General features: G+C 47.1%; 492 protein-coding genes, 1 other RNA gene, 1 pseudogene, 2 riboswitches and 2 other annotated features (2 of these 498 only partly in view). Of the genes and pseudogenes, 142 read left to right on the top strand and 352 right to left on the bottom strand.

Annotated elements, in window-relative coordinates:
• From ACZGCQ_RS04250 to ACZGCQ_RS04195, 12 genes and pseudogenes are all read left to right on the top strand, one after another.
• Positions 1 to 263, top strand: partial view of a GNAT family N-acetyltransferase gene (locus ACZGCQ_RS04250; protein WP_481265559.1) — the 3' portion only. Its footprint begins 274 nt before the window's first position; only the last 263 of its 537 coding nucleotides appear in the window; the start codon falls outside the window, past its left edge; it ends in the stop codon at positions 261 to 263.
• A 195-nt stretch (positions 264 to 458) separates the two neighbouring features.
• On the top strand, positions 459 to 4,163 hold the full coding sequence (locus ACZGCQ_RS04245) for an ABC transporter permease (RefSeq protein WP_481265558.1): 3,705 nt from the start codon (positions 459 to 461) through the stop codon (positions 4,161 to 4,163).
• 19 nt (positions 4,164 to 4,182) lie between these two features.
• Positions 4,183 to 7,956, top strand: a complete 3,774-nt coding sequence (locus tag ACZGCQ_RS04240) for an ABC transporter permease (protein ID WP_481265557.1) — start codon at positions 4,183 to 4,185, stop codon at positions 7,954 to 7,956.
• A gap of 141 nt (positions 7,957 to 8,097) precedes the next feature.
• Positions 8,098 to 9,012, top strand: a complete 915-nt coding sequence (locus ACZGCQ_RS04235) for a DMT family transporter (protein WP_481265556.1) — start codon at positions 8,098 to 8,100, stop codon at positions 9,010 to 9,012.
• Between the two features lie 236 nt (positions 9,013 to 9,248).
• The gene (locus ACZGCQ_RS04230; RefSeq protein WP_481265555.1) at positions 9,249 to 9,674 is read left to right on the top strand and encodes a hypothetical protein; all 426 of its coding nucleotides are present in this window, start codon (positions 9,249 to 9,251) and stop codon (positions 9,672 to 9,674) included.
• 33 nt (positions 9,675 to 9,707) lie between these two features.
• Positions 9,708 to 9,989, top strand: a complete 282-nt coding sequence (locus tag ACZGCQ_RS04225; RefSeq protein WP_481265554.1) for a hypothetical protein — start codon at positions 9,708 to 9,710, stop codon at positions 9,987 to 9,989.
• Between the two features lie 18 nt (positions 9,990 to 10,007).
• Positions 10,008 to 10,346 (top strand): hypothetical protein, encoded by a 339-nt coding sequence (locus ACZGCQ_RS04220; RefSeq protein ID WP_481265553.1) that lies wholly within the window; start codon positions 10,008 to 10,010, stop codon positions 10,344 to 10,346.
• A 37-nt stretch (positions 10,347 to 10,383) separates the two neighbouring features.
• Positions 10,384 to 11,559 carry a hypothetical protein gene (locus ACZGCQ_RS04215; RefSeq protein ID WP_481265552.1) on the top strand — a complete coding sequence of 392 codons (1,176 nt, stop codon included), beginning with the start codon at positions 10,384 to 10,386 and terminating at the stop codon, positions 11,557 to 11,559.
• A gap of 350 nt (positions 11,560 to 11,909) precedes the next feature.
• Positions 11,910 to 14,054, top strand: coding sequence for a putative bifunctional diguanylate cyclase/phosphodiesterase (locus ACZGCQ_RS04210; RefSeq protein WP_481265551.1), 2,145 nt, complete (start codon positions 11,910 to 11,912; stop codon positions 14,052 to 14,054).
• Positions 14,055 to 14,264: 210 nt separating this feature from the next.
• Positions 14,265 to 16,151, top strand: coding sequence for a DUF4084 domain-containing protein (locus ACZGCQ_RS04205; RefSeq protein ID WP_481265550.1), 1,887 nt, complete (start codon positions 14,265 to 14,267; stop codon positions 16,149 to 16,151).
• A gap of 154 nt (positions 16,152 to 16,305) precedes the next feature.
• Positions 16,306 to 16,592: pseudogene (locus ACZGCQ_RS04200) on the top strand (hypothetical protein).
• 291 nt (positions 16,593 to 16,883) lie between these two features.
• Positions 16,884 to 17,111 (top strand): hypothetical protein, encoded by a 228-nt coding sequence (locus tag ACZGCQ_RS04195; RefSeq protein ID WP_481265549.1) that lies wholly within the window; start codon positions 16,884 to 16,886, stop codon positions 17,109 to 17,111.
• Between the two features lie 99 nt (positions 17,112 to 17,210).
• Here the strand turns inward: ACZGCQ_RS04195 and ACZGCQ_RS04190 are convergent, their stop codons facing one another.
• Positions 17,211 to 17,927 (bottom strand): GntR family transcriptional regulator, encoded by a 717-nt coding sequence (locus ACZGCQ_RS04190; RefSeq protein ID WP_058703449.1) that lies wholly within the window; start codon positions 17,925 to 17,927, stop codon positions 17,211 to 17,213.
• A 173-nt stretch (positions 17,928 to 18,100) separates the two neighbouring features.
• On the opposite strand from ACZGCQ_RS04190, the gene ACZGCQ_RS04185 reads away from it, so the two are divergent.
• Genes ACZGCQ_RS04185 through chbG form a run of 5 tightly spaced genes read left to right on the top strand, consistent with a single transcriptional unit; the run spans position 18,101 to position 22,052 of the window.
• Positions 18,101 to 19,423 (top strand): 6-phospho-beta-glucosidase, encoded by a 1,323-nt coding sequence (locus ACZGCQ_RS04185; RefSeq protein ID WP_481265548.1) that lies wholly within the window; start codon positions 18,101 to 18,103, stop codon positions 19,421 to 19,423.
• Positions 19,420 to 20,739, top strand: a complete 1,320-nt coding sequence (gene celB, locus ACZGCQ_RS04180) for a PTS cellobiose transporter subunit IIC (protein WP_481265547.1) — start codon at positions 19,420 to 19,422, stop codon at positions 20,737 to 20,739. The genes ACZGCQ_RS04185 and celB overlap by 4 nt, the downstream gene beginning before the upstream one ends.
• Complete coding sequence (locus ACZGCQ_RS04175; protein WP_481265546.1) at positions 20,736 to 21,068, top strand: PTS lactose/cellobiose transporter subunit IIA; 333 nt, start codon at positions 20,736 to 20,738, stop codon at positions 21,066 to 21,068. Before celB ends, ACZGCQ_RS04175 begins: the two co-directional genes overlap by 4 nt.
• A complete protein-coding gene (locus ACZGCQ_RS04170) occupies positions 21,065 to 21,367 on the top strand; it encodes a PTS sugar transporter subunit IIB (RefSeq protein WP_047390543.1) in 303 nt (100 codons plus the stop codon). Before ACZGCQ_RS04175 ends, ACZGCQ_RS04170 begins: the two co-directional genes overlap by 4 nt.
• Complete coding sequence (gene chbG, locus ACZGCQ_RS04165) at positions 21,360 to 22,052, top strand: chitin disaccharide deacetylase (RefSeq protein WP_481265545.1); 693 nt, start codon at positions 21,360 to 21,362, stop codon at positions 22,050 to 22,052. The genes ACZGCQ_RS04170 and chbG overlap by 8 nt, the downstream gene beginning before the upstream one ends.
• A 146-nt stretch (positions 22,053 to 22,198) precedes the next feature.
• Here the strand turns inward: chbG and ACZGCQ_RS04160 are convergent, their stop codons facing one another.
• Positions 22,199 to 23,074, bottom strand: coding sequence for a MerR family transcriptional regulator (locus ACZGCQ_RS04160; protein WP_481265544.1), 876 nt, complete (start codon positions 23,072 to 23,074; stop codon positions 22,199 to 22,201).
• A 109-nt stretch (positions 23,075 to 23,183) separates the two neighbouring features.
• Here ACZGCQ_RS04160 and ACZGCQ_RS04155 point away from each other — a divergent pair, with 109 nt between their 5' ends.
• Entirely contained in the window at positions 23,184 to 24,242 is a 1,059-nt protein-coding gene (locus ACZGCQ_RS04155) for a serine hydrolase domain-containing protein (RefSeq protein ID WP_481265543.1), read from the top strand.
• Positions 24,243 to 24,654: 412 nt separating this feature from the next.
• The gene (locus tag ACZGCQ_RS04150) at positions 24,655 to 24,957 is read left to right on the top strand and encodes a hypothetical protein (protein ID WP_481265542.1); all 303 of its coding nucleotides are present in this window, start codon (positions 24,655 to 24,657) and stop codon (positions 24,955 to 24,957) included.
• 94 nt (positions 24,958 to 25,051) lie between these two features.
• Here ACZGCQ_RS04150 and ACZGCQ_RS04145 read toward each other — a convergent pair whose 3' ends face one another.
• From ACZGCQ_RS04145 to ACZGCQ_RS04135, 3 genes are all read right to left on the bottom strand, one after another.
• Positions 25,052 to 25,312 carry a hypothetical protein gene (locus ACZGCQ_RS04145; protein WP_481265541.1) on the bottom strand — a complete coding sequence of 87 codons (261 nt, stop codon included), beginning with the start codon at positions 25,310 to 25,312 and terminating at the stop codon, positions 25,052 to 25,054.
• A 26-nt stretch (positions 25,313 to 25,338) separates the two neighbouring features.
• Positions 25,339 to 26,091, bottom strand: coding sequence for a collagenase (locus tag ACZGCQ_RS04140; protein WP_251137834.1), 753 nt, complete (start codon positions 26,089 to 26,091; stop codon positions 25,339 to 25,341).
• A gap of 92 nt (positions 26,092 to 26,183) precedes the next feature.
• Positions 26,184 to 27,101, bottom strand: coding sequence for an NAD(P)-dependent alcohol dehydrogenase (locus tag ACZGCQ_RS04135; RefSeq protein WP_481265540.1), 918 nt, complete (start codon positions 27,099 to 27,101; stop codon positions 26,184 to 26,186).
• 188 nt (positions 27,102 to 27,289) lie between these two features.
• Here ACZGCQ_RS04135 and ACZGCQ_RS04130 point away from each other — a divergent pair, with 188 nt between their 5' ends.
• The 4 genes from ACZGCQ_RS04130 (at position 27,290) to ACZGCQ_RS04115 (ending at position 28,935) form a co-directional block, all read left to right on the top strand.
• Positions 27,290 to 27,589 (top strand): hypothetical protein, encoded by a 300-nt coding sequence (locus ACZGCQ_RS04130; protein ID WP_481265539.1) that lies wholly within the window; start codon positions 27,290 to 27,292, stop codon positions 27,587 to 27,589.
• Between the two features lie 15 nt (positions 27,590 to 27,604).
• Positions 27,605 to 27,805, top strand: coding sequence for a hypothetical protein (locus ACZGCQ_RS04125; protein ID WP_481265538.1), 201 nt, complete (start codon positions 27,605 to 27,607; stop codon positions 27,803 to 27,805).
• 28 nt (positions 27,806 to 27,833) lie between these two features.
• Positions 27,834 to 28,523: a hypothetical protein gene (locus ACZGCQ_RS04120; RefSeq protein WP_481265537.1), complete on the top strand. Its 690-nt coding sequence runs from the start codon at positions 27,834 to 27,836 to the stop codon at positions 28,521 to 28,523.
• Between the two features lie 109 nt (positions 28,524 to 28,632).
• Positions 28,633 to 28,935, top strand: coding sequence for a hypothetical protein (locus ACZGCQ_RS04115; protein WP_481265536.1), 303 nt, complete (start codon positions 28,633 to 28,635; stop codon positions 28,933 to 28,935).
• A gap of 58 nt (positions 28,936 to 28,993) precedes the next feature.
• Here ACZGCQ_RS04115 and ACZGCQ_RS04110 read toward each other — a convergent pair whose 3' ends face one another.
• Both ACZGCQ_RS04110 and ACZGCQ_RS04105 read right to left on the bottom strand, forming a co-directional pair.
• Positions 28,994 to 29,611 carry a hypothetical protein gene (locus ACZGCQ_RS04110; RefSeq protein ID WP_481265535.1) on the bottom strand — a complete coding sequence of 206 codons (618 nt, stop codon included), beginning with the start codon at positions 29,609 to 29,611 and terminating at the stop codon, positions 28,994 to 28,996.
• Positions 29,612 to 29,677: 66 nt separating this feature from the next.
• Positions 29,678 to 30,007 carry a winged helix-turn-helix transcriptional regulator gene (locus tag ACZGCQ_RS04105; RefSeq protein WP_023468096.1) on the bottom strand — a complete coding sequence of 110 codons (330 nt, stop codon included), beginning with the start codon at positions 30,005 to 30,007 and terminating at the stop codon, positions 29,678 to 29,680.
• Between the two features lie 311 nt (positions 30,008 to 30,318).
• Here ACZGCQ_RS04105 and ACZGCQ_RS04100 point away from each other — a divergent pair, with 311 nt between their 5' ends.
• The 3 genes from ACZGCQ_RS04100 to ACZGCQ_RS04090 all read left to right on the top strand — a co-directional run bounded on the left by ACZGCQ_RS04100 (position 30,319) and on the right by ACZGCQ_RS04090 (position 33,617).
• Positions 30,319 to 31,521 (top strand): MFS transporter, encoded by a 1,203-nt coding sequence (locus ACZGCQ_RS04100; RefSeq protein WP_481265534.1) that lies wholly within the window; start codon positions 30,319 to 30,321, stop codon positions 31,519 to 31,521.
• An 11-nt stretch (positions 31,522 to 31,532) separates the two neighbouring features.
• Entirely contained in the window at positions 31,533 to 32,483 is a 951-nt protein-coding gene (locus ACZGCQ_RS04095; protein ID WP_481265533.1) for a TIGR03571 family LLM class oxidoreductase, read from the top strand.
• Between the two features lie 228 nt (positions 32,484 to 32,711).
• A complete protein-coding gene (locus tag ACZGCQ_RS04090; RefSeq protein WP_053453169.1) occupies positions 32,712 to 33,617 on the top strand; it encodes a TerC family protein in 906 nt (301 codons plus the stop codon).
• Between the two features lie 50 nt (positions 33,618 to 33,667).
• Here the strand turns inward: ACZGCQ_RS04090 and ACZGCQ_RS04085 are convergent, their stop codons facing one another.
• From ACZGCQ_RS04085 to ACZGCQ_RS04050, 8 genes are all read right to left on the bottom strand, one after another.
• Positions 33,668 to 34,306, bottom strand: a complete 639-nt coding sequence (locus ACZGCQ_RS04085) for an ATP-binding cassette domain-containing protein (protein ID WP_481265532.1) — start codon at positions 34,304 to 34,306, stop codon at positions 33,668 to 33,670.
• 12 nt (positions 34,307 to 34,318) lie between these two features.
• Positions 34,319 to 35,800 carry a hypothetical protein gene (locus ACZGCQ_RS04080; RefSeq protein ID WP_481265531.1) on the bottom strand — a complete coding sequence of 494 codons (1,482 nt, stop codon included), beginning with the start codon at positions 35,798 to 35,800 and terminating at the stop codon, positions 34,319 to 34,321.
• Positions 35,797 to 36,582 carry an ABC transporter permease gene (locus ACZGCQ_RS04075; RefSeq protein ID WP_481265530.1) on the bottom strand — a complete coding sequence of 262 codons (786 nt, stop codon included), beginning with the start codon at positions 36,580 to 36,582 and terminating at the stop codon, positions 35,797 to 35,799. Before ACZGCQ_RS04075 ends, ACZGCQ_RS04080 begins: the two co-directional genes overlap by 4 nt.
• Positions 36,583 to 36,592: 10 nt before the next feature.
• Positions 36,593 to 37,315 carry a hypothetical protein gene (locus ACZGCQ_RS04070; RefSeq protein WP_481265529.1) on the bottom strand — a complete coding sequence of 241 codons (723 nt, stop codon included), beginning with the start codon at positions 37,313 to 37,315 and terminating at the stop codon, positions 36,593 to 36,595.
• Positions 37,302 to 37,649, bottom strand: coding sequence for a PadR family transcriptional regulator (locus ACZGCQ_RS04065; protein ID WP_481265528.1), 348 nt, complete (start codon positions 37,647 to 37,649; stop codon positions 37,302 to 37,304). The genes ACZGCQ_RS04070 and ACZGCQ_RS04065 overlap by 14 nt, the downstream gene beginning before the upstream one ends.
• Before the next feature lie 143 nt (positions 37,650 to 37,792).
• Entirely contained in the window at positions 37,793 to 38,272 is a 480-nt protein-coding gene (locus ACZGCQ_RS04060; protein ID WP_481265527.1) for a DUF4825 domain-containing protein, read from the bottom strand.
• Positions 38,273 to 38,362: 90 nt separating this feature from the next.
• The gene (locus ACZGCQ_RS04055; protein WP_481265526.1) at positions 38,363 to 39,184 is read right to left on the bottom strand and encodes an MBL fold metallo-hydrolase; all 822 of its coding nucleotides are present in this window, start codon (positions 39,182 to 39,184) and stop codon (positions 38,363 to 38,365) included.
• Between the two features lie 50 nt (positions 39,185 to 39,234).
• Positions 39,235 to 39,335, bottom strand: a riboswitch (guanidine-I (ykkC/yxkD leader).
• Positions 39,336 to 39,397: 62 nt separating this feature from the next.
• Positions 39,398 to 39,625: a hypothetical protein gene (locus ACZGCQ_RS04050; RefSeq protein WP_481265525.1), complete on the bottom strand. Its 228-nt coding sequence runs from the start codon at positions 39,623 to 39,625 to the stop codon at positions 39,398 to 39,400.
• 141 nt (positions 39,626 to 39,766) lie between these two features.
• Here ACZGCQ_RS04050 and ACZGCQ_RS04045 point away from each other — a divergent pair, with 141 nt between their 5' ends.
• Complete coding sequence (locus tag ACZGCQ_RS04045; RefSeq protein ID WP_481265524.1) at positions 39,767 to 41,401, top strand: M3 family metallopeptidase; 1,635 nt, start codon at positions 39,767 to 39,769, stop codon at positions 41,399 to 41,401.
• Between the two features lie 260 nt (positions 41,402 to 41,661).
• On the opposite strand, the gene ACZGCQ_RS04040 is transcribed toward ACZGCQ_RS04045, so the two are convergent.
• Positions 41,662 to 42,936 carry a neutral/alkaline non-lysosomal ceramidase N-terminal domain-containing protein gene (locus ACZGCQ_RS04040; protein ID WP_481265523.1) on the bottom strand — a complete coding sequence of 425 codons (1,275 nt, stop codon included), beginning with the start codon at positions 42,934 to 42,936 and terminating at the stop codon, positions 41,662 to 41,664.
• Positions 42,937 to 43,018: 82 nt separating this feature from the next.
• Here ACZGCQ_RS04040 and ACZGCQ_RS04035 point away from each other — a divergent pair, with 82 nt between their 5' ends.
• Positions 43,019 to 43,264, top strand: a complete 246-nt coding sequence (locus ACZGCQ_RS04035; protein WP_481266366.1) for a hypothetical protein — start codon at positions 43,019 to 43,021, stop codon at positions 43,262 to 43,264.
• Positions 43,265 to 43,267: 3 nt separating this feature from the next.
• Here the strand turns inward: ACZGCQ_RS04035 and ACZGCQ_RS04030 are convergent, their stop codons facing one another.
• Entirely contained in the window at positions 43,268 to 43,816 is a 549-nt protein-coding gene (locus ACZGCQ_RS04030; protein WP_481265522.1) for a hypothetical protein, read from the bottom strand.
• Between the two features lie 81 nt (positions 43,817 to 43,897).
• Positions 43,898 to 44,722, bottom strand: a complete 825-nt coding sequence (locus ACZGCQ_RS04025) for a hypothetical protein (RefSeq protein ID WP_481265521.1) — start codon at positions 44,720 to 44,722, stop codon at positions 43,898 to 43,900.
• A 206-nt stretch (positions 44,723 to 44,928) separates the two neighbouring features.
• Here ACZGCQ_RS04025 and ACZGCQ_RS04020 point away from each other — a divergent pair, with 206 nt between their 5' ends.
• The 4 genes from ACZGCQ_RS04020 (at position 44,929) to ACZGCQ_RS04005 (ending at position 46,791) form a co-directional block, all read left to right on the top strand.
• Positions 44,929 to 45,240, top strand: coding sequence for a DUF2834 domain-containing protein (locus tag ACZGCQ_RS04020; protein ID WP_481265520.1), 312 nt, complete (start codon positions 44,929 to 44,931; stop codon positions 45,238 to 45,240).
• Positions 45,241 to 45,369: 129 nt separating this feature from the next.
• Positions 45,370 to 46,146, top strand: a complete 777-nt coding sequence (locus ACZGCQ_RS04015) for a phosphatidylserine decarboxylase (protein ID WP_481265519.1) — start codon at positions 45,370 to 45,372, stop codon at positions 46,144 to 46,146.
• 90 nt (positions 46,147 to 46,236) lie between these two features.
• Positions 46,237 to 46,377, top strand: a complete 141-nt coding sequence (locus ACZGCQ_RS04010; RefSeq protein ID WP_481265518.1) for a hypothetical protein — start codon at positions 46,237 to 46,239, stop codon at positions 46,375 to 46,377.
• A gap of 27 nt (positions 46,378 to 46,404) precedes the next feature.
• The gene (locus tag ACZGCQ_RS04005) at positions 46,405 to 46,791 is read left to right on the top strand and encodes a hypothetical protein (RefSeq protein WP_481265517.1); all 387 of its coding nucleotides are present in this window, start codon (positions 46,405 to 46,407) and stop codon (positions 46,789 to 46,791) included.
• Positions 46,792 to 46,864: 73 nt separating this feature from the next.
• Here ACZGCQ_RS04005 and sstT read toward each other — a convergent pair whose 3' ends face one another.
• From sstT to ACZGCQ_RS03935, 14 genes are all read right to left on the bottom strand, one after another.
• Positions 46,865 to 48,136 (bottom strand): serine/threonine transporter SstT, encoded by a 1,272-nt coding sequence (gene sstT, locus ACZGCQ_RS04000; RefSeq protein ID WP_481265516.1) that lies wholly within the window; start codon positions 48,134 to 48,136, stop codon positions 46,865 to 46,867.
• Between the two features lie 301 nt (positions 48,137 to 48,437).
• Positions 48,438 to 49,679, bottom strand: a complete 1,242-nt coding sequence (locus ACZGCQ_RS03995) for an MFS transporter (RefSeq protein WP_481265515.1) — start codon at positions 49,677 to 49,679, stop codon at positions 48,438 to 48,440.
• Between the two features lie 309 nt (positions 49,680 to 49,988).
• Positions 49,989 to 50,297 carry a hypothetical protein gene (locus tag ACZGCQ_RS03990; protein WP_481265514.1) on the bottom strand — a complete coding sequence of 103 codons (309 nt, stop codon included), beginning with the start codon at positions 50,295 to 50,297 and terminating at the stop codon, positions 49,989 to 49,991.
• Between the two features lie 146 nt (positions 50,298 to 50,443).
• Positions 50,444 to 51,271, bottom strand: a complete 828-nt coding sequence (locus tag ACZGCQ_RS03985; protein ID WP_215084343.1) for a carbohydrate ABC transporter permease — start codon at positions 51,269 to 51,271, stop codon at positions 50,444 to 50,446.
• Between the two features lie 10 nt (positions 51,272 to 51,281).
• Positions 51,282 to 52,154: a carbohydrate ABC transporter permease gene (locus tag ACZGCQ_RS03980; RefSeq protein WP_481265513.1), complete on the bottom strand. Its 873-nt coding sequence runs from the start codon at positions 52,152 to 52,154 to the stop codon at positions 51,282 to 51,284.
• 19 nt (positions 52,155 to 52,173) lie between these two features.
• Positions 52,174 to 53,409 carry an extracellular solute-binding protein gene (locus ACZGCQ_RS03975; protein WP_481265512.1) on the bottom strand — a complete coding sequence of 412 codons (1,236 nt, stop codon included), beginning with the start codon at positions 53,407 to 53,409 and terminating at the stop codon, positions 52,174 to 52,176.
• A 4-nt stretch (positions 53,410 to 53,413) separates the two neighbouring features.
• A complete protein-coding gene (locus ACZGCQ_RS03970) occupies positions 53,414 to 55,627 on the bottom strand; it encodes an alpha-galactosidase (protein WP_481266365.1) in 2,214 nt (737 codons plus the stop codon).
• A gap of 115 nt (positions 55,628 to 55,742) precedes the next feature.
• Positions 55,743 to 56,762 carry a LacI family DNA-binding transcriptional regulator gene (locus tag ACZGCQ_RS03965; RefSeq protein ID WP_481265511.1) on the bottom strand — a complete coding sequence of 340 codons (1,020 nt, stop codon included), beginning with the start codon at positions 56,760 to 56,762 and terminating at the stop codon, positions 55,743 to 55,745.
• A 137-nt stretch (positions 56,763 to 56,899) separates the two neighbouring features.
• Positions 56,900 to 57,586: a hypothetical protein gene (locus ACZGCQ_RS03960; RefSeq protein WP_481265510.1), complete on the bottom strand. Its 687-nt coding sequence runs from the start codon at positions 57,584 to 57,586 to the stop codon at positions 56,900 to 56,902.
• Between the two features lie 179 nt (positions 57,587 to 57,765).
• On the bottom strand, positions 57,766 to 58,842 hold the full coding sequence (locus ACZGCQ_RS03955; RefSeq protein ID WP_214745538.1) for an RNA-guided endonuclease InsQ/TnpB family protein: 1,077 nt from the start codon (positions 58,840 to 58,842) through the stop codon (positions 57,766 to 57,768).
• Between the two features lie 121 nt (positions 58,843 to 58,963).
• A complete protein-coding gene (locus tag ACZGCQ_RS03950; RefSeq protein ID WP_481265509.1) occupies positions 58,964 to 59,467 on the bottom strand; it encodes a hypothetical protein in 504 nt (167 codons plus the stop codon).
• Positions 59,467 to 59,592, bottom strand: coding sequence for a hypothetical protein (locus ACZGCQ_RS03945; RefSeq protein ID WP_481265508.1), 126 nt, complete (start codon positions 59,590 to 59,592; stop codon positions 59,467 to 59,469). The genes ACZGCQ_RS03950 and ACZGCQ_RS03945 overlap by 1 nt, the downstream gene beginning before the upstream one ends.
• A 43-nt stretch (positions 59,593 to 59,635) precedes the next feature.
• Positions 59,636 to 59,893, bottom strand: a complete 258-nt coding sequence (locus tag ACZGCQ_RS03940; protein WP_481265507.1) for a hypothetical protein — start codon at positions 59,891 to 59,893, stop codon at positions 59,636 to 59,638.
• Positions 59,894 to 60,171: 278 nt separating this feature from the next.
• Entirely contained in the window at positions 60,172 to 60,420 is a 249-nt protein-coding gene (locus ACZGCQ_RS03935) for a hypothetical protein (RefSeq protein WP_481265506.1), read from the bottom strand.
• A gap of 160 nt (positions 60,421 to 60,580) precedes the next feature.
• On the opposite strand from ACZGCQ_RS03935, the gene ACZGCQ_RS03930 reads away from it, so the two are divergent.
• The 3 genes from ACZGCQ_RS03930 to ACZGCQ_RS03920 all read left to right on the top strand — a co-directional run bounded on the left by ACZGCQ_RS03930 (position 60,581) and on the right by ACZGCQ_RS03920 (position 62,733).
• Positions 60,581 to 61,132 (top strand): hypothetical protein, encoded by a 552-nt coding sequence (locus ACZGCQ_RS03930; protein WP_481265505.1) that lies wholly within the window; start codon positions 60,581 to 60,583, stop codon positions 61,130 to 61,132.
• 214 nt (positions 61,133 to 61,346) lie between these two features.
• Entirely contained in the window at positions 61,347 to 61,676 is a 330-nt protein-coding gene (locus ACZGCQ_RS03925) for a winged helix-turn-helix transcriptional regulator (protein WP_058705278.1), read from the top strand.
• A 217-nt stretch (positions 61,677 to 61,893) separates the two neighbouring features.
• Positions 61,894 to 62,733: an aldo/keto reductase gene (locus ACZGCQ_RS03920; RefSeq protein ID WP_481265504.1), complete on the top strand. Its 840-nt coding sequence runs from the start codon at positions 61,894 to 61,896 to the stop codon at positions 62,731 to 62,733.
• A 156-nt stretch (positions 62,734 to 62,889) separates the two neighbouring features.
• Here ACZGCQ_RS03920 and ACZGCQ_RS03915 read toward each other — a convergent pair whose 3' ends face one another.
• The 5 genes from ACZGCQ_RS03915 to ACZGCQ_RS03895 form a co-directional block, all read right to left on the bottom strand.
• Positions 62,890 to 63,573 (bottom strand): hypothetical protein, encoded by a 684-nt coding sequence (locus ACZGCQ_RS03915; protein WP_481265503.1) that lies wholly within the window; start codon positions 63,571 to 63,573, stop codon positions 62,890 to 62,892.
• A 105-nt stretch (positions 63,574 to 63,678) separates the two neighbouring features.
• Positions 63,679 to 63,984 (bottom strand): hypothetical protein, encoded by a 306-nt coding sequence (locus ACZGCQ_RS03910; protein ID WP_481265502.1) that lies wholly within the window; start codon positions 63,982 to 63,984, stop codon positions 63,679 to 63,681.
• A 91-nt stretch (positions 63,985 to 64,075) separates the two neighbouring features.
• Positions 64,076 to 64,645 carry a suppressor of fused domain protein gene (locus ACZGCQ_RS03905; protein ID WP_481265501.1) on the bottom strand — a complete coding sequence of 190 codons (570 nt, stop codon included), beginning with the start codon at positions 64,643 to 64,645 and terminating at the stop codon, positions 64,076 to 64,078.
• 67 nt (positions 64,646 to 64,712) lie between these two features.
• Positions 64,713 to 65,402, bottom strand: a complete 690-nt coding sequence (locus tag ACZGCQ_RS03900; RefSeq protein WP_481265500.1) for a hypothetical protein — start codon at positions 65,400 to 65,402, stop codon at positions 64,713 to 64,715.
• A 63-nt stretch (positions 65,403 to 65,465) separates the two neighbouring features.
• Complete coding sequence (locus tag ACZGCQ_RS03895; RefSeq protein ID WP_481265499.1) at positions 65,466 to 66,173, bottom strand: hypothetical protein; 708 nt, start codon at positions 66,171 to 66,173, stop codon at positions 65,466 to 65,468.
• Positions 66,174 to 66,260: 87 nt separating this feature from the next.
• Here ACZGCQ_RS03895 and ACZGCQ_RS03890 point away from each other — a divergent pair, with 87 nt between their 5' ends.
• The gene (locus ACZGCQ_RS03890) at positions 66,261 to 66,683 is read left to right on the top strand and encodes a hypothetical protein (RefSeq protein ID WP_481265498.1); all 423 of its coding nucleotides are present in this window, start codon (positions 66,261 to 66,263) and stop codon (positions 66,681 to 66,683) included.
• Positions 66,684 to 66,773: 90 nt separating this feature from the next.
• On the opposite strand, the gene ACZGCQ_RS03885 is transcribed toward ACZGCQ_RS03890, so the two are convergent.
• The 5 genes from ACZGCQ_RS03885 to ACZGCQ_RS03865 are packed head-to-tail and all read right to left on the bottom strand — an operon-like array spanning position 66,774 to position 69,563.
• On the bottom strand, positions 66,774 to 67,154 hold the full coding sequence (locus ACZGCQ_RS03885; protein WP_481265497.1) for a DUF5412 family protein: 381 nt from the start codon (positions 67,152 to 67,154) through the stop codon (positions 66,774 to 66,776).
• Between the two features lie 44 nt (positions 67,155 to 67,198).
• Positions 67,199 to 67,594, bottom strand: coding sequence for a hypothetical protein (locus ACZGCQ_RS03880; RefSeq protein WP_481265496.1), 396 nt, complete (start codon positions 67,592 to 67,594; stop codon positions 67,199 to 67,201).
• Between the two features lie 32 nt (positions 67,595 to 67,626).
• Positions 67,627 to 68,244 (bottom strand): hypothetical protein, encoded by a 618-nt coding sequence (locus tag ACZGCQ_RS03875; protein WP_481265495.1) that lies wholly within the window; start codon positions 68,242 to 68,244, stop codon positions 67,627 to 67,629.
• 57 nt (positions 68,245 to 68,301) lie between these two features.
• Positions 68,302 to 68,916, bottom strand: coding sequence for a hypothetical protein (locus ACZGCQ_RS03870; RefSeq protein ID WP_481265494.1), 615 nt, complete (start codon positions 68,914 to 68,916; stop codon positions 68,302 to 68,304).
• A gap of 29 nt (positions 68,917 to 68,945) precedes the next feature.
• Entirely contained in the window at positions 68,946 to 69,563 is a 618-nt protein-coding gene (locus ACZGCQ_RS03865; protein ID WP_481265493.1) for a hypothetical protein, read from the bottom strand.
• Between the two features lie 134 nt (positions 69,564 to 69,697).
• Here ACZGCQ_RS03865 and ACZGCQ_RS03860 point away from each other — a divergent pair, with 134 nt between their 5' ends.
• Positions 69,698 to 70,201 (top strand): DUF2199 domain-containing protein, encoded by a 504-nt coding sequence (locus ACZGCQ_RS03860; protein WP_481265492.1) that lies wholly within the window; start codon positions 69,698 to 69,700, stop codon positions 70,199 to 70,201.
• Between the two features lie 37 nt (positions 70,202 to 70,238).
• On the opposite strand, the gene ACZGCQ_RS03855 is transcribed toward ACZGCQ_RS03860, so the two are convergent.
• The 14 genes from ACZGCQ_RS03855 to ACZGCQ_RS03790 all read right to left on the bottom strand — a co-directional run bounded on the left by ACZGCQ_RS03855 (position 70,239) and on the right by ACZGCQ_RS03790 (position 78,951).
• Positions 70,239 to 70,673 carry a hypothetical protein gene (locus tag ACZGCQ_RS03855; RefSeq protein ID WP_481265491.1) on the bottom strand — a complete coding sequence of 145 codons (435 nt, stop codon included), beginning with the start codon at positions 70,671 to 70,673 and terminating at the stop codon, positions 70,239 to 70,241.
• Between the two features lie 33 nt (positions 70,674 to 70,706).
• Positions 70,707 to 71,471: a hypothetical protein gene (locus ACZGCQ_RS03850; RefSeq protein WP_481265490.1), complete on the bottom strand. Its 765-nt coding sequence runs from the start codon at positions 71,469 to 71,471 to the stop codon at positions 70,707 to 70,709.
• A gap of 5 nt (positions 71,472 to 71,476) precedes the next feature.
• Positions 71,477 to 72,481, bottom strand: a complete 1,005-nt coding sequence (locus ACZGCQ_RS03845; RefSeq protein WP_481265489.1) for a DUF2716 domain-containing protein — start codon at positions 72,479 to 72,481, stop codon at positions 71,477 to 71,479.
• Positions 72,482 to 72,502: 21 nt separating this feature from the next.
• Positions 72,503 to 72,889 carry a hypothetical protein gene (locus ACZGCQ_RS03840; protein WP_481265488.1) on the bottom strand — a complete coding sequence of 129 codons (387 nt, stop codon included), beginning with the start codon at positions 72,887 to 72,889 and terminating at the stop codon, positions 72,503 to 72,505.
• Between the two features lie 88 nt (positions 72,890 to 72,977).
• Positions 72,978 to 73,460, bottom strand: coding sequence for a DUF2691 family protein (locus ACZGCQ_RS03835; RefSeq protein ID WP_481265487.1), 483 nt, complete (start codon positions 73,458 to 73,460; stop codon positions 72,978 to 72,980).
• Positions 73,461 to 73,482: 22 nt separating this feature from the next.
• Positions 73,483 to 73,932 carry a hypothetical protein gene (locus ACZGCQ_RS03830; protein ID WP_481265486.1) on the bottom strand — a complete coding sequence of 150 codons (450 nt, stop codon included), beginning with the start codon at positions 73,930 to 73,932 and terminating at the stop codon, positions 73,483 to 73,485.
• 92 nt (positions 73,933 to 74,024) lie between these two features.
• On the bottom strand, positions 74,025 to 74,504 hold the full coding sequence (locus ACZGCQ_RS03825) for a hypothetical protein (RefSeq protein WP_481265485.1): 480 nt from the start codon (positions 74,502 to 74,504) through the stop codon (positions 74,025 to 74,027).
• Between the two features lie 10 nt (positions 74,505 to 74,514).
• Entirely contained in the window at positions 74,515 to 75,687 is a 1,173-nt protein-coding gene (locus tag ACZGCQ_RS03820; protein ID WP_481265484.1) for a hypothetical protein, read from the bottom strand.
• A gap of 72 nt (positions 75,688 to 75,759) precedes the next feature.
• A complete protein-coding gene (locus tag ACZGCQ_RS03815) occupies positions 75,760 to 75,915 on the bottom strand; it encodes a hypothetical protein (RefSeq protein ID WP_481265483.1) in 156 nt (51 codons plus the stop codon).
• 27 nt (positions 75,916 to 75,942) lie between these two features.
• Entirely contained in the window at positions 75,943 to 76,425 is a 483-nt protein-coding gene (locus ACZGCQ_RS03810) for a hypothetical protein (protein WP_481265482.1), read from the bottom strand.
• 22 nt (positions 76,426 to 76,447) lie between these two features.
• A complete protein-coding gene (locus tag ACZGCQ_RS03805) occupies positions 76,448 to 77,026 on the bottom strand; it encodes a hypothetical protein (protein ID WP_481265481.1) in 579 nt (192 codons plus the stop codon).
• 46 nt (positions 77,027 to 77,072) lie between these two features.
• Positions 77,073 to 77,657 (bottom strand): hypothetical protein, encoded by a 585-nt coding sequence (locus ACZGCQ_RS03800; RefSeq protein WP_481265480.1) that lies wholly within the window; start codon positions 77,655 to 77,657, stop codon positions 77,073 to 77,075.
• 1 nt (position 77,658) lies between these two features.
• The gene (locus ACZGCQ_RS03795) at positions 77,659 to 78,381 is read right to left on the bottom strand and encodes a DUF2750 domain-containing protein (RefSeq protein ID WP_481265479.1); all 723 of its coding nucleotides are present in this window, start codon (positions 78,379 to 78,381) and stop codon (positions 77,659 to 77,661) included.
• Between the two features lie 30 nt (positions 78,382 to 78,411).
• Positions 78,412 to 78,951 carry a hypothetical protein gene (locus tag ACZGCQ_RS03790; RefSeq protein ID WP_481265478.1) on the bottom strand — a complete coding sequence of 180 codons (540 nt, stop codon included), beginning with the start codon at positions 78,949 to 78,951 and terminating at the stop codon, positions 78,412 to 78,414.
• A 304-nt stretch (positions 78,952 to 79,255) separates the two neighbouring features.
• Between ACZGCQ_RS03790 and ACZGCQ_RS03785 the strand changes: the two genes are divergently transcribed.
• From ACZGCQ_RS03785 to ACZGCQ_RS03765, 5 genes are all read left to right on the top strand, one after another.
• Complete coding sequence (locus ACZGCQ_RS03785) at positions 79,256 to 79,495, top strand: hypothetical protein (RefSeq protein ID WP_481265477.1); 240 nt, start codon at positions 79,256 to 79,258, stop codon at positions 79,493 to 79,495.
• A gap of 114 nt (positions 79,496 to 79,609) precedes the next feature.
• Positions 79,610 to 79,996: a hypothetical protein gene (locus ACZGCQ_RS03780; protein ID WP_481265476.1), complete on the top strand. Its 387-nt coding sequence runs from the start codon at positions 79,610 to 79,612 to the stop codon at positions 79,994 to 79,996.
• A gap of 166 nt (positions 79,997 to 80,162) precedes the next feature.
• The gene (locus tag ACZGCQ_RS03775; RefSeq protein WP_481265475.1) at positions 80,163 to 82,055 is read left to right on the top strand and encodes a DUF5776 domain-containing protein; all 1,893 of its coding nucleotides are present in this window, start codon (positions 80,163 to 80,165) and stop codon (positions 82,053 to 82,055) included.
• A 145-nt stretch (positions 82,056 to 82,200) separates the two neighbouring features.
• On the top strand, positions 82,201 to 83,772 hold the full coding sequence (locus ACZGCQ_RS03770) for a glycosyltransferase (RefSeq protein ID WP_481265474.1): 1,572 nt from the start codon (positions 82,201 to 82,203) through the stop codon (positions 83,770 to 83,772).
• 163 nt (positions 83,773 to 83,935) lie between these two features.
• Complete coding sequence (locus ACZGCQ_RS03765; RefSeq protein WP_481265473.1) at positions 83,936 to 87,457, top strand: CDP-glycerol glycerophosphotransferase family protein; 3,522 nt, start codon at positions 83,936 to 83,938, stop codon at positions 87,455 to 87,457.
• 243 nt (positions 87,458 to 87,700) lie between these two features.
• Here the strand turns inward: ACZGCQ_RS03765 and ACZGCQ_RS03760 are convergent, their stop codons facing one another.
• Together ACZGCQ_RS03760 and ACZGCQ_RS03755 are read right to left on the bottom strand one after the other, a co-directional pair.
• Positions 87,701 to 88,720, bottom strand: a complete 1,020-nt coding sequence (locus ACZGCQ_RS03760; RefSeq protein ID WP_481265472.1) for an SMI1/KNR4 family protein — start codon at positions 88,718 to 88,720, stop codon at positions 87,701 to 87,703.
• A gap of 37 nt (positions 88,721 to 88,757) precedes the next feature.
• Positions 88,758 to 90,800 (bottom strand): acyltransferase family protein, encoded by a 2,043-nt coding sequence (locus ACZGCQ_RS03755; RefSeq protein ID WP_481265471.1) that lies wholly within the window; start codon positions 90,798 to 90,800, stop codon positions 88,758 to 88,760.
• A 308-nt stretch (positions 90,801 to 91,108) separates the two neighbouring features.
• On the opposite strand from ACZGCQ_RS03755, the gene ACZGCQ_RS03750 reads away from it, so the two are divergent.
• Together ACZGCQ_RS03750 and ACZGCQ_RS03745 are read left to right on the top strand one after the other, a co-directional pair.
• Complete coding sequence (locus tag ACZGCQ_RS03750; RefSeq protein WP_047395765.1) at positions 91,109 to 91,390, top strand: hypothetical protein; 282 nt, start codon at positions 91,109 to 91,111, stop codon at positions 91,388 to 91,390.
• A 144-nt stretch (positions 91,391 to 91,534) separates the two neighbouring features.
• Complete coding sequence (locus tag ACZGCQ_RS03745) at positions 91,535 to 91,756, top strand: hypothetical protein (protein WP_047395768.1); 222 nt, start codon at positions 91,535 to 91,537, stop codon at positions 91,754 to 91,756.
• Between the two features lie 45 nt (positions 91,757 to 91,801).
• On the opposite strand, the gene ACZGCQ_RS03740 is transcribed toward ACZGCQ_RS03745, so the two are convergent.
• Positions 91,802 to 92,473 carry a 5'-methylthioadenosine/S-adenosylhomocysteine nucleosidase family protein gene (locus ACZGCQ_RS03740; protein WP_481265470.1) on the bottom strand — a complete coding sequence of 224 codons (672 nt, stop codon included), beginning with the start codon at positions 92,471 to 92,473 and terminating at the stop codon, positions 91,802 to 91,804.
• 176 nt (positions 92,474 to 92,649) lie between these two features.
• On the opposite strand from ACZGCQ_RS03740, the gene ACZGCQ_RS03735 reads away from it, so the two are divergent.
• Positions 92,650 to 93,633 (top strand): beta-ketoacyl-ACP synthase 3, encoded by a 984-nt coding sequence (locus tag ACZGCQ_RS03735; protein ID WP_481265469.1) that lies wholly within the window; start codon positions 92,650 to 92,652, stop codon positions 93,631 to 93,633.
• Positions 93,634 to 93,680: 47 nt separating this feature from the next.
• On the opposite strand, the gene ACZGCQ_RS03730 is transcribed toward ACZGCQ_RS03735, so the two are convergent.
• Together ACZGCQ_RS03730 and ACZGCQ_RS03725 are read right to left on the bottom strand one after the other, a co-directional pair.
• The gene (locus ACZGCQ_RS03730; protein ID WP_481265468.1) at positions 93,681 to 94,214 is read right to left on the bottom strand and encodes an N-acetyltransferase family protein; all 534 of its coding nucleotides are present in this window, start codon (positions 94,212 to 94,214) and stop codon (positions 93,681 to 93,683) included.
• A 45-nt stretch (positions 94,215 to 94,259) separates the two neighbouring features.
• On the bottom strand, positions 94,260 to 95,057 hold the full coding sequence (locus tag ACZGCQ_RS03725; protein ID WP_047395790.1) for an ankyrin repeat domain-containing protein: 798 nt from the start codon (positions 95,055 to 95,057) through the stop codon (positions 94,260 to 94,262).
• A 338-nt stretch (positions 95,058 to 95,395) separates the two neighbouring features.
• On the opposite strand from ACZGCQ_RS03725, the gene ACZGCQ_RS03720 reads away from it, so the two are divergent.
• On the top strand, positions 95,396 to 96,439 hold the full coding sequence (locus ACZGCQ_RS03720; RefSeq protein ID WP_481265467.1) for a Fic family protein: 1,044 nt from the start codon (positions 95,396 to 95,398) through the stop codon (positions 96,437 to 96,439).
• Positions 96,440 to 97,135: 696 nt separating this feature from the next.
• Here ACZGCQ_RS03720 and ACZGCQ_RS03715 read toward each other — a convergent pair.
• From ACZGCQ_RS03715 to ACZGCQ_RS03705, 3 genes are all read right to left on the bottom strand, one after another.
• Positions 97,136 to 97,411: a hypothetical protein gene (locus ACZGCQ_RS03715; protein WP_481265466.1), complete on the bottom strand. Its 276-nt coding sequence runs from the start codon at positions 97,409 to 97,411 to the stop codon at positions 97,136 to 97,138.
• Positions 97,412 to 97,504: 93 nt separating this feature from the next.
• Positions 97,505 to 98,371, bottom strand: a complete 867-nt coding sequence (gene galU / locus ACZGCQ_RS03710) for a UTP--glucose-1-phosphate uridylyltransferase GalU (protein WP_481265465.1) — start codon at positions 98,369 to 98,371, stop codon at positions 97,505 to 97,507.
• A gap of 34 nt (positions 98,372 to 98,405) precedes the next feature.
• Complete coding sequence (locus ACZGCQ_RS03705; protein WP_481265464.1) at positions 98,406 to 99,902, bottom strand: glycosyltransferase; 1,497 nt, start codon at positions 99,900 to 99,902, stop codon at positions 98,406 to 98,408.
• Between the two features lie 380 nt (positions 99,903 to 100,282).
• Here ACZGCQ_RS03705 and ACZGCQ_RS03700 point away from each other — a divergent pair, with 380 nt between their 5' ends.
• Positions 100,283 to 102,226 (top strand): CDP-glycerol glycerophosphotransferase family protein, encoded by a 1,944-nt coding sequence (locus tag ACZGCQ_RS03700; RefSeq protein WP_481265463.1) that lies wholly within the window; start codon positions 100,283 to 100,285, stop codon positions 102,224 to 102,226.
• A gap of 45 nt (positions 102,227 to 102,271) precedes the next feature.
• On the opposite strand, the gene ACZGCQ_RS03695 is transcribed toward ACZGCQ_RS03700, so the two are convergent.
• Entirely contained in the window at positions 102,272 to 102,904 is a 633-nt protein-coding gene (locus ACZGCQ_RS03695; protein ID WP_481265462.1) for a hypothetical protein, read from the bottom strand.
• A 43-nt stretch (positions 102,905 to 102,947) separates the two neighbouring features.
• The gene (locus ACZGCQ_RS03690; RefSeq protein WP_481265461.1) at positions 102,948 to 103,832 is read right to left on the bottom strand and encodes a LysR family transcriptional regulator; all 885 of its coding nucleotides are present in this window, start codon (positions 103,830 to 103,832) and stop codon (positions 102,948 to 102,950) included.
• Between the two features lie 172 nt (positions 103,833 to 104,004).
• On the opposite strand from ACZGCQ_RS03690, the gene ACZGCQ_RS03685 reads away from it, so the two are divergent.
• Positions 104,005 to 105,186, top strand: a complete 1,182-nt coding sequence (locus ACZGCQ_RS03685) for an MFS transporter (protein ID WP_481265460.1) — start codon at positions 104,005 to 104,007, stop codon at positions 105,184 to 105,186.
• Between the two features lie 17 nt (positions 105,187 to 105,203).
• On the opposite strand, the gene ACZGCQ_RS03680 is transcribed toward ACZGCQ_RS03685, so the two are convergent.
• The 7 genes from ACZGCQ_RS03680 to ACZGCQ_RS03650 form a co-directional block, all read right to left on the bottom strand.
• Positions 105,204 to 105,554: an aminoglycoside phosphotransferase family protein gene (locus ACZGCQ_RS03680; protein WP_481265459.1), complete on the bottom strand. Its 351-nt coding sequence runs from the start codon at positions 105,552 to 105,554 to the stop codon at positions 105,204 to 105,206.
• Between the two features lie 3 nt (positions 105,555 to 105,557).
• The gene (locus ACZGCQ_RS03675) at positions 105,558 to 105,977 is read right to left on the bottom strand and encodes a hypothetical protein (protein ID WP_481265458.1); all 420 of its coding nucleotides are present in this window, start codon (positions 105,975 to 105,977) and stop codon (positions 105,558 to 105,560) included.
• Between the two features lie 19 nt (positions 105,978 to 105,996).
• The gene (locus tag ACZGCQ_RS03670) at positions 105,997 to 106,962 is read right to left on the bottom strand and encodes a LacI family DNA-binding transcriptional regulator (protein WP_481265457.1); all 966 of its coding nucleotides are present in this window, start codon (positions 106,960 to 106,962) and stop codon (positions 105,997 to 105,999) included.
• A complete protein-coding gene (locus ACZGCQ_RS03665; protein WP_481265456.1) occupies positions 106,937 to 107,785 on the bottom strand; it encodes a Cof-type HAD-IIB family hydrolase in 849 nt (282 codons plus the stop codon). Before ACZGCQ_RS03665 ends, ACZGCQ_RS03670 begins: the two co-directional genes overlap by 26 nt.
• A gap of 111 nt (positions 107,786 to 107,896) precedes the next feature.
• On the bottom strand, positions 107,897 to 108,370 hold the full coding sequence (locus ACZGCQ_RS03660; protein ID WP_481265455.1) for an NUDIX hydrolase: 474 nt from the start codon (positions 108,368 to 108,370) through the stop codon (positions 107,897 to 107,899).
• Between the two features lie 20 nt (positions 108,371 to 108,390).
• Positions 108,391 to 108,801, bottom strand: coding sequence for a hypothetical protein (locus ACZGCQ_RS03655; RefSeq protein ID WP_481265454.1), 411 nt, complete (start codon positions 108,799 to 108,801; stop codon positions 108,391 to 108,393).
• Positions 108,802 to 108,831: 30 nt separating this feature from the next.
• Positions 108,832 to 109,518 (bottom strand): VOC family protein, encoded by a 687-nt coding sequence (locus ACZGCQ_RS03650; protein WP_481265453.1) that lies wholly within the window; start codon positions 109,516 to 109,518, stop codon positions 108,832 to 108,834.
• A 132-nt stretch (positions 109,519 to 109,650) separates the two neighbouring features.
• Between ACZGCQ_RS03650 and ACZGCQ_RS03645 the strand changes: the two genes are divergently transcribed.
• Entirely contained in the window at positions 109,651 to 110,307 is a 657-nt protein-coding gene (locus ACZGCQ_RS03645) for a carbon-nitrogen hydrolase family protein (RefSeq protein WP_481265452.1), read from the top strand.
• A 58-nt stretch (positions 110,308 to 110,365) separates the two neighbouring features.
• A complete protein-coding gene (locus tag ACZGCQ_RS03640; RefSeq protein WP_481265451.1) occupies positions 110,366 to 110,617 on the top strand; it encodes a hypothetical protein in 252 nt (83 codons plus the stop codon).
• Here the strand turns inward: ACZGCQ_RS03640 and ACZGCQ_RS03635 are convergent.
• The 3 genes from ACZGCQ_RS03635 to ileS are packed head-to-tail and all read right to left on the bottom strand — an operon-like array spanning position 110,596 to position 114,668.
• Positions 110,596 to 111,072, bottom strand: a complete 477-nt coding sequence (locus tag ACZGCQ_RS03635; protein WP_481265450.1) for a GNAT family N-acetyltransferase — start codon at positions 111,070 to 111,072, stop codon at positions 110,596 to 110,598. The genes ACZGCQ_RS03640 and ACZGCQ_RS03635 overlap by 22 nt on opposite strands.
• A 16-nt stretch (positions 111,073 to 111,088) precedes the next feature.
• Positions 111,089 to 111,574 carry an SMI1/KNR4 family protein gene (locus tag ACZGCQ_RS03630; protein WP_481265449.1) on the bottom strand — a complete coding sequence of 162 codons (486 nt, stop codon included), beginning with the start codon at positions 111,572 to 111,574 and terminating at the stop codon, positions 111,089 to 111,091.
• Between the two features lie 10 nt (positions 111,575 to 111,584).
• Positions 111,585 to 114,668 carry an isoleucine--tRNA ligase gene (gene ileS, locus ACZGCQ_RS03625; protein ID WP_481265448.1) on the bottom strand — a complete coding sequence of 1,028 codons (3,084 nt, stop codon included), beginning with the start codon at positions 114,666 to 114,668 and terminating at the stop codon, positions 111,585 to 111,587.
• 56 nt (positions 114,669 to 114,724) lie between these two features.
• Positions 114,725 to 114,970, bottom strand: a binding site (T-box leader).
• An 84-nt stretch (positions 114,971 to 115,054) separates the two neighbouring features.
• Here ileS and ACZGCQ_RS03620 point away from each other — a divergent pair.
• A complete protein-coding gene (locus tag ACZGCQ_RS03620; protein WP_481265447.1) occupies positions 115,055 to 115,603 on the top strand; it encodes a GNAT family N-acetyltransferase in 549 nt (182 codons plus the stop codon).
• Between the two features lie 4 nt (positions 115,604 to 115,607).
• On the opposite strand, the gene ACZGCQ_RS03615 is transcribed toward ACZGCQ_RS03620, so the two are convergent.
• From ACZGCQ_RS03615 to ACZGCQ_RS03600, 4 genes are all read right to left on the bottom strand, one after another.
• Positions 115,608 to 116,138, bottom strand: a complete 531-nt coding sequence (locus ACZGCQ_RS03615; RefSeq protein WP_481265446.1) for a hypothetical protein — start codon at positions 116,136 to 116,138, stop codon at positions 115,608 to 115,610.
• 6 nt (positions 116,139 to 116,144) lie between these two features.
• Positions 116,145 to 116,528 (bottom strand): hypothetical protein, encoded by a 384-nt coding sequence (locus ACZGCQ_RS03610; protein WP_481265445.1) that lies wholly within the window; start codon positions 116,526 to 116,528, stop codon positions 116,145 to 116,147.
• Positions 116,521 to 116,730 carry a helix-turn-helix transcriptional regulator gene (locus ACZGCQ_RS03605; RefSeq protein ID WP_058705222.1) on the bottom strand — a complete coding sequence of 70 codons (210 nt, stop codon included), beginning with the start codon at positions 116,728 to 116,730 and terminating at the stop codon, positions 116,521 to 116,523. Before ACZGCQ_RS03605 ends, ACZGCQ_RS03610 begins: the two co-directional genes overlap by 8 nt.
• Positions 116,731 to 116,867: 137 nt before the next feature.
• Positions 116,868 to 117,092 carry a DUF2188 domain-containing protein gene (locus ACZGCQ_RS03600; RefSeq protein ID WP_029341445.1) on the bottom strand — a complete coding sequence of 75 codons (225 nt, stop codon included), beginning with the start codon at positions 117,090 to 117,092 and terminating at the stop codon, positions 116,868 to 116,870.
• Between the two features lie 146 nt (positions 117,093 to 117,238).
• Here ACZGCQ_RS03600 and ACZGCQ_RS03595 point away from each other — a divergent pair, with 146 nt between their 5' ends.
• From ACZGCQ_RS03595 to solA, 3 genes are all read left to right on the top strand, one after another.
• Complete coding sequence (locus tag ACZGCQ_RS03595) at positions 117,239 to 117,709, top strand: DUF2975 domain-containing protein (protein WP_350468915.1); 471 nt, start codon at positions 117,239 to 117,241, stop codon at positions 117,707 to 117,709.
• Positions 117,710 to 118,241: 532 nt separating this feature from the next.
• Positions 118,242 to 119,939, top strand: a complete 1,698-nt coding sequence (locus tag ACZGCQ_RS03590; protein WP_481265444.1) for a methyl-accepting chemotaxis protein — start codon at positions 118,242 to 118,244, stop codon at positions 119,937 to 119,939.
• 70 nt (positions 119,940 to 120,009) lie between these two features.
• The gene (solA, locus tag ACZGCQ_RS03585) at positions 120,010 to 121,143 is read left to right on the top strand and encodes an N-methyl-L-tryptophan oxidase (RefSeq protein ID WP_481265443.1); all 1,134 of its coding nucleotides are present in this window, start codon (positions 120,010 to 120,012) and stop codon (positions 121,141 to 121,143) included.
• Positions 121,144 to 121,210: 67 nt separating this feature from the next.
• Here solA and ACZGCQ_RS03580 read toward each other — a convergent pair whose 3' ends face one another.
• Positions 121,211 to 121,480: a hypothetical protein gene (locus ACZGCQ_RS03580; RefSeq protein WP_214729737.1), complete on the bottom strand. Its 270-nt coding sequence runs from the start codon at positions 121,478 to 121,480 to the stop codon at positions 121,211 to 121,213.
• Between the two features lie 148 nt (positions 121,481 to 121,628).
• Between ACZGCQ_RS03580 and ACZGCQ_RS03575 the strand changes: the two genes are divergently transcribed.
• Both ACZGCQ_RS03575 and ACZGCQ_RS03570 read left to right on the top strand, forming a co-directional pair.
• Positions 121,629 to 122,147: a transcriptional regulator gene (locus ACZGCQ_RS03575; RefSeq protein ID WP_481265442.1), complete on the top strand. Its 519-nt coding sequence runs from the start codon at positions 121,629 to 121,631 to the stop codon at positions 122,145 to 122,147.
• Between the two features lie 76 nt (positions 122,148 to 122,223).
• On the top strand, positions 122,224 to 123,315 hold the full coding sequence (locus tag ACZGCQ_RS03570; RefSeq protein WP_481265441.1) for a hypothetical protein: 1,092 nt from the start codon (positions 122,224 to 122,226) through the stop codon (positions 123,313 to 123,315).
• Between the two features lie 177 nt (positions 123,316 to 123,492).
• Here the strand turns inward: ACZGCQ_RS03570 and ACZGCQ_RS03565 are convergent, their stop codons facing one another.
• The gene (locus tag ACZGCQ_RS03565) at positions 123,493 to 123,843 is read right to left on the bottom strand and encodes a cupin (protein WP_481265440.1); all 351 of its coding nucleotides are present in this window, start codon (positions 123,841 to 123,843) and stop codon (positions 123,493 to 123,495) included.
• A 196-nt stretch (positions 123,844 to 124,039) separates the two neighbouring features.
• On the opposite strand from ACZGCQ_RS03565, the gene ACZGCQ_RS03560 reads away from it, so the two are divergent.
• Genes ACZGCQ_RS03560 through ACZGCQ_RS03550 form a run of 3 tightly spaced genes read left to right on the top strand, consistent with a single transcriptional unit; the run spans position 124,040 to position 125,915 of the window.
• On the top strand, positions 124,040 to 124,267 hold the full coding sequence (locus tag ACZGCQ_RS03560; RefSeq protein WP_481265439.1) for a PLDc N-terminal domain-containing protein: 228 nt from the start codon (positions 124,040 to 124,042) through the stop codon (positions 124,265 to 124,267).
• Positions 124,264 to 125,148, top strand: a complete 885-nt coding sequence (locus ACZGCQ_RS03555) for an ABC transporter ATP-binding protein (protein WP_481265438.1) — start codon at positions 124,264 to 124,266, stop codon at positions 125,146 to 125,148. Before ACZGCQ_RS03560 ends, ACZGCQ_RS03555 begins: the two co-directional genes overlap by 4 nt.
• On the top strand, positions 125,145 to 125,915 hold the full coding sequence (locus tag ACZGCQ_RS03550; protein ID WP_481265437.1) for an ABC transporter permease: 771 nt from the start codon (positions 125,145 to 125,147) through the stop codon (positions 125,913 to 125,915). The genes ACZGCQ_RS03555 and ACZGCQ_RS03550 overlap by 4 nt, the downstream gene beginning before the upstream one ends.
• A 47-nt stretch (positions 125,916 to 125,962) precedes the next feature.
• Here the strand turns inward: ACZGCQ_RS03550 and ACZGCQ_RS03545 are convergent, their stop codons facing one another.
• Genes ACZGCQ_RS03545 through nikA form a run of 5 tightly spaced genes read right to left on the bottom strand, consistent with a single transcriptional unit; the run spans position 125,963 to position 130,966 of the window.
• A complete protein-coding gene (locus ACZGCQ_RS03545; RefSeq protein WP_481265436.1) occupies positions 125,963 to 126,760 on the bottom strand; it encodes an ATP-binding cassette domain-containing protein in 798 nt (265 codons plus the stop codon).
• The gene (locus ACZGCQ_RS03540) at positions 126,757 to 127,563 is read right to left on the bottom strand and encodes an ABC transporter ATP-binding protein (RefSeq protein ID WP_481265435.1); all 807 of its coding nucleotides are present in this window, start codon (positions 127,561 to 127,563) and stop codon (positions 126,757 to 126,759) included. The genes ACZGCQ_RS03545 and ACZGCQ_RS03540 overlap by 4 nt, the downstream gene beginning before the upstream one ends.
• Entirely contained in the window at positions 127,560 to 128,405 is an 846-nt protein-coding gene (gene nikC / locus ACZGCQ_RS03535) for a nickel ABC transporter permease subunit NikC (RefSeq protein ID WP_481265434.1), read from the bottom strand. Before nikC ends, ACZGCQ_RS03540 begins: the two co-directional genes overlap by 4 nt.
• Positions 128,402 to 129,343, bottom strand: coding sequence for a nickel ABC transporter permease (gene nikB, locus ACZGCQ_RS03530; RefSeq protein ID WP_481265433.1), 942 nt, complete (start codon positions 129,341 to 129,343; stop codon positions 128,402 to 128,404). The genes nikC and nikB overlap by 4 nt, the downstream gene beginning before the upstream one ends.
• Before the next feature lie 12 nt (positions 129,344 to 129,355).
• Entirely contained in the window at positions 129,356 to 130,966 is a 1,611-nt protein-coding gene (nikA, locus tag ACZGCQ_RS03525) for a nickel ABC transporter substrate-binding protein (RefSeq protein WP_481265432.1), read from the bottom strand.
• A 255-nt stretch (positions 130,967 to 131,221) separates the two neighbouring features.
• On the opposite strand from nikA, the gene ACZGCQ_RS03520 reads away from it, so the two are divergent.
• Complete coding sequence (locus ACZGCQ_RS03520; protein WP_481265431.1) at positions 131,222 to 131,779, top strand: hypothetical protein; 558 nt, start codon at positions 131,222 to 131,224, stop codon at positions 131,777 to 131,779.
• A gap of 54 nt (positions 131,780 to 131,833) precedes the next feature.
• On the opposite strand, the gene ACZGCQ_RS03515 is transcribed toward ACZGCQ_RS03520, so the two are convergent.
• Complete coding sequence (locus ACZGCQ_RS03515; protein ID WP_481265430.1) at positions 131,834 to 132,790, bottom strand: GAF domain-containing protein; 957 nt, start codon at positions 132,788 to 132,790, stop codon at positions 131,834 to 131,836.
• A 387-nt stretch (positions 132,791 to 133,177) separates the two neighbouring features.
• Here ACZGCQ_RS03515 and ACZGCQ_RS03510 point away from each other — a divergent pair, with 387 nt between their 5' ends.
• The 6 genes from ACZGCQ_RS03510 to ACZGCQ_RS03485 all read left to right on the top strand — a co-directional run bounded on the left by ACZGCQ_RS03510 (position 133,178) and on the right by ACZGCQ_RS03485 (position 138,624).
• Positions 133,178 to 134,170, top strand: a complete 993-nt coding sequence (locus tag ACZGCQ_RS03510) for a siderophore ABC transporter substrate-binding protein (RefSeq protein WP_481265429.1) — start codon at positions 133,178 to 133,180, stop codon at positions 134,168 to 134,170.
• Between the two features lie 20 nt (positions 134,171 to 134,190).
• Positions 134,191 to 135,186 carry an ABC transporter permease gene (locus tag ACZGCQ_RS03505; RefSeq protein ID WP_481265428.1) on the top strand — a complete coding sequence of 332 codons (996 nt, stop codon included), beginning with the start codon at positions 134,191 to 134,193 and terminating at the stop codon, positions 135,184 to 135,186.
• Complete coding sequence (locus ACZGCQ_RS03500) at positions 135,183 to 136,247, top strand: iron chelate uptake ABC transporter family permease subunit (RefSeq protein WP_481265427.1); 1,065 nt, start codon at positions 135,183 to 135,185, stop codon at positions 136,245 to 136,247. Before ACZGCQ_RS03505 ends, ACZGCQ_RS03500 begins: the two co-directional genes overlap by 4 nt.
• Positions 136,244 to 136,996 (top strand): iron ABC transporter ATP-binding protein, encoded by a 753-nt coding sequence (locus tag ACZGCQ_RS03495; RefSeq protein WP_481265426.1) that lies wholly within the window; start codon positions 136,244 to 136,246, stop codon positions 136,994 to 136,996. Before ACZGCQ_RS03500 ends, ACZGCQ_RS03495 begins: the two co-directional genes overlap by 4 nt.
• A 28-nt stretch (positions 136,997 to 137,024) precedes the next feature.
• Positions 137,025 to 137,720, top strand: a complete 696-nt coding sequence (locus ACZGCQ_RS03490) for a dihydropteridine reductase (protein WP_481265425.1) — start codon at positions 137,025 to 137,027, stop codon at positions 137,718 to 137,720.
• A 124-nt stretch (positions 137,721 to 137,844) separates the two neighbouring features.
• Positions 137,845 to 138,624, top strand: coding sequence for an HAD-IIB family hydrolase (locus tag ACZGCQ_RS03485; RefSeq protein ID WP_481265424.1), 780 nt, complete (start codon positions 137,845 to 137,847; stop codon positions 138,622 to 138,624).
• Positions 138,625 to 138,677: 53 nt separating this feature from the next.
• On the opposite strand, the gene ACZGCQ_RS03480 is transcribed toward ACZGCQ_RS03485, so the two are convergent.
• On the bottom strand, positions 138,678 to 138,944 hold the full coding sequence (locus ACZGCQ_RS03480; protein WP_406748032.1) for a hypothetical protein: 267 nt from the start codon (positions 138,942 to 138,944) through the stop codon (positions 138,678 to 138,680).
• A gap of 164 nt (positions 138,945 to 139,108) precedes the next feature.
• Between ACZGCQ_RS03480 and ACZGCQ_RS03475 the strand changes: the two genes are divergently transcribed.
• From ACZGCQ_RS03475 to ACZGCQ_RS03465, 3 genes are all read left to right on the top strand, one after another.
• Positions 139,109 to 140,215 carry a citrate/2-methylcitrate synthase gene (locus tag ACZGCQ_RS03475; RefSeq protein WP_481265423.1) on the top strand — a complete coding sequence of 369 codons (1,107 nt, stop codon included), beginning with the start codon at positions 139,109 to 139,111 and terminating at the stop codon, positions 140,213 to 140,215.
• Positions 140,216 to 140,240: 25 nt separating this feature from the next.
• Positions 140,241 to 141,185 (top strand): helix-turn-helix transcriptional regulator, encoded by a 945-nt coding sequence (locus tag ACZGCQ_RS03470; RefSeq protein ID WP_481265422.1) that lies wholly within the window; start codon positions 140,241 to 140,243, stop codon positions 141,183 to 141,185.
• A 75-nt stretch (positions 141,186 to 141,260) separates the two neighbouring features.
• Positions 141,261 to 141,899, top strand: a complete 639-nt coding sequence (locus ACZGCQ_RS03465) for a type 1 glutamine amidotransferase family protein (RefSeq protein ID WP_411211688.1) — start codon at positions 141,261 to 141,263, stop codon at positions 141,897 to 141,899.
• 59 nt (positions 141,900 to 141,958) lie between these two features.
• Here the strand turns inward: ACZGCQ_RS03465 and ACZGCQ_RS03460 are convergent, their stop codons facing one another.
• From ACZGCQ_RS03460 to ACZGCQ_RS03430, 7 genes are all read right to left on the bottom strand, one after another.
• Positions 141,959 to 142,516, bottom strand: a complete 558-nt coding sequence (locus ACZGCQ_RS03460) for a DUF1349 domain-containing protein (RefSeq protein WP_411211689.1) — start codon at positions 142,514 to 142,516, stop codon at positions 141,959 to 141,961.
• A gap of 101 nt (positions 142,517 to 142,617) precedes the next feature.
• Complete coding sequence (locus ACZGCQ_RS03455) at positions 142,618 to 143,145, bottom strand: general stress protein (protein WP_481265421.1); 528 nt, start codon at positions 143,143 to 143,145, stop codon at positions 142,618 to 142,620.
• The gene (locus ACZGCQ_RS03450) at positions 143,142 to 144,188 is read right to left on the bottom strand and encodes a DUF871 domain-containing protein (RefSeq protein ID WP_481265420.1); all 1,047 of its coding nucleotides are present in this window, start codon (positions 144,186 to 144,188) and stop codon (positions 143,142 to 143,144) included. Before ACZGCQ_RS03450 ends, ACZGCQ_RS03455 begins: the two co-directional genes overlap by 4 nt.
• 82 nt (positions 144,189 to 144,270) lie before the next feature.
• Entirely contained in the window at positions 144,271 to 145,644 is a 1,374-nt protein-coding gene (locus ACZGCQ_RS03445) for a PTS transporter subunit EIIC (protein ID WP_481265419.1), read from the bottom strand.
• A gap of 12 nt (positions 145,645 to 145,656) precedes the next feature.
• The gene (murQ, locus tag ACZGCQ_RS03440) at positions 145,657 to 146,541 is read right to left on the bottom strand and encodes an N-acetylmuramic acid 6-phosphate etherase (RefSeq protein ID WP_481265418.1); all 885 of its coding nucleotides are present in this window, start codon (positions 146,539 to 146,541) and stop codon (positions 145,657 to 145,659) included.
• Between the two features lie 449 nt (positions 146,542 to 146,990).
• Complete coding sequence (locus tag ACZGCQ_RS03435) at positions 146,991 to 147,371, bottom strand: BsuPI-related putative proteinase inhibitor (RefSeq protein ID WP_481265417.1); 381 nt, start codon at positions 147,369 to 147,371, stop codon at positions 146,991 to 146,993.
• Between the two features lie 84 nt (positions 147,372 to 147,455).
• Positions 147,456 to 148,409 (bottom strand): SMI1/KNR4 family protein, encoded by a 954-nt coding sequence (locus tag ACZGCQ_RS03430; RefSeq protein WP_481265416.1) that lies wholly within the window; start codon positions 148,407 to 148,409, stop codon positions 147,456 to 147,458.
• A 156-nt stretch (positions 148,410 to 148,565) separates the two neighbouring features.
• Here ACZGCQ_RS03430 and ACZGCQ_RS03425 point away from each other — a divergent pair, with 156 nt between their 5' ends.
• On the top strand, positions 148,566 to 149,477 hold the full coding sequence (locus ACZGCQ_RS03425) for an EamA family transporter (RefSeq protein ID WP_481265415.1): 912 nt from the start codon (positions 148,566 to 148,568) through the stop codon (positions 149,475 to 149,477).
• 3 nt (positions 149,478 to 149,480) lie between these two features.
• On the top strand, positions 149,481 to 149,942 hold the full coding sequence (locus ACZGCQ_RS03420) for a hypothetical protein (protein ID WP_481265414.1): 462 nt from the start codon (positions 149,481 to 149,483) through the stop codon (positions 149,940 to 149,942).
• A gap of 83 nt (positions 149,943 to 150,025) precedes the next feature.
• On the opposite strand, the gene ACZGCQ_RS03415 is transcribed toward ACZGCQ_RS03420, so the two are convergent.
• From ACZGCQ_RS03415 to ACZGCQ_RS03385, 7 genes are all read right to left on the bottom strand, one after another.
• Positions 150,026 to 150,517, bottom strand: a complete 492-nt coding sequence (locus ACZGCQ_RS03415) for a GNAT family N-acetyltransferase (protein WP_481265413.1) — start codon at positions 150,515 to 150,517, stop codon at positions 150,026 to 150,028.
• Positions 150,518 to 150,606: 89 nt separating this feature from the next.
• Positions 150,607 to 151,083: a glutathione peroxidase gene (locus tag ACZGCQ_RS03410; RefSeq protein ID WP_481265412.1), complete on the bottom strand. Its 477-nt coding sequence runs from the start codon at positions 151,081 to 151,083 to the stop codon at positions 150,607 to 150,609.
• Between the two features lie 73 nt (positions 151,084 to 151,156).
• Entirely contained in the window at positions 151,157 to 151,375 is a 219-nt protein-coding gene (locus ACZGCQ_RS03405; RefSeq protein ID WP_481265411.1) for a hypothetical protein, read from the bottom strand.
• Between the two features lie 74 nt (positions 151,376 to 151,449).
• The gene (locus ACZGCQ_RS03400) at positions 151,450 to 151,674 is read right to left on the bottom strand and encodes a hypothetical protein (RefSeq protein ID WP_481265410.1); all 225 of its coding nucleotides are present in this window, start codon (positions 151,672 to 151,674) and stop codon (positions 151,450 to 151,452) included.
• A 19-nt stretch (positions 151,675 to 151,693) separates the two neighbouring features.
• A complete protein-coding gene (locus ACZGCQ_RS03395) occupies positions 151,694 to 152,194 on the bottom strand; it encodes a GNAT family N-acetyltransferase (RefSeq protein WP_481266364.1) in 501 nt (166 codons plus the stop codon).
• Positions 152,195 to 152,219: 25 nt separating this feature from the next.
• Positions 152,220 to 152,510 (bottom strand): hypothetical protein, encoded by a 291-nt coding sequence (locus tag ACZGCQ_RS03390; RefSeq protein ID WP_481265409.1) that lies wholly within the window; start codon positions 152,508 to 152,510, stop codon positions 152,220 to 152,222.
• A 46-nt stretch (positions 152,511 to 152,556) separates the two neighbouring features.
• On the bottom strand, positions 152,557 to 153,885 hold the full coding sequence (locus tag ACZGCQ_RS03385; RefSeq protein ID WP_481265408.1) for a M20/M25/M40 family metallo-hydrolase: 1,329 nt from the start codon (positions 153,883 to 153,885) through the stop codon (positions 152,557 to 152,559).
• Positions 153,886 to 154,002: 117 nt separating this feature from the next.
• Here ACZGCQ_RS03385 and ACZGCQ_RS03380 point away from each other — a divergent pair, with 117 nt between their 5' ends.
• Both ACZGCQ_RS03380 and ACZGCQ_RS03375 read left to right on the top strand, forming a co-directional pair.
• Positions 154,003 to 154,914 (top strand): tetratricopeptide repeat protein, encoded by a 912-nt coding sequence (locus tag ACZGCQ_RS03380; protein WP_481265407.1) that lies wholly within the window; start codon positions 154,003 to 154,005, stop codon positions 154,912 to 154,914.
• Positions 154,915 to 154,999: 85 nt separating this feature from the next.
• Positions 155,000 to 155,188 (top strand): hypothetical protein, encoded by a 189-nt coding sequence (locus ACZGCQ_RS03375; protein WP_029341400.1) that lies wholly within the window; start codon positions 155,000 to 155,002, stop codon positions 155,186 to 155,188.
• Positions 155,189 to 155,245: 57 nt separating this feature from the next.
• Here the strand turns inward: ACZGCQ_RS03375 and ACZGCQ_RS03370 are convergent, their stop codons facing one another.
• Entirely contained in the window at positions 155,246 to 156,094 is an 849-nt protein-coding gene (locus ACZGCQ_RS03370) for an SMI1/KNR4 family protein (protein WP_481265406.1), read from the bottom strand.
• Positions 156,095 to 156,252: 158 nt separating this feature from the next.
• Here ACZGCQ_RS03370 and ACZGCQ_RS03365 point away from each other — a divergent pair, with 158 nt between their 5' ends.
• From ACZGCQ_RS03365 to ACZGCQ_RS03355, 3 genes are all read left to right on the top strand, one after another.
• Complete coding sequence (locus ACZGCQ_RS03365; protein WP_481265405.1) at positions 156,253 to 158,763, top strand: tetratricopeptide repeat protein; 2,511 nt, start codon at positions 156,253 to 156,255, stop codon at positions 158,761 to 158,763.
• A 394-nt stretch (positions 158,764 to 159,157) separates the two neighbouring features.
• A complete protein-coding gene (locus tag ACZGCQ_RS03360) occupies positions 159,158 to 159,358 on the top strand; it encodes a hypothetical protein (RefSeq protein ID WP_481265404.1) in 201 nt (66 codons plus the stop codon).
• 198 nt (positions 159,359 to 159,556) lie between these two features.
• Positions 159,557 to 160,384, top strand: a complete 828-nt coding sequence (locus ACZGCQ_RS03355) for a hypothetical protein (protein ID WP_481265403.1) — start codon at positions 159,557 to 159,559, stop codon at positions 160,382 to 160,384.
• Positions 160,385 to 160,421: 37 nt separating this feature from the next.
• Here ACZGCQ_RS03355 and ACZGCQ_RS03350 read toward each other — a convergent pair whose 3' ends face one another.
• From ACZGCQ_RS03350 to ACZGCQ_RS03090, 53 genes are all read right to left on the bottom strand, one after another.
• Positions 160,422 to 161,120 carry a M15 family metallopeptidase gene (locus ACZGCQ_RS03350; protein WP_481265402.1) on the bottom strand — a complete coding sequence of 233 codons (699 nt, stop codon included), beginning with the start codon at positions 161,118 to 161,120 and terminating at the stop codon, positions 160,422 to 160,424.
• The gene (locus tag ACZGCQ_RS03345) at positions 161,120 to 161,650 is read right to left on the bottom strand and encodes a phage holin family protein (protein ID WP_481265401.1); all 531 of its coding nucleotides are present in this window, start codon (positions 161,648 to 161,650) and stop codon (positions 161,120 to 161,122) included. Before ACZGCQ_RS03345 ends, ACZGCQ_RS03350 begins: the two co-directional genes overlap by 1 nt.
• A gap of 79 nt (positions 161,651 to 161,729) precedes the next feature.
• Positions 161,730 to 162,785 carry an SUMF1/EgtB/PvdO family nonheme iron enzyme gene (locus ACZGCQ_RS03340; protein WP_481265400.1) on the bottom strand — a complete coding sequence of 352 codons (1,056 nt, stop codon included), beginning with the start codon at positions 162,783 to 162,785 and terminating at the stop codon, positions 161,730 to 161,732.
• The gene (locus ACZGCQ_RS03335; RefSeq protein ID WP_481265399.1) at positions 162,785 to 163,168 is read right to left on the bottom strand and encodes an AAA family ATPase; all 384 of its coding nucleotides are present in this window, start codon (positions 163,166 to 163,168) and stop codon (positions 162,785 to 162,787) included. Before ACZGCQ_RS03335 ends, ACZGCQ_RS03340 begins: the two co-directional genes overlap by 1 nt.
• A 19-nt stretch (positions 163,169 to 163,187) precedes the next feature.
• A complete protein-coding gene (locus ACZGCQ_RS03330; protein ID WP_481265398.1) occupies positions 163,188 to 163,688 on the bottom strand; it encodes a signal transduction protein in 501 nt (166 codons plus the stop codon).
• A gap of 3 nt (positions 163,689 to 163,691) precedes the next feature.
• Complete coding sequence (locus ACZGCQ_RS03325) at positions 163,692 to 163,994, bottom strand: hemolysin (protein ID WP_481265397.1); 303 nt, start codon at positions 163,992 to 163,994, stop codon at positions 163,692 to 163,694.
• On the bottom strand, positions 163,991 to 164,974 hold the full coding sequence (locus ACZGCQ_RS03320) for a phage tail protein I (RefSeq protein ID WP_481265396.1): 984 nt from the start codon (positions 164,972 to 164,974) through the stop codon (positions 163,991 to 163,993). The genes ACZGCQ_RS03325 and ACZGCQ_RS03320 overlap by 4 nt, the downstream gene beginning before the upstream one ends.
• Positions 164,967 to 166,079 carry a baseplate assembly protein gene (locus ACZGCQ_RS03315; protein WP_481265395.1) on the bottom strand — a complete coding sequence of 371 codons (1,113 nt, stop codon included), beginning with the start codon at positions 166,077 to 166,079 and terminating at the stop codon, positions 164,967 to 164,969. The genes ACZGCQ_RS03320 and ACZGCQ_RS03315 overlap by 8 nt, the downstream gene beginning before the upstream one ends.
• Positions 166,063 to 166,386, bottom strand: coding sequence for a hypothetical protein (locus ACZGCQ_RS03310; protein WP_481265394.1), 324 nt, complete (start codon positions 166,384 to 166,386; stop codon positions 166,063 to 166,065). Before ACZGCQ_RS03310 ends, ACZGCQ_RS03315 begins: the two co-directional genes overlap by 17 nt.
• Positions 166,387 to 166,403: 17 nt before the next feature.
• On the bottom strand, positions 166,404 to 167,066 hold the full coding sequence (locus ACZGCQ_RS03305; RefSeq protein WP_481265393.1) for a phage tail protein: 663 nt from the start codon (positions 167,064 to 167,066) through the stop codon (positions 166,404 to 166,406).
• A 19-nt stretch (positions 167,067 to 167,085) separates the two neighbouring features.
• Positions 167,086 to 167,490: a phage baseplate assembly protein V gene (locus ACZGCQ_RS03300; RefSeq protein WP_481265392.1), complete on the bottom strand. Its 405-nt coding sequence runs from the start codon at positions 167,488 to 167,490 to the stop codon at positions 167,086 to 167,088.
• Positions 167,490 to 168,512 (bottom strand): phage late control D family protein, encoded by a 1,023-nt coding sequence (locus ACZGCQ_RS03295; RefSeq protein WP_481265391.1) that lies wholly within the window; start codon positions 168,510 to 168,512, stop codon positions 167,490 to 167,492. Before ACZGCQ_RS03295 ends, ACZGCQ_RS03300 begins: the two co-directional genes overlap by 1 nt.
• Entirely contained in the window at positions 168,509 to 168,766 is a 258-nt protein-coding gene (locus tag ACZGCQ_RS03290) for a tail protein X (RefSeq protein ID WP_214855715.1), read from the bottom strand. Before ACZGCQ_RS03290 ends, ACZGCQ_RS03295 begins: the two co-directional genes overlap by 4 nt.
• Before the next feature lie 12 nt (positions 168,767 to 168,778).
• Positions 168,779 to 173,086 (bottom strand): transglycosylase SLT domain-containing protein, encoded by a 4,308-nt coding sequence (locus ACZGCQ_RS03285; protein ID WP_481265390.1) that lies wholly within the window; start codon positions 173,084 to 173,086, stop codon positions 168,779 to 168,781.
• A gap of 171 nt (positions 173,087 to 173,257) precedes the next feature.
• The gene (locus ACZGCQ_RS03280) at positions 173,258 to 173,602 is read right to left on the bottom strand and encodes a hypothetical protein (RefSeq protein ID WP_481265389.1); all 345 of its coding nucleotides are present in this window, start codon (positions 173,600 to 173,602) and stop codon (positions 173,258 to 173,260) included.
• A gap of 31 nt (positions 173,603 to 173,633) precedes the next feature.
• Positions 173,634 to 174,152, bottom strand: a complete 519-nt coding sequence (locus tag ACZGCQ_RS03275; RefSeq protein ID WP_214855709.1) for a phage major tail tube protein — start codon at positions 174,150 to 174,152, stop codon at positions 173,634 to 173,636.
• Positions 174,152 to 175,603 (bottom strand): phage tail sheath family protein, encoded by a 1,452-nt coding sequence (locus tag ACZGCQ_RS03270; protein ID WP_481265388.1) that lies wholly within the window; start codon positions 175,601 to 175,603, stop codon positions 174,152 to 174,154. Before ACZGCQ_RS03270 ends, ACZGCQ_RS03275 begins: the two co-directional genes overlap by 1 nt.
• Positions 175,603 to 175,917, bottom strand: a complete 315-nt coding sequence (locus tag ACZGCQ_RS03265) for a hypothetical protein (protein WP_481265387.1) — start codon at positions 175,915 to 175,917, stop codon at positions 175,603 to 175,605. Before ACZGCQ_RS03265 ends, ACZGCQ_RS03270 begins: the two co-directional genes overlap by 1 nt.
• The gene (locus ACZGCQ_RS03260) at positions 175,914 to 176,396 is read right to left on the bottom strand and encodes a hypothetical protein (protein ID WP_481265386.1); all 483 of its coding nucleotides are present in this window, start codon (positions 176,394 to 176,396) and stop codon (positions 175,914 to 175,916) included. The genes ACZGCQ_RS03265 and ACZGCQ_RS03260 overlap by 4 nt, the downstream gene beginning before the upstream one ends.
• Complete coding sequence (locus ACZGCQ_RS03255; RefSeq protein WP_214855700.1) at positions 176,393 to 176,959, bottom strand: phage tail protein; 567 nt, start codon at positions 176,957 to 176,959, stop codon at positions 176,393 to 176,395. The genes ACZGCQ_RS03260 and ACZGCQ_RS03255 overlap by 4 nt, the downstream gene beginning before the upstream one ends.
• Entirely contained in the window at positions 176,956 to 177,276 is a 321-nt protein-coding gene (locus tag ACZGCQ_RS03250; protein WP_336798573.1) for a hypothetical protein, read from the bottom strand. Before ACZGCQ_RS03250 ends, ACZGCQ_RS03255 begins: the two co-directional genes overlap by 4 nt.
• 9 nt (positions 177,277 to 177,285) lie before the next feature.
• On the bottom strand, positions 177,286 to 177,660 hold the full coding sequence (locus tag ACZGCQ_RS03245; RefSeq protein ID WP_214855693.1) for a hypothetical protein: 375 nt from the start codon (positions 177,658 to 177,660) through the stop codon (positions 177,286 to 177,288).
• A 2-nt stretch (positions 177,661 to 177,662) separates the two neighbouring features.
• Positions 177,663 to 178,697 carry a major capsid protein gene (locus ACZGCQ_RS03240; RefSeq protein WP_214855691.1) on the bottom strand — a complete coding sequence of 345 codons (1,035 nt, stop codon included), beginning with the start codon at positions 178,695 to 178,697 and terminating at the stop codon, positions 177,663 to 177,665.
• A 15-nt stretch (positions 178,698 to 178,712) separates the two neighbouring features.
• Positions 178,713 to 179,087 (bottom strand): head decoration protein, encoded by a 375-nt coding sequence (locus tag ACZGCQ_RS03235; RefSeq protein ID WP_481265385.1) that lies wholly within the window; start codon positions 179,085 to 179,087, stop codon positions 178,713 to 178,715.
• Positions 179,084 to 180,154: a head maturation protease, ClpP-related gene (locus tag ACZGCQ_RS03230; RefSeq protein ID WP_481265384.1), complete on the bottom strand. Its 1,071-nt coding sequence runs from the start codon at positions 180,152 to 180,154 to the stop codon at positions 179,084 to 179,086. Before ACZGCQ_RS03230 ends, ACZGCQ_RS03235 begins: the two co-directional genes overlap by 4 nt.
• Positions 180,144 to 181,721: a phage portal protein gene (locus ACZGCQ_RS03225; RefSeq protein WP_481265383.1), complete on the bottom strand. Its 1,578-nt coding sequence runs from the start codon at positions 181,719 to 181,721 to the stop codon at positions 180,144 to 180,146. The genes ACZGCQ_RS03230 and ACZGCQ_RS03225 overlap by 11 nt, the downstream gene beginning before the upstream one ends.
• A gap of 16 nt (positions 181,722 to 181,737) precedes the next feature.
• Positions 181,738 to 181,953, bottom strand: coding sequence for a DUF6148 family protein (locus ACZGCQ_RS03220; protein WP_336798567.1), 216 nt, complete (start codon positions 181,951 to 181,953; stop codon positions 181,738 to 181,740).
• Between the two features lie 13 nt (positions 181,954 to 181,966).
• Positions 181,967 to 183,790: a phage terminase large subunit family protein gene (locus ACZGCQ_RS03215; protein ID WP_481265382.1), complete on the bottom strand. Its 1,824-nt coding sequence runs from the start codon at positions 183,788 to 183,790 to the stop codon at positions 181,967 to 181,969.
• Positions 183,735 to 184,331, bottom strand: a complete 597-nt coding sequence (locus ACZGCQ_RS03210; RefSeq protein WP_481265381.1) for a hypothetical protein — start codon at positions 184,329 to 184,331, stop codon at positions 183,735 to 183,737. The genes ACZGCQ_RS03215 and ACZGCQ_RS03210 overlap by 56 nt, the downstream gene beginning before the upstream one ends.
• Positions 184,332 to 184,731: 400 nt before the next feature.
• Positions 184,732 to 185,025: a hypothetical protein gene (locus ACZGCQ_RS03205; RefSeq protein WP_481265380.1), complete on the bottom strand. Its 294-nt coding sequence runs from the start codon at positions 185,023 to 185,025 to the stop codon at positions 184,732 to 184,734.
• A 437-nt stretch (positions 185,026 to 185,462) separates the two neighbouring features.
• Positions 185,463 to 185,909 carry a hypothetical protein gene (locus ACZGCQ_RS03200; RefSeq protein WP_481265379.1) on the bottom strand — a complete coding sequence of 149 codons (447 nt, stop codon included), beginning with the start codon at positions 185,907 to 185,909 and terminating at the stop codon, positions 185,463 to 185,465.
• Positions 185,910 to 185,942: 33 nt separating this feature from the next.
• Positions 185,943 to 186,860, bottom strand: coding sequence for a DUF4747 family protein (locus tag ACZGCQ_RS03195; protein WP_481265378.1), 918 nt, complete (start codon positions 186,858 to 186,860; stop codon positions 185,943 to 185,945).
• Between the two features lie 221 nt (positions 186,861 to 187,081).
• On the bottom strand, positions 187,082 to 187,540 hold the full coding sequence (locus ACZGCQ_RS03190) for a hypothetical protein (RefSeq protein ID WP_481265377.1): 459 nt from the start codon (positions 187,538 to 187,540) through the stop codon (positions 187,082 to 187,084).
• Positions 187,541 to 187,709: 169 nt separating this feature from the next.
• Entirely contained in the window at positions 187,710 to 188,066 is a 357-nt protein-coding gene (locus ACZGCQ_RS03185; protein WP_481265376.1) for a hypothetical protein, read from the bottom strand.
• Positions 188,067 to 188,139: 73 nt separating this feature from the next.
• Positions 188,140 to 188,706, bottom strand: coding sequence for a 3'-5' exonuclease (locus ACZGCQ_RS03180; RefSeq protein ID WP_481265375.1), 567 nt, complete (start codon positions 188,704 to 188,706; stop codon positions 188,140 to 188,142).
• Positions 188,707 to 189,159: 453 nt separating this feature from the next.
• Positions 189,160 to 189,660: a dUTP diphosphatase gene (locus tag ACZGCQ_RS03175; protein ID WP_481265374.1), complete on the bottom strand. Its 501-nt coding sequence runs from the start codon at positions 189,658 to 189,660 to the stop codon at positions 189,160 to 189,162.
• The gene (locus tag ACZGCQ_RS03170; RefSeq protein ID WP_481265373.1) at positions 189,657 to 190,103 is read right to left on the bottom strand and encodes a hypothetical protein; all 447 of its coding nucleotides are present in this window, start codon (positions 190,101 to 190,103) and stop codon (positions 189,657 to 189,659) included. The genes ACZGCQ_RS03175 and ACZGCQ_RS03170 overlap by 4 nt, the downstream gene beginning before the upstream one ends.
• Positions 190,081 to 190,416, bottom strand: coding sequence for a hypothetical protein (locus ACZGCQ_RS03165; protein WP_481265372.1), 336 nt, complete (start codon positions 190,414 to 190,416; stop codon positions 190,081 to 190,083). Before ACZGCQ_RS03165 ends, ACZGCQ_RS03170 begins: the two co-directional genes overlap by 23 nt.
• 77 nt (positions 190,417 to 190,493) lie before the next feature.
• A complete protein-coding gene (locus tag ACZGCQ_RS03160) occupies positions 190,494 to 191,207 on the bottom strand; it encodes a hypothetical protein (RefSeq protein ID WP_481265371.1) in 714 nt (237 codons plus the stop codon).
• 78 nt (positions 191,208 to 191,285) lie between these two features.
• Entirely contained in the window at positions 191,286 to 191,735 is a 450-nt protein-coding gene (locus tag ACZGCQ_RS03155; protein WP_481265370.1) for a replication terminator protein, read from the bottom strand.
• 15 nt (positions 191,736 to 191,750) lie between these two features.
• Positions 191,751 to 192,062: a phage antirepressor KilAC domain-containing protein gene (locus ACZGCQ_RS03150; RefSeq protein ID WP_481265369.1), complete on the bottom strand. Its 312-nt coding sequence runs from the start codon at positions 192,060 to 192,062 to the stop codon at positions 191,751 to 191,753.
• Positions 192,063 to 192,108: 46 nt separating this feature from the next.
• Positions 192,109 to 192,345, bottom strand: a complete 237-nt coding sequence (locus ACZGCQ_RS03145; protein ID WP_214855652.1) for a hypothetical protein — start codon at positions 192,343 to 192,345, stop codon at positions 192,109 to 192,111.
• On the bottom strand, positions 192,342 to 192,650 hold the full coding sequence (locus ACZGCQ_RS03140; protein ID WP_481265368.1) for a hypothetical protein: 309 nt from the start codon (positions 192,648 to 192,650) through the stop codon (positions 192,342 to 192,344). The genes ACZGCQ_RS03145 and ACZGCQ_RS03140 overlap by 4 nt, the downstream gene beginning before the upstream one ends.
• A gap of 62 nt (positions 192,651 to 192,712) precedes the next feature.
• Complete coding sequence (locus tag ACZGCQ_RS03135; RefSeq protein WP_481265367.1) at positions 192,713 to 193,276, bottom strand: Holliday junction resolvase RecU; 564 nt, start codon at positions 193,274 to 193,276, stop codon at positions 192,713 to 192,715.
• Positions 193,277 to 193,377: 101 nt separating this feature from the next.
• Positions 193,378 to 193,830 carry a hypothetical protein gene (locus ACZGCQ_RS03130; RefSeq protein WP_214855640.1) on the bottom strand — a complete coding sequence of 151 codons (453 nt, stop codon included), beginning with the start codon at positions 193,828 to 193,830 and terminating at the stop codon, positions 193,378 to 193,380.
• A gap of 38 nt (positions 193,831 to 193,868) precedes the next feature.
• Complete coding sequence (locus ACZGCQ_RS03125) at positions 193,869 to 194,207, bottom strand: hypothetical protein (protein WP_481265366.1); 339 nt, start codon at positions 194,205 to 194,207, stop codon at positions 193,869 to 193,871.
• Between the two features lie 55 nt (positions 194,208 to 194,262).
• The gene (locus tag ACZGCQ_RS03120) at positions 194,263 to 195,234 is read right to left on the bottom strand and encodes a DnaD domain protein (RefSeq protein WP_481265365.1); all 972 of its coding nucleotides are present in this window, start codon (positions 195,232 to 195,234) and stop codon (positions 194,263 to 194,265) included.
• Between the two features lie 25 nt (positions 195,235 to 195,259).
• Complete coding sequence (locus ACZGCQ_RS03115; RefSeq protein ID WP_336798550.1) at positions 195,260 to 195,580, bottom strand: hypothetical protein; 321 nt, start codon at positions 195,578 to 195,580, stop codon at positions 195,260 to 195,262.
• A 55-nt stretch (positions 195,581 to 195,635) separates the two neighbouring features.
• Positions 195,636 to 195,785 carry a hypothetical protein gene (locus ACZGCQ_RS03110; protein ID WP_336798549.1) on the bottom strand — a complete coding sequence of 50 codons (150 nt, stop codon included), beginning with the start codon at positions 195,783 to 195,785 and terminating at the stop codon, positions 195,636 to 195,638.
• A 102-nt stretch (positions 195,786 to 195,887) separates the two neighbouring features.
• Positions 195,888 to 196,184 carry a hypothetical protein gene (locus ACZGCQ_RS03105; protein ID WP_336798548.1) on the bottom strand — a complete coding sequence of 99 codons (297 nt, stop codon included), beginning with the start codon at positions 196,182 to 196,184 and terminating at the stop codon, positions 195,888 to 195,890.
• A 25-nt stretch (positions 196,185 to 196,209) separates the two neighbouring features.
• Positions 196,210 to 196,482 carry a hypothetical protein gene (locus ACZGCQ_RS03100; RefSeq protein WP_336798547.1) on the bottom strand — a complete coding sequence of 91 codons (273 nt, stop codon included), beginning with the start codon at positions 196,480 to 196,482 and terminating at the stop codon, positions 196,210 to 196,212.
• Positions 196,483 to 196,495: 13 nt separating this feature from the next.
• Complete coding sequence (locus tag ACZGCQ_RS03095; protein WP_481265364.1) at positions 196,496 to 197,173, bottom strand: BRO family protein; 678 nt, start codon at positions 197,171 to 197,173, stop codon at positions 196,496 to 196,498.
• Positions 197,174 to 197,303: 130 nt separating this feature from the next.
• Positions 197,304 to 197,510 (bottom strand): helix-turn-helix transcriptional regulator, encoded by a 207-nt coding sequence (locus tag ACZGCQ_RS03090; RefSeq protein WP_481265363.1) that lies wholly within the window; start codon positions 197,508 to 197,510, stop codon positions 197,304 to 197,306.
• A 183-nt stretch (positions 197,511 to 197,693) separates the two neighbouring features.
• On the opposite strand from ACZGCQ_RS03090, the gene ACZGCQ_RS03085 reads away from it, so the two are divergent.
• The gene (locus tag ACZGCQ_RS03085) at positions 197,694 to 198,104 is read left to right on the top strand and encodes a helix-turn-helix domain-containing protein (RefSeq protein ID WP_481265362.1); all 411 of its coding nucleotides are present in this window, start codon (positions 197,694 to 197,696) and stop codon (positions 198,102 to 198,104) included.
• Positions 198,105 to 198,118: 14 nt separating this feature from the next.
• Here the strand turns inward: ACZGCQ_RS03085 and ACZGCQ_RS03080 are convergent, their stop codons facing one another.
• Positions 198,119 to 198,292 (bottom strand): hypothetical protein, encoded by a 174-nt coding sequence (locus tag ACZGCQ_RS03080; protein ID WP_481265361.1) that lies wholly within the window; start codon positions 198,290 to 198,292, stop codon positions 198,119 to 198,121.
• 385 nt (positions 198,293 to 198,677) lie between these two features.
• Positions 198,678 to 198,875: a hypothetical protein gene (locus ACZGCQ_RS03075; RefSeq protein WP_481265360.1), complete on the bottom strand. Its 198-nt coding sequence runs from the start codon at positions 198,873 to 198,875 to the stop codon at positions 198,678 to 198,680.
• 36 nt (positions 198,876 to 198,911) lie between these two features.
• Between ACZGCQ_RS03075 and ACZGCQ_RS03070 the strand changes: the two genes are divergently transcribed.
• The 3 genes from ACZGCQ_RS03070 (at position 198,912) to ACZGCQ_RS03060 (ending at position 201,242) form a co-directional block, all read left to right on the top strand.
• Positions 198,912 to 199,841, top strand: a complete 930-nt coding sequence (locus ACZGCQ_RS03070) for a hypothetical protein (protein WP_481265359.1) — start codon at positions 198,912 to 198,914, stop codon at positions 199,839 to 199,841.
• A gap of 209 nt (positions 199,842 to 200,050) precedes the next feature.
• The gene (locus tag ACZGCQ_RS03065; protein WP_481265358.1) at positions 200,051 to 200,569 is read left to right on the top strand and encodes a hypothetical protein; all 519 of its coding nucleotides are present in this window, start codon (positions 200,051 to 200,053) and stop codon (positions 200,567 to 200,569) included.
• Positions 200,562 to 201,242, top strand: coding sequence for a hypothetical protein (locus ACZGCQ_RS03060; RefSeq protein ID WP_481265357.1), 681 nt, complete (start codon positions 200,562 to 200,564; stop codon positions 201,240 to 201,242). The genes ACZGCQ_RS03065 and ACZGCQ_RS03060 overlap by 8 nt, the downstream gene beginning before the upstream one ends.
• A gap of 45 nt (positions 201,243 to 201,287) precedes the next feature.
• Here ACZGCQ_RS03060 and ACZGCQ_RS03055 read toward each other — a convergent pair whose 3' ends face one another.
• Together ACZGCQ_RS03055 and ACZGCQ_RS03050 are read right to left on the bottom strand one after the other, a co-directional pair.
• The gene (locus ACZGCQ_RS03055; RefSeq protein WP_481265356.1) at positions 201,288 to 201,503 is read right to left on the bottom strand and encodes a hypothetical protein; all 216 of its coding nucleotides are present in this window, start codon (positions 201,501 to 201,503) and stop codon (positions 201,288 to 201,290) included.
• Between the two features lie 9 nt (positions 201,504 to 201,512).
• A complete protein-coding gene (locus ACZGCQ_RS03050; protein ID WP_481265355.1) occupies positions 201,513 to 201,731 on the bottom strand; it encodes a helix-turn-helix domain-containing protein in 219 nt (72 codons plus the stop codon).
• A 256-nt stretch (positions 201,732 to 201,987) separates the two neighbouring features.
• On the opposite strand from ACZGCQ_RS03050, the gene ACZGCQ_RS03045 reads away from it, so the two are divergent.
• The gene (locus ACZGCQ_RS03045; protein WP_481265354.1) at positions 201,988 to 203,136 is read left to right on the top strand and encodes a tyrosine-type recombinase/integrase; all 1,149 of its coding nucleotides are present in this window, start codon (positions 201,988 to 201,990) and stop codon (positions 203,134 to 203,136) included.
• A 71-nt stretch (positions 203,137 to 203,207) separates the two neighbouring features.
• On the opposite strand, the gene ACZGCQ_RS03040 is transcribed toward ACZGCQ_RS03045, so the two are convergent.
• Both ACZGCQ_RS03040 and rnpB read right to left on the bottom strand, forming a co-directional pair.
• Positions 203,208 to 204,353, bottom strand: a complete 1,146-nt coding sequence (locus tag ACZGCQ_RS03040; RefSeq protein WP_214855602.1) for a THUMP domain-containing class I SAM-dependent RNA methyltransferase — start codon at positions 204,351 to 204,353, stop codon at positions 203,208 to 203,210.
• A gap of 111 nt (positions 204,354 to 204,464) precedes the next feature.
• Positions 204,465 to 204,838: RNase P RNA component class B (gene rnpB, locus ACZGCQ_RS03035), an RNA gene on the bottom strand.
• A 134-nt stretch (positions 204,839 to 204,972) separates the two neighbouring features.
• Here rnpB and ACZGCQ_RS03030 point away from each other — a divergent pair.
• The gene (locus ACZGCQ_RS03030; protein WP_041255063.1) at positions 204,973 to 205,416 is read left to right on the top strand and encodes a hypothetical protein; all 444 of its coding nucleotides are present in this window, start codon (positions 204,973 to 204,975) and stop codon (positions 205,414 to 205,416) included.
• A gap of 47 nt (positions 205,417 to 205,463) precedes the next feature.
• Here ACZGCQ_RS03030 and ACZGCQ_RS03025 read toward each other — a convergent pair whose 3' ends face one another.
• The 4 genes from ACZGCQ_RS03025 to ACZGCQ_RS03010 form a co-directional block, all read right to left on the bottom strand.
• Positions 205,464 to 206,807, bottom strand: a complete 1,344-nt coding sequence (locus ACZGCQ_RS03025; protein WP_481265353.1) for a S8 family peptidase — start codon at positions 206,805 to 206,807, stop codon at positions 205,464 to 205,466.
• A gap of 49 nt (positions 206,808 to 206,856) precedes the next feature.
• Positions 206,857 to 207,270: a hypothetical protein gene (locus ACZGCQ_RS03020; protein WP_023467922.1), complete on the bottom strand. Its 414-nt coding sequence runs from the start codon at positions 207,268 to 207,270 to the stop codon at positions 206,857 to 206,859.
• A 59-nt stretch (positions 207,271 to 207,329) separates the two neighbouring features.
• Positions 207,330 to 208,022, bottom strand: coding sequence for a hypothetical protein (locus ACZGCQ_RS03015; RefSeq protein WP_029341394.1), 693 nt, complete (start codon positions 208,020 to 208,022; stop codon positions 207,330 to 207,332).
• Positions 208,023 to 208,091: 69 nt separating this feature from the next.
• Positions 208,092 to 209,087, bottom strand: a complete 996-nt coding sequence (locus tag ACZGCQ_RS03010; protein WP_481265352.1) for a potassium channel family protein — start codon at positions 209,085 to 209,087, stop codon at positions 208,092 to 208,094.
• A 68-nt stretch (positions 209,088 to 209,155) separates the two neighbouring features.
• Here ACZGCQ_RS03010 and ACZGCQ_RS03005 point away from each other — a divergent pair, with 68 nt between their 5' ends.
• The 3 genes from ACZGCQ_RS03005 to ACZGCQ_RS02995 all read left to right on the top strand — a co-directional run bounded on the left by ACZGCQ_RS03005 (position 209,156) and on the right by ACZGCQ_RS02995 (position 210,609).
• Positions 209,156 to 209,383, top strand: a complete 228-nt coding sequence (locus tag ACZGCQ_RS03005) for a DUF1659 domain-containing protein (protein WP_023467919.1) — start codon at positions 209,156 to 209,158, stop codon at positions 209,381 to 209,383.
• 36 nt (positions 209,384 to 209,419) lie between these two features.
• Positions 209,420 to 209,626: a DUF2922 family protein gene (locus ACZGCQ_RS03000; protein ID WP_029341392.1), complete on the top strand. Its 207-nt coding sequence runs from the start codon at positions 209,420 to 209,422 to the stop codon at positions 209,624 to 209,626.
• 89 nt (positions 209,627 to 209,715) lie between these two features.
• Positions 209,716 to 210,609 (top strand): hypothetical protein, encoded by an 894-nt coding sequence (locus ACZGCQ_RS02995; protein WP_023467917.1) that lies wholly within the window; start codon positions 209,716 to 209,718, stop codon positions 210,607 to 210,609.
• A 90-nt stretch (positions 210,610 to 210,699) separates the two neighbouring features.
• On the opposite strand, the gene ACZGCQ_RS02990 is transcribed toward ACZGCQ_RS02995, so the two are convergent.
• The 8 genes from ACZGCQ_RS02990 to ACZGCQ_RS02955 form a co-directional block, all read right to left on the bottom strand.
• Positions 210,700 to 211,797 carry an ABC transporter permease subunit gene (locus ACZGCQ_RS02990; RefSeq protein ID WP_481265351.1) on the bottom strand — a complete coding sequence of 366 codons (1,098 nt, stop codon included), beginning with the start codon at positions 211,795 to 211,797 and terminating at the stop codon, positions 210,700 to 210,702.
• On the bottom strand, positions 211,794 to 212,837 hold the full coding sequence (locus ACZGCQ_RS02985; RefSeq protein WP_481265350.1) for a hypothetical protein: 1,044 nt from the start codon (positions 212,835 to 212,837) through the stop codon (positions 211,794 to 211,796). The genes ACZGCQ_RS02990 and ACZGCQ_RS02985 overlap by 4 nt, the downstream gene beginning before the upstream one ends.
• Positions 212,838 to 212,842: 5 nt before the next feature.
• Entirely contained in the window at positions 212,843 to 213,724 is an 882-nt protein-coding gene (locus ACZGCQ_RS02980; protein ID WP_481265349.1) for an ATP-binding cassette domain-containing protein, read from the bottom strand.
• 54 nt (positions 213,725 to 213,778) lie between these two features.
• Positions 213,779 to 214,849, bottom strand: a complete 1,071-nt coding sequence (locus tag ACZGCQ_RS02975; RefSeq protein WP_481265348.1) for a hypothetical protein — start codon at positions 214,847 to 214,849, stop codon at positions 213,779 to 213,781.
• A 12-nt stretch (positions 214,850 to 214,861) separates the two neighbouring features.
• Entirely contained in the window at positions 214,862 to 215,680 is an 819-nt protein-coding gene (locus ACZGCQ_RS02970) for a hypothetical protein (RefSeq protein ID WP_481265347.1), read from the bottom strand.
• A complete protein-coding gene (locus ACZGCQ_RS02965) occupies positions 215,677 to 216,357 on the bottom strand; it encodes an ABC transporter ATP-binding protein (protein ID WP_481265346.1) in 681 nt (226 codons plus the stop codon). Before ACZGCQ_RS02965 ends, ACZGCQ_RS02970 begins: the two co-directional genes overlap by 4 nt.
• A 352-nt stretch (positions 216,358 to 216,709) precedes the next feature.
• Positions 216,710 to 217,144, bottom strand: coding sequence for a hypothetical protein (locus ACZGCQ_RS02960; protein ID WP_231681706.1), 435 nt, complete (start codon positions 217,142 to 217,144; stop codon positions 216,710 to 216,712).
• A 135-nt stretch (positions 217,145 to 217,279) separates the two neighbouring features.
• On the bottom strand, positions 217,280 to 217,954 hold the full coding sequence (locus ACZGCQ_RS02955) for a CPBP family intramembrane glutamic endopeptidase (RefSeq protein WP_481265345.1): 675 nt from the start codon (positions 217,952 to 217,954) through the stop codon (positions 217,280 to 217,282).
• A 107-nt stretch (positions 217,955 to 218,061) separates the two neighbouring features.
• Between ACZGCQ_RS02955 and ACZGCQ_RS02950 the strand changes: the two genes are divergently transcribed.
• The 3 genes from ACZGCQ_RS02950 (at position 218,062) to ACZGCQ_RS02940 (ending at position 220,251) form a co-directional block, all read left to right on the top strand.
• On the top strand, positions 218,062 to 218,745 hold the full coding sequence (locus ACZGCQ_RS02950; protein ID WP_481265344.1) for a lytic transglycosylase domain-containing protein: 684 nt from the start codon (positions 218,062 to 218,064) through the stop codon (positions 218,743 to 218,745).
• Between the two features lie 15 nt (positions 218,746 to 218,760).
• Positions 218,761 to 219,342, top strand: coding sequence for a DUF1643 domain-containing protein (locus ACZGCQ_RS02945; RefSeq protein ID WP_481265343.1), 582 nt, complete (start codon positions 218,761 to 218,763; stop codon positions 219,340 to 219,342).
• 105 nt (positions 219,343 to 219,447) lie between these two features.
• Positions 219,448 to 220,251, top strand: coding sequence for an SMI1/KNR4 family protein (locus tag ACZGCQ_RS02940; protein ID WP_481265342.1), 804 nt, complete (start codon positions 219,448 to 219,450; stop codon positions 220,249 to 220,251).
• 75 nt (positions 220,252 to 220,326) lie between these two features.
• Here the strand turns inward: ACZGCQ_RS02940 and ACZGCQ_RS02935 are convergent, their stop codons facing one another.
• The 8 genes from ACZGCQ_RS02935 to ACZGCQ_RS02900 all read right to left on the bottom strand — a co-directional run bounded on the left by ACZGCQ_RS02935 (position 220,327) and on the right by ACZGCQ_RS02900 (position 229,664).
• The gene (locus ACZGCQ_RS02935) at positions 220,327 to 222,702 is read right to left on the bottom strand and encodes a glycoside hydrolase family 31 protein (RefSeq protein ID WP_481265341.1); all 2,376 of its coding nucleotides are present in this window, start codon (positions 222,700 to 222,702) and stop codon (positions 220,327 to 220,329) included.
• 152 nt (positions 222,703 to 222,854) lie between these two features.
• Positions 222,855 to 224,378 (bottom strand): cardiolipin synthase, encoded by a 1,524-nt coding sequence (locus ACZGCQ_RS02930; protein ID WP_481265340.1) that lies wholly within the window; start codon positions 224,376 to 224,378, stop codon positions 222,855 to 222,857.
• A 111-nt stretch (positions 224,379 to 224,489) separates the two neighbouring features.
• Positions 224,490 to 225,611, bottom strand: a complete 1,122-nt coding sequence (locus ACZGCQ_RS02925) for a GTP-binding protein (RefSeq protein ID WP_481266363.1) — start codon at positions 225,609 to 225,611, stop codon at positions 224,490 to 224,492.
• 319 nt (positions 225,612 to 225,930) lie between these two features.
• Positions 225,931 to 226,815 carry an alpha/beta fold hydrolase gene (locus ACZGCQ_RS02920; protein ID WP_481265339.1) on the bottom strand — a complete coding sequence of 295 codons (885 nt, stop codon included), beginning with the start codon at positions 226,813 to 226,815 and terminating at the stop codon, positions 225,931 to 225,933.
• Between the two features lie 19 nt (positions 226,816 to 226,834).
• Positions 226,835 to 227,281 (bottom strand): DinB family protein, encoded by a 447-nt coding sequence (locus tag ACZGCQ_RS02915; RefSeq protein WP_481265338.1) that lies wholly within the window; start codon positions 227,279 to 227,281, stop codon positions 226,835 to 226,837.
• Positions 227,274 to 227,792: a GrpB family protein gene (locus ACZGCQ_RS02910; RefSeq protein ID WP_481265337.1), complete on the bottom strand. Its 519-nt coding sequence runs from the start codon at positions 227,790 to 227,792 to the stop codon at positions 227,274 to 227,276. Before ACZGCQ_RS02910 ends, ACZGCQ_RS02915 begins: the two co-directional genes overlap by 8 nt.
• Positions 227,793 to 227,893: 101 nt before the next feature.
• Positions 227,894 to 228,631, bottom strand: a complete 738-nt coding sequence (locus ACZGCQ_RS02905) for an acetoacetate decarboxylase (RefSeq protein WP_481265336.1) — start codon at positions 228,629 to 228,631, stop codon at positions 227,894 to 227,896.
• Positions 228,632 to 228,644: 13 nt separating this feature from the next.
• Positions 228,645 to 229,664 (bottom strand): ketopantoate reductase family protein, encoded by a 1,020-nt coding sequence (locus ACZGCQ_RS02900; RefSeq protein ID WP_481265335.1) that lies wholly within the window; start codon positions 229,662 to 229,664, stop codon positions 228,645 to 228,647.
• A gap of 101 nt (positions 229,665 to 229,765) precedes the next feature.
• On the opposite strand from ACZGCQ_RS02900, the gene ACZGCQ_RS02895 reads away from it, so the two are divergent.
• Positions 229,766 to 230,647 carry a LysR family transcriptional regulator gene (locus tag ACZGCQ_RS02895; RefSeq protein ID WP_481265334.1) on the top strand — a complete coding sequence of 294 codons (882 nt, stop codon included), beginning with the start codon at positions 229,766 to 229,768 and terminating at the stop codon, positions 230,645 to 230,647.
• Positions 230,648 to 230,685: 38 nt separating this feature from the next.
• On the opposite strand, the gene ACZGCQ_RS02890 is transcribed toward ACZGCQ_RS02895, so the two are convergent.
• From ACZGCQ_RS02890 to adhE, 4 genes are all read right to left on the bottom strand, one after another.
• Positions 230,686 to 233,400 (bottom strand): bifunctional 2',3'-cyclic-nucleotide 2'-phosphodiesterase/3'-nucleotidase, encoded by a 2,715-nt coding sequence (locus ACZGCQ_RS02890; RefSeq protein WP_481265333.1) that lies wholly within the window; start codon positions 233,398 to 233,400, stop codon positions 230,686 to 230,688.
• Positions 233,401 to 233,859: 459 nt separating this feature from the next.
• The gene (locus tag ACZGCQ_RS02885) at positions 233,860 to 235,260 is read right to left on the bottom strand and encodes a hypothetical protein (protein WP_481265332.1); all 1,401 of its coding nucleotides are present in this window, start codon (positions 235,258 to 235,260) and stop codon (positions 233,860 to 233,862) included.
• Between the two features lie 187 nt (positions 235,261 to 235,447).
• A complete protein-coding gene (locus ACZGCQ_RS02880) occupies positions 235,448 to 235,696 on the bottom strand; it encodes a hypothetical protein (protein WP_481265331.1) in 249 nt (82 codons plus the stop codon).
• 179 nt (positions 235,697 to 235,875) lie between these two features.
• Entirely contained in the window at positions 235,876 to 238,470 is a 2,595-nt protein-coding gene (gene adhE, locus ACZGCQ_RS02875) for a bifunctional acetaldehyde-CoA/alcohol dehydrogenase (protein ID WP_481265330.1), read from the bottom strand.
• Positions 238,471 to 238,806: 336 nt separating this feature from the next.
• On the opposite strand from adhE, the gene ACZGCQ_RS02870 reads away from it, so the two are divergent.
• The 8 genes from ACZGCQ_RS02870 (at position 238,807) to ACZGCQ_RS02835 (ending at position 245,785) form a co-directional block, all read left to right on the top strand.
• Positions 238,807 to 239,358 (top strand): beta-class carbonic anhydrase, encoded by a 552-nt coding sequence (locus ACZGCQ_RS02870; protein ID WP_035397969.1) that lies wholly within the window; start codon positions 238,807 to 238,809, stop codon positions 239,356 to 239,358.
• Positions 239,359 to 239,673: 315 nt separating this feature from the next.
• The gene (locus ACZGCQ_RS02865) at positions 239,674 to 240,993 is read left to right on the top strand and encodes a Na+/H+ antiporter family protein (protein WP_481266362.1); all 1,320 of its coding nucleotides are present in this window, start codon (positions 239,674 to 239,676) and stop codon (positions 240,991 to 240,993) included.
• A 123-nt stretch (positions 240,994 to 241,116) separates the two neighbouring features.
• Positions 241,117 to 241,710, top strand: coding sequence for an undecaprenyl phosphate transporter UptA (gene uptA, locus ACZGCQ_RS02860; protein WP_023467894.1), 594 nt, complete (start codon positions 241,117 to 241,119; stop codon positions 241,708 to 241,710).
• A 58-nt stretch (positions 241,711 to 241,768) separates the two neighbouring features.
• Positions 241,769 to 242,653: a hypothetical protein gene (locus ACZGCQ_RS02855; protein WP_481265329.1), complete on the top strand. Its 885-nt coding sequence runs from the start codon at positions 241,769 to 241,771 to the stop codon at positions 242,651 to 242,653.
• Between the two features lie 163 nt (positions 242,654 to 242,816).
• Positions 242,817 to 244,187 carry an amino acid permease gene (locus tag ACZGCQ_RS02850; RefSeq protein ID WP_481265328.1) on the top strand — a complete coding sequence of 457 codons (1,371 nt, stop codon included), beginning with the start codon at positions 242,817 to 242,819 and terminating at the stop codon, positions 244,185 to 244,187.
• A gap of 332 nt (positions 244,188 to 244,519) precedes the next feature.
• On the top strand, positions 244,520 to 245,062 hold the full coding sequence (gene amaP, locus ACZGCQ_RS02845; protein WP_035397973.1) for an alkaline shock response membrane anchor protein AmaP: 543 nt from the start codon (positions 244,520 to 244,522) through the stop codon (positions 245,060 to 245,062).
• 20 nt (positions 245,063 to 245,082) lie between these two features.
• Entirely contained in the window at positions 245,083 to 245,289 is a 207-nt protein-coding gene (locus ACZGCQ_RS02840; RefSeq protein WP_481265327.1) for a DUF2273 domain-containing protein, read from the top strand.
• 58 nt (positions 245,290 to 245,347) lie between these two features.
• Complete coding sequence (locus ACZGCQ_RS02835) at positions 245,348 to 245,785, top strand: Asp23/Gls24 family envelope stress response protein (RefSeq protein ID WP_050677037.1); 438 nt, start codon at positions 245,348 to 245,350, stop codon at positions 245,783 to 245,785.
• A 55-nt stretch (positions 245,786 to 245,840) separates the two neighbouring features.
• On the opposite strand, the gene ACZGCQ_RS02830 is transcribed toward ACZGCQ_RS02835, so the two are convergent.
• From ACZGCQ_RS02830 to ACZGCQ_RS02775, 12 genes are all read right to left on the bottom strand, one after another.
• Positions 245,841 to 246,608: an ABC transporter permease gene (locus ACZGCQ_RS02830; RefSeq protein WP_481265326.1), complete on the bottom strand. Its 768-nt coding sequence runs from the start codon at positions 246,606 to 246,608 to the stop codon at positions 245,841 to 245,843.
• Between the two features lies 1 nt (position 246,609).
• Positions 246,610 to 247,560, bottom strand: coding sequence for an ATP-binding cassette domain-containing protein (locus tag ACZGCQ_RS02825; protein ID WP_481265325.1), 951 nt, complete (start codon positions 247,558 to 247,560; stop codon positions 246,610 to 246,612).
• Between the two features lie 148 nt (positions 247,561 to 247,708).
• Positions 247,709 to 248,602, bottom strand: coding sequence for a carbohydrate ABC transporter permease (locus tag ACZGCQ_RS02820; protein WP_481265324.1), 894 nt, complete (start codon positions 248,600 to 248,602; stop codon positions 247,709 to 247,711).
• Positions 248,603 to 248,620: 18 nt separating this feature from the next.
• Entirely contained in the window at positions 248,621 to 249,508 is an 888-nt protein-coding gene (locus tag ACZGCQ_RS02815; RefSeq protein WP_481265323.1) for a carbohydrate ABC transporter permease, read from the bottom strand.
• A gap of 34 nt (positions 249,509 to 249,542) precedes the next feature.
• Complete coding sequence (locus tag ACZGCQ_RS02810) at positions 249,543 to 250,775, bottom strand: sugar ABC transporter substrate-binding protein (protein ID WP_481265322.1); 1,233 nt, start codon at positions 250,773 to 250,775, stop codon at positions 249,543 to 249,545.
• 149 nt (positions 250,776 to 250,924) lie between these two features.
• Positions 250,925 to 251,890, bottom strand: coding sequence for a LacI family DNA-binding transcriptional regulator (locus ACZGCQ_RS02805; protein ID WP_481265321.1), 966 nt, complete (start codon positions 251,888 to 251,890; stop codon positions 250,925 to 250,927).
• Between the two features lie 18 nt (positions 251,891 to 251,908).
• Positions 251,909 to 253,435, bottom strand: coding sequence for a glycoside hydrolase family 13 protein (locus ACZGCQ_RS02800; RefSeq protein ID WP_481265320.1), 1,527 nt, complete (start codon positions 253,433 to 253,435; stop codon positions 251,909 to 251,911).
• A gap of 66 nt (positions 253,436 to 253,501) precedes the next feature.
• Complete coding sequence (locus ACZGCQ_RS02795; protein ID WP_481265319.1) at positions 253,502 to 256,708, bottom strand: GH36-type glycosyl hydrolase domain-containing protein; 3,207 nt, start codon at positions 256,706 to 256,708, stop codon at positions 253,502 to 253,504.
• Entirely contained in the window at positions 256,668 to 258,872 is a 2,205-nt protein-coding gene (locus ACZGCQ_RS02790; protein ID WP_481265318.1) for a glycoside hydrolase family 3 N-terminal domain-containing protein, read from the bottom strand. The genes ACZGCQ_RS02795 and ACZGCQ_RS02790 overlap by 41 nt, the downstream gene beginning before the upstream one ends.
• A 168-nt stretch (positions 258,873 to 259,040) precedes the next feature.
• Positions 259,041 to 259,319 (bottom strand): hypothetical protein, encoded by a 279-nt coding sequence (locus ACZGCQ_RS02785; protein WP_481265317.1) that lies wholly within the window; start codon positions 259,317 to 259,319, stop codon positions 259,041 to 259,043.
• A gap of 102 nt (positions 259,320 to 259,421) precedes the next feature.
• Positions 259,422 to 260,219: a transporter substrate-binding domain-containing protein gene (locus ACZGCQ_RS02780; RefSeq protein ID WP_481265316.1), complete on the bottom strand. Its 798-nt coding sequence runs from the start codon at positions 260,217 to 260,219 to the stop codon at positions 259,422 to 259,424.
• Entirely contained in the window at positions 260,212 to 261,042 is an 831-nt protein-coding gene (locus tag ACZGCQ_RS02775) for a transporter substrate-binding domain-containing protein (protein WP_481265315.1), read from the bottom strand. Before ACZGCQ_RS02775 ends, ACZGCQ_RS02780 begins: the two co-directional genes overlap by 8 nt.
• Positions 261,043 to 261,306: 264 nt before the next feature.
• On the opposite strand from ACZGCQ_RS02775, the gene ACZGCQ_RS02770 reads away from it, so the two are divergent.
• Positions 261,307 to 261,945 (top strand): SDR family oxidoreductase, encoded by a 639-nt coding sequence (locus tag ACZGCQ_RS02770; RefSeq protein WP_481265314.1) that lies wholly within the window; start codon positions 261,307 to 261,309, stop codon positions 261,943 to 261,945.
• Between the two features lie 53 nt (positions 261,946 to 261,998).
• Here ACZGCQ_RS02770 and ACZGCQ_RS02765 read toward each other — a convergent pair whose 3' ends face one another.
• The 10 genes from ACZGCQ_RS02765 to ACZGCQ_RS02720 all read right to left on the bottom strand — a co-directional run bounded on the left by ACZGCQ_RS02765 (position 261,999) and on the right by ACZGCQ_RS02720 (position 270,978).
• Entirely contained in the window at positions 261,999 to 262,433 is a 435-nt protein-coding gene (locus tag ACZGCQ_RS02765) for a hypothetical protein (RefSeq protein WP_481265313.1), read from the bottom strand.
• 202 nt (positions 262,434 to 262,635) lie between these two features.
• Positions 262,636 to 263,769 carry a hypothetical protein gene (locus ACZGCQ_RS02760; protein WP_481265312.1) on the bottom strand — a complete coding sequence of 378 codons (1,134 nt, stop codon included), beginning with the start codon at positions 263,767 to 263,769 and terminating at the stop codon, positions 262,636 to 262,638.
• Between the two features lie 284 nt (positions 263,770 to 264,053).
• Entirely contained in the window at positions 264,054 to 264,611 is a 558-nt protein-coding gene (locus ACZGCQ_RS02755) for a DUF2812 domain-containing protein (RefSeq protein WP_305120365.1), read from the bottom strand.
• Positions 264,571 to 264,903, bottom strand: coding sequence for a PadR family transcriptional regulator (locus tag ACZGCQ_RS02750; protein WP_481265311.1), 333 nt, complete (start codon positions 264,901 to 264,903; stop codon positions 264,571 to 264,573). Before ACZGCQ_RS02750 ends, ACZGCQ_RS02755 begins: the two co-directional genes overlap by 41 nt.
• A gap of 135 nt (positions 264,904 to 265,038) precedes the next feature.
• On the bottom strand, positions 265,039 to 266,697 hold the full coding sequence (locus tag ACZGCQ_RS02745) for an FAD-dependent oxidoreductase (RefSeq protein WP_481265310.1): 1,659 nt from the start codon (positions 266,695 to 266,697) through the stop codon (positions 265,039 to 265,041).
• Positions 266,698 to 266,717: 20 nt separating this feature from the next.
• Positions 266,718 to 268,022, bottom strand: coding sequence for an arsenic transporter (locus ACZGCQ_RS02740; RefSeq protein ID WP_481265309.1), 1,305 nt, complete (start codon positions 268,020 to 268,022; stop codon positions 266,718 to 266,720).
• Between the two features lie 128 nt (positions 268,023 to 268,150).
• Complete coding sequence (locus ACZGCQ_RS02735) at positions 268,151 to 268,465, bottom strand: ArsR/SmtB family transcription factor (RefSeq protein WP_481265308.1); 315 nt, start codon at positions 268,463 to 268,465, stop codon at positions 268,151 to 268,153.
• A gap of 200 nt (positions 268,466 to 268,665) precedes the next feature.
• Positions 268,666 to 269,676 (bottom strand): ABC-2 transporter permease, encoded by a 1,011-nt coding sequence (locus tag ACZGCQ_RS02730; RefSeq protein ID WP_481265307.1) that lies wholly within the window; start codon positions 269,674 to 269,676, stop codon positions 268,666 to 268,668.
• A gap of 69 nt (positions 269,677 to 269,745) precedes the next feature.
• Positions 269,746 to 270,168 (bottom strand): MarR family winged helix-turn-helix transcriptional regulator, encoded by a 423-nt coding sequence (locus tag ACZGCQ_RS02725; protein WP_481265306.1) that lies wholly within the window; start codon positions 270,166 to 270,168, stop codon positions 269,746 to 269,748.
• A 75-nt stretch (positions 270,169 to 270,243) separates the two neighbouring features.
• Complete coding sequence (locus tag ACZGCQ_RS02720; protein WP_481265305.1) at positions 270,244 to 270,978, bottom strand: nuclease-related domain-containing protein; 735 nt, start codon at positions 270,976 to 270,978, stop codon at positions 270,244 to 270,246.
• A gap of 130 nt (positions 270,979 to 271,108) precedes the next feature.
• On the opposite strand from ACZGCQ_RS02720, the gene ACZGCQ_RS02715 reads away from it, so the two are divergent.
• Complete coding sequence (locus tag ACZGCQ_RS02715; RefSeq protein WP_029341343.1) at positions 271,109 to 271,414, top strand: hypothetical protein; 306 nt, start codon at positions 271,109 to 271,111, stop codon at positions 271,412 to 271,414.
• A 52-nt stretch (positions 271,415 to 271,466) separates the two neighbouring features.
• Here ACZGCQ_RS02715 and ACZGCQ_RS02710 read toward each other — a convergent pair whose 3' ends face one another.
• The 13 genes from ACZGCQ_RS02710 to ACZGCQ_RS02650 all read right to left on the bottom strand — a co-directional run bounded on the left by ACZGCQ_RS02710 (position 271,467) and on the right by ACZGCQ_RS02650 (position 283,822).
• On the bottom strand, positions 271,467 to 272,006 hold the full coding sequence (locus tag ACZGCQ_RS02710) for a class I SAM-dependent methyltransferase (RefSeq protein ID WP_481265304.1): 540 nt from the start codon (positions 272,004 to 272,006) through the stop codon (positions 271,467 to 271,469).
• A 105-nt stretch (positions 272,007 to 272,111) separates the two neighbouring features.
• Complete coding sequence (locus ACZGCQ_RS02705) at positions 272,112 to 272,849, bottom strand: Bax inhibitor-1/YccA family protein (RefSeq protein WP_481265303.1); 738 nt, start codon at positions 272,847 to 272,849, stop codon at positions 272,112 to 272,114.
• Between the two features lie 57 nt (positions 272,850 to 272,906).
• Positions 272,907 to 273,698, bottom strand: coding sequence for an AAC(3) family N-acetyltransferase (locus tag ACZGCQ_RS02700; RefSeq protein WP_481265302.1), 792 nt, complete (start codon positions 273,696 to 273,698; stop codon positions 272,907 to 272,909).
• A gap of 13 nt (positions 273,699 to 273,711) precedes the next feature.
• The gene (locus ACZGCQ_RS02695; RefSeq protein ID WP_481265301.1) at positions 273,712 to 276,717 is read right to left on the bottom strand and encodes an AAA family ATPase; all 3,006 of its coding nucleotides are present in this window, start codon (positions 276,715 to 276,717) and stop codon (positions 273,712 to 273,714) included.
• Positions 276,699 to 277,820: an exonuclease SbcCD subunit D gene (locus ACZGCQ_RS02690; protein ID WP_481265300.1), complete on the bottom strand. Its 1,122-nt coding sequence runs from the start codon at positions 277,818 to 277,820 to the stop codon at positions 276,699 to 276,701. The genes ACZGCQ_RS02695 and ACZGCQ_RS02690 overlap by 19 nt, the downstream gene beginning before the upstream one ends.
• 136 nt (positions 277,821 to 277,956) lie before the next feature.
• A complete protein-coding gene (locus tag ACZGCQ_RS02685) occupies positions 277,957 to 278,313 on the bottom strand; it encodes a hypothetical protein (protein WP_481265299.1) in 357 nt (118 codons plus the stop codon).
• Between the two features lie 122 nt (positions 278,314 to 278,435).
• Positions 278,436 to 279,443, bottom strand: coding sequence for a ThiF family adenylyltransferase (locus ACZGCQ_RS02680; RefSeq protein ID WP_481265298.1), 1,008 nt, complete (start codon positions 279,441 to 279,443; stop codon positions 278,436 to 278,438).
• Positions 279,440 to 280,204, bottom strand: a complete 765-nt coding sequence (locus ACZGCQ_RS02675) for a thiazole synthase (protein WP_481265297.1) — start codon at positions 280,202 to 280,204, stop codon at positions 279,440 to 279,442. Before ACZGCQ_RS02675 ends, ACZGCQ_RS02680 begins: the two co-directional genes overlap by 4 nt.
• A 2-nt stretch (positions 280,205 to 280,206) precedes the next feature.
• Positions 280,207 to 280,407: a sulfur carrier protein ThiS gene (gene thiS, locus ACZGCQ_RS02670; protein WP_481265296.1), complete on the bottom strand. Its 201-nt coding sequence runs from the start codon at positions 280,405 to 280,407 to the stop codon at positions 280,207 to 280,209.
• Positions 280,404 to 281,348: an FAD-dependent oxidoreductase gene (locus tag ACZGCQ_RS02665; protein WP_481265295.1), complete on the bottom strand. Its 945-nt coding sequence runs from the start codon at positions 281,346 to 281,348 to the stop codon at positions 280,404 to 280,406. The genes thiS and ACZGCQ_RS02665 overlap by 4 nt, the downstream gene beginning before the upstream one ends.
• Positions 281,345 to 281,938 carry a thiamine phosphate synthase gene (locus ACZGCQ_RS02660; protein ID WP_481265294.1) on the bottom strand — a complete coding sequence of 198 codons (594 nt, stop codon included), beginning with the start codon at positions 281,936 to 281,938 and terminating at the stop codon, positions 281,345 to 281,347. The genes ACZGCQ_RS02665 and ACZGCQ_RS02660 overlap by 4 nt, the downstream gene beginning before the upstream one ends.
• A gap of 82 nt (positions 281,939 to 282,020) precedes the next feature.
• A riboswitch (TPP riboswitch) is annotated at positions 282,021 to 282,123 on the bottom strand.
• A 56-nt stretch (positions 282,124 to 282,179) separates the two neighbouring features.
• Positions 282,180 to 283,400, bottom strand: coding sequence for a beta-N-acetylhexosaminidase (gene nagZ, locus ACZGCQ_RS02655; protein ID WP_481265293.1), 1,221 nt, complete (start codon positions 283,398 to 283,400; stop codon positions 282,180 to 282,182).
• The gene (locus tag ACZGCQ_RS02650; RefSeq protein WP_023467853.1) at positions 283,397 to 283,822 is read right to left on the bottom strand and encodes an OsmC family protein; all 426 of its coding nucleotides are present in this window, start codon (positions 283,820 to 283,822) and stop codon (positions 283,397 to 283,399) included. Before ACZGCQ_RS02650 ends, nagZ begins: the two co-directional genes overlap by 4 nt.
• Before the next feature lie 190 nt (positions 283,823 to 284,012).
• Between ACZGCQ_RS02650 and ACZGCQ_RS02645 the strand changes: the two genes are divergently transcribed.
• Both ACZGCQ_RS02645 and ACZGCQ_RS02640 read left to right on the top strand, forming a co-directional pair.
• Entirely contained in the window at positions 284,013 to 285,197 is a 1,185-nt protein-coding gene (locus ACZGCQ_RS02645; RefSeq protein WP_481265292.1) for an MFS transporter, read from the top strand.
• A 127-nt stretch (positions 285,198 to 285,324) separates the two neighbouring features.
• Positions 285,325 to 285,813 carry a DoxX family membrane protein gene (locus ACZGCQ_RS02640; RefSeq protein ID WP_323679156.1) on the top strand — a complete coding sequence of 163 codons (489 nt, stop codon included), beginning with the start codon at positions 285,325 to 285,327 and terminating at the stop codon, positions 285,811 to 285,813.
• Positions 285,814 to 285,841: 28 nt separating this feature from the next.
• Here ACZGCQ_RS02640 and ACZGCQ_RS02635 read toward each other — a convergent pair whose 3' ends face one another.
• The 8 genes from ACZGCQ_RS02635 to ACZGCQ_RS02600 form a co-directional block, all read right to left on the bottom strand.
• On the bottom strand, positions 285,842 to 286,135 hold the full coding sequence (locus ACZGCQ_RS02635; protein ID WP_481265291.1) for a hypothetical protein: 294 nt from the start codon (positions 286,133 to 286,135) through the stop codon (positions 285,842 to 285,844).
• Positions 286,136 to 286,217: 82 nt separating this feature from the next.
• Positions 286,218 to 287,285: a hypothetical protein gene (locus ACZGCQ_RS02630; protein WP_481265290.1), complete on the bottom strand. Its 1,068-nt coding sequence runs from the start codon at positions 287,283 to 287,285 to the stop codon at positions 286,218 to 286,220.
• A gap of 10 nt (positions 287,286 to 287,295) precedes the next feature.
• Positions 287,296 to 288,054 (bottom strand): hypothetical protein, encoded by a 759-nt coding sequence (locus ACZGCQ_RS02625; protein ID WP_481265289.1) that lies wholly within the window; start codon positions 288,052 to 288,054, stop codon positions 287,296 to 287,298.
• A gap of 53 nt (positions 288,055 to 288,107) precedes the next feature.
• Entirely contained in the window at positions 288,108 to 288,785 is a 678-nt protein-coding gene (locus ACZGCQ_RS02620) for an ATP-binding cassette domain-containing protein (RefSeq protein WP_481265288.1), read from the bottom strand.
• A complete protein-coding gene (locus ACZGCQ_RS02615; RefSeq protein ID WP_023467846.1) occupies positions 288,778 to 289,158 on the bottom strand; it encodes a GntR family transcriptional regulator in 381 nt (126 codons plus the stop codon). Before ACZGCQ_RS02615 ends, ACZGCQ_RS02620 begins: the two co-directional genes overlap by 8 nt.
• A 152-nt stretch (positions 289,159 to 289,310) precedes the next feature.
• Complete coding sequence (locus ACZGCQ_RS02610) at positions 289,311 to 289,499, bottom strand: hypothetical protein (RefSeq protein WP_481265287.1); 189 nt, start codon at positions 289,497 to 289,499, stop codon at positions 289,311 to 289,313.
• A gap of 13 nt (positions 289,500 to 289,512) precedes the next feature.
• Complete coding sequence (locus ACZGCQ_RS02605; protein ID WP_481265286.1) at positions 289,513 to 290,388, bottom strand: SDR family oxidoreductase; 876 nt, start codon at positions 290,386 to 290,388, stop codon at positions 289,513 to 289,515.
• 88 nt (positions 290,389 to 290,476) lie between these two features.
• Entirely contained in the window at positions 290,477 to 290,938 is a 462-nt protein-coding gene (locus ACZGCQ_RS02600; RefSeq protein WP_481265285.1) for an NUDIX hydrolase, read from the bottom strand.
• Between the two features lie 326 nt (positions 290,939 to 291,264).
• On the opposite strand from ACZGCQ_RS02600, the gene ACZGCQ_RS02595 reads away from it, so the two are divergent.
• Positions 291,265 to 292,002 carry a peptidoglycan DD-metalloendopeptidase family protein gene (locus ACZGCQ_RS02595; RefSeq protein ID WP_481265284.1) on the top strand — a complete coding sequence of 246 codons (738 nt, stop codon included), beginning with the start codon at positions 291,265 to 291,267 and terminating at the stop codon, positions 292,000 to 292,002.
• Positions 292,003 to 292,260: 258 nt separating this feature from the next.
• A complete protein-coding gene (locus ACZGCQ_RS02590) occupies positions 292,261 to 293,199 on the top strand; it encodes a peptidoglycan DD-metalloendopeptidase family protein (RefSeq protein WP_481265283.1) in 939 nt (312 codons plus the stop codon).
• A 61-nt stretch (positions 293,200 to 293,260) separates the two neighbouring features.
• Here the strand turns inward: ACZGCQ_RS02590 and ACZGCQ_RS02585 are convergent, their stop codons facing one another.
• The 10 genes from ACZGCQ_RS02585 to brnQ form a co-directional block, all read right to left on the bottom strand.
• A complete protein-coding gene (locus ACZGCQ_RS02585; protein WP_481265282.1) occupies positions 293,261 to 294,412 on the bottom strand; it encodes an FAD/NAD(P)-binding protein in 1,152 nt (383 codons plus the stop codon).
• Between the two features lie 147 nt (positions 294,413 to 294,559).
• Positions 294,560 to 295,672, bottom strand: a complete 1,113-nt coding sequence (locus tag ACZGCQ_RS02580; RefSeq protein ID WP_481265281.1) for a glycerol dehydrogenase — start codon at positions 295,670 to 295,672, stop codon at positions 294,560 to 294,562.
• Positions 295,673 to 295,766: 94 nt separating this feature from the next.
• Entirely contained in the window at positions 295,767 to 296,594 is an 828-nt protein-coding gene (locus ACZGCQ_RS02575; RefSeq protein WP_481265280.1) for a sugar phosphate isomerase/epimerase family protein, read from the bottom strand.
• Entirely contained in the window at positions 296,542 to 297,540 is a 999-nt protein-coding gene (locus ACZGCQ_RS02570; RefSeq protein ID WP_481265279.1) for a DUF6005 family protein, read from the bottom strand. Before ACZGCQ_RS02570 ends, ACZGCQ_RS02575 begins: the two co-directional genes overlap by 53 nt.
• Positions 297,533 to 297,784 carry a phosphopantetheine-binding protein gene (locus tag ACZGCQ_RS02565; protein WP_481265278.1) on the bottom strand — a complete coding sequence of 84 codons (252 nt, stop codon included), beginning with the start codon at positions 297,782 to 297,784 and terminating at the stop codon, positions 297,533 to 297,535. The genes ACZGCQ_RS02570 and ACZGCQ_RS02565 overlap by 8 nt, the downstream gene beginning before the upstream one ends.
• The gene (locus ACZGCQ_RS02560) at positions 297,772 to 298,968 is read right to left on the bottom strand and encodes an AMP-binding protein (RefSeq protein ID WP_481265277.1); all 1,197 of its coding nucleotides are present in this window, start codon (positions 298,966 to 298,968) and stop codon (positions 297,772 to 297,774) included. The genes ACZGCQ_RS02565 and ACZGCQ_RS02560 overlap by 13 nt, the downstream gene beginning before the upstream one ends.
• Positions 298,955 to 300,580, bottom strand: coding sequence for an IucA/IucC family protein (locus ACZGCQ_RS02555; RefSeq protein WP_481265276.1), 1,626 nt, complete (start codon positions 300,578 to 300,580; stop codon positions 298,955 to 298,957). The genes ACZGCQ_RS02560 and ACZGCQ_RS02555 overlap by 14 nt, the downstream gene beginning before the upstream one ends.
• Positions 300,537 to 302,231: an IucA/IucC family protein gene (locus ACZGCQ_RS02550; protein ID WP_481265275.1), complete on the bottom strand. Its 1,695-nt coding sequence runs from the start codon at positions 302,229 to 302,231 to the stop codon at positions 300,537 to 300,539. The genes ACZGCQ_RS02555 and ACZGCQ_RS02550 overlap by 44 nt, the downstream gene beginning before the upstream one ends.
• A gap of 327 nt (positions 302,232 to 302,558) precedes the next feature.
• A complete protein-coding gene (locus ACZGCQ_RS02545; protein WP_481265274.1) occupies positions 302,559 to 304,037 on the bottom strand; it encodes an AraC family transcriptional regulator in 1,479 nt (492 codons plus the stop codon).
• Positions 304,038 to 304,247: 210 nt separating this feature from the next.
• A complete protein-coding gene (gene brnQ / locus ACZGCQ_RS02540; RefSeq protein WP_481265273.1) occupies positions 304,248 to 305,588 on the bottom strand; it encodes a branched-chain amino acid transport system II carrier protein in 1,341 nt (446 codons plus the stop codon).
• A gap of 280 nt (positions 305,589 to 305,868) precedes the next feature.
• Here brnQ and ACZGCQ_RS02535 point away from each other — a divergent pair, with 280 nt between their 5' ends.
• On the top strand, positions 305,869 to 306,351 hold the full coding sequence (locus ACZGCQ_RS02535; protein ID WP_481265272.1) for a DUF2268 domain-containing putative Zn-dependent protease: 483 nt from the start codon (positions 305,869 to 305,871) through the stop codon (positions 306,349 to 306,351).
• Positions 306,352 to 306,363: 12 nt separating this feature from the next.
• Positions 306,364 to 306,801 (top strand): DUF2268 domain-containing putative Zn-dependent protease, encoded by a 438-nt coding sequence (locus tag ACZGCQ_RS02530; protein ID WP_481265271.1) that lies wholly within the window; start codon positions 306,364 to 306,366, stop codon positions 306,799 to 306,801.
• A 58-nt stretch (positions 306,802 to 306,859) separates the two neighbouring features.
• Here the strand turns inward: ACZGCQ_RS02530 and ACZGCQ_RS02525 are convergent, their stop codons facing one another.
• From ACZGCQ_RS02525 to ACZGCQ_RS02505, 5 genes are read right to left on the bottom strand one after another with little or no spacing between them, the layout of a single operon-like run.
• Positions 306,860 to 308,050: an acetyl-CoA C-acetyltransferase gene (locus ACZGCQ_RS02525; protein WP_481265270.1), complete on the bottom strand. Its 1,191-nt coding sequence runs from the start codon at positions 308,048 to 308,050 to the stop codon at positions 306,860 to 306,862.
• A 13-nt stretch (positions 308,051 to 308,063) separates the two neighbouring features.
• Positions 308,064 to 308,840, bottom strand: coding sequence for a 3-hydroxybutyrate dehydrogenase (locus tag ACZGCQ_RS02520; RefSeq protein ID WP_481265269.1), 777 nt, complete (start codon positions 308,838 to 308,840; stop codon positions 308,064 to 308,066).
• Positions 308,841 to 308,845: 5 nt separating this feature from the next.
• Complete coding sequence (locus tag ACZGCQ_RS02515) at positions 308,846 to 309,508, bottom strand: 3-oxoacid CoA-transferase subunit B (protein WP_064300169.1); 663 nt, start codon at positions 309,506 to 309,508, stop codon at positions 308,846 to 308,848.
• A gap of 13 nt (positions 309,509 to 309,521) precedes the next feature.
• Entirely contained in the window at positions 309,522 to 310,223 is a 702-nt protein-coding gene (locus ACZGCQ_RS02510) for a CoA transferase subunit A (protein ID WP_035398060.1), read from the bottom strand.
• A 25-nt stretch (positions 310,224 to 310,248) separates the two neighbouring features.
• Entirely contained in the window at positions 310,249 to 311,688 is a 1,440-nt protein-coding gene (locus ACZGCQ_RS02505) for a GntP family permease (RefSeq protein ID WP_035398062.1), read from the bottom strand.
• A gap of 240 nt (positions 311,689 to 311,928) precedes the next feature.
• Between ACZGCQ_RS02505 and ACZGCQ_RS02500 the strand changes: the two genes are divergently transcribed.
• From ACZGCQ_RS02500 to ACZGCQ_RS02490, 3 genes are read left to right on the top strand one after another with little or no spacing between them, the layout of a single operon-like run.
• Positions 311,929 to 313,044, top strand: a complete 1,116-nt coding sequence (locus tag ACZGCQ_RS02500; RefSeq protein ID WP_481265268.1) for a GGDEF domain-containing protein — start codon at positions 311,929 to 311,931, stop codon at positions 313,042 to 313,044.
• 55 nt (positions 313,045 to 313,099) lie between these two features.
• On the top strand, positions 313,100 to 313,267 hold the full coding sequence (locus tag ACZGCQ_RS02495) for a hypothetical protein (RefSeq protein ID WP_023467823.1): 168 nt from the start codon (positions 313,100 to 313,102) through the stop codon (positions 313,265 to 313,267).
• A 13-nt stretch (positions 313,268 to 313,280) separates the two neighbouring features.
• Positions 313,281 to 313,685, top strand: coding sequence for a DUF350 domain-containing protein (locus ACZGCQ_RS02490; protein ID WP_023467822.1), 405 nt, complete (start codon positions 313,281 to 313,283; stop codon positions 313,683 to 313,685).
• Positions 313,686 to 313,775: 90 nt separating this feature from the next.
• Here ACZGCQ_RS02490 and ACZGCQ_RS02485 read toward each other — a convergent pair whose 3' ends face one another.
• The 5 genes from ACZGCQ_RS02485 to trhA all read right to left on the bottom strand — a co-directional run bounded on the left by ACZGCQ_RS02485 (position 313,776) and on the right by trhA (position 318,195).
• Positions 313,776 to 314,522, bottom strand: coding sequence for a hypothetical protein (locus tag ACZGCQ_RS02485; RefSeq protein WP_481265267.1), 747 nt, complete (start codon positions 314,520 to 314,522; stop codon positions 313,776 to 313,778).
• 160 nt (positions 314,523 to 314,682) lie between these two features.
• The gene (locus tag ACZGCQ_RS02480; RefSeq protein WP_290714896.1) at positions 314,683 to 314,943 is read right to left on the bottom strand and encodes a hypothetical protein; all 261 of its coding nucleotides are present in this window, start codon (positions 314,941 to 314,943) and stop codon (positions 314,683 to 314,685) included.
• Positions 314,944 to 314,963: 20 nt separating this feature from the next.
• Positions 314,964 to 315,662 carry a ribose-5-phosphate isomerase RpiA gene (gene rpiA, locus ACZGCQ_RS02475; protein WP_481265266.1) on the bottom strand — a complete coding sequence of 233 codons (699 nt, stop codon included), beginning with the start codon at positions 315,660 to 315,662 and terminating at the stop codon, positions 314,964 to 314,966.
• Between the two features lie 42 nt (positions 315,663 to 315,704).
• Positions 315,705 to 317,429 carry a M3 family oligoendopeptidase gene (locus ACZGCQ_RS02470; protein WP_481265265.1) on the bottom strand — a complete coding sequence of 575 codons (1,725 nt, stop codon included), beginning with the start codon at positions 317,427 to 317,429 and terminating at the stop codon, positions 315,705 to 315,707.
• Positions 317,430 to 317,547: 118 nt separating this feature from the next.
• Positions 317,548 to 318,195: a PAQR family membrane homeostasis protein TrhA gene (gene trhA, locus ACZGCQ_RS02465; protein ID WP_481265264.1), complete on the bottom strand. Its 648-nt coding sequence runs from the start codon at positions 318,193 to 318,195 to the stop codon at positions 317,548 to 317,550.
• Between the two features lie 112 nt (positions 318,196 to 318,307).
• Between trhA and ACZGCQ_RS02460 the strand changes: the two genes are divergently transcribed.
• The gene (locus tag ACZGCQ_RS02460) at positions 318,308 to 318,823 is read left to right on the top strand and encodes a DUF1836 domain-containing protein (protein WP_214729548.1); all 516 of its coding nucleotides are present in this window, start codon (positions 318,308 to 318,310) and stop codon (positions 318,821 to 318,823) included.
• A gap of 54 nt (positions 318,824 to 318,877) precedes the next feature.
• On the top strand, positions 318,878 to 319,843 hold the full coding sequence (locus tag ACZGCQ_RS02455) for a DUF4003 family protein (RefSeq protein WP_481265263.1): 966 nt from the start codon (positions 318,878 to 318,880) through the stop codon (positions 319,841 to 319,843).
• 77 nt (positions 319,844 to 319,920) lie between these two features.
• Here ACZGCQ_RS02455 and ACZGCQ_RS02450 read toward each other — a convergent pair whose 3' ends face one another.
• The 4 genes from ACZGCQ_RS02450 to ACZGCQ_RS02435 form a co-directional block, all read right to left on the bottom strand.
• Positions 319,921 to 320,184, bottom strand: a complete 264-nt coding sequence (locus ACZGCQ_RS02450) for a hypothetical protein (protein ID WP_481265262.1) — start codon at positions 320,182 to 320,184, stop codon at positions 319,921 to 319,923.
• Positions 320,185 to 320,245: 61 nt separating this feature from the next.
• Entirely contained in the window at positions 320,246 to 322,003 is a 1,758-nt protein-coding gene (locus ACZGCQ_RS02445; protein ID WP_481265261.1) for an EAL domain-containing protein, read from the bottom strand.
• A gap of 32 nt (positions 322,004 to 322,035) precedes the next feature.
• Positions 322,036 to 323,670, bottom strand: a complete 1,635-nt coding sequence (locus tag ACZGCQ_RS02440) for an ATP-binding protein (RefSeq protein ID WP_481265260.1) — start codon at positions 323,668 to 323,670, stop codon at positions 322,036 to 322,038.
• A gap of 83 nt (positions 323,671 to 323,753) precedes the next feature.
• Positions 323,754 to 324,185: a YaiI/YqxD family protein gene (locus tag ACZGCQ_RS02435; RefSeq protein WP_058265220.1), complete on the bottom strand. Its 432-nt coding sequence runs from the start codon at positions 324,183 to 324,185 to the stop codon at positions 323,754 to 323,756.
• Between the two features lie 124 nt (positions 324,186 to 324,309).
• Between ACZGCQ_RS02435 and ACZGCQ_RS02430 the strand changes: the two genes are divergently transcribed.
• Together ACZGCQ_RS02430 and ACZGCQ_RS02425 are read left to right on the top strand one after the other, a co-directional pair.
• Entirely contained in the window at positions 324,310 to 326,055 is a 1,746-nt protein-coding gene (locus tag ACZGCQ_RS02430) for an ABC transporter ATP-binding protein (protein WP_481265259.1), read from the top strand.
• A complete protein-coding gene (locus ACZGCQ_RS02425; RefSeq protein ID WP_481265258.1) occupies positions 326,052 to 326,933 on the top strand; it encodes an NAD(P)-dependent oxidoreductase in 882 nt (293 codons plus the stop codon). The genes ACZGCQ_RS02430 and ACZGCQ_RS02425 overlap by 4 nt, the downstream gene beginning before the upstream one ends.
• Positions 326,934 to 326,984: 51 nt before the next feature.
• Here the strand turns inward: ACZGCQ_RS02425 and ACZGCQ_RS02420 are convergent, their stop codons facing one another.
• The 10 genes from ACZGCQ_RS02420 to acnA all read right to left on the bottom strand — a co-directional run bounded on the left by ACZGCQ_RS02420 (position 326,985) and on the right by acnA (position 338,283).
• Positions 326,985 to 327,620, bottom strand: coding sequence for a DUF975 family protein (locus ACZGCQ_RS02420; RefSeq protein WP_050678317.1), 636 nt, complete (start codon positions 327,618 to 327,620; stop codon positions 326,985 to 326,987).
• A 186-nt stretch (positions 327,621 to 327,806) separates the two neighbouring features.
• Positions 327,807 to 328,469 carry a copper homeostasis protein CutC gene (locus ACZGCQ_RS02415; RefSeq protein WP_481265257.1) on the bottom strand — a complete coding sequence of 221 codons (663 nt, stop codon included), beginning with the start codon at positions 328,467 to 328,469 and terminating at the stop codon, positions 327,807 to 327,809.
• Positions 328,470 to 328,494: 25 nt separating this feature from the next.
• Positions 328,495 to 329,259 carry a DeoR/GlpR family DNA-binding transcription regulator gene (locus ACZGCQ_RS02410; RefSeq protein ID WP_481265256.1) on the bottom strand — a complete coding sequence of 255 codons (765 nt, stop codon included), beginning with the start codon at positions 329,257 to 329,259 and terminating at the stop codon, positions 328,495 to 328,497.
• A 191-nt stretch (positions 329,260 to 329,450) separates the two neighbouring features.
• Positions 329,451 to 330,065, bottom strand: coding sequence for a glycerol-3-phosphate 1-O-acyltransferase PlsY (gene plsY / locus ACZGCQ_RS02405; protein WP_481265255.1), 615 nt, complete (start codon positions 330,063 to 330,065; stop codon positions 329,451 to 329,453).
• A gap of 17 nt (positions 330,066 to 330,082) precedes the next feature.
• The gene (locus ACZGCQ_RS02400) at positions 330,083 to 331,129 is read right to left on the bottom strand and encodes a M15 family metallopeptidase (RefSeq protein ID WP_481265254.1); all 1,047 of its coding nucleotides are present in this window, start codon (positions 331,127 to 331,129) and stop codon (positions 330,083 to 330,085) included.
• Between the two features lie 237 nt (positions 331,130 to 331,366).
• A complete protein-coding gene (locus ACZGCQ_RS02395; RefSeq protein WP_023467801.1) occupies positions 331,367 to 331,804 on the bottom strand; it encodes an acyl-CoA thioesterase in 438 nt (145 codons plus the stop codon).
• 12 nt (positions 331,805 to 331,816) lie between these two features.
• Positions 331,817 to 334,060 carry an AAA family ATPase gene (locus ACZGCQ_RS02390; protein WP_023467800.1) on the bottom strand — a complete coding sequence of 748 codons (2,244 nt, stop codon included), beginning with the start codon at positions 334,058 to 334,060 and terminating at the stop codon, positions 331,817 to 331,819.
• A gap of 76 nt (positions 334,061 to 334,136) precedes the next feature.
• Positions 334,137 to 334,844: a hypothetical protein gene (locus tag ACZGCQ_RS02385; protein ID WP_029341277.1), complete on the bottom strand. Its 708-nt coding sequence runs from the start codon at positions 334,842 to 334,844 to the stop codon at positions 334,137 to 334,139.
• Between the two features lie 190 nt (positions 334,845 to 335,034).
• The gene (locus ACZGCQ_RS02380; RefSeq protein WP_058705233.1) at positions 335,035 to 335,499 is read right to left on the bottom strand and encodes a DUF3939 domain-containing protein; all 465 of its coding nucleotides are present in this window, start codon (positions 335,497 to 335,499) and stop codon (positions 335,035 to 335,037) included.
• Positions 335,500 to 335,556: 57 nt separating this feature from the next.
• Positions 335,557 to 338,283 carry an aconitate hydratase AcnA gene (gene acnA / locus ACZGCQ_RS02375; protein WP_023467797.1) on the bottom strand — a complete coding sequence of 909 codons (2,727 nt, stop codon included), beginning with the start codon at positions 338,281 to 338,283 and terminating at the stop codon, positions 335,557 to 335,559.
• 257 nt (positions 338,284 to 338,540) lie between these two features.
• Here acnA and ACZGCQ_RS02370 point away from each other — a divergent pair, with 257 nt between their 5' ends.
• Complete coding sequence (locus ACZGCQ_RS02370; protein ID WP_481265253.1) at positions 338,541 to 339,035, top strand: hypothetical protein; 495 nt, start codon at positions 338,541 to 338,543, stop codon at positions 339,033 to 339,035.
• Between the two features lie 33 nt (positions 339,036 to 339,068).
• Here the strand turns inward: ACZGCQ_RS02370 and ACZGCQ_RS02365 are convergent, their stop codons facing one another.
• The 3 genes from ACZGCQ_RS02365 to ACZGCQ_RS02355 are packed head-to-tail and all read right to left on the bottom strand — an operon-like array spanning position 339,069 to position 341,730.
• Positions 339,069 to 339,650: a hypothetical protein gene (locus ACZGCQ_RS02365; RefSeq protein WP_481265252.1), complete on the bottom strand. Its 582-nt coding sequence runs from the start codon at positions 339,648 to 339,650 to the stop codon at positions 339,069 to 339,071.
• A 33-nt stretch (positions 339,651 to 339,683) separates the two neighbouring features.
• The gene (locus ACZGCQ_RS02360; RefSeq protein ID WP_481265251.1) at positions 339,684 to 340,868 is read right to left on the bottom strand and encodes an RtcB family protein; all 1,185 of its coding nucleotides are present in this window, start codon (positions 340,866 to 340,868) and stop codon (positions 339,684 to 339,686) included.
• Between the two features lie 40 nt (positions 340,869 to 340,908).
• The gene (locus ACZGCQ_RS02355) at positions 340,909 to 341,730 is read right to left on the bottom strand and encodes a LysR family transcriptional regulator (RefSeq protein WP_481265250.1); all 822 of its coding nucleotides are present in this window, start codon (positions 341,728 to 341,730) and stop codon (positions 340,909 to 340,911) included.
• A gap of 107 nt (positions 341,731 to 341,837) precedes the next feature.
• Here ACZGCQ_RS02355 and ACZGCQ_RS02350 point away from each other — a divergent pair, with 107 nt between their 5' ends.
• On the top strand, positions 341,838 to 343,076 hold the full coding sequence (locus ACZGCQ_RS02350) for a purine/pyrimidine permease (RefSeq protein WP_481265249.1): 1,239 nt from the start codon (positions 341,838 to 341,840) through the stop codon (positions 343,074 to 343,076).
• 160 nt (positions 343,077 to 343,236) lie between these two features.
• On the opposite strand, the gene ACZGCQ_RS02345 is transcribed toward ACZGCQ_RS02350, so the two are convergent.
• The 3 genes from ACZGCQ_RS02345 to ACZGCQ_RS02335 all read right to left on the bottom strand — a co-directional run bounded on the left by ACZGCQ_RS02345 (position 343,237) and on the right by ACZGCQ_RS02335 (position 346,629).
• Complete coding sequence (locus ACZGCQ_RS02345; RefSeq protein ID WP_481265248.1) at positions 343,237 to 344,325, bottom strand: MBL fold metallo-hydrolase; 1,089 nt, start codon at positions 344,323 to 344,325, stop codon at positions 343,237 to 343,239.
• Between the two features lie 122 nt (positions 344,326 to 344,447).
• Positions 344,448 to 344,921, bottom strand: a complete 474-nt coding sequence (locus tag ACZGCQ_RS02340) for a YflT domain-containing protein (RefSeq protein ID WP_481265247.1) — start codon at positions 344,919 to 344,921, stop codon at positions 344,448 to 344,450.
• Positions 344,922 to 345,048: 127 nt separating this feature from the next.
• Positions 345,049 to 346,629, bottom strand: a complete 1,581-nt coding sequence (locus tag ACZGCQ_RS02335) for a peptide chain release factor 3 (protein WP_029341267.1) — start codon at positions 346,627 to 346,629, stop codon at positions 345,049 to 345,051.
• Positions 346,630 to 347,031: 402 nt separating this feature from the next.
• Between ACZGCQ_RS02335 and ACZGCQ_RS02330 the strand changes: the two genes are divergently transcribed.
• On the top strand, positions 347,032 to 348,276 hold the full coding sequence (locus ACZGCQ_RS02330; protein WP_481265246.1) for an MDR family MFS transporter: 1,245 nt from the start codon (positions 347,032 to 347,034) through the stop codon (positions 348,274 to 348,276).
• Between the two features lie 68 nt (positions 348,277 to 348,344).
• Here ACZGCQ_RS02330 and ACZGCQ_RS02325 read toward each other — a convergent pair whose 3' ends face one another.
• On the bottom strand, positions 348,345 to 349,142 hold the full coding sequence (locus ACZGCQ_RS02325; RefSeq protein WP_481265245.1) for a hypothetical protein: 798 nt from the start codon (positions 349,140 to 349,142) through the stop codon (positions 348,345 to 348,347).
• Between the two features lie 140 nt (positions 349,143 to 349,282).
• Here ACZGCQ_RS02325 and ACZGCQ_RS02320 point away from each other — a divergent pair, with 140 nt between their 5' ends.
• From ACZGCQ_RS02320 to ACZGCQ_RS02310, 3 genes are all read left to right on the top strand, one after another.
• Positions 349,283 to 349,723: an RrF2 family transcriptional regulator gene (locus tag ACZGCQ_RS02320; RefSeq protein WP_029341264.1), complete on the top strand. Its 441-nt coding sequence runs from the start codon at positions 349,283 to 349,285 to the stop codon at positions 349,721 to 349,723.
• Positions 349,724 to 349,815: 92 nt separating this feature from the next.
• On the top strand, positions 349,816 to 350,829 hold the full coding sequence (locus tag ACZGCQ_RS02315) for a hypothetical protein (protein ID WP_481265244.1): 1,014 nt from the start codon (positions 349,816 to 349,818) through the stop codon (positions 350,827 to 350,829).
• 26 nt (positions 350,830 to 350,855) lie between these two features.
• Positions 350,856 to 352,160, top strand: a complete 1,305-nt coding sequence (locus ACZGCQ_RS02310; RefSeq protein ID WP_481265243.1) for an LD-carboxypeptidase — start codon at positions 350,856 to 350,858, stop codon at positions 352,158 to 352,160.
• 43 nt (positions 352,161 to 352,203) lie between these two features.
• On the opposite strand, the gene ACZGCQ_RS02305 is transcribed toward ACZGCQ_RS02310, so the two are convergent.
• Complete coding sequence (locus tag ACZGCQ_RS02305; protein WP_023467783.1) at positions 352,204 to 352,527, bottom strand: hypothetical protein; 324 nt, start codon at positions 352,525 to 352,527, stop codon at positions 352,204 to 352,206.
• Between the two features lie 91 nt (positions 352,528 to 352,618).
• Here ACZGCQ_RS02305 and ACZGCQ_RS02300 point away from each other — a divergent pair, with 91 nt between their 5' ends.
• On the top strand, positions 352,619 to 353,044 hold the full coding sequence (locus ACZGCQ_RS02300) for a DUF2621 family protein (RefSeq protein WP_029341260.1): 426 nt from the start codon (positions 352,619 to 352,621) through the stop codon (positions 353,042 to 353,044).
• Positions 353,045 to 353,086: 42 nt separating this feature from the next.
• Here ACZGCQ_RS02300 and ACZGCQ_RS02295 read toward each other — a convergent pair whose 3' ends face one another.
• Together ACZGCQ_RS02295 and ACZGCQ_RS02290 are read right to left on the bottom strand one after the other, a co-directional pair.
• On the bottom strand, positions 353,087 to 353,566 hold the full coding sequence (locus tag ACZGCQ_RS02295; protein WP_029341259.1) for a CcdC family protein: 480 nt from the start codon (positions 353,564 to 353,566) through the stop codon (positions 353,087 to 353,089).
• Positions 353,567 to 353,582: 16 nt separating this feature from the next.
• Positions 353,583 to 354,281: a cytochrome c biogenesis CcdA family protein gene (locus ACZGCQ_RS02290; protein ID WP_481265242.1), complete on the bottom strand. Its 699-nt coding sequence runs from the start codon at positions 354,279 to 354,281 to the stop codon at positions 353,583 to 353,585.
• A gap of 221 nt (positions 354,282 to 354,502) precedes the next feature.
• Here ACZGCQ_RS02290 and ACZGCQ_RS02285 point away from each other — a divergent pair, with 221 nt between their 5' ends.
• From ACZGCQ_RS02285 to ACZGCQ_RS02275, 3 genes are all read left to right on the top strand, one after another.
• Positions 354,503 to 354,697, top strand: a complete 195-nt coding sequence (locus ACZGCQ_RS02285; RefSeq protein ID WP_023467779.1) for an aspartyl-phosphate phosphatase Spo0E family protein — start codon at positions 354,503 to 354,505, stop codon at positions 354,695 to 354,697.
• 173 nt (positions 354,698 to 354,870) lie between these two features.
• Positions 354,871 to 355,167 (top strand): hypothetical protein, encoded by a 297-nt coding sequence (locus ACZGCQ_RS02280; RefSeq protein ID WP_214804486.1) that lies wholly within the window; start codon positions 354,871 to 354,873, stop codon positions 355,165 to 355,167.
• Between the two features lie 304 nt (positions 355,168 to 355,471).
• Complete coding sequence (locus ACZGCQ_RS02275; RefSeq protein WP_481265241.1) at positions 355,472 to 356,368, top strand: SH3 domain-containing protein; 897 nt, start codon at positions 355,472 to 355,474, stop codon at positions 356,366 to 356,368.
• A 58-nt stretch (positions 356,369 to 356,426) separates the two neighbouring features.
• Here the strand turns inward: ACZGCQ_RS02275 and ACZGCQ_RS02270 are convergent, their stop codons facing one another.
• From ACZGCQ_RS02270 to yneA, 7 genes are all read right to left on the bottom strand, one after another.
• The gene (locus ACZGCQ_RS02270; protein WP_058705250.1) at positions 356,427 to 358,190 is read right to left on the bottom strand and encodes an ABC transporter ATP-binding protein; all 1,764 of its coding nucleotides are present in this window, start codon (positions 358,188 to 358,190) and stop codon (positions 356,427 to 356,429) included.
• Positions 358,187 to 359,938, bottom strand: a complete 1,752-nt coding sequence (locus ACZGCQ_RS02265; RefSeq protein ID WP_214857194.1) for an ABC transporter transmembrane domain-containing protein — start codon at positions 359,936 to 359,938, stop codon at positions 358,187 to 358,189. The genes ACZGCQ_RS02270 and ACZGCQ_RS02265 overlap by 4 nt, the downstream gene beginning before the upstream one ends.
• 120 nt (positions 359,939 to 360,058) lie before the next feature.
• A complete protein-coding gene (locus ACZGCQ_RS02260; protein ID WP_012370001.1) occupies positions 360,059 to 360,289 on the bottom strand; it encodes a YneF family protein in 231 nt (76 codons plus the stop codon).
• A 124-nt stretch (positions 360,290 to 360,413) separates the two neighbouring features.
• A complete protein-coding gene (gene tkt / locus ACZGCQ_RS02255) occupies positions 360,414 to 362,384 on the bottom strand; it encodes a transketolase (RefSeq protein ID WP_241492332.1) in 1,971 nt (656 codons plus the stop codon).
• A gap of 297 nt (positions 362,385 to 362,681) precedes the next feature.
• Positions 362,682 to 362,918, bottom strand: coding sequence for a DUF896 domain-containing protein (locus tag ACZGCQ_RS02250; protein WP_023467773.1), 237 nt, complete (start codon positions 362,916 to 362,918; stop codon positions 362,682 to 362,684).
• Between the two features lie 113 nt (positions 362,919 to 363,031).
• On the bottom strand, positions 363,032 to 363,685 hold the full coding sequence (locus tag ACZGCQ_RS02245) for a YneB family resolvase-like protein (protein WP_214728010.1): 654 nt from the start codon (positions 363,683 to 363,685) through the stop codon (positions 363,032 to 363,034).
• Between the two features lie 45 nt (positions 363,686 to 363,730).
• Positions 363,731 to 364,018 carry a cell division suppressor protein YneA gene (gene yneA, locus ACZGCQ_RS02240; RefSeq protein WP_023467771.1) on the bottom strand — a complete coding sequence of 96 codons (288 nt, stop codon included), beginning with the start codon at positions 364,016 to 364,018 and terminating at the stop codon, positions 363,731 to 363,733.
• 211 nt (positions 364,019 to 364,229) lie between these two features.
• Here yneA and lexA point away from each other — a divergent pair, with 211 nt between their 5' ends.
• From lexA to glpK, 4 genes are all read left to right on the top strand, one after another.
• Complete coding sequence (lexA, locus tag ACZGCQ_RS02235; protein WP_023467770.1) at positions 364,230 to 364,844, top strand: transcriptional repressor LexA; 615 nt, start codon at positions 364,230 to 364,232, stop codon at positions 364,842 to 364,844.
• Positions 364,845 to 364,875: 31 nt separating this feature from the next.
• Positions 364,876 to 365,346: a metal-binding protein gene (locus ACZGCQ_RS02230; protein ID WP_047391185.1), complete on the top strand. Its 471-nt coding sequence runs from the start codon at positions 364,876 to 364,878 to the stop codon at positions 365,344 to 365,346.
• Between the two features lie 186 nt (positions 365,347 to 365,532).
• Entirely contained in the window at positions 365,533 to 366,234 is a 702-nt protein-coding gene (locus ACZGCQ_RS02225; RefSeq protein WP_481265240.1) for an MIP/aquaporin family protein, read from the top strand.
• 43 nt (positions 366,235 to 366,277) lie between these two features.
• Positions 366,278 to 367,780 (top strand): glycerol kinase GlpK, encoded by a 1,503-nt coding sequence (gene glpK / locus ACZGCQ_RS02220; protein ID WP_481265239.1) that lies wholly within the window; start codon positions 366,278 to 366,280, stop codon positions 367,778 to 367,780.
• Between the two features lie 194 nt (positions 367,781 to 367,974).
• Here the strand turns inward: glpK and ACZGCQ_RS02215 are convergent, their stop codons facing one another.
• The 4 genes from ACZGCQ_RS02215 to dhaK all read right to left on the bottom strand — a co-directional run bounded on the left by ACZGCQ_RS02215 (position 367,975) and on the right by dhaK (position 370,528).
• Positions 367,975 to 368,439: a GNAT family N-acetyltransferase gene (locus tag ACZGCQ_RS02215; protein WP_481265238.1), complete on the bottom strand. Its 465-nt coding sequence runs from the start codon at positions 368,437 to 368,439 to the stop codon at positions 367,975 to 367,977.
• Between the two features lie 132 nt (positions 368,440 to 368,571).
• Positions 368,572 to 368,940: a dihydroxyacetone kinase phosphoryl donor subunit DhaM gene (dhaM, locus tag ACZGCQ_RS02210; protein WP_029341248.1), complete on the bottom strand. Its 369-nt coding sequence runs from the start codon at positions 368,938 to 368,940 to the stop codon at positions 368,572 to 368,574.
• Positions 368,933 to 369,535: a dihydroxyacetone kinase subunit DhaL gene (dhaL, locus tag ACZGCQ_RS02205; RefSeq protein ID WP_029341247.1), complete on the bottom strand. Its 603-nt coding sequence runs from the start codon at positions 369,533 to 369,535 to the stop codon at positions 368,933 to 368,935. Before dhaL ends, dhaM begins: the two co-directional genes overlap by 8 nt.
• Before the next feature lie 24 nt (positions 369,536 to 369,559).
• Positions 369,560 to 370,528 (bottom strand): dihydroxyacetone kinase subunit DhaK, encoded by a 969-nt coding sequence (dhaK, locus tag ACZGCQ_RS02200; RefSeq protein WP_406748184.1) that lies wholly within the window; start codon positions 370,526 to 370,528, stop codon positions 369,560 to 369,562.
• Between the two features lie 154 nt (positions 370,529 to 370,682).
• On the opposite strand from dhaK, the gene ACZGCQ_RS02195 reads away from it, so the two are divergent.
• Together ACZGCQ_RS02195 and ACZGCQ_RS02190 are read left to right on the top strand one after the other, a co-directional pair.
• Entirely contained in the window at positions 370,683 to 371,384 is a 702-nt protein-coding gene (locus ACZGCQ_RS02195; RefSeq protein ID WP_481265237.1) for an AzlC family ABC transporter permease, read from the top strand.
• Positions 371,363 to 371,689, top strand: coding sequence for an AzlD domain-containing protein (locus ACZGCQ_RS02190; protein ID WP_481265236.1), 327 nt, complete (start codon positions 371,363 to 371,365; stop codon positions 371,687 to 371,689). Before ACZGCQ_RS02195 ends, ACZGCQ_RS02190 begins: the two co-directional genes overlap by 22 nt.
• Positions 371,690 to 372,003: 314 nt before the next feature.
• Here the strand turns inward: ACZGCQ_RS02190 and ACZGCQ_RS02185 are convergent, their stop codons facing one another.
• From ACZGCQ_RS02185 to hflX, 6 genes are all read right to left on the bottom strand, one after another.
• Positions 372,004 to 372,279 (bottom strand): GNAT family N-acetyltransferase, encoded by a 276-nt coding sequence (locus tag ACZGCQ_RS02185; RefSeq protein WP_481265235.1) that lies wholly within the window; start codon positions 372,277 to 372,279, stop codon positions 372,004 to 372,006.
• Positions 372,254 to 372,490: a (4Fe-4S)-binding protein gene (locus ACZGCQ_RS02180; protein WP_481265234.1), complete on the bottom strand. Its 237-nt coding sequence runs from the start codon at positions 372,488 to 372,490 to the stop codon at positions 372,254 to 372,256. Before ACZGCQ_RS02180 ends, ACZGCQ_RS02185 begins: the two co-directional genes overlap by 26 nt.
• Positions 372,491 to 372,606: 116 nt before the next feature.
• Positions 372,607 to 373,953 carry a type I glutamate--ammonia ligase gene (glnA, locus tag ACZGCQ_RS02175; protein ID WP_023467759.1) on the bottom strand — a complete coding sequence of 449 codons (1,347 nt, stop codon included), beginning with the start codon at positions 373,951 to 373,953 and terminating at the stop codon, positions 372,607 to 372,609.
• 45 nt (positions 373,954 to 373,998) lie between these two features.
• Positions 373,999 to 374,397 (bottom strand): MerR family transcriptional regulator, encoded by a 399-nt coding sequence (locus ACZGCQ_RS02170; protein ID WP_023467758.1) that lies wholly within the window; start codon positions 374,395 to 374,397, stop codon positions 373,999 to 374,001.
• A gap of 140 nt (positions 374,398 to 374,537) precedes the next feature.
• Positions 374,538 to 375,815: a methionine gamma-lyase family protein gene (locus ACZGCQ_RS02165; protein ID WP_481265233.1), complete on the bottom strand. Its 1,278-nt coding sequence runs from the start codon at positions 375,813 to 375,815 to the stop codon at positions 374,538 to 374,540.
• Between the two features lie 2 nt (positions 375,816 to 375,817).
• The gene (hflX, locus tag ACZGCQ_RS02160; protein ID WP_034785946.1) at positions 375,818 to 377,059 is read right to left on the bottom strand and encodes a GTPase HflX; all 1,242 of its coding nucleotides are present in this window, start codon (positions 377,057 to 377,059) and stop codon (positions 375,818 to 375,820) included.
• A 139-nt stretch (positions 377,060 to 377,198) separates the two neighbouring features.
• Between hflX and ACZGCQ_RS02155 the strand changes: the two genes are divergently transcribed.
• Both ACZGCQ_RS02155 and ACZGCQ_RS02150 read left to right on the top strand, forming a co-directional pair.
• Positions 377,199 to 378,170 (top strand): tyrosine-type recombinase/integrase, encoded by a 972-nt coding sequence (locus ACZGCQ_RS02155; RefSeq protein WP_481265232.1) that lies wholly within the window; start codon positions 377,199 to 377,201, stop codon positions 378,168 to 378,170.
• Positions 378,171 to 378,199: 29 nt separating this feature from the next.
• Positions 378,200 to 378,604: a DUF2283 domain-containing protein gene (locus ACZGCQ_RS02150; protein ID WP_481265231.1), complete on the top strand. Its 405-nt coding sequence runs from the start codon at positions 378,200 to 378,202 to the stop codon at positions 378,602 to 378,604.
• 42 nt (positions 378,605 to 378,646) lie between these two features.
• Here the strand turns inward: ACZGCQ_RS02150 and hfq are convergent, their stop codons facing one another.
• Both hfq and miaA read right to left on the bottom strand, forming a co-directional pair.
• On the bottom strand, positions 378,647 to 378,895 hold the full coding sequence (gene hfq / locus ACZGCQ_RS02145; protein WP_023467753.1) for an RNA chaperone Hfq: 249 nt from the start codon (positions 378,893 to 378,895) through the stop codon (positions 378,647 to 378,649).
• 48 nt (positions 378,896 to 378,943) lie between these two features.
• Positions 378,944 to 379,870: a tRNA (adenosine(37)-N6)-dimethylallyltransferase MiaA gene (gene miaA / locus ACZGCQ_RS02140; RefSeq protein ID WP_481265230.1), complete on the bottom strand. Its 927-nt coding sequence runs from the start codon at positions 379,868 to 379,870 to the stop codon at positions 378,944 to 378,946.
• 506 nt (positions 379,871 to 380,376) lie between these two features.
• On the opposite strand from miaA, the gene ACZGCQ_RS02135 reads away from it, so the two are divergent.
• Positions 380,377 to 380,898, top strand: a complete 522-nt coding sequence (locus ACZGCQ_RS02135) for a P-loop NTPase family protein (protein ID WP_481265229.1) — start codon at positions 380,377 to 380,379, stop codon at positions 380,896 to 380,898.
• A gap of 188 nt (positions 380,899 to 381,086) precedes the next feature.
• Here ACZGCQ_RS02135 and ACZGCQ_RS02130 read toward each other — a convergent pair whose 3' ends face one another.
• The 3 genes from ACZGCQ_RS02130 to ACZGCQ_RS02120 all read right to left on the bottom strand — a co-directional run bounded on the left by ACZGCQ_RS02130 (position 381,087) and on the right by ACZGCQ_RS02120 (position 384,057).
• Positions 381,087 to 381,782, bottom strand: coding sequence for a MerR family transcriptional regulator (locus ACZGCQ_RS02130; protein WP_481265228.1), 696 nt, complete (start codon positions 381,780 to 381,782; stop codon positions 381,087 to 381,089).
• Positions 381,783 to 382,145: 363 nt separating this feature from the next.
• On the bottom strand, positions 382,146 to 383,144 hold the full coding sequence (locus ACZGCQ_RS02125) for an ABC transporter permease (RefSeq protein ID WP_481265227.1): 999 nt from the start codon (positions 383,142 to 383,144) through the stop codon (positions 382,146 to 382,148).
• On the bottom strand, positions 383,137 to 384,057 hold the full coding sequence (locus ACZGCQ_RS02120) for an ABC transporter ATP-binding protein (protein WP_481265226.1): 921 nt from the start codon (positions 384,055 to 384,057) through the stop codon (positions 383,137 to 383,139). Before ACZGCQ_RS02120 ends, ACZGCQ_RS02125 begins: the two co-directional genes overlap by 8 nt.
• 126 nt (positions 384,058 to 384,183) lie before the next feature.
• On the opposite strand from ACZGCQ_RS02120, the gene ACZGCQ_RS02115 reads away from it, so the two are divergent.
• Complete coding sequence (locus ACZGCQ_RS02115) at positions 384,184 to 384,948, top strand: SGNH/GDSL hydrolase family protein (protein WP_481265225.1); 765 nt, start codon at positions 384,184 to 384,186, stop codon at positions 384,946 to 384,948.
• Between the two features lie 37 nt (positions 384,949 to 384,985).
• Here the strand turns inward: ACZGCQ_RS02115 and ACZGCQ_RS02110 are convergent, their stop codons facing one another.
• A complete protein-coding gene (locus ACZGCQ_RS02110) occupies positions 384,986 to 385,336 on the bottom strand; it encodes a DoxX family protein (protein ID WP_481265224.1) in 351 nt (116 codons plus the stop codon).
• A 211-nt stretch (positions 385,337 to 385,547) separates the two neighbouring features.
• Between ACZGCQ_RS02110 and ACZGCQ_RS02105 the strand changes: the two genes are divergently transcribed.
• Both ACZGCQ_RS02105 and ACZGCQ_RS02100 read left to right on the top strand, forming a co-directional pair.
• Positions 385,548 to 386,678, top strand: coding sequence for a S1C family serine protease (locus ACZGCQ_RS02105; protein ID WP_481265223.1), 1,131 nt, complete (start codon positions 385,548 to 385,550; stop codon positions 386,676 to 386,678).
• A 77-nt stretch (positions 386,679 to 386,755) separates the two neighbouring features.
• A complete protein-coding gene (locus ACZGCQ_RS02100) occupies positions 386,756 to 388,003 on the top strand; it encodes a lysine N(6)-hydroxylase/L-ornithine N(5)-oxygenase family protein (protein WP_481265222.1) in 1,248 nt (415 codons plus the stop codon).
• 57 nt (positions 388,004 to 388,060) lie between these two features.
• Here the strand turns inward: ACZGCQ_RS02100 and ACZGCQ_RS02095 are convergent, their stop codons facing one another.
• Positions 388,061 to 388,921: a DUF4003 family protein gene (locus ACZGCQ_RS02095; RefSeq protein ID WP_481265221.1), complete on the bottom strand. Its 861-nt coding sequence runs from the start codon at positions 388,919 to 388,921 to the stop codon at positions 388,061 to 388,063.
• A 112-nt stretch (positions 388,922 to 389,033) separates the two neighbouring features.
• Positions 389,034 to 390,746 (bottom strand): ABC transporter ATP-binding protein, encoded by a 1,713-nt coding sequence (locus ACZGCQ_RS02090; RefSeq protein ID WP_481265220.1) that lies wholly within the window; start codon positions 390,744 to 390,746, stop codon positions 389,034 to 389,036.
• Positions 390,747 to 390,939: 193 nt separating this feature from the next.
• Between ACZGCQ_RS02090 and ACZGCQ_RS02085 the strand changes: the two genes are divergently transcribed.
• Both ACZGCQ_RS02085 and ACZGCQ_RS02080 read left to right on the top strand, forming a co-directional pair.
• Positions 390,940 to 392,373: a C40 family peptidase gene (locus ACZGCQ_RS02085; protein ID WP_481265219.1), complete on the top strand. Its 1,434-nt coding sequence runs from the start codon at positions 390,940 to 390,942 to the stop codon at positions 392,371 to 392,373.
• Between the two features lie 88 nt (positions 392,374 to 392,461).
• Positions 392,462 to 392,641 (top strand): hypothetical protein, encoded by a 180-nt coding sequence (locus ACZGCQ_RS02080; RefSeq protein WP_214769206.1) that lies wholly within the window; start codon positions 392,462 to 392,464, stop codon positions 392,639 to 392,641.
• Between the two features lie 29 nt (positions 392,642 to 392,670).
• Here the strand turns inward: ACZGCQ_RS02080 and ACZGCQ_RS02075 are convergent, their stop codons facing one another.
• A complete protein-coding gene (locus ACZGCQ_RS02075; protein ID WP_481265218.1) occupies positions 392,671 to 393,861 on the bottom strand; it encodes a helix-turn-helix domain-containing protein in 1,191 nt (396 codons plus the stop codon).
• A 120-nt stretch (positions 393,862 to 393,981) separates the two neighbouring features.
• Between ACZGCQ_RS02075 and ACZGCQ_RS02070 the strand changes: the two genes are divergently transcribed.
• Positions 393,982 to 395,250: an MFS transporter gene (locus ACZGCQ_RS02070; protein ID WP_481265217.1), complete on the top strand. Its 1,269-nt coding sequence runs from the start codon at positions 393,982 to 393,984 to the stop codon at positions 395,248 to 395,250.
• A gap of 19 nt (positions 395,251 to 395,269) precedes the next feature.
• Here ACZGCQ_RS02070 and ACZGCQ_RS02065 read toward each other — a convergent pair whose 3' ends face one another.
• On the bottom strand, positions 395,270 to 396,280 hold the full coding sequence (locus ACZGCQ_RS02065) for an LLM class flavin-dependent oxidoreductase (protein WP_023467737.1): 1,011 nt from the start codon (positions 396,278 to 396,280) through the stop codon (positions 395,270 to 395,272).
• A gap of 163 nt (positions 396,281 to 396,443) precedes the next feature.
• Here ACZGCQ_RS02065 and ACZGCQ_RS02060 point away from each other — a divergent pair, with 163 nt between their 5' ends.
• The 3 genes from ACZGCQ_RS02060 (at position 396,444) to ACZGCQ_RS02050 (ending at position 398,312) form a co-directional block, all read left to right on the top strand.
• Positions 396,444 to 396,929: a pyridoxamine 5'-phosphate oxidase family protein gene (locus ACZGCQ_RS02060; protein WP_023467736.1), complete on the top strand. Its 486-nt coding sequence runs from the start codon at positions 396,444 to 396,446 to the stop codon at positions 396,927 to 396,929.
• A gap of 121 nt (positions 396,930 to 397,050) precedes the next feature.
• Positions 397,051 to 398,019, top strand: a complete 969-nt coding sequence (locus ACZGCQ_RS02055) for a cation diffusion facilitator family transporter (protein WP_214727976.1) — start codon at positions 397,051 to 397,053, stop codon at positions 398,017 to 398,019.
• Positions 398,016 to 398,312 (top strand): MGMT family protein, encoded by a 297-nt coding sequence (locus ACZGCQ_RS02050; protein ID WP_023467734.1) that lies wholly within the window; start codon positions 398,016 to 398,018, stop codon positions 398,310 to 398,312. The genes ACZGCQ_RS02055 and ACZGCQ_RS02050 overlap by 4 nt, the downstream gene beginning before the upstream one ends.
• A 64-nt stretch (positions 398,313 to 398,376) precedes the next feature.
• Here ACZGCQ_RS02050 and ACZGCQ_RS02045 read toward each other — a convergent pair whose 3' ends face one another.
• The 9 genes from ACZGCQ_RS02045 to ACZGCQ_RS02005 all read right to left on the bottom strand — a co-directional run bounded on the left by ACZGCQ_RS02045 (position 398,377) and on the right by ACZGCQ_RS02005 (position 409,471).
• Complete coding sequence (locus ACZGCQ_RS02045; RefSeq protein ID WP_064300216.1) at positions 398,377 to 398,898, bottom strand: pyrophosphohydrolase domain-containing protein; 522 nt, start codon at positions 398,896 to 398,898, stop codon at positions 398,377 to 398,379.
• Positions 398,899 to 398,959: 61 nt separating this feature from the next.
• Positions 398,960 to 400,609 carry an aromatic amino acid hydroxylase gene (locus ACZGCQ_RS02040; RefSeq protein ID WP_481265216.1) on the bottom strand — a complete coding sequence of 550 codons (1,650 nt, stop codon included), beginning with the start codon at positions 400,607 to 400,609 and terminating at the stop codon, positions 398,960 to 398,962.
• A 60-nt stretch (positions 400,610 to 400,669) separates the two neighbouring features.
• Positions 400,670 to 400,874, bottom strand: a binding site (T-box leader).
• Between the two features lie 70 nt (positions 400,875 to 400,944).
• On the bottom strand, positions 400,945 to 402,090 hold the full coding sequence (locus ACZGCQ_RS02035) for an FUSC family protein (protein WP_053452932.1): 1,146 nt from the start codon (positions 402,088 to 402,090) through the stop codon (positions 400,945 to 400,947).
• Between the two features lie 105 nt (positions 402,091 to 402,195).
• Positions 402,196 to 404,130 carry a PTS fructose transporter subunit IIABC gene (locus ACZGCQ_RS02030; protein WP_481265215.1) on the bottom strand — a complete coding sequence of 645 codons (1,935 nt, stop codon included), beginning with the start codon at positions 404,128 to 404,130 and terminating at the stop codon, positions 402,196 to 402,198.
• A 17-nt stretch (positions 404,131 to 404,147) separates the two neighbouring features.
• Complete coding sequence (pfkB, locus tag ACZGCQ_RS02025; protein WP_481265214.1) at positions 404,148 to 405,068, bottom strand: 1-phosphofructokinase; 921 nt, start codon at positions 405,066 to 405,068, stop codon at positions 404,148 to 404,150.
• A complete protein-coding gene (locus ACZGCQ_RS02020) occupies positions 405,065 to 405,811 on the bottom strand; it encodes a DeoR/GlpR family DNA-binding transcription regulator (protein ID WP_023467728.1) in 747 nt (248 codons plus the stop codon). The genes pfkB and ACZGCQ_RS02020 overlap by 4 nt, the downstream gene beginning before the upstream one ends.
• A 286-nt stretch (positions 405,812 to 406,097) precedes the next feature.
• Positions 406,098 to 406,922: a fumarylacetoacetate hydrolase family protein gene (locus ACZGCQ_RS02015; RefSeq protein ID WP_481265213.1), complete on the bottom strand. Its 825-nt coding sequence runs from the start codon at positions 406,920 to 406,922 to the stop codon at positions 406,098 to 406,100.
• A 125-nt stretch (positions 406,923 to 407,047) separates the two neighbouring features.
• Complete coding sequence (locus ACZGCQ_RS02010) at positions 407,048 to 408,490, bottom strand: SulP family inorganic anion transporter (RefSeq protein ID WP_481265212.1); 1,443 nt, start codon at positions 408,488 to 408,490, stop codon at positions 407,048 to 407,050.
• Between the two features lie 72 nt (positions 408,491 to 408,562).
• Entirely contained in the window at positions 408,563 to 409,471 is a 909-nt protein-coding gene (locus ACZGCQ_RS02005; RefSeq protein WP_286950502.1) for a TetR/AcrR family transcriptional regulator, read from the bottom strand.
• A gap of 169 nt (positions 409,472 to 409,640) precedes the next feature.
• On the opposite strand from ACZGCQ_RS02005, the gene ACZGCQ_RS02000 reads away from it, so the two are divergent.
• On the top strand, positions 409,641 to 411,113 hold the full coding sequence (locus ACZGCQ_RS02000) for a DHA2 family efflux MFS transporter permease subunit (protein ID WP_023467723.1): 1,473 nt from the start codon (positions 409,641 to 409,643) through the stop codon (positions 411,111 to 411,113).
• A 20-nt stretch (positions 411,114 to 411,133) separates the two neighbouring features.
• Here the strand turns inward: ACZGCQ_RS02000 and ACZGCQ_RS01995 are convergent, their stop codons facing one another.
• The 38 genes from ACZGCQ_RS01995 to ACZGCQ_RS01810 all read right to left on the bottom strand — a co-directional run bounded on the left by ACZGCQ_RS01995 (position 411,134) and on the right by ACZGCQ_RS01810 (position 453,630).
• A complete protein-coding gene (locus ACZGCQ_RS01995) occupies positions 411,134 to 411,622 on the bottom strand; it encodes a 4Fe-4S single cluster domain-containing protein (RefSeq protein ID WP_481265211.1) in 489 nt (162 codons plus the stop codon).
• Positions 411,594 to 413,423 carry an anaerobic ribonucleoside triphosphate reductase gene (locus ACZGCQ_RS01990; protein WP_481265210.1) on the bottom strand — a complete coding sequence of 610 codons (1,830 nt, stop codon included), beginning with the start codon at positions 413,421 to 413,423 and terminating at the stop codon, positions 411,594 to 411,596. Before ACZGCQ_RS01990 ends, ACZGCQ_RS01995 begins: the two co-directional genes overlap by 29 nt.
• Before the next feature lie 241 nt (positions 413,424 to 413,664).
• The gene (locus tag ACZGCQ_RS01985; RefSeq protein WP_481265209.1) at positions 413,665 to 415,704 is read right to left on the bottom strand and encodes an ATP-binding protein; all 2,040 of its coding nucleotides are present in this window, start codon (positions 415,702 to 415,704) and stop codon (positions 413,665 to 413,667) included.
• 101 nt (positions 415,705 to 415,805) lie between these two features.
• Complete coding sequence (locus tag ACZGCQ_RS01980; protein WP_412767678.1) at positions 415,806 to 416,345, bottom strand: AAA family ATPase; 540 nt, start codon at positions 416,343 to 416,345, stop codon at positions 415,806 to 415,808.
• An 86-nt stretch (positions 416,346 to 416,431) separates the two neighbouring features.
• Positions 416,432 to 417,115 carry an LrgB family protein gene (locus ACZGCQ_RS01975; protein ID WP_029341209.1) on the bottom strand — a complete coding sequence of 228 codons (684 nt, stop codon included), beginning with the start codon at positions 417,113 to 417,115 and terminating at the stop codon, positions 416,432 to 416,434.
• Positions 417,108 to 417,497, bottom strand: a complete 390-nt coding sequence (locus ACZGCQ_RS01970) for a CidA/LrgA family protein (protein ID WP_051656227.1) — start codon at positions 417,495 to 417,497, stop codon at positions 417,108 to 417,110. The genes ACZGCQ_RS01975 and ACZGCQ_RS01970 overlap by 8 nt, the downstream gene beginning before the upstream one ends.
• A 419-nt stretch (positions 417,498 to 417,916) precedes the next feature.
• Positions 417,917 to 419,749 (bottom strand): DNA mismatch repair endonuclease MutL, encoded by a 1,833-nt coding sequence (mutL, locus tag ACZGCQ_RS01965; protein ID WP_481265208.1) that lies wholly within the window; start codon positions 419,747 to 419,749, stop codon positions 417,917 to 417,919.
• 10 nt (positions 419,750 to 419,759) lie between these two features.
• Entirely contained in the window at positions 419,760 to 422,291 is a 2,532-nt protein-coding gene (gene mutS / locus ACZGCQ_RS01960; RefSeq protein ID WP_481265207.1) for a DNA mismatch repair protein MutS, read from the bottom strand.
• A gap of 62 nt (positions 422,292 to 422,353) precedes the next feature.
• Complete coding sequence (locus tag ACZGCQ_RS01955; protein ID WP_023467714.1) at positions 422,354 to 422,791, bottom strand: YlbF/YmcA family competence regulator; 438 nt, start codon at positions 422,789 to 422,791, stop codon at positions 422,354 to 422,356.
• Between the two features lie 111 nt (positions 422,792 to 422,902).
• Positions 422,903 to 423,730 carry a DNA-3-methyladenine glycosylase family protein gene (locus ACZGCQ_RS01950; protein WP_481265206.1) on the bottom strand — a complete coding sequence of 276 codons (828 nt, stop codon included), beginning with the start codon at positions 423,728 to 423,730 and terminating at the stop codon, positions 422,903 to 422,905.
• A complete protein-coding gene (locus tag ACZGCQ_RS01945; protein WP_481265205.1) occupies positions 423,727 to 424,995 on the bottom strand; it encodes a DUF445 domain-containing protein in 1,269 nt (422 codons plus the stop codon). Before ACZGCQ_RS01945 ends, ACZGCQ_RS01950 begins: the two co-directional genes overlap by 4 nt.
• A gap of 105 nt (positions 424,996 to 425,100) precedes the next feature.
• Positions 425,101 to 425,388 (bottom strand): hypothetical protein, encoded by a 288-nt coding sequence (locus tag ACZGCQ_RS01940; RefSeq protein WP_481265204.1) that lies wholly within the window; start codon positions 425,386 to 425,388, stop codon positions 425,101 to 425,103.
• A 124-nt stretch (positions 425,389 to 425,512) separates the two neighbouring features.
• Positions 425,513 to 426,967 carry a phytoene desaturase family protein gene (locus ACZGCQ_RS01935; RefSeq protein ID WP_481265203.1) on the bottom strand — a complete coding sequence of 485 codons (1,455 nt, stop codon included), beginning with the start codon at positions 426,965 to 426,967 and terminating at the stop codon, positions 425,513 to 425,515.
• Complete coding sequence (locus tag ACZGCQ_RS01930; protein ID WP_481266361.1) at positions 426,964 to 428,580, bottom strand: alpha/beta hydrolase; 1,617 nt, start codon at positions 428,578 to 428,580, stop codon at positions 426,964 to 426,966. Before ACZGCQ_RS01930 ends, ACZGCQ_RS01935 begins: the two co-directional genes overlap by 4 nt.
• 146 nt (positions 428,581 to 428,726) lie before the next feature.
• On the bottom strand, positions 428,727 to 429,902 hold the full coding sequence (locus ACZGCQ_RS01925) for a glycine C-acetyltransferase (RefSeq protein WP_481265202.1): 1,176 nt from the start codon (positions 429,900 to 429,902) through the stop codon (positions 428,727 to 428,729).
• Entirely contained in the window at positions 429,902 to 430,990 is a 1,089-nt protein-coding gene (tdh, locus tag ACZGCQ_RS01920) for an L-threonine 3-dehydrogenase (protein WP_023467708.1), read from the bottom strand. The genes ACZGCQ_RS01925 and tdh overlap by 1 nt, the downstream gene beginning before the upstream one ends.
• Positions 430,991 to 431,089: 99 nt before the next feature.
• Entirely contained in the window at positions 431,090 to 431,956 is an 867-nt protein-coding gene (locus ACZGCQ_RS01915; RefSeq protein WP_481265201.1) for a 2-oxoacid:ferredoxin oxidoreductase subunit beta, read from the bottom strand.
• On the bottom strand, positions 431,943 to 433,691 hold the full coding sequence (locus tag ACZGCQ_RS01910) for a 2-oxoacid:acceptor oxidoreductase subunit alpha (RefSeq protein WP_214727933.1): 1,749 nt from the start codon (positions 433,689 to 433,691) through the stop codon (positions 431,943 to 431,945). The genes ACZGCQ_RS01915 and ACZGCQ_RS01910 overlap by 14 nt, the downstream gene beginning before the upstream one ends.
• Before the next feature lie 189 nt (positions 433,692 to 433,880).
• A complete protein-coding gene (locus tag ACZGCQ_RS01905; protein ID WP_023467705.1) occupies positions 433,881 to 434,141 on the bottom strand; it encodes a stage V sporulation protein S in 261 nt (86 codons plus the stop codon).
• Positions 434,142 to 434,170: 29 nt separating this feature from the next.
• Positions 434,171 to 434,965 carry a TIGR00282 family metallophosphoesterase gene (locus ACZGCQ_RS01900; protein ID WP_023467704.1) on the bottom strand — a complete coding sequence of 265 codons (795 nt, stop codon included), beginning with the start codon at positions 434,963 to 434,965 and terminating at the stop codon, positions 434,171 to 434,173.
• Positions 434,966 to 435,014: 49 nt separating this feature from the next.
• Entirely contained in the window at positions 435,015 to 436,577 is a 1,563-nt protein-coding gene (rny, locus tag ACZGCQ_RS01895; protein WP_023467703.1) for a ribonuclease Y, read from the bottom strand.
• Positions 436,578 to 436,770: 193 nt separating this feature from the next.
• The gene (recA, locus tag ACZGCQ_RS01890; protein WP_023467702.1) at positions 436,771 to 437,814 is read right to left on the bottom strand and encodes a recombinase RecA; all 1,044 of its coding nucleotides are present in this window, start codon (positions 437,812 to 437,814) and stop codon (positions 436,771 to 436,773) included.
• A 111-nt stretch (positions 437,815 to 437,925) separates the two neighbouring features.
• Positions 437,926 to 439,158: a competence/damage-inducible protein A gene (locus ACZGCQ_RS01885; RefSeq protein ID WP_481265200.1), complete on the bottom strand. Its 1,233-nt coding sequence runs from the start codon at positions 439,156 to 439,158 to the stop codon at positions 437,926 to 437,928.
• Between the two features lie 71 nt (positions 439,159 to 439,229).
• Positions 439,230 to 439,808, bottom strand: a complete 579-nt coding sequence (gene pgsA, locus ACZGCQ_RS01880; protein ID WP_029341196.1) for a CDP-diacylglycerol--glycerol-3-phosphate 3-phosphatidyltransferase — start codon at positions 439,806 to 439,808, stop codon at positions 439,230 to 439,232.
• Positions 439,809 to 439,871: 63 nt separating this feature from the next.
• The gene (locus ACZGCQ_RS01875) at positions 439,872 to 440,789 is read right to left on the bottom strand and encodes a helix-turn-helix domain-containing protein (RefSeq protein ID WP_481265199.1); all 918 of its coding nucleotides are present in this window, start codon (positions 440,787 to 440,789) and stop codon (positions 439,872 to 439,874) included.
• 9 nt (positions 440,790 to 440,798) lie between these two features.
• Entirely contained in the window at positions 440,799 to 441,581 is a 783-nt protein-coding gene (locus tag ACZGCQ_RS01870) for a DUF3388 domain-containing protein (protein WP_023467698.1), read from the bottom strand.
• A gap of 94 nt (positions 441,582 to 441,675) precedes the next feature.
• A complete protein-coding gene (gene ymfI, locus ACZGCQ_RS01865) occupies positions 441,676 to 442,380 on the bottom strand; it encodes an elongation factor P 5-aminopentanone reductase (protein ID WP_029341194.1) in 705 nt (234 codons plus the stop codon).
• Positions 442,380 to 443,651 (bottom strand): EF-P 5-aminopentanol modification-associated protein YfmH, encoded by a 1,272-nt coding sequence (yfmH, locus tag ACZGCQ_RS01860; RefSeq protein WP_481265198.1) that lies wholly within the window; start codon positions 443,649 to 443,651, stop codon positions 442,380 to 442,382. The genes ymfI and yfmH overlap by 1 nt, the downstream gene beginning before the upstream one ends.
• The gene (gene yfmF, locus ACZGCQ_RS01855) at positions 443,648 to 444,901 is read right to left on the bottom strand and encodes an EF-P 5-aminopentanol modification-associated protein YfmF (protein WP_029341192.1); all 1,254 of its coding nucleotides are present in this window, start codon (positions 444,899 to 444,901) and stop codon (positions 443,648 to 443,650) included. The genes yfmH and yfmF overlap by 4 nt, the downstream gene beginning before the upstream one ends.
• A complete protein-coding gene (locus tag ACZGCQ_RS01850) occupies positions 444,898 to 445,449 on the bottom strand; it encodes a cob(I)yrinic acid a,c-diamide adenosyltransferase (RefSeq protein ID WP_029341191.1) in 552 nt (183 codons plus the stop codon). The genes yfmF and ACZGCQ_RS01850 overlap by 4 nt, the downstream gene beginning before the upstream one ends.
• A gap of 33 nt (positions 445,450 to 445,482) precedes the next feature.
• Positions 445,483 to 447,210 (bottom strand): ATP-binding protein, encoded by a 1,728-nt coding sequence (locus tag ACZGCQ_RS01845; RefSeq protein ID WP_214808202.1) that lies wholly within the window; start codon positions 447,208 to 447,210, stop codon positions 445,483 to 445,485.
• A gap of 2 nt (positions 447,211 to 447,212) precedes the next feature.
• The gene (locus tag ACZGCQ_RS01840; protein ID WP_023467692.1) at positions 447,213 to 447,929 is read right to left on the bottom strand and encodes a response regulator transcription factor; all 717 of its coding nucleotides are present in this window, start codon (positions 447,927 to 447,929) and stop codon (positions 447,213 to 447,215) included.
• Positions 447,930 to 448,101: 172 nt separating this feature from the next.
• A complete protein-coding gene (ccsB, locus tag ACZGCQ_RS01835; protein WP_029341189.1) occupies positions 448,102 to 449,268 on the bottom strand; it encodes a c-type cytochrome biogenesis protein CcsB in 1,167 nt (388 codons plus the stop codon).
• Positions 449,265 to 450,812 (bottom strand): cytochrome c biogenesis protein ResB, encoded by a 1,548-nt coding sequence (gene resB / locus ACZGCQ_RS01830; RefSeq protein ID WP_481265197.1) that lies wholly within the window; start codon positions 450,810 to 450,812, stop codon positions 449,265 to 449,267. Before resB ends, ccsB begins: the two co-directional genes overlap by 4 nt.
• Positions 450,813 to 450,834: 22 nt before the next feature.
• Positions 450,835 to 451,425 carry a thiol-disulfide oxidoreductase ResA gene (gene resA, locus ACZGCQ_RS01825; protein ID WP_023467689.1) on the bottom strand — a complete coding sequence of 197 codons (591 nt, stop codon included), beginning with the start codon at positions 451,423 to 451,425 and terminating at the stop codon, positions 450,835 to 450,837.
• Between the two features lie 126 nt (positions 451,426 to 451,551).
• Entirely contained in the window at positions 451,552 to 452,313 is a 762-nt protein-coding gene (locus ACZGCQ_RS01820) for a pseudouridine synthase (protein ID WP_023467688.1), read from the bottom strand.
• Positions 452,313 to 452,885 carry an SMC-Scp complex subunit ScpB gene (scpB, locus tag ACZGCQ_RS01815; protein WP_023467687.1) on the bottom strand — a complete coding sequence of 191 codons (573 nt, stop codon included), beginning with the start codon at positions 452,883 to 452,885 and terminating at the stop codon, positions 452,313 to 452,315. The genes ACZGCQ_RS01820 and scpB overlap by 1 nt, the downstream gene beginning before the upstream one ends.
• Positions 452,875 to 453,630 (bottom strand): segregation/condensation protein A, encoded by a 756-nt coding sequence (locus tag ACZGCQ_RS01810; protein ID WP_023467686.1) that lies wholly within the window; start codon positions 453,628 to 453,630, stop codon positions 452,875 to 452,877. Before ACZGCQ_RS01810 ends, scpB begins: the two co-directional genes overlap by 11 nt.
• Positions 453,631 to 453,722: 92 nt before the next feature.
• On the opposite strand from ACZGCQ_RS01810, the gene ACZGCQ_RS01805 reads away from it, so the two are divergent.
• Positions 453,723 to 454,187 (top strand): DUF309 domain-containing protein, encoded by a 465-nt coding sequence (locus ACZGCQ_RS01805; protein WP_029341187.1) that lies wholly within the window; start codon positions 453,723 to 453,725, stop codon positions 454,185 to 454,187.
• A 17-nt stretch (positions 454,188 to 454,204) separates the two neighbouring features.
• Here ACZGCQ_RS01805 and ACZGCQ_RS01800 read toward each other — a convergent pair whose 3' ends face one another.
• From ACZGCQ_RS01800 to ACZGCQ_RS01785, 4 genes are all read right to left on the bottom strand, one after another.
• The gene (locus ACZGCQ_RS01800) at positions 454,205 to 454,552 is read right to left on the bottom strand and encodes a GNAT family N-acetyltransferase (protein ID WP_029341186.1); all 348 of its coding nucleotides are present in this window, start codon (positions 454,550 to 454,552) and stop codon (positions 454,205 to 454,207) included.
• A 152-nt stretch (positions 454,553 to 454,704) separates the two neighbouring features.
• The gene (locus tag ACZGCQ_RS01795) at positions 454,705 to 455,232 is read right to left on the bottom strand and encodes a type 1 glutamine amidotransferase domain-containing protein (protein WP_029341185.1); all 528 of its coding nucleotides are present in this window, start codon (positions 455,230 to 455,232) and stop codon (positions 454,705 to 454,707) included.
• A 97-nt stretch (positions 455,233 to 455,329) separates the two neighbouring features.
• The gene (locus ACZGCQ_RS01790) at positions 455,330 to 455,767 is read right to left on the bottom strand and encodes a peptidylprolyl isomerase (RefSeq protein ID WP_023467682.1); all 438 of its coding nucleotides are present in this window, start codon (positions 455,765 to 455,767) and stop codon (positions 455,330 to 455,332) included.
• A 103-nt stretch (positions 455,768 to 455,870) separates the two neighbouring features.
• On the bottom strand, positions 455,871 to 456,030 hold the final stretch of the coding sequence (locus ACZGCQ_RS01785; protein WP_481265196.1) for a S66 family peptidase. 845 nt of this gene lie beyond the right edge of the window; the window shows 160 of its 1,005 coding nt (coding positions 846-1,005); its start codon lies beyond the right edge, outside the window; its stop codon occupies positions 455,871 to 455,873.

The following is a 456,030-nucleotide window of genomic DNA, read 5'->3' as shown; positions in this document are numbered from 1 at the left end:
TGCGCGCCCTCCCCTGGACAGGTCAAGGATACGGGTCAGAAGCGATCGAGTGTATCATTCGCTTTTGTTTCGAGGAACTTCGACTACATCAACTCGAACTTGAAGTGTTTTCGCATAATGAACAAGCCATCGCTACGTATAAGAAAGTCGGCTTTCGCATCGTAGAAACGATTACTGATGCTGTATCCTATGAAGGGCGTTCGTTCGACGAAATCATCATGCAGAAATACAATCCATTCCTTGCTTTAAAGAATCAATCCTAATGTAGCACCTCCTTCGTGAGGTGCTTTTTCTAATCTATTAAAAACTAACAAACCTAATTAACAGATTTTTTAGTCAATTCACTATTATTTGTATATAATGGAAAAATAAAAAGAAATATATGGATATGTATATAAGTGATAAGGAGGTAACATTGCGCGATTTACCTTAAATTAAACGAAAGCGAGGGATAGTACATGCTGAGATTCATCTGGAATTCCTGGTGGCGCAACAAGGAGCGGTTCATCCTGCTCCTCGTCGGCGTCCTGATCGTCAGTACAGGACTGAGTTACTTGATCGGTACGACACAAGCTAATAACGGAACGGTCGTCGATGAACTGCAAAAACGCTGGGGCTCATCGTACGATATCGTCGTCAGGCCGGAAGGCAGCCGGAGCGTCACGGAAGACTTGAACCTGCTCGAACCGAACTATATGAGTGGACTCGACGGCGGGATCACCCGCAAGCAATACGAGACGATCAAGCAGATTGCCGACGTCGAAGTCGCAGCACCAATTGCGATGATTGGTTATACATCGACATCGAGTAGCGTCGGTACCCATACGATTCAAGAAGAAGGGATTTACCGCTTGAAAATCAAGGATTCTCAAAATACGGGACTCCAAAACGAATCTTATACTATGACAACGTTTCTTGCTGCTGGCTGGGAACCAATGGGTGATGCAACGCGCACAGGCGTCTCCCCTTTAAAACTTGGTGAACAACCCCTCTATGACTACGGCTCAGAAGTCATGATTGCCGGAATCGATCCTACTGCTGAAGACCAGCTCGTCGGTTTGAAAAAAGCAACCACTACCGGAACATATAGCCGTTTCTTCAGCGAAACGGATCTTCCCGCTTCGTACGGTGATCAAGCGACGCAGATTCCGATTCTATTGAACTCTCGCGAATACGTCGATGCGATGCGCACCTATACATATGAAAAGGTAGAGCTTCCGTTCACTGCAACAGGCGTTGCAGACATGGTCCAAAAGATTGAACAAAAAGGTGGGAAAACATACCTGAGTAAACTACCAGTAGAAGAGCCTACCTCCTATTCGATCACGACTCAAGACGTCCAAAAAAAGCTGGTGGACGGTATCCTTAAAAACACCTTATCAACAGGCGATGCGAACAATAGTGATTCACTGTCTTCCATTACTTTGAAACCTTCACCGGTTGAATACAAAACGATTAAAAGTCCGTACGGTTCCCGTTGGCCCTTTACCTACCAAGTTCAACCAAAAGAGGTTGCCAAGGAATCCTTACTCTTCAAGCGAAGCATGTATCGCGAAGCACGTGAATTCGAAGGTGGCTTTAAAGGCTGGAAACAAGTCCATCTCAACTATATCGGTGTCTTTAACCCACGTAAGCTCGATGTTTCAAAGGATCCCTTGACTGAGCTTCCGATGGAGACCTACTTCCCGGCAAAAGCGCAATGGGTCATGGATCAAAACGATCGTCCGGTCAATCCAGTCCGTGACGTCAAACCCGCCAACGACTCCTATGACTTCCTGACGAAACCACCATCGATGCTGACGACACTCGATGCTGCCTTTAAGTTGCGTGGCGATAAAGCGATTTCCGCGATTCGCGTCAATGTCAAAGGGGTCGAGACGATGAACGCAACAAGTGAGAAAAAATTACAAGCTGTCGCACAGGAAATCGAGGATAAGACGGGTCTGATCACGGACGTCACACTCGGTTCTTCCCCTCAACTCGCCTTGACGTATTTACCCGGTCTAAAAGGAGAATCGGCACTCGGTTGGGTCCAGCAACCGTGGATCAAACTCGGGTCGTCGATCGCAATTTTCCAAGAGGCGAAAGTCGGAATGAGTGGCATCATCGCGAGCGTCATCGCTGTCGCGCTCGTCTACGTCTTCAGTTCGAACATCATCTTGCTCTATGCTCGAAAAAAAGAATTCGCGATTTTACTCTCGCTCGGATGGCGTTCACGGCAGCTATCGAGACTCCTCTTCCTAGAAGCGACACTTCTTGGAACGCTGGTCGCACTCATCGCCTGGGCGATTCTCGGATCATTTTGGATAACAGCGGATCATCCGATTGCCCTCGGACGCATCATCTTGATCGGATTGTCCGGACTTTTGATCTACTGGGGCGGTACGATTGTTCCGACGTTACTCATCAGACGCATTCAACCATTTGAAAGCATGCGCTCTGGCGAAGTTTCAAAAGGACGTCGTTTCGTCCGAGCACAAAGTGTTCTTGGAATGAGCATCAACCAACTCGCGACTTACTGGCAACGCACGCTTCTGTCTATCATCGCAATTGCCTTACCGACGAGCTTGTTCATCTTCTTCTTGTTCATCACGTTCCGACTGAAAGGCGTCTTATATGCAACCTGGCTCGGTGAATACGTCGCGCTTGAAGTCGGTACGATGCATTATGTCGCAATGGGCGTCGCCTTACTCATCGCCATCCTGACGACGACCGAGATCATGTGGCAAAACGTCAACGAACGAAAGAATCAACTCGCTGTCCTGAAGGCAACCGGTTGGCGCAACGGTCAAATCCGACTTCTCGTCTTAAGCGAGGGAGTGATGACTGGACTCTTCGCTGGAATCGTCGGTCTACTTGTCGCCTTAGGAATGATTGGCTTCGTCTATAATCAGTTCCCATCCAGTGAACTCGGTTTCTTAAGTCTCATGCTCCTGATTCCGGTAACGACTGGTGTGTTTGGTGCCTTGCTTCCTGCACAGCGTGCTGTGCGCATCACGCCGAACGCAGCCATCGGTGGCGTAAACGATAATCAACAATTGACCGAACGTCGCTTCAAATGGGCACTCGGTAGCATCGCTGCTACGCTCGTCATCGGAACGACGAGTTTATTCCTCCTCGCTGCACCTGAAACGAGAACGGCTCAAAAAGAAATAACGACACCAAAAGTACAAACGACTGGACAAAAATTAAAAAATCTCACTCAAGATCCTGACGATAAGAAACATACTGCTGAAGACAACACAGCACTGGAGCAATTGATGAACACAGGCGTTATCCAGACGTACCCGGGTGATCCTTCGGCGAAGAATTATGACTTCTCTGTTAAAAAGCTCGTTTCAACACCAAAAGAGTTAAAGCTCAAGGAGAAGTCAGGATATCGTTTCGTGACGATTCCAGTTTTCCTTCATAACCGGGATGAATTAGCTGCAGATTCGTTTTCGTCGTATCGACCACAAACCTTCTCGTTGATTGCTCTTGACGGAAAAGAGTTCACTCCCGTCGATTATGTCAATCACGATAAAACGGCTTGGATAAATGCATTCAAATACATCAATTCGAAAAAATCATGGGTCGATCTTGTTTACCAAGTACCGGTTGACCAAAAGGTGTTCGTCTTGCTTGCAAAAGATGAGGCCGTCGAAAAAACGACGACCGTCAAGATCACGCTCGACGATATCAAAAAAGCGAATACGTCAGCTACTACTCCTTCAACAGAGGAAACGGAAAAATTAAAAACATTGATGAGGCGTGGTGTCACGCAAACAACTCCCGGGAATCCGAAACATCAATCTGACAGTTTTCATGTCGAGGCGTTGATTGACACACCAAAAGAACTGAATCTAAAGCAACGTGCCGGCTACCGATTCTTAACGATTCCCGTCGTCATGCAAGATACGGGGGATGATATGGGAGGATTCAGTACTTATCGTCCCAGTCGGTATGCCTTGACAGACTTGCAAGGAACCGATTATGAACCGGTCGATTATGTGAATCGCAATGAGAAAGCCTGGAAAAACGGGTTTCAATATTTCGCACCTTACAAGTCACGAGTGGAGTTGGTTTATCAAGTACCAATCGATCAGAAACGATTCGTTCTGTTCGCTTCTGATCCAGCTTTTCCAAAACCAACGACCGTTAAAATCGATCTGACGAAACAATAATTTAATCACTAGGAGGAACTTGACATGGATCGTCCAATCATTGAAAGGAATCGAGGTTTTATCGATGCTTAAATTCATCTGGAATTCCTGGTGGCGCAACAAGGAGCGGTTCATCCTGCTCCTCGTCGGCGTCCTGATCGTCAGTACCGGACTGAGTTACTTGATCGGCACGACACAAGCCAACAACGGAACGGTTGTTGATGAACTGCAAAAACGCTGGGGCTCATCGTACGATATCGTCGTTCGTCCGGAAGGCAGCCGGAGCGTGACAGAAGACTTGAACCTGCTCGAGCCGAACTACATGAGCGGGCTCGACGGCGGGATCACCCGCAAACAATACGAGACGATCAAGCAGATTACTGACGTCGAAGTCGCAGCACCAATCGCGATGATTGGGAACTACAACACGAACGCTGAAACGGATACCTACAATTTCAAAGAACCAGGCATTTACAAAATTTCGTTTACGGATATGCAAGATACTGGGCTAAAAAAAGAAACAGATTCTTATTCGTTCTTTGCCGGAGCCGGTTGGTCCCCTCCTGAGAGTGACGGATTGAATCGAGATATTTCACCGCAAGAATTAGGCGAGTTTCCCATCTACGGTTACGGAAGTGCAGTGATGCTTGCCGGGATTGATCCGGAAGCAGAAGCACAACTCGTTGGACTCGATCAGGCAACCAAAAAGGCTACGCATAGTCGTTATTTCACGAAGGACGATGTCGTGAACGATTATGGCGACGGTGTTTGGGACATCCCATTGATCATGAACAGTCAGGAGTACGTCAATGCTTCGCGGACCTATCGCTACGAGAAAGTCGATATCCCGCTCGTCAAAGATTCAATGGTTGAAACGGTGCGTAGTATCATGAAAAAAGGTGGCGAATCCTATCTCAAGACGCTTCCTGTTAAAGATACGAAGGAATACTATATTTCGACAGAGCAAGCATCAAAGCAACTTATTAAGAACATTCTCGAAGATAAGGTTCCGGAAAAAGCAAGTGGTAGCTTTGACTGGATGTTTTTAAAGCCATCGTCTGTCGAGTATCAAACAATTGCTAGTCCTTTTGCTAAACGTTGGCCGTTCACCTATCAAGTAACACCTCAAGAGGTCGATAAGGACGTCCTCATTTCGAAACGATCGATGTATCGAAAAGCACGTGTCTTCGGTGATAACACGGGTAACCTTGATAAAGTACCGAAAATGCATTTGAACTACATTGGTGTCTTTGATCCGAAGAAATTGAATATCTCGAAGGATCCATTGACGGAACTGCCGATGGAGACCTATTTCCCGGCGAAAGCCCAATGGGTCATGGACAAGAATGAAAAACCGGTCAATCCAGTCCGGGAAGTCAAACCGACGAACGATCCGTATGACTTCTTGACGAAACCACCATCGATGCTGACGACGCTTGACGCCGCCTTTAAGTTACGTGGTGATAAAGCCATCTCCGCCATTCGTGTCAACGTCAAAGGTGTCGAGACGATGAACGCGACGAGTGAGAAAAAGTTGAAAGCTGTTGCTCAAGAGATCGAGGACAAGACCGGTCTGATCACCGACGTCACGCTTGGCTCCTCGCCACAGCTCGCGCTGACATACCTCCCTGGATTAAAAGGTGAATCGGCACTCGGTTGGATCCAGCAACCGTGGATCAAACTCGGTTCATCGATGGCCATCTTCCAAGAAGCGAAAGTCGGAATGAGCGGAATCATCGCCAGCGTCATCGCTGTTGCTCTCGTGTATGTCTTTAGTTCAAACATCATCTTACTCTATGCCCGCAAGAAGGAATTCGCGATCTTACTGTCGCTCGGTTGGCGTCCACGTCAGCTCTCGAAGCTTCTGTTCCTAGAAGCAACGTTACTCGGCACACTCGTCGCCTTGATTTCTTGGACGATCCTCGGTTCGTTCTGGCTGACGACGGATCATCCGATTGCCTTATCACGGATCATCTTGATTGGACTTGCTGGTCTATTGATTTACTGGGGCGGTACGCTCGTCCCGATGACGCTCATCCGCCGGATTCAACCATTCGAAAGTATGCGTTCTGGTGAAGTTTCAAAAGGTCGTCGCTTCGTCCGGGCACAAAGTATCCTTGGGATGAGCATCAACCAACTTGCAACGTATTGGCAACGGACGATCCTCTCGACAATCGCGATCGCCTTGCCGACGAGCCTGTTCATTTTCTTCCTGTTCATCACCTTCCGACTAAAAGGTGTCTTGTATGCGACATGGCTCGGCGAATACGTTGCACTCGAAGTCGGCACGATGCATTATGTTGCGATGGGTGTCGCTTTACTTATCGCAATCCTGACGACGACGGAGATCATGTGGCAAAACGTCAACGAACGAAAGAGTCAGCTTGCCGTCTTGAAGGCAACTGGTTGGCGGAACGGTCAAATCCGGACGCTCGTCTTAAGTGAAGGATTGATGACGGGACTGTTCGCTGGAATCATCGGCTTACTGATCGCTCTTGCGATGATCGGCTTCGTCTATAACCAGTTCCCAACAGGTGAGCTCGGTTTCTTGAGTGTCATGTTGTTGATTCCTGCCATCACGGGAGTTCTCGGTGCCCTCTTACCCGCTCAACGCGCCGTCAGCATTACACCAAATGCTGCGATCGGAAGTGTCGCAACGAATACGAAAGCGACGGAACGACGTTTCCGACTCGCCTTATCCGCAGTTGGTGGTGCCCTTGTCGTTGGTGTCGCTTCCCTTTTCTTCTTTGCTACGACAGAAGAAGGACCTGCGTCCACGAAACCGGTACAAACAGCTGCACCAACGGTCAAGACGACAGGAACGAAATTGGCAGATGTAAAAGACAAGAAAAAGAAAGCGTCCTCTACGAAAAAAGTCAATTCGAGCAAGCTCGATCAACTAATGGAACGTGGAGTCGTTCAAACCTATCCGGGAGATCCTAAAACAAAAAGCAATATTTTCCGCGTTGATAAACTTCTCCTATCACCTCCAAAGGAGTTGAAATTACCAACTCTTGATGATGAACAATATGTTACCGTTCCCGTCATCCTTGAGAACTACAAGGATAAAGACGCAGATGGCGGATATGGTATTTATAAGCCAAATCTATTCACGTTAGAGGATACAAGCGGTAATGTATACGAAGCTGTCGATTATGAGAACCGGAACCCAGACGCTTGGAAGGACGGCTATCGCTATTTCCCACCTTTCGTTTCTCGCGTCGATCTTGTGTTCCGTGTTCCAAGTGATAAAAATACGTATGTTCTTCTCGCGACAAGCGAAGCCATTGCGAAGCCGACGACCGTCAAAATCGAAGTCGATGCTGTAGATGTTACATCAACCACCGTGAAGACCGGACAAAAGAAACAGTCAAAGAAAGCGAATACAGACGCCATCGAAGAACTGATGAATAAAGGTGGTCTTCAGACTTATGCTGGTGATAAAAATTTAATGAAAGAACGTGGGTTCATGGTCAGTTCGGCGAAACGTGTTCCACTTAAGAATCTTCCGAAAGATAAACAAGCCGTATCTGTCAGACTTGAGATGCAGGTAAAGGGTGAAGATTCAGCTGACTCTTATATCGACTACAAACCCTCTTCTTTCCCATTGATTGATCGTCACAAGAAAAGCTACACGCCTGAAGAAACGATCAATCTGAACAAAAAAGCCTATTCAGAAAGCTTAGGTTATTACGCTCCGTTACACTCAAAAATCGACGTCATCTATGTCGTACCGAAAACTGAAAATACCTTCGTCATGAACGTAAAAACAGGATTCACTGGTTTTCTCTACACCGTTAAAATCAAATTATGATTACTACTTAATCACTGGCTGTCATATGACGGTCAGTGATTTTTCTATTTATACCGAAATTAATTTCTTAACGTTCTACTTTTGGTAAGATGAAATACAGGAAAAGATTTGGAAATGAAAATACGTAAACGAGGATTAACCATGACATATTTCATGTATCTATTTTGTTTGATCGTCTGGGGACTGAATTTCATTGCTGTCAAAATCCAAGGAACACCTGTCGCCTTGGAAGTATCCCTGACCTATCGATTAGCGATGACCGCTGTTCTTTTCATTCTATTCGCGCTATTCGTTAAACGAACGAACAAACCTACCGCGTCGGACATGCCTTTCATCGTCGTATTCGGTGTCTGTAACTTCGCTCTGAGTTACTTATGTCTCTATTACGCGACGATGTTAAGCTCTGCCGCCATCGTGACATTGATTTTCTCACTCAAGGTCATTCTGACACCGATCGCTCTGCGCCTGTTTTTAAAAGAGACCCTCCATGCGCGCGTTTGGATTGGCGGATGTTTTGGTATCATCGGCGTCGGTGTCCTGATCGTTCCGAGTCTAAGCAGCATTCATGGACTGACCGATTTAAAAGGTGTCTTGATTGCCTTGGTCGGCACGCTATTGACGTCAGTAGGTGACGCCAGTTCAGCGCGAAACGCCAAGCAACGAATCAACCCGGTTCATGCCAACGCGATCGGATTCACTGTCGCGAGTCTACTGATGGGAGCCATCGTCTGGTTCCAAGGAACACCACTTACGCTCCCGACAACCGTCACGTATCTTTCTGCCTTACTCTATTTAACCGTGATCGCATCATTTCTTGCATGGCTGTTTTATTTGAAACTCGTCGAACTAGTTGGTGGTGCGAAGAGCGGCTATATGGTCGCGCTCTTCCCCGTCATCGGCGGAATCGCATCCGTCATGATCGGCGAATCCACACCCTCTCTGTATTTACTCTTCGGCTGTTTATCGAGTTGTCTTGGAGCAGCTATTGCTTTAGGAATCGGTGTATCGCGCCAACGAAGAAACGCCATACCGGATACGGCGGACAAGATTGGTTAAATCAAATCAGTTTGTATAGTCGACCATCAAAAGGACAGAGGTTCAGCGAATTCGCTCATGAACCACTGTCCTTCTTTTAATTTAAAGAATGAGTCAATAATATCAGACTATCCCGAAACTCCATCCACCAGGAGAAGGGATTCAATTGTTTCTTGTGGAAAAATATGCTAGATACAACCGACTGATCCACTCTACGATACTGATTCTAAGGAGGTGCTCCTATTCTGAAATACATCTTGATTAGTTGTTTAATCGCTATGATTGCTTTTTTCATCTATTTTGAACCGTTTCGAATTGAACCCTATGATCCAAACGTCGAAGTAAACGGTAAAGCGATTCCAACTGTCCAAGGTTCTTATTGCTGGTCCAGTTTGTTCAGTGCTCAATGTGCGGACATGATCTATGTGGATACTTTACACATGACTGAAAAAAGTAAACCCGTCATCGTCTCACCCTCTGACAAAATTCATCTCTCGTTTGATCGTAAACCCGATTCGCTCGAAGTCTTACGTTGGGATTCGAGAACGAAAAGTGAACAGGTTTCATTAAAAAACGACATTCTTATCGCACCTTCTTCTCAAGGTATGTATACCTATGAGGTCGTTGCCGGATGGAACGAACATGGTGACGGTCTATCCGCCTTTTTAATTCAAGTCCGATAAAACCAACCTCACTCAAACAGGAGATGAATAATAATGCGTAAAGGTTTTCGACTCTGGCTACCCTTGCTCTCACTTGTTGTCTGTCTGTTCAATGCCTTCGGCTACGATGACAAAAATATCTTGTTGTTTCTGACGAGCCCTGTTTTCTGGCTTCTTGAATCACGATCCTTTCTTGGAACATGGCTAGATTCCTTCCATGTCCCGCTTTTTCTGATCTACATCCTGACCTTGATCAGTTGGTTTTTGATCGGCTTATTGATTGATGCCATTCTTTCTGTTTTGTTTAGAAGATCGTCTAGACGCATCCATGATTAACTGAGGAGGAGAATACATATGGGACCAACCAATGACATGTGGGTGTGGGTATTATTCTACGCATTCTTTTTCATCACGCTTATCAGTGCAATCTTCGTCGCGTTCAAGCATCCGGCCTTGAGAAAAGCATCGATTCGAGCGGTGGTAGCGTTGCTTTTCCTGTATGCACTATTCATTTGGAACTCTTTGTACCGTCTTGACATTACAGAGTTCAGACATTTTTACGAAGGATTGACGACACTGCGACCGTGGGCATGGATGTGTATCTTCTTATTCGCCTACACATTAAAGTGGTGGTATCTCGTCTTTCTTCATACTCGTCGTCCGAGTCCCTCTTCACATGAGGTACAGCACTGACTTACGTTTCCGAAAACCTTTAAAGGAGCTATCCAATATGAAATTACAACGCTTCGCATCCGTTTTTTGTCTTTCGACCATCGTTTGGACGACAGCGGGTTGTACCATGATGGAAGAACAAGCAACACCGCGTATAGCACAAAAAAATGTCGCGTCACCTGAACAAGTGAATACTTCCTTGAAGAAAGCAACAAACGACTCCAAGAACCAACAAGCAATCGAATTAGAAAAGCAAACGGAGCGCGTCACGTTAGGTCAAACGAAAACGTACGACCTTTCTTCATTACTGAGCAAAAACCGTGCCTCGATTGATCCGCAATATTTCTATCAAAATCAGATCTTCTACTTTGACCTACAAGAAAACAAGAGTGTCATCTATACATACGATACGAAACGACAGCACAACAAAATCGTCCATGCGACGAAGCATGCAATCCCGATGATGACGGGTACAGGTACGTTTTTACTATGGGTCGAAACAGAACAGCCGATAAAATCCGGAGTGAAATGGTCGATTCGTCAACTAAACATTACGACGAATCAGGTGAAAACGCTTGATACTGGAGAAAGTCGCTTTGATACATCTCCTCCGAGAATCGATGTCACGTCAACTCGTGCGTCCTGGATCACGCAAGAAGCAACTGCACAAAAAACGGTCTCTACATTAAAGTCGTATTCGTTAAAAACCGGAAAGATCACACCACTTCAGTCCTTCATCTTAAAAACAGGAAAGGTACGAGACGGTCTATTCACATACGAGCACCGCGATAGCGATGACGGCGTAACCTTATTCACGTCTCACTTTAACAACGGAAAGAACGTCCGTGTGCTTGAGACGCTGGATGGTGCCTACAAAAAAGAGATTTCCGGATTAATTGATTTCAGTCGCAGCGGTACCTATCTCGCTCTTGGAACAGAAGGTGACGCCATATTCCACCCCATCGGATTAGACGAAAAGACGCTGAACTATTCTTCTTCAAGTGCCCAGACGACGATCGACGGCATTCAGTTCCTCTCAAATACACAAGTCATCTTCCGCGAAGGCATCCATCAGTTGATGTATGCGGACTTAAAAGCGAAGACGGTCACTCCTTTGACGGACTTCGAAGAGCTGGTATCCCTTCCTCTATATCATGACGGTGTACTAGCGTATAGCATCACGAATGGAACGAAAACGACGTATCATGTTTTACACTTGAAAGCTTCAAATTAAAAGGACATGACGATAAAAAGCTTTTAGGTCATTTACACCACGATACTTTACGAACTAAAAATAAGCTTAGATCTACTCAATTGAGAGATCTAGGCTTATTTTAGTTCGATGACGTAATAGTAGCGATTTTTTTAAATCCAAATGACATTAGAACATTACGTTAAATATAAATCCAATATATCCGATACTTATTTGAAAGCTATTTAAATATAAGGGAGGCTAAATCTTTGCGTACAACTATAAGTTATCCCTTCCTTCTGTCCATCGGAATTGGTTTATTGTTTTGGTATGGGAACCATTTTTTCGAAGGATCTGAATGGATGCGATTGGTTCTATTAAACACGGTCCAGTTGTTTGTCGGTATTTTAAGTACGAGTTGGATCATAAAAAGTTATCTCAAGAATGAATCCGCTAGACGTTTTTGGATGTTTTTAGGTCTTGGAACAAGTTTTTCTGCCCTTGGCACACTTGTTTGGATCATCTTACTTGTTACGAATCATGTCATAAATACACCGGACTTATCATCTTTAACTTGGGTCTGCTCTTACTTTTTTTACTTTGCTGCCCTGTTAAATCAACTTATGAATCAAACGAGAAAATTTTCAAACTCGGCATTCTTCTTTAATACAATGATTTATATGATAGCCGCGACTTCAATTAGTTATCATTACCTGCTTTATCCGCTTTATCAGATTAATCAGCAGTCTTTGTGGTACATCGCCCACACGTTTCTTTTCCAAATTGCCGATTTAGGAATTCTTTTTTTTATCATCACGCTTTATTATTTAATTCTATTCAACAAACGAAATGCATATTTGACTTATCTCATCATCGGTTTATTTTTACAAGTCATCGGAGATATCACTTTTGCACAATTTACAATTAAGAATAGCTATATATCAGGTGGCAGTGTCGATTTGATTTGGACTATCGCATTACTATTTATCGGTTACACCGCTCGATATCATGAAAAAGAGCCTAGACAAGGAAATATGATTGATCCATTTGCTCTTAATGTCTCAACTAAAAAAGAATTTATCTTTCCTTATTCGAGCATCTTGATCCTCTCCATCCTAATGATGCAAAGTTATGCCTGGAATTTAAATGCCTTAAGTACAGGATGGATCATGATTTTTTTTCTTATCATCATTAGACAAGCTTTTACTGTCATGAAAAATAGTGAATTATTAGCTGAATTAAACCAAATCGCATATATCGATCCATTAACGAGCTTAGGTAATCGTGCATCATTTTTACAAGACACCAAAAATAGCCTCAAAGATGAACACGCACCGCTTGCCTTCATATTGCTTCAAGTAGAACGAGTGCGGATGTACACAGATATTTTCGGGCATCATGTTGGAGAACAGATCATGAAAGAAGTATCTTTCCGCTTAAAACATGTACTGAAAGAGAATTTTAAAATGTATCGGTACAGTGAAGATGAGTTTATGATTGTGCTTCTGAAAACAGAGAGATCTAATATCACTGTTGTGAATGAAAAGATACTTATTCATCTTGCAGCTCCTATCCGTTTGAAGGAGCTAGAATTGAATATTGTAGCGCATGGTGGTGTCAGTGTATTTCCTGACCAAAGTTTGACGATCGAAGAAATACAGGCTCATACAGCTGAAGCTCTTTATCAAGCTAAACAGAATGGAAATTATGCATTTGTTTCCTATGGAACTGAACTTCAATCCAACTTAGTACGAAAGCTTGAAATTGAATCTTATTTACGAAATGCGATACGTGAGCATCAATTGAGCGTCTACTATCAACCTAAAGTCAATCTTCGTTCTGGGAGAATCGTTGGTATGGAAGCATTGCTCCGTTGGCATCATCCAAAGTTAGGGTGGATTTCACCAGCTGAGTTCATCCCAATCGCTGAAGAAGCAGGTCTGATCAATGAAATCGGAGAGTGGGTCCTATTCACTGCGACTTACCAAAGTAAACAACTTCAGCTTTTAGGATTCGAACCCTTACTTCTATCGGTCAACGTTTCTGTTCTTCAATTTCAGAGTCCAAACTTCTGCCGGCGTGTCATCGAGATTCTCGAGGAGACATCTCTTGACTCGCAGTGGCTCGAACTTGAGATTACAGAGAGCATTGTTCAAAACATCAAAGAGAGCGTTTCGATTTTGCAATGTTTGAAGACCTCGCAGATTAAAACATCCATCGATGACTTTGGAACAGGGTATTCGTCCTTGAGTGTACTCGAGCAACTTCCGATTGATACATTGAAAATCGATAAGTCATTTATCGTTCGCCTGCTTTCTAATCAAAAATCGCCTATGGTCAAGACGATCATCGAGCTCGGCTTGAATCTTAATTTAACCGTCGTAGCGGAAGGAATCGAAACGATTGAACAAAAAGAGGTTCTTACTTCTTACGGATGTACGATCGGTCAAGGTTACTTATTCTCTCGTCCAATCGATTTTGACGCATTTGTTACATTGCTTCAAACACAAGATGTTTTGAAGACCACATCTCTCTAAAAATTTTAAAGTGCATGCCGTAGATGACGTTTGATCATTTATGTCATGCACTTTATGATGGCGACTTATTTTTCTATCTTGATCTTAAGGAATAATTTTAAGATGCTCTGCTGATAAACCAGTATAGACCTGTTTTATAAACAAATTCTTTTCAAAAAATAAGCTCATTGTATACTAAGTGAATATGATAAGAAGGAGTATAAGAATAGCATGTTTAAACAACCTAAAAGCTTTATCCTCATCATTCTACTTTATGCTTTAGGCTATTATGGATGGATTGTCACTTTTTCTGATTCTCAATTTCTTGAAGCACTAGGGGGAAATATTTTTTCAATTGCAGGATTGTTGATCGCCCTTCTCTACTTGAGGATTGCTATCAAATGGGCTGATTCAAATGATCGTAAGTTCTGGTTACTTATCACTTTCGGCACCTTTTGTTATTTAATCGCCGAATTGATTTGGTTTTTCACAGAAAATATTTTTCACAAAAACGTGGCGTTTCCAGGATGGCCAGACGTGTTTTACATTCTACAAGTTATCTTCCTGCTTTACGCTCTGATTTACAAAATTTTGAAGGATGCAGCTATACAGCAACGCATTTCATTTTTATTCGATGTCATGATTATTTTAGTCGTTGCGAGTACCTTCTCTTGGCACTTTTTAATCGAGCCTATTTTGGATACGAGTGGGGCAACCATGAATGCTCTCATTGTCTCCCTAATCTACCCTTTAGGAGACTTGGGCATGTTAGTCGCCGCTTCCTTTTTATTCTTTAACCTTACGAGTAAGGATAAAAGTTTATCTATGTATCTCATTATCGCAGCCGTCACGATACAAGCAATCGCTGACTCTGTTTACTTGTATTTGATTGCTCAAGACACATACATCTCAGGTAGTTTAATTGATCCTCTGTTCATCATAGCAATGATCGTTTTAGCTTTTGCAGGTCTTCAACATCAGCCAAATACTATATGTACAACGTCAACAACTCATCCTGAAAAGTTAAATATTTTTCAAATGCTCACGCCTTATGGAGGAGTCTTGATTCTGTTCGTCTTCATGGGTTTTCATTCGCGTAGTTTCGATATCGTGACAGTTGGTTCAGGACTCTCCATTTTACTCGTCATCACTCGGCAAGTCTTAATCATTGTCGAGAATCATAAGTTAGTCCGGCGCTACTACGATCAAGCACAAACGCTTGAATTAAGTGAAGAACGGTATAAATCCTTGTTCGAATATCATCCAGATCCAGTGTACTCAACTGACCTTAAAGGTCAATTTGATAGTGCGAATACTGCCTGTAGCGATCTTCTCGGCGTCTCTAAGACCGACTTGATGGGTCAAAATAGCCTTCGCTATGTCAAAGATACACATCGGATGACGGTCGCAGAAGAACTAAAGGAAGTATTTAAAGGTATGCCCCGAAGTTATGAGACCGTTATTGAAAATGCATTCGGTTCCAGTATGTATATGAACATCACCAATGTTCCAATCATCGTCCAAAACGAAATTGTTGGAATCTTCGGTATCGGTAAGGATGTGACTGAAATAAAGCGAAATGAACAACGTATTCAATACCTTGCCTATCATGATGCGTTGACAGGATTATTCAATCGCCTTGCGTTCGAAGAACGCCTGTTAAAGCTCATTAAAAGTGATTCTTTTCATCCTCCATCAAATGTGTCTTTATTTTTCATGGATTTAAATCAATTCAAAGCAGTCAACGATACTCTTGGACACGATGTCGGTGACCAATTATTGAAAGCGGTCGCTAGAAGACTACAATCATTCGATGCGGATTTTGACATGATGGCACGGCAAGGCGGTGATGAATTTACATTACTTTTAAAGAATGTTAAATCATACGAACAACTTCATCGTATTGCAAATCAGTTGTTGAGCACGTTACAAGCACCTTATGAGATTGCCAATCATATGATTTCTTGTCCGCCAAGCATCGGTATCTCCTGCTATCCGACGGATGCCTCGAGTATGCTCGAGATGCTACAGCACGCGGATCTCGCCATGTATCGCGCAAAAGACATTCCCTCAGGAAGCTACGTTCTTTATAATGAACTTCAACATATGCCGAGTTAAAAAAACTTATTTGTCTTGGGTATTGACTCTTTACAATATGAAACCAGCACCTGATTATTTATCAGATGCTGGTTTTTATTAAATGATAGTACGTTTAAAGGAAATAAAAATAGTGGTTCGCTAATTAATCTTAAAATGTAAGGAGTATACAGTTATGAATGTAGATATTCATCAATTGTCCATCCATGAGACTCCTCCGATGGAGCTCTTGCTAGCGGCGGACCCGTCTCTGAAGTTAGTCGAAAACTATGTAAAAAGAGGTCATTGTTTCGTTGCTGAAAACAATGAACAATGGATCGGCGTGTATGTACTTCTCCCGACAAGACCGCAAACAATCGAATCGGAATCGACATGAACTTTTTCTTGAGACACTATTAAGAGGAAATCATCGAAAATGGAATCCGGTGTACCGATATGATTCGATTATCCCAAGATATATGAGAATATCAGCATCCTTTTTATGAAAAGCGTGGTACTATCTCTGACAATGCAACTTGAACGATGATGGACAACACATTCATAAGTCATTGCCGTTAAATAAGATTGCAAAAAATGGATCTACACCACATAATATGAACATACGTTCTTATTACAAGGAGGTCCACCATGCAGCACCTTCAAAAAGAAATGACTCATCCTGCACCGTTACACACCATGAACCGGCCGATTTGCCTTTCCATCGATTCATCCATTCATCTTTACCATGATGCTTCTGTTCCTATGACTTACAAAATGGAAGTCATATTATTCATCGCTTTACGGGAGAGATTATCCTTAAAACTGCTTCCTCCCCATCACTCCGGTGGCATTACAGAACTTGTCTACATAGAAGAAGTCGACTTCGAGAGTCGACAGTTGACGCTCTTTCATATGAACGATTCGTCATTGTCCTATCATCGCTACGTCGAAAACGATTATTTACTCTCCCAACAGCCTCAACTATTACTTAGCATGATGTAAGTTGAAACAAAATGATGACGTCAAAAGAGGTTGAATCCATTCCGATGTCTGAATGGATTCAACCTCTTTTCGCGCTTCTCAACAACAGCGCTATTCCATTTAACGATACGAACGTTCAATCACGAAGTTTGTCTTATCGCCGCGGAAGTAGGATCGTGAATACTCGATGATTCGACCTTCCTGATCCTCCGTTACTGTTTCGATGTAGAAACATGGCGCATTGACTGGACATTTCAGATGACTACTGATCGCTTCATCCGCTAGGACGATTTCGAGTGACTCTGTCGTTTTCGCTACCTGAATGTCGAAAACTTTTGCTAATGTATCGAACAACGAATGCTCCGCTTGTTCCTTCGTAATCCCTGGAGCAATCGACCAGGGGATGAATGAGATTTCATATTGTGTCGGTTCACCATCTGCATGACGAATCCGTTCAATCTTCTGAATGGGCGCTTGCTCTTCTACAGGAAAGACTTCCGTTAAGACGTCGGTCGCAGAGACGACGGATAATTGAATCAAAGACACCTCGCCCCGCTTACCTTGCACTGCTAACTGAGCGGCGTAATTGTTCGGTGTATGCGACAATGTCTGCCGCACTTTTTTACCGGCGACGAACGTCCCACGTCCTTGCTGTCGAATCAGATACCCTTCAAGCGTCAACTGGTTCAACGCACCTCGAACGGTCGTCCGACTGACATCGAACTCTTCACAAAGTACATACTCCGTCGGGAACTTCTTCCCTTCTTCGTAATAGCCTCTCTTGATTCGCGACAGTAACTCTTCCTTGATTGCCGTCTGTAACGTCGATTGCGACATACCCCCACCTCTTCCTCTAATCCTTTGTGCCTTTATTGTGATACAGACATCATACAAATGCAAATACAAATCATAATTTGTTTTATTTGTATTTTTATATTGCTCTAAGTTGTATTATTTGTTACATTTGTTACAACAAAAAGAAATCGCTTTCATGAGGAGGAATTCACAACATGCCACTCAAGGTCGTCATCATCGGTGGAGGCTCCAGCTATACACCGGAAATCATCGAAGGCTTCATCTTGCGTCACCATTCCTTTCCGGTCGACGAGGTCGTGCTTGTCGATATCGAAGACGGAAAAGAAAAGCTCGAAACCGTTGGCAAACTCGCACAACGGATGATTGACAAGTCTAACGTGAAGATCGCACTTCGTTGGACACTCGATCGAAGAGAAGCGCTCCGTGGAGCCGACTTCGTTTCGACGCAAATTCGGGTCGGTGGTCTTGCGGCCCGTGCGCTTGATGAGCGCATCCCACTGAAGCACGGCTTCATCGGTCAAGAGACGAATGGCGCTGGCGGTATGTTCAAGGCGTTTCGGACGATTCCCGTCTTACTTGAGCTCGCTGACGAGATGGCGGAACTCTGTCCCGACGCCTGGTTAATTAATTTCACCAATCCTGCAGGGATCGTGACCGAGGCACTTCTAAAACATTCCAAGCATCAGAAGGTGATTGGTGTCTGTAACATCCCGTTCAACATGCGGAACTCCGTCGCTGAAATCCTACATGCCCCCGTCGAGCACGTCTCGATCGAATTTATCGGGTTGAATCACTTCATCTTTGGTCGACAAGTCACGGTGAATGGTGTCGACCGCACAGAAGACGTTCTTTCCGCATTGAGTCAAGGGAACGACTACTCACCAGCGAATATCGTCGGACTTGGTTGGTCCGAGTCGTTTCTGAATTCGATCAAGATGTTGCCGAACCCGTACCATCAATATTATTTCCAAACGCGTGACGTGCTCGCAAAAGATCGACAAGCTTACGAAGAGAACGGGACACGCGCTGAAGTCGTTCAAGAAGTCGAACGCCGACTATTTGAGCAGTACCGAGACGTGTCACTCGACGTGAAACCGAAAGAGCTCGAACAACGCGGTGGAGCCTATTATTCGGATGCAGCGTGTAACTTAATGGACTCGCTCTATAACGACCGTGGTGATATCCAAACCGTCAATACGCTGAATCAAGGAACGATCTGTGACTTACCGGAAGATGCGGTCATCGAGGTCAACGCCGTCATCACAAAAGCTGGGCCACGTCCGCTATCAATCGGTAGCTTACCACTCTCCGTCCGTGGACTGATCACGAACTTAAAGACATTCGAGCAACTGACGATTCAAGCCGCCATTTCCGGGAAGTACGAGGATGCTTACCTCGCTGCCCTGATGAACCCATTGATCCAAGACGAAAAACGGATCGACGCTTTACTTGAAGAGCTGTTTCGCGCGCATCACCCGTACTTACCCCAATTCCAGCTTAAGGAGGTTCTCTCATGAACAAGTTCATTGAAATTGCCGGACGGATCGGTTCCCAGCGCCATCTTGTCGCCATCCGTGACGGCTTTGTCTCTGTCATGCCGCTCATCATCGTCGGTTCACTCGCGATTCTAATCAATAACTTTCCTGCCATCCAGCTCGGTAGCTGGTCGCTCGATTTCGTCGGCTCGATGAACAATGCTTTTGGTGAAGGCAGTTGGCAACGGCTTGGCGGCAACATTTGGAATGCCTCCTTCGCGATTCTCGGTTTATTGGTCGCTTTCTCGATTGCCTATAACTTGGCACGGTCCTACGATATCGATGGTCTCGCCGCTGGTATCCTGTCAATTGCGTCTTACGTCATGCTTGTTCCAGTCACGAAAGACTGGGGACTTAGCTTCGCTTGGCTCGGTGCCCAAGGGTTATTCGTTGCCATCATTGTCTCGCTCCTCGTGACGGAAGCATTCCGCCTTCTCATCCATACGAAGCTGACGATCCGGATGCCGGAGGGTGTGCCCGGTGGTGTCACCCGATCGTTCCAAGCCTTGATTCCTTCGATGATCATCTTGACGGTCGTTGCTGCGATCCAGTTGTTCATCCAAGTGAAACTCGAGCTCAGCATCTTTGAGGTCATCTTCAAGGCAATCCAGCAACCGCTTCAAGGCTTCGGTGATTCGCTTGCCGCTGGTCTGATCATCGCCCTATTGAACCATGTCCTATGGTTTTTTGGATTACACGGCACGAACATCATCGGGTCGGTCATCGAGCCGATCTACCTGCCGCTGATTGAACAAAACTTAGCTGCATTTCAAGCTGGTGCCTCCGCCTATGACGTCCCGTACACGGTAACGAAACCGTTCCTCGATGCGTTCGTCTTCATGGGTGGCTCTGGTACGACGTTGTCACTACTACTTGCGATCTTCATCGTCGTCCGTAAACAACGCAATCATCCCTATCATCAAGTCGCTAAGCTATCTGCTCCAGCCGGGCTGTTCAACATCAACGAACCGGTCATCTTCGGCATGCCGATCGTGCTCAACCCGGTCATGTTGATTCCATTCATTCTCGCACCGGTCGTCTTGACGGTCGTCTCATATGTTGCATTATCAACCGGAATGGTTCCAAAGACGGTCGCTATCGTACCATGGACGACACCACCAATCATCAGCGGGTACCTTGTCACCGGTGGTAGCATCCGCGGTGTCCTACTTCAGGTGTTCAACTTGACGCTCGCGACACTCATTTACATCCCGTTCGTCGTAGCAGGAGCACGCGCCATGACTGCCGAAATCAATCGAAATAAAGTCAGCATCCACGAAGGAGAGAAAATTAGTTGAAAACAGAATCAATCCAACAATTATCGTTCATGATCATCTTACATGCCGGAAATGCACGATCAAGTGCGTTTGAGGCGATCGCCGCTGCCAAACGCAGCGACGCTGCGCTCGTAAAAGAAAAGCTGGAAGAAGCTGAAACCTCGTTTCTTGAAGCACATAAACTCCAAACGGAACTCTTACAAGAAGAAGCACGAGGAACCAGCAACGAGATGAGCGTCCTACTCGTCCACGCTCAAGATCATCTGATGACGGCGATGACGGTCAAGGAACTGGTGACCGAGATGATCGACATGATCACTAAAATCAATCGACTGGAGGAAGCGAAATGAATATCTTACTCGTCTGCTCAGCAGGCATGTCCACTTCAATCTTAGTAGAAAAAATGCGGACGGAAGCCGTAGCACGAGGGCTTGACGCAACGATCGAAGCAGTACCCGAATCGCGACTAAAGGAACATACGACGATGGACGTCATCTTGATCGGTCCGCAAGTCCGCTACCTCGAGAATAAAATCCGTACAGCAGTTAACGTGCCGGTTGCTGTGATTGACAACATGGCATACGGGTTGATGAAGGGCGATCAAGTGCTTGATCAAGCACTCTCGCTGACTGGCACGGCACATGCCTAAGACGCGTGTAATCGTCAATGCTGATGATTTCGGTTTGACGACGGGTATTAACCAAGGCATCATCGAGAGTCATCTTTACGGTCCCGTCAATTCGACGACGCTGATGATGAACGGACATGCGGTCGAAGAAGCTGTTCGACTTTCTCAGCAACACCCGGACCTGCATGTCGGCGTACATCTCGTGCTCTCTTGGGGAAAACCGCTCGCTTCGACAAGTCAGTCGTTAACAAAGGAGGACGGGACGTTTCGTTTCACGAGTCGCTTTTTGAAGGAAGAGCCACCGGATCCTGAAGACGTCTACCTGGAATGGAAAGCCCAGATTGAAGCTTTTCTTGCTACCGGGCTGTCGTTACACCACTTAGACAGTCACCATCATATCCACGGCTGGTCCGCGATCGACTCTGTCATCGTCGAACTCGCTAATGAATATCAAACGACGTTCCGTGCTGCGGGGAACAAGAAGCACCGGGATCTCTGGCTGACGAATCGCTTCGATGAGCGGTTTTATGGAGAGGGCGTTTCGTTTGCGACACTTGATTCAATCACACCCGGTTCATCCGTTGAGGTCATGGTGCACCCTGCCAACATGGATGCGTTACTTCCAAGCGTCACGTCTTATGTGAATCAGCGACTCGTCGAGAAAGATCTTTTAACGAGATATACTCCACCGGATTGGTGGACATGAAAATAACATCCCTACTGCCTTGACAAACCAAGGAGTAGGGATGTTGTCATTTTCTTTATGAAACGTTGCGATAAGAAATTGCGATTTATTTTAGAATTAATTTTACAAATATATAATTTAACTACATGATGAACGCTGCTTACACACTACGCATTATTTGGTGTAATACGAAATTGAGTTTCAGAAAGTATATCTTCCGAATAATCAATCGCAGTTAACTGAGTGAGGTCTGTTAAGACGATGTCAATTAATGGTCCTTCGACTTTATAGTTATTTTCTTGAAGCCATTCTTGTAGAAATGAATATAATTTACGAAATCGTTCCTTCCCCGCCATACCTCTACTCACAATACAAGCATAACTACCACTAGGCAAAGTCGCATTCTGAAACGGGGATGTCATGGAAGGAAGAAGCACGCCTACCTCTAAATCGATTTCTGGAAGATGTCTTTCGAAGTGAGAAAATTCTTCATTTAGTTGGATATGATGATGCTGTAACAAGAGCGATGTAACGGGTACATCCTCAAACGAATTTTCTTTGAGTAACTGTAGAAACGCGTCTTGATAGATATCAATTCCCCCTCTGTCGAAAATCTTTCGCTTCGATAGAATAGGTCGTTCATCAAAATGTTTCACTACTATTTCCCAACTATCCTTTTTCGTGATTGTTGATGAAATTAATTCCTTTTCTATAGATTCGATTCGGCGATGCACTTCCTTCTCAGTCTGAAGAAGTGCCAACCGCTTTAACTTAATTTCTTGTTTCTTCTTATCTAACAATCCAAGTTGAAGATTCACATCTCTTTCGTTTAAAAAAAGTTGAACTTCTTCAAGAGAAAAATTCATTCTGCGCAGATGCTGGACGATTTTCATATGTGTGATGTCGTGTTGTGTGTAATATCGATACTTACTATGTGGATCGATTTGACGCGAACGGATCAGACCAATCTGATCATAATAACGTAGTGTCGATGCAGGTATCCCACTTTGTTTTGCAGCCTCTCCAATTTTAAATAAACTCAAGTTATCTCTCCTTTTAAACTATATTTTATAGAAAGCTTGACCTTAAAGTTACTTGAAGGTTGATAATCAATCAGTGTCATCACAACATTGATTGAAGGAGAACTGAACTATGAAGTCAAGAAGGAAACGTACTCTTTTATTTTTATCTCTAATAGTAATTGGGAGTCTTTTCGTCTATCTTACCCGCCCTTTCGTACAAAACGAAACAGATAATGAAAATATTTTACTTCAAAGTAAAGCAGATACTGAACAGTTGAAGATAAGTCTTCAACAGCAGATGAAACGCAATAAGTCGGACGCATTATATGCAATTCAGGATACCCAACAAGTGGCATCCATCGGCTCTTCGAACGAATTGTATAATGTTGCTTCTATTCGTAAAAGCATCATCAGTGCACTATTTGGGATTGCAGAGGAAAAAAGGTTAGTAGACTTGGATATGACATTGGGACAACTCTCTGTCGATGATTCCAAGCAACCCTTAACGAAACAAGAGAAATCCGCAACAATTCGGGACTTATTACAAGCACGATCAGGTATCTACTTAAACGCATTGGGTGAATCACAACGAATGAAAGATTTACGTCCAAAACGTGAAAGTCATACTCCAGGAAGTTTTTATTACTATAACAATTGGGATTTTAACATGTTGGGGCTTATTCTTGAGAAAGAGACGAAAATGAAAATCGGAGATGCTTTTGAACAATGGATCGCCAAGCCTGTTGGCATGAAAACATTCAGCCCTTCTCATGTCACTTATGAAAAGAATGAAGAAACATCCATTCCGATGTATCGATTTTATATGTCTGCCGAAAACCTTGCCCGATTTGGTGCGCTTTATGCCCAAGATGGTAAGTGGAAAGGACGATCCGTTATTCCAATCAAGTGGGTTGAGGAGAGTACAATGGCTTACTCTAAGATTTCGGACGTCGATCGTTTTTCAGGATATGGATATCTTTGGTGGTTAGAATCAAATGCTAAACATCCTCTGTTATGGGGAGTGGGATCAGGCGGACAGTTTTTAATCGTTGATCGGAAGAATAATTTATCTATCGCTTTATTGAATGACACTGGAACTTCGCCATTATCAACTCTCACTTATCGTTGGTTCGGACAGGAATCGACATATGCTGAGGCAAGGGCGATTCATCGACTATTAATAAAGTAGAATGTAGGAAATATGAAAAATCCCTGCTCTCTTGACAAAACGAGGAGTGGGGATGTTGTCATCTATTCCTAAAATTTTATGATGAAAATCCACGGTTTTAATTGGAATTAATTTTACAGATACATTACTTAATGTCATAATAATGGTAACCCTTTCATAAGGAGGAGATACTTTTGAAAAAACAGCTTGCTTTTGCCGGTTCTTTTGCGCTCTCAGCTATCACGATCATCATCATTCTTAAATTAGTTGGAGTCGATATCTAAAGCAATCACTCAAATGATGTAGATTTTCAAATTAATGATTCAATCGCTGTTATGATGCATCGTCCTCCGATCATCTGTAACAGCTTTTCTAGGTTTAATGCTATGGAACGATCGGAAGTGATGAATTGAAAAAAATCGGAATCAACGTTTTGGTTGTCTTTCTCCTACTAGGTGGACTGCTGTTTTACTTAGACGTCCGATACGATGAACGATTCGAGCAGCACGTCAGCACTAAGGTTGAGACTTATGTCGAGAAAAAATATGGTCCAGCTCATGTCGTCTCACTCCACTCTGCTTATGACGACAAACACCGCGATAAAGAGAAACGCTATCAAATTGCCGTGAAAGTACAGGGGCAAGGACTTCAAAAAGAGGAATATTTCTTGTATCGTCTTCAAGATGATCACGTCGTCGAGATGGGCACGACGACCAGTTTGCCAAAGCGAGACTAAATCACGTGATGCTTTCTAATTTCACACTACATATTAGCAAAGGTCAGAAGATTCTTTTTTACTCGGAATCAACTGACCTTTTCGTTTAACCTTTTTAAGGCTCAGAAATACCGTAAGCCAGTAACAGTAAATATGACATCATGCAGAACGTAATGAGATGGACACCGACGAATCCCCACTTGAGTATTCGGTGCTTCGTTTTGTACCCTGTGTATACGCCGACTAACGGAATGATAAACAGAAGTAAGATATAGACAGTACCAAACCCTTTCAGACTGACTCCGCTCTTCATCACGAAAAAGAAGAAACAAAAGCAGATGAATGCAGATAACGAAAGAATACTGTAACGATTCATAAGCCCTCCTCCACTACAAACACAGCTTAGCGTCTTACCGTCTGAAGATTGAAGTATTCCGATAGCGGCACGATCCGCCCCTGTTCATGCCAGTTCCGATATGCTTCGAAAACACGTAAGACGTCCCCGTCATACCGCTCTTCGATGAGATGGTGGATTGCGAGAAAGCTTCGCCAATAATCAAACATGATACTCGACAGACTACCAGCATAGGAGGCACTCCCAAATTGATCAATCGAGCGCGCTCCATACTCCTCCTGAAAGAGCTCGACCAGCTCTGTCTCGATTGTTGTAATTCGCTTGAATGCTTCGTCCGACAACAAATTCTTTCGGGGCAGGTACTCACACATTCCCTCTTCGAACCAGATCCCGTCTGCTCTCTCATCGTCGAATTCATCAACGAACAAATCTAAGTGATGCGTCAGTTCATGACCAGCAATCGTCAAGACGTGATCTTCCGCGAGCGTTTCGTAGAATGCTCGAATATGCGGTACGTCCTTCCCGTCGAGTTGGGATAAAAATAACGTTCGCCACTCTGTAACATCTGGTGATATGTAGATCAAGTCCTTATTCGTAAATGCTGGAATCGGAATGTCCGAGAACACGGTCGTCGCGAGTTCCGCTGACGTCCAAACGATTCCTTTCGGCACGTCGATCAGTTGATACGTCTCTTGTAAGATCATTTGATACTCGTCTAACCGTGCTTGAAAGCGATGCGTGACCGCTTCGTATTTGTCATAGTCCGTTTTTGTCTCAAACGCATGAATCTGTTTCATCATCGCTATATCCCCCATCCTTAAAAAAGCCTATTTCATTTTAACATATATTGGATAAACATAAAAAAACCACCTGACCCAGGTGGTTCGATGAATCATTCGTTTGCTATTAACACGACGACGTTACCGAATTTTTGCCCGGTATCGACATAACGATGCGCTTCGACGATCTCATCAAGGGAATAGATATGGTCGATGACGGCTTTAAATCGTCCCGCTTCAAACAATTCATTCAAATAGTGTAGATCCTCTTTCCGTTCTTTCGCCACACCTTGTCCCGCGACAGATGCAAAGGCACCGTTTTGTTTGACGTGTCGTTTCGCTTGCGTCTTATTGATCTTTCCGGATGCATCGAAGACGGCATCGTACTTCAGCAACAATCCATCGTAACCGTCCTTTGTATAATCGATGACGTGATCGGCACCGAGCGCTTTGACCCGCTCCGTGTTTCGTCCACTACAGACAGCCGTCACCTGCAGCCCTTTTGCTTTGGCGATCTGAACGGCAGCCGTCCCGACAGCGCCAGACGCACCGTAAATCAAGATTGTCTTCATCTGATCGATTTGGAGTTTCCGGAAGAAATGAAGCGACGTCGTACCACCGAACGGGAGACAGACCGCTTCCGTGTACGATGCGTGCTGCGGCATTTTTGCAATGCAACGTTTCTCAGACACGCACGCATATTCGGCGTATCCACCGAAGCCAAATCCCGTCAAGGCATGGACACGGTCTCCGACTTGAAACTGCTTGACGTCCTGACCGACTTCGACGACTTCACCGGCAAGAACGACGCCAAGGATCGGTTGTCGCGGTCGCTTAAAGCCGACAGCTAGAAGCATTGGAAGTTTCCCTAACAGCGGAACATCGAGCGAACGCATGCGACGATCTCCGGAATGGACAGCAGATGCATGTACTTTAATCAGTAGATCGTTTGATTTTGGAACCGGGCGTGGTACCTCTGTGATGTGCAAGACGTCCGGGGATCCGTAGCGGGTACAGATGGCTGCCTTCATCGTAATGCCTCCTCATATCGAGATGATAGTATTCCCTTAATCATACGCTGATTTCGATCTGAATTCCTGTTATTTTGGAGTAAGAAAGTTTTTTAAATTCGCATCAATCAGTATCACAACTGGTAAAATTTATATAATAATACGATTTCATCTAACCCTATTAACTGACGAAAGCAGGTGCCTGGTTCATGCCGACACGTCGTTGGCTTTTCGCTTTTATTTTATTCCTTAGTATGCCGCTTGGTGCCTGTACACACGAGAACGATGCACGAATCGTCGAGAAAATTACAGGGGATACGTTATTTGTTGCTCCGAGTGAACAACATCCGGACGAGCAGTATGCATTAACAGAAATTCGCGTCACAACGGACACGATCGTCTATGGCAAAACGGATAACACGGCTGCCATTCAGACGGGTGATACGATTCAAGTGACGTTTGCAAAGGACTCGATTGTCGCGACCGAGATCCGTCGAACGAAAAACTAAGAAAGAGGGTTATCCATGATAGTCCAAGTACTTCGCTATCTACGCAATATTTTCATGATTACCACTGCGATTTTTGGTTCATCCTATTTTTTTCAAAAGAATATCGGTAATGATCTCATTGGTTTCCTGTTCATCGGAATCATAGGTGCGATTGGGTTTTTCATTACCCTCGGACTTCTCTTGTATCTTAAACGAAAAGAATCGCACGGTTTTTAATACGTTTGTCAAAGGAGACACGTTTATAATGGGACATACAAAAAAATCACACCTCATTCAGTTGAAAGTACTCTTCGCGCTTCTGATCACGCTTTCGATGATGGGTGCTATTTTCGCACCTCATTCTGTCGATGCAGCGACTAAGGAGTATACATCGTACAAAAAACTAAAACTCGGCATGACCGCGACAGACGTCGCAAAGTCGCTCTACGGAAAATCATATAAGAAATACATAAAGAAAGAACATGGTGTCACGACACTCAATCAAAAGGTAGTATTGAATGAGATCAAAGACGACTATGCTTTATATGCTTTCTCATTTTATCCATACGATGAAAAAAATGATCATTGGTCTTTACAGCGCATGCACCTGATCTTCAAAACGAAACAAAAAGGTCACACGTTATATCTTGTGCAAAAGGAATACACCCCTAAAACGCCTTCGAAAAAACGACTCTTGCCAGGAAAGAAATTTAAACCAGGCATGACGATAGCTGAATTCGATCATATTCTTTCGGGCAAGGGGCTAGGTGTCATGACGGCTCACCGTACAGAAGATTACTCTAAGATCGGAAAAGCCTATAATGACAGTACAGTCGAATATCCAGAAAAACAGACATCACTCTTTTACTCGTATCGGAATCCTACGGGTGATGATTGGATGATCGTTGAATTTAAATATGATTTCAATCAAAAGAGATACATCGCTCAAAAATAACGAGTATTCATCTTCGGATGAATACTTTTTTACTTTTAATTGAAATTGATTGAATCTTTTTACATAAATATTCGTAAAAATCTGTATATACGAAAGGAGCTCGACACACATGTTTGATTTGTTATTGGCCGTTGGTGTTTGTCTCGTTGGCTATTGGTTCTACTATGTCTTCTTACTCGGATTCAAAAAAGGAAACATCGTCATGACGTTTAATGAGCGGTTCATCCATCATGAAGACCATATTCAAGCTGTTAAGCGAAGATTAAAGGATGACGGTCGACACTTCGATTATCTTGGAGATCGCAAATTCATCGTCGATGGAAAACCGTATCTGTTCATGGAACGGACGGTTCCAGGGGACTTTGGTCCCTTGCAGCAGACGATTCTAAAAGGTCAACGCAAAGCGTTCTAACCAAAGCACCGCTCCTTCTGTCGACGACAGAGGGAGCGGTGCTCGTTTCATTCAAATATTATTCAGGTGTATGTGCATACAATTCATCCATGACGCGTCGAATCGCGGGCAACGAATGCTCTAAATCAATCCAGGTTTTAAAATAATACTCGAAAAAGACACCTTGGTTCCGCATCCGTTCTAATGTATTAATCGGATCTCCTTCGGTGACCCAATCTAGGTTCTCAAAATTTGTATAACTATCCGTACACGATACGTCCTCCTCGTGAATGCCTGACTCTAAATAACCATTCGAACAGGTCTCATTTTGTACATCGATTTGTCGATAAAAATCACGAAGTCCTTCCTTTGGACGATTGATATGGTAGGACTCACCCGATTGATAACTCTCCTGGTAATACCATTCCCACAAGATGACCCATTTCCAAACCAACCCATCGATTAGATAATGACCGATTGCCCGGTCCATCCGGCAAAAGTTAAACCGAAACGTCCGTTCACCAAAGTTCGTCTTCAAATCAAGGACAACTTTGATGTCGCTGGTTTCCGGTGGATGACCGAAAAATAAGATGCCATGCTCGAATCCTTGTGCAAACTCATCGATTGACTGGCGTCTACCTGCTTTATCCTCAAAATTAACGGTAATCGAATCAAATTGAACGATTGGTTGCTTCATCTTTTTCTCCCCCTGCATATGATGTACTCAAAAAAGTGAGCCTCAGACGAGACTCACTTTTATTCGTCATGACGAGACGACTTCTCCACCCGTCAAATCGATATGTCCTTCTCCCCATGCACACATCGCGTCAAGAATCGGCTTCAGCGACCAGCCGTACTCGGATAACGAATAGACGACTTTCGGTGGGACTTGTTCAAAGACCGTCCGGATGATGACGCCATCTTCTTCTAACTCCCGCAATTGTTGCGTCAGCATTTTTTGCGTGATCGTCGGCATCAGCTTGCGAAGCTCACTTGTCCGACGCTCGCCTTTAATCAAATGACACATGATGACGACCTTCCACTTACCACCGATAACTTCGAGTGTCGCTTCAACTGGGATATTGTATGGCATGTTCGTTCCATCCTTTCGTGATTCCGTTGAGAGCATAGGCACTTTTTAGTGCCTACCGTACTTGAAAGTGCGTACTTCCCAAGCGGATTGGCTGGCTTTATGATAGCAATTGTTAACGGAAAGTACAACCTCCTTTTAGACCTTGCATCTCAAAGGAGGAGTAGGGTACTTTTAAGTGCCTATCGCACTTTAAAGTACGTACTTCCCGAAAGGAAGCACCCCCGTTATGCTGGGGTCATGTCAATCGGATCACGTTCGGTCGGGCCCACCGGACACGATCCCTACTGAAATCATTTTTAGGAGGAATCCCCATGAATCAATTAAATCAACAGGTCCAGGAGGAACAGGTCCCAAGAAACGGCGGACTTGCCCTACTTGCCTTAGCAATCAGCGCCTTTGGGATCGGTACGACGGAATTCGTTCCCGTCGGACTGCTCGCAGCGATCGCTGGTGACTTAAATATCGGCATCACACTCGCTGGTCTCATCATCTCTGGTTACGCGATCGGTGTCGCCGTCGGTGCTCCGATCTTGACGGCACTGACGAACCGGATGAATCGAAAAATATTACTGATGGCATTGATGGTCGTCTTCATCGTTGGTAACCTCGTCTCAGCGATTTCACCGACATTCGAATTGTTGATCGTCGCCCGTTTCATCACAGCTTTCTCGCACGGTGTTTTCTTCTCAATCGGTGCGACGATTGCCGTCCAGCTCGTACCGGAGCATAAAAAAGCGAGTGCCATCGCCTTAATGTTCACAGGTCTGACGGTCGCAACAGTCACAGGTGTGCCACTCGGGACATTCATCGGTCAATCATTCGGTTGGCGCGCGACGTTCTTCGCAGTTGCTGCACTCGGTATTATTGCGATCATCGCAAGCTTCTTCTTGATTCCAAAAGACTTGAAACAATCACCACCTGCTAAGTTCTCCGACATGTTCAAACTGTTGACGAACGGACGCTTGATGCTCGGCTTCTTAATCACTGCCCTCGGTTACGGTGGAACGTTCGTCGCCTTTACGTATTTAACACCGATCATGCAGGACGTCACGAAAATCAGTCCAAGCTTAATCAGTATCATTCTGCTCGTTTACGGAATCGCGGTTGCAATCGGGAACACGGTCGGCGGAAAACTTGCGAACGGTAATCCGATTAAAGCGTTGTTCTATATGTTCATTCTCCATGCCATCGTCATGATCGCTCTCTCGTTCATGATTCCGTTCAAGGTCGCTGGTATCATCGGCATCATCTTGATGGGACTTCTTGCCTTCATGAACGTGCCTGGACTCCAGCTCTATATCGTCCAGTTGGCTGAAAAATATGTCCCAGCAGCAGTCGATGTTGCATCTGCCTTGAATATCGCAGCCTTCAACATCGGCATCGCACTCGGAGCAACGATTGGTGGTCTCGTCACCGATACGATCGGTCTTGTCCACACGCCATGGGTCGGCGGGATCATGGTTATCCTTGCCGTCATCTTGACTGGTGTCTCACGTCGTCTCGAACATCAATAAGGAGGACTACTATGTTGAACGATCATACAAGTTATCAGCGGATGTACCGCGAGGGCGAGCTCACGCTCGGTCTCCACGTCCCGCTCGAAAATTTCAAGATGCGAACGCCGACGCTCGCCAATCAAGTCGAGCTCGCACAAAAAGCAGAGGATTATGGCTTTACGACGCTCTGGTTACGTGACGTCCTATTGAAGGATCCTTACTTCCTTGATCCTGCTGTCGGACAGATTTATGACATGCTGATATACGGGACACATCTCCTTAGCCAGACGAAACAGATTGCTCTCGGAACGTCAGCACTCGTCTTGCCGCTCCGTCATCCGTTACGCTCTGCGAAGGAAGTCGCGACGATTGATGCGTTGTTCCCGGAACGTTTGATTCTCGGTGTCTCGTCCGGTGACCGGCAAGCCGACTTCCATGGACTTGGTGTCGATCATCCAAGTCGTGGTGCTCAGTTCAAGGAAGCACTGCAAGTGATGGAACAAGCCTTATACGAAGACTATCCGCAAATCGATTCGACGTATGGGGAAGTCCGTGGCGCGACACTCGTGCCACGACCAAAGAAAAAAATCCCGACGATGATCACGGGTTTCGCACAGCAGGATATGGACTGGCTCGCAAAAAACGGCGACGGCTGGATGTATTATCCGCAAGGACCGTTCGAACAAGCACGTGCCATCGAACAATGGCGTGCAGCGAGTCAAGCAGCCGGTGATACAACGTTTCGTCCGTTTTCGATGCCGATGCATCTTGACCTGTCCGCGGATCCGAATGAAGAAGCGACACCGATTCGACTCGGTTTTCGGATCGGGCGCAATCGACTGATCGAGTTGCTGGAATTGTACCGCGAGCTTGGCGTCAATCATTTATTCTTCGCCCTATTCGACGGTGAGCGATCAGCAGAAGACGTCATCGATGAACTCGGAACGTACGTCGTACCGCATTTCCCTCCCTTATCATGATGCCTTAAAAATCACTTTATAATTAAAAGTCACATGCATGAAACCCAGTCCCTTCTCGGAACTGGGTTTCATGTCGTTTCGTTGCACATCACTTCGAATACATTCGTCCACTTTCGGGGATTGTTTTTTAACCAATTGCACATTCCGAACATTTATTACTTTACTTTTAAGTTCTCATGACCTTATAATAAATTCAAGATAACAATTACCTTAAAGGAGGAAGCGCTGTTGACACTACTCATTGCTTTTCTAGCCATCGTTTTCATCATGCTCGCCCTTGACCTTGGAGTCTTCCATCGTAAGGCACATGAAGTTTCGCTTCGGGAGGCCTGGACGTGGACGTTCGTCTGGATCGCGATTGCCGTCGCTTTCGGAGGCTGGCTCTACTTCGACCAAGGTAGCGCCGCTGCTGTCGAATATACGAGCGTTTATTTCATCGAGAAGGCTCTCGCGATCGATAACGTTTTCGTCTTCTCACTTGTCTTCGCGTACTTCGCGATTCCATTGAAGTACCAGCACAAAGTCTTATTCTGGGGTATTCTTGGTGCAATCTTCTTCCGCGTCATCTTTATCGTCGCTGGTGTTTCGTTGCTTGAGAACTTCGCTTGGGTCTACTACATCTTCGGAGCGTTCCTCGTCTACACTGGTTGGATGATGTATAAGAACATCGGTCAAGAGACGTCGCTCGAAGAGAACAAAACGATTCGTTGGTTAGAGAAACGTTTACCGATCACGCAAGACATCTCGTCTGGTAAGTTCGCAAAACGAATTGATGGGAAACTGTTCTTCACGCCGCTCTTGATTGCTCTACTCTTCATTGAAGTATCGGATATCGTCTTCGCCGTCGACTCCGTCGCAGCAAGCTTCGCGTACTCGCGTGATCCGTTCATCATCTTCTATGCGAACATCATGGCGATCCTTGGACTCCGTAGTCTCTACTTCGTCCTCGCGAACTTGATCGATCGTTTCTATTACTTGAAACACGGTCTCAGCTTCATGCTCGTCTTCATCGGAGCGAAGATGATTCTCGGTGATGTCTACAAAATGCCAATCTGGATGTCGCTCGGTACGATCGTCCTCGTCATCTTGATCAGCGTCTTCTACAGCTTCTACAAAACGAAGCCAGGAAAATAATCAATCGTACAGCAACAGGGAGTGGATCGTTGATCCACTCCCTGTTTGTGTTAACTAACCAATTCGAGCCGCCCCTGATTGATGCGGTAGACGGAGTCGCACAGTGCGTCGATGTCCTGTTGATTGTGACTCGTCAAGATGATCGTCTTGCCGTCTTTTTTGAACGACAATAAGAGCTCCCGCAGACGCAAGACACTATCGTGATCGAGTGCATTGAATGCCTCATCCAAAATCAAGATATCCTGCTGTTCCATGATCGCTTGCGCAATCGCGAGCTTTTGTTTCATTCCGAGCGAATACTGTTTGACCTTTTGACGATTGCCGGGCTGTAAGCCGACGGTCCGCATCGCTTGTTCGATGTCAGCATCTGTGATCACTTTTCGGATCGCTGCGAGTTGCTTTAAGTTCTCAAATCCTGATTTATGGGCGATATAACCTGGTCGATCGATGATGACGCCGACGTTTTCCGGAAAGCGTCGTGCCGGACCAAGCTGTTCATTCCGGACGGTGATCGTTCCCGCGTCTGGATGGATGAAACCGCAAATCATCTTGAATAAGACTGATTTTCCTGAACCGTTCGGTCCCGTGATGCCAACGATGTCTCCTTTTTGAATCGTCAAATCGACGTCTTCGAATAGCGGATTGCCTTGATACCCCTTCGTGACCTGCTCGAGCTTAATCATTTCCATGATACGTCCTCCTTATATCCGAATGCTTTTTTGAAACAGAACATATAACCAGACAAGTGAAAGCCCAACATAGATCAACAAAACGATCAAGAGATGTGTCAGACTAAACGACTGCAACTGGGCGAATCCATTCAATCCGGACGGAAAGATGCCATACTGATTGAAGTTCGGTAGTAAGAAAACCGGTAAGACGCCGAACAAACCGAGCGTCGCGTATCCGTCTGGAAATTGCCACAGTAAGATGAAGCTCAAGAGTGAATAGAGCATCAGTTGGAGCATCGAGATACCGATCAGTTGCAGCAGCAAGTGCATCGGTGAAATTGATAAAAGACTAGTCGAAAGCGACAGCGATACGCCTTGTAATATTCCGATCCCTATCGTTCCGATGATCAGAAACGTCAGCGTCAGTAGATAAAAGCGTCCTTCCTTAGCGAAGACATGGAGCGCCCATTTCTCGAGTCGTTGGTAACGCATCCACGTGTATGGTCCGATTGCCGTCATTTGATCCTGCAGACGCAATTGACTTAAGTAAGCGAGTCCGAAGAAAAGGATCAGATGCGACGCGAGTTGGAGAAACGAACTGTCCTCCGCGCTGACACCGTAAAATACGACGACGAACAAATCACCGATCGTTTGCAGATCCGCCGACGCTCGGCTGCTACTCAGTAAAATGTACAGACTCGCAAGCATCGCATAGACGAGATACGGTAAGAACTCCTTTCGCGAAGTCAATAGTTGACGGAGCGATTGCATCCATTGTGCCAGTAGATAGATCAGCGCGATCACAAGACTGAGGATAACGAGTGCCATCCAGGGTTGCATCCTGAAGGATATAGACCCGACAGAGAAATACGTGGCGGGTGACAAGAACTTCCCGATTCCAAACGATGATTTAAAACTGAAGATACACCAAATCACTACCCCTGCCGCCTGTAGCAACAAGCCATTACGCTTTTCGTGCAACAGAAACATAAGACACATCAATCCATGTAGGACAATGCTCGTAAGCAACCACAGAATCGGTTGTAATAAAATCACTGACAGGGGTGAATGGAAAGTCGCAATGAGATAATGACTGATGTTACCACTCGTTGCAAGTTGACTATATGGACTCCACTGCAACGTAAACGGTTGATCAACGGCACTAAGAAGACTCAGCAACAAGACGAATCCGAACAGTGTCAGGACAGCGCGTACATACCGTTTTGTCGAGTAGTACACCCAGTTCCGAAATGAGCCAACCCGAATCAAAATCGTCGGATCATACTGCTGTTCAATCGTTCGAAACGAGAGGAATAGCAGTAACGGCATCAGGAAAAAGAGGATTAGGTACATATCATTTTGAATCGCAAATGTGATGTCCCACGCGTTGACGTCTTTGCCGAATTCTTGTGCCTCGGACAGAACTTCTTGTCGTCTATACCATGCGACGTAGCTGATCACGAGGATGAATAGACTGTTCAGTACAATCGAAATGTTTCGTGTCCTATTCATGATTGGAAGATCCACTCCGGTTTCGGTCGAATCATCGTCAGATAGAGCGTGATGTTAACGACGATCAAAATAGCAAACGGCACGAACACCGTCCAAAGCGGTTGTTCCGTGATATTAAACGGAAAGACCGTACTGATGGGCGAGAACTGTGGTGCTTGCATGATACCCGCGACAAAATTAAAGATATGATAAGCGACGAACGGTAACGAAATTGCGAGATAGACTTGTTCGAGCGCCAAAATCAACAGATAAGCAAGCGTCGCGTACGCTGCTCCGTTGAGTCCGATCCAAGCACCATAGAGAACGGAATAGAGTAACGGATGAATGTCCGCCAAGAACGAAAATGTATTTGAGGTCTCATACGTCTTTTCGCTGAGCGACCAATAGTCAACGAGACCGATGATTGGTTCGACATAATGAATGAGGACGAACGTCACGATCGTCATAAAAAAGAACACGAGTCCTGTCAGCAGCGCATTGACGAAACCGACCGCAAGCAGATAATCCTTTAGACTCGCACGTGTTCGGACATATGTCAGATAGTTATCCTTGTATTCAGCGATGAAGATTGGTAAGAAAATCAAGATCGCTAGTACCGGAAACAGCATTGGGATCGTTCCTGATAGCGTCTCCTCGAATACTTCGATCGGTAAGAAGAATTGATAGCCTTCATAAATGAAACTGAATTGAAGCGCCGGTAACCCGAGAATGATCAGAAGATATAACGCGCATCGTTTCACCGTGAATGCTTGCGACCAAATGAGATTGATTTGCTGCAACATATAACTCCTCCTATTTTCGTAATGCCCAAAACCAATAACCCAGTACATTAAAGAATACGACTGAGACGATACTTAATAGATGCAATCGTCCTGCATGATGGAGCTTGATGATGCTCCAAATAACGGATGTCACGAGATAGATCGTCATGCCGATCAACATGAGCACGGCACCAAATTTCGTGACGTCAAAGCTTTCTGTCGTCGTCAGGTGCTGTTCGTCAATCAGATACATGCCGTGTGAAGTGAACAACTCCGGTAACCAAATCCCTTTATGAATGGTGAAGTCTCGCGAGGATACAGCGTCTTGTCCGGAAATCGATACAAGCAATAGATGATCTTCTAGAAGACGTTCATACGCTTCGATCGAGCGTTCATTGCCATAAAAGGCATCCGCATAGGCGAGCGACTGATGCTGGCTCAACATCATCGTGCCGATAAAGAACACTATCGTTGCAGCGGCGATGCTGATTCCGATGCGGAGCAACCACGAAGCGAACGTCCGCTCTTTTCGATAGACCCACGTCAAGAGCTGATCGACATGTTCCTTACTACCGTAGCGATACATTGAAAGCTTCGTCGCTTCTTCTTCCGAATAACCTTGAATCATCAAGTCTCGCACCGATTGTTCAAGATGGCTTCGCGTCTCTTCCATGACGTCGATGATTTCCGGATCCGTCACATCCGCACCTTGATACAAGTCACGGACGAAATGATCGAGTTTATTCAAGCGCACCGTCTCCCTCTTCAAGAAACTTCGGGAGTAGTTGCTTCAGAAAACGCCATTCAAGTCGTTTTTTCGCAAGAAGGATTTTTCCTTCAATCGTCAGCGTATAATATTTACGTCGTCCGCCGCCCGCTGCTTCGTCACTCCAATAGGATGTGACGAAGCCTTTTTTCTCGAGTCGTTTGAGTGACAAATAGAGTGTCGCCTCTTTCAGTTCGAACTGCTCGTCTGACGTTTGCCGGATCGTCTTCGCGATTTCATATCCGTATCGGTCTTGTTCGTTCAGCAACGACAAGATGATCGTGTCGACGTGCCCCTTTAATAATTCTTTATCGATTTCCATCTCGTACAACCCCTTCCTTATTCTGGATGTGTCAGTTCCTTAACGATAAACTGAATTACTCTGTAATGCAAAGTACTTTTTACAACTTATGGGAATGAATCAACAAAAAAGCACACTCCTTTTTAAGAGCGTGCTCGGTCGGTTCAGTTCAATAAGTCGTTTACTTTCTTCGAATCTTCGATAAAAGGCTTGGTGAACGCCTTCAGTGCTTTCTCATTATCGTACGTCGTAAAGTCTTTTCCATACCAATCGCGCAGCTGTTGTTTCGTAAAGTGATACGAAGCATCCTCTATCGTCATGTTGACGCGGTCGACATTCGGAATCAATGTGAACAGTGCTGTTGCATTGTAGATTGCCGTACGATTGCTTTTTTGTTCGACCTGTCCTTCTTCATATCCAGCATAACGTAACGTCAGTTGATACGGCTTATCCTTCGTCGACAGTTCCATTTTCTTCAACTGATCGCCATGAGGTAGCTGTTGGACGATATCTCGTACGTTACTGTTATCTCCTAGGTATGTACCTTGTTGTTCAAATAAATCGGTTTGTGTTGCCGCTATTCCGCAACCTCCGAGTATCAACATGCCGCTCGCTAGAGCAATGGCGCCGATTCTTTTTCTCATCATACCTTCTCCTTTTAGTAGACCGATTATACCTAATAAACGTAATCATTTTTAAAAAGTTTCACATTTCAATGGAAATTCCCCCCTATCTTACAGGAATGCTAGTTCCTTCTTAATGATTGCGATATTTTCTTGATGACATTCTCTTGTAAAGGATGACGGATAGTCCATTTCTTGTCCGATTTTCTCCATCATCAAGGCATCGTCCATCCGTACGGCTTCGATTAATCGCGTTAGATAAGCGCGCCCTTGCTGTGTCCGTTCTCTCATATCGTTCGGATTAGTCGTCCAGGCACCATGCCCGGGAATCAATAAAGTGATGCCATGACGATCAACGATTTCCTCTGCTTGGTCCAGTGTCTTCAGATACGCTTTGGCACTATCAAATAAATAGGGTAGTTCAAAATCCGATAGATAATCACCTGTAATCCAAACACCTGCTGGTTCAATGACAGTAAAGAGCCCATCTTGTGTATGGCCGGGTGCCAAGTAGAACGTCAATGTCGTCTCTCCGATCATCAACTGTTGACCATTCCTTGAAATGACATGATCAATCGTCGGAAACGTGATCGGATACGAGCGATCGATATAATATTCGCGATCGAAGTCAGCAATCAACCCTAACTTATAGTCTTTTTTCGGATGATGCTGCATCTTTTCACTTCCAATGACCTGAGCATCCGGAAAAGCACCGTAGCCGATGATGTGATCAAAGTCGCCGTGCGTGAATAAAAGATACAGCGGTCGTTCTCGGCGGATTCGCTCGACATGGCTGCGAATCTCCTCGACCTCTTGCGGCAACCATGTCGGATCGACAAGCAGAATGAATTGTTCCCCCTCGTAGATCGTGCTCGTCGTTTTCCAAAGTGCGCTCTGGTAAATGGTTACTGCTCCTTGTTCATAAACTTTCATGTTTTATTCCTCCTCTTCATAAGAAAAAGCCCGAGGGACGTCGTGACGACATCTCCCAGGCTTTTCTCCTTCCGTGTATATGATTCGAAAATCATACGTTTTCTCTCGGACCAGTCCAGCTGATAGCTACGGAACCCTAGAAAACCAATTGATATGTAGTTGAACTAAGTATACGAACGAATAACGCCATGTGACAAGGTAAAGATGATGGCATCATGTGTATGTTCGCTTGATTAAAAAGGTTCGGATAAAGAGACTAATCGTGATTGAGATCGTACTTTTCAAGAAGAAGTCCTCTGTTAAGGCTTCCACGACCGTCACATGAATGATCTGCAATACTGTTGCTTCAGGTACCCAATCAATAACGCGTCCGATTCCTAACAGCGAGGGTACACTCAACAGGAGATACACCGTCACGATTGTTCCGATCAGTTTCTTCATTCGCCTCCACCTCACTCATCACTGGTTATTCATGCTTTGTAGGATTCGTTTTCATACTTTTCAGCACTAGGTTATACTACCATTATAAGGAAAAAACCTGATTTGAATACGTCATTTTGTTTAGAAAGGAATGCATTGCACATGTCACTTCCCCTCACTTGGGATTTAACGCCTGTCACCCCTTCAGATGGATTTAACGATGAGTTCGAACAGATGGACGAAATGCTGTATCGACTTGATACATTTGAATTTCATCAATATCCGCTTCTTCGCTGTTCGTTAGTAGGAGATGGACTCGCTCTCTGCTCTGAACTCGATTCGTACATCACATGTGTCGATTCTCCTTCGGTAGAATGGCCGTTACAGAAACTTCATGTCTATAAAAAACGTTTTATGAAAGCTAAAGATGCGTTTCACCGCTACTTACACGAAGCTTCCATCGATGTCTTCGACAAGATCCTACTTGATGTGACGAATGCTTCCCTAAGCGAACTGCTTCAATTTTGGCGGAACACACCAATGCTTGAAGTTGTCGCAGATCTTTTACCATTACGACAACGATACGCAGCTGCAACACAACGATTAAAAGTACATATTGAAGAACGCGAGGAACCACTGTCGCTATCAGAGGCGATTCAATTGAGAAGTCATGCTGATCCAGCGGTTCGTCGAGCTGGATTTGAAGGATTGGAGGAAGCATGTCGACTTCAGCAAGTCGAATTCGAAGAAATCTATCGTGACATCGCTTCGATTCGACTTCAACAGCTCGCACCGACGCCGGAGGGATTGTTGCATGTCGCAGCGACAGCGAATCACTTACAGGTCGAGGATCTACACGAGATGTGGGCGACTGTCCGACAAGAACGTCACTCACTTCACTCTGCCATGCAACAGCTGACGCAAGCGACATCATGGAACAGTTATGATGTGTGGCATCAAAAGAGTTCGGAACGGTTTTCATGGGAAGTCGCCCGTCGCCTCATCATCGATAGTTTTGCTTCTTCGAGTATCGAGATGGCTTCGTTCGCGACATCGTGCTTCGAGAAACAATGGATACAAGTCATTCCAGATCAAGAGCATGGTGTTTCCTTTTGCGCTTCGTTTCCAACTTCCAAAGCATCTCGCATCTTGATCGCCTATGACGAGAGTCTCGTTTCGTTACTTGCGCTCGCCCATGAACTAGGACACGCCTATCACAATCACGTGTTGCACGGTGCTCCATCCCTCTTGCGTAGTTATCCGATGTCAATCGCTGAGACAGCATCGACGTTCGCCGAGATACTTGTCCTTGATCATCTCGATCAGATTGGGGACGCTGCTTTGCAAGAAGATGTTCGGAACCAACGGATTCGCCGCAGCATGATGAACGTTTTGATTCTTGATGTCCGTTATTTATTTGAGCAGCAGCTATATGAGGCGCACCAAAAACAACAGGACATCGATTTCTCTCTTTTGATGGTGAATACCTATGATGAAGTATTCGATGGACTCCAGCTGCACCATCCTCGTAGCGCCTGGATATGGACTCCGCATTATTACGTGACCGATTTACCATTCTATAATTTTCCGTATACGTTCGGATATCTCCTCGCCCTTGGCATCCAGTCGATCGATTCCAAGTCAGTGACGGAATCGGTATTACCTGCGATATTACGCGACGGAGGCACCTTGATGATGGAGCGATTGGTGCGTCGTCATCTCGACTGTTCGTTAACGGAACTCTATCAGCATGCACTTCAAACGGTTCGGTCAGAGTTCCATCTAAATCGCTCATAGGTCTTTCGAACATACCCATTTTTTAGAAAAATCTGCAAAACCGTTATTGTAAAGCGTTTTTTCCATAAATGGTATGTTACCCTAATATCATTCGACTCGCTCGAAAATAATGTTATACCTATTCACGGAGGTCTCCGATGCTACAAATGTCTAACTTACTCATTCTGCTCTTTTTATTCATCTTCCTAACATGCGGATTTGTTTTCGCTTTATTCTGGATCATCAAAAAAATCAAGTCGTAATCATAAGAACCCGGCCTCTCAGACGAGAGAAGCCGGGTTGTTGTTTATTTCATAGAGTTGACGGATGTGACTCACGATGTCGTTCGCTGTTTCCGGTACAGGCGGCATCCAAAGACCCGTCACTGGACCGTAGACGACGGGATTGATTGCCACTTCGTACCCACCATACGGATGTTCTTCCGCTGTCGGCAAATAACCAATGTAACCGTTCGTATAGCCTCCGAAAAAGGCGAGTTCAGTTTGACGGAATCGCTTTATCTGTAGCGCTGTCTCACAGAACGGCTCCATCGGGATGCCTGAGAACGAACCATCATTTAGTTCAAGCAATTGAACTTCGACCGGGATGGTGAGTGTTGTTCCCGATTGCTCTTGGACGTACGCCAACCATCGTGCTGCGCTGACGTTCCAAGTCTGTTCAGCGTAAGTTGCCATGTCTTGCAATTCGTTCGTAGCCGGTACTTCGGTTAAGCGCATCGGATAAATAACCGACTGAATCCGGTGGTGCGTTAACGGTTGAAACGATACGTCTGGAATCGTCGTTAAGACGTGTCCACTTAGAACAAACGCCATCTTCTGTAGACTTGCTAGGTCACCACGATATATCGCATTGATGTTCCCCGTCGCCCCCTGGACGATCACGACTGGACAGCCGAGTGCCTGTTCGAGTATCGTTCGAGCGACACCCGGATAATCACCGGATAAGACGATACTGTCTGATTTCAAGACATTCGGATGCGCTGTACAGAAAACGAAGGCTCCGATGAGACTCGCATTATCGGCACGGCGAACCAACAGTGTTCCGATTCGGTCATCCGTCATCCCAAGCGGATCCGTCCCCATCACCGCGTGACCATTTATTTTCTCTCGTCGATTGACGCCGAGTTTTCCAGACGTCACACCCCAACCCATCTCGACCGACTGCATCGCTTCGCTTGCTTTGACAGCAGAAACGATCGCTTGTTGCGTCAAGATCGTTTTATAGGCGACGGTCAACGGTTCGTTTCCTGCTGTCGCTGGTCCTGAATGTGTATGCGTGTAAACGACCATGATCTGTTCCTTCGACACGTCTAGCTGGTCCGCGATGCCTTCACGGATAGTATCGGTATCTGCGACGAGCAACCCGATGTTATCGATGCTGACGAAAACCGATGTCGTCTGCTCACTTTCAAAGATACTCGCTGTGACAAATAGCGGATCGTGTATGCTTGCGACACCGACTTCTCGGTGATAACCGATGAAGGCGGCACCGAGCGGCGGATTGATTACTTCCTGATGTATTCCAAAACGACTCATGTCTGACGTTCCCCCTTGAATAACACACTATTTCTTCCATATACAAACATTAACTACAGTAGAGGAGGACGTGAAGATGGCGATTCGTTGGAAGGAAGAGATGATTCAGTTCGAGACATCTCGTGAAGCCGAAGTTTGGGCAGACTCGATTGCAAATGAGATCCACGGTCGTTCAATCACCGGATATTGCACCCCTGATTTTAAAGTCGCGACGATTCTTGCCTTTTATTTAGCACAAGTCTCTAAATTTCGAGTTCATACCGCGATTTTCCCACTCGATACAGAGGTATTCTATCAAGTATGGATTGAAATCGAAGATGATTTATGAAATTCATGCTCTTTCGTATAGATCAATCATCGCCTCAACCGCCGCGTCCATCCGCTCTTGTAAGCCGATCTTATTCAAGACGACGAGCCCCTCAGTAAAGACAAAGAGCAAAGCAGTCTGCTGTTCGACATCTTCTCCTTCTGCCGGCACATAAATCTGTTTAATCCAGTTGTCGAATGACTCCCCGATCGTCCGCGTAATCGACGTATACGGTGCCCCCTGACTCGTCGCAAGATGGGTGATCTCGAACCAGAGATTCAAATATGGCTTGATTAGTGGCTCATCGATTGCTTGTCGCAGAAAACGGACGAATGCCGTGAACTCGAGTTTTAGATCCGGTTGCTGTAGTAAATTAATCAGTTCTTGACTGATCGCAGTCAACACGGCGGTCTCGATATCTTGTTTATCCTTGAAATAATGCATCAGCATCCGGTCACTCGTCCCGGCAGCGGTCGCCATCTTCTTCAGACTCATCTCCTTGATGCTTGAAGCTAACGTCGCTTGTGCGATGTGATGCGTATAGTCCTGTCGCTTCTGTTCAAATTTATCCATATCCGATCGACTCCTTCCCTTTCCATCATACTCGATTTTAAGAAACGGGCACTACGCAAAAAAGCATCCACGAAGGATGCTTCATTTTAAAAAGCGATTGATGATCTTCTTGAAAGCAAGATCCAGTCGGGCGTTCTCATCTTTCGTCAGCTGTTTCGCTTCTTCAAAGATAACTGCTGCTTCCTCGAATTTATTCTCGTAAATCAAGATCGTCACTTTCCCACGTTCCGGTCCAACGCGCTCACTCGACGTCTCACGTTCTCGTACCATCGCTTCAGCTGCGCGATCTACGCGCTCTATCCGGTCTTGCTTACTGATTTTTTTCTTGATCAGTTTTCGTTCGAGTTCCTGTACGTATGGAAGTGATTTAATCAACGTCAAAGCCGGATCAATCGGTCCATATTGGGCGACGAATGCTTCCATTTGCTGTCGCTCGTAATCCATGACTTCTTGATACAGTGGTTTGCTTTCCTTCGCTAATGCCTGCTCGACCTTGACGAGTCGTTTGACTTCTTTTTTCATTGCGGCCATTCGTTTATCGAACGCTTTTTTCTCAGACGAGGTATCGACTGCTTTTAAATCGACCCGCATCGCTCTGATTTTTCTTGACTCCTTCACGTTATCTGAATCGTATTTTTCTACTTTCGGATTATACTGCTCGACCGCAGTCCGATATGCTTCATTTTGATAATAAGAAGGAATTTTGATTGGGGATTTGGAGCTAAGATCCGATAAGATGTTGCCGTACTTCGTGATGACCTTCAATTGATCGGCACGGTATTTTTTATAATCGAACGCTTTTTTCGTCTGGACCACTTTTGCTTCGACAAGACTGCTTCCACTTCCGATACTCGCTCCACTCATCAATACGGCTACAGCCGCACTACAGGCGAAGATTGTTCGCAATCGCTTTACCTTCATATGTTCGCTCCATCCCTTCTCATCATCCTATGTTTCTTTTTCCGTATTATACCAAATTTAACAGCATCACATTTTGTTATTTGACGGATCAGGGTAATAACTTTCCTTCTACATATCCTCGATTGACGTTATATTGTAGTACGCGCTACATTTATTTGTAGTAAACACTACACTTACAAGGAGGATCCTTCATGAAAGAATCTCAAGCTTCGTTTGTAGACACCATCCCGAAACCTTTATTGCTCGTCATTACGATCGCGTTCGCTGTTTTAACTGCGTTTTCGATAATTGACTTTGGTGTACTTGGCATTTTTGCTGAAGCGACACAAAACACGGCGACGCTCCAGATTTTCGTCGATCTGATTCTCTGCGCCCTCTTCATCATCGTTTGGCTCCGCCATGATACACGTCGTACCGGACGAAGCTTTCCGCTTTGGGCGATCATCACCCTCGTGATTGGTGCGTTCGGACCTCTACTCTATTTATTATCTCGAAAATCATGACGTTCTGACACGTGCCGCATCTTCGGTACGTGTTTTTCTTAAGACAAACTTAAGAAAACGACTCCGTCTATCAACAGAATTCGACCGGATCCTAAGAGGTAGATTACAACTTAAAGGAGTTTTTACCTCATGAAGAAAGCCATCTTTGATACGATCGTCCACTTAAATGCTCGACCAGTTGTCGCGAACACACTACAACGGTTTGCGATGAGTCGCTTTAGTAAACCGCTCATCCGACCTTTCATTCGCACCTATCACATTCAGACGAATCAAGCGCTGAAGTCCGTCGATTCGTTCACGTCGCTGCACGATTGTTTCGTACGCGAGTTACGTCCCAGTATGCGACCAACCGCATCGGCACCAGATGCTTTCGTCAGTCCGAGTGACGTCGTCCTCTCCATGGTCCCGGCGTTAACTCAAGATAGTCGGTTTACAATCAAAGGACAGGACTATACCGTTGCTGAGCTGATCGGCTCGAGCGAACGCGCCCAGGATTACGCGAACGGAGTCGCCTTGATTTTCTATTTGAGTCCGACCGACTACCACCGTGTCCACTCGCCAGTCACGGGCGAAATCACGACGAGTTATACACTTGGGCGAGAATCGGCACCCGTCAATGACATGGGGCTACGATTCAGCAAACGTCCGCTGACACGCAACTATCGTCGGGTCACGCGTCTGCAAGTCGATCATCGCGCGATCGAGCACGTCATGGTCGGTGCACTGAACGTCAATACGATTGTTCAGACACATCAAGGACGACTGCTGGAGCGTGGTGCAGAGTTCGGCTACTTCTCATTCGGTTCGACCGTCATCCTCGTCTTGCCACCGGACACCGTCGAACTCGCACCAGGCATCGAACGTAGCGTCAAGATGGGTGAGCAGATCGGACGCTGGATATCCTGAAAACGGATTCCCTTTTCTTATAGAATCCTCAGTAGAACAGATATCCGAATTTGCTAGACTAAAGGAAACTGCTGTTCAGAGGTGACCTTCATGTCCAAGCGCTTATTCAAGCGAACCTTATTAATTGCATGCTTACAACTCTTTAAAGCGAGTGACACGTACCATCTCCGAATCAAATGGGATGGCAACCGTGAAGAACAGTTGACGTTAACGTGTGTCGACATGGAATAACTTACAAAACGGGAAAGAGGTTATGTTATGAAAAAAGTCGTTTTATTATGCGCTTTCTCGATTATGGCTGTATGGATATTAGTTGGTTGTAATAATGAAGAGATAATGCAAAGTACTAGTGAAAAACCGACCGCATCCGAAGTATTGAGCGAAGATTCTAAAGCAGACATTTTTCAATTCAATGATACGATCTATAAATCAGATGTAGCATGGGCAGAGAAAACTGAAGTCACTCAGAAAGAAAAAGTCGGAGAAATTAAAAGAAGGAATTCCGATAAAGACGATTTTGAGAATGGGACTGCTACGAAACTCTCTAAGGGTACCGTCCTATACTCTACTAAAGAAAGAAAGGAAATTCTGCTCGTGAGTTTCAAAGGGAAATTAAAAAAGTACGTTGCTTTAGGAGAAGGTTAATTTGTCTATAAGAAAAGGCATCCTCAGCTGGGATGCCTTTTTCTTATTTAGATCATGATGATAGAAAAGCTGATCAGCCGTTGACGACCTTTTCAGAAACAGCTTCATTCATCGACTGACGATTGATTGACAGTTGCTCGCCTTCTTTCAAACGTTTTCTGTAATCAGCTGTCGCCGTAAATAGAACGTCTGTTGACGAGTTGAGCGCTGTCTCAAATGAATCTTGCAATACTCCGATGACGAATCCGACAGCGACGACTTGCATCGCAACGTCATTCGGAATCCCGAATAAGCTACATGCGAGCGGAATCAAGAGCAATGATCCGCCAGCGACACCAGATGCGCCACACGCACAGACAGCAGCAAGGACACTTAAGATAATGGCTGTCGGAATATCTACTTGAATGCCAAGTGTATTGACGGCAGCAAGTGTCAGAACCGTAATCGTAATCGCTGCTCCCGCCATGTTGATTGTTGCACCAAGCGGAATTGAAATCCCGTACGTCTCTTTATCGAGACCGAGCCTCTTAGACAATTCCATGTTGACTGGAATATTCGCTGCAGAACTTCGTGTGAAGAAGGCCGTGATCCCACTCTCACGTAGACATTTGAAGACGAGCGGATATGGGTTTTGACGAACATTGATGTAGACGATCAATGGATTGACGATCAGTGCCATGACAAGCATCGTACCAATCAGTAATCCTAGTAAGCTCACGTAATCAACAAGTGACGAGAGACCGTTCTCCGTAATCGAACCAATGACAAGCCCCATGATACCGAGCGGAGCAAGCTTGATGATCCATCCAACCATTTTCGCAAGTGCATCTGAGAAGTTCGAGATGAACGTTTTCGTTGAATCTGAGGCATTTTTAAGCGCTAGCCCTAAGATGATCGCCCATGTCAGAATGCCGATGTAGTTTGCTTGGACTAATGCATTGACCGGATTATCGACCATGTTGAGGACGAGTGTCTTCAGGACTTCGACTGCGTTACCCGGTGCTGTCAGTTCCTCTGTGCTCTCTTTGAGTGTAATCGTGACCGGGAACAGGAAGCTGATGACGACCGCAATCGCCCCGGCTAAGAACGTACCGAGCAGATATAAAACGATGATCGATTTCATGTTCGTTTGCTGTCCCTTTTTATGTTGCACAATCGAAGCCATAACTAGGAAAAAGACCAAAATCGGCGCGACTGCCTTTAGTGAGGAAACAAATAATGTTCCAAAGATGGTCAAAGAACTCGCTACTTCAGGAATCGTGACGGCTAAAATAATCCCTACGATCAAGCCAATCGCGATTTGTTTCACTAAACTGATTTGGTTCCACATCTTCAACAATTTCATACGTTCCCCTCCAGGCTTACAAAAAATAAGTTATTTAGAATTCGAAAAACGATGACTTCTCTCTTCTACTCAAAAGGATGAATAGTCTAGTCATTCACTTTTCTAAAAATTCTCGCAGTTTGTTGTGTTCTATTTTTGCATAAATCGTGTGAAATAAAAACTAGTTTTTTGCAAGAAATATGATTCCTTTTCCTGAATGTTAAGTGAGCATACGGATGCAATCGATTGCATAATTACAAAAAAAGTAGAAGAAGACGCGTATCTTCCCCCACTTCATTATGTAAACTAACTTTGTTTGAATTTATTGATTGACCTTTATTTTTTCTTCAGCAGTCTTCTCGAATCTCGTGCTGACAGGTGTCGTTAACGCTCTAAGTGTCGGGTGAAGTAAGAAATAGCCAGCAAAGCCAAAATAGCCGATGCCAGAGATCAATAAGATCGCCGTACTAGAAAACCATTCTCCGAACATGCCTCCCGCGAAATATCCGAGTGGACTTAAGGATCCGAGTATAGAAGAGATAAACGAAAAACCTGTTCCCAAATAGTCTGACGGAAGATTGACTTGGATGAGCGTATACAGGTAAATGCTAATCACCCCAATCCCGATCCAAGCGATTCCAAATAAGACGATGGGTAGCACCCCAGCATCATTTATTAAAAACGCACTGACCCAAAAAAGGCCGGATAGAAGCGCCGCAATCGGCATGACACGATTGAGGGCAAATGTCTCTAAACGACTTGATACCAATGTCCCGATCATCGTTCCGAGTGAAATCGCTGCTAACCAAAACCCATACTCCGCTGATGTCTCAGAAATGATCGGTAACACCGCAAGTCCCATCGTCGCAAGAAAATTCATCCCGATGATGCCATATACGATTGCCAAGAGCTTTTTTTGCTTTTGGACGACATAGAACCCTTCCTTGAAGTCATGCTTATACTGTTGCCAAAAGTTTCGTAAAGAAATGGGTTGTTCCTTTTTCGAAGATGGTACTTTGAGTATGAACAAAAATAAGAACCCGATCCCTAGCAGTACGACACTATTCGCAGCGAATACGATTCCAACGCCGACAAACAAAATCACGATACCTGCTAACGCATCGGCAATCAAATCAAGCGTTTGATAAGAAAAGGCGAACACCGAATTGACCTTTGTCAACTGATCTTTTGATGCCAGCCGCTCGATGAGCGTATTTTCGGTTGGATACGAGATTTCCGCTAATGTTAACGCTAAAAACAGTATGACGAACAGCAATGGAATCCAGAGTGCCTCGTTAAAATAAAGTAAGGTGATGGTTCCGACCAAAACAGCTTGCCCGACGCCTGAGAAAAAGAGGATTTTCTGTTTCGAATAGCGATCAATGATCGGACCGTACAAAAATTGAAGCGTCACGGGTAACACAGCAATCGTACTCGTTAATCCGACCAGGAATGGCGAATTCGTCGTCGTCTTGACGAACCAAACGATGGCAATCATATAAAAACTGTCTGATATGTTCATCAGAATTCTACCAAGTAGCAAGAGAAATAGTTGCTTATTCAATCGTCTTCCTCCTTTTTCAATAGTTAAATTTAATTGAACTTTATTGTAGCATAAAGGACTGGAAGAAAAATGTAAAGATATAAGTTCAATATGATTTAACTCCATATATAAAAAAAGCGCTTCTCGTAAATGGGGTTTTTACGAAGAAGCACTTTGCTAATATGTAGATGATGTCCTTGCGTCGTACATAAAACGATTCCTTCTTTGATCTGTTCCGATTCAACACGATATCGCCTCTAATCCTTCTATCGTCTGATTGAATGTCGGATGATTCTCGATTCAATCGGTGAAATTCTGAAATTACACTTCTCAAGAGATCGTTGTTTTATTGCGTTTGACGAACAACAGAACGATCACGAACAGAAACTCAAGGATCGTAAAGATGCCGACAAAGAAAAAGACGAACAACACCTGACTGATCCCATCGACAGCAATCGTGTAAAACCACAGTAATGAAATACCCGTCGTATAGAGAAGATTGATGATTGTTCCACTGATCAAGCTAGCTTTCAAGCTTTTCTTACTCCGTGCCTGACTCACGATGATGACGATGGCGCCGATCACCCAGACGATGAGTATGAGTTCAAGGATAGTCTTATCGTTCCACTGTACTTCCATATCTCTTTTTCCTCTTTTCAATATTTTGTTATGTTCACTTCTTTAACACGGTAATCTATTCTCCATCCCAATTTTGTTTTCCTTTTATTTCCTCATACAAAAACATGCATCCGACTCGAATGTCGAACACATGCTTTCTCAGTTCATTATTTAATTGAGCCATTTGCCATCCCGTCAATGATATGGCGCTGGAAAAAGAGATACACGACGAGGATCGATACGATGCCGACCACATACGACGCGAACGAAGGACCAAAATCACTAAAGTACTGCCCCTGATAGTTGAATTGGAACAAAGGCAAGGTCCAAGTTGACTCGTCGCGGTTCAGCAGAAGCAACGGCAAGAGGAAATCGTTCCAAATCCAGAGTGCATTTAAGATCAACACTGTCGCATGCATCGGTTTCATCATCGGGAAGATGATCTTGAAGTACGTGTTGAACTTCCCGCTCCCGTCAATCGCTGCCGCTTCATCGAGTTCTTTCGGAATGACGGTTTTTACATATCCTGCGTAAAGGAACAACGATTGTGGCACCGCGTACGTCAAATACAACAGGATCAAGCCGAATTTACTAGATAAACCGAGTCCTGACATCATCGAAGTGATCGGAATCATGATGACTTGAAACGGAACGAAAATCCCGATGATTAAAAAGATGTAGATGCCTTGAAACACACGACTTCGATCCATCGTACGTGCCAACGCAAAAGCAGCCATCGGCACAATCAGGATGATCAGCGCGATCGCCGAAGTCGTGATGAGCATCGAGTTCGCGAAGTACTGAACGACACCATCATCCCACAACCGCTGGAAGTTATTGAACGTGAATGGATCTGGCCACTCAAAGAAACCGCCGGTGATTTGACGCGTTTCTTTGAAGGAATTCAAAATCGTCAGATACATCGGTAGAGCAATCAATACGAGTCCGATGGACAAAAATAGATAGGTCGGAATATGAATGCGATCTTTTTTCATGATGCCCTCCTTAAACTTCGAACCGTTTGGACGAATTGATTTGAATGACCGAAACGATTGCGATGATGATGAACAGTACGATCGCAATCGCACTGGCATAACCGAACTGATTATTTTTGAACGCATAGTTGTAGACGAGTAGTCCGAGAGATGTCGTCGAGCCACTTGGTCCTCCACCCGTTAACGCGTAGATTAAATCAAACGCAGTCAAACCCGCCTTCATGGCGAGGATCAAGACGATACTGATCGCTGGCGATAGGAAAGGCAGTTCAATTTTTTTAAATGTCTGCCATGCATTCGCTCCGTCAATGGACGCCGCTTCACGAATCTCGTTCGGAATGCTTTGAAGATTCGCTAAGAAGATGACGACAGGAATCGCGACCCCTTGCCAAAGCGCGACGAAGAGTAGACCCCAGAAGGCCGTTCCTTCGTTTGCGATCAAGCTTTGCGACAGCCATTCGGTCTGTAAGTATTCACCGAGCGGTACGAGCCCGTAGTTGAAGAACTGCTTAAAAATCAAGCCGAGTGTGACGGTGCTGATGACAGCAGGAAAGAAGTAGGCTGTCCGAAACAGCCCGACTCCTTTGATTTTACGGTTCAATAATTTAGCAATCGCGATGCCGAGTACGATTTGACCAGCGACGAGACCGATCGTAAAGAGTAACGTAAAGCCGATGCTATCCCGGAAACGTGTGTCTGATAAAATCGAGATATAATTATCAATCCCGATGAAGTGATAGGAGCTAGTCAAGCCTGTCCAGTCGGTGAAGCTGAAGATGACACCTTGAACCAAGGGAATGAAGAAAAATATAATTTGAAGTAAGAGCGGCACGATAATGAAGAGATAGGGCCAGTAGCGGTTGACGAATCCTTTTTCTTTCATGGAGGCAACTCCCTTTCGATTATTTCATTTCATTGAAGAACGTGTTGAGATCATTCGAAAGCTTCTTCTTATCCCCTTTATTCATATAATCCACCGTCAAATGCCAGAACTCTTCTTCCGACGGCCACTCGGAATGCAACCAGATGATTTGTTTATCCGAGAAGACAAGATCCGAGACAGCTTTTGTTTCTTTGAAGGATCCGTCTGCCTTTACGGCTTTGACGGACGTTGGCGAGCCATCCTTATCATAGTATTTCTGCATGACGTCCCCTTCGGTTAAGTACGACAAGAACTTCTTCGAAGCTGCCTGCTCTTTTTTCGATCCTGACGCTGAGACAGATAACGCTAAATCGGCTGCTCCGACCGTCATCTCTTCTCCCGCTTGTTTTCCTGGGTACGCGAACATGCTGACTTCAAAATCAGGCTGTTGGTCCCGGATGACAGGAAGTGCCCAGATGCCGTTCGGGAAAATCAACGCTTCTTGATTCGCAAACACGGCGACCGCATCGCTGTACGAAGCACCGTTCGCATTCTTTTGCGTATTTCCACTGACGAGACTCAATTCGTTCGCGACCGCTTCAAAGTTCGGATCTCCGACCTTGATGCCATTTTTCGGGCTGTTCTTTAGTGCATCCTGTGTTTGTTTGAATCCACCTGTGACTGTCGCCCAGGCGAGTTGATGATATCCATTCACCGTCCAAGAGTCTTCTGTCGTCAATGCGCTCGCAAACGGTGTCTCGCCAGCGTCTTTGATTTTTGCGACGACTTCCTTCATCTCATCCCACGTTTTTGGTGGCTGTAGACCAAGCTCATCGAATTTCGTCTTATTGTAGAAGAAGCCCCAGGCGTTCGAGTTCAGCGGTAACGAGTAAACTTTTCCATCAACGGCATACGACTCTGCGGCACCATCTTTAAGATTTCCTAAAAACGACTCCTTCGATAAATCAACGAACTTCCCGTCTGCTGCCCACCCTTTGAAATCCGCGTTTTGCGGATAAGTATGAACGATGTCCGGAACATCACCACCAGCAATCCTTGTTTTTAAAACGGTACCGGCATTACTGACACTCGTCAGCTTCACATCGATGTCGGGATTCTTTTTCTCGAAATCCTTGATGATTTGGTCTAACGTCGCTTTCATCTCGACTTTTTGTGAAAAGAACTCAATCTCGGTCTGATCCGAATTTGCTCCCATCGTACAACCTGCTCCAAACAATAATGAAGACGAGAGAATGCCTGCCATTCCTAATTTCATCGACTTATTCAACATGATTGCCTCCTGAATGTTCTTGTATTTTTTTCAAGACATATAACCGGCTGTCAAAATCTCCGTTGACGGTTGGTGGAACATATAATCCGACGTACATGAGCTCATCTCCGCCGTAACGAACTCCTTCTAATTCGTAGATTGCTTGAGGATCGAGACTGCTCAATTTCAGCGTCCGAATCGGTGCCGCAGCTTCACTCAAGATGGTGACATCACAGACGATGATCTCGTCTTGCTTCTGTGAGACGAACATCCAAGCTGGATGATTGCTCGTGAACGCACTCTCCAACCGATAAAACGTTCCGTATTGGAGCGTACGCCGATGCGTTTTGTAAAACGCGATTTGCTGTTTGACGATCGCCTTCTCCTGTTCCGACAACCGTGTCGCATCAAGTTCATATCCGAATACACCCGCCATCGCAACGTGACCTCGCATCTCAAGACTCGTCTTGCGATGCGTTTGATGATTCGGGACCGCAGAGACGTGTGCGCCCATCGACGAGATCGGATAGACCATGCTCGTACCGTGCTGAATCTTCAGACGCGCGACGGCGTCCGTGTTGTCACTCGTCCATGTTTGCGGCATGTAATACAACATCCCTGGATCAAAACGACCGCCGCCACCGGAACAACTCTCGAACAGGATATGCGGATAACGCGCAGTCAAGAACTCCAGTACTTCATAGAGTCCGAGCACATAGCGATGCAGCAGTTCGCCTTGCAACTCGCTTGGTAACGCGGTCGAAAAAACTTCCGTGACGTTCCGGTTGAAGTCCCATTTGATGTAATCAATCTCGACTGCGTCAAGCACAGCTGTCATCTGTTCGATGATATTGTCTCGCACCTCTTTTCGACTGAAATCCAGGACGTACTGATCTCGTCCTTTGGATCGTCCACGACCTGGAATATGGATTGTCCAGTCCGGATGATTTCGAAACAGTTGGCTGTTCCTTGAAATCATTTCCGGCTCGAACCATAACCCGAATTGCATCTTTTGAGCATGGGCATGATCCGCGAGATGTTTCAGACCGTTCGGTATTTTTTCTTGATATTCAAACCAATCTCCGAGTGAGGAATAATCGTCATCTCGTCGTCCGAACCAGCCGTCATCCAGCACGAACAATTCGATGCCAAGAGCCGCGCTTTCCTCCATGATTTGCTTGATTTTCGTTTCATCAAAATCAAAGTACGTTGCTTCCCAGTTATTGATCAGAACCGGACGATCAGCGTCACGGAAGTTTCCGCGCGCCAAGCGCTCGCGATACAGTGCGTGAAAGGCTTGCGACATTTGCATCATGCCGTGTTGGCTGTAGGAGATGTTGACTTCTGGCGTTTGAAAACACTCGCCTGGATTCAGTTGCCACTGGAAACCGAATGGATTGATCCCGAGTTGAATCCGCGTCTGTCCATAGGGATCCTTCTCGACCGTCATTTGATGACTCCCGCTATAGACCAAGCTGAACCCGACGACTTCCCCGCTGTACTCCGTCGCCTCCGGTGAGACGATCGCAAGAAACGGATTCATTTGGTGGCTACTCGAACCACGTTTACTGTCAAACACTTTAATGCCTCGTGTAATCGTCTCTCGTTCCATCATCCGCTCACGCCCCCACGTACCATTCAACGTCAGACATTCTAATTGTTGAGACGGGAGATCCAGTGACAGACTCATCAGTTTTTGGATGTCATGTGTTTTCGTACCGACGTTATGCAACTGAACGGATCGCGATAAGATCGGTCGATCTCGAAAGACGGTATATGCTAGATGCAACTCGAGTTCTTCCTTTGCATCTTCTAATATCAAGACGAGCGTCTCCGCCTCTTCCTCCATTTCGATATAGGTGGCGGGAAGACCATCCAGCTTCGGTTTTCCGTTGATTCGCTCATATGAGCGATAGCGAAAGTCTGTTACATCTGACCCATCTTCGTGTTTGATCTGTTGCGCTGGTGAACGATAATCCCCCGTCCCATAACCGGGATACTCTTGCAGGAGCGTATCGAGCGAGAACAATCGATCCGTAGCATCCGGAAAGTTAGGTGAAAACGATCGATCAATCCGTGGGTATTTTCGCGCTCCATGATACGTTTTGATTGGCTGACCGAAATACTCCTGGGCGACGACCTGTCCTTCTTCGATACGAAGGATATAGCTGTAATGACGATTTGTTAAGTGAAATATACCTTCTGTTTCGTTAACATGAATCAGTTCCAAAACCCAACCCCCTCAATTGATGACGCTTTCATTTTGAGCCAAAATAAAAAAGCGTTTACTAAACATATCTATAATTTAAAGTTTAGTAAACACTTTGTCAACACTATTTTCAATTTTTAGGAGATACACTTTCTCGTTTGATCAGTTGTGCGGGAATCATGAGGCGGATGGGCAGATGACGTTCGCCACGAATTCGTTCCAAAGCCATTTTGATGGCGAACTTTCCTAACTCTTCTGTTTCGACCTTCACTGTCGTTAAGGAAGGTGTTAAAAATTCGGCGATTTCGATATCATCAAAGCTCGAGATGGAGATGTCTTCCGGTATCTGATGACCGTTTCGCTGGAATGCCCGGTACACACCGACTGCCATCGGATCACTGGCGACGAGTACCGCGGTGACATCCCGATGTTCAGTCAGTTGCTCCCCTAGCCGAAGTCCTTCGAGTGTTTTCCATTCCCCAAGCAGACCGTATATATGCTCAGACAATTCTTTTTGTTTCATCCAAGAGACGTACGTCTGATAGCGATCCTCTTCTTCACTCATGAACGACTCACCGTTTTGATTCATGATGACACGATGACCACCGATGAACGCGATCTGTCGATGACCGAGCTCATAAAAGTGCTCGAGACTCGCAATCGTCGCACTTTTAAAATCAGAATAGACGGCATCAAACCGCGCATCTGCTTGGGAGTCATCAATCACGATGATGTTCGGATTTTTTTGATATAAGACTTCTAACATGTCTGGCGCAACGGTACCTAGCACTAAAATCGCTCCTAGATGATTCAATCCTTCGAGGTCCGCCTTTTTCTCAGATAGACGAATGACCTTATTGACACTTACTTTTTGGCGTTCTGCTTCACTTTCGATGCCGCGACGAATTGCCCTGAAATAAGGATCATCAATTTCTTGTATTTCGTTGACCGTCGTCACCAAGCCAACGGTCGCAATCCGCTGGTTATACGATTTTTTTTGCCGCGGACTATAGTTCAATTGTTTTGCCGTTTGCAACACCTTATCTCTGGTTTCTGGACTGACTGATAACTTCTCATCCGCATTCAACACACGCGAAACCGTCGCAATCGACACACCAGCTAATTTTGCCACCTCTCGAATACTTGCCATGTTTCCTCACTCCTCTGAACAGTAGTAAAATGTGAACTCATTTTACTAAACAAATAGACTTGTTTCAACACAAAGAAAAAAGCAGGCGGATCTCTCTGCCTGCTTTCGTTCATTCGACGATCCCTATTTACTCGTGTTCAATCATCTAAACGATCAAGATCGATGTCTTTCATTTTCCTAACCCGAACACTTTCCTCCTGACCGATTTGATCGGTCTCTTTCAAGCGGTGCTGAACGACGAGCAGCACCAATACAATCGCAGATAGCACACAAATTGTCGCATAATATGGTTGTGTAAATCGCTCCAACTCAATCGCTGATAGCACCTGTAAGATCGTCAATCCCGCAAGCATGCCGTGGAAATACCTTTGATAGCTGCGCGGCATTCCCGGCTGTCCGAACGTCTCATACCATACGTATAAGCCGAGTCCGAACGCGAGTCCGTTTAGGATCGGCGAAGGAAGGAGGAAGAGAAGAATGCCGAGACCAAGCATCAACCAAGCGTACCTAATAGCGGGCTTAAAGAAAGCAGGATCGAGCTGCGCTTCCTCTTCCTCGATGATGGGCGCTGCTTTCTCCCCTTCGATCAACGGTCGAAACCCAAGGGCTTCTTTCGCTTCTGCTAACTCAAGCATTCGTTTCTTCATCCCGAAATAAAACGGAAAACGTTCTTTGATGACCTCCCCTTCATCCGTTTGACCATCAGCTTGCTCTTGCACGGATACCTGATACAGCGTGCGCCCCATCTGGTAACTGACCCAGTAGTCGGTCGCTTGACCATTGTCTCGCTTGAGTTCAATCACCTTCGTTTGTTGATTCGTCATGATATGTGATTCCTTTCGTCGCAAGTTCCTTTGACACTCCCACGGCTAAAGCCGCAAGCCCACACCTTTGGTGAGGGTGGGATTCTCAAGTGCTTGGCTGACTCAATCCATTTCTGTTTCGTCCGAGCCTTGAGGTAGGGGTGTGCCATCACCCCTCCTGAGACAGACCGTATAGGTTCTCAGGCTGATGGACTGTTACCATCCATCACAGGTGCGTATCGAATGTTCATCGCACCGACGGCGTCCCGATGTCCTTTAAACCCACATGCACACGTGTAGACCCTATCCCTCACCTTGTTCCTGACGGAACAGGATGGGCAGGTCTGACTCGTGTAGGCGGGGTTCACATACTCAACCTTGATGCCCGACAAGGCAGCTTTGTATTCGATGAAGGACGCGAGACGATAGAACGACCATGAGTGGAGGTTCTGGTTGTTTTTACGGCTTGTTCTTGCCGTCTGTCGGATGTTCGCCAAGAGTTCGAGGCGAATGACAGAGATTTTCTTCTGTCTTGCAAAATCGACGATGGCTCGGCTGACCTTGTGGTCCTTGTCCCGCATCCACCGCTGTTCCTTCTGATTGCGTCGTTTGATAGCCTTCGGCTTCTTCTTTTTACCGAGTGCCTTCCGTTCCGCACGGAACTTGCGTTTCATATACTTGTTCTTACGACCGTTCCCGAAGAAACGGGTCGTGTCGTCATCGGTGACGGCGACCGCCGGCACTTTCAGTCCGAGGTCAACCCCCATCACCCGCACCCCCGTCCGAGGGACGGTCGGGACATGGACGGAAATCTGAGCGATCCACTTCCTTCCCTTCTTCGTGACCCTGAGCGTCCCGAGTTTGTTGGCAAGGAGTCGGGTATTCCGATTGTCCTTGTCAACCATGGCAGCACGGAATCGCATCTTCACGGACTTCCCGTCCATCCAAACGGGGAAGGAGATGCTCTCGAAGTCGAAGGAATAGTTCTGATTGTTCCAGACGCAGACCGGCTTTTTGAGGACAGGGATGCGTTTGAAATCCTCTTTCCTCGCCTTCTTGTAGATGCCGACGGCATCTCCTGCGAGTTGGTTCTTCACGGCGCTCGGAAGGGGGGTGTCGATGTCCTTGCTCGACCACCTCTTCCCGTCCTCGGAGGCGACCATGTTCGCCACGACTCGGTTGGCGGTCTGGATATAGGTCTTGCCCATCCTTTTTAGGATGGCATCCTGACGACGCGTGGCATAGATTCGAACTTCTACCGTGACGACTTGACTCATCTTTGACACCTCCTTCATCATAATAATCAACTCCATTATAGATTTACTATAAATGCATTTCATCAGGAAGAACAGTCGGGGACATGCGGTGTCTGAAGACACCCCGTCCCCGAACTCGCTATCATCCCACCCCTAAAGGAGTGGGCTTTCTCGCTCGTACATTCTGTAATTGTTCTGAGGCATACAGCAGGAGAATGAATCCTGAGATGAGACAGACCGCTCCGTTAATCGAGAGATTGATTGGTGATAGATAGTTTTTCGATGAGCCCGCTAACGCGAACATGAAAAGTGCTCCTGACCAGCGATACATGCGAGGACGTGCAGATTTCCCATCGAGATGCATCGGCCAGAAAATCATCAGAACGACGAGTGTTATGTATCCTGGGATTGGCAAGATATCAGTCAGCGTCAGTAATCCACTGAACAAGATCAATAGAGCGCTTAAAATACGCAACTTTATGATGCGTCGGTCGGCTCGAAAATCCATCGCTTCAGACAGAGCAAAAGGTGACCGGATGTAGCCATCTTCTAATTTTTCACGAACCCACGTTTTTTTCTGACGATACGCGAGAAACGGATTTTTAAAAACAATCCGCTTCGTTGCAGACTCTTCATTCGTTTCCATCATATCCTCGCTATCGATTCCTGCTCTTTTTGGGCAACACCTTCCCGGCAGAATAAAGTGCGCCCCTCTTGGTGAAAGACGATGTGATACACACGATCGTCGATTTGTTTTACTAATTGAATCATGATTTGTGCTCCCTTTATCTTACCTTCTACATTCCTATAGATCTCACCATGCTGCGCTGACGGCGTATAGTATGAACAGTCCACCTAAGACACAGACATAACCATAATGTCTGACGGTCAACGAACAAAATAAGATGACGCCAATTGACAAAATGATACTGAGTACGAATGAATCCACCGTGTCGACGCTATCCCCGTGTCCCGCTAGCGGTGTCTTTTGCGCATGCTTCGAGCGGATGAAATAGATGCCTAACGTCAACAAGAATATCCCGACACCAAGACCAAGAAACGGTACCACCATCGACGTCTCCTCCGACATATGTATTCTTTGAATATGTTTGTTACATGAAGTTATTATACAACTATTAATTACGATATTTTTCTTTATTAAGTTTCATTGAAATTTTTCCTATGTCTGGTCTACATTTATTATGTTTGGCGTATGATTTTTTCTCTCATATCTCGATTTTTCACAAAAGGAGTGCAGAACTAAGTACGCTTCCATCGTACCAGTCTGCACTCCTATTTCGCATGATGTATCCACTTTTCTTATGTAAAATTCTTGTCCGAAAGATCAGGTCATGGACCTGTACCACAAGAGACCGCGTACTTTTCTTCATTCACCTTCTTTGAATAACAGACAAAAGGAGTTCCGCCCGTTTCACTTTTCCAATCAAACCAAAACATGTGGTAACGCTCCGCTTGCGGATCTTGTTCCGTAATGATTGCAAAGTAACTTTGATAGAAATAGCCCTCTTTGTAGAGTTCGTGTCTTAGAGCACCTCTTGGCGAAGCATCCGTAAACAGAATCGGTGATAGAATCGGCATGAGTAGTACGATGATGGCTAGCGTTCCGAAACATATCAGGACTATTTTCTTTCTGTTCTTTTTCTTAGAATTCGATTTACCCATCTTTTTCAACCTTTCCTTTATTGGCTTTTTTTGTTATATAGTAACATTATCCATACAACAGAAAGAGGTTTTGATATTGAAGAAAACTATTTTATTATCACTCTCTTTAGGTGTACTTCTATCTTCTGGCTTTTTGATCAGTAACGCAATAGCGACTTCTAATATTTCACAGGAAAAATCTGAAAGCACGATTTCAAAGGAGCAAGCCTTCACTTTTTTCACGAAAGTCCTGGAGCAACAAAAAGCGGATTTTTTAAACAATACGCCGTTAGCGCATACCAATCAATCCAGATTATCGTCACGCGACGAGGCTGTATTAATTTTTCTATCTAGTACAAAAGTGGATAAGCAACAGCTACATTCATTTAGTTATAAAATTTCTAACGTAAAAGTGTACTCTGAAAATCAACGAAATTATGCTGAAGCTTATGTAACACGAACTTTTAGCTTCGGAAGTGGGCTTGAAACGGGTTTAGGTGATACATTAGTGCTTGAAATCCAATCAAGTCCAGATGATTTAAATGGATTATCTCACACCATTTCCTCGAGTAAATCAACGAGTGAAGTAAATGAGAAGGTCTCTGTTGATGAATTTTTAGATAAATATGAAGCAGAGGCAACAAAATAAAATAACGCATAGCTACGCCTAAGAAAAACTACATCGGATATTTTGCTAACGTCCTGCTTTACAACATGAGTAATGCTCAGTACTAGCTCATTTAGTCATACGAGTTCACTTCTTTTGAATAAAGTACAACTTATGCTATATTTCGTTTTGGTAATTCTTTTAACGAAGGAATCAGTCATTGTATTTTAATTTTATGGATGAAGGAGTTATCGTGTTGAGTAAATTTAGTATCCCTGTCGAAGCTGCTTTAAAAGTGATCGGCGGGAAATGGAAAGTCGTCATCTTGTGCCACTTGTTTAAAGATAAGTACCGGACGAGTGAGTTAAAACGTCGCATGCCGAATGTCTCTCAAAAAATGCTGGTCCAGCAATTAAGAGAATTAGAACAGGACGGTGTCATTCGACGGGTCATCTATCACCAAGCTCCACCTAAGGTCGAATATGAGTTAACGGACTATGGACGATCGTTAAAATCAACCATGGATGTCTTATGTGACTGGGGAGAGCAGCATCTCCAAAATGAACACTTGAAGAATAGCTGTTAATTTTTCCGTACTTCCCTAAACAGCCCTGCATTTTCGAATGCAGGGCTGTTTGCTGTTTGATTTTTTGTACTTCCCTCGTCCCTGTAATTTAGGAAAAGTCACTTTTTGGTGACTATGGAACTTTAAAGTGCCGTCTTCTAATTTCTGATTGCTCCCGATATGATGATGTCACACATACAGCATGATTTTTTTGCTGTAATTTTGATAAAGGAGCTAGATGAATATGAAAATCTCTACAGTACGGTTAAACAATGGTGTGGACATGCCACAAGTCGGATATGGCGTATTTCGTGTCGAGGACGGTGCGGATCTCGAGCAAGCGGTCGTGACAGCGATTCGCGAAGGCTATCGTAGTATCGATACTGCAGCCATCTATGGTAACGAACAAAGTGTCGGCAGAGGCATTGCGAAAGCTATCGAAGAAGGACTCGTAACACGCGAAGAACTATTCGTGACATCAAAAGTCTGGAATGCACATGGATCATATGAAGAAACACTTGCTGCTTACGCAGAATCCTTAGAAAAAATGCAGTTGGAGTACCTTGATCTCTACTTGATCCATTGGCCAGGGAAAGCCAAGTATCAAGCTCCTTGGAAAGCACTTGAAGAGTTGGTTCAAACGGACAAGCTCAGCGCGATTGGTGTGAGTAATTTTCAAATCCACCATCTCAAGGACTTACTGCAACATGCATCCATCATACCTGTCGTCAATCAAATCGAACTCCATCCGAAGCTAACTCAGTCAGAGTTACGTCAATTCTGCAGTGAACATGGGATTCAAATTGAAGCCTGGTCACCGCTCATGAATGCGGAACTTCTAGAAAATGAGGTCATTCAGGAGCTCGCTACACAATACAAAAAATCAGCTGCTCAAATCATTCTACGATGGGATATTCAGCAGGGCATCATCACGATTCCTAAGTCTATGACGCCTTCACGGATGCAAGAAAATCTGCGCATCACTGATTTCGAAATCCTTCCAGAAGATATGGAACGATTAAACCAATTAAATGAAAATCTTCGGAGTGGACCGGATCCAGATACGTTTGATTTCTGATTGCTCTTAATAGTCTTATTTCAAGTTCGAGGATGTAGTAGAAAAAATCAATCGGACGAAGAAAGTTTATTATTCGGGTCTATAAAATAGAAGCACACATCTCTTTTACGATGTGTGCTTCTTTGCAATCATAACTAGATTACGTAAGTGAATAGATTAGTTAGATACATCGCTAGACCAATGAATATCAATCTCATAAAAAGAAGTTGTACTCTCCTCAATTCCTTCCATATCACTCGTATCTAACACTTGAATGTCCTCATGCGATAAGGTAATAGCTTGAGATGGGTTCTCTATTTTTAAGTGATATAGTGTTTCTAGGAGCGCCAGCTGTCGTTCCGTGAGCTCGTAGTACTCTTCCCAATATGCCAGTCCAGCTTCGTAACCCGACGCCTGTATTTCTAATAGACTTGATCCCCGATCCATCATTTCTTCATATCGATGACTTGAAAAAATTTGACGATCATCTCCCCATAAGACGGTACTGACGACCGGAAGAATGACTCCTTCAACATCATCTAGCAGGTATTGAAAAGTATCATCTACAGCCATTTTTTGTACTTTTTCTGGAGCTTCGATTAGCAAGTCATTCGCTTCTATAGTCTCTTCAAAAAATTCTTCGTTCCGAAAGCTCGCCACAAAAAAATCCTGTCCAAATGTTACTGTTCCTCTACAGCCTTGACCATCATTCGTACTGTAATGATCACCATCCCACGAATGCTCATAAGCAAAATCAGGGTTGTTTGCGACAAAGATAGCATGAGCGATTGAAGCGAGTATACATCCCTGCCATATGGTTTGACGATTCCATCCTGAATCCATGATTTGATTCTTATTCATTCATACCTCCTGTTTTTAAAACAGTTATGGAAATTCTTCTAATTCACTTGAGGAGTTCAAGCATCCACTAGATGATTTACTGTCATTGTGCGATATATCAAAACTTTAGTTAAACTTCTTTCTAACCTTCTGATGATCGTTATTCTCGATTTTTTGGAGTTCTTTCACCCAATCACGGATATCTTCCTCACAGTGCAGATATTCGCTAGGGCTATTGAGAAAGTCCATGCCATACACTGTAGTTAAGCCTTGAAAAACTAAAATATCGTAATCTGTAGTCTCCCAACCCTCTTCATTCTCTGATATCATCATCCATTGGTAAGCCCAGTCTGAAGCTTCTTCCCTTGATAGTTGATTTTCTAAAACCAATTCTAATTTTGATATGATGTCAGGTATACGAGGCGTCTTCATTTGATCCTCCATTATTCTCTAAACCTCTAGGATGTTCTATCAGATCGTGTATGATCGATGTTATATCTTTCAAATAGCTATCAATAACCATTTACACGAGTGGTTTACGGTTAAAATCTACTAACTCATCTGTCTCAAATAAAAGATTTTCAAATCGATCCGCTCCGTGTTTTTCAATATATTTTTCCTCAGATTCAAAAATCGGTACGAACCAGACTGGCAATACGGTGTCAGGCTCGTTCCCAACATTAGAATCTGTTTCAAATAGGCAGAAGGATTCATCAAAGTACACAGGACTTGTAACATAAACAGAGGAGAACTGATACTTTTCAAATATTCCTTCAGGGAGTGGATAATACTCTGTTGCATCAAATGCATGTCCTGTTCTCATAGCGTATTCAACCAATTGCCAGAGTAGAAAAATGATCTCATCCTGAACGTCTGGTTGTTCCGCTGACATCATTATTTCTTGATGCATCAGTGAACCGTCTTCCATTTGGAGTGGATGAAAAAGTAATCCAAGGGATGCAATCGTATAGGTCTCCTTGAACGGTGCATCTTTGAATTTCAAGATTTGGACGTTCTTTTGTTCAAGTTTCTCAATTGGGAATGCTTCCGTGAATTCTCCACAATGCTGTTCTAAATGATCAAGATAATTCATTAAATCAACCTCCGTTTGGGTATCATTTTAATACTTCTAAATCAATCTGTGATTCCAACATAAATAGTCATTTCAAATTGTCATTGATTTCTTTTAATCGTTCTTCATATTTGTAAACAGCAGCTATATCCCCACTTGAACCATATGGATTTACGACTGCTTTAGCCTCTTTTTCATCCACAAAAATTTTCACTCCCCATAAGCCTTTCGTGATGAAATACTCTTCATCATTCGATTCTAAAGTGTCAAATAACAACGGAGTTGAAAAGGTTCCTTCTTCTCGATGGCGTCTTCCAAGTACAATCCATTCCCCATTTTTTATACCATAGTAACCCGTTCTAATGACTATACAAGGTCCAGGATTTTTTTTATCTAACTCATGGAGTGAAAGAATTCTTTCTGTTCTAAGATTATAGTATTGGATGTAATCCATAGACTCTAGTTTTCCAGTTTCATGATTCTCATCTTTAGAGATTCTCATTTCTGCATATCCATACCCTCCAAGTCGAGGTAACGGAATCGCATAGACAACTCCAGATGTTAGCTTCCAACGAGTAGGTCTTTTTTTCGTTTGAATGGAGAGCTTTGAAATCATTTGCTGTGTGTCTTCACGTGTGCTCAAAAGACTATTTAATCCGTTCTCCAGAAGGTACCGCCATTCCTCAATCGAAAATTTGCGTTTCATCTTCTTTTCGAATTCATAAAGTGTATTTCTTAATTGATTTACATGCTGCTCTAATTGTTCGGTCGAATCCATCGTTTTTTATCCTCCTCATCCATTACGCTAAACATTGTTACTTGATTAGCAGCATCTTTACTTTTAATTGCTCCGTTCATATTCAAAAATCGCCCACGGAAACCATAAGACCGATTCTGTCGCCTCGCCTAATTCATTACAATAATCCGAGTAACGATCCGCTTCTTCGAACGTATGGATTAAACCATGGCTGTTTAGTGAGAAGTTGAAATGGTGACTGAAATCGCGTTCCAGTCCATTACACAAATACGAATGAAATGATCCCAAATCAAATCCTAAGACTTCGTACCCGATTTTTTCGGCACCTTCCATATCAGGACTGAGATGTTGTGATACGATTTTTTCTACTCCATAAGGCTCAGGATTTTTACTACTAAAAGCCGCTACATCTTCAAGAAAATCCACTTTATACTGTTCTGGTAAGCCGATGCCGATGATGCGTATATCAGGAATATGAGTTAAGAAACGATTTACGAACGTTTTCGCAGCATTTAAGTTAGAGAACACTTGAGGAAACAACATATCTCCTGTCTTCTGATGTTCTTCTATCCATTGTTCAAGTAACTGAAAGGTGGTAAGTGAGAGACCGAGTTGCTCCATATAACGGTCTTTCTTTACTTCCACGTTTCCCCATAAGATACTGATGTCAGGATAGTGTGTACAGATGCATTCACTTACGGATAGAACGGATTCAGGAACAACCGCCTTGTCCATGTATTCTTTTCGAGGAGTTGGCAGAATAAGATAGTATCCCGCAGATAGGTAGCTCATAAATTGGCTCCTTGTCATGTAAAATGAATTCAATGAGTGTATGTAATGGATTCGGTACGATAGATGAAGTAGAAAGGAACTGAAAACATGGATAAAGAACAAGAAAGAGTGCTCGTCCAATCGTTTTTCGTCAAGCGCGTTCAAGAGCGCGTACTGCATGAACTGTTCACGCCAAAAAAACGAGATATGGCGCTTCAGCGGTTAGATCACCGGTATTTAAGCATGCTGAAAAATGATTATTTGATTGAAATCAAACCACCTAATTCATGGCCTGACGATACGTATGATTTGTTGAAACAATATGGTGCACCGGATACGTGCTATTGTCTATCAGAAAACGAGCTGATCAGCGGGAAAACGTTACCTCTCCGTGAGGCACTCGAACACGCCATCGGCTTTGGATTTGCCTCGATCATTTCCTGTATTCCAGGCGAATTGGCATATTTCGAAGCGGAGCAATCTTTCGGTCCACCGCCTCGTTATTTGTTGAAGAAACCAAGCAGTCGGTAAGCATCATCCTTGCATGCTTGGTTTCTGACAACTACGTCATGATCGCTCGCCAAGATTTGCTGAATGCATATCATCATCCTCATGTTCCTCTTAGTCTGCTTCGTATATGCCCTCTCTGAAGTCGTACACTTGACTCCATATCTTGATTTTAGTGCCATTGATCGTCACCGTATCCTTCGTCCACTTCACTTCTTTTATCTCGCGACAAGGATACTCCCAGTACATTCTGCGCTTTTCTCCGTTCTTATTCTCCATAATGCCGAGCATCGCATAATCCACCGTCGCGCCACCATTCGCGCGGTAAAAGCGAATCGTGTAAGCCTGATCGGGCGAGCTACTTTTTGAGATATACTCTTCTTTTGGTACAACATTGATATCAACCAAGAAAAATAGCCGATAGATCGTCCACACGACATATATCGAAAGACTTACACCTGCTATGATTCCCGTTATCTTCAGCTTTTTTCTCACTTTTCAAAACTCCAATTTTTATATATTCTTCAACATTCAATCGTTTAGTCGCCCCAAAAACAAACCAACGTATTCTGATAGACAGACGCGATGCACATCCGCTTCAACACTTCTAAAAATTGATGTAATTCCATCATTAGAGTGTCTGACTGATGCATCATCCACGGCTCACTCGCATAATGATTCGCTTGATTCATCATCCACGCTTCCTTCGGTGTGCAATAGCGTTGAATAAGCAGCTCGCAAATTCCAATCAACTCGTTCACTTCTCTCGCTCCAAACAACTTATCGGTGTAAGGATCGAGATTAATTAAGAGATCGCAACGATTGGACGTACTTGCGAAGTCTTCTTTCAAAAAGCGTTGAACGTGACTCGGAAATGGGAGAATCTCTTTCTCGTTTTCTGGTACTTCTTTTAGATTCGTACTGATCCCAAACATGATCGTCCTCCTTTATATCGTTCCTATGAATGTCAATCGTAGTAGTCGATGCCTTCTCCTTTTGGAAGAAACGCTTTTACCTTGTCCTCAGTATCAAAACAAGCTTCATTTGAAAACAGGTAATAGCCCATGAAATCATGCTCCATCGTGATGAATGACATTTCTTTCATCGCACGAATGACGGGAACAACCACTTCTCTTTTAAAGAACCACCCTTTGACCATTTTTCGCTCAAACGTCAGGAGATTCGTAAAGGATAGGAAATAAAAATCGTTTACTGCCGCATACCAATACGTTTCGTCCAGCAGACGCTCAAGTTCGCTCGCATCGTTCACTTGAACGCTATAAAAAGGACTGCTCTTATCTGGTTGAATCTTTGTGTAGAACAGATTTTCCTTCCGAAAAAACGGTTCCACTTCTTCATTGGTAAAACCACCGCCGAACGTGACGAATAGCGGAAAGCGATTCAGACGCGTCAAAAAATACTTCAGTACATCGTTCGAGTCACGTTGATAGTCTCGTTTCTCATCATTCGGAATACATCCCATCGAATAAATCGACTTAATAGCACCTGGTTGATCAATATCGAGATAACGGTCTTTGATCACTTTTGTATGATTCGTATGTTCTTCGAGATCGATGTATAACATGGAAATCCCTCCACGTATTCTGCTTGATCCATCTACATCATCCAACTGCTTGTTTCATCAATAGAATTCAATGGTACCGTCGTCAGGAAAGATCTCTTTCACCTTGTCCTCGGTATTAAAACAAGGTTCATTCGAAAACAGATAATAGCCCATGAAATCATGTTCCATCGTGATGAACGACATCTCTTTCGTCACATGAATGACGGGAACGATACGTTCTTTTTTGAAAAACCATCCTTTGACCATTATCCGCTCAAACGTCAGGAGATTCGTAAACGATATAAAGAAGTCTTCGTTCACAGCCCCATACCAATAGATCTCATCTAGCAACAACTCCAGTTCGGTCGCGTCATGCACTTGAACGTGATAGTATAGGTTCTTGTTTGGTCGAACCTTTGTATACGATAGATTGTGCTTTTGAAAGTACGGCTCGACCTCCTCGTCCGTAAAACCTCCACCGAACGTGACGAAAATCGGGAACCGATTGAGACGCGTCAAAAATTGTTTCAAGACTCGATTTGAATCGCCTTGGTAGTCGCTTTTAGTTTCCATATCCGGTAGACACCCCATCGAATAGATGAAGTCGATACGTTCTGGTCGATCAATGTACAAGTATCTGTCCTTAAACACTTGTGCGTGATCCATACGCTTCTCAAAATAGACATATAACACGATTCCTTTCCCCTCTTTCAATCACTCCATTACCGCTCGATTTCATCATCTGGAAAGAGTGCTTCTATTTTCTCTAACGCATCGAAATCTGTTTCATTCGAGAAGATCAGGATATTCTCGAAATCAAAGCCGGTTTTAAAAAATGTCGTCGGTTTCTTCATATCGATTACTGGCACTACTCTCTCTTTTTTGATCAGCCACCGTCTTACTCTCCTCGTTTCAAACTTCAATACATCAGTGAAAGCAATCAAATAGTAGCCGTTGTTCCTAGCCACTGAAATGGTCTTCGCTAGTATTTGCAATAAGTCCGTCGGTTGATTCACTTCGACGGTCATATATCTTTCACGCTGAGTGATTGAGGTCTCTGTATACAGTAATTGTTTGTGCTTAACCGTAGACAGCAAATCTTCTTTTTCTAAATCAGTCAGTTCATGGAATCCAAAAGAGAGATAGATTGGAAAACGATTTAACCGCGAGAATAATTGGGTTAACACTTCTTCGTCCGAAATGACTTCATCTTCATTTGAGTCATCACTATAATATTCGAATGAAAAAATGGATGTGATTCGGTCTTGTCCCTTTAGTGTCAGATGATATTCTTTAATCGTCTTCGCATGATTTTGATGTTCTTCAATGTAAATCTGCACGTTAACCCCCTCACTTTCGCTGGATTGTCACGGTCTCCATCGGGATTCTCTACCAACGGGTGTTACACTACAAGTATGCTCTCTTCTAACGTTCGACAACGAGACATACATAACTCAACTTAGAGGTGATTCCAATGAAAAAACTTCTGCCTTGCGCCATCTGTGGCGAACGCCACGACGAACTCCCGACTGAATATGAAACACTCGGACCGGTCTACTACGAACGAATGTCTGAGAAAGAGCAAGAAACGAAAAGCGAGATGCATGATACGTGGTGTGTCTTAGAACTGGACGGTCCGCATTATTTCGTGAAGGGCATTCTTGAACTCCCGATTGCTGGACAAGATGAACCCTTCTGGTGGATTACATGGGTGAGCTTAAGTCCTGACAACTTCGCTCGCTTCATCGAGAAAAAACGTTCTCGGATTGAGGAGCCGATGTTCGGCTGGTTTTCAAGCGATCTACCCGCTTACCCGGATACCGTCAACTTAAAAGTGATGGTCCATGATGAAGGAACTGGTCAACTTCCTTTCTTTGAACTCGAGCCGACGGATCATCCTTTGTCGATCGAATTCTATTCCGAAATGACGCTTGCTCAGGTCCATGCCATCGCAGACATCGTCTATGCACAAGAGTGAACCAAATAAACTGAAGCCGCTGTGGATCAGCGGCTTTTTAGTTTTTACTCTGTTTCGTGATCAAAATATGCGTTCTTTCAGGAATCTCAATGTCTTCTAACTGATCAAGTTTCAAAGATAGTGCCATACTTTTTACTTTTGGATAGTACTCTTCCCCAATCCAACAGGTATACAATTCGAACGATTCACCCTCGTCTAAGAAGTCATTCATGAACGTAAACAGATAACGTAGCTTTTCTTTCGATTCCAGTGCAATTTCGGAATCAAAAGGTTCAACGATCTCGATGCCCCAGTGACTCGAAATTTCATATACATACCATTTATGAAAATGCTTCGTTTTCACTTCATACAGACAGTCTTCATCCGCAAAACAAGGACCGATATATAAAGGAACAGTTTCATCTTTTTCATCTAAATTGAGATACTGTTCAGGAATTTGTCTCTCCATACAGATATATGATGCTAAGCTCATTGTGTTTTCTCCTTATATTTGATGGTTTGATCGTTACTTGAAAGACGTCTCTCCATCGGCTATTTTTCCAAAATGTGCGATCTTTCCATTCGTACAAAAGTGATCGAGCATGCCAAATCGATCCGCTGCATCGCGGGTCACGATGAAGTTATAGGGCATCATTAACGAGAATTCAGACATGAAGTCCTCAAGCGTTTGCGGCGTGGGACGTGCATCTTTCGAAAATAATCCTGATGTCACTTCCTTGCGATTCAGCAAATGCAATACATGTTCTTCCAACACCGCTTGCCAATTGAAATCGTGCAACGTCATCACGTGAATCGAATCATCATTTTCTAAAACATCCCGACCACAAAAAACGACCTCGACCGGAAACGTGACATGCGGTAAGACCGCATCAAAAAAGTTCTCATATTCTGTCCCTATGTCATCAAGCTCCTCATACGCGACTCCATACATCGAGACACAATCGTTCGTGATTCGGACGATTTCTTGTCCTTGTTTTTGGATAATGAGCGTCACTTCTGCTTCAGTCGCCATCTCCTGCTGTTCGATGACAAGATGTTCGAGAAATCTTTCAAGCTGCGAGGCGTCGGTCATGATCATGTGAGATCGGACCGTCCAATCCGAAAAATCACCAATGTTCGGATTCTGCTTAAGTGGTCGTTCCAGAAACTTTACTTCAACCGGATACGAATGCTGACTTACTTGAAGACGGACGAGGTCTTTCCAATCGTCACGTGGCAGCAGTTCCCGGAACACATCGATCCAGTCGTTTCGTTGAAAGGTCATTTTCATCTTACTCACCCTCTTCGGATTTCATTCGAAAAAATCTTTGTTCTTTGGAACGCAGTAATTAGATCTTCTCCAAACATTGTGATGCTATGTTCCCACGGGTGACCGAGGTATCCCCAGCGGAAATCGCGAGCGATGAAAAAGGAATAATCACCATCTGGAACTGCTGGAATCATCCAGTCTCCTTCTTCATTTCGAAGAAACGAACGTCTTGGGTCGATCCAGTATCCTTGATGATTCCAATCGAGTGCCATGACGCGTTCCCCTTCAACGGTCAGCTCAATCAGAATACGTCCTAGTTCTCGCTCGATTTCTTCGCGTTTCTCATAATCCACTTCGTATGAAATGAACGGACTCGGGGCATGGTATGAGGGGAAAACCGTTGTACTGGGTGCGAACTGAAATTGTTGATCAATGACGTGCCATATCTTCTCGTCCTCTGCTTGCGTCATCGGAATCCAGCTCCATGGTTTACCTTCACCAATCAAATCGAACGTCGCTCCTTGAGGATATAGAACGGTGTACGCTGCTCCTTCTTGTACTGCAATTTTTGGTTCGTCTTGTACATCGCGTGCTTTCATTTCTTCAAAAATTAGTGCAATAGCTGCCTCAACATCAAGGACACGATAAAAGATATTCGTCGTACCACTACCGATATCTCCCCCTTCGCAGTAGCCGTTACCCGTATGAAGCAAACCATCATTGATTACTTCTTCCATCATGTGACGGCGCTCGAGCGCTGCTTCTGCCTGACCCTCGTCATAAGAGAACTGGACGACTAGTTCCGTATAATCTGTCTCGTTTACTTCGCGATAGCCTTGACGTTCAAACTTCTCGATCAGCTGCAAAATCTGTACACCTAATCGTTTGAAGCGCGAGACGCGCATTTGCTTTACGTTTTCTGCTTTCACCCACGCTCCAACGATTCCTTGATGTTGAACGATGAGGCGTCCCTCCGTATAGATTGTTTGGTAGAGCGTATCTGAGCCGTTTTGTTTTATCAGTTGGATCATGAGTGGTTCCCGCTCCCTCCTTCACAATGCGTTCAAGTCACGATCTTCTATGTAGCCTAAAAACGTATCTTGCAATGCACCATCTGTCTCTACGGTCTCGACCGGGTCTCCTGCTTCGTCGACTCGGACAAGTGCCAATTTTGCTTCAAGCGCAGATCCACTTAGTCCTGAACTCCCATCGTTGATGCCAAATACATGGGAAACCGTATCGATGATCGTCTGTTCCATCATCTGTCTCATCCGTTTTTGATCCGCTTCGCTCGACTGTTGGTAAAACGCGATGCAGGCCGTATAATCATTGACGTTTGGATCGACTTCTTCTTCATAGATGTCCTTATAGTCTGCCATACCGTCCTGAACGACCGTCAGATGGACCGCTTGAACGAACTCTTCCATCTCTTGATTCATGATTTTTCTCTCCTTTTATCAACACTTCGTAGTTCATAGCTCTCACCTTAAACGCTTATCGTTTACATCTGTTCGTCTGAACAGTGTCTTATTCTGCCCATACCGACAAACGAGTCCGAGGATCATTGTCATCGGTCACCCACTCGATTCCGCTATACCCACGTTTCACGGCGTTCTTATAAAACGCTTCAGATACGTGTTGCTCCTTACAATAGATATCGACGTACGTGCAGTCATACACCAAAATCGCGATTTGACAATTGCTTTCCTGAAACCATTCATACGTCATTCCTACTTCTTCAGTCTGATCACTTTGAAATGCAAACAATTCAGCAAAGATCAGGTAATTGCTAGGTCCCCTTAGCCATTTCGCTAGTTCATGTCCTGTCGCTATCCGATCGATTGAAAACTCTTCTAAACTGTCATACAGGTCCCCATCCATGGTTTGGATCGGAAAATCAAAGTTACGAAGAAACCAATCATACGCTTTCATTTCAATCGCACTTAATATGTCGAGCAAGACACGCCCCGGTTCATTCGGGATTTCAAATGACACACCACGCAGACTCATCGAATTCCCTCTTTCTACATTGTTATAAGAAGGCTGCCGTATAAAAACACTGAAGTTCCTGTTCTTCACTCGAACTTCCCCACGTGCAGACGGCGTAACCTTGTGCGGTCAGTGTCGTGACCATCTCGACGACTGGCAACCCTCCACTCTCTGTTAAGCCGATGTCGAGCACCTGATCAAGTAACTCCTGACAGTGTGACGGTCGATCATGATTCGCACAAATAATGGTATACATAGCTGGAGAATCACTAATCTTCTCGATAGCTGTTGTGAGCTGTTCGATGCCAAATTCAGCAATCCCAACGTAGTACGGTTCTTTGCCCACTTGAACCGGTACTTCCATTCGGGAGGTGAAGCCATCGAGCGTCTCTTCTCGTTCGAGCAAACACCACAGCTTGTAGTAATCAAAGATTCTTTTGGAATGGAACTTATTTCCGACACACACTACTACATAAAAGCGATAGGTACTCAACGCTTGCTTTTGCTTTAGCTCATCACGGAACATCTCACTACTGATTTGTTTGAATTAAACGATGTCTTCTGGAAACAAAAGCATCTCCTTTTTCAATCCCACTGACACGATACGCTTTGATTGGTTTCAAACTGTAAATACACGAGTTGATTCGTACCAAGATGAGTGAGTCCGAGTGATTGTTGTGATGATTGCGTGTAAGGCAATTCGAATCTGACACCTTCGATTTTTCTCAATAAAAAATATGCCCAGTGCTGATTGTATTCATTCTCGGACAGAACATCCCATAACGCATCCTCACAATGATTTGCCTGGTAGATATACAATTTCATGATCGTATTCTCCGCTATCACGGATAACCCTGCGAATACGGGCGGGTTTGGAATTCGCGGTTTCTGAATGACCAATGTATAGCCATCTTTTAGAAGACGATCCAAATGTTCGCGGCTATCCGGAATCTCCTCTTCGATGACGGAAGCCGGAAGTTCTCTGATGCGGATCGGCAGACCCACCTCATATTCAAAGGGATCTTCGAGTGCGAGTAAGTCTTCACGAGAATAGATTATTTTCATGAGATCATCCTCACATTCTTTTATGTAGTGCTTTCAGATTACACGCGCGCCATGCATCACGGATGATATCTTGGAAAGTCGTTGCCTTCGGTTTGAGTTTCAACGTTCTATAGTCGAAGCAATAGACAGCTTCGTCTGGACGCTCTTTTAATACTGCATAGTATTCATCCTGTCTAAACGACGAACCAAAAAAGAAATACTTGTCACGGATTGCATCGAACTCGGTTAACACGTATTCATCGAGACTATCCGAGAGATTGCCTTGGATCTCATGCGATAACCCGTTCCAGCTCGTCAACGGAATACCGTTTAAGTTCAACTCTTCGGAAAAACTCACACCGTTACAGACTCTCAAAATACCTTTATACCACTCCGGAATCGCAAAATGATCAATCTCGAATGCTTGGATGCGGGCTTCTGGACAAGGACTCTCCACGGACACTTGATAGTTTTGGATGGAGGATGAATAATCATACAAATACAGCTTGTGCTCCACCTTCTCACCTTCGATTGGAATACTGTATTTCAAGGATTTTTGATCGTTCACATAAAATAGTCGCATCGCCTGAAGAATATTCGTAAGAAAGACATCGTCTGGTAAAGCAGTGTTTTGATGATTCAGTCGTGGAACTTCGACGTCTTCCAGCGATATTTCTTCCTCGTCATCGTGTTCTTCAAAAGCCTCATGTTCCCCAAGGACGATCGCAATCCCTGTCACGTTATCGTCTTCCCGTCGGACAAGGACTTCATAGTGTCCGTCCCCCATTAACTGAACGGCGACACCGAACGGAAACAGGAAGATTTCGCCTTCCATCATTTCATCTGAGATTGCGATATAGAACGGGTCGATTTCTTCGTCGAACTCTAGCGTATTTCGAATCTCCCAATCGATGGCTTCCCGTCTCCCGTAATCCGCTGTGTTCATGACGACGAGCTGCGCTGAATCGACGACGACTAGATCGGATACCGGCTCGAAATCGGATGGAGCCATCTTCGTTTCTTCATTCATTGTTAGGTAAAGCAAATTAATTGATTCGTACTCATCTTCGTCATAGAAGACCGTCCAAATCGAACCTTGTTCAACTGGAATTGTCACGTTGTATTCTATATCCGGCTCAAGGAAAGCCGGATCCGAGACAATCAGATTCCCTTTGTGACTTGTAAACGTGCCTAGTTTTTTCATGTTAAATACCTCTTTCTTAAATATAACGGAGAGGACATTTCTAACCTGCTAATGTCATGGGATTAATCAAACTCAACCCTTTGATTCTTGTTGCAGACGCCACTCCATGAATCCGTTAGTTTTCTCTTGCTCGAAACGAATCCAATCCGTTAAGGTTTGATTCAGCTTCTGCCATTCGTTAATACATTCCGATTTCAAAACCGCATCTTCGAGTTGCTCGATTAACAACCAAGCCTCTGTTAAGGATGCTGCATCTTACTTTATTTCTCCTAAATACAAATCTTCATCGAGATGGTGGAAAGAATACCAAAGTCCATACAAGTGATGATCAATCATCTTCTCGATCGCTAACTGCTCCCGTCTTCCCCCACGCGTAATCGCCTCTTGTAAGTAGAGGTAACGGTCATCTTCATCAAAGAAAAGACCATACCAGCGATACGGTCGGACGTCATTCGGCAACTCTTTCATCCATTGATTCAAGATTGGTTTTAAGAGGCGTTCTTTTAGCGGATGAATCAAGAGGACTGAAGCGTCCGTCTCTCCTTCACAGGTAGACAATAACCAATTCACAAACGTCCATTGTCGTTCGAAGTTCCACGTATTCACTTCTTCAATGAACTCATCTATATGTACTAACCACGCTTTGCGCAAGCCGCGTTCTTTCGCAAGAAGAGCACTATGTAAACGTGGTACCTCAGAAACGGCAGGGTCTTGTAGTAACTTATCTAGAAGCGACATGTTGCATCTCCTTTTAAAAATGTCATTGCTCTACTTTCATTTGTTGTCTCGTTTTTCGAAGATGAAACCAGAGGAGTAAACCCGTTCCAATCGACAGAATTGGAAACAGATGCGGAATATACTGCTCTTGCCGAAAACTGATATGCATTAAGAAATAATCGACGAAACAGATGACACGTAACCACATCGGAAACTGATCTTTACTAAGAAACGCTAAGAACATCAGAGTGATACCGATACCTAATACAACAAACGGTAATATAGTGAACGGTGTCACGAACTGGAACAGACCGAGACCCAGAAGAAGATAAGCGAGCCACGACGTCCGGCGGCGAAATTTCTCACGCTCTTTCCGTCCGGGTTGCATCCCGTAAATATCATCCTGCCTGTATCCTTCAGCCTGTTTCTCAGCAATCAATTCCTTCAGTCGTCGTTTAGCTTGACGCCGAAAAGTATACCGTTCTTCAATTGAATCACTGACATCCTGATCGAGTTTCCATTGTTCGGTGACACCGTGATACATCTGGATTGTTCGACCATCCCGGTACATGAGCCAGAAATAGATGATGCCATCCACTTGTTTACTGAGCGTGACAATCATTTAATTATCATCCTTATCAATTGAATTGGTCTTCGGTAGGAGTTTTTTAAATAGAAGCATGGTTCGGCTGTTCCGCCAGAAAATCCGTTTGATTGTATCTGTTTTGGACATAAAACAACAGGAGTGTACCCGTTCCAATCGAGAAACCAGCGTATAACCCCTCTCGGTATTCAACGTTCATGACACAGCAACTGATGAAACAAACCGTGCGTAGCCAGCCCGGTAAATAGTCTTTACTGAAAACGACCATTCCCATTTGAAGTAACGCAAGCACTGCGATGATACTTGGAGAGACGAGAAAAGGCATCACTACCAGAAACAAACCGACACTAATCAGCAGAGACGCGAGTCCGATCATTCGACGCTTGAACGTCTGTCTTTTCTTGTTGTTCGGTGTCAGTCCGAATACGTCTTCGAACATGTAACCTTCTGCCTGTTTCTCCGAAATCCACGTATTTATCCGACGTTTCGCTTGATATCGGAACAAGTAGCGCTCTTCCATCGCTTGTTTCATATTGTCTTGATGAATCTCGTTCATAACACCGTGATACGTATACAATTTTCGTCCATCGCGATAGACGAGCCAGACGGACGTCATTCCACCAACTTGTTTACGAAGCGTCCGAATCATGTTAACCCTCCAGATCTGCTAGGACATCTTCTGGATCTAGCTCAAGTCCGACGAGCTCTGGTCCCCAGTTCAAGCCACAATACAGTCCATCGTCAATCATGTTCGGTAACCAGCCATCCATGAATAGATCCAAATCCAAGCGAATCAAGTAATAGTCCGCCCATTCCTTCGTCTGTAGCGCTTTCGCCGCTGATTTCGACGAAAAGAATAACAATACATCCGATTCCTCTTGATTCGAAGGACAATAGGCCCAACCCGACTGTTCAAATTTTGATAAACCATAGACGGCTCCTATCTCGATGACTGTTTGTACGAAGAGTTCTGCTTGTTCTGCACTGCGATCCATTTGTTGTTCCTTTTCAATGAATATCTTCAACGTTGGTGCTACCGAAAATAATTCTTGTTCCTCATGATCCCATAAGACGATTGTCTCTGTGTCCGGAAGCTGATATCCGAGTTCATCACCTGCTCCGTCACGTGCGATTCGTAAGAAACCGGATGGGTAGTCCTCCGCATCCGTCGTGTTGACACGAACAAGGTCGTCCCATGTCCGCTTGATATACTGCTCGTCCTTGATCGGATGAAACTCCCATTCGCCAACGCTGAACTTGTTTTCGCGCTTGTACCTATTTCGTAGTTCTTTCGGAAGCTTGAAGCCGAGTTCTGCTTCTACCTCTTGTAATCTCTCTTCTGTGACGCCTGGTAAACCGATTTGAACTGTCATCTATGTGACTCCTCCTTATACATTTTGTGTTTAATTTTTTCGGTTAAAGTTCTTGCCTGTGGGATAAAGCCCGGTCAATCGTCTGCCATAATGAACTTTTGCCTGCCCCATTCGGATTTTCTTCAGATTAAACTGGTCCTTAAAATAATCAATGACGGGTTCAACGATATAGGACGGCTCCAAGATATGAAGGACAAATTCGATCGCTTCCGGACCATACTCATCTTCAACAAAATACCCGTTGCCGATTTCAAAAAGAAAACCGTTGAGGTCTTCTTCAATGCTCGAACGATGCTCAAGGATGACGTCATACTCTGTATCCTGACAAAAGATCTCGACGACAACTTCGTGGTAATCTGCTTCTTGAACGACCGAGTATCCGTCCTTTTCTTTCTCAGCTACGAGTTCTCGGATATAGGCATCTAGATTAAAAAAGCGCGAGAACTTTTGCTCGCTCATTGGTTCTTTCAATCTCTCTCCCATGATGCCGTGAAACGTATAGAGTGTCCGTCCATCCTTCTCGAACAGCCAAAAATGATTCTGATCATTAATCTGTTTGATGAGTTGCATATTGTCACACAATCCTTTTATGTAATAAGTCGATGAATCTCATAATTTCTCATCAGTAGTTGTTTTCTTAAAAATCAATTTCTCTACTTCATTATAAAAGCCATAACCATTTATGGGAATTTTTATTTATTTGTGAATAAGTATTCTTTCTCTGCCCATTCGCAAAGGCAAATCTTTCATAACTTAAAATCCAATTCAGTTGATATATTCCATTTTGATTACAATTCAAAATTAAAATACTTTTATGTAAGCGTTATCATTATACTGTAAACGATACTAATTCTTTGTTTAGGAGTTGAATCGAATGGATATGGTCATCAGTCATTATTCGAAATTCAAATGCCCACGTTGTCGTGAGAAATTCAAGGATGAGATTCTCATTGAAGATTTACATAGTGTATCGCACGAGGAGCGGCGCTTAGGTGTTGAAATCCAGTATGACTTCTCTTCGGAAGTCGCTTGCCCGAACTGCCACCACCAATGGCTCATCGAAGGAAACGTCTGGGAGTATCCTGAAGGCGTCATCGATGCGATTGAACTATAATATGCCTATTCTACTCTAAGACACTTCCCTATTTCTCAAGTGCGCTACATATGAAGCGTTGCCTTGATGTACACTATCGTTAAAGCAAAAAGTGTATTTCGGAGGTGTTCGCATTTGAAAGTGAAACTTTTATCGATACTGCTCTTTCTGGTAATCTGCCTAGCAGGATGTAGCGATTACGATCAAGACGGAAATACGACAAGCGAGAAAGCAAAACAGAAATACGATGTAGCTATCAATCAAGTCATTAAATCTGAAAATCAATACTTGAAGCAGCAACAGGTTGATCGACAACTAAAGCGAAATTCTGGAGAAACGGGCGTCATCGTCTATGAGGATCAAGGTCTCATTGAAATCTATTACGACCAATCATCTGGAGGAGAGACAGCCATTTATCAGAAAAAAGGATCTACTTACGCTCGAAAGACGTATTCGAAACAAATCAGCCGTAAAATCGATGACTCTGAAAAAAAATATCTTGAGAACATTGGAATCAAGTAATTCCACTCCTTCCTGACCGCGTTTAAATGGTCGATGGCTCCCTTCTTTAATCGGGTCATCGTCCTTTTTTGTATGTTCTCACCTTTCTTACGCTTGAGAGTATCCTTTTTGTGGTACAGTTCAAATGGTATTTTTTAAAATATTTTCTTTAAGGTGGGAATTACTGTTGGGAAAAATTGTTTCAATTATCATTCCTGTATACAATAAAGCGACGTATCTCTCGACGTGTATCGCGTCGATTCAGGCACTCACGCTTGATCATTCAACGATGGAAGCGATTTTCGTTGATGACGGTTCGACCGACGAGTCGTTATCGATTCTCCACACGGCTGCAGAAACGATGGATTTCATTCGCATCATTGAACTCCCAGAAAATACGGGAAGTCCTGCCCATCCGCGAAACGTCGGAATCGAAGAAGCGACAGGTAGATACGTCACGTTCTTAGATGCTGATGACCGTCTCGATCCGGTCGGATTCCCTCAGCTCGTCGCGCAAGCCGCTTCGAACGATGCCGATATCGCATTCGGTCAAACGATCAAACATACCGACACGTCGATTCAAAAAGTCGGGCGGTTCGCATCGTTCACGACTGCCAATCAGCTCGTGCCGTATGAAATCGATAAAGTATTTCGAGCGGTTGGACCGCCGGGGAAAATCCTGAAGCGCTCCGTCTTGATCGAGCATAACATCCGGTTCAGCCCGATGCAGTTCGGTGAAGATAAACTTTTCTTCTTCGAAGCCATCTCCACATGTCAAACGGCTTCGATGAATCCAGCACCTGTCTACCACGTCAACCGATTCGCGATGAATGATTCGTTAGTCGGACAGACGAGCATCTTCGAGAAGACGACTTTTAATTTACAGGTGCTTGAGAAAACGCTTGAACTGGATATTCCGACAGTCGCCAAGACCCATGCCTTGAGCCGTCTGATCGAGATGGATTTCCTCTCCCGTCTGTTCAACAACAAACGGTTCCTTGAGCATCCGCAACAGCAGACTTTCTTTGATTTATTCGGTGAAATGATCACCATCTTTGAACGTCATGGTGCAGATCCAGCCGATTTCATTTTCGATGACATCTTCCAAAAGCAGTACGCCTTGCTGCAGCAACAAGATTATGACAGCTTCGTCACCTTCATCACGCTACTCGTCCAAAAACATAAAGCCCGGCGCTATGTATCGGAGAACCGTCTTTATTATAGAATGCCGGAATCACTACACCATCTCGGACCTGTCCTTGAGCCGTTCTTTGCTACGTATGCAGGCACGCGTCTCGTTGATGGTACCTTTTATGAAGTCGTACAATTACTCAAAGACGACACGGCTTCGGTCGATCAAGTTCTCTTAATCGCGCCTAACGATGAAGCAACGGAAACCGCCGTTCCGTTCCATATCGAAGGGACTGAATTATTCATTTCGACGGAGGCACTCGAACGATATTCACATCCATTCCAATTGATGCTGATCCATGACGACTATCATCCGTTCGTCGTCCGGATGACGTTACCGAGTAGTGTCAATGGGATGCATCTGCATTACCAGCAACTTAAAGTCGAGTTTCGTCCCGAGGAATCCAGATCACCTGTACAGAAAATCGATGCGGCGAAGTACCATGTCGATGCACCGACGCAAGTCGTTGTACTCGAGAAGGCTTTCTTGTATGACGATTTGGAATTCGAGCATAAGCAGACAGCTCTTGAAGTCGGGCAATTGCTGACGATTTCCGATCTTCAGTTGACAGTGGCCGGCACACCACGACTCGTCACGGTTGATGGTGCTTACGTCACGGCAAACAAAAAATACGTCCATCTTGCGCCTATGATTGATGACGAGACGTACCTGACTGATCTTCCGACAACAGTCCGGATTTTGAAGACATGTAAACAGTATGCTGATCGTGACTTTAAAAACGAACTACCAACGAAAAATACACCGGGTACGGTTCTTTCGATTGAGAAGATCGTTCTGTCATCGAAAGGCACCCCACGCTTGAAAACGACTCAGGATACGTACATCACAGCCAATCGTTCATTCGTTCAACCCATTCATGAGGCTTAACGATACGCCTAGGGATATTTTCATATCATTCCTAGGTTCCTTATTATTCCAACATTGTATGCTATAGTATGGGCAAGGTTCACCAAAGAGATTCACATTTCATGACGCTCATTAAAATTGTAAGCGCTATATAAGGAGATGCCCTATGAAACGAGATTTGTTTTTTACATTGAATACGTTAGCGACCCAGCGTGGCGGTTTATCAAAAGCAGTCATTAAACGAGCGAATGCGATCATCGCGGCTGATCCGGAGCGAAACGTGACGCTCGTGACGTTAGGGATTCAACCGAATCTTGAAACGATTCGTCAAGAGATGGTCGAGGCACGGTTGCTTGATTCTCGCATCCAAGTCGTCAACGTCATTAATTTTTTAGCACGTCGCCAGGCAGACAAACGGTCCGTCGTCTCTTCGAAAGGCGAATTGATTCCACGCTGGGAAAAGCGGTATACGTTGTTCCTCGACGCGAGTCGCGCCGAAAAAGATTCGTATCGGTTGTTCGAAAATGGTACATACGTCCAGTACGCCCGGTTTGACGCGAATGATCAGCTCAGCTTCATCGATTATTTTTCAGAGAATCGTCATCGCCTGCGCCGCGAAGAATACCTGGATAACGGCCAGTTGGTGCAGACGATCCAGTATTCGTTTACGTCGAACAAACCGGTCTCTCGCTCCTTCTTCCATAGTGACGGGACGTGTTATTTAACGATTTGGCATAAAATCAATTCAGCGGACTGGAGTCATCTGTTTTATTTCGAAGCCGGTCAGGAAAAACAGTTCAATGATCCGGCGACCTTTAATACGTTCGTCTTGAATAAGCTGTTAGGTCAGCATGAGGCGGTCTTGATCTCGTCAGAATACCGGGATCGTCTTGCCAACCTACCGAAAAAGAATTTGGACGCGGTCATCTTGGATATCAAGCATCCGAATATCAAAAAAATCGCCTTCGGACACAGCAATCACTTCGTCTCCCCCTTCAACGAGACGGCAACGGTCAGCGGTGTCTGGGATACGTTATTCGGTCGTATCGACGAGTGGGATCGAGTCATCACGGCAACCCCTCGGCAACAAGCACATATGACCGATCAGTTCGGTCATCCGGAGACGTTCCATGCGATTCCTCACGGTGTCGGTGCGGTGCCGGAAGCGGATTATACGGTTCTTCCTGAACCTGATCCAAATCGGTTCATCGTCGTCTCGCGCATTCAAATCAAAAAGGATGTCGCTGCCAGTATCCGTGTCATGCGGAAGATCGTCGACCAGCATCCGAATGCTTTCCTTGATTTCTATGGCTTCGGTTACAACGATCAACTCGAAAAGGATCTTCACGCGTTGATTAAGGAACTGTCACTGACGAAACAGATCCGGTTCAACGGATTCATCACGAACATTCAAGACGCCTATCATGGCGCCGTCGCAACGATCTTCACGTCGCAATCCGAAGGGTTCGGGATGGCGATTCTTGAGAGCATGGGGCACGGTGTTCCGGTCATCGCCTATGACATCTGTTATGGTCCGCGTGAAATCATCGCGCACGGGACGACCGGTTATATCGTTCCACCCGGTGACACGTCAGCTTTTGCAGCAGCAGCGATCCGCTTGATGGAGCAACCGGCTCTACGCCATCAAATGGGAGAAGCCGCCCTGCACTCGATCAATCGGTTTTCTGATGAGCTCTTTACGACAAACTGGTTAACGCTTTTGAGTGAGCTCGACTAATCGATTATTGACCTTCTCCTCTGTGAGAAGGTTTTTTCGTCTACCCACCAAGGTCCGTATTGTTTTTCAAATTTTGGGATGTTTTAGCTATTGATTGTGATAGAATGCTAATGGAAGATAACGCTTTCATAAAATATCACTTAGTAGGAGGTCCCTTGATTCCATGCTGTTTAAATCTGTTCTCCGGGTGCTCCAATTCGGGCACACTGTACTTCCGAAGAAACCAAAGAAACTTAAACGATCGGCGTTAAAAGAGTCGTTACAGATTCAATCCTCTCCGACAGACTATACGCTATCCGGTCAATTGAACGATCCGTTGCTGACGATCACGTCCTTACTCATTCGCGATCGTTTGCAAGAGACGGTCCTTGAAGTACCGAACCAACAGCACGATCATCGCTTCTCTTTCCAACTGCCGCATACGCTCGTCTCTCAGCTGAGTCAACACGCTGCTCAGATGCAGGATGCGGACGTTCCGACGGTTGAAGAGGATGGTCTCGTTGAGATCGAGTCTGTCGAAGCCGATCAAGATACTGCCTATCCAGTCGGTCGTTTTTCACTCTGGCTGACGTTTAAGAAAAAAGTCGAACACCTCACACCAGAACAATTACACAAATGGGAGTCTGACGGCTTACCGAGTCATGCTACGCTCGATGCATCCGTCTTCACCCGTGAGATTTTGTTAGGACGTTTCCTTGACACGCAGATTCCCGCGCCGCTCGCGCCATTGATGGATGAGACGTCCAACGAATTCGTCCAGTTGTATACGGATTTAAAAGGCAACCTGCGTCTATTGTTGAATAAAGAACCGCAGACGAAGCCGAAGATTCAGATTGATGCGGTCCGCAATGAGACGAAAGCGACGACGATCATCAGCGGGAAAGCTTTTACCCGTCACGCGTTCATCAAGACGGGACGATTGCTCCTCGTGCACCGGGAAAGTGGCAATCAAGTTCCGGTCCCGATCGATTGGTTGTACCAAAATGAGACAAGTGCGAAAAAATTCGGATTGTATCGTTATCACTACACGGCGACGATCCATTGGTCGCAACTCTATCAAGCAGCGCAATTACAAGAAGGGGTTTATGACGCCTTCGTCGCACTCGACTTCTATCACCGGTCGGAACCAAAATTACACCGTCTCGGTCGCGCCCGGTACATCACGCGTCAACTGACACCGGAAGCGTTAGGGAAAGATGATACGTCGACGATGCACATCATCCCGTACTACACGGTCGGTCACCGGAATCTATCGTTTGAGATGACCGAGTTTACGAATGAAAATTACGCCTATCTGAATCACCTGATGACGTTCGCCCCGCTCTACCGGCTGTTTGCTGAGAAGAACACGTGGCTCGTCGGAGAACGTCCCTATAAAGCGCAGGACAACGGGTATCACTTCTTCAAGTTTATGCGCGAGACCTATCCGGAGCGACCGGTCTATTACGTCATCGATCCGACGTCGAACGAATACGCGCAAGTTGCTCCGCTCGGAAACGTCTTGCCGATCAAATCGAAGGAACACATCTATCACTCGTTGATGGCGAAGAAGGTCATCGGGACACACCACGCGGAATACTTGTATCCGCTCCGGTCCGAACCGTTCAAACGGAAGATGCGGGCGGATCGTGTCTTCATCCAACACGGGGTACTCGGAACGAAGAACATGAATGACCAGTACGGGAAGTTTGCCGCTGCCTTCGATACGGATCTGTTCCTCGTCAGTTCCGAGCGTGAGAAACGACTCGTCACACAAGACATGGGCTACGCTGAGCGAGAGGTCAAAATCACCGGTTTGTCTCGTTTTGATGCCCTCTTGAACGACGACGTCCCAGTCAAACGTCAGATGCTCGTCATTCCGACGTGGCGCTCGTGGCTACAGACGCCACTCCAGTTCTTCGAATCGGAATATTATCAGCAGTACCAAGCGTTCCTATCGAGTGAGCGTCTGCATGCATACGCAAAACAACATCGTCTCGAGATCGTCCTTTGCCTGCACCCGAACATGCAGCAATACTCGAGTCACTTCGAGAACTTACCAATCACGGTCATCCATCAAGGCGAACGTGATGTCCAAGGGTTGTTAAAAGAGAGCCTCTTGCTCGTCACCGACTACTCGAGTGTCGCCTTTGACTTCAGTTTCTTGAAGCGACCGGTCCATTACCTGCAATTCGATCCGAAACGCTTCATCGGTCCGCTCGGTTCGTATCTCGATCTCGAGAACGAATTACCGGGTCGGATCTCAAAGACGATCGATGACTTGTTCGAGGATCTCGATGCGACAGCACGCCGTCATTTTGAGATGGATGACGAATACAAGAGACGTGCTGACGTCTTCTTGACGAAAACGGATACGACCTATTCCGATCAGGTCTATCAAACGATCGCGAACTATACGAAACAGACGAGTCTTTTAGAGAAGATTCAGACGAACGAAGCGGCGAACATCCTCTTTAAGGTCTATCGTCGGAGCCGGTTCTACTTCCCGACGATGAAGGCAGGATATCGACTCATGCAACGCGTCTTACCGGTCGACCCAAAACTTGTCGTCTTCGAGAGCGGTCTCGGTAAACATTACGCGGACAGCCCGCGTTACATTTACGAAGAACTGAAGAACCAAGCTCTCGGCTATAAAGTCGTCTGGATCTATAACAAAAAGCTCTATCTGAGTGATCCGAATGCAAAAGTCGTCAAACGCCTGTCTCCCGCCTACTTCTATTACATGGCAACGGCGAAGTTTTGGGTCAACAATCAGAACTTCCCGCACTACATGACGCGGCGGAAAGAGACGACGTACATCCAGACGTGGCACGGCACGCCGTTGAAGAAGATGTTGTTTGACTTAGATGAGATCCATGGACGGGATGAAGGCTACGTCGAACGAGTGACGAATTCGATCGCGCAATGGAGCGTCCTCTTGTCTCCGAGTCCTTATGCGACGAACATCTTTAGAAGTGCATTCCAGTATAGCGGTCCTGTCGTCGAATCTGGTTATCCGCGAAATGACCTTTTCTTTACAGCAAATGATGAGGCAACGATCGATCGGATTCGGACACAGTTGCAACTGCCGGAAGGCAAAAAAGTCATCTTGTATGCACCGACCTTCCGCGATCATCAATCGCTCGGGAAAGGGAAGTTCTACTTTGACTATCCGTTTGATTTCGACCGGGTCGCGGAAGCGTTAGGCGATGAGTATGTCTTCTTGATTCGAACGCACGTGCTCGTCACGAAAAAGCCGAAGATTCCAGCACAGCACCGGGAACAATTCATTGATGCGACAGCCTATCCGGATATTCAGGAATTGTATTTGATCACCGATCTGCTGATCACGGACTATTCCTCTGTCTTCTTCGACTTCGCGAACATGAATCGACCGATGATGTTCTATGCGTATGACCTTGACCTCTATCGGGATACGCTGCGCGGATTCTATCTCGATTACTACAACGATCTTCCGGGACCCATCTTAGAGACGGAAGAGGCTTTGCTTCACGCCTTATCGGACATTCCGCGTCTGACGAAAATGTATCAAGCGCAACTCGATACGTTCCGTGCGACGTACGGTCCGATGGAGGACGGCTTCGCCGCTTCCCGTGTCGTCGATGCGTACTTCGGGACGAATCCACAGGTTCGCACGGAAGCACTCGAATTACGTGAGCAACCGGACGGCAGTTATTCCGTTTAATTGTTTCAATCTGTTGAATAAACGCTCCCTCTCAAAACAGACGGTTTCATTCTTTCAACCGTTTATTTTGAAGGGAGTTTTTCTGTGTTTTCGTTTAGCCCTTCTGTATGGTTCATATGTTAAGTGATGCTAAGAATAGGAAAACGGCTTAAGTCCTTTTGAATTCTGGACTCAAGCCGTTTTAATTGTGCTGCTTATTCGTTTGACGAAAAATCGAGCATTTACGTAGTCGATAGGATGTTATCAGCTATTGACCTCAATGGTGTCTTGAATAATGTAGTAGAGAAAATCGGAGAACGATTTGAATGCATCACGATCATCATAGTCTTCTTCCGGGACGTTCACTTCTCGATACACTACTTTAGGCTCACCATTCACTATATTTTTGAAATCAAGACACGCATAAAATTCCTCAAGATCATCAAAATAGACAGCTACTAGATGTTTTGAAAGAGCATGCTCAAATTCTGTTGGATGATACAATTCGAGATTCGTTTTTACTAATTCCTCATTGAACATCGTAAAAAACTGGTTGTCTCCAAAGATACCCCCTCCGAATTCTTTCATGAATGTCACGTAACTTTCAGGTAAGGTGACGTTTAACTCTTTTTCAATTACCTCAACTTCAGCGTCCGAAATCCCTTCTCCAAACTCAGATAACTCTGGATGTGCATGGATCAACGCTTTTGCTTCGAAATAAACATCCTTGTGCTCCGTCTTGATCGCACTCACCTTTTCAATCGTAGTAGAAGATTCGTCCTCTGTATCCTCTAAATACGTTGACACGGCACTATCACACACCTCAAATAATCTTTCCGTGAAGGAATCTGCATAGTAAGGTTCGTCATCACTTGGGTAAAAACATACTTTTGCCTCTTGATCATTGTAGGTCAAGGCTTGTAAGTCTAGACAAATGAGCGACGAACTAAAGTCTTCCATTTGTATTCCGATTAAATGTGAAGGAACTTCACTTTGAGATTTGCTTCGGAGTTCCTTGTTATATTTTTCAAGTCTAAATACAAGATCTAACTGGTTGTTTGATGGACCGATTCCCCAGATCTCTTCATCATGCGTAGCCAGATAACTAAACTGTTTTAGAAATTCTTTGTACATTGGCGGAAACGTGACCTGAAGACGATGTTCGACTTCAAGAATCTCATTTTCCGTTGACCCATTCCCCACTATGAAAGCTTGTGGGTATTTTTCGATTAGTTTTAAACACCGATTAAACTTTGCCTTAACATTTGCCATGGTTTCTTTCATTGCCTCCTCGTTAAGCTTCACGACACGCTCTCAATTTCTATTGGTTCGTGTTAGCTGTTGTACTCGCTAATTTGTCCGCGAGCACTTCGTCGAGCTTTTTCTTGAACATCGGAGCAAAGCTTTCCGCATACGTATTCGTCATATGGCTGTTGTCACGATAGATGACGACATTGCCGATGACAGGGCGATACTCGCCTTTGACGTGGAAGTAACGCGTCAAATCCAGCTTATGAAGCGACTGATTCGTTTTTTCGAACTGTTTCCAGTACGCCTCATCCGTTTGATTCGGTTGCGTATTCATCTGTTTCGTCGTATCCGCGATGCTTGTCGTCTCGAGCGCCTCGAGTACGTTGAAGTCATACCGTGGATTATCCCGGAGTGCTAGACCATCGATCCCATACTCGTCTTTGACGAACTGCATCTGGTCGACCATTTGTTGATGGATGCTGTCTTTTGAAGCATCCGCTGCAGTCACGTGCGAGATGATCAAATCAACATCGGCATCCTTCAAATAGTTCAAGACGTTCTGGTTCCAGATTCCTTTTAAGGAGTCCGGTTCATAACCGGTCGAAAAACGTGTTCCTGACCGCGTCAGATTAAGTAAACGGATGTCCGTTCCTTTGATTGCTTCATGTAATGCACCGAACCATTGCTCCGAATGCGAGCTCCCAACAAGCGCGATTGTCGCTTTATAATCCTTCGTCTTCCCGTATTCACCGACTTTCGCTTCCGTCTTTTGCAGCCCTTGGTTGCTACCATCCGTATGAACGAGCGGTAAGTCATTGAAGACGTTCGCATAAGACGGGAACGGGTCTTGCTTCGGTACAGGCAGCGTTTGTTCGATCGCTAAAGCACCCGGGTATTTATTTTTGCTGACAGCTTGTTTTAGCTCTTGTTCCTCCATATAAGCGAGTCCGAGTAAGGATCCAATCAACAAGACGTTAATCGTCAACAGTGCACCCAGCTTCTTGAACGCTGTCCGATTGACGGTCGAAGTGCGAATCGGTTTTTCAACCCATTCCGTCATCAAGTAGGATAGACCAATCGACGCGACAATGATCAATGTACCGATGAGCAGACCGGGTGTTTGTTGCACGTTGTAGCGATAGAACTCAAGCAACACCCAGTGCCAAAGGTAAATCCCGAACGCAATCCCTCCGAGCTTGACCATCGGCTTTGATCCGAGGAATCGTTTTAATCCGAATCGTGTCTCTTGCGTTCCTGATAACACGATCATCAAAGCACATGTCATCGGCCAGAGTGCGATATAGCCAGGGAACATTTGCGAGACGTTAAACAGAACACCAGTCGTCAGCAAGCCAATCAGACCAACCCAGCCGATGATCGTCGCTATCCACTTCGGAACACGAATCGCCGATAAGTTCACACATAACAGACTACCTAAGGCAAATTCCCATACCCGCGTCGGCGTAATGAAATACGCCCACGGCTGATTGACTTTTGTCAGGTAGATCGAGTACGCGAGTGACGTGACGAATAGGAATCCAAGCAACCCATTTAAAACGGTTTTAATCGATCGAATCTGATACTTGTTCATCATCCATAAGATGAACGAGAACAAGACGAACCAAATCATATAGAACTGCCACTGGATCGATAGCGCCCAAAAATGTTCAACGGGTGACTTCATCTGGGTCGCGTCCAAGTAATCCGTACTCGAGACGGCGAGTTGCCAGTTTTGATAAAAGAACATCGAGGCGACAACTTCACGAATCGTTTTACCGAGAATTGATGCCGGTAATAAAAATGTGCTTAATACTAAGACGACGCCTAAGATGAACAAAACGGATGGCAAGAGGCGTTTCAGCAACTTTGTGACGTACGGCAGGAACTTAAATTCTCCTGTTCGGTTGATCGTCGAGATGATCGATGTCGTGATTAAAAAACCCGAGATGACGAAGAAGACATCGACACCTCCTGAGACACGATTGAACCAAATGTGATAAATCGCGACGAGTAAGGCAGCTACCGTTCGTAGCCCTTCGATTTCTGGACGAAACCGGCTTTCGATATCAATCCGTTTCTGACCCGGTTGACCAGATGCTTTCCATTCCTGCATGCTTCTATGTCCCTCCATCTACTTCTACACTTACGAATCCTGACGATTGCAGCGCATTTCTTGTACAGTTCGGTATGTACTCACCATTTTAAGAAAACGTTTCCATTCACTATGATAGAACATATTTCAAAAAATACAATGCTACTGAACTATATTGCCGCAAGAAACTTGGAAAATATGTAAAAGAAGTACACCGATGAATGATTACGTTAGAAACCGGTATAAGTAGTCGTCAAAGATCCGTTGCATGACTTTTAATTGGTGTATTATAAAGTTAATTCAAAAAATGAGTTTTTGGAGTGATAATAATGGAAGATAAGGAAGAAAAAGTACCTTATTATTTAAGAAGAATCCCCTTCTTTATTATTTCTTATTTATTTGCACCTTTAGCGTACATCTTACTTTTCATCAAATGGCGTACATTAGATTCTTCCGTACGAGATGCACGACTAATTGTCGCATCACTATTTTTACTACTCTTCATCGTCGATTTTTTTCCAACTGGTATTTATCAAAACATCGTACTTGCTACCGCCATCACAGTAGGTTTATTTATTACCTTTGTTGGATTAGGTGGCGGAACAAAATAGCTAGGTAACCGTACATCCGGATTTACGAACATCGTTTTGTTCCGAATCCCATCAATCCATTTCATCTTCTATTTTATATCTCCATTTTACGTGTTCATTATTTGAAGTACTTAAATAAACTATTTACGAGAAAGGATCTTGAGGATGTGGAAGGCACTTTTATTTTCATCCGTCTGGATCGGCATCACAATTCCCCTTGTGTTAGCTATCATCTTTACGGTTTTCGAGTCATTACTTGCTTTTGATACGAGTGGTATCCTCATGTTGATCATGATGGCGATTGGTTCAATCCTTGATCTCTATGTGGCAATTCGCATTTGGACGTGGATTGAACATAAGCTGTACAAACGAAAGCATTATATGTGAAAACGCAGATTGTTCGTTCGATGATGAACGAGATATCTGCGTTTTTTATATGAATCGTACCAAATAATCAGAGAAAATTTTCGTCATGACTTTTGGTGTGTTCTCGATATAAATCCGCATCTGCTCGACGTTTGCCTCGACAGCATCTTCTTTCTTCTCTTCGGTCGGAAAATCGGAGATACCTTTGATGATGATACATTCAACTGCGTTTTTCTGACAGGTGTACGCGATAGCTCCCGCTTCCGTATCGGCAATCGTCAACCCGTTATCCCGCAGTTCGATATAGTCGCGCCACATGACGACAGCGCGGTCTGCTGTTCCGATTGTTCCGAGATGAAAGTCATTGCCATACTTCGACACGTCGAGGTCGACGATGAACGAAGGTTTGATGAGGGGTTCGATCTCTTTGACCGTACAATCATATTGAACGGCACGATCTGGCACGATGATGTCGAGTACGTCGTACCTCGGATTAATCCCGGCACACGTTCCAGCAACGATGACCTTCGTCAATGAGAAGCGGAGGATCATATATTGATTCGCTCCGATGCCATTTACTTTTCGAACGCCCGTGCTGTAAAACAGAAGTGTCTTCCCATTCATCTCACGCGTGAAGTATTCACCAAATGGATAAGTGATTCTTTCTTCAGGCGAGACATCAAAATACGCGAGCGTCGCGTCAAACTCCCATGTGGTGGCGATGCTGATTCCGATCATGTCGTATTCATCCTTTCGCTAGAAACTGCTCTATTTTTTAAACTATTTGATTTAATAAAGAATCCTATCGGTTACATTGCTTGTATTTAATCGAAATCACATTTATATTAGTATCTAGTACTAATACCTAATAATGAAAATTTAAGGAAACATTTTTTTACAGGGAGGAATAATTCATGATTACATCTCGTGCCCGTATCACAGCAATAGGCTCATATGTTCCAAATCGCATCATGACAAACCACGACCTGGAGAAATTAGTAGAAACAAATGATGAATGGATACTTCAACGAACAGGGATCAAGGAACGAAGAATTGCAGACCAAAATGAATCGACAAGTGATCTTGCATATCAAGCGGCCATGAATTTGAAACAGCGCTACAATAAGGATTTTCAAGATGTCGATATGATTATTCTCTGTACGATGACGCCGGACTTTACTACACCAAGTACCGCATCTTTGGTTCAAGCAAAACTCGGTATAAAAAATGCCGGTGCAATTGACCTGAACGCCGCTTGTGCAGGATTTACATACGGATTACACTTGGCGAACGGATTAATTTCATCTGGTCTTCATAAAAAAATTCTAGTTATCGGTGCAGAAACACTTTCTAAAATTACTGACTACGCGGATCGAAACACATGCATTTTATTTGGAGACGGTAGTGGAGCTGTTCTTGTGGAACGTGATGAAGTCCAGTCTGACTTTATTTCCTTCTACGTGAACTCGGAAGGAGAAAAAGGATCGAGTCTATACTGCTCAAACCTGTCAAATCAATTGTTCGAAAATCTTATTATTCATAATAATAAAATCGTCCAAAATGGACGAGAGGTATACAAGTGGGCGGTCAGTACGGTTCCTCAAGGAATGAAATATGTAATGAATCAAGCATCTATGACTTTAGATAAAATCGATTGGTTCATTCCGCATAGCGCAAACCTTCGCATGATTCAATCAATCTGTGAAAAAAGTGGTGTTCCCTTTGATAAGACGCTATACAGTCTAGTCAATTACGGCAACACTTCCTCAGCGACCATCCCCTTATCTTTAGATAAAGGTATATCTGAGGGAAAAATCAAAGCGGGAGATATGCTTCTGTTATATGGATTCGGTGGCGGTTTGACACAAGCTGGATTACTGTTGCAATGGCATCTATGAGAAATGAAAGGAGGAAGTACAGGTGCATCGTACTTCCTCCTTTCTCATTAATTCTGAAGACGACGAACAAGAGTAGCAATATCCAGCCATTCATAGGCCTCGTCTTCCACCGTGACATTCCCGAAACGACTCAAACGGAAATCTGAATAACTGCCTCCTAGACGTTTATAAAATGCTCGTCCCGACCGATTCATTTTCATTACCCAAACCATCATTGAAAAGATATCTTCTTTTAAAAAATGCTTGGAAACAGTCAATATCAATTTTTTTCCGATACCTAAACTTTGCGCTTCTGGTAATACATAAAGAGCATATAATTCTCCTTTATGTACTTCATCAATAGTACGAATCTGACCCGCTGCAAAACCAACTATTTTTCCCTTTTCATCTAACACCACATAAAGGAATGTACGTTGGGAGGAATCAGCTAAAAACTGTGTCCATTTCCGTTCAGCTTCTTGAACAGAAAGTTGTGCCAAATATGCTTCCGGAACTAACCCAATGTAAGTCGTCTTCCAAGTATCGACGTAAATCATCGATACCGCCTTCATATCATTAGATGTTGCTAAACGAATATTCAAGACCTTCACTCCTACTTGACGTACTACTTTAGCCGTTCATACAATTTACTCGCTTGCATCAATCTCTTTTTGTCGTAAAATCTCCGCAATCTGAAGATGTTCATTATCAAGTGCCGCATCACGTGCCGTTCGCCCATCTTCATTTCTGTGAAGTGGATCGGCTCCATATGAGAGCAGTAAACGGACGACGCGTTCATAGCCGTAGGCGCTCGCTAATGCAAGGACTGCCGTATCGCCATCCGCGACGTTTTCCGCTTCGATGTCAGCTCCTGCCTTTAGAAGCACTTTGACTGCTTTCGGATGATTATTACCGACTGCGAGGTACAGCGGTGTGAATCCGTCCAGTCCGACGGCATCGACTTCTGCTCCTGCCTCCAGTAACAGTTGGACTTTTTTCGACTTGCCTTCTTGCGCTGCATAATGCAGCGGTGTCACACCTTCCCCGTCATCGGTCCGTTGATGTAACAACTCGACGTTCTGCGCTAGTTTGCGTAAGACTTTTTTATTACCGGACCGCCCCGCTACTAAATGAAGCGCTGAGAAGCCATATTCATTTAAATCAAGATGAGCGCCTCGCTTGATCAAAAGTAACGCAATGTCCGTCTTTTGATCATATAGCGCTATATGCAACGGTGACATCCCGTCTTGATTCGGCAGGTTAACATCCGCACCGTGATCGAGTAACAATTCGACGATCCGTTGGTATCCTTCCTGAATTGCCCAATGAAGTGCCGCAAACCCTTCTTCATCCAGTTCGTTCAGATCGTCACCACGTTCGATGCAGCGCATTACTTGTTTTCGTTTGCCCAAAAAAGCAGCATCTTGGATCGATCGCTTCGTCATGTCTATTCGCCCCTTACCTGTTCCGTCGTTATCTATCTTATTTTACAACAAGGGCATTGAGAAATGCGCAAAAATGACTTTGAGTATCCGATGTCTTTTGTACTCAGTTCGGTTCGTCATTCATTACATTTATTTATTTTAAGGAAATCGTTAGAATTAAAAGAAAAATAATCATGATCAGAACACGTATAAACATAGTCAAATTATAATGATTTGACTATGTTTATCTATGCTTGAATGCTTTTAAATACGTTATAATAGCGATAAACATAGTCAAAAAGTGTAAAAATGAATATGTTTAATATAAAATGATCTATTTCGTGAAAGGAGTTCAACGAATGCGCGACTATACATATACCTATCTCAAAAGTCTCGCCCTGCCGATGGAGACCGTCCGTTTGATTGGACGGATCAATGAGTACAAAGGAAAGCAGGATCTCTATAAACAGCAAGCGCCTCAAATCCTCAACACCTTACGCGATGTCGCCGTCATCCAGTCGACGAAAGCCTCGAATGCGATTGAAGGAATCATCGTTACGGAGAGTCGTCTTCAAACTATCATGTCAAAGTCAGCTGATCCCGCAGATCGTTCCGAGGCAGAGATTGCTGGTTACCGGGACGTCCTCAACCTGATCCATGCCTCAGCCGAGGACATCCCGGTCAATGCGAACATTCTGTTGCAACTACACAAGGAACTCTATAAGTTTGTTCCCGTCGAAGGTGGGCGGTGGAAGAACGTCGATAACGAGATCAGCGAGACATACCCGGATGGCACGCGCCGGACGCGCTTCATTCCCGTTCCAGCATTCGAAACTCCGGCAGCGATGCAGACGTTATGTGACAGCCTACGTGAGCGTCGGCAACACGAGGACGTCGATCCGCTCATCCTGACGAGTCTGTTCGTTCTCGATTTCCTATCCATTCATCCTTTTAACGACGGGAATGGTCGGATGGCACGATTGTTGACACTCTTGCTTCTCTATCAGTATGGCTTCGAGGTCGGACGCTATATCAGTCTTGAGAAAATCGTCGAATCACGGAAGGAAGATTACTATGAGTCACTCCGTCTCTCTTCTGTTCGTTGGCACCAAAACCAACAAGATCCGTTCCCTTGGATCAATTACTTGTTGAGTACGATTCTTGCTGCCTACAAAGAACTCGAAGATCGCGTTGGATCGGTCACGACGGGTAGTCAAAACAAGAACAGTCGGATTCGTCGTTTCGTCGAAGGACGAATCACACCATTCACGAAGGCAGACGTACGGAAAGCGTGCCCCGACATCAGTGAGGCAACAATCAATCGCGTGTTGCGTGACTTACGTGACGAAGGGATCATTGCCCCATCAGGTCTTGGTCGGAGTGCAAAATGGATGAAGAAATAACCTCGAGTTGGATTGCGATATTGAAGAAAGCCCACACTATGACGCACATGTGGGCTTTCTTCTATCGTGTACTCAGCAATAGAATGAGTACTTTATTGATTTGATGTGTTTTTTTTAAGAGACTTTTTAGAAAAAATACCTTCCGTTATTAGGAAAATGACAGCAATTGCCACAGACTTTATTCCGTATTCGACCCATGTATCAGTCGACTTCGGTATTCCTTCAAAAAACATTAGAAAAATAAGAAAAACATTGCTGCGAAAACACTTTCTAAAATTTGATTTTTCATCTTTCTGTTTCCCCTCTCAATTCCTCATACTTTATTTTACTTTTATAGAAGAAAACTACTTCTCTTTTACTATATTTATATAATTACATTTATTTTTTACCAATTCAACTTAAAAAAGGTTTATCCTATTTTTAATGAGAAGACAATTACTTTCTACGCAAGAAAAATTATGAAAAGAAATCGTTGATATCTCGTTCGATTTGGATGAATTGAGAAAAGGTATCACAAAAGCATTTTTTCGCTCAAAATCGCCTTCTAGAGAAAAACAAGCGGAAGTAACAGTGCAAAGCTTACGCCTGGAAAATGATTCGAAACGAACGAAAAAGCGCAATCTTTCTCCATTAGAGAAAAATTGCACATTGTCTTCAGTCTGAATCGACAAACTTAAGGTGGTCTTCGTGTATCTCTTACTTTTCACTCGACTTATCTTGCAGGGAGCGCTCTACCAAAAGCACGAAAACGACTGCTGTTAGGACGCCAAGCACGCCTGGTAATACGGAAACGATCGGATCACTGAAAAATGCCGTTGGGATAAGTGTTGTCATTCCCCACTTCACACCCTTCAAAATCGCAAGCGATAGAAGTAAGACCAGGAAGATTATTTTCTTTTCGACACCTGTGAAAAATTGTCGCTCTGCTTTTTTATCGGTCTTCACACCGAGCCACGTTAACATATGTAGCACCTCTCTTCTCCTTTTTCTACGTTTCGACTCGACGGATTGGTTTCAGAAATCACAAAAAAACCACCCTGAATCATGTCAGAGTGGTCCATCATGTTAAATGTCTAGGGTCTTGATGAAAGCTTTCAGTTCGTCACGCATCTCTGCATCTTTCAACGCATATTCGATCGTCGTCTTGACGAAACCGAGTTTCTCTCCGACGTCATAACGGTTACCCTCGAAATCATACGCATAGACTTGGCTATCCGCATTCAATCGTTCAATCGCATCCGTCAATTGGATCTCGCCGCCAGCCCCTTCTTCTTGATCCGCTAGGTAGTCAAAGATATCCGGCGTCAGCACATAACGTCCCATGATCGCGAGGTTCGATGGTGCCGTGCCCGAAGCCGGTTTTTCGACGAATTTCTTCACGTCATACAGTCGTCCGTTTTGCGAAACGGGATCGATGATGCCGTAACGATGCGTCTCTTCCGGACGAACTTCTTGTACACCGATGACCGATTTTTCCGTCTGTTCGTAGACGTCCATCAATTGTTTGATTGCCGGATCGTCCGACTCGACGATATCGTCTCCGAGTAAGACTGCGAACGGTTCGTTCCCGATGAATTGTTTTGCCGTCAAAATGGCGTGACCGAGACCTTTTTGTTCTTTTTGGCGGACATAGAAGATGTTCGCAAGGTTCGTCGAGAATTGAACCTTCTCGAGTAATTCCGTCTTCCCAGAGTTCTCGAGCGTGATCTCGAGTTCTTTTTGGTTATCGAAATGATCTTCGATGGCCCGTTTGTGTTTACCTGTGACGATGATGATATCTTCGATGCCGGCTTTTGCCGCTTCTTCGACGATATACTGGATCGTCGGTTTATCGAGAATCGGTAACATCTCTTTTGGCATGGCTTTTGTCGCAGGCAAGAAACGTGTCCCGAGTCCTGCTGCTGGAATAATGGCTTTCGTGATTTTCTTCATAACGTTCATCCTCTTCATCGTTCAAGTAGTAGGTTTAGTTGCTTAATTCTTCTAGTAATCGTCCGTAGTTCTTTACAGCCGTCTCGAGGTAAAGCGATGGCTTCGTCTCAACGCGCGCGAGTGGTCGTTCGACGAGTTGCACCATCGCGGCAGCAAAAGCTTCCATGTCGTTCGCTGGAACAAGGTAGCCGTTCTCGCCGTGAGCGATGATTTCGCGTGGTCCATATTTGACGTCATAAGAAATGACCGGACAGCCGACATTAATACTTTCCATGACCGTCAGTCCAAATCCTTCAAATTCGCTCGTCAACAGTGAGGCTTTCGATTCCCGGAACACTTCCGCCGGATTCGACGTGAAGCCGTGGATTTCGATATCGTCCTGTAAGCCGAGTTCCTCGATCAAACTCTCCATCATCGCCAGTTGCCCTTGTTCGTCCATGCCGTAGAGCACAAGCTTCGTCGCGTGACCGGATTGTTTGAAGATCGCATAACTCTTGATCAAATGATCCATCTGCTTTTGTAGACCGAATCGACCGATGAAACAAAATTGATCCTTGACCTGTTCGCGTCGTTGCGTTTGTTCTGGGACGATGAAGTGCGGAATGATGGAAATCTTCTCTTCCGGGATGTTATACCGTTCCAGGATGTCTTCTTTTTGGTGATTTGTCAGACTGATGAAACGTGTCACTTTATCGGATTCTGAGAACATCGTCGTATATGATCCTTTGACGGTCGTACCATCCAAGTGTGAGTTATGGATGACCATGACCCGTTTGACATCTGCTTTGATGTTGAGAATCGAGCGGTCCAGTAAACGCGCATCGACGAACAAGACATCACCGTCTTTAAACAATCGATTGAAGTAATACTCAAATAAGTCCTTCTCTTTTTTGAATGCTTTGTACATTCTGCCGTTCCGGTATAACTGAATCAAGATGAGCTTCGGGCGCGCCATTTCATTGTAGAACTTCTTACAATAGACATTGCCTTCCGAATCATACAGCTCTTCCATCATCTTTCCATGATGAATCGGTGAATAAATCGTCTTTCGGTGCAATTGACCGTAGACATTATATTCCCAGCGTTCGACTTTTTTACGGGAAGCGTTCGTCATGAAATCCTCGAATTCGACGACTTGCGTTTCAGGGTAAAATTTACGGTAGAGGACATACTCATCTTCCTCATCATAATAACGAACGGCGTCACTGCCTTTTTTCTCGACACTTTTCAATCCTTCGATTTCACGCGCTGTCTCTTTGATGATCGGTTTGTTACGAAAACGAGTCGTTGGAATACTTAACAATTTGTAATCTGATAGCCAATCGTAGATATTTTCAAATTGTACTTTCGGACCGACCTTCTCTTCTGTTCGGAACAATTCGTAAACTTCCATATAGTTTGCATTATAGTTCGTCGTAACGATTGTTGAACCGGCGCCAAGTTCTTGTTCCATGAGCGCAATCCGACTCAATAACGACTTCGTTCTACCACCGTGTTTTGGTGGTAATGTCGATGTTACCGTATACAGCATCTGTCATTACTCCCCTTCACCCTTCAAGATTGATCCCTGTTTTTTTCTGTGAGTTCAACCTCTATATATAGCCGACTTTGCTTTTTCATAAACCTCTTGCGATACCAGTCGCATTTACCAATACAGTTTCTATTTATCTCCTTTTTTACGAACAAAGTCAATCGGTTTTGTATAATATCCAATCATTGTCATGGTTCTGCAACCAATGGTCTGTCGAAGAAGCGGTAACATCTGTCTTTTCCCAATTTCCTTCAGCCAGTAGACTATACTGCAGTGGTTTCCAATCAATCTACATCTTTGCAGAAATCGGAAGATATTGTATGGTAAGTGATGTAGTTTAAGAACGACTGAATCAGAGTATGAAAGGAAGCCATGCACCAATGAAAATCACCTGTCGTGATCATACGTTTTTGATCGAGAATCTTCCGCACCAAAGCCTACAGTTAGCGATCAATGAACAACTGATACCACTCCAAAAAATAGAGACAGCCTTTGTGCTATCGATTGATACATTGCTCGATATCTTCAAAAAAAAGAATCATCCTGTTAAATTCGTCGATGAATCCGGAACACCAATCTCGTTCAAACATCTTTCGGAACCACTAGTCATCGCACCGAATAGCTACATCAAACAAGGGAAACATTCCTATTTCATTTTCATCGACCAAGACGATGAGCTCAGTCTGATCTATAACAAAAAACCGTCCATCATGAATTTTTATGATCAAGACGTCCTATTTGAGGGCATCACTCGTCAAGACGACGTGCTTTTATTGAAGTTTTCGTTTCACTCGAAGTATTTCGAAGTGAAACAGCCACGTTGCTTCATTAAAATCAGACATCAGGAACAAAAAATCGCCCTGCCGATCGAACGCTTTAGCGTCACACCGGTCGATGCCCGACGTTTCAAAACAGAGGTCGAAGCCGTGATCGAACCAGAACTCGTTGAGCAGTTGCTCGGTGACCGGTACAACTACGACGCGTTCAATGCGAACATCTATGACCTCATGTTCGGATTTACGATTCGTGAGATGCCGATCTCCGGATTCACACCCCGGATTCGTCACTTCAAAAACCATCCAGAACTCTTGAACGATGAGCACTGGTTATCGTTAAATGAGCAACATGACGTATTGGTCCGCCCCTATTCAACCGTGTCGGAACGCCTTGCGATGCGTCTAATCCCAGTACCCGTCGAAACGGTCGAGTATTACGCGGATCCTCAACCGTTACTTGGACTGGATCCGACGAAGAAGACGATCATCTGTTTTGAATATCCGGATAAAGCACAAGATAACGGGATGATTTTCTTCAAGTATCTCGTCGACCAGCATCAGAAGCGCTTCAATATCTTCTACATCATCAGTCAGTCGAGTCCGGACCTCAAAAATCTTGTCGGATATGAGAACCATATCGTGTTCTACAAATCACCAGAAAACATCGAGGTCGTCCAAGCAGCAGATATTCTCTGCCATACGCATTCTTCGAGTTATGCCTTACCGTTCGCTACCTATCACACGGAAGCATTGATCCAAACGAAACAAAAGCTGTTCTTGCAACACGGCGTTATCGGGTCAAAAGATGTCAGTCATATTTATGGAAAAAAGATGCCGCATCCATTTACCGACTTATTCGTCGTCTCCTCGGAGCGGGAGAAACAACTCATCGCTCGCGATTACGGTTTTCATCCTGACGAAATCATCGTGACGGGGCTCGCCCGATTTGATCAATTGATCACGGAACGATCACGTTGGCTTAAGCGATATAAGAACCGGAAAAAGCTGTTGATCATGCCGACGTGGCGACCGAAACTCGATACGTATCCAGACGAACAGTTCATCGAAAGCGACTATTATCAGGAGTTTCAATCGTTAATCTCGGACGAACGGTTGAAAAGCTTAGTGATGGACAACAAATACGAAGTCTCGTTCTATCTTCATCGTAACTTCCAAAAATTCAGCCACTTGTTCCACTCGGACTTCGTCGATGTCATCAGTCAGGATGCGTTCACAGTTAAGGAGCTACTTGAAAATCATCATGTGTTGATCACCGACTATTCGAGTGTCGGTCTCGATTTCTCCTTGATGCATAAGAAGGTCATCTACTACCGTCCACCTGTCTTAGTCGGCGAAGATAATGCCGGCGAATCGACGGATTTGTTGCCAGGAGACGTCATCGAAACAAGAGACGCCTTGATGGATTCACTACGCGAATCGAAGATGCCTAAAAAGTTCAAACGTCATCTCAGTCACATCTATGCGTTTGACGATACAAAAGCAAGTAAGCGTATTTTCGAAGCGATGCAACATCATTTTCAGCTGTAACAAATAAGGAGCAACGAGACGGTAGACCGTTTCATTGCTCCTTTTTCATCGACGAAATTCCAATAAGACCCCGTCGACAATCTGTGAGGACTGTTTTAACAACTCCCGCTTGACTGGATCAATCCAGTAATACTGAATCCGCTCACCAAACGCAACGTTAACGCAAAGTGTCTTTACGTGTTCGCCTGACTCGGTCGTCAATAGTTCGTACCGCAAAGGATGCACCTGAATCGGCACCTCACGTCCGGAAACGGCACTAAAACCGCTAAACGAAAGTGTCGAATCGACGGTTAGTGGTAATACTCGCAACAGCAATTCGATTGAAAATAAATCAACACGTTCGGTATGAATCGACAGGACAGACTGCTCATTGCCTCGCGTAATCACGACTTCATCCGCTCGATACAACGCATGCACAGTTTGAACATCATCTTGGTACTCGACGAATTCGAGTGGCGCATAACTTTCTGCATCCATCGTCAGGCGGATCGTTCGATTGCCGATTTTTTCTGAAACCAATTCTTGCTCCCGTACCAAGATGGATTGATGTGCTGTTTTTTCTAACCGAATCGTTTCGTAGGTCTGTCCGATTTGAACCGAATCTCCTTGTTCTATCCAGTAGACCTGTTTTTCGTCTTGTCCCTCGATGAGGGGATACGTCAGCTCTTTCAAGTTCATATTTCGCTCTCCCTTCATCCCTTTTTGACTTCATCACGATCTACTAGGAACGATCCACTGTTTCAGCGAACAACGATTGCGCTGTCTTGATGAATACTTCCGTCGCTTTCGACATCTCTTTTTTATTTCGTACTGCAATCTTAATATCTGGCGTTTCGGTCGTTTCCAGTTGACGAATCAGACTTTCACTCGATAATTCAGCGATACTTTGTCGTGTCGTGATGACTACACCTAGTCCTTCTTCCATCATCTTAAGTCCCGTCTCGAGGTGCTGCATTTCATAACGCACATGTGGTACAAGACCTTGATCCTGAAATAACATCTGCACCTGTTGTTTTGTCTCCGTCTGTTCAATCAAGAGCGATTCTTCTGCCAGATCGAGTAGACTGATTGATACTTGATGTGCTAAACGATGGTGTTCCGGTAACACGACAATCCATTCATCTGATACAAAAGGAAAACGATCAAATTCCTCTTCAATAGATGTGACGATTCCGACATCTACGCAGTCGGTCCGCAACCATTGCTTGATTTGGTCAACGGTTCCTTCCCACAGTTTGACTTCAAGTCCCGGATATCGCTCATCCATCGTTCGAATGATTTTCGGTAAAAAACGTGTATACGCCGTTTTATAAACCCCGACATGGACCTTTCCGATTGCTAATCCTTGTTCCGAGGCAATCAATTCATCCACTTTATGAAATTCACTATTGATGCGTCTTAAAATGATAAGAACCTGCTCGCCGACCTCGGTAAAGAAAAGTCCTTTTTTCTTATCCCGTTTGATTAGTTTCGTTCCAAGTTGTGCCTCGACTGACGCAATCGTCCGACTGACCGCTGGTTGTGTCATGTGTAACTGTTCCCCTGCCGCTGTAAAACTCCCTGTCTCAGCAATTTGAAGAATCAATTCAATTTGTGCTCTGTTCATAACGTTTTTGGTATACCCCCTATGCGAAAGATGCATTTCATTTATCATAATCGCTACTGTACTATGACCAAGTATCACAAATCAACTTGGACAGATGAACCCTCTCAAACGTCTAAATGAAATGGGATACGAATCGAAACAGAAACAGTGAGGTGTAGATATAATGAAACACATGGGAAAAATTTATTTACTTGCCATCATCAGCTTCTTAAACGGGACATCAGAATATGTCATTGCTGGAATATTGGATCGCATCGCGGATTCCAATCAAATATCTGTCTCGTCAGCCGGACAGTTAATCACGGTCTTCTCAATCGCCTTCGGAGCAGGCACTCCTTTTTTAATTGCTTTGACGGCACGACTCGAACGAAAAAAATTACTGGTCTATGCGCTCAGTTTGTTCTCGATCATCAACGTATTAATTACCTTCTTATCCAGTTATGAGCTGCTGATGAGCGCACGAATCTTATCTGCGCTTTGTGCCGGTGTCATTCAAGTCACCCTATTAACGCTTGCCGCTGTCCTTGCCGCACCAGGAAAACAAGGAAACGCCATTGCAACTGTCGTCATGGGTAATAGTACGGCACTAGTCATCGGTGTTCCGATTGGTCGCGTCATCGCTTCTCACTATGAATGGCATGTCATTTTCGCTGGTCTTGGAATCATTGGACTTATCTTGGCGCTCCTGACATTCGTTTGGATTCCTCAAACGGTCGCAGAAGAACCGGTCCCGTTACGCGAACAACTTCACTTCTTCGTACAGCCGCGTATCGCTGCTTATTTATTGATTACGTTCCTATGGTTGGGTTCTTATTCCATCGTCTTTACCTATATTTCACCTTACTTTTTAGATGTCTTTCATAAGAGTGATCAAGCCGTCACAACAGCGCTGTTCCTGTTTGGAATCGCTAGTGCGTTTGGTTCTAAGCTCGGTGGAATCGGTACGGATAAATGGGGCACATTTTGGACGCTTGTTGGTGGGACGGCACTACATGCGATCGTACTGCTGCTGTTCCCACTGATGGGTCACGTCGCATCTGCCTTTTATATCCTCCTCATCCTTTGGGCGTTAGCGGCATGGTCCTCCGGTACACCGATTCAATTACGGATGATTACGTTGGCACCAGCTGCTGCAAGCATCGTTTTGAGCCTGCATAGCGCATTCGGACAAATTGGGATGGCAGCAGGTGCCGGAATCGGCGGCATCGCAGTCACGAATAGTCTATTACAGTACTTGCCCTGGATCGGTGCACTTGCGCTTACGCTTTCAGTCGCTGTTATCGTAACGGATCACCTCTTCGCGAAATCGACTAGTATTCAGGAATCGGAAGAAATGCGGTATGTCGAAAAATAATTGCTCTCTCTCACTTCTTACCTAAAATACGCGACAAGCTCCGGATGCTCGATCAGTTCCTTAATTCGTTCTTGCTCAGCATCCGGTACTTGCTCAAGCGTCCTAAGAATGGCCATGAGTCGTAACCAGTCTGCAAGGTTCGATAGCTGGATTGACGAAACAGCTTGATAGCGGTCGAGGTACTCGCGACAGACGTATCGTCGTATCTCGTCCGGCACCGCTGTTCCACCCGCTGTCCGTAGTAAGAGCAACGTCCGCGCGACATCCGCGATCGGTGGACCTGTCGTCGCATCATGCCAATCAATGACGACGAACCTTTCATCCGCTGTCACGAGGATATTCTGAAAATGAAAGTCCCCGTGGAGCAATCCTTACTGTTGTGGAACGTTAAGTGTTTGTAGCAATCGTTCCGCCTTCAAGCGTAACTGGGGTAAAAGATGACGTATTTTTTGCTGGGCGACATCGTACCATTTAGGCGCTACACGCGAGTGATGCTGATGAATACGTTGATGTAATGTCGCGAAGGCGTTAAGGAAATCCGTTATTCGCTCCGGTTCAAACAGGTCTAGCAATTCGTTGCCGTCGATCCGTTGCATCTCAATGAACGGAGAGTCGTCTAATTCAAGAGCATATACGTTTGGCGTCGGGATGGTCGTCCGCTCAAGTTCTTCAAGCATACGAAATTCCTGTACGATTCGCTGTGTTTCAATCGATTCGCGGAAGTATTTGCGTACTCGTTCGTCAGAGATTGTCATCACGGTAGCGGTAGCACCTGCTTTTTTCTTATTCATCTGTATTACCCCCAATCTCTTATGTCGTTTGTCGAATCATCAAAGAAGGTTCCAGTAAAGAACTAGCGCTTTCACTCTGATTCAGCGCGTCATCCAATAATTGTTCTACTGCCAGTCTGCCAAGCATTACAACCGGTTGTCGGATCGTTGTTATTTCAAGCGCTCTGGCAATTGGTACATCATCAAATCCCGTAATCGCGATATCCTCTGGTACCCGAATGCCATCCTTGCGAAATTGATCGATAAGACCTGCTGCAACTTCGTCGTTGCCAACGATGATGGCGTCTGGCAAGTCTATCATTAGAAGCTGATTTGCTAGTTCTTGTCCGTCTTCGAAAGAATAGCACCGATCCGCGTACCATTGAATTTCATGACTGAGCGTAGACATCTTGAGATATTGGTCGAATGTCTCTCGTCTGACTCTTCCGACTCCGCTATCTGGATTTCCAAGACAGAGACCGACTGTTTTTGCTCCTCGTTCTTCTACATGTTGCAGTAACATCGTCATCGCTTTTCCGTGATTAAAATAGATCGACGGCACGATATCATGATGGTCTTCGCAGGCAACGACTGGTCCAAGCGTCCGCATCGTCTCAAGTAACTGCGGCTGACTGATGGCGCCAATGATCAATCCGTCAATCCGCTTATCGCGAAGGTATTGCATACTCGCTTCTTCTTTTGCTGGATCGTGTTCCGTCTGGATGACAAGAAGTGTGTGGCTTTGTTCCGTGCACACTTGACCGATCCCCTCGATTAATTGGTGAAAAAACGGATGACCGACACGCGGCACGAGGACACCAATTGTATTCGTCTTACCACGTGAGAGGTTGATCGCATTTCCGTTCGGACTATATTCCAATCGCTCCATCACGTCAAAGATGGTCCGTCGCTTTTCTTTTGATACATGCTTATGACCGTTTAAGACACGGGATACCGTCGACTTCGAGACGCCCGCTTGTTTAGCGATGTCCGAGATGTTCGCCATGCTGTTCCTCCTTCTTTTGTTCCCATCGTTCTAAGTCGTTTAATGCCTCCGCTACACCGTCCTCGTCATGATCACCGGTGAGATATGTCGCTCTTCCTATGACAGACGTTTCAGCGTTTCCCATGGCAATCGATGTTCCCGCCACTTCGAACATCGGTAGATCGTTTTGATTGTCACCAATCGCAATGATGTCCTCGGGTGTCATCCCGTACGCTCGCGAAACGTCTTGAAGGGCAGTCCCTTTCGTCACGCCGTTTGCCATGACTTCTAGGTTATAGGCACCTGAACGTGTCACGGAACAGATCTTCAACTGCATAAGTTGTTGCTCGAGGTGTTCGAGCTGCCATGTGTCAAGTGAGACGAACATGAATTTGATGACGTCCAGTTGATCGATTGCGATTTCGTCAACTTCCTCAACACCGTATTGCGTTAATTGAGCCTGAATCGCTTCTTGAAACGCACGATTTCCGCCTTGAAGAGCAGAAAGCGAATATTGAGGTAACAAGATTTGATCCTGTAGATAAATATGTATGAATACGTTTGTAGATCGTACAATTTCCCAAATCGTTCGACTGCTAGAACGGTTCAAAAAATACCGTCTACCTTGTCCTACCTCGATCTCTGCCCCGTTAGCACCAATGACCGGACAATCCAGTCCGTGTTGCGCTAGAATCCGTCGTGCATCAAAGGCAGCTCGCCCGGTGACGATGATGACGATATCTCCTTTATCCTGCCGTTTCTTGATGGCTACCTGATTTCCCGCCGAAATTCCGTGTTCCTTATTCAATAACGTTCCATCTAGATCAATCGCAAAGCATCGCATCACGTTTCCTCCTTTTCATGTCCTCTTGATGCTACAGGCTGAAACGCGTCCCAGTGCAACAAAAAATCTTGAATGAACAGTTCATTCAAGATTTTTGTTTTACCCTTTGCTTCAAATGGAGACGTGATGCGCTGTCCGTTGTTTTTGAACATACTCCATCAAGATCGGTCGTTCCGGTGGATTGAGGTTTTCCGGGAGCTGATCGATAACGAAAAAGCGTAATTCTGCGACTTCTGACGGATCCCGAACGATTTCTCCCGTATACGCCGTACACAGAAATGCCGAGATCACATTATAGACTTCATCCCCGTGCGGATACTTATAGTAAAACGCTTCACCCGAATAGACGTTCAATAATTCGAGGTGCTCTGCTTCAAGACCGGTCTCTTCTTTTAATTCTCGTTTTGCTGTCTCTACGAGCGTCTCCCCAATCTCAAGCGCTCCACCAGCGAGTCCCCAGCAACCGTTATCTTGCCGAAGTTGTAATAAGACTTCTTGTTTATCGTTGACGACAATGACACACGCCCCTGCCATGACGAGCGGTCGTGTGCCGACGAGTTTACGTAATTCTGTGATGTATCCCATGTCATTCAGTCCTTTTCCATTTAAATCACTCTCGTTCGGACGCGCATCCGTTTGAGCCCCGTCAATAAGAGACACAACAAGATGATGCCCGAAACGAACAGTACGTACGTATGAATCGTAAAGAGGGAACGGAAATCGATTACGGCAACATTCTGTTGCACTTCAATCCAACTACTAAGTATGATTCCGCTGATTGCAAGTAAGATGAGTACGCCGACCTGTCGACGTGTCAACGTAACATACGTCAAAACGCGCATGCCTTCACGGATCACGAACGGTAGGAGAACGAGGAGTGCTACGACCGGTAAAATGACCGGGTCTCCGCCTTGCTGAATCGGCATCGACCGGGTCAAATAGCCAAACAGAAAAAAGAAACCACATACGAACAACAATAATCCGAACGCGATACTCGCATTCACCGCTTTGTTCATCTTACTTCCCTCACTTTTTAGAATAATGAATTATGAAGAAACAGTACTTTGATGCCATACACCTGCTGCATCAAGCCGGACCCGATGTCTGCTGTCGAGTTCCATCTCGATCGGACTAACCTTCGCCGTCTTCGGTGAGAACAACCATGTCCGACCTTCTGGGACGAGCAAGATATGCGTTCCATCTGCGACCGGTCCGAGGAAGTTGAGTGACGCTCCGTTGAGCGGACGTTCCCGTCGCTCGAGAACGCCGATCTCTGCTAACTGCTCACCCACTTCAAGCACATCTTTTACCGTCAGACTCATCTCACCGATTCCGAGGATATCGGATACATCAAACGTCAGTTCCGCTTTAGATGGATTGATTTGATGCCGCGCAATCAGTTCCAAGACGTTCTCATCCGGGTCATAAAAGTAACAGGAATGTGAATCCGTGAAGTCAAAATAAATCTCATCCTGTCCGTCTTCGATCAAGAGTGGTGTCCGCTCTACGAGCCACGCTTTACCTTGTTGGAAGACGTTTTCCGGAATGTTGAACGCCATATGGTACTGCGTATCAACATCGTCCGTCTGTTGATATGTCAGCTGATCGGTACCGATTTGCATCGTAAACGACTCATTCGTTTCCGAGACGAGCGGAAATCCGATCTGGTTTATGTAAAAAGCCTTCATCGCCGGTAGATGGCGTGTCACAAGAATGGTTTTTGAAATGTTCATGCTGTTGACCTTCCTTCACTTACGGAAAAATTTATCAAAAAGCGATATGCTTTATTTTACCACTAATGGTAAAATCATGACGAATAGAAAGTCTGATTTTTCAGATATATTTATGCCTGAGAGGATGTTTTGATGAAATTATTAATCGCTCAACCAAAACGCGAGACCGGACTCGAGCAATTCGAACGTGAAATCGCCGCTTATCCTGAAGTCGATCTGATTGTCTACCCGGAAGGCTATTGTACGCTCACGGAACTCGAACGCGTGCAACACCTTGCTAAACAGTTCGAAACAGCCATCGTCCTCGGTTACAAGGATGAAGCGAATCTCGATCGCGCTGTCATCATCGATGCGACAGGGAAGATTCTTCTTGATCGCGCAAAAACACCAGAAGCTGGACCGCTTTATACACCATCAACAGCAAACGACGGGTTATTCCGCTATGGATACGTCCTCTGTCGCGAAATCTTCTTAGGAAAAGACGGACTACGCGAGGAATCCGGACTTGATCTCATCTTCAACCCGATTGGCGTCGGCATGTTCAGTGAAGAACAGTATGCCGAATGGTCCGGTGAAGCGTGCATCATCAGTCAGGCGCAACAAGCACTCATGATCGGAACGAGTCATGCCGATGGTTCGTACCGTAACTGTGGTTTTTCAATTCCGATTGCCTTCATCTATGACGAGACCGGTGAGCCGTTACTGTTGTCTCATAACGATACGCGGACACGTCTGTTTGATACGGTCACGCGTCACGTCGAAGTCGTCGGTACACCGTCTTTATCGTAAACGAACACACGCTTCTTCCGGTCAGAAGAAGCGTGCCATTCCTTCAGGAGGTGCTCTTATGTCTCAAACAGGTCGTACATCGTTCTTTTGGAAACGATACTTCTATGTCTTCTTTCCTTTGTTCATCTTCGGCGTTAGTCACGAATCGTACTTGGTCGATAATCCGCTAGCTAACCTTGAGGACATCGGTGAGTTCGTCTTCTTCTTTTGCCTTTATCTGTTTAACTTTGCCATTCTTGCCGCTCTTTTGACGAATCTGTGGTGGTTCTTCCTTCCGACAAAACCCGCTCATTCCGAAACCGATTTTTGATAGGAAACGAGTGTCGCCCGTTCGTTGAGCGGTTGACTGACACCCGTCAATCGATAACCCATCTTCTCATAGAAGTAACAGTTGCGCGTCTCTTCACGAATCGTCCGCAGTTCCCATGTCGTTGCAGTCGGATACGCTGCTTCAACGAGCTGTAATGCGCGTTGGGCGATTCCTTCACCTTGACGGTCTGGATTTAAGAACATCGGACTGATCGCGTAGCGACTCGGTGCTTTCGCAACGACACAAATCCCGCCGACGACGTTACCGTCGACGATGATTTGATGAAACGCACTACTCGGATGCGTAATCCGGTGAATGACACGATCGATCGATTCGTTCGCCGGATTTGTTGCAAAATCCTGATACCGCTCGAGTGTCTCTGAAAACGCCTCGATTTGAAGCATGTGAAGCTTCGGAGCATCTGCAAGAGACGCTGTCTGTAATTGAATGTCCACTGAACCTCTTCCTCTCTTAACGGAACCACTCCCAAAATGGTGTGCCTTGCGCGACAATCAAGTAGTCGAGCCATCGCTCGAAGCCGAACGGCATTGCATCTTCTTCCCATTCCTCGAAATTAAGAAATTCCCCACTCCAAATCCGATTTCCTGCCGGGCGATTCATCTCGTAGACGATCCACTCCCCGTCTGGTCCTGCGCCGATCGCCAAGAAGTTTTCGGGACATTCCCACATCTCGCTATACGTCAGGCAATCCTCGATTGAAAAGAGTTCGAACCCATCGTTGTAGGATAACGTTTCGTGTTGAAAGAGCTTCGCCCCGTTATGTTGACTTAAGAACGTCTGATAGTCGTCTGCCGTCCACGCAGGTAACAGCGCGAGCTGTTCGTCCGTCGCTCCTCGTTTAAAGATGAAACGTTCTCGGGCTACTTCCCCTTCTTCTTTTTGGACCTCTAACAAACCGTCGACGAGTCGACCTTTTAATGCTTCTAATGCAATCATGCTCTTCTCCTTAACAATATTCTTTCGTTGGTGTGAACGAGACACCGACATCGTGTCCGCCTAGCTGAACATCCCCTGCTCCTTGTAGCGGTTCAGTTCGCACGGAGGATAAGGCAAGGTGTTTGAATAACAAAGGCTCAAACGTCTCGACGATCGGTTGGAACGTCGCATCGACCGACAAGACGAGATCGATTCGGGCGTCCCGCGATAATGCTTGTGCCTTCCGTTCCGACTGGATATAACGGACGAGCTCCCGCATCCAGCGTTCTTGCTCCAGTGCTTCCGTGATCCGCGTATCGAGCGTCACGGTGAGTCCACCACTCGTCGCAGCAGCAAAGCCCGTCTGGACGATTGGTTCGACGATGACGTCCGCTTGACGCACTTCGACTTCATCGCCTGATGCGGTCTGATAGATCAATCTTCTGGTCTCGAGCAAGTCGGAAGTCTCCTGTGCAGACAATTGTTGTAGCCATTGGTGGATCGCGTTCGCTTGCTGTGCGAATTTCGCTCCGGCTGCGCGGAAGTTCAGTTTCAGACGGAACCGTGTCGTCGCTTGCGTCGTCGGAACGATTCGGACGTCTTTTACATTCAGTTCCTCTTGAATGATTGCCGTATAGTCCGCCCACAAAAAGGTTTCGCTCGATTGGACGCTTAGGCTAGCAAGCGGTTGTTTGACTTTTAAGGCGTGCGTATTACGTACTTGTCGTCCTAACTCGACGACAGACACGACTTGCATCATCTCGTATTCCAGATCAGGTCGGAGCATCGATCGATCGGCAACCGGATAATCCGCTTCATGTACGCTCATTCCTGTTAATCGCTGATAGACATCATCGGCAAGGTATGGGGTGAACGGAGCGAGTAGTCGTGCCGTCGTCGAAAGTGCGAAGTGAAGCGTCTTGTACGCGGCTTGTTTTTCTTGCGACCAATCAGCTTGCCAGAAACGTTCCCGCGAACGGCGGATGTACCAGTTACTGATCTCATGCACGAGTGTCGCAATGCTCCGCGCTGCTTGAGTCAATTGATAATCGTCCATCGCATCCGTCACGTCTTGCGTCGTCTGATGAACACGCGAGAGCAACCATTCGTCGAGTCGCGTCCGTTTTTGCGGACGTGAGCCATCAAATCCGTCCAGTTCGGCATATGTCAGATAAAACTGGACGGCATGATCCAGCGTATCGACTAGCTTTGATTTTGCTTCTTGGACGATCCGCTCAGCAAACCGTTTCGCACTCCACGGACTGCTGTCGACGAGTAGCGCCCAGCGCAGGCTATCAGCACCATATGCTTCGATTAACGCCACCGGGTCGAGGGCATTTCCACGACTCTTCGACATCTTCTGCCCGTTCTCATCGAGGACGTGCCCGAGTGCAAGGACACGCTTATAGGTAGGCTGTCCCGTGAAGAGTGTCGAGATCGCTTGCAAGCTGTAGAACCAGCCCCGCGTCTGATCGATGCCTTCGATGACGACATCGGCTGGATAGCGGTTAAGCGTCTGCGTCCGTGACGGATAATGCTGTTGCGCGAACGGCATCGCTCCGCTATCAAACCAGACATCGATGACTTCTGGTGTCCGGTGCATCACTCCCTGACACGTCGGACACGAGACCGATAACGCATCAACGTATGATTTATGCAACTCGACAGATTCCGTCGATGTCGTCGTCCGGTGCAACAACTCAGCCTTGTTTTTTGGAACGAACATCGTGTCACACGCTTCACACTCCCAGACGTTCAGTGGTGTACCCCAGTAGCGATTGCGACTGATGTTCCAGTCGACGAGTTGCTCAAGGAACTTCCCGAACCGCCCTTCCTTGACGTGATCAGGGTACCACGTCACAGACGCATTGTTCGCAAGGAGTTGTTCCTTGACGGCCGTCGTCTCGATGAACCAGTTGTCTTGTGCGTAATAGAGCAGTGGCGAGTCACATCGCCAACAATGCGGATAGCTGTGCGTATATCGTTTTTTCGCAAACAAGCGTCCCCGTTCAGCGAGCAGCTGGATGATTGCAACGTCTGACTCCTTGACGAATCGACCAACGAGTGGTGGAACGGCATCCGTGTAACATCCAGCAGCATCGACGACATTAACGAATGACAGACCGTTTTCCCGGACGACCCGGTAATCTTCTTCCCCGTACGCTGGAGCAAGGTGGACAAGTCCGGTTCCGCTCGTCGCTTGGACGAAGGACGCCCCGACGACCGTGTGACCGTTCTCTGGCGTCACGAAATCAAACGGTGGTTCATAACGCAAGCCGACGAGTTTCGCACCGAGCTGTTCGGATACGACCTCGACGGATTCTGAGAACAGTTCAGCGACTAACGCTTTTGCGACAATGAATTGCTCTCCTTCAAACGCTACCGTGACATACGTCAATTCCGGATGAACCGCCACCGCGACGTTTGCAGGTAACGTCCACGGTGTCGTCGTCCATGTAAGTAGAAACGTCTGCTCCATGTCGACGATCGGGAGTTTGACCGTCGCCGATAAGTCCGTCACGTCCTGATAGCCTTGCGCGACTTCATGGGAACTGAGTGACGTCTGACAGCTCGGACAATACGGTGATACACGATGTCCCTTCGTCAACCAGCCTTTGTCATGGATCGTCCCGAGGATGTACCAGACGCTTTCGATATACTCGTCCTCCATCGTCACGTAAGGGTCATCCATATCGACCCAGTAGCCGAGTTTTTCCGTGAAGTAACGCCACTGTGTTTCATAGGAGAAGACACTTTCCTTACAGCGTGCGATGAATGCTTCAACACCATAGTCTTCGATCGCTTGTTTGCCGGAGATCCCGAGTTGTTTCTCGACACCGAGTTCGACCGGTAGTCCATGCGTATCCCAGCCGGCTTTTCGTTCGACCCGGAACCCTTGCATCGTCTTATAGCGGGCGACGGTATCCTTGACGGTTCGTCCGAGTGCATGACCGACGTGGGGTAAGCCGTTCGCAGTCGGCGGTCCTTCGTAGAATACGAATTCCGCTTTCGTGCGTTGCTCAATCGATCGTGCGAAGACTTGGTCTTGTTTCCATCTGTTTCGAACACGTTCCTCGCGTTGTTGTACGGTTTCTGCTTGGTTTAGTGACGTCATCTCTTGTTCTCTCCTTTGTCGGTAACTAAGAGAATACAAAAAAGTCCGCCCCCTTTGACAGGGACGGACTTCACCGCGATACCACCCATATTCCGTCGAGAATGCTTATTCTCGACAGCACTTAGTTGCACACTATCATGTGCATTCCATGTAACGGTGGACACCCGGTCACGCTTACTGAATGGTTCAGCGTGACTTCTCAGAGAGGATCTTCATGATTGATCTGGCTACCGGTTCTCAGCAATCCCGGTTTTCTGTAAGGCAGAGGGACAATCATTACTCTTTCTCGTCAACGAAATGATATGCTCTTGTTGTGGAGAATCTTACCATATGCCTTAAAGACTGCACAACAGCTTTTTACATTTTCTTGCAAAGGAGTTTTTTGAATGTTACATACTTTCCCAACGCTTAAAACGAACCGTCTCGTCTTACGCGAAGTGTTACCCGAAGATGCTACAAGTGTCCTCGCCTATTTATCAGACGAACACGTCGTCAAACAGATGGGACTCGACGCCTTTCAATCAGAAGCAGACGCGCTTGAAGAGATTGACTGGTACGCTTCGATTCGTCGCGATGGCACGGGCATCCGGTTCGGGATCACGTTACAAGAAGACGATGTCATCATCGGCAGTTGCGGATTCTTGAATCAGTCGGCACGCCATCAGCGGGCAGAACTCGGGTTTGAGTTGAGTCCAGCTTATCAGGGACAGGGCATCGCGAAAGAAGCAGCACTTGCGGTCATCACATATGGGTTTGAGGAGCTCTCTTTAAATCGTATCGAAGCACTTGTCTTACCAGCAAACACTGTGTCTCAACGATTGCTCGAACGGCTCGGATTCCAGCGGGAAGGGTTGCTTCGTCAATATGAGAAAACACGTGGTCAGTTCGATGATTTGTATATGTACTCGATTTTGCGGAGTGATTGGTCTGTCTAAAATCTCACTTTAGGTTCTTCGACTCTAACTTTTTGATCCGTCGGTAGACTTCTTCTACTTCTGTTTGCGCAAACCAGGCATCGGGATGCTTTTCAAACATCAACAAATTGATATACCATTCGATGTTATCAGGATCTAATTCGACTGCTTTTTTTGCATGGAATAAAGCGATTACGCAAGCTCCCTCGAGATGGCAAAGTGGATGTAACATCAATGAAGACGTCAAATCATGTATCTCGCTTGATTCATGGTGTTGGAGTAAATAATTCATAAAGGCATATATCGTGAGATGAAACGTATCAAACCCTGCACTCAGGATCATGTTGGATTGCTCTTCTTTTGTTAACTCTAAAAATAATTTCGCTGCTTTCTCGAAATCCATCTCGGCAATATGTTTCCTTAATCGGTACTCTAATTCCGTCACGGTGATTCCCTTCCTCCATAAAAAATCGCTGTTAATTGGCACTTGCACTATTACCCGAGTCGTCTCTCCCAGTAATGTATCTAACATCCGTTGCAGAAGATCGACTGCCATTTCTTTTCATCGATAGGATCGTGCCTTTAGGAATTCAATGATCGGCAACAGTGTCAGTCCGATAGCGAACAAGACGATTAATAACAGATTCGCTGATTCATGTAAAAAGTAATCGAGACAGATGAATCCAAAAATCAGGACAATCAGGATTTTGTAGCTGACGAGATCGCTTTCCGTCGTAATCTTTTTGCCGAGTTCATCTTCTGGCACAGGACGCTCGTCTTCTCCTGATCTTGCCCACGTAAAATACGAGAAGAACATGATCAACAGAATCGCCAATTGAACAATCGAGAAGAACGTTACGTTGTTTTCGATGATCATACTGATGACTGTAAGACTCGCAAGTATCACGAGCGTTACTAAAAATAAAACCGTTTTTTTCTTAGACATCCCATTCCTCCTGTTCTGAAATGAACAGATGATCGACTTTTGTCCGTAAGACTTTGGCGATATTAAACGCTAATTGTAAAGTCGGATCATACTTGTTGTTTTCAATCGCATTAATCGTCTGCCGACTGACCTGACAACGATCAGCCAGTTCTTGTTGCGATAATTTTGCCGCTAGACGTCGCTCCTTGATGTGGTTTCTCATGTTCATTCCTCCACGACGTGTCAAATTCTTTTTACATCTCTACTGTAATGAATTTCCATCATCATGTCAAAAACTTTTGACATAAAAATCATTAAAAAGACACGCTCTCATGATCAGAACGTGTCGTATATGATGGCTCAACCTCGTGGTGGAAATGGATCATGTCCGTAGGAATCTTTTTCCCGAATCTGCCCTTCTTTGTTATGAATGACGAGCTCTGTCTTCTGACTTTTCGCAATGCGACGCCCTTCTGCAATCGCTTCTTTCTGTGTAGCGAATCGTTTGGTTGCTCGAGTCGCACCGGCAGCTTTCACTTGATAGCCACCTTTTGGATGCGGCGTGACATGTTGCTCTCGTTTCATCACGTGACCTCCATTTCCTTAATCTATTTCATCTACATGACACTATTTTAAAGTGCGGTTGCCTCTTCACTTGAATTTTCTACTAGCCTCTCGGGAGATGCAGTATACTAAAAGAAACGTTTGTTGCCTCGAAAGGAGTTGATATCGTGAATCATTTCGTCTGGCAAGTTCGGTTTTTACGCTTTATCGTCTTCGGTATCATCTTCAGTCTGTTCGGTTTAGCTGGTCTTGGTATCCCACTTGTCTGGCATGGTATCACGAAAAACTTGTTACTCGAGCGACCTGGCTACAGTGTTCTATTGACCGCATACCTTATCTTCATCCCGACTCTTTTGATTTTATTCCATGCGCTCCGCATCCTTCGATATATGTCGATGGCTCCTCCGGCTTTTCCACTCATCACAGCTTCCATTCAATCGATGAAATTGTCTTTTTATATCGTCGCCATTTTAACGGCATGTCTCTTTCCCGTCTTTTTCTATATTGGTCAGATTGACGACGCGCCTGGTCTGATTATCATCGGAATCGGTTTGATTCTTGCTCCGTTGACAATCGGAACGCTACTTGCCTGTATCCAACAATTATTATTACGCTATGTGTTGCCTATGAAATTCTAACGTGAACGACCGAAAAACAAGTTCTCATGATTGTTTTTGTCATTCTAGCCGTTGCTTTTCCTACCTATACACTTTGTTCAATCTCGCTCCTAAGAGCGGGATTTTTTAGTTCGCGTCACATTGATGGCTATCCTGATGTCCCTGTTTCAACAGAATCTTCGATTGGCAACGTAGACATGTCATCAATCGAAATGTGGTTTTTTTTGTGCTGACCGCGTGTCTTCGTAATTCATTTTCATATACATGTCTTGCCTTGATTCGATGATCGACTTCACTTTCCATCTCAATCCCTCTTCCCTCAACTTGTATTTTTTTCTATCTAATATGTGCCCTGAATCATTCTTAATAAATCCTTTTTTAAGAAAAAACGGTTTTTCTTACGACCTTTTATAAAAAAATCGTCAAAAGGTCCTGTTTAATATGTATTTTAACGACCGATAAATGAATTACAGATAGAAAATATGAGTTGAAAGGACGGTTGCATGTGAAAAACACAACCAAGAACCATTCCATCCGAACACGTCTTTTAGTAATGATTAGTTTGATTTTGATTGCCTTTTTTGTTTTTAGTAGTCTGGCCTTATACTTCAATACGAAACAAACTGCAGTCTCAACGCTGAAAGCGACCGCCGAAAAGGACGCGCTTCGCATCAGCAAAACATTCGACACAGTGGCTTATAGCGAATTCCTACAATCGCCTGTCGCGTCCGAGCAGTATGAAACCCTACGGAATCAACTTGATACCTTACGTAAACAAAACGGACTCTTGTATACATACACAGCACGCATCGACCAAAACAAGGTCCATTTGCTGATTGACGGTCTCCCTAAGAAAGATGCCGCAAAGATTAATGAACCGGCGAGTGGCGCAAAAGTTACTGACATGAAGGACGTATTAAATGGTGGAACACACGCGACGGACATCATTGATGATCCTGTATATGGACAGTATATGAGTGTCTACGTTCCGTTAAAGGATGCGTCTGGTCAAATCATCGGAATTCTTGGCGTCGACATCGCTGCGAAGGAAATCGATGCCCTCACAACAGAATTATTAAAACAAAATGCACCGATTTTCATTGGACTTTTACTTCTTCTGTTAACGATCACACTCGTCTTGCTCTACTTCGTCCTCGGTCGAAAGTTACGTCCGCTCGAGACGTTACAGAAAGTCGCTGCCTTGATTGCTGAGGGACGACTCGATCAGGCAAAACAGAACTTGACCGATTTGACGATTGTTTCGAAAGACGAGATCTATGCGCTTGCCATCTCGATTCGTGATATGAACGAGATGCTCCGGACGATGATCGTCGATATCAAACAGACTGCTACCCTTGTCTCAACGACAAGTCAATCGATTGACCAAAGTACGTCGGAAGTACTCGACGGTTCCGAACAAATTGCTCATACGATGTCGGAAATCGCGACCGGGACTGAAAGTCAAACACAAGTCACGCTTTCATTGAATGACGAGATGAATCGATTCGCAGCATTGATTGAAACAACGAATCAGTCTGGTATTGAAATCCAAGGAACGACGGAGCAGATGGCAACGCTGACAGGAGTCGGACGGGATCAAATGTCTGCATCAGTCGAACAGATGCGCCACATTCATCAGCATGTCACGCAATCCGCTAAACAGATTGATCTACTGAAACAGCAATCATCAGATATCCAAACTCTCGTCGGCATCATCCGCGGTATTTCCGAACAGACGAATCTACTCGCCCTCAATGCCGCGATCGAAGCGGCACGCGCTGGTGAACAAGGAAAAGGATTCGCCGTCGTCGCGACCGAGGTCAAGAATCTCTCAAGCCACGTCGCTAGCAGTGTCAGTGAAATCGCAACGATTGTCACGTCGATCGAAGCCAGTGCGCAACAGATGCAACACAGCTTCAAGACGACGGTCGAAGCAACAGCAGCTGGTGAACAAATCGTCCTCGATACGGATACGACGTTCGAACGGTTGACCGATCAAGTCACACACGTCTCATCAGCAACACAGCAGATGACGCAACAGATGGAAGACGTCTTGCAGGCAGAACGGTTCATCCGTAATGCTTTGACGGAAATTGCCGCTGTCGCGGAAGAGCATACGGCGAGTAACGAGGAAGTTGCCGCTGCATCTGAACAAATGATCGCGACGATTACGACGCTGCATACGCTCGTCGGTGATTTGAACGACCGGACAGAACACTTAGAACAAGAAGCCCGTCGATTTGAGATTTAATCTTTCATTTGTTCTTTTCTAGTTCTCACTCTATACTGGTGTGAACTTACATATGAAGGAGTCGAACCAGATGTCCCATTATGATGTCATCATCGTCGGTGCCGGATCCATGGGGATGGCAGCCGGCTACTATCTCTCACGAACCGATCAAAACATCTTACTATTAGACGCTCACGATCCACCGCATGATCAAGCGAGCCACCACGGGGAGACTCGGATCATTCGTCATGCCTACGGAGAAGGTGAAGCGTACGTACCACTTGCGTTAGCCGCGCAACGCTTATGGTACGAGTTGGAACAGATCAGCGGTCGGAGCCTGTTTCTGAACACCGGAGTCTTAAACGCTGGTCACCGTTCGTCCCGTTCGATGCAGACGATCATCAGGAGTGCAGCGCAATACGATTTGCCGCTTGAGGTCCTGACGGCTGACGAAATCAGAACCCGCTGGTCCGGTTTAACGATGCCCGACGAGTATATCGGTTGTTTTGAACCAACGTCCGGTGTGTTGAAGTGCGCGGATTGTATTGAAACATACCGCGATCTTGCTGTCGCAAACGGTGTCGACATCCAGACGAATGCGAAAGTGACGACGCTTACCGCCCACGCCACTGGCGTTGACGTAACGGTCGGATCAGACACCTATTCAGCTGATGCATTGATCGTCGCAGCCGGTGCCTGGTCTGGTCCATTGCTCGAACAAACTGGACTCTCCTTACCACTGCGCCCGGTCCGCAAGACATTCGCCTGGTTCGAAGCAGCGGAAGAGGTATTCAATGACGCGGTGTTCCCTGCCTTCGCCTTTGATACACCCGCCGGTTATTATTACGGTTTTCCAAGTATCGCTCAAGCCGGTCTGAAAATTGGGCGTCACGACGGCGGCATTCCCGTTGATCCGAATCAACCACGCCGTCCTTTCGGTCAAGAGACGGGTGATCTGGCTGATTTACAACAGTTCACGAATACGTTCATGCCCTCAATCGATACTTTAGCTCACGGCAAAACGTGTCTTTATACGATGACACCCGACGAGGACTTCATTATCGATTTGCATCCGGACTATCCGCATATCACAATCGCCGCCGGCTTTTCCGGTCACGGATTCAAGTTCAGTAGCTTAGTTGGAAAAGTACTCAGTGAATTGATCATGGAACGATCGACGACTGAACCGATCGAACCGTTCGCGATTAAGCGTTTTGCGAAATAAGGCATATGAAACGACAAAGACCGGCAACGAAAATGCGTTGTCGGTCTTCTTTATCAACGGTATGATGTCACACCGATTCATTCGATTGTTCCTGACTTTGTGCAGCTAGCTTTTCACGTTGCTTTTTCTCATCTTCAGTCCACCAGCCGTGGATAAGTAATACGAGTCCAACGATCAATGCACTAATCGGGAAAAACGATAAACCATACTCTCCAAGGTTTTCTCCTAGAAATTCTGGAGATAATTCAATATACGCTTGGAATAGTTGAACGATGAAGAATAAGAAAAAACTTGTAATGAGGGCATATGTACCGTAGCGATAACTTGTATTTTTCATATGACGACTCCTTTCTAAACATACTCTAATATAAATCATTCAAGGGATGCACTAAATCCCCTCTTTTTACATTATCATTTTTAAGAATGTTTCCAAAAACATGATAAGATAGTTTTAGAATCTCTTTCGTAAAGGAGTGGAACACAACGTGAACTTTAACTTATTCAAAAATCATGTCCGATTTAAGATTGCGCTCGAATTGATCGATCGCGAAGACGGCTTATCCATCATGCAACTGAATCAACGCTTAACGGATGTACCGCAGTCGACCTTATACCGGCAAGTAAATGCGATGATGGACGATCAGTTGTTGAAAATCGTCGCCGTCCAGCGCGTCGGAAAAGTCGAGGAAAAAATCTATGCCTTGAACACGAGCGGTTACCAGATCAGCGAAGCGGACTGGAACAGTGCGACGTACGACGAAAAAGTGAATTTCGTCTCGTTCTACTTCATGTATGTCTTACAGCAGTACCAGACGTACTTCGAACAGACCATTCAAACGCAAGGTCAGGACCACTCGACGTTCTCGATCGCGAAATTGCAACTGACTGATGAAACCTTCAATGATTTTCAACAGGACATGCGGACACTGCTCGAAAAATATCATCACCTAGAGACAGAAGACCAGGCAACTGAACGGACCGTCTCACTCGTCATCTTGCCCTAAACACGCTCCGTTTCTAGAAGCGTATTTTCACCAAACTGAAACGAGACAACATTGTGAGGGAGAGAAAATAGACCCCATGAAACGGATCAAAGAAGATCTTGATGCAATTGTACTGGATACGTTAAACATAAAAGCAGAACAGATTCTAAAGATTGGTGAAGGAGCTTGGCACACTGTATATAAGTTAAAGAGAGTAGATGATCAAGACCTTGTGATTCGCATAAAAAAGAATGAGGCTTATGGGGAGTTGCAACAGATTGATGAACAAGAGCTGACTACAGAGTATGAGTCTACGAAAGCTTACTATTTACACGCCAATACAAGTGACCAAAATGTCTGTCCTGACTTTTATCAGTATTTTATTGAAGATGACACAGTATTTACAGTAGAAACGTTCATGGGTCGTGGAACAGATTTATTGTTACTCGATCAGAATAAAGCCCATTCTTACGGTACGAAATTAGGACAAATTTTTCATCGTATACACAACCAGAAAACCTCTATTGCAGGCTTCGGGGAACTGCACTGGCAAGGTAAAACTTTACGAGGTAACGATTTGAGAAACAGGGATGCATTATGGCAGGAAGAAAATGAACACGTCTTAACCGCCTTAAATACGCTCATTCACTCTAGTCTTTGCTTTGATAAAGAAAAAGTCGGTCAGCATATTCATGCTCTAATTGAGAATAGACGAACTCAGGTTCAAAACATCTCGCTCGTGAATCAAGATGTAACACCAGAAAATTTAATTTTAACTGATGCACACATTGCAATCATTGACCCGTTTCCAAGATTGGATTTTGATTTAAAATATGCGGCTTACTTTGTTTTTTGTTACAAATTTCTGTTACCAGCCTTTTCAAATGCTCCACGATACATAAATCAAGCGTATCAAGAAAAAAGTAATGTTCTAAATAACATAGCTGACGGATTCATAAGTGGATATTGCTTTAACGTAGATGAAGACGAATTTTCAACTCAATCTCGACGGTTACTGGATGAGTATGCATTGTGGGTATTGCAAGAAGCATATGAGCACTACAACGTGTTAAATCAGCCTCATCTCAATCATAAAACAACGCAACAGATGGGGAATCGAGAACTGATAACTGCTCGGTTACATCTATGCCTCGAAGAATTAGAAAAATGGTGTACGGAATCAGAGTAGAGGCTAACGTTTGCGTCAGCCTCTACACAGATAAAAAGAATGACGCTTCACACGCAACTCCTACAGGAAAAAGCGCATTTTCGCGCTGTCAGAGACAAACAAGCCTGAGGAAAGAGCATGAGAAAACGAATCATTCTTTTTTTGAATCAGCCTCTTTATGTATCGCACTTGGTTTCGTCATACGGAAACGAGTGTTGACATATCGAGTTCTTCACTTTCAATCACGATCGCCGTTAAACCCGTATCTGTTTTCGTTTCGTGCCATTCTCCTTGATTCCAAAACACGGCTTCCCCACTCTGTAGTTTTATGTAGTTATCCGTTTCCCCTCTTACCCATCCTTCACCCTCTACGATTAACAAGAGTTGCGGCACGACCGCTTGGTGATAACCGACTACGCCATCCTTCTCTAAATGGATGCATCCGATGTGCGTCACTTTTTTCGTCTGCATGATCCGTGACATCACGAAGTTCGAATCGAATTTCGTGATTTTTTTACCAACCTCTTTTTTGAATTGATAAATCTGCATATAATCCTCCTCGAAATCATGATTCGTTTGATAGTTCGTCTTTCGTCTAAACGATTTGATTCAAATCGCATTTGGAAATTTTTGATAAGAGAAGTTTATCACAGCTCTAACTGATTGAGAACTAACGACGATTCGTCTATGGCATTGACTTTTCTATTTTCATTATTGATAATGGTAATAGAAAAGGAGGGTTTTTATGAATACAGATTTCTCTGCCTTATCACACATCGACTGGGAACGACTTCTGCCCCTATTATTGATTTACCTCTCCATCAATCTGATTCTACTCAGCTGCGCCTGTATCGATTGGTTTAGACGAAAGGACCGGATCGCGACACCGACTACTTGGTTATTGATCATTCTCCTCGTCCAGCCGATTGGCTCAATTCTCTACTTCGTCCTCGGAAGGAGGACGACGATATGATTCAGATTTCTCATCTCCAGCTTTCACTTCAACGACGTCTCATTCTAGACGATATTTCCTTTACGATTCATGAACATGAGTGTCTCGGACTGATTGGTCCGAATGGTGCCGGAAAGACGACACTCCTGAAATGTCTGAGCGGCATGATCGAGAGTGACCGTGGTTCCATCACGATGTCTTCCCGTCCCATCCAACAACAGCAACAATCAATCGGCTACTTATCGCAGCAGACTGACTTCAAGCCTTGGATGACGTGCGAACAAGCAATGCGTTTCTTCGGACGCTTGTCGGGGCTTGATCGCGCAACGTTAAATAAAAGGATTCCAATTGTCTTACAGGAAGTCGGTCTCCACGACCAACAAGCAGAAGTCATCGAGCATTTGTCCGGCGGTATGCGCCAACGTCTCGGGATTGCCCAAGCGATCTTACATGAACCGACATTTCTGATTCTTGACGAACCGGCTTCTGCACTTGATCCGAGTGGTCGACATGATATCAATCAGTTGATTCTCCGCTTAAAGAAACGGATGACGATCATCGTCTCGACTCACTTGTTAGAGGACGCGAAGATGTGTTGCGACCGCTTCCTCGTCATCAAACACGGAAAATTGCTGGGGCCGCTCGATAATCAACGCAACGTGGATCAATACCGGATTCAAGTCGAGACGCTTACAGCTGCCCCGTCTTTTTCTGCGACCCTATTTCCACGAGTCGAGATTGATCGAATCAACCCGTGCTGCTATCAGTTCTCCGCACAGCAACCGCTCAATCTCTCAGAGTTAGCGACCACCTTGATTCAGCTAGGATGGTCGATTACTTCGATTGCCTATCAACCGATTGGACTCGAGGAACGGTTTCTCGACATGGTGGCGGACGTATGAGGACATTTTATACACTGACGCTGACCGAGTGGTTGGAAGCGTGGAAAGAATGGAAGATCGTCTGGTTACCGCTATTCTTCATTGCCCTCGGCGTGACACAACCATTGCTGTTGATGTATATGGATGTCTTGCTCGCACACGTCGGAAACGCGGACGGAATCATCGTTGATCCGAATCGCCCTGCCCCGCAACCGCTTGACGTCTTCAGCGCAACAATCCACGGGCAGTTCAATCAGCTTGGCTTGATCGTCCTTATCATGAGCTTCATGGGACTGCTCGCTTCAGACCGACAAACCGGCATGCAGGATTTCATTCTGACGCGCCCTGTCTCTCGGAATGTCTATCTCCTGTCAAAATGGTTCAGTCACGGGATGATCAGTCTCTTCGGGATTTTGATCGGCGCACTCACGTCCTATGGTCTGACCGTCTATTGGTTCGGATCCCTTTCGCCGCTGCTTGCGCTACGCATCATCCTCGATTTTAGTCTTTGGACGTTATTCGTCGTTAGTCTGACGCTACTGATCAGCACTTTCTTGCGATGCGCTGTTCCAATCGGTATCCTGTCGCTCGTCGTTTCCTTACTACTTGTTGCACTTCCTTCATTAATGCCAGACATTCTATTCTTTATGCCTGGCGCGCTACTGTCGCTCCCATCGCACACGTCGTTTTTTTCTTCGTCCCATCTAATCGGAATCATTTCTTGTCTCATTTGGATTCTTCTCACACTTGGCTGGTCAGCTCTTCGGTTCCGAAAAACGGCTGATTGATCCACCGCTACAACACAAAAAGGATAACGGAGCCGTTCAGCAGTCCGTTATCCTTTGTTTGCTTGTGTCTTTCGAATCGTTCGTTGTCTTGGGTGCACGGCAAGCTTTGCTTGGCGCATCCGTTCGACGGCAGGATCCGTCGCAGCATCGAACGCAACTAGACTCGGATAATGTCCGACGAGTCGTCCCTGCTCTAAAATCGCGAAGCTGTCACAGAGTTGTTCGGCAGCTTTAATGTCATGGGTGATGAAGACATATGTTAAGCCGTGTAGCCGCTTCAAGTCAGCTAACAATGCAAGAATCAATCGTTTGTTGACCATGTCGAGACTGCTGACTGCTTCGTCTAAAACGATCAGTCGCGGTTCAGCAGCAATCGCTCGCGCGATCGCAATCCGCTGCAGTTGCCCGCCACTGAACTGCGCCGGATATTTTTTCAGATCCGTTGCTTTGAGCCCGACTTGTTCAATAAGCGTGACGAGACGCTGTTGCCGCGCTTCGCCCTTTAAACGAATGAAGTTATCAAGCGGTTCGGCGATGATATCGGCCGCTGTCAGCTTTGGATTGACGGCAGCGAACGAATCCTGAAAAACGACTTGGACGTCTCCTTGAAACGGTCGTTTTGTCGCATGCCGGTCGACACCGTTGAACCAAATCGTGCCGCTTGAAGGACGTTCGAGTCCGAGCAACAGTCGTCCGAGCGTACTTTTTCCGGCACCGCTCGACCCGAGTAATCCGAGACACCGCCCCGCTTCGAGCGTCAACGACACATCCTGCAAGACTGTCTGTGCTGGTCGAAACCGGCGTTTATAGACGTGTGAGACTTGATCGATCTGTAGTAAACTCATCCGAACGCCTCCCTTCCTAGATGCTGTGCAAGAAGGGACTGCGTATACGGATGTTGCGGTCGATCGAACAAATCAAAGACATCTGCTTGCTCAACGATTCGTCCTTGCTGCATGACGAGAACATCGTCTGCAAGTTCAGCGATCACACCGAGATCGTGCGAGATAAGTAACATTGCCGTTCCATAGGTCGCCCGCATCCGTTCGAGTAACTCAAGCACCGTCTTCTGATTGAAGACATCAAGTGCCGTCGTCGGTTCGTCAGCAATCAAGACGCTCGGGCGCAGGGCAACGGCTAAGGCGATCATGATTCGTTGCAACATCCCGCCGCTCAGCTCGAACGGATAAGCTTTAAGCAATCGGGCGGCGTCCGTCAGATTGACTTCTTCGAGTGCCGTCATCGCTTGTTGTTTTGCTTCACGTTTTGAACAACGCGTATGGGTCTGAATCGTCTCGATCATCTGGTGTCCGATCGAGTAGACCGGTGTGAAGGCACTCATCGGATTTTGCATGATGAACGCAATCTCACCGCCCCGAATCGTTCGCACAGCGCGTTCTGATAAGGATTGAATTGATGTTCCGTTCAGTCGAATATCGCCAGTGACGTCTGTTGTCTGTGGATTAAGCAGACGCATCAAGGCGAGACTCGTCACCGTTTTTCCGCAGCCACTCTCTCCGACAAGACCAAGAATCTGTCCAGCTTGAATTGAGAACGTCACACCTTCAATCAATGTCACTTGTTGTTTCGTACGGACGGTCAGACCGTCGACAGCTAAGATCGGTACGATACGGGCACCTCCTCTCATTTCATCGTTTTTGACACACCGAATCGTTCTGCTAACTGTTCTCCTACTAGATTAAAGCTGATAATGATGAGCATGATCGCAAGTCCTGGATAAATCATCAATTCCGGATTCGTCCGGATGTACGATTTTCCTTCGTGGATCATTGCGCCCCACTCGGCAGTTGGTGACTGGACACCAAGACCGAGGAATGACATCGCTGAGATATCCATGATCGCCCAGCCCATCTCAAGCGTTCCGATGACAAGCAGTGGCGGTAAGATGTTCGGCAGGATATGCGTTCGGATGATCTTCCACGAAGACGAACCGTTGACGCGAGCAGCGGCGATGAATGCTTCCGTCTTCAGCGTCATGACCATTCCGCGGAACATTCGCGCGTAGTAGACCCACTGGACGAGCATCAAGGCAATGATGACTTGCTTGAGTCCTGGACCGAAAATACCGACGAGACCGAGGACGAGAATCAGACTCGGAAATGCCATCACACCGTCACACAGACGCATCAAGAGTTGATCGACCCAGCCGCCACGGTAACCGGCAAGTGTTCCGACGAACAATCCGATTGCGAGCGAAGCGATGAAGATCAACACGGCACAACCAAGTGAGATCCGCGCGCCGTAAATCAAGCGCGACAAGAGACAGCGCCCGAGCTGGTCGGTTCCGAGCGGATAGGCTGACGACGGACCATGGAGTTTTTGTGTCAAGTCGACGAGGTTCGGATCATGTGGCGCGATCCATGGAGCAAATAAAGCGACACCTGCCATGCCAATCAAGACGAAGGCACAGAGATAAAGAAGCGGCGTATACCGCGACTGGATCATCGTTGCTGGAAGTGGAGTGTTCATACCGTTCCTCCTTTTTTCGCTAGGCGTGGATCGATTACCGCTTGAATGATGTCGACGAGCAAACTGCTACCGATGAAGACGAGTGCCGCAAGAAAGACGTAGCCTTGGATGACCGGCATATCCCGATCAAAGATTGCTTCAATGAAGTAGCGACCGAAGCCTGGCCACGAGAAGACGGTCTCGACGATGATCGTTCCCGTCAGCAACTTCCCAAGGTTCATCCCAAGACCCGTGATCATCGGCGGAATCGCCATCCGAAGGACGTGTTTCCCAAGAATCCGTCCTTCCTTTAATCCACGTGTCCGAGCAAACAAGACGTACGGTTCATTCAATGCTTCAATCACACTGCCACGGAGCAATCGTGTATACAAGGCGATCAACGGAAAAGCGAGCGTCAATGCCGGTAAGATCAAGTGCATCACACTTCCCGTCCCCCCGACCGGGAACCAATCCAGCTTTACGGCAAAGAAGAAGATGAACAGATACCCGAGCCAAAACGACGGGATTGAAGCCCCGATGAAGGCGATTGCCCGACTGAGATGGTCAAAGAATCCATTCTTTTTGATCCCAGCAAGGAATCCGAGCGGGATGCTTATGACGAGTGCGAGCAGTAGACTCGTTAATGCCAGCTCGACCGTCGGTGGTAAGCGGAGCAAGACATCTTCAAGGACCGGTTTTCCGGAAAGATACGATGTTCCGAAATCGAGCTGCGCCAAGCGGATGACAGCATCGAAGTATTGTTGGTAGAACGGTTGATCGAGCCCGAATTCTGCTCGTTTGGCAGCGAGTAGTTCATCCGTCGGTTGGATATGAGCAGCGGACAGATAGGCCTGTGCCGGATCAACCGGTGACAAATGAATCAACCCTGTCAGAATCAAGACCGCCAGTAACAAAATCGGAATGACGGATAATATGCGTTTGACGAGGAAGACCCCCATGTCATCCCTCCTTTACTTAATGCCGATCCGGGCAAATGGACTCTCATCCCGGTTCGCCGGGAACTGGAAGTTCGTCACGTCCGACTGATAGATTGCCATCTTCTTCAAGTACGAAATCGGAATCAATGCCCCTTGATCTTGGAGTGATGGCAGAATGTCAGCGTACATCTTCTGACGTTTCGTCTCGTCCGTTGTCTTCAAAACATCTTTGATTTCTTGCAACAGTTGTTCTTTATTCGGATAAGCCGAAATCGCTTCCTTGAAGCCGAAGCCATCCGTATCAATCAGGTTCACGAACGTATGCGGATCATACGGTGCACCGAAGTTACTGTAGAAGTTGATGTCAAATCGGTTGTCTTTGAAGCGCTGAACTTGATCCGGCAGTTCGACGGCTTCCGTCTTCAGCTCGACGCCGATTTTCGACCATTCCGATTGTAACGTTTCGGCCATCGCCTTTTGGACCTGCTCGGCCGCATCATACATCATACCGATTTGCAGCGGTTGACCATCCTTGACGCGGATCGTTTCACCCTTCGGCAGTTTCCAACCTGCTTCATCAAGGAGACGATTCGCTTCCTTGACGTCATAATCCCGTTGCTTCACTTTCAGGTTCGACGTGTACGGCATGTTCGGTGGCAACAGGTAGTCAGCTGGTGCTTCTATTCCCGACGTGATCCCTTCGACGAGAGCAGCTTTATCAAACCCGTGCTGGAGCGCCTGGCGGACGCGTTCGTCAGACAGACGCTTATTTTTCGTATTCAAGACGAGGAGACGCGTCGCGACTGGTTCGGACATCTCTGTCTTGTAGGATTTATCCGTTTTTAACTGATTGAAGGCATCGATGCTGATCGCCCCTTCACCGTAAATCAGATCAACTTGTCCTTTTTCGAGTGCTAAGACACGTGTTTCCGCATCCGGGATGATGTCGACCTTGATGTGATCGATGTTCGGCTTCGGACCCCAATAGTTCTTGTTGACCTTAAACGTCGCATACTGATCCGGTTTGTATTCGTCGAGCATCCATGGACCTGTCCCGACTTCTTTTTTGACACCCTTCGACGTATCGCCGTTTTCAGGGAATCCCGCTTCTCCGAGGAAACGGACCGGGCGGACGACCGCGAGTTCCTGAATCGTCGGGTAATAGGCTTCGGATAATGTCAGGCGGAACGTCTTCGCATCAACAGCTTCTGTCTTCTCGATTTTCGTGATGAAGCCAAGCCAGCTATGTAAGGCTTTTTGTTTGAGGATCGCGTCAAAGTTCTTTTTGACGATCGCTGCGTCGAACGTCGAACCGTCCGAGAACTTGACGCCGTCACGGAGCGTGAACGTATACGTTTTTCCGTCTTCAGAAATCTTCCAAGACGAGGCTAAGTATGGCTCGAGCTTTCCACCTTCTCCGTAGTGGACGAGTGGTTCATAGATCATCGACTGTGCGAACAGTTGTGATGGGTTGTAGACGTGCGGGTTCATCGTTCCGACGTCGCGTGGCCACGCGAGCGTCAATATATCTTTATCTTTTCGCTCTCCTGTCGACTCGCCCGGGTTCGAGCAGCCGATCAATAATGATGTCAAAGACAGGATCGAGACAGTAGAAATCAGTAATTTTTTACGGTTAACGTTCATGGTAGGCAGAACTCCCAACTTGTATTGATAATCATTTTCAATTGTAAGAGGGAAAGGGAAGGATTGTCAATGGATAATCCAGCTTTTAACTGGACTTAAAGGCGCTTTTTGACAGGATTTCCACGCTTAACTGAGCAACGTTCTGTGTATGCCTCTTGTTTGTCAATAATTGTAATCAGCTGTGTTAAGCGGTATCCTAGTTTGGATGCTGCGTTTCTTGTTTAACGAAATCAATTGCACGGAAAGGATGATAGGATGTCACGACTGGTTTCCTCCGTCTCGCTTGTGTTGCTCAGTCTGCTCTTAGTGCTCCCTTTACTGATGATCGATGGACTGATTTTCTACGTCGGAGATGTGTCCTACGATTCGTTCGTTGGTTGTCTGGTGTTTCTCGTATGTTTCTATCTCGCTAGCCTAGTCGTCAGCGTCGTCTTTGACGGGATGATGCGTGCGCTTGGCGGACTGTTTAAGCGTCGTTTCTCAAACATACTGTTTGCTGTCGTAAACGGTTCCGTCAGTTTGAGCGTCTTGCTCTGGATGGACCTCTACGTTGCGTCGATTACAATCTCGCTTGCGACGAAAGTCGTGCTGGTATCTATACATACGCTATTGTTTTATCTGATTCATCAATCGAGCGACTCCACTGTTAAATCTTCCGAAGTCACCGAACCACATGATCCAGTCGTAAAGGACGCCATCCGCTTGTTAGAGAATGAAGATCCCGTGACATGCGTCGAGACGTTATGTCTCAAATACCCTGAGCTTCCGAAAAAGGACATCATTCGGATCGTCTATCGTCTTCATGGCAACTAAAAGACCTGATCGTTTCTGAAGGGATTCAGAAGCGTCAGGTCTTTTGATATTCGTTCATTTCTTCGCCATCTCATAGAACTGATACGTATTCTTTCCTGACGACTTAGCGGCATATAGCGCAGTATCCGCCTGCTGTAACAAGGCTTGCAACTCTGGACGAAATTCGGCGTCATACATCACGATCCCGATACTCGTCGACACGCGGTAGTCCGTTTCCCACTCACTTAACGCAGTGACGATCCGCTCTGCGAGTCGTTCCCACCTTGCCCTTGAATCCGAATGACCGAAATGGAGGATGAATTCATCACCGCCTAGTCGTACGGCCATCGCATCATCCTGTTCGCGGACGAACTGCCGCAAGCGTTGTGCGACTTCTTGCAGGACGATGTCCCCCGTCTTGTGTCCATAGACGTCATTGACCTGCTTAAAGCTATCGAGATCAAGGAAGAAGACGGCCCCTGTCTGCCCGGGATGCTCCTCGAACTGCTTCGTTAAGTACCGCCGATTGTGCAGTCCTGTCAACGCGTCCTTCCAAGCATGACGCTCAAGCTCCAAATAGTACAAGAAGAGTCGGACGATCCGTTGCAATAGCTGAACATTCTTCTGTTCATACAAGCTGACCCGATTATTGATTGCACATAATGTGCCGAACGTCTCCCCGCTCGTCAAGACGATTGGAATACCCAAGTAGGAGCGGACGTGAGCCTCCTCCAAGCCCTTTCGCCAGTCGCCGAGTTGTTCCGCGTTTGGAATATTTTCAAGAACGACCGGCTGTCTCGTCTCGAAATCAATCAGCTTACATAACGATTGGTTCAGTTCAATCTGCATGCCTTCCATCATCGGGATATCTGCTTTATCGTTCGCGATCTTCAACATCCGTTGTTGCCCTGCTTCGATTGCTGATAAATACAGCATCTGGTCCGGTAGAATCTCTTTTGCGAAATCGAGAACATCATCCGCCAATTCATCAAAATTTTGATACATCTTCAAGTCTTCAAATGGTTGATTCATACAGCACCTCATTTCGAAGTCATCTTCTGTAGCGTCTCTGATTTGAAAAACGAAAATGTTACATTTATTACCATTTTCTCTTTTGACTATCGTTTAAACCTGTTTTCGTTAAAAGCATCCGATAGTCCTATTTTGAGTCTTAATTGAGAAAGATTATCATTTTTTTATTTTCGTATAGTTTATAGAAGGTAAAAATTTGGACAGTCAATTGACTGGAAATTAGCGTTGCGTCTTCCAAAATCGTCTGCTATCATTCTCGGTGAACATGACAATGATAATCATTATCACTTATTGAGAACAGATTAATCGCGTAGATATACATAATCCATCTGCTACTCAATCCGTGATTTATGCGTTATCAATTTAAACAAGAGGAGCTGAATCATCATGGGGAAATGGAAAACACCACTCGTCGTGAGTTCGCTTGCTGTCTTACTGGCGGCATGCGGGAACGCAGGAGAAGCAGACACGAAGAAGGACGCGGAAGCACCGAAGACGGTCAAAATCAAGGACGCACACGGAACGGTAAACGTCCCGGTTGATCCGAAAAAAGTCGTAGCACTCGACAACCGGACGTTCGAGACGCTTGCCGCATGGGACGTCGAACTCGCAGCAGCACCAGTCGGACTACTCCCGGCTGAGTCACCATACGCAAAAGACAAGAATATCGTCGATGTCGGCATGCACTTCGAACCGAATCTCGAAGCAATCGCTGGTGTTAATCCGGACGTCGTCATCGTCGGACAACGTTTCGCTGATCATTATGAAGACATCAAAAAACTCGTTCCGAACGCCGCTGTCATCGACCTTGACATCACTTTACCGGAAGACTCCGGTACACCAGGTGAGTTACTCGTCAAAGGACTTGAAGATACGACAGAGACACTCGGACAAATCTTTGATAAAAAACAAGAAGCGGATCAGCTCGTGACGACGCTTGAGCAATCGATCAAAGACGTTAAAAAATCATATAACGGACAGGACAGCATCATGTCGGTCATCGTCTCAGGTGGCGATATCGGTTTCTCAGCTCCGATGAGTGGACGTGTCTTCGGACCGATGTATGATTTGTTCGACTGGAAACCAGCCCTCGAAGTCAAACAAAAATCGCGCAACGACCAAGGGGATGAAGTCTCGGTCGAAGCGATTGCTCAAAGTAACCCGGACTGGTTACTCGTCCTTGACCGTGACGCACCACTCGGAAACGCAGAAGGTGCCGTACCGGCGCAAGATGTCATCGACCGCGCTCCTGCTCTGCAGAAAACAAAAGCAATCAAAGACGACAACATCGTCTACGCACCAAAAGATACGTACTTGAATGAATCGATTCAGACGTACTCGGAATTCTTCACTGACATCGCGAAAGCGCTCGAGAAGTAATGGCACACGCACAGCAACAAATGAATGGAAGAGTTGAGCCACCCGCTCGACCTTCCTTTTCTGTCGTTTGGACGAAGCCGTTTGTCTTGACCTTATGTCTCGTCTTAGCGCTCGCAACCGCGTCTCTCTTCACGGGTGTCTACGAACTACGGAGTGCCACGAACGATTTCGATATGTTCTGGATCACACGTGTTCCGCGGACACTTGCCTTGATGCTGACGGGTGCTGCGATGGCAATGGCTGGACTCGTCATGCAACTGATCACGCAAAACCGCCTCGTTGAACCGACGACGACGGGAACGATCGAATGGGCGGGACTCGGACTGTTAGCCGTTTACTTACTCGTTCCGGCACCATCGTTGATGATGCGGATGAGCGGTGCCATCGTGTTTGCATTCATCGGAACGATGGTCTTCTTCTGGTTTCTCCGTTCAGTCCGATTGCGGTCATCGTTGATTGTTCCAATCATCGGACTGATGCTCGGAGCCGTCATCTCCGCGATATCGACGTTTCTCGGGTTGTTCTTCCGTGCCAGCCAAGCGATCGAAGGCTGGTTCGTCGGCTCGTTCGCGTCCGTCCAGATCGGTCGCTACGAATACCTCTGGATCATCATCGGTGTCACGGTCTGTATCTTCTTTCTCGCGAGTCGCTTGACGCTCGTCGGACTCGGTGAAGACGTCGCGACGAGTCTTGGCGTCAACTACAATCGACTGATGCTGATCGCGACCGGGCTGATTGCCCTATCAGTCGGTGTCGTCGCGACCGTCATCGGCAATCTGCCCTTCCTTGGCTTGATCGTTCCGAACATCGTCTCGATGTTTCGCGGTGACGATCTCCGTAGTAATCTGCCATGGGTCTGTCTGATTGGGATGACGACGATTCTAATCAGTGATTTGATTTCGCGCACGATCATCCGTCCGTTTGAACTACCGGTCTCGTTGATTCTCGGAACGGTCGGGGCAACCGTCTTCATCATCATTCTGTTACGTCGACGGAAGACTGGAGGTGTCAGATGAGTACCGCGATTAGACAAGAGGAACATACACGAATTCAACCGAGCGTTACACGTGAAACCAATCGCCGGGCCTCTGCGTTTCAGTCGAAACGACTCGAGCGCCGCTACTGGATTCTCCTCATCCTGTTCCTCAGCGGCGGAGTGCTCAGTACAATCGGTCTCTTGCTCTACAACAATCCGGTTCCGTTTGATTCTCCGTCCTTTTGGCCGGTCGTCGAACGCCGGATCACCGCAGTCATCACGATGGCGATTGCGGCAATTTGCCAAAGTCTCGCGACCGTCGCCTTTCATTCGGTCACGAGCAACCGGATCATCACACCATCCCTGCTTGGTTTTGATGCTCTCTACTCGACGATCCAGACATCGATGATCTTTTTCTTCGGTGCGGGAGCACTCGTCGGCTTTACCGGCACAAGCGCCTTTTTGACACAGGTTGCGATCATGCTCGCGATGAGCCTCTTATTATACGGATGGCTCTTATCCGGAAAATACGCGAACCTGCAGCTGATGTTGCTCATCGGAATCATTCTCGGCACTGGTCTCAACTCGCTGTCGTCATTCATGCGAAAGATGCTCGCGCCGTCCGAGTTCGATATCTTACAAGCACGATTATTCGGTTCGGTCACGAATGCCGACGCGGCTTACTTCCCGATCGTCATTCCGGTCGTCCTCATCGTTGGTCTGTTGCTCTACTTCTCGTCAAGACGACTCAACGTCGTCGCACTCGGAAAAGAAGTCGCGACATCGTTTGGCGTCAATCATCGTGGTAGTGTCATCTACTTCTTGATTCTGATTTCACTCCTGATGTCGATGTCGACGGCACTGATTGGACCGTTGACGTTCTTCGGCTTTTTAGTGGCAACTCTCAGTTATCAGGTCGCTGCGACGTACGATCATAAATACGTCTTCCCGATGGCATTCGCAATTGGTTTCTTCGTTTTGACGACTGCCTATTTCTTCATGTATCACATTTTCAACACGCCAAGCGTCGTCTCCATCATCATTGAACTGTTCGGCGGACTGATATTCCTTGTCGTGTTGCTTAGAAAGAGGTCCCTATGATATCACTTGAACAAGTTAAAAAATCGTATACGGATGATGTCCGAATCGGTCCAATTGATTTAACGATCCCAAAAGGTGGATTCACGGCGTTGATTGGTCCAAACGGTGCCGGTAAGTCGACGACGTTGATGATGATCGGACGGTTGCTTGATCTCGATGCCGGGCAGATCGAAGTCGCTGGCATGGATGTGACAAGTAGTAAATCAAAAGACTTAGCGAAGATCATCACCATCTTGCGACAGGAAAATCATTTCGTGACGCGGCTGACGGTACGGCAGCTCGTCGGCTTCGGACGTTTCCCCTACTCACAAGGTCGCTTGACGGCTGACGATGAGACGATCATCTCGAAATACATCGATTTTCTTGAGTTGACGTCGCTTGAGAACCGTTACCTCGACGAATTATCGGGCGGACAGCGGCAACGGGCGTATGTTGCGATGGTGCTCTGTCAGGAAACAGAATACATTCTACTCGACGAACCTCTCAATAACCTCGATATCGCCCGCTCGGTCCAGATGATGGGTTATCTACGACACGTCGCTGATACGTTCGGACGGACGATCATCACCGTCTTGCACGATATCAATTTTGCCGCGAAATATGCCGATCACATTTGTGCGATGAAGGATGGACAAATCGCCGCTTTCGGAACGGTCGCCGAAGTCATGAATGAAGCGCTATTATCCGAGATCTTCGAGACTCATCTTGAGATCATCGAAGGTCCATACGGTCCGATTGCCGTCTATTGATACTTTATATAGAAATGAGGAATGAATGATGCAGATCGATTGGCTACCACTAGAACAGGTAACGCAAGAAGGCGAACACACTTACACGTTTCACTTGAAACGTCCAGATGGTTTCGTTTGGGAAGAGGGCGCCCATACGCATATGGCGCTAGAAGGGTTTAATGCAGGCGAAAAGCCGAACCGCAGTCTGATTCGGCACATGTCGATCTCGACGCTCCCTCATGAAGAAACGATCGGCATCACGACGCGGATCAAACCGGAATGTTCCGTCTTTAAGGAGACACTTCGGCAGCTGAAAATGGGTGAGAAGATTGCTTTGTTTAAGACGCATTCGAACATTCCACTACGTCGGGAAAATCGTACGGTGTACTTACTGTCAGCCGGCGTCGGTTTAGCAACGTTTCGACCAATCATCCTGCAACATCAGGCTGACAGAAGTGGCATTCCGCACATGCACTCGTTAAACGTCGATTCTGCGCGCACTGAACTATTCAAAACTCAGCTTCCTTCGCATGAGCAGTTCAGCCCGGCTTATGTAGAGAGTCGCGCTGCCTACTACGATGCTGTCAAAGCGATGACAGAGGATAAAGAAGGGTTGTTCTACATCGTTGGCAGTGATGAATTTCTCCGAGACACGATTGACGTGTTGCAGACTGCTAACATTCCGGCAGCACAGATCATGATTGATAAACGTCAGGACCAGCGAGATACGTTTTTAGCATAAGGTACCAATGATTAGACTTCAGCATTGACTGGAGTCTTTTTGTTTTCTCAAAATAAAGAATCGGTATGTTATCTGTAAATATTTGTTATGATAAGTGCATCAACTGACTTTTGGAGGGTTGCTTATGAATTTTGTATTTGATCTCGACGGCACAATCTGTTTTAAAGGAAAACCGATGTCTCAAGACATCGTACAGGCGCTTCATGCAGTCGAGGACGACAGACACCGTGTGATTTTTGCTTCAGCACGTCCTATCCGTGACATGCTACCCGTCATTCATCCTTCATTCCACGACCATATCTTAATCGGCGGAAACGGATCGTTGGTCGCATCGGAACAAACAATCGTTCAATCAAAATCGTTCGACGATCGTGAGCTTTCTTTTATCACAGAGTTACTCGACAAGCATAAAGCCACATATTTAATCGATAGTGACTGGAATTATACATATAACGGACCTCAAGACCATCCTATTCTGAACAATCTAGATCCGGGTAATACGGCACAAAATGTTCCGCTAGCTCACCATGATCGAATCATAAAAATCCTCATTTTGAGTGCCAACAATCTGAAATCCTTAGAAAACGAGCTGCTTCGAATGGATGTCGTTGTTCATTATCATGGATCGGAACAAGTATTGGACATTAGTCCGACCACCATCAATAAACGGACTGCTTTACAATCACTCGGGATCGAGAACGAGGGATACATTGCTTTTGGGAATGACGCGAATGATATCGAGCTATTCAAAGGAGCACAGTATGCGGTCATGATCGGAAGCCATAAATCACTCCGTTTTTACGCAGATCACACCATTGACTCCACCAGTCCTTTAGAATCTCACATAGTCGAACAAATCAGGTATCTAAGCCAAAAATACGTCTATTCCACGTCGTATTCCTAAATAACGCCTGGTGAAATTTTCGGATCAATAGTTAAATCTCTATCAATAGTTACTCATCCAAAGAGGAATACGATGGGTAAGAATAATCCGCTCATCAAGAGCATTCCTACTAGGACAGCGATACTCGATTTGAAAACCGACAGCGTTTGTTCCTCTAGTGGCTTGAGCCGTTTCACAGGAATGAGCATGGTCAATGAAGCAACGACTAATGCAAGCGGCTCAAGAATCGTTCGGCTCACTGAAAAGAAAATATCGATCATTAAAAAGACATGTAATACAAAGAAAAATCCCATTAAGCGAATGATCATTGCTTTATTCATATGTACTCCTCATGGCTACTATATATTTGATTTGTTTCATGAAACAGAATGCCCTCTAATTATAGCGCTTCACAGAATAATTTTGGAAACGCATTCAAATAACTGGTGATTTGGTATCGTTGTAAGTCATACTGACAGTAGATATTAGAAAAGGAGTGTTGAAGATGGAATACAAAAAAGGACTCGAAGGCGTCATTGCCGCTGAAACACAAATCGGTTTAGTCGATGGAACGTTAGGTCACCTTATCTATCGCGGACACTGGGCAAAGGAACTCGCATTATCCTATTCATTCGAAGAAGTGGCGTATTTCATCTGGAATGGTGAATTCCCGACTGAATCGGAACTTTTGACATTCAAAGAACAGATGACGAGTTATCGCGAACTTCCTTCTTACGTTAAAACGATTCTCGATACATTGCCGAACGAGATGGATGTCATGAGTACGATGCGAACAGCAATCTCGGCACTTGGTACACCCGCTTTCGCTTGGCCACCGACAATTGATCAAGCGATGCACGTAACAGCACTCTTACCAACAATCATTGCCTATAAATATCAAAAAAATCAAGGTGCTGACTTCATCGAACCGAATCCGGAACTTGATCACGTCGCGAATTACATCTATATGATCAAAGGACAATTGCCAAGTGACGTCGAGATCAAAGCACTGACGGCGTATCTGATCCTAACGATTGAACACGGCATGAATGCTTCAACGTTCGCTTCTCGTGTCGTCGTCTCGACGGAATCGGAAATGATTTCTGGCGTCTGTGCCGCGATCGGATCCATGAAAGGACCGCTTCATGGTGGCGCCCCGTCAGAAGTCATTGAGATGATTGATGAGATCGGAACGATCGACAACATCGAACCGTGGATCCGGAACAAGTTAGAGAAAGGCGAAAAACTGATGGGCTTTGGTCACCGCGTCTATAAAACACGCGATCCGCGTTCAGAAGCCTTAAAAGTCGTCTCAAAGGATCTCGCACAAGAGAGCGATTGGTTCAACCTGATTACACAAATGGAGCAAACAGCGATCGATTTACTCGAGGAATACAAACCGGGTAGAAAACTGTATACGAATGTTGAATTCTTCGCGGCAGCCGTCTTAAAAGGACTCGACATTCCGAAAGAACTGTTCACACCGACGTTCACCTCTAGCCGTATCATCGGCTGGACGGCACACATCCTCGAACAATCGCAAGACAACCGGATCTTCAGACCTCAATCGTCATACACAGGACAGATGCCGGAACAAGCAGCTAAGTTTTGATGACTCATTGATTGGAGGACCTCTTTTGGCGAAAAGTGATCACCTATTAGCAATTCTTTGGATGCTACAATCTGGAAAAAAAGTAACGGCTCAATACATCTCCGAACAACTTGAGATGAACATCCGGACTGTCTATCGATATATTGATACGCTTTCCGCAAGTGGAGTTCCGATTGTTGCCGAAGCAGGTCATCATGGCGGATACAGCTTGTTAACTCAATTCATAGAAGCACCTTTATTCTTCGATGCGGAAGAGCAGCAGTCTTTATATGACGCTGCTCTTTTTGCAGAAGAAGCCGGATACTATGGTAATACAGCTTTAAATCGCGCGATTAAAAAAATAAAACAGCACGCTTTAAAACCATCGACAAGTGCTCCGCTCTTGGATGTAATTCCCTATCAACCCGAAATGTCGTCGAGAGCCGAAATCCTGTTACGAGAAATCGATCAAGCCATTCGCAGTCGAACAACCATACATATTCAATACTGTCGCGCGAACAATGAAGATGTTCAATCACGTCACATCAATCCTCTTAAATTGACTTATTGGAAACACGCTTGGTATGTCACTGCTTTTTGTCAGTTAAGGGGCGCAATTCGTCATTTTAAAATCAATCGCATTAAAAGCTTTGAATTGTTGTTGAAACAATTCGATTTTCCAGATGACTTCGATGTTCAGTCTTCTTTTATGAACTCTTTGCTACCAAAGCAGAGAGAACAACAGGATGAATTAATTCTTACTGGTGACACTTCTACCATCGATTCAATTTGCCAACACTGGTACTTTAAGTATTGTTTGGTTGAACAAGATCGTAATCGAGCCGTCTTTAAGATTGAGACGAGCGTTTTAAACGAACAAGTTCCGAGTCTTCTTATTGCATACGGAACATCGATACGAGTCGTTTCTCCAGTTGAAATCAAAAGCAAAATCATTGATCGGTTAAACGAATTAATCGCTTCGCATCAATGATTTATTTTCACTGACAGTAGTTGTCAAGGTAGCTTTTCTATACTAAATGTATCTCATATAGTAAAGGAAGCGGTTATGTTGACTCAAATTGTCTATTTATATGTATTCGATTCAATTTCAGACTGGGAATATGGTTACGTGATGCCAGAGTTACATTCACGAAGATATTTCAAAACAGATGCTCCACAATTAAATGTCGTTACGGTAGGACCAACGCTACACCCTATCACGACAATGGGAGGACTGCGTATTTTACCAGATATCGCAGTTTCTCAATTAGAGCTTACTTTAAAAGATGCTTTGATCCTTCCCGGTGGACAGACGTGGCAAGAGACTCTTCATGATCCCCTACTGAGTAAAGTAGGCGACGCGCTGAGTAATGGAACGCTCATCGCTGCGATTTGTGGGGCGACAGAGGGATTAGCAAAGAGCGGATTCTTAGATCAGCGGTTTCATACAAGTAACGATTTATCTTACTTACAATCCGTTTGCTCGAATTATTCAGGTACATCTTTTTATCAATATACTCCAGTCGTCCGTGATGATTCGTTGATCACCGCATCAGGAATGGCTGCATTAGAGTTTGCCCATGAGATGATTCGAGCACTCGATGTATTTACACCAGAAACGTTAGAAGCATGGTATGGTCTTCATAATACGAATGAAGCGAAATACTTCTTTGATCTCATGGCTGCAACGTCTATTAATCAGTGAAATTGCTCTTATACAAAAGTGGACTGACGCTAATCGTCGGTCCACTTTTTTGTATCAGTTTATCTCGGAACATTTTCTAAAGCGAAATGCAACACTTCGACTCCACACCCTGCCGCTTCAACATCCGGACTACACGCATACGGTCCAATCTTCAAATCTGTCACATCATGTAAGTGTGCGATTCGGAGTTGCTCTTTGTGCTCTCCTGACACGTGATACAACGTGACGTCTTGATTGAGGTAATGGAGTTCAAAGACAAGTGGTGCATCAAACAGCGTATTGTCGACATCCCGACACGACCAGTCCGAGTACCCGAAGCTCGTCACGACGGCACCAAGATGCGATGGACCATTCGGAATGAACTCAGCCGAGACCTTCACCCAGTGATCGTCGTTCACATAAAGCAAAATCCCCGCTTGATCATATGTCGCATTCGGATTTAACTTTACTTCGATCCGGCACTTGAACTCCCCTTTCGGAGCATCCTGCAACAGTGCATGCCCCGTCAGACGGTTGAACTGGTAATGGGTATTGCGCCAAAAATCCGTATCCGGATCTGTCATGAAGCGTAATGGTGTTTCCTGTTCGATACGTGTCGGTCGATTGATCCACTTCATTGATAATATCCTCCCTCTTAACGTCCTCTTAACTTCCGTAACTTTCGATAGCCACGAATGAGCATATCGAGCATACAATCCCTCCTATTTTCTATGAACCCTTAGACTACTTTACGAAGTCGTTGCATATCCTTATTCAATGCTGATCGTTTCAAACGTCTGTTCCGTATTAAGTATTGCACATCTGACCGGTTATCGTACATAAGTTGGATATGGAAATAATTGATATATTCAAGAATCGCACAGACATATAATAACAAGGCAAGTTGTGTTCCGGAGACGGGAAGCTCAGATCGGAAACGCATCCAATCGATTCCGAACGCACACGCTGTCAGGACGATCAAAGCCAGATTGATGACACGACAGTGACGTAATCGTCGGACGACGGGTTTCGGGGTGACTGACGTTCCTTCCTTCTTCAGACGCCTTGACTTGCTATACCAATACCAAGCTCCCTGAATCAACAACAGCTCAAACAAAAATAGCGACATCCAAAATGCACTGAGTTCAAATAACTGCAGTCGTGGAAAGACACGATTGCCAAACCAACTCAGCGGTAAAATCGTAACGACCGTGAACAACTCCCCTCGATACAGATAAGCGAGTCGTTCCGCAACGAGCTGCTTCATGGCGTCACCCACTCGATACGGAACTTACTTCCTGGACCAAGCTGTGCGATCAATAGTTGATCAGCCTCGATGACGCATCCGAGGACATTGATTCGCTCATCCGCCGGCAGATCACGTTTCGTGATTTGGACCTCGCCTGCGTATCGTCCGTATTTTTCATTATCGATTGTGATCGTTCCAAGCGGACGGGCAGACGGGTCTTGCGGGGTCAAATCGATCGTCGACGGCTTCATCCGCGACTCGACGGACCGAATGACATCCCGCGCTGGATCAAACCGATTCGTTTCCGTCTCCCGTTGTGCTTGCTGTCCGTTCGCGAGTGCCCGCAGTACGATAATTCCGTCTTGCTCTGCTTCGAATTGCCGAATCGTCGCCTCCGTCAATCGTGGATCCCCAACAAGAATTCGATCAACGGTCGATTGTAAGTCGATGTAACTGGCGAACGGTGCCGCATTTCGGTGTTCTTCAAGTGTTGGTAACGTCTCAAACAACGGTCCACGGAGTGTCTCGTCACCCGGTATGAACGCTTGAACCCGTAATCCTTGCGTCTGCAACCAAGCATTCTTTTCATCAAACCATGTCCGGTCGAGTCCCGTTTCCGGTCGCGGATAAAAATTATGCCACGCTTCCGTTTGATCGATTCGCAGCCCGTGTGCCTTCATCTCCGTCAATTCGTCTGCTGTTAACGTACTGGCGTTCAGTGCAACCATCATTTGGTTCGATAACGTCGCGATTTGCTGCGGGCTGATGCCGTAATCAAGACGCAGTCCAGTCACGCCCCAGTCCGTTAACGTCGCTGCCGTCTCCCATGTCTTGCCGAGCGTCGCGAGCGACGCTGGTGCGATGTCCGCCACGAGTTCGAATCCGAGCTCACATGCTAAACGACCGAGCACTTGCAAGCGTTCGACGTACAGTGAAGAATCGTCCTCAGGGATATGCAATGATGTAAAGAGCGACGTAAAGCCAACAGCGCGCATCCGCTGTAGCCACTCGCTCGTCTCGTCTGTGATCGGTTCACTTAAATAGATTGATAATCCTTTCATCGACTCACTCCTTCACTTCTCTACTTAGAGAAAAAGCAGCTGATTCCTTCTTTTTCGAAGGATTCAACTGCTGGTCAACACCTTAAATACCGTCTGCCATCTCTTCTTTGAAACCGAACCAATACGTGAACAGGAATCCTGCCGCGTACGAGATGACAAGACCACCGATGTACGTCAAGTACATTCCGTTGTCGATCAACGGTGTCAATGATAACCCGGATACGCCCACTCCAAGCGCCGTCGTCTTCATCGTTGCTTGGAAGGCACCACCGACTGCTGCGCCGAGACATGCCGTTACGAACGGACGACCGAGCGGCAATGTGACCCCGTATAACAATGGTTCACCGATTCCAAGGAATCCGACCGGAATCGCACCTTTGATGATGTTACGCAGGCGCGGATTGCGCGTCTTGACGAAAATCGCCATTGCCGCCCCGACTTGACCCGCTCCTGCCATTGCAAGAATCGGTAAGAGTGGCGTGTTGCCAATCGTGTTCAAGAACTCGAGATGGATTGGTGTCAGTCCATGATGAAGACCAACCATGACAAGTGGTAGGAAGAAGCCGGCCAGTACGGCTCCGGCGAGTGGTCCACCGACCTCAAGTACGGCATTAATTGCTTTCATGATACCGTCTGACAACAGTCCAGCAACCGGCATGATCGCATAAAGCGAGGCGAATCCGACAATCAGCACCGTCAACAGTGGCGTGAAGATGATGTCGATCGATGCGAACATGAAGCGACGGATGTGTTTCTCAAGATAGGTCATCAGCCAAGCGGCGAAGATGACACCAAACAATCCACCCCTGCCCGCAACGAGCGGTTCTCCGTAAATCGTGATATCCGCAAGCACGGGGTTGAATAGAATTCCACCAGCGATTGCCCCGAGCACCGGCGTGCCGCCGAACTCCTTCGCCGTGTTCCACCCGACGAGGATTGCGAGATATGCAAAGACCGTCCCACCGATCAGTAGTAAAATCTGCATCCATGTCTGCGTTGCATCGACACCCGCATTTTTTGCGAAGTTCGCACCGCCGTTAATGATACCGGAAGCAACAAGACCCGGAATGAGCGGGATGAAGATGTTCCCGATTCGGCGCAAGAAGCGTTTGAACGGTGACTGTTGTTTTGCTTTTACTTTTTGCCGTTCGACGGCAGCTCGTTCTTCTGGCGTCAGATTCGGATCAACGGACTCTTCCCCGATTGCGAGTCCCGTCTCGCGACTTAAGTGGTCGGCTACCCGATTGACCGTTCCCGGACCGACGACGATTTGTAACGTCTCGTCATCGATGACCCCCATGACCCCATCAATCCGCTTTAACGCATCGATATTGGCTTGCGTCGGATCCTTTAGCGATAAACGAACTCGCGTCATACAGTGCGCAAGCTGCCGGAGATTATCTTTTCCACCGACGTGCTCGAGAATCGCGTGTGCCAGCACTTCTTCCTTCTTCATCGTGTTTCCCCCTTAGAGTGCGTCTCGGACAAATCCGTTCGCTTGCTGTAATCGTTCGACGGCTTCCGCATGCGGAACATTCGCGAGAATCATGACGATCGCCGTCTTCACGTGCCCGTGTGCTTCACTAAAGACACGCTCCGCCGTTACGGCATCGACTCCTGTCGCCTCACGGATCATCCGCTTCGCCCGAATCTCCAGTTTTTCGTTCGTTGACTGGACGTCGACCATCAGGTTTTGATAGACCTTGCCGACACCGATCATCGCCGCTGTCGAAACCATGTTCAAGACGAGCTTTTGTGCCGTTCCAGCCTTTAGTCTTGTTGACCCCGTCAAGACTTCCGGACCTGTTTCGACTTCGATCGCATAACGCGCGTGCCCACTGATGACCGCATCCGTGTTGCAAGAAATCGCTGCCGTCACCGCTCCGACTTCCTTCGCGTAATCAAGCCCGCCGATGACATACGGCGTCCGACCGCTTGCTGCGATCCCGATGACCGTATCACGAGCTTCTAGCTGGAGCCCTTTTAAATCGTCGACGGCAAGCGTCCGACTATCCTCTGCTCCCTCGACCGCTTTGATCAACGCGCGTTCGCCGCCAGCAATCAATCCGACGACCATGTCTGGTGAGACCCCGAACGTCGGCACACATTCTGCTGCATCGAGAATCCCGAGCCGCCCACTCGTACCAGCACCGATGTAAATCAAGCGTCCTCCGTTTTTGAATGATGCAATGACGTGTTTGACGACTTCCGCAATGACGGGAATTTGTTCCCGAATGACCGTCGCGACCGTTTGATCCTCAGCGTTCATCACCCGTAAGACATCTTCGACTGACATCTCATCGAGTTGCATCGTCCGTTCATTCCGACGTTCCGTTGCTAATTGTTCTAACATCTGCTTCACCCTTTCTCTTCCCTCCCTTTATTATACAATTAAGAAATTTTAATTCAATATTATTTATTTAATTTTGAAATTAAATTTCGATATATAAAAATAAGGTTTTGTCCTTCTTTTTCAGGCTCGGTCTCTTGATTTCCTGCTTGTCGTAATTTCCTCATCCGCAAAGTCCAGTAACGCAGACATTCGCTCCCGACCAATCATCGCGACAAGTAACGGGATGCGTGGTCCGTAGGATTGATTGATCGTCAGTTGATAGAGTAGCGTCGCATAGTATCATTAGTGAATAAAAAGCTGATTTTCACCCGTTAGATGCCTAACGGATAAAAACCAGCCTCACATGGACCACTTTTGTACGTCTCATGTTACTCATAACATCATTCGTACTGAAACCTGTATGAGGTTCTAAGATATTTATTAAAGAAGTCATTCACCAGAGGCGTAAATCATTTTAATTTCTCTTCCATATCCTCTACTGAACTAGAACTGTCGCTGTACTGTTCTTTCTCCTCAACGAGATATTCGATATCGTATGTACCCGGTTCGATTGTCCCGCCTTGTACCGTTTGTTTGAGAACGACGGTTTCTGATGCTTTGACGCGTTTCTTTTGTTGGCTTGTTTTACTCTGTTGTTTTCTTGAATCGAAGATGACAGTCCTTGATTTGCTCTTACGAACGATGACATTCAACAAATGCCCAGAGCGAGCTACGACATCAAATGTATGGTCTCCTGTGTTCGTCAATTTGTATTCAAAGACGAGTCCCTCTTTCGTAGTCCCTTTGAAGGATGTCTCATTCGTCTCACTCCCACTTTGCGGTTGAATCATACAACCACTCAAACAAAGGATCATGGGGAATAACAACCATTTTTTCATCTGTAAAACTCCGTTCTGTGTGAAGAAATTTCTGAATCATTCCCACCCTGGAAGTGGTCGTGGTTGCTCTTCAACGAAGGCACGATATCCATCGAAGCTCAGTCCTTGACGTTGCGGATTATGGTTACGAATCAACGGATCACCTGTCTCGTCCTCGTTCTGCCAAAACCGATGTTCCGTTTGAAAGACCATGATCGACGAATACTGGAATCGCTCTGCCATTAGATATTCCTGAATCGATTGCATCACTTGTTCAAAGCGCGAATCCGAGTCGTAGCTACTGCCAAGACGTTCTTGTTCTTGTTTCCCTTCGAAAATCTTAACCGAGAAATACGCATCCCTTTTCGCAATCGGATACTCGATTTCAACGCGAACCGAGTCGACGAAGCGAATCGGTCGTGGTTTGCTCACTTCCTCTTCAGAATTGTGATTCTCTACATAATAAGCATCTGTTGCAATCGAGAAGTCCTTGAACTCCCAGAACATATCGCCTTGCGCAATGATCGCATACTCGAGGAACGTGCCGAAGTTCTGTCCGATCGGGTCAGTCTCCTCTGTCGACAACTCATGAAACATCCAGTGCATATACGGTGTCTCATCCGTCTTTGCATCTTCCGTCTGAATCAAGACATATCCTTCGTTCATTTCGCCAATCATCAAGAAGTGATCATAGTCTTCATGGATCAGGTCGTCCTCTTTAGCCTGGATTGTCATTTCAATGACTTTTTCAAGTGGATAGAGTTCGATACCAAGACCTTGGATCATGAACAACTCCACTCCGTCATGTAAACGAAGGAATGTCTTATATTCACTTGGTAACGTTAGCTTGAACTGTTTTTCAAATGACTGAATCGCCTGTTCCGTCACCGGATCATTCAAATTGAATTGAGCGACTCCTGTATCGTATCGCCGCTGAATGAAGGTCGACCCGTGATTGATTTTTTGTGATAAGACGTCAAGTACCGCTTCGATTTGGTTCATTTCTTTCATGGGTCCCATCCTTTTCATTTTCGTATTCGTGAATGATACGACTTCACCCTATACACCATACCATTTTTTCAATTATTTGGTGTATTCCATCCTACTCGTTCTGTGGTATTCTCGTTCTAATATCATTTAAAAAAATTGTATTCGAAGAGGTGACCCATGTCTAAATCATCATCGATGTTGCTCATATTACTTGCTGCGATCTTTTGGGGCACGACGGGGACCTCACAAGCCTTTGCGCCGGAAGATGCACACCCGATTGCAATTGGTGCCGTTCGTCTGGCTGTCGGTGGACTGTTCTTACTCTGTCTCGTTCTCTTCAAAGGAACGCTGACGTTACGCGACTGGCCGTTGCGGACGATTTTACTCGCTGCCGTCAGCATGGCGGCTTACCAACCGCTGTTCTTCTCCGCTGTTTTGATGACCGGTGTCGCCGTCGGTACCGTCGTCGCAATCGGTAGCGCACCGATCTTTTCCGGGTGTATCGAGTGGCTGTTCCTAAAGAAACGTCCAGCGCTGCTGTGGTGGGCATCGACCGGACTATCGATCACCGGCTGTCTGTTGCTATTGAACAATCAAGGAACGGTTGCGATTGATCCAATCGGAATCGTCCTTGCACTCGGTGCCGGACTATCGTTTGCCGGGTATACGTTCGTCAGCCGTGACCTCGTCAAGACACACGCGCCGCTGTCAGTCGTTGCCGTCATTTTCACAACGAGCGCCTTACTGTTGTCACCTCTGCTCTTCTTATTCGATCTCTCCTGGTTGTTCACGTCACGTGGTGCCGGAATCAGCCTCCATCTCGGCGTCGTTGCGACCGGAATCGCTTACTGGTTATTCGCGAAAGGACTATCGAACGTACCATCGTCGACTGCCGTCACACTCTCGCTCGGTGAACCGCTGACCGCCGCCTTGCTTGGTGTGTTCGTCCTCGGTGAAGAATTAAGTGGTACGGCCTGGTTCGGAATCTCGTTATTGTTACTCGGAATCGCCTTATTGATCGGTTCGTCTCACCTAGCAGCGCGCCAAACCGTTTTGACAGAAGAACGACAAACTCGGACTGGAGGCTAAATCATGCAAGAAATCACGCTTGAGAAACTACAATTTCGCGAAGATTATCACATCGGACTCAATCAGTTCTTGATGGATGTCGCAAATGGTAACCGATTGATCTTTCATTTCCGTGGGCATACGGAGGAGACGATGGTCATTGTCGGCGACTACAGCTGTAATTACTTCCGATTGACCTTCGAGGCGGATGCGATTCTACTTCGTTCACCGGACCTCTATGAACTAAAAGAAGATGTCGAGATCAATCCGATTCCACTTCTGACGCTGACCGATTCAAAGCTACTGACATTCGCACGTAAAATGATGAATCTCGATCCTACAAAAGACTGGATCCATTACTGGCTCCGGGCGTTCGAACAAGATTTTCATGTCTTGTCGCCCCGTCCACCGGTCCTGACGGATCTCGGACATAAACGCAGCAATGCAATCGTCACCTATTCATTTGATTCGTTCACCGTTGAATGACCTGAATCATTTTCATACGCAAAAGATCCACGAAACAGACAGTCGTTTCGTGGATCTTTTCTATGAACATTTATAGGAGCAGATTATGGATGGTCAATCGTATATTCCATCATCCAGCACGTATCTTCATTGATTTTTTTTACTTTCTGAAACCCGCATTTTTCATAGGCTTTAATTGCTCTAAGATTTGACACAGCAGGATCTAAAATAATTCGATTTACTTCCATATCTCGAGCGATATCTTCAACGAATAACTTTATCATTTTCGTTCCAATACCTTTATTAAAAAGTTCAGGATAACCAATAAACTGGTCAATTCCAATTATGATAAAATTCGCAGGATATCCAAATGCCTCTTTTTGTTCGTCCGCTATCAAATAACGTTGCATGAATCCAATAGGTTCATCACCTAACTCTACGATGTAGGGAACGACAGGTATCTCTCCATTTACTCTCGGTTCGTATTTATCTATCACTTGTTGTAAGGTAAATGGTGCGTTCATATCTCCATAGAACTCTAATACTTCTTTTGTACTTAACCATTGAGACATGATTTTATAATCGGTATGTTGCATCTTTCTGATTGAGACAGAATTGATTTTCATATGTACCTCTCACATTCATTCGAAACCGTCCGACGACTCACACCGGACGGTTACTTGGATTATAGATACAAGGATAAGGTTTTTTCAACCGACTGGACGGAGTCGACCGGACTGAACCGCTGTACGACACGTCCTTGGCGATCGATTAAAAACTTCGTGTAATTCCATTTAATCTTTGACGACAGTAGACCGGAGCGTTCGCGTTTTAGAAATGTATAAAGCGGATGCTCATTTGGTCCATTGACGTCGATCTTCTGAAATATCGGAAACGTCACGCCATAGTTCAGCTGACAGAACTGCATCGTCTCTTCCTGACTCGCGAACTCCTGCTGATTGAATTGATCGCACGGAAAGCCAAGCACCGTGACTCCTTGCTCGTCATATTTATCGTACAATGCCTGTAGTTCGCCAAGTTGTTTGACGAGCCCACATTTGCTTGCCGTGTTGACGATCACGAGGACACGCCCCGCATAGTCACCTAATGAAACAGTCTCGCCTGCTGCGTTTTGTACGGTTGCATCGTATACGGTTTGCATGTTTCCCAGCTCCTTTGCCCCGAGTATAAGACAAAACGCACACCCTGTCGTTTTCAGGAATGCGCGTAATGCTTTACCAGATCGTCTCTTCTTTGTCGCTCAGTTTGATGACGAACGGTAGGATCAAGACGAACAAGAGACTGACGTATCCGAGCGATAAGTAATGTTGCGAGTCTTTCGAGATGTATTGCTTCACGCCGCAGTTCGGACAGGATTTACCGTGTTTCGCAAATCCGACAGCAAGCACTTCTTTCGTTTTGAACTTATACTGGCAATTCGTACAACGTACCATCTGACCATCTCCTTCTTCCTTATCTACTGGTGGATTCAGGAAAAAGTTTCATGAAATTAAAGGTAACCGACATCTTACCTCATCGATTCTTCCCGGTCGCTCAACCGAATCAGAAACGGCAAGAACAGGACAAACAAGAGACTGATATTCCCGAGTGATAGATAAAATTGCGACTTTCGGGACATGTATTGTTTCACGCCACAGTTCGGACATGATTTGCCTTTCCCATGTATCGCAACACTGACAGCGAGTAATTCTTTTGTGTTGAACTTATACTGACAATTCGTACAGCGTGCCATGACATCATCTCCTTTTCTGTTATCTACTTATAGACTTTGGAAAAGGTTCCGTCGAGTGAATGGGTTGTAAACGCATCTTCAAAAATTCATAGCTTCCACCGTTTGTCGCTTGTTGGAACCGTTCGACTGGAAGGAAGCCACTTTTCGTATACAAGCGAATCGCCCGTTCGTTGAATGTCGCGACAGCTAATTCGATTTGTTTAGGTGCATACCGGTCCATGATGAACGCAAGACCGGCTTCTAAAAATGCCACTCCATTTCCTCGTCCCGTCAAGTCCGGTCGCATGCCAAGTCCGATGTCAACGACGTCTGCGTTTGGTTCGAATACATAATAGCCAATCAATTCTTCCCGATCCAACACAGCAAAATAATGTTCCGTCCGCTTTGCAGGATCGAGAAATTCTGCTAAATCTTCTTCATCGTTCGGCATATCATAAAACGCAAACGCCCCGTCATATTTCCACTCGTAGGCGATCTGTTCCGCCTGTCGTTGCGTCAGCGGTGAAAATGTATAGATCATCATGATTCAGCTCCTCTTCGGTTCGTCAACGCGATCGATTCTTTCGGTAGTCTAACAGTAGCGGCAATACATTTAATCCGATCGAGATGAACGTCAATACCCACAGTGCCCGCTTCATGCCCGGTACGACGTCCTGTAACGCTGCCCAATCCTCCCGCGCCACGAATTCCGCAACGAGTCGGTATTCAGCGCACAAAGTCAGTGCCGTAAAACTCAGTCCGAGCACCATCAGGAAACGATAGTCCTTACCGATCAAATAAAAGATGATATTCAGTGCCGTAAATCCAATCGCCATTAAACCCAGTATGATCCACATCGTAGCGTCTCCTCTCACCTCTCCTTTTTACTATATTTGGAATCCATTAATCGGTATATCCGCCTAGAGTTGGATTTTCTGTCCGCTCAGCGAAATAACGCTCGAGCAGCCGATGATGGAGTAACGTTTCGACCAAACGGACGGTTTCGAGCGTCGCCGCAAAATCAACCTGTTCAAAATCCGTATGCTCGTGCAGATAACCGACGGATAGGTTAACGGACGGAATAGCTCGTAGCGCGAATAGTTTCGCATCACTGCTTCCTCCGTACCGTGTCGTTCGCCAATCTGGCATACCACTCAACAGACCGGCTTGCTCAAAACATGCGCCAAAAGCCTCCTTACAAAAATCAAACTCTCCATAACAGCCCGTAACGATGTCGCGTGTACCGCGGCGGTCAAAGACGATTGCTGCGTCAACGTCCTCTAAAAAGGACGCGTCCATCGCTTCCGCACCGCGACAACCGATTTCTTCTTCGACTGAAAATGCGAGCTGGATCGTTCCGCAGAAGTCAGTCGCTGGGATGCGTTCCATGAGTTCAAGAATCGCAGCGATTCCCGCTCGATCATCTGCCCCGAGAATCCCGTTCGAGCTCGTTAGGACCGTTCCTTCTTGAAACAGCGTTCGGTACGAATCGATGCGTTCGACGGTATCGAGATGTGCCGATAATAAAATGACCGGTCCTTCCCCTTGATGGTAGGTCACGAGCAGGTTCCCTTTTTCATCGACAAAAGAATCGTCAGCAAACCGGCGGACTGCCTGTTGTAAGCGACTACGAACCATCTGTTCCCTTCTGCTTTGTCCAGGAATAGCGAGCCATCTTAGCAGACGCTTTCTAAAGCGTTGCAACTCCAGCTCTTGTATCGTCGATGCGTCTTGTTTGATGCGGTATAAGACTTCCGCTAAATCCAGCAACAGCGAACGTTGGTCTCTCACTTCAAGTTGAATCCACCGACTCTGTAAGGACACAGTCAACCCTGGAACCGTATCTGCCGCTAAACGAAGCAAATACCGTTGCTGGTTCGTCAGCAAATCCTGCGTATAAACCCGAGCAGCTCGTTTACCGTGACCGTCACAACAGGAACTTGTCAAAATCCCAAGTTCGTTCATCATACGAACGATGCCTCGGACATACCCGTCAAACAGGTGATAGGGTAACGCCTGTCTTCTTGGATCAAACAATGCTTCCATCCCATGATCGTCAAGTGGTGCATGACGCTGTTTTGCTTGCTCGATCCAATCGAGGATCTCTTCATCCGTCGCTTCTTGTTGACCCGCTCGGTGCACGACATCTTGTACACAAGCTGACCATGTCGGTTCCTCGATGACTTCCCCGCTTAAAATGCCATATCGGATCCATTTGCTTTCGTTTCTCATCTCACATCGACTCCTTTAGTGTTGGTACCTATAGAGTAGCAACACCACTGTGACAGCTTGTCACACGCGTTGGTCCGCCCTATGATGAAAGAAAAGAGACAGGAAAGGATGAACGGGATGATAACGAGTTATGCACGAGCGCAAGAACTACGCCGCACCATTCGGGAAACGACGGATCGAGATATAAGAAGACAATTAGAAGACGAACTGACGAATCTTTATGTCCGCCAAGCGGAGTACTCGAAATTTTCGGAGACACCGGATTATGACGCAGCTCGTCGCGCATTGACTAAGGCACTTAAATTTCGCCCGACCCACCCGCTTGCGAATTATCGTCTCGGCTATATTCTTTATGTCAAACGCCAGTATGCGGAAGCGATTCGTCATTTCAGCCGAGCGCTCGACGGTACGGTTGACGCTACTCTGAGTGACATCCAAACGACGCTGACGCATATGTTTGTCGTCAACTGCAGCATCTACCTGGCGCGCGAATCACTTGCTGAACTCGAATACCGAGAACACGAGGAGCATCCGGATGAAGCGGCACGACTTAACAAATACCGAAACGAATTACTTGTTGAAGATGAGCACCTGTTTGACCGTCTCTATTACCGGAAAATTCAAGACGGAACGGAGACGTTGATCAATGAACGTTCGTTTCAGGAGTATCAAGCAGGCGGTCAAGAAGTCGTCTTACGGAGCAGTTCAGAGGGTACTTTCGTCGAGTGGAAAAATCAAACCATCTTACTGAATCCGAACGGTTTTTTGACACTCTTCGTGATTCTGACGAACACGACGTCGACGTATCCTGAGCTATCTGAGCGATTGACGGAATTGAGTGGTCAAGCAATCACGTACAATCATGTCCGCCAGTTACTGCGTCGTTTACGAAGTGACCTATTTTTCTTCCAGGACATCATCCAAACGACACCGCTTCGCATGAATGATGGCACGCGTTTGAATGGCTTTTCTGTCGCTGATGGTGTGAAAGTGACGGTTTTATGTCGAGCGGACCATTTGTTGAACTAGAAAGATAAATGGATATCATTTGTAAATGCATGTTTCGAGCGCTATACTCTTACTTTCGCATCCGCTACTTAGGAGGAGATTACGCATGGAATCACTGAAGGAGTCATATGTAAAGCTTGACGGATACGTCGTCGTCAAAAAAGATGGTGGTCATGTACCACACGAGGAATTTCTCGTCGAATTCACCAGCTGGCTAGAGACAAAAGGTCGTGGCTGGACAGGACTTTCTACTCAAGTCGATCAGGACGGCAACGCCATCGACAATATCAAATAACTACATATCGCCAAAGGACCGGTCGAAGGAATGCTCCTTCGACCGGTCTTTTAATTGCTACTCCAAGAAGTTGATTCGTACTCCGATGATTTGTTTATCTCGATTTTTCTTTACTTTCAGATGATAGATGCCGTCTCCATATCCAGACTCGGTCATGATACCCGCTTGAAACAAATGGACGTCCTGTTGACCGTAAAAGAGCTCCTCGGCTAGTTCCTCCTGACGAAACGCAACATCATCACCAATCAGTACAAATCCTGAATCAATCGCGATTTCATGCGAACGCATCCATCTGCCCGTCGGCTGATCAACACCTTCGTATACTGTGAGTAAACGAACCGTTCCATCTGAGTTATATGTGACGGAAGCCGTCCATGCCCCAGACTTCACTTGCTCCAAGACAATCGATGCTACATCTTTTTCATTCGAATCCGTCACGAGCAGCCGATGACCATTAACACTAAAAGTACCAAGGATAATCTTTTTATTAGCCCGGTCACGTAACATTTCAGATTCTACCCATTCGTTGAGTGAGGATGCACAATATTTTTCAAGTCCTTTATGGGGATGCCACGTAAATACAAGTTCTTGCAAAAAACGGCGTCGAATCCGGTAGCATAACCGTCTCCCATCTAAATGTTCACCAAAGCAAATCATATCCTCCGGTAAACCATCTGGACGATTTATGTGATGGTTGATGATATCTTCGACTTCAGAATGACTCGATTCAGTAGGTATCGAATAGAGTTGCCAGTTATGAAAGGCTGCACCATTTGATTCCTGCATGAGTGAAATGTAATCCGTCGGGAATTTTACACCGAGGATTTTTTCTGCACGCTTTAGGTCGATTAGTGATACACCTGGGCGTTTAGATGATGGATTGATCTGTTTGATGGCTGGTTTCATAAAATGCACTTCCTTTAAAAATAAAATATTGATTATAATTATAATATTTTACAATTATTTCTTCGGATCTGTAATATACAATTAAAAGAAGATTTATACTACATCTGTTATTAAAAAAAATAAAACTCATATTTTTTGATAAGGAGTTTAACATTCAAATGCATACAACAAAAGAGATGTTTATTGGTAGAAGAGAAGAAATATCAGTTTTCAATAATTTTTTATGGGATTCAGATTCACAAAAAAATATATTAAATTATCATGGGATACCTGGAATTGGAAAATCCACTTTACTAAATCACCTTTATGATTTAAACTCACAAAACCAAGAAATATTATTTTTTAAATTTGATTTAGATAATTATGATTTTAATAATCTTTCGTCTGCACTTTCGCAAATTAAATATGATTTGGAACTCGAACATGGTATAAACTTTTATCGATTTGATCTTGCATATTTAATTTATCTTCAAAAATTAAGTCCAGGATATATACCAAATCAAAAAATTGAAAAGTATTCTTTTTTCAATACAGATAGTTTTATTTGGGATTTAATAGAAGAATTCGACACTCCTAAAAAAGTCTTTAATATAGCTTCATTAATTTTAAATAAATTTGACGAACTAAAAGCAGGTATGTCACCTTTATCTTTTGAGGCACGTAAAATATCTCTTGACTTATCTGAAAAGAAACCATTAGAAATCGAACAATTACTCTTTTCATATTTAATCAAAGATTTATCAAATTCTAATTTTAATCAATTCATATTCTTCATAGATTCTGTAGTTGTAAATAGTAATTCCTTTAATACAAATTGGTATAAAAAATTTTCACTCAATCAGTGGCTAATCGATTTGCTAAAATACCCTAGTAAAATACAATGGGTGGTTTTTAGTAACGAAAAAATTAAACTAGATAAAGAGTCGAATTTAACTTACATGCAATTAGATAAGTTCTCTTCTAATGAACTCAATAGTTTTTTGATAAAAAAAGGGATTTCTAATAATAAATTAATAAAAGAGATATCAGATTTATCTCTCGGAATTCCATTCTTACTTAATTTAATTTTAGAGGAAATTGTTAAATTTGATTCAAACTCAATTAAGGCTTTAAGCTCTTTAAATTTAGGAATCTCTAAAGAAATCACAAATAAAATCTTTAATACATTAAGTATTAACGAGCAAGAAACACTAAAAATATTGGCTCTCGCAAATGTATGGGATTTCAATATATTTGTATATCTCATGAGAGAATTAAATACTGGTTTTCCAGTAACGAAATTTCCTGATTTACTTGAATCATCTTATGTAAATGAAGTTAGTAAAGGAAAAGATAATTGGACTCTTCATTCAATCGTAAGATCTGATTTAGGTGAACAATTGAAAAATTATCACTTTGGTAAGTATTTCAAACTAGTTCATCATTTAATAAGAATTTACTATCAAAATTCTTTAAATGAATTTCCTAATAACATAAAAAATATTGATACTATATTTGCACTAAGAGAATGTGTGTTTCACGCCATGTATGAAGGGATAGACGAATCCTTTATACATTGGTACTGTGATTTATCCAAAAAAATAATGACTTCATTACCTACAGCTTTAATTATTCAAGAGTTAAATTCAAGTTTGATTAAAAGTATAAATAATCGTGAACTAATTGCTAATATATACTTTCTTAGTGCTGAAATCTTTGAATATCATGGTAGTTATGTGGAGGCTATAAATAAATATCATTGCGCATTAGAAAACACTGATTCAACGTCTCTTGAAATAAAATCACTATTTAGAGAAGCAAATATTTTAAAACATATTTCTGAATATGACTCCTCAAAAATGCTATTTAACGAAGTTATAAAAAAACTAGACTTACAATTAGAAAATTCAAATCACTACGAAAAAATTGCTATTTCATATCAAACTATTGGAAAAATTGAAGAGATGCATTCAGATAGAACTCATGCAATCGAATTTTATCAAAAGGCACTCGAATATTGTGATAAGGGATTAGCGGTTTTTCCGTCATCAAATCAGCTACAAATTGTTAAAGCATCTATTTTCGAAAAACTTGGCGAATCTTATGGTCACTTAGAAAATCTAGATGAGCAGGTAGCTTTCTATCAAAAAGCACATAAAATTTATAACAGTATTTTACCTACTCTTAAGGGTCATGATTTACTTACAGCTTCTGAAGACTTTGGTTTATTAAATAAACGTTTAGCAGAAATCGCTATGGATGATGAAACAAAAAAAGACCTTTTCAACAAAGCAATTAATCATTATGATTTTGTTTTAGAAAAATCTCCTAATCATATTGATTGCCTAGAGAAAAAAGGTCACGCTTTAACAGACTATATAATATTGCTTAATCAGAACAGCGATTTAGATGATATTCACTCGATATACAAAGAAGCATGTTCTGTGTTTGATCAAGTGATACAGCTAACACCCTATCGTTCGAGTGCAAATAATAGATTAGCAAGTTTACACATTCATTACGCCAAATTTTTTTTAAACGAGAACAATTTAGAAAAAGCACGTTATTATGCAAATATCTCGCTTGAAAAGTTTGCACTTGTTCAAATTAATACTCCAGATTATGCTCACTACAATAGTAGTCTATCTTCAGCACTAGAATTCATTGAAAATCTTAACGCAAAAATATAATTATTCGACGACAAAAAAACCGCTCAAACGAGCGGTTTTTTACATTTTAACAAATAATAATTAAAAAAGTGGGAACTAAGTGGGAACTGACGCCCACTCACTTCCCAAAAATCGCTTAAGCCTGCGGTCTTTTGCGACGCAAACCATAATATTGGTAGAACTATAATATACTTTCTTAGTATATACTCACGTGCATTTCAGTAACCGGAGAGGGGTACTTATCTGTATGTCAGTATATCTTGTTTATCAGTGACTGTGCAATGGACTGTGCAATGGCTGTCTAAAATGCACAGTGTGCAATGAACGTGTTTCTAAGTGTCCTCTATGTGGTAAATACCCATAATTTTATGTAAATGTGCAGTTACTCGTCGCGGGAACGGGAGGCAGTGAGAAAATGAAGATACTACTACTTGGAGAAAATCAACTGGCAATCACTGGAGACGTCCTTGAAATCAAACGTGTCGTCGAGACGCTGACGACAGGTAGCCAAGTCGATCTATTGCTCAAGACGTCCTGCATGAAAAAAATTAACGTCATCCTTCCAACTCATCGCCATATCACTATGAATGAACAAGTCACTTTCGTTTTCGATTAAATAACGGGAAAGGGGAGGTCCCCTTTCGCGAATTCCAGTCACCACACCCTCATGACTTCGCCCGACCTCTCCCTGGATTCCCTTGTGGGGAGTCTTCATCATATCATCAATTATCCATATTTACCCATTTTGTTAAATTTTGTATTTTATCTCGTATCTGATATCCTAAAGAAGATTATTTTTATTTAGGAGGACATTATGGATTTGTTAGAAGTAGCAAAAAGCATCGTTTCAAAAACTTCTCTTGAGGTGCTCACAGCATTATCCACAACTGGCGCAACTTTTTTTGCTTGGCGAACTACTGTTACTAACAAAAAACAAGCTAAAGAGCAAATTGAAGAACAACATCGAGTTGAACGTCCGAGATTGGCTCCTCTTAATAAAGACGTTATTGTCGGTAACTTAAATCCTGATCCTAACTCAATGTGGAATATCAGTGATTCTCCAATTGAAGATGATTCACATCGCAGTAGCGAGTTAGATTCTTTTTATTTTACTCTTATTAACACAGGTAAGTCATTTGCACTAAAAATTGAATTAAAGTTTGAATTAATTGGAGGTATTGATTCAATTCATGAATTTGAAGCTTCACCATTTAAATTAATAATAGACAATCCAGAACTAAAACAGCTTAAACCTCCATCATTTACTTTTACAACTTTATACCAAGCATATGGCGGTCGGAAAATAGAGAACTTTACAATTGATTCTTTTCAAAAACGACTCTCTTTACTAAAGAGTAATGAATCCATTGAAATTCGTTTACCTAAGTATTTTATTAAATTAAGTAATTTCTATATTTTTAATTATATTCCTAAAAGCCCTCAGATAAGATTAACAATCGATTATGTGGACCAGTACCATGAAAAACACAGTGATATCTATAAAATAGAGTTAAAACGGCATCCTTTAACATTTACAGAGAGTGATGAGCAAACTAATATTTACGAAGCAAATGAACTTTATTTAGACTTTAATAATATTACTCCTAAAAAGAAAAAAAAACCCATCTTTAAGATGGGTTGATTGGCGATATATCACCTTTCATTTCTACTACACTATATTAAAATAACCAATTCCAAGTTTCTAAACCAACAGCACCATCAATGTCGATCTTCTTTCGTTTCTGATACGCTCTAACTTTAGTTTCTGTCTGATTGTCGTACTTACCTGTGACCGATGCGCCGACCGCGCGTTGAATACGTTCGATGTCCTTCTGTTTCATCCCTTTTGCTCCGATATACAACGGTTTGCCTGGATATGGCACAATGGCTTTCCCGTCACCTTGCGCCGGCTTCGGTTTAGCAGTCGGTTTCGATGCAGGGACAGTTCCGAATGTTTTGTCTGTTCCGTATCCCTTGTATTCATACTGCAGGTGCGGAGAGTCGATGAAGGTCTCATCGCGTTGGTCACCGTCCGAATCCCAGTCTCCGCCCCATGTGAAGCCGAGACGTTGCGCTTCCTTGATCGCCTTCTTGATGTCAGCGCGACCGTAGGCGTTCGACCCACTCCAATAGACTTTACCTTTTTTGTCAGCTGGTACAAAGTCAAGTGCCTGCCCGACTAAGTGGTACGAACGCATCGTCTGTGATGCTCCCGAGTTAACGTTCGCGCGTTGTTCGGCTTCCGTACGACGTGCATCGTATACCAAGATTTCAATCCCATTTTTGACTAGATACTCGTACCATTTGAGTGCGAGTCGTTTCGTATTCGGCGCCAATTCATTCAACGTTGCGCGGTTTCGTTTATCGTAATACAACATTATTTTGCCTCCTTTTGATCTTCAGCACGATGATTATCTGACTTCACTTCTGCAATACTCACTTCACTCGAAATGGGGGTGACTTGCTCTTCCTGCGTAGCTGCCGTCTCGATGATCGTGTCAACGGACCGTGGTTCTTTTTCGCCTTGCAGTTGTGTCAAAGCATCAATCATTTGTTGAGGCATCGGTACATTCAACAAGCCTAGATTTTCCGCAACGGATAATCCTTCACGTGCGATGTAATAGTACAGAGCAAGCGTCCGGACAATCGGTAATCCGCCGTTGATCAATTCATCGAGCAAGACTGCGATAATGACGACGATAAAGACGATGCCTTTTCGAATGCCACCCCAAAACATGACATCACTATTCACTCTCTTATACTTGTACGCCGCTAAAAATCCGGTTACATAATCGACAATCATTAAAAACACTAGAATCTTCAATGCAGCGTCCCAACCTCCAAACAATGCCGTCATTACGGTACCGAAAATCGCAAATGCTCCTTCGATTAAATGGTGTGTCCTCAACTTCTTTCACCTCTACTTTTCTTTTTATTTTTTATAAAAATAATACGAAGACGACATCCAATGAATGCCGCCAGTTAAGTCAACCAATAAACGATGAACGGAAACCCACTGCAGGTGTTGTATTTGTGCGCGGATAATTGAGATCTAAAGAAAATACACCTGCAGCTGAACTATATGACCAATAGCCACCACGGAAAGCAATTCGAGTACCGTAGTTTCGTGCTTCTAAAGCATCTAACCCGTGCGATCCCGGTGTAGGAGCAATCGCTAAATACTTTAATAATTCTGGGATTGTATACCCAGTTTTCACTGACATCGATTCGAACGTTTGAGAGTTAAAAGCATAGTTATTGTCAGTTGTCCCAAGTGTCGTCATTGGATTCGAGCGTTCACCTGCGAACTGCATTGAACCAGGTGCTTTCGTTCCAGTCGTATCCGCTGTACCGGCAATAGTATTATCAATGAAGACACCCGTATCTACCCACGCAGCCAGACTATTCGGGTCCGTACCGAAGTCGTTATCTTTGTGCACACGAATTTTTCCATCCACCAAACGAAGTCCATCTACGTATTCATGGATATTCCCGTTCAAATCATAAATGCCAGATGTTGTACCATCGTGCGCCCATGATGCTGGTCCTGTTCCTGTTAAAATCTTATCGGATGAACCTTGATTCACAAGTCGTCCTGCTTCGTGTGTTGCCGTATGATCCTTCCCAAAATTGTTATTTCCTCTAGGCATAAATCCGTTTTTCTTACACCATAATGCGATGGCTGCCCATTCTGCATTCGTCATCAAGTGCCACCCAGCACCTTTCGCTTTACATGCAGTTGACGCGGCATCGATGCTCATGCTCGTCGCTGGGTTCATGCCCGGGAGACTGTATGCCCGTCCGTCATGAATGATGTTCTGATACTTCGAAATCCAAATTCCGTCCTTGACGACACCATTGACGATGAACGCTGGGTGCGGGGATGCTGGTGCGCCATCGATGACATCCGCTAAATTGAAACGCGGGATAAACACCATGATAGATGGATTGCCTTTGTCGTCATACATGACGGTGTTGCGACCACCGGATGCGGCTTCTACGGCTTGACGATACGTGTCTTTTACTGAGAGTACGAATGGCATTATTCTGCGACCTCCATGGTTTCATTTTGTGATACTTCTTGCTCCTCTTGTTCGGCACGCTTTCGCTCGAGATACACTTGCGGGAGTGGCCACAAGTTCAGGATGACCTTTTGCATATCGAGTGGGAGATCGACGACTTCCCCGCCCTCGTCCGTTTCGATGTATTGCTGTTGACGTGCTGGTACGATAATGGTCGCGACATACCAGGCGCCTAGTCCTTCACGCATCGTCTCTAGACTATTGTCGAGACAGACATCAATCGTTCGGTCGATGTCTCCTTGACGGGATGCTAAATCGATTTCAACTTGATCCTCGAAACGCAAGACGCCGTTCCGGAGCGAAAAGGCAACCGTTTCACCGGCTGCCACTTTTTGAATAATCATTGTTTGTTCCTCCGATCGCTTATGAGATTTGTGGGTTGAGCAGGGTCCAAGTGAACGAGATGGATCGTGACGTACTGGTCGACATGACCTTAAACCCGTTCTGCGTTTTCTCGATGACACTCAACGTTCCAGCATCCGCCGGATCACTCGGCGTCACGATGACTTCATAGTCTGGTGCATTGGCTTGCGGGAATCCAGTCAGGGCGACCATGACGAATGGATCTGCGGAACGGTAATATCCATTGTCTACCGTTGTATTCGTAATCGTCGCTTTCCCTTGCAAGAACTTTTGTTTCTTCAATTTTTGTAATTCGAATTCATTTGACGATGCGATTTGTGCTGCGAGTATGGCGAGTAGACCGATGTCATAATGACCAATCAAGACGCCTGCTTCCAAGTTGTTCATGTTTTCTTCGTCAATCGGCGTTCCTTGTACGAGGACGGAGCCATTCTGATCATCGAGTACTCGGTCTTCCCATTCAGTTGGTTCGTAAAGACGACTGCGATGTAATTGCGACATGATTTATGTCACCTCCAATTTGAATTTGAACTCGAACAATCGACCTTTGAGGGCTTCGTGTTGTACGTTCGGGTTGATTTGGGCATAGACTTGTCCAGCTGCATTGAACAATCGGACGCGTGATACGGTTCCGATGGGTGATCGTGTCGTCAGGTAGACGTGTTTGATTACCGTATCACCGGAAACAATCGACCGACGAACCTTCGCCGGATACGTCGTCGTACCAATCGTGAAATCAGCAGAGACGCAGTTAACGTCCAACGTCTTTGCGAGATCACTGACTGCAATCGGTTGAAGGATGCTCATCTGTTTTCTCCTTTCGTTGTATACGTGACGCCTGAGAACGGCAACGTGGACGAGCCACCTTGGTACGTACTCTGCGTCCTGTTCAAGGCGTCTTCCTGCACCCCGTCGTTATTCGAGCGATAGGATGTCTTGGGCGGACTTGCCGTCCCAGCTTGCTGGACGGATTGCCATTCCACTTCTTCCTGGGTTGCCGTGCCAGTAAATCCGTTCAGAAGTTCGTTTGCGACTTGCGGAACGGATGCTGTCCCTGCAGTAGTTTCTTCCACGACAAACAACGTCGCGTCGTTTTTACGACCGACGTTAATCTGATTCTCTTTTTCACCCGAGAAGATGCTTCCGCTAATCCGAATCGCACCAATACCGTTTTTGAACGAACTGACGGCACGTGACAAAATCAGCGTCGAGCGCCCCGGCATTACAATACCGGAACGTACTGCGATGACCGGGTGGATGTGAATCTTCCCATCCTTATAGATGACGCGGTAGTATACACCTTCTCCCCGTCTAAACCAAACTGCTTCTAAACGAGAACTAAATCGTTTGTTTGCATTAACCGAGCGAAAAACGACAGGTAAATCTTTTTCACTCCGTAACGGTCCATCAATCTCAATCTTGAAAAAGTGCGGCTCACCATTGTAATCAAACCATTCGACGACTTTAGCCCGATCTAGCAGAATCGAGACCACTTCTTCGATGGCAGCAACCGTTCCCTTGCGTTGATGGATTCGCCATGAATTCCGGATCAATTGACGTTTCTGATTCGGTGAGAGTGTTTCGTCATAATAATCGACGTGATTTTCTTTCGCGACGATATCTAACAAACGTTCAGCGAGCGGCATCCTTGGATCAAGAATCGACGTTTCGTCAAATACCTGTTTCAACATCAAAGTGATGGCTTCAGCGAGCGCACGATTTTCTGCGTTGTTCTTGATCGATGCCGGTAGGATGTCATTGAGTGAGAAGTCCTGTAAATCAATCACTGACGAACCCTCCAAACGTCACATGGATCGTGCGCTCGAACGCGACCTGATGTTTTCCAAGAGAAATGAATTGGTTCGGTTCGACGATGACACGTTTCGCACCCGCCTGCTGAATGCGTGAGTACAATTCACCGGGATCGACGCCGCGTCCCATCTTGGAACGCTGCCAGAGATGGTAATCCTGAATCGCATCCGTCACCTGTTGTTGGTAGTACGACTGCAACGAACGTGTGCTCTCTGGCAAGTAATACGACACGGTCAAATCGTATGGAACACGTTCTGCAGCAGCGACCGTGACGAAGTCCGTCAGGGGTCGAATCGATTTATCGTTGCAGGTCTCACTCACCTTTTGTAAGACTTCGGGTGACGGAAGTGCACCTTGCTCCATCAAGACGTACAAGACGACCCGTCCAGGTGATGGCGTGACCGTCGCGACATCGATGATGCCTTGATGAGCGGACTTCGCGTGATAAACATAGGCAAGTTCCGGACCAGCTGTCGAGTAGCCTTCCGGCGACAACCAGATTCGTTCGGCGTACGGGTCATCCTCTTCGCGATCCGTTCCACCAAAACTTTCCGTCACGTTTGCGACGGCTGCCACATACGGAACCGGTTCGATGAGCTGGTTGATTTGTCCTGGTAGATACCCGTTGCCGCTGACGCCGCTCTCGACGCATCGTCCAACGATATCGATTTGCCCAATGTTCGCTGGAACGAGCGTGTCCGACTTGATTTCGAATCGTGTCTCACCGGCACCAATCAAGAAGCCTTGAAAAATCGTGAAGGGCACCGTGTTCGTCACTTCGAACCGGAACGTCGCTTCTGCCGGTTGGGCTTCAAGGCGCGGCACTTCCCGTTCCACACCGATATGGTCTAGATAATCGTCCTGGGCATAGGTCAGACGGGTCTGTTTGCCTGTGAAGTCGATGTTATTCGCAAGCATCGATGCGACGAAGGCGACGGATTGTAACAATTTCCGCCTCGGATCCGCTTCATTCAATGTCGTTCCAATTAACCCTTCGAACGTCGAGACACCTAAGTTCTCTAATTCTTCGACATCACTCGAGATGTATTCGATCTCGGGTAAGTTAAATCTCGCTGTCATTTATAATCACCACCTTCACCGTTGCGGATAGCCTACCTTCTAGCGGCTGGTCTTTAATCAACACGTCGACCACATCGACTTCCGGAATCGATCGTTCTATTTTTTCGATGATCTGTGCCGACAAGGATGCCCGTGCATACGACGTCGGATCATCAATCGGTGGATCCAGTCCGAATTCGCGGTGCAAGGGACAAGAATCGACCAACGTGGATAAAAGGAACGCGATACTTTGCAACGTCGCGAAGGTGCCGGTCGCGCCATAGTCAATCGCTCCATCCACGGAAGACGATACGCTGTATGTGTCCATGCTTTCCCTCCTTCGAATCAAGATTTTTTGAAGTTCGTATACGTCGAGACGGCCGAGACATACTGTCCGTTCCCGAGATAATACCATTTGATGCCACTACCTGAGACAATCTTGTAGACCTTGAATGAGTATCCTTTCCGCAGGACGCGGACGATGCGTGCATTCAAGTTCGGACTAACCCGGCAGTTCAACATCCCGACCTTGACCGTCGCCGTACCGGTCGTCGTCTTTTTGGTCGTTTTTTTCGCGGGTGGCTTCTTCTTCGGTTTCTTCCGGATCGGCTTGTTCTTCGGATATTCCTTCAGCGTCAACGTCGCTTCAATCGTGTGCGACACGCCTTTATTATCGATGTTCCGATGCGTCTCCTGGATGTCCTCCAAGTAAAAGTAACCGCTCGTGACCGGCTTGCTGCCGATGATCAGCGAGGAATACTTCCCAGCATCGCGAAAAGCGCGCAAGGTCTTCATCGTCGATTCCGGATTGACACCGTGCGATCCTTTGAGCAATACCTTGAAGCTGACACTCTCTTGACCGGCTCCGACGAATTCAGGGAGCGGCTTCTGCAGATTGATGTCGTGTACCGCCCACCTCGCACTACTGGAACGCGATAGGTCATCGAAGGTCAATGCCTTCTTGGAAGAGACCTCGAATACGACACCGGCAAAACTTCCAATCCGCATTCGGATTCCTCCTTCTTACTCATTTCGTGACGAATGCATCCGCCTTGATCGTGCCGTTGACGATCAGTTCGCCGGCAGGATGCAGGTTGATTGTCATCTTCTTTGTCTTCTCATCATATTCGACGTATGAGCCATCCTTGAATTGCAGGTGGCGTTTCGTTTTCACGTCCGTCGGCGGGATATCCTCATCATTGTAGGCACTCCCGAGCACGTATCCTCTCTTGGACGTCCCTTCTAAGAAGGCGCACAAGACGAGTTCTCCGATGTCCGGGTACCAGATGTCTTTATCCTTTTGAACCCCGCGGACGAGCATCGATAGTTCACGCGATACGATATCGTCAGACCCTTTGTCTTCGAATTTGACGCGGACCGTCGCACGATCTGGATAGATGGCCGTGACATAACCGTGGTCAAACAGACGCATTAATATCCCTCCAAACATTTACGTAATTCGAGCGAGGTATCCGTTCCTTTGCTGACGCTTGCCGACATCGACGTGACGAGGTATCGTCCATCGAACGATCCGAATTCTTTCAGCGTCACGACTTGCCCCGCGAACACGTTCAGGAAACCTGCAAGTACGACCGAGAAGGTCATCGCGTCCTTGTTGGCTTCACGTAGCTTCTTTCGTGCGAGCGTCGCCGCTGCCGCTGATGATTTCACTTCTTCATTGACGTACAAGACGCGCGATGTCGCGGGAGCCTTTGACGGTGTGAAGACATAACGGTGGGTCTTCTTTTTTTTCGGGTCCGTATACTTGACCGAGCAGGAACGGTACATCGTCGTCAAGGCGTCCTTACCCCCATACGATTTCAATGCTTTATCCTTGCGTGAGATGGTCATGACGCTCGTCCCTTTTTCCAAGCGTTCCTCGTCCAAGATGATGATTTTCTTGTTCGCGACCTTCAAGGACAACCCGGCATCTCCGCACAACTTCATCAGAAATGCCAAATCGGTTTGCCCTTCCTGGTCGATCCGATCATAGGACGGATTTTCGTCTGCTGAGAAGTAGAGCGTCATGCCATTCGCTTTCGCGATGGCTCCCGCCACTGACTTCAAACTACTCTTCTCCCAGGCGTGGGATTTACCCGATTTCCGTAACGAAGAGCTTTCAGGTACGGATAACCCGCGGACGGTCGACGTCATCGGTGGTCCGCTGATGCCGAGCTCGTCAATCTCGAAGATACCGAGGAAACGGGACTTCGCTTTCGGGTCGTCCCAACCTGTCGAGACAAGCAAGGACGCCTTCAAGACCGAACCCTTTTTCGGACGCCATTGATTATTCCAGCGTCCTTCGCGGTCGCTGAGCGTCAAGCTGAGACTATCGGACTCACCTGACAGGTTGTCGCGGAACGACAACGTTTCGATGAAGTCCTCGATCTCTGTCGTGACGTTGACATTGTCATAGATGACATCCGGTCGAATCCGTCTACCGATACCACTCATCCGTAGGCACCTCCCAAGAGCGGAAGCTCCGTCATCTCAGCGTCGCCATCCCCTTCGAGCCACTCCGGTTCATCCGTGTAGACCATTTCTTGCGGTGGTTCCGGGATCTGTAACGATACTCCTGCTGAAAAGATGAGCGTCAGGCGATGCTGCGGATTACTCGCCACGATCTCCGGGAACAAATATTCACTTCCAAGTTCGCGTAGGGCGATCCGATCAAACGTATCACCCGATAGCGTGACATAGGTTTTCATCCCTGCACCTCCTTATGCAAACCGTGTCCGGTTGCGATCTGCTTCATGTTGCCGTAACCAGCGCATGAACTTCGCTTCTAAATCTGCTTCCTTCTCCTCGTCGATCCGTCTGAGCATTGCTTCATCGACATTACCTTTGATGTGGTAGACAGGCGAATAGACGAATTGAGCGGACGCGCTCGTTGTCCCGTTCGTGACGTGAGCGGCATCCGATGTGAACAAGTTCCGAAGTGGATTGGCAGCTTGTTCTTTTTTCATGCCAAGTCGTGAGCCGATCGTCGACAGCAGATGCGCTGCACGTCCTCGTTTGCTTGGAGACAACGGGATGATGGCTTCCGGACCGGCTTCACCGACGAGACCCATGTGCGGACGATTGATGATGCCGCCGTTCTTATACGGCAAGTAAGCGCCGCCACGCATCATGCTCCGGATACCCGGGTGATTCATGATGCCACCGTAGCGACCATCCATGTAGCGGATTGCCGCGAGCGCGGAGTCGAGCGGGTTTCTCCGGTTGTTATGCCCCGGGTACTTCCAGCGCTGGAACGTCGAGTTGATGATTTGGAAGAGTCCGACGGACGGGTCACCACGCTGGGCGTTGATGTCCCAATCATTAATCGCGTTCGGATTGAATCCGGATTCCTTTTGCGCGATCGTCATCATCGGTCCAAGCAGACTAAGCGGTTTGTTCGTCATCATCAACGCTTGTGAGATGGCTTTCTTCGCCATTTCGGCACCTTGTCCGTTGAACTTTGCACCAAGACTGGATCCGGACATGTCCGGTAACTTCCCTTTGAGATACGTCGTCGCATGCTTTTTGATCATCGAAAAGGCACCACTGGCGATGGAATGCAGATTTTTCGGTAAATCGGGTATCCCGACGCCGAAGACTTCTAATGCTTTTGACAGCAACTTCGATGGATTCGAAACGTAATCGTAGACATCAAACGCAATGTCCTTCGCCTTTCCAGCCTTGTCCATCGCGTAATCTTTTGCCGTCGTCGCCTTATCCTTGACGTAGCTACCCGCTGTTTTCAGCGCATCGGTCACTGTGCCGTTTTTATAGGCAGGTATGTTGTATCGCTCCATTAACATCCGTGTATCGCGTGCATTGATGACTTGCGTTCCTTTTGGAAGATTCATCAGCGTGTCGCGTGCTGGACTCATCCCGACGAAACCGCTCGGCGTACGGTACAACTCAGGACCGGCATTCGTACCTCTTCCGTCACCGAGGATCGCTGGACCACCGGGGTGTCCTTTCGTTCCTCGAGCATATTGCGGGACTGCCCATTGTTCGATTGATGATTTCACACCAACTTTACCAAGGGCCCAGTTCAGACCGTTGATGACGCCATTGACCAATTTTCCGATACCCTTTAGTAATTTGTTGCCGAGCGACGTGATACCAGATAACGCTTTACTCGCCATGCTTTTGATACCCTCACCCATTTTCCCAGGCAAGGCACGTGCTCCGGAGACGATGTCATCAAAAATCTTTTTGACACCACTCCACATCGATTTAGCGATTGCGACTGCGGAGTCTTTCGCGTTGCGGAATCCACTGGCGATTTTCGACCCCATATTCGTCACAAAGTTTTGCGCCGATGTTACCCCTGCCGAAAAAGCAGATTTAACACCTGACCACAGTTGGGAGGCTGTATTCAACGCACTCGACTTCAAATTCGCAAAGGCTTTTGTTACTTTCAAGTACAGTGCGTAGGCGTGGTAATACGCGCCACTGACACCATTCGAAAAGTACCCTTTGACGTTATTCCACAGTGAAAGGACGATATTGCCCACTGACGTACGGAAATTTTGGAATCGCGTGACCGCTTTTACGAATAATCCAAGCAAGTCGTTATACACAGCACTTATTCCGGAAACGAAAAGCGATTTGACGCCATTCCACAGAGAGAGCACCGTGTTGACCACGCTCGATTTCAGAGAACTAAAGATTCGAGCTACTTTCAAATACAATCCATAGGCATGCATGTAAGCGCCGCTGACACCATTCACGAAAAATCCTTTTACGCCTGACCATAATTGCGATACCGCATTCAACACATATGTCTTCATATTCAAAAACATACGAGTAAGCTTCAGGTAAAGAGCATAAGCATTCATGTATACGCCCGGAACGCCGTTGGCAAAGAATGTTTTCACATTCGCCCAGAGGTGCATCACTAAGTTGACAACGCCTGATTTAAGTTTGAGGAAAACACCTATGGCTTTCGTGACTAAACCTGCAGCAAAATTGTAGGTCGCACTTGCTCCGGACAAGAAGAAAGATTTCACTGAATTCCAGAGTTGCAACACGATGCCGACGATACTTGATCGGGCGTTTTGGAATCGCGTGATCGTCTTGACGAACATGCTCAGCACGAAATTATACGCACCGGTCACACCCGCGGAGAAGAACGACTTGATACCCGACCACATACCGGAAATCTGCGAAACTGCCCCTGTCTTCAAACGAACCAATGCTTGACCGATTTTCGAGCCCCATCCACTCACCAACAGATACGCATCATCAATTCCGCGGGTGAACCACGCTTTGATCGAGACCCACAACGCCTTGACGCTGGTGACCATGCCGAGACCCATCGCCTTGACGCCACCAATAATTCGACCGAAGAACATCAGGTTGATGTAATTCCAGACAAATTGGATCGCTCCGAAGAAGAGTTGCTTGACGCCTTGCCACATTTTCGAAAAATCACCCGTGAACAATCCAGCAAAAATCCGCACGATTCCCATGATCATGTTGATCGCACCCTGGATGACGCCCTGCACGTTTTTCCAAATCGACATCAAAATCGGGACGATGACCGGTGCCAAAAACTGAATGATTTTTGAAATTCCGGAAAACACATTCTGAACCGCTTGGACAATTTGCGCACCATCCGTCGCCCAGAATGACAAGATTTGGCGTGCGACGCTCATGATGAACGTTCCGATTTGGACAAAAATCGGCTTCAAAACCGACAAAATCGTGCGGACAACGCCAATGATTCCGCCAATGACCGCACCGACCGTTTTAAACACGTTCGATACGGCAGAGACAATCATCGGACCGTTATTTTGCCAAAAAGCATACAGCGTCATAAAGGCTTGCGTCGCGACCGATGCAATGCTTCGGAACGCACTCAACGCTTGCACACCCAGCGCACGGAATGTCGGAGCGATATTTTGGAGAACACTCGTCACGCGAGACCGCAAGGAATCGAACTGTCCGGTCGATTCCGTGACCATTTCTTGGATGACTTGCGCAAAACTCTTGATGGCAATCCCGGCATTCAACGCCTTACTGATCAGCCCGGTCAGGGCATCGAGTCCGGTCAAGACTGCTGGACCGAGTGGCGCGACCTGTTTGATGACGCCACCTAAAATACCGCCTAGATTCCCGAGTAGGCTCAGGAACGTCGGCGTGTTCTGTTTCGCGTATTCGATGAACGTCTTGAATCCTTCCGACTTCGATAAACTCGCTGCCCATTGTGAGAAGCCTCGTGCCGCTCCGACCATTCCGCTTTCAACGGATGCCGTGATCGGCGTAAAGGCTTGCAATAGACTGAACAACCCTTGTGTCGTATGACCGATCGTCTTCATCAACGCGACGAGTGAACCAGCCGCACTTTCCGAAATCCAGTTGAAGATATTCTTCATGTCCTTCGAACCGAGGTTGGTCTGCACGTCCTTCAGCAATCCGTTCACTGCGCCACTGACGTTATGAATCGTCGGTTTCATCAGTTCAAGTCCTTGTTTCGCAATCGAGAGCGACGTCGCAAACCCTTTGAAGATCGGCTCCTCGAAGCTCGTGACGAATCCTTTCCAGTACTTCTTGAAACTCTGCAGGTTCTTCAGTGCGCCTTGTTGCGCTTTGCTCATGTCTGCATAGACGGCTGCCAGTTCTTGCTGGGCTTTCTTCCGCTCTTCCGCTGTATCGGCACTGGCAATCTTGTCTTCTGCTTTTTTCACTTCGTCTGCTGCATCAAATACTTTACGGAGCGCGGCTGTCGCGACAAGACCATACGCAGCGGCACCTGCTCCTGCTGCCGCAAACGATGCTCCGACGGCACCGACACCTGCGACGACCGGGGCGGTCATCGCGGTGACACCACCTAAGGCATTCGTGACCGCTGAAACAGCACTGACGGCTTTCAGCGTCGTAGCGGACATCTTAACCATCTTGTCCCGCGCGTCCTCCGTCTTTTCTTCTAAGCGTGAGATCTGACGTTGCGCAGAGCTGAAAGCGGCGCGCATCGAGGAATTGACCTGCCCTGCTAAGTGGAACGCAATCTCATATACCCGTGGACTAGCCATCCTTGCTCACCTCTTTCATGTCTGTCACGAAGTCACTCAGCTCATGCAAACGTAACTTCAAAAAATACTCGACACTCGTATGCGAGGCAGAAGAAAGACGGATGCATACTTTACGTACGATCCGTCCGGTCACCTTGATATAGTGTCGATAGTTCTGTGTTTCAATGATGCCTAGGCGTTCAAAAAAGTGATCACCGTATTCTTGACGATGATGGCTTCTTTTGCCGGCAGTTTGTCGAAAAACTGTGTTGGTTGCTTCAATACGTTCGCGGCGATGGCAAAAGCATATCCCATCGACAGTTCCGGAATTGGTGACATGTTGCCGCCGGCAGAATAAACGCGATCCGCTTCCAATAGATCCTCTCCTGTCAGGTCTTCGATACCCGATAAGTCGATCGATGTGTACGTATTTCCTTCGAAGACGTATGGCTTTTTGAAGACGATGACGCCTTCCTTCTTTTCGATTGGCTCCTGTGTGGCATCGACTGGTGTTTCTAACGTAGTAGTATCTTTCATCGCAAATCATTCTCCTCTGTCTGGTTAGTTTTTAGATCAGTTTTTTCATGCCGCCGAGCTGGTCTTCTCCATTAAGCTTGTAGACGAAGTTGATTTTGTCGAGCTCAAGCAGGACTTTACCGTTCAGCTCGATTTTCATGTAGATGACTTCAAGGACGCTCGTCGTCTCCGTTTGGACGTTGACACCGATTTTCCCGGGGTTCAATCCCTTCGGTTGCCCTTTGAGTGTGATTTTCAGACCACGGAAAGAAACGACGCCCGATGCGAGGTCATAACTCTGTTGCGCTGCACGCAGGACGATCGAGCGGTTCTTGTTTCGTTGCAGGTCGAATGATTTATCAAGTAATGCCCGGAACTGCAGTTCGATGGACATCGGACCGAAGTGTCCGATAGAGACGCTGTCATACTCCCCGAGAATCCCCGCTCCGGAGACGGTCTCCGTGAGCGGTTCGAGGTTCGGTAACGTGACTTCGCCTGTGACGGCGACGAGTTTGTTCGTGTCATCGTAGACGTTATAGTTGACGATTTTTTCAGGGATTGGATTACTCATTATTGCCCTCCTCCAAATAATGCGTTAGTTAAGATCGTCGGATCGAACTCCAAGATGTTCGTGATTTGTTCCGCTGGTGGGAACGCCGCGAACCGTTGGATGAAGACGATCTTGCCGTTTAGGATGTTCGTGACCGGGTTGAGCTCTTCGCGGAACTCCATGACCGCACCGGCAATCTGACCACGAGCGACATAGCCGTTCGCGCGGACGTTCTCACTGTCGACGATCGATTCGATGAGACGGAAGTTCGTCGGGTCATCGACTTTCTGGAAGTACGTCAGGATGAATGTGTTGCCCCACCAGTTGAACATGCGGCGGATGGCGATGAAGCGGTCTTTCGGGTCGGTCGTGTTCGGGTACGCCGCGGTATTGTTCCCCCACGTCTTCCAGCCGTTCCAGTTCAATGCCGTGACGATGCCGCTACCGTTGAGATGGTTCGCTTCGAGTTGATCGAGGTAGACTTCGACGCCATCTTTTCGGACTGCAGCTGTGATCGGGAAACGCTCATTCGATGGAGATTCGAATGGAACTGAATCGTTCCGGGCATCGACCGATGCGATCGTCGCTGCGTAAACGCTCGAGAAATGCAGTTGTCGGTCACCAATCTTGACCATTGGCCAACAAGCGATCGTGTACTCACTCGTATAACCGTTCGTCTCTTTCCACGCTGACACGTCTTCATACGACTTGACCGCATCGCTGTTCAAGTCACAGATTGCCATCGCCTTGAACGTTCCATTGATGCTCTTCGCTTTCGCGTCGAGGATGATGCCGACTTCCGGGATGTGACTCCAACCCGGTGCGAGGATTAGTCCAGGCAATACGTTGAACATCGGATAGACGGAACGAATCAACTCCGCCCCTTTGTATTTCTTCGTGATGGCGTCATATCCACCGATGATGTCAGTTTTCGTGACGAGTGACGGATCCAGTTTATCGAACGCAAGCGTCAAGGTAGCATTCGCTGGGACGACCGTACTGAGGAGTGTCACCGCTGGTTTGCCGTCTTTATTGAAGGCGATGATGTAATCGACGTTCTTAACAAGCGTCGTCGTGTTCTGTTTGACGACAATCGAACTCAATAGGACACCCTCGACGTCAACGACACCTTTTCCACCGACGAGCGTCAATGGATGCGACGGGACATTGACTTTATGGACTGCTGGGTCCAAGACGTTGATGAAAACGACGGGAGCAACAGAGGCGACCTGGAATGAAGCATAGATCGCTTCACATAACGTGAATGCGCTGAAGTTGTCGCTGTACCCGAGTTTATCGACCGCCGCACTCCGCGTGTACGCGAGAATCGGCTTGTTGACCGCTGCCGTCGGATCCGCTGTCAGGTGGATTGGCGCTGTTCCGATGACGACTTGGATGCTCGAATCCGCTGTGATCGGTGGTGTGACGGACGTCGGGTTTTCCAGTAGGTTAATTCCGTGTTCGTAAGGCATTATTGTTCACTCCCTGCGTATGCTGAAATGGCTTGCGATAAGATGGCTTCTTTCGAGCCCATCTCTTTTGCGGATTGCTCCGATGCCGCTAGTTGGTCGACCGGAATCAAGAGACCGTGGATCTCCGGACATTTCGCAATATGTTCTTCGACATGTAGGGGTAGTCCGTTTTGGAAGACGGAGTACTTTTGAAGCGTCTTCAAGCTCGGGCCGACATAAATCAACGTGACCCCTTGTTCACGCACTTCCGGTACATCCACTGGTGCGACGTCGACTTGCTCGACATCGACTTGTTTGTCTTTTCGTGTGCTCATAAGAGAGATTCCACATCCGTTCTCGTGTGATTTGGTGTTGCAAAGTCTAATTCGAGGACACCGATGAAATACGGGTCGGTATCTTCTTCGTTGATCCGCCATTTTAAGGGCAGTTCCAGTTCGTATTTCCCGTCGATGACTGGGGATTTCGTCAAGTCTTCCTCGATGTCGTTCATGATTCGGACGAGATCGATGTATCCGTTGTTGCTCGAGATGCCTGAGGTATCAAACGCATCGAACGTCCCGACAATCAGCCCGATTTTCGACATCGGTTGGACCTGTTCCGTCTGCCCACTCCCTTCAATCATCTTGACGATGATGAACGGGAACGGTGAATCTTCCTCACTCGTCTTCTCCGGAAGGCGTTGCTTGTGAATCGTGACGGGCGCCGCCTCTCCGCTCGGTGTCGGAAAGAGGATGTCAGCGAACAATCGCCGTAACCGGTCTTCGAGGGTCTTCTGTAAACCAATCGGAATCACTCTTGTAACCCCCTACTCAAGATGCGATCGATTTCATGATCCAACCGGCGATAGAAGGTATTGCGTCCTTCGATGTTGATTTGTCTTCGGTTGACGTCATTGTCGAGCATCTGTGGCACCGACGGTCCGAACAACCGATCAATCGGTAACCGACGATCCGTTTGCCGCTTGAAGACCTTGATGCCATGAACATCAGCGACGAAGGCGCCTTTCAGTTTCTTGGCACCCGTCTTCTTGACGGCTGCCTTGATCGGTGTCTTTCGGTTCGGTGACACTTTCCTCGGGGATACCTTGAATCGGTCGAGTGGAATCAGATTGCCGCGACTGACGACGATGGCATCGATGTTGGCACGTGTCGCACGTGTTTTCGAAATCGTCTTCTTGATGTCCGTCGCCTTGATGTGATAGCTCTTCCGCGTTTCCTTGCTGATGTTCGTCGCGACGTTCGTCATAGCACGGTTCAAAGCAGAGGCGACGACTTGCGGGGCTTTCTTCTCGAAGGCACCCAGTCGCCGCTTCACCTCATCCGTGACGGACTCGTTGACGTTAATGGTCGGTCTCATGACATCATCCCTTCGAGTACGATCGTGTAGACACCAGCGGACTCTCTCAATTCCATGATGGAGTAGCTGACGTTCTTGATGAGCAACCGCTGCCCTCGGAACGGACGTTTCGTAAACAAGGCGCTTGGCGCATAGAAAAGGAGCTCACCACGTGTAAGCCCCTCGCCATCTGCTTTGAAGTTGTATTTTTCTAGTGCATATTCATCAAACACGACCGGGAGGGTATCGACACCGATGATCACTTCGTCTGCGAATTCCTCCGCGTTGAAGAAGGTCCCGAATAAATCCGCTGTGATCTGTTCCTTGAACATACTCATGACGTGACCTTACTCGTCTTCAAGCATCGCAAGGAACGCATCCGCTTTTCCTTCTTCGATGATCTTTTTGATGGCTGCTTTTTTCGACGTCACCTTGTCTAAGTCGACCTCGTGAAGAAGGGCATCCGTCTTTAGTTCTTCGAGCGTCCAGTTCGCGTCGAGTTCTTTCACGAGTGCTTCTTCGTCCACCGGAGAGGCAGATGATTTGCCCGGATTACTTGCACCGTCGTCCGCTTCGGATTCGTTCGGTAGACCGACGACGAACGCAAGTCCACCTGAGACGAGCACTTCCGTCTCCTCTTTCGAGAACCCATCGACGACTGCGTTAACTGGATATCGTTTCCCTTGGAAGCGAACACCTGTCGTGAATTTAAGTTTCGTCATGGTTACACCACCTTCGCTGAGAACCACGCATCGATGTCGTTCGGCTTCGGAATCGGGCGACTCGACAAGCGCATCATGACCGCTTCCGCATTTTCATCTGCCCACATTTTCGGGACGCGTGATCCTTCGTATGTCTTGAACGTTTTGTCTTCGAGTTGGGTGACCGCTCCATAGACGAACGTACCGAGGTTCGGTGTTCCGAGCAGAACGTGATCTTGTGGAACGAATGGCTTCATTACGCCTAATTCATCTTTGTACCACGCATCGTACGTGTACAGGTCGAGACCGAACTCAGCGAGACGACCAATAAACGTCGTACCATCCGCTTGGACACTCGGCTTCAGTTCGCCGAAGTTCATGTTCCGGATGTCGAGGAGCTTCCGCATGTTTTCATCGTTGCGAAGCTTTTGCATCGCTGTACGACCGAGAACCATTACCGTCGGAGCGACACCCGTCTTTTGGATGAGGTCTAGACGCCATTCTTCGATTTGCGCGTAGATGTCGCCACCTGCGCCCCACTGTTCTGCACCGACGAGCTCTTCCTTGTTCGTGAACGAGTAGTCGAGCATCTGTTCGACGAAGCGTTTGTCATCCGAGTCCGTGTATCCTTTGAGGATGGCTTTTCCGTAGAAGAGGATTTGTGCAGCCATCCATTCTTCCCGGCGGCTGATCATCTCATCGAATTCTTGCATGTCCTTCGCGACGATCTCCGATTGACGTTGCGCGGGTGTCTTCGTGCTGATGACGTTCTCTCCGTATCCGCGAGACGAGATGTCATCAATCGTCACCGGACGTTGTGGCGCGATACGTGGTGCTTTGTATTTATCTGTCCGGAATCCTTCACGTTCAATCGTGACTCCACCGACGCGTGGCGCGACGAATGGTGCCATCTTCTGTGATCCTTTTTTAACATCGAGCAATACTTCCTCCGTGACGAATGTCTCGACACCTGGGAAGAACGTGTCTTTCAAGAATGAACGCACGGGTGGCATTTGTTCTGCTGCTTTCAGCAACGTGAGCGTTTTGTACAACGGCATGTTGGTTCCTCCTAATTAAAGTTTATCTTTGAGATAAATTCCGACTTCTCGTAAACGTAGTTCATGATCTTCGACGACGTCACCAGTACCGACGAACATCGCCTTGCGGTTGAAGCTTCCCGATGAATAGGCGACTTCGACGAGTGTGCCTGTCGTGTTCGTATCGACGTCATTCGCAAGTACGCAATCCGCTTTGTTTGATCCGTCTACCGCGTCTTTATCGACCGGTACCGCTTTTCCTGTCGCCGTGACGATACCGAGTACCGTTCCGCGTAACAAGACACCTTGATTCAACTTGAGTTCGACACCCTTGGTTGATAACGGGTGTGTCGTGTCATAGATCAACTCATCTGTATTGGATTGATCGACCGTCTCGATTAATTTCTTCATGCTCGTTTCCCTCCTCCGAATGCCGCGACAAGGTCATTGACTTGTTCGTCGTCTTTCGTTGCATGTTGATTCGAGGCATCGCCGCCTGGTACCTTGTCCATGTCGGATGCATCTTTCGTTACGTTCTCTAAGAAATGGTCTTTCGCTTGTTGCGCATTGAGTGACGCGCTGTTCAGGATCTTCATTGCCGTGTCACCTGCAGTAGCGTTAGACACGAACTTCGCGTCATGAATGATTTCGTTGAAGGCTTCCGCTGAAATGTCTTGTGGTTTCTTCAAACTGTCGATGGCTTCGATACGCTTGCCCTCTGCTGTGACACCTTCCGCTCGTCCAAGTGCGATGACTTGTTCGAATAGTGCTGGGTGTTCATTTTTTAACTCTTCTAATTCCATGTTCGAATTGCCCTCCTTCTGATTCGACGGTGTCGTCGATGCTACTGGTTTATTGGTCTGTGCATCCGGTCGGAACCGGGTATCATTACGAATCTTGTCGATGAATGCTTGAGGCAACGTGATCGAGTCCGTCGAAGCGACGGCTTGAATCGGACTATCGAATAACACTTCATCGACCAAACCATTCTTTAACGCCTGTTCTGCCGTGAACCATGTCTCTTCGTCCATTAATGCCAGCAATTCCTCGTCCGTCTTGCCCGACTTCAACCGGTATGCTGCAGCAATCGTCTTGTTCGTATTCTTCAAGAATTCTGCCGTGTGCTGCATATCGCGATGGTCTCCCATTTGAATCGTCGAAGCGTTATGAATCATCATCTGCGCCGTCGGAGTGATGCGAACGACCTTACCGGCCATCGCAATGACGGATGCCGCACTAGCCGCTAGACCAACGATCGTGACTGTGACCTCCCCAGCATAGCTTTTCAAGGCATGATAGATTTCCGATGCATCAAAGACAGATCCGCCACCACTGTTAATTTCGATATCGAGTGCCTCACCGTTCGCTTGCTCAATCAAATCCGCTACCCGTTTCGGGCTCGTCGCTTCCATCTCGAAGTAATCGTAGATCCATTGACTTGACGTCGGAATGATGGGTCCTTTGATATTAATTTTCATCTTGTTCACCTCCCTTCTCGTCCTCTGTCATCACCAGTTGCCCACTGGCGTCTGTCACGAGATTGCCTTCGCGACGTAAGCGTTCCTCTGCGACCCGCAATTCATGATTACGGAACCAATCCCCGCCACCTAAAGCGACCGTTTCTTGCGTCCGTGTCGTGAAGCCATTGTTGACGCGCTTCTCAGCGGCATTCACTTCTTTCAGGGGATCGAGTTGTCCTTGCGAAGGACCATTCCATTCTGCTTGGGTATATGCTTTGCGAATCAGTGGATCCGTGAAGAATCCAGGAGCATCGATACGCCCTTTGGCGACCGCTTCGGCTAAGAATTCTTCGTAGATCGGCTGACAGAAGGAATCCGCCATCCATTGCCGGCGCATCTTGAACATCTTCCATGCCTCAAGCAATGCCCCACGCGAGGCTGAATAGGACGATGTGAAGTTCTTCATCAGGACTTCATACGGGATTTCGAGAGCCGCGCCGATTTGCCGGCACATCGCCGTGACGAACCCGTCGAAGTTGGCATTCGGTCGTCCCGGACTCGCTTCTTGGACCTTTTCTCCTTCTGCTAGGAAGTTCACTGTTCCGGTACCGAGCTCGATTTGTGTCTCATCGCTTCCAGCAAGTTCGTCTTCCGGAGCGATGCTTCCGAAATCATCGGTCTCGCTATCTCCATCCGTCGTGATGAACACCGAATAGAAGGCATTGATGACCGCTGCCATTAATTCCGCATCACTGTATCGGGCAAGTTGTTTCATCGTCTCGATGACAGGTGCTAAGACTGGAACGCCACGTCGTTGTTCCGGTCGTTCCAGCTCAATCAAATGCAAGACGTTCGCACGTCCTGTCTTCTTGCCGAACTTCTCGATGCGTTTCCACTTATTGATGGCACCTGCAATCGAATTCGGATGGCGATCCGCAATGTGATAGGCGATGACTTCACCGGTTAAATTGATTTCGACCCCATTGACGACTTTAGTATCAATCAAGGAGACGAACTGATTCGGATCACTGACCCGATCCGCTTCAATCAATTGAATACGTAAGTCATATGGCATGTTATTACGTGGAATCAACGGAAGCAGACAAAATGTGTCACCACTCATCATCCATGAGAGGAAGGCGAGTTGTTGCAGTTGATAAAAATTACTCATGCGTTGTGAATCGCAATGAATCGAGTCTGCCCAAAGCGAAAACTCGCGTTCGACCTTCGTTTCCCACTGGTCCGCTTGCTCTCGGGTCATCCCGAGGAAATCAGCATCGATTTGCGCATTCAGCTTCAGTCCGGATCCGATGACGTTTGTCCGTAATGTTTTAAGTGCACCTGTCGCTAATGGTGCTCCCATGTACAAGTCGCGTGACCGTTCCCGTAAGGTGGGAATGTTACGTTCGATGTCTTCGAGTGCTGATCCGCTATTCGTCAACCAACCAATCATGCTGTTCTTTTTCCCGCTAGCGCCATGATTTCCGTAACCTTCGTTCAGAACCGCTTGCTTCTTACGCGCCAACGTTCGTTCCAGTCCAGCACGTGGATTGAAATAACTGATCATATTGTCAATTAGGTTCACCTAACATTCCCTCCTTTCATAAGTCACGTGGAATAAACCGTTTCGCACGTCTTCGCCGGACACCTTGCATCGCACCGACCCGCTTTTCCCAGTACGCAATCTGTCCTCGGATTTCTTTGAGGTTCGCTCGCGTCAACGAACGTGATCCGATCGTATAACTCTGTCCTGTCGAGACAGCTAATTCTGCTTTGTACCACGCATCCAGATGTAACCGGGCTCGTTCTATTGGCATCAATTCTTCCACATCACGTCACTCCTCTCGTCGACTTCCGTCGTTTCTTCTTACGTTTGACCGTCCCGATGGCATATTCTTTCTCCAAGTTCGGGTTCAGGATTTCTAAGGCGGCAATATTATAGACGCGAACGTCGAGTGGTTCGTTTCGGTTTCTGACCTTACGCCATACCTTGTATGGAATCCCTTTTTCGTACCGTGTCTCGAGACGTTCCGCCGTGAGTCCTTTGAAGTATTCCGTTCCGTACCCGCGTCCTTCCGGGAAGTGACAATAGTTCGGACCCGCTTCTTCGAGTTGAAGGTTGGACATGATCCGTGCCTTCCCGTCATCGACACCGAGACTGACAAGGATAGCTTTTGACAACTTCGTGCGCGAATAACCGGCAACGAGTGGGGTGTAGTCACCCGGCTTCGCCGATTTCCCTCTGATGGCATAAATCCGACGGGTTTCACGGGCTTTCGTGAACCGATAGACCTCTTGCGTGAAGTGACCACCGGAGTCCATGCAAGTGCAGCTGATTCCGAACCGTCTACCGTCCTGTTTAGACCATGTCCGCGAAAGGTATTCATCGAGGTCGTTCCAGATCTGGGGCTGATTCAAGTCGCCATAGATGACTTGGTACTCGATGCCCCATGATTCTTTGCCACGTCCCCAACCGACGACTTCGATTTCGAACCGGTCATCCTGCGTATCGACGGCAGCCGTCAAGATACTGACGCCTTCCGGCACTTCCGCAACATACCGTTCACGTCGTCCATCCAGTCCGTCCGCATCGATTGCTTCGCCCTCTTCTTCCCATGTCTCGCCGAGCGACGTATTGACCCATACTTTCATCGCTTCCTGCCCTTTCTTCTTCGCTTCGAGGAATTCTGCGATGATTTCATGCCATTTCTTCCACGGGGAGACAAGTTCGTTCAAATGAAAACCCCGGCTACGTGCGCCAGGGTTCTCTTGCACCCACTTGCCGGGTTGCGATTTCCATTCGTATTCGTTGTGGACCGCTCCGCAATGTTCGCAGGCAGCCGAATGCGACTCGAAGATGATTTGTGCCCATTTCAACGGCTGATATTCTCCGCAAGACGGACATGCTAGATTCCAGCGTTCTTTCGTACTCAGTTCGTACTCGACTTCAATCCGTGATGTTCCTTTGTTGGTCGGAGTCGATACGAAAATCTTTTTCCGGTTGTAGAAGTTGTTCGTCCGTTTCTCGGCAAGCGATAACGGATCTCCCTCCGTCCCTGCCGAAACAGGAAACCGGTCAATCTCATCGGCGAGCAGGATTCGGATCGGTCGTGACGCCAGTCCACTCGGGGCATTGGCTCCGGCCATTGCAACGTAGCCACCTGGAAACGATTTCTGCAACGTTGTGTTCCCACTGTCTCGGCTCTTGGCGTCCGAGACTTTATTTTTGATGGCTGGTGTATCGCGAATCATCGGCGCCAGTCGTTCTTTCGAGAAACTTTGTGCGAGTGCGACAGTTGGCTGCATGATCATGATCGGTGCCGGGTCAAAGTCGATATGGTACCCGAGCGTATTCAGGATCAGTTCTGTCTTTCCGACCTGGGCACTCGACATGATGACAATCTTTTCGAGTTCCGGATCATTGACGGCATCCATGATGGCACGTTGGTACGGTGCTCGATCCGTTCGCCATTGTCCCGGCTCTGCTGAGGATTCCGATGACAACTTACGATAGGCGTCCGCCCATTCAGAAACGGTAAGATCCGGTGGAGGTGGTAGCGTGCCGCGTATGATGTCACGAAACAACGCTTCCGTATTCTTACTTCTTCGTTTGGCGGCCACGAGGCACCGACTCTCCATCCGATTCAATGTCATCTATCTTCGTTTCGATATCCTCGTCATCATCGAGGAGTAGTTTATCCTTGCTCATGTCGTAAAATGCCACCGGATCATATTCCGTCAGTTCCTCGAGCGCTTCGAATGCTGCATTCTTCAATATCGCCTTGATCGGCGGAATTTCCGTCTTTCCGACCAATTGTGGTGCGAATTTAGACGGAATCGACAGGATTCTTGCTCGAAATGCCCCAATCATGTCGTTCATGACTCGTTTTACATCCTCTGAACGGTGTAAATCACCGCGCATAATCTGCAATTCAAGCTCCGTTTTCTGTCGTCTCGCCCGTGTCCACAACGCTTCTTCGGTCGTTTTATCCAGTTCATCGTCCTCTTGTTCCCTCGAAATACGAAATTCAATGTACGATTTGATGGAAGCTTTTAAGTCAAAACTGCCATGCGAAACGCGAACGAGAACACCTTCTTTCGCTAATTGCTGAATTCGACGCGTCGATACGTCGAGAATTTCGCTTATTTGCGCTGTCGTGACGACAGACGCCTGATTGTCTGATTCCTTACGCACCAACGGTTCACCCACTCTCTAAAAATTATTTCCCAAGATTTCAAATGCGAAAGCGAAACGACCTTTTTCAGAATGAAACTAGTGCGTTTTCGGGCTCGTACGCACCCGTAACACTTTTTATACCGTCGGAGGACCCAAAGCACCCCCTCGTCGGCTAAACATGACGTTTCTTTCTGTCTATATGCTCCAAAGCAATCATGAAAGCGGTCCACGTCCGTCACGATCGCTTTGCAACATACAAAAAGACGCCCGAAGGCGTCTTCCCAGAGGTTGGAATGCATGATGCAGGGATAATCCCCTGCTAGAGGCGCATGATACTGATCCGTGTATGATGGTTCGGCCGCCAGACCTGATTGAATGTGTTTGATCCATCATGCGCCATTAGCAAGGGACGAACCGGTCACGACTTGAGCGTCGAACGTGCTCGCTTCATCATGCGTCGGTCTTGGTGTGCTCGATCTCTCTTCTTCATCGCAATGATCGTCGCATGTGGATGCATCATGCGTGACTTCTTCCATGTCTGCTCCCACTTCGCGTCAACGGTACGTCGCATGGATGATGTCGTCATCACTTGCGCTCGCTTGCGTATCCCTTCTAAGATCCAGTGAAGCGCGCGCTTGATGCGACCCCACACTGCCTTGATTACTGCAATGCCACGTTCGAATATATTCTTAATTTCTGTTTGTTCCTGCATGCTCCTCACCTCCTATTAGTTTGATACACATAACTATCCAAGCGAGCATGTAGCAGACGAGCGGGACTGGGGTAAGACCACAGGTATGCTGCACGGATGAGACGGGGACCTCCTCTCGCCAGGATAATTACATGCACCAAAAAACGCCCTGTCCGTTTCAGGGCGTTTCGTTCAATCATTTATGGTAGTAGATCTATCGTAGAACAACGCAACCTCAATCGCGCCCGCTTCATTCCACGTACCTAGCATAGCACCAATCCGTCAAGGAATCGTATCAACACTGTATCAAAAGAGTATTAAAAGTGTATCAACTCTTTTGATACATATTCTCTCTACTTAGCTTTTTCAAATTTATGAATTAATCAATACTTTTAATTGCTGTATAACATAAAAAGGCACCTTTTCAGGTGCCACAGACTATTCACAAGTAGATTTTATCACTTTATTTTTTTATCTTTTACGATAAACAAAGCAAAAAGTGACAAGACAGTTACTCCACCTGCAATGATTACTCCCAAAAGACTAGCTGACCAAAAACTGAATAGAAATCTATCTATCCAAGTATTTAATCCTTTGAACAAAAGAGCAAATAGTCCAACAAAAGAAAAAACAAATGAATAAAGAATAGAGGTCATTAACCATCTAATTATTTTTTTGTCAGTACCTAGTTCAATCGTGATTTGCATAAATCTCGAAAAAGAACCACTCTGCAGTAGGGCAACTGCTGCAACAAAAAAACCTAAACTCGAACTCCCTAAACCAATTGAATAACCCACGATATCGTTATAGTTCTCTATATCGTCAAAATCTAATGGTATAAAAAAGAAAAAGAGAATAAAACAAAGTATCGGAGGAAAAACTTTCCCAGAAAGAAAGACTTTCACTATTTAATCCTCCTTTCATTGTATACAGACAACTTATTGACTACTCATACTCGATCTGTATCGTTGATCAAGAACACCCACATTGTTGTTGAAAATAACTTTTATGGCATCAAGAATTACATATTCTGTTATCTTTTTACCTTTAGTTAATTCAACATCATGGAAATCTGTGAGTCTATCTTTCAGTAGATCTAAAGTTTCTTCAATGTCATCATGCTCAGCGACTGCTTTTGCAGAACTAAGACCTTTTCCAAGCAATTCTTTTAACTGTTCTACCTTTTTAACAACCAGATTTTTATCTAAATCATGGCCTCTGATTTCAATACGAATAAACTCACTATTGAAATCATCTGCCATTAACAAATCTCGTACAATACCATTATCCTGCTGTTCAAGATTACCAACGTTTGTAGGAACCTTGTAAGCAAACGTTAGTTCTTTTACCGCTGGTGCACGCTTGAGTCTATCCAATTTATCTGGATCAGGAAGTACAGAAAGTTGATATTTTTTTGCATCTTTTACTAGATTAGTTTCTTCAAGAAGATCTCTAAGAAATTTCCCTAATCGATCGTAGTTGATTCCACCGATTCGTTTATGCAAGAAAAATACTGAAGTAAGCGGATCGAATACAAATCCTGTATGTGTGACTGGACCTTCTTCTTCACCCTCACCATGCACTTGTCTATTTCCTAGCATATCCGAAGTCACTGTTAGTTCTTTCGTATCTAGTTTCTCAATAATTCCGACCCATACGTCTCTACCTACATTAAGAAAGTTTTCTTTACTTAATTCAACTATCCGAAAATACTCTTCCTTTACTTTAATATTAATGAGTTTTTCTTCCTCATCATCATCAAATTTCTTTTTGAGAGTATCAAATAGCGTATTCATAGTACGAGGCGCTGCTTGTGATAAATAAAAAAAGGTTCCAGTGATTCTTCTAGTAGGCATTTATTTCTTTCCCTTCTAATCATTTTAGTAGACAAACAAAATATACCACAAAAAATTCATATTATTGTATTTTTGTGGTATTTGTCTACTCTGATTAGAGTAACTAAATCATATCACAAACATATGTTCCCAGAAAGCGTTTTACCCGATTATTTTCGATAAATATCTTAATGATGATAACTACAGGTATTTAAAAAAATAAAGAAAATTTTTTAATTTTATTATACATTTGTATAGCCTTTCCTAATCATTTCAGATACCTTTTGAAGCAACACACCAAAAATCTCTTCGAATCCTTTCATATTTCCTTTCACTTCTTTTTTTATAATCTCTTTGTGTAGGGGTTTAAATTGTAAAAGAAACACACCTTCCTCATATTCTCCCCTTAGTGTTTCATGAACCTTTTTATATCTCCCAGCAGATAACTCAATCATTAAATATTCTGAAAAACTGCTAGTTGTCATTGCAAAATGCCCCCAGACAACTTCTCTTACTCTAACTGTTACTTTGAAGATGTCTTCTTTATCATCTGTCACTTCTAAAAATTCATTCTCTGATACAATTTGCTTAATAAACTCTTTATATTCATCGAATTTCGGAGTTAACCCATTGAAAGAAATTTCTTGTGACAATTCCAAAAGTTCTTCTACTGATCTTTCGTATAAAGTTTTTTCTTTCATCCATAATTCCTCCTTTTTGCATATATACATTTAGACTATTTCCATTTTATTCAATCCGAAAACTTGTGTATTTGTTCAAATCAACTTTATACAAAACAGTAGGTTGATATTTTTAAGATCTATACAAGTAATAAAAAAAGCACCCACTGGATGCTTTGCTTAAGTATTTTTAACTGATTATTTCTAATCCATCATTAATCAACTTTACCAAATCTCCAGTGCCACTTGATACTGCAGCTATTGGAACTAAAATGTCTTTTAATAGTTCCTTTTTACTTGTAGCAGTCGTTTGCTCACTATTTATTATTCTTTCCACCATAAATCGAATTATAGCATCACGTTGTTCAATCGCATTTTTACTATCTTTCGCCAACTCCTCAAGTGCCTCAGTCCTGCGATAAGAATACTCTCGATCTTTAGCCTCTTGTTGAATTTGCGTTTCGATTAAACGCAAAATATCTTTAGGAGGATTACTAACCCTTTGTATTACATCGAGAACGTCAAAATTATCATCTAAATTTTTCAATTCTAATCACCCCATCTTGTTTTCATTTTATTATATACAAGTTATCTTTATAAAAAAATTTACAAGCAATTGCTCATTTCAATATTTTGTACATACTAATGAGAGCATTGAATGTCATGCGTGCATCACCCAGCGCACTATGTCGTTGTTCCCGTTCTACACCGAGAGATGTAATCAAGGCATCCAAACCTAGATTGTCCGTCTTGATGTGACCCGATAGATTAAGGAACGCTGTGATACTCATCAGGTCGATGTATCGGTGGCTCACGAGGGAACGATATCGCTTTTCATGTCCGAATTGTTTGACCGCTGCTTCGATAAATTGCTTGTCGAAGATCGTATTCTGACCGAAGAGAACGATCCGCTCCTCTGGTAAGCGATGATGGTTTAGGAAATCGAGCATATCACTGATTGCTTCTACTGCTGGTGTGGCTGCTACATCATGTGCTTCGATATCAATACCATTAATCTCAAGCGCTCGTTCTGTCGTATGATAAACGTCATGCTTGAGGTGCCATTCCTTTGATGCGATGATTTCAAGATTACGTGTCACTATAAACGCAACAGTCAATAGTGAATGCTGCGACGGATCGAGTCCACCCGTTTCTGTGTCGATGACAACTATAATTTCATTTCGCATAGTTGAACCATCCTATAATAGTTCTACTTGTAACGGCTATTCATTGCTTGATTGAGTAACAAAACTTCAAATATTACTTCGAGCACCGGTACGACGATTCTATTCTCCGCAAGCGCATATAATGTTTTGTTTCGTTTTTCAGGCTACATATTGTTTTAACTTTTTCAATCAACTCTGTAAATTTGACGTTTACTCCGTTTTATATTTCAGTCACTTCGACAGAATCGCCCTTGTACTTAACTAGTGCATTGTAAATAGCAGTCAATTCGTTTGAATTAAACATCTGATTATCCCCCTTGAAAATTTACTATTTAGCTGCTGGATAGCTCTCCACGTTCAACAAGATGCCACCCAGCTCTTCAGCCAGCTTCTCGCATTCCGCTTTATTGGCAGCCCAGGTGACGCACGTCTCTTTCGCGCCACCTTTTTCGTAGTAGATCCTGACCCACATCGTCAGTAACCGATCAAGATGCGTTCCAGGTTCGTCTCTGTCTTGGCATCGAAGACGGTGACAATTTCCTCTTCGGTCACATCGAGATGTTCCGCGATCAGTAACAGCGCACCGAAAGATCGCCGAATGTTCTTGGCATCGACTGCAGCATGACAAAGTCGCTTTAGTTCATCATTGTTCCGGATATGATAATCGTGGGCTTTGTGGAACATGGAGTGGTACCAGATTGGTCCGCTACTCGAAGCATCGACCATGGCGATACCGGCAACGAACTTCAATGCATCGATCAGTTCCTCGACGAATCGTTCTCGTTGTGGTTCTTTGACGCTCCACCACTTCCAAGCACCTTTCAATTCGTTGATACATTCCGCTGCTTCGACACGGTATGCCGTCGTCCGTTCCCAGATCGGCACTTCCGTCAATCCGTATTGATCCAATACATGCTGATCAAACTTCGATTGCTTCTCGCACAGCATGACCCATGTAGCGACTGTCAGTATCATGATTGTTTCTCCTTCGCTAATTTTTTTCGTTCTGATGGCGTTTTGAGTTTATGTTGCTTGAACCAGTTATGGACGGTCGCCACGCTACACTTTTTCAGACGACTGATTGCCGCGAGTGACAGTCCTTGCTTTTCGACCAGTCGATCCAGTTCCTCGCGTGGTGGACAAATCACTTTTGGTCGAATGACTGGTGGAGTCGGTTTCTTCGGACGCCACGTTTCAAGCGTCGTCTTTCGTGGTCGTTCTCGAATCGAGATCGGAACAGCAGACGATTCCTCATATCCTGGACACGGTATCCATTCACCGTCGATGTAGTACGCCATGCCATATGGATGATGGAAATACCGTTTCATCTCTTTAGGTTCAGCGGGTTCTGTCCGCTTGTCTAACCGTTGAATCGCTGTATTGTGCGACATGTGATCAATCAGTCGAGTATGACCCATCGCTTGAATCCCCCTGTGAATGGTTAGTGGTGTAATCCTCCGTCTGAATCGGAGGACAGTAGAGTGTTTCTCTCGTGGATGTCGTGCGTGTCGTAATCGGTGTTTGTGCCCGGAACGTCTGCTTGATTTCCGTCCGCTTCGCTTCCGTCTCTTCGCGGAGTCGTGTGAACGTCTCTTCGAACACGCGGTCGTTTGCTGTGTCCTTCTTCGCTTTCCGCTGCTTCTTCTCTTCGATCAGTCCTTTGATCAAACCGATCAGGAGTAAACCGAATAAGAAGACGAGTGTGACGATGAGTAGCCATTGCGATAACATGATTTAATCCCACTTTCTGAACGTTGTAATGAAGAACAGCCAGGACGTCCGCCTGGCATGTTCGGTTGGTAGATGATTTAAGCGATGATTGTGACTTTTTCCGCATCGAGTACGTCACTCAATTCTTCTGCGAGATACCGTTCGATGTTCTTGATGGCTTCGTTTTTCCATGCGCCACCGTCTGCTTCGAACAAGGCGACTCTCGGTCCGGACTGCATCCGGAGAACGAATTTACTCTCTGGTTGCGCGACTTCGATGAACGTCCGGTATGGAGCGAGCGTGACAGGGTTGATGACCTTGGCATCCCCGACAGTCGCGACACCTGTTTTCACCGTGACCGCTTGCGAGATACCGTCATCTCCGATTGTCCGGACATTATCTTCTTTCATCGTGCCGACGATTTTCAGGATGATTTCCTGATCGCGGTTCGGAACGAAGATCGATTGTAGTTTGATGTTGAAATCTTCCGTGTCGTAGTACGAATCGTATCGGAATGACGGGACGTAAGCGTGGGCTTGGATGAAGTGGCTGCGGTTCATATCATCGTTGAGCTTGTTCATGACTGTGACCGTTTCTGGATCCTTGATGTGGATCAGCAGACCTTCACTCGTGTCGAACTCACTTTTGATGTATTCAACAAGTGCCGTCAGTGTATGAACTTTCAACGCGTTTGCTGTCGGTGCAGTGATGGCGTGGAGGTCACGGTCGGAAACCGTGCGACCGTGTACCAGTGCAGTTTGGAATTGACCGTGATCCTTGATCCAGTTGAAAGCGTCTTTGAGTAATGACATGTGTGTATCTCCCTTTGTGTTGGATTTGGTTGATTGATGTATCGGGTGAATCCGTCGTTCGAATCGTGAGTGCAGGTATTACTGCTGTGCGGATGATGGTGCGCGGAAGTCGATGACGTTCCCGTCATGGACCAGCTCGGCATCCGGTAAGTCATGCGCTTGTTCGACCATATCAATCGGTGTTCCGACATCGTTGACGATTTCACCGTCTGGCGAGATCATCATCTGTCCAGGTGAACCCGACTTGAGTTCTTGGCCAACGACCTGACCTGCAGCATTCGTATCGATGATGATCTTCGAGCCGACCGACCGTGCTGGTGTCAACGTCGCCTTGACTTCGATGTCGACCATTGCGAGGTCGCGTTCTTCGTCTGCCGATAAGACCATTGTGATGACGACCTTGCGTTTCTTCGTCGGATCCGTGTTCTGATCCGCAATGTTCGCGTAGACCTCGTTCATAGCGATGTTGACACGTTCAGCGAGTGCGCCGTTCGCGAACTCATTCAGGTTGATTTTAGGTTGTGACATGGTGATTACCTCCGATTAGTTTGAATGGTTGTGGATGATGTCATGGATCAGGAGTCGTCCGATCTGCGTCCATTTCATCGTGACGGTCGCATCCAGTTGCCCGGTCGCATGCATGAAGGGAAACTCATTGATCGTGACGAGTCCGCGTTGTTGATGCGCGGTACACAGTTCCCAGTTCCGATTGACCTTGCGCTGGATGCCGGCTGTCTCGAGTAGCTGGTTCAGCTTTCGAGCAGTCATCCCGTATTCCCGGGCGACGGCTGTCGTCGTCATCGTCTTTCCGCTCGACATGATGTGTTCGAGTTGTAGGTCCTTTGGCATCTTCATGAGCGGCATCCTTCCTTTTTGGGTTGAAAGTACGGTAGTCGAAATATTAGATTGGCGTGTTCAGTGTCGTCGGTGGACTCGGTTGCGTGTTGACCTTGATCCAGTGCTGCCACGTGCCGGTCTTATGCAACTTGTGGCTCATGGAGCGGACGCTGGCGTGGGAGCGATCGTATCGCGCTGCATGGTCGAACAGTGCTCCGCCGGCTGCCTTCCCTGACTTGATGAGATGTGAGAGAGCGACTAGTTCGACGACCGTCCATGCCTTGTATCGTCCCTGTTTCATGCGCTCACCTCTTCACCGTTTGAAATCTGACGCAAGGTGGTGACCAACTGCAGCGTGAACGTCCGATCCTTGTTGAATCGAATGCCGTGCATGTCGTTCAGGAGTTGTTCGAGTCGCTGGATCGCGGATTCGAACTGATCCACGTACTCACTTTCCGTCCGTTCCGTTTCCAGTGCTCGGTCGAGTAACGCCATCGCCTCGACGAGGATCGTGCGTTGTCCGATCGTGCCGCTTACCCCAAGTTCTAGATAGGTGTCCTCGACGTATAGCCGCCCCCGTCGAAGACTCTTTTCTGCTGTGATCATGTGTGTATCCCCGTTTCATGATAAATTTGTTCATTTTCGTCGTGCTGCTGACTGACCCGTGTTCACTCGACTGTGCCTGTCGATTCTCGCGCATCGAACACTCGTTCCTGCTCGGTGCGTAGGTCGATGATGGCTAAGTAGTCTAGAAGGACGTGACGACCTTGCAGGACACGTTTCGTGTGATTTTTGAACCACTCGTAGGGAATCGACTTCCGTTCGGTCTGATTCGCCCAGTCCAAGGCGTCATTGGCAGACAGGTAATATGTCTCGTTGAGTGTCTCGAAGTGGATCAACAGGAAGCTGATGCCTCCGTAGTCCTGCACCCGACGCAGTTCGTCGAATTGATGGACCTCGACGTTCGTGAGTGGGAACGAGGTCTTGCTTTGCGTCGACTTCGCGTCAAAGCTGATGAATCGGTTGGCGTACAGTCCGATGTAATCCAGTCCTCCGGATCGCTCGAACCAGTATTTCCGTACTTGTCCTTTAGGACCGAGTAGGAGTTTCACTTCTGGGAACGTCTTGCGGAAGTGCGCTCGTTTTTGTAAGGCATACGTCCGAATCGTGTTGTCGAGCATCGTCTCGAAACGTTTGCCGCGGTTCTTGTAGTTCACGTGTGCCAGATGCATGCATTCCCTCCTGTGGGTAGAGATACGAGAGATCAGCCAAGTCTTTGGCGCGCTCATTCGATTCACCGAGGACGACCTTACGCCAGAGATATGTTTCGACGTCAATGATCATGAGCGTCGTTCCAGAGGTTGAAGCGATCCGCGATGATGCCAAGTAGTTTGTCCTTCGCCTTGTAGTAGGCGTTCCGGTTGCCGTAGCAGAGACTCGACATGACGACGAGGTCCGTATGCCGGAGACGCGGTCGGTACCGTAAGTCCCAGATGTCGATCAGTTCCGGTGCAATCTCCTCGAGTTCCGTCCGGATCCCGACGAGCAATCGATATTCGGCTTCTGCCAAGCGGATTTGATCGAGCACCATGACCGCCTTCTCGACGTTCGATGTGGGTCGACTGTTGCGCTGGACTTCACTCGCTTGATAGCCTGCCGTTATCGATGTTTCTGACTGCAGTTGCAAGGATGAGATGCGTGCCGGGAGCGAGAAGTAATGTCTTAACTTCGTTTCAGCCGCAGCCCGTTGCACTTTGGTGAGTTTATGCGTGACTAGTGGTTCCATTCTGCGCTCCTTCTTGCTGATGCCCAGCAGTGGTGTAGTTAACGGCCGTCACCGACTTTCTTGTGTGACCGAAGTGATGCATGCGCCGAGTCTTGAAGCAAACCCTCCGCACGGAGTTGCAGGATGACGTCGTGTGTTTCGAGCAGCATGCCATCGTATGTCCATCCCGTAAGATCGGACAGAATCGAGTAGGCGGCGCTGATCGGCTTCACGTCTTCCTCGACATGAGTGATCTGTCCGGCTCGTGTCGTGAAGCGGCGAATCTGATCCGAGATTAGGACGAGTGTTTCTTGCTCCTGTTCTCGCCGCTTGAACACGTAGGTCTTGCTATGCGAAGGTGATGCGTTCGACGGTTGAGTCTGTCCCGTGCTATTCATGTCGTGCCTCCCCAGTTCGTTTGACTTCGTTACCGCGAATTCGTTTAGCAGATCATCACTGCTCCATCCCTTTCAAGTCTTGTAAGATCGCGTTGAGCTCGTCGTCGTCCGGTACCGTGGCTGCGGCTTCCGCTTTTTGCTTCGCCTCGTGCTCCTGCTGTTTCTTCTTCTCGCCTTCGAGCCAAGCTGGTGCTTTCATGCCGGATGAGCCGCCCTGTCTTTTACTGCCACTTCCACGAGTCCTTTGCCGTTCCCTAAACGCATTCGCCTGATGACGGGCTTGTTCGACCGTCTTGACCCCTTCTTGCTCCCAAGTCGTGAGGATGCCGGAGATGTACGAGTACTTCCGGACGTTCGAAAGGGTCGCCGTCTCGATGGCGAACTGGACCAACTCGGTGCCGTAGCTCTCGACGTCATCCAGGATCTTCTCGATCGTGAACGGTGGAGCGAGTGGTTCGATGTTTTGCTTGTAGAACTCAATCAGTTCCGTCGTTGCGTCCTGCTTCGCGCCCGCGTCTACTACTACTTCTTTTTTTAGTTCTTTTGGTTCTTTAGTACCTTTATTACTTAGTAGTGGCGGGTTTTCCAAATCTGGTTTATCCACTTCTGGTTTTTCCAGTTCTGGTTTTCCCGATTCTGGTGGAACCACTTTCGGGTTTTCCGATTCTGGTGCATCAGGTTTCTCCTGTTCAGGTGGATCGTTCGCTTCAGGTTCGTTCGCAGGTTCAGTGTCGAACGTTGGAAGCTCGTAGACGACGAACTCCCATGATTTGAACTTGCCCTTCTCTCGAATAGCGACCCGTTTGATGTATCCCGCCTCGGTCAATTCCTTGATGGCCGATCGTGTACTTTCCTTCCCATCCTTGGAACGTTTGACGAGATCCGTTTCTTGAACTCTCCAATCATCTGGTAAGGACATCAGGTAGCTATGCAACCCTTTCGCCTTCCAGCTGAGCTCCCTGTTGTTCAAGAGCGTCTTGTCGATGACGACATAGTTGTCTTTTTTCTGTATTCGCATGATGGACATGTATTTCACCCCAGTCTTTCAAAAATCAGTTGTTCGGTACGATGATGTGTTCCACGCGACGGACGAGTGGTGGATCCAGCCGGTCCGTCTTCGGAATCTGATGTATGATCTTGATGTGCGTCGATGACTGTTCGATTCGTCTCAGGTCGTGCCGAATCACGTCCAGCATCGCCTGATAGGGCGAGTATTCACCTAGGACATATTCCAGGTCGTCGAGACGCTTCTGGATCACAGTCGACGTGTTATCGATGATGTTCAGTTCTTGCTGCACTGCCTGTACCGGTTCATTTTCCTTCCGGAGGGACAGCAATTGTTTCAGGTGGATCAGTCGTTCTTTCGTGCGCATGGTCTTCCTCCTTCGTCGAAGGCGTGATACACTTAAATTCCTAGGTCTAAGTGTGTCATCGCTCTTTCGAGTGATGGCATTTTTTCATTTCCTGCCGTTTGTCGTAAGCGCGTTCTGTTTTGTGTTCGAACCACATCATCGGAGTCAAGAACACGACGCCGATCACCCAAGCAACTGAAAGCATGTACGTCAGTTCCGGTGACATTTCCTCACCTCCTTTCCCGTCTACTCTTCCGTTCGTCCCACCACCAGCCACCAAATGCAATCGTGCAGGCAAAACATGCCACACCGTAGATCAGGTATGCATTCATTTCAGCAAGAACGGATCCATTCGTAAGGCATGCATCTGGTGCGTACCCGGCATGATGTGCAGCACGTGCTTCTTGTTGACAGCGTCGATGATGAAGACGGGATCTTCTTCAACCATCCGTTCAAAGTAGACCATCGCATCCGGTTCAGCTTCTCCGACCATTTCACGTGTCACATCAGCAAGGATGCTCGATACAGCGTCCTCGACGTTGATCAGAGGTTGCAATGTCGGGTTTTCGTGGAACCGATCCACGAGCGTGTTCGCTAACGTATCTAAATTTTTATAGAGTGCCATCTGACTCATCCTTTCTCGTACCTGTTCACTTCCAGACTTCGCCTCGACCCCAAGCATCCAGGTCGACCGTGTTATACAGTTTCAGCTTCGAATTGCGTGGCGTATGAAACGGAATGCCATCTCGAAGCGTATATTTATCAAGCGTCACAGCATCGATGCCGAGGTAAGATGCTGCAATCGGTCGTTGCAACCAACGGGCTTGCTGATCGGTCATTTTCTGAATGGCGCGATTGGCACTTTCCTCGAGCAAATCTTCGAGTTGCGTTTTCGAGAGTGTGACGATTTCAATCGGGTTCATGTCGAGCCTCCTTTCAGACGAGCGACGGACGCCATGACTTGACGTAAGCGAGTGCTTCTTCGAACTGGCTCTGCTTGATATCCCGGTAAGACGCGACAGCGAACGCACGCTTGATGTCACTTCCGAAGCGACCGTACACTTTCGCTTTCGAAGGATAGAGTTCGGAGTTCGTTTGCGAGATTTCATCCCACAGGGCTTCCGCACGTGATTTCTTCGCACTCTCAATCGCAAGTTGTTGACCGTAGTCCAGTGTCATCCGTTGATCGATCTTTTCGTTGAGTGTCGTAATCGCGACCTCTGTCTCTTGTTGTTTCAAAAGCATCTGCGCCGTTGAAGCAAATAATTCAGCGAATGGGATACCTTTTGGCACTTCGTATGATCCCGTACTACGAATCGACGGAAGAACATCTTCCATGATCCAGTTTTCAAATGCCTGTGCTGCAGGAAGCTTCGAGTTCGTAACAAGTCGATAAACGTCTGGTTCACGGATCACTCGTGTTTCTTGCGTTCTTCCCAAGTTATCGATGACGGGATGAAACATCCCCTCACCTTTGCAGTGTCGATTCACTGCTTTATGAGGCTCTTTGTACCCAAGTGCTTTTGCGACGTCTGAAGCGACAAACAGCGGCGCCTTACTGTCACCGATCATGCGGATAGAATTTCCTTCGAATACCTTAGTGAGTTGATTCATTTTTCCACCTCTTATTTTTTGGGAACTTAATTAAATTCGTTCCGTATTCATATTTGTACAAATCGAACGTGATTTTTAACAATTAATTATTTATAATTCAATTATTAATTGATTTTAAATCCAAAAAAAATCACACTTCATCTTTAAAGAGCTCTTCTACAGTTGATTGGAGTGCATTTGCAAGTGCTATCGCTTGCTTCACATTCACTCCCTGCTTACCTCGCTCAATTTGACTTAATGTACTGAATGAAATACCCGCCTTATTCGCAATGAATTTTTGGCTATGACCTAATTCTTCTCTTCTAAGAATAAGTGCTAGTCTCGGGGTACTTTTCAAGTCTTTCACCTCCTTTACCAATTCCATACCCTTACATTAAATCAATTATTTATTGATGTCAACGATATTTATCATTTATTTATTTATTATTTTCGATTATTAGACGATTGTATCAATTTTAGATAGAATAAAGGGTGCAACTGATACTTCTCACCTTTACTCTATATTAAGGAGAGATTTGCAATGGATACGACTTATGGGGATGAGGTACATCAAATGAATACTATTGGTAAACGGATAAGTGAATTAGAGAGATTAAGTGGAATGACTGGAAAAGCCATTTCTGAAAAGATCGGTGTATCACCGCAACGTTACAGTGCGTGGAAAAAAGGTAAAAACGAACCCAGCTCAGAATATTTAGAAAAAATTGTAGATCTGCATGAGTCAACATTAGATTATGTGTATGGTAGAACAGATAATCCTAAAATGAGTTTACAAGAGTATAAAACTCATGAAATGGCAAAGTTAAATATTTTAAAATTCCATGGTCTTACTCAAGAAGATATCGAATCAATATCTAAAAAAGATTTTGATATGCTCATGGCCATGATAAAAACTATGAAGGAACAAAAGGAAAAAGGCGCTTCCGAATAAGGATGCGCCTTTTGTTATTTTAAATTAATCTTCATTTTACTTTGAGGTAGATCGTCAGCGCTCAAACTAAACGCGACTAGAGTTCCGTCTTCCAACTTTAGACTAACTGCAATTTTCCCTTTTTCTCTCATAATCGATTCTAGAGAACGTGTTTCTGGCTTTTGATGATGAATTGCAACTTCACCCATTAAACTACCTTCTTTCGCTAGTCCGAACAAAAATACGAACATTCATTCTTATTCCTTTCTTTATATTAAGACTATTTTCCAAACCTTACAAGACCTATTTGAAAAATTATATCACCTTGGTAAATATTTTCTCTCGACAAAAATGTCGAAATCTGTCGGACGAATCATTACAATCCTTTACTCTTTCTTAAAAGGAAAGTTATTCCTCTTGTCCTTAAATTGGTAAAATGAGTAAGTGTGACCTTTGGGAGGTGATATTCTTTATCTATTCAGTTTGTTGAGCAAGATGTTTTCTGTTTCTAAAATTGTAGTATCAAACTCAACATTGTTAGTTGGTTTAAACGCAAAAAAGACGTTGCCGTCAGCAACGTCCTACAAAGTATGTTTAAAATTTACCATTACGAAGAGCGTCGAACCAAGGACTTTGAGAAGTGTTATTCGGAAGATTATCTGATTTTTCATTCGCTCGCTGATCAAATTGATTTTGTGCTGCAGTACGAAAATCATTGAATCGCTTGTCGACTGATTCGCTATGTTGTTCAAAAGCTTTCTTCTCTTTCCTATAACGTTTCATCAAATTCATTTAGTTCACCCTTTTCGAAATAAATTGGAGGAAGTCATGTCAAAACCATCTAAGCAAAATTCTACTGGAACGCGTCAAGATCAACATAAACCTATGCAGCATTATCTTTACGCAGATATGGATTTCATTAATTCATTTCTCGCGCAAAACGGTAAAGGGCTGCATCTTACATCTCGTCAAACAAATTCTAACACAAATGGAAAGAAAGAAGATAGAAATAGTTCGCTAATCAAAGCCGAAGGAAATGCTCTAAAAAAAGGTAAGCCTACACTAGAGTTCGGCGCATTTGGTTCAAAATTAGGTGTAGGTGGCGATGAAAAGAGTAATGGGGAAGTGGCAGTTACAATCGAGGGCTTTGAACGAGGTGAAGACTCTCTTGTTTATACGGAGCAAGCAATAGAGGTCGCTTTACATGACTATGCAATTAAAATGTTCATTGAAACCGTCACTGAAATAACGAAAAGCTCTAATGGGCAGAGCGATTATTTCTTGGCGATAGATAGAGAATGGAACTTGCTTGATTACTCAGATACATTGTCAAAAAAACTAGATGCGTACGCTGAACTTTTTGAAACGGGATTAATTCAAGATGACGGTACAGCCTCTGATGTTATTAATACAATCTCACCACAAGCAAAAGCAGTTTTGAAAGTTATGAATTCAACTTTCCCAACACCTTACGCAATTAGAAGAAAGAACAAACACGGAGTACTAGATGAAAAATGGATGAGATATTCGATGAAATTTTTAGTCAATGATTTTGGTATGACACCTAAATTCAACGTTCTAGGAATTAAAACAACAAACAACAAAGTGGTTGTAAGTGATCAAATATTAAGCGACCCAAAAAAACTAATGAATAACGTATCACAATTTTTAGATCAAAGCTTCCTACCAGAAGTTACTGAAACTAATTCGGGAGATAATATGTTTAGACCGATTGTTATCTATAGAACATTAAATTAATTTTTGATTCCAAATCAGAGCATCCGATATCTGGATGCTCTTCTTGTACAATCTGTATTCTAGAGAAATTTAATTATTTTTACTAAGACAAAATAATCTTTTCAACCCTACACATTGACTGTACGAGCTGAGTATTACTACCGTACATTGCAAATGCGAGAAGCAACGGTAAGTAACATCTAATCATTTCGTTTTAAAGGAGCATTCAGATGCCATTAACCGAAGAAGAACGGAGTAGAAGATTTCAAGAAAAGTATGGTGTCCTCGACTTGCACACATCCTATGTGTCACTGTCCCAAACAGCGCCAGAACAGCTTGATGCGTTTAATGTAAGCTTACGAGGAGAAGCCGTATTGAATGTAGCAAAGTATAATGAACCGTTCGAGGTGAACTTCTCTGTCGGATTGAACGGATCGTTTCTGACACTAATCAAACAGATTTACTTCAATGTCGAATACAGAGACTTTAGCAATACGCTAGTCTATAATCAAATCGATCAACAGCGTATTGTTTCTCGAGAAGAAATAAAAGCACCTGTTAGTGCTGATGGAATTTTACAATTGAACGGTGAAATCCCTGAATTGATCGCCCCTACTAGAGGTTTTTTTACCGTTAGTTTTATATTTGAAATTGATGATCCTGAACTGGATGAAGATAATCCGACATTAATCGGATACAACATATGCCGAGTACCTGTTCAAGTTCCACCGAGTGACAAGAATGGTTAAAGCAACGGTACACTATCTCCACACTGCTACTACGAATGTTCCTCGAGAAAAAATGGAAAAACGAGCGCACCGAACTGGTATAAAAGTACGCTATGCGGCTAATAGTTTAGTTGCTTCAGGTCAAGAAGCTGAGCGCTCCACGGTTTCTAATTCTTCGCGAAGCGACTATACTGATATTAGGAGTAAAAGAACAAGAGTTGTCCTTGAACATTATCGTACTGACAACTTTCAACCATTAAGCGAGGCAGGAGGGAATACGACAATGAGTGATCAATTGGATCGGCAGCAAATTCAAGACATGATCGAAAAAAGCATCCAAAGTCAAAATGAAAAAATTGATTTGAAACTTGAAATCCTATCAAATAAATTAGAAGCTGGATTACAGTCTGTCGAAGCGAATTTATCACAAAAAATCGATTCTATGAACTCTGCCTTATCGCAAACACTCTTAGAAATTAAAAGTGAAAACGCCTTGATCAAAAAAGACATTGAATTGCAATCAGTAGATACCCAAGCATTGGTAACGAAAAGCTTTAACGATGCGAAAGATTTAATCAATAAAGAAAAAGAAATAGCCAGAGCTGAGAGAAAGTCCGACCGCAAGTATTTGATCACAACTGCAATTGCTACATGCGGTATTGTTTTGACGTTGTTAGTCAGATTGTTTATTTGATTCAAGCACCTTATGGGTGCTTTTTTTGTACAGCAATACCTTGGTTCACTTAGATCGAGGTTCTAAAGACATTTCGACAAACGTATCGACCTCTTCTATCGGTAGCAACTCACCGATCACATCGTCTCCATCCGTGACGAGGAGTCGCCCGGTCCCGGGTGCGCCGATAGAATATTCAATCCCCTCTTCCTCGTAGAACGAAATCATTCGTTCAAGTGCTGCGTCCATGTCTGTCGTTAAGTCAATTCCTATGATACTCACCTCTTTCTTTCATGTATGCAGTGTGTCTCTTAATGCTCTTCGTTGCTCTTCACTTAAATCATAAGCATCTGAAATCAGTCGTTCCCACGATCCCGGCACAGGTCGCTTCCCGTGCTCGACCGATGAGAGATACGACACTGAGACGTGTAAGGCATCCGACATGTCCTTAAGGATGTGGTCGTGGTCTACCCGCAGTTTCCGACAATATTTTCCGAATGGCGTAAGCAAATCGATCCCTCCATTTTCTGATAGGGTTTCTGTTGATCTGTCCTGATAAAATCATCATATCATTTCATTCGTTTCCCTCCCTAATTTTGTTAAAGATGTATATACTGGTAAAAGAGACGGTTCATTACCGTCTAAATCTTAAAAGTACTGAACGACCATAGAAACGGGTATGATAAGAGCACCCTCTCCGGTGCTTTTTTTGCACGTTAACAATCGAACGTACGTTCTAAAACGAAAAGAACTGGGGGCCATGACGATGGCAAATATCAAGAAGAACGCAAAAACAGGACTTTGGTGGGTCCGCCTCTCACTCGGTACCGACGAGTGCGGGAAACGAATCCAAGCCTACTACTCGAACAAACGGAAACAGGAGGTCGAGTTCTGGATCTCGGAACAAGTTGCTGCACGACGTGACGGTTCCATCCGGAAGATCATCAAGACGCGCACGATGGAAGAGCTCTTCGTCGTCTGGATGGATGATCATGTCCGACTGACGAAGGCGACGACGACCTATCACTCCTACCAATCGATCCTCAACCGCATCCCGAAGTGGTTCATGCAGCTAAAGGTCGACCGAGTTGAACCGACGCATGCCCAACGTCTCCTCGCCGACTGGCACCGAGAAGGCTTGAAGGCATCGACGATCAACTCGCGACGTGCCATCTTCGTCGGCATGTTCAGCTGGGCGATCCGGATGAACAATTACAAGGGAGCGAACCCGTTCTCTGCCGTCGCGAAGCTGAACGAAGGACTGAAAGAGATGGACACGTACGCCGTCGAGGAACTGGCGACGTATCTGCGGACGGCACGTGACGTGATGACGACCGGCAACTATGCTGCGGTCATGTTGATCAGCTATGCCGGACTGCGTGCCCGTGAGGCGACAGCGCTCCGGTGGTCGGACGTCGACTTCGATCGGATGGTCATCATGGTCAAACGGACGGCGATCGAGGTCAAGGGCGGCTATTCTTTCTCGAACACGAAAGGCAAGAAGGTCCGGGTCGTGACGATCTCGGCGCACGTCGCGGAAGAATTACGACGGATCCGGGTCGAGCAACGGTATGACAGTATGCGGATGGGTTGGCGGAACGACGAGGACTTGATCTGTCTCGGTGTCTCCGGTGCCTACCTCTGGCACTCGGGTCTACGAAGACGGCATATCGAGACGATCAAAGCTGCCGAACTCCCGAAGATCACCCTACACGGGCTACGCCATACGCACGCCTCGCTCCTGATGGAGATGGGCGTCCATGCCAAGGTCATCCAGGAACGACTCGGTCATGCCGATGCGACGTTGACGATGGACACGTACGCTCACGTATTGCACACTTTACAATCCGATACGGCGACGCAATTCGAACAGCTTTTGAAACGCAAAAAAACCGCTCAACAGAGCGGTTCGTGAGGAAATTCCCGATTTTCACACCAAGTGTGCAATAAGTGTGCAATGGAATTTCTGTAAGTGCTAGAAATGGCTTAAGACTGCGGTCTTTTACGGCGCAAACCATAATATTGGTAGAACTGAACTTCGATGTTCCCGTTATACAACTTCCGGCGCTTCGTCGCTGGACGACCGTACGCTTTTTCGAACTCAACATACGACGTGATCATATAGACGCTGTAGTATGGGAATTCTTTATACGCCGTACCAATCTTGCGGTACAACTGATGGACTTCACGTGCGTCTTCCAAACGTTCCCCGTACGGTGGGTTTCCGATGATGACACCGAAGTCTTCCTTCGGTTTGAAGTCTGCAGCGTCGCGTTGCATGACGTTGATCGCATCGCGAACGTCTGCAAGTTCTGCGTTCGTTTTCGCGAGCTTGACCATCTCTGGATCGACATCGCTTGCGTAGATCTTCAATGGTTTGTCCCATTCGGCTTTTTCGTTCGCTTCGTTGATCGCATCGAACCACGCCTTCTTCGGAATGCATTTCCATTCCTGTGAGACGAACTCACGGTTGATCCCTGGTGCGATATTACGCCCGATCATTGCTGCTTCGATCGCAAGCGTACCTGAACCGGTGAAGACGTCGTAGAGCGGCATATCCGGCTTCCAGTTCGTCAGCATCAGCATCGCTGCTGCCATCGTTTCTTTGAGTGGGGCTGCTGAGTGGAACTCACGGTATCCGCGTTTGTGCAACGCGTCGCCTGAAGTATCGATCGTCAATGTTGCGATGTCTTTTAACAAAGCGACTTCAATCGGATAACTCGCGCCTGTCTTCGGCAACCATTCCGTCCCTTTGTTGTACGCTTCTTGCATGTGCGAGACGATCGCTTTCTCGGTGATCTTCTGACAGTCACGGATCGAGAAGAGCTTCGACTTGACCGAACGACCGTTGACGATGAAGTTTGCATCCCACGGCATCAATTCGTGCCACGGCAGTGCCTTGACTTGATCGAACAATTTTTCGAATGTCGTCGCGCGGAATTCAGCGACGACGAGTTTGATCCGGTCCGCTGTCCGAAGCCACATGTTCAAACGGGGAATGTCCTCCATCTCACAATCGATGTAGACCTTTCCGTCCTCGACCGTACATTCATATCCTAACGCACGGACTTCTTTTGCGACGAGCGCTTCGATTCCCATCGCCGCTGTCGCGATGACTAAGCGTTTTGCCATATCGCGTTCACTCCTTTATCGTTTCTTCCACTGTATTGTTTCATTGCAATAAAAAAAGAGCCCAGGGTGGACCTGGACTCTCGTTCAACTTAAAAATAACAGCCTATGTGGTCCTGTAAGCCATGTTCTGTTCCTTAGTGTTCCAAACGGTTTGACCCTCACACGCAGGCGACAATCATCTATCTCCGTATTTGCATACGCTCTCCTTCGCGTTCAGTTCCGCTCCGGAAATTCCCCTACCAAATTTGGGTTTCTCGCTCGTGGGGTTTACCTCGTTCCACCTTCATGGTTTCCCATGAAGCTCCGTCACTGTGGCACCTTCAAGAAGTTTCGGCCATATCCGAAGACTTAGGCGTTCCTTCTGCCGTCAGCTTGACGCTGCCTACACTTATCTTTTTGTGTAGCACGATCACTACAGCCATCGCAGGCTGTGCGAGCATGGACTTTCCTCAAAGCACCGAAATGCCCCGCGATTGTCCGAACCAACATAGTCACTGCTTATGAGTGTAGCGTAGATGCCGCTTTCCTGCAAGAGGCAATTCTCGTTTTATAAACGAAAAAGTTGCGTCTCTGCCTCATTTCACGGTATAGTACAAGAGTTCAGAAGGGGGCATGTAGCATGAAAAAACGACGCTCTGGTACGAACCGGCGAACGGTTCGCAAGTTGACATTCCTGATCGAGATCGATGAGATCAAGGCACTTCATCTGCGAAACGGTATCTTCGCCTTCTATCGTCAAGGAGAGCTCATCCACGCGTTCGAGCCGTTCAACGTCAAGGCGCCCGATGCACTCTCAAAACGTAGCTATCATTTCGATCAACACGATATCTTGCTTATGAATGAACGTTTCCCTGAGCAAATCCCGTTGTATGATAATGCGATGACGTTACGCTCTTGGGCCGACCAGGTTGCTTATGGTTTATACCAATTGATCGATTCCAGTCGCCTGTCGTTCGTCCATGAGGATGACACAGGATACAAGATGGAAGCGATGATCACGTGGACTGGAGAGGCATTAACGCCTCCGACGCCCGTCTATAAAAAAGGAAAAGACCCGAAGTAATCTCCGGATCTCGTACAGCGTTTCTCACTAAGTGGGAGGCGCTTTTTTTATTTCACTGTCAGGAGTCGTTCAACGGTCCGCGTATGGCGTCCACCTGTCGTCGTAAAGACGAGCTTGTAAGACCCCTTGTCTTTTAACTTATACGTAAACTTATGCGTCCCGTTCGTTAAATTCGATTGCGTGAACGTCTTGACGACCTTCCCGTCCTTATAGAGACGTGTCGTCGTCTTCGCACTCGCGTACTCATCAAAATAGAATGAAAACAGCTGATTCGGCTTGACCGTTGACGGCAACGAAATCTTCGAGATCGGTGCTGGTAACGTCGCTAAGATTCCGGCGTTCAAGCGACCCGTTCCGTAATGCGACTTCGTATCGCCTGATTTTTTCGTCGCTGCAGCATATAACTTACTGCGCATCGTCGTATTCGAGACAAACGGATTCTTCGATTTCGCGAGCGCCAGTACACCACTGACGACTGGTGTCGCCATCGACGTTCCGTCCAAGTAGCCGTATTTGTTGCCGACGATCGTCGAGTAAACCCCTTCACCCGGCGCCATGATGTTAAGTCCTTTGCCGTAGTTCGAGAATGTCGAAGCGCGACCGAGTGTCCCGACCGATCCAACGGCAACGACTTGACTCATCGAGCCTGGGAAAAGAACTTTCCCTTTCCCGTCGTTTCCGGCTGCACCGACGACGAGGATGTTTTTCGCTTCTGCTTTTTTGATCGCAGACTCCATATATGGATCGTATTCATATTGTCCGAGCGACAGATTGATGACATCTGCACCCTGCTCGATTGCATACAAAATACCGTCGCCGATATCGATTGACCCGGCAAATTCTCCATCAAAGACGTCTGCCCCGATCAGTTTAACACCAGAAGCGACACCGACGATCCCTTGACCGTCTTCACGCGCCCCGACGATCCCCGCGACATGTGTGCCATGATCATCTGGTTTGCGAATCCCTGAAATCGTCGTCGTTTTATAGATGACATCCTTGAACTCGCGGTGTTTCGTATCGATCGCGTCATCGATGATCGCAACGCGAACGTCCGATTTCCCGCGACTATATTTCCAGTAAGCCGGAATCCGTGACTGATCGAGGTACGTTTGCTGGAACTGGGCAGAATCCGTCGCTTTTTTGACGTCCGTGATCGGAATCAAATCGGCGTCGATATCCTCTTCCTCGAGATGTGCAAGTGGCTCGACGAGCGAGAAGCCTTTTTGTTTCAAGGCACGAATCTCGGTCAGCCCCTGATTTGCCAACCATTCTTGTTTTTGTGGTTCTGTAAAGGTTGGGTCGTATTGTACATATTGAGACTGCGCGAAAGCAGACGTTGGCATGGCGACGATTGTCGCTAGCGTGAGTAGTGCAAGTTGCTTTTTCATGGGAACCCTGCCCTTCTCTGTTTACGCGCCGACCGAAGAATCGTTTGGACTAAAGCGGAACCGTACCGTCCGGTTCTTCGCTGACTTCAAAAGGAATGATCTTTCCGATCGTCACGTAAGCATAATAGCGTGCAAGGACCGCACGCCAACGCGTTGCATCGATACCCGTCAAATCTTCACCTAACGGGGAACCATCGAACGTCTCGAACTGTTGGCAAAAGAACGCTTCTTCTTCTTCATGCCACGTTACTTCTTCGCCGATGAACCCGGTCGAAAAGCGGACGAAGTCCGCAATCGAGGGTCCAATCACTTCTGCCGGCAAGCGTTCGCTCATCCGTCCGACCAGTTCATACCGGTCGCGTTGTGCTTGTTCCGCTTCTTCAATCGAATGACACAGCAGCACTTCACGATTTATTTCTACTAACACGACATAGTCACCACTCGGTAAATTGACGTGAATCATCCCTACACCCCTTGGATTGGATTCGTGCGGCTTCTAGGTGTCATTTTTTCTTCGATAATTTATAATGTCCATTTTCGATCAAACGTTAATTCAATCGGCTCGTTATCTTTCGACTTTAACATAACGACCCGTGTCGTTTCAATTTGATCGACGAGATCCGCTTGACGAAGCGACTGGATTTCTTTCGATGAACCGGCTTCAATACGGTCTCTGTACGGGGCAAGCAACTCTTGTTGATTGCTTGCAAGCGCGTACCAGGCAAGACGGGCGAACGGTTCATCCTTTGCTGTCTCGAGCGCATAGCTCTCGAAGATATCTGGAAGATAACTGCTAAATTGATCGAGCGCGTCGATTCGTTCAGCAACGTCGAGAATCGTCAACCAGCTCGGGAGCGACAGCAACGATTCACTTGACCACCAGTCGAGTAAATCGACATGTTCTTTAAGTAATTGCTGCGCTTCTGGTCGATCAATCATATGTTGTAGGGTCTGGATGAGTTCGTTCCAGGCAAGTGACCAGTATTCCTCTGACGGATTAGCTGAGAGGAAGAATTGACGATAGACCGTCAGTAGTTCCGAAACGTCCGTTAATGGTTCGACTTCCAATCGTTGATTAAAACGACTAACTGCTTTTGTAAAATAACTTGGTTCAAGCGTCAATGCCATATAGAGTAATTTCGGTGCATTTTTAATTTCGCCTTGATCGACCGTCTCGAATAATTCTTGGATCCATTCTGGTTGTGGTTGTGTCATAATCTTTTTCCTCCGTCTAGTAAATTTGTTTACTATACCCGAAAAAAGATTAGTTGAATCATGCCCACCTTAAATTGCTCCGATTCGTTTAGCGGTTTCCTCCGAACATAAGACGATCAGCGTTCCGTTTTTCGGAATCGTTTCGTCGAGACGTTGGTTCAAATCCAGCCGCTTCCCGTCGGACAGAATCGTCACCCCTTCTTCTAGCAAGGCATGAAACGCATCGCGGTATGTCGCCCACTCCGGTCGCGTAGGAATCGAGAACATCCCTTCACCGTCTTTCGTCAACAGATTCGTCACGACCTTCGTCACACCAGGATGATGGGACGCGAGGATCGCCATCCGGGCAATCGTCTCGTCACCAAGCAACACCTCATCGACCTTGACCTGTTCGAAGCTGTCGAGGTGTTCTTCAAGCATCATCTCGACGATCGTATAGATGTTCGGGTTCGCCCGTTCGATGCTTGAAGCGATCAACAGTGTCCGTCCGTCAGCATGGACCGGCGGAATCGAATGATCAGCGAGGACGATCGCGCGGACCGCTTTTTCGATGTGAGCTCGCTCAAGCGTCGACGTCAGTGCCGGATCACCACAGACGTAATGGAATCGGGGATGACTGAATGGCTCTCGCTCTAGGTCGTCAACGAGGACGACATCCGTATGTTCGAGCAATGACTCGATGACGTGCTTCGAACGCCGACTGTAACCGAAGACGACCGTATGTCCTGTTTCCTTCACTTGTAACAACCCTCTTTCCTTTTGATTACGAATCAACTGGACACCGTCGACCAGTTTTGAGATCAATCCACCGACGATCCCGATCCCGAAGATGAACACGAAAATCGTCAGAATCCGACCGGTATCCGAGTTCGGGAAGAAGTCACCGTATCCGACCGTGACGACGGTCGTCATCGTCCAGTAGACAGCGCGGAAGTAGGACCCGAACGTCTCCGGCTCAAGCGCATACATGATACCCGCGACACCGAAGACGAAGATCAACGACGCATATCCGAGCGTCCGCATCCGTAGAAACGAGACTTTTCGTAAAAAACGTAACCAGACCATGTTTTTTTCATTCCTTTCGAACAATCCGGTCTCTTCCCCTGTCAATAAGGGCGAAGGAGGTGATACACATGACACAAGCAGAAGAGATCAAGACGAGTCTCGTCATCGTCTTCGAGCGTAAGGACAAGGTGACAGCAAACGGTGATGCCGTCGTCGCTCGCCGCCGCTACAACGGCTTACGTTCGAATCTTCCAGCAGACGTCGTCGCTTCGATCGGGCAATCGATTGGCAGCTTACTCGACGGACGCTACGCGCTGACGGAAATCAGCCGTGACTACGCTTTACTGAAGGCATAACCCATCCTCTACATTTCATGAAAGGAGTGACCATTGATGGAACATACGATCGTCCTGACGTTCGATACGGTGACGAAAAAACCGTATCGCCTACGCATCGCTGGTGCAAAGGAGAATGCGACCGTGGCTGAGATTAAAGCAATCGGTGACTTGTTCGTCGCCCATGACCCGTTCATGAACGGTGTCACACGTCTCGCGTCCGCCGAATTGCAAAACAGTTCGGAATCGGCATTCGTTTTGTAAGCTTTTTCAGTCCATCGTCACGGGATTACGTGACGATGGCTTTTTTTTGGTATACTAGAAACATCAACCAGCTGAAAGGAAGTCAATTTATGGCCAAACGCCCACTCACTCCTCGCGAATGCGAACTCGTCGTCTGTAGTCTCTACGTAATGGAACTCATCCCGTTCGAAGGTATCATGGAACGTCTCGAATCCATTACGTTGCGAGACATCATCGGCCCCGTCGCACGTGGCGAATCGACGCGGGAGCAAGCTGCTGACGCGCTTGACCAGTACATCAAGGTTCGACGTCGCCGGTTCCGTAACGTTCCACCAGAGCATCTCTGGTCGCTTGACGACCGGATTGAACAGGAAGCACTGCGGATGATCCGCAAGCGCTCGCCACTCTCGGCAGGAGAAAAGCTTCAGCCGAAAGCCATTCCCCATGAAATGGGGGATACGGTCGAGATGAAAGTGACTGAAATCCAAGATCGCAACAACAAAGTGACCTTGATCGGAAAAGTCGGTAATGTCACGGCGAAGCTCCCGGTCGCGAACCGTCAAGCTTATAAGGGCAATAAGACGATCTCCGCCTGGATCACGGGTGTCGAGAAAAAACCTGCCTTACTTCATCTGTCGACATCCGACTACGGCAAACATCAGCCGTCAGAAGACGTCAAGGCAGCGTATGCGACTGCCGTCGCCGCGTTACGTCGCTATTTCGAGACGAACGAGCTCCCGACGACCGAAGAAGTCGACCTTGCAAAATCACTGTTCCAACGGATGATCCGCCGCGATCAGAACGATTGGTTCACGGTATACGTCGCGATGGGTCGCCCGCAACTCGATCACGTCCGGCGCTGGGTCAAGGTCATTCAGATGCTCGCCCGCTCCCTGCGCGGGGACGAGGAAGCAACACAACAACTCGCTTCGCAGGAAGATCGTTTCTTTAAGGATGCCTTGTTGCGTGCCTGTAAAGCAGCAGAGAAAAACTTCACGTCTTGATGCTTTCGCCTCACGACGTGTCGATTCCTAGTCAAAACGAAAAAAAGAACGCTTCGCACCGGATAACTTTTTCCGGTGCGAAGCGTTTTTTTAGGCAGACTGACGAGAAACAAGCTTGTAACAACCCCAGCCGAACAAGAAAATCGTCGTGATGCTACTGGCGATGACGACTACTGGTAAGACGATGGGTTGCCCAAATAGCGGTACAGCGAGGTAATCCTTAAACAATACGAACACCATCAATGACTGCCCTTGTGTCAGAAGGAGAAGTGACCGAATCGTTTCGCTAGCCATGATGCCTCCGACGAACTTCTCGAGCACGAACGGACTAATCAACCAGATTGATGCGAGTATCAGAACAGCGAGGACATGTCGGACGAGTAACGAGAACAATGTGAACGTCATGACTAATGAGATGCCGACCAGCCACTGCATCAAGATAGCGAGCAGATACAGTTGCCCGAATGTCAACGGGTATGGAGAATCATGATAGCTAAACTGAATCGGTAACTCCCATCCGCTCGACTGACGGAAAAATAAGAGCCACTGCACGATATTGTAAAAGAGGATGATGCCAGTGACCAGCAAGATCGATAAAGTTATTTTTGCCGTCAGGACATCTTTTCGACCGTGCTTTGAGCTATAGAGCAGTTGCAACACCCCAGTCTGCGCTTCTCGGGAGTAACTTGTTGCGGTCACTAACGTCAAGACAATCGCAAGTAACGCAAATCCACCAATGCCGAGAAACACAATGAATTGATCAAGTGTCTGGAAGTTACCAACCCGTTGATAATCGATCTTCGCAAGCAACGACGCTTCTTGTTCGAGTTTTCGTTTTTTAACGTCAGATATAGTAGAGCGCGCTTCCTGACGCAATTCGTCGATATATTGCGATTGCAATCGATGCGATCGCTCAGCCTTGAGAACCTGCAAATATATCCCGTATTCTTCCTGTTCTGCGTTCGTGATATCGTTCTTCATCAAACGCTTTTTCCCCTCTGTTGCCTGCTTTACGAAATCCCTTGTCAGCTTCCCTTCGAACGGTGCATTCGTCCGTTCCGTTCCAGGCAACCCCATCCGACCGAACGAAAAAATCAGACCGACGCTGAACACGAGGCACAGGAGAACCCACACCATCTTTTGTTGCTTTACCTTTTGCCATTCCACCTTCAATAACTCGCGTCTCATGTCAGCTCCCTCCTTTTAACAGATCGCATCATGAATACGTAAAGGGTGACGATCAGTACCATCCAAACGAGCATCACAAGAATCGGTAAGGCGAACGGTATGTCTGTCTGGAACAGTTCACGCGTCAGCACGCCGCGACTTGGGAAAAAGAAGATCAGCACTTGTACGAACTCTGGGAAGAACACGTCCGGAATGACGTAACCATACGTCAATGGTAAGCCGATCAAAATCATTACGTAAATGAAGGCGTGACTATACTGTTTCGCGAATAACGAGGCACATAAAATAGCTGTCGCTAGCGTCACAATGGCAAGTTCCTGATAAATGAACGTAGACAGTACATATCCACCAATCGATAATGGATACGGTGCTGCAGCAAGTCCGTCCATCGCTTGCATCGGTGCCGACCAATCGATCGGTCCAAGTTGATAACGAACAACCAAGATCGCCGCAAGATACGTCAACAGATGGGTCACCGTCACGTATGTAACGGCAGCTATCCATTTCGCACGTAATAAAGCTTCTCGTCCATTGCGCGACGTCAACTGATACTGCTCGACTCCGGTCATGCGTTCGCGTGTATAACTGATCGACAAGAGCAATAGTCCAATCAGCGGGAATAGGAGACCGGATTGATTAACGAACGTCGCCACGATTTCTGCCGAATCGTGATAACGAATCGATGATAGATTGATACTGCTGACGAACTTCTGCTCTAACGTATCGCTTTTTAAAACGTCGAGGCGTTGCTGCCGTTGAATTTGCGCTTCTTTCATATGTAAGATTCGGGCATAGATTTCATTCTTGTACAAGATGTCGTCTTCTTCTATTCTTGTTTCTGGATCATTGATAATGTTGCTATCCGCCTTAATCATCTGAAATACCTGTTTCGTCGCTGGTCCTTCGAAGGAAGAATAGCGGGACTTGACGACATGATCAATGGGTTCCACTAATGTCGGAAAGAAAAAGAGTCCCATCCCGATCAACAGCAACCAGACTGTCAGCGATTTATATAATTTGTAGGATTCAAATCGGAACATCGACATCAAGCGCCACGCATCCGTTCATCTAGGTGATAAAGATATAAATCTTCTAGTTGCGGCTCTTCCTGAATCGCATCTGGATGCGGTCGATCAGATGAGATGATCCGGACGCGGTTTTTACCAGACCGTGTTTGTTGAATGGCACCGATTTGATACATTTCCTGTAAGACAAGTAATGTCTCGTCTGATACATCGACGGACCAAATCGAAGTCGCGATTTCATCAAGCAAGGTATAGGGATTGGCTTGGCGGATGATCTTCCCTTGCTGCATCAGGATGATTTCCTTTGCAATCGACCCGACATCTGAGACGATGTGAGTCGACAGTAAGACGATTCGTTTTCGCGCGATCGTCGCGATGACGTTGCGAAAATGAATTCGTTCTTTTGGATCAAGTCCCGCTGTTGGTTCATCGATGATCAGAAAGTCCGGATCGTTTAACAATAGTTGTGCGATGCCGACGCGGCGCTTCATTCCACCTGAGAAGCGGCGCAGTTTTTGGTCTTTCTGTTCCAATAAATTCACATCCATCAGGGCTTGTTCGACACGAGATACGATGGCGGATTTAGGAACGCCCTTGACCGTTGCCAAATACGTTAAAAATTGCTTTGCCGTAAAATCACCGTAAATCGGTGTCTCTTGCGGCAAATACCCGATTCGTTCGCGGTACGTCTCTTCTAGCGGTGACACGACGTGACCGTCGACTCGAATCACCCCTTGCGATGGACGTAACAGTCCAGCAAGAATCTTCATCAACGTCGTCTTCCCTGCTCCATTTTCACCAAACAAGGCATACACTCCAGCTTCCAGCGTCAACGTGATCTCCTGCAACGCTTGTTTGCGATTCGAATAGATTTTCGATAACTGATCGATTTCTAGTTTCATATCATTCTGTCCTTTCAAAAAGACGCCATCCGGTTTCGGTATGACGTCTTTATTTCATTGAATCGCAAAATCATAGATTTGCGTTCCTTTTTTATGATTCGCATCTTTGATTTCACCTTGATACATCAGTTGCTCATTCTTCAGATCGATCACGGACACTTGGAATCCAGCGTTCGTCTCGGATGAGAGATAGAGCTGCATCTCGTCCGTCGAGTCTAGCCAATCGATTTTTTTCAAAACAAGCGGACTGCTTACGCTATGCTCGGATAATCGTTTCGTGTCCATGTCGAACATCGACCATTCGATTCGTTTTGTCTCTCCCTCCGGTAGGCGGAAGCCAACTAAATAACGACCGTTCGCATAGGGGGTATAACCGATTTGTTGCTGATTTAACTCCTTGATGGACCGAACGCTCTTCCCGTCATCGAGAAAATAAGATAGTTTGGTGTTCTCTTCATCGCTGTCAGACGGTTGTTCCGTGTAGACGACTTCATTTTGATAAATCGCTAAAAATTGACGAGCGTTTTTAGGCGCTACTGGTTTTTGAAGAACGATCTCTTCGACCCGGTCGCTTGTTAAATCGAGCACAAGTAGTTTTGTTTCCTTTGGCTGATCGACTCGATCGAGTTGGATATAAACCTTCATCGCCTGTTTATCGACGACACTGGCTTGTAAATCCCTCCCTGTCTCAAGTTTTGTATCATACTGAAATGTTTTCTCGAACATCTCCTCCGTCTTAAACGTAAACATTTTAAATTGCAGTTTATTGTGTTTGATCTGAATCGCATACTCCGATTGTTCATCGCCGCTGACATTCGTTTCCATTTGAGTCGTAAATTTATAATATTTGTCTGGTAAGTCCGTTATTTTATCTTCACGGAAAAGTTGCCCGACGTAAGAGTTTGATTGTTTTTCGATGTCTCCCTTGGCATTGACATCATAAACCGTTGAACGCATGCCTTTCGTCTGAAGACGTAAATTAAAATCTTCGATTTGTGAAGGTTTTCCACTGACGGTCTCGAGCGACAAGTCTGCGCCTTGGATCGACAGCGTATAGCCGATGTAGCTCCCGATTGTCATGAGAATGATCAATCCATAGATCAAAAGTTGACGATATCGTTTCATGAGATTTCTCCTTTAGACGGATAGGCGCGTCTGGACTAACCGCAGATTTTTGTACGACACATATAACGTCAAGAGCACGACGTATCCGAAATAAAATTGCATATGCAGCTGACTCAGGTTGCTCGAAATAGCTGACAATGCTACGCCTAAAACGATATAACCGCCAATCAGCGCAACCCCGTGTAATCCGACGAGCAAGAACGCTACTCCTCTTCGAAACGACCGCTCCAGTAATACTGTCATGAAGACGAACGAGATGACGATGAATGTCATCAGTAAAATAAATAAAATGTCAGTTGGGTACATCGTATAGAACAACTTCATGTAGAAGGAGTATTCGTTGATGCTGGCTGTAACTTGTTGAGCATCTGGCAATAGCCATAAGTAAAGATTGCGACTAAGCAACAATAAGACCCACTGAATCCCAATCAGACTAGTGACGACGAGAAGAACGGTCGTCAGTTTTGATGCAATAATCGCCCGGCGTGAACCAGGTAACAATAGCAATCTGTAGATGTATTTCGTCTCGCCCATCCAGTCGCGATACCAAATCCAAAACGCAAACAAGAGGATCATCCCCATCGCTAATACAATGATAGAATCGTAAAAATCCGTTGCCTGTGCGAAGGTCAACGCACCACCTGCTCGTGCAATCGCATCCATTTCTGATATCTGCTCAATCCGCATCGTTTTCTCGATCGTGCTTTGATAATCGTAAATCTGATAGAGCAGTGACGCGATTTCCGCGACGATCAAGCCTGAAATCAACAACACCAATAGTTTTGTACTTCGTTTCAGTTCTTCATTCGTTAATAACAACCAGCGTTTCATCCTTGATATACCTCCCGCATCCGGTCTTGGACCGATTGATGATGACGACCGCGCAGTTCATCCGTCTCTTTGACTTCGACGATCTGTCCGTCCCGTAAGAACAACACTCGGTCAATCACTTGCTCGACTTCAGCGATTTCGTGCGTCGTCATCAGGATGCTCCGTCCTTCCATGAACTCACTTGAGAAAATCCAGGCAATCTGTTCCTTCATGAAGAGATCGATTCCTGCGAGCGGTTCGTCGAGTAATATGTACGGTCGATCGAGGGCGAATCCTAAGACGAGATTGAACTTCGCTTTGTTCCCTTTTGATAAATTCGCCATTTTATCCGTCGCAAACAGTTGGAACGTCTGCAGCAGCCGTTCCGCTGTCTCTGGATTCCAGTCTGGATAATGATCTGCCATATACGCGAGCGCCTGACCAATCGTCATATAGCTCGGCATCGTCTGGAGATCAGGCACGAATGCGATCTGGTCGCGCGACGTTTTGCCGTCGACCGTCACCGTCCCGGCATCCACCGGAATCAGACCGAGAATCGCTTTTAAGATCGTTGACTTTCCTTCCCCGTTCAAGCCAATCAGACATGTCACTTCGTTTAGACCGACAGAGAACGTCACGTCACGTAAGACGTGCTTTTTTCGTCCGTATCGCTTTTGTAACCCCTTCACTTCAAGCACTAGACTTCCCCTCCTCAATTCCCACCATTGTATTAAGACAATAGTACATCTGTTAACTGTATGGTACATGCCATACAGTCTAGCGTCAACCTGTTTTTTCCTGAATATATCCAGAAAATGAAAAAGAATCGGACTACTACGTCCGACTCTCAGAATATAGACAACCTCTTATTTCGACATTGGAGCGACCCTGCAACGAAGTGAAGCGGCGCGATGCTTGTCCCAGGAAAACGATTCGAGATGAACAAAAAAAGTGCACGTTATCCTCACGACGTCTGATTCTTTCGATTTGTTGATCAAAAAAAGAGAGGACGCCCTGATGGACGCCCCCTCTGAACACGTGACTGGTGTTTCAATAAATATCAATCGTTGACTCCAGTGCCCGGCATGTCCGACGCACGGTCGGTAAGAAGTCGGTTCGTTTTGCGACACCGCCTTCAATCTGGACATGCTGAATGCCTTTTGTCCGCTGCATCGCTGTTAAGACGGTGACTAGCTCGATGAACCAATTCGAGATCAGTTCGACGACCTGTTCGTCAAAAGCGGCAGCGCCATACACATCATACCCGTTCTCGCAGAGATGGTTCGGGAAGCGGGCTTTGAACCGATGAATCAAAGTGTCCGTCGTCGGAATCAAAAATTCGTCGTAGACAACACGTTGCTCGGCATCAAGCGTTTGTTCTGTCACACCATCCATCATCAAATGTGGCTGATTGCCGATATTCAATGTCCAACTCGTCTTCTTTCGCTCGCCAGTGGAAGTGATCGTTCGCATGGTTTCATCCATCTCCTTTTGATGTGTAAGCGTTTACCTTCTCATTCTACCTGTCATTTGACCTGTTCTGCAACCGTCAACTTGACCAATTTAAACGATGACTTCGCTTGACATTTAGTCTACCAAATTCAACGCTTTTTGACGATGTCAGGAATTAACATCGTCCTTGTAAACGTAGACGGCAACGAGATCAATTAAGACATGGATGATGATCAGCGGCCAGAGTGTCTCGAGCGCTAGATACAAGTAGCCGAATCCCGCTCCGATCAGTCCTGTCACGAGAATCGCGAACCACCCTTGATAACGATGGGCAATCCCGAACAGGATCGCCCCGATCCAGACGAAGCTGACTTCAGAGAACGGTAAAAATAATCCAAGCGTATGGAAGAGAAACCCGCGATAGATCAACTCTTCCGTCACCCCTGCCATTAGCGCGACCATTTGGAACCCGGTTCGCTCCTCTTTCGTTCGCGGCAGAATCAGTCGCTCCGCCTCACTTTGATAGAGCGGCAATAAACGTTTGCGAAACGCTGGAACGGTCGCTGTCAAAAGCAAGACGATACAGAGAAAGACGATCAGTCCGATCGTCGCGTACCAGACTGGTCCACTTGGGACAAAAAACTTCAAGCCGATTTCCGGCAACATCGTGCCGCTAATCAGCGTTCCGCCGACGAGCAACAGACATAAAATCCCGCTCGACTGGACCATCGAGGGATAAAACTCCTTGCGGGGAACGATTGTCAAATCAACCGGACGGACCGCTGCGATGATCGAAAGGACGACGAGCAATCCGAGTAAAAACCCATTTACGAAGAGATACATGACTTCGACTCCTTTTTTGATTCCACACTCCCGTCACAGAAAGTGCTATTAGACCCTACTAAAATATGATACCATTCAGTGGAATCCTATACAGAGGAGAGAACAATATGCGAAAAGTTTTTCGAATCAGCATCTTGTTCGTACTGTTCGCCCTCATCGTCAGTAGCTTTATTTACTGGCAAAATCGGGAACGTGTTCAAAATGAAATGTATCGTACGTATTATGGACAGCATGGCGTACCTGCCGAGAACATCGACATCTACGAACAAGCCGCGGCACGTTACGGCATCGACTGGAAGCTACTCGCCTCCATTCATCGCGTCGAGACGATCTTCTCGAACTCGTCAGCGATGCAATCGTCCGTTGGCGCCATCGGTCCATTCCAATTCATGCCGAAAACATGGGTCGGTTGGGGATACGAAGGTGGCACGTCGCTCGGTGACATCGAGCATGACGGCATCGACGTCACGGATCCAAAATCTATCGAGAAGTATGGTGGTCTCGGAGTTGACGCGGACGGCGACGGGAAAGCCGATCCGACGAGTCTCGTCGACAGCGCCCACACAGCAGCAAAATATCTGAAACAACACGATGTCACAAAGACATCGGACCGAGACACGCTCGCGACAGCACTGTTTGAATACAATCGCAGTGAACAATATGTCTCTGACGTGCTTGCCCAATATGATCGTTACCAGCAACAAGTCGAGGCAATCGATGCGAACGACCTCGACCTCAAGAAGAAGACACTCGCGTTCTTCCTTCGCATCAGCTCACGTTTGACCAATTAAAAGGAGGCACCACCCATGACACCAGCCGATTCTTCCGAACTCTTGATTGAGGAATCGTCGATCCGCGTCCAGACGACGTTTGATCGAGACAAGACGAAACGCTATTTACGCAGCTATATCTTTGACGACATCGCAGAAGGAACGCACGTCGCCGCTTTAATCTACACACCACGGACGACGGACGCCTTTCTCTCTGGAACGACGACACAACGTGCGTACAATTTGATGAAGAAGTATGTCAGTGATCCTGTTAAACAGTATGACATCATCAGTTTGATGCCGGACCTGCTCGTCAGCGAGGATCTGCCGTTCGCGCAAGCGAGCTTCGATGAGACGAACTATGAGTTCGTTGCGAAGACACTTGCCGATGTCAAAGCGAAAAATGGCGTCGTCCTCTGTGGCTGGGGATCGCCTGGTCGCCTGATGCACCACCTGCCGGCATATGAGGAACTGTTTGATCAGTATGCCGACATCCTCTATTGCTCCGGCATCACGAACAAAGGTGAACCGAACCATCTGCGCTTGACGATGGACGATAGCCAGATGATCACGTACAACGACATGAAACAAAAAGCGAAAAAATTGCGTCGTAAATGACACAATAGACCCTTCCATAACGGAAAGGGTCTTTTTTTGAAACATTTTCCATCAGCTTCACGTATAATCAAAGTCTACATACTACATAGTAAAGAAGGTCATACGATGCCATTTTGGGATGAAGATTTACGAGAAGAAACGATGATTTCAGTCAAAGAAACAGACATCCAACGAATCGAGCAAGCCGTCAACGGTCGACTCCCCGCTCGTTATCTCGAACAAATCCGGGAACAAAACGGTGGGTCTCCAGAAGCTACTGCGGCGATGGTCGAGTTCGAGAATACATGGTCTGACAAAGAAACTGGATTACATCTCCCACTCAGCTCCATGATGGAATTAACATTCGAGCGGTACCTAGACGAATTGTCGGTCCTCCGGGAGTGGGACGTTGAAGGAAACGTCATGATGTTCGCGGACGGAGAAGGCAGTTATTTTTGGTACTTTAACTTTACGGAAGCTGCTGAGCCGACTATCTGGTGCCTCGATATTTCGGATGAGACGACCCATTTCGTCGCGTCGACCTATGATGAGTGGTTAACGAAGCTGAGCAGCGATGTTCCGGAAGAGACCGTCGAGTCAGATGTCGTATTTCTGACGCTACCTGAAATCAAGGATATTCTCCGTGGTGATGACGAAAATGAAAAACTCCTCGCCTACTCCCACTGGATGATTCTCGATGAAGAACAGGAAGAACTGATCGAAGCGTTCATGACACTGATCGAACGAAACGACCAGCCTGATTTCCTTGGCTCCTATGCGTATTACCTCATGGAAGTCTTGACGAACAACCCTGAGTTGTTAGAACAGAAACGAGCCGACGTCACGGCCTTGATTCTCAGCAAAGGTGACGATCTCGATGCAGAAGACTTACTATCTTGGATGGATGAAGAGGTAGACGAAGAGTTCTGACCTCAATCAAAAAGCCAGTATTCCTCGTCCATTCGGATGACGAATACTGGCTTTTTCGCATGCCTATCCAATCGTTTAAGACAACATCAACTCAAGCAGACAGTCGACGAGATCCTTCTCGAGTTCGAGTGCTTGCAATTGGTGCATCATGTTGACCGGGTCGAGTTTTTGTGACAATAGACGGTACAAACGATCTTTCAGGTCATAGCTGATTTCCGCTTGGTCGAGGAATGCATACAACCGGTCCATCTTATTCTCGTTCGTCGAGATCTCGACTTGGAGTGACAACGTGATCGTATCCGTCACTTCACCGAGTTCGACACGAAGGGACTGCGTCGCATGATCATAGACGCCGGTGACACTCTCTCCGTCGCGCTGAACGTATCCTTCACGTACTCCACGTAAGATCAATGTAATCGAGCGGTTTTCAGGTAGCAAGTCACGGTGTCCGGTTGGTGCCGCGATCGTCAGCTCACGTGCTTCCCAGTCGAGTGCAAACGTCGTCTCGACGTTGACACCATCGCGGTGCGCGACACCTGTACTGTCATCTTCAAACAACGTAAAGCGATTCGATGCTCCCGGGAAGACGACGACTTCGAGATCCTCTGGATTATGCAGGGCATTCGACTGTTCGAGATGACGACCGAGTGGCACGATCGCACCGGCTTTTGCGAGTACGCCTTGGTCTTCGAGATAACGGAACAGACGGATTTGTTTGCCGCCACGGTATCGATGCCCGTTGAAGAAATCGAACCATTCGCCTTCCGGCAACCAAGCGGTTGTCGCCGTCATGTGCAGTTTCCGATGCATCGGTGTGACCATCGGTGCGACAATCAGTTCTGTTCCGAAGTAGAACTGGTTCGGGACGTTATACGCTTGATCGTCTTCCGGATGTTCATAATACATCGGTGAGACGAGTGGCAACCCGTCAAAGTGATTGCGGGCATTCATCGTGTAGATATACGGTACGAGCTGGTGCCGGAGCTGCAGGTACTTCTTCATGACGTTCGCCGCATCGGTCGAATAACGCCATGGTTCTTTCCCGTTAAAGATGCTCATCGTACTGTGCAGGCGCATGATTGGACTGAAGACGCCATATTGAAGCCAACGCGTCGATAACTCGTCATCCTTTTCTCCACGCTGGTGTCCCCCAATATCATGGCTCCACCATCCGTAGCCAATGTTTGACGCCGTCGCCGTGAAATATGGCTGGAATTGGAGCGATGCCCACGAGATGATCGTATCGCCCGAGAAACCAACCGGATAACGATGACTTCCGGGTCCCGCGTAACGTGAGAAGATCAGTGGTCGATTGCCATCGCGGGCGATATCAAGTGCGTGGTAATGATTGAGCATCCAAAGTGGATCAAGCCCCTTCATCTTCGAGTTCGCACCCTGTTGCCAGTCGATCCACCAGAAGTCGACGCCATCTGCTTCGTGCGGATGATGCAGCTTCGTGAAGTAGTTCTCGATGAACGTCCGGTCCGAGAAGTCAAACGGAATCCGGACATCTGATTCGGGATCGACGCCCATCGCGACCGCCATCGCCTCGTATGCTTCTTCAAACCCACGCACACCGTCCGCCGGGTGCAAGTTGAGCGTGACCATCCGGTCGTCATCCTTCAACCATTGTAAGAATCCGCGTGGATCCGGGAATAGATCACGGTTCCACGTATAGCCCGTCCAGCCACTTCCGTAGCGTTCTGGGATATCGGTGACGTGCCAGTCCATATCGATGACACTGACCGAGAACGGAATGTCTTCCGTCTTGAAGCGCGTCATCAAATCCTTGTATTCCTTCTCACTATAACGCCAGTAACGACTCCACCAGTTACCGAGCACTTGACGCGGTAACATCGGTGTCGGTCCTGTCAGGTGGTAGAAGTCACGCAATGCCTGTTTGTAGTCGTGACCGTATCCGAAATAATAAATGTCATGTGTACCAGAGCGACGCGGTTCGACGAAGTGGTCCTCCGTCAGGACGAACGCGTTCGAATCGTCGATCGCTGCGTAACCTTGTCGGGAGACGATTCCTTCTTCGAGTGGAATGACACCGTCCGCATGATCAAGCGTCCGTGCCGTTCCTTTTAACGTCCGGAGCGGTCCGCCAAACGTATAGCGGCTGTAGTAGGTACTGAAGTTCCCTAAGACATCGATATAAAGTGTGTTCGCAGCGAACGGTCCCTTCGTATAATGCAGATGGACGTGCTCGGTGATGATTTGCAATTCTTCCTCGTTTTCGACGATTCGGTAAGCAGGTACCGGGAAATCACGATTGAAGACCGTTTGAGTTGGTCGATCCTCGAACTGTCCGTCCGCCGCGTATTCGAGTCGAATCATCCGACTCGTCAAGACCGTGAAACGGTAGACATCTCCTTGGATGATGGCGTCTGGTCGTGCTTGTGGTTTCATGTCGCGCGTGTAGAAATGGGATTCATCAATTGTTCGCATACGGGTTCGGGACTAACGCCCCTTTCACTTCCTTCCAGGCTAAGTAGTGTGCAACCGATTACACATCTAGTGTATAAGAGTTCATGTTCCCACTTCAAGGAAGAATCAACCCAAAAATGTCCCGCACCTGAAAATCGATGCGGGACAGTGCGTCATAATAAGGGTGAAATCAAACGCGAAAGTGACTCAAAAATGCGGAAGCGGAGCGGACGTTTGACGTAATCGTTCGATGATAACTGAATTGAGACGTCAAAATCAGCGATGAAGTCACGCTCGAGTTGCTCGGCACTTTCCGTGTCGTACAGGAACGCCATCAGTTCATAGTTGAGAACAAAACTGCGAATGTCCATGTTTGCCGTTCCGACGGCACCGATCTTCCCGTCGACGAGAAACAACTTCGCATGGATGAAGTGACGGTTGTACGTATAAATTTTGACGCCGTCCTTCAAGAGTGGTCCGAAGTAGGAACGGGTACCGTAATAAGACGTAAAACTATCGCCTTTCCCCGGTGTCAGGATGCGGACGTCGAGCCCGGCACGTGCTGCGAGCCGAAGCAAGGTCATCGTCTCATTGTCCGGAATCAAATACGGTGTCGCAATCCAGATGGAGCGTTGCGCCGAGATGATCGCGGCAATCAAGGCATTACGAATCGCGGGATCCTTCGACGTCGGTCCGCTCGTGACGATTTGAATCGCTCCGTCTGACGCCACGTCATGTTTCGGGAAGTACTGATGGATCGTCTCGTCACCCGCAAACGTTTCCCATGTGTCACCCGATTCGATTTGGGCATAGATCCAGTCGTCGAGGAACGTCGCTTGTAGTTCCTTGACGGCACGTCCTTCAAGCCGTAAATGCGTATCACGCCAAAAGCCGAACTTCTTACTCTTGCCGTCGTACTCATCCCCGACGTTCAATCCACCGGTGAAGCCGACTTTTCCATCAACGACGACGATTTTTCGGTGATTCCGGAAGTTCGCTGTGAAGATGAACAAAGGACTCGAGATCGGATCATAGGCTGCGATATGTGCTCCCGCGTCGCGTAGCGGGCGCAAGAAGTTCTCACCGAGCATATAGCTTCCAAGTCCGTCATACATGAACCGGACCGTCACGCCGGCTTCGAGTCGCTCGATCAATGCTTCCCGGATCGCCTTGCCTGTCTCATCGTTACGATAGATGTAGTACTGGATGTGGACGTGATGCTGTGCTTGACGAATCGCGTCAAGAATCGCCGGGAACGTCTCTTCCCCGTTCGTCAGAATCTCACTTGCCGTATGAACGTCTACCCCGCCACCACCGAAGTTACGAATCGTGTTCGCAAGCTTCAAGTGATTCGGTGGCAACTCACTGACGGCAAGCGACCGGACTGGACGAATTGCTTGTTTGAGCAATTTTCGTTCGTCATGCGAACGACGATTCCGGCGACGACGCCGTGGATTCCGACCGAACATCAACCAAATCACGACACCGAGAATCGGTAGGAAGATCAGGACGAGAAACCAAGCGATCGTTGATTCCGCTGTCCGGTTTTCAATGAAAATGATCATGATGACGGCGAGCGGCACGACTGTCGCTGAAATCGTTAAGACATAAAATAAATAGCCGAGTTGATATAGTCCCCAAATGATGCCCCCGGCGACTAAAAATACGAGTGCGAATTGTAAAATCCGGTTGCGCACAGACCTTCCTCCTTCAATTAACATACCTTCACTAGTATTCTTTCCCCATTTACTATGAAAATATAACAAAAAAGAGAAACCGCAGATACGGTTTCTCGAAAGATTTACCTCTTATAGAAAGTTTTCTTCGTACATCTCGCGACCAGGGATTGGATCATTCAGTGACGCCCAATCCGTTTCGTGTTCCTGGACGAGACACGCATCGAATAGCGCTTCGAGCTTCTCTTGCTCCAGTCCGATTCCGATTAAGACGAGCTCGGTCCGTCGATCTTCGTCTGATGCAAAACGACCAGCGTATTCCATGTTCGACGCATATCCTGCTTGGTGGAACAACAGTGCCATCTCAGGACGTGTCGCGAGGAACAAGAAGCCTTTCGCCCGGACGACTTCTTGCGGCCAGTCTTCAATTAAGGCTAGCAAGCGCTCCGGGTGGAACGGCACGTCGCGCTTGTAGACGAACGAGCTGATCCCGTACTCTTCCGTTTCCGGAATATGTTCTTCCGCATTCAACTCACGGATCCAGCCGGCACTTGCTGCCGCTTGTTCAAAATCAAATAGATCAACGTCTAAAATCTCTGCCGGATCGACTTGAGCATATGTTGTCTCGATCAAACGAGCAACTGGATTTAATGCCTTTAGATAACCGATAACGGTATGGCGTTCTTCCGGTGTCAGGCGATCGACTTTATTCAAGACGATGATGTCTGCGAACTCAACTTGATCGACGAGTAGATCGACGACTTCGCGCACGTCTGTCTCATCGACGGCCTGTTTCCGCTCAATCAACGATTCACCAGACTCAAAGTCCTTTAGGAAACGGTATCCATCGATGACCGTGACCATCGCGTTGATTTTCGTGACTTGTGATAAGTCGATTGCACTGTCCGGATCTTCGTACGTGAAAGTCTGGGCGACCGGAATCGGTTCCGAAATACCACTCGACTCGATGACGATACCGTCAATATCTCCTTGGTCGACGAGGCGTTTGACTTCAAGCAATAAATCATCGCGTAACGTGCAGCAAATGCAGCCGTTCGAGAGTGTGACGAACGACTCTTCCGTCCGCGAGAATCCGCCTTGCTCAATCAATGCCGCGTCAATGTTGACCTCACTCATGTCGTTGACGATGATCGCGAGGCGACGCCCTTCGCGATTATGTAGTAAATGGTTTAGTAATGTCGTTTTACCGGATCCCAAGTAACCGGATAAAACCGTGATCGATATCGGTTGCATCATCATTCATCTCCTAAAACGTAATCGTTACGTTTTATAGAGTAACTGACTTTCCACCTGACGTCAATCGTAATGATTTCGATTTATTTCATTCCATAAAAATAGCCGACAAGTGTCGACTCAAATGATACACATTTCGTTCTCTCGTAATAAGAAGGATGAAGTGTCAGTTATTCCGAAGCACGATAAAAGAAACGTTTTTTCGCTCGGAATCGCTTCCGAGGGGAAAAACAAGCTGGAGCGTTCCTGCAACGAAGTGAAAGGGCACGATGCTTGTCCTAGGAAAACGATTCGAGAGAAATAAAAAAGCGTAACCTTGTCACTGACTTTGAATCGGTAAATCCCATGTCGCCCCGATCAAATCCGTGATCCGCTCCGCTGCCTCATGCGAAAAACCGGCAATCGTGTAATGGTTCGTATCTACAATCACATGATACATCCCATTCGGTAAACTGTCGGCGAACGCAGCGTGAGCCGCATTGATTTGTTCGGTCAATGCCGGGTTCAACCAACTTTCCGGCATACCGCCTGCCCAGTTCGAAGCAGACAAAACGAGAACCGGCTGTGTCACATCTTCAAGCAACGATAGAATCATCTGATTGTTCTCCTCGACCGTTTGCCATTCGTCGAGCGTTCCCCGCCAATGTCCAGGTGCCGCAAAATGCCGCCACATCGGTAATTGATCAGCTTCCGGTAAGACACTGAACATCTTTTTGCCGAGACGATCAGGAATCATCCAAGCAATTGGTCTAACGTGACTAAGGAAATAGAGGAATCGATTCCACTCCTCTTGTGTTCGTTCGTACCAGTTCGGTAATGCTGCATCGACATCCGGGTGCGACGGATCGAGCAAGACGATGCCGCGTGTCTCGTCTGCAAACAGGCGTCCGCTTGCGAGCGAGATATAGGCTCCAAGCGAGTGCCCGATGAAGACATACGGTCCTTTGATGTTTAATATCCGTAAAACATCTGTTAACTCATCCGCTTGATGCGTAAAGAGCCGTTTATTTTTGCCACGACTCGAACGACCATACCCGAGACGCGAATATTCAAAGACCCGTCCCCGTTTTAACAATTCGGTCCGTAACCAGCCCCACTGGTGTCGATTCGACATCATTCCGTGATCGAGGACGAAGGTGACGTCCCCACTTCCTGTCAGTCGGGTATCAAAGCGACCGGCTGATGTTTCAACGATATATTCCATACACTATCCCTACTTCCATTCATTCAAATAGCGAGATCTCTAGCTCGTACCCAAGGATGTTCAAGTAATCAAATAACTGGGATCGATGATGATAGAGATGCACGGCTGCCTCGATCGCCCATCCGTTCATCGAGTCGGTAACCCCCCAGTACGTCGGACGCGTCAAAAATCCGGTCGTGACTTTCTTTTGATAGACAGAAAACGCACGATTGATTCGCTCATTCAACTGATCGCGCGGGACCGGTTCGGCATAAAACGCCTGCATTGCTTCAGCCGTCGCCCCTTCTGCCAGCATCAAATCGGCTTCGAGCAATACAGCGAGATGGACAGCGACTTCACCGACGGTCCGTTTCCCGGGGATTGGTCGCGCGTCCCAGTCCTGCGCCTCGATCTTCTCAAATAATGCTTTCGACGTCTTTACACCAACGCTGACATGGCGGATGAGGGCATGTTCCCAGTCAGTCATGCGCATTCCCCCAAGCAATCGCACGTTTTTCGAGTTCCTTGACGAACGCATCCTTACCAGCGATATAGGCTTCGATATCAAACGGATATGTTGCCGCTAATTGTTCCTTTAATGCCCCGTAAGCAGCGGCTTCTTCTGGATGGGTTCGTAAGTAGTCCCTGAAGACGAGATGACGCTTGATTTCTGGATTTCCCACCGCATAGAGATGGATGTGATGCGTCCGTTCGTCGCCACCTTTTCGATAATAGCGGCGTCCCGGCATCCCGAATTCACCCTTCGCCTCGTAACCGAGCGCTTTCATCTGTGCGTCGAACTGCTCGATTCCGTCGAGCGCATCGACGACGGGTAAGATATCGATGATCGGTTTTGCTGCGAGTCCCGGAACTGATGTGCTCCCCATATGATGGATCTGCTTAAGACGTGCTCCGAACACCTCTCGTAACCGGTCCGCTTCTCGTGTATAGGCACTCGCCCATTCTGATTGATACGGTAACACAATGACTTGTCGCATAGTCGTTTCCCCCTCTCAATTCAGTATGCCAGTTTTTGGGGTAAAACAAAACGACCATCCGCTTTGGAGGTCGTTTCGTTACACATACTGTTTGATGAGAGTTAATCCTTCAGATAATCATACAACTTCGCAGGTCCACCAAGTCGAAGATCAGCGATGATATGCTGGGCATCGACGATCTTTCGAATAGGGAAGTCAGCGAGTGGTGCCATGACATGTTCGAATAACTGGAGTCGAGCCGGTCCACGATATGCTTCTTTCACCTCAAGATCCGTGATTTGACTCCGTGTCAGTTCGGAAATGATCAACTCACCTTGATAGCCGCGATGTTGTTTGAGCATGAACTGCGGCGCACCGACGATCGATTGTGCTTCTTCGACCGCCATCGGAATATACTTGTATCCCATCGTCGCTTGGGCGACACGAAGTGAATGATAGTCAAGCGTACCGACGAGTACATCATTGTCGAGATAAAGCCGGGGTGAACCATACTTCTTCGGAAACGCAGCTACTTCACGACCAGAGGCGATTGCCGGCTGATTGTTGACATACATCGAGAGGTAAAACTCACCGACCTCCCCTTGATACCGAACCGGAATGACTTGTCCGCACTCAAGATAACTCCCAAGACCCGTGCTATCCGGCATATTGATGATCTCAAACTTGATCTGATTACTCAGCACCTCGAGCGGTTCCGGAACGACTGCTTGTAAGGCTTCGATGTCGGTCTCATAGATGATGTTCAAGTATTCCCGATTCCGAAAGAAGATATCGACCGCTGGAAAGACCGGTGCATTGATCGGTGTCGCGACGATATTTTTTACATCTTCCTGTCTCATCTGAATCCCCCCTTTATGCGTTTAACAATGCGGCAAAGCGTGCGACACTTGTTTCAAAATTAGGAACTGTCTTCGCTGCTTGAGCTTCTTCGACGATTTCTTGAATAAGTGAGTTGAATGGTGTTTTGATATCGTACGTGTTGCCATACATCGTGACGATCCCATTGATGAAACGAATTTCGGTCGGTTGCCCTTTTTGTAAGTCCTGCAACATGCTTGCTTCTAAGTCACGCGACCCGTGCATCAATTGTGGCACGGTGCTCAGTTTTTCATCGATATCGTCTAGTGTTGCGTAAGCTGCCGGCTCAAACGTACTCATCGGCGCGAATGTGATGCCGTGGGCGTGACCGACTTCAACGACTTCCTGCATCGTATGAATCGCTGCTCGTAACAAGACAGGATGATCGAGAACGTCACCATACGTACCGTTACAAGCAGCGGATAACCCACTGAACGTACTATTGATGACGAGTTTTGACCATTTCGTTCCCGGTAGATTATCAGAGATCTCCGTCCCACCAATGTGATCAAGGATTTCCTTCAAGTGAATAATCCGATCCGTCTTCTTCCCGTCCAGTTCACCGATTTGCATCGCATACGTCTTGAAGTGCTCGTAATCCGATGTCAGACGTGACTCACCTGGTCCGACGTATGTCGCTCCGAACTCGACGGATCCCGCGATGATACATTCGCGTGGAATCTGTTGTTGAATGAATTCTTCCGGTACACCGTTTTGCAAGGAGACGAGAATACCGTCTTCCTTCAAGATCGTCCGGACTTTCGCCAGGACCGGTTCATTGTAGACCTGCTTCGTTAGCAACAATACGATATCGTACATCTCCTTGATGTCATCCGGATGCATCGCGTGGACGGCTTGCGTCAAATCTGGTCCAATGACATGCGCGCCTGTTGTGTTCAATGCTTCGATATGTGCGCGATTCGTATCGATCAGATCGACATCCGCATACTGTTGACTCAAATAAACTCCCATGATGGTTCCTAGTGATCCTGCTCCGTAAATTCCGATTTTCATTTCTATCACCTCTGGTATTTACGATATACTGGTTTTATCATAAACAGAAATATATATATTTATATGTTTTAATAACCTGTAGGTTATGTTGGGAGGATATTATGGAACTCTTACATTTGAATTATTTTCGTCACGTCGCAGAAGAATTGAACGTGACGCGTGCCGCCGAACGATTATTCATTAGCCAACCTGCCCTCAGTGCGACGATCAAGAAGCTGGAGCGTGAGTTGAACACGACATTGTTTCATCGAAAAGGTAGAACGATTAGCTTGACCGACAATGGACGACTTCTACTGCAGTCGGTCGAAAAAATCGAACACGAGCTGACACGTGTCCAGGAACGCATGGCGCGAAATGATGCCTCTACTGAAACACCACTCAGTCTTGCCAGTTCGCATGGTCGCTTCATCCAATTGATCCTACAGGAATTTCTCTTGCCACAGACGGCACCCTTGTTCAACTCGGACATCCTCTCGAATCGCGACATTTTAAGCGGTCTGCTCCATCAAGAATTCCATTTCTCGATCAGCTTCATGGAACTCAAACATCCGCTCATTACGAGCGAACCAATCGTGGAAGAGGATATCGTCATTACCTACCCTGCTTCCTATTCAGAGAAAGAAGCGATTACGGTGCTCTATGCGGATGCGACCGAGACTGCCTTTTTGTTCCCCTCCCACAATAAGGACTATAACCGTTTCATTCAATTGAGGATGGCGGAACTGAACATCTATGCCGACACCTCGCATTACATCGATGACGTCTCGCTTCAGCTCGCCTTACGCCAACAACGGTATTTCAGCTTCGTTCCCGTCTCCGTCTGCCGCGAAATGGGACTACCCTTCATCACGGACGATGTGTTTACCGTTACGTCACGACTCTACATGTCGCATGCGACGGATCAATTAACGCTCGAGCAAGCAACCCTTTATGAACGCATTAAATTGTTTCTGCTCTCACAACGCACATATCTAGCCAAATAAAAACGGATGTCTGCATATGCAGACATCCGTGTGACAGATTACTTCGTGATGAAGTAACGTGATTGATCGAGATGATCCTTCGCTGTATAAATGTTGAGTTTGTACGAACCGTTCGTCAGTGCTTTACGCATCTTCAAGACATAGTTCCCGTGCTGATCTGCCACGTCTTGAGCGATCAACTGATAACCAGATGCTGTCTTCTGATAGAGACGGACGATTTGACGTTTTTCGACTTTACCTGTCAACGTCTTTTTACCTGACCATTTTTTAACTGGGTATGTGTTCTTAATCGTGAACGACGCTTTTTTCGTGATTTTGTTCGAGATGTCTGTCGACTTGACCGTGTACGTCCCTGTCGTTAGACCGTTCTTGACCGCGATCTTGAAGCCGCTTGCCGTCGTTTTTGCTTTTGCAATCTTCGTTGATCCTTTATAGAGCGTCACGTCAAGACCTTCCGTTGCTTTACCACGGAGGACCGTCGATCCGTAAACTGCTGACTTTTTATCGATCGCTGGTGTCGCAACGACACCTGTTCCGACTGTGACCTTCGTTTCTGTCTTCATGAAGCTGAGTTCCGAGACGATCGTCAACTTGTCACGCAATTTGAGCGGACGTGTCACGACTTCGTATTGACCCGCTTCATTTGCTGTTGCTGTTCCAAGAATTTTTTCGCCAAGTTTGACTGTGACTTTCGCACCTGGAACGGCTTGACCAGTAACGATTTTTGCACCTGGTTTAACTGCTTTTGCTGAGACCGTGAAGTCTTTCATCGGTACGTTCATATTGAATTTGAGGAACGTACCTGTCTCACCTGGACGTGTTTCACCTGTGTTCGTGATGCCTTCATAACGCTTGACGTACGGTGCAGCTGCAGCCGCTGAATCAAAGCTGACCGTCGTCGGTTTGCTTGCGACGAGTGACCAGTTGTCATCGGCTTTATAATCAACCGGTTGTTTCGCTTTGATGAAGTCCGAAATGACGTTACGTGTTTCGTAGGCTGATTTGTAGACGATATTCTTTCCGCCACCAAGACCCGGGAACGTCGCACTGCCTGCGCGGTAGTTGTTCGTCGCGACAAGGAATTCTTGATCGTCTGCGATCGCTTTGCCTTGATACTTGATGTTTTGGACACGATTTGCGTCTTTATTGACGACGACACCGTTAAAGTCGAACTTCGCTGGTTTCGTGATATCGATCTCATACGTCAATCCATCGAGGATATCAAAGTTATAGCTACGGAATTCTTTATTCAACAACTCTGTCTGCTCACCGCCGACTTGGTTAAATTGACCCGCAGACATCTCGAGCCAATCTTTGACGTCAGCACCTGTTACTTTGACGACTTCGAGTGTATTCGGATAAACATAAAGATCGGCGACGTTCTTGAGTGCGATTGGTCCTTTTTTGATCAACGTGTAATCGGATGCGTTAACCTGGTTACGACCACCTGTCTTGAATGGTGCACCTGCTGACAACAATGGAAGATCTTTGTATTTCGCAAGATCGGCATTTTCTTTGAGTTGTTTCTCGACATACCATTTTTGTGCGTTCGTTACGAACTGCACCGAATCATCATCTTGTGCGAGGGCAAAGAAGCTTTGGATATCGTCATTGATCGTCCCGACTTCTTGACGAATGTAAGCGAGTGTTCCTTCATGCGCTTTTTCAATCAACTTAACGGCGCCTGCATCTGCTGTCGTGTCTTTCGTGACGTCCGCTAGTTTAGCGCCTGACGTATCCACGACCCATTTCCCGTCGACTTGCTTCAACTGAAGATCGATGACTCCGACGTTTTTCCCTTGTGTGTTCGCCATGACGACCGGTTTACCGTTGATCAGACCGTTCGTTGCATCAACATTTGGTAGTTTGTTGAACGCTGAATCGGCTGCTGGGAACTTCCCGTGCTGGTGACCCGTCATCAAGACATCGATGTCTGCAACTTTCGTCAACGCGTAGCCGACGTTCTCATCGCCATCTTTTTGATCCGTCGTATCCCCGATACCTGTGTGCGCGAGTGCAACGACGACGTCTGCGCCAGCGTCTTTTAATTTCTTCGCTGTTGCTTTCGCAGTCGGGATGATATCTTCAGCCGTGACTTTCCCCGTCAGATTCCCCGCATCCCATGCCATGATTTGTGGCGTGACGACTCCGAACACACCCACCTTGACTGTTTTCATGTCACCGTTCTGATCCTTGACTTGACGTTCGATGATTTGATAGTCTTTTCCATCTTTGTTGTAGTCCGAGACGATCGGCTTTTTCGTGACCGCATCCAATACGTTCGAGTTGACGAACTTGATTGAACCGCTCGAAGCACTCATCGCTGACTTGAGGAAATCAAGACCGAAGTTGAATTCATGGTTCCCGAGCGTGACTGCGTCATAACCGAGGTATTCCATCAATTCGTACATCGGATGTTTGCCTTTGTTTCCTTTGTCGTACTGGTTCTTGACGTAATCACCGAATGGCGTTCCTTGAAGTGTATCCCCGTTATCGAACAAGAAGCTATTCGTAGCGCCCACTTCAGCTTGTTGCTGTTTGATGACTGTAGCCGCTTTGACGAGACCAATCGTTTCGTCCTGCGCATCCTTGAAGTAATCGTAGTTCATTGAGTTCGTATGTAAATCCGTTGTTTCTAAGAAGCGTAACTTGACGACACTGTTGTCGGCAGCAAGTGTCTTAACTTGGACGACTGGTACGAGCATCGGTGCGATCAACGTCGACGCGATGACGAGTTTCGTAGCTTTTTTCATATGGATTTCCCCCCAGGATGTTTTGACTGCTTCATTAATTTAGCATGGTTCGATTATAGCTAATAGTCCTTTCAAATAGGTCGGACATCCGTCTTATTTAACCTACTTAACTAATCCCAAATACTGGCTTAACATTGTTTGTTTTACCTTTACAATCCAGTTATGAATGGTAAAAAAAGGCGTCTTACATCGTTGTATAATTCATACAAAAAAAACGATACTTTCTCAGACCAAAATCCTGAAAAAGTATCGTTTTAACTAATGTAGAACGTCACTGTTCATTCTCGACTCCTACAGGAAAAGAAAGCATGTTTTTCGCTTTCGTCAGGGTCAGGTGAGACCGGGTAGACGAAACGTAGTTTAGGATACCGCGGCTTACCTCCCGCCTGCGGAAAGCGAGAATGACCAACGTTCGTAGATTGGATTCATGGCATAGGATTTTCACCACTCCACGTCCCCTTACACCATTTTCTCTGGTTTCCGTCGGACGACGTAACCGAGAATTCCAGCAAGTAACGCAAGTCCTGTGGCATAAAGTACTGTCCAGCCTGCGGTTTGTTGAGCGAATTCGAATAAGACGTCACTGCGCCATTTCATCGCGAACTGAACGTATGAAGCCTGACTGACGATGAAGCTGATCACACCAATCGTGATCGCAAAGACGAACGGATCGATGATCGACTTGAAGCTTCGGATACTACAGACGAAGTAGATCGCGAACGTTACAAGCAATAATACCCAATACCCACTCTCACTCGAGACATTCGGTGGCGTCGCTCCTGCCGATTCCGCATCAATTACTTGGATCGTCTGCCGCGCGACACCATAATCAACCGGATCGAGCTTCAATTGTGTTGCTGACAAGTCAGGGCGTTCTCCACCGAGTAACGTCAACAATTGTTCTGTCACCCGGTCCGTATCGATGCCATCGACGACTTTTTGGATCGAGTCATTAAGCTGCTCCGTTGAGGTCTCCCCGTTCAACATCGAGACCGGGATTTCCGCGTTCGCTCCAAGAACGTCTGCTTGATACACGACCTGTCCGCCGTGGATCCAGTCATACATGCCTCCACTTCCGGCGTTTAGACTCGCGACGGTGAGTGCCGTCCGTAGTGAGGAATCACCGTCATACGCCGCTTCGTCCTGTACCGTAAAGACGAGTTGAAGCGTACTTGCGAGCATCAAGATCAGCAAGCTGGCACGTCCGGCAGCTGTCAGACCGGATAACTTTTGCGGGAAAAATGCCATCCAACCAAGTAGACTGACGACGAGAAGCGGTAAGATCCCACTCATCGCATAGCCGTCTTGTAACGAGAGGAATGGCACGTCGTTTCCGCGTCCGGCAAGGATGAACCAGATGATACCGACCGTTAAGAAGAAACTGACCGATCGAATCGTCCACCCGAGTCGACTCGCCTTAATCCGTAACACTAAAAATAACAGGACGATCAAACCGATGCCAAAGACGGAATAAAGTAACGTGCCGTAAGAGACATCGAACGTAAGTGGTGCAAGAACTTGCTTTAAGTCAATCCCAAACAAGGATAAGACGTCGCCAGCAGAACTCGCGTCTAGCACCTGATTGATGATTCCTTCTCGAACTGCGCTCGGCATCGTGATCGACAGCCCGCCGACGAACAGAAGCATCAATGACACCGTGATGTCTGCATCTTTCCAGGAGACATCCGCCTGTTGCATCTGCGTCACGAGATCTTGATAGTCTGAGGATGAGGTAATTTGTGAAGTCAAAAATGCCATCGCGCCATAAATGACACCGAAAAAGATGAGACCGATGAGGACGCCAAACAGGACATCCCAGACGGAAAACCGTCGTTGTTTCCTTTCTTGCCTTGACTCCAACCCATTTCCTCCTTTTTATGTCTAAGTCACGAGCAAAACAAATAATATTAACATTTCATATTTCATAAAAATAATTAATATTGATAATTCACTTAAAATTTTTGTTATTTGTTAATCATAAAAAAACTCTGAATGTGATCTTTTATGAGATATCCATCATTCAGAGTTTTTAAACATATTAATTTGATTATACCTGCTTTAGTCTATCTTCTAAAATTGCGACAATACCTAAAATTGTTATCCCTGTACCAAAGAGTGAAATGAAATTAACTACATATGATTCTTTACTATCATTCACAATGTTTGTATAAAGATATCCTGCGGCAAATAATATAACTCCTAAACTCAGAAAAAAGTAAAAGTAAATCAATGCGTTGATAACTTTTTTATTCTTAGCTATTGAACTCATATTAACCTCTAAACCTCCTAAAATCATTTTGTAAAAACCTTCAAATATTATTTTACACTAACGTTCTTTTTCAATCTGCACTTTATTATAAAAAAAGGTAAATAAAATCCAAATTATCTTTCGATATACAAAATTATAGAAAATAACCGGCTTCTCACAATGAGAAGCCGGTTGAACGATCAGGTGCCATGGTATTTTTTTCTCTATTAGATGCCTTCGTACGCTTGTTCCATGATCGTCCGTAACTCAGCAACAAGCGGCATCTTTGGATTCGCTGTCGTACATTGATCCTCGAAAGCATCAACTGCCATCTTGTCGAGTTTTGCCTCGAAGTCTGCTTTTTGAATGCCTTGCGCCTTGAATGACATCTTGATGTTGAGACGTTGTCCAAGATCAGCAACTGCTTGAATGAGTGATTCGACCCCTTGTTCCGTCGTTGCTGCCGGAAGACCGAGGTAGCGTGCGATGTCGGCATACCGTTCATCGGCGACGAATGATTCATATTTCGGGAATGCTGCTAGTTTTGTTGGGCGTGACGCGTTATAGCGAATGACGTGTGGCATCAGGATCGCGTTCGTCCGTCCGTGTGGTGTGTGGAACTCGCCACCGATTTTGTGTGCGATCGAGTGGTTGATGCCGAGGAAGGCGTTCGCGAATGCCATCCCTGCCATCGTTGACGCATTATGCACTTTTTCGCGTGCTTCGGCGTCTGATCCGTTCGCATATGCTCGTGGCAAGTACTCAAAGATCATCTTGATTGCTTTGAGTGCCAGTCCATCCGTGTAGTCGTTCGCAAGCACCGAGACGTATGCTTCTGTCGCATGCGTCAAGACATCCATTCCGGTATCAGCAGTGATCGAAGCCGGGACGGTCATGACGAATTCTGGATCAACGATTGCGACGTCAGGTGTCAACGCATAGTCAGCAATCGGGTATTTGACGTTTTTCTCTTTATCCGTGATGACGGTGAACGGTGTCACTTCTGAACCCGTACCAGACGTCGTCGGAATCGCGACGAACTTCGCTTGACGACCGAGTGCCGGGAATTGATATGCCCGTTTCCGGATATCGAGGAATTTTTGACGTAGGTTCGAGAACGTTTCGTTCGGTTGTTCGTAGAAGAGCCACATTCCTTTCGCAGCATCCATTGCTGAACCACCACCGAGAGCAATGATCAAGTCGGGTTTGAAGTCACGCATCGCTTGAGCACCCGTCTGAACAGTCGTCACCGATGGATCTGGTTCGACTTGGTCGAAGATCCGGTAACTGACGGACTGTGGCAAGTTTTGAATCACTTTATCGGCATACCCGAACTGTACCATCGTTGGATCGGTCACGATCATGACGCGTGAGACGTCAGTCATCGACCGCAAGTACTGAACGGAGTTCTTTTCGAAGTAGATTTTTTCAGGGACCTTGAACCATTGCATGTTCACGCGTCGTCTCGCCACCTTCTTGACGTTGAGTAAGTGTTTCGCTGTTACGTTTTCAGAAACAGAGTTTTTCCCGTATGATCCGCAACCGAGTGTCAGTGATGGTGTCAACTCGTTGTACAGATCACCGATCCCGCCATGAGCAGATGGACTGTTGACGAGGATCCGGCAGGCTTTCATGCGGAGTCCGAACGCTGTCATCAAGTCGTCGTTCGTCGTATGAATGACGGCTGTATGACCGAGACCACCGATTTCAAGCATCTGTTCAGCAATCGTGAACGCTTCTTCGGTCGAAGCAACACGGTACGCACCAAGGACGGGACTGAGTTTTTCATGAGACAATGGTTCTGCTGCCCCGACTTGCTCGAGTTCCGCGACGAGCATGACCGTTGTTTCCGGAACGTCGATGCCGGCTTTCTCCGCGATCCATGTCGCTGGTTTCCCGACGATGTCCGCATTGACGGCACATGTATCGGTTTTGATGACGAGTGATTCGAGGCGTTGTTTTTCTTCCGGTGTACAGAAGTAACAACCGAGTGCTTCCATTTCCGTACGAACCGTCGCATAAATCTCTTGGTCGACGATGACGGCTTGTTCAGACGCACAAATCATACCGTTATCAAACGTTTTTGAGAGAACGAGATCGCTGACTGCCCGTTTGACTTTTGCTGACTGTTCGATGTAACACGGAACGTTCCCTGGTCCAACACCGAGTGCCGGTTTACCTGTTGAATACGCTGATTTGACCATTCCCGCTCCACCTGTCGCAAGGACCATCGCGATTTTTTCATGGTTCATCAAGACTTTCGTTGCTTCAAGTGATGGTTCTTCGACCCATTGAATACAGTCTTTTGGCGCACCTGCTTTGATGGCTGCGTCGCGGAGTGTTTTCGCTGCTTCAACGGAACAACGTTGTGCCGATGGATGGAATGCGAAGACGATCGGGTTGCGTGTCTTAATTGCAATCAATGCTTTGAACATCGTCGTTGATGTCGGGTTCGTGACCGGTGTGACACCACAGACGACACCGACGGGTTCAGCGATATAGGTGATGCCGTTTTGGACATCTTCTTCAAGAATCCCAACTGTTTTTTCATGACGTAGACTATTGTAGATGTATTCTGTCGCAAAAATGTTTTTAATCATCTTATCTTCAAAGACACCGCGTCCCGTCTCTTCTGCTGCGAGACGAGCGAGTTCGACGTGCCGTTCAAGTCCGGCAAGTGCCATATCCCGGACGATCGTATCGATTTTTTCTTGATCGAATGTCAGTAATTCTTGTAATGCACGTTGCCCTTTTTCAACGATTTGTCCAACTGCTTGTTCGACCGGTGTTGCCGTCGATTTTGTTTTTTCTTTCACAGCCATGAGTGGTTTCCTCCCTGTCGTGGAACGAATCTGAGTTTGATTTGCCAACCATTATGTCAGGAATGCCAAGCTGTTTTTCAATAGTTTGTGCTTTCCTTCACAAATCAATCATAACCCCTTTTTCCTGTTTTGTGCATGACCATCCTGTGAATTCCATCACACTTTTGATAGCGTTTACAACTGTTGTGCGTTCTTCTTTTCCAACGTTTTGCTTCATGTACATAGATGTGTGCGATTTATCACACCTCGCATTTTCCTGACTTGATAGCCGTTTCATCATCTTGTATTCTGATATGGGGTACATATTAAGAGCTACCACTAAAGGAGGACACTTGAATGTCAGTTGTACAGGAAATGCTAGCCTTCAACGAGCGATTCGTCGCCGAAAAACAGTATGAGCAGTTCGTCTCGGATAAGTTCCCAGATAAAAAGGTCGTCATCCTGACGTGTATGGATGCCCGCTTGACGGAGCTTCTCCCACACGCACTTGGTCTTAAGAACGGGGATGCGAAAATCATCAAAAATGCCGGTGCTATCCTATCGCACCCATTCGGCTCCGTCATGCGCTCGATTCTCGTTGCGTTGTATGCTCTCGGCGCTGAAGAAGTCGTCGTCATCGGTCACCACGATTGTGGCATGAGCACGATTGATCCTAACCACATGATCAACGAGATGAAGGATCGGGGAATCGACCAACAGATTCTTCATACACTCGAAGTATCCGGGGTTGATTTGAATCAATGGTTGCGTGGCTTCACGTCAGTTCAAGAAAGCGTCGCTCACTCAGTCAGCCTCGTGAAGAATCACCCATTACTGCCACCTGGGACGAACGTCCACGGACTCGTCATCGATCCAGGTACTGGTAAGCTTGACGTCGTCGATTGCTGATCACTCTTTATAGAAGAAACGCAAATAGACTCGCATATTCTATTCCGTCTTAAACTAAAGAAAACGTGCCATATTTTCTCGTAACGGAGAATTATGGCACGTTTTTTCGTATGAGTCATTCTCAGTGATCAACACGCTTCTCACTTCATGCTCAGGGGTATAACAGAATATATCATCTTGTGGAGAGCTAATAAGCGTACCATTCATCTTTTGATTACGAGGTCAGACTTTTACTCTTGACAGCATTCCAACATGGCTGTAAGATACTTTAGTATAGTGCAGTGATAACAAAAGAAAGTGTGGTTTTACTGAATGATAAACGCCGTATTGTTTGCCGTCTTTTTACTATTCATCTTAGCGATCTTCCGCGTCCACATCGTGCTCGCGATGGTCATCAGTGCGTTTGCCGGCGGTCTCGTCGGTGGTCTTGATTTAACGAAAACAACTGAAGCGTTTGCTGGTGGTCTTGGCGCTGGGGCAGAAATCGCCCTGAGCTATGCGCTGCTTGGCGCCTTTGCTGTTGCCCTCTCGAAAACAGGATTACCGGATGCGCTCGCTCACGCATTGATTGAGCGTTCACGTGGTAACGCAAGTGCTGCTTCCGTCAAAAAATTAAAAGGCTTCATCTTGTTTGCGATTCTGTTACTCGCGATCAGCTCACAAAACGTTCTGCCGATCCACATCGCGTTCATTCCAATCATCATTCCGCCATTGCTCGGTCTGTTTAATCAGTTAAAGATGGATCGACGCCGGATCGCAATCATCATGACGTTCGGACTCGTGACACCTTATATGTTCCTACCGGTCGGATTCGGAGATATCTACCTTAATCAGATTTTGCTGAAAAACCTGGAAGCTAATGGTCTTGATACGACGGGAGCTTCTGTCATCGAAGCCATGGCAATTCCAGCACTTGGGATGGTCGTCGGTCTCTTGATCGGTCTATATTCGTATCGCAAAGAGCGGACGTATGAGATGCGTGATATCGCTCCGGACGATTATGAAATTCCGGTCATCACAAAAACAAAGCTTGCTTTAAGTGGTGTCGTCGTCATTGCAACATTGATTGTTCAACTGCAGACAGAATCGATGATTCTCGCTGCGACGACTGGATTGATCCTCTTCTTGCTGCTCCGTCTTGTCCGTTTCAGCGAAGCAGATGACGTCATTACACGTGGTATGCGCATGATGTCATTCATCGGTTTCGTCATGATTTCAGCAAACGGTTTCTCAAACGTCTTGCGTAAGACGGGCGATATCGAGCCACTCGTCGAGAACTCGAAAGCGTTGATGGGCGATTCCCAACTCGTCGCCGCCTTCGTCATGCTCTTGATCGGTCTTCTCGTCACGATGGGTATCGGTTCAAGTTTCTCAACCGTTCCAATCATTGCTGCCATCTTCGTTCCACTTTGTATCCAGTACGGATTCAGCTTAGAAGCGACGATTGCCATCATCGGGACAGCCGGTGCGCTCGGGGACGCGGGTAGCCCGGCGTCGGACTCGACACTCGGGCCAACAAGTGGTCTAAATGCGGATGGTCAGCACGATCACATGCGTGAAACGGTCATTCCGACGTTCCTGCACTACAACATTCCATTGATCATCTTCGGTACGATCGCTGCGGTCGTGTTATAAAAAGAAGACGGATTCGCTACCATCGCGAATTCGTCTTTTGAATTGTCTCCGTTTTTTTCCTTTTCATTTCGTCCTCGGTTCTCTAAAATAAAGGAATGAACTGATACAAAGGAGTTGTCTAACGTGTTATCTCAAGTCGTCAACCAGATTTTGCTTTCGCTTGCCGATCTCGGATATTTCGGCATCGCCCTTGGGTTGATGATTGAAATCATACCGAGTGAAATCGTCCTCTCTTATGGTGGATTCATGATTTCTCAAGGAACGATTGGCTGGCCGCTCGCCATTGTCGCTGCCGTCATCGGTGGATTATTCTCGCAATTATTCTTATATTGGTTCGCTCGCTACGGCGGTCGTCCCCTTATCCTGAAATACGGAAAGTATGTTTTGATCTCAGAGCATCACTTGGATTTAGCTGAGCGTTGGTTCTTGAAATACGGACAAGGTGTCATCTTTGGCGCTCGTTTTATTCCGGTCGTCCGTCATGCTATCTCAATTCCGGCTGGTCTTGCCAAGATGGATCAAACGAAGTTTTCCCTTTACACGGTGCTTGCCATCATTCCGTGGTCGATTTTGTTCCTGTATCTTGGGGAGACGCTCGGAACGAACTGGCGCTCGATCAAGGAAGTCGCTGCACCATATACGAACGGCGTCCTGATTGCTGCCGTCGTCTTGATCATCTTCTACGTTATTTACAAACGCCGTCAACGAACGGTTTGAACAACTAGCAGTCTGTCTGACGACGGACTGCTTTTTTAAACAAACAGGAGGTCCTGCCATGCTCACATCCCCGCTTGCTCATTTTACATTACGTCGTTTGACTGCATCCTATCGGACGGGTCGTCCTGTCGCGACTGGGATCACCGTCGATGGACATATTTTAATCGTCGAAGAAACCCTCGATGAATCTCGGAATGAACACGTTCTCTCCATTCATCAATTGAAAGATGACTGGCGAAAAACGACAATGATTAAAAGAAGCGAGGTGGACTTTTCACTCATCGACCGCTTTCCGGACGGTCGTCTGTTACTCGTCGCTTCCCGTTGTGACGACGATGTAGATGGAACGTGGTTACCAAATGCCTTTATCTATGATCCTCAAGGGAATTTACTAGACAGCTTTTGTTTAGACGATGGGATTCAGAATATGCAAATTGATGAACAAGGATGGATTTGGGTCAGTTATTTCGACGAAGGAATCTATGCCGATGCTGCAACTAGTTCGAATGGCGCATTTGGTCTCGTCGCTTTTGACGATACAGGTGTAGTCCAGTATAAGAATCGTCAATATCCAATCGATGATTGCTACGCCTTAAATGTCTGTTCGTCGAAGGAAGTCTGGTTTTTCTATTATTCCGATTTTCGCTTCATTCGTATCAATCAAGAGGACGATCTCGTTTGTGAGGCACCTACGATCGCCTTTTCTCAGTTCGCTCGGTACGACGATTTTCTGCTTGCTGCAAACTCTGATGAAGCACATTTACTTGAACGTAAAGGAACGCTTTTTGAGAGTATTCGTTCGATTCGATTCATGACAGAACAGGGAAATACCCTGTCAGGTGACCTTACAATGCGTAACGATTTGATCGTCTTAGCGACTTCAGAACACCTGTATTTCGGGAGACTCGGTCAGCGACTCGTCTCTCTCATAGCAGGCAAATGAAAACAGTTACAAAGTTGTTTCATAATCTTTTCACTTTTGAAAACCTTCAACCCAAATTTTCAAAAAGACTAGCGAGTCCTATCTGAGGATAGTATACTCAGCGTTATAGTTATTCGGACAAGTTGTCTGAACATTATGACGTCACAGAATTTTTTTGGGGGAAATGATGAGTTCGAATTTGAAACGCGATTTAACAGCACGACAGGTACAAATGATTGCACTCGGAGGAACAATCGGGGTCGGTTTGTTCCTTGGGGCATCAAGCACGATCGCTTGGACAGGACCATCGGTTTTGCTTGCGTACATGCTAGCAGGAGTCTTTATCTTTTTCATCATGCGTGCACTTGGTGAGATGGTCTACACCCATCCTCACAGTGGTTCGTACGCAAAGTTCGCAAACGACTATATCCATCCAGCTGCTGGTTTCTTGACAGCAAGCAGTAACATCTTCAACTGGGTCGTCGTCGGGATGAGTGAAGTCATCGCTGTCGGGACATACTTACGCTTCTGGTGGCCGGAACTGCCGACTTGGATTCCAGGTGTCGTCGTCATCGTTCTCTTGACGCTCGCGAACCTCGCTTCCGTCAAGATGTTTGGTGAACTCGAGTTCTGGTTCGCCTCAATCAAAGTGATAACGATTCTTCTGATGATCGTCGCCGGATTCGGGATCATCTTCTTTGGTCTAGGAAATGACGGAAACCCGGTCGGCTTCTCGAATCTGTGGGCGAACGGTGGATTCTTCACGAATGGTTTCACCGGCTTCTTCTTTGCGCTCTCAATCGTCTTCGCCTCTTACATCGGTGTTGAGTTGATCGGCGTGACAGCTGGAGAAACGAAAGATCCAGAGAAGAACATTACGAAGGCGATCAATGGTGTCGTCTGGCGAATTTTGATTTTCTACGTCGGATCGATCTTCATCATCGTCACGGTGTATCCATGGAACGAGTTGTCGGATCTCGGCAGTCCGTTCGTTGCGACATTCGCCAAGGTCGGTGTCACGATTGCTGCTGGGATCATCAACTTCGTTGTCATCACGGCCGCTTTATCTGGTTGTAACTCCGGGATCTTCAGCGCAAGCCGGATGATTTACGCCTTGGCTGAAAAAGGACAAGTGCCTTCCTTCTTTTTAAAGGTCAACAAACGCGGCATTCCATTCTACACGGTCTTCGCAATTTCAATCGGGATTTTCTTCGGTGTCATTCTTGATATCACCTTGCCGCTCGTTCTCGGGAAGGATACGAACATCTTCGTGTATGTCTACAGTGCTTCGGTACTTCCAGGGATGGTACCGTGGTTCGCGATTTTAATCAGTCATATCCGGTATCGTAAACTCGAAAGCGAACGGACAGCCTCACATCCGTTCAAGATGCCAGGTGCACCGGTGACGAACTATCTGTCAATCGTCGCGCTGGTAACAGTCCTCGTCGGGATGTTGTTCAACGATGAGACACGCGTCTCAATCTTAATCGGAGTTGCTTTCTTGATCTTAAGTACGGTCTATTACATCGTAAAAGTACCGAAAATCGAAAAATAATGATATTTCTCTTCCTCTCATGACATCATGGGAGGATTTTTCGTGTTCTTCATTTTTATATTGACATTACATTTTGTTCATGATAGAAAATCAAATGCGAACTAATATGCCTTGGAACGCTAAATCATTCATGATTTTATAATAAATATCGTATTTCATTTACTATTTTTCTAATAAACAGACTAATTTTCAGAATAAATAGTCTTTTTATTCTAAGTGTATTTTTATGTTTCGAGTTCTTTTGAGCGGGAATATTCTCACCATACACATAATATTTCATGTGTAGAACAATCACGTTAAAACAATTTAACGACAGAAAGGAGAGGTGTAACATGAACGGATTCAATCGTTTCCTACTCGTCCTGATCGGCATTCTCGGTTTAGTCAGCGTCGGTCTTCTAGTACTCGGCGTCTATGATGTTCCACGACTCAGTCCTTTGATTGAACAGTGGCAAGATCAACAATGGTATAGCTATACGATTTTATCACTTGGTGGCTTCCTAGCATTCGTATTTGTCATTCTATTATTCACTGGACTACTCAGTCGTTCAAAAGGACAACGTCTCTTGATTCAGACGGGTGACGGGAATATCACGATTTCAAAACAAACGATCGAACGAACGGCACTCGAGTCGATTCGCGGTATCAACGGCGTACGTTCGCCACGAGTGAATGCGGACATTCACTCGAAAAAAGAAACGGTTGCGCTTGAAGTCGACTGCTCGGTCTTCGGTCAAGAAGGTTTGCCGACAATTGGCAAAGACATTCAAGAACGTGCCAAACATGCGGTCGAATCGTTACTTGAACTGCCCGTCACAAAAACACGTGTCCGGATCAGTGACACGAAGACAAAAACGTCTGAACGTGTCGTCTAAGGCATGAGAGGAGGAAGATCATGAAAACGAACGAAGCACTTCGTCCGTATCGCTACCGTCTACTCGGCGGGTTAGCTGGGCTGATCCTCGCCATCTTGTTCTTGACGATCGGTTTTGGACCGACGTTGTTGATCATCGTATTCGCAACAATCGGTTACTTGATCGGTCAGTGGCGGGATAACGCGCTTGATGTCGAAGGGTGGATTCAGTTCTTTCAACGGGATTGAGCCTACAGAAAATATAAAATCATTCAACTCACACTAACATTAAAAGGAGAGATTTCTCATGGCTAACGAAATCAACACGAAACAAAACGAAAACGAAGTAGTACGCGAAAACAAACTCACATTCGAAGATCAAGTCATTAAAAAAATCGCTGGTATCGCATCAAATGATGTCAAAGGCATCCTCTCAATGAGCGGTGGCTTCATGAGTGGTTTGACAGATCGTTTCCGGAGCACGGAAGATATCACAAAAGGCATCGACGCGGAAGTCGGCGAGCGCCAAGTCGCACTCGACCTAAAAGTCATCGTTGAGTACGGCAAAAACATCCCGTCGATCTTCCAAGATGCTGTAACGAAAATCAAAAAATCAGTCCATGATATGACAGGACTCGATGTCATTGAAATCAATATGCATGTCGAAGATGTCATGACACGTTCTGAGTTCGACGCAAAAAGTAAATCGTCGAAAGAAGAGGAAGAAAAACGCGATTTGAAATAAGACCGTCAACTAGATAGCCGCATGAAATGGACCCGTCTAAAAACGGGTCCATTTTTTACTTTTTCAATGCCCCACGTGCGTTCAACGCAGCAAAGATCACCATCGCGATGCTGAGAACAGCAGCAACGATCAAACCTTGCCAATAAACCGACCAATCAATTTCCGGACGAGTCAACACACTACGCATACCTTCCATGATATAGGTCGTTGGATTGATCGTCGCAGCAATCTTGAGCCATTCGGCTTCAATCAAGTCTTTCGGCACAAACGTCGTCGACAGGAAAATCAGCGGGAAGAATAAGAGCGTTCCGGCTTGAGCGGCTTGTGCATTCCGTGTCTTCAAAGCGACTCCAACCGAGTAACCAGCAAAGGCGAGACCAAATCCGAGCGCGAGTAAGATCGTCAAGAAAAAGCCGCTGACACCGACTGGAATCGATAGACCAAGCAAAAAGGCCATCCCGAAGATGAGCAACGTTTGAACGAATAATTGTAACATCCCGGCTAGCATCGGTCCGAGAACGATTGCCGTCCGCGAGACCGGTGTCAGTAAGAGTCGTGCAAAATAACCGCTCTCGATATCTTTGACGAGTGCTTGTCCCGCTCCCCCTGCTCCGCCGACAGCACCCGAGACGATTGAGACAGGCAGAATGAAGTTTAAATAATCGACGCCATCGAATTGAGGTAAATTCGAGATACCAGAAAGACCACTCGTGTAGACGAGCAGGAAAAAGACACTGATGATCAAGTTCGGAATGAAGGAAAACGGATTACGTAACGTAACGAGAAGACTTCGCCGCATCAAAAACCAAGTTTCCCGTAACATATCACGATCCCTCCTTATAAGCTTGTCCGGTTAAACGAATGAAGACATCATCAAGTGACGGTTGTTTGACGACGAGTGACGTCGCAATCATCTTCCGTTCATCGAGAAAACGGACGACCGCGCGTAATGTCTCCGTTCCATGTGAAGGAATGACCAGTTGACCTTTTTCCTGACGTCCTTTAAACGTTTCTAAGACGATCCGCTCGTCCTCTTTTTCAGCAAGTGTCAATTCAATCCGTTCTTCTCCGTTTGCTGCCTTCAGCTCAGCTGCCGTCCCTTCCGCAATCAGTTGCCCTTCGTTGATGATGGCAATTCGGTCCGCCAACTGGTCGGCTTCTTCCAAGTACTGTGTCGTCAAAAAGATCGTCGTGCCGAACTCTTCGTTTAATCGCCGGACCTCGTTCCAGATTTGTACACGACTCGCGGGGTCAAGCCCAGTCGTCGGTTCATCGAGAAACAAAACGGTCGGTTGATGCACGAGCGTCAAGGCGAGATCAAGCCGTCGTTTCATCCCACCGGAGTAAGTGCCCGAACGGCGCTTCCCATCTTGATCGAGTCCGACGAGTCGCAGCAATTCCTCTGCCCGTGTTTTTGCTTCCGTCTGACTTAATCCGAATAATTTTCCTTGTAGGACGAGTAATTCAAGTCCGGTCAAGTCTTCATCGATGCCGGTATCTTGTAAGGCGACCCCAATTTGCAACCGAACCTGTTTTTCCTGTTTGACGACATCAAATTCTTGAATCGTCGCCCGACCACCGGAAATTGGAATCAATGTCGTCAGCATCTGGACGGTCGTCGACTTTCCTGCCCCGTTCGGTCCTAGAAAAGCGAAGATTTCTCCTGCCTCTATATCGAACGAAATCCCTTTGACGACATCCTTTCCATCGTACGTCTTCGTCAAGTTCTCGACATGAATCATCTTCATTCCTTCTTTCTCTGAATTCAAAGTCATGTCCAAGATTTTCCCGTTTTATCTGTTCTTGAATCAAAAAACCTTTATACAGATGGCGTAACACTCTATCATTCCACACGAACTATTCAGCAATTCTTGGCATATAAAAACGCACTCTCAAAAGAGAACGCGAGATTCAAACACATACTTATTTCATACCTGAAATATTGTATCCTTCGATGATGTACTTTTGGAAAATCATGAAGATGATGATAATCGGGATGACCATGAATGTAGCTCCCGCCATTTGCAATCCGTAATTCCCACCATGTTGCCCCTGCAGTAACGCTAAGCCAACAGATAGAGTATACAGTGATTCATCATTCGCGATGATGAGTGGCCATAAGAAACTATTCCATGCTCCAATGAATGTTAAAATTCCCTGTACCGCTAGAATGGGTTTTGACATCGGAAGAACGATTGAGAAGAAAATACGCCATTCACTTGCTCCATCTAGTCGAGATGCTTCTAGCAACTCATCTGGAATCGTCGTCATAAATTGGCGAAATAGGAACACGCCGAACGCACCGACTAATCCAGGTAAAACGATTCCTGTCATCGTATTCGTTAATCCCATTTGATTAAGCATCAAATAGACTGGGATCATCGTTACTTGCCCTGGGATCATCATCGTGGCGAGTACTCCGATGAATAGCAATTTACTCCCTTTAAAACGAAATTTTGCAAAGCCATAACCAGCCATCGCTGTTAAGAGTAGACCAAAAAATGATGCTAATACAATCAAAAGCGTGTTTTTCAAATAGGTCAAAAAGTTTAAATTCACGAATAAATTGACGTAATGTTCAAAAGTTAATTCCTTTGGCCAAACTGTTAACGGAAGTGCTAAAATTTCCGCATCCGTTTTAACAGAAGAAAGAATCATCCAAAAAAACGGTAACAGAAAACAAAGACCTAATAACGTCAATACCGTTGCAAGACCCCATTGAAAAGTAGACTTTTTTCGTCTTTTCTCCGGACGTGCGATTGGCGAAAATCGAGCTTCCTTGCCTGTTACAACTACAGGTTTTTCTTTCGGAATCATCGCCTCGTCCTCCTTCCATTAGTAAGGATTATCATTTTTTTGAACGCGGAATTGGATCAATGTGACGGTAATGATTAAAACGAATAAGACAACGGACCCTGCAGCAGCATATCCAAAGTTGCTCAGTTGGAAACCATTTTGATAGATGAACAGTGCTAATGATGTCGTTGAGTTCAACGGTCCACCTTCTGTCATTATGAACGGTTCCTCGAAAAATTGAATCCATCCAATTAATGTCGTCACCGTAACGAAGAAGACGGCATATCGCAAGAGCGGTATTGTGATTTTAAACATTTGTTGAAACGTACTCGCACCGTCCAGTGCAGCTGCTTCATAGTACGTTCGTGGTATCCCTTGTAATGCCGCAAGGAAGATAATCATGTTGATTCCGACAGCTCGCCATAAGGCTAATAGGATCAAGGATAATTTTGCAACAAGTGGATCTTGTAACCACGGAACATCCGGCAAATGAATTGCATTCAAGATAAAGTTAAAGAGCCCATATTGGGGATTGAATAAGAATCCCCAAACGACGGCGACTGCAACGACGTTCGTAATCGACGGCATGTAAAAGACGACACGAAACCATTCAAATACTTTTCCTCGACCAAAGTTAATCGCAATGGCAATGGAGAGTGAAAGTGTAATGACAAGCGGCACACCCAAGATGACATAAAAGACCGTGTTCGTTAATGCCTTTAAGAAAACCTCATCTTTAAAAATTTCAAGATAATTAGAGATACCGATCCATTCGATGTTTGCATAGTTCGCGATTCCCGCTAAATCCATGTTCGTAAAACTCATTACTACGGCGACGAAAAGCGGTGTGATCGAAAACAGAAACAGTAAAATGATGGTCGGTGCAATGAACAGATAAGGCGCTTGATGGTTGAGCAACCGTCTCATTCAGAGGACTCCTTCCTTGAAGCTTCCGCTTCGATTATTTTAAAATGGTTTCTGCTTTCTTTTGGAACACTTCCACTTCTTTGTCGACCGCTGCATCGCCACGGTACATTTTTTCAAAACTCTGTAAGTAGGTTTGTGACACTTTCTCCCACGATGAGATGAGAGGCATCGGTTGAGCAGCTTGCATTTGTTCACCGAACGTCTTGAGTTTTTCATCATTTTGAAGTGTGTCATTTTCCCATGCTTCTTTTGTTGAAGGGAGTGACTTCGTCATTTCCATCCATTTTGTCTGTGTTTCCGGTTCACTCATATACGCGATAAACTTCGCAGCTTGATCTTTTTTAGAACTGCTTTCAAAGATACTCAGGTTTGCTCCACCGAGGAATGAAATATTATTTTCTTTTTTGGGAAGGACTGCAGTTCCCCATTTCGATTCAATCCCTGGCATCTGATCGTTAATCAGATTGATCATCCACGGTCCACTAATGAACATTGGAACATTCGGATCCTTTGCACCAAATGCTTGTACGATATCCATCCCTAAATCAATCGGAGCATACTTTTGTTTGAAATAACTCGTTAAATATTCAGCACTTTCAATGAATTCCGGCTGATTAAATAACGGTTTGTTATCTTCCGTCAACAGGTCGGATCCATTTTGACGTGCAAACATGAAGTTCAACATCTGGTCGTTCGTATCCAATGTAATCCCGTACATATTCTCACCTGGGCGTTTGGCAAGCTTAGCCGAAGCATCCTCGAGTTCTTCCCATGTCTCTGGTGCTTTTTTATATCCCACATCGGCTAATGCATCTTTTCGGTAATAAAGGACTCGTGTATCTGTATACCAAGGTGCACCATAAACGCCATCTTTTAATTCGACTGTTTCATAAGATCCCTCATAAAAATTATCTTTTGCAAGAGAAGGGTATTTCTCCACATATTTTTTCATGTCTGAAAGAGCACCAGCTTCAACGAATTCCGGCATCCAAGATGTCCCCATCTGAACGACATCTGGTCCGTTCTTCGAAGCAACTGCCGTTAGCAATTTATCATGTGCCGTATCCCACGGTATCGCTTGAACCTTTACTTTGACACCTTTGTTCGCTTTCTCATATTCTTTCACGAGCTTCGGTAATGCCTTTCCTTCTTCACCCATTGCCCATACCGTTAATGTCTTGTCATCTTCTCCGGATCCTGATGAACAAGCTGCTAATGTTGATACCGATAATGCGCTGACCGCAAGTGCTAGTCCGAGTTTTTTCATGGTTCCATTCCTCCATCTCGTATTAATCGAAACGTTTCGATTGTTTTCCAAAAAAATAATGTTTATACAAAGGTTTTTCCTTAAAGCAACAGGTTAAACGTTTCTATAAACATTATAAGCATACATGTATGCGCTTACAACCTATTTTTTTATTTCTTTTGGAGGACAGATCCTGCGATGATGAACTTTGAGTCAATCTTCGCATTCGTTCGCTCTCGTTTATCAATCAATTGAAGTAACGCGCGAGCAGCGGTCTTGCCCCAATCCAACTTAGAATAACTGACGCTTGCGATTTTCGGTTGTGTATAGTTCGTAACCTCGAGCTTATCGAATCCAGTCAGTGATATATCGAGACCAATCCGAAATGATGTATTTTGTAAGACATCGTATACGCCGAGAGCCATGTCATCATTTAAACAAACGATGGCATCCCCGTCTTTCAACTCTTCAAGGATTTCACTTGCAGCACGGATACCAGAACGTTTCGTAAATCCACCTTCCCATTTACGAACCGCAATACCCGCTAAGTCGGCCTGTTCTAGAACGACAGCGCGACGTTCGAAAGCATCATGGTTTTCTTCCGGTCCATCGACGAGATGAATACAGTGTGGTTTAGTAGCGGTTATCGTTCGCATCGCTTGTCGCATACCCATCTCATTATCAAGTAGTACACAACTGATATTCGGATGATCCATGTTTCGATCAAGAATCGTCAGCGGATGTCCCCGATCAGCAAATCCAAGAATTTGTTCTTGGGTGAAACGATGACCTAAAATTATCCCGCCATCGACGATTCGTTCTGCCATGAGGCGATGGGATTCCGGCCCATTACAGACGATCAGCTCATATCCCGTTTCTGACAACTCATGATTAATTCCTTTTAATAATTCGCCGTAAAACGATCCTGAATAATCTCCTAGAAAGGCACCGATGATATGCGTCTTGCGAGTCTTCAGCGTTCTAGCAGCAGCATTCGGAATGTAATTCAACTCTTCCGCGATTTTCATGATACGTTGACGTGTTTTTTCCGTCACTTTCGTACTCCCATTCAACGCGTAGGAAACGGTCGAAATCGAGACGCCTGCTGCCTTTGCAATATCCTTAATTCCTGTCATTTCACTTCACTTCCTTCTTTAAAAAGTATAGCATAGGACCGCCGCGTAAGGACCGAGTTCCTCTTCACAGTAGTCCCCTACACCTATTAATGTCTTGCCCATCTTTATTCGATGTTTGATTGAGTGATTCGACAAATTAATTAAAATACGAAGGGACTGTTCGCCATGAATTCGATCAAATGCGATCATCGTCGATGGCGTCTCCTGCCACCTCATTTCTCCATCCAATAAGGCAGGCTCTGCCTTGCGTATCGAAAGTAAACGTCGATACACCTGCAGGAGACTATCGTCATCCAGTTGTTGATCGTGGACGTTACGATCAACATCGGTCATTCCCCGTAACCAAGCTGTTCCTGTCGAGAATCCCCCTTCTTTCGTCCACATCATCGGAAGACGTGCATGATCACGACCCTTCAGCTGAACGGACTGTATCGCTCCACCTTGCTGTAAATAACGGAGAGTTTCGATATCCTGGTAATCAGATTGCTGAATGTTTCCGTTCGTCATCCCGATCTCATCTCCTTGATAAATGAAAGGAGTTCCTCGTAATGTCAACTGGAGTAATGCTAGCATTTTTGCTGCTCTTATATCATCGTCGTACCATCTGGAAAGAACGCGTGGCTGATCATGATTGTTCCAAAACAAGCTGTTCCAGCCGTCTTCTTCCATCTCATCTTGCCATTTTTTAATCGTCTTTTTTAATTCCGCTGGATCAAACGATTGAAGGTACCATTTGTTTTTACCCACCACCTCGTCTAGAGCGCACGTCTCAAAGTTAAACACCACATCAAGTAATCCCTCTTCTTGAAGTTGACGAATTTCGGATGGAGATAGACCACCTGCTTCGCCGACTAAAAGAAGATTTGAACGATCAACGGATTCCAACATCTCTCGTAATCCCTCCTGTACACGTTCAAAATTCAGCCAGCGATGCGGATGAAATTGTTTTCCGATTAAATCGATGACATCAAAACGGAATCCACGAACTCCTTTTTCAATCCAAAACGATAGAATGCGTGCAAATTCTTTTGCCACTATCGGCTGTTCCCAATTAAGATCCGGTTGTTCCTTCGCAAAAGAGTGGAAATAGTACTGCTGACGTATACTCGAATACGTCCAAGCAGAACCTCCAAAAAAAGATTCCACTTCTGTCGGTTCGTCATGCCAAATATATGTATCGCCGTATGGACCGTCCGGATCATGTTCGGATGCGATGAACCATTCATGGCAGGATGAGGTATGATTCGCGACTATATCCATCATGATCGTGATATCATGCCGACTCGCTTCGTCAATCAAGGCTTCCATCTCGTCCATAGATCCGTATAGAGGATCAATTGAAGTATAATCCGCTACGTCATACCCGTGATCATAACCAGGTGACGTGTACACTGGGCATAACCAAATCATGTCAACCCCTAGCCTCTGCAGATAATCCAATCGTTTCCGAATACCATTCAGATCTCCGACTCCATCTCCATTCGTATCTTGAAAACTTTTCGGATACAGATGATAGACTACTTGATGCCGATGACTTTTTATCATGTCGTTCACTCCATTTCTCATATGCTAAAGGACAGGACGACTTCCATGAAGTCATCCTGTCCTACTTTAGAGCGGAAGCTCGATTTGCAGTTCGTTTCCACTTGGAAGGATCGTTTTTAAAGCCTCGCGTTGCAATAGATAACCACCTTGACGATAACGATTGGATTGATTTGAAAGATTAAGCAGCTCTCCATTCCATAAAATGCGTCGTTGTTCACCCCGTGTGATTCGAATACGACAAGGGATATCGAATAGTTCCACCTGGATAGTTCCGGTTATGACTGGATCAAGAAGTAGCCCGTCTGAACGCTCTCGAATCCCTAAGACATTCGTCATTAATTGATTCAGCCAAATACCTGGTCCACTCGAGTAAATTCGCCATCCCCCTTTAACCGGAATCTTACCTTCTTTTAATTCGTTCCAACGTTCTTGCGCTTCGTAACGCGTCGTAAACGCAGCATCCGAACTACTGAAATAGGCATTTCTCTGACGGTGGACTGCTTTCGGTACTTTTAGATCCACAGGATTAATGACGTCAAATGCTTCCGTTATGCTCTTTTCATCAGCTCCGATTTTCGCCAGTGCTTCAATGTAACGAATATGGGCATGCACGTATTGCAGTCCAATTTCACGACCGACATTAGCTGCTTGTTCTGCCCGCATGAAATGACGACTCACACCACCACGATATTGTGCTGGGCGATCCATCAAACGCACACCGTCCGGGAACTTTAAATGTTCTTCAATGATCTTTAAGTTTTGCATAGCTTGTTCTGGTGTAACGAGTTCTCCGATGATACTACGGGTCAACGGTAGCAATCGATATTTCATTGGTAGTCCATCATCTGAGGGATGAATCATCGGATGATATCCATCTTCTTCGACTCGTAAAAATCCAGGGATGACCCCGTCTAGAATCATGTCTGACTGGAAGGACTGTTCGATGGTAGTAGCTAGTTCCGCTAATCGTATGCTTAATGACGATTGTGGTAACTCGTTTGCTAACGTACGGAATGTTTGGAATGTCAACGCTACCGTCCAAGTACTGATTAACTTTTTCTTTAACGCATCATCTGCTGGTTGTAACGTATCGTCCCAATCTCCTCCGCCGTATGCGGAAAAGACACTGTTCGGTACGAAATCCTTTTCAATCCGTGCACACGCTCGTTCCACATGATGCATGAGCGATTGTTTTAGTGTTTCCTGACCGGTCTCTGTTCGATATGGAAGTAGTTCATCGAGACATGCCCAATCGTGTGTTCGCTGAAGATAATCCGCGCATGCCTTCAGTGGCCAGAGGATCACATCACCATGGCTATCCTCCTGCTGGATACCAGCATATTCATCAAACATGAACCATTGTGGCCAATGTCCTGCCTCGAATTGATGTGAAAAAATCTGAAGCAGTAATGCGCGAGCTTCTTCAAAATGACCGAACGCCAGTAAAAATTCCATCGGACCTTGCGATACGTCGCGTGTTCCCCATGCAGCACCACCGTATTGCTCTAAGCCGTGCGGTGATTGGTAATGGATCCGCATGTTTTGGATGTACCAGTCTACTTGAAACTGTAGAGCATTCGCGTCCTGCCAGACGTCTTCAAATTTGAGGTTTTTTCGATAAGCAGCCTTCCATTGATTGAAGGACTTCCGTTCTTCGTCAGCATTGAATTCACACTGCATTCCTGCACCCATTCTCATGACAAGATGATCGGTTGCTCCGACAGATAACCATACCAAATCATCTACGATTGGCTGAGTTAACCATTCAGATGTGGAGCCTGTTGAAAAAGGCTGATTCATTTCAAGCGTGTATGTCAAATCAGGTAGAATACGTTTACTCAATGATTCTTTTGTTGCCGTAAAATGAAGGCGTGGTCCGATCTGTTCCATTTGAAACGGTACATCATATTCTTGTGTATGCATCGTCACTTGCTGACTGATTTTCATCGCACGCGGATGTCGCGTCTTAACCGTCGTCTCAAGCACAGGTCGCTCAGCACCAATTGATGTTCGGACTTCAATCGTCTCGTCATCTAAGAAGTAATACCAGATCACTTCGTTCCATCCCATTTCAAAAATCGACGGTAACGCTAATAATTGATAGTCTTCCTTTTGTTCGATGTATATGCGTTGCCCAGACGTTTTAGGGATGTTCAAAGGATTTCTGACGTTCGACATCCACTTGTTGTAATTCGTATTCCCATATACGATGTGCGAATTGAAGACACCATTCATATGGACTGTTGTCGCTAATTTCTTTTCTGTTGGCGCTAAACTCCCCGCATTTAATAAGATGGTTGCATGACTACGTTCAACCAGAAGTTCCTTTTCTTTTAGAACGACATGATGACCACTAGGTGTAAAGAAGGACAACAACTGTGTTCCTTCCCACTCTTCAAGCAACCGTTCCGGATACAAATCGTCGAGTTGTTGTATCGTCGCTGTATTCCCGACAATCGTCTTTGGCGTTTGTAAGAAAGCCGTACGGTGATGTTCCTTCCGTTGCTCTTCACGCTCATATAAAGGTGTAAATTGATCAATCGATTGTTCATCGAGTGCTTCTTCCATAGAAGGAATGAACCGCAGCTCAAATTGGAAAGATAGCTCTCCAGCTGATTCTTTGACAGCTGTTCGAATCGTCGGTAATGCGAACTCATACTGATTTATTCGAGATGGTAAATCTGCATTTAATCCCTCTGCTATATTCGATTGCCGATATGACGCACCATACACATCAAAACCATCCGTCGCAAACTCTTCGATTCGATCGTACGAGAGAATCGCAACGCTCGGAAAGCCCGTCGACTGTCGCTGATTTTGTCGAGCCAATATCCCATGTTCGGTCGCGACGTAGTCAATGTACTGTGCCATATACGCCTCGTTCGTACGTACACCGGCTTCGTCAGCCAGTCCTAAATCCTGTGCATAGGTTACGTCAAATTCTCCTTCCCCAATGAGTGAGACTTTAAAGTGCATGCCAGTCGTGTGAAGACTTGCGACGACCTCGTATCCGAATGTCTCATAGTCACCTTTCCAGCTGATCGTATGCTCAGATATTGCTAATTTACTAGGCGAATGGATACCAAGTAACGGTAAGGCCACACTGGAACCATGACGAACATATAAATTCATCAAGGACTCATCAAACGGATGATGAATCAATTGATTAATCATGATATCTTGGTAACGGATTTGACGAATGTCGCCGCCTTCAGTTAGTGTCACCCTAAATTCATCGTGTCGTAGATGTGGAACGGTCGTTAATGTGTTCATCAAATTGCCCCTTTTCACCGGTCTGTTTCAACCAAAATTTTTCATGTAATGCACAAGTACTATCCGTACCAACATAGAGAATGAATTCACCAGCATCCGCTTTAACCGAACCGTCCGGATGTTGATACATCAGCATCGAAGCATCGATACAGAATGTCACTTCTCGACTGGAACCGGCTTTCACAAGAACGCGTTCATATCCTTTTAATTGACGTAAGGGACGTGACACGTCAGCAACTGGATCTTGCACATACCATTGAACGATTTCTTCCGCATCTAATGCGCCTTCGTTCGTAACAATAACAGATGCTTCCCATGTAGTTCCCTGCGGCTGCTCATGTAGTCTTAACTGTGTATAGGTAAAATGGCTATAACTTAATCCAAAACCAAATGGAAATAACGCTTCATTTGGAGCGTCCAGGTATTTGCTTGTATAGCGTGGATCAGCGCCTTCGATCGTCATCGGTCGACCCGTCGGTAAGGCATCGTAACGTAATGGCAACTGACCGACATGATACGGAAATGAAATCGTCAGTTTTCCAGAAGGAACCGCGTGACCATACAGTAAACGGTGAATCGCTCGTCCTGACTCTGTTCCCGGATACCATGCTTCAAGCACTGCATCGGAATGATCAACGACATCTCTAAGATCGAGTGGTCGCCCGTTGAATAGCACGGTCACGATCGGTTTTCCAAGTGTCGCAAGTCTTGCCAATCCATCGCGTTGTGTTTTCGGCAAACGGATGTCCGTTCGACTTCCGGCTTCTCCACTCATCCAAGACGCTTCCCCTAAAGCTATGAGAATCACTTCTGCTTGCGCCGCTACTTCCATCGCCTGATCCCAGTCAATTTCCGTATCAATCGTTGATCCTTCTGCAAAAACATAATCAATGTTCGCTTCATCAAACGCCTCTCGAATGGAAACCGCTTCTTCACGTTTTCCGTTGCCTGCCCATGGACCAAGTACGTCCGTTGAAGCAGCAAAAGGTCCAATCAACGCAATCCGCTGATCTTCTGCTAATGGCAGGACTTGATCATTTTTCAGTAAGACACAACTTTTTTCAGCTAAACGCCGTGCCGTATTCCGATGACCTTCAGATAAGTGGACTCTTTTCTCAAGTTCGGGATCAATGCCACGATAAGGATCTTCAAACAATCCTAGATCTTGCTTTAACGTAAGGATTCTGAGTACTGCTTCGTCTAATACATCCATCGAAACGACTTGGTCATCAATCTGCTGTTCCAAATGATTTAAGTACGCACCTGACATCATATCGATATCGACACCCGCTTTGATTCCTTTTTCTCCAGCTTCAGCAAGAGAACCCGCCACACCATGCTGGATTAATTCCTTAATAGAAGACCAATCTGAAATCGTGACCCCGTCAAACTGCCACTCTTTACGAAGAATTTGGCGTAACAGATACGTACTAGCTGTTGCGGGAACACCATCAACGACATTGAAGCTTGTCATGATGAGTCGGGCACCCGCTTCGATGGCCCGTAAATAAGCTGGTAAATAAAATTCTCGTAATTCACGATCCGACATATCAACCGTATTGTAATCACGACCACCTTCAGCGGCACCGTAAGCCGCAAAATGCTTCACGCAAGCTGCTAAAGAATCAGCTTGTTTTAAATCCTTTGATTGATATCCACGTACGAAGGCTGCCGCATATTCTCCATTGAGCCAAACATCCTCACCTGTTGATTCCATGACACGCCCCCAACGCGCATCACGTACAAGATCTACCATTGGCGAAAAAGTAACATGCAGTCCCGAAGCTGTTGCTTCGATAGCCGATTGACGCGCCATCATTTCCACTTCGTCACTATCCCACATAGAAGCAAGCGCCAATGGAACTGGATAAATCGTTCGATGACCATGAACGATATCCGCCATGAACAATAACGGGATTCCTAATCGATTATGTTTTAAGTAATTTTGCTGGATGCGAAATGCCTGTTCTGCTTGATGAATCCCGATGACAGATCCTAATTCATATCGATTGCCCTCTGTCAGACCACTTTCCTCCATTAGTTGAGCCACTGGTCCAGTAACTGTATCTGATGTCTGTGGATCATAGACAGAAGGAAGGATTTGAACGAGCTGTCCTATTTTTTCCTGTAGCGTCATTTGCTGTAATAATGATTGAATGTTCATCGATCAGCACCTCATATCCACTAAATTTATCGAAACGTTTCACCTGTTAATCAAAATTATAAGCGCTTTCAAAAAAATCTTCAACCTTTCTTTCGAAACGTTTCGATAAAAAGATAAAAGTAAGAACTCTTCCTTTTCAGAAAAGAGTTCTTACTTTGTTTAGATCCTTTATGACCAAATAAAAATGCCATACACGACACCAGCAGATACTACGAGCGTTGTGACAATCGACACCAGCATCATCGTTAATCCGATTCCTGTTAATCGAACAGTTCGGGCTAACGCGAGACTAAATGAGAGCACTGCACCACTTGTAAATATAAGCGCCCCTCCGAATAACAACGTAGGATTAATCCATGACTCTCCGATGACAATCCATGTGTAAGTGATACCAGCAAAAAGAACGGTCATGATGAGCCATTGTCTCGCTGACACGTTTTTTAACATATTGATTCCTCCTAATTTGCTTCTACATACTTGTTCGCCCTTTCCCACTAGATTCCTGTTACGAAAAAATCGTGCCTCCTGCTGTCAGGAGACACGATCCACTTAAGACGCCACTTGCCATTTTTCTTTTAATTGCTCCATCTCTTCTTGACCTTCGTGCGATTGCATCCAGAGATTGAAGACATCAACAACGTCCCCTTCCGACTCTCGAACAAGATAACTCTTCTCCGCCGGAATCCACTTTTCTTGAATTCTTGGTGCCGCAAGTCGTTGATCGAGTGCTTCATAATGAATCGCCTCGACCGTATCCGTAATCATGACATCGACTTCACCTGAGGCAACCGCGTGCGGGATATCGAGGTTTTGCTCATACATGACGATGTTCGCTTTCGTGAACGTCTTGCGGACGAACTGTTCATTCGTTCCGCCCGGGTTTAGACCAATCGTCACGTCTGGGCGATTGATTTGCTCGATCGAAGCAAGGCGTTTAGCATCTTCTTTACGGACGAGCGGTGTCTTCTGGAACGACAAGTAACTTGACGTGAAGTCGCCGATAATCTCCCGCTCGATGTTCTTTGTCACACCGCCGACGACCATATCGAATTTCCCGCTAGCAAGATCAGCAGACAGCGTCGGCCATGTCGTTGGGACGAATTCGACATCGATACCGGTCTTCTTCGCGAAGGAACGGATCACTTCGATATCGAATCCTTCGTACTCGTTCGTCTTCCGGTTCAAGTACGTGAATGGTTTGTAATCCCCGGTCGTTCCGACGACGATTTTTTTCGTCGCAAAGACGTTCTTCGCTTGCACACGTCGTGGTTGCTCCGTTTGCCACAGCGTCAGTAAGCTCGCAAATAAGACGCCACCTCCGACGACGATCCATCCCCATTTACTCATGTGCTCCCGCTCCTTTCGCTCCGACCGTCTCGCGCGTCGAGACGATGTTCCATTTTTTCTTTAGTTGTTGAATCTGTTCTTGCCCCTCTGCACTTTCAATCCAGACCCGGAAAACGTCTCCAAGCTGCTTTTGTCCGGGTTGCATCAAATACGCCATCTCAGCTGGTTCCCATGCCTCTGTCAGTTTCGGCACCGCAAGATCGAGTTCTGTCGCGTAATGCAACGCTTCGATGTCGTCCGTCACCATGACATCAACTTGTCCGCTTTGAACGGCTTTTGGAATGTCCAAGTTGTTCTCAAAGACGGTCACATCTGCCTTCGGAAAATGCTTCTTCACGAACGCTTCGTTCGTTCCACCCGGATTGACGCCGATTTTAACTGCTGGATCATTGATTGCAGCGAGCGAATTCAAGCGTTCGACATCTTCTTTCTTTACAAGCGGTGCTTTTTGAAAGGAGAAATACGATGATGTAAAGTCTCCGACGACCTCGCGCTCGATTTTCTTCGTGATCCCACCGACAGCGATATCAAACTTTCCTGATTTTGTATCCTCCGATAATGTCGGCCATGTCGTCTTGACGAACGTCACGTCAAGATTTGCTGCTTTGGCGAACGCTCGGATGACATCGATATCAAAACCTTGATAACGATTCCGTTCCTCGTTCCAGTATGTAAAGGGCTTATAATCCCCCGTCGTTCCGACGACCAGCTTGTGGTCTTCGAAGATGTCATGTGCTTCGGCATCCGTCTGTTGATTCCAGATCATCCAAGCGGCAACGCCTGTCAAAACAAGTCCTGCCAGTAGCCATGGTTTCTTTTTCATCGTATCTCTCCTTTCTGTTTCGTCGTTGCCCATTCACCGAATATTGCTACAATTTAATCTAAATGATTTTCGGTGTGGGTAATAGTCATTATCCTACCACACTTACACGTGATTTCAAGATAATTTGACGATTTTATGCATAAAAGCATTAAAAAGATATTTTGATGACGGTTACAGTTCCATAAGTCGTCTGCCTTTACAGAATCGCTTCGTCTTTTCCATACTGAAACAGAATCATCAAATCGTGAAATGGAGGAATGGAACATGAGTCAGATTTTCATCATTGGTGCAAATGGTAAAGTTGGTCGTCACACTGCTCGCTTACTGCAGGATTCGGAGCACGATGTCAAAGTAGGATTACGTTCCAAGGACCAGTTCAGTGATTTTGAGAAACTCGGTCATACACCGGTCCATCTCGATCTTGAAGCGGACGTCGCGACGATTACGGAAGCATTACAAGGATCAGATGTCGTCATCTTTACGGCAGGATCAGGTGGTCACACGGGAGCCGACAAGACGATGCTGATCGACTTCGATGGTGCCGTCAAATCGATTGAAGCAGCAGAAGCAATCAATGCGAAACAGTTTATCATGGTCAGTGCTTTGAATGCCGATTCGCCGGAAACATGGTCTGACAGCATGAAGCCGTATTACATCGCGAAACGCTACGCGGATCGTGTCCTGAAGGAATCGTCACTTAATTACACGATTCTTCGCCCAGGCGGACTATCCGATGAAGCCGGCACAGGAAACGTCACGACGGATCCGTCCGAGCAAGCAACTAAAAAAATTCCACGCGAGGACGTCGCACGCGTCATTCTAGCTGCAATCGGTCACGACAAGGCGTCGAAGCAAGTCGTCACATTACTCGAAGGTGACACACCGATCAACGAGTTATTCTAATACAAAAGCTCACGTCTCCATTTCCGAGACGTGAGCTTTTTTGATCAAATGAATCATTCGTATAGTTGGCGATACATCACAAGCATCGTCTCACCAATGACGGGTAACGACGCCGGAATGTCAATCCAGCGCTGACTATCGTGATCAAAATACAGTCCTTCCGTACGCATCTTCTCTTTTGTGTTGATCTCATCGAACTCGAGAAACATATTTAGCTCATCATTCGCGTCCTGAAAGTCGTCCCACGGTCCGGGACCAAAATAAAAGAGTAGTCCTTCCGCATCGTAGCCAGCAAGCTCGTTCATTGCCCGTTCCAAATACGCTTCAGACTTGGCAGATGTCCTGACGGAGTCAGCGAGTGTTTGATGAATTCCAAATGCGTTTCCACTCATTAAGTGACGTTGCTGAGCCCATTCCCAGATGTTTTTCCAGCGTTGCATGAAAATGCTAAACCGATATGCTTGTGTTGCTTCATCCCGTTCTCGCACGTCATATGACCAGGAAATCTTTTCTCCACTGATCCACATACTTACGTGAAAGTTTCCCTCCCGCGCCTCATCATCTTGTAAAGAAGTCCAATCTGATTGTTGTTGCTCAAGATACGTGAAAAGTGGAAATCGTTCTCCCGCTTTTTTTCAAACTCAAATTCAAATCGCTCGATACGGTTCAAAATATCTTCCTCTCTTTATCTCATTCGATCATAAAGTCGATTCCAATCGGTCCTTCCACCGGAATCTCGTGAAGCAACTCATACTTTTGATTCGTAATGAGCAGTTTCCCTTTATCCGGTTTTTCAGGGTCAAATTCGATGAAATATGATTTTTTCGTCTTGGGATGAATATATACGTACTTGTACCATTTATCAGCTTGCCAAAACTTCGGTTTGATTTCCTGAACTGAGAACGATTGTCCGAACGTCCATTTAACTAGAATTTGATGATCCGCATCTAGGTTATTCTGTGAGAATTGCTGAACGACTTGAATCCCTTGTGTTGCATCAATCATTCGAATCGGATCAGTACTATCAAAATTCGTATTCTGAAGAAACGGATAGTATTGCTCGGTTTGTTGCCCTGCCTCATTGATCCGAATCATCCAGCCATCCGTACTAGCGAAGTATGCCGTATCATCCTTTCCATAAAGTGCTGAGTATGCATATGGTTCATCTCTTTTCCGATATACGACTGGTTTTTCAGTCCGCTTATCCAAAAAAATCATCGCTGCTTTTTCTTCTTGTTCATGATCGCTACCAATACTGGCATACGCTAAATGCTGCTTCAATTCAATCATCATCGAGTTTCCTGGTTCGAATCGCGCAGGCGTCTCATAGTTTTCTTTTGTATCAAAATTAGAAAAGGTGTGCGAGAATCCTGTTCCTTGAGACGATCGTTGCGTACCGGTTTTGTATGAATTCAACGTCTTGAACCATGTATCCGTTCCAAAATGTTTGATAGATTCTATCATGGGATTGTGCTTGAAATACGTCACATGATGTTGAACAAACCGTCGCTTTGTAAAATCGAATGTATAAAAATAATTCGGATAGCCTTGCGCTGATGCATACAACACATTCGGCGTACTCAGTTTTTGCACAAGCGTCATGTTCGTAAAACGTGAATCATGGACCTGTCGTTCGCTTACTACCTTTCCTTTCATGTTGATCGTGACAATCGAACTGTAAGCAAGTTCAGGATCATTCATTTTCCCTTGTCCCTGTCCTGGATAGACCAACATCACGGTGTCTTGTTGAGGACTAAAATCGATGGCTGTAATTGAAGAACGTGGTAGGACAGTTGCGTTTGCTCGATCCTTTTGCACTTTCATCCAGGTCGCTAAAAGGATACTTCCACTGATAAAAAACACTAGACTAAAAAAGATTCGCTTTTTACGGACAGACTTATCCATTCGATTCATGACTCCTTGACTTGTTGATTTAAACAGTTATTTCTACCTAGTTATGCACTGTTTGATTGATGTATTACGTCTTTCTTACAACACTGTTATACGAATTGACCAACTTTACAATATCCTCCTGAACTCTAACCACTAAAAAATTCCCCACGTTTCATTTAGAGACGTGAGGATTTTTGAAATCAGGTTATATACGTTTAATCCTGCTCCGCGATGGCACGCAATCCACGTAATGTTTGAATTTTACGTTCGTGGCGTTGCATTACGAATGAAAGACCCGTCACGATTGCGAGATTGAACCAAATCATCGTGTCGGTAATCGGATTAAACAAATTAATAAGCACTGCAATGATGTTCACGAAAAAAACGACTTTATAGAGTTGCAAAATCCGGTGTTCGTGATGGATCTGTGAATCAAAGTCCGAATACATATGAAACGGTTCATCCGAGGTCCGTTTTCTTAAGAAGACCCAGCGGAACGATGTATCCACGACTTCGATGTCCATCTCTTCCAAAAACGCAAAGTAGTCCTGCGACTTCGGATGCTTTGGCATGTTTTCTAATAACTCGATTCGATACGTGTACATACCAGGTTCACCTTTGATGAATACATAACGTCCGAGTCGAAACTGCTGTAAGTACCAGCCGTTGTTTGCCATCTCGTTTAACCACACTTCTTCTTTTGCATAATCAGCGTAAAAGCGATAGACCGTTTTACTGCTCACCTTGATCCACTCCCATCGTTTCTTGTCCATGTCGCACGAGTTCTTTTAGTCGATCCAGCTCTACCTGTAATCTCTCCCGCCCCTGATTCGTTATGATGTACTCTTTCTTTCGCCCTGTTTCTTGCTCGATCGCTTCAATCCATTCTTTATCGACCAGACTACTGAGTGCGCCGTACAACGTACCAGCAGCTAATTTGACACGATCGTTGCTCAATTCCTGGACGAATTGCATGATGCCATAGCCATGACGGGGTTGTTGAAGTGACAGTAAAATATAATAGACAGCCTCAGTTAATGCCGTCTCTTGACCCGTTCGTACCATTTTCCCACTTCCTTACTACGTCTTCCGTTATATCGTCTCCCGATATACTAAAAATATCCTATTTCGAACGATTTGACAACAAAAAAACGTGATGATTCCTAAATGAATAGGATCATCACGCTACATAGATCAATATTATGAAAAGCATTTTTTGATATGTTGATAGTTCTTGTTCCCACCTGATAAGTTGCATACATCCGTAAATCCAAGGTTTTTCAAGACATTTTGCGCAGCATTACCGGTCACGCCTTTATTGCAGTAGACGATCGTCGGTAACGTTGGATCTAATTCCTTCGCCCGTGTCCGCAGTTCACCAAGCGGGATATGAATCGCTCCATCGACATGGTTTTTTTCGAATTGTGCTGTTGAGCGTGTATCGATGATTTGGAACGACTTCCCACCCGCGACTTGGTCAATCAATTCGTTTGGTGTCATTAGACGTGCTGTTTTTTTGATAGCATTATCGAGTGCCATTCCCGTATAGAGAACAGGATCCTTCGTCGTCGAGAACGGTGGGGCGTAAGCTAAATCGAGATGGAATAAGTCTTCCGCTTTCGCCTTAAAGGTGATCGCCGTCGCTAGGACATCAATCCGTTTATCGACACCTTGCGGACCCACAATTTGCGCTCCAAGAACTCGTCCTGTTGCTCGATCGGCGATCGCTTTGATCGTCATTTCTTTCCCGCCCATATATTCTGGGCGATCTGGTTTGATGTTATGCAGTACTTCAATGTCATACCCTGATTCACGCGCTTCTTTTTCCGTCAAACCTGTCTGAGCGACCGTCAAATCGAATGCCTTAAAGATTCCTGTTCCTAAAATACCACGGTGCTCCGCTTCTTCTCCGGTAATGACCATGCCGGCAATCCGCCCCATCTTGTTCGCGGTTGACCCAAGCGGACGATAAAGTGCTTCACCCGTGATGACGGAGAAACTCTCCGCGACGTCGCCGACTGCGTAGACATCGGCTACATTCGTCTGCATCTTACGATTGACTGCAATTGCCCCTGTTTTACCAAGCTCTACACCGATCTGCTTCGCAAGACCTGTGTTCGGCTTGACGCCAACCGATAGAATGACGAGGTCGGTCTCGATCGTTTTTCCGCTCTCAAGCGCGACCTCAGAAACGCGTCCCTCACCTTTGAACGCTGTCACGGATTCACCAAGCAAGAGGGCTACTCCTTTATCTTTCAAATGATCGGCAACATGTTCTGCCATGTCGCGATCAAGTGGCGGCATGACTTGCGGCAAGCGTTCGACGAGCGTGACTTGAATGCCCCGATACGTCAATTGCTCCGCCATCTCGAGTCCGATGAATCCTCCACCGACGATCGTTGCCGTCTTCGGATCACGGGCGTCGATATAGGACCGAATCGCGTCGGCATTGCGGACGTTTCGAACCGTAAAGACATTCTCATGCTCAACACCCGGAAGTGGTGGAACGATACTTGAAGCACCGGTTGCCAGCACTAACGTGTCATACGTGTCCGTGAAACGATCCCCTGTCAGGAGATTGACGATCGTCGCCGTTTTTGTCGCATGATCGATCGACTCAACTTCGTGTTGTGTATGAATATCGATGTTATACCGTTTTTTAAAGAAAGCGGCATCGCGTGGTGTCAATTCGTCGATATCAGCAATTTCTCCACCAACGAAGTAAGGAATCCCGCAACCTGAGTACGAGATATCCTGATCCCGATCATAAATCGTGATTTCTAGCTCTTCATTGTTGCGTCGTGCTTTAGCTCCTACTGATGTCCCCGCAGCAACTGAACCAATGATCATCAATTTCATCTCTAGTTCCTCCTTAAAAATCAATACAGTATTAAGCTGATATACAAGCCAAGCAATGTGATGACAAGGGTCGGAATCGTCAGGATTGTTCCAATCTTAACGTATTGACCCCAACCAATCTTTACACCTTTCGACCGCAGCACATGCAACCAAAGTAACGTCGCTAAACTACCAATCGGCGTGATCTTCGGTCCAAGATCGGATCCGATGACATTCGCATAGATGAGCGCCTCTCGCATTGTCCCGGTCGCCTGACTCAGGTCGATTGCAAGGGCATCGATCATCACGGTCGGCATGTTATTCATGACGGACGACAAGATAGCGGCCACGAAGCCCATGCCAAATGTTGCAGCTGCTAAATTCGTCGCAAAGCCATCAATGATGTCAGCGAGCACTTGTGTCAATCCAGCATTCTGAAGTCCGTAGACGACGATGTACATGCCAAGTGAGAAGAAGACGATCGCCCACGGTGCACCACCGATGACCTTTTTCGTTGGTACGCTCGGTGAACGGCGCGCCATCAATAAGAAGAACAAGGCGATGATACCTGCAACAAGACTGACGGGAATGCCGATGACGTCACTCGTAAAGTATCCGACGACAAGCAAGACGAGCACGAACCACGATAACTTGAACATCCGTTGATCCTTGATCGCGGTTGCAGGTGCGACAAGCTGCGCAACATCATAATTCTTCGGAATACTTTTTCGGAAATAGAGATACAAGACAATCAGACTACCGCTGACGGAAAAGAGATTGACGAACACCATCCGTGACGCATACTCCGTAAACCCGATGTCAAAGAAATCAGCGGAGACGATGTTGACGAGGTTCGAGATGACGAATGGTAAACTTGCCGTATCGGCAATGAATCCGGAAGCAAATACGTAGGCTAACACGACATAATCCGGTAGTTTTAAGTGACGCACCATCGCGAGAACGATCGGTGTCAGAATCAAGGCTGCTCCATCGTTCGCGAATAGAGCGGAGACGACAGCACCGAGTAATGTCATGTACACAAATAGTTTGACACCACCACCCCGTGCGATCCGTGCCATGTGAAGTGCTGCCCATTCGAAAAATCCGATCTCATCGAGGATCAACGAGATGATGATCAGGGCGATGAACGTAAACGTCGCATTCCAAATGATGCCCCAAACCGTCGACACATCATCGAGGTTAACGGCTCCCGTCAATAGCGCAACGAGCGCCATCCCCATCGCGGAGTAACCAATGCCGAGTCCTTTCGGTTGTTTGATGATTAAGAATAAGGTGATCAGAAAAATTCCGATCGCTAGTAAATGTGTACCGGTCAATGCGTTCACTTCATTTCTGTATTAAATTTCGGGTGGGTCAATTAACGATTCATGATTCTTGAACGTGTCATCCAGAATGGAATATCGTTTTATTCCCCTGCGCTACTCGTGCTAATCCATTTCATCCACAGGGTGTCTTAGCAACTTCTATCCGGGATGTCCGGAGTATCCATTTTTTCTAAAATCGTCAATAACAACTTGTATTGCGGGTGATCTGGATTGATTCGAAAATAAATCCATTGTCGTTCCCGTCGTTCCAAGATGATCTGGGACTGACGCAACAATTTTAGATGCCGACTGACTGCCGGTTGCGAAATATCAAACAGTTCGACGAAATCACAGACACAATGTTCCCGAACGTGTAGTCTTCGTAAAATTTCAAGTCGTGTTCCATCGCTCAACAGCTTCAAGAACTGACTCATCTCTTCTACCTGTTTTGCTGTCTCAATCAATGGAGACCACTCCTTTCTTTAAAACATACTGGTTTATGCATGGTACAAGTGAGAATGTATCTGTTCTCATTTTTCATATAACCATATTATTATATAACGTTTTTGTTATGCAATGATTTTTTCACTCATTTGTCTCCAACAAAAAATCGTCATCTCATTCGATGACGATTCTTCTTTCCAAACTATTATTCTTTTTTCCTTCATGCAACAACGCCTTGTGCTTGTCGTTGCTCTCTCCAACTCACCACTAAACATGTCACGATAAAACTACCGAGACCAATCAGTGATAAATGAAGCACCTGTGTCCCTACTGAACCATCCATGAACAGCAATCGACTGAAGCCGGAGACTGCATTCGGAACCGGTAAGAACGTTCCGAGCGATTGATAAAACGGTGCCAACATCTTCGCTGGGACGATGTTTCCCGCAGTCATCAACTGGAACGGAATCAATGCGACATTGACAAGTGGCGCAATCGGTCCAAATATCGCAAAGTTCATCTGCGTGACGGCGATACAGATCGCGACAACAAGGAGCTCAAACGCCCATAGTTTGATGAACGGTGTCGTAATATCCGTTAATACATGTGCCACAGAAACGAGTAGCAATGGAACGACCAGAAGGACGATTCCGTGTAATAGTTGGCGACTCCAAAATAGGGACCAGATCGAATGACGCTTACTTAAGATCGTGCTGACGAGATTGAACTGAATCCCCATCGTCATTGTTGCGATATAGATGACGAACCCAAGAACGAGTGGCAGCATCGATAAGGCAAAATCTGAGACGGCATGCTCTGTGATGATCGATGTCGTAAACGTCGGCTCACCATTCAACTGTTTACCGATCGTTTCCGTTGCCCGCTCGAGAATCGCATTCGCAAATTCCGCATTCGTCTGGCTGACATGTGCCGTCAGTTGATGCGTTGCATCATCCTTCTGTAGGACGAGATCGACTTCATTGGCATCAAGTGCTTCCAACCCTTTCGCTTTTGTCGCGAGTGCTTGGACCGTGAACGGTGCTTCTTTTAATGATGTGACGAACGGGTCGTTCGCTTCCCCAACGACCCCAACGTTCAATTGATCGAGCCGGTCCGTCGTTCCTTGGTAACCAGTCATCCAGACGACGAGGAACAAGAGTGGGACGACAATCGCGAAGACGAGTCCGACTTTCGTTTGTGTCATTGACCAGACATCTTTCCATGCTTTCATATTACAATCTCCTTTTTATATGCATTACTTATAATATCATGTGCAACTATATGTCCGAAGGAAAACCATTCACGTCACATTCCGGTGAATGGTCTCAAGTGTTTCCTTTAATTGCTCGATTTGCTCCCGCGAGAGTCCTCGGAACGCTTCGAATTGTAGCTGATCGAGCTCTGGTCCGAGACGATCGACGATGTCACGTCCTTCTCGTGTCATCAAGAGCAGAACCGCTCGTCGGTCCCGAGGATCCGGTGTCCGAACAATCAATTCTTTTTTACCGAGTTTATCGAGAATCTTACCGATCGTTGTTTGATCACGTTCCGTCACGAGTGCCAGCTGCTTTTGCGAAATACCATCTTGTTTAGCAAGTTCACTCAGGACAGAAAACTGTTCCGGCGTTAAACCGAACGTCTCCATCCGTTTAGCGGCAGCACGTTTGAACGCATAATAACTACGAGATAATTGCATGCCAAGCGACCATTCCGATTCTTTCATCCTATCATCTCCATATAGTTGCACTACTTATTATTTATCCACTATACCTGAAGGAGAGCCAGTCCGTCAACGCTGTCATTTGGCCTGGCGCTGACGAATCCCATCGATATGCGCCTGTTGGGTGGCACGATCGACTTGTGAATGAACCCCGAGTTTTCCCGCGATCGTATCGACTTGACTTGGTGTCAACGCCTTTTCTGTCGCGAGTTGCTCGATCGTCTTACGTAAGACGTTTCGTTTCAAGACACGGACATGCGCTGAATCGACGGTGATCTTTTTGAGTTCACAGCGTTCGCTGAAGACGATCAAGGAGTGAAAGAGCGTAGGATCCGTTCCTTCTAAGAAGCGTTGCATACTTTTAAGGTGCCCTTCATTTTGTTTAATCGGATTATAGAACCGTTGCTTGAAGCGATTCTGGAACTGTTGTGTCCACTGACGGTCCTGCTCGCGTCCGAAAATCCACCCGCTGTAGTTTTTCGATTCGAGCACATAGATGCCACTTTCATGAATGAACGTCACATCGATCTCCGTCGTGCCTTCTCCACGCGCACGAGGTAAATATGTATTAAACACATACGTGCCGTATCCTGACACTTGATCGAGTTGACGTGTCGTCAAGTACTCGCCCCATTTCCCCTTATCACGGACAATCCGTAAAAACGGTTCACGTGTCAGTCGATAATAACGACTGTTGTGATACGAGCTGCGTTTTACGAAGAAAAACAGACCAAACGTTCCGAAGAAGAACAGCACCATGATCAGTCCGATTTGAATCAAGAATGGCAAAAATGTCACTAATACATTATCCACTAGATTTATCTCCTTTCCATATTAACCCTTTATTTTCCACTATATCAGCATAATCAATTTCCACCTCATTTTCCACTATTTGTTATGAATCATTTCCTATGGTACGGTGGACGAAAGGAAGGTGTTCACTATGGATTCTGTCGTCACGTTCGCACCACTGATTGTCTTATTCTTCATCTGGATGTCCTTATCGCAAAAAGCGGACGAAGCGAAACGCCGCCAACAAACGATTCTAAAAAAATTGCAACGAATCGAGGAACATCTCGGTCTGAACGAAGTGTCTTTAGAAGAAGCAGCATTACAAGTCGAACTGGTTCAGTTGCTTCATGAAGGAAAGACGGTTGAAGCTGTCAAACGCGTTCGAGAGACGCTCGGATCGTCATTGCTCGAGGCAAAACAATATGTCGATCAACTGAAAAGCGAGCACGGAATATGATCAAAAAGACCATCTGACAGCGAAGTTCAGATGGTCTTTTTCAACTATGTATTCATTTATATGCATCAAGTATCAACGAAGGAAATCTCATCTGTTCTGCATTACGGGGATCATATCGTTTCGAACGGAAAATGATACCGTCTGCGCCGTCCCAATCCGCTTGATGGAACACCCCATTCTCATCAAAATATTCGAGAAAACGTACCTGAAACCCAGCTTCTTCGAATACGTTCCGTAACGTTTCGTACGTATAGACGATTTTGTGACTCGCTGCCGGATGGTCAACTGGACCGGGGCCACCGACTTGGACGATTGCTTGGTATGCCTCATCCCGAAAATAACCGTCCGGCACTGCACAACGGACGTATCCTCCTGGTGCAAGGTATGCATAACAATGACGTGCCGCGTCAATCCCTTCTTCGAATGTCAAATGCTCCCAGACATGTTCCGCAAGAATCGCTTGTAACTTTTCGTTCGAACACAATCGTTCCCAATCGGAACGATTGAGCAGATTCAACTCCTCTTCCTGTGTATGATACCATCCGGGATTATTATGGTACGGTCCTGCTCCGATGACGATACGTTCTTTCATGAGAATCACCCCTTCTGATTACGCTATCCCACTATTTCTCGCTTCCGGTAGGTATCCCTGCACATGACAAAAAACAGACGACGTAGAACCCGTCGTCTGTTGCTGTTAATCCCGCGCCGCGAGGCGGTACAAGAGATCAAGTAATTCAATATAGAGCCAGATGATCGTCACGATCAATCCGAATGCTGCGACCCACTCCATCGACTTCGGAGCACCGGCGCGCACTTGTTGTGAGATGAAATCGAAGTCCATTACAAGTGACAAGGATGCCACGATGACGATGACGAACTGAACGCCAATCGCAATCGGTGAGCTACCTGTCATGAATGGGAGGTCGATACTAAATAGCGAAAGAATCAAGTTGACCGCGTACAAGACGAAGATCGAGAGAATCGCCGCTGTGACTGCAGAACGGAAACGCTGCGTTACTTTAATCATCCCTGTCGAGTAGACGAACCACATCGCAAACGCAACGACGAATGTCGCAACGACTGCTTTTCCGACGATACCTGGGTACATACTTTCGAACATTAACGATAACGCTCCGACTGCCACACCTTCAACGATTGCATAAACCGGAGATAGGACCGGAGCTGTTGCTGGTTTGAATGTGATGATCAAGGCAAGGATCAGACCGATGACGAATCCACCGATTAATGCTGGGAATAGGAACGCTTGGTTTTCTGCGAGGAAGAACCAACTGCCCCCTGCTGCTGCCGTGACGAGAGCGAGCATCAAGAAAATCTTGCTCATCGTTCCGCTTTTTGTCATTGGTCGTTCTCCGACACGTGCTGTATCGAATCCGCGACGCAATGCCGGGTTTACTTTAAAACGTGAAGCCATTGCTTTCACTCCTTTTTATGATTCTGTTTTCTACTACGAAGGTTTCCCGAAAAAGTTTCAAAATAACCATTGATCGAGCGCTTTTAATTGCAACATGACGACTGGGATCGAGGCTTTGGCATCGATGCGGTAAGATTTCGCTTGTCCAATCAAACCGGACGTGACGAAATCAGCGCTTTCGAGCGCTTCGCCAATCGGACCAAACGCATCACTATCGATTTGACGATGGCGGTAATGAATGAATCGTTCCGTCGTTCCTTCTTTGACTTTACACCCATCCTCGACGTCCGGACGATTCAATCCGTATTCCGCATAATGCCAGACGGTCGTCGTATCCCAAGGAGAACCGATATGCAGAATTTGACCATCCGCCTCGATGAAGCGCTCGATTGGTGAACCGGGACCGAAGCCATTTTCTAACGTATGATCGGCAACGAATGTCGCCGCATCTTTCCCCCAGGCAGTCACGGACCACATCGGATGATTACTTCGAACGACGCCGGGATACGTCCGGAAGACTTCCGGTACGCGACCAATGCCACGCGTGACCGTTTTTGCTGGGTCATATGCCGGCATTTCCCGACGGATCGTTTCCCACCACTCCTCAGGAACAGCGGGTTGACTCCAGTTTTTCGGATCTGAATTATCGGTACTTTGCGCCGGCATCATGATCAACCCATCCGTCGTGACGACTTCCTGTAAAGCCTCGATCAGCGCCTGCACGCCCCCGGGAATCCAGCCGATTTGTTTGAGTGACGTATGGACGAACAGTTTCATGCCGGGCGACACACCTAATTCGCGTAACGCTTCTTTGATTTGTGATTTCGTGACCATGTTTCGTGTTTCCATCGATCTTATCTCCTTACTCGACGACTAGTGTAATCGTCGACCCCGTTTTTCCTTGTTTGACCTCTATTTTTGCGTCAACACGTGACTTCAGTTCCTGGACGTGACTGATGATCCCGACCATACGACCGCTCGCTTGAATCGAGAGCAATGTCTCGATTGCTTGTTCCAGGGATTCCGGATCAAGTGTTCCAAATCCTTCATCAATGAACATCGTCTCAAGCGATACGCCACCGCTCGCTTCTTGCACGACTTCTGACAGTCCGAGTGCAAGTGCAAGGGACGCCTTGAAGCTTTCTCCACCGGATAACGTCTTGACGTGACGTGTTTGCGACGTGTATGCGTCAAAGACATTTAAATCAAGTCCGTATTTCTTGAGTCCTTTTCCCGCCTCCGTTTTCCGTTCGAGCTGGAAACGACCAGAGGTCATCTCGTGCAGGTGCCGGTTCGCGGCGAACAGAATCTCATCGAAGTATGCCGTCTGAACGTACGTTTCAAACGTCATCCGTTGTGCGTTCTCGCCGACACCGACACGAGCCAGTTCTCCGATGACCCCGTATCTTGCATCCTCGTCCTCAATCTGGCGTTGCAAGCTTTCCCAAGCCGCGATCAATTGATCGATGTGTGCGCGTTCCTTCTCGAGCCCGACACGTCGATCGGTCCGCTCCGTCAGTTCGAGCGACACCGTCTTCACATCCATCCGCAACTGTTCAAGATCCGGACGCACTTGATCTTCCGTCTTCAAGCGAGCTTGTTCCTGTTTCAGTTTCAGTTCCTGCCGCGCTAGACGGTCTTGTTCCAACCGTTCTTGGAGGTGACGGAGTTCGTCACGCGAACGTCTTGCATCGTGGAAGGTTTCGATCGTCGGAAACGCTTCTTCTGCCAAGACTGCGTGTAATGCGTTTTCGCGTTTCGTTAATCGGTCGTTTTGTTCAGCAGATGCCTCAGTCAGTTGACGGAATCGTCCTTGATGTTCCGCGAAGTCACGATCGAGCTGTTCCTTCTCGCGTAACTGTTGCTGTTTGACTTGTTTGAACTGCTCAATACGTGTTTCTGCTTGTTGTTGTTCCTCACGGAGTGCTGGTAGCGATTTTACGGACTCTCCTGATTGACTTAGGCGACCAGACAAGTGTGCCAATTCCGATTCGATGACGGTCCGGTCTTTGATCATTGCATCGATCTTCAGTTGTAGCTGGTCCATGGATTGTTCGAGTTGTTGCAGGCGAGTCTCAAGACGCGCTTTTTCCGTCTGTGCTGATGCTAATCGGGCTTCCGTCTGTTCGACTTCCCGAAGCTGTGCTGAAACATCCGCATGAGAGGACTCGTTTTCACTCGTCTTTTGAATCTCGGTCGTCAGTTGCTGTAGACGTTCGGCAACCGTTCGATAAGAGGCTTGCAATTCTTGATGCGCTTGTTGCGCTTCAAGGAACCGCTGTTGTGCCACATCGACCGGAAGTTCTTGCGCGACGGCGACAGCATGCTGTGGATGCGACGTACTGCCGCAGACAGGGCAAGCCGTCCCCTCCGTCAATCCTTTCGCAAGTTCAGCTGCCAGTTGTTCCCGTTCGTGTTTGCGGGCTTCTTCATACTGGCGCGCTGCTGCCTCTTTTTGATCCCGGACGCTTGTGCCGCGGACGATCAGCTGTTGCCGTTCTGCTTCCAATTTGTCATGTTCCGCTATCTTTGTCGCTAGCTGTTGCAGGATGAAGCGCCGTTCTTGCACCTGTAAGCGTTCGGCTCCGACGTTTTGCAATGGATGCAGTTGTTCTTGAACGTTTTTCCGATCCGTCCGTGCTTGTTCGAGTTGCTTCCGTAATGGCTCTGGGTCCAGAAGCTTCAAACGTTCTACTAGTTGTTGCTGTTGTTGCCGTAAAGCCGTTTCTGCTTCCAACCGTTCGCGCTCTTCTTGAATCTTTTCGAGACGACGACTAAGTTGCTCAATCTGTGGTTCCTCCGCTAGCAATCGATCCACTTTTGCTTGAACGACCTCTTGTTGCTCTTTCAAGCGAGCGATGTGCTGTTCGGTTTCCTGTTTTCGACGTGTGAGTTGTGCCAATTGTTCTTGATCCTGTTGCCACTGGTCATAGATTGGTGCGACAACTTGAGCGCGTTCAGCCGCCGTTGCTTCTTGTTGCATCCGCTTGATTTCCGGTAGGCGGTCTAGTAGCAACTGTTCGGTCTGTTGAAGTCGCTCTTGCTCTTGGAAAACCGCTTCGAGTTGCTCGCCTTGTTGCAATTGCGTCGTTTTCTTCTCAACGATCGCACGAGTCTCTACTTCAGCTTGACGCGCAGCCGTTAACCATTCGTCCCGTTCCGTCGTCAATGCCTCCATCCGTAACCGGATGTCGCCTTCCGTCAGTTCACTCCAGTTCGCTTGCAATGGTAATTCCTCAAGCTTGGCCCATTGTTTCGTCTTCGTTTCCTTGATGCGTGCCGCAAGATCGAGCGCTTGTCGGTGCAAACGTTGCTGGAACTCACCATAGTGTTCCGTCTTAAACAGCTGTTTGAGAATCTGCAGTTTGTCTTTTGACTCTGCCATCAACAGTTCGCGGAACTTATTTTGCGGCAACAGGAGAATTTGCGAAAACTGTTTATGGTCGAGCTGAATCAGCTCTTGAACCCGTTGCTTGATTTCTGGAATTTTGACCGCGAGCGGTTTCCACGTCGTTCCGTCGAACCGAGCGAGCTCGGCTTCATGCGAGTAACCGGTTTTATTGACCGGATGCGGTTGACTCGGTTGGCGGATGATCCGGTACCGTTCTCCTTTCAGCGTAAACTCCAGTTCAACTTCCGTCTTTTGCTCGGGGATAGCAAAATGACTTCGTAGCTCGCTCATTTCCCGCTCACCACCAGACGTCTCACCATACAGGGCGAACGTCAACGCATCAAAGATCGTCGTTTTCCCTGCCCCGGTATTCCCGGAGATGACGAACATCGTCCGTCCAGCAAGTGCCGTGAAATCAATCGTCTCTTCACCAGCAAACGGTCCAAAGGCGCGTAATGTCAGTCGTTCTGGGCGCATGTCGCTTCCTCCTTCAGGACGGCTTGCATCGCTTCCGTCGGTTTCTTCTCACGGACTGCTTCATAAAACTCACTGAACAGATCCGCAACGGATGCGTCTTTGACTTGCTCCCGCGACGCCTTGACCGCCCGCGTACTCTCGCGGACGAATCCGATTCGCTCGAGGTGTAGGATGTTCGGATAGATTTTCTTCAGCTTGCCCATCGGATCCATCAAGGCTTCGCCGTCCGTTAGATTGATCTTTAAGTAATCGTCCGTTGTTTGTGTCGCGACAAACGCCGGGTCTGTCAGTTCACTGAGACTTCCAGTCAGTTCTCGCAAGTCACGTTTTGGTGCAAGCGGTTCGAACCGACGATCGAATGTACCCGCATCATTCAGCGTCAACACATCGACCCCTTTGACATGATGTGCTTCCGAAAACGAATATTTCAAGAGTGATCCGCTGTAACGAACCGTCTCGGATTGAATCGCAAGCGGATTGTGTAAATGCCCGAGTGCCGTATAGGTGAACGGTGCAAACTGGCTCGCACTGACCTGCCCTGCTGTTCCGACGGACAATTGTCGCTCCGAATCCGTCTCGAGTCCACCGATCACAAAGGCATGACCGACGAGGACACTCGGTCCGTCCGGAATACATCCAGCAAGGATCGTCCGCATTGCGTCATCATGTGTTTTGATCGTTTCCTCCTGATGCACGTACCGAACGGTCGCAGGATCGGCAAATGGCACCGGATAAAACGACACTCCTTTGATCGTGACCGGAGTAATGACCGGCGTTAGTTTTCCGACGAGATGCAGACCGGCCCGTTGGAGTAACGTCGTTCCGAAACTCAACCGTTCGGCTGAGTCATGATTCCCGCTAATCGCAACGACCGGAATGTCCCGGTCAAGGATCAAGGCAGCCAGTGTCTCGTCGAGTAGTTCGACGGCTTCCGTTGGCGGTACGGCGCGGTCGTATAAATCACCCGCAATGACGATCGCATCCGGTTGTTCGCGGTCGACGAGTGCCAAAAAATCGGCTAGGACCGCTCGTTGGTTCTCAAGCATCGACTCGCCATGAACGATTTTACCGAGATGCCAATCGGCAGTATGTATCCATTTCATCTTCATCACACTCACTTTTTGAATATAGTAGCTTAAGTGTAGCATGCGAGCGTTCGTTCTGCGACGAACATCCGTTTGCAACACAAAAAGCAGAAGGCGAATGCCTCCTGCTTTTTTCACTCTCACGACGAACGTGTTATTTCGTCCGTTGTTTTCTAAAGCGTTGGACGGAACGAATCACTGACACTGATCCACCGATGATTGCACCGACACCGACAACGATGCCCGTTTTGAATTTCGTCCCCTGTTTTTCGGATGTATGCGTTGCTTGATTGTGTTCAAAAAGTTGTTGGAGGGGCGACGACGTCTCGACTTCGAGAATTTTCGATGCATCCTGATGCACGTCTTCTCTACGTTCGACACTACAAGGTGACAGATAGAATGGGTTCAAGTTCGTCCGGTATCGATCCGGATTCCAGTTGGCTTGCTGAACAACTGCTTGTGCGTCTTCCGTCTGTGCTTGATCCTTGATTGGATCGAAATCTTGTTTCATCTGAATCACTCCTCTTCACGTTCAAAAACTGTAGACCGATTTACGTCTGAAGTCTTATTTACCTGTTTTTTAAACATTTAAAACATATATATTTAAAATTAGTTTTACTGTTTTGTGAACGATTAACCGAAATAGGCGTGATAAAGTCGTTTTGCTTTGACGAGATCGGCCTCGCCATGAATCAGAACACGACCATCCCGAAAAGCGACCATCCGATGTTCGTCCGTCGTAAACGCCAGCAAGTATGGATTATGGGCGGAAATCGAAGCGACCGGCTGGAGACGTTGTTTCAACTGTTCCAGATCCCGCTGTCCGTCTCCCCGGATTTGAACGGCATCGCGACCACAAAGTGCCGTGAAACGAACCGTTCGATCCGCTAAATAAGGATAAGACGGCTCGATACCGCACGACGGGCACTCCGTTTGCTTCAGTGACTGCACGTTAATTTGTTGGAACGTATTTGACCAAACATCAAACGCTAGCAAGCGCGTCCGCATGGCGTCCGTCTGTCCGCTCAGCCACTTCAATGCTTCCGTCACCTGCAAGGAAGCAACCATCTGTACAGCCGGTCCGATGATTCCCGCCGTATCACATGTCTCCTGATCACGTGGTAATTGATCGAGCAGACAATGCAGACATGGCGTCTCCCCGGGACGGACGGTAAACGTGATTCCGTAACTGCCGACGCAACCTCCGTAAATCCACGGAATCGAACGCATCAACGCCATGTCGTTCATCAGCAAACGAATATCGAAATTGTCCGTCGCGTCGATGATCAGATCGATATCATCGAGAAGCCACGTCAGCGCTGCCCGGTCGACGTCTACTACATGCGCTTCGATCGTCACCGTCGAATTGATCGCTTCAAGCCGTGCTTTTGCGGCAATCGCTTTTGGTACGATATGACGCGCATCGTCTTCGGTATAAAGCTGTTGTCGTTGTAGATTACTCCACTCGACATAATCACGGTCGACGATTCGGACGACGCCGACACCGGCGCGGACGAGTTGCTCTGCCGACGCCGTTCCGAGCGCTCCCATGCCGATGATCAGTATCTTCGCTGATGCCAAGCGTGCTTGTCCCGCTTCCCCAATCGGTTGAAATCGAGTTTGCCGTGAGTAACGGTTCATCGAATCAATCCACTCGTTGGACTACTCGCGACCGCATACTGTTTCTTCTCGATACGTCCCGCTTCGTATCCGAGACGCCCCGCTTCGACAGCCAGTCGCATTGCGTGCGCCATCTTGACCGGATCTTGAGCATGGGCGACAGCGGAGTTCAATAAAACACCATCCGCTCCCAGTTCCATCGCATAGGCGACGTCGGTCGGTGAACCGATCCCGGCGTCGACGATAACAGGAACCGTCGTCTGCTCGATGATGAATCGTAGATGAAGTGGGTTGAGAATGCCTTGCCCGGAACCGATCGGTGACGCTGCCGGCATGATGGCGTGACAACCGAGTTCCTCGAGTCGTCGCGCAAGGACGACATCGTCCGACGTATACGGTAAGACGATGAAACCTTCTTTGAGTAATTCTTCAGAAGCCCGTAACGTCTCGATCGGATCAGGTAGTAACGTCTTATCGCAACCGATCACTTCGACCTTAACCATGTCGCACATACCGGATGCCCGCGCAAGCTTCGCCAACCGAACAGCTTCCTCCGCCGTCTTCGCACCGGCCGTGTTCGGCAGTAAATCGTACTTCGCTAAATCAAGCGACTCCAAAAAATTCGCTTGTTGTTTGTCAAAGATGTCGAGCCGACGGACGGCGAACGTCAAGATTTGTGAAGCAGACGCATCGATTGCTTCTTGCTGTACGGTAGCATCCGTATATTTTCCTGTACCGAGTAATAATCGTGATTCAAATGTCTTTTCTCCAATTTTCAGCATGTTTATCCTCCTCCTACGAAATGAACGATTTCAAATGTGTCATTGTTCCGAACGACTGTCTGACCATACGCCGCGCGATCGATGATTTGTCGATTCTGTTCGACGATGACGAGCTTTTCTCCTAAGCCGAGTTGCGTGAGCATGTCTTCAATCGTTTCAATCTGTTCGATCGTGTGGTCATTGCCGTTAATCGTAATGTTCATCGGACTTCCTCCTTCTGAATCAACCGTAATGTATTTACCAAGACTTCCGCTGTCGCCGGTGCGAGTAAGATGCCATGCCGATGATGCCCTGTCGCTAGAAAGATCCGACGGGATGAATCGGCGACTCCGATATATGGTAAGCCGGACGCCGTTTGTGGTCGTACACCGGACCAGACTTCTTCGATGACCGCGTCACGAATCGGTGGATACAGTCGTTCTGCTGCTTGAAGCAGTGACGTGATCCCAGCGACACTGACACCGACCGTCTCGTCGCACGGCAATTCGGTCGCACCGATCAAAATTCGTCCGTCTGCTTTCGGTACGAGATAGACAGCGTCGTCAAACAGGATCGAGCGTAACGGCTGACCCGCGAGACGAACGGCGAGACATTCCCCTTTGACCCCATATGTGGCGATTGAAATACCAGCTGTATCGAGCAAGGCTTGCGACCCGCGTCCGGCAGCGACCGTCACCGTTCGTCCGGTCCATGTTCCCACGTTCGACTCGATCCTGATGAAGTCATCGCTCTCTTCGATGCATGCAACATCTACTTTTTCTTCGATTGGTACCCCACGCTTTCGTAAGGCATATATCAATGCAGTCGTCAGTCGTCGTGGATCGATTTGACCGACCGCCGGAAACAGATGCTCGCGCCCTTTACGTTTCAACAAAAACGGTTGTTCCCGGTACCCACAATCGATGCCAGTCTCACGCTCGAGGCGACGAGCAAGCAGCGGATACAGACGACGACTTCGCGCGGCAAGTACATGCAATTCCTCTCTGAGCTCGATGTCCGTCGCGAGCATACCGGCAGCCGCGCGACTCGTTCCTTGACCACCTGCTCCACGTTCTAGTACGACGACGGATTCATTCTGACAGGCGAGACCGTAAGCAAGCGTCAAACCGATGACTCCACCGCCGATGATGATGTGATCCGTCATACCCGTACCCCCTGGTAACTCAGAATGGCGGCGAGCGGATCCGTTTGACCGAGAATACCCGATAAGACGGCAATTCCGGTTGCACCGGTCGCTGCAATTTCAGGAATACGATCTGGGGTGATCCCACCAATCGCGATGACTGGTTTCGTCGTGAAGGTGACGACTTGCTTCAAGGCGTCAATCCCCCGCGGTGGCACGTCCGGCTTCGACGCTGTCGGATAAATATGACCGTACAGCAGGCGGTCGACTCCTTCCGCTTCTGCTGCCAGTGCCTCTGCTAGTGAATGGACCGATTTCCCGATGACGAGATTCGGAAAATGACGTCGCACATCACGGACACGCAAGGACCGGCGCGTCAACTGCACACCGATGCCTGCGACATGGGCGACATCGACCCGGTCATGGACCGTTAACTGCTCAGGCGAATACCCTTGCGCAAGGAGCGCGTCGATTAGATCAAGCAATTCTGCTGCCGACAAGTTCGATTCTCGTAGATGCAGCTGATCCGTATAAGGTTGAAGGGATTGAAAGGTCTTTATTTCGTCAAGCGGATGGATGGATCCCGTCGAAATCAGATGTAAACGCATCATGTTCTTCCTTTCCATACGAAAAAGGACCACTCCCAATGTTGAAGGGAGTGGTCCGAAAATGCGCTGAAGCGCTAAGGATATCTAGGGTTTCGAGCCACTTCCCTCCGCTAGTACGAACTAGATCAGGTTCAAAGGGTCCGGATACTTCCGTCTCAGTCTGCTGGGAGACTCCCCTAGTGTCTTTTCGTGTTTAATTGGCTTGCCCCATTAGTCTAGCATGAGTCGCTTCGCTTCGCTAGTCCTAGTTGAGCGCTTCCACTTGCTGAATCAGTTCCGATTTCGTTGGTCGCTGTTGCTCTTGGCTGTCGGCATACGTCTGCTTCAGCTTCAGGATGCGCATTACTTTGGCATCGAGCATCTCCGGCGTCAGCGTTTTGTCTTTGACGGCTTGCATCACTTCAGCATGGACCTTTGTGTAAGCACCTGCCTCTGAAAACATCGCCATATCAGCTCCGTTGACGAGCGACTGACGTGCCGCTTCTGCGAGACCATATTGTTTCGTGATCGCCCCCATGACGAGATCATCCGTGATGATGACACCGTTGAATCCGAGTTGTTGACGCAAGAGGTCAGTCAAGATCGGCTTTGAGAGCGAGGACGGATTCATATCGTCATACGCGGGATAGAGAATATGGGCGACCATCACCATCTCGGCGCCCTCTTGAATCGCTTCTTGGAACGGTAACAGCTCCGTCCGCTTCAATTCTTCCTTTGATGCCGTCACTTTCGGTAGCCCGACATGGGAATCGACACTCGTATTGCCGTGACCGGGAAAATGTTTGACGACCGGAATCGTTCCCGTCTCCTGCATCCCGTGCATCAGGGCCGTACCAAGCGTCGCGACGGTATTCGGATCAGCACTTAACGCACGGTCGCCGATGATCGGATTGTTCGGATTACTGTTGACGTCAAGGACCGGCGCGAAGTCCATGTTGAAGCCATAAAAACGTGACAAATGTCCGAGCGTACGTCCGACATCTTCCATTTTCACTTCATCTGCTCCTTGCGCCATCCGTTGACTCGTCGGTAGACGTAATCGTTGATCCGGTACCCGGCTGACGCGTCCGCCTTCTTCATCAATCCCGACGAACGCATACGGTTTTTGGTTCGTCTCTTGAATCGCACGCGTGAACGTCAAGAGTTGCTCTTCCGACGTAATGTTTCCGCCGAGCAATAAGACCCCGCCAATCGCATGCGTCTGTAACAATTTTCGGTCAGCTGCTGAAAGTTCCGTGCCGGCGACTCCGATGTAGAGCAGTTGATCGATCTTTTCTGACGTCGACATCGCTTTAAGTTGCTGCTTTAATCGTGCTTGTTGTCGTTCCTCTTTCGTTGGTTCAGGTTTCGGTTTCTTTTCTTCTGTCGGTTGCTTCGTTTCCGGTTGTGATGGTTTCGTTGGTTCCGTCGTCTCCTGCGCACACCCTGCAAGCAACAGACAACCGATCAGTACGGTTTTCTTCACAAAGGATCCTCGCTTCGCACACCATTGATCGAATAATAAACGGAAATCTCAGCGTTCAGGGATTGCGAGACCGAACAATATTTATCCTTTGATAACGAGATGGCGCGACGGACCTTATCTTCCGGGAGATCACCTTCGAGCCGGTAATGAATCGAGATCGACGTAAAACGCCGCGGATGGTCCTCTGCCCGTTCTCCTTCGATATCCATTTCGAAATGGGTGATCGTCAAGCGCATCTTCTCTAAAATCGAGACGATATCAATTCCTGTACAGCCGGCAACGGCATGTAGCAGCAGTTCAGTCGGTCGTGGCGCTTGGTTTTCGCCACCGTTTTCGGGTGCTGCGTCCATCGCCAGATGATGCCCTGATTCCGTCTGTCCACTAAACCCCATCTGTTTGTTCCATGTCACTGTCGCTTGCATCGTTTCCACTCCTTTATAAGTAGTCTTCTTCTGTAGTATACGCAAAAAACAGCAAGCCTGGAAATTCACACGCTATTTCGAATAATGGTTCTTTTCCCGAAATCTCGCTTTGCGATACCCGACGAAATCGTTTCATGCTATCCTGTTACTCATAGTTTCGCGCGCAAGCGCTAGAATTGAGGAATCATCCATGTCACCTACTACTCGTTTAAGTCGACGCGATTGGCTCTTGATCGCCACGTTGTCGCTCCTGACGTTCGTTCTCGGAACAAGCGAATTCGTCATCGTCGGGATCCTCGCTGAAATCTCCTCAGCCCTTGATATCACGATCGCAACAGCGGGTACACTCGTCTCAGCCTTTGCCATCTCCTTTGCAATCGGTACACCGATCGTCATGTCGCTAACCGGTCACCTGGAACGGCGTCGCCTGATCCTACGTCTCTTACTCGCCTGGGTCTTACTGAATCTTGCCAGTAGTTTTGCTCCAAGTTACGAAGTATTGCTCGCAACCCGCATTCTGACAGCCATCCTGACTGGTGTCTTGATCTCACTCGCAATGGTCGTCGCCAGTGACGGTGTGCCTGTCGCAAAGCGCGGTGTTGCCGTCTCGTTCATTTTCGGTGGTTTTACACTCGCGAACGTCCTCGGTGTCCCGATCGGAACGTTCATCGGGCAACACGCTGGCTTCGAAGCTACGTTCTGGCTAACGACAGTCATGGGATTGATCGCGTTCCTCGCAGTATGGAAGATCGTTCCGGTCCAGCAATCGACGGGTTCCGGTTCAATTAAGGAACAGCTTGGATTGCTCGCCAACCCACGGATCCTGATCGCCTTCTTTATTCCGTCGTTTGGATTCGGGGCAACTTATGTCGTCTACACATACCTCGTACCGATTTTACAAACAGAACTTGGGATTGCGAAAACGTGGATCAGTCCGATCTTGCTCGCTTACGGCGTCGTCTCGATCTTTAGTAACATCCTTGCCGGTAAAATCGCCAGCAAAAATCCGATGGGACGCTTACGGTTCGTCTTCGTCGTGCAAGCAGTCGTTCTTGCTGCGTTATACTTCACGACAGCATCCCTTCCGCTTGGTCTGTTCAACATCGCTTTGATGTCGTTGATGTCGATTCTACTGACGACTTCGACACAAATCTATTTGATCGACCTCGCTGAAAAGTTCAATCCGGAAGCAAAAGGACTCGCTGCTTCATTGATGCCGGTTGCGAGTAACGTCGGGATTGCTTTTGGTTCGGCACTCGGTGGCATCGTCTATGCGAACGGTCCGATGATGAACACGGCACTCGTCGGTGGACTGGTCGCGCTCGTTGCTGCTTTATTAACTGCAATCAGTCATCGCCTCGATCAACGCTCATGAAACCGTTACCTTATCCTTTTTTGTAACAGGTCGATGACGGTTCGATGACGTTATGATGATAGTCCCCATCTCGCTGATGATTTTTCAGTATGATGGGGACTATGTTGTAGTAGAGGAGTGTCTGAAAGTGAAAGCATTACACATCATCGGTCTCGGTCTGTTGACGATCATCCGACTCTGGCTCGGAATCCAGTGGTTCATCGCTGGAATCGGTAAGTACATTAATGGCTTTGATGCAAAACCGTTTCTCGAAGGAGCGCTCGCGAAGTCAACGGGCGAAGACGCACTCGTCAGTTCCTGGTACGCGACGTGGATTGAGCAACTCGCCTTACCGAACGTCGGGCTGATCAACGCCTTGATTCCGTTCGCGGAACTCGTCGTCGGGATCCTGTTGATTCTTAGTCTGTTGACGGTTCCTGCACTGGTCGTCGGAAGCATCATGAATCTCAATTACTTACTCGCTGGGACGATTGCCTTGAACCCAGTGTTCTTAGCAGCGTCAATTGCCTTACTGGCTGCAGGACGCTTTGCGTATCAAATCGGCATCGATCACTGGATCATCCGCTGGTATCGTTCGTCGCAGCAACCGCATCCCCTTGACCGGATTCCGGTCTAACGAAAAAACTCTCCCGTACGCGGGAGAGTTATTTTTTTTGTTGCTCGAGAATCGTCTGCTGTGTCGGAACCCCGCCGACTGAGACTGTTCGCTCGAGGAACAGATAGGGTTTGCCATCGACTTCGAAACGACGGTCACCGAGATAACGTGCCGAGTGCCCATCCGTTGCGAGCTTTTGTTCGATGGCTGCAACATGTTCGTCGAGTGAATAAAACCGATCGTCGAACGTCAGCGTGATATTTTTCTTACGGTACCCGAGTAAGAAATTGTAGTAGAACCAATACATGGCACCTGCGAAAACGACAAAAATCAAGAATTGCATGTGAGTTCCCCCTCTGTATAGTCTTTATACGTTGGAAGAAAACGGGAGGTTCCAAAAAAATAACTATTTTTTTCCTAACAGTTCAGTTGATGGTCAAGTCGTTAAACTGAAGATCACTCTTATGCATGTCGTATTTGACCGTTCCTTCGTATTGAACTTCTTCGTTCTGTGCATCCAACACAAAAATAGACGTTCCGTTTTTCTTTGTTTCAATGAGAGCATAGACTAGACCATTTTCAATATTTGTCGATGCGTAGCGTTGGACTTCATTGGTATCTCGTTTTGGTAAGTCATAGCGATGTTGCTTGAATTGCTTCGTTCGTAAGTCATACGTCGACCATTTGATTTTCGTTTCAGTCATGTTCTCTGTCATCCCTACAACCGCACCTTCGTCTATTAGACGTATATCCCACATTTCTTCACGCTCAAGAAACTCTAATCGTGTCGATGTTGTGTTGTCTCTGAGATAAACTTTTGTCTTAGCATCATTAGTCATCTTTCGGTATAAGACACGATTCTGATAGATGGCAAGTACCTCATCCTCTTCTGTTAATTGAAATGGTAAGTCCATTAATTGGACTGTTTTTTTCTTTAAATCAATCACATAGATATGATTTGTACCTGGTTTTTGTACAACATCTCCAATTCGTTTGACATATAACTTCTGTTTCGTTCGTTGAAATGGTCGATAGTAGATGCCTTTAGTCTTTGCCGGTTTCGGTAAAGAATAAGTCTCCATCATTTCCGTTCCACGTTTCCAAGATGCTACCTCCCATGACCCATTTCTATTGACGTGTAATCCAAATACTTCTTTATCTTGTTCATATTGTGATATTTCCTCTTGATTCATAAATTGTCGGAATTCATGTGGCGCCTTACTCACTCCTGAGTAGTCCATTGTAAAAGCGGATAAGTAATTCGATTGTTTCTTCTTTACTTCCCCCATCAAGTTAACTTTGTATTTCGTTCTATATGCTTCGGGATCATTAAATTTAAATTGAAGCTGCTTTACAGTTTGATCATTTGGATTTCCTTGTATCGTTTGTACCGTAAATTCAGGTTCTTCCATTGAAGAGGAGTACACAACATACACTCCAAGTGTCAAAGTACAAATGACGCCTAAACTCAAAAGATATTTATAGGTTCGCATAGTTTACTCCTCACACCGTGACTTTTCGTTGCAATAGTCGAAGACTTTTCCAAATGATATACATGAAGTACAGCAAGCTTATCCCAATAGTTAGAATTAACTCTTCTGTTTCCAGTAAAATATGAGTTTCATCTAAAAACGCTAATATACCAATGGTTAAAGCAACAGGAACAAAAATTTCAATTCCAATTCTGATAATGGCTTTTCCTTTACGGAATGATCTTTCAATTAGAATAAGTAAGAAAATAAAACTGACGATGAATAGTGATGTCGCAAGAATGATACCCATATCAATTAGATTTGTTGTATAGAATTCGCTCATCACATTTTGGACTGGACTTAGATTATTTTGGTTTTGGTATTCCGGTTGAATCAACCAATCAAATAGATAAAATCCTAATTGCATTACACACCATTGGATACCAATAAAACTCACGATGATTAAAAAGACTGTCGTCAATTTTGAGAAGAAAATGCTTGCGCGGTTTCCTGGAAGCATTAGTAAACGATAAATATACTTTGTTTCTCCTAACCAATCTCGATACCAAATTTGAATCGCATAGATGACAACAATCGCCATTCCGATCAAAGTCATATAACTAAAGAAGGAGGACGCCTCAGAGTATCCGAGTGTATCAATTTGTTTAAGTGCTTCTGTGACGGAAACTCGATTAAATTCCATGAAGTTTTCGATTCTCCGTTCATGATACATGACTTGCGCAACGATTGATGCTAACTCAATCGCTATCATTGCTAGAACAATGATCATGTATATCTTAAAACTCCGCTTAATCTCTTCATTCGTTAATTGTATGTATTGTTTCATCGCAAATAGACCTCCCGCATCCGGTCCTGAACCGATTTCCCGTACAGTTCCCGCATCTCTTCCGTCTCATGTTCATCGATGATCCGACCGTCCTGCAAGAAGACGACCCGGTCGATCAAGTGCTCGATTCCCTGAATTTCGTGTGTCGTCATCAGGATGCCGCGTCCTTCCATGAAGTGACTCGAGAAAAGTCCTGCAATCTGTTCCTTCGTAAACAGATCGATCCCAGCGAATGGTTCATCGAGTAGTAAGTACGGACGATCGAGAGCGAAACCGAGGATCAAGCTGACCTTCGCCTGGTTCCCTTTTGATAAGTCCGTGATCTTATCTGTCGAGAGTAGCTGGAAGATCCGCATCAGCTCATCCGCTGTCGCCGGGTTCCAGTCGGAATAATAATCCGCCATGTACGTCAGCGCATCACCAACCGTCATGTAGCCTGGCATCGTCTGGATATCCGGAACGAAGGCAATCTTATTTCGATTGACCTCGCCATCGACGAGAACCGTTCCCGCGTTGACTGGGACGAGACCTGCGATTGCCTTCAAGATCGTTGATTTCCCTTCACCATTCAAACCGATCAGACACGTCAGTTGATCCATCGGGACCGAGAACGAGACACCTTGAAGGACTGGTTTTTTTCCGTACTTCTTTTGTAAGCCATGGACTTCAAGCATCGATCTTCCTCCGTTCCGTTTCCTGATAGACGGTCTCGACCTTCGAGACGACCTCATCGAGTGGAATTTGAATTGCCTTTACGGCATCGATGAATTCAGAGACCGCTTCTTCCAGCATCTCGGCCCGTACTTTTTGGACGACTTGTGGATCACGTGTAATCTTACTCGGGACATTCCGTTCTGTCGTAATCAATTGCTGCTCCTCCATCTCTTTGTATGCTTTTTGTGCGGTATTCGGATTGATTCCGAGCTGTGCGGCGATTTCGCGGCGGGACGGGATTTCTTGCCCGCTTTGCAATTCCTCGGTCGCGATTCGTTGTTTGAACCAACGCACGACCTGCAGGTACACCGGGCTTCTTTGATCGAACTGCATCGGTAGACCTCCCTTTCCTGTGTAATGTATTAAAACAATAATACACTTCTCTTCTGTATCATACTCACCATACAGTTTGACTGTCAAGACGGTTTTTTTCTTTCGCCATGAAAAACCACCATCCGATTTTTGGATGGTGGTTACTTCACTCCTTAATATGGATTCGGATCCTCTTGCGGTGTTTCGGGAATTTCAGTCGGTTCTGGGAACGTATCCGGTTCCGGCTGACGAACAGGGTCTTCCTGTGGTGTATCTGGTACCTCGCTCGGTGGTGTCTGTGGTATCTCGTCCGGTTGATGATCCGGTTCGCGTTCAGGCACTTCATTCGGATTCTTCTTCATCTTGTTCTCCCCCTTAAGACGTGATGTAATCGCCGCCATTGATATGAATCGTCTGACCCGTGATATAACTCGAATCGCGAGAAGCCAGGTAGACATAAGCCGGTGCATTTTCTGACGGTTGTCCTCGGCGTTTCATTAACGTATCTTCCCCATGCGACTCGACTTTCTCCTTCGAGAACGTCGCCGGAATGAGTGGCGTCCAAATCGGACCGGGTGCAACGGCATTAACGCGGATTCCCTTCTCGATCAGGCTCGAGGCAAGTGAGCGCGTCAATGTCGTAATTGCCCCTTTTGTCGCTGAGTAATCGATCAACGTCGGTGCCCCACGATAAGCCGTCACCGATGAGGTATTGATGATTGCATCTTCTTTATGCAGATGCGGAAGCGCCGCTTGAATCAAATAGAACATCGAAAAGACATTCGTCTCGAACGTTTCCTTCAATTGATCTGGTGTGATTGATAGGAAATCATCTTGCGGGAATTGCTTGCCGGCATTATTGACGAGAATGTTCAATTGACCGAACTCTGCAATGACCGTATCGATGATCGCTTGTGCACTTTCTGGCTGACTGACATCTTTTGCGATTTTTAAGGCTTTGACCCCGTAGCCTTCAATCAACGATTTCGTCTTTTCCGCGTCTTTCCCCTCATTTAAGTAAACGATCGCGACGTTTGCCCCTTCTTTCGCATAAGCGACAGCAACGGCACGACCGATTCCACTATCCCCGCCCGTGATCAGCGCGACCTTCCCCGTCAGTTTTCCTGAACCGACATAGTCCGGATCATCGTAAATCGGTTCGGGTTTCATGGCGTACTCGACACCGGGTTGTTGTTCCTGCGTCTGCCCTCGTGCTTCTTGATGCATCGCTTCGAACTGTTCTTCTCTCATGAACGATCAGCTCCCTTATCACTGTTGGAATGAACTACATGATTAACCATTCCCTTGCGATACATCTATAAACGTTTTTCTGGAAAAGTCAGATGTCATTCGTCAACAGTGTCGGGAATACATTCGTTTGGAGCATTTTTGATAGTTCGCTTGGATACAATGTATACTGATCCAGTTTATCGAACGGAACGAAGCGATACGTCAATCCTTCGCCTTCTGGACCGTAAAAGTCTTCCGTCGAAAGTGGCAGTGGCTCTCGGCACGTCACTTCATAAAACATTCCTAGTTCATGAAACTGGTGATCGGCGTACTCAAAGAAATTTTCATGCAGGAAACGGAAGACCGGTGGCTTAATCAACTGACCGAGTTCTTCTACTAATTCACGTTCAATCGCTTTGGCACCACTTTCACCGAACTGGACGCGTCCTCCCGGTAATGACCAAAAATCATCTTCTCCTTGACGATGAATCAAAAGATGTCCATCTTGAATCAACAGCGCCACTGCGCGAATGTTAAGCTTTTTTTGATTTACTGTAAACGTCAAATCCATTCCATTACCTACTCTCTTCTTATTAGACTCCCATACTTTCTCATCATTTCCCACGATTGCGTTTTGTCATCAAATTCATCTCGTTGTAACACGGATTCATCTTGATTTTAAGGGATTTTGAAATTGAATATGTATTCAATATTACAACAATTGTTATTAGAATATATTTAAGCAATCAAATTGAAACACAACCGTCTGATGTTTGAATGCTATACTCTCGTTAGTCAAATGACCGCATCACTCACTTCAACACACACTAAACGCATCCACTTCTATAGATGTCATTCCGACGACAACACTAGATATTCAACTTAGGAGGAACATTCATGAAACGAACAATCACGACGTTAGCAATGAGCGCCCTCGTTGTTTCAGGTTTTGCAGCTACGGGTACAGGTAAGGTTGAAGCCGCTTCAGGCTCATCGTATAAAGTAAAGATTAAAGCAGACGGACTACGTGTCCGGACTGGTCCATCGTTAAAACACCGCATCGTCGACGGCGTCAATGCGGGGCAAACATTCAAATATCTCGGTCGGACAGGTAACTGGACGAAGATCATGCATAAAGGCGAAAAACGCTTCGTCTATTCAGGTTACGTCAAGAAGTACAGCGCTTCTAGTAAATCAGCGAAAAAAGCATCTTTCTCTTCGTCGACTGGTTTCATGCGTCCGACGAGCGGACCGATCACGCAAGGTTACGGAAACGCTAGCGGCAAATACGGTTACACGTTCCATAACGGTATCGACTTCGGAGCACCTACTGGAACACCAGTTAAAGCAGCCGCTGCCGGAAAAGTCATCAAGTCGTCATATCAGGGAGCATATGGAAACCATGTCATGGTCGAACATAAAGTGAACGGTATTTCGTACACAACAGTGTATGCTCACCTTAGCAAACGTTCTGTCTTCGTCGGTCAATCAATCCCGAAAGGCGCGAACATCGGAGCTGTCGGTAGTACAGGGAACTCGTTTGGGTCTCACTTACACTTCGAGATCCACCGTGGAAACTATGTCTACAGCGGTTCTTCAGCAGCAAGCAGTGTCAACCCACTCGCCTTCTTATAAGGATTTCAAGGTACCTCATTCGGGGTACCTTTTTTGTTATTCATATGGCATTTTATCTTATCCAATTCCATCCAATCTTGTCAAAGGATTTTAAGTATTATTGGAAAATGAATAAAATTAAGTCCGTTTAATATAATTTATTGAAATAATATCGAAATGTGAATGTAACATTTAAACAAATTCGTAAATGTTATACTCATCTATGAAATTTACATAACGGTTTAGTCACACAGATTACATATTCAGGAGGAATGAATCATGCATGGTTTTTGGAAAGGTGTCTCGGCGACAGCCATCGCTGTCGCAAGTTTTGCATCATTTGCCATCCCACGTGCGGATGCTGCAACGACGTTCTATAAGGTGAAGGTCATGGAGGACGGCTTACGCGCTCGGACGGGTCCTTCGACATCTTACGGCACGGTCACGAGCTTTGAAAAAGGTGATACATACAAGTATCTCGGACGGACAGGGAACTGGACGAAAATCCTCTATGGTTCAAAAAAAGTCTACGTCTCTTCTACATATGTTAAGAAATATTCTGTAACACGTATCTATAAGATTAAAATCAACGTCGACAACCTTCGCGTTCGTAGTAGTAACTCGACGAGCAGCTCAGTCGTCGGAAGTGTTGATAAAGGCGAAACATTCCGCTACCTCGGTCGTACGGGCGATTGGATCAAGTTCCTATACGGTGGCGACAAACGATTCGTTCACGCTGACTACGTCTCGAAATATGCTGTCTTGACACTAACAAACAGCAGTGGCGCATCAAAAGCCTCTACGTCAAAAAGCTTCGCGACACCAACGAGTGGTCCAATCACGCAAGGTTACGGTAAGGCAAGCGGCGCTTACGGCTATACGTTCCATAACGGCATCGATTATGGCACAGCGAAAGGCACTCCAGTCTATGCGACAGCGAGCGGTAAGGTCATCACTTCGCAGTATAAAGGCGCATACGGCAACTACGTCATGGTCTCACACACTGTCAACGGATCGCCGTTCATCAGTCTGTATGCACATATGAATAGCCGCTCCGTCTCAGTCGGTCAAACCGTCGCGCAAGGTCAAAAAGTTGGTACAGTCGGTGAGACAGGTAACGCCTTCGGAACACATTTACATTTTGAACTTCATAAGGGATCGTACGTCTACAGCGCAACATCAGCTGGCAGCAGCGTCAATCCACTCGACTATCTCTAAAAAAAAGCCTCGACCGTATGACTCATCAATGACGTCATACGGTCGAGGCTTTTCCTATCTTTTAGACGGAAACAAGTATGGTCTCCTTGTCTTGAATCGTCGAGGCAATCGCACGTGCTGCGGCTTGTCCCCCGTAAATCGATCGAGCGAATGGTCCAACCGTCAAGTCAGCGAGACTTCCAGTTGCGAATAAGTTCTCTCCCCATTCAAAGGTCGTTTCATCCAGTAACGGTGTCCGGCAAGGCGATAAGGGTAGCTTCAACGCTTGCTGTACGGCTTCAAGCCATGATCCTTCGACGACCATCGGACGGATACCCGTTGCGCAAATAATCGATTCAGCGGTGATGATGCGGCCATCCGTCAGCTTTACTCCGCTTCCGACTTCCTGCTCGACTTCACCAATCACATGACTGATGATTCCTTCTCGAATCAGATGACGGGCACGTTGAATCAAGTCCTGTGTTGCCGTTCCCGGGCGACGCTCCTGTACGATCAACGCTCGTTTTTCACTAGCCGACAAGGACTTGAATGGTGTCAATCCTTTTGGTCCCATGAACTTCCGATCCGCATCGAACGCACTTTTTTCGAGCGGACGTCGTGAAAGGAGGGTCACCTGCCCGGGATAGCGCTCAGCACATTGAATCGTATGATGCAGCGCACTGATCCCACCTCCGATGATGACGACCGGTGGTGTGTCTTGTTTTGATAAGAACAGATGACGCGCCGATTTCGCCCACTCTGGCATGACGTGATGCTCCGATTGCCCGAGAGCGAGAACGACACGGTTTGCCAATAAATCTCTTTCACCTGTCGAGACGATCCACGTTCCACTTTCTCGTCTTAGTCGTGTGACTTCTCCTTGTACCCAGCTCGCCTCCACTTCATTTCGTTGCGCCAATTGAAGGGCATGGTCGTTAAATAGTTCCAAGGATGGTCGCCCGTATGTATCCTTGAAGGCTTGATGTGTGTAATCTTGTTCTTCAGCATGATGTCTGAGACTCGTCGGATTCGTCGAAGTGTGGTGAACACGTGTCGAACGTAGGTAAGGCATGCCAATCCGTTCGGTCTGTTTACGCCAGTTCATAAGTGGCTGCTCATGACGGTCGATGATTCGAATCATCTTTCGGTCTATTCCTTTTTCACGTAAGGCATTAAATACCGTCATCCCATGAATTCCTCCGCCAACAATCACCCATTCATATCGATCCGTCATCACAAAAACTCCTTTACCTGAATTAAATCGTAATCATTACGTTTTATAAAGATAGCGTGTTTTTAAGAAGAATTCAAGGGCAAATCGATATAGACTCATAAAAAATCCGCTTCCTCTCGGTAGAGGAAGCGGATTTGAACGCATCAATCAGGAAGAAGCATGTTTCGCTAGATACGCTTTTGAATAGCGATCGGCTGCGATGATCGCATCCGCGACTTCGTCCGCCGTGACGTTGAAACCGCTGTGGATCGTCTCACCTTCAGCGGTCGCTGCCTCGCCGACCTTGACGATATCTTCACGCGACGCATCCTTTAGCTTGACGTCCTCGAGCGTCACCGGTAGACCAAGATCCGTGTAGAGCGCGATATAACGTTCAATCTCTTCTTGTGGATGTTCTTCGAGCGCCAACTGGACGAGTGTACCAAAGGCGACCTTCTCCCCGTGCGTCAAGTGGTGAATCTCACCGTCAAGCGCCGTAAAACCGTTATGGATCGCATGGGCTGCAGCTAACCCGCCACTCTCGAAACCGAGTCCACTTAAGAGCGTATTCGCCTCAACGACGGCTTCGAGTGCTGGTGTGACGACTTGCGCCTGAACGGATTCATACGCCAGTCGTCCATGCTCGAACAAGACTTCCTCACACCGTTTGGCAATCGCTTGTGCCGCAATTGTCGGTCGCCCTCCTGCCATCGTCTGTCCACCAAAAGCGACGACACTCCGGACCTCGACCCACGTCGCGAGCGCATCGGCAATTCCGGACGCAAAGAAGCGTGCCGGCGCTTGCGCAATCAGCTTCGTATCGACGAGAACGAGATCGGGATTCTTCTTGTAGAAGCGATAACTTTCGAAAATCCCTTCGTCGGAATAGATGACGGACAAGGCACTCGTCGGTGCGTCGGTCGAAGCCAGTGTCGGGACGATGACGACGGATACATTCAACTCATCCGAGACGGCTTTTGCCGTATCGAGTGTCTTTCCGCCCCCAACACCCATGACGAACCGAACATCTGCCGCTTGTGCTTGCTCAGCGATTCGTTTTACTTCATGTCGTGAGGCTTCACCACTGAAGTCCGCTTTCTCGATGCCGACATTTTCGCCGGACAACGATTGCTCGACTCGTTCCTTGACGATTTTCCAGACGACATCATCCGCGATGACAAGCGCTTTTTCACCGAACGGGCTCACATATGTACCGAGCCGGTCAATGACATCCTTTCCTTGGACATACTTTGAGGGACTAATGAAGACACGTTCTGACATGTTTCAACATCCTTTCTGTAAGGGACACGATAGTCAATGACATACAATAGAAGAATTGCCTTTTCTGCTGACGTTTAAACCCCATCAAGTCGAATCATCTTGACAAAACGGGTACTCTTTCAAGAGCTTGTGTGATGAGAATCCGATCTTCTCTTAATCGCTCGTCCGGATCAGGACCAAACCATTCGAGGCTTGCCGTCAAGTGATCGAGATGACCTGAAACGACTTCAAAGAACCGGTGATAATCGACGATACCTTCGAATAATGGAACCATCCCTTCCCGTAATCCGCTTGCCGCGTAGACATTTGCTGGTTCAAATACTGAGAACTGTTCAGCATTTGCCACTGTTTTTAAATGTAGGTGATCCACATACGATGCAAGTCTGAAGTATGCTTCAACGGGATCTGCCTTTGATTCGATGACGTGTAAGACGTCAAAGTTGATCCGACATGCCGGGTGGTTGATCGCTTGTAATAAACGTATCGTTGCTTCTACCGTATCTGTTGCAGTGTTCGGATGAAATTCAAGTAATAATCGCTGTCCTGCAGGATCAAGGACACTGCAAATTCCGTTCAATCGATAAACGAGTTGATCCCATTTAGCATCGGATAAGGTATGGCTTGCCTCATTACCCGCAAAGATGCGGATGCGCTGCGTTCCGATTCGTGTCGCTAATCGCGAGAGTCGTTTCGTCTCCGCAAGTAGTTCTGACATCGGTGCGTTTAAATTTAAATAATGACTCAACATACTGACGTTCAGATGGGATGACTTCAGCCGATCGACTTCTTCCGTCCTTAAATGTTCAGCATGAACACCCCAGATATCAATAGCATCAAAGTGTTCTTCTGAAGCAAAATCGATCAAATCATTAAATGAACGCAGATGATGCCGATAACTGATCGTACAGAGTGCGAGTTTCATGTTCAATCCCCTCCTGTCGTTGATACGCATGGAACGTGTCGACGAGTTGCCGTTTAATTCCACTCTCCCGTGCCCATTGTTCTTGGATCAATCGTTCGATTTCCGAGTACACTTCCGGTTGACGCGTTATAGCATATTTGACAGCTCGATGCTGGATGACAGAGTATTGATTGACTAATGTTTCAACTTCATCCGTCCATTCTTCAAAATCAGATGTCTGCAAGTCGCGTCCAATCGCTTCATATAAATAAGCGAATGCATGCTCATAGGCATATTTTCGAATGGCAATGACAGGTAACTGCTTTAAGGCATTCGGTAGTCCCTCAGGTTGTTCACGATAGTGATGCACAACACGTTTGACTGCCTCAGTCAATGGATGATGTACATTTAGACAACTCATGAAATAGGCACTTACCGTCGTTGCGTCCGGAAGCCGGATATTCGTACCCTGAAACGTAAACCCACCAGCGACAGCAGGATGACGTACCGCTTCCAGAATACGCTCGCGTGCAACATCACCTTCATATCGGAAGTCAGGATCAAGCATGTGCCATATTTCCGGATCTTCTGTCGCCTCTAACATGACGTAGTGGGGAAACACATCATGGTGAAATTTATTTTCGCGCTCAGGTAGACTAGCTAAATCCAACATGACAATCACTGACTCGTCCTTATTTTTCTGTTCAATCCGTTGAATCAGCTGAGCGATGTTTTCGTCTTTTGACTGTTTGTGATCGTACCATTCTTCGACTGGGATTCCGTAAAGACGTTCATACCAAACAAGCATCTCCTGATGGTTAATTGTTTCATCATGATGCGAGAGGACATAATCGGCTGACAAGGAGAACGAAGAGTCCCACACGCCAAAGTAATAGGGACGATGGTCCGCGGCCGATCGTTTGATCGTCTCGCAGACGCAACTGACGAGACAGTGTACTTTAATCATGTGCGACCTCCTGTAAAACAGACATCAACTCTTCTAATCGCATTTTGGGCAGGGCTGACATGTGCTCATCTGGAATCACTAACCCGTGTTCCAATTCAAGGTGAAGCAACAGATGAATCAAGCGCATCGAATCCAGTCCTAGATCATCTCGTAGAGAGTCTGTTGTTGAGACAGCGACAGATGATGACCATTCGAGCTGTTCGGTCAGTATATCTTCGAATTGCGCAATCGTTAAACGGGACATGTTTGTTCCCCCAATCGTTTTCTACTCACTTTCCCATTCGCAGACAGCTCGATTTGCTCAACGATTTGCCACTCCGTCGGTCGTTGATGAGGTGCGAGATGCTTCATACAATGTTGTTTCAGTTCTTCCTCCGATGCCGTCGTCACAAGTTGAGCGCAGACGCGCTCTCCTTGGAACGCATCCATTCGTTTAAAGACGACGACAGCCTCGACGGTTGGAAGCTGATACAAGACATCTTCGACTTCCCCGGGATAGACGGATAAGCCAGACACATTGATCATCTCATCGAGTCGGCTAAGAAAGTGCAGCCCGTCTTCAAAGTACATTAAATCCTTCGTACCAATCCGTACGCCTTGTTGCGAAACGACTAATTCTGCTGGTTTTCCCTTCGTTCCAGTTTCAATTTCAAGGTGTTCTAATGGAAATCCGATCGCTTGCGGACTCGGCGGATTCGGATGAAGTGCGATACAACCGATTTCTGAACAGCCATATTGTTGAAGCAAATGATGTGTCTTCCGTTCAATCGAACGGAACCACTTTTCTGGTAATGTCATCCCGGAAATCATCACTGCGTGAACTGTTTCCGGGAACAAACTCATCGCATACGCCAGTCCCGGTGCCGTATAGATGATCGCGTCAGGATGTAAACGATGGATTGCTAGCACATGACGTGGTGAGAAGTCTTGTAAGATGACTGGTGTTGCTCCGCGTCTTAAAGTCGCGAACACTCCACAAAGTAATCCGAATGAGTGCGTCGTCGGACAAGCAACGATCGTCGCTTTCGTCGTCAGCGGAAAACTGTTCGTATAGGCATTCAGTTCCGTCTCGATCGACTCCCATGTCCGGTGAATGATTTTTGGTTGTCCCGTCGTACCGGAACTGAATTGAATCAATCCACCCGCACGTTTTTCCGCTTTCGGAAGCGGAATGATGGTCTCTTGATAAATCAAATAGCCACATCCGGCTTGTATCGCTAATCGTTTAGCTCCGGAAACAGGCGTATCCGGATGAATGGGAAGGATTGTTCCATTCATTCGCCGCATCGCAAGACAGAGGGCTAACCATGCTTTTGTATCTGACGTACAGATGGCTACGGTCTTCCCTTCCGTTATGAACGATTGCTTCACCAGTTCGTGTGTCGTCAATTCTTCTTCTGTCACCCATTCTTTCTCAATCCATAGCATGATCGTCTTCCTCTCCTCGTTGAACGAGTGAATTCTTTACATCGATTTGATTCGTCAAACTAAACCGTGGTGCCAGTAAGGCTTCTGTTGTTACTCTTTGTTCGTACCATCCGATTCGCTCTAGTCGGTCTCGATCAACCGGCAATCCCTCGATCGTCTTATGCATCCAATCAAAGAACGTCGCTTCACTCAAGTTCTCCGTCTGTTCAAGTTGATATGCTAGTTCCGTCAAATGGTAGACGAATAATGTATCGTACAGCAGCTCGCGTAAGGCAAGCGGGTGTGACATTTCGTAATAGGTGTTGAGCGGTGCATTAAAATCAGGATGTAGCAATTTAAAATCGGGTACATCCGCTGGATCGTCGAGTAACTCGGTGACGAATTCGACGCTATCATGAAAATCGCGGAGAATGATCCGCTCCGGCCATCCGTCTCGTAAGACAAGTAACGTATTCTGGGCATGTGCTTCGACACCGATTCCTTTCTCAGTGACGAGTCGGATGATCGGTTCGAGATAAACGACGAAGAATCGACGAAGCCACCGTTCATGACCGTATCGTTCCAACCACGGTCCTAAAAAATGTCGTCCATCCACCTCGATTTGAGCAAGTGCTGTCAAGGGAATGACCTGTTCACCAGTGTTAACATACGTCAAGACGTTTTCACGAAAGACACAACCGACCCGACCCGCAAGTGGACCGACCGAGCCGACGCATGAAGCAAATTCAGATAACAGCGTCACTGGCAATTCACTCGCCTTTTTTTTCAACCAACCAGATACCGCAGGAGCTGCCACGACATTCGGCACGGCAAAAGTCCGAACGGCTGACGTTTGCTTCAAGTCGAGAGGCAATTTGATATGCGGTAGTTCGGGGTGACCTGGACAAAAAACGGTTCGAATCGACTGCGTCGCTTGTACGAAGACACCACCTTCTCCCAAGTCGACACCTCCGACTTGTGTCACCTCCTGCTTGATACGTAACCATTGCCATGGATGGACAGGAAGAATCTGATAATCGGTTTGATTGAGTTCTTCCAGTTTGACTAAAAACATATGTAGAAGCGGTTCTCCAAGAATCAGTGGAATAGGTAAGATTCCATTCCCTTGAACGAGAGGAGGCGGCAAGGCGACCCAATGCAACTGGAATAGATTGCCCGCTTCAGGTCCATATGCCTCGTGATCGGCACGCGAAAAGCCAATTCTTGATTTGAAGCAAGGATGGTAGGGATGCCCTTCGATGATGGTCTGCTCCAACTTTTCATAATCCAAGCCTGCTCGATGGATTGGTAGACGATGTTGCTGCGACAAGTCATCAAAATCATGTGTACGTCGCAACTCTTCCTGAAAGTCGTCCGAGATCGGCAACTGCGTTAAAAGATGCTCAAACCAGTCGTTGACGCCAGATGACTTCGATGAGCGTAACGTCGAGATGTCGAGTCGAATCCGGTCGAACGGACCACGTTTTCCTTCGACTGTCACTTCACTATCTTTTATGTGGAATGTAAAACGATGCTTCATTCCGACAATCATTTCAGTAAAAGGAAGAATCCGTTCGAATAACAAACTCTCAAGAAGTTGTTTGCAGATGCGTGTTTTGCTGTCGTAAAGCATAGTTGCCCTCCCGTAACGGATTATCCAAGTCGACGAAACAAACCCGTTCCCCCTCAACTTCAAGTTCATCGAGTCCTTGTAGGCGTGTTAGTAAATTTGCCTTGTATGGAAGTGTCGACGATTCTAACAACATTAAAAGCCAAGCTCTGCCTCTCCCTTCTAGATTTTCAACTCGTACCTGACACCATTCACGCAGTAACGCGATAGCAACTTCTTCGTTCAATAATGTGTCTGCTGCCAATCGGTCGATGACACTCGCTAGATGGTTCCAAATCATGTAGTACGTCAAACGCTCAGCAATAACTTCTTCTGGGTAGAACAATGTCGTATGCTTCAACTCCGGTTCTAGCAGGATGAAGGAATCTCGATTCGTGTCTGCTAAGTAATAGCCTTGATTATCCCGGACATGATATTGAACCGGCCATCCATTTTCAAATGTGATGAGACTATTTTGTTGATGTGCCTCGAGCCCGATTCCTTGTTCCTCATATAGTGTAACGATTGCTCCTAACGTCAACTCCAAGTACTGTTTCCACCACCGAGTGACATGTTCCGTTTCGATTGATCCTGACTGTCGGATGATCCGCAACAGGAGAGAATCCGAATTCGGTAATGCCGGTTGGACGAGTGCTGCAACATTTACCGCGTGGGGTGCTGGCTCTCGCAAAATGACTTCGAATCCGGTCTCTTGTTTAGTCCGTATCGCTAAATATGCAGGATCGTGAATGAGGTCAAACGTATCAGGCAGAGACAGATGACGAAACAAGCGATACATCAAATAACCAGCCTCTAATTCATGCCGCTTATTGACGCGTCTTGAGTTCGTCACTTGGACAGGTATGGATAACTTCAACATATGACTTCGGTCGAGTGCTTCGACGGTCCGGATCGACGAAGTTGCGTTATAGAGTGGTCCAGTTGCACCATGATAACGGAGAATACCTTGCTCGATCCACAGCTCGACTGTCGGCTGACGCAACAGATACTCGGCTTGAAGCGGATGAACCGGAACGATTCGCTCTTGTGCTGTCGCCTGAATTGAGTTAGCCAGTTGGTTCTCCATCAGCTGACTAATCGTCTCGTAGCTACCTGAACGCTCCTCGAGCAATGTCTCATGTACCGTAAAATAGTGAAGTTGAAACGGCTGACGGAATTCAGGCGCATACGCTTTTTGTTGCCAGTCGGTCATACCGACTCTACTTTTCGGGGTCGGATGGAACCAATGACCACACCACAAGCGTTGTTCATAATCGATGAACGTCTCTTGCTCTTGTGCATTCAGTTGTTCCTCCAAAATCAATTGGATTGTCCGGTGACTGTCAAGAACACGAAAGAGTAAGTCCGTCTGATCCGGATCTTTTTGTTGAAGCCTGATGCAACAGGTGATGATACAGGACATGGCTGAAACTTCCCGCCATCCGTTTTTTGTCTCTTCACGGATCATTCCAATTTCGTGACGTCCGATGATGGAATGACGTTTGATTTCGATGAGATACGGTTTCATCCAATAAAAAGAGGATATCTCGGATGCATCAAACGGTCTCTCGTTGACCCATTCGCCCGGGTTCACTTCTCTGATGTAGCTATTCATGAACGATTGAAGCGTCACCTCGGTCGCTAATCGCTCGATTTGTTCTTCGCATGTTCGCACGCTCTACTCCTCCTCTTATTGAAAATCATTCTCATTCCATATCAATAGAAAAACGGGTTTCCCCGTTTTCGATGGTGCTTATACGCACTTATGTTAAGTAAAACGTTTTCAAGTTCCTTCAATCCTTTTTCACAATCGATTAAATGCCAGAAGCCACATATCGTCGTGAGATTTATCACAAATCAAACAAACGATCCTTCCTAACATACGTACGATAAAGCGACGACTTTTTAGATTCATTTGTCAGTCTTTTCTGCCTCATCGCGAACTCCATCTGTAATGATAATCATTATCAATGACGAGTGACATGGATTTTCTTTTCATTCTTCATGGACAAACAAAACAGTTACTATCACTGATATATGTATGCAATTGACGTAACATATGCATTCTCCCAAGTGGTCCCCACGGATCCCAGTCTACACTGTCTGGATAAAATATACGCCCTGTCCTAACGGCACGAAGCGTTTGCCACTCCTTCGTTCCTCGAATTCGTTCCACATCTGCAGGTTGACTCCACAGTATGAACAGACCATCTGGATCCAACTGCTGTAATGTTTCTAGGCCGATCGTCATGTAGACGGTATGCGGAAGTCCTTCCACTGCTCGTAGACCGATTTCATTGAACAGAAAATCCAACATCGTATGCCCTGTTCGTCCGTACAGTCTGATTTCTGAGTCTCTGATCCAAATGACGGCCCATGTCACATTCCGATTGAATTCGAATTGTTGCTTCACAACTAATTCAAACGTCTCAACTTCGTTGATGATATCAGTCGCTCGCTCAAGCATATCGGTTGCCGTAGCAACAGCATACAAGAAATTCTTCCAGCAAGTTTGTTTTGGAATATCGATGATCGGACACGACGTCAACATAGGTGGTGATTCACCTCTTATCGGTGTCCGTAAAACGAGATCGAGATTTGATGTCTCGAACCATTCCGGTAAAATCGTTGCTGACGCGTCGTATAGTCGCGTACCTTCGATTTCACTTAAATAGTCTGGGACACCATTCGCACGATATTGTGTCGGAAAAGACGGTGCGATGACAGGTTGAATGCCAAGTGCCAATAAGTGATCTTGCAACAACGCTTGACTCCAGATTCCGACCCTTGGAATCAACCGTCTTCGGAACTGACTTGGTGATAGTCCCTCACGTTTTTTAAAGAGACGACTGAAATAAAATTCATCATTGATTGATACACGTTCTGCGATCTCAGCAATCGTCCAATCTGGACGTGCAATCATCCACTCCTTCGCCCGTTGCATCCGCAATTGATGAACCAGTTCCTTGGGTGATTGATCGTAGTGCTTTTTGAATTGGCGGGAAAACGTCGGTAGTGACATGTTCAACTCACTTGCCAAGTCACTGACTGTTCTTGATTTCCCTAGTTCTTCTAACCACTGGGACGTCACTTCCTCAAACGTCTGCTCATGACGACGTTCACTTAATTGCTCCAGCAGTTGATACAGATAGCGATGCTGTCTAAGAGAACCGGTTATTGTTTCTGGACAACTGTGCATTCGTTCTAAGCACTCCACTAGTTCATTCGTTGGTTGTCGGAAGATTGGAAATGGCGTCAGTTCAACCTCTAACTGATACAAGAGACAATGTCCCTCCTGGACGATGAATCGTTCACCTGATTTCTCGACGAAACAGGCTTCTCCCGCCTCTAGTCGTTTTCTTTCCGTATAGATAATGCCAGCGCCTTGCACGACTACGATCAAACTCGAACGTAACGCCAATTGACCTCCTGTTTGTAACGAATGTTTCCTCACTCGAAATGTATCTAATACTTCTGTCATTTCCAACTCACTCCTAAAAAACATTTGCTACCTGATGTTTTTTTCGTGTATCAACTTTGAATATCCCTAATTGATAATGAATATCATTTTCGTTAACACTATAGCATCACTCTACCGGTTTTTGTCAACAACTGTTGCTAAAGTACGTTCCACCGTCACAACAAAAAAAGTCCCATCACCCAGTGTAATCTGAGTGAAGGGACTTAATTTTTAAGCCACACGCGACGACGAGTGTGTCTCCGCTGTTTTCTTACCAACGACTGCTCCGATCACTCCACCAATGATCGCTGGAACGACCCACCCGAGACTGACGGAAGCAAACGGTAATACTACATCGAACACGTCCGTGACAGCTGAGACGTTGATCCCTGCTGTCTTTAATCCATCAAACAAGCTGATGAGGAATGTCATCCACAGCGCCCCTTGATAGACGGCTGGTTTGCCTTTAAAGAGTGGATGCAAGAACGTCAAGAAGATGAGACAGATCGCCAGTGGATAAAGCGTCATCAAGACTGGTTTTGAGACGGCAAGTAATTGATTGAGACCGATGTTCGCGACGAGTGCGCTGAAGACTGATAGACCAATCGTCCATTTGACGTACGAGATTTTTGGCACGAGTGCCGAGAAGAACGACGCACAGGCCGTGATCAAGCCGACACTTGTCGTCATACAGGCGACTGTGATCATCAGACCGAGTAAAATCGCACCGTATTCACCGAAGTAATGATCGGACACAGCCGACAAGATTTCTGCGCCATTCGCCAGTTGTCCGATTTCCGAGACACTCGAAGCACCCATGAAGGCAAGCGCCGTGTACGTGATTGCTAGCAATGCTGCCGCAATCAATGACGCTTTCGTACAAATCAACAGCAACTGCCGCTTCGATGTGACACCTTTTTCCTTGATCGCTGCGATGATGATGATCCCGAAGACGAAGGCACCGAGCGCATCGAGTGTCATATATCCTTCTTGGAAACCGTTAAAGAAGGCATTCGATTGATATGTCTTCAAAGGATTCTGAAAACTTCCAATCGGATGCAGAACAGCGACGACGATCAACAGACCGATGAACGTGATCTTAATCGGTGTCAGGACTTTCCCGACGACATCGACGATTTTCGTCGGATTTAAGGATAAGAGACACGCAACCGTGTAGAACAAGACCGTGAAGATGAGCAACGGCCAGTGGCTCGTCGATTCGCTGAAGAATGGCTTGATTCCGATCTCATACGAAACCGTTCCGGCACGAGGAATCGCGAAGAATGGTCCGATCGCAAGATACAGAATGACCGAGAACCCGATTCCGAACATAGGATGAACGCGTGACGCCATCGCTTGTAGATCGCGTTCCCCTGAAAACGCGAATGCGAGAATCGCAAGCAATGGTAGACCGACACCGGTGACGAGGAAGCCGGCATTGGCGACCCAGACATGCTCCCCTGCGAGCTGTCCGAGCATCGGCGGAAAGATGAGATTTCCTGCCCCGAAGAATAAGGCGAAGAGCATCATGCCGATGACGATGATAAATGATGTTGGAACAGTTTTAGACATAATAAACCCCCACTGATGATGATCGACTTCATCTCGCTCCCTAAGCAGATGAAGTACTTCGTTCGAAAGGATACCATACGTTTAAGAGCTCGTGCTAGGAGTTTATCTGGAGAATATTCTGAAAATTATGCAGGAAGTTTGCTGGAGCTACAGTCTATAGAATTTGTTACGTCTGCGCGTCGAAGCATGAAACCGGATTCATAAGTTCATCTGACGGAGTAGGAGAATTGTATCCTTTAGAGAAAGTAAATATATGGATAATTAGACAGGAGGTATTTTCATGAAATCGATCTATTTTCTTAGCGCCACCCTTTTACTTGCCAGTTGTTCCCCCGCTGCCGAAAAACCGAAGACGTATGACATCTCGTTTACGCATGAGAAGCAAGAGATTCAAATCGTTCCTTTGTATAAGGCGTATGACGATTACATTCAAGCGGTTTCGAAACGTCCAGAGGACAATGAGGCACTATTTAAAAAATATGTATTGGGTGCTAAAAATAGCGTCATCAAAAAAGAACAGCTCCAAGCCATGCCCGTTCCTAGCCTCTATGAACAGCCATCGGAAAACATCAAGGACTTAAAACAGATGAATACATATTTGAAAAAACACCATCAGCGCATCATGAAGCAAATCAAGTCCAGTCTTCTGACTTCGATGAAACAACTTCCACGAGATGAGAAGCTCGTCGTCTTCGTCTCCCCGACGACACCACTCGAGCATGATGATGCCAAACGTTATGGTGGTGTCAGCGGTGTCGCTTAAGGAAACAATTCAATGAGTCTATTCTTCTTGAAGGATTTTTCGGAAAAATCATTACGCAATACGACGGCGCATGAGTACCATCATACCGTTGCCCTCGATGAACCGAATCGTGCAACGATGCTCGATTACATCGTCCTCGAAGGAAAAGCGGAATTCTTTGCCCACAAGCTCTATCCAGTGGAATCATCGGAAGCGATTGCTCCTTTACTTGACCATACTTTAGAGCATGTGATTTCGGAGCTGAATGCGGAACGATTAACGACGGATGATCTATTCTTTGGAAATTACGAAAAACAAATTCCATCATTCACGAAATACAGACTCGGCTATATGATTGTCTCCGACTTCGTGAAACAACATCCCGAGATCTCCTTGAAGGAATGGTCACGGATGTCATCCGTTCAAATTCTCGAAAAAAGCAGTTACAAAGACATGTTAGCGATTCGCTAAAAACATGAAAGCACGAGACAACGGGAGCTTGCATCTCCTTCGTCTCGTGCTTTATTAGTTAACCTTCGTATTTTTTGACGATTGTCGCTACCCCTTGACCGCCCCCGACGCATAACGTCGCAAGACCATGCGTCTCACCCGTCCGCTCGAGTTCATGGATCAGCGTAACGAGAATCCGCGCCCCACTCGCACCGATCGGATGACCGAGCGCAATCGCGCCACCGTTGCGGTTGAGTTTCTCATGCGGGAACTGAAGCTCCGCATCGACCGCGAGAGATTGTGCTGCGAACGCTTCGTTCGCTTCGATGACATCGATCTCCTCAAGCGTCAGTCCCGCTTTATCGAGTGCCTTTTGGACCGCTTGGACGGGACCGATTCCCATGATACTCGGGTCGACACCGGACGTTCCGTTCGCGACGATCTCAACGAGTGGTGTCACCCCGAGTTCTTTTGCCTTTGACGCGGACATGATGACGAGCGCCGCAGCCCCGTCATTGATGCCAGACGCATTGCCTGCCGTGACCGTTCCGTCCTTTTTGAATGCCGGACGCAAACGGCTGAGTGTTTCGACAGACGTGCCCGCGCGCGGAAACTCATCTTGTTCAAAACGAATTGGATCGCCTTTTCGTTGTGGAATCAACACTGGCGTAATTTCCGAGACGAACCGTTCTTCTACCAATGCCGTCTGGGCTTTTTGCTGACTCGTCGCAGCGAACTGGTCCTGCGCTTCGCGGGAAAGTTCGTAGGCGTCGGCTAAATTTTCTGCCGTGATCCCCATGTGATAGTCATTAAACGCACACTCAAGTCCATCCTGGATGATTGTATCGACGAGTGGTTGGTTGCCCATCTTCAGTCCAGACCGTGCGCCTGCAAGGACATACGGCGCCTGACTCATGTTCTCCATCCCACCAGCAACGATGACATCGGCTTCGCCCGACTTGATCGCCTGATACGCAAGATGGACGGCTGAGAGACCGGATCCGCATACTTTATTGACGGTCATCGCTGGGCACGTCTCCGGTAATCCGGCAGCGAATGCCGCTTGCCGTGCTGGATTTTGACCAAGTCCTGCTGAGAGGACGTTACCGAAAAAGACTTCGTCGACGTGATTTCCCGCGACACCAGCTTTTTCGAGTGCTGCGCGGATGACTGTCGCTCCGAGTTCCGTTGCTTTGATGTCCTTCAAACTTCCATTGAAATTTCCGATCGCCGTGCGCGTCGCACTGACGATGACGACTGCTTCACTCATCTGCTCCATCTCCTTATTGAATCGTATATCCACCATCGAGTACGTTCGCTTGTCCGGTGATGCCTTTTGCTTTACGGCTCGCGAGGAACAATGCGTAATCTGCGATTTCTTCGACGGCGAGCAATCGTTTTTGTGGAACGAGCGGATAAATGACTTCTTCCAGTACCTTTTCGAGTTCGACGTGACGCGTCTTTGCCAAGTCTTCCATCTGATTTCGGACGAGCGGTGTATCGACGTACCCCGGGCAAATCGCGTTGACGGTGATTCCGTGCTCCGCTCCTTCAAGGGCTGCGACCTTCGTTAGACCGAGCAATCCATGTTTCGCCGAGTTATACGCCGCCTTCCCAGCAAAGCCAATCAAACCATTGATCGATGCCATGTTGAGAATCCGTCCGTAACCTTGTTCCTTCATGATCGGAAAAGCATGTTTGATGGCGATGAACGGTGCCGTCAACATGATCTTGATCATCAATTCGAATTTCTCCGTCGGAAACTCTTCAATTGGTGAGACGTGCTGAAGACCAGCGTTGTTGATCAAGACGTCGAGTCGTCCGAACTGTTCGACCGTTTGCTTCAAGACCGCTTCGACCTGTGCTTCATCGGTGACGTTGAGCGTCATACCGACCGCTTCATGACCGGCTGCGCGAATCAATGCCGCTGCTTCCTCTGCTGCTTCTGCGCGAACGTCTGTGACGACGACCTTCGCTCCTGCCGCAGCAAACGCCTTCGAAATTTCAAGACCGATGCCACTCCCTGCACCTGTGACGAGTACGATATCTCCTTGGACCATCTGCTTCACTCCCCTACCGTCACGCGCTCGAGTTCCGGACTAACCGTGAATCGTGCTTCCGTGACTTGTTTGACGTCTTCGACCGTATGACCATTCAGCGTCTCGATCAAGACCATCCCGTCCGGTGTGAAATCAAAGACTGCCCGGTCCGTGATCAGACGGTTGACGACAGCGCGTCCTGTCAACGGCAAAGTACACGCCTGTTTGACTTTCGATTCGCCGTGTTTGTTGACATGTTCCATGATGATGACGACACGTTTCGCTCCGTTGACGAGATCCATCGCTCCGCCCATGCCTTTGACCATCTTGCCCGGAATCATCCAGTTCGCAAGGTCACCGTTCTGATCGACTTCCATCCCGCCGAGGATCGCGAGGTCGATGTGCCCACCGCGAATCATCGCGAACGATTCGGCACTGTCGAAGTAAGATGCTCCGGATTGTGCCGTGACCGTTTCTTTGCCGGCATTGATTTCATCAGCATCGACTTCATGATCAAGCGGATACGGTCCGATGCCAAGTAGTCCATTTTCGGATTGCAGCATGACATGCATATCGTCCGGAATCGCATTGGCGATCAATGTCGGAATCCCAATCCCGAGGTTAACGTACATCCCGTCTTCAATTTCCTGAAGTGCGCGTTCAATGATGATTTCTCGTGTCGTTTTCATATCCGTCTCCTCCTCAAGCTTCCCGGACAGTCCGGCGTTCGATGCGTTTTTCATAATCCGTTCCGACGACGATGCGCTGAACGTAGACAGCAGGTGTATGGATCTCATTCGGATCGAGTTCACCGACTTCGACCAGTTCTTCGACTTCGACGATCGTTACTTTTCCGGCTGTCGCGACGATCGGGTTAAAGTTGCGTGACGTCTTTCGGAAAACGAGATTCCCGAGACGATCTGCTTTCCATGCCTTGACGATCGCAAAATCGCCGACGATTCCTTCTTCGAGCAGATACGTCTTCCCGTCGAACTCCTTTTGTTCCTTTCCTTCAGCAATCGGTGTCCCGACGCCTGTTGGTGTATAGAAACCGGGAATGCCAGCTCCACCGGCACGGATACGTTCCGCAAGCGTACCTTGTGGAACGAGATCGACTTCGATCTCGCCACTGAGGTACTGTTGTTCGAACGTTTTGTTTTCCCCGACATACGACGAAATCATCTTCTTGATTTGTCGCGTCTGCAAGAGCAGACCGAGTCCGAAGTCATCGACACCACAGTTGTTACTGACGACCGTCAAATCCTTGACGCCCTTCTCTTGCAACGCGGTAATGGATTTTTCCGGGATTCCGCAGAGTCCGAAGCCCCCTACGACTAGCGTCGCCCCGTCAAAGATGTCTGCTGTTGCTTCCGCGAATGATCCGTATACTTTCCCCTGCTTCATCTGATGATGCCCCCTTTTAAAATCCTTAATACAATCCAGTCAAGCTATACAATCCGATCATCAAGAAGACCGTCACTGTCTTGAGGATCGTAATCATGAAGATGTCCTTGTACGACTGACGATGCGTCAGCCCCGTAACGGCAAGTAACGTGATGACGGCACCGTTATGCGGTAAAGTATCCATTCCGCCGGACGCCATCGAGATGACACGGTGCATGACTTCCGGTGGTACGCCACCCGATGTGATCGCTTGCGTATATTTATCCGACATCGCACTTAACGCGATCCCCATCCCACCCGATGCGGAACCAGTGACGCCGGCAAGCGTCGTCGTCGTAACGGCTCCGTTGACGAGCGGATTCGTAAAGGTCTCCGAGATTCCGCTTGAGACGGACTTGAATCCTGGTAATGCTGCGATGACGCCTCCGAAACCATACTCAGCACCTGTATTCATGACCGCTAGGAGCGCGCCACCGATACTGACATTGAGACCAGCTTGGAAATTCGTCTTGATCTTCGGGAAGTCATACAGCATCGCTGCAAGAATTCCGATCAACAACGCCATTTGCACGGACCAAATCGCAAGAACGGCGGGTGTCTCAATTTTTCCGAATGCCTCTAAACCGATTGCTGAAAAATCAAATCCTTCCGGATACCATTTCGGAATCGAAAGCGTGAAGACTTTGTTCATGACAGCAACGAGGACGAGTGGCACGAAAGCCAGGACTTGCCGATAGACTGGTTGACGATCCGTTTCGAGCGTCATTTCTGGTTCGTTCTTCAACTCCATCTGCGGTGCGGCACTTGCCGCCGTCGCTTCGAATCCAGCATAGCCTTCCCCCGCTTGATGAGCTTTTTTCTTGCGTGACTCGAGGTACCACATCCCGACGACTAAGATGAACAATCCACCAACTGTTCCCATGATCGGGGCAGCGTAGATATCCGTTTTGAAGAACGTCGTTGGGATGACGTTTTGAATCTGCGGTGTTCCTGGTAAGGCATCCATCGTGAACGTGAATGCACCAAGGGCGATGGTTCCCGGGATGAGGCGTTTCGGGATATTCGCTTCGCGGAACAAGTTCGCTGCAAACGGATAAACAGCGAACACGACAACGAACAGGCTGACGCCGCTATATGTAAGAATGGCGCCGAGTAAGACGATGGCAAGAATAGCACGCTTCGCACCAATCATGCGGATGATCGTCTTCGCGATCGACTCCGCGATACCGGACATCTCAACGACTTTTCCGAAAATCGCTCCGAGGAGGAAGACCGGGAAGTATGCTTTGATGAAGCCGACCATCTTTTCCATGAAAATATTCGAGAAGAATGGCAACACCCAGTCCGGGTTCGTCAGTAAGACAGCGAACAAGGCACAGATTGGTGCAAATAGGATGACCGAAAAACCACGATAGGCAACGAACATCAATAAGGATAAGGCAAGAAGAATGATGACGAGTTCCATAAGTAGATCTCCTTCAAATTTAGTAAGCGCTTTCATATCGCTTCTTCATCATTTAACAACGCAGTGTCGAGGAGGTCAATTACATTTCGTAAAACCATAAGTACAGCTTATAGAAATCATAAGTTCACATTATAGACACAATTGCATCAGATAGATTATTTTTTCAAGTAACAGGAGTTAGTCCTTTTATGGCGTATGTCTTTTAAGTAACGTACTTTTATTTGAAAGGATGGACAGTTCATGAAAAGCATCCTTTTTGACGTCTTGCATAACGTGACGCTATTAATGGCTGGTTTCTATCTGCTCGGAAAATTATCACCGCTCCCGATCACCCGTGACTCCCCACGGCTGACCCGCGTGTTGTATGGTCTTGCCTTAAGTGTCATCTCATTACTACTCATGCAGATGACGATCGAAGCAGCGCCTGGCGTCATGGTCGATTTGCGCCATATTCCGGTCGTCGTCGCTGCCTACTTTGGTGGTGCCATCCCGACAACGATCGTGACGATCGCAATCATCATCTATCGCTTCAGTTTGGGAACGAATTTAGCAGCCTTCACCGCATTCGGTTTTATCGTCGCCGTTGCTCTCGGAACGAGTCTGATCGTTCGCGAGATGCCACCCTATGCAAAACGAACATTCACACTCGTGACGATCTACGCGACGGCTTTACACGCTCTTGTCTTATGGATCGTCTTACCGAAACAGATTCTTCTACTTGAAGTGATGACAGTCGTCATTCCTGCATCATTCGTCAGTAGTTGGCTCGCCCTGCTGATCATCCGCGATATTCGGTTGACCAAACAATCACTACGGATGCTTCGTCAGAAAGCGCAACTTGACTTTTTGACGGGATTAAATAATTCACGCGCCTTCAATGAATACTTCACGGATGTCAAACAGCGATTGATCCTGAACAAACAGTCCATCGTATTATTGACGATCGATATCGATCATTTTAAACACGTCAACGATACGTATGGTCATGAAGCGGGCGACGAAGTGCTACGACAGTTTGCCAATCGACTGCGCGACGGAGTGGCAGAAAGCGGGTATTTATCCCGTAACGGCGGCGAGGAGTTCTCTGTCCTGTTTGAGGGCGTGCCACTCGCTGAAGTGATTCCTTTAGCAGAACAATTGCGTGAACGGATCGCTTCCAGCCCGTTTCGATTGGCTTCGATCGATTTGCCACTTACGGCATCGTTTGGTTTAGCGGCTTTTGATGAAACGACATCTCAAATCGACCAGCTCCTTCCGGATGCGGATGCTGCCCTCTATCAGGCGAAGCAACAAGGTCGGAACCAAGTCGTCCTGTTTTCTCCTAATGCAGAATCTGCCGTCAGCTTTCAAGAATAACGATGGACGTCACCTCTGAAATCCGCTACCTTTAAAGAAGAGGTAGGTGATTGGCATGAAGTTAGCAAAAGGTCCCTATATCCTGATCGGCCTCATTTTAGGTCTCTTGTTCGGATTCATTGGTGACAACTTCTATTTGTATGTATCAGCAGGTATTCTCGTCGGAGCATTGCTTGAATTGTATGTTGCATACGAACAACGCAAAAAAAATAAAAAATCATGATGGAGGTACCAGCATGACATTCAGTGATTTATTCCTTTCAACGCTCTCGTATATCGGTGTCGCGACCGTACTCCTTGCCATTGGTGTCGTCCTGTTCGAAGTGACGACGAAATCAAAAGAGCTCGAACTCATCCGTAACGGGAAGAAAGCTGCCGTCTACGCCTTCGGTGGACGTATTCTCGGTCTCGCCATCGTCCTCTATTCGAGTATCTCGAACTCCGTCAGCATTCTCGATATGGTGTTATGGGGTGCACTCGCAATCGTCTTACAAATTGTCTTGTTCTATCTCGCGGATTTACTAATCCCACGCTTAAGCATGACGAAAGAGATTGATGCGAATAACGAAGCAGTCGGCTTATTACTTCTTTTCTTATCGATTTCGATCGGTTTGATCATCGCAGGATCGCTTACATATTAAGAATAGCCCGTAATTCATTTAAAAAGCTCCTACGAAAGAAGAAAATTACTTTCTTTCATAGGAGCTTTTTTATATCCAATTTCTATACTCTTATTTAATAGTTGTAAAAATCTTATCCCATTCCAATAATTTATTGAACTCAGACATCTTAAAGTCCTTCGGAAGATTCGTTACATCGATCCATACCCATGAATGAAATGCTGTAGCCTTCTCGTCATCTGCTCCCATCACGATCACCTTTCCAGCCTTCATCAATCCGTCTTTCATTTTCGTCACTAATTTTGCCAAGTCTTTTTTCACCGTGTGTCTCGCTTCCTTATGTACGTTCACCATGATCTGCACATGTCGCATCGATTCTTCGCTCAATTCTGTATACCGCAATACATTATTTTGTTTTACGTCATCTATGAATAATTCCGGTGGAGAGTTCACCTCGACCCTAATAAAATTGTTTCCGTAAACCTCTTTTGCTTCGTTCGTGACTGCTTTACGAATATCGCGTGACCAAATTTCTTCCCGATATGTATCGTACAATTCATAATCATTATGATACGTTGCATAGAACGAGACATCATCCTTCTTATCCGGTTCATTCGTATGAAAAATTGCCCCATATTCGCTTCTAGTCGCATCGTATCGGGTATATTCTAGGTCGAATTTCGTTTTATACTCTCTCTCTAAATCTACTTCCAATCGTTTTCCGATTTCTTTTTCTTTGATCGGATTGCCATTCATGACTAAAACAAATGAACTGACGATAACAGCGAAACAAGCGATAATCGCAATCCAACCAAACTTCAACCACAAACGCCTCATTTTTCTTAACCACCAATACATACATGTGCCTCCTACTGGTCACTTCGAATCAGTTCAATTCTGCCCAATACTTCAATTGCATATTTGACAGTAAGCGATATTTCATAGAATAAAACTAAACGGCTGAAGTCCATTTACTACTCAGACTCAAGCCGTTTAAGCAATTCGTAGCTGATTTCTACTATTTTTCAAGCTCCTCTAGCTCCGTCCGCGAACGTGGGAAACCATTCGCTTGCCACTCGGCTCGATAGATCGAATCCAGTTTCGTCAATCCGACCTCATCTGGGTCCTTCGCAGCATCTGGACTCGGGTCCTGATCGAGATGCGCTAAATAATCACGTAGCGCATCGGTCTGTGTGCCCTGTTCCCGCTTCCTGAACAACAGTAGACTCGCACCGGCAATGACACCTGCTCCGAATAAATACCGTTTTTTCAAGCCCATACGGTTTCCTTCTTTCTTTCTTAAACCAATCCACCACCGTCACGCAGTCGTGGATGCGCGATACGTTTGACCTTTCCCTCTTCGACCGTCAGGACATGATCGGGCTGTCGCTCGAAGTAACCGGTCTCGAGTACACCCGACCAACTCTTCACTTCTTTTGCGAATACTCGGACGTCCGAGATGGCTGATAATTCAACGTCAAGAATCACGTGACCTCCATCTGTAACGAAGGGACGATCGTCTTTCAGCCGCAACGTTGCGGAGACATGCTTATCACGCAACCGTTGCCGCACATACGGTAAGGCAAACGGATCCAGTTCAACCGGTAACGATCCGCTTAAATGATGGACGAACTTCGAGGAATCGGTCAGATAGAGCAATTCCCGACTCATCAGTGCGACGATTTTCTCGCGAAATAGTGCGCCACCGCCACCTTTGATCGTTTGAAAGCGTCCGTCAATCTGATCAATCCCATCGATCGTCACATCGATTTCCATTCCCTCTTCCAAATCGATCAACGGAATGTGTAACTGTTCCGCGAGTCGGACCGTCGCAAGTGACGTCGCCACACCCTGAATCTGTAGACCCGCCTGCACAAGTGGACCAAGCGCCTCGATGAACCGTTCCGTCGTTGAACCCGTCCCAAGACCCACTATCATCCCATCTTTCACATAAGCCAGTGCTGCTTCAGCGACTAATTGTTTCTCCTGTTCATACATCCGCATCCCTCCCTACATTTCTGTTCCCGTTTCGATTCGTCTTCAATCGACGGAGAGAGAGGATTCCGTTAACGTCAGGTACTGCTCAATTGCCTGGACGAGCGGTTGTTGAGCTTCCATCCAAAACGCGACAGATGTCGGATCAGCATCGAGATGACGGTTAACGATCTCATCGATCGTCGCTTGACCGGAATCATGCATGACCGCTTCAAAGACTGCCGAAAATTGACTCGGATCCGCTTGAACCGTCTGATACAGACTATTGCTGAGCAGATAACCGATCGTGTAGGGAATGTTGTAGAACGCAAGATTTGGATTGAACAAGTGACTGATGTACATCCATTTATATCGTGCCGGTTCAGGCAATACCGGACCATAGGCTAACCGTTCTTCCTCTTGCAGGAGTTCACTTAACCTTTCGGCACTGACCGTCCCTTGCTGACGTTCCGCATAAAAACGTTGCTCGAACCGGAACATGCCGGGAACGATGCTGGCATATTTCAGCCCTTCTCGGATCTTGACCTCTAGGAGAGCGAGCACTTCCTCCCGTTCCGTCGTCTCTTTGATGGCAGCATCGAGCACGAGATTCTCCATGAACGTCGAAGCCGTCTCCGCGATGCTCGTTCCTTTGACTTGATTTAAATACGGTTCGTCTTGTAATAAATAATTATGATAGGCGTGACCGAATTCATGAGCGAGCGTCGCGACGTCCGGATAACTGTCACGGTACGTCATGAAGATCCGGCTCTCCTTGGCAATCGGAAAGGCAGCGCAGAATCCCCCCTCTGCTTTTCCAGGACGATTCTCTGCATCGACCCATCCCTCACTAAACATGTTTTCCGCGAAAGCGCCGAGCTGCGGATTCAATCGTTTGAATTGTGTCGTGACGATGGTCTCTGCCATCTCAAACGGAACGTGACGCGCGGAGCGATAGGTGTTCGTCTCAAAATCATGCCATTCTCCCGTCACCCGCTCCGCCTGGGCAATCTTGCGAGCATAATAGGCGTGAAAGAGATCGCGGTGTTGATCGAGTGCTTCCATCATCGCTGTTAGGCTCGCTTCCGAGATTCGGTTCTGCTCTAGCAACTCAGTCAATGGTTGCTCCCAGTTCCGCATCTTGTAGGATTGCAATCTGAAGCCGGCAATCCGGTTCAGAATCGTCGCAAACAGGTCAGCTTCTTGTGCACACGCGGTGTCAACCGCTGTCGCTGCCGCTAAACGAGCCGAACGGTCAGGTGCGAACATCGCTTCGTGTAGTCCTTGACCGATCGTGACCTGCTTTCCGTCCAAGTCAACGCGTAATGCCATGAAACGCTGTTTGTAAAGCTGTCCCCAGCCTTGGAACCCGTCCACACCGAGATCCTGCAATAAGTGTTCCTGAACCAGTGGTGCACGACGCGACTGGATGTCACGGCGTTCATTCAAGAAAAAGGCGTATGGTGAACCCGTGACGAGCTCCTCCCACTCTTCTTGTGACAGTGCGGCGATCTTCGTATCGAGTGCTGCTGCCTCACTGCGCACCATCGCTTGTACGATTTCAATCTCTTCGAGCAATGGATGGACTTCTGAGCGCGTGACATCTTCAGCGTACAGACAATAAATGAAGTCGCTCCATTCCTCGACGTCGCGCGCGACTTGCTGATAACGCTCGACCTGTTCTGCCACATTAGCCGGATGTTTCGTCAACGCGGCTTGTATCGTAGCAATTCCTGCTTTGACATCATCAATCGTGTAGAGTGTCTCTAATTGCCATCGTGTGTGTTTCATGCTTTTCCTCCTATGCGTGATCTATTCGTTCTTTCATTCGTGAGGACACTCGACTTCTCCTGTATTTTCCATCAGACACAAAAAAACTCCTTCAGCCATTGACTGAAGGAGGACATCCTCATAAGACGAAGAAGTAGACACATAGGAAGTGCGCTAGGCTACCCAGTAGTACGAAGATATGGAAGATTTCATGGAATCCAAGATGTTTGAACGATAAGATCCGTGGCTTCAGCCCATAAATGATGCCACCAATCGTGTAGAAGATACCACCAAGGAACAATAATCCGATGCCGAACGGTGATAAGACTTGTGCGAGTGGCGTGATCGCAAATACCATGATCCAGCCCATTCCGATGTAGAGCGTCGTCGATAACCAGCGTGGACTGTTGAACCAAACCAATTTAAAGGTGATTCCGGAAACAGCAATCAACATGACGATGCTGAACAAGACCCAACCAGTCGGACCGTTCAAACTGACGAGACAAAACGGTGCGTAAGACCCGGCAATCAACAGATAAATCATCGAATGATCCAACCGACGCCAGATTGCGATTGCTCGGTCGCTCGCAAGCACCATATGATAGGTCGCTGAGACGGCATAGAGCGCCATCATACTGACACCAAAAATAATCGCTGCAACGATCGCAAGTGATGCCCCCCGTTCTAACGATGCCTTGATGACAAGTGCCAGTAACCCGACAAAAGCAAAGACAGCCCCTCCAAGATGCGTTAATCCATTAATCGGTTCTCTCATATAAGCTTTCACTTTCGTTCCTCCCCTGATATGTAGTTTCGAATACTACATGGCGTTATATACGTATTCTATCATATGATGGAGAAGTAGAAAGTCCTATTTTAACGATTTTGGAGGTTTTTTTATGACACATTCTGATGACACGAGACACGATCGTCAATTACGGCTCGAAGATATCCCGAATATCGATCTCTATATGGATCAAGTCATTCAACTGTTCGAGCGGACATTCGAGGAAACGACGCGAAGTGCAGACGAGACGATTTTGACGAAGACGATGATCAACAATTATGCCAAAAAGAAATTATTCTTTCCGGTCACGAATAAAAAGTATACGAAGGAGCATTTGATTCTGATCAGCTTGATTTATCAATTGAAAAGTTCGTTTTCGATCAATGATATCAAGACGATTCTCGCGCCCTTGAACGAAGGAATCGAACAGGATCAACTCGATCTTGAAGGTTTTTATCGCAATTACCTCGAACTGACGGAACGAAATACAGCCCGCTTCGTAACGGAACAAGACGCTCTAACCGCCTCGACGACCGACCCACTGGAACAGATCTTAGCGATGGCTCATATGAGTAACTTGTACCGGCGCGCAGCAGAACAATTGATTGACACCCAACTGAAAAAATAAGATAACGCTTTCACTGCGTGATACACTAGAAGAAAAGGCAGAGGAGGAACAGTCATGGAGATCGCGACGACTTTCTTGCGACAGCTTGATCACATCGGACCAGAATTCAGAACCTTTCAGGATGGTATTCTGATCGAACTGGCATTCGACCGAACGATCGGAACGGAGCAGGTTTCCGCAAGTGTGTTGATTGAGACAGCAGATGACTTGAAAATACGCTTGCATACACAAACCACCCAGGCATTATTACTTGCTTCGAAGATTCATGCCTTTGACGCCCACACACCGAGTCGGATTGCTGAGATGATGTCGATTCATGGCTATTTTAAATCGCATCGCTTGTCGCATCCCTTGAATGCCTACTCTACTGCCCTATTCATCAGCCGTCTTACTCCACAGGACGCGGTACTTGACCGAACGGTACAATTATACACACGCCTCAAAAAACAACATCGGTTCATCGTGTCACCGCTATTGATTTCTTTCGTCTACTTTCACGCTACGACACGCGGTGAGTTAGACGAACTCGCCTCGCGTATCGAGAGGGTCTATCAACGACTCAAACGACGATTCGGACGCGCTCAACAGACGTATGTCGTCGCCTTGATATTCGCTTTATTGCCTGAAGACGATTGGGATCGCTATATCGCACAAGTGGAGTCATCCCGTAAGATACATCGTAAACACCATGTTCCGCTCTCGTTCCACGGCATGCTTGCGTTACTCGGTGATCCAAACGTTCACGCTTCGTCACTCGAACGGATGGCAGAGGCGTTACGCTCCGATTTACATTTTAAATACCGGAAGGACTTAGTCTATTTGACAGCAATCCGATTGTATTTAAGTCAACAAACGATCCTGCAACAACTCTTCCCATCTTCGATTCTCCCACCGGACGGCGCCGACGCGATTCCGTTCTTACTCTTCCCTGTTGATTTGACCGACACGTCCCATGCGACGGACGGCGGGATCGACGGAGGATTTGATGGTGGTGGTGACGGCGGGGGCGGGGGCGAGTAATCATTCAAGAACAATACAGCAATAAGGGCAATCGACGCGTGGCATTACTGCCGAACGTCGATTGCCCTTATTTTTAGTCATTCTTTATCTTGCTGGTCTTCATCAGAAGGCTGGACATCGCCATCTTCATCTGAAGCATGGGACAAATCGGGAGCCTCTTCACTTGAAGCTTCTTCACTTGATGTGTCTGCTTCTTGATCTGGATGCTTCGATTCTTTTTCATCCTTCGATTTTTCCGGAACCTTCGCATGGTCCTGCAGATCACGCCCCGCAATCTCATCCTTCGTCATTCGGTTACCTGAAGTAATTGGATCCGTTTCTTTATCGTGTTGATCAGCCATTTGGCATCCCCCTTAAAATGTACTTGTTCTACCTTTTAAGGTATTCCCGACTGAAGAACGGTTAAACCTCAGCACGCCCTCGTATGATGTCCTCGACGAGTAGTTGATCGATGGGTTGAGGATGATGGACCTCGTATCCTTGCACATACAACAACTCATCTAACGTTTGAATATGCTGCAGCTGTGACGGTGTTTCGACTTCCTGAATCACGAGCGCGATGTTCAACGTCGACGTTAAGGAATGGACAGAGCGAATCATCGAGCGTTCCAGCTGATTTTGAACGAGTCGACGGGTAAAGATTGGATCGAGTTTGACCGCTTGAACAGGCAGGCGTAACAACGAATTGAGTGACGCATAATGACTACCGAAATGATCGACGGTCAGACGATAGCCTGCTTGGCGTAACTGTTCCAAGCGTTTGATCGCAAAACGACGACGTGTTTGCAGTACTTCCTCACGAATTTCTAGAATGAGACGCTCATTCGGGAAGTAAGACTCTTCTGTTAATCGAATTAACTCGGAAAAGAGTTGATCCGACTCGAACTGATTTGCCGATAGATTGACAGCGACGGAAATCTTACGACCAAACGTTTCTTCTAGCCGTCTTTGGTCCAAGATGGCCTGACAGATCGTAAATCGACCAATGTCCGGAAAAATCTCCATCTTCTCAGCAATCGGAATGAAATCCGTCGGACTGACGAAGCCAAGCACTGGGTGGTTCCAGCGTAAAAGTGCTTCTACCGCGACATAATGTTCTTGTTTCGCATCGACGATCCATTGGTAATAAAGTTCGAACTGCCCTCGTTCCAGTGCATGCGACAGCTCTGATTCAAGGACCGATGCAAACGGGTGCTGCTCCGCATGTCGGTTCGGATTGACGAACGAGGTTCGACGTTTCCCGTCGTGTTTCACTTGTTGCATCAAGGCTTCCGCCGCGTAGATCTGCGTCTGACGACTCGCCATATCACCGGTCAGGAGACTGACCCCAGACGATGCCGTCACGTGAATCGGTTCGTCCGCAACACCAACGATTGGTTGTTCAATCGCTTCCGTGACGATGCGAGCATACTCTTCTGCATGCTGTTCGAATTCCTGTTCCTGCTCAAGTGCCGCTAAGACGACAAATTCATTACCATCCATTCGTCCGACGACATGATTCGGTAATGGGACATATTTCAGCCGATTCGCAATTTCGCGCAATACTTCGTTCCCGGATCGGTACCCATGCGTCGCATTGATCGCATGGAAACGATCGAGGTTTAGTACCATCAGGAAGGCCGGATGAATCGTCACGCTTGAAATCAGTCGATTCATATAGCGTTCATTATAGACGTCGGTCAGGGCATCCTTAATGACGTACGTTTCGACGTTGATTGATTTACTGATGATATCTGCATATCGTTCGACGAGCGCGATGTCCTGTTCCTTGAAGTCGAATGGTTGATCATCGAAGGCACATAACGTTCCGATTTTCTCGTTCTCCGCGTTTTTGATCGCCACTCCTAAAAAGCTACCGTTTCCAAGAGCTTTCGTGACCGGATGATTGACAGTCAATGGATCATTGAGCAATTCATTGATCGAGACCTTCCCGTCCGTCTCATCGACGACCAACTTACAGAGGACATGTTGGAAGACATGGGTCGAGCCTTCTTCAATCAATTGTCGTTCTTGATTGATTGCCTTCACGACAAAATTGCTATAGGAGTCGTTCAATGCAAAAAATAACGTATTGACGCCGATTCGTTCACTCAGCTTTTCAAGAATTTCTTCGACGAGCGGATGCAATGCTTCATAACGAATGTGTGAGTTATTATTCACCGTGTCTTCCTCCTTTCTCAGTCGATTGTCGGTCATGCGTCGAGCGGGAGTTGAATGATGAAAGTACTGCCCTCTCCTTCCGTCGATTGGACGGAAATCGCTCCTCCATGATCGAGCACGATCATCCGGCAAATCGCGAGCCCTAAGCCCGTTCCACCGATTTTGCGTGTATCTGAGTTATCTGCGCGGTAAAACTTATCAAAGATGTAAGGGAGCGCTTTTTCTGGAATCCCCAGCCCTTCGTCCGATATCTCAATCCGTAATTGATCCGACTGGTTTGACCCTTTGATCCGGATTGCCCCACCTTCAGGCGAATATTTAATCGCGTTCATGATCAAGTTCGTGAACAGTTGTTTCATCTTTTCGCTGCTTGCTGAAATCGTATAGGAGCCTGGATCGAACTGGACGCTGATGCGATGCGCGCGACTCGCAAGATCAAACATCGGTTTCATCTCGAACATCAGTTGTTTCACATCAAGCGGTTCTTTTTGCGTGCCGTGCGTCGAATCTTCCCCTTTTTGAATTTCCAGGATATCATTGATCAATTCCGCCAATCGAACGGTTTCGGAATGAATCGTCTGCAAATACCGCTTTTGCCGCTTCGGATCGACTTCTCGTTTCATCAATAATTCCGTGAAGCCCATGATGGAAGAGAGCGGTGTCCGCAACTCGTGCGACACGATCGAGACGAATTCTGCCTGCTTGAGATCAAGTTCCTTATCTTTCGTCACGTCACGTAAGACGAGCATCATACCCCACTCGACGTTTGCGATCGCAATCCGCTCGGCGTAAGCACTGAGTAGCAAGTTCCCTCGAAACGCTGATAGTTCGATCGTTTCTCCCGGAATATCTCCATTCATCAGTTGACCGATGTAGTCATGGAGTGCGTCTGGCTGATCGACATGTTCAAACAGCGACGTCGCCCGTTCGTAGGCGTGGCGGAATCCTTGCGCCTGATTGACGAGCTTCGGTGGAAACATGTTCAACAAGGCTTGGTTCGCATAGATTTGTTCCCCACTACTCTCGATGTATAGGACAGCTTCCCGAATCGAGTCGAGTAGCTGATACGTCTTGATTTTTTCATGCTCCATCTGATGAAACAGGAGATGGCGCTCAAGCGTCATTCCGAGTTTTCGTGATAGATCAAGTAAGTCCCCGACTTGCTCTAGATTGAACTGAGGAAAAGCATGACGAATATAAAGTAACCCGACGACTTGTCCATTACTTGGAGTTTGGACGGGGATCGCCGATTCGAACTGATCGCCAATCGGTAATTGAACCGATTTACGCATGACGAACGCCCGACGTAAGACTGAATATTGATCGAGATCTTTTTCAATCAACTCCATCTCGTCGATGCCTTGCGCGACGAAATGATTCAACTGTTCGCGACGGTACAAGAGGATAGCACCTTCTTTTACATCGAGCAGTTGCAACAAGATCGTCAGGACGGTCTCACAGGCCGCTTCGACATTTTGCGTCGCTAACGCTTCCATGATTTCATTGCGTTGCTTCAATTTCAGTTCGACTTCTCGTAAATTCTGTTGTAATCGATTGATTTCACGTTGATCGAGTGATGTGAGTCGTGCCTCATCTGATGCCGGAACCGTTCCTTGGCGCAATCGGTAAGGACGGTCCTTCGAGTGGTCGCGTAAGATTCGTTTCAACGTGTATCCTCCTTTCTGAATGCATTCCTGTTACAAATTATAGCATGGTCCCTATTTGATCGACAGTTCGAGTATTGTCTTCCTTATATGCTGGTTTGCACTAATGCACGAAATGCCTCTTCAAATGCCCGGTCCGCATCGCGCGTCCGTTTTTTCGGTCCTTTCGTCCGTCCACCCGCTCGCCGGATTTGTTGTCCGACATGGCGTGTATGAAGCAATAGATCAATATTCTCGTTCGTGAACTGACGACCATTTTGGTCGATCGCGAGTCCTCCTCGTGCTAAGACAAGTGCTGCTAGACCGTAGTCTTGGGTCACGACGAGATCGCCACGTTTCATCCGATTGACGATCGCGTAATCGACGGCATCTGGTCCTTGTCCGACCGTGATCGTCGTCGCCCCCTCCCGCATCATCTGGTGTGCTGTATCACAAACTAAAAAGACGTCACGTCCCTGTCGGTGTCGAATGACGAGATCGACAACGGGACATCCGTCCGCATCTACGAAAATAGACATCTGCATCCTCCCTTGTTGGTTCCACTATCAGTGTCACAAACCAAAAGATTTCTTGTCAAGTCGCGTTTCCCATTTGACCGTTTCTTCGTTCTTTCGGACAATGGAAAAGAGAGGATGTGTTGAAATGAACGCTGCGACGTTCCAATCTTTTTACCTGTTATTGAAAAAAACGAAACCCCCGGTCGGATTATTATCCGCTGCCGTTTCTGTCTCCGTCATCCAAGCGCTGGCGGCGCTCGCGATTCCTTGGTTCCTAAAGACATTAATTGATGGATTTACAGTCGACCGACTGACGCCACAGCTGATCAGTTTGTTCGTGATCGTCTTCGTCGTCCAAGTCGTCGCGAATGCCCTATCCATCTATTGGTTACAGATCGTCGGTCAACGAATCGTCGCTAATTTACGGACACTTCTATGGAAACACCTGTTGACCTTATCGATTCCATTTTATGATGAGACGAAATCCGGTGAGCTCGTCTCTCGGCTCAATAGTGACGCAACGACACTCCAGCAATTGCTGTCGGAGCAACTCGTCCGCCTGCTGACATCACTCGTCTCGATCATCGGGGCAATCACGATCCTGTTCTTCCTCGACTGGCAGATGACACTCGTCATGGTCATCGCTGTACCCGTGACGTTACTAATCATCATTCCGCTCGTCCGGAAACTGCATAAGATATCTCGTGAGACTCAAAAGGAACTCGCGGGATTATCTGGTTTTTTCGCCGAGATGCTCGGCGAAGTCCGCCTCGTCAAATCGCAAGCAACAGAACCCTATGAGCTTAACCGTGGGAAAACTCGAATTGAGAATCTTTATGGCTATGGTGTGAAAGAAGGACGCATCCAAGCCTTCTTGTTGCCGATCTTTAACGTCACCTTAACGACGATGTTGATTTTGATCATCGGCTTCGGTGCTTACCGGGTCGCGACGAACCAGATCACAGCAGGTGAACTCGTCGCCTTCTCGCTCTATTTGTTCCAAATCATGACGCCACTCGTGACGATGACCGAGTTCATCACGAAGTTACAAAAGGCACGCGGAGCGACAGAGCGAATCATCGAGCTTCTCGATGAGACACCGGAAGCACCTGGTCAAGTTGACGCACCTCGTCCGTTTACGGACGTCACGGTCGATCACCTATCGTTCGGATACAATGAGACGCCAATCTTGCAGGATGTCAGCTTTACGTTACCGCGCGGCAAGACGACAGCAATCGTTGGTCCGAGTGGATCCGGGAAGACGACACTATTCGCGATACTTGAGCGATTCTATCAACCGACGTCCGGGCAGATCCGACTCGGAGATCAATCCATCTCTGATTTAACGTTAGCGTCTTGGCGCCAAGCAATCGGTTACGTCGCGCAAGACTCCCCTGTTTTGTCAGGAACGATCCGTGACAATCTCGTCTACGGTCTTGCGGAAGACGTCAGTGAAGACAAAATTCGTGATGCTGCGCGAATGGCGAATGCCGATACGTTCATCGAAGAGTTTTCCGAAGGATATGAAACGGAGATTGGTGAACGAGGCGTTAAGTTGTCCGGTGGTCAACGCCAACGGATCGCGATCGCACGTGCACTCCTCCGGGATCCAGAAATTCTACTGCTTGACGAAGCAACATCCAGTCTCGACTCCGAGTCGGAACGTGTCGTTCAGGAAGCACTTGAGCGGTTGATGGTCGGACGGACGACGTTCGTCATCGCTCACCGTCTTGCGACCGTCCGTCATGCCGATCAAATCATCGTCCTTGAAAAGGGTCGAATTTCTGGGATTGGAACACATGAAAGTCTTGTCGACGACAATCCATTGTATAATAAGCTCGTAACGCAACAATTCATCGGCACGGAACGTGCAAGGGGGAATCACGTATGAAGACAGTCGGTTTCATCGGATTAGGTGTCATGGGACAAGGCATGGTCCGCAATCTGCGTAAGGCAGGTTTTACAGTCAAAGGGTATAATCGTACGAAAGAGAAAGGACTCGTCCTTGAAGCGGATGGTGTCGAAATCGTCGATACAATCCAAGAAGTCGTCACGGATGTTGACGTCGTCATCTCGATCGTTGGTTATCCGCAAGATGTCGAACAGATCTACTTAGAGAATGGGATTCTCGATCACGCTGCACCTGGGACAATCGTGATTGATATGACGACATCCAGCCCAGCTCTTGCTGAACGGATTGCAAAAGATGCTGCAGCTCGCGGTCTTCAGGCACTTGACGCACCTGTCACAGGTGGTGACCTCGGTGCGAAGAACGGAACACTCGCCATTCTCGTCGGTGGTGAAGAGGCGGCTTTCGCACAAGCGAAGCCATTATTCGAAGCGATGGGAAAATCGATTTCACTCTTCGGTGGTCCAGGTAAAGGACAATCAGCGAAACTCGCGAACCAAATTGCAATCGCCGGCTCGATGATCGGAACTGCAGAGATGCTGTTGTTCGTCACGCGGTCCGGGATTGACCCGACGCAATTTATCGAGACGATCAAGTCTGGTTCCGCCGGTAGCTGGAGTCTTGAGAACTTGATTCCGCGCGTCATCGCTGAAAACTACTCACCTGGTTTCTTCGTCAAGCACTTCATCAAGGATATGCGCCTTGCGCTCGAACGTGGAGCTGAGATGGGCATCACAACACCTGGTCTCGCACTGACGAAGGATTTATATGAACAACTTGCTGAGCTCGGTCACGCCGATTCCGGCACACAAGCGCTTTATCTGTTGCTCGCCGAACGTTCACGCGCTTCGGTGGAATAAGCAAAAGCCTGTACGCTACGTCTACTGACGTAATGTACAGGCTTTTTTCGTTCATCCCTCGACGGAGGATTGACGTGTTGGTTTCAAGCGTTCATAGAAGTGTGCCATCGTCGTATCGAAGTATGGTGTCAAGAAGATGACACCGACAGTACTAAGTAGTGCGAGGATACCCCAGCCGATGAAACTCAAGTAAAGCATGATCAGTTCACGCTTATGCCCTTTCATCATCCGACGACTCTCACCGAGCACTTGCCAAAACGACAATTCCGGTCGGTCGACCAAAATGTACGGAACGAGGCGATACGCTAGATAAAAGTACAATGCCGGTAAAATCAAAAATGATCCGACATACACCAATACCGTCACAATCGCGTAAGCGGCAATCGTCCGGAAAGCACGTCGAAACGAAGAAAATCCTTCGAATAACGTTCCGATGCCGGCAGACTCCCCGCGTGTGAAGCGTAAGTAAGCAATCGTTCGTCCGACCGTCACCGGAGCAAGGACAATCGTTACGACCATGTTCAGTCCGATGAAACGGACCATGCTGTCGATGTCATCTTGGTCAAAGGACATCCGGCTTGCTGCAAGCGCAAAGATCAGGAAGTAGATGATCGAGATGCTTAGCCCGACCAGCCAACGTCCTTTTAGTGTACCAAGGGCGTCTTGTTTTAGTTGTTTAGGATTCATGTCGTACTCCTTCATTTCCACTATTTCCATCTTTGATTCTAGCGTAGTCCCGTTGAAAAACCTAGTTATCGCGCTTTGCTTTTCAAACGCGTCACGGAATCGTCGAAAATCCGTCACGAACGCATACAAAAAAATCCATTTCTCTCCTCTCAACAGATTTGAAAAATGGATTCGTGCGGTATAGGATTAGCCCAGAAGTCGCGTCAATGCTTCAACACGTTCTTTTTGAATGATACCGTCTTGTAAGACAGCGGATCCCACATGTAGTTCTGATGCCTTCGTCGCTTCAAGAAGCGTTTCCGCATTCTCAAGCGTGATTCCGGATCCTGGTAAGACGATCAAGTCCGGATGGTCCTCGATCAAACGCGCGATTGTCTCTTTGCCTTCTAACGCCGTCGCTTGACCACCTGACGTCAAGATTCGGTCGACTTCCGGAAAATCAGCGAGCACTTCTGCCGCTTCGAGAATATCACGACTACTGTCGATTGCCCGGTGGAACGTCAGTGACAGTTCCCCTTTATGTTTGATGATACGACCTAGGAAGCCTTCGTCGACGCGACCGTCTGCGGTCAATGAGCCGACGACGATCCCGGCAGCACCGAGTTCTCGAATCAAGTCGATATCCGTGATGATTGTCTCCTCGTCTGATTTCGAATAGACGAACGACTTACTATGTGGTCGTACGAGGACGTGAACTGGAATCTCGACCGTCGAGACGACTTGACGAATCAGTCCATAGCTCGGCGTCAACCCACCTTCGGATAATGCGGAGACGAGCTCGATTCGGTCCGCTCCGGCTTGTTCTGCTGCGACCGCTTCTTCTACGGTCGATGCGATGATTTCTAACATGATGCATCCCTCCCGCATCAGTGTATCACGAGACGACCATCCAGTTCACGCGTTCGTTGAACAGTTTCATCTCCCAAGAAGGTGGATAAGAGGCTGGACTGAGGACAATCTTCGCACGCCGGAACTCTGCCACCTTATATTTACGATTTCCTTGGAACTCATCATTCGCCAAGAAAGCATAGACGTCCTTCGTACAGCTGATGACGGCTTTTTGAATCAGTGAGGATTCAATATCGTCGCTGACGAAGCCACGCTCGATTTCGGCACCGTCAAACGATAGAAAACAGGCGTCAAAAGCGTAGGCATCGAGCGCCTGCAAGACTTCGACTCCGATTGTCTGCCCATAAGCATCAACCGTTCCACCGAGTAGTCGGATTTCACCTTTGAACGGTCCCGTCTTGCGGCACTGCTCCAAGTGACTGGCGACCACGAGTGAGTTCGTGACGATCGTCGCGTTCCCCGTTAAATACGGCAACAGATGCTCGACCGGCTCGCCTCGACCAAGAAAGATACAGGAATAATCGCTGAGCCATCCTTTCGCATAACGCGCTAAACGGCGAGACAACTGATCCGTCCGACGCGAGATCGGTGTTTCTCGTTTTCCTCCTTGATAGATGGCACCGCCATAGACGCGCTTCAACTGCCGTTCCCGTTCGAGTTCCTCTAAGTAGCGTCGTACCGTTTCTCCCGAGACATCGAGACGTTCGATCAAATCCTTCGTCATGACTTTCCCTTCCTCTTCCAGCCATTCCATGATGCGTGATTTCCGCTCTTCTCCTAATAACGACACGTGCGCTTCCCCCTTCACAGACAAGTTCTAGTTCTAGTGTATCGAACGTCTGTAAAGGTCTTGTAAATCCGATGTAAATAAACGTGTAGTTCCTATGAAATGTCGTTGAATTCGTCCGTTATCCGACTTTTTCCGCAAACCAAAGACGCATCCGCATCTCAATGAACGAGATGGAGATGCGCCTTAATGACTCATTCAGACGGTTTCTTTGCAAAGAGTGGAATCTTAGACTCTGTTCCTTGGCGAATCCGTTGGATATTCTCGCGGTGCTTGAAGATGACGAACAAGGCTAGAACCGTAAAGAACGTCGGAACGATCCAGTCGTTCGTCAAGACACCAATCGTGATGGAGACAACGATTCCGATACTTGCCGCCACGATTGAACTGAGCGACACCATCCGGCTCAGACGAAGTGTCGTCAAAAAGGACACGAGCAGGAAGATGAACAGAACAGGGCTCGTCACGAGCAACATTCCACCTGACGTTGCAACTGCTTTTCCACCTTTGAACTTCGCGAAGATCGGATAGATGTGACCGATGACAGCTGCTAGTCCAGCAAACAACGGATGTATATCTGCTCCCATCAAGATTGGAACGAGGCTTGCGACGGCTCCTTTTCCGAAATCACCGATCAAGACGATGATTCCCGCCTTTTTTCCCAAGACACGGAACGTATTCGTCGTTCCGAGATTCCCGCTACCATGTTGGCGAATATCCATCCCGTGTCCCCACTTCCCGACAAGAAGTGCGAACGGTATCGAACCAAGCAGATAGCCAAGAACTAAAATCCCTATGATTTCAATCATAGTCAACCTCCAACCTCTTAGTGACCGACTTTCATATATTCCTCAAGAGTCTGTCCGTTATTTTTAATTTGTGTCGCGACATCGACACCGACATAACGAATGTGCCATGGCTCATACGTATAGCCTGTCCGTGATTGAAAACCACGATCGTAGCGCACGATGAAACCATATTTCGCTGCGTTATTCGCGATCCATTTTCCTTCTTTCGTATCACCAAGAGCAGCCGTTAACCCGTTACCAACACTTGGTGCTGAAATATCGAAAGTGAGACCCGTCTGGTGCTCACTGTGACCAGGACGTGCTGAATATTGATCAGCAGCTGCCTTGCCATCACGTGCGACATAATTATTATACAATACTTTTTGACGTTCGCCTGAACGGAATCCACTAACTGCGTTCAATGTCACGCCTTCTTTTTTAGCAGCGGCAAACATCTTCTCCATCTGTTTCGCAGCTGGCGCCCGCATGTAGCTCTGCTCAAGTACACCTGAGTATGAGAAGCTGACGTTTGGTACGACGAGATCCGATGGTTTGTAGTCGATCGGCAAGCTGTATTTCTTATTGACGACGACGAGATTACCAAGCGAGAGATCCGCTTTGGCATCTGCTGATTTATCGACGTCCGGTGTCTCATCTTCTGGTTTCGACGGTTTTTCTTGTTCTGGATCCTGAGATGAACTGTCCGGTTTATCCGTCGATTCGTCCTTTTTGTCCTCTGTTTTGTCCTCTGAAGCTGGTGTATCTTCTTTTTGTTCTTCTTCTTTCTTCGTCTCATCAGAAGATTCTTGATTTTCTTGTGCCGTCTCATCAGATGAATTGTCTTCTGATGACTGATCTTCTTGTTTTGTCTCTTCTGACGTATCATCTTTCGTTGTTTCGTCTGTTTTGTTTGTTTCTTCTTTGTTCGTGTCTTTTGCTGTGTCTTCTTTTTTCGTTTCGTCGTTTGATTGTTTTGTCTCATCTGATTTCTGTTCCGTTTTCGTTGTATCATCCGCTTGTTGATCCCCAGGATTACATCCTGCAAGGAGAAGCGCTAACGTACTGACGGTTACGATTTTTTTCATGAGTAAGACCCCTCTTCTTTTTATGCTTCTCTATGTTACCGCTAATCGTTCCATCCGTCGAGTCTACTTCCGACAGATGGAGTAAGTCCCTACCTTACTTCAGCTTCTTTATTTTCGCAAATGATCCTGACTTTGTCATCGGTCGTTAGTACCAAGTGCTAAATTTTACTGTTCAGACTGAAAAATGAAAAAAAGCGGAACCGATTCAAAAATCGATCCCGCTTTTGTTGTATCGCTTCACGCTTCCGTTAAGAGTGCTGCGTCCGTCTCACTCATCTTCTCATAAATTTCGTGCCAGTTCGGGAACACCTTCGGCAAGCGAATCGGTCGGAAGTTTTCCTTCTTGACGACGACGTGTGTCGTCTTCGCCGATACTGCAAGTTTCCCGTCCGGATGTTTGACTGTATAGCCATAAATCGTTCGTAGTCCATCGTAATGATCAATCCAGACTGTGACGACCGCTGTATCGCCGTACGTCAACGAGCGTTTGTAATCGAGATTGACATTCGTGACCGGGGAGACATATCCCGCATCTTCCATCTCCTTGTAATCAAGACCCAAGGACTGGATTAATTCTGTCCGCGCCAATTCCAAATAGACGAGATAGTTCGAATGATAGACGATGCCCATCATGTCCGTCTCGGCGTACCGGACAGGTATTTCAATCGTGTGCATGTAGCTTCCCCCTTAAAAATCCTCTTTTTCAAGATAGGACCATTCTGAACCGGACAAGCTAACTTTGTCAATTAATCGCATCGATTGTTTGGCAATCGCCTGTTCAACGATCGTGATCGCCGCCCGTGCGTTTCCGTTCGGAACGACATCAATCTTCTCAGTAAGCGTCAACCGTGCGTCCTCCGTCAGCTCGTATCCGAAACGTGCCGCGTATCCTTCAATGATTTGAATCAACTCGTCTGGCGAATAATTCGGGAAGTGGAATGATCGCTTGAAGCGTGATTTCAATCCTGGATTACTCGCGAGCAAGGCGTTCATCTGTTGCTCGTAACCAGCAAGGACGACGACGAGATTATCTTGGTGCTTCGTCATCTCATCCACGAGCGTATCAATCGCTTCCTTCCCGAAGTCGTTCGCTCCACCGTTTAGCGCGTAGGCTTCATCGATGAATAAGACACCACCCAGCGCGTCGCGAATCGCGTCACGCGTCTTTTGCGCTGTTTGTCCGACGTAACCGGAGACGAGATCCGCCCGGCTGACGACTTTCAAGTGTCCCCGTTTCAAATAACCGCATTGTCGTAACACATCGGCATAAAGTTGGGCGACGGTCGTCTTTCCGGTTCCGCTATTGCCGCTAAAGACCGCATGCAGTTCGACCGGCAACACTTTATAACCGGCTTCCCGGCGGCGTTTTTGCATCGATAATAAGGCTTCAATTTGTTTGAGTTCATCTTTAAGATCAGACAATCCGACGAGCGAAGCGATCCGCTCCTCAACGGTTGCATCCGGTTCTTGGACCATCTCGAAATCTTCTTGTTCGAGTAAGGCAAAGTCTTCGTGACTGGCACTCTCTCCAAGGCTTGATCCTTTCTTGAAGATGGCATCAAGCACGATATTGCGGACGGCGCGTCCGTTTCCGAAACTGGCGTCGACACGTTCCCGCTCAAGTCGCCCGAGCAACGCTCGCTCTGCTTGTTCCGTCAAAACATAATCGTTCGCGGTCGCGATCGACCGTCCGATGGCGAGCAGCTCCTGATCCGTATAGTCAGCGAGCAGATAATGATTTGATTCCGGGAAACGACTCCGAAGTCCAGGATTCGCCTTCAGGAAATCACGCATCTCTTCTGGGTAACCAGCAAGCACGACCGCAAATCGCCCTGCATATTCTCCACTCGTCATCGCTGCGACGAGCGTATCAATCGCAGCCTGACCATAATCGTTCCCACTTTGTCCGGCACGTTTTAAGGCATAGGCTTCATCGATAAAGAGCACCCCTCCGACGGCTTCGCGGACTTTACTCATGACCTGTTCTTCCGTCTGACCGACGAACGCACCGACAAGCGATGAGCGATCCGTCTCAACGACTTCCGGTCGTTCGAGTAGTCCGAGCTCGTGATAGATCTTTGCCATCAGACGGGCAAGCGTCGTTTTCCCGGTTCCCGGGTTCCCCATGAAGATCATGTGTAGCGATGGTTGATCGCTTGAACGGTAGCCATCTTCCGATCGCTTCTGTTGATACTTCAAGAAGCGATACATATGATGGACCCGTTGTTTGATATCTTCGAGACCAATCATCGCGTCGAGTTCCTCGAGTGCTGAGCGTTCGACTTGTTTGCTTTCGACAGGGAGCAAAGCGACGACACGTTTGAGATCCTGGATCGTCGTCGCTTTCAGTTCCGTCATCTCGCGGAACGCTTCTCGGGAATAGAAGCGCTCTTGTAAACTGTCGACGAATGTCTGCGCTGTCTGTTCGAGCGTTGCACTCGAACGCAGTAATGCCGTTCCAGCCTCGAACAGTTCCGTCCAGCGTCCGGCATCCAATCGACGCAACCGCTCCGTCAGTTCGACGATTTGTTCCGTCTCCTCGACGATTTGGCTTGCTTGGAGGATCAGTTCTTTCGTCGCTGATCGTTTTGCGTTCGCATTGTCCGTCTCGCGAATCGTCGGAAACGTATGCGCGACAAGACGCTGATACGTACTTTGTAATTGTTGTTCCGTCAACAGCTGCTCAAGACGGGCTGGCAAACGACCATGCTGACGGATTTCTTGCATCCAGCTCTCAGCTAAGGCATCCAGTCGTCCCGTCATGATATAGCGATGCTCGACAAGTAATGCCAAGATGCGGACGAGTGCTTCCGTTTCGCCAAGCAACCGGCTACTTTGGGCATAACGTAAGGCGAGCACCTCCTCGACCTTCGCGCCCTCTTCCCACGCTTTGATTTGATTGAACATCTCCTCTTTCGAGAATGCTTCCATGTTGAACCTCCTGCGTCTCGAAAAAACCGACTTTGTCCGCTACCGTTTCGTAGCGTCATCGCCGGTCGTTTCTTGTTTATTTTGCTTTTAACCAATCCGGATCGAACGTATCGATCGTTTCAAAACTCTTCATTTTGACAGAGTAGAACAATTTACCGTTATTGCGTGACTCCGCACCGAGTACTTTCGAACGGTCGGAAGCGACATAATACGTTGCTTGTTCTTGGTTGTTTTCTTTATCGAAGATCGATGGATATTGTTTGATCCATTCTTCTGGTACCGTGCTTGACGGTTCTTTTTTCACATACACGTCCGCTGCCATTCCGGCGATGTCCGCTTCTCCCTCGACTTGTCCAAAGTCACCTTTGTTAATGAAAGCGAGGATCTGTTCGTTGAAGCCACGTGAGAGGAATGGGCGCGGCGCACTGACACTTTTGCCAGCTTTCGTCTCATTGACTAACTTCCCTGTCGCATCATACTCACGGAACATCGTCCCGTTCCAGATCGCAAGCGATCCTTTTGACGGACCGTCTACGACTTCTGTCCGGAAATGACCTTTGTCATTAAAGACGACTTCATACGTGCGTGATTCAAGTTCATCTTTTTTCGTCGCGAGTTTCTTCTCAACATATTGAATGCGTGTCATCGTATAAAACGGTTTGACCGTCGCGGCTTTTTCATCGCTTGCGGTCTGCGTCTTGTTCAAGAGATAAAAATTGTAGGCAAGGAGGATCGCCATTGCCACGATTGCTACTGCAATCCACGTGCTCGTTCGTTTCGTCATGCCATGTACACCTTCCTAGCTCAAGTCTCTATTCTTTATCATCGTATCGGTTTTATAAGGAGAATACAAAGGGTTTGTCCGAGATTTCACGATTTCTGACTAAATTCGTCAGACTTTTGAACAAATCAGAAAACGGTCAGGACGACAAAAAAAGGCGAACCGAATGAATTCGGTCCACCCTTGATTACGTTTATGCTTCCTTTGGCGTCAGCGAGACGATCATCGACTCATCGACCAAGTAATAGCTATGGTGCGGCATTTCACGCAAATAGCCATCCTGAAACAACATCGCACAGTCGACTTGGAACGTCTTGCTATACGGTTTCAACGGGAGTTTCTTCACCCTGTCAAAATAGCGATCTACGGCAACTTGGACATGATCCATCTCATAGACGAGTTCCCGGTCTTTTGCTTCCATGATGGTGAATGTCTCACGCGACATGTAAAACACTTGTGTCGAACGAACCTTTAAATACGGCTCCAACTGCTTTAAGTCGATGCGTTGCTCATTATCTAGAAGCACTGTCCGATTCGTCCCTTTCGGTAGTTCGGATTCAAAGGCATGCGTCGCTTGTTTGACTTCATCAAGCGTCACGTCACGCATCGGCAATGGCTGGTCGTCCTTCGGTTGAAACCACTTCTTGAATCGATTCACCTTTTTCCTCCTCTCGTCAAAAAAAGGTGGGGTTTCCCCCACCTTTGATTAGACAACTTATGCTTGTTGGAGACGCTCACGAAGGACCATTGGAAGGATCCCGCCGTGACGGTAGTAATCGATGTCGACTTCTGAATCGAAACGAGCGATCGCTTCAAACTCAGTGACTTTTCCGTCTGCCGCTGTCGCTGTGACTTTAACGATGTCACGTGGACGAACAGACTCATCGATTGCGATGCTGATCGCTTCTTCACCTGTTAAACCAAGTGTTTCAGCTGTCGTGCCTGCCACGTATTGCAGTGGAAGAACACCCATCATGACGAGGTTTGAACGGTGAATCCGCTCGAAGCTCTCCGCGATGACAGCTTTGACGCCGAGCAAGTTCGTTCCTTTGGCTGCCCAGTCACGTGAAGAACCCATACCGTAGTCTTTACCAGCGAGGATGACGAGACCTGTACCATCTTCTTTGTACTTCATCGCAGCATCGTACATCGCCATTGTTTCGCCTGTTGGCCAGTACGTCGTGAAGCCACCTTCTGTACCTGGTGCGACTTGGTTACGGATCCGGATGTTCGCGAACGTTCCGCGCATCATGATTTCGTGGTTACCACGACGTGAACCGTATGAGTTGAAGTCTTTCGGTGCAACCCCTTTGTTGACGAGGTATTGACCGGCTGGTGTCGTTTTCGAGAATGAACCCGCTGGTGAGATGTGGTCCGTTGTGACTGAATCAGCGAACTTACCGAAGACACGGAGTCCGTTGAGTGCTTCGACTTGACCAGCTTCCTTCGCCAAGTTCTCGAAGAACGGTGGGTTTTGGATGTACGTCGACTCACCGTCGAAGTCGTACTGATCGCCTGTTGGCACGTCAAGGTTGTTCCAACGTTCGTTTCCTGTGAAGACTGAATCGTATTCTGCACGGAAGCTTTCTGGTGTGACGACCGTGTTGATGATCGTTTGGATCTCATCACGTGAAGGCCAGATGTCAGCAAAGAAGACTTCTTGTCCGTCTTTGCCTGTTCCGAGTGACGCGTTCATGATATCGACGTCGACTGTTCCTGCAAGTGCATACGCGACGACGAGTGGCGGTGAAGCCAAGTAGTTCGCTTTGACGAGCGGGTGGACACGACCTTCGAAGTTACGGTTTCCGGAGAGGACAGACGAAACGAGTAAGTCTGAACCGAGGATCGCATCTTCGACAGCGCGGTCGAGTGGACCGGAGTTACCGATACATGTCGTACAGCCGTAACCGACCGTGTTGAAGCCGAGTTCGTCAAGGTACGTTTGGAGTCCTGATTTCTCGAGGTAATCCGTAACGACCTTCGATCCTGGCGCAAGGGATGTCTTGACGTATTTCGGAACCGATAGACCGAGTTCGATCGCTTTTTTCGCGACGAGTCCCGCACCGATCATGACGTATGGGTTTGATGTGTTCGTACAGCTCGTGATCGCAGCGATTGCCACGTCACCCGTACGCATTTCAACTGCTTCGTCTTCGAACTGAACGACAGCGACTTTGTTCGCTTCTTCTTCCGCTAAGCCGAATCCAGCGTTTCCTTGTGGAGCCGTCAACGCTTTTTTGAATGATGTATGCACATCCGTCAAATCGATCCGGTCTTGAGGACGTTTTGGTCCAGCGAGAGCAGGAACGATCGTCGAAAGATCGAGTTCGACTGTTTTCGTGAATGTTGGATCTTCGTTTTGTGGCGTGTAGAACAAACCGTTTGCTTTCGAGTAGTTCTCGACTTTTTCGATCAATTCTTCATCGCGACCTGTCAGACGAAGGTACGTCAATGTTTCTGTGTCGACTGGGAAGAATCCACATGTCGCACCGTATTCTGGCGCCATGTTCGCGATTGTTGCCCGGTCAGAAAGTGACATCAAGTGGAGTGATGGACCGAAGAACTCGACGAATTTACCGACGACGTTCTCTTGACGGAGCATTTCCGTTACACGAAGGGCAACGTCTGTTGCTGTCGTTCCTGGGTGCATCTCACCAGTGATGCGTACACCGATGACTTCTGGTACTGGGAAGAACGATGGCTGTCCGAGCATGCCCGCTTCCGCTTCGATCCCACCGACTCCCCAACCGAGGACGCCAAGACCGTTGATCATCGTCGTGTGTGAGTCCGTTCCGACGAGTGTATCCGGGTACACATCAACTGTACCGTCTGCTGTTTCCTTTTCAAGGACGACAGATGCCAAGTACTCGAGGTTAACTTGGTGGACGATCCCTGTTGCTGGTGGTACGGCACGGTAGTTATCGAATGCCGATGTCGCCCAGCGAAGTAATTTGTAACGCTCTTCGTTACGTTCGAATTCGAGATCCATGTTTTCTGCAAGTGCTCCAGCAAAACCGTAAGCATCGACTTGAACCGAGTGGTCAACGACGAGATCGACTGGTACTTCTGGGTTGATGACCGATGGGTCTCCACCGAGATCTTGCATGGCTTTACGAAGTGACGCGAGGTCAACGACCGTTGGAACACCTGTGAAATCCTGAAGGATGACGCGTGACGGTTTGAACGGAACATCGACATCGTTCGAAACTTGAGCTGTTCCCCATTTCGCCAAGTTCTCGACGTGTTCACGTGTGATCGAACGACCATCTTGTTGACGAAGTACTGACTCGAGTAGGACACGAATCGAGTATGGAAGACGTTTGACTTCCGTCAATCCGAGTTCTTCCAATTTTTCAAGACTATAGTACTGATAATTCTTACCGTTTGCTTCAAACGAACGGCGTGCGCCAAAGACATCTTGCGACACATCTGTTTGCTTCATGGTGATTCCCCCTTTAAGTGTTCACGATATCAAGCCCCTGATACCGCTTACTTGTACAGTTCTATCATAGTATAATATGGATTCCGTTACAATTTGAAAGAACAAAAGACTTTCGATAAGTTTTACTTATTGCCGATATTAGAAAATTATTCTATTGTCCTGTTTTTCTCATATTTCCAGTCTCGCGTTTCCATTTAGAATGTTCAGGGTACTTAAAAAGTGTAGTACGATATCCGATTCTTGTGGAGGCGTTTATTATGGCGAAATATAAAAGCGATGCAACGCACGTCATTACGACAATCATTTTTAGTGATGTAGAAAAAGCAAAAACAGGCTTTGCGATGATTAAGGATCTCGAAGCAATCAAGGAAATCGAGATGGATCAGATGGTTCTCGCAAAACGTGACGAAGCAGAGGGCTTCTCTTTCATCGATGCGATCGACTTCACACAACAGGACCAATCCTTCAAAGGTTCATTGATTGGCATGGCGATCGGTGTCGTCGGTGGTCCGTTCGGTATGCTCGTCGGTTCCGTTGCTGGTTACTTGATCGGAGCGAACCGGGATGAGAAGAATGAACGGGAGTCGTTTGATTTATTCAACCGGACGCTGAATCAAATCGATCCCGACCATTACGGTGTCATCTTGATCAGTGAGGTCAACGAAGATTCAGAAGCCGTCAATGCGATCGCCGCTGAACTCGGAGCGACAATTCGCCGTACAGGTGAGACATTGCCGGATGGTGCAGTCTAATCAAATCAGAGTTGTCTTCTTTACGTTCTCGTTTTAAACGGGAACGTTTTTTAATTCGTGGATCACCTGTTTTGCTGCTTCCTGCGTCGTGTCTGAATCGACTTTCTGTAAAGCATTTTGTTGCACGGTTATGAGGATATTTTTGTAGCTGATGATGAGGAGCTCGCCGTAATCACCGTTTGATTGATACTGAACCAAATCATTACCTATGTATCGATCCGTATACGCAAAATGAATCGCTAACTGCGTATCTTGTTTTTGGTTTTCAAAATAAAGTGTCTCCTGGGTCGACGGCGTGTCAATCGTTCCGTCAACCGTTAACCATCGTCTCTTCCCAAAACTCAAGGATTGGTCGACAGCCGTGAAGTCTGCACCGATAGTACTTCCCTTCAACTGAAACTGATCCATCTTCAAGTGTTCATTCATATGCTTGAACAGCTTTTCATACTGAACTGGATTTAAGATGGGGTGTTTCGTCTGATTCGTCTTCTGATTCGTATGCGTAGTAGTTTTGACTTCTACTTTTTTCTGTTCCGTCGTGACCGCCTCATCCGTGCATCCAGCGATTAAAAACACACTTGAAAACAGAATCAGCATAGTCCCCTTATAGTTCATAAAATATCCTCCCCTATTGATAAAACTCTTCCATCATTTTGCCTTAAAGTTGTACAGCGGTTTAATGATTTCGACGACATCGACCGTTTCTTTCGTGTTACGGATGATTTCGTCCATCGGTTTGTAGACGAACGGCGACTCGTCACGCGTCGATGCGACGACTGAACTTGACCAGACATTAGTCATCGTCTTTTCGAACGCATCCAGTTCAACAGTTTTGAATGCTTTTGACCGCGACATGATGCGTCCTGCTCCATGTGGTGCGGAATAGTTCCAATCGGGATTTCCTTTTCCGACGACGATCAAAGAGCCGTCACGCATGTTCATCGGAATGATTGCCCGCTCACCCGCTTTCGCAGAGATGGCACCTTTTCGTAGAATCATCGCGTCAAGATCGATGTAGTTGTGGATCGTATCGAACTGATCCGCAACCGTCCACCCCATCGCTTCAAAAATAACTTCAGTCATCGCCTGACGGTTCAGTGCAGCGTAGCGTTGCGCAATCTTGAGATCATGCAGGTAGCGCTCCATCGCTTCGCCGGAAACAGATGCTAAGTCTTTGTTAAACATAGAGCGTGTTGCTTTCAATTGCTGTAAAGTCGCTTGAATCTCCGACTCACGCCCCGCTTGCTTTAATTCCCCGATGACTTGATCCGCATCAAATTGGAAGCGTGCCGTTTCCGCTTCTGCCTGATAATGTTCAGCGATCGTTTTCCCGAGATTTCGGCTTCCGGAATGAATCACAAGATAAAGCTCGCCTGCTGCGTCCTGATTCAGTTCGATGAAGTGATTTCCTCCACCGAGCGTACCGATCGATAATCGTGCCCGTGTCTCGTTAAACGGTGCGAGCACTTGATCAAATGGTACCTGTTCTGATAATGGATGGGCTTTTTGACGTACCGACATGCCACTTGGAACGAGACGCTGGATCGTTGCGTCAAGCTCTGCAAAGTCGATTGGTCCCTTTTCAGCGAGTCGTGTACACAACATCCCACAACCAATATCGACTCCGACGAGATTCGGTACGACCTCGTCCGTCACATGCATCGTCGTTCCGATGACAGATCCTTTTCCAGCATGGCAATCCGGTATGATTCGGACGCGACTACCTGTCGCAAATTGTTCCTCTAGCATGGCTGTGACTTGCTTAATCGTCATCTCATCGACGTTATCCGTGAAAATCTTTGCTTCCCCATATGTGCCTTGAATTGTTTTCATACGATCGTTCCTTTCCATCCTATCTATCCTATCCATTTGGTTATTCTGCTGTTTCTTGTATGATTTCAATGAATTGTTTTGTCAGTGTCGTCGGTCCGGTCTCCGTCAACCAGACGAAGGCTGTCGTACTCGCGGCACCTGGTAGGTATGTCTGGTGCAGTCCTGTCATATCCAGTTCCCGCAACGTACTTTCCGGCAAAACGGTCACCGCCTGTCCACTACGGACGAGTCCGATTAGCGTTAAGACATCAGAACATGTCTCTTGCGATACGACACCGAGTCGTTGACTTAACGTCTGAAAGACACCGAGTCCTTCCTGACTCGGAATGATGAGGTCTGCGGTTGGGTGATCCGGGTGCCAGACTTGATGGAACGGTTCTTCCTCCATCCATTCAATCGAGATCCCTTGCGCATCAATCGGCAGACGGACGAACGCTGCGTCAAGCGACCGCTCTTTCAACCGTTCGATGAGCGCACTCGATTCTCCTTGGTGTACTTGTAAAATAATGCCAGGATGTCGTCGTTTCATCTGTTCGATCCATTCGACGAGCCGACTGGCTGATAAGGTGTTGACACCAATTCGCAAAATCCCTGTTCGCCCCGCTTCGATGTCGCTCACTTCCATCCGTGTCTCCTGCTCGAACTGCAACAAAGAAACCGCTCGTTCATATAAGCGGTTGCCGCTTGGGGTAATCCGAATCCCGCGCCCCGCCCGCTCAATCAGACGAACGCCGAGCTCTTCTTCCATTCGCCGGATTTGCTGCGTCAAGGCAGGTTGCGCCATCCGTAAGCGCTCCGCTGCCCGCGTGACGGATTGTTCCTCGACGACCGCACAAAAATAGCGGTACTGGCGTAAATCCATATTCATCATCCCTTTCATATGTTTTCATGTATAAAGATATATGAATCATAACATCAATCATATGCTATGATGCAGGAATATCTGAAGTGAAAGAAAGGAGCTTTTTCATGAAACAAACGACTTCTACCTTCCAGTGGATCGTCTTTTTACTCGCGAACACGATTGCCTTACCAATCGTCGTCGCTAGTCTGTTCGACCTCTCCTCAGTCGAAACAGCCGCCCTTGTCCAACGGTCGTTCTTTGTAGGCGGGATTGCCTGTTTCCTACACGGAGCCTTCGGCCACCGGCTTCCAATCGTATCAGGACCTGCCGGATCATGGGTCAGCATCTTCGTCGTCATCGCCGCATTACCGGTCGATTCAAAAACGGCCTTTACGATCGCGATGGCAGCCGTCGTCATTGCCGGCGTCGTCCTCATCATTCTCGGTTTGACAGGATGGACGAAATATTTATTACCCGTCTTCACACCGCTCGTCAGCGGAACATTTTTGCTCTTATTATGTATTCAATTGACAGGTGTCATGCTTGGTGCCGTCCTCGCCGTCGAAGCAACACGTCTCGCCGGGATCATCACGTTCTTGCTCGTGCTCGGACTCAGCCAATTCGGACCGAGTCGCTTACGCCCGTTTGCCTTGATGATCGGGATCATCGTTGGTTGGCTCGTCAGCCGTCCGTCACTTCCTACGTCGTCAAGTTTGTTTGCACCACCGCAAGCGTTACCGTTCGGATGGCCGCAGTTTGACGGCAGTGCATTCCTTGTCGCGATTCCGTTCGCGATCTTGCTCGTCGTCAATTTGATCGCCGCTTTAAGTGCCGTCGAAGCGACGCTTCAAAAACAAGGTCGTCTGCACCAAGGATTATCAATCGAAGGCGTCATTCATTTACTCGCTGCTACATTCTCGACGCTTGTGCCGGTGCCGTTACCCATCACGAGTGGTTTCATCGCGCAAACCGGTAGCCGGAAACGTCGCCCGTTCTTGATCGCCTCACTCGTCATCGCGTTGATCGGGTTCTTCCCAAGCTTGATCGGGATCATCGCGACATTACCGCGTAGCGTTGCGAGTGCCGCGTTGCTTGCGACATTGCCGCACATGTTCTTGATTGCCTGGCAGTCAGCGGAAAGTAACATGGAGAACAGCCGTCGCCGCCATGCGTTTGCGATCAGTGCCGTCATCGGTATCAGTATCTTATTGCAATCGACGGTCATCGCTGAAGTTCTACCTTTGACGCTTCGCCCATTCCTTAGTAACGGGTTACTCGTCGGAACGATGCTTGTGCTCGGTTTCGAGATCGTCGAAAAAGTACGTTCTCGCCGTGCGAAACAAGCAGATCGATTGGCGAGCTAAATGGTATTGTACGATCGGAAGATGTCAGCATCCTCGATTTTTCTGTAAGAGTCGAGAATGATGACATCGTCTTTTTATTTAACTAAAAAATAGCCTTTCCGGAGCATGTCGGAAAGGCTATTTTTATACACTCGTATTCAATTAAAAACAACAAGCTCCCTCAACGCACTTCCCGCCACCATTTTCGTGTCGTGCTCTCGGGTGTCACACTCTCCCCAATCATTGGTGTCAAAACTGGAATCTCATCGCGTTTTGCTTCCTTGAGCAACCGTTCGACCGGTTCGAACCAGGCATGAAACGCAAGGATGAAGGCAGACCAGTGTATCGGCATCAGGACACGTCCTTTGACATCACGATGTGCTTGAACGGTTTGTTCCGGTAACATGTGCGAATTGGACCATCGAACATCATACTGCCCACATTCCATCATCGTCAGGTCAAACGGACCATATTGTTCACCGATTGCTTTGAAGTGTGGACCATAACCACTGTCGCCACTAAAGAAGACCTTTTGCGAGCCTTCGATCACCCATGACGCCCATAGCGTCGAAAACTGATCGAGACCATTTCGCCCTGAATAATGACGCGACGGAGCGGCTGTCAGTTTGATACTGCCGACCTGCGTCGATTCATGCCAGTCGAGTTCCGTGATTCGCTCAGCCGAGACGCCCCATCCACGGAGACGACTACCGACCCCGAGCGGCACGATGAAACGACCGACTCGATTTTTCAAGGCAAGGACGGATGGATAATCGAGATGATCATAATGATCATGTGAATAGACGACGACATCAATCAACGGCAAGCGTTCGAGATCAACCGTCTGCGTCGTTTGAAAACGTCCTCCACCCAGTTTTGGGAACGGTGATGGTGCGCGCCCGAGCATCGGGTCAAAGAAAATCGTTTGCCCATCAAGTTCAAGTAAAAATGCCGAATGTCCGAACCACGTGACGCGTGGTGCTTCACTATCGTCTTGACGTCGCTGATACGGAAGCGTCGGTAACGCTTTGACAGGACGTAGATTTGGAATATTTCGTCCGTAATCCTTTAAAATGCTTTTCATCGAGTCCCATTCCATCTTCAACTGGAAATCCATCTCATTTTTGAACTTCCCGTCGACAAAACGATCTGATCGTTCGAAACTCCGCTGTTCTGCACGGCTTGGTCGTTTCCCGAACACCGGGTATCGGTTGATGAACCAAGCGCTCGCAAGACCAATTCCTGCTAAAGCTGTCACTATTTTTTTCATGTCTTATCACCTCTTCGATGCTCTCAGTATAGCACCTCGATTCCTCAGACATCTCGCTTTGCGACTCCGGACGCGAGAAAAAAAGTGAAGATCACCGTCATCGGTGCCTTCACTTCTAGGTATTAGTCGAGATCGTCTGCTTTCCATTTCGCCCGGTCGCTCTTCTCACCGTCTTCACGGTGATTGCTCTCGTAGGCATTGTTCCCCGGATTTTCGACCTTGTTATCATCGTGCCGATGGTCGTGGTCATGGTGATGATGGTGCTCATGGTCATGATGGTGATCGTGGTCATGATCATGGTCGTGATCTCGATCCTTGACGAACAATGCAAGACCGCCGCGCTCGACTTCCGCGTAGTGCCGTTCTGCCTCATCATCCGAATGTCCGACACGTTTTAATGTCTCACGGAGCGGTGGTTCTTTAGAAAACGTTGATTTGACTTGATCAATCCAACTCGCACCTGATGCTTCGTCTGCCGCGTCATCCCGACCCACGACAGAAAAATCTGAATCATGATGTCCTTGTTGTTTCAATTCCTCGATTTTTCGTTCCAGACTCGATTGATCCTGATAGATCCCAACAAACCGTTTCGCCATCACATGACACCGTCCTTTTTCATATGAATTCAAACACGCTCTATTTTTACCCTTGTTCGCTTGTCATCAAACGAGATTTCAGGAACGAAAAAACGGACCACTTCGGAAAGTAGTCCGTTAAAAAAACTTAGAGTTGTTGCGGTGAATCGACCAATGTGATCGTTCCTTCGTTTTTCTGAACGAATCGCTCGTAAACGAAATCGTTCGCAAACAGCAATACAGCATTTTCCCAGCGGTCGTAGACGAGAACCGTCCGTGAATCCGTCAATTGTTTGACAGCAGCAACTTCAGCCGGCTTGATCCACTTCGCGACTTGGAAGTTCGCAGCATCCTTCAAGATATCAACGCCATACTCACCTTTGAGCCGGTGCTCGAAGACTTCGAATTGGAGTTGTCCGATTGCTCCGAGGATGATTTCGTTGTATTCCGTTTTGTAGACCTGGATTGCTCCTTCTTGCGCGAGCTGCTCGACACCTTTTTGGAACTGCTTCGACTTCAAGGCGTTTTTCGTATAGACCTTCAAGAAGAGTTCCGGTGCGAACGTTGGGAGTGCTTCATATTGGAGTGATGGATCACCATTCGTGATCGTATCACCGATTTGATAGTTGCCTGAATCGTATAGCCCGATGACGTCTCCCGCGAACGCTTCGTTAACCGTTTCACGCTCATCTGCCATGAATTGTGTCGATTGCGACAACTTCATCTTCTTGCCTGTCCGTGTTAAGACGACATCCATTCCACGATCAAATTTACCCGTACAAATACGGACGAACGCAATTCGGTCACGGTGGTTCGGGTTCATGTTTGCTTGAATCTTGAAGACGAAACCACTGAAGAAGTCTTGCGCCGGTTCGACCTTCCCTTTGTTCGACTCACGTGGTGTCGGTGAAGGAGACAGGTTCAAGTAATGCTCGAGGAGCGGTGTGACACCGAAATCAACGAGTGCTGATCCGAAGAAGACCGGAGTCAATTCGCCTTTTGCAATCAATTCTTCATTGTATTCGTTACCTGCGCCGTCGAGTAAGTCAACTTCATCCATCAACGTCTCGTACATTTCCGAGTTGATCGTCGTCGCGAGTTCTTCGTTCGCGAGACCTTCCTCACCGAGTTCGATCGACTTACGATCGTTCTTGAAACAATGGAATTGTCCTTTGACGCGATCATAGACCCCTTCGAACTGTTGACCTGAACCAGCTGGCCACGTCACAGCAACCGACGGAATGCCGAGGACTTCTTCGAGTTCTTCCATCAATTCGAGTGGATCACGCGCTTGGCGGTCCATCTTGTTGATGAACGTAAAGATTGGAATTCCGCGCATCCGACAGACTTGGAACAGTTTCTTCGTTTGCGACTCGATCCCTTTCGCTGCATCGATGACCATGATTGCTGAGTCAACCGCTGTCAGGATCCGGTACGTATCTTCACCGAAGTCCGAGTGACCTGGTGTATCCATGATGGAAACGATTTTTTTATCGTATTCGAATTGCATGACCGAAGACGTAACAGAGATTCCGCGTTGTTTTTCGATTTCCATCCAGTCCGATTTCGCGAATTTCGAGTTTTTCCGTGCCTTGACAGAACCTGCCTCACGGATTGCCCCTCCGTGTAGGAGGAATTTTTCAGTTAATGTCGTCTTACCCGCATCCGGGTGGGAAATGATGCCGAAAATCCGACGCTTTTCGACTTCCGTTTGTAGAATGTTTGTCATGTATGGTAGTTCCTTTCACCGATATATTCAAAAGTCCGATCAATCTTTTTCGCAACTAGTCTATCATACCGAATTTTCAAGGTCTCGTCCATTTCACTTCATTGACTTAATTTTCAGATTTAATGTTGACAATTCCTCTACTTCTTCTTTACGATGACTAGGAAGTTCACTATTACAGAAGGAGGAGACGTACAATGGTATTCTATCAAGCTCGGACATCTGTCCACACTGTCTTTGTATTGGCTACAACTGTACGTCACCCAATCGTTTAATTTTTAATTAAGCAGGGTGTGCGTATGCGTATACGTACATGCTGCCCTCTTATATTAGGACGGGTATGCCCATATTTGTGCGTATCCGTCTTTTCTATTGTCTAAAAACGGAATATAAGGGGTTTTCACTATGTTTAACGCACTCAAACAGCTTGATCGCAACATCTGGATCCGGTTCGTCGGGGAAACGATCACGGGGGTCATGATGTTCATGATTGCACCATTTTTAGTTCTTTATTATGCGGATCGACTCGATTCCTACTTCTTGGTCGGTGTCATCATGGCGACCGGACCGATCATGTCGCTCGTCGGCGCTGTTCTCGGTGGTCACTTCGCCGATAAATTCGGTCGAAAACCACTGATGGTCCTCTCGATCATCGGTGACGTCATTGCTTTAATCGGTTTTTCGTTCGCCGATTCATTCGGACCGCTTCTCGCGTTGAACGCGCTGCTCGGTTTATCCAGTTCACTGTTCCATCCCGCTGCAAGCGCGATGGTCGCTGACGTCACACCACCAGAACGCCTAAACGAATCGTTCGGTCTGCTCCGGATGGGACATAACGTCGGGGCCGCACTCGGTCCACTTCTCGGAAGTGCCGTCCTGTTCGTCGACCGTTCACTCATCTTCTACTCTGCCGCTTTCGTCTTTTTCCTGTACGGACTCGTTCTCTACTTCTTCATCGAAGAAACGAAACCGGAGTATATCGAAAAGACGGACGAAGTCAAAGTGTCCCCACTCACTGTATTGCGGAAGGATCATGTCTTTTTAATTTTCATCGGGGCGGGTGTCTTCATCTCGATGGGATTTGCCCTCGTCGAGAGTATGTTACCGGTCTTCTTGAAGGAAGCACTACCGGGATTACCGACGAAACAAAATCCGTTCCCTTATCTGATGGCTCTGAACGGGATCATGGTCGTCTTGTTCCAGTTCCCGATTGCTGCTCGCTTGTCCGGCAAAGCATTCGGAAAAGTCATGTTGCTTGGGGCCTCGATTTTCGGAATCGGCATGATTTTCCTCGCATTCGTGCCGTCCTACCTGTTCTCACTCGGAACAGACTATGTCGTGCTCGTAACGGTATTGCTTGCGATTTATGCGTTCTATACGCTTGGTGAGATGATCATGTCCCCTGTCCAGATGACGTTCATCGCTTTGATCGCACCAGAACATCTTCGCGGAACGTATAACGGTGCTGCGAGTCTTCAGTGGTTGATTGGCGGCGTTACCGCACCGCTTCTCGGATCGTTGTTCCTTGATTCCGGAAAAGGTGACTTCGCCTTAGCATTCATCGGATTACTCTGTTGTGTCTCGGGTGGAGTCTATCTCGCACTCGACCGGTCGATTCAACGTGCGAAGCGTTTAACGAAATCAGCTTAAAGCTAAAAATAAAAAAGCGATGTGTCATGCTCCGACTTTAGTCAGAGCGTTACACGTCGCTTTTTTCATTAAGAGGGTAATTGATTTGCCGCTACGAACGGACCAAACAGGACCGGTAACGGATCAAGTCGTTGCTGGATTTCTTCAATGAAATTCGTCGATCCACTGACGAAGACGATCGGATCATTTGCCGTGATCATCGTCAGGAACTCGTGCATCTGCTGTTCCCATCCTTCTTGACGAATGTGGTGGACGACCATCCCTTTCGTCGTCAAGGATAGGACATTCGCTAACATTCGTTCTGCCAGTTCTTCAGCTGAGACATGTAACAAGGTCGTTTTTCGACCACTCAAGAGCGCGTGCCTGGCTTCATCGATGACGGCTCCGAGATGATGTTCTTCTGCAATCAACAAAATATCTTGTTGACGCCAGTTTTCAGCATGGCGGTATTTACAAAAATGCCGGCACGTATCGACGAGTTGATGGTGGACGATACTCCATGCTTGAAGCAACGGTGCATCTTCTTCAAGTGCATATTCGATCTGGATGGCTTTTAAAATTTCATGACTGATGATGTCCGGGTATGTCAGCAGAAACGATTTCGTCTGATTGATTTCGTTCAATAAAATCAATTTAAACAGTTCACTCGATTCATGTTGGTTAGTAATCTGATTCAATAATTGACTCAGGCGTAAAATCCGCAAGGCGCGAGTTCCGTCCTGAGCCCCCGCTTCTCGAAGCGCGCGCAATTCTTCTTCATACGTCGCCTCGAGCGAGTCATAGAAGCGCGTCGCGATCCGCAATCCCTTTTGCTCCATCGATGGACCGAGCTGTTGCAAAAGGTGTAATGCCTGATCGAAATGCATAATTTAACCTACCTTTCACCGTCCATTATGCGATAATCGCCTCATAAAAACAATCTGTAAAATGCATCTTATTTTTTGCACATTGAGAGTTGATAATGCTTGCGTCGCCCCCTAGTATGTGTGTTAAGTAGGTGATGAAAATGCGCATGACACGTTATACGGATTACGCGATTCGGTCCCTGCTGTTCGCAGCAGCTCACCCCGATCGTTTAGTCCGAATCCAGGAAGTAGCGGATTGTTACGACATTTCTAAGAATCATTTAATGAAAGTAGTCTATCGTTTAGGACAGAGTGGTCTGATTGATTCTGTCCGTGGTCGTGGAGGTGGTTTCCGCTTAGCAGGCCCTCCGGATGCAATTCATATCGGTGACGTCGTACAACTGTTTGAACCAACCGTTCATTTTCTCGATCCGCAAGAAGGCATTCACGAGGTCCCTTCGCTCAATCCGGCACGTGATGCCTTCGATGATGCCATTGCGGCGTTCCATCAAGTACTCAATAGTTACACAGTACATGATTTGCTACATCCGACAGCTGATACTCATCCACAAATACTTGAAATGATTCCGAACCGCGATTGAGCCGGTTCGGAATCTTTTTTTATTCCATCCTCGCTCAATTGCGATTTCTCAAAACGCTCGTGGTATACTTATATAAGAAAGGAGGGGTACAGATGAACCCTCAAGAAGAACTCCATCTCTTATATCTTCGCTTAAAGGAAGAAGAACCCTCCGTTGCACGCGGTGAGGCCTTATGGGCCATCTTTGAGGAAACAGCTGATGATTCACTCCGCTTCCTCTCCTTATGGGCATTTTCACAAAATCAATTTGATTTAGGACACTTCCGATCGTTTCTCGTGTCCTTCACGCTCTTGATGGAATGGATCCGAAAAGATGAGATGACACTGACTCCAAAACAAGAACTTGATTTGTACTGGAACTACAAGTCCTATTTGATCTATATGGCAGAACAAGAAGACGTGACGGTCTCGCTTCTCGAAGAAGATCTTGATCGCTTCATCGACTTCTGTGACGCGCATGGCTTTATTCGGACACGTGACTATATCAGCTTCATGGTCTACAGCAAACTCGGTGACGAGGAACAAGCCGATCATTATCTATCGGAATGGGTCGACGCGCCAAGTGACGAACTCAGTGATTGCCCATCTTGCGAGGCCTTCAGCCGGATGACGTATGCGATCGAACGTGGATTCGAAGATCGTGCCTTACTTCTTTATGCAGCACTGCGGCATGAACGGGGTTGCTCGCGGATGCCGGATCAGGCTCATCCATACATTCTACCGTTGTTCCTCAGTCGTAAAAAAGAACGCTTCGATTGGAGCGAACGCTTGATTGAAGAAGTCAAACGGGGCGAAACCCTCTTCACAGGTGGTGACGAGCCGTATCACTTGTATGCGAAGATGTATTACGATACGAACTATACCTGGTCGATGGAAGAGAAAAAACAATTGATTCCGTTCTTGACCGACCGTGGGTATCTTCAGTTCTTACTCGCTCACTATGCATTCGCCCATCGGCAATCGCTTGGTGAGGAAGCGTCGTATCTCGCAGCGCTTCGGACGAATCTCTATGAGATTGCACAATCCCTTGATCGCCGGATCGAAGGTGTCTTCTACTTGAACCTCGTCGAACGTGAATTGAAACGAATCACCCAGTTCGTTGCCTGAATCTCATTCGTAAAGGAAGTGTCTTCATGTTAGATCATGTCCAGCTCGCTATGCCGAAAAACGAAGAAGATCGCGCCCGTGCATTTTATGCCGGGCTTTTACATATGAAGGAAGTCGAAAAACCCTCTGGTGTTCAAGCTAGTGGTGGTGTTTGGTTCGAAGATCATGGTGTAGCACTTCATCTCGGAATCGAGGATCCATTCGTTCCTGCTAAAAAAGCGCACCCTGGATTAACCGTCGCTGCGTTCGAAGCGTTGAGCGATGCTCTTCAAGTTGCCGGTTATCCGGTTGAGCATGACACCCGCCTTGCGCCACGTCGTCGTTTCTTCACAGCTGATCCCTTCGGTAACCGGTTAGAAATCATCGCCGCCCACCTGCCGACGTTAACGCCGAAAAAATTAACGGATGGTTCACATGTTCGTTTAATCGCACCCGCTTCTAGCCTCTCGACGGTCGAGATGAAGATCATCGATGGTGCGATCCAGACGCTCGAATCACTCGGGTTACGTGTTTCGATCAGTCAACATGCACGTGCCATCAATCCGTTCGGTTCCAGTGATCCTGAGTTACGCGTCGCAGACCTTCATGCTGCATTCGCTGATCCAAACGTCGATGCGATTCTGTGCGTTCGTGGTGGGTTCAGTACGAATGAACTTGTCGACTTACTCGACTACGAATTGATTCGGACACATCCGAAGATTCTTTGTGGCTTCTCCGATATCACAGCACTCAGTCATGCTATTCTAACGAATACCGGATTAATCACTTACTCCGGACCGATGTTACGGGCTTTCCGGGATCGTGATGCCTATACGATCGATTACTTCAAGCAAGTATTGTTTGGAACAGAACCCGTTACGATTAAGCCCTCTGTCCATTGGCGGGATTCTGATCGTGGACGCGTCATCACGTTACCGAATAAAGGTCCACTTCTCTTATCGCCGGGACAAGCGAGCGGTCGACTGATTGGTGGAAACCTTTGTACGTTGAACCTTCTGCAAGGCACACCGCACTTCCCTGATTTACGGGATGCGATCTTATTCCTTGAAGACGATTACGAAGTCCATCCAGCGACGTTTGCCCGTGATTTCGCCTCGTTGATGGCGCAACCAGGTGCGGAGACGGTTCGCGGGATCGTCTTCGGGCGCTTCCAACTCGCAACGAAGATGACGGAAGAGCATCTGCGATATCTGATTTCGCTCTATCCATTCCTAGAGCACGTACCAGTGCTTGCGAATGTCGACTTCGGACATACGAGTCCTTTATTCACGTTCCCGATCGGTGGTCAGGTGGAACTGCATGACGAGGTCATCCGACTTCATATTTCCTGAATAATAAAAGAAGGAGACGCGGCAATCCGCATCTCCTTCTTTTTTAGTAGTCGAGCAATCTCGAAGCGTCGATTTGACGTTTCGACCCATCCGCGAACATCTCAAGTGTTGCGAAAATCTGGTCATTTGCCCATTCATAGTGAAGTAACGTGAAGTCTTCGAGTGTCGAGACCGTCTTGAACGTTTTCCCGACCGTAAACGCACGCTTCCGGCTCGCATCTTCTGCCGGAACGGTGACGAAGATGACCGTGATCTCTTCGCCCTTCGTATCATAATAGAATTCAACGATCCGACCGTCCGCTGTTTCAGGTAAGACACCTTTACGGGGCTGTCCGGTCTCGTCCAATTGTACGTATGGTTGCAGCATTCTTTCGCCTCACTTTCTCCGTCATTCATCATAGCACGTCCACCTGATTTATGCTAATCTATATTTGATGTGAAAGGGGGATGAGTCGCGCATGGAATGGTTCATGAACGGGATTCTGCTCTGGGGCTTTATCATGATTACACTCATGGCAATTGGCGGGTTTTTCATGTTCCGGAAGTTCCTCAAAAAGTTACCGAAAGAAGACGGTAAATCGATGATGGACTGGGAAGATGAATACATCGACCAGACACGACATCTTTGGACGGATGAGACGATGGAATTGTTGAACGCTCTCGTCATGCCGGTTCCATCGGCATTTCGCGATGTCGCACGCCGCAAGATTGCCGGGCGGATCGGACAGTTCGCACTTGAGGAACAAGCGACAGAGATGACATCTGAACTGGTCGTCAAAGGATATATTTCCGCTACGCCAAAACGCGATCATAAATTCTTGAAAAAAGCACTGACGGAGCACGCCATCGACTGGCGAGACTACGCATTATACTTCCAAAATTGAAGGATGCACGAAAAACCGCCGAAGTCGCCTTCAGCGGTTTTTTTAGTGAGGTAAGTGCGCGACCGGCACGGTGCCCGACTTTACTCGTTTGTATTTCAAATACATCGCGAAGCGCCAAGGGACTATCATTCCAAAAGCGACGAGATAAAAAATGCCGCCCGTTTCGAAAATATCAATCTGCCCGCCGATGAAGAACTTCGCAACCGTCCGAATGAATAAGATACCGAATAAGACGATGAAAAACGCTTTCGAACGTTGCAAATAAATCTGCCCTTCTGCTTCATAAAAATTGGATGTCTTGATCAAAAAGATGCTGAAGATGGCTCCAATGAGCAATGCTTCCGCCACTTCCGTCCATGTCAGACGGGATGCCGGGTATAAAAACTGTAGCATCCCCGTCGACATCGCAAAGGGCGGGATCAAGATTTTTTTAGCATTCGTCGGTTTTGCTGATGCCTTCACACGAATGAAGCTGATCAGCAATCCCATGACGAGCGCTACCCCAGTTGATATCCAAATCATCCGATCACTTCCTTGATTAAAATCCAGTGAATCCGACGATGTCACTCATCCATGCTGCGAATTTACTCAAGCCATCAAAATACAGCATGACTCCGAACACCATCATCAAGGCTCCCCCGAATTTCGTTAATTTCAGACTATACTGCACGAACAAGCGCGAACGACCGACGAAGAACGCCATCAATAAGAACGGAATCGAGAAGCCAAGGACATACGCGAGCATGTAGAACATGCCTTGACTCGGATTGGTCGCAGCTAATCCGATGACTCCTGCGAGAATCGGACCTGTACAAGGTGTCCAACCGGCTGCAAAACCGATTCCGACGAGGACCGTCCCGACGTATCCTCCTTTTCGTTCCCCGAGATTCAGTTTCTTTTCACGCATCAAGAACGTCGGTTGCCATAAGCCGACGAGCACGACACCAAATACGAAGATGACGAGTGCCCCAACCATCCGTAACGTATCCCGATATGTGATAAAGACATCTGCGAATAACGATGTCGATAACCCGAGCACAACGAATACCATCGCAAAACCAACGAGGAACGCTAACGTATGAAACAAGGATCGCTTTTCTCGTACGCCCCGTTCCTTTAAATCCGTGACCGACACGCCTGTGATGTATGAGAGAAACACAGGATACAGTGGTAGCGTACATGGAGAGACGAAAGATAATAATCCCGCTCCAAACGCTAACCATAACGAGAGCTCCATCATGAGCATCCCCTTTCCTTTACTACTATAGAAGAAGTTCCTCCTCTATTTTGCCAAACTCCTCTGCATTTAGCACCTATTATCTCACAGAAAGTTGCAAAAGATTCGTGTCCGCCAAAATTACAAAAAATTACATTTCGTCGAATTTACTGAAATCTCGTTGCACCTTGTAAATGGACTTGCTAGAATATGGATACGACACCAATGTAAGGGAGACTGCTATGACGACACAACAACTATTGACGTTAGCGATCGAAGCCAAACGTAGCGAACTATATCATCAAGCTGACCAGTCCAGCTTCACCTCCCCGCGTGTTCTACAACTTAGTCATGAACTCGATGTCCTGCTTTTAGAATATTCACGCACTGTCCAAAACTACACCATTCACGGTTCGAACGAACCGCTTTTATCTTAATGTACGATCTGGTCAGCATTCGAATGCGAATGCTGACTTTTTTATGACTTCTTATTTCTGATGGAGGTGCTGTATGTCCGCTCTTACATTCATTTCTAGTTCTCGTTCTCTTTATATACCTGACGATCTCCCTCAATTATACGTACATGAAGTCGAAGCGAGGAAGATTCACGATGCCTTACTTGTACACGATCGAAGGTGCCGATCAGTGGGAGTTCATGATTTATCTACAGCGTTATATGGAAGAAGGAGATGTCCTCGAGCTGCTCTATATCGAAAATCAAAATGACAGCATGCATGACCATCTACCGTCCACTCCGCTACTAGAGCCGATTGAAATCAATATTCGCCAGCGGACGTACCAAACGATTCACGGCACGTTTCAACTTTCCGCTAACGATTGGATGCAAGAATTGTATCATCGTTCTTACCTGACAGCGTTCGGCGTGACGACGATCGTCAAGTATTGATCTAAGTATCATCCGTTTCACTTTTTCATCATCAAACGATAGAAGGATTCCACACTTTCTATTTTTAAGCCTTTTTTCTGTTGAATTGTGCGAATTTTTTATATTTAGTAAGTCAAAAGACCTATAAACGTCCGTTTTTCATAATCAGTATGTCCTATCGATGACAAAAACTGCTCTTTTGCAATCTTGTTGTCACAAAAGCCCGGTTTGTAACTCGAATGACATTGACCTGTAAACGCACAGGTCAGATTTGCCGTGTAAAGTAGGAACAGTAAACACAGCATATGTCAGGAGGACATCAATAATGAAAAAAGCAGTTTTCGCTGCCGGTCTTGCAGCAACAGCTCTATCAGTAGGATTTGCCCAAGAGACAGAGGCTGCCTCAGAAACGGTAACAGTAAATACACCAGTACTCAACGTACGCACAGCACCTACAACTGCATCAGCAGACGTAGGCAATGTATATAAAGGTCAAACATTAAATGTCGAAGGACGTTCTGGCGCATGGATCAAAACAACAGTTAACGGTCAAAAACGTTATGTCCATGGTGCGTATACGTCTGCAGCAGGCTCATTCGACTTTAAAAAAGCGACAGTTACTACGGCAGTACTAAACGTCCGCACTCAACCAACGACAAGCTCGAAAGATGTCGGTAACCTCTACAAAGGCGAAAAAGTCAACGTAGAAGGTAAAGTTGGTGCATGGATCAAAACAACAATCGATGGTAAAACACGCTACGTACACAGCGACTATACTTCACTCGCTGGCGTATCGAAAGCACCAGCAGCACAAGCACAACCTGCTGCTAAACCAGCTGCGAAGCCAGCACCAAAAGCAGCTGCTAAACCAGCAACTGCAACAAAACAATCGACACCTGCAAAATCAGGTACGAAAGTGACAATGAACGTCAGTGCTTACACGAACGACCCATCTAACAACGGTAGCCAACTTTACAACGGTCGTGCGTTGACAGCAAGCGGTTATGACGTTACAAATACGATCACGTACAATGGTATGCGTATCGTAGCAGCTTCTTCACAATACCCAATCGGTACACGTATGCACATCGAAGGCATTGGTGAAGCAATCGTACTCGACCGTGGTGGCGCAATCCAAGGTAACAAACTTGACCTTCTCGTTGGTTCACAACAAGAAGCACTCAACTGGGGACGCCAAAACGTTACAGTCACAGTCTACTAATCAAAACAAACAACCTGCCGGGCGAGATCGCCTGGCAGGCTTTTTTTATGTCTATTTTTTAAGAAACCGTGACATGACCGGATTGCAACTGATACATCTTTTTATACAAACCATCTTGCGCAATCAATTCTTGGTGATTGCCTTGCTCGATCACTTCTCCTTGATGCAATACAAGAATCAAATCGGCATCTTGAATCGTTGATAGACGGTGCGCGATCGCAATCGTCGTCCGTCCTTGACGCATCCGTTCAAGTGCAACTTGAACTTTTTCTTCCGTCTCCGTATCAATCGAACTCGTCGCTTCATCGAGGATTAGGATTTTCGGATCCCGCGCCATCGTGCGTGCGAAGGAAATCAACTGACGTTCTCCAGCTGAGAACGTCGCGCCCCGTTCCGCAACGGGACTGTCGTATTGCTGGTCCAGTTGATTGATGAATCCGTCGGCTTGTACGAATTTAGCAGCCGCTTCGACACGATCAAAGGAAATCGAACTATCGAATAATCGAATGTTATCAGCGACCGTTCCCGTGAACAAGAATGAATCCTGCAGAACGAGTCCGACGTGCTGTCGTAGTTCTTCTTCCGATAACTGCTCAAGCGGTTGACCATCGATCAAGATCCGACCCGATTGGTACGCGTAAAAGCGCATCAAAATATTGATGATCGAACTTTTTCCACTTCCCGTATGACCAACGAGAGCAATCGTCTGTCCTTTTTTCGCCTCGAACGAAATCCCTTTCAAGACATCTTTCTCTCCGTCATAACTAAAGCGCACGTCTTCAAAGACGATATGTCCTTCCGATACTCGTGCATCCCCTTCGAGTTGTTTCGTTGGTTCTGGCTCATCCGTATCGAGGACCTTGAATACACGGTCTGCTGAGACGACAGCTTGCTGGAACTCGGACAACCGTTGCATGATTTGCTGAACCGGTTGGAAAATCCGCTCCATGTAGCTGATGAAGGCATATACGACACCGACTTGGACCGTTTGCGAGAACGATAGGACACCGAAATACGTCACGAGTGTCGCAATCGAGATAGCTAGTAACAATTCGATGATCGGACGTAGTAACCAACTATCGAGCTTCAAGTTCTTATAACGCCCGTTCTGGTGAGCAACGTTGGTCTCCTCGAACTCTGCCATCAAGCGTTTTTCTTGGCGGAATTGTTGAATGATCGCCATCCCGTTGATGGATTCGTTCAGTTGGGCATTGATTTTCGATAGTAAATCGCGGACTTCCGCGTAATACTTCGTCGAATACTTTCGGTAGATCCAAATGATGAAATAAAACAGCGGTAACAACAGTAATGCAATCGTCGCGAGTCGTGGCTCTAGTAGATAGAGGAAGATATACGTTCCGATCAACTGGACGCCGCTTTGAACGAATGTCGATAAGACACCGATGTAGAGCTCCTTGATCGCTTCCGTGTCGTTCGTGATTCGGGACACGAGCACTCCGGCAGGCGTCCGGTCAAAATAAGCGAGCCGTAAATGCATGACATGACGGAACACATCAATGCGTAAACGCTGAATGACCTGCAAGGCAATCTTTTGGAATTCGAACGCTTGCAAGTAATCGACGATGATCCCTGTCGTATGCAGTAACAAGTACGCTGTAAACAAAAGTGCAACTTCCTGTACCGGATACGTACCCGGTGCGACGTATTCATCGATGAAAATCTTGACGAGATACGGTCCTCCGAGTTTTGCCGCTGTCGTGATGAACAGCAGGATGAAAGCAATGCTGACCTGCTTTTTGAACGGCTTGACGAAATCAAGTAATCGTTTTAGGACGGCTTTTTCGTTGATATCATGATTCATTCGGAACGCCCTCCTTGTTCGACAAGTGATTCTAGTTGCTGGCGATCGTACGTCTCTTTATACCAACCGTCGTGAGCGAGTAATTGTTCATGTGTGCCTCGCTCGATGATCCGACCGTCTTCAAGGACGATGATCTCATCGGTATGTGACACAGCCGATAACCGGTGGGCAACGATGATTTGTGCCTGATCGTGATCCGCCGTGCGGAAGTGATGGATGATCGCTTCCTCGGTTTTAGCATCGACCGCAGACAACGCATCATCGAGCACTAAAATCGGACAGTCTGCTAATAGTGCCCGGGCAATCGAGATCCGTTGTTTTTGACCGCCGGATAACGTCACTCCACGCTCCCCGACCATCGTCGCGTATCCTTCCTTAAAGCCGAGAATATCCTCATGGACTGCTGCAATACGTGCCGCTTCCATGATGTCTTCCATTGATGCATCCGGTTTTGCAAAGGCAATGTTGTCAGCAATCGATGCGGAGAATAGGAAGTGATCCTGTGGAACGATCGCGACTTGACGACGGACGGTGTCACGCGTCAATTGTTTGATGTCTCGTCCACCAATCGTGATGGCGCCTTGTTTAACGTCGTATTCGCGAGACAATAAACGAACGAACGTTGATTTTCCGGCACCTGTCTTCCCGACGATTCCGAGCGATTTACCGGGCTTCAACGTCACATCGATGTCTTGTAAGACCGGTTGTGTGTCATAGATGAAACGCTCAATCCCAACATGGAGTTCTGGGGATGAAACACTCGTTGCTGCTTCCTTCGCGTCTTTAATTTCCGGTTCGATCGCAAGCATCCGCTCGATCCGATCGTAAGAAGCACGCCCCCGTTCGACGATGTTGAACAACCAACCGAAGGCAAGCATCGGCCATGTCAATAAACCAAGATATGTAGTGAATGAGACAATGTCACCGATTCGGATTTCACCTTGTTGTAACAAGTAAGCACCATATCCGACAGCGATGATGTACGATAGACCGACTAATCCAAAAATCGTTGGGTCAAATAAAGCGTCGATTTTTGCGACACGACGGTTCTTTTGGACGACGTCATCCGATAGATCCGTAAACGTCTGTACATCAGACTCGACTTCCCCTGTTGCCTTTAAGACGCGGACACCACTAATGCTTTCCGCGACCTTATCGTTCAAATCGGAAAAGGCTTCCTGCGCGTCATGAAAACGCGAATGCAACATCTTACCGTAACGTGACGTCAAATAGACCATCAGCGGCATCGGTAGGAGTGATACGAGCGTCAACTTCCAACTGATCGTCGTGACCATCGTGATGATGACGAAGCTCCCCATCGTCACCGAGTCGACGAGCGTTAGAATACCGGCACCCGCCGTCATCGATACCGCCTGTACGTCGTTCGTCGCATGCGCCATCAAATCCCCGCTCCGGTATTTCTTATAGAACGATTGATCCAAGTCGGAAAAATGTCCATACAGTTGGCTGCGTAATAATCGACCGAGGCGAATCGATGCTCCAAAGATATAAAAACGCCAAAAATAACGAATGATGTATGTCGCGACCCCAATGAGCAACAACGTACCTGCGAGACGAATCAAATCATCTTTCGTCAAGCTTCCCTCACTCAGACCGTTGACTGTCGTTCCGATGATCTTCGGTGGAATGAGTTCTAATGCTGCCACAAAAATCAAACTAACGACCCCAAGACTATACGCTTTCCATTCTCGTCGGAAAAACCAACCGAGTTTCCTGAAGACTCCCATTCAAGTCTCCCCCCTTTTTTAAATCCTATGATTATTTGAAATAGTCTCACATTTTAGATTAGTTCTCTTTCTAAAAAATAGCAAACAAAAAGGAGACCATTCGGTCCCCTTTCGTACAGCTTATTTTTTAGGTGATTTCATTGAACCACTCATTGAACGCATCACTTGGTTGACTTTCTTTTGTGATGGCTTTTGACCCATTTGCATCATCAATGTCTTAATCATATCTTCGTTGATTGGTGGGTTTTGCTCCAAGTAGTTCATCATGTATCGACGAGCGATATAGAAACCAAGGGCGACACCTGCTACCAAGCAAAGAAGGGCAATTAAAATCCAAATCCATGTAGCCAAGTTGCTTCCTCCTCTAACTTAAAACGTCGCTTTTTACTATACTATAATTCCAATTGTTTGCATAGATGATAATAGATGAAAAACGAGCCCGACGTAAGATCGGACCCGTTTTCTCCGGAAGTGATTATCCGAGTTGCTTGACTGTTGCTAATACGTTTTCAACAGACATGCCGTATTCTTTCAAGAGGAAGTCCCCAGGAGCAGATGCGCCGAAACGATCGATTCCGATGACTTGTCCTTCTGTTCCTACATATTTGTACCAACCGAGTGAAGCGCCTGCTTCGATTGCGACACGCTTCGTGATGTGTTTTGGAAGAACTGATTCTTTGTACTCTGCTGACTGTGCTTCGAATACTTCCCATGATGGAAGAGAAACGACAGCTGCTGATTCACCAAGTTCTTTTTGTGCTTCGACAAGAAGGTGAACTTCTGAACCTGTACCAAGCAAGAGTGTATCAGCTTTCGTCACGTCACCAGCGATGACATAACCACCTTTTTCAGCGCCCTCTGTCGTCGTACCTTCAAGTTCAGGAAGACCTTGACGTGTCAAGACGAGAAGTGTCGGTTTGTCTTTCGCTTGAACCGCTGTTTTCCATGCTGCGATCGTCTCTTTTCCGTCTGCAGGACGGTAAATCGTGACGTTCGGCATTGCACGGAAACTCATCAAGTGTTCGACTGGCTCGTGTGTTGGACCATCTTCACCGACAGCGATCGAATCGTGCGTCAAGACGAAGATTGATGGAAGTCCCATTAACGCAGCAAGACGAACCGCTGGACGGAGGTAATCCGAGAAGACGAAGAATGTCGCGCCGTAAGGAATGACGCCTCCGTGAAGTGCCATACCGTTGACAGCCGCAGCCATTGCGAATTCACGTACACCGAACCAGATGTTACGACCGCTTGGGTCGATATCGAAATCTGCTTCGCCTTTGAGCATCGTGTTGTTCGATCCTGCAAGGTCAGCTGAACCACCGAACAATGTCGGAACGTTCTTCGCAAGACCATTCAAGACTTCACCGCTCGTTTGGCGTGTCGCTTTTTTCGATGACAAGTCGTACGTCGGAAGATCTGCTTCCCAGTTGCTTGGCAATTCGTTTGCGATCGCGCGAACGAGTTCAGCATGCAATTCTGGATGAGCTGCTTCGTATTGTTTCATCGTCTCGTTCCATGCGTCTTCTGCAGAAGCACCACGTTGGACGATCCGCTCGTCAAACAATGACTTAACTTCTTCAGGCACGTAGAACTCTTCGTGATCCCAAATGTAGCTTGCTTTCGTTAATTTGATTTCCGCTTCACCGAGTGGTGCACCGTGAGAAGCCGATTTCCCTGATTTGTTCGGTGAACCGAAACCGATGACTGTCTTGACTTCGATCAATGTTGGTTTTGTCGTCTCTGCTTGTGCCGCCGCGATTGCTTTCGAAATCGAATCGATATCCGTTCCGTCTTCTACGCGAATGACTTGCCAGTTGTACGCTTCGAAGCGCTTCTGGACGTTTTCAGAGAATGATTTATCGAGATCGCCATCAAGTGAGATATCGTTTGAATCATACAATACGACCAATTTACCAAGACCAAGGTGACCTGCGAGTGAAGCTGCTTCTGCTGAGACACCTTCCATCAAGTCTCCGTCTCCACAGATTCCGTATGTGAAGTGATCGACGACGTTGAGATCGTCACGGTTGTATTTTGCTTCAAGATGACGCTCTGCCATCGCCATACCAACTGCCATTGCAATCCCTTGACCAAGTGGACCTGTCGTTGCGTCTACACCAGCCGTGTGACGGTATTCCGGGTGACCTGGTGTTTTTGATCCCCATTGACGGAATGATTTAAGATCATCCATTGATAGATCATATCCCGATAGGTGGAGGAGTGAGTAGAGAAGCATCGAACCGTGTCCGGCTGAAAGTACAAAACGGTCGCGGTTGAACCATTCTGGATTTTTAGGGTTGTGGTTCATATGATCCGCCCAAAGCGAGAATGCCATCGGCGCTGCTCCCATTGGCATACCTGGGTGACCCGAGTTCGCCTTTTGTACGGCATCAATCGATAAGGTACGAATCGTATTAATTGCTAATTGTTCTACTGTCGTCATGTTCGTCAAAACAATCATCCTCTCTCTTTTTCACAAATTCCTACTCATTTTAGCACACTCTCAAATGTGATACAACTTTTCTAAATAGTATGTCACATTAAAATGAATGCGCTATCTATAGCCGTTCTTCCGACTCATACAGGATGCATGAATTGATGAAAGATCGTTATTAAGATGTATTGCTATCGTACAATGTTTCCTCATCTAACAGCTCTAAACAAAAAAGAGGTCCGCTTAACGCGAAACCTCTTTCTTCTATAAGAAGGAACAAACGATTATTAAGAAGAAACAAAACGATTATTGTTTATTCCGTTCTTCTTCTTGTGCTTGTTTTAATTTCTCTGGTGTTACGTCCGTACCTTCTTCATCGACGATTTTCATGCCCATGAGTTGGTTTTTAAACGATCCACGGAATGCTGCGAGATACGCTGCACGTAGCTCTTTTTGCTCTGCTGCTTCTGCTTCCGATAACGGCTCGACTTTTGATTTATTCGCTAATGCATTGATTCGATCTAATTGCTCTTGTGATAACATGGAATCCCTCTTTCTGTACGACTCAAACTTGAGTAGTTCAATTGTATTCTTACTGTAAAAGAGCTTACTAAAAAAAGCAAGTTAACCGCGTCCGTCGACGGGTTACTTGCTTCTCATTCCGAACTAGGCGTCAATTCGCGGTATTCAAGATATCGACGATTGACCGTTGCTTTTGAGATATCATGCCCCATCCCGCGAAGCGTAATCGCGATATCTGAAAACGTCAACCCGAGCTCTCGGAGACGTACGATTTCTTCGATCGGTACGTCTTTTCGACTACGCCCGGCGTTCTCTCCTTGACGATTGAGATTACGCTCCGGACGAAAGCCTTGTTCGACCGCTCGCCGCATGCCGCGCGCGATTTTTGCATTGTGCAGTTTCCGTTGATATTCTTCAACGAGCGAGACGATCTCAAGGACCATTGCTTCTGCATCAGCAAGCTGATATTCTCCATCCGAATCAAGTGTCATCAACCGAACACCGTGCTTCTTAAACGTGTGCAAAATAGCGATTTTCGCATTCCCCCGACCAATTCGTGTGTCATCCGTCACGAGTACCGCATCTACCGCATCACGTGTCACATGGTCAAGAACCGTCAGCATTCCTTCCCGATCAACGTCATATCCACTCTCTTTTTCAGAGACGATGTCTATGACATCAAAGCCCTTTTGAGACGCGACCTTGGAAAGCTCCATCCGTTGGCGTTCAATCGAACTATCTTGTGCTTCTTTTTCGGTCGACACCCGACAATAAATCACGACCTTCATCGTACCTCACATCCCTGTTCGTTCTTTCACAACTTTTCCATTTTGTCATTGTTGTGCGATTGGTACAACGATTTTGCTTTTTGAGATGACGTGTTTTGTCTCGACATCATTATTTTTGATCAACCAGTTGACGTATTCTTCATCTGACATCGAACCATCATTGTAGACTTCAGCAATTTGTTCAACTGTAGCGTTCTCATCGACCGTAACGGAAGCGGTCATCAGTTGCGCTACCTTTTCATCAGGGCGTGGTGTGAGTAAAAAGATCACGAAGGCAATACTTAATGCATAGAAGAGAATTGAAAAAGCATGAGTACGAATCGTATGAATCATCATGAATCCCTCCAAATATGAAATGAATGATTTAGAATAAATGTTCGCGGAACAATTGTTCGCATAACTCATAATAAACACAGAACCCGTGTTCGGTCAACACAAAATGTCGAACAATTGTTTGTACGCTCATTTGTTCTATGTTATAGTGAATCTAGAAACATATATTCTTACATTTCAAACTTCAATCCAGAAAGAGGTGGCAATTCGTATGCGGAAAATGTCTAAGCGCCAACAAGAGATTCTCGACTACATCGTCTCTGAAGTGAAACTGAAGGGGTATCCACCATCAGTTCGTGAAATCGGAGAAGCAGTCGGACTCGCGTCTAGCTCGACGGTACACGGTCATTTGGATCGACTCGAGAAACGGGGAATGATTCGCCGTGACCCGACGAAACCACGTGCGATTGAGATATTGCTTGATAAGCCTGAAGAAATCACGGAAGCCATCGTCCATGTTCCCGTCATCGGGAAAGTCACAGCGGGTCTTCCGATTACAGCGATTGAAAACATCGAAGAACAGTTCCCACTCCCTGCACATTATGTAGGAAACGAAACGGTCTTCATGTTAACGATCGATGGTGAATCGATGATTAACGCAGGTATTCTTGACGGCGATCGTGTCATCGTGCGCCAACAAAACACAGCAGAAAACGGAGAAATCGTCGTAGCTATGACCGAAGATAGCGAAGCGACGGTGAAACGGTTCTTCTTAGAAGATCAACAGGTACGTCTACAACCAGAAAATGACTCGATGGATCCGATGTATTTCGATAATGTCTCCATTCTTGGTAAGGTAATCGGCGTGTATCGGACGATTCATTGACGGAGGGACCAGTTACGACTGGTCTTTTTTCATGCCTTCAGGAAATGTACATGATACCGTTAATACCGTTGCACTGACGGGTTACGTTGCGTATTCGGTCGCAACGCAACAAACGGATTGGTTACCGACCGCCATTGGTATCGCTGTCGGTACGCTTTGGTTGTCACCCGACCTCGATTTAAAGTCAGAACCCTATTATCGCTTCGGACCATTTCGAGTCCTGTGGATGCCTTATGTCAAGATCATGCCCCACCGCTCGATCTGGTCGCATGGATTGATCATCGGAGATATCATCCGACTTCTTTACAGTGCAGCGATTCTGATTCCGCTACTATTTTTAAGTCTATATTTTCAGGTTCTTGATTCTGCTACGATTGATTCGTGGTTTGCTTCCTTGCCTGCCTTCGTCGTTGGTATCATGGTGGCGAGCACGATTCATATCCTACTAGATTATTCCAGCAGTTGGTTTCGACCTAAAAAAAGAAAAAAGCGTCGCCGTTAACACCTCTTTTGCTTGCTCGCAAGTGGAATGAGGTGTTTTCTTATCCACTTTTTCGTATCTTTAAACATCAAAATAAAAAATTTCCATTCCTATATTTCAATTATATGTATTGAAAACGTTCTCAAATCGGAGTAATTTAAAGTAGAAAGGCCATTATCTGCTTTAATCCAAAGGGAGGGTTTTTGCATGAATAACTTTGTACTAGAAATGATCGGTACGATGATCCTCATCCTGCTCGGGGATGGTGTCGTCGCCGGTGTCGTCTTGAAAAAGACGAAGTCGGAAAACAGCGGATGGATTGTCATCACGTTCGCTTGGGGTCTTGCCGTCATGACAGCAGCATTCGTCGCTGCTGAGAGTGGAGCGCACTTGAATCCCGCATTGACGATCGCACTTGCTTTGAACTCTGATCTACCGTGGGCAGACGTTCCGATCTACATTGCCGGACAACTTGTCGGAGCTTTCATCGGCGCCATTCTCGTTTGGCTTCATTACATGAAACATTTTGAAGCGACTGATGATCAAGCAGCAAAACTCGGTGTGTTCGCAACAGGTCCAGCGATTCGCCATACGCCGTCGAACTTGATTTCTGAGATTATCGGGACATTTGTTCTCGTCTTCGGTATCTTGGCACTCGGTCTATCGACATTCGGTGACGGCTTAAAACCACTCATCGTTGGTTTACTCGTCGTCGTCATCGGTCTATCACTTGGTGGTACAACAGGGTACGCCATCAACCCGGCTCGTGACCTTGGACCGCGTATCGCGCACGCTATCCTACCGATTCCGAATAAAGGTTCATCTGACTGGGGCTATTCATGGATTCCTGTCGTTGGTCCAATCATCGGTGGAGCGCTTGCCGTGTTCATCTATCAATTGATCTACTAAGATCACGTCTCACTAACACATACCGCTCAAGGGGGATTTCGAAATGGAAAACAAGTATATCCTAGCACTCGACCAAGGTACGACAAGCTCACGTGCGATCATCTTCGATCACGATGGGAAAATCGTCAACTCGGCACAACGGGAATTCAAACAATACTTCCCGCAACCAGGCTGGGTCGAGCATGATGCAAACGAAATCTGGGGTTCGATTCTTGCTGTCATGGCTGAAGCACTCGGTACAGCAGATATCAAACCGGAGCAAATCGCCGGAATCGGAATCACGAACCAACGTGAAACGACGGTCGTCTGGAACAAAGAAACAGGCAAACCTGTCTATCACGCACTCGTTTGGCAATCGCGTCAAACGTCTAGTATCTGTGACGACTTAAAAGAACAAGGCTTGAACCAGAAGTTCCGTGATAAAACAGGGCTTTTGATTGATGCCTACTTCTCTGGTACGAAAGTCAAATGGATCCTCGACAACGTCGAAGGTGCACGTGAGCAGGCAGAGAACGGTGAATTGCTCTTCGGTACGATCGATACGTGGCTCGTTTGGAAACTGTCTGGTGGAAAAACGCACATCACAGACTACACGAACGCTTCACGAACATTGATGTATAACATCTACGAACAAAAATGGGATGAAGAGTTACTCGATATCCTCGGTGTTCCTGCTTCGATGTTGCCAGAAGTTCGTCAATCGAGTGAAGTCTACGACAAAACGGTACCGTATCACTTCTTCGGTTACGAAGTGCCTATCGCTGGGATTGCGGGTGACCAACAAGCCGCACTCTTCGGTCAAACATGCTTCGAAGCGGGTGAAGGCAAGAACACATATGGAACAGGTTGTTTCATGCTTATGAACACGGGTGAGAAAGCTGTTTCTTCTGATCATGGACTCTTGACGACAATTGCTTGGGGCGTCGATGGAAAAGTGGAATATGCGCTTGAAGGATCGATCTTCGTCGCTGGTTCTGCGATCCAGTGGCTCCGTGATGGACTCCGGATGTTGAAACACGCGAAAGATTCAGAAGGTTACGCAACAAAAGTCGATTCAACAGACGGTGTCTACGTCGTTCCTGCTTTCGTTGGTCTCGGCGCACCATACTGGGATTCAGATGTTCGCGGGGCAATCTTCGGATTAACACGCGGAACAGATAAGGAGCACTTCGTTCGGGCAACGCTTGAATCACTTGCTTATCAAACACGCGACGTGTTAACAGCGATGGAACAAGATTCCGGAATCGAACTGAAGACACTCCGTGTCGACGGTGGTGCTGTAGCCAACAACTTCTTGATGCAGTTCCAATCGGACATCCTAGGCGTTCCTGTCGATCGTCCGCAAATCAATGAAACGACAGCACTCGGCGCAGCCTATCTAGCTGGATTAGCCGTTGGTTACTGGAAAGATAAAGCGGAAATTAAACAACAATGGAAGCTAGATCACCAGTTTAAACCAGAGATGAAAGAAGACGATCGTGAACAACGCTATGCCGGATGGCAAAAAGCAGTCGAAGCGACAATGGTCTTCAAACCATCGAAATAAAATTATTAACCCGGTCCCTTTTGCAGAGGGACCGGGTTTTCACTGTCTTATAAAAACTACAATAAAGTCATTTTTAAAGTCATTTTTCTAACACCAAACTCAAAAGTGTCGCCTCAGCACATACATCATAATTCTTTGTGCTACTCTTTCGCATAGAGGAGTTCACATGTATTCCTTTCCATTTATAATGTGGATCACTCATTTTTCTCTAGCATGATCATGTCGATCGCCTGTATTCCGTTCTCCCAGATTTCCTCTGGATACGACCGAAAAAAATCTTTTTTTATATCGTATAGCCGGAAACCAAGCTTTTGGTAGAAAGCTAAATTATCAATACTCGAATTAGCCGTTCCTACGATGAAATGATGATACTCTTGTTCCTTATATTGTTCGAGCGTTAATGAGATGATCCTCTTTCCTAACCCTTGACCCTGTTGTTCTTTTTTGATGGCGACGTTTTTTATTTCCATTGTATCTTGATTAATTTTGGTCATAACAATAACACCCACTACATTACCAGATGAATCTTCGAGATAATACAGGTCACCGTTAGGTAAGTATTCATAAATCTTATCGATAGATTCATCAGCCAGTAATAATAAGGGGATGAATGTCTGCTTTTTGATTTCAGTGTCTGCTTTCCTTAACGTATAACTCAAGAACTCACCTCATTCTTTACATTATATTACTGTCCTATTTATGTACATGCATTATGATAACAATTTTCATAGCACCATTTCATTCAGATATGAAAGAATCCCCATTGCATTGAAGCAAAGGGGATTTGATCCTTATTTGCTAAACTCTTTTTTCAATCCGTCTTCAATCTCATCAACGGATTTCGACTGCCCGCTAAGAACAGCTGCTAAAAACGCGCCTTCGACGAGTGGTGCGTCGATAAACCGAACCGTCCGTTCGCCACTATATAGTTCAAGTGCCAGTTCCGTGTTCATCGTCGCAGAACCGATATCCGTTAAGACGACTCCATCATCGTCTAGTGTATTTAGTGTTTCTTCGATGCGCGTCGCGTCCGTTCCAATGCTACCGTCCTCAAGACCTGCCGCTACTAAGACTGGCGTATCCGGCGCCATCTCTGCTAACAGTTCCTTTAGTCCAGTCGCAAGTTTTTCACTATGGGAAACGAGTACAAGATTAACCATGAAGCACCTCCGCGATTTCGCCGAGTAACAACGCACTCGATAGACTACCTGGGTCCTGGACGCCTTCCGTCGCTTCACCGAAGTAAGACGCGCGCCCTTTCGTTGCGATGCGCGCTTTCGTATCAGCAAGCGCTTGATCGATTGCCGCTTTCAAATCCCCTTCTTGCGAGAGCGCCTCTTGGAACGGTGTCCAGATATCGACCATCGTCTTTTGACCGAATTCCGATTTCCCACGCGATTTGATGCCTTCCGTCGCTTCATGAAAAGCATCCGCGAGTTCCGCACCTTCGACTTCCGTTTTCCCTTTGAACGCACCAGCGAACTTAACGAAGGCTGTTCCGTATAAAGGACCGGACGCCCCACCGACCGTCTTGATCAGCGTCATCCCGACTTCTTTCGATAGAGCTCCTAAATCCTCATATTCGCCGTGTTCTTCTAACGTCTTTTGGACTGCTTGGAAGCCACGTGACATGTTGATCCCGTGGTCCCCGTCACCGATTTCCCGGTCAAGGTCCGTCAATTCATCCTTGTGCTGTTCAATCTGTTCCGCTGCTTTGATGAGCGCGCTTCGTAACTGTTCCGTCGTCAACTTCATCTTTGTACACCCCGTTTATCTAAATTAGAATCCAATCGCTTTCGTTTCTGCATCGAGATAACCAAGCAGTTCATCATCCACTGGTAAGAGCGTAATTGAGAATCCGTGCATCTCGAGCGACGTCATATAGTTTCCAACGAACGAACGGGCAATCTCGTAACCATGTGCCTGAAGTTCTTCCGCGACGTATTTATATGTGATATACAGTTCGGATTCTGGTGTTCCACCCATCCCATTCACCATGACTGCGACTTTTTTTTCTGGTACCTCTTTTGTCAGACGATCGAGCAACTCTTTAACGATCGCATCAACGGAAGCGACTGCTTTTCGTTCAAGTCCTTTTTCACCATGGATGCCGATTCCGATTTCCATCTCGTCATCATGCAACTCAAAGCCTGGCTTGCCACTCTCTGGCATGTAACATGGTGAGAGTGCCATTCCGATCGAACGAACGCCCTGGATGACTTTTTCCGCGACTGCTTTGACTTCACTCAGTGATTTCCCTTCTGCAGCTGCAGCTCCGGCAATCTTATGGACGAAGACCGTTCCCGCAACCCCACGACGATCCTCTTCCTTTTTGATCGCGATGTCATCATTGACGACGACCGTGTCGACTTCGATGTCCTCGAGTTCAGCAAGTTCCTTCGCCATATCGAAGTTCATGACATCACCCGAGTAGTTCTTGACGACGAGTAAGACACCTTTCCCACCATGGGCTGCCTTAATGCCTTCAAGCACCATGTCCGGTGTCGGTGACGTGAAGACTTCCCCACAAACAGCCGCAGCAAGCATACCGTCACCAACGAATCCCGCGTGCGCCGGTTCATGCCCACTTCCCCCACCAGAGACAAGACCAACTTTTCCGTCAAGCGGCACTTTCCGCGCGACGACATTGACCCCTTCGACCTTTTTATACAAATCAGGGTGAGCTAGTACGAGTCCGTCGACCATGTCTGAAACGAACCGGTTTGAATCTTTCATTAATTTGTGCATGAAAAACGCTCCTTTACCTAACTGATTTTGCCGTACCACTTAGTCTTTACCACCAAATCAAGTCGAATATGTCGAAAAAAATGATGAAAATATTGACCAGTTGGTGACGATATCCCGCATGAATGCTATGCTCTAAAAAAAGAGGAGGATTCGAATGTCATCAGCCTTTCAAGCAGGTGTCCGTGCCTGTCTACCCACTGTCCTCGGATATATCGGCATCGGCTTCTCAGCCGGGATCGTCGGTCGTGCCTCCGGCTTATCCCCTCTTGAAGTCGGATTCATGTCCGTCTTCATCTATGCCGGCGCCGCTCAGTTCATCATCACGAGTCTCTTACTATTGAATAGTCCCGCTTCTGCCATCATTCTGACGACGTTCATCGTTAATCTCAGGCACTTGTTAATGAGTCTGACGCTCGCGCCACATGTCGAGACACGTCATCTCCGCGACCGTCTCGGTACCGGAACGCTTCTGACGGATGAGTCGTTCGCTGTCGCGATGAACACTGCGCAAAAAGGGAAACTCTCTTCGTCTTTCATGCATGGCTTGAATCTGACTGCTTACTTCAGCTGGATCGTCGCAACCGTTCTCGGCGCCCTTGTCGGTAGCTGGTTCCCTGATCCCGAGCGCTTCGGTCTCGATTTTGCTCTGACGGCGATGTTCATCGGCTTATTGTACTTACAGTTTGAAGGGGAACGTTCCCGAATTGCCGTGAATAGTTGCCTTTTACTGATTGTTTTGCTATTGCTTTACATAACCATGCGCTACTTTTCTCCAGAAGTCGCCGTTCTTTGTGCGACGCTTGGTGGTGCAAGTATAGGAGTCGTGATCACACGATGGAAATCCGCCCGGAATTAATCGCTCTATTTTTAGCCTGTGGACTCGTCACTTGGATTCCACGCGTCTTACCGTTCCTTGTCCTTCATGGACTGACGTTACCGCGTCTCGTAACGGAATGGCTCTCCTTCATTCCGGTTTGCTTACTCGGTGCGTTATTTTTTCAAAATCTACTTATCGCGCAAGACGACGCGTTCCCGACGATTTCGACGCTTCACGTCTTCGCCGCCCTACCAACGATGGCGGTCGCGGTTTTCAGTAAAAGTCTATCCTGGACGGTCGTGACTGGTGTCGTGACGATGGCGTTTTTACGATTGTATCTGTAAGCAATTCATTCATCTTTAGACTATTTCGATGAATCTCTTGTGTTATCCTTAAATATAGAAATAAATGGATAGTGAAGGAGGTTTTGATATGGTGAATAAGCGATTGATATCCCTTTTGATATTACTATGCGCCAGTTTCCTAGTTGTAAATCAAATGGATGTCCCTTACATACTAAAGCAAGGACTCGTCGTGTTATACGTCATCGCTTATTTTGTAGCGATCGTTGTTTATCGGAAAAAGACGATTCGACCTCAAAAACAATGACTCAAAAAAATCTCCTCTAGTCTTAAGAGACTGGAGGAGATTTTTGTGTTCACGTATTTGCTTGCACGTCCTGATAATCGGATTGATGTTCAAACTCTTTTTTCGCAAAGGGACATAACGGCAGTAGCTTGACGTTTTCTTCGCGTGCCCAGTTGACGATCTCAGCAACGAGTTGTTCCCCGATCTGTTGATTCCGGTGCGCGGGATCGACGTATGTGTGATCGATGATCCACATGCCGTTGTTCGTATCGCTGTAAGTGATTTCCCCGATCACTGCACCCTCGTGATGGGCTTCGATTTTACGTTCTGCTCGTTTCAGCTCCATTTGTTTCCCTCCGTTCGTAAGATAAGGCGCCGCTCGGACAACCGTCGACGACCCGCATGACGTCTTCCACCGGTGTCCCGTCCGCTTCAATCCACGGACGTCGTTTGACATCAAAGACAGTTGGTAGACTTTGTACACAATGACCAGAGTGAATGCAGACTTCCGAATCAAAATAGACCGTGATTTCTTTGCCTTCATATCCTTTTTTCATGATGTATCGTCTCCCTTTCTTTGTACTCTTGTATCTTTCCACATCCTCGACTCATTCCCTGTCGACGACATGAAAAAAGCACTTCCGGACAGAAGTCCGAAAGTGCTTGAGTTGGATTAGAACAAGACCATGTACTGATCGCGTTCCCATTCCGTGACTTGTGTCCGGAACATATCCCATTCGATTTCTTTTAATTCAACGAAGTGCTCTGCGATGTGATCGCCGAGAGCGTGCATGACGACGTCATCCGCTTTCAAGACTTCGAGTGCGTGGCTGAGTGTTGATGGAAGATCATCAATGCCGTTTGCAACACGTTCCGGTTTGTCCATGACGTAGATGTTGCGGTCGATTGGAGCCGGTGCTTTCAAGTTGTTCTTGATTCCGTCAAGACCTGAAGCGAGCAGTGTCGCAAGCGCAAGGTACGGGTTCGCTGCTGGGTCGACTGAACGAACTTCGATACGAGTCGAGAGTCCACGTGCTGCAGGAACACGGACGAGTGGTGAACGGTTACGTGCTGACCATGCGACGTAGCAAGGTGCTTCGTAGCCAGGAACAAGACGTTTGTATGAGTTGACTGTCGGGTTACAAACCGCTGTGAACGCACGAGCGTGTTTGAGGATACCTGCCGTGAAGGCACGTGCATCATCTGACAATTGCATGTCTTCGTTGCCTTCATCGAAGAAGACGTTCTCGTTGCCTTTGAAGAGCGACATGTTCGCGTGCATTCCTGATCCGTTGACACCGAAGAGTGGTTTTGGCATGAATGTCGCGTGCAAGTTGTGCTTCGCAGCAATCGTCTTGACGACGAGTTTGAACGTTTGGATGTTATCCGCAGTCGTGATCGCATCGGCATATTTGAAATCGATTTCGTGTTGACCTGGTGCGACTTCGTGGTGTGATGCTTCGATTTCAAAGCCCATGTTCTCAAGTTCGATGACGATCTCTTTACGGCAGTTTTCGCCGAGGTCGACTGGTGCGAGGTCGAAGTATCCACCTTGGTCGTTCAATTCAAGTGTCGGACGACCTTTTTCATCTTTCTTGAAGAGGAAGAATTCTGGCTCTGGTCCAACGTTGAATGATGAGAAACCGAGTTCTTCCATCTCTTTAAGTACCCGTTTGAGCTGACCACGTGGGTCTCCTGCGAACGGCGTGCCATCCGGATTGTGGATGTCACAGATTAAACGTGCAACTTTCCCTGTTCCATCTTCTGTCCATGGGAAGACGACCCATGTGTTTAAGTCTGGGAAGAGGTACATATCTGATTCTTCGATTCGGACGAATCCTTCGATCGATGAACCATCGAACATCATTTTGTTATCAAGTGCTTTTTCCAATTGGCTTACTGGAATCTCAACGTTCTTGATCGTTCCGAGGATATCTGTGAACTGTAAGCGAATGAAGCGTACATCCTCAGCTTTAGCGATTTTCAAAATGTCTTCTCGTGTAATGTTGCGACGTGTCATGTGACAAATCCCCTCTCCGATTCGTTTTTATATGGTTACAGGTCCTTACTTGAAGAAACGCCCGAGCTCACCTTGGATGAGCGACGTCTTTCCATGTCGTCCTGCTTCCTTCAATTCATTTTTCAGGAGTTTATACAATTCGCCGTCAGATAGTTCCGGGCGCGTCTCGACGACGCTCTCCGCAACGCGTTCGCGTTTGACGAGATCGTTTTCAAAAATCAATTTGATCCCTGCGATATTCAGTCCCTGATCCAGGTATTCCTTAATCGACAACAGGCGATCGACATCGTTGAACGAATAGAGGCGACGCTTCGTCTCTGTCCGCTCCGGTTTGATCAGTCCCTGTTCTTCGTAGTATCGGATCTGGCGGGCAGATAACGCGGTCAACTCTTGAACGACTCCGATGGGAAATAGTGGCTTGGACTGGCGTGATGAGTCTGCCATGTGGTTCCTCCTTTTTCCTTACTCCATGAGAATAAACCTCTGTCAGGCAACTTGTCAAGCGATGTAAGAAAAGTTAACACAACTTTTTTAATCGCTTTACATGAAGTCGTTCAGAGGTCTTTTCACGAGATATTCTAGTATTAAACGTTTTTTTCTGGAATTAATTGTTTTTCCATCAAATGATTGACGGCTGAGATGATGGCGATCTTGACGTGACTATACGTCAAACCACCTTGGACGTACGCGGTATAGGGCGCACGGATCGGACCGTCCGCTGACAACTCAATCGATGAGCCTTGCACGAACGTCCCTGCTGCCATGATGACATCATCCGCATATCCCGGCATATAATCCGGAATCGGTAGCGCATGCGCATTGACGGGTGAAGCCGCTTGAATCGCCTGACAGAAAGCAATCATCGGCTCCGGTGCATGGAACGAAACCGATTGAATCAAATCCGTCCGTTCTGCAGTATGGTGTGGTGCCGTATGAAAGCCGAACTGACCGAGCATGCTCGACGTGAACATCGCGCCCATCAACGCTTGGCTGACCGTATGCGGTGCCATATAGAAGCCTTGATACATATCTGGAAGTGCTGATAACGATGGACCGGCTTCCGCTCCGATTCCTGGTGTCGTCATCCGGAACGATGCTCGTTCGATCAAGTCGCTCCGCCCAACGAGATAACCGCCGGTCTTCGCAAGACCACCACCTGGGTTCTTGATCAACGATCCTGCCATCAAGTCCGCTCCGACATGCGTCGGTTCGATTGTCTCGACGAACTCTCCGTAACAGTTGTCGACGAAGATCAGTACGTGCGGATGAACAGCCTTGATTGCGGCAATTGCCTCGCCGATCTCGTTAACCGGTAGACTGCGACGTGTCGCATATCCTTTTGAACGCTGGATCCCGACGACCTTCGTCTGTGGTGTGATCCGTTCGAGAACGGCCGGTACGTCAATCGTCTCGGCGTTTTTCATCTCGACGACATCATAGTGGACGCCCAGTTCCTTTAATGAACCGCGTCCATCACCACGAATCCCGACAATCTCTTCAAGCGTGTCGTATGGTTTTCCTGTAATATAAAGCAATTCATCGCCCGGTAACAACAAACCGAACAATGCGATGCCGATTGCGTGCGTTCCACTAATGATTTGCGGACGACAAAGACCGGCTTCCGCACCGAAGACATCGGCATAGATCCGTTCGAGCGTATCGCGCCCTTCATCGTTGTAGCCGTAACCTGTTGACGGCATGAAGTGAAAATCGCTGACCTTGTGACGCCGGAACGCATCGAGGACGCGGAATTGATTGTATTCCGCGACCTCTTGCGCTTTCTTGACGTACGGGGCGATCTGTTCCTCCGCCCGGTCAATGAGCGGACGGAGCGTTTCGTAATGGGTTAATTCTGAAAACATGCTTACACCTCGTATTGTTTCAATGTCGCGTATAGACGCGTATCTTTACGCAAGTAACCTTTTAGAATGACGGAACCATCTTCTTCGAACGATTCCTTCAAATTCATCATGACTTCTTTCGCCGGATTGTAATGGGCAAATCCGTCAACTGGAATGCGAATCTCGAGATACTCGAGAATTTCGCTAATCGAACGTTCGATCTCTTCAATCAAGCGCTCGATATCCTGCGGGTCAAGCGCAGAAATCAGCAGTTTTCCACCTGTGAACAAACGGTTCAGTTGATCCTTCTTGTTATAGACTTCAAGCTGCGGAATGTCACCAGCACCGAGTTCATCGAGAACATCGTTCGTCGTCTGCATCTGATTCAAGTAATGCTCACTCGACGCATCAACGACGTGGAGGATCAAGTCGGCTTCCAGCACTTCCTCGAGGGTCGAGCGAAACGCCGCGATCAACTTCGTCGGCAGATCCTGAATGAACCCGACCGTATCCGTCAGGAGGATTTGACCGCCTTCCGGCAAATCAACTTGACGTGTCAACGGATCAAGCGTCGCGAACAACTCATCCTTCTCGTATGTGTCAGCTTGTGTCAACCGGTTGAAGATCGTTGACTTACCGGCATTCGTATACCCGACGAGCGCGATTTGGAACGTCTGGTTCTCTTTACGACGTTCCCGGTAACGGGCACGGTGGGCGACGGAGGTCTCGAGTTGTTTTGAGATCTCATCAACGCGCCGACGGATGTGACGACGATCCGTCTCGAGTTTCGATTCACCTGGTCCACGCGTCCCGATTCCGCCACCAAGACGCGACAGTTGTGTGCCCTGCCCGGCTAGGCGTGGTAACAAATAACTCATCTGTGCCAGTTCGACCTGCAATTTCCCTTCGCGTGACTGGGCACGTCCAGCGAAGATATCGAGAATCAACTGCGTCCGGTCGATCAATTTGATCGCTTCCGGGTCCGATAAGGCAATCCGGATATTTTTCATCTGACCGGGTGTGACCTCGGCATTGAATATGATTAAATCAGGTTCAAGTTCGTCTGCTAAGGCAACGAGTTCCTCGACCTTTCCTTTTCCGATGAACGTACGGCGGTCAATCGCTTGTCGTTTTTGATCCAAACGACCGACGACGACACCATGCGCAGTCGTTACGAGTGCTTCGAGCTCCGCGACCGATTCTTCATAGACATGGTCCGGGACACCGGGGAGCTGGCAACCAACGACGATGACGCGTTCTGACATAATATCATTCCTTTCACGAGTAAAGACGTACTGCGCCCCTTATCATACCACAGCCACCGGTTCGTCTGAACTTTTTTGGACAGGAAACATCCGTTCGGTTTATGATGGAAGAAACACCATGAGGAAAGGGAGGAAAACGATGGCACGCGAACAGTCGTATACGCTTCCAGAGTTCATTGAACGCTACCTGTTTTATCTAACAACAAGTGGACGGCAACTTTCGACCGTCCGGCGCTATCGCTATGATTTAATCGAAGTCCATCGCTATATGACCGATGTCGACCAACCACTCGAGACGATCGACGATTTCAAGGCGATTTCAATCGAGACGTGGAAGACGTTCATCAATGAGTACTTGATCGAAGAGAAACTCTACCAGCAAGCGACGGTCGCCCGAATCGTCACCGTCATCAATCAAGTCAATTACCAGATCCGGCAAACGAAAGCGAAGCTGATTGAATACGCACAACCGACGCACGAACTGACGGCAAAACATGTCGCTTCCTTCAAGGAATACGAGCAATTGGTGCGGACGAATCAATCCGATCGCGGCTTGACGGAACATCAATTGAAGGCACGTCCGTTTTTAATCGATCGAAACGAACTGATCCTTCGATTGTTTTATCGTTATGGTCTACGTGTTCATCACATCATTGGTTTGAAGATGCATGACCTCAACTTCGCCCAGCAAGAGATGACCGTTCACGACCGGCTCGGTAATCGTTACCTGCTTCATCTCGAGCGGGAAGATCAAGACATCATGTTGCGTTACTTGAAGACGATCCCAGAGCCAGTCCGCCCCCGTTATCACAGCACCGATCCCTTTTTCGTCGCCTTCGACTTCGCTCGGATGACGTTCCGCTGGGTCTACAGCAAAAATGCACCGAAGCAACTGTCGATCGTCATGATCACGAAGATGATGCGTCAGTTGAATGAACGGTCAGATAATGAACGGGTCTTGACACCGTCGATGTTACGCAACAGTTTCATCCTGAAAACGTATCAGGACGAGATGACGAAGGAAGAACGCCTGCAGAAGACGTGCCTTTATAAGGATGTCTCGCTCCGGCGTTATGAAGAGGCGGTCGAGGAACTGACGCCGTTATTGTAAAAAATTCATTAGACTTGGAAGTGACATGCATGACGATTCGAATGACTTATGATCAAGAAGCAAAAATGGGATATCTATATCTCTTCCCAGAAACATTTACTTCCGTAATTGAAGACACAGACGAGCTAGAAGAAAATGCATTCCTTGACGTAGACGTTGATCAAGAGGGACGCATCATCGGGATTGAATGCTTTAATAAGGAAGCAGATCTGAACCGTGATGTTCATGCCGATGCATTCCTTTATGAGGAACAAGCAGATCGTTTCTCACTCCGATTGCGAAACACGATTCCGAAAAGTACGTGTCACCTTCAGGGCGTTACGTTCTACTTTGCTGAACCCGACCATACCGGATTCATCGGACTTGATATCCTCGACTTGGAACGGTACCCTGTCGACGTTCTTCGCACGCTTGCTCAGCCAACCTATAAATAATGAAATGAACAAAAAAAGACGACCCCCCGGTCGTCTTTTTCATTAGCGAGAGACTTCTTGTGTCTCTTCTTGCTCATATAACGTCACGTTGCGCGCTGGTGCGAACGTCGAGATCGCATGTTTGTAGATCAATTGCTGTTTGCCTTCCGACTCCAAGATGACTGTGAAGTTATCGAATGACTTGATCAGCCCCCGTAATTGATACCCGCTGATTAAGAAAACCGTTGTCGGGACTGCATCTTTCCGTAATTGATTTAAAAAGACGTCCTGAATGTTGTATGTCGCTTTCATGATTCCCCGTGCCCCCTCTTTTTATCTGTTTCTGTCTTCGGGCAACTCTTATTTAACCGCTTTCAGAAACTCTACAGTTCTATCATAGATAATTTTGAACGTTTCTTCAAATGAAAACTTTCCCATATCCACCCAAACGCCATCAAATTGATGACGGAACCATGTCAATTGACGTTTCGCGAAGCGTCGTGTGTTCCGTTTCAGCATGTCGACGGCAGGATCGAGTGGTGCCCCGTCAAGGACTGGTAACATCTCTTTGTAACCAATTGCCTGTAAGGCCTTCGTCTGTCGATACCCGGCAGCATCAAGACGCGCCACTTCCTCAAGAAGCCCACTTTCGACCATCAAATCCACACGCTGATCGATCCGGTCATATAAGCGATCCCGGTCTTCCATGTGTAAGACGAACAATAGACTCTCGTAGAGTGCTGGCTTACTGCCGGTCGTTTGTGTCTGACCGGTCCGCGCGACCTCGATCGCCCGAACGACCCGCTGGATATTATTCGGATGAATTGCTTCCGCGCGCACTGGATCAAGTTCCTTTAACTTGTCATGCAATGCATTCGCTCCGTGTGTCACCGCATACGCTTCGAGTTCAGCACGCAAAGCTGGATCTTCCGCCTGCTCGGTGAACTGGTAATCATATAAAATCGAACGGATATATAGCCCTGTTCCGCCGACGATGATTGGTAACTTGCCCCGACTTGCGATCTCATCGATCGTCGCTCGGGCAACCGTCTGAAAACGTGCTACACTCATCTCGTCGTCCGGTGTCACGAGATCAAGCAGATGATGCGGCACCCCTTCCATCTCTTCGGTCGTCACTTTTGCTGATCCAATATCCATGCCTTGATAGACTTGGACGGAGTCTCCCGATAAGACTTCTCCGTTTAGTCGTTTTGCTAATTCAATGCCTGTCTTCGTTTTTCCGACTGCCGTCGGTCCGACAATGACGATAACTGGTTGTTTCTTCATTTTTCTTCACCCATTCTCTAACTTTTCATTCTGATTCGAGTGTACCACAGCCACTTCGATGGATTAAAAAATTCCAAGAAAAAACCGCCCCTCTCGGACGGTCCCACATAAACAAGTCTTATACCCGACGGATGAAATCGTCATAGATGGCACTAAAGATGCACCACCCACAAATGACGACGCCTGTCAGCATGATGCCCCAATCTGCCATGGTCGTTCCTCCTCTAGTCATCGTTATTCTCTCTTTTGACGGTTTGAACGGTTTGTAAACCCTTTCGAGCAGGTTTGACACCAATTCTTGGAATCAGTATGATAAAAGTACGATTGGTACGTAGCGCGGAGGCTGACCTGCATCGGCTTCCCATAGAGGCACTGCCTCTCGATTCCATGTCTTGCGCTTGCGCAAGGCGACATAGGAAGAATTCCTTCTTCCACAGAACAGGTCCGGCATCATGCCCGGGCCTGTTCTGTGTGCCGGTAGTTTATTTCGAAAGGAGCTGATTCTCGTGCGCATTCAAATTATTGGTGGGTCTGGTACTGGAAAAAGTACACTGGGTGCATTCATCGGACAATCGGAACGGATTGCGTGGATCGATACCGATCATTATCTCTGGAAAGACACGAAGTTCACTGAAAAACGTGATGTCTCCGAGCGATTTTCCATGTATGAAGCCGATGTAATGTCTTTCCGCGACTACGTCGTCTCCGGTTCCGTCTTCGCTTGGCATCCGGATGGTTTTATCAATCGAGACTTGCTCGTTTTCCTATCACTCGACGAATCGATACGGATGGAACGGCTCATCGCGCGCGAAGCAGCACGTTACCCGGACTTTTCGGGATCGAATGCATTCCTCGACTGGTGCCGGACGTATCATACGGCGACGGATCCCACGATGATCGGTACATTTGCGGAACACCAGTATCAGATGGATCAATCGATTTCCCCGATTCTCATAGTAGATGCTTCGTTGCCGACACAACTTCAGTATCAAAAAATAATCGAGACATACGATCGATTGTCGCTTTAGAAAAAAACAGCCTCATCTGTTCAAGCGAGCTAATTGTTTCTCGATACTGAGGTATCCATTTTTAAAATTTAAGGCAGTACACGTAAGCATTACTTACATTAAAAAAATCTCCCAGTCCATGAGATCGGAGGCGACGAACAAAAGATTACCCGAAGTTCAATCACTTGTGTATGAATGAGAACTTTTGTCTATTCGATGGGCATCCATATTTCGATAAGATCATCCGCTCCGCCTTGCCCATGGATATAGCGTTCAAAGTCGACCGCATCCCGTAGCGTTACACCTGGAACACGTACCAACTGTTCATACGTAGATGAAATCATCGAGATCCCTCCATCGACTATGGCGACGATATAATTCCCTTTCGTTAGTTCGACACGGCACGTATCTTCCTCCGCTAACAAATCCGTCATCCCAGCGACATAACCGTTTTCCTGTGTGAGACAAACGCCATAGGACTCATCCGTCGTCAGATTTGGTTGAAGCTTCGTCCACAAATATGGAATTTCTTCTAAAGTTCCTGCATATCCGTAGACTGGAATTGCTTCATTCAATGTTTCATATCGAACTTTCATGTCGTTCCCTCCTGATTGCATTAGTCTAATCTGTTTCTCGATTCGATGAAGCTGTTCAATTTCTGATTGAACTTCATCTAATCTTGTTTCAAGTAACATTTCGACCGGTAGACCGGACTGAATTTGTTCTAAACTGAGTCCAATCTGACGCAAGCGTTTGATTTCGCTCAAACGTCGGATATCTTCCATCCCGTACATCCGATATTGATTACCGGACCGTATGGGGTGGACCAACCCACGTTCTTCATAAAATTTGATCGCTTTTACCGACAAACCGGTTACATGTGCGACTCTTCCAATTGGAATCATCTTTTCCCCTCCTCCTCCTTTCACTGTACAGCCGTACCTGAGAGGCAGGTCAAGCCTTACTTTTCTGGAACTTGAATACCGACATATATAGTGGTTGTCGTCTTGCATCGATCCCCCTCTACTTCATAGAGAACAATACCCGGTTTAACTCTGCCGAAATAAGTTCCGTAATTTTTAGCTCGATGAACCGCTCGACGTCGTTTGTTCTACATCACGGACCACGTCAATTCGATTTTTTGGTTTGACAGGGATCCGTTGAAGATCATTTACTTCCGGTAGTTCATAATGGGCACATCTCTTTTGACTGCCTCTCCTCATGTCAATTTTCATAAAAAAAGACCCACTTTCGTGAGTCTTAGAGTCTTAATACATATCTTTTTGTGTGAAGTTCCAAAACGCAACGATTAGCGCCGCGACCGTCCAACAACCGAGAACAGCAAGGGAGAACGGAAGCGTCATCCCTTCGATCGGTGGTGCTTGTCCATCGAGATAGTTGATTAGACCGAAGTTGACGTTGACGAGATATTTCGAGCTCGTCCAACTTGAACCGAGTGTCGTCAGTAACGTACCGGAAATCAAGACTGCCATCATGATCCCGATCCCTGTCGCTGTGTTCTTGACAAGAACAGAGACCATCAAGGCGATCGTTCCGACAACAGCTGTGACGATCCAAGCTAGACCGACCGCCATTAATAGATATTCCCACATCGGTAACGTATGCACGAACTCGGTCGAGAACGTTCCGCTCGGTGAGGCTTGGAATCCGGTCAAAATCGGTGCGGTCCAGCCGTCATAGCCAAGGACGATCCCGGATATCGCATAACAGACGGCGACGGTCAATGCCATCAGCATCGACGTATAGAGTAACACCGTCAACCATTTTGCCATCAGGATCTTCCAGCGCCGGACCGGTCGCGACAGCAGCGTCTTGATCGTTCCGTCATTTTGTTCCCCACTGACGATGTCCGCCATGATGACGATGATGAACAGCGGTAAGATCAGCGTCAATCCTTGCGAGAAGAAGATCCGAATGAACGTCGGGGCTCCCGGATAATTCGGGTTGATATCGTTATCGAGATAGTACTGATTCTGTTTTAGATCAAACTCCAGGAACTGACGGAACTCATCTTGAATACTACTAGATGCAAGACGGTTCTGTGTGTCGACGATGTCTTGTTGTAACTCAACTCGCCAATCAAGCGTTCCCTGCTTTTTAATCTGTTCTTGGATGTCTCGGTACTGTGCGTACGTAAACATCGAGACGAGAACGATCAAGATGATCGCAACGACGGCAAAGCGACGCTTTGAAGCAATTTTCGTGACTTCATTTCGAACGAGACCGACCATGTTCGGATTACGCAATGTGATCGCCTCCCGTTAACGTGATGAACAGATCTTCAAGTGTCTGGACTTTCCGTTCAATCGTCCAGACTTCAACACCTGCTTCAAGCAACTGCTTGTTGAGTGCTGGTGTCTTACTGGCATCCATCAAAGTATGAACCGTATTCGCATCGACGACTTCGGATACTTGGACTAAATCGGATGCCGCTAAAATCTCATTTGCCTTAAAGGCATCGTCGACACGCCAGTCAACGCCTGGTGCGAGCGACTCGACCAGTTCCTTGACCGTTCCGACTTGAACGATTTTGCCATAACTCATGATCGCAACACGATCAGCCAGCATTTCAATCTCAGCCAAGATATGACTCGAGACGAGGACCGACAGTCCCGTTTCCTCGACGAGCCGGCGGATGAATTGACGTAAATCCCGAATCCCCATCGGATCGAGACCATTCGTCGGTTCGTCGAGAATCAAGACGCTTGGTCGTCCGAGTAATGCTTGTGCGATGCCGAGACGCTGCCGCATCCCAAGCGAGTAGGTCCGGACTTGATCGTCAACACGCGCCGTCAAATCGACGAGATCAATGACTTCCTGAATCCGGGCATCATCGACATTCGGTAACATCCGGGCAAAGACTTGTAGATTTTCGCGACCTGTCAAATACTTATACAACTCCGGATTCTCGACGATCGAGCCGATGCGCTCCATCGCTTGGACAAACTGTTTCCGGACGTCAAAGTCACAAACCGTGATTTTTCCGGACGTCGGTTTGATCAATCCGACAAGCATTCGGATCGTCGTCGTTTTACCTGCCCCGTTCGGTCCGAGGAAGCCAAAGACTTCACCAGGCTGAATTTCAAACGAGATATTATCAATGATCGTCTTTTTTCCGATCACCTTTGTTACACCTTCTAATTTCACTGTTGGTTTCACGTCTCTCACCTCTTATTGTCTATTCTAGCGGAATAATGAATCATTTGACTTGTCAGAACACTTCATTTCCGCACATTCTTTCAACTTTTGCTACAATCAGGTTAGAACCTAGAAGGAGGAACGTTCATGAAGCGATTACGCTGGCCCCTGTTTTTAACCGTCTCACTCGTTTTGACGGCAATCTTTGGATACGGCTTCGTCAGTGCCTATAGTGACGTCGTCAACCCACCAAAACGTGCCGTCCTGACGCCTACGAAAGAAGAACCTGTCAAAAAAGGTGGGACGTACGTCGCGCTTGGTGATTCACTGACACGTGGTGTTGGAGCATCAAACGGCAATAGTTATGCCGCAATCGTCGGACGCGATCTTGTCAAAGATAACACCGTCGAGCGTTTCCAGAATCTTGCCGTCAGTGGTGCCCGGACGGAAGATTTACTGAAACAATTAGAACAAAAAGAAGTCTTACGCTCAATCGACCAAGCAAAAGTCATCTCGGTGACGATTGGCGGAAATGACTTATTCAACCGTGGTGAAGGCGTCTCGAACTTCAATGCGAAGAAGACAGCTGAAACCATCACAGCGGCACAAGCGAACTTGAAAAAGACATTCAGTATCCTACGAGAACAAAACCCGGATGCTGTCATTTTCTACGTCGGACTCTATAATCCTTTCCGCGCGACGGAAAACGGTGAAGCCTTCGACGCCATCGTTCAAGATTGGAACGCCAAATCGCGGACGCTCGGTATCGAGTACGATGTCGAAGTCATCGACACGTTCAATCTCGTCCGTGACGTCAAACGTGATTTGTCGAGTGACCAATTCCACCCGAACGATTCTACCTATGAAGAGATTGCAAAAGCATCCTTACTCGCTGTCAATAAACGTTTCTAAAATAAAAGCCGCCACTTGGGCGGCTTTTTGTTCCGATTCATTTCAAACGTTTTGCAAGAGCAACGAGTCCCCATTGAAGCGGTAACCGTGTCCAAAGCAACCATGATGGAAGACGTTTCCCATTGATCGGCTTCGGATTGACTGCCATGTTGACATTCGCCGGTAAGACCGCATATAAGAAGGCAGGAAGTGTCTTGCGAACGAGGTGCACTCCTTTCCCTGTCAACAGCATGACACCGTAAGCAATCTCGATGACACCTGTCACTTGGACGAAGAAGCGTTTGAACGGAATGTACGACGGCATGATGCTGACGAATCCCTTCTCATTGCGGAAATGACCAACTCCCGCAAACAGCAATCCTGCTCCATACACTAAACGTAATAGCATTATGTTTCACACTCTCTTTCTTTTATTTAATGAAATGTATGTTCGAGACAGCTTCAGTGTATCGAAACGACCTGATTATCTCAACTTTTAGAAATTGTCGTCGAATTATGGGGAATGATGAGTCATTTCGGAATGTCTCCCGTAATCAGATGGCAAACTACTTCATTTGCTATGATGAAATCAGAAATCATACAGAGAGGGATGACGACTTATGGCTGGAAAAACAAAAGGATTATTACCCGGATTGACTGGAGGGATCATCGGCGCGGTCCTGACAGCAACGATCGCTTTCCCAATTTTACTCGATCAAGAACAACAGGTCGCAGATACACCGTTATCAAACGGTATGCCTAAACAAGTCTCAACGACGACGAACGATCCGGTGACGAACGCAGTCGCCACGGCTCAAAAATCCGTCGTGACCGTAACGAATTATCAAGCGGGCAACTCGATGTCGCAACAAGAAGCAGCGGCTGGTTCAGGCTCCGGTGTCATCTATAAGAAAGAGGACGGCAAAGCATACATCATTACGAACCATCACGTCGTCGATGGGGCATCTAAGCTTGACGTAACGTTGAATGACGGCAAGACACTTACTGCTAAGTTGCTCGGTAGCGATGAGACCTATGACTTGGCCGTATTAGAAGTCGATGCAAGCGATGTTCCCGGCGTCATCACACTCGGGAAATCAGCCGACTTAAAAGCTGGTCAGACCGTCCTCGCAATCGGTAACCCGCTCGGTGAATTCCAGAATTCCGTCACACGCGGAATCGTGAGTTCAAAAGACCGGACTGTACCGGTCGATACGAACAGTGACGGACAAGACGACTTCAATACGACGGTCATCCAGACCGATGCTGCGATCAACCCTGGTAACTCAGGTGGTGCCTTAATCAACGAACAAGGGCAACTTGTCGGGATCAACTCGATGAAGATTGCTGAATCGGGTGTCGAAGGGGTTGGCTTCAGTATCCCGATCGATGATGCATTGCCAATCCTCAAACAACTCGAGACAAACGGTAAAGTCGAGCATCCGACACTTGGTGTGTCCTTACAAGACGTCGCAGCGTTCCCTGCTGGTTATCTAAAAGATCAAGTCAAACTACCAGACAGTCAGAAAACAGGGGTCGTCGTCATGTCAGTCGAACCGAACAGCCCTGCTGCTGCAGCTAAACTGAAAACAGGTGACGTCATCACGAAAATCAACGACTCTGAGATTAAAGGGTTCGTCGACATCAAAACGGCACTGATCAAATCAGATGGACCGCTCTCCTTGACGATCATCCGTGACGGCAAAACGATGACGGTCGAAACGAAAACGACGACGACCGATCAACTGTAAAGCGTCAGCCTGACGTTTCGTCTGCCTTCCTTTTCGGGTATTGTTTTAGAACAATATCGAATTGGGAGGCTTTTTCTATGTATGACTTAATCGGCATCGGCATTGGTCCGATGAATTTGGGATTGAGTGCACTTGCTCATCCGACAGATTTAAAGACAATATTTTTTGACGAAAGCGAACAATTTTCATGGCATCCCGGCATGATGATTCAGGACTCGATGATGCAAACGAGCTTCATCTCTGATCTCGTCACACTCGCCGATCCGACGAGTGCATTTTCCTACCTCAATTACTTACGATCGATCCATCGTCTTCATACGTTCTACTTCTACGAAAAACTTCTGATTTCAAGACAAGGTTACAACGATTACTTACGTTGGGTTGCAACGCAACTTGAAGATCTCCGATTTTCGACGCGTGTCATTGATGTGCAAGACACCGGCGATAGTTTTGAAGTCCTCGTCGAAGATGTCTCGACCGGCAAACGGGAAACGTTCGAAACGCGGAATGTCGTCATCGGTACCGGATCAAAACCCGCTATCCCGGATACGTTTGACGAACGCGTCATCCACAATACACAATATGTCATGAACAAGGCAGATTTACTGAAACGCAACAAAATCAGCATCGTCGGCTCCGGTCAAAGTGCCGCCGAGATTTTCCTTGATCTCTTGACGACACCTGCTCCAGAGCGTCCTGAACTCGAGTGGATTGCGCGTTCGACACTGTTTGAGACACTCGAGACCGGCAAACTCGGCGAAGAAATTTTTTCACCGAGCTACGTCACGTACTTCAACCAGCTTCCACTCGAAGTACGACAAGAGTCGGTCAAGAAGTTCGCCCGGTCTCAGAACGGCATCAGCCCGGAAACCTTACAATCGATCTATGCTCACCTTTATGATTTGTCAGAAGAGGAACAGCAACAAGTCGCGATTCGAGCAAATCTTGAAGTGAAAGAGATCACCTACGATGAACGGTTTACGATTGCGATGCAACATCAAGAACTTGAGGATGCGCGCTCATCCGAAACCGATGCCGTCATTGCGGCAACTGGTTTTTCACCATCCCTTCCGAGCTTCATCGACCGACTCGATATCGTGTTTGAAGCACCGAATGCTTGGAAAGTCGATGCTGACTACCAAATCGTGCGTTCGGTCGAGACAGACCATCATCTCTACGCAACCGCTAATTTAGAGCTGTCACACGGTCCGGCTGCGGACAATCTCGGCATGTCCGTCTCGCGAAACCAGTTAATCTTGAACGCTGTCGCCGGTACGGAACTGTACCCGGTCGAACGACATGCGACGTTTACGACGTTTGATTAAGTCACTAAACCAAACGAACGAGGAATGGCGCGCGCCACTCCTCGTTCGTTTTTCATTTTACGGTTTTTTCGTTAGTTCTAATGCAGCCAGTAATAATAACGTAGCTTGCACCCGCGTCACCCCTGTTTTAGCGAGCAACAAATGAAAGGCAATCAACCAATTGACCTCGTCTGAAAAACGATTCCGTGCTCGCTCCCGGTCGACGATCCGGGTCACGTAAATCCAGTCGACACGTTCCATTGTAGGCAGTAGCGCAAGAATCGGCATTAAACGATCCCAAATGATGATTTCTCGCCGCTCTAACAGTTCCCGCCAGGAAATGATTCGTTCCTGTTGCGCTGAAGGATCTGGATGTGCCGCTAAGATTTGCGCTGTGATGACGCGTTCACTCGTCCGTTCCATGAATTGTGCGAGCCACTCTTCCGATGTATCGACCCGCTCTAGAAATTCCTCTGGTAATGGCTGTTGTTCAAGCAAGGTCGATGTCACGACGTACTGCTTCGCCGCATTCAAATGAGGTCGTGTCGCGTGCAGGCGTTCCATATAGGGAAACGCATCGATTCCTTGCCGGCGATTTAGTACTTCGTTGAGTGCAAAGAATGGACGCACTCCTTTATCACGAATCAATCGGTGTTTAATCTTCTTTTCGGCAACGATGATTTCTTCGATGAGGACATCAGGATCCGTGCTATTCAGTTGAACATGGGCAACGAGTAGCGGTGTATAACGGCTCCGAAGCGCTGAAAAACGGGATGTTTTGTGTTTGATCGTCCGCATCAGCCGTTCGTAGACAGTTTGTTCAAAGACAGTATCGTGAATCGTGTAGGATAGCGCAAAAAAACGATGGAAATCATGTGACGATTCCTCCCGCAAGACGGGATAACTCTCATCATAGTTCTCACAGAATTGACCGTACATCCTTCCACCTCTCCTTCTTTTCTATGGATGTTTTCCCTAAAATCGACTTGTACAATCTTATTTTTGAACGAACAAAAAAGGCAACGGACCAGGTCCGTTGCCTGTCATTCATTTAAACGCGCTGTCTCTCTAACAGACGGGAGAAGTAACCTCCTTGATTCATCAGTTCATCATGTGAGCCTTCTTCAACGATTCCGTCCTTCGTAACGACGAAAATCTTATCAGCATTTCGGATCGTTGCTAAACGGTGGGCGATGACGAGCGTCGTCCGGTTCTCAGACAACTCGGCAAGCGATTCTTGAATCAGTGCTTCCGTTTCCGTATCAAGAGCAGACGTTGCTTCGTCAAGAATCAGAATCGGCGGATTCTTCAGGAACATCCGCGCGATGGCGAGTCGTTGCTTTTGTCCACCCGACAATTTGAGTCCGCGTTCGCCGATTTGTGTCGCGTAGCCATCAGGTAGATCCGCGATCATCGAGCCGAGATGGGCCCGTTCTGCCGCTTGCACGATGTCTTCTTGCGTCGCATTCAAGTCACCGTAGGCGATGTTTTCAGCGATCGTCCCTGAGAACAAGAAGACATCCTGCTGAACGATCCCGATTTGTTGTCGCAGAGACTCCTTCGTCATCTGCCGGATATCGATTCCGTCAATCGTGATTGCACCATCTAGAACATCGTAAAAACGTGGAATCAATGAACAGATCGTCGTCTTCCCTGCCCCAGATGTTCCGACGAATGCGACTGTCTGTCCCGGTTCGACCGTCAAATTGATGTGTTCTAATATCAGACGATCCGCCTCATAACCGAACGCGACATCCTTGAACGTGATGCCGCCGTTCAAACGATCAACGACGAGTGCGTCTGGCGCATCCGGAATCGATGCATCCTCATCAATCATCGAGAGGAATCGCTTAAAGCCCGCCATCCCCTTCGGATACATCTCAAGTAATGCTGTGATCTTGTCGATCGGCTTCAGCAGGATGTTCATGTAGAGAATGAAGCCGACGAGTTCTCCTGCCGTTAGAGCTTCGCGATACGTCAAGTAGGCACCGACGACTAGGACGGCAAGCGTCATCAAACGGGTCGTCAAGTAAATGCCGGATAGACTCTTACTCATGACCTTGTAGGCATTGATCTTCGACTGACGGAACGTCGCGTTGTCTTTTTCAAAACGTTCGATTTCGTATGCTTCGTTCGTGAATGACTGGACGACACGGACACCGGAAACACTGTCCTCGACACGTGAATTGACTTCCGCGATATTGCCATACATCCGGTCCCACGATTTATTCATCCGAACGTTTGCATAACTGATCAGCCAGATCAGGAATGGTACGGCGATGATTGTCACGAGGGCGAGCGGCACGTTGATCGTCAACATGATCGAGAACGCACCTAGCAATGTCATGACGGCAATGAACGCATCTTCCGGACCATGATGGGCAAGTTCTCCGATATCAAACAAGTCATTCGTAATCCGACTCATGATATGACCCGTCTTCGTATTGTCAAAGAAACGGAACGACTGTTTCTGGACATGACTGAACAACTGACGACGCATGTCGGTCTCGATATTGATCCCGAGCTTGTGTCCAAAATAGTTGACGACAAACTGCATCAACGTACTGATGATGTAGAGCGCTAATAGTCCGACGCTGACGAGAATGATCCAGTTCATCTCACCATTCGGCAACAAGGAATCGATGAACCACTGGACAGCGAGTGGAAAAGCAAGTTCTAAAACCCCGACGAATAAGGCAGATATGAAATCGAGCCAGAATAATCGTTTGTGCGGGATATAATACTGGTAAAAACGGCGTAACATATGTAGCCTCCTTCCGAGTACTTCTAGTGTACTTGAACTTTTTTGAAAATACTCATTCTACCTATTGATTTTTTGAAAAACGGTATTACAGTTTTCCAGACAAAAATTATATTTTTAAATCAGGGGAATCAGCGCTTTTTATGACAAAATGGTAACAACGATTTTCACCCATTTTTGGAAGGAGCTATGTCACGTGAAAAAGACTGTTCTCGCCCTCACGACGCTCGCTTTGATCGGTACCACGGTTCCGGTTTCGGCTGCGTCAACGACACTGACTTTGACGGATAACGTCAACATTCGCACGGCTGCCTCGACTTCCGCGAAGGTCATCACGACGCTAAAAAAAGGTACGAAGCTGACAGCTGTCAAGAAAGTCAACAGCTGGTATGAAATCCGTTATCAGTCGAAACCAGCATTCATCACTTCAGCATACGTCAAAGCAACGACGGAAAAGGCTCCGACAACTACGACTTACATAACGAACACCGATGCCGTCAACGTCCGGCAAAAAGCAACGACGAGTTCGAAATCACTTGGAAAACTGGCAAAGAACACTGTCTTGACCGTTAAGAAACAATCAGGTGACTGGTATCAAATCACCTACAACAAACAAACGGCTTATGTCCATGCGACGTTAGTCAGCAAAAAGACGTCGAACGTCACGACGGATTCCAAACCGCCAGCGACGACTCCCGTCAAAAAAGTCGTTAAAGCGGTTGATCGATCGAAAGTCTACACGGTCAATGCGAAGGAAGGCTTGAACGCACGGACTGCTGCAGCAACGAACGCAAAAATCTACAAGACATTACCGCATCAGACGGTGCTCGATGTCACAGGTGCCGTTGATTCGTGGTACCAAGTCAAGCTCGACGGAAAAGAAGCATATGTCGCTTCGACCTATGTCAAAGCTTCAACAAAAGCTTCACCACCAACAACGCCAACGACTCCCGGAGTCTCTTTGACGCCAGTTGATGCCTCGAAGACGTATCGCGTCAATGCCCCAACTGGGCTGAACGTCCGCACATCGCCTTCGACGTCGTCTAAAGTCTTCACACAAGTCGGACATGGTTCGACAGTCAATGTCACGGGTGAAACGACAGGAAAAGATAGCGGCTGGTACCAGATCAAGATCGGAACGGGTCTCTACTATGTCGCGAAGAGTTACATCACGACGGGATCCGTCACGACGACGCCTCCGGTCACACCGACGACACCTCCTGTGACGACCGTTCCTGGTTCGACATTGATGGAACGTGCCATCTCGATTGGTCAACAATATCTCGGTACACCATACGTCTGGGGATCAAGTAGCCCCGTCAATGGTGGTTTCGACTGCTCTGGATTCGTTAACTATACGTTGAATGCCGCTGGCTATGCAGTCGGACGAACGAACGTCAACGGCTACTGGAACGATGATCGGTACCTCGGAGCGAAGTTATCAAAATTACGTCAACCGAAGCGTGGCGATATCATCTTCTTCGAAAACACATATGCCGCTGGTCCGACGCATATCGGGATCATGCTGAACAACGATCAGTTCATCCATGCCAACACACCGGCACTCGGCATCAGCCGTGTATCGGAACGTTACTGGACGCAAAAACTATTAGGCTTTAAATCACTTTAAACTTTCCTCATCCATCCCTCGGGGTGGATGTTTTTTTGTCTTATCACTTCACTTTGGGATATACTGGATATGGAAAGGATGTGTCTGCATGTCTTATAAAACACTGTATGTCCGTTTACTCTTTCTTGCCTTATTGATTTTTGGTGGCTCGATGCTCTTGCATTACATCCAGACGGGTGACGTCTATATCGGGCACTTGATCGTTTCCGTCCTTGCATGCGTCTTATTGATTTTCAGAAGAACGACATCCTCACACGAACAGGCATGAAGCGCACTCGCTTCATGCCTGTTTTTTCGTCATTGAACATTAACCAATGCTTGTATCTCTCGCTCAAGATCGCCTTTGAGCCGTTCACTTTGAAGTTCATCCTTCAATCGCAAGACATCCTCTAGTCGTTCCTGACCAATCCCTCGTTGCATCGCCAGTACGAGCGTCTGTAACATCATCGCTTGGTCGAATCCACTCGCAGCAAGCCACGCATCTTGCATCTCCCATATCTTATCGACGCTCTGCTGCAGCGTCTGATTCGGTAATTCGATGCCGTTGACAAGGAGATGGACTTCGAGTTGTCCGATGTAATGCTTCGCGTCATCGATCGCCACAGTGATGAGTTTTTCCCACGCCATCTGCATACCGGTCGTATCGTTTTCAAAAATCGCGATGAGTCCTTTCGTCAAATCGACTTCGATTCGTCCGACGGCAGTCGTTTCACTAAATGCAAAAAACTGCTCCAGTCGATCAAACTCTTGCCGTGATTGTTCGATTTCCCCTTCTAGATATAAAAACAATCCGAGGAAACGTTGAAACGAAATGACATGATAATAGACATCTTGCTCTCGCATATACTGAACCCCTTCACGCAATAAGGCGATCGCTTCTGTATAGTGATCATCGAACAAACTTGCTCGAAGTGCACGCAAGATTTGGAAATTTAAATAGGTTTTTGGCGCCAGTGGAATCTCGCGTGGTACATCCATTGCTTCGATCAGCTCATACGCTTCCTTTGTCCGTTTGAGATTGAATAAAAAATAGACTTTCGAGATCTGAACGAGCAACTGCTCATCTTGACGACCGAGCTGTCGAAAAATCCGCTCTGCTTTCTCATAATATATCAAACCAAGTTCTGGATCCGTCGTTCGGAGGGCATCGCCGTATTTATGATAGACCTGCCCTTGCCAATAGGAAGTCGTTTCCGGAACCAAGTAAGGTTCTAGAAGTTCCTGAATTTTTTCGTCTGAAAAATATGGGGTATGCCGCGAACGGATTGTTTCGATGAGTTCCCGCATCTGAACATCCCGCGGATCGAGCATTAATTCTTCGACTGTCACCTGTAATCGCCTAGCAATCGCCTGCAGTGCGGGCACAGACGGTGTCGCTTTCCCGTTCTCGACCATACTGAGCATTGACTTCGTGATAATGCCGGTCGCAACGTCTGTTTGCGTCATTTTTTTCTGTTTTCGGATCTGTTTGATACGTTCCCCTAACACACTGGTCACTCCTCTTATCATAAAAGTTAAATTATATTGAACTTTTTCTTTACATTTTTCTTCCACTCCTTTATTCTACACTAAAGTTCAATAAAATTTAACTCTGAAGGAGTGAACAGGATGTCTTTTAATTTAAAGCGTGTCTTATTCGGAAAGTTTTGTTCATTATTCGCAGCTAGTCTCTTTACGTTCGTCGCTGGACTGACCGTCTTACGGGAAACATCGTCTGGTTTTCAGTTCGCACTTGTCCTGCTTGCAGGATCGGTACCACGGATTTTACTCTCGCCGATTGCTGGTGTCCTCGCTGATCGTTGGAACCGGAAACGAATCATCATCATGACCGAGAGCTTAAGCGCGCTCGTCTTATTTGGACTCTTGCTCTATTCGCTACAAGCCCCTCTACATACCGTTCATTACATCATCGCTAGTGTCCTCTTGACGAGCCTATCGACGTTCCTGTCGGTTACCTTATCAAGCTCATTACCACGACTCGTACAAGAAGAGGAGTTACAACGCGGAAATGCCCTCTTCTCAACGATTCAATCGACCTCAACGATCACCTCTCCACTCGTTGCAGGATTGCTCATCGCCGCTGTCTCCATCACGCAATTCTTGATCTTACCGTTTCTCTTGTTTGCCTCTGCTGCCTGGTGGAATAGCCGCCTTCGCTTTCTTACAGTCGATCCCTCTCCTTCAGCTACTACTGATACTCCATCATTCGTCTCGGAGTTTAAAGAAGGCTACCGCTATCTTTTCCGTCAACCGATATTGACGACACTCGTCCTAATGGCGATCGTCCTGAACTTCTTTTTTGTTGCTTTTGAAATCTTGTTACCGATCATTTTGCTCGATCGACTGCAATTCACACCATTTCGGTTCGGAGTAGTCGAGTCCGCACTAGGTGCCGGTCTTCTTGTCGCTTCGTTGCTACTTGCCTTACCTCGCTTTACAGTGAAACGTCCGTTACGAACGATATTCGAGTCGCTCTTTTTAATCGCCTCTTGTTACGCACTTCCTGCATTTGCTCTACTCGGCTACGTCCCATCTGCTCTACTACTACCTTTCTTCATGATTCTATTATTCATCGACGGCATGCTCGTCTTACGGATGAACATTCCGCTGCAGCTCATCGTTCAAAAGCAGACCGATCCGGCTTACCTCGGACGTGTCATCGGCGTTCTAGAATCAGTCGCGATGGCGATGATGCCGATCGGTACCCTATTGTTTGGTTTACTCAGTGATCATGTGTCTATCATCGTGCTACTTGGAGTCGGTACAGTCGGCTTATTCGGTGCAGCATCGTTCGGATTCCTCCGACTTCGTAAAGACATCTTGTCCGAGAACATTCCTGTAGCAGACACAAAAAACACGTCCTCCCTCACTTCGTGAGAAAGGACGTGCATATCGATTAGACCGTCGCTTTGACTGCGTCCATGATTAATTTTAATGATTGTTGTTTGGCTTCCTTGTCTGCGATCATCGAAGCGATCATTACTTCGTCTGTTCCGTATGAATCGGCAAGCTCTTGCAATTGTTTCGCAACAGATTCCGGGTTACCGACGATCATCCGCTTGCGGTTTTCAGCAATCCGGAACTGATCTTGGAACGTGTACGGATACGCCGCTGCCTCTTCCGGAGTTGGCGTTCCTGTCGACGAGACGCCTTTTTCGAGTAAAAGAAGAGATAGATCAAGGCTTGATGCCAAACGTTCTGCTTCTTCCGTTGTTTCAGCACACGTCACGAAGATCGAAACAAGCGTTTGCGGTGTCTCATTAAACGACGTCGCCATGAAGTTATGACGGTAGTAATCCATCACTTCCTGACCACCTTGTCCATTGATGAAGTGAGCAAATGCAAATCCGAATCCGCGTTGTGCGGCGTTCAAGGCACTACCACCACTTGATCCGAGCAACCAGCCTTCTGGTGTCGTATCGACTTCTGGTGTTGCGACGAGTCCCGCGAACCGGTGTCCGGCAGGTGCCCCGTCTTTCAAGTAATCGACGAGATCATCGAGTTGTTCGCCGTAATCAGCTCCACCAAAACGTGGCGACGATCCTTCTTGCAACGCACGTGTCGCAAGCGGCATACCGCCCGGTGCCCGACCGAGTCCAAGGTCGATCCGGTTTGGTGCAAGCCCTTCAAGGACACGGAAGTTCTCCGCGACTTTATAGGCACTGTAGTGCGGCAACATGACGCCGCCTGAACCGAGACGAATCTGTTTCGTCACCGCCGCCATGTAGGCAATCAAGACTTCCGGGCTCGAACCCGCTAATGTTTTGGCAAAGTGGTGTTCCGATACCCACAGGCGATGATAGCCGAGTTCGTCCGCGATTTTCGCGAGCTCGACCGTTTCGTGTAAGGCATCCGATGGGGATTGTCCTTTAGAGACCGGGGATTGGTCTAAAATACTAAGTTTCATGTATGTCTCTCCTTTTTCTTTCGAATACGTACCTACACTGTACGCCTCCTCGTTGTACGGTGCAACGAAACTGCTTCTTTCCGACATGGGGACGTTTTCATTTTGAAATTCAGGGAACAATGCCTAAGTGAGCATAAAAATCTAACGAATGAGGTGGAGTTACATGTCAACCCATACTACGAATCAAGAAGCAGTCGAAACGGTTAAGAAACTGATTGATAAAATCGAAACAGCGATGCTGACGACAATTTCAGCAGAAGGACTCGTATCGCGTCCAATGCAGACACAGGATATCGAATTTGATGGTGACCTCTGGTTCCTCACTTCAAAAGAGACAGACAAATACCAAGAACTACTTAAGAATCCGAGTGTTAACGTCGCGTACGTCGACAAATCATATGTCTCAATCCGTGGAACAGCGGAACTCGTCGAAGACATCGAACGAAAAAAAGAGCTCTGGAGCCCACGCTACGAAGCATACCTCGGAACGACATACGAAGATCCAAAAGTCGTTCTGATCAAGGTCAACACAGAAGCTGCTGAATACTGGGAAACAGGAAACACGACGAAATCCGTCAAACAAGTATTGAAAAAAGTCGTCGGCAAAGATGATGAGAACGAAATCAATAAAACAGTCGACTTGTCTTAACCTCTTAACCCCCACGCTCTTCGCGTGGGGGTTTTGTGTGCCGGAGTGGTCGTTTTAGAAAAATTAAGTTAACATAAGAAAGTGAACTAATACGTAACTTAATTAAAAGGAGTACAATCACATGGGAGAATTCATTACATTACTACGCCGGGGTAACCGGTCCGCTTTGACAGCAGGCATCGTTAACTCTGTCATCGCCATCATCAAGGCCGTCGCCTATGTCTTGACAGGAAACGTCGCGATGTTCGCGGAGATGATGCATACGCTCGGTGACGCTGCCAATCAATTTTTTGTCTTTATCGGTTCTGCCCTCAGTAAGAAAGCACCGACGAAGCGATTCCCGAACGGCTTCGGTCGTCTCGTCAATCTTGTGTTGCTCGGTGCGATCCTCTTCGTCGGTATCATGGCTTACGAAACGATTCATGAAGGGGTCGCCCACATCATTGAACCAACTGAATCAACTGGCTTTTGGATCACGTTATCGGTTCTGTTCGTAGGTGTCGTCTTAGAGAGTGGCGTTTTTGTCAAAGCGATGCAGGAAATCGCGCATGATGCGAAACTCGACTCGAAAGGACCTCGTTTGATCCTCGACAGCTTCCGCTCATTGAAACAAGCGAAACCCGCCACACGCCTTGTATTTCTGGAAGACTTGGTCGCAACGGCTGGTGGAGTCGTCGCGATGATCGCCGTCATCATCTCGCATGTGACACCGTTCCATCAGGCAGAAGGAATTGCTTCGATTCTGATCGGATTGATGATGTTTTATGTCGTTGGGAATGTCTTCTTACAAAACGCAGCTGGCGCGCTTGGTGAAGCCGATGAGACGATGGCTGCCCGCCTCGGTGGACTGATCATGAAAGACCCTGACGTCAAGGACATCAGTAAGCTTGAAGTCATTAAAGAAGGCGACCACTTCCATGTCGAAGTGGAAATTGAAGTCGACCCGACCTTGACGATTGCTCAAGCGGACGACATCAAGGACCGTCTCGAATTGCAGATTCGTTTGCAACAAGGGATCATTGACGTAACGATTGGTTTTGATGAAGACGATAAGATTCAACAGTACATCGTCGCTTCTGACGAGTCATGACTCCGTTTACGCAAGATGTCTTGACTATCATCCGTTCGATCCCTGCAGGTCGGGTCATGACGTACGGGCAAGTCGCTCGACTCGCCGGTCATCCGCGTAGCGCACGACAAGTAGCGCGGATTCTTCACAGCATGAGTAAGACGGAACGTCTACCTTGGCACCGCGTCCTTGCTGCTGGTGGTAAACTGTCGCTTGAAGGTGATGAACAGCGACTGGCGCTTGAAGCAGAAGGTGTCGAGTTCCTGACCGCCCGTCAACTCGATTTATCGCGTTATCAAGTCAAAAGTGAATAGATACAACAAGAGAGGGATGACCGGTTCTTAGACCAGTCATCCCTCTCCTTTTTATCGTAATGATTCACGCTTTCGACGTACTCGAAGCTACAGCGATTTGTCGACGTACTTCTGCTTCTAATTGTGGTTCCGGTGGTTGCCAGCCTTCCGGTTTCATGACCTTTTGATCAGATTCCCGGAAGATTGGTTTTCCGTCCGGTCCAAGCTTCGCCATGTTCGCACGCTGGACGATTTCGAACAAAGGAGCCGGATCAAGCCCAATCTCAACGAAGCTTCCCATGATGAAGTAGAGGGCGTCCGTCAAGGCATCCCCTTGTCCGACAAGCCGTTCGACGTCCGTTTCGGGTTGTTTCATCTGGAGTGATTTTTCGACCGCTGTATCAAGCCCTGACTTGAAACGTTCGATCGCTTCGAGAAATTCTGCTTCACTCGTCGCTGATTGATGAAGAAACTCAACGACCGCTTCTTCCGCCGTCCAGGTCGAGCGTTTGATCCCACGATCGACCGTCATAGGTGTTGGTGTCGTCGCACCAGGGTGTGAAAACACACGGTGGAATTCCTTTACGTCTTGATAATAATTTGTCATAACCGATCATCCCCTTTTACCGAATGTCTCCATTCTAACAGGTTCAGAACCGGAGTTCGACTCATTGATGAACGACGTCGAGTAAGGCCATCCCACGTGTAATCAATTCATCTCGCTGCTCAGACGTTGCTTTTAAGCGCTCAAGATCTGCAATCAGACGTGGTTGATCGACTTCATCCGCTAACTCGAGTAATTCGAGACGGAGTAACCAGGCGTCCGGTAGCTGGACGAGTGTCTGGTCGATCAGTTGCGGTAACCGTTCCCGTCCGGCACGTCCTTCGCGAATCTCGCGGACGACTTCGAAGATTGGATCAGCCGCTGTCAACGGACGTTCGATTCGTTCGAACTCGACCGTTTCCGGAATCGGCTTCAGTGCTTCAACTTCCGTTCCCGGGAATGCTGACGTGATGTCACCGACGATCAATTCCATCCGGTCCATCATCATCGTTTTCCCGTCATTTGCAAGCGTCGCTGCCTCTAAGACGACGAGCGCCCGGTTTCCATTGATGTTTTGAATTGCTGTGATCTCCCCTGTGACATGAACGTTTCCTTCCGCCCAGTCGAGACGTTCACCGACTTTGACTTGCAGCAACACTTCATTCAATTCCTTACCGTGAAGGAGTGTAAAGCCTTCCGGATGATCTGCCAGTCCTTGACCTGTCAACACTTCGCCGTTTGCAGCAAGCGCTGTCGGACCTGTTAGTTTGACGAGATGCAGCGAATCGTGAATCTCTTGCGTTTCAGGAACACCGACGAGCGAGAGACCACTGTCGAAGACGAGCGTTGACAGGTTACCCGATTCGACCGCTTTTGTTAGTCCGTGGATGCCACCGCGGATGTATGACATGGATTGTGCGAATTCTTCAAGTGCATCGCGGAGTTGTTCGAACGATTCACAGACGAAAAGTTCTTTTTGCATGCTCGTCACGTCATGTTTCGTCGCAAGTGCTTTTTCAAGCGAGAATGGATGTTTGACGACTGCGTCCGTTAAGCAGTGGCGACTTTCACCGACTGATGATAAAAGACCTGCCCCGTAGATTTGTGGGTTGTCGATATCACCAATCAGACCGAATTCAACCGTCCACCAGAACAGACGTGAGATTTCGTTCGCTTCCGAAATCCCTTTGACGTGTGTCCGTGTCTCAGCGAGTTCAATTTCAGCTTGTTCGATATCGGCTGGCGTCGAGAATGGACTCTCTTTGACGATCGTCAATTTCTTCAGTGCCTTGAACACGTCATGCTCGGCTTTATGGTTAAAAGCGTGTGCCCCGATCTCACCGAAGCGTCGAACGAATTCCGCGTAGATCGGATTCATCAAGATTGGCGCGTGTCCCGCTGCTTCATGCAAGATATCCGGTGCTGGTGTGTAAAGAATGTTATCGACCTTCCGGATGTCAGTTGCAATCGGTAAGAGTCCGTGTCCTTGGAAATCAAAGAAGGCGACGCCAGGAATGAGACCATCGACAGCGACTGTTCCCCAGCCTCCACGGCTTAGGTTCGCTGTCATCTCACGTACGTCCGGGATCCGTTCCGGGCTGATGCCTGATGCAGCAAGTCCTTCGAGGTATGCCGGATGTGCTGTATCTTGTAACGTATTTAAATTCAGTCGCATGACGTATCTCCAAACGGCATGATCCGTTGGTGTGTAGTCTTCGTAGTGCTGTGGTGCGACGTGTGGACGTAAGTGACTTGGAATGATTGGTGTAGACATATGAGTTCCCCCTTGAATGAATGTGAGATAACAAAAAAGCCCCTGCCGAACGTATCGTTCGACAGGGGCGACGAAAGCCGCGGTACCACCCTGATTACCCAGTCATCGACTGAGTCACTCATGATCGGGATAACGGTTTGCTCCGCTCGCTTACGCAAGAAGCTCAGAAACTGTAATTCAACACCATCTGTGTACACGTTCGCAGCGCCACGTGCTCTCTGAAACAGGGAGATGGTCTTTACTTCGGTTTCATCATCGCTTATTCTTTCATTCTGTTATGCTGTTATACTGTTATGCTTTTAGCAAGTAAAGTATCGTTAAGGAGGACTATACGCTTACTTTTTACTTTCGTCAATGGCTTTTTTACGTTTAAATCGATTAAATGTTTTATCACGGACTGATTTTTGTTCGATCGTCAGTGAGGTGATATGGCGACGAAGCGCACCATTGAGGCGTTTTTCAAAGGATTCGAGTTCCTGGATCCACTCGTTCATCGAGACAACGATCGGTAAGATTTCCATGATGACTTCTTCCTCGAGCTCATCGCGGTCAAGGAAAGAGTGTTTAACGAAAGCAATGTTCTCTTTGACGAGATCCTCCATCGCGAGTGGTTCTTCCGTCAACAAGAGATCGTATGTCAATAAGACCTTCTCTTGACGCTGAGCGATATGCATCAAGTGATAGAACAACTCGCTCCGAAGATCGTCCGCAATCGAGTCGAGTGCCTTCTCTCGCTCTCTGAAGCGCTCTGCCGTCGCGACACCACGTTCGAGGCACGATTGCATATGTTTGAGGATCAACAGGTTCCGTAAGAGCGAGGCGTGCTTCTGACGCGTTCCCCGAATCTCTTCCTTGTGTAGGTTGAACAAGTTTTGTGTCTCAAGGAGCGAACGTCCCATCTTATCGATTGCCGCACGATACGGGACGACCTTGCCTTCAAAGGCAATCGCTCGCGTGACGACGAGCAGCTTCTCGAAGAGTTTCGTCGCTTTTTGGTAATAGACATTGCCGTAGCGCGGCGGGAAGATCAACGCATTGATGCCGAGCGCACAGCCGATACCAAGCATGACGAGCAAGTAGCGAATCAAGACGACTTGCCAAAGTGGCTCGGTCGCGGTCGCTACACTCTCAAGAATGACGATGATCATCAAGACGACGTGTGGAATCGTCCGCCCAAAACCGAAGGCAAGCAAAATCGAGATTGCTGCCATGATGACGATCCCGATCGCGAGCGGATTCGCCGGGTTATCGCCTAATATCCAAAGGGCGAGTAACGTCAAAAAGGCACCAATCAAGTTGGCCTCTGCTTCCTCGAGAAATTGTTTCCATGTCTGATAGACCGAAGGCAGGAGTGTCGTCGCTGCCGAGATCGCAGGTAGGATCGGGCTGAGGTTGAACAGATTACTGATCAACAGCGCCAGGATGACCGCAAGACCTGTCTTGATGGTCCGTGGTCCGATTTGTAAGGATTGTCCACCCATGTCCATCCCTCCTTCTTATTCAGTATGCCCTCTATTCTTCACCGTTAGCCGTCAAAATTCAACAAAAAATCCCCTCCGTTTGAAAACGGAGAGGATTTAGATGAATTATGATGCTTTCGTACCTGTTCCTTCTGTCATTTCCGCTTTCGCGACCGATTGGTCAACGAGCGGTTTTTTGAGGAAGGAGAGGATTGCCGCACCGACGAGTGATCCGATGAGGATCGCACCCGCGTAACCGACGATTGCCATGACCGTACCTGATGGACCATCAAGGAGCGGGAAGACGAAGATACCGCCGTGTGGTGCTGGGAGCAAGACGCCGAAGACGATTGTCAACGCACCAGCGATCGCTGAACCAATAACGCTTGATGGAATGACGCGGAGTGGATCCGCTGCTGCGAATGGAATCGCACCTTCTGTGACGAACGATGCACCCATTGCGTAAGCAGCGATACCTGCTTCACGTTCTTGTGGCGTGAATTTCTTACGTGCGAACAATGTCGATGAGAAGGCTACGATGAGTGGTGGAACCATCCCACCTGCCATGACGGCTGCCATGACTTCCGTGTTACCTGCTGTAAGAGCAGCTGTACCGAATACATATGCTGTTTTGTTGATTGGACCACCCATGTCGATTGCCATCATACCTGCGACGAGCAGACCGAGAAGGATTGCGTTCCCACCGCTGAGTCCGTTCAACGAATCCGTGAGCCATGTCATGAACTTCGCGATCGGCTCATTGATGACGAGTAACATGATCATCCCTGTGATAAATGAACCAAACAGTGGATAGAGCAAGACCGGTTTGATTCCTTCAAGAGCTGCCGGGAGACCTTTGAAGACTTTGACGAGTAGAAGAACGACGTAACCAGCAAGGAAACCGGCAATCAATCCACCGAGGAAACCAGCATTACCGTTGCTTGCAAGGAAACCAGCGATTAGACCAGGAGCAAGACCTGGTTTATCAGCGATCGACATCGCGATGAATCCAGCGAGAATCGGAATCAAGAGACCAAATGCAGCTTTCCCGATCGACATCAACTGAGCAGCAAACTCATTGTATGACGCATCATCCGGGTTCGCAGAGTTGATCCCCCAGAAGAAGCTGATCGCGATCAAGAGACCACCTGCGACGACGAGTGGCAACATTGCAGATACCCCACTCATCAAGTGTTTGTAGAATCCGCCACGAGCTGGTTTTGAACTTTCGCTTGAACCACTCGCTTTATAGACAGGTGCATCTTGTTTAACGGCACGGTTGATCAATTCTTGTGGTTTACGAATTCCTTGTGCGACCGGTACTTCAACGACGTGTTTCCCATTGAAGCGATCCATCTCAACTGCTTTATCCGCTGCGACGATGATCGCTGTCGCATCGTTGATGTCTTGTTGTGTCAAACCGTTCTTGACGCCTGTCGATCCGTTCGTCTCGACTTTGATGCGGACACCCATCTCTTCCGCTTTTTGACGAAGCGCATCAGCTGCCATATACGTGTGTGCAATCCCTGTTGGACAAGCTGTGACAGCGAGGATATATGGTGCGTCTTGGTCGACGTTGTCGCTTGAGACGTCAACTGGACCTTCTTCTTCGCGTTCCTTCGCTTCGATTGCTGCGATGACTTCGTCTTTCGTTTTAGCCGCAAGGATCGTATCGCGGAAATTCATATCCATTAGATAAACCGATAGTTTCGAAAGTGTTTCGAGGTGCGCATTATCTGCGTTTTCACCCGCTGCGATCATGAAGAACAACCGACTTGGTTGACCATCGAGTGCTTCGTAATCAACACCTGCCGAACGACCGAAGGCGATCGCTGGTGTTTTGACTGCTGCCGTTTTTGCGTGTGGGATAGCAATGCCTTCCCCTAAACCTGTTGTGCTTTGCGCTTCCCGTGCGAGAATCGCTTCTTTATATGCCGAGCGATCGTTCAGTTTTCCTGCCCGATCGAGGACGTTGACGAGTTCGTCGATGACAGCGGTTTTAGATGACGCTTGTAAATCGAGTTGAATCGTATCACGTGTCAAGAGATCAGTAATTTTCATGAGTAGTCACACTCCTTTTAGGATTGAATGAGTTCAACGACGTTGACGTCTTTGATGAGACGATCGATATCTTCCTTCGTACAAAGACCGAAGGAATACGCAGACGCACTACCAGTCGTTACCGCATAGCGGAACGCTTCTTCTGGTGATTTGCCGAGCGCGTGGCTGGCGACGAATCCGGCGACGAGTGAATCTCCGGCACCGACGGAGTTGACGAGCTTCCCTGCCGGTGTGTTTGCCGTATAGGCACCTTGGCGATTGACGAGCAATGCTCCGTCTCCTGCAAATGAGATGACGACGTTCTCGGCACCACGATCAACGAGTTGCTGGGCGTATGGAACGGCCATCTCCTTCGACATAATCTCGACGTCGAAAATTTCACCGAGTTCATGGTGATTCGGCTTGATTAAAAATGGACCGAGCGGTAAGACTTCAAGCATCGCTTCCTTCGTCGTATCAACGGCGAAGTGGACGTTCCGTTCATTCAAGATCGTCGCGATATGACGATAAAGATCATGCGGCAGACTGCTTGGGATACTACCTGCGAAGACGACGATGTCACCGGCTTGCATCGTCTTGAATCGGGATAATAAATGCTCCAGCTCTTCCGGTTGAATCTTCGGTCCCGCTGCATTCAGCTCAGATTCTTGATCGGCGCGAATCTTTACATTGATCCGTGTCTCATCTTGAATCGGTGTGAAGTCCGTCAACACGCCTCGTTTCTCGAGTTCCGTCCGGATGAATTGTCCGGTACTTCCTCCAAGGAATCCGAGTGCTTGTGTTTCCACCTCATAGTTTTTTAGGACGAGAGAGACGTTGATCCCTTTCCCTCCGGCCACTTTTTCCGCCTGTTCGACACGATTGACTTGTCCTGCCTCAAATACCGGTAACGTGACATAATAGTCGATTGATGGGTTGAGTGTCAGTGTATAAATCATTTCGCGTTCACCACCTCTGTGTATTGACTGTATTTCGCTTCTTGCTCACTGGATGTCGTCGTGATGATCGTCGCCGCTTGCAAAGACGCCACCCGACTGAAGCTGATTGCATCCAGCTTCGTCTCATCGACGAGTACATACGATTGTTTTGCTAATTCGATCGCCGTCTTCTTTACGAGTGCCTCTTCCGGATCTGGTGTCGTGAAGCCTTGTGCCGGATGAACACCGTTCATCCCAAGAAACGCGACATCAAAATGGTAAATCAACATTCCTTCACGTGCGTTGTAACCGACGAGTGCCTGCGTTGAATGCTTGAGTTGCCCTCCGACGACGAACGTCGGGATACGGTGATAGAGTAACGTGTTCGCTAGAGGAAGACTGTTCGTTACGACCGTAATCGCCTTCTCTTCGAGATACGGAACGATGGCAAGCGTCGTCGTTCCGGCATCGAGATAGACATACATTCCGTCTTCAATCAGGTCGGCAGCCGCTCGCGCGATCCGTTCCTTCTCTTCGACGTGTTGATCACTCTTCTCGAAATAACTCGGTTCTTCAATTTGCAAATGGTTCGCTGTTGCTCCCCCGTGCACCCGACGCAGATGCCCTGCAGTTTCGAGTTGTGATAAATCCCGACGAATCGTGGATTCACTCGCACCGGTTTGCTCGACGATCTTTTGCATTTTGACGACTTCTTCTCGGGCTAAAAGCTCGAGGATGAGTTGATGGCGTTTTTTGGTTAACATAAGGTTTCCCTCCGCATCTTTAATATAAAGCGTTTACATCTAAAAATCAATCAAAAACGTTCAAAATTTATATAAATTCTTTATAAAACGTTCAAAATACGACTTTTTTCGACATTAAACCATTCTTATAGTTTCATTATACATCAAAAACGGTCATTTGATGACTGTTTTATTGATTAGAATCAATCATTTTTTAAATTTTTGATGATTTTCACAAAATAAAAACCGCTTTCCAATGTAATTTGGAAAGCGGTGAATGAAATTCAAGCAATTCGGTCATCTTCGTTCACTGAACTTCATTTTGCAAGCGACCGATTCCTTCAATCGATACTTCGACGACATCCCCTGTCTGAAGATAGACCGGCGGTTTCATACCGTGCCCGACACCAGCTGGAGTTCCTGTCGCAATGATGTCCCCTGCTTCAAGCGTCATCCCGCGAGACACTTCAACCAAAATCGTCACGACGTCGCGTAACATCAAGGCGGTTGATCCTGATTGACGAAGTTGTCCGTTTACGCGCGTCTCGACGAGGACGTCAAACGGATCAAAGCTGTCCGCTGAGACGATGACCGGTCCGAACGGACAGAACCCATCAAGCGATTTACCACGGAAGAACTGAACGTGTTCTTTTTGTAGATCCCGCGCTGTCACGTCATTGACGATACTATAGCCGAACACATGATCAAGTGCATTTTCAGGTGTCAAATCACGCCCCGTCGTGCCGATGATGATAGCAAGTTCCCCCTCATAATCCAGTTGCTGCGTCAAATCCGCATGCCGTTCGATTGGTTCGAACGGACCGACGATCGATGTCGGTGCTTTCGTGAACAAGACGAATTTCCCTGCTCCCGCCGTATCCATCTCCTTGATGTGATCGGCGTAGTTCTTGCCGACACAGATGACGTTTCGTGCAGGTACATACGGCGCGAGCTGACGAACATCCCCTTTAAGTAGTGGCGCGATATCTAGATCAAGGTCAACATCGAACTCACGTGAAATCACTTCAAACAATGAATCCGTATAGACTTGTGCCGTCACATCATATGTAGAGCCATCCCGTTCAACCCCGATACCTACTTTTCCTTCTTGCTCAAATCGAAACCATTTCATCTTAACTGCCCCCTTTTGTTTTTAGTATAGCGAAACCAATCAAGGGACGCACTTCTCATCGTCAATCAGAAGGAAACAAAAAAGCGGTCGACATCGTGTCGACCACTTCCTCATATCCTCTTCCGTTATGCGATTCGCTGCGCTAATCGATCGACGAGCGCTTGCGACTCTTCATTCAATCCAGTGAGTTCGACTTTTTTGCCGAGACGTTCGTATTTCAAGACGACGTTTTCGATCGCTTCGATAGCGGAATCATCAAACAAGTGACACGCCGAGAAATCGAGCGTGATGACGGACGATGGATCAGCGTCGAGCTGGAATTGTTCCGCAAATGCTGTCGTCGACGCGAAGAACAACGGACCACGAATCGTGTAACGGACTCGATCTGTTTGCTCCTTGCGCTCGACTTGAATGCGCGAAATTTTTGAAGCGAATAATAACGCCGCAAGCAAGATCCCGACAAGAACGCCCATTGATAAATCGTTCGTCAATACAGTGACGAGAACAGTTGCGAGCATGACCGCAGAATCACTTTTTGGTGACGTCTTGAGCATCTTGAATGAACCCCAGTCAAACGTCGCATACGAGACGAAGAACATGACACCGACGAGTGCTCCCATTGGAATCGTCATCAATAGATCATTCATCGTAAACATCAACAGCATTAGGAACACACCTGCTGTCAATGTCGACAATCGACCACGCCCACCCGACGTGACATTGATGACCGATTGACCGATCATCGCACAGCCCGGCATTCCACCGAACATACCCGCGATGATGTTCGCAATTCCTTGTCCACGTGATTCCATTGCTTTGTTCGACGTCGTATCCGTCATCTCGTCGACGATTCGTGCCGTCAGCAACGATTCGATCAAACCGACGAATGCAAGTGACAAAGCATACGGGAAGATGATTTGGAGCGTCTCAAGTGAGAACGGAACATCCGGTAAGAAGAAGTTTGGTAACGCCGCTTCGATTTGTCCCATGTCTCCAATGACTCGTGTATCGAGTGAGAAGACGACCGTCAACACTGTCATGATCGTGATCGCAACGAGTGGTGCCGGGATTGCTTTCGTCACGCGTGGGAAGAATAAGATGATGGCGAGTGATGCGGCGACCATTGCGTACATGATCCAGTTCTGTCCTTCGAACTGCGGCAGTTGTGCCGAGAAAATCAAAATTGCTAACGCATTGACGAATCCGACCATGACGGATCGAGGAATGAATCGTAATAACTTAGCAATTCCTAAAAATCCGAACGCGATTTGTAGAATTCCGGCAAGGATACCGGCAGCTAGTAAATAATCAACACCATGGTCCTTGACGAGCTGGACGACGACGAGTGCCATCGCACCGGTCGCAGCTGAAATCATTCCGGGACGACCGCCGGCAATCGAGATGACGATCGCAATGATGACGGAAGCGTATAACCCGACCATTGGGTTAACGCCAGCGATCAGCGAAAACGCGATTGCTTCCGGAACGAGTGCCAAGGCAACGACGATCCCGGACAGCAAATCCGCTTTTGGTTGCAAGAACCACTCTTTTTTCCATTGAGTAAACATATGATGATTGAGACCCCTTTTCTAACATGAATGGTCTCAGTGTAATTGGCTCAGTTTCAAAAAGCAACCCTTTTAGGAACTTTTGGTCCGGACACGGGCAATTTCATCAACCATCGCTTTGTAGGTCGCCATGATTTCCTGCCCCGCAAAGACCGGATCTTCGTCCATCGTCTCGAGCGCACGACGCAGAAGATGAATTTTTGGTTTCTTCCGTTCGAGTAGTTCTTCATAGATGAAATCAAGAACTTCTTCATGGGCTTCCTTCGATTCATCGGAAATCGATGACAAGGTAATCAAGCGTTTCATATGCGCACTCGTCTTCTCGAACAAATCCTTCCGAATGACGACTTCGTCTTGTGGACGATCGAGCCAAACGGATAGAAAACGCGGCGGAATCAACTGTTCTTCCGTCCGACTGACGTCTTCGACGAGATGCGTCAATCGATTGAATACGTAACGGACGACCCGTTCCGGCTGTGTGTTCGGTTCGGATTGACGGAAGAAGTACATCGCATATTGCAACATTCCTGTATAAATGACCGCTAAATCTAGAAGATACGGTTCTTTCGTCTGACCGAATAAATCACGTAATCGTTCAAATGTCCATTCGATCTCGAGAAGACGGTTATTCTCCATGAATGTCTTTAGTTCTTTTTCATTTGAAGCAATCGCCTCTTCGAACAACGTATACAATTTATATTTTTGCATCAGTTCCAAGTAACAGTTCCCTTGCTGGATGAACGTCTCATAGTCCGAGACATCTCGTCCGACGAGAATTTCCTTGCGCGCCGTCCGCATCTTTTCAAAGACGGTATTAAATACATCGATGAATAATTCATTTTTAGAGGAGAAGTAGTTATAGAACGTCCCTTTGGAAACGTTACTGTGCTCAAGAATGTCCTGGATGGACGTCGATTGGTAACCTTTTTCGACGAATAGCTGATAGGCAGCATCTAGAAGTTGTTTCTTTTTTGGATTCATGGTCTTGTCCTTTTCTGTTCAAATGATTGCAATGGTTTAACAATCACTTATTTTAGTGTATGAAGCAAATAATTTGAATTCATTCGACTTAGCCTGGTAAGATAGCCAAGTTAGTCATAGAATTCAAGTCTAACATTTTAGACTCGTAGTACAAAAGGAGCATAACGAAATGCAATCAAGCAAGCAATCATCACGACTTTATTTAATTTTAACTGTCCTTATGGCAGGTGCGTTCGTTGCGGTCCTAAACTCAACGTTACTTAATATCGCCTTACCGTCAATCATGGGATCGTTCGGTATTCAGGCAAGCACCGCCCAGTGGTTGACGACGGGCTATATGCTCGTCAACGGAATCATGATTCCGACGTCGGCCTTCCTTGTCCAGAAATTCTCGACGCGTCAACTGTTCTTGACGGCGATGACGCTGTTCTCTCTCGGTACGATCATTGCTGGACAAGCACACGTCTTCCCGCTTCTCCTCGGTGCGCGGATGATGCAGGCGTCGGGTTCTGCGATCATGATGCCACTATTAATGAACGTTCTTTTGACCGGTTTCCCAATCGAGAAACGCGGACAAGCAATGGGGATCTTCGGACTTGTCATCACCTTCGCCCCAGCCATCGGACCGACATTGTCCGGCTGGATTCTTGAACACTACGAATGGCGGATGTTGTTCCATCTCGTCACACCGATCGCATTACTCGTGCTCTTCACAGGTGCCTTCTTGTTGAAGAAAGAGACGGTTCGTAGCACACTCAAACTCGATTTATTTTCACTCGTTCTCTCAAGCTTTGGGTTTGGTGGTTTGCTGTATGGGTTCAGTTCCGCTGGTTCAGCTGGATGGGGCTCTTGGACGGTCATCGGATCATTGATCATCGGTGTGATCAGTCTGACTTCCTTCATTATACGTCAATTTATGCTCGAAGAACCGATGCTTGAGTTCGGGATTTTCCGTTATCCGATGTTCGCCTTATCGCAAGGGATTTCGATGGTCTTAAACATGTCGATGTTCTCAGCGATGATCTTGATGCCAATCTACATCCAAACGATTCGCGGTATCTCACCGTTCCACTCTGGTCTCTTGATGTTACCGGGTGCAATCGTCATGGCAATCATGTCACCGATCACGGGTCGTCTGTTCGACCGGTTCGGTGCCCGGATCCTTGCCATCATCGGCTTATCACTGACGGTCTTGACGACGTTCTCGTTCAGTCAATTGGCTGCGGATACGTCATATGCGTTCCTCGTCATCATGTATACGTTGCGTTTCCTTGGAATTTCAATGGTCATGATGCCGGTCATGACAAACGGATTGAACCACATTCCGCAACACTTGACGCCACACGGTACGGCATTGAACAACACATTATCACAAGTATCGGGTGCGATCGGTTCAGGTCTGCTCGTAACGATCATGACATCGCGGACGAAACACCACGTTCCAGAATTCGCTTCACAACCAGAAGCCGCTAATCCGGAATGGTTGCAGATGCAGGCGATGATCGAAGGAATCAACGATACGTTCTTCATTGCAACGTTGCTTGCACTCGCGGCATTGATTTTATCGTTCTTCATCAAAAAACGACGGACGACGACGCTCGCAGTCGTCGAATCCGTCGATCAAGAACAAAAATATGCATGACCTACTTCTCCCCTGTCTGATTAGACGGGGGAGTTTTTGTTTTCGTGTAACACTCTTTTTTGCAACTGCTGTCGATCATAGATTCGTTGATTCGTACTGCCCCGAAAACGTATCGTTCGGTCGAGTTTCGACAGGATGAACGGACCATCGATGAGTCCGTCTAGTCGCAGTACTAATGGACGCCAGCGTTGACGCCGTAAGACTTCTTCTAGTAAATAGCCAGTATATAGAATCACGTCATAGTCTGATCCAAGCTGTTCGAGAAGCTTCACAAGTGTTGCCGCTTGAAGCATTGGCTCCCCGCCTGACAATGTCAAACGACGATTTCCGATTGCTTGAATCCGTTCCACTGTCTCTTCGATCGTCCATTCTACTCCACCTGTCGGGTCCCAAGAGGACGGATTATGACAGCCGATACAGTGGTGTGGACAACCGGCAAGAAATAGCACTGTTCGTAAACCAGGACCGTCGACGACAGAATCAGGAAGAAGGGAAAGAACGCGTAACATCGTGCTTCACCCGATTCTGCTCTTCTGCCCGTTTCGCTTCATTCCAACGATCTAGTGTACCGACGAGATATCCCGTGATGCGTCGAATCCGTTCGATGGATGCACTCCCGCAAACCGGGCACTGCTCCTCGATCGTCTGCTCCGTTCGACAATCAAGACAACGATCGACGGGATGATTGATTGATCCATAGCCGATTCCAGCTTCCGCCATCAAACGAACGATATCTTCAATCGCTTGCGGATTTCCGGCAAGGGCACCATCTGTCTCAACATAGGTGATATGTCCACCATTACATAAGGCATGAAACGGAGCTTCAAGTTGAATCTTCTCACGAATCGTCACGGGCGCATCGACAGGGATATGAAAGGAATTCGTGTAATACGGCTGATCCGTCACTCCTTTGATTTCACCAAAGTCACTAACATCACGGCGTGTGAACTTACCCGACAACCCTTCAGCCGGAGTTGCCAGCAAACTAAAGTTCAATCCCGTCATCTCGCCATAGTTGTCGACGACCGTCCGCATCGCCTGAATCAACGCAAGACCAATCCGGTGCGCGAGTTCGGAGTATCCATGATGACTCCCCGTCAAGACAGTCAAACATTCCGCGAGACCGATGAAGCCGACCGCTAACGTCCCATGCTTGAGGACCGGACCTACGCGATCCGTTCTACGTAACGTCTCGCCATCCTTCCAGACATGTTGATATAAAAATGGAAACGCGTCAGCCGTTTGGCTTGCCTGGAATTCATAACGTGCAATAAGCTGCCGGCATGCCAGTTTTGTCGTGTCTTGAACAGACTCGAACATTTGATCGACCGTTTGACATTGAAGCGCCAAGCGGACGAGATTGATGCTCGTAAACGATAGATTTCCTCTTCCCGTGACAGACGGTACATCACCCCTGTCTTCAAACACACGGGTCCGACACCCCATATACGCGACTTCCGCTCCTCCCGGTTGCTCCTGACGATTAAATGGCGCATCGAGAAACGCAAAGTTCGGAAACAATCGTTTTCCCGTTACGCGGGTTGCCAGTTGAAATAGATCGTAGTTCGGATCCGTCGGTGATAAATTGATCCCCTGTTTGACTTTGAAGATTTGAATCGGAAAGATCGGTGTCTCGCCCTTTCCGAGTCCACGTTCCGTCGCTGTCAGCAAGGCGCGCTGGAAGAGTCGACCGGCCTGCGTCGTGTTTGTTCCATAATTAACGGATAAAAACGGTACTTGTCCCCCACCACGTGAATGCATCGAATTCGTATTATGGATGAACGCCTCGCATGCCTGAAACGTCTTTTCATACGTCTCCTGCCATGCGCGTCGCTCCCGCTTGCGTCGCTTCCAATGCGGGACGAGGTCGTTTAATTTAGTCCATTCGCGTTGGTAGGTCTTTTCGACGAACGGTGCTAGATCATCGTCAAACGTCGCGAAGGCTTGTCCACCATGCTGCATGTTTTGATTCGCCTGAACGATGATTGCCGCGAGGGCGAGGGCGGAACGAATGTCTTGCGCCGGACGAATTGAACCGTGTGTCGTCTGAAATCCGTTTGAGAGTAGCTGACCGAGCGGGATCTGGGCACAAGTCGTCGTTCCGGTCACGTAATAATCGGCGTCATGGATATATAGGATGTTGTCGTCAAGCGCCTGCAAGACCTCCGGTTCGAGTTGTCGCCGCATCATCTGCCGTGCAGCTTCGCCGGCAATCCGTTGTAACTTCGCAAGCGGTGTTTTGCCATCAATGTTTGCATTCTCTTGTTCGATATCTTGCGGTGGTGTAAGTAATGCTTCCAAGCTTTGCATCGATCTCTTCCTCTCACGCTTTTTTTGTAATCACTATAGCGAGAGTTCAGAAACGTTCGCAATCCCTGCATAACTTACGATTTTTTCAACTGTTTCAGCCGTTCTGTCATCAATCTGTTCGATTTATTGTTCAAATGTCTGCATCTTACTCGTTTTAGCCAAAAGCATGAATTTGGACGAATCTCACACGAGGAATGACAAAAAAAGAAGAGGCGCATAATATCGCCTCTTCTTCGTCTCTTCATTCTGCTTCAAGTAACGCGTCCGTCGCACTCGGCAACTTGACCCGGAAAACCGTTCCTTCTCCAAGGATCGATTCGACCTCGATGTTGCCATCATGCGCGCGAACGATTTCCTTACAGATCGATAATCCAAGACCCGTTCCGCCGATCTTTCGGCTATCTGAGTTATCGACGCGGTAGAACTTACTGAATAGATGCGGCATTGAATGGCTTGGAATCCCAATCCCGAAATCACGAACGCTGAGTTCGATCTGATTATGCTGGTGGGTCATCGTGACGACGACATCTCCACCGTCCGGTGAGTATTTCACCGCATTATTCAATAGATTCCCAAGAAGTTGTTTCATGCTGTTCGCATCCGCCTCGACCATGAAGTCCTGTTCGTCATTTAAATCAAGCTGCAGACTATGTTGTTCCGTTGCTGCTTGATAAAACTGGATTTGTTCATTGACGACTTCCTTCAGATCAAAGATTTGTTTATCATACTCTTGTTTTCCTGACTCCATCCGCTGGACGTTCAAAAAGTCGCTGACGAGATCGGTCAACCGTTTCGATTCATCGTGAATCGTCTGCAAATACCGTTTGTTTCGCTCGGGATCCAGATCACGTTTCAACATCAATTCCGTAAAACCATAAATTGATGAAAGTGGTGTTCTAAGTTCATGCGAGACCGTCGAGACGAGTTCAGACTTTACGCGGTCGACTTCTGTCTCTGCCGTGACGTCACGGAAGACAAGGATCGTCCCTTTCGACTGTTCTCCATGAGCAATCGCCTCAGCATAGACTTGAATAAAGTATTCACCCTGATCGATCGATAAGGAGAACATGCCCTCAGGAATCTCACCTGATAAGACTTCTTCAAAGTACGCTTCAAACGCTTCTTTTTGGTCCATCTGCTCGAACATCGTCTCTGGTCGAACCTCAAGAAACGTCATCGAGTCATTATCTTCTTCTATCTGTAATGACTGGAAAATATCAAATAATGCCTGATTGCCTAAGATCGTCTTCTCCTCGTGTTTGATGTAGAGAATCGCTTCGCGAACGGAATTCAACAGCTGTGCCGTTTCTTTTCGTTCGTATTCCATCTGTTCATAGAGTGACATTCGCATTAATGAAATGGCAATCTGTTTTGAGAACGATTCAAGCTCCGCCAAGTCTTTTTGATTGAATGGCGCATCAAAGCGGGCCAGATAGAGACAAGCAATCAATTCTTCCTTCGCCGGGTCCATGATTGGGATGACACCTTCATAGACGTGATACGGATACTTGATGAGATCATCATTCGCGACCTTTTTCGAGGAATGTGCCGTTTCCTTTGAAATCATGACGCGTTTCAGTAGCAATGATTCTGTTTTTAAGCTCTCCTGCTGATCCTCCGTCATTTCTTTTGGAACGACTTGTGCGATCTCATTATTCTTAATCAGTAAGAGGGCACCGAATTCTGTCTTCGTCAACCGCACGATCGTACTGATGACAGAGGAATAATCAAACAAACTCTCTTTTGAAGCAAGCGTTTCGATCAGTTCATTACGATCTTGTAAATGTAGCTCATTCGTCCGTGTTACTTCGAGCGCTCGTTCAAGTTCCTCTTGTTTTTGTTGTAGTACCTCTTGATTGTGTTCCATCTCTTTATTCTTCGCTGAAAGTTCCGCATGTTGGGAAGAGATTGAACGTGCCATCCGGTAAAACGATGCCGTCAATTGACCGACTTCATTATGGCTATCGACGTCATGTTCGAGCGAAATCGACTTACCTTCCGCGAGACGATGGCTTTTGACATTCAATTCGCGGAGCTGTGACGTCACCCGATGAATCAACGGTCGCACGATGAATAATAGACAAAATAAAAAAATCAGCAAGTTCAACGACCAGAACCATTGTGTCTTTTGTAACTGGTCAAGTACTTGTTCCTTCGTCCGTCCCGCGGCGTTATCCACATATAAATAACTGGCAACCGATGTAATGACACTTAGTGCAAAGACACTATAAAAAATCGCCATCAACTGTCTGCCTAGTTTCTCAGTCATCCAGTGTTTCATGTTCATAAATCCTCCTAGCAATAAGTTGCCCTTCATTCAAGATTGTTTCCTCCTCATCCTATATCACCTATTGATTCCCGGAAACATCTTTCTTGAACCCTTTACGGTCGGGCAGGCGAGAGTCCGATTCCGGTCACGAGAGCAATCGCATCAATGACTTGCCCTTTCGTCAGATCATCCGTCTCAATCTGTTGACTGAACAGCGGATCGGATAATTGCCGTAGTCGTTGTTCCGCTTGTTGACCGCCCCATGAGTTCGGACGCTCAAAGCGGCTGATCAGGCGGCGTTTGACGGTCGCCTCCTTCGCCATCAGTGCGATATGACGGACATCATGCCCGTTCTCGCGTAACGTACCGATGATTTCCTGAAAGTACGCCGGGTTCGTTAAGGTCATTGGTACGATGATCCGTGCTTTTTCCGTATCAAGCTGTTCGAGGAGCTGTCGGTTGAACGTGCGCCACAACGGCTCATCCTGAAAATCATCCTTGTTTTCCGGCAGTTGCGCCCGTAAGAAATAGCCTGTCTCCTCTGGATCAAAGATGTGTGATCCGCTCCAGCGTTGTTGTAGCCCTTTGGCTGCCGTCGTTTTCCCGACACCAAACGTACCGTTAATCCAAATGATCATCTTATTCTCCTCCACCCTGTTTTCTGTTGTACTATACTGCAAAAGTGGTCGACAAGTTTCAATCGGTTACAAAAAAACACTCCGTTGAAAAAACAGAGTGTTTACCCATATAACCATGTGATTAAAAACGGTGCGATGACGCTAGCACAGACGGCCGTCAAGACCATCGTCAGCAGACCGACCGCCCCTTCACGTTGGTCAAGACTCATTGATTTCGTCGCGCCCATGACGTGGGCAATCGATGCTAAGCCGACACCACGGCTAACGAAGTGACGAATCTTAAGTCCTGTCATGAGTTTTGGACCGACGATCGATCCGGTTAACCCCGTCAATAAAACGAATGCTGCCGTTAGCGTCGTCGTCCCACCTGCTTTTTGCGAAATCGCCAAGGCAACAGGTAACGTGACTGATTTCGGTAACAGGGCAAGGTTCGTCGTCCGCTCAAGATGGAGCAGCAGACCGAGTAACAGATCTGAACTCATTGCAATACATGTTCCAAGCAAGACACCAAGTCCGATTTCCGGTAGAAAACGGCGAACGTGATGTCGGACGCGGTAGAGCGGAATCGCAAATGCCGTGATCGCTGGACCGAGCATCTTCGACAAGTACTGCCCCCCTTGCATATATTCTGCATGTGAGACCCCACTATAGATGAGGATGATAATCAGGACAGCCGTCACCGTCAGGATCGGTAACGTCCAGACACGAGGATGCCGTTGGTAAATGAACATTGCGCCACTGAATAAAAGAATGGTCAAAATGATCCAGAACAGTGTCTCACTCATGTGGTGTCACCGCCTCTTTCCGGTGTGCTAAGCGGTCGACGATATACGCTGAGCCGACTAACGTCAGGAGGCTGCTGACGACGACGATTAATAGGACTTGAAGACCAGATGTTCGAAGGAATGCTGTATAATCCATGATTCCAGACAGTGCCGGAACAAAGAATAACGGCATGACGAACAGCAGAAAGGTTCCGCCCCGTTCGACAGCGACGAGAGGAAGCAGTCGACTTTTTAACGTCACGTACAGAAGAATCAAGCCGATGATGTTACCGGGTAAGGGTAACTGGAAAGTTTCGCTCACCCAGTCCCCACTGAGTGAAAAACAAAAAATAAGTGCGATTTGAGCAATGATTTGAATGATACGCATGATGCGTGACAACATGATAAAGGTCCCCTTGTTAACAGTTTCGGGTCTTATTATCCGCCTCTTTCCTTCAACAATCAATGAAATCTAGTTAATCAACTGAAGTAACCGTTCTCATGCAAATCCACACCTTTTTTTGTAGTAGCACAAACAAAAACTAGTCAATCGTGTATCAGTACAACAAATGATTCGAGACGAACAAAAAGGAGCTGATTCCAAAAAAGAATGACGCGTCACACGCAACTCCTACAGGAAAAGCGCATTTATACGCTTTAGAGACAAACAAGACCCGCTTTCCTGCTTGAATGAAGCAGGAATACTGGCTTGTGTCTCGCCTGAGGAAAGTGCGTGAAAAGACACGTCATTCTTATTTGTAGAGACTGACTTTAAAGTCAGCTCCCTTTTTAATCTGAGACGATACCTGAATGGGATCGTGATTACATGACCCGTTTGAACAACTTCTCAAGTTCATACGTCGTCCATTCGATGATGACCGGGCGTCCGTGGGGGCACGTAAACGGCATTTCCGTTTTCGCTAGATCGTCAATCAAACGGCGCATCATCTCATCGTTCAACGGATGATTCGCCTTAATCGACTTCTTACATGCCATCATGATGGCGGCATCTTCCCGGTATGTTTCGAGATCGATTTTCCGTTTCATTAATGCTTCATCGAGTAATTCCTGAATCGTCTCTTCCTGCCGATGGGATGGGAACCACGTCGGAACTTCTCGGACGATGAAGCTTTGTGGACCAAATGCTTCGAACTCGATACCGACGTCTTTGAGCAACGGAAGGACTTCCTCCATCCGTTTCATGTCATCCGACGAGATTTCAAACGTATACGGTAAGAGCAATTGCTGTCGTTGTTCCGGTGGTCGACCGAACATGACCTTATACGTCTCGTATTTGATTCGTTCCTGTGCTGCATGTTGATCAATCATATACATCCCGTCTTCCCCGGCACAGACGATATAGGACGAATGGAGTTGACCGATGACGTCGAGATGCGGAAAGCGCGGACGCGCGGGTGATTCCTCAATCGGTTCGACAAAGTCCTGCTTGACCGGTTCGAGAGGTTCGAACAGATCATCCCCGTTGCTAAACGGTAATGATTTCTCTACAGGTGGCCGATCGTCTTCTTGCGGCTTTTTCGGAATCGGATAATTCCAGACCGCTCGCGATGACGTCTCTTCGACTGGTTCCGCGACGTAAGAAAAATCGAGTTTTTCTTGGCTACTCGGATCCTTTTTTGGTTTCGGTGGCGTCACTTTCGGAATCAGTGTCTCCCGGCTGAGCGTCATCTTGATCGTCTCCTGAATCAACTGGCAGAGCTCCATCTCTTTTGAAAGACGGACTTCTCGTTTCGCCGGGTGGACGTTGACATCGATCAGGAGTGGATCCATCGTCACCTCGATGACTGCAATCGGATACCGCCCGATCGGCAAGAGTGTATGGTAACCGTTCAAGACCGCTTGCGTCAGGGCGAAGTTTTTGACCGAACGTCCATTGAGAATCAACGTAATGTAATTCTTCGAGGCACGGGTCACTTCCGGTTTGACGAGATGACACGTCAATTGATAATCGGCATTCGCACCTTTTGCGACCAACGTTCCTTGAATCGTTTGATGACCGTAGACACTCGCCAGCGCTTGCCGGACGTCTCCTGATCCGTTCGTCTGGATCAACGTCTTCCCTTCATGGGTAGCCCGAAGTTTGACGTCTGGATGAGCGAACGCCATCCGGTTCAGCACGTCCGTGATCGCCGCAAGTTCCGTATGCGTCGTCTTCAAATACTTCAGCCTGGCCGGTGTATTGAAGAAGAGATGCTCGACCGTCAATTCCGTTCCCCGGTTCATTGCTGCTGGTGTCCGTTCGACGACCGTCCCGTACTCAAGCGTCACTTGAATCCCTTCCGCGTCCTCACGTTTCGTCTTCAACGTCACTTTACTGACGGACGCGATCGAGGCAAGTGCCTCTCCGCGGAACCCAAGTGTCTTGATTCGGAATAAGTCATGCTCATCCTTAATCTTACTCGTCGCGTGACGGACGAAAGCCAGTTCAGCGTCATCCGGGTAAAACCCGTGTCCGTTGTCGCGGATCGTCATCCGTTTCATTCCAGCTTCTTCGAGTTCGACATCGATTTGTGTCGCACCGGCATCTAGTGCGTTCTCGACCAGTTCCTTGACGACCGATGCCGGGCGTTCGACGACTTCTCCCGCCGCGATCCGGTTCGCTAAACTATCGGATAATTCACGAATGATTCCCACTGCATTCTCCTCACTTTCTCGCTTCGGCTTGTAGGCGGTACAGCGTATTCAATGCTTCGAGTGGCGTCATGTTGATTAAATCAAGACTCGCCATCGTCTCACGCAGCGGATCCGCTTCTGAGAACAGACTGAGTTGATCAAGCGGCTCCTCCTGAACAGGAGCTTTGACAGGTGCTGCGACCGGAACAGGCTCTGCCTGCTCGAACTCGGACAAGAGGACTTGCGCCCGCTCGATCAGACTATCTGGTAAATCAGCTAACCGCGCGACGTGGATTCCGTACGATTGATCGGCTTTTCCATCGCGCACTTCATGCAAGAAGACGACACGCCCGTCTTGTTCAACGGCACGGACGTGAACATTCGCTAACCGCTCAATCGATTCTTCGAGCACCGTCAGTTCATGATAATGCGTCGAAAATAGCGTCTTCGCTCCGACATGACGAGCAATGTGTTCAACGATCGCTTGTGCGAGTGCCATCCCATCGTACGTCGAGGTCCCGCGACCGATTTCGTCAAGCAGGATCAAGGATCGATCTGTTGCACGCGTCAACGCTTCTTGTGTCTCGACCATCTCGACCATGAACGTCGACTGTCCACTGACAAGGTCGTCTGCCGCCCCGATTCGAGTGAAGATTTGATCGAAAATCGGCAGTTCCGCTTGAGCAGCTGGTACGAACGAGCCGATTTGATGCAACAAGGCAATCAAGGCAAACTGTCGCATATAGGTCGATTTACCAGACATGTTTGGTCCAGTGATCAACAGCATCTCGCGTCCTTCGTTTAAGGTGATCCCGTTCGCGACATATTCACCACGTGGTAAGACCGTTTCGATAACCGGGTGACGTCCTTGCTGAATATCAACCGTTCGTCCCGTCGTCGTGATCGGTCGGACGTAGTCATGCGTCTCAGCAATCTCGGCCAGTGCGACGAGGACGTCGAGTTCCGCGATCCGGCGACTGACGCGTTGTAAGCTTTCGATGTGTCCTTTGACTTCATCGCGCACTCCACAGAAGAGATCGTACTCGAGCGTGACACTCTTCTCTTCCGCACCAAGGATCAACGCTTCTTTTTCCTTCAATTCCGGTGTGATATAACGCTCAGCATTGGCAAGTGTCTGCTTCCGTTCATACCGTCCTTCCGGCAACAGCTTGGCATTGGCACGTGATACCTCGATGTAATAGCCGAAGACACGGTTATAACCAATCTTCAACGTCTTGATACCAGTTGCAGCCCGTTCGCTGGCTTCAAGTGTCGCGAGCCACGTCTTGCCGTCTTTTGAGGCGACGAGTAACTCGTCGAGATCTGGTGAATAACCGGACTTGATCATTCCACCCTCTTTCGTTGAGATCGGTGGGGCTTCGACAAATGCACGATCGAGTAGATCGCTCAACTCATCGTGCGGATCAAGTCCGAGACTGAGTTGACCGAGACGTTCGCTCATCATCTCTTCAAGTGCTGATTGGATGCGGGGAATCAGCCGTAACGTCGACTTCAATTGAACGAGATCGCGCGCCGACGCTGTTCCATACCCGACTTTCGCGACGAGTCGCTCGAGATCATAGACTTCGCGTAACGTATCTTTTAGTTGTTGACGCTCGAAATAGTGTTGCAACAATTCCTCGACAGCGTCGAGCCGTTCCGTGATCACGCGTTCCGATAACAACGGTTTTTCTAACCAGCGCTTCAGCATCCGTCCGCCCATCGCTGTGCCCGTCACGTCAAGTAGACCAAGCAAGGAACCCTTTTTATCTCCTGTCCGTGCTGAACGGACGAGTTCGAGATTCTTGACCGTATTCGGCTCGAGTTGCATAAAATCGCTCGCCTCATAGACGACAGCAGGTTGTAGATGTGTCAACGCTCGTTTTTGTGTATCGTGCATGTAGGCATAGAGCACGGCAAAGGCTTCCGCTTGGGCTGTATCAATCGCACGGTCGCCGTGCGGATGCGTCTCGCGCCGTGAACTACGCGTCAGTGGAATCCGTAAGTGTGCGAGTGCTGTCTCATGTTCCTCTGTCGTGACGATGATTTCCCGTGGCAGGATGATGCTCAGTTCCTTGATTACACCGTCGAGTGTCGCGACGCTAGTCAAGGCACTCTCACCTGTCGAGACATCTCCGCGGGCAATCCCAAAACGACCGTCCTGTTCGACGACCGCGACTAAGTACCGATTCTCTTTTTCCGTCAAGGCGGACATCAACGTTCCCGGCGTGATGACTTGGATGACTTCGCGTTTGACGAGTCCTTTCGTCAACTTCGGATCCTCGACTTGATCGCAAAGTGCCACTTTATAACCACGCTCGATCAACTGTTCGATGTAGCCGTTCGCTGCGTGATGGGGCACGCCGCACATCGGAATCGGATGTTCCGCGTTCTTGCCGTTTTTCGCCGTCAACGTCAACTCCAGTTCATGGGCGACTTTCTTGGCATCTTCAAAGAATAATTCGTAAAAATCACCGAGCCGATAAAACAAGAAGGCATCCGGATAATCCGCCTTGATCGAGAAGTATTGTTTCATCATCGGTGTGTTGTGTACTGCTTCCATTCTTCCACCTCATTCGTAGAAAAAGCCGACGGATGTCCGTCGGCTTTTCGTTCATTTCGTGATTAGTAGCCGCAACCGCCGCTTTTGTTTTCTGCTTCCATGCCGCTACCTGTCTTACCAGCGAGAACATCCCCGTCCGTCGCTTCGATGATTTGATCCGTAATCCCGTTCGAGATCGTCACCGTGATGTATTGGAGAAGTCCGTTGACTTCTTCTTGTGTTTCTTGGAACTGTTGGACGACAGGCATCTCATCGAGCTCAGCGAACAATTTATCGAGCTTCGCTTCGACTCGTGCGAGTGCTTCTGTTTTGCCGTAATGCTGGCAGTTGACTGCCTCTTTTTGAAGGAACTTGATTTGTTTCATCATCTTTTGGACTTTTTCATTCCCATTGATGTTGGCTTCTGCCGCTTTAAATCGTTCTACTTCCGGTGTCTCTGAAATCATTTTGGCGATTTCATTGGCTTTTTCGATGATTTGTTCATCTGTATACATCCACATTCGTCCCCTCTATCGTTAGCGAACACGTCGCTTCCCTTAGCATTCTGAACGATTCCTCGTTCTGTCGCATTCATTATACCGTTCTCACGATAGAGTGACAAGAATAGTTCCTTATTCAATCGAACGCCATAATAGATAGGCGGCGTGACTGCGGACAGGAGCAAATTCCTCTGCCAGTCGCGCCGCTTCTTCAACAGTCGGTCGGTAACCGAGTAACCGTTCGAAAGCCCGTAAAATCCCGATGTCCGATGCCGGAAACAAATCCGGACGACCGTATCCGAACATCAGGACGTTTTGGACCGTCCATGGTCCGACGCCTTTCAGTGCAATCAACGTCTCAGCAATTTCTGCGTCAGTCGCTGACGTCAATCCATCATAATCAATCACTGCCGTCGCTACGCCGAGCAAGTAATCGACTTTACGTCCTGATAGTTGCAGAGCGAGCAAGTCCTCACGACGCGCGGTTGCTAATTGACGCGGTGTCGGCGGAAGGATGATTCCGTCCTGGACCGTTCCGAATGTTCGAAAGACACGTTCCGTCAATGTATGGGCAAACGCCAGATTGATTTGTTGATGAATGATCGAACGGATCAAGGCCGTGAATGGTGAATGATCCAGCACAAGTCGTTCGTCGCCGAACCGTTCGACGATCGCGTGTAATGACGTCGCTTTGAGACGCCGCGCAGGATTCGGCTCACTGAGTCGAAAGCGTCGCTTGAGTTGCGTCAGCACCGCTGCTTGTGGTCCTGAACCGTCAATCCGTAATGTGTAACCATCGATGGCTTCTATCGTCGTGATGTACGCCTGATCGTTGATGAAGACTGGAACAACGAGTCGTCCTGCACGCTCGACTTGTAACGGGTCTTCCGTCAAACGAGACATAACACCTTTAAAATCAAATGCTTCCGACAACGTCAGATCATATGTCCAGCGGCTCATCCGACGAATATCTTGATTGCACCAAGAATCAAACCGATGATGAATCCACACAAGGCTCCGTTGACCCGGATCCATTGCAAGTCACTGCCGACTTTATCCTCGATCATATGAATCAATGTCTCGGTATCGAAGCGGTTTAAGTTCTCGCGGACGAGTCCACCGATTTTTTGGTGGTTTTGTTCGACGAAACGAACGAGTTGCTCCTTCATCCACTGATCGCTGCTATCCTTGAACGTCGGATGTTGTTCCCAGTCATCTAAGGCACGGGAGAGCATCGGCATCGCTCGTTCCGTCCAGAAGGCGTCTGACGTCAAGTAGCGTTCGAGTTCAATCAGACCAGCATCGTAAGCACGTTCAATAACCGGAACGAAATCGAGTCGATCGACCTCGCTTGCCTTCCAGGCATCAATTTTTGCTAGACGCTCTTCATCGATCGACAACTGTGCCAGGTTACGGCGCAGATGATCGAGAATCGCTAAGCGATTCGGATGATGGACGTGTCGCATGTCTTGAATGACCGTCAACAAGACACCTTGAATGACCAGACTGAGTTTCTCTTCTGAATAAACTTTTTGAACGGTTCGTGCCGTCACACGTAAGAACGTATTTTTTTCTTGATCGATCATCGCCGTATAGGCAAGGCGACCGATTTGGTCACGAATGATTGGATCTTCAAGTAGACGTTGCCCATAACCGAGTAACTGATCCATCAGCCACTCGTCAAGCCGACGTTCCTCATTCAATTCCATCGCCCGGACTGCCAGTCGTTGCGACGGATACGCTTTGATCGTTTCCGTTAATCGTGTATCTGCAAATTCGAGAATCGCCTCTTTTGGTAGTTTCCGAATTAGACCGACCAATAGTTCGGTGACGGTCGCTCGAAATGCAGGCAGAACCAGAATCGAGCGTAAGATTTTGATGACACGATCCGCGAGTGTCATGTGCTGCAGTTTCGCAACGATACTTTCTTTATTCAGCAAGTCCGTCTCGAGCATATGAACGATTGATTCGATGACCCGTTCCCGATTTTTCGGCAACAAGTTCGTATGGGGAATCTTTAAGCCGAGCGGATGGCGAAACAGCGCCGTGATCGCGAACCAGTCGGCGATCCCACCGACGAGCCCGGCTTCAAAACCGCTCTGGAGCCAAAAGATCCACGCATTTTCTTTAAATGGCAATGAGACGACGAATCCGACCGCCATGAAAATCAACGAGACGGTCGCAAGCCGCCGTGTCGATGTTTTAGGTTGTTCAAGTGATGACACATCGTTTCCTCCTTCAACTGAGACACTTACCTACCTTACGAACGGGATAAGGATTAGGTTTCGACACGAAAGAGCCCCAGTCATCGACTGGGACTCCCTATGTACTTAAAACGTGTATTCACCAAAACGGTCGCCATCCCATGTCGCGGTTGCCGTTGAGACAAAATAGACCAGTCCGTTGCCGAATGTATTTTCCATTAATGAAACGAGTTGTTGTCCATTCGTCTGCTCGACGAACGCCAATCGTACTTCCTCTTTTCCTTGATAAATCCGTTCGTAGACGCTTAAACCGCGTGTATTGAGAAACGTGCGTGCCGACTCGAATTGAATCGGACCGACTTCAGGTCGTCGTTCCTGAATGAACGACTGACATTTTTGCTCGAATGTCTCCATGGTTTTTCACTCCTTCTCTCTTTCTGTTCATGGATATCATGTTCCCGACTCTTCCTCATCATAATCCTCAAATGTGAAAAAAGCGACAGATGCGTCGCTTCTTTCATCATTTTGCGACGATTTTTCATAATCTGACACCAAACTGTCGGGCGGCATGAATCGCAGACGTTGTCGCCCCAATCGTCCCGGCACCCGGAAAAATCGTGTCGCCAATCGCAAAGAAATCGTCGATACCCGTTCGAAACGGAGCCGCGAACAAGAGACTCGTACTCGGACGTTGCGGATATCCTCCGACTCCACCATCCGGACGGAACGTATAGCGGACCCACGCCCCCGGTCCACCTGGATGACGTTCGATCGCCTGTTGTCCGAAGCCCGGAAACTGTTGTTCAAGAATAGCTTCAAAGATCGTCGACATCGTCTCGACTTGTTCGTCGTAGCGTTTCCGGTTCGTCTTATCAAACGTACCGATTGGAACATGACATGACATCGTCAGCGTCCGCTGACCGACTGGTGCACGCAACCGGTCCTCCGAACGGGAGAGGGAGACGAAGGCGTGACCTGAAGGTAAGGACGGATCATGGACTTGACGGAATGCTTCATCAGACAAAATGATCGCCTCCGGAATCGCCGCATAATACGTAAAGGTCGCCCATTGCTGTAGCTTTTCTTGTCGTCGGTACGTCCGTCGTAACGTTCGTCGCATATCCGCGCTGACGACTTCCCGGATGCCTTCAAGCGGAACCGCACAGATGACAGCATCGGCAAGCGTCAAGCGCCCTCGCCGATCCTCGATCAAAAAACCATCCGGCGTCTTGCGAATCGACGTGACTTTTCGCCCAAGCAGACAGGTTGCCCCGTTCGCCTCGGCTGTTTCTTTTAATTGCTCGGCCAGTCGGTACAAGCCGCCCGGAACATAATAGGCACCTTCGTGATAAATCGATAAGGCGACAGCCCCTAGTAAAGCAGATGCTTCCTGCCCTGTCTGCATGCTGTCGAGTAAGATCCCGTCGATCACTTGTGCGAACAACGTATCCGCTAGTCGATGTTTGCGTAACAGATGACCAATCGTCAGAGGAAAATATGGTAAGAGGACGACACTTTTCGCGTGACGGACTAACCGCTGAACATCGGCTAGATCTTGAAGTGGCAATGCCGGCAGTTCTGCCATCAGTGGACGAATCGCCTCATGAATCTGCTTGATTTCAGCAAAGAAAGCACGAATCGACGATGCCTGCTCCGGAAAATGTGACGTCAATTCGATTAGAAAGGCATCGCGATCCTGATAATAATGAATCGTCCGTCCTTCGATGCGAATCGTCATGACGACGTCGAGTGACTCGACACGGTGCGTCACTCCAAGATGATCGAGCACACGGGCATGAATGCCGCCAGCCTCAAATCCCATCCCAAGGGTCGCTCCAACTGGATATGTCAGATCCCGGCGCGTGAACTTCCCGGCTGACCCTCCCCATTCACGGCTCCCCTCAAGGACGGTGACCGTATGCCCTTCTTGTGCGATCAATGCAGCAGCCGTTAGACCGGCAATTCCTCCGCCAACGATGACGACGTGTTTCATGATGATTCCTCCTCCGTGACCCGGTTTTCTTTAAACAGGAAATTGCGGATTTCGCGGAAGACTGGCTCCCGGCGATGAATCGTGAAATGATCATATTTATACGATTTTGTTTGGATGTTATCCGTATAGTTCTCGAGTGCAAATGAACTCTTCAGCGAAATCAGATTGAAGTCGCCCCCTTTTGCACCAAACGAATAGACAAGTACGTCACGTGGCCACGTCTCGAGCCGCTGGGTCAGGTTGTTCATCGCTGGAGAACCTTTCGCCAGATCGCGGATTGCGGGACTGTTCGTATTCGTGCCGAGTGGTGCAAGCGTCAAGCCAAGTTTCGCGTAATCGGAGCCGGCGATCGGTGAGTCGAGCGTCACGACTTTTCGGACGTGATACGGCATCTCTTCTTGAACCGTATAGGCGACGACATCAACACCACCCATGCTGTGCCCAACGAGCTGAATATCGGCAAAGGTCGCTTTTTGTTTCGCATCGTAAGCTGCAATCGCCGCATTTAACCACTTTTGCTGATCGGCAAGGCTCGCCTCATCATCGGCGAAGACGATTCGGACAAGTGGGTAGCCGGTCGGCGAGGGGTTGACGTTACAGGTTGCTTTTCCGGAACGAGTCACGTCACATCGTCCTCCGTCATCGGCGACTTTTTTATTCGTGAAGTTTTGAATCATCGGCACGAACGTCCGCTCCGTCCCGAATAACCCATGGACGAGGAACGTCGGCACGATTTCACTCTTTCCTTGTGTGACGATCTGACGCGTCGGCGGTGGGGCACTCGACGTATCTTCCGCAAATAGCCACCACGCTCCTCCCCCGACAATCAAACAGACGAGAAGTGAGATACTAATCGTTTTCAGCTGTTGACGACGTAGTTTACGGACACGATGAAAGACCCAGTAGAGGAATAATCCGACACCGATCAATAACACGATACCGGTAATGATCCAACCTGTCGGATTCGGTACATACGCAATCAACTGTAGCTGGTTGGCTTTCGTTCCGTATAATTTCCATGACACATCATGGTAATTCGACCAGTCGATCTTTTCTCCATTTTGGAGACCGATCACTTTTGGACCGTGGAGCTTGATCTCGATATCGGCTTGACGAATATAACGATCGGCTAACTTCTTGACCTGACCCGTCGGTTGATACCCTTTGATGTTCAACCGATCGATACTGAGATCAATGTTCGTATCGAGTCGGTACGTATCGAACCAAAATCCGTTCGATTTCTTCATGTCAAACTTCGTATCGGGTGGAATCAGAATCCCACCGATGCCGGTCTTCCATTCGTCCTTGATCGACGTCATATCCTTGAAGTTCGCGAATGTCTTTTGCATCCGGATGCCTTCGTAGTCATCTTTCGTCTTGAACGTCTTCGCCGCATAGCCGTTCTTCTCAGCTTGTTTAACATATCCCTTCCAATTCGGATTCAAATTGAGTAGACGAGCCACCGGATGTTCCTTCGCGGCATATGTCGTCTTTAAGGTGACACTTTGATCGGTATGGATCGTTGCATCGTACTGGATGCGAATACACCCCCCAAGGAGCAGTGTCAGCATCAAAAATGAGAGCAATATCCCTTTCTTCTTCTTACTCATCAGGTCACATCCTTTCTTCATCAGTTATTCCCTATCTTGCAAAAGTAAAAACGGTTGACTTCTCATTCTTCCGCCCGTGACGCACATCAGGCAGCGGGTCGACGACCCACTGCCTGAGAGTATGCGGACGCGTTCGTCCGTGATCAGCATTAACCGATCAAGTTTAATTCACGACCGACTTTTTCGAACGCTGCAAGCGCCGTCGTCAAGTCTTCGCGTGTATGTTCAGCCGTCACGATCGTCCGAACACGTGCTTTTCCTTTTGCGACCGTCGGGAAGGCGATGCCTTGAGCGAAGACGCCTTCTTGACGCAAGCGGTCCGACAACTCGTGGCAACGTGCTTCATCTCCGACGATGACCGGTGTGATTGGCGTCGTCGACGTGCCGATATCAAATCCGAGATCACGGAGTCCTTGTTTAAAGAATTCCGTGTTTTCCCACAGACGATCAAAGAGTTCCGTTTCTTCTTCCATGACGCGGAGCGCTTCCCGGTTCGCTTCGACGACCGCTGGTGGATGTGATGTCGAGAACAAGAACGGACGTCCTTTATGAATCAGGTAATCTTTGACGTGCTGTTCACATGCGACGTATCCGCCAAGGACACCGATGGCTTTTGAGAGCGTACCGACCTGCAGAGCAACACGTCCGTCAAGACCGAAGTGATTGACTGTACCGCGTCCCGCTTTCCCAAGCACACCTGATGCATGGGCATCATCGACCATGACGAGTGCGTCATAGCGTTCTGCTAATTCAACGATCTCAGGGAGTGGCGCGATGTTTCCGTCCATCGAGAAGACACCGTCCGTGACGACGAGGCGTGTCCGCGCGTCTTGTGTTTCTTGTAATGCCGCTTCAAGATCCGCCAAGTCGACGTGTTTATAGATCCGGCGTTTCGCTTTCGTCAGACGAATTCCATCGATGATCGAAGCGTGGTTCAACTCATCCGAGATGACGACGTCTTCCGGACCGAGCAGTGCCGATAAGACACCGAGATTCGTGGCGAATCCAGACTGGAAGACGAGTGCCGCTTCCGTATGCTTGAATGTCGCGAGTTCCCGTTCGAATGCTTGGTGCATCTCGAGTGTTCCGGCAATCGTCCGAACGGATCCTGTTCCGGCACCGAACGTGCGCGCTGCTTCCGCTGCTTGTTCAGCGAGACGTGGATGCGCTGCGAGTCCGAGGTAGTTGTTCGACGACAGTTGGATCAATTCCTTACCGTCGATCGTCACGCGATTATGTTGTGCGCTTTCGAGTGCTACGAGGTTGCGGAACGTGCCCGCCTGTTTCATCTCTTCTAGTTCTGTCCGTAAGTGTTCAAATCCCATTAATTCGTCCCCCTTGGTTGTAATACGACTTTTCCGCATTTCCCTTGACGCATCAATTCAAATCCTTCTTCGAACCGCTCGAGCGGCAACGTGTGTGTGATCAACGGGCGGACATCAACTTTTCCGCTCGACAAGAAAGCAGAAACTTGACTCCATGTCTCATACATCTTCCGACCGGTGATGCCTTGAACCCGGACGCCTTTGAAGACGACGTGGTTCGTCAAATCGATTTCGACCGGTTTGACCGGCAGACTAAGGATATTGACGTCTCCACCGGCTGTCACCATCTCGAACGCTTGACGAATCGCAACCGGATGACCACTCATCTCACAGACGACATCAATCCCGTCGCCGTCCGTCATGCGCTCGATCCGCTCTAAGACATCGTCATGACGTGAATCGATGACGACATCCGCCCCCATCGTCCGCGCGAGTTCGAGACGATACGGATTGACATCGATCGCAACGACTTCCGCCGCACCGGCTGCTTTAGCGACCGAGACCGCCATCAGACCAATTGGACCACAACCGACGATTGCGACCGTTTTCGCACTGACATCACTCGCAAGAACGGTATGGACGGCATTTCCCATCGGCTCTTGAATCGAGGCAATCCCTGCTGGCATGTCTTCCGGGTTGACCCAGAGGTTTTCTTCCGGCATGACGACGTATTCCGCAAAACAACCTTGTGTATCGACACCGATGATCTTCGTGTTCTTACAGATATGGTATTGCCCACGTAGACACTGTTTACATTGATGACAGACGATATGCGTCTCAGCCGAGACACGGTCACCGAGTTTCAAGCGTTTCGTGCCTTCTCCGAGCTCGACGACTTCGCCCGAGAACTCATGACCGAAGACATACGGCGGATTGACACGTGAAGCTGCCCACGCGTCCCACTCATAGATATGCACGTCCGTCCCACAGATTGATGTTGCCTCGACTCGAATCAAGACTTCTCCACGACTCGGTACGGGTACCGGTACTTCTTTCAGTGCCGCACCGAACCCGCGCTCTTCTTTGACGAGTGCACGCATCGTTTTCGTCGTTGTCGTCTCTTCTACCGTCGTTACTAATTTCGTCATCTTTCCCCGACTCCTTCGCGGAAGTTCGCGTTTATTTATATGTTGCGAACTTCCAAATGTTTAGCATCCCCAAAAAACCAAACACATCTTTCCTCTATCTTACATGAATTCTGCCGCTAGTTTACCGAATGTTTCTTCGTTCAGCTCAAGATCCGCATACGCAAGACCCGACTCTTGATAGCCATCGATTTGCGACTGGTAATCAGGACGTGTTTCATCCTGATAGATCAACCCCATGACGAGTCCGTCGTGAGCATGAACGGTCTGTTTCGCAAGATCCAAGTTCGACGGGTCGTATCCTTCGATGTCGGACAGCTTCGTCAAGTTCTGTTTGAACCAATCATACGTATTGACCTTGTTGAACGTGACGCACGGACTGAAGACGTTGATGAAGGCAAACCCTCTATGTGCCGTCGCTTGCTCAATCAATTGCGTCAAGCCCTTCAAATCATTCGAGAAGCTTTGGGCAACAAACGTCGCGCCAGCCGTCAAGGCGAGTTCAACGGGTGAAACACTCTTTTCGATCGACCCTTTTGGAGTCGATTTCGTCTTGAATCCAGGTGCAGAAGTGGGTGACGTCTGCCCTTTCGTCAAGCCGTAAATCTGATTGTCCATGACGATATACGTCATGTCGACATTGCGCTTGAATGCATGAATCGTATGTCCCATGCCGATTGCAAATCCATCACCGTCGCCACCAGATGCGATGACCGTCAATTCGCGGTTCGCCATCTTCACACCTTGGGCGATCGGCAAGGAACGTCCATGAACGCCGTGGAAACCATACGTATTGATATAACCAGAAATTCGACCAGAACAGCCAATCCCGGAAATCAATGCCAACTCTTCTGGTTCGAGACCGACGTTCGCGACAGCACGCTGAATCGCTGCTTGAATCGAGAAGTCTCCGCACCCTGGACACCAGTTTGGTTTGACATCATTTCTAAAATCTTTAAAGGTTGCCATGATATACCCCTCCTACGACCTGCTCGACGACCTCTGCCGGGTAGAACGGATCGCCATTGAATTTCAAGATATGCTCGATCTTCGATGCATGTCCACAGTTCATCTGGATCAGTTTCGCCAGTTGTCCCGTTGCGTTGTACTCGACGACGATGACTCGTTTTGCCCGCTCTAAGTGCGGCGTGACGAGTTCACTTGGGAACGGATGGACTTGACGAATATGCAAGTGATCGACCTTGATTCCTTGTGCTTCGAGTCGTGGCATGATCTCTTCGATCGTTCCACGCGTCGAGTTGAAACCGACGAATAAGATATCCGGTTCTGCATGATGCTCTGTTACGAGAACGGCATCCTGTAAGCGGAATGTGTTCAACTTACGGAGTCGCTTCGTCATCTGATCGACCCGGTTCTTCGTCGCTTCCGACGGACGCCCTTCCTCATTGTGCTCAACACCCGTTACGTGATGAATCCCGTGCTTGACGCCTGGAATGACGCGTGGGCTGATCCCATCTTCCGTCACTTCGTAGCGTTTGAAGTACGCTTTTCCTTCAAGTTCTGGTAAATCTTCTTGAATCAACTTTCCGCGACGGATCTCAACGCGTGACATATCTGGTGGCTCGACCGATTGTTTTCCGAGCGACAGCATCAAATCCGTCAATAGAATGACCGGACACTGATACTCCTCTGCAATATTGAATGCCTCTGCTGCATCGTAGAACGCTTCCTCAACCGTTGACGGTGCCAAAACGACCTTTGGAATCTCACCATGCGTACTGTAGATCATCGCCATCAAGTCCGACTGTTCCTGTTTCGTCGGTAGACCTGTTGACGGACCACCCCGTTGTGTATCAACGATCACGAGCGGTGTTTCCGTCATCCCGGATAACCCGATCGCTTCCGCCATTAATGACAATCCTGGACCAGCTGATGCCGTCAAAGCACGGACACCTGCGTAGTTCGCCCCGATCGCCATCGTGACTGCCGCCAATTCGTCTTCCGTCTGGACGACCGTTCCGCCGAACTGCGGCAATTTCTTGATTAAGTATTCCATGATTTCAGATGATGGTGTGATCGGGTAAGCTGCCATCAGACGTGCTCCACCAGCAATCGCACCAAGGGCAATCGCATCGTTTCCGATCATGAACATCCGTTGTTTTCCGTCTGCCGGTTCCAAGACGAATCGCTCACCATCTCCTGCGAGTGCTTCAAATGCTGCTGCACCTTCACGGATCGCTGCTAAGTTTTTCTCGACCATGTCTGGTCCTTTTCGTCCGAAGATCTGCTCGACGACGGCTTGGAAACGCTCCGGTGCAATCCCGAGAATCGCACTCGATGCACCGATCGCGACCATGTTCTTCATCAAGGCCGTACCGAGATCTGCTGCAATCTCCGTAAATGGAATCGCATACAAGGAAGCTCGTGCTTCGTCTGGATTCGTCGGATTGAATTTCGCATCCGCGATGATGATGGCACCTTGACGCAATTCATGGAAGTTAACATCGATCGTCTCTTGATCGAACGCGACCAAAATATCGAGATCATCGGAAATCGTCCGGACTTCCTGTGTCGCGACACGAATCTTATTGTTCGTGTGCCCTCCCTTGATACGTGACGAAAAGTGACGGTAGCCGTACAGGTAATAGCCGAGTCGATTCAAGGCAATTGCAAAGATTTCGCCTGTTGATTCGATCCCTTCTCCCTGCTGACCGCCAACTTTCCATGATAACTGATTATACATCGACGTTCGCTCCTTCTCTGTCCCCTGAAATGATAGTTCTCTCTATCCTCCCTCATGATACCGATTTACCGGAAGTAGTACAATGCTCCCTCGGTGGAAAGGTGAGAAAATTTCGCAGGCGCAGCAAAAAGACCATCTACTCCAGTCGAGTAAATGGTCTACTTGCAAATAGGACCTATGTCCAATTCGTCATCGTGGTTCAATGATGAGTTTGATGGCGGTTCTCTCTTCTCCATCAATCAAAATGTCTGTGAAGGCTGGGATACAAATCAAGTCGATGCCAGAAGGAGCCACGAATCCACGTGCGATGGCGACGGCTTTGACAGACTGATTGAGCGCTCCCGCACCAATGGCCTGAATCTCGACGGAACCTCTCTCTCGAATGACACCCGCGAGTGCACCTGCTACCGCGTTTGGATTCGACTTAGCTGATACTTTCAGGACGTCCATGCGTGTACCTCCCCATCCAGAAATGGCAATCAGTCGAAGAATACTGACTGATCCGTCAGATGAATCCGTTCAATCTTCGTTGCTTTTTTTGTTGTGTCATCGATATGAATCAAGACTCCATTAAGTTGTTCCCGTCCTTCGGCAACTTCAAACCGTGTTGGGAGCTGTGTCTTGAATTTTCGTAGGACATCTTCCTGACGCATCCCAAGCACACCGTTTAGTGGACCTGTCATCCCGACATCCGTGATGTAAGCCGTTCCTCCGTCAAGGACACGCTCATCTGCTGTCTGGACGTGCGTATGTGTGCCGACGACAGCTTGAACTCGACCGTCAAGGTGATAGCCCATCGCGATTTTCTCACTTGTTGCTTCCGCGTGGACATCAACGAAGATGGCATCGACTTTTCCCTCGACTTCCGCAATCAGTGCATCGACGGTACGGAACGGGTCACCGAGTGGTGGTAAGAAGACCGTTCCTTGGACGTTGATGACGGCAATCTTTTTATTACCTGCCTTGACGATCATCATCCCACGACCTGGTGTGCCTTCCGGATAGTTCGCCGGACGGACGATTCGATCCGCGTCGTCGATCCAGTCAAAGATATCTCGGTTATCAAACGTGTGATTCCCCATCGTGATTCCGTGGAATCCGAGTTCTAGGAATTGATGATAGATTGACTTCGTGATGCCGCGTCCGTGTGCTGCGTTTTCGCCGTTGACGAGCATGACGTTCGGGTTGTACTTCGCTTTCAAGCGTGCTGTGAATTGTTGTAGGATATGTCGACCAGGTGCACCGACGACATCTCCGATGAATAAAATCTTCATTGCTGTTCCTCCGTTCATTAAAAAAAGTGGCGGTCGCCCGCCACTCCACTTATTTCGCGTATTCGACTGCTCGTGTTTCCCGAATGACCGTGACTTTGATGTGTCCCGGATAATCGAGTTCTTCTTCGATTTTTTTCCGGATGTCACTTGCCATCTTGTGAGCCAGTACATCATCGACGACGTCAGGTCGAACGATGATACGAACTTCACGACCCGCTTGGATCGCAAATGATTTTTCGACACCGTCGAACGATTCCGAGATTTCCTCGAGGCGTTCGAGACGGCGAATATAACTTTCGAGTGTCTCTTGACGTGCACCCGGACGAGCAGCAGATAATGCATCTGCGGCTGCGACCAAGACGGAAATGACAGATGTCGCTTCCGTATCCCCGTGGTGGGATGCGATCGCGTTGATGACGGTTGGATGCTCTTTGTACTTCGTACCGAGCTCGACACCGATTTCAACGTGACTGCCTTCGACTTCGTGGTCGATCGCTTTCCCGATATCATGCAGAAGACCCGCACGCTTCGCAAGCGTGACATCTTCTCCAAGTTCAGCTGCCATCATACCCGCAAGGTGGGCAACCTCAAGTGAGTGATACAGGACGTTTTGTCCGTAACTCGTACGGTACTTCAAGCGACCGAGAATTTTGACAAGGTCCGGATGAATGCCGTGGATTCCGACATCATACGTCGCTTCTTCCCCGATTTCTCGAATCCGCTCGTCGACTTCACGACGCGATTTGTCGACCATCTCTTCAATACGGGCCGGGTGAATCCGACCATCCTGAACCAATTTCTCGAGCGCCATTTTAGCGACTTCGCGACGAATTGGGTCAAAACCAGACAAAATGACGGCTTCCGGCGTATCATCGATGATCAAGTCGATCCCAGTCAAGGTCTCGAGCGTACGGATGTTGCGGCCTTCCCGTCCGATGATCCGACCTTTCATCTCATCGTTCGGTAAGTTGACGACCGATACAGTCGTCTCTGCGATATGTTCAGCGGCGAACCGTTGAATCGCAAGTGACAAGATGTTACGTGCTTTCTTGTCGGCTTCTTCTTTTGCTTTTTGTTCGATTTCTTTTTGAAGAATGGCTGCGTCATGTAAAGCAGCCTGTTTCGTCTCATCCATGATGATCGTTCTTGCCTCGTCTTGCGATAAATTCGCGACGCGGACAAGCTCTTGACGTCCCTGTTCATACAGGTCCTCTACTTTGCGCTCTAGTTCTTCAGCTTGATGCTTCCGTTTCGCGATCTCTGCATCACGTGTATTGATTTGATCTTCCTTACGGTCGATGGCATCAACACGGCGATCGAGTGTCTCTTCTTTCTGGAGCAACCGGGCTTCTTGTTTCGCTAGCTCTTGGCGACGTTCACGCAATTCTTTTTCCACTTCGTTACGAAGTTTGAATGCTTCATCTTTCGCTTCGAGTACTGCTTCTTTTTTCGTTGCCTCAGCCGATTCGCGCGCACGTTCGACGATTTTATTCGCTTCCGTTTCTGCGCCTTGAATCTTCGCTTCTGCAATCGATTTCCGCAAGAAGTAGCCTACGATGAATGCGATCAGCAAAGTGAGGAGAAGTATGACAATCCAAGTCAGTGTACTCATGGGTTCACCTCCCCTTTGCAAGGTGTTTCTTAGTTCATTTCGGTATTTCATCGAAGCTGTCTAAAAAACGTACATCTATATTGTAAGGATAGCACTCGTTCATTGTCAACGAACGGACGGGAAAGAATTCCACTGTTTTCCTCTTTTACACTAAAAAAGAGAGGATTCGCATGCGAATCCTCTCTGAAACGGTTTATTCAGCAAATAGATCTTCTGGTTGTTCTGCTTCGAAATCAACCGGCTCTTCGCGATCGACGAGACCGTGGTGTTCACGAATCAAACGTTCGACCTCTGCTGCGACTTCCGGATGCTCGACCATATATTGTTTCGCGTTCTCACGCCCTTGACCGAGACGTTCAGAGTTGTACGAGTACCATGCACCACTCTTTTGAACGATATCAAGATCCGTTCCGATATCGATCAACTCGCCGACTTTCGAAATCCCGAGACCATACATGATGTCGACTTCCGCTTGTTTGAACGGAGGTGCGATCTTGTTTTTGACGACCTTAATCTTTGTCTTGTTACCGACGACGTCCGTACCGTTTTTCAACGCTTCCGCACGACGTACTTCTAAACGAACAGACGAGTAGAATTTAAGTGCACGACCACCTGGAGTCGTTTCCGGGTTACCGAACATGACACCGATTTTTTCACGGATTTGGTTGATGAAGATGACGATCGTCTTCGATTTATTCGTTGCACCAGACAATTTACGAAGCGCTTGGCTCATCAAACGTGCTTGAAGACCAACGTGTGAGTCACCCATCTCGCCTTCGATCTCTGCTTTTGGTACGAGTGCCGCAACAGAGTCGACGACAAGAATATCGACCGCACCAGAACGAACGAGTGCTTCCGCGATTTCAAGTGCTTGTTCCCCAGTGTCCGGTTGTGACAAGAGGAGCTCATCGATGTTGACACCGAGTTTATTTGCATATGCTGGATCAAGCGCATGCTCCGCATCGATGAATGCGGCTTGTCCACCTTGTTTTTGAACTTCTGCGATTGCATGAAGCGCAACCGTCGTTTTACCTGACGATTCAGGTCCGTATACTTCGATGACCCGTCCACGTGGGTATCCACCTGCACCTAGGGCAATATCTAATGTAATCGATCCAGAAGAGATTACTGATACCTTCTGATCCGCATTTTCTCCGAGTTTCATGATAGAACCTTTACCGAACTGTTTCTCTATCTGGCGTAACGCCATCTCAAGTGCTGCTTTACGATCACTCACGTAGCAGGCCTCCTTTTAATTATCTTACTGAGATTATTGTACTTCTTTTGAGACCGAATGACAAGCATTTTACGAACATTTATTCGCATACTTGCACTTTGACCATTTTTCTCACTCTGGTGCTTTTTCGAGATGTTTCAGTAGAAGGAAATAGGTATCCTTGACGGCGCGCAGGCGAATCATGCCTCGATCGAACGATGGATATTGCCATTCGACAATCCGTGTTCCATGTGCGTCCGCAATAGCACAATAGACCGTTCCGACCGCTTTTCCGCTGTTGCTCGTCGGACCCGCTTCCCCCGTCAAGGCAACAGCGATGTCCGATTGATAAAGGCTTCGTGCTCCTTCTGCCATCGCGATCGCCACCTCTTTACTGACTGCCGTATGTTCTTTTAGAAGCTCTTCTGGTACCGACAGTACGGCTTGCTTCGCTGCGTCATCATAGACGACGGCGCTCCCACGCAATACTTGACTCGCACCGCTGACATCAACGAGACCACTTGCGACGGCCCCTCCCGTCAGTGATTCGGCGAGCGAAAGTGTCAATCCTGCTTCTTGATACCGTTTTAGGACGACTTCCGGCAGACTCGTCTCCCCATATCCATAAAAGTACATGCCGACTTCAGCAAGGACGTGTTGTTCGAGTTCATCGAGCATACGATCGGCTTCCTGTTGATCGAGTGCTTTAGCCGTCAGGCGTAACCGGACTTCAGCGAGCTCCGCATACGGTGCGACCGATGGATTCTTCGCCTCCTTGATCAACGTTTCCAGACGGTCATTTAAAGCTGATTCCCCGATTCCGAAGAATCGTAACGTCCGAGAGCGGATCGTTTCTTGACCGAACAGATGACTGAAGTGATCTTTGAGGATTTGCTTCATCTCGCGTGGCACACCAGGTAAGACGATATATTGGTGGTGTTCCGTCTGAACCGACATACCGGGAGCAAGTCCTGCATCATTACGTAAAACCGTCGCTCCTTCGATGACGAGAGCTTGTTTTCGTTCATTGATCGTCATTTCCCGTTGACGTGTCTTTAAGAACCCTTCGATTCGCTCGTACGCCGCTTGATCGAGAACGAGATCACGTCCGAGGAGATTAGCGAGCACTTCTTTCGTCAAATCGTCTTCCGTCGGTCCAAGACCTCCTGTGATGACAAGGAGTTCTGCCCGCTGTTGTGCCTGACGGAATGTCTCTTGCATCCGCTCATGATTGTCACCGACGACTGTATGATAATGAACGTCAATTCCGGCACTCGCTAACCATTCGGAAAGGTACTGTGCATTCGTGTTCGCGATTTCCCCAAGGAGGAGTTCGCTTCCGACTGCGATGATTTCTGCTTTCATGTTGATTCCTCACCTTCTTGAAGTATAAGAAAAGACTGTTCGGTATGACGAACAGTCTAAATTGATCCATCTTACATGGATTTCGTAATTAACTTAATGTTTTTAGCGAAATATTCGACACCTGAGTAGATCGTCAAAATCAAAGCAAGCCACATCGTAATATCTGCGAACGGAATATTCCACATCGCAAAGATGATATCGTGCAGCAAGTATGCCGTAATTGATGTCAGCTGAACCCATGTTTTGGCTTTGCCAGAGTTTCCAGCAGCAAGGACGATCCCTTCGTCAGATGCGACGAGACGAAGACCTGTGACTGCGAACTCTCGACAGAGAATGATGACGACGATCCATGCTGCGACGAACCCAAGTTCCACCAAGTAGACAAGAGCAGCTGCAACTAACATCTTATCGGCAAGTGGATCCATGAATTTTCCAAAGTTCGTCACTAGTTTTTGTTTGCGGGCGATATACCCATCGAGCCAGTCCGTCAGTGAAGCAACAAGGAAGATGATAGCTGCAACGAAGTGTGAGACGGGAAGTTCAGCTCCCAGCACATCCCACTGTCCCCAGTTCGGATCAATCGCAAGTACGATGACGAACACGGGAATTAATAAAACGCGTAATACTGTCAATTGATTCGGTAAGTTCATGTAACGCCCTCCTCCTTCATTTCGTATGTAAATGACATGCCATCTAAAAGAAGGCACGCCGAATTACGGCGTGGCTACTTTCTTTAGATAGATGTTTTGGACGAGAAGCGAACGGTTCAGTTTCAGTTCTTGGTCATTGACGACGATTTTATCAATCCCTTTAATCGAACCGATCCGGATGCGGATCAAGTCCGTCTTCGTGTCCTTCACGACGATCGGATTTGGATCCGATGCGTTGATGTGGTCTGGCGCGAGTGCTTCTCCTTCAAGTGATGTATCACGTACACCAACGAATGGCGACGGAGAGGCATCTTTCTTGATTTGAATCGAGACACTCATCGTATCTTTCGTTGCGACTTCATATGTGACATCTTGACCAGATGTCGACTTCGCAGCAAGTGCCTCTTTTTTAGGTTCTTCTTTTGTTTCTTCTTGTTTCGCCGGTTCTTCCTTCGGCTCTTCTTCGGTCTTCGCAGGCGCATCCGTTTCCTTGCTCGGTGCGTCTCCTTGATCGATCGTCACATCATTTTGTTTCGGCGCGGACGTCTTCGCCTCTTCGTTACCGTCGAGGAACGTCTGCAGACCATAATACAAGGCAGCACCGATTGCAAAGATCAATACGATGATGATGATGTTCGGAATCCAACGTTTCGCAACGCTCTTCTTCGGAGCACTGGATTTCGAATACGTCGCGCGCCGTGACAGTTCGACGACCGGCTGTGCTTCCGGTTCTGGAAGATCACGCTTGTAGGTCGTAAAGACTTCATCAACGTCAAGACCGAGTGCTTCAGCATATGTCTTGATGAAGGCACGGGCATAGAATGCACCCGGTAATTGATCGTAATTGCCTTCTTCAATCGCGACGATATAACGCTTTTGAATCTTCGTCGTCGTTTGAATTTGTTCGAGAGAGACACCAAGTGCCTCCCGTTGTTCCTTTAAGTAGGTTCCGAGCTCGGTCATCGGTAACACACCTTCCATTTTTCATACTTATTCAAAGTTGAACCAATCATTTCCACCATGGGAACGAGGCAGTTCAGTCACAATGATTTCTTCAGTCGTGTTGCGTAATTCAATGATGTAATCAAAATCATCCCACGTATACTCACTTGATTTAACGAAAGCATCTGGATGTTCGACGATCTTCGTCGCTGGTAGTCGCATGACTTCACGCAGGATTTGCCAGTGTCGTTCATCGAAATTTCGTTGTGACACTAACGCATCGATGATGTAGACATAATCACCCGTCCGCTCGTCGTCGAACAACGATGTTCGAACCGTCTGTTTAATCAACGTCGACGATAGGAACAGCCATTTCTTATTCGCACTGACGCTCGCTGCGACGATCGACTCCGTCTTGCCGACGCGTGGCATGCCACGGACACCAATCAACAAGTGACCATCCTGTTTACACAGTTCTGCCATGAAATCGACGAGAATCCCTAAGTCTTCTCGAACGAAGCGGAACGTCTTTCGCTCATCACTACTTTGATCGATATAACGACCGTGTCGAATCGCAATTCGGTCACGGAGCTTTGGTTTTCGTAGTTTGATGACCTCAATGGTTGACATCGTCTTGAGAATAGCGGCGAGTCGTGGAATTTGATCCGGTTGTTTCGTTTGCAGTAACATACCACGTCGTTGATGATCAACACCATTGATCGTCACGATCGAAATATGTAACATTCCCATCAACGAAGCAATGTCCCCGAGTATACCGGGACGGTTGACCTTTAATTCATATTCGAGATACCATTGCTCGAACTCACTCACGCGCCCATCCTCCTCTATCAATACGATTATCCATTCCTCATGTTAAATGATTTTTTGAAAAATGAAAAGCATTCCTGAACTGAAATTCCAATGCTTACATCCACGCACCATCTATTTTCAGGATGGCTCCCGACACATAACTTGACTCGGGTTGCACTAAGTAACAGATGGCAGAAGCCACTTCTTCTACTTTCCCGAATCGACCAGCAGGAATTTCAGCGATTGCTTGTTCCTTTTCATCTTCCGAGAAAATCGCGTTCATCGGTGTGTCGATCCATCCCGGTGTGATCGCATTGATACGTCCGTACATCGGTCCAAGTTCCTTGCTGTATGCTTTGACGAATCCGAGCTGTGCCGCCTTGCACGTCGAATAGACAACCTCACCCGCGACACCTTGTTCCCCTAATACACTACTGATGACGACGATCGCAAGCTTCGACGTAAACGGTTTCGTCCGTGTCACGGTTTGGCTGATGCGCATCAAGGCCTCGACGTGGATTTTCCAAAGTTCGTGCATTGATGTTGCCGATTGATCTAGCAACAAACCGCTATAACTCGTTCCAGCACAATGGACGAAGGCATCAACGACAGGTAATGCCGCACAAAATGCCTGCAAGTCCTCCTCATCCGCTAAATTCGCAGTCAGGATGTGGTGCTCTCCTTGCCACTCCTCTATCATCCGTTCCAAAACAGCGTGCTGTCGATACGTCTGAAGCACCAATTCATGTCCGGCGGCAGCGAGTTGTTTTGCTGCCGCAAGACCAATGGCGCCACTCGCACCGGTAATGAGAATTCGCATCACGCGTACGGTTTGACGATTGAGATCGCCCGGTTTTCAATGGCGAACAACTCGTCGAAACGGGCTTCAATCTCTTCTTTCGTAATCGAAGCAATCATCGTCGGGAGCGTGAATAAATTCGTACCGGCAAGTGCGTGACGCGAGAACTGGTTCGCGATGAATTCTGGTGAATTCAAGGCACGGAGGAACTTCCCTTGCATCATATTCCGCTTGCGCGTGACTTCATCTTCCGTAAAGTCAGGACGTGTTTGCAGGAGTGTCTCATACGCTTGGATGAACTTATCTGGATCTTCTGTCTCCATTCCAAACGTCGCAAAGGCGAACTCTTCCTCACTCGAGTAATCAAAGCTGAACGTATCGTCAATCAGACCGTCTTCATACAGTTCCAAATACGTCGATGATGTCTGATCGAACAAGAGATGTAACAGCAGTTCACTCGTTAACTCACGGCGGACTTGTGCCTCACCGCGAAGCGATTCGTCCTTGTAACCGATCAATACCTTAGGTGTCTTAACGTCGAGCTCGAGTTCAAAGCGTGGACGATGTACGCCGTGCGGCTCTTGACCGTAATCTCGTTCGATTGCCGGGCGATCCGTATAGTCCTTCTTCGCCTGGTTCGCCTTGATCAATGCCAGTGTCTCTTCCGGGTCGATGTTTCCGACGACGAACAACACCATGTTCGATGGATGATAGAACGTACGGTAGCACGTGTACAGGTCATCGGCTGTGATTTGATTGATCGATTCCGGAGTTCCCGCGATATCGATCCGGACTGGATGCGTCGCATACATCGATTCAATCAGACCGAAGAACAAGCGCCATCCCGGATTATCTTGATACATCTGGATTTCCTGCGTGATGATCCCCTTCTCTTTTTCAACGCTTTCCGGCGTGAAGTAAGGATCTTGTACGAAATCAATCAACGTCTCGAGATTTTGTTCGATTAATGACGTCGCTGAGAACAAATACGCCGTCCGCGAGAACGAGGTAAAGGCGTTCGCTGAGGCACCAAGACGACCAAACTCTTGGAAGACATCACCTTTTTCGGATTCGAACATCTTATGCTCAAGGAAATGGGCGATGCCGTCCGGTACCGTGATCCATTCCTCTCCTTTTTTGAATCGTTGATCAATCGAACCATAACGTGTCGTAAACGTCGCATACGTCTTTTCGTATCCTTTTTTTTGCAATAGGTAGACGGAGAGCCCGTTATCAAGCTGCTCGTGGTATACCGTTTCGTCTGTATCGTGATAGGTCAGTTGTTCCATCATGCTTCACCTCGCAATAGATATACGGCATCAAGATCGATTGCCGCTGCTAATCGAACGACGTCTTCACGTGTCGCCGTCTCAATGATATGAATTTCATCTTCAAGTGTTAGTCCACGCATCTTCGAACCATTCAACCAGCCAATCAATTGACCCGGCTGATCAAGGATTTGACGACGCGCATTAATTAACATCGCCTTCGTCTGTGTCAATTCTTCATCCGTGAACTGTCCTGCCTTTAAATCAACGAGTTGTTCTAAGATAATTTTCTCAGCACGTTCCGCTTCTTTCGTGTCGACTCCGGCATAGACATAAAGTGCACTGTTCAATGCCGCATAACGTGAAGCGGCGTAATAGGCGAGACTCTCTTTTTCACGCACATTCATGAACAGCTTCGAGTGCGGGAAGCCACCAAACAGACCGTTGACAATTTGCATACGGATCGAATCAGCAGATGTCGGATCGACCGCTACCCGGTAACCGAGATGCAATTTGCCTTGTTTGATTGGTTGCGTTTCGCTCGACCGTTTCACACCATTGACTGGTTTTTGGGCCGGAATGTAATGGCTGATCTTTTCAGAATGCGATGGCAAGAAGGACAACGCATCTTCCATCTCCTCCTTCGTCACATGTCCGACGACGAAGACATCAATCCGATCGTCTTCGATCATCGAACGGTATGTATCACGCAAGGATGACGGGGTGATCTGTTCGAGTTCTTCGAGTGTTCCAAGCGATGGCAACGCGACGGCTTCACCTGGTGCCATTAGTTCAAGGAGACGTTGCTGGGCGTAGCGCATTTTATCATCATATAGTGAACTGATCCGTAAGGCATGCAGTCGTTTTTCTTGTTTGACGAACTGTTCACGGAAACCACCTTCCGTCAAATCTGGATACAGCACCATTTGTTCGAGCAATTCGAGTGCTTCTTTTAACAATGACGGATGATGAACGAGTTCTCCCCGGACAACATCGAGTTGGAATGAGATGACGTGCTCTTCTCCGAACTTCGACGCGTCCGCATAAAGTCCCGCATCATATAATGTTTCAAGTGGTTCACGTAATGCTTTCATCGACGGATAAGCGGCTGTCGATTTTTCCATGATATACGGTAAGATTGCACGGCTTGTCAGCGTCTTCGCTTCTAACGGTGCTGAAAATGTGACGAGAATCGTCGTCGTCTTGAATTTATCAGTCGGAACGAGATGAAAGCTCGTTCCTTCCTTTTTCCATGTGCTAAATGACTGACTCATTGCTCTCCATCCTTTCGTTTGAACACGTGCGCACTGCGAACATATTCAATATCTGCTTTTTGTTTGACGGCATTCTCGTAACGGGCTGCTGTAAAGAAGAAGTCACTGAGTCGGTTGATGAATGGTAACAAATGAGCCGCTTGAGGAACATCGATCATCGAACGTTCCACACGACGACAGACCGTCCGTGCCACATGTAATGTTGCAGCTGCTTCCGTTCCGCCAGGCAAGATGAACTTATCGAGTGGCGGTGATAACTCCGTTAACGTGTCAATCCAACTTTCTAAATCAACCGTCGCTTCTTGACTCAAGCGTGACGGGCGTGGTTCGACATACATCAAGTCACTACCACAATCGAATAAGGCGTGCTGAATCACTGTCAGTTGTTCCCGCACCTCGATTGATGATGCTTTCGTCCGCGCAAGTCCAACGAAACTGTTCAATTCGTCGAGTTCTCCCATCAAGCTAATCAAACGATCATTTTTTTTGACTCTCCCACCAACGAGGGATGTTTCTCCTTCGTCACCAGACTTCGTGTAAATTTTCATTTTTCATTCACTCCTATAGCGAAAGGAAGCGACTCATAATGTTCGCTTCCCTTGTTTTTTCGGTAATCGGATCCGGAAGGTCGCTCCCTCACCCAAGCGGCTGTCGACTTCGACTTCACCACCATGAGCTCGGACGACATTCGCCACGATTGCAAGACCGATTCCTGTACCTGTCTTGCCACGTGTCCGCGCTTTATCGGCTTTATAAAAGCGGTCAAAGACGAACGGTAGATCTTCTTCTGGGATTCCGTCACCCGAATCAATGACGGATAATGTAATGTTTTCCCTATCTTCATCAATCTTAATCTTGATTTCGCCGTTCTCCGTGTAGCGCAAGGCGTTACCGAGGAGATTCGTCAACACTTGTTCCATCTGATCCGGATCGGCATCAAATATGATGTTCGGACCGGAAACTGAGAACGTGACCTGCTTATCGCGTCCCATCTGTTTGAACTTCTTGATAACTCGTTGTGCGAAGGAAACGGCTTCGACGGCTTCGATCCGTAATTCCTGATACCCCGCTTCCATCCGTGCGAGATCGAGTAGATCATTGACAAGACGTGACAGACGTTGTGATTCATCATAAATGATTGAGGCGAATTCTTTCGTCGCCTCATCACTTTCGGTCATCCCGTCGACGATTGCTTCCGAATATCCTTGTAGCATGACGAGTGGCGTCCGCAGTTCATGACTGACGTTCGCGACGAAGTCGGCGCGCATCTTTTCGAGTTGTTGCGCTTCCGTCATATCACGCAGGACGGCGACCGCTCCAATCTGTTCTTCTTGTTCGAGTAACGGACTGACGATGATGATGTAGAAACGCCCCTCTCGTTCGAAGGACACGGTCATCTCCGTCTCTTCCTGCATGACCGTCTGGAACAGTTCGATCAGTTCGTCTGGTACCGGAGAACCTGCGAGGAATGCCTCTGCCGGTGGATTCGTCGCGAGGAGTTCGCCTGATTTCGAGAACGTCAGCACGCCATCTGCCATACAGCGCAGAATCGAGGAAAGCAAGTGCCGTTCCTTATCGAGATCCGTGACATATTGATTGAGTTGACTACTCATTTCATTGAACGCAAGCGCTAAGTCACCGATCTCATCACGCGAACGTTGCGTCAGGCTCTGATCAAACTTTCCTTCACCGGCCTCAACGACAGCTTGACGAATTGTCCGCAGTGGTGCTGTGATTCGTGTCGAGAGGAAGAAAGCAAAGACGGTCGTTCCAATGATCGCTAACAGGACACAGAGTTGGATGATCTGACGTGCTCCCTCATTCGCCTGTTCGATGTTCGTCAACTGCTCGATCAAGTAGATTGTTCCGTTGCCACTGTCCGTAATGAGCGGTGCCCGATACGCGAGTGCCGCCTTTCCATCGAAGGTCTCATAGTTGCCGATCGCCGTCTCGCCTTCTTCACCGTCAATTGCTTTCCAGTTCTGACGTTCGAGTTCCTTGATGATCCGGTTCGCCTTCGCTTGTGAGATGTTCGCTTCGACGGAATCGTCCTGCGTCTTTGCGATCAGTGTCGCGCCGTAAATATCCGTGATTTCAACAGCAGTACTCGATCCTTCCTCGATGCCGGAATGCGCCTGAAAGACGGTCTCGACTTGTTGACCGAGTTTCGCGAGGTGTCCCCGCTCCTGTTCGATATGGAACGAGTTGAAAAATTCAAGTAACAAGATCGTCAAGGCGATCAAGACGACCGAAACGAGTAATAGAATCGTTCCCCATAGTTTGATGACAACGCTTTGCAACCATTTCATCGTCAGGTCGGACTATTCTCGAACTTGTATCCGACACCCCAGACCGTCGTGATCATTTGAGCGGCGTTCGGAGACAAACGATTCAGCTTTTCACGCAGACGTTTGACGTGTGTATCGACCGTCCGCAGATCCCCGAAGAATTCATAGTTCCAGACTTCCTTGAGTAGTTGTTCCCGCGAGAATACCTTATCCGTTTGTTTTGCTAAGAAATACAGGAGTTCGTATTCTTTTGGTGTTAAATTGACTTCTTGTGATTCAACCGTCACGCGGTGGGCATCATTGTCGATCGTCAAGTGTGGGAAGACGATGACATCTTTTGTTTTCGCATCCGTGTGGAGGAATTTCGTCGCACTTGCCCGACGAAGGATCGCTTTGACACGCAAGACGACTTCGCGTGGGCTGAATGGTTTGACGATATAATCATCTGCCCCCATCTCAAACCCATGGACGCGGTTCGTCTCTTCGCCTTTTGCCGTCAACATGACGATTGGCGTCGCTTTCGTTTTCCGCAGTTCTTCACAGACTTGCATCCCGTCCATCTTTGGCATCATCAAGTCGAGGAGAATGACATCGTATTCTGTCTCAAGCGCCATTTCAAGCGCCGTTTCTCCATTGTCTGCTTCCTCGATCGTGAAATTTTCCCGCTCCAGATACATCTTCAACAGGCGACGAATCCGTTCTTCATCGTCGACGACTAAAATACGTGCTTCTTCTGACATGCTGTCTCCTCCTATGAACTAAACTCTACTCCTCTATCCTACTACTCTTTTAGTATACTATGAAACGAAAAGAATGGCTTGCTCTGGCTGATTTCTCCGAAAAGGCACACTTCGATCGGACGAATACGAAAAAGCAGCGGACCGTTTCCGGATCCGCTGCTTGTTTTTTTTCTTATGCGTAAGAGTGTAATCCTGCTACGACAAGGTTAACGAAGACGAGGTTGAACATGATGACAGCAAATCCGCCAACACATAACCAAGCTGATTTTTTACCAATCCAACCACGCTGGATGCGCATATGGAGATAAAAGACGTAGAAGAGCATCGTAATGAGTGCCCATACCTCTTTCGGATCCCAGCCCCAGTAACGGCTCCATGCCATTTGCGCCCAGATCATCGCGAAGATCAGACCGCCAAGGATGAAGATCGGAAGACCAATCGCAACAGAACGATAGCTGATCTCATCTGCTGTCTCAAGATCGATCTTACGCGCGATCGGCTTCAAGCTCTCAGCAAGACGCTTGCGAAGAATGACGAAGCGAAGCAAGACGTATAAGACGACGCCGCCGATGATCGACCATAAGACCGTGTTGACTTTGTTCGCATTCAAGAAATTCGGTAATTCAATGACGGCACCTGAACCCGATAAGACTTTCCCGCCTTCAGGACCTGTCAAGACTGGCATCGCATAGTCATGCGTCATCGTTGCACCGTTTTTCGCCACGTATTCGATCGTCGACGCAGAACCTGTCGCTTTGAACAACAGCCCAACTAAGATGTAACCGACGACACATGCGAGCGAGAACATGACGACTTCGAGCCACGTCCGTGTTTTCGATTCCTTGCTGAAATCCGTCGCGTGAATCAGATACAATAATCCGGTCGCGAAGCTGACGGCAAGAATCCCTTCGCCGAGCGCTGCCGTCGTGACGTGGATTTTGAGCCAAACACTTTGTAGTGCTGGGATCAACGGTTGGACTTCATCCGGGAACATCGACGCATAAGCGATAACGAGCAACGCAACTGGCATCGCAACCAAACCGAGGACATTGTTTTTGTAGATGGCATAAACGATCAAGAAACCAAGCACCATCATCATGCCGAAGAATGTCGTGTATTCATATAAGTTCGAAACTGGAACGTGCCCAGCTCCAGCCCAGCGCGTGAAGAAATATCCGAGCTGCGCGAGGAAACCGATGATCGCAAGCGTAAAGGCGATTTTACCAGAACGCGTCGGTCCTTTTTTACCACTCGTCGCTACAGCGAAGAATCCTGTACTGACGAGGTAGACGATGAATGATGTAAGGAGCAGGTTACTGCTCAACTGAAGCAAATTCATTTAGCTTCCCCCTCTTCCCGCAACTTTTGTCGATCCTCAAGTTCTGGTAGACCGACTTCCGTCAACGCGAGATTGGCTTCTTTTTGAAGCCCCAATGCATTTTTGTTCGTAAATCCAGCAATCTGGATCCGACCGTTCTTCTCTTTGAGCCAGAGACGGCGGTGCGGCCAGTACATCCCGATCAATAGACCTGCCATGAAGATGATACCACCTGCAAACAGGAACGGTAGCGTCAGATCTTTTTTAATCCGGACACCCGAGATGTTTGAGAGCTCCGTACCGGCGAATGCCATTTTGTACTGGTTCTCATCTCCACCAACGTTAAGTTTGATCCCAATCAAACTCCGCTCACCTTTCGGGTGTTCGGGTGACTTGATACTGAAGACGAAGGCAGGATTGACTGGACGTCCCGAGTTCGTCGTTGGCTGACCATCTTTGACGACGAAGTCCGGAAGGAAGTCCTTCAGTTCGACTTCATATCCATCTTTTAAAGCATATGTTTCTTTCGGATCACGCAAGTCGACCTTGATCGTATCGACGACTTTGTCCGTTTTCTGGTTGACGATATTAAACGACATCGTCTTGAATTCCGGGTCTGCCGCGTACTGTTCCTGGAAGACTTGATAATCATCGAATTCGAATGGACGGTTGACTGCCGTCTCACCTGACTTGATTTCTTCAAGCTTCGGTTTGAAATCGGACGTTTCGCCGACTTTCTTGTACAGCGTCATCTTCGTATCATAGTTCTTCGGTACGTTTCCGCCTGCTGCTTCAAGTGATTTCTTGAACTTCTCATCGACCTTCTCAGGATCATAGAATTCGATGTTGAACGCTTCATTTTTCAAGTAGTACTGGTTGTCCGTCGCCTCGATCGGCAACGTCTCTCCTTCACGGAGCCAAAGCAATTCATCTTCGTGCATGCCTGGTACGACTCGAAGCATCGCACCACCAAAGAATAAGACGAGTCCGATATGATTGATGTATGGACCCCATCGTCCGAAACGTTGCTTTTCCGCTAAGAGTGCTCCGTCTTGACGACGGACTTTATAGCCTTTTTTCTCAAGCAACGGTGCAATCGCATCGATTTTTTTGATATCGCCAGTCGCTTCCGCGCCAAATCGCTGACCGTTCATGAAACGGTCCGACTGGATGACCGGTTGTTTCTTCAGTGCTCGGTAGAGCGGGAAGAATCGGTCAATCGACACGATGATGATCGAGAGTAATAAAAGCGTGATTAATCCGATATACCACCATGATTCAAACAGATTATGGAATCCTAACGTATAGTAGATGTCACCTGCCGTGCCGTATTCCTTTTGATAAAACTCTTCTGGTGGTGTTGCCTGTGGAATATACATCTCCTGCGGGAAGATCGTTCCGACCCCGCTCGCGATGATGATCAAGGCAATCAACCATAACCCGACCTTGACGGACGAAAAGAACGTCCATGCCCGGTCAATCCAAGATGGATTTTTACGTTTCGACCGAAGCTCCGCTTCCTCGTAACGCATGTCCAGTTGTTTAAAATCTTCTTGCTCCTGCATCCTTAAATCCCCCTTCGATGCGTTACTCGTTCGCCTTCTTCACCATCTCTTCGAGCTTCGCTTGATCAATCTCACCTTCATACTTCTCGACGACTTCACCCTTTTTATTGATGATGAACGTCACAGGTAAGTTGTAGATCCCGTAAGCCTTCTCGACCGAACTGTTCGTATCCATGAGAATCGGATAGTCCGTTCCGCCAATATCCTTGATGAAGCTTGAGACACGAACTGGTGTTTCACCGACATTGACCGCTACGAAATTGACGCCCTGGTCTTGCATCATCTGATAGTTGTCATTGATCAATGGCATCTCTTTCTTACATGGTTCACAGAATGTTCCCCAGAAATTGAGTAAAAGTCCTTTTCCTTTATACTCGTCCATCGAGTGCTGTTTCTCACCATATAGATCAACGAGTGCGAAACCAGGGGCATCATCGCCTGCCATGACACGACCGTTTTTATCACGTGTCGCTTGATCGACGAATTGCATGATGACGACTGCTCCGGCGAACAAGACGATCGTCATGATCATTAGACGCCAGAAGGAGCGTTTTTTCTTTTTTTGCTGGGCCGCTGCTAAGCGTTCTTCCGGATTTTGTTTCGTTTTTTTCATATTTTACCGCCTCCACCCATATTGTACTTGAAATCGCTTTACCGTTGACAAAATGTGAAATTCGTTAATCGTTTTGTCACAAAAAAAGAAAACTCAACCCGGAGGATGAGCTTCTCGCTTTACAAATTAACGTTTTTTTGTGTTCTTACGTCTTTTCGTAGGTGGAGCGGCTGGATCCGCTAGCTCACGCAATTGATTGACTTCTTTTTTTGAAAGTTCACGCCACTCGCCAGAAGTAAGACCTGCCAGTGTCAAGAAACCGAACTGTTCACGTTTCAACTTCAAGACTTCCGAACCGAGTGTCTCGACCATTTGACGGACTTGGCGGTTATGCCCTTCGTAGATGACCATTTCAAGAATCGCCGTATTTTTCTTCTTATCGATATCTCGCATCTCGACACGTGCTTTACCTGTCTTGAAACCATCCGGTAAGACAACACCTTTTTCAAGACCTTTGACGTGGAAGTATTCTGGCACACCTTTGATTTTGACGATGTAGCGCTTCGGTACCTTATATTTCGGATGAAGCAACAGGTTCGAGAATTCACCGTCGTTCGTCATTAAAAGAAGACCGCTCGTATTATAGTCGAGTCGACCGACTGGGAAGACACGGTGTCCGGGTGGTACGAGATCAACGACCGTCTTACGTCCTTTATCGTCTTCAACCGTCGAGACGACACCTGTTGGTTTATAGAGCATGTAATAGACGTGCTCTTCACGCTCAAGCTTCACGCCGTCTACTTCGACTTCTGCACGTGCTCCGACTTTCGTTCCAAGCTCCGTGATGACTTTTCCATTGACCTTGACGCGACCTGCTGTGATCAATTCCTCTGCTTTACGCCGCGAAGCGACACCTGCTTGTGCGATGATTTTTTGTAACCGTTCCATTAATTCACTCTCTCCTCTAATGAAGGATCATTCCGGAAGAAGAGATCTCCATCCGATTCGAACGTTTCTTCGAACTCGAGTGGCGGTAACTCTTCAATACTGTTTAGACCAAAATGGTCCAGGAAATGATCCGTCGTTTTATACAATTTTGCGCGACCGACACCTTTGGCGCGTCCCGCCTCTTCAATTAAACCTTTTGCACTTAACGTATGGATGACACGCTCCGTCTTCACACCACGAACGACTTCGATGTCAGCACGTGTGACAGGTTGTTTGTATGCGATGATGACGAGTGTCTCCATTGCTGCTCGAGACAAGGAATCTTCTGCGAGCGAACCGGCATATGCCTGAATATACGGCGACATTTCTTTTCGTGTCACCATTTTAAAGACACCACCCGACTCCACGATTTGGAGCACACGCTGCTCTGCTTCGAATGTCGTTTGAAGAGCCAGCAACTGTTCACGTGCTGCCGCTTCACTGATCTCTAGCGCTTGACTGAGACCACGTGGATCGATCCCATCGTCTCCGACGACGAATAACAGGCTCTCAATGATTTGTTCATACGCCAATCTGACTCTCCTCCTTCACCATGCTCCGCAATAGGATATCATCGGTCATCTGTTCACAATCAATGACCCGTTGCTTCACAAGCTCAAGAACAGCGAGGAAACTGACGACTAGTTCTTCGACCGTCGGTTGCTCCGCAAAAAAGCCGAAGAATGTCGTACGCTCCCGGGTCGCGACGTAGCGGGCAACGGACTCCATCTGTTGCTCGAGTGAACGTTCTTCTCGTTTGACCGTCTTCGAACGACGTACCTTCCAAGCTTCACGTTGGCGCATTTTTTCATAGGCACGTAATAAATCACTTAGAGATAACGTACCATTATACTCTTGTGCATCCGTGTCGAGATAACGCATCAAATCCTCTGGTTGTTTCGAGAACAGCTCAAGGCGTGCCTCTTCCTTTTCTTTCAGGACGAGTGCCGCTTCCTTATATGCTTTATACTCGATCAACTGTTGAATCAGACCTTCTCGTGTCGGTTCTTCCTCGAAATCAGGAATCTCATCGTATTCCGTCTGTTCGATCGGCAAGAGTTGTTTGCTTTTCAGTTGCAACAGCGTCGCTGCCATGACAAGATATTCACTAGCAACATCTAGTTCAAGATGCTGCATCGCACGGATATAGGACACATATTGATCCGTCACCATGGAAACGGATATATCATAAATATCGATTTCTAATTTACCAACCAAGTGTAACAGCAAGTCCAGCGGGCCTTCAAACGCATCCATCTTTACACTGTATGATTCCATGATTCTCCCTGCCCATCAACGTTTTTTGCGCCTTAGTATACCATACAACTGGTGGGTTCGACTATGTTATATTCAAAGGAAGAGGTGATTCCATGAATCCGATTGAACGATTCGTATTTGAATTCAACATCCGGCACGATTACTTCGAGTGCCATGAAATTTTAGAGGAAGTCTGGCAAGAAGGACAACGTCAGGACGAGGCGCTTGTCGGTCTGATCCAGCTGGCCGTCGCCCGCTATCATCATCGTCGCAATAACCAATCCGGTGCACAACGGACGTACAGTAAGGCATTCGATAAGATCGAACGCCACCGAGCAGCGCTTATCACGTCTGGTATCGATGTCTCACGCCTACTCGATCATCGCGATCACTTCACAGATCCGGTCTATCGACACATCCCGTTACCTGTCTTCTCAGACGTCATCCGAACCGTCGCACTTGAAGCGACAGCACCTGATCTCGATTATGTGACGCATAAACACCGTTTGCGCGATCGTACGGACGTCGTCACTGCACGACAAGAAGCGTTACAAAACCGAAGAGACCGGTCCATCTAAGCCATGGACCGGTCTTTTTATTGATTTTTCCATTTGTCGACGAGGCGTTGCGTTTCTTCGGTCGCACCCGTAATATCCGTTCGAAGAAGCTTAGTTGCTTCATCCAGTAAGAGATACGACATCCGTTCTCCCCGGAATGACGGCGATAAGGCGATATGTTTCAATTCAGCATGGCCATCCATTAATTGAAACCCGATGACACCAACGAAATCCTCATCTTGTTTGTACAAATACAAGCGTTGGTCTTCTTCCTGTTCATAGGCTTGAACCGTTTCAAGCAAATACTTCGGATCCTTCACTTCGCACGAAAAGGCGATCAGCCCCATCGCGGTCCGTTCATTCAACTTCTTATATTTTACTAGCATGTGATTCTACACCTTCCTAATTTCAACAACTCTCAGGAGCATGAACGACTGAGACTCATTCATTCTACACCTTCTCACACAGAATTACTGCATTTTTTTCATAATCCACTAAAAATGCAGGAGTCCGTCTCGTGACGTCCCCTGCATCTGAGTCATGCTTGTTCTTCCATCACTTGAATGAAGGCACGCATGTAGTCTGGTAGATCGGGCGGACGACGACTCGAGACGATATGCCCGTCGACGACGACTGCTTCATCGTGCCAAATCGCACCTGCATTCGTCATATCATCCTTGATTCCTGGCGTACTCGTGACGTTGACACCTTTTAGGATGCCTGCAGAGATCAGCACCCAACCAGCGTGGCAGATTTGACCGATCGGTTGCTTGTTCTGGTCAAAATGACGCACCATATTCAGAACGGAGTCAAAGCGACGTAACAAATCGGGTGACCAACCACCCGGAACAAGAATCGCATCATATTCCGACGGGTTGATCTCATCGAACGTCTTATTTGATTTAATCGGGACACCATACTTCCCAATGTACGTCTCATCCGCCTTCTCTCCGACGATATCGACGATTGCCCCTTCTTCACGTAAGCGATGGACAGGATACCATAATTCTAAATCCTCGAAGTCATTGCTGACGACTTGGATGATTCGTTTTCCTTCTAACCGCATGACAAACACTCCTTTTCGAGTTAACTTCCCTTACTGATTGTACCCGGATCTAAAAAAAGAAAAACTCCTCTTCGAACGTTCGAAGAGGAGCAAGAACTTACGCTTCGACGCGGATTTCTTTGATGCCAGCGCCTTGCTTCATTTTTTGTGCATGTTCGAGACCTGAAGTCACTTGTCCGAAGACCGTGTGTACGCCGTCGAGGTGCGGTTGTGGCTCGTGTACGATGAAGAATTGGCTTGATCCTGTGTTACGACCAGCGTGTGCCATCGAAAGTGAACCCGCTTTGTGTTTGTGTGGGTATGATGTTGACGTTTCGCAAGGAATCGTTTTTCCTGAACCGCCTGTACCGTTTCCGATTGGACATCCGCCTTGTGAGACGAAGCCTGGAATGACACGGTGGAAGTTCAATCCATCGTAGAAGTTCGAATTTGCAAGGTTTTCGAAGTTTTCAGTCGTGATCGGTGCTTCATCGTTGAACAATTCGAATTCGATTTTATTTCCATCTTCTAATAAGATATGACCAGTTTTTTGCATGTTTGACCAACCTTTCGTGCTTTTCAGCAGGAGATTCGTCACGATTCGAGATCGTGATTCCATGGTACAGTGTACCAAATTTCAGGGCGTCGTGCAGACCTTTTTACTCGACAGCTGCCTCTAATATATCGAGTGTGACCGAATCCGTTGCTTCGACACGAATCCGTACTCCATTCGCCAGTGTCGCAACAGGATCCGTATGTCCGAAGTCCGCATCAAGAATGATTGGGAAATCATAGCCCCGCGTCGCGCGTAAAATGATA

Source organism: Exiguobacterium sp. HSB13 (assembly GCF_056764755.1).
Note: the sequence above shows the minus strand (reverse complement) of the source record. Positions and strands in the feature narration are given on the sequence as shown.

Bases quoted from the DNA above. Each gene is read 5' to 3' on its own strand.
- ACZGCQ_RS03950 (WP_481265509.1), bottom strand. From the start codon at position 59,467: ATGGAAACGAATGAAGAGTCTGCAACGAAGCGGATTGTTTTTAAAAAT.
- ACZGCQ_RS02275 (WP_481265241.1), top strand. From the start codon at position 355,472: ATGAAAAAAGCAGTTTTCGCTGCCGGTCTTGCAGCAACAGCTCTATCA.
- ACZGCQ_RS02850 (WP_481265328.1), top strand. From the start codon at position 242,817: ATGATGAGTTCGAATTTGAAACGCGATTTAACAGCACGACAGGTACAA.
- ACZGCQ_RS04050 (WP_481265525.1), bottom strand. From the start codon at position 39,625: ATGAAGAAACTGATCGGAACAATCGTGACGGTGTATCTCCTGTTGAGT.
- ACZGCQ_RS03100 (WP_336798547.1), bottom strand. From the start codon at position 196,482: ATGAACCCGATTGAAATCGTCACACTCTCGAAAACGCAACTCGAAGAT.
- amaP (WP_035397973.1), top strand. From the start codon at position 244,520: ATGAACGGATTCAATCGTTTCCTACTCGTCCTGATCGGCATTCTCGGT.
- ACZGCQ_RS03660 (WP_481265455.1), bottom strand. From the start codon at position 108,370: ATGGGATACATCACAGAATTACGTAAACTCGTCGGCACACGACCGCTC.
- ACZGCQ_RS02680 (WP_481265298.1), bottom strand. From the start codon at position 279,443: ATGAACCGTTACTCACGGCAAACTCGATTTCAACCGATTGGGGAAGCG.
- ACZGCQ_RS03655 (WP_481265454.1), bottom strand. From the start codon at position 108,801: ATGAACAAAGCGGTGAATGCGAGTATCGCGTTCGGATTATTGTTGTTC.
- ACZGCQ_RS02830 (WP_481265326.1), bottom strand. From the start codon at position 246,608: ATGTTACGGGAAACTTGGTTTTTGATGCGGCGAAGTCTTCTCGTTACG.
- ACZGCQ_RS02330 (WP_481265246.1), top strand. From the start codon at position 347,032: ATGTTTAACGCACTCAAACAGCTTGATCGCAACATCTGGATCCGGTTC.
- ACZGCQ_RS02570 (WP_481265279.1), bottom strand. From the start codon at position 297,540: ATGATTAAAGTACACTGTCTCGTCAGTTGCGTCTGCGAGACGATCAAA.
- ACZGCQ_RS02365 (WP_481265252.1), bottom strand. From the start codon at position 339,650: ATGAACTATAAGGGGACTATGCTGATTCTGTTTTCAAGTGTGTTTTTA.
- ACZGCQ_RS04065 (WP_481265528.1), bottom strand. From the start codon at position 37,649: ATGGAAATCGATAAAGAATTATTAAAGGGGCACGTCGACACGATCATC.
- ACZGCQ_RS02985 (WP_481265350.1), bottom strand. From the start codon at position 212,837: ATGTTCCGATTTGAATCCTACAAATTATATAAATCGCTGACAGTCTGG.
- ACZGCQ_RS03850 (WP_481265490.1), bottom strand. From the start codon at position 71,471: ATGAAAATGACCTTTCAACGAAACGACTGGATCGATGTGTTCCGGGAA.
- ACZGCQ_RS02520 (WP_481265269.1), bottom strand. From the start codon at position 308,840: ATGGTCCAAGGAGATATCGTACTCGTCACAGGTGCAGGGAGTGGCATC.
- ACZGCQ_RS03395 (WP_481266364.1), bottom strand. From the start codon at position 152,194: ATGATCTATACATTTTCACCGCTGACGCAACGACAGGCGGAACAGATC.
- ACZGCQ_RS03555 (WP_481265438.1), top strand. From the start codon at position 124,264: ATGATTCAGATTTCTCATCTCCAGCTTTCACTTCAACGACGTCTCATT.
- ACZGCQ_RS04080 (WP_481265531.1), bottom strand. From the start codon at position 35,800: ATGAATAGGACACGAAACATTTCGATTGTACTGAACAGTCTATTCATC.
- ACZGCQ_RS02055 (WP_214727976.1), top strand. From the start codon at position 397,051: ATGGGAGAATTCATTACATTACTACGCCGGGGTAACCGGTCCGCTTTG.
- ACZGCQ_RS02500 (WP_481265268.1), top strand. From the start codon at position 311,929: ATGAAAAGCATCCTTTTTGACGTCTTGCATAACGTGACGCTATTAATG.
- ACZGCQ_RS04225 (WP_481265554.1), top strand. From the start codon at position 9,708: ATGCGTAAAGGTTTTCGACTCTGGCTACCCTTGCTCTCACTTGTTGTC.
- ACZGCQ_RS03005 (WP_023467919.1), top strand. From the start codon at position 209,156: ATGACACAAGCAGAAGAGATCAAGACGAGTCTCGTCATCGTCTTCGAG.
- ACZGCQ_RS02340 (WP_481265247.1), bottom strand. From the start codon at position 344,921: ATGGCGAAACGGTTTGTTGGGATCTATCAGGATCAATCGAGTCTGGAA.
- ACZGCQ_RS03790 (WP_481265478.1), bottom strand. From the start codon at position 78,951: ATGCAACTCATCAAACAGATTAATGATCAGAATCATTTTTGGCTGTTC.
- ACZGCQ_RS03340 (WP_481265400.1), bottom strand. From the start codon at position 162,785: ATGCCATTCGTACTCTCAGTAAAAGACACGTATCGTCAAGCCGTAGAA.
- ACZGCQ_RS03285 (WP_481265390.1), bottom strand. From the start codon at position 173,086: ATGGCTAGTCCACGGGTATATGAGATTGCGTTCCACTTAGCAGGGCAG.
- ACZGCQ_RS03670 (WP_481265457.1), bottom strand. From the start codon at position 106,962: ATGGCGAACATCTCGGACATCGCTAAACAAGCGGGCGTCTCGAAGTCG.
- ACZGCQ_RS03370 (WP_481265406.1), bottom strand. From the start codon at position 156,094: ATGAAACCAGCCATCAAACAGATCAATCCATCATCTAAACGCCCAGGT.
- ACZGCQ_RS02645 (WP_481265292.1), top strand. From the start codon at position 284,013: ATGTCACCTACTACTCGTTTAAGTCGACGCGATTGGCTCTTGATCGCC.
- ACZGCQ_RS04170 (WP_047390543.1), top strand. From the start codon at position 21,065: ATGAATATCTTACTCGTCTGCTCAGCAGGCATGTCCACTTCAATCTTA.
- ACZGCQ_RS02685 (WP_481265299.1), bottom strand. From the start codon at position 278,313: ATGAAACAAGATTTCGATCCAATCAAGGATCAAGCACAGACGGAAGAC.
- ACZGCQ_RS02950 (WP_481265344.1), top strand. From the start codon at position 218,062: ATGCGAAAAGTTTTTCGAATCAGCATCTTGTTCGTACTGTTCGCCCTC.
- ACZGCQ_RS03650 (WP_481265453.1), bottom strand. From the start codon at position 109,518: ATGAACATTTCAAAAACCATTCTTGTGACACGCCATCTACCGGCGATG.
- ACZGCQ_RS03915 (WP_481265503.1), bottom strand. From the start codon at position 63,573: ATGAATAAGAATCAAATCATGGATTCAGGATGGAATCGTCAAACCATA.
- yfmH (WP_481265198.1), bottom strand. From the start codon at position 443,651: ATGATGGAACAACTGACCTATCACGATACAGACGAAACGGTATACCAC.
- ACZGCQ_RS02115 (WP_481265225.1), top strand. From the start codon at position 384,184: ATGAAGCGATTACGCTGGCCCCTGTTTTTAACCGTCTCACTCGTTTTG.
- ACZGCQ_RS02835 (WP_050677037.1), top strand. From the start codon at position 245,348: ATGGCTAACGAAATCAACACGAAACAAAACGAAAACGAAGTAGTACGC.
- ACZGCQ_RS02775 (WP_481265315.1), bottom strand. From the start codon at position 261,042: ATGAAAAAGAAACCATGGCTACTGGCAGGACTTGTTTTGACAGGCGTT.
- ACZGCQ_RS03030 (WP_041255063.1), top strand. From the start codon at position 204,973: ATGAAAAAACGACGCTCTGGTACGAACCGGCGAACGGTTCGCAAGTTG.
- ACZGCQ_RS03190 (WP_481265377.1), bottom strand. From the start codon at position 187,540: ATGAAAGAAAAAACTTTATACGAAAGATCAGTAGAAGAACTTTTGGAA.
- ACZGCQ_RS03255 (WP_214855700.1), bottom strand. From the start codon at position 176,959: ATGAGACCGACCATTAACGTCAACGAGTCCGTCACGGATGAGGTGAAG.
- ACZGCQ_RS03180 (WP_481265375.1), bottom strand. From the start codon at position 188,706: ATGCGAAATGAAATTATAGTTGTCATCGACACAGAAACGGGTGGACTC.
- ACZGCQ_RS02030 (WP_481265215.1), bottom strand. From the start codon at position 404,130: ATGAAAATTACTGATCTCTTGACACGTGATACGATTCAACTCGATTTA.
- ACZGCQ_RS02230 (WP_047391185.1), top strand. From the start codon at position 364,876: ATGCCTTCAGGAAATGTACATGATACCGTTAATACCGTTGCACTGACG.
- glpK (WP_481265239.1), top strand. From the start codon at position 366,278: ATGGAAAACAAGTATATCCTAGCACTCGACCAAGGTACGACAAGCTCA.
- ACZGCQ_RS04235 (WP_481265556.1), top strand. From the start codon at position 8,098: ATGACATATTTCATGTATCTATTTTGTTTGATCGTCTGGGGACTGAAT.
- ACZGCQ_RS03665 (WP_481265456.1), bottom strand. From the start codon at position 107,785: ATGCGATGCTTTGCGATTGATCTAGATGGAACGTTATTGAATAAGGAA.
- ACZGCQ_RS04020 (WP_481265520.1), top strand. From the start codon at position 44,929: ATGAAAGAATCTCAAGCTTCGTTTGTAGACACCATCCCGAAACCTTTA.
- ACZGCQ_RS04190 (WP_058703449.1), bottom strand. From the start codon at position 17,927: ATGTCGCAATCGACGTTACAGACGGCAATCAAGGAAGAGTTACTGTCG.
- ACZGCQ_RS03570 (WP_481265441.1), top strand. From the start codon at position 122,224: ATGAAACGGATCAAAGAAGATCTTGATGCAATTGTACTGGATACGTTA.
- ACZGCQ_RS02960 (WP_231681706.1), bottom strand. From the start codon at position 217,144: ATGGATGAAACCATGCGAACGATCACTTCCACTGGCGAGCGAAAGAAG.
- ACZGCQ_RS02515 (WP_064300169.1), bottom strand. From the start codon at position 309,508: ATGAAAACGACACGAGAAATCATCATTGAACGCGCACTTCAGGAAATT.
- ACZGCQ_RS03105 (WP_336798548.1), bottom strand. From the start codon at position 196,184: ATGGCACTCTATAAAAATTTAGATACGTTAGCGAACACGCTCGTGGAT.
- ACZGCQ_RS04085 (WP_481265532.1), bottom strand. From the start codon at position 34,306: ATGGAAATGATTAAGCTCGAGCAGGTCACGAAGGGGTATCAAGGCAAT.
- ACZGCQ_RS02610 (WP_481265287.1), bottom strand. From the start codon at position 289,499: ATGAAGAAGAATCCGAATGAAGTGCCTGAACGCGAACCGGATCATCAA.
- ACZGCQ_RS02425 (WP_481265258.1), top strand. From the start codon at position 326,052: ATGAAGACAGTCGGTTTCATCGGATTAGGTGTCATGGGACAAGGCATG.
- ACZGCQ_RS02970 (WP_481265347.1), bottom strand. From the start codon at position 215,680: ATGAAACGCTGGTTGTTATTAACGAATGAAGAACTGAAACGAAGTACA.
- ACZGCQ_RS02315 (WP_481265244.1), top strand. From the start codon at position 349,816: ATGAACCCTCAAGAAGAACTCCATCTCTTATATCTTCGCTTAAAGGAA.
- ACZGCQ_RS03700 (WP_481265463.1), top strand. From the start codon at position 100,283: ATGAAAATCACCTGTCGTGATCATACGTTTTTGATCGAGAATCTTCCG.
- ACZGCQ_RS01845 (WP_214808202.1), bottom strand. From the start codon at position 447,210: ATGAAATGGTTGCAAAGCGTTGTCATCAAACTATGGGGAACGATTCTA.
- ACZGCQ_RS02070 (WP_481265217.1), top strand. From the start codon at position 393,982: ATGTCTTTTAATTTAAAGCGTGTCTTATTCGGAAAGTTTTGTTCATTA.
- yfmF (WP_029341192.1), bottom strand. From the start codon at position 444,901: ATGAGTCAGTCATTTAGCACATGGAAAAAGGAAGGAACGAGCTTTCAT.
- ACZGCQ_RS02745 (WP_481265310.1), bottom strand. From the start codon at position 266,697: ATGAAATTGATGATCATTGGTTCAGTTGCTGCGGGGACATCAGTAGGA.
- ACZGCQ_RS02635 (WP_481265291.1), bottom strand. From the start codon at position 286,135: ATGCAATTCTTGATTTTTGTCGTTTTCGCAGGTGCCATGTATTGGTTC.
- ACZGCQ_RS02105 (WP_481265223.1), top strand. From the start codon at position 385,548: ATGGCTGGAAAAACAAAAGGATTATTACCCGGATTGACTGGAGGGATC.
- ACZGCQ_RS02915 (WP_481265338.1), bottom strand. From the start codon at position 227,281: ATGACTGACTGGGAACATGCCCTCATCCGCCATGTCAGCGTTGGTGTA.
- ACZGCQ_RS04075 (WP_481265530.1), bottom strand. From the start codon at position 36,582: ATGTTGCAGCAAATCAATCTCATTTGGTCGCAAGCATTCACGGTGAAA.
- ACZGCQ_RS03505 (WP_481265428.1), top strand. From the start codon at position 134,191: ATGAATGGAAGAGTTGAGCCACCCGCTCGACCTTCCTTTTCTGTCGTT.
- ACZGCQ_RS02510 (WP_035398060.1), bottom strand. From the start codon at position 310,223: ATGAAGCAGGGGAAAGTATACGGATCATTCGCGGAAGCAACAGCAGAC.
- ACZGCQ_RS01940 (WP_481265204.1), bottom strand. From the start codon at position 425,388: ATGGAGACATTCGAGCAAAAATGTCAGTCGTTCATTCAGGAACGACGA.
- ACZGCQ_RS03975 (WP_481265512.1), bottom strand. From the start codon at position 53,409: ATGAAATTAGGAATGGCAGGCATTCTCTCGTCTTCATTATTGTTTGGA.
- ACZGCQ_RS03425 (WP_481265415.1), top strand. From the start codon at position 148,566: ATGTCTAAATCATCATCGATGTTGCTCATATTACTTGCTGCGATCTTT.
- ACZGCQ_RS02900 (WP_481265335.1), bottom strand. From the start codon at position 229,664: ATGAAAATCGGAATTTACGGAGCAGGATCACTAGGAACCATCATGGGA.
- ACZGCQ_RS04105 (WP_023468096.1), bottom strand. From the start codon at position 30,007: ATGCCATACAATATCCCAGTTGAAGCGACACTCGAAGTTATCGGTGGT.
- ACZGCQ_RS03520 (WP_481265431.1), top strand. From the start codon at position 131,222: ATGTCACGACTGGTTTCCTCCGTCTCGCTTGTGTTGCTCAGTCTGCTC.
- ACZGCQ_RS03220 (WP_336798567.1), bottom strand. From the start codon at position 181,953: ATGCCAATAGAACGAGCCCGGTTACATCTGGATGCGTGGTACAAAGCA.
- ACZGCQ_RS02265 (WP_214857194.1), bottom strand. From the start codon at position 359,938: ATGGGAGTCTTCAGGAAACTCGGTTGGTTTTTCCGACGAGAATGGAAA.
- ACZGCQ_RS03910 (WP_481265502.1), bottom strand. From the start codon at position 63,984: ATGAAGACGCCTCGTATACCTGACATCATATCAAAATTAGAATTGGTT.
- ACZGCQ_RS04005 (WP_481265517.1), top strand. From the start codon at position 46,405: ATGAAAAAAGTCGTTTTATTATGCGCTTTCTCGATTATGGCTGTATGG.
- ACZGCQ_RS03125 (WP_481265366.1), bottom strand. From the start codon at position 194,207: ATGAATAGCACGGGACAGACTCAACCGTCGAACGCATCACCTTCGCAT.
- ACZGCQ_RS03825 (WP_481265485.1), bottom strand. From the start codon at position 74,504: ATGAAAATAATCTATTCTCGTGAAGACTTACTCGCACTCGAAGATCCC.
- ACZGCQ_RS04010 (WP_481265518.1), top strand. From the start codon at position 46,237: ATGTCCAAGCGCTTATTCAAGCGAACCTTATTAATTGCATGCTTACAA.
- ACZGCQ_RS02285 (WP_023467779.1), top strand. From the start codon at position 354,503: ATGACGACACAACAACTATTGACGTTAGCGATCGAAGCCAAACGTAGC.
- ACZGCQ_RS03360 (WP_481265404.1), top strand. From the start codon at position 159,158: ATGAAGATACTACTACTTGGAGAAAATCAACTGGCAATCACTGGAGAC.
- ACZGCQ_RS03410 (WP_481265412.1), bottom strand. From the start codon at position 151,083: ATGCAAACCGTATACGATGCAACCGTACAAAACGCAGCAGGCGAGACT.
- ACZGCQ_RS03245 (WP_214855693.1), bottom strand. From the start codon at position 177,660: ATGACGAAACTTAAATTCACGACAGGTGTTCGCTTCCAAGGGAAACGA.
- glnA (WP_023467759.1), bottom strand. From the start codon at position 373,953: ATGACACGTCGCAACATTACACGAGAAGACATTTTGAAAATCGCTAAA.
- ACZGCQ_RS03845 (WP_481265489.1), bottom strand. From the start codon at position 72,481: ATGATCCAACTGATAAAACAAAACGGCTCAGATACGCTCTACCAAACA.
- ACZGCQ_RS03690 (WP_481265461.1), bottom strand. From the start codon at position 103,832: ATGAACAGAGCACAAATTGAATTGATTCTTCAAATTGCTGAGACAGGG.
- ACZGCQ_RS02790 (WP_481265318.1), bottom strand. From the start codon at position 258,872: ATGAACATTCAATCATTATTACAGCAAATGACGCTACAGGAAAAAATA.
- ACZGCQ_RS02840 (WP_481265327.1), top strand. From the start codon at position 245,083: ATGAAAACGAACGAAGCACTTCGTCCGTATCGCTACCGTCTACTCGGC.
- ACZGCQ_RS03880 (WP_481265496.1), bottom strand. From the start codon at position 67,594: ATGTTTGGGATCAGTACGAATCTAAAAGAAGTACCAGAAAACGAGAAA.
- ACZGCQ_RS03645 (WP_481265452.1), top strand. From the start codon at position 109,651: ATGAAATTATTAATCGCTCAACCAAAACGCGAGACCGGACTCGAGCAA.
- resA (WP_023467689.1), bottom strand. From the start codon at position 451,425: ATGAAAAAAACGAAACAAAATCCGGAAGAACGCTTAGCAGCGGCCCAG.
- ACZGCQ_RS04060 (WP_481265527.1), bottom strand. From the start codon at position 38,272: ATGAGAAAAAGAATCGGCGCCATTGCTCTAGCGAGCGGCATGTTGATA.
- ACZGCQ_RS02250 (WP_023467773.1), bottom strand. From the start codon at position 362,918: ATGTTATCACAAGAGCAATTAGATCGAATCAATGCATTAGCGAATAAA.
- ACZGCQ_RS03685 (WP_481265460.1), top strand. From the start codon at position 104,005: ATGGGAAAAATTTATTTACTTGCCATCATCAGCTTCTTAAACGGGACA.
- ACZGCQ_RS03385 (WP_481265408.1), bottom strand. From the start codon at position 153,885: ATGAGAAACGAAAGCAAATGGATCCGATATGGCATTTTAAGCGGGGAA.
- ACZGCQ_RS02400 (WP_481265254.1), bottom strand. From the start codon at position 331,129: ATGAAAAAAATCGTAACCGTCAGTACGTTAGCGCTTCTCCTTGCAGGA.
- ACZGCQ_RS02280 (WP_214804486.1), top strand. From the start codon at position 354,871: ATGCCTTACTTGTACACGATCGAAGGTGCCGATCAGTGGGAGTTCATG.
- ACZGCQ_RS02185 (WP_481265235.1), bottom strand. From the start codon at position 372,279: ATGGAGCTGAAACGAGCAGAACGTAAAATCGAAGCCCATCACGAGGGT.
- ACZGCQ_RS03325 (WP_481265397.1), bottom strand. From the start codon at position 163,994: ATGAGCATCCTTCAACCGATTGCAGTCAGTGATCTCGCAAAGACGTTG.
- ACZGCQ_RS03745 (WP_047395768.1), top strand. From the start codon at position 91,535: ATGTGGAAGGCACTTTTATTTTCATCCGTCTGGATCGGCATCACAATT.
- ACZGCQ_RS02485 (WP_481265267.1), bottom strand. From the start codon at position 314,522: ATGTATTGGTGGTTAAGAAAAATGAGGCGTTTGTGGTTGAAGTTTGGT.
- ACZGCQ_RS03705 (WP_481265464.1), bottom strand. From the start codon at position 99,902: ATGCTGTATACGGTAACATCGACATTACCACCAAAACACGGTGGTAGA.
- ACZGCQ_RS04045 (WP_481265524.1), top strand. From the start codon at position 39,767: ATGTCACTTCCCCTCACTTGGGATTTAACGCCTGTCACCCCTTCAGAT.
- ACZGCQ_RS02180 (WP_481265234.1), bottom strand. From the start codon at position 372,490: ATGAAAAAAGGATATGAAGGCAAAGAAATCACGGTCTATTTTGATTCG.
- ACZGCQ_RS03000 (WP_029341392.1), top strand. From the start codon at position 209,420: ATGGAACATACGATCGTCCTGACGTTCGATACGGTGACGAAAAAACCG.
- ACZGCQ_RS02820 (WP_481265324.1), bottom strand. From the start codon at position 248,602: ATGATTCCGAAAGAAAAACCTGTAGTTGTAACAGGCAAGGAAGCTCGA.
- ACZGCQ_RS02560 (WP_481265277.1), bottom strand. From the start codon at position 298,968: ATGCTATGGATTGAGAAAGAATGGGTGACAGAAGAAGAATTGACGACA.
- ACZGCQ_RS04110 (WP_481265535.1), bottom strand. From the start codon at position 29,611: ATGAAGCAACCAATCGTTCAATTTGATTCGATTACCGTTAATTTTGAG.
- ACZGCQ_RS03265 (WP_481265387.1), bottom strand. From the start codon at position 175,917: ATGAGCACACGAAAAGACAAACAAGTCGATGTCGAGCAAGTCGACGTC.
- ACZGCQ_RS03235 (WP_481265385.1), bottom strand. From the start codon at position 179,087: ATGAAGAAATTAATCGAGACGGTCGATCAATCCAATACAGATGAGTTG.
- ACZGCQ_RS02630 (WP_481265290.1), bottom strand. From the start codon at position 287,285: ATGCGAACCTATAAATATCTTTTGAGTTTAGGCGTCATTTGTACTTTG.
- ACZGCQ_RS03015 (WP_029341394.1), bottom strand. From the start codon at position 208,022: ATGACACAACCACAACCAGAATGGATCCAAGAATTATTCGAGACGGTC.
- ACZGCQ_RS03955 (WP_214745538.1), bottom strand. From the start codon at position 58,842: ATGAGTCAAGTCGTCACGGTAGAAGTTCGAATCTATGCCACGCGTCGT.
- ACZGCQ_RS02355 (WP_481265250.1), bottom strand. From the start codon at position 341,730: ATGGATTTACGCCAGTACCGCTATTTTTGTGCGGTCGTCGAGGAACAA.
- ACZGCQ_RS02855 (WP_481265329.1), top strand. From the start codon at position 241,769: ATGCTCACATCCCCGCTTGCTCATTTTACATTACGTCGTTTGACTGCA.
- ACZGCQ_RS02675 (WP_481265297.1), bottom strand. From the start codon at position 280,204: ATGCTGAAAATTGGAGAAAAGACATTTGAATCACGATTATTACTCGGT.
- pfkB (WP_481265214.1), bottom strand. From the start codon at position 405,068: ATGATTTATACACTGACACTCAACCCATCAATCGACTATTATGTCACG.
- ACZGCQ_RS03280 (WP_481265389.1), bottom strand. From the start codon at position 173,602: ATGAAAGATACTACTACGTTAGAAACACCAGTCGATGCCACACAGGAG.
- ACZGCQ_RS02650 (WP_023467853.1), bottom strand. From the start codon at position 283,822: ATGCAAGCGACAGTGACATGGAACAAACAGATGGGGTTTAGTGGACAG.
- celB (WP_481265547.1), top strand. From the start codon at position 19,420: ATGAACAAGTTCATTGAAATTGCCGGACGGATCGGTTCCCAGCGCCAT.
- ACZGCQ_RS04120 (WP_481265537.1), top strand. From the start codon at position 27,834: ATGGGACATACAAAAAAATCACACCTCATTCAGTTGAAAGTACTCTTC.
- ACZGCQ_RS01910 (WP_214727933.1), bottom strand. From the start codon at position 433,691: ATGTATAATCAGTTATCATGGAAAGTTGGCGGTCAGCAGGGAGAAGGG.
- ACZGCQ_RS03175 (WP_481265374.1), bottom strand. From the start codon at position 189,660: ATGATACTGACAGTCGCTACATGGGTCATGCTGTGCGAGAAGCAATCG.
- ACZGCQ_RS03855 (WP_481265491.1), bottom strand. From the start codon at position 70,673: ATGAGCTTAGCATCATATATCTGTATGGAGAGACAAATTCCTGAACAG.
- ACZGCQ_RS04205 (WP_481265550.1), top strand. From the start codon at position 14,265: ATGTTTAAACAACCTAAAAGCTTTATCCTCATCATTCTACTTTATGCT.
- ACZGCQ_RS04015 (WP_481265519.1), top strand. From the start codon at position 45,370: ATGAAGAAAGCCATCTTTGATACGATCGTCCACTTAAATGCTCGACCA.
- ACZGCQ_RS04095 (WP_481265533.1), top strand. From the start codon at position 31,533: ATGTTGAACGATCATACAAGTTATCAGCGGATGTACCGCGAGGGCGAG.
- ACZGCQ_RS03065 (WP_481265358.1), top strand. From the start codon at position 200,051: ATGCCATTAACCGAAGAAGAACGGAGTAGAAGATTTCAAGAAAAGTAT.
- ACZGCQ_RS02455 (WP_481265263.1), top strand. From the start codon at position 318,878: ATGGAGATCGCGACGACTTTCTTGCGACAGCTTGATCACATCGGACCA.
- ACZGCQ_RS03120 (WP_481265365.1), bottom strand. From the start codon at position 195,234: ATGTCCATCATGCGAATACAGAAAAAAGACAACTATGTCGTCATCGAC.
- ACZGCQ_RS03110 (WP_336798549.1), bottom strand. From the start codon at position 195,785: ATGTCACCGGAACTGACGTACATGCTTTCAGTTGCTTGGGTGATCGGC.
- ACZGCQ_RS02565 (WP_481265278.1), bottom strand. From the start codon at position 297,784: ATGTCCCGTTTAACGATTGCGCAATTCGAAGATATACTGACCGAACAG.
- ACZGCQ_RS03205 (WP_481265380.1), bottom strand. From the start codon at position 185,025: ATGCAGGAACAAACAGAAATTAAGAATATATTCGAACGTGGCATTGCA.
- ACZGCQ_RS02955 (WP_481265345.1), bottom strand. From the start codon at position 217,954: ATGTATCTCTTCGTAAATGGGTTTTTACTCGGATTGCTCGTCGTCCTT.
- ACZGCQ_RS03510 (WP_481265429.1), top strand. From the start codon at position 133,178: ATGGGGAAATGGAAAACACCACTCGTCGTGAGTTCGCTTGCTGTCTTA.
- ACZGCQ_RS03420 (WP_481265414.1), top strand. From the start codon at position 149,481: ATGCAAGAAATCACGCTTGAGAAACTACAATTTCGCGAAGATTATCAC.
- ACZGCQ_RS01800 (WP_029341186.1), bottom strand. From the start codon at position 454,552: ATGCTAGTAAAATATAAGAAGTTGAATGAACGGACCGCGATGGGGCTG.
- ACZGCQ_RS03405 (WP_481265411.1), bottom strand. From the start codon at position 151,375: ATGGTACGTTGTACGAATTGCCAGTATAAGTTCAAAACGAAAGAAGTG.
- acnA (WP_023467797.1), bottom strand. From the start codon at position 338,283: ATGAAGCAAACAGATGTGTCGCAAGATGTCTTTGGCGCACGCCGTTCG.
- ACZGCQ_RS02585 (WP_481265282.1), bottom strand. From the start codon at position 294,412: ATGACGGATCGATATGAATGGGTGATTGTTGGCGGAGGAATTCATGGG.
- lexA (WP_023467770.1), top strand. From the start codon at position 364,230: ATGCGGAAAATGTCTAAGCGCCAACAAGAGATTCTCGACTACATCGTC.
- ACZGCQ_RS02430 (WP_481265259.1), top strand. From the start codon at position 324,310: ATGAACGCTGCGACGTTCCAATCTTTTTACCTGTTATTGAAAAAAACG.
- ACZGCQ_RS02095 (WP_481265221.1), bottom strand. From the start codon at position 388,921: ATGTACGGTCAATTCTGTGAGAACTATGATGAGAGTTATCCCGTCTTG.
- ACZGCQ_RS03490 (WP_481265425.1), top strand. From the start codon at position 137,025: ATGCAGATCGATTGGCTACCACTAGAACAGGTAACGCAAGAAGGCGAA.
- ACZGCQ_RS02715 (WP_029341343.1), top strand. From the start codon at position 271,109: ATGGATTCTGTCGTCACGTTCGCACCACTGATTGTCTTATTCTTCATC.
- ACZGCQ_RS03990 (WP_481265514.1), bottom strand. From the start codon at position 50,297: ATGGAAGTACAGTGGAACGATAAGACTATCCTTGAACTCATACTCATC.
- ACZGCQ_RS03070 (WP_481265359.1), top strand. From the start codon at position 198,912: ATGTCAAAACCATCTAAGCAAAATTCTACTGGAACGCGTCAAGATCAA.
- ACZGCQ_RS01795 (WP_029341185.1), bottom strand. From the start codon at position 455,232: ATGCGGTTAGAAGGAAAACGAATCATCCAAGTCGTCAGCAATGACTTC.
- ACZGCQ_RS02110 (WP_481265224.1), bottom strand. From the start codon at position 385,336: ATGCTATTACGTTTAGTGTATGGAGCAGGATTGCTGTTTGCGGGAGTT.
- thiS (WP_481265296.1), bottom strand. From the start codon at position 280,407: ATGAACATTACGATTAACGGCAATGACCACACGATCGAACAGATTGAA.
- miaA (WP_481265230.1), bottom strand. From the start codon at position 379,870: ATGAAGAAACAACCAGTTATCGTCATTGTCGGACCGACGGCAGTCGGA.
- ACZGCQ_RS03725 (WP_047395790.1), bottom strand. From the start codon at position 95,057: ATGACGAAGCGATCGATCCAAGATGCTGCTTTTTTGGGCAAACGAAAA.
- ACZGCQ_RS01935 (WP_481265203.1), bottom strand. From the start codon at position 426,967: ATGAAACACGTCGTCATCGTTGGCGGAGGAATTGCCGGTCTAACGGCT.
- ACZGCQ_RS01900 (WP_023467704.1), bottom strand. From the start codon at position 434,965: ATGAAGATTTTATTCATCGGAGATGTCGTCGGTGCACCTGGTCGACAT.
- ACZGCQ_RS03380 (WP_481265407.1), top strand. From the start codon at position 154,003: ATGATAACGAGTTATGCACGAGCGCAAGAACTACGCCGCACCATTCGG.
- ACZGCQ_RS03275 (WP_214855709.1), bottom strand. From the start codon at position 174,152: ATGAGTAATCCAATCCCTGAAAAAATCGTCAACTATAACGTCTACGAT.
- ACZGCQ_RS03590 (WP_481265444.1), top strand. From the start codon at position 118,242: ATGATTAGTTTGATTTTGATTGCCTTTTTTGTTTTTAGTAGTCTGGCC.
- ACZGCQ_RS02945 (WP_481265343.1), top strand. From the start codon at position 218,761: ATGACACCAGCCGATTCTTCCGAACTCTTGATTGAGGAATCGTCGATC.
- ACZGCQ_RS02005 (WP_286950502.1), bottom strand. From the start codon at position 409,471: ATGAATCCAAAAAAGAAACAACTTCTAGATGCTGCCTATCAGCTATTC.
- dhaM (WP_029341248.1), bottom strand. From the start codon at position 368,940: ATGGTTAATCTTGTACTCGTTTCCCATAGTGAAAAACTTGCGACTGGA.
- ACZGCQ_RS01970 (WP_051656227.1), bottom strand. From the start codon at position 417,497: ATGTTGTCACGCATCATGCGTATCATTCAAATCATTGCTCAAATCGCA.
- ACZGCQ_RS02785 (WP_481265317.1), bottom strand. From the start codon at position 259,319: ATGTTAAAAAACGTGTCAGCGAGACAATGGCTCATCATGACCGTTCTT.
- ACZGCQ_RS03465 (WP_411211688.1), top strand. From the start codon at position 141,261: ATGTTGACTCAAATTGTCTATTTATATGTATTCGATTCAATTTCAGAC.
- ACZGCQ_RS03795 (WP_481265479.1), bottom strand. From the start codon at position 78,381: ATGACAGTTCAAATCGGTTTACCAGGCGTCACAGAAGAGAGATTACAA.
- ACZGCQ_RS04245 (WP_481265558.1), top strand. From the start codon at position 459: ATGCTGAGATTCATCTGGAATTCCTGGTGGCGCAACAAGGAGCGGTTC.
- ACZGCQ_RS03430 (WP_481265416.1), bottom strand. From the start codon at position 148,409: ATGAAAGAAATGAACCAAATCGAAGCGGTACTTGACGTCTTATCACAA.
- ACZGCQ_RS02690 (WP_481265300.1), bottom strand. From the start codon at position 277,820: ATGAAATGGATACATACTGCCGATTGGCATCTCGGTAAAATCGTTCAT.
- ACZGCQ_RS02880 (WP_481265331.1), bottom strand. From the start codon at position 235,696: ATGATTTTAGGAGGTTTAGAGGTTAATATGAGTTCAATAGCTAAGAAT.
- ACZGCQ_RS02385 (WP_029341277.1), bottom strand. From the start codon at position 334,844: ATGACGAAACGAACGAGCACGTGGATTGCAGTAGCAATCGTGGCAATG.
- ACZGCQ_RS03545 (WP_481265436.1), bottom strand. From the start codon at position 126,760: ATGAGTTTACTACAGATCGATCAAGTCTCACACGTCTATAAACGCCGG.
- ACZGCQ_RS04115 (WP_481265536.1), top strand. From the start codon at position 28,633: ATGTTTGATTTGTTATTGGCCGTTGGTGTTTGTCTCGTTGGCTATTGG.
- ACZGCQ_RS02165 (WP_481265233.1), bottom strand. From the start codon at position 375,815: ATGTTTTCAGAATTAACCCATTACGAAACGCTCCGTCCGCTCATTGAC.
- ACZGCQ_RS03350 (WP_481265402.1), bottom strand. From the start codon at position 161,120: ATGTTGTATTACGATAAACGAAACCGCGCAACGTTGAATGAATTGGCG.
- ACZGCQ_RS03040 (WP_214855602.1), bottom strand. From the start codon at position 204,353: ATGGCAAAACGCTTAGTCATCGCGACAGCGGCGATGGGAATCGAAGCG.
- ACZGCQ_RS01850 (WP_029341191.1), bottom strand. From the start codon at position 445,449: ATGAAAATTTACACGAAGTCTGGTGACGAAGGAGAAACATCCCTCGTT.
- ACZGCQ_RS02590 (WP_481265283.1), top strand. From the start codon at position 292,261: ATGCATGGTTTTTGGAAAGGTGTCTCGGCGACAGCCATCGCTGTCGCA.
- hfq (WP_023467753.1), bottom strand. From the start codon at position 378,895: ATGAAAGCGACATACAACATTCAGGACGTCTTTTTAAATCAATTACGG.
- ACZGCQ_RS03550 (WP_481265437.1), top strand. From the start codon at position 125,145: ATGAGGACATTTTATACACTGACGCTGACCGAGTGGTTGGAAGCGTGG.
- ACZGCQ_RS03600 (WP_029341445.1), bottom strand. From the start codon at position 117,092: ATGAAACGAGAGCAACATGTCACGCCGCATCCAAAAGGTGGCTATCAA.
- ACZGCQ_RS03365 (WP_481265405.1), top strand. From the start codon at position 156,253: ATGCATACAACAAAAGAGATGTTTATTGGTAGAAGAGAAGAAATATCA.
- ACZGCQ_RS02090 (WP_481265220.1), bottom strand. From the start codon at position 390,746: ATGTTACGCCGTTTTTACCAGTATTATATCCCGCACAAACGATTATTC.
- ACZGCQ_RS03095 (WP_481265364.1), bottom strand. From the start codon at position 197,173: ATGAATCAACTCACTAAGGTATTCGAAGGAAATTCTATCCGCATGATC.
- ACZGCQ_RS01805 (WP_029341187.1), top strand. From the start codon at position 453,723: ATGAATCCGATTGAACGATTCGTATTTGAATTCAACATCCGGCACGAT.
- mutS (WP_481265207.1), bottom strand. From the start codon at position 422,291: ATGGAAGCAGTACACAACACACCGATGATGAAACAATACTTCTCGATC.
- pgsA (WP_029341196.1), bottom strand. From the start codon at position 439,808: ATGAACTTACCGAATCAATTGACAGTATTACGCGTTTTATTAATTCCC.
- ACZGCQ_RS03840 (WP_481265488.1), bottom strand. From the start codon at position 72,889: ATGAATCAAGAGATGGAAGAGTTCGTTCAAGCGGTCCATCTGACGGTC.
- ACZGCQ_RS03460 (WP_411211689.1), bottom strand. From the start codon at position 142,516: ATGAAGTGGATCAATCGACCGACACGTATCGAACAGGAAACACCATTA.
- ACZGCQ_RS02490 (WP_023467822.1), top strand. From the start codon at position 313,281: ATGACATTCAGTGATTTATTCCTTTCAACGCTCTCGTATATCGGTGTC.
- ACZGCQ_RS02495 (WP_023467823.1), top strand. From the start codon at position 313,100: ATGAAGTTAGCAAAAGGTCCCTATATCCTGATCGGCCTCATTTTAGGT.
- ACZGCQ_RS02100 (WP_481265222.1), top strand. From the start codon at position 386,756: ATGTATGACTTAATCGGCATCGGCATTGGTCCGATGAATTTGGGATTG.
- ACZGCQ_RS02935 (WP_481265341.1), bottom strand. From the start codon at position 222,702: ATGCGAACAATTGATGAATCCCATTTCTACACGCGCGACATGAAACCA.
- ACZGCQ_RS03075 (WP_481265360.1), bottom strand. From the start codon at position 198,875: ATGAATTTGATGAAACGTTATAGGAAAGAGAAGAAAGCTTTTGAACAA.
- ACZGCQ_RS03560 (WP_481265439.1), top strand. From the start codon at position 124,040: ATGAATACAGATTTCTCTGCCTTATCACACATCGACTGGGAACGACTT.
- sstT (WP_481265516.1), bottom strand. From the start codon at position 48,136: ATGAAATTGTTGAAGATGTGGAACCAAATCAGTTTAGTGAAACAAATC.
- ACZGCQ_RS01840 (WP_023467692.1), bottom strand. From the start codon at position 447,929: ATGTCAGAAGAAGCACGTATTTTAGTCGTCGACGATGAAGAACGGATT.
- ACZGCQ_RS03315 (WP_481265395.1), bottom strand. From the start codon at position 166,079: ATGACAGCGAGATTTAACTTACCCGAGATCGAATACATCTCGAGTGAT.
- ACZGCQ_RS02015 (WP_481265213.1), bottom strand. From the start codon at position 406,922: ATGAAATGGTTTCGATTTGAGCAAGAAGGAAAAGTAGGTATCGGGGTT.
- ACZGCQ_RS03475 (WP_481265423.1), top strand. From the start codon at position 139,109: ATGGAATACAAAAAAGGACTCGAAGGCGTCATTGCCGCTGAAACACAA.
- ACZGCQ_RS02080 (WP_214769206.1), top strand. From the start codon at position 392,462: ATGTCTTATAAAACACTGTATGTCCGTTTACTCTTTCTTGCCTTATTG.
- ACZGCQ_RS02270 (WP_058705250.1), bottom strand. From the start codon at position 358,190: ATGAATCATGATATCAACGAAAAAGCCGTCCTAAAACGATTACTTGAT.
- ACZGCQ_RS03310 (WP_481265394.1), bottom strand. From the start codon at position 166,386: ATGGACACATACAGCGTATCGTCTTCCGTGGATGGAGCGATTGACTAT.
- ACZGCQ_RS02580 (WP_481265281.1), bottom strand. From the start codon at position 295,672: ATGTCAGAACGTGTCTTCATTAGTCCCTCAAAGTATGTCCAAGGAAAG.
- ACZGCQ_RS03450 (WP_481265420.1), bottom strand. From the start codon at position 144,188: ATGAAAGGATTATCAATCTATTTAAGTGAACCGATCACAGACGAGACG.
- ACZGCQ_RS03800 (WP_481265480.1), bottom strand. From the start codon at position 77,657: ATGATTCGGACGCTTCGTAAACAAGTTGGTGGAATGACGTCCGTCTGG.
- ACZGCQ_RS02760 (WP_481265312.1), bottom strand. From the start codon at position 263,769: ATGAAAGTGCAAAAGGATCGAGCAAACGCAACTGTCCTACCACGTTCT.
- ACZGCQ_RS02625 (WP_481265289.1), bottom strand. From the start codon at position 288,054: ATGATCATTGTTCTAGCAATGATAGCGATTGAGTTAGCATCAATCGTT.
- ACZGCQ_RS03580 (WP_214729737.1), bottom strand. From the start codon at position 121,480: ATGAAAAATACAAGTTATCGCTACGGTACATATGCCCTCATTACAAGT.
- nikC (WP_481265434.1), bottom strand. From the start codon at position 128,405: ATGAACACTCCACTTCCAGCAACGATGATCCAGTCGCGGTATACGCCG.
- ACZGCQ_RS02695 (WP_481265301.1), bottom strand. From the start codon at position 276,717: ATGCGCCCAGAACGACTGACATTACGCGCCTTTGGACCGTTTGCTGGT.
- ACZGCQ_RS03630 (WP_481265449.1), bottom strand. From the start codon at position 111,574: ATGATTGCATTAGAAGCATTAAAAGGTCGACTCGTCGACGGTTTGTTA.
- ACZGCQ_RS02575 (WP_481265280.1), bottom strand. From the start codon at position 296,594: ATGAAACTCGCACTCTGTACGATCAGTTATCGGCATCATCTGCGTTCA.
- ACZGCQ_RS03230 (WP_481265384.1), bottom strand. From the start codon at position 180,154: ATGAAAATTAATATCAAAGGACCCATCATTCCGACGTCAAGTCAATGG.
- ACZGCQ_RS02605 (WP_481265286.1), bottom strand. From the start codon at position 290,388: ATGAGAGAAGAACAGTTCGAAGCGATGCATCAAGAAGCACGAGGGCAG.
- ACZGCQ_RS03615 (WP_481265446.1), bottom strand. From the start codon at position 116,138: ATGGCAGTCGATCTTCTGCAACGGATGTTAGATACATTACTGGGAGAG.
- solA (WP_481265443.1), top strand. From the start codon at position 120,010: ATGTCCCATTATGATGTCATCATCGTCGGTGCCGGATCCATGGGGATG.
- ACZGCQ_RS03500 (WP_481265427.1), top strand. From the start codon at position 135,183: ATGAGTACCGCGATTAGACAAGAGGAACATACACGAATTCAACCGAGC.
- ACZGCQ_RS03400 (WP_481265410.1), bottom strand. From the start codon at position 151,674: ATGGCACGCTGTACGAATTGTCAGTATAAGTTCAACACAAAAGAATTA.
- ACZGCQ_RS03300 (WP_481265392.1), bottom strand. From the start codon at position 167,490: ATGCGTCTGTTTGACCACGGTTATGTCACGGCCATCTATCCAGATCGT.
- ACZGCQ_RS04040 (WP_481265523.1), bottom strand. From the start codon at position 42,936: ATGAGTCGTTTTGGAATACATCAGGAAGTAATCAATCCGCCGCTCGGT.
- ACZGCQ_RS03170 (WP_481265373.1), bottom strand. From the start codon at position 190,103: ATGGGTCATACTCGACTGATTGATCACATGTCGCACAATACAGCGATT.
- ACZGCQ_RS02040 (WP_481265216.1), bottom strand. From the start codon at position 400,609: ATGTCTACACCAATCATTCCAAGTCACTTACGTCCACACGTCGCACCA.
- ACZGCQ_RS04195 (WP_481265549.1), top strand. From the start codon at position 16,884: ATGGAAGTCATATTATTCATCGCTTTACGGGAGAGATTATCCTTAAAA.
- ACZGCQ_RS04145 (WP_481265541.1), bottom strand. From the start codon at position 25,312: ATGAATCGTTACAGTATTCTTTCGTTATCTGCATTCATCTGCTTTTGT.
- ACZGCQ_RS03445 (WP_481265419.1), bottom strand. From the start codon at position 145,644: ATGAAGAAGGAAGAAGTGCTGGCACACGCGATTCTCGAGCACGTCGGT.
- ACZGCQ_RS03085 (WP_481265362.1), top strand. From the start codon at position 197,694: ATGGATACGACTTATGGGGATGAGGTACATCAAATGAATACTATTGGT.
- ACZGCQ_RS01875 (WP_481265199.1), bottom strand. From the start codon at position 440,789: ATGGAAGGTGTGTTACCGATGACCGAGCTCGGAACCTACTTAAAGGAA.
- ACZGCQ_RS02300 (WP_029341260.1), top strand. From the start codon at position 352,619: ATGGAATGGTTCATGAACGGGATTCTGCTCTGGGGCTTTATCATGATT.
- ACZGCQ_RS02665 (WP_481265295.1), bottom strand. From the start codon at position 281,348: ATGACGGATCACATCATCATCGGCGGTGGAGTCATCGGTTTGACGCTT.
- ACZGCQ_RS03020 (WP_023467922.1), bottom strand. From the start codon at position 207,270: ATGATTCACGTCAATTTACCGAGTGGTGACTATGTCGTGTTAGTAGAA.
- ACZGCQ_RS02725 (WP_481265306.1), bottom strand. From the start codon at position 270,168: ATGAAAGAATCGGAATGGTCGCTTGGCATGCAATTATCTCGTAGTTAT.
- ACZGCQ_RS03945 (WP_481265508.1), bottom strand. From the start codon at position 59,592: ATGATTCAATTAGTAAAACAAATCGACGATCGTGTGTATCACATCGTC.
- ACZGCQ_RS04215 (WP_481265552.1), top strand. From the start codon at position 10,384: ATGAAATTACAACGCTTCGCATCCGTTTTTTGTCTTTCGACCATCGTT.
- ACZGCQ_RS03010 (WP_481265352.1), bottom strand. From the start codon at position 209,087: ATGGTCTGGTTACGTTTTTTACGAAAAGTCTCGTTTCTACGGATGCGG.
- ACZGCQ_RS02805 (WP_481265321.1), bottom strand. From the start codon at position 251,890: ATGACAGGAATTAAGGATATTGCAAAGGCAGCAGGCGTCTCGATTTCG.
- ACZGCQ_RS03965 (WP_481265511.1), bottom strand. From the start codon at position 56,762: ATGGCAAGTATTCGAGAGGTGGCAAAATTAGCTGGTGTGTCGATTGCG.
- ACZGCQ_RS02555 (WP_481265276.1), bottom strand. From the start codon at position 300,580: ATGCTTTACGACAGCAAAACACGCATCTGCAAACAACTTCTTGAGAGT.
- ACZGCQ_RS03875 (WP_481265495.1), bottom strand. From the start codon at position 68,244: ATGTTATACATCGATCTCGAAGAACATACGAATCATACAAAAGTGATC.
- ACZGCQ_RS03540 (WP_481265435.1), bottom strand. From the start codon at position 127,563: ATGAGAGGAGGTGCCCGTATCGTACCGATCTTAGCTGTCGACGGTCTG.
- ACZGCQ_RS03135 (WP_481265367.1), bottom strand. From the start codon at position 193,276: ATGCATCTGGCACACGTGAACTACAAGAACCGCGGCAAACGTTTCGAG.
- ACZGCQ_RS02225 (WP_481265240.1), top strand. From the start codon at position 365,533: ATGAATAACTTTGTACTAGAAATGATCGGTACGATGATCCTCATCCTG.
- ACZGCQ_RS02525 (WP_481265270.1), bottom strand. From the start codon at position 308,050: ATGAGTGAAGCAGTCGTCATCGTCAGTGCGACGCGCACGGCGATCGGA.
- tkt (WP_241492332.1), bottom strand. From the start codon at position 362,384: ATGACGACAGTAGAACAATTAGCAATTAATACGATTCGTACCTTATCG.
- dhaL (WP_029341247.1), bottom strand. From the start codon at position 369,535: ATGAAGTTGACGACGGAACAGTTACGAAGCGCGCTCATCAAAGCAGCG.
- ACZGCQ_RS02450 (WP_481265262.1), bottom strand. From the start codon at position 320,184: ATGGCTGATCAACACGATAAAGAAACGGATCCAATTACTTCAGGTAAC.
- ACZGCQ_RS01885 (WP_481265200.1), bottom strand. From the start codon at position 439,158: ATGAAAGCAGAAATCATCGCAGTCGGAAGCGAACTCCTCCTTGGGGAA.
- resB (WP_481265197.1), bottom strand. From the start codon at position 450,812: ATGCAGGAGCAAGAAGATTTTAAACAACTGGACATGCGTTACGAGGAA.
- ACZGCQ_RS03640 (WP_481265451.1), top strand. From the start codon at position 110,366: ATGTCTCAAACAGGTCGTACATCGTTCTTTTGGAAACGATACTTCTAT.
- ACZGCQ_RS03375 (WP_029341400.1), top strand. From the start codon at position 155,000: ATGGAATCACTGAAGGAGTCATATGTAAAGCTTGACGGATACGTCGTC.
- ACZGCQ_RS03115 (WP_336798550.1), bottom strand. From the start codon at position 195,580: ATGCGCACGAAAGAACGACTGATCCACCTGAAACAATTGCTGTCCCTC.
- ACZGCQ_RS02000 (WP_023467723.1), top strand. From the start codon at position 409,641: ATGCAATCAAGCAAGCAATCATCACGACTTTATTTAATTTTAACTGTC.
- ACZGCQ_RS02245 (WP_214728010.1), bottom strand. From the start codon at position 363,685: ATGAAGGTCGTGATTTATTGTCGGGTGTCGACCGAAAAAGAAGCACAA.
- ACZGCQ_RS02130 (WP_481265228.1), bottom strand. From the start codon at position 381,782: ATGATTCCAATTGGAAGAGTCGCACATGTAACCGGTTTGTCGGTAAAA.
- murQ (WP_481265418.1), bottom strand. From the start codon at position 146,541: ATGTTAGAACAATTAGCAACGGAACGTCGGAATGAACGGACGATGCAA.
- ACZGCQ_RS01905 (WP_023467705.1), bottom strand. From the start codon at position 434,141: ATGGACGTCCTGAAAGTATCAGCTAAGTCGAATCCAAACGCGGTAGCA.
- ACZGCQ_RS02980 (WP_481265349.1), bottom strand. From the start codon at position 213,724: ATGAAACTAGAAATCGATCAGTTATCGAAAATCTATTCGAATCGCAAA.
- ACZGCQ_RS02755 (WP_305120365.1), bottom strand. From the start codon at position 264,611: ATGGACAAGAAACGATGGGAGTGGATCAAGGTGAGCAGTAAAACGGTC.
- ACZGCQ_RS03195 (WP_481265378.1), bottom strand. From the start codon at position 186,860: ATGCCTACTAGAAGAATCACTGGAACCTTTTTTTATTTATCACAAGCA.
- ACZGCQ_RS02345 (WP_481265248.1), bottom strand. From the start codon at position 344,325: ATGAAAAAAATAGTGACAGCTTTAGCAGGAATTGGTCTTGCGAGCGCT.
- ACZGCQ_RS01915 (WP_481265201.1), bottom strand. From the start codon at position 431,956: ATGGCAACCTTTAAAGATTTTAGAAATGATGTCAAACCAAACTGGTGT.
- ACZGCQ_RS03810 (WP_481265482.1), bottom strand. From the start codon at position 76,425: ATGTCGCTTCTAGATAAGTTACTACAAGACCCTGCCGTTTCTGAGGTA.
- ACZGCQ_RS03675 (WP_481265458.1), bottom strand. From the start codon at position 105,977: ATGAATAAGAAAAAAGCAGGTGCTACCGCTACCGTGATGACAATCTCT.
- ACZGCQ_RS02035 (WP_053452932.1), bottom strand. From the start codon at position 402,090: ATGGGTGGACAATCCTTACAAATCGGACCACGGACCATCAAGACAGGT.
- ACZGCQ_RS01950 (WP_481265206.1), bottom strand. From the start codon at position 423,730: ATGAGCCGCTGGACATATGATCTGACGTTGTCGGAAGCATTTGATTTT.
- ACZGCQ_RS03905 (WP_481265501.1), bottom strand. From the start codon at position 64,645: ATGAATTATCTTGATCATTTAGAACAGCATTGTGGAGAATTCACGGAA.
- ACZGCQ_RS02800 (WP_481265320.1), bottom strand. From the start codon at position 253,435: ATGATAAAAAGTCATCGGCATCAAGTAGTCTATCATCTGTATCCGAAA.
- ACZGCQ_RS02435 (WP_058265220.1), bottom strand. From the start codon at position 324,185: ATGTCTATTTTCGTAGATGCGGACGGATGTCCCGTTGTCGATCTCGTC.
- ACZGCQ_RS02470 (WP_481265265.1), bottom strand. From the start codon at position 317,429: ATGAAACACACACGATGGCAATTAGAGACACTCTACACGATTGATGAT.
- ACZGCQ_RS02890 (WP_481265333.1), bottom strand. From the start codon at position 233,400: ATGAAAAAAGCTACGAAACTCGTCATCGCGTCGACGTTGATCGCACCG.
- ACZGCQ_RS02320 (WP_029341264.1), top strand. From the start codon at position 349,283: ATGCGCATGACACGTTATACGGATTACGCGATTCGGTCCCTGCTGTTC.
- ACZGCQ_RS03150 (WP_481265369.1), bottom strand. From the start codon at position 192,062: ATGAAGATGCCAAAGGACCTACAACTCGAACACATCATGTCGAGCGGA.
- ACZGCQ_RS03565 (WP_481265440.1), bottom strand. From the start codon at position 123,843: ATGCAGATTTATCAATTCAAAAAAGAGGTTGGTAAAAAAATCACGAAA.
- ACZGCQ_RS02795 (WP_481265319.1), bottom strand. From the start codon at position 256,708: ATGAACACATTAACGACCGTTCCACATCTACGACACGATGAATTTAGG.
- ACZGCQ_RS03435 (WP_481265417.1), bottom strand. From the start codon at position 147,371: ATGATTCAACCGCAAAGTGGGAGTGAGACGAATGAGACATCCTTCAAA.
- ACZGCQ_RS03935 (WP_481265506.1), bottom strand. From the start codon at position 60,420: ATGCCGATTCTATCACCGATTCTGTTTACGGATGCTTCGCCAAGAGGT.
- ACZGCQ_RS03960 (WP_481265510.1), bottom strand. From the start codon at position 57,586: ATGACGAATCAACAAACGAAGGTGATTGAACTCAAGCGAGACAATGGT.
- ACZGCQ_RS03355 (WP_481265403.1), top strand. From the start codon at position 159,557: ATGGATTTGTTAGAAGTAGCAAAAAGCATCGTTTCAAAAACTTCTCTT.
- ACZGCQ_RS03785 (WP_481265477.1), top strand. From the start codon at position 79,256: ATGGATATGGTCATCAGTCATTATTCGAAATTCAAATGCCCACGTTGT.
- galU (WP_481265465.1), bottom strand. From the start codon at position 98,371: ATGAAGAAAATCACGAAAGCCATTATTCCAGCAGCAGGACTCGGGACA.
- ACZGCQ_RS02530 (WP_481265271.1), top strand. From the start codon at position 306,364: ATGAGTCTATTCTTCTTGAAGGATTTTTCGGAAAAATCATTACGCAAT.
- ACZGCQ_RS03515 (WP_481265430.1), bottom strand. From the start codon at position 132,790: ATGAATCAACCATTTGAAGACTTGAAGATGTATCAAAATTTTGATGAA.
- ACZGCQ_RS03480 (WP_406748032.1), bottom strand. From the start codon at position 138,944: ATGAATAAAGCAATGATCATTCGCTTAATGGGATTTTTCTTTGTATTA.
- ACZGCQ_RS03165 (WP_481265372.1), bottom strand. From the start codon at position 190,416: ATGTTATCGCAATGGCTACTCATCGTCACACTCGTCTTCTTATTCGGT.
- ACZGCQ_RS02190 (WP_481265236.1), top strand. From the start codon at position 371,363: ATGGAAATCCGCCCGGAATTAATCGCTCTATTTTTAGCCTGTGGACTC.
- ACZGCQ_RS02705 (WP_481265303.1), bottom strand. From the start codon at position 272,849: ATGGCTTCACGTTTTAAAGTAAACCCGGCATTGCGTCGCGGATTCGAT.
- ACZGCQ_RS03415 (WP_481265413.1), bottom strand. From the start codon at position 150,517: ATGCAACATACCGATTATAAAATCATGTCTCAATGGTTAAGTACAAAA.
- ACZGCQ_RS03750 (WP_047395765.1), top strand. From the start codon at position 91,109: ATGGAAGATAAGGAAGAAAAAGTACCTTATTATTTAAGAAGAATCCCC.
- ACZGCQ_RS04155 (WP_481265543.1), top strand. From the start codon at position 23,184: ATGAAGTCAAGAAGGAAACGTACTCTTTTATTTTTATCTCTAATAGTA.
- ACZGCQ_RS03755 (WP_481265471.1), bottom strand. From the start codon at position 90,800: ATGCAGGAATGGAAAGCATCTGGTCAACCGGGTCAGAAACGGATTGAT.
- ACZGCQ_RS03895 (WP_481265499.1), bottom strand. From the start codon at position 66,173: ATGAGCTACCTATCTGCGGGATACTATCTTATTCTGCCAACTCCTCGA.
- ACZGCQ_RS03495 (WP_481265426.1), top strand. From the start codon at position 136,244: ATGATATCACTTGAACAAGTTAAAAAATCGTATACGGATGATGTCCGA.
- ACZGCQ_RS03820 (WP_481265484.1), bottom strand. From the start codon at position 75,687: ATGAAAAAACTAGGCACGTTTACAAGTCACAAAGGGAATCTGATTGTC.
- ACZGCQ_RS02420 (WP_050678317.1), bottom strand. From the start codon at position 327,620: ATGAATCCTAAACAACTAAAACAAGACGCCCTTGGTACACTAAAAGGA.
- ACZGCQ_RS03140 (WP_481265368.1), bottom strand. From the start codon at position 192,650: ATGATCACAGCAGAAAAGAGTCTTCGACGGGGGCGGCTATACGTCGAG.
- ACZGCQ_RS03215 (WP_481265382.1), bottom strand. From the start codon at position 183,790: ATGACATTGAATCGGATGGAGAGTCGGTGCCTCGTGGCCGCCAAACGA.
- ACZGCQ_RS02730 (WP_481265307.1), bottom strand. From the start codon at position 269,676: ATGAAAGCATGGAAAGATGTCTGGTCAATGACACAAACGAAAGTCGGA.
- ACZGCQ_RS04055 (WP_481265526.1), bottom strand. From the start codon at position 39,184: ATGAAAGTTTATGAACAAGGAGCAGTAACCATTTACCAGAGCGCACTT.
- ACZGCQ_RS02940 (WP_481265342.1), top strand. From the start codon at position 219,448: ATGCCATTTTGGGATGAAGATTTACGAGAAGAAACGATGATTTCAGTC.
- ACZGCQ_RS03485 (WP_481265424.1), top strand. From the start codon at position 137,845: ATGAATTTTGTATTTGATCTCGACGGCACAATCTGTTTTAAAGGAAAA.
- ACZGCQ_RS02325 (WP_481265245.1), bottom strand. From the start codon at position 349,142: ATGCATTTCGATCAGGCATTACACCTTTTGCAACAGCTCGGTCCATCG.
- ACZGCQ_RS02150 (WP_481265231.1), top strand. From the start codon at position 378,200: ATGACGATTCGAATGACTTATGATCAAGAAGCAAAAATGGGATATCTA.
- ACZGCQ_RS02505 (WP_035398062.1), bottom strand. From the start codon at position 311,688: ATGGAACTCGTCATCATTCTTCTTGCCTTATCCTTATTGATGTTCGTT.
- ACZGCQ_RS01990 (WP_481265210.1), bottom strand. From the start codon at position 413,423: ATGCAAAGCTTGGAAGCATTACTTACACCACCGCAAGATATCGAACAA.
- ACZGCQ_RS02195 (WP_481265237.1), top strand. From the start codon at position 370,683: ATGTCATCAGCCTTTCAAGCAGGTGTCCGTGCCTGTCTACCCACTGTC.
- ACZGCQ_RS03920 (WP_481265504.1), top strand. From the start codon at position 61,894: ATGAATATGAAAATCTCTACAGTACGGTTAAACAATGGTGTGGACATG.
- ACZGCQ_RS03770 (WP_481265474.1), top strand. From the start codon at position 82,201: ATGAAACGAGATTTGTTTTTTACATTGAATACGTTAGCGACCCAGCGT.
- ACZGCQ_RS03045 (WP_481265354.1), top strand. From the start codon at position 201,988: ATGGCAAATATCAAGAAGAACGCAAAAACAGGACTTTGGTGGGTCCGC.
- ACZGCQ_RS02360 (WP_481265251.1), bottom strand. From the start codon at position 340,868: ATGAAAACAATTCAAGGCACATATGGGGAAGCAAAGATTTTCACGGAT.
- ACZGCQ_RS02815 (WP_481265323.1), bottom strand. From the start codon at position 249,508: ATGAGACGGTTGCTCAACCATCAAGCGCCTTATCTGTTCATTGCACCG.
- ACZGCQ_RS02370 (WP_481265253.1), top strand. From the start codon at position 338,541: ATGGCGAAATATAAAAGCGATGCAACGCACGTCATTACGACAATCATT.
- ACZGCQ_RS04220 (WP_481265553.1), top strand. From the start codon at position 10,008: ATGGGACCAACCAATGACATGTGGGTGTGGGTATTATTCTACGCATTC.
- ACZGCQ_RS02415 (WP_481265257.1), bottom strand. From the start codon at position 328,469: ATGTTAGAAATCATCGCATCGACCGTAGAAGAAGCGGTCGCAGCAGAA.
- ACZGCQ_RS02905 (WP_481265336.1), bottom strand. From the start codon at position 228,631: ATGAGACAGGAAGATGTAAAAAATATCGTCGCGACACCGATCAATGCA.
- ACZGCQ_RS02975 (WP_481265348.1), bottom strand. From the start codon at position 214,849: ATGAAACGATATCGTCAACTTTTGATCTATGGATTGATCATTCTCATG.
- dhaK (WP_406748184.1), bottom strand. From the start codon at position 370,528: ATGCACAAATTAATGAAAGATTCAAACCGGTTCGTTTCAGACATGGTC.
- ACZGCQ_RS02350 (WP_481265249.1), top strand. From the start codon at position 341,838: ATGAAACAAACGACTTCTACCTTCCAGTGGATCGTCTTTTTACTCGCG.
- ACZGCQ_RS02700 (WP_481265302.1), bottom strand. From the start codon at position 273,698: ATGGAAACACGAAACATGGTCACGAAATCACAAATCAAAGAAGCGTTA.
- ACZGCQ_RS03740 (WP_481265470.1), bottom strand. From the start codon at position 92,473: ATGATCGGAATCAGCATCGCCACCACATGGGAGTTTGACGCGACGCTC.
- ACZGCQ_RS03605 (WP_058705222.1), bottom strand. From the start codon at position 116,730: ATGAGAAACCACATCAAGGAGCGACGTCTAGCGGCAAAATTATCGCAA.
- ACZGCQ_RS02295 (WP_029341259.1), bottom strand. From the start codon at position 353,566: ATGATTTGGATATCAACTGGGGTAGCGCTCGTCATGGGATTGCTGATC.
- brnQ (WP_481265273.1), bottom strand. From the start codon at position 305,588: ATGTCTAAAACTGTTCCAACATCATTTATCATCGTCATCGGCATGATG.
- ACZGCQ_RS03890 (WP_481265498.1), top strand. From the start codon at position 66,261: ATGGATAAAGAACAAGAAAGAGTGCTCGTCCAATCGTTTTTCGTCAAG.
- ACZGCQ_RS03250 (WP_336798573.1), bottom strand. From the start codon at position 177,276: ATGAGTATGTTCAAGGAACAGATCACAGCGGATTTATTCGGGACCTTC.
- ACZGCQ_RS03720 (WP_481265467.1), top strand. From the start codon at position 95,396: ATGCGCGACTATACATATACCTATCTCAAAAGTCTCGCCCTGCCGATG.
- ACZGCQ_RS02825 (WP_481265325.1), bottom strand. From the start codon at position 247,560: ATGACTTTGAATTCAGAGAAAGAAGGAATGAAGATGATTCATGTCGAG.
- ACZGCQ_RS03760 (WP_481265472.1), bottom strand. From the start codon at position 88,720: ATGAAAGAAACCATGGCAAATGTTAAGGCAAAGTTTAATCGGTGTTTA.
- ACZGCQ_RS04130 (WP_481265539.1), top strand. From the start codon at position 27,290: ATGCCGACACGTCGTTGGCTTTTCGCTTTTATTTTATTCCTTAGTATG.
- ACZGCQ_RS02335 (WP_029341267.1), bottom strand. From the start codon at position 346,629: ATGACAAACATTCTACAAACGGAAGTCGAAAAGCGTCGGATTTTCGGC.
- ACZGCQ_RS02535 (WP_481265272.1), top strand. From the start codon at position 305,869: ATGAAATCGATCTATTTTCTTAGCGCCACCCTTTTACTTGCCAGTTGT.
- nikB (WP_481265433.1), bottom strand. From the start codon at position 129,343: ATGGGGGTCTTCCTCGTCAAACGCATATTATCCGTCATTCCGATTTTG.
- ACZGCQ_RS01975 (WP_029341209.1), bottom strand. From the start codon at position 417,115: ATGAGTGAGACACTGTTCTGGATCATTTTGACCATTCTTTTATTCAGT.
- ACZGCQ_RS02010 (WP_481265212.1), bottom strand. From the start codon at position 408,490: ATGTTTACTCAATGGAAAAAAGAGTGGTTCTTGCAACCAAAAGCGGAT.
- ACZGCQ_RS03025 (WP_481265353.1), bottom strand. From the start codon at position 206,807: ATGAAAAAGCAACTTGCACTACTCACGCTAGCGACAATCGTCGCCATG.
- ACZGCQ_RS03390 (WP_481265409.1), bottom strand. From the start codon at position 152,510: ATGTGGATCATACTGGGTTTAATGGCGATTGGATTTACGGCACTGAAT.
- ACZGCQ_RS01955 (WP_023467714.1), bottom strand. From the start codon at position 422,791: ATGTGGATGTATACAGATGAACAAATCATCGAAAAAGCCAATGAAATC.
- ACZGCQ_RS03765 (WP_481265473.1), top strand. From the start codon at position 83,936: ATGCTGTTTAAATCTGTTCTCCGGGTGCTCCAATTCGGGCACACTGTA.
- ACZGCQ_RS01820 (WP_023467688.1), bottom strand. From the start codon at position 452,313: ATGGAACGGTTACAAAAAATCATCGCACAAGCAGGTGTCGCTTCGCGG.
- ACZGCQ_RS02595 (WP_481265284.1), top strand. From the start codon at position 291,265: ATGAAACGAACAATCACGACGTTAGCAATGAGCGCCCTCGTTGTTTCA.
- ACZGCQ_RS04140 (WP_251137834.1), bottom strand. From the start codon at position 26,091: ATGATGAAACAGATTCATGCGTTTGAGACAAAAACGGACTATGACAAA.
- ACZGCQ_RS03980 (WP_481265513.1), bottom strand. From the start codon at position 52,154: ATGAAAGAAAAAGGATTCGTCAACCGCTACTGGCCCTATCTCTTCATT.
- ACZGCQ_RS02050 (WP_023467734.1), top strand. From the start codon at position 398,016: ATGACTCCGTTTACGCAAGATGTCTTGACTATCATCCGTTCGATCCCT.
- ACZGCQ_RS03985 (WP_215084343.1), bottom strand. From the start codon at position 51,271: ATGAAAAAAGATCGCATTCATATTCCGACCTATCTATTTTTGTCCATC.
- ACZGCQ_RS02910 (WP_481265337.1), bottom strand. From the start codon at position 227,792: ATGCGACAAGTCATTGTGTTACCGTATCAATCAGAATGGGCGAGTGCC.
- ACZGCQ_RS04185 (WP_481265548.1), top strand. From the start codon at position 18,101: ATGCCACTCAAGGTCGTCATCATCGGTGGAGGCTCCAGCTATACACCG.
- rny (WP_023467703.1), bottom strand. From the start codon at position 436,577: ATGAGTACACTGACTTGGATTGTCATACTTCTCCTCACTTTGCTGATC.
- ACZGCQ_RS03610 (WP_481265445.1), bottom strand. From the start codon at position 116,528: ATGTCTAAGAAAAAAACGGTTTTATTTTTAGTAACGCTCGTGATACTT.
- ileS (WP_481265448.1), bottom strand. From the start codon at position 114,668: ATGACGTCACTAAACCAAGCAGAAACCGTACAACAACGCGAGGAACGT.
- ACZGCQ_RS02170 (WP_023467758.1), bottom strand. From the start codon at position 374,397: ATGGCAGACTCATCACGCCAGTCCAAGCCACTATTTCCCATCGGAGTC.
- ACZGCQ_RS03145 (WP_214855652.1), bottom strand. From the start codon at position 192,345: ATGAAACAGGGACGATACAAGGCATGGACGGTCGTCGAACTAGTCGCT.
- ACZGCQ_RS03060 (WP_481265357.1), top strand. From the start codon at position 200,562: ATGGTTAAAGCAACGGTACACTATCTCCACACTGCTACTACGAATGTT.
- hflX (WP_034785946.1), bottom strand. From the start codon at position 377,059: ATGTCAGAACGCGTCATCGTCGTTGGTTGCCAGCTCCCCGGTGTCCCG.
- ACZGCQ_RS02395 (WP_023467801.1), bottom strand. From the start codon at position 331,804: ATGCACACGATTGAAATACCTGTCCGGTACGCCGAGACGGACATGATG.
- plsY (WP_481265255.1), bottom strand. From the start codon at position 330,065: ATGATTGAAATCATAGGGATTTTAGTTCTTGGCTATCTGCTTGGTTCG.
- ACZGCQ_RS02920 (WP_481265339.1), bottom strand. From the start codon at position 226,815: ATGGAATATATCGTTGAAACATCAGCCGGTCGCTTTGATACCCGACTG.
- ACZGCQ_RS02870 (WP_035397969.1), top strand. From the start codon at position 238,807: ATGTCAGTTGTACAGGAAATGCTAGCCTTCAACGAGCGATTCGTCGCC.
- ACZGCQ_RS02710 (WP_481265304.1), bottom strand. From the start codon at position 272,006: ATGAAAGAACGTATCGTCATCGGAGCAGGACCGTACCATAATAATCCC.
- ACZGCQ_RS03155 (WP_481265370.1), bottom strand. From the start codon at position 191,735: ATGTCACAACCTAAAATCAACCTGAATGAGTTCGCGAACGGCGCACTC.
- ACZGCQ_RS02925 (WP_481266363.1), bottom strand. From the start codon at position 225,611: ATGCAACCGATATCGATCACGGTTTTATCCGGTTACTTGGGATCCGGT.
- ACZGCQ_RS02060 (WP_023467736.1), top strand. From the start codon at position 396,444: ATGTCAACCCATACTACGAATCAAGAAGCAGTCGAAACGGTTAAGAAA.
- adhE (WP_481265330.1), bottom strand. From the start codon at position 238,470: ATGGCTGTGAAAGAAAAAACAAAATCGACGGCAACACCGGTCGAACAA.
- ACZGCQ_RS02155 (WP_481265232.1), top strand. From the start codon at position 377,199: ATGGCACGCGAACAGTCGTATACGCTTCCAGAGTTCATTGAACGCTAC.
- ACZGCQ_RS02460 (WP_214729548.1), top strand. From the start codon at position 318,308: ATGACACATTCTGATGACACGAGACACGATCGTCAATTACGGCTCGAA.
- nikA (WP_481265432.1), bottom strand. From the start codon at position 130,966: ATGAACGTTAACCGTAAAAAATTACTGATTTCTACTGTCTCGATCCTG.
- ACZGCQ_RS03240 (WP_214855691.1), bottom strand. From the start codon at position 178,697: ATGCCGTTGTACAAAACGCTCACGTTGCTGAAAGCAGCAGAACAAATG.
- ACZGCQ_RS02780 (WP_481265316.1), bottom strand. From the start codon at position 260,219: ATGAGTAAATGGGGATGGATCGTCGTCGGAGGTGGCGTCTTATTTGCG.
- yneA (WP_023467771.1), bottom strand. From the start codon at position 364,018: ATGATTCATACGATTCGTACTCATGCTTTTTCAATTCTCTTCTATGCA.
- ACZGCQ_RS03900 (WP_481265500.1), bottom strand. From the start codon at position 65,402: ATGGATTCGACCGAACAATTAGAGCAGCATGTAAATCAATTAAGAAAT.
- ACZGCQ_RS03860 (WP_481265492.1), top strand. From the start codon at position 69,698: ATGAAAAAACTTCTGCCTTGCGCCATCTGTGGCGAACGCCACGACGAA.
- chbG (WP_481265545.1), top strand. From the start codon at position 21,360: ATGCCTAAGACGCGTGTAATCGTCAATGCTGATGATTTCGGTTTGACG.
- ACZGCQ_RS03160 (WP_481265371.1), bottom strand. From the start codon at position 191,207: ATGTCATTACTCAAAGACGCTTTCAACTGGATCAAGGATCACGGTCAA.
- ACZGCQ_RS02660 (WP_481265294.1), bottom strand. From the start codon at position 281,938: ATGATGCGTTTACATCTGATTTCGACGGGATCCATCCATCCGCTTGAC.
- ACZGCQ_RS03695 (WP_481265462.1), bottom strand. From the start codon at position 102,904: ATGAACTTGAAAGAGCTGACGTATCCCCTCATCGAGGGACAAGACGAA.
- ACZGCQ_RS02620 (WP_481265288.1), bottom strand. From the start codon at position 288,785: ATGCTTGAAGTCCATGGCTTACAAAAGAAGTACGGAAAAAAACCAGTC.
- ACZGCQ_RS03130 (WP_214855640.1), bottom strand. From the start codon at position 193,830: ATGGAACCACTAGTCACGCATAAACTCACCAAAGTGCAACGGGCTGCG.
- ACZGCQ_RS03455 (WP_481265421.1), bottom strand. From the start codon at position 143,145: ATGAAGCAGCTCGTTGCGGAACGACTCGCTTATCTGTATCGAGGGGAG.
- ccsB (WP_029341189.1), bottom strand. From the start codon at position 449,268: ATGAATTTGCTTCAGTTGAGCAGTAACCTGCTCCTTACATCATTCATC.
- ACZGCQ_RS02310 (WP_481265243.1), top strand. From the start codon at position 350,856: ATGTTAGATCATGTCCAGCTCGCTATGCCGAAAAACGAAGAAGATCGC.
- ACZGCQ_RS03735 (WP_481265469.1), top strand. From the start codon at position 92,650: ATGATTACATCTCGTGCCCGTATCACAGCAATAGGCTCATATGTTCCA.
- ACZGCQ_RS02480 (WP_290714896.1), bottom strand. From the start codon at position 314,943: ATGGGCTTGAAAAAACGGTATTTATTCGGAGCAGGTGTCATTGCCGGT.
- ACZGCQ_RS02990 (WP_481265351.1), bottom strand. From the start codon at position 211,797: ATGAGACGCGAGTTATTGAAGGTGGAATGGCAAAAGGTAAAGCAACAA.
- ACZGCQ_RS01925 (WP_481265202.1), bottom strand. From the start codon at position 429,902: ATGGGATTTGAACACTTACGGACAGAACTAGAAGAGATGAAACAGGCG.
- ACZGCQ_RS04135 (WP_481265540.1), bottom strand. From the start codon at position 27,101: ATGAAGGCAGCCATCTGTACCCGCTACGGATCCCCGGACGTCTTGCAC.
- ACZGCQ_RS01985 (WP_481265209.1), bottom strand. From the start codon at position 415,704: ATGAAACACTGGATGACTGAGAAACTAGGCAGACAGTTGATGGCGATT.
- ACZGCQ_RS02750 (WP_481265311.1), bottom strand. From the start codon at position 264,903: ATGGTACGAACGGGTCAAGAGACGGCATTAACTGAGGCTGTCTATTAT.
- ACZGCQ_RS02895 (WP_481265334.1), top strand. From the start codon at position 229,766: ATGGAACTCTTACATTTGAATTATTTTCGTCACGTCGCAGAAGAATTG.
- ACZGCQ_RS03835 (WP_481265487.1), bottom strand. From the start codon at position 73,460: ATGAGTCTGCGTGGTGTGTCATTTGAAATCCCGAATGAACCGGGGCGT.
- ACZGCQ_RS04125 (WP_481265538.1), top strand. From the start codon at position 27,605: ATGATAGTCCAAGTACTTCGCTATCTACGCAATATTTTCATGATTACC.
- ACZGCQ_RS03270 (WP_481265388.1), bottom strand. From the start codon at position 175,603: ATGCCTTACGAACACGGAATTAACCTACTGGAAAACCCGACGTCCGTC.
- ACZGCQ_RS03295 (WP_481265391.1), bottom strand. From the start codon at position 168,512: ATGAGTGGTATCGGTAGACGGATTCGACCGGATGTCATCTATGACAAT.
- ACZGCQ_RS04100 (WP_481265534.1), top strand. From the start codon at position 30,319: ATGAATCAATTAAATCAACAGGTCCAGGAGGAACAGGTCCCAAGAAAC.
- ACZGCQ_RS02615 (WP_023467846.1), bottom strand. From the start codon at position 289,158: ATGCAGTTCGATCAAAGAAGCCCGGTGTACCTGCAGGTCGTGCGTTGG.
- ACZGCQ_RS02045 (WP_064300216.1), bottom strand. From the start codon at position 398,898: ATGACAAATTATTATCAAGACGTAAAGGAATTCCACCGTGTGTTTTCA.
- ACZGCQ_RS02545 (WP_481265274.1), bottom strand. From the start codon at position 304,037: ATGACAGAAGTATTAGATACATTTCGAGTGAGGAAACATTCGTTACAA.
- ACZGCQ_RS02020 (WP_023467728.1), bottom strand. From the start codon at position 405,811: ATGTTAACCAAAAAACGCCATCAACTCATCCTCGAGCTTTTAGCCCGA.
- ACZGCQ_RS01995 (WP_481265211.1), bottom strand. From the start codon at position 411,622: ATGTTACGCGTTCTTTCCCTTCTTCCTGATTCTGTCGTCGACGGTCCT.
- ACZGCQ_RS02600 (WP_481265285.1), bottom strand. From the start codon at position 290,938: ATGGATTTGACGTTTACAGTAAATCAAAAAAAGCTTAACATTCGCGCA.
- ACZGCQ_RS03335 (WP_481265399.1), bottom strand. From the start codon at position 163,168: ATGATTATTCAAAAAGTGGCAGCCGGTGAAACGGTTGCCTTTTCGCTC.
- ACZGCQ_RS03330 (WP_481265398.1), bottom strand. From the start codon at position 163,688: ATGTCGCAATTACATCGCAGTCGTCTTTACGAACCAACTGAATGGGAA.
- ACZGCQ_RS04030 (WP_481265522.1), bottom strand. From the start codon at position 43,816: ATGGATAAATTTGAACAGAAGCGACAGGACTATACGCATCACATCGCA.
- ACZGCQ_RS02770 (WP_481265314.1), top strand. From the start codon at position 261,307: ATGAGTCAGATTTTCATCATTGGTGCAAATGGTAAAGTTGGTCGTCAC.
- ACZGCQ_RS02390 (WP_023467800.1), bottom strand. From the start codon at position 334,060: ATGGAAGCATTCTCGAAAGAGGAGATGTTCAATCAAATCAAAGCGTGG.
- ACZGCQ_RS02065 (WP_023467737.1), bottom strand. From the start codon at position 396,280: ATGAAACTTAGTATTTTAGACCAATCCCCGGTCTCTAAAGGACAATCC.
- ACZGCQ_RS03080 (WP_481265361.1), bottom strand. From the start codon at position 198,292: ATGGGTGAAGTTGCAATTCATCATCAAAAGCCAGAAACACGTTCTCTA.
- ACZGCQ_RS02810 (WP_481265322.1), bottom strand. From the start codon at position 250,775: ATGAAAAAACTCGGACTAGCACTTGCGGTCAGCGCATTATCGGTATCA.
- ACZGCQ_RS03805 (WP_481265481.1), bottom strand. From the start codon at position 77,026: ATGATTGTCACGCTCAGTAAACAAGTGGATGGCATCATCTATTTCTGG.
- ACZGCQ_RS01810 (WP_023467686.1), bottom strand. From the start codon at position 453,630: ATGGAATCATACAGTGTAAAGATGGATGCGTTTGAAGGCCCGCTGGAC.
- ACZGCQ_RS03940 (WP_481265507.1), bottom strand. From the start codon at position 59,893: ATGGTGGTACCGTTTCTTGGTCTTGGTGTCGGGATATTCTTGTTGACG.
- ACZGCQ_RS02290 (WP_481265242.1), bottom strand. From the start codon at position 354,281: ATGGAGCTCTCGTTATGGTTAGCGTTTGGAGCGGGATTATTATCTTTC.
- rpiA (WP_481265266.1), bottom strand. From the start codon at position 315,662: ATGTATGAACAGGAGAAACAATTAGTCGCTGAAGCAGCACTGGCTTAT.
- ACZGCQ_RS03305 (WP_481265393.1), bottom strand. From the start codon at position 167,066: ATGCGGATTGGAAGTTTTGCCGGTGTCGTATTCGAGGTCTCTTCCAAG.
- tdh (WP_023467708.1), bottom strand. From the start codon at position 430,990: ATGACGAAATTAGTAACGACGGTAGAAGAGACGACAACGACGAAAACG.
- ACZGCQ_RS03290 (WP_214855715.1), bottom strand. From the start codon at position 168,766: ATGAAAACCTATGTCACGCTATCGGGTGATACGTTTGATCGGATCGCC.
- ACZGCQ_RS03620 (WP_481265447.1), top strand. From the start codon at position 115,055: ATGTTACATACTTTCCCAACGCTTAAAACGAACCGTCTCGTCTTACGC.
- ACZGCQ_RS02995 (WP_023467917.1), top strand. From the start codon at position 209,716: ATGGCCAAACGCCCACTCACTCCTCGCGAATGCGAACTCGTCGTCTGT.
- ACZGCQ_RS02305 (WP_023467783.1), bottom strand. From the start codon at position 352,527: ATGCTGCAACCATACGTACAATTGGACGAGACCGGACAGCCCCGTAAA.
- ymfI (WP_029341194.1), bottom strand. From the start codon at position 442,380: ATGCGAATTCTCATTACCGGTGCGAGTGGCGCCATTGGTCTTGCGGCA.
- ACZGCQ_RS01790 (WP_023467682.1), bottom strand. From the start codon at position 455,767: ATGCAAAAAACTGGTCATATCTTATTAGAAGATGGAAATAAAATCGAA.